Here is a 461,373-nt window from a genome sequence, read left to right as displayed (position 1 = left end):
GCGCATCGTGGATGGCCGCACGACGTATATCCTCAACAGCATCCTCGAAGACGTGATCAAGAAAGGCACCGGACGCCGCGCACTGGCCTTGGGCCGTGCGGACATCGCGGGCAAGACCGGTACCACCAACGAATCCAAGGACGCCTGGTTCTCCGGCTATAACGCCGACTACGTGACTACCGTGTGGACCGGCTATGACCAGCCCGAAAGCCTCGGTCGTCGAGAGTTCGGTGGCACCGTCGCACTGCCGATCTGGATGAGCTACATGGGCGCAGCCTTGAAAGACAAGCCGCTGCATACCCAGCCGGAGCCGGAAGGCATCCTTAGCCTGCGAATCGACCCGGTGAGTGGCCGTGCGGCATCGCCAAGCACGCCGAATGCGTACTTCGAACTGTTCAAGAGCGAAGACACGCCGCCGTCGGTCAATGAACTGGGTAACGGCGTTGCACCGGGCAGCCCGCTGCCGGCAGATGAGGCGGCGCCGATCGACCTGTTCTAACGGAGTCTGTGTTTGAACACAGATTCAATGTGGGAGGGCGCTTGCCCCCGATACCAGTGGAGCAGCCAACTCATCATGTGGCTGACACTCCGCCATCGGGAGCAAGCCCCCTCCCACCTTTGGTTCTGCGCAGGCCGTGGTTTTTATAGCCACACAGCAAAAAGCCCCGACTCGCGAGAGCCGGGGCTTTTTGTTGGTGCGCTACAACGGCTTAGCCGTTGAACACATCATCCACGCTTTGCAGCGGGTAGTTCTTCGGATACGGCAGGGTGGCCACACCGGTCTCGATGGCGGCTTTGGCCACGGCATCGGAGATCAGGGTGATCAGGCGCTTATCCATTGGTTTCGGAATGATGTACTCACGACCGAATTCCAGCTTGGCACCACCGTAGGCATCGCACACGTCCTGAGGCACCGGCAGCTTGGCCAGTTCACGCAGGGCATTGGCGGCAGCTACTTTCATCTCTTCGTTAATGCGCTTGGCGCGAACGTCCAGGGCACCACGGAAGATGAACGGGAAACCCAGAACGTTGTTGACCTGGTTCGGGTAGTCCGAACGACCGGTGGCCATGATCACGTCGTTACGAGTGGCGTGAGCCAGTTCCGGCGAGATCTCTGGGTCCGGGTTGGAGCAGGCGAATACGATCGGGTTGGCCGCCATGGACTTCAGACCTTCGGCGCTCAGCAGGTTCGGGCCGGACAGGCCGACGAACACGTCTGCACCGTCAAGGGCGTCAGCCAGGGTGCGCTTGGAGGACGGGTGGGCAAACATCGCCTTGTACTGGTTCAGATCGGTACGCTCGGACTGGATCACGCCCTTGCTGTCGACCATGTAGATGTTTTCGAGCTTGGCGCCCATGCTCACGATCAGCTTCATGCAGGAGATGGCCGCAGCACCGGCGCCCAGGCAGACGATTTTGGCGTCAGACAGGGTTTTACCAGCGATTTCCAGGGCGTTGATCATGCCGGCCGCGGTAACGATCGCGGTACCGTGCTGGTCATCGTGGAATACCGGAATGTCGCACTGTTCGATCAGGGCCTTTTCGATCTCGAAGCACTCAGGTGCCTTGATGTCTTCCAGGTTGATGCCACCGAAGGTGATGGAGATACGCTTGACGGTGTCGATGAAGGCCTGCGGGCTCTCGGAATCGACTTCGATGTCGAAAACGTCGATGCCGGCGAAACGCTTGAACAGCACGCCTTTACCTTCCATGACTGGCTTGGAAGCCAATGGGCCGAGGTTGCCCAGGCCAAGAATCGCGGTGCCATCGGAAATCACTGCAACCAGGTTGCCCTTGCCTGTGTACTTGTACGCCAGCTCGGGATCACGAGCGATTTCACGTACGGGCTCAGCCACGCCGGGGCTGTAGGCCAACGACAGATCGCGGGCAGTGGCAGTGGCTTTGGTGAGCTCTACACTCAGCTTTCCTGGACGAGGATGGGCATGATATTCGAGAGCGGCAGTTTTCAAATCAGACATATCGGCATTCCGCTTTTACTGTTGGTCGACGGACCGCCGAGGATACTCGTGTCGTAAAGCCCCTACAAGACTGGGCAGTCACAGGTGTCAAGGCCCCGAAACGACGTACTTTAGTCTAAAGCCACGGTATACAAGGGCTAGACTGTTCACAATCGACATAAAAAATGTCTACAATTTTTTATTAAACGTCAATTTGATCATGCTGGAGTCGGTCAGCGGCAACAGCCAACGCGCATGATCGTGTTTCAGGCCGCCGCGCTTGGAGCGATCCTGCACCCAACCCCGAGCCTCGACTACCTTGCCTTGCAGACCATTAAGCAGACCGACATCGAATGTGTGGGCCAGATCGGGTGCAATGCGTAATACCAGTGAACGCTCCAATTCTATCCAGATGCCACCTCGATTGCGTTCGATCTTGCTTACGCGGCCGCTGACCAAGGCAAAGCCGGATTGCTTGAGCTGCGCCACTGGCTGTATTGGCGATTGCCGCCAGAGGCCCAGACTTGCCTGACGGGCGCGGTTTTCAGCAGCTTGCTGGCAGGCGACGAGATCCACATTGGGCGCGACGCCCACCTGGAATCCAAGACCCTCAGCCAGCAATTGCGCCTCCAGGTTCTCGCCATTGCCACCGTAAAGGTGGGCCAGGGTACGACCGTAATGATCTTTAGGCTCGCGCCCCGGCACCAGGCCGACGCGACCGCCGCTGGCCGCCACCAACGCCTGCAAACGCTGGCGAGCAGCGACAGAATAGGGCTCATCGGTTCGGCCCTTTTTGCCGGTCTCCGGCGCATTAAGGCCGATCATCCGCACGCTGCGGCCATCCTTGAGACGTACGGTATCGCCATCAACCACACGCTGCACCTCGACCTGGGACACGGACGTCGGTGCAGGGCAAAACACCTCGGCCTGAACAGCCGACAGCCAAATCCCAGGCACAAAAAAGGCGCCCGCAAGGGACGCCTTTTTCAACAGCTGGCAAAAGCCCATAAGGCCTTTGAGCCTTACTCTGCTGGAGTAGCAGGCTTCTTGCCGAAAGCACCAAAGCGATCTGCGAAGCGCTGTACGCGGCCGCCGGTGTCCAGAGTCTTCTGCTTACCGGTGTAGAACGGGTGGCACTCGTTGCATACGTCAGTACCCAGTGGCTTGCACAGGTTCGAGCGAGTTTCGAACTTGTTGCCGCAGCTGCAGGTTACTTCGATGGTTTCGTACGCTGGATGGATATCGGCTTTCATGGCACTTCCTCGGGCTAGCGTGCCGCCACTCGACACTATTGTCGAATACCGCACGTAATTAGGCCGCGGATTCTACCAGACCTTTTTAAACGCGCAAGCGGCCCTTGCGGCCGATTCCCAACATAAAAGCTCCTTTCATCAGAAAACCATGGCATACCCAAGCCTTGCCCTGTCTGCTAGGCTCCCGCCCTTCATCATCACCCTCCTTATATGGAACCCCGCGTGCCCGACGCCATTTTGCGCCTAGCCCTGCCCTCGCCCCTGCGCCGCCTGTTCGACTACCGGGCCCCGGCCGGCGTGCTGCGAGCGCAATTGCAGCCAGGCATGCGCGTGCGCGTACCTTTTGGCCGACGGGAAATGATCGGCGTTCTGATAGAAGTCGCCGATCACAGCGAAGTCCCGGCCGAAAAGCTCAAACCGGCCCTGGCCATCCTGGACGCCACCGCACCATTGCCGCCCGCGCTATTCAAGCTGTGCCTATGGACCGCCCAGTATTACCAGCACAGCCTGGGCGACACCTTGAGCTGGGCGCTGCCGGTGCTGTTGCGTCAGGGCGAGTTGGCCGAAGCACGCCAGGAGCGTTTCTGGTCGACGGTGCCCGGTGCCCGTCTCGATGACCCGCGCATCGCCCGTGCCCCGCGCCAGCGTGAAGCCCTGGCAACCCTGGCCCAGCATCCACACGGCGTAGCGCATCAGCTATTGAGCAAGCTGATGCTGAGCAAGGACAGCCTCGACCTGCTGCTAGCCAAAGGCCTGGTGCAGGTGGAAATCCGCAAGCACGCCCCCGACCCGCGCCACGAACATTGGCTGGCCCAGCCGGAATTACCGCTGAACCCCGAGCAACGCGCGGCGTATGAAGCGATTCGCGCAGGTTTCGACAGTTTCCATGCGTTCCTGCTGGCCGGCGTCACCGGCAGCGGCAAGACCGAAGTCTATTTGCAGTTGATCCGCGAAACCCTGCAGGCCGGCAAGCAGGCACTGGTGTTGATCCCTGAGATCAACCTCGGCCCGCAAACCCTGGCGCGTTTCGAACAGCGCTTCAACGCTCGCATCGCACTGGTGCACTCGGCGGTCAACGACCGTGAACGTCTCGAGTCGTGGCTGGCCGCGCGAGATGGCGAAGCTGACATTATTATCGGCACCCGTTCGGCGCTGTTTACGCCGATGAAAAACCCCGGCCTGATCATCATCGACGAGGAGCACGACGGCTCCTATAAACAGCAGGAAGGCCTGCGTTACCACGCCCGCGACCTCGCACTGGTGCGCGCGCGCCAGGAAGACATTCCGATTGTGCTCGGTTCGGCTACCCCATCCCTGGAAAGCCTGCACAACGCCTACACCGGCCGTTATGGGCTCCTACGCTTGAATGAGCGCGCTGGCGGCGCCAAGCAGCCTCGCTTCATGCGCCTGGACGTCAAAAGCCGTCCGCTGGACAGCGGCATTTCCGGGCCGATGCAGCAAGCCATCGGCCAGACCCTTGCCGCTGGACAGCAAGTATTGGTCTTTCTCAACCGCCGCGGCTTTGCGCCGACACTGCTGTGCCATGACTGCGGCTGGATGTCTGAGTGCGAGCGCTGCGATGCGCGCATGACCGTGCACCAACGCCACGGCGAGCTGCGCTGCCACCACTGCGGCCATGTGGAACGTGTGCCTCGCCATTGCCCGCAGTGCGGCAAGGTGGACCTGCGTCCGGTGGGCGCGGGCACCGAACGTGCCGAAGAGCGCTTGGGCATTCTGTTTCCGGATTACCCGGTACTGCGAGTCGACCGCGATAGCACGTCGCGCAAAGACGCGATGAATCAGCTGTTCGCCACTATTCAGAAAGGCCAGCCTTGCATCTTGGTGGGCACGCAGATGCTCGCCAAAGGGCACCACTTTCCACGGGTGACACTGGTGTCGATCCTGGATGCCGACGGTGGTTTGTTCTCCGGGGACTTCCGCGCCAGCGAGCGCATGGCGCAGTTGATCGTGCAGGTCGCGGGTCGTGCCGGGCGCGCGGAGGAACCGGGCAAGGTGATTATTCAGACGCACCTCGCTGACCACCCTTTGCTGATCCAACTGACCGAACAAGGCTATTTTGCCTTCGCCGAACAAGCACTGAGCGAGCGCCGTTCCGCCGGCCTGCCGCCGTTTGCGCACCTGGCATTGCTGCGAGCAGAAGCGCACAAGCCCGGCCAGGCCGAAGGTTTTCTTGATGAAGCATGCAGCGTCGCCGAAGGTTTACTGAGCGAACTGAGCCTGACCGGCATCGAACTGCTCGGCCCGGTGCCCGCGCCCATGGAGCGCCGCGCCGGACGCTATCGCGCTCAGCTACTCTTGCAGGCAACCTCACGCGCACCGCTGCATCGACTATTAAGTAGCTGGCTGCTTGCCCTGGAGCAAATGCCCAGCGGCCGACAAGTGCGATGGTCGTTGGATGTAGACCCGGTAGATTTGTATTAACCCAGGCCACAGGTCCCACGAAGGTTGGCAAGCCCGCCCTCGCCACGGATAATGCCCAGTTTTTCCACCTGCGCATCGCGCGCCGCCGCTTGCGGTCGAAAGAGAACACCATGAAAGACACCATTCGCCAGCTGATCCAACAAGCCCTCACCCAACTCGTCAACGAAGGTGTGTTGCCTGAAGGCCTGACGCCGGCGATCCAGGTGGAAAACACCCGAGACAAGACCCACGGCGACTTCGCCAGCAACATCGCGATGATGCTGTCCAAGCCGGCTGGCATGAAGCCGCGCGACCTGGCGGAAAAAATCATCGCCGCGCTGCCGGCTGATGAGAGTGTGACCAAGGCCGAAATCGCCGGCCCTGGCTTTATCAACTTCTTCCAAAACACCCAGGCCCTGGCTTCGCGCCTGGATGCAGCCCTCGCCGATGCCAAGATCGGCGTACGTAAGGCCGGCCCGGCTCAGCGCGTGGCCATTGACCTGTCGGCACCTAACCTCGCCAAAGAGATGCACGTCGGCCACCTGCGCTCGACCATCATTGGCGATGGCGTGGCGCGGGTGCTGGAGTTTCTGGGCGACACCGTGATCCGCCAGAACCACGTGGGCGACTGGGGCACCCAGTTCGGCATGCTGATGGCTTATCTGCAGGAAAACCCGATCACCAGCAACGAGCTGTCGGACCTGGAGAACTTCTACCGCGCCGCCAAAAAGCGTTTCGATGAATCCGAAGAGTTCGCCGACCGGGCCCGTGGCCTGGTGGTGAAACTGCAGGCCGGCGACAAGGAATGCCTGGATCTGTGGGGCCGCTTCCGTGATATCTCGCTGTCCCACTGCCAGGAAATCTACGAGCTGCTCAACGTCAAGTTGACCATGGCCGACGTGATGGGTGAAAGCGCCTACAACGACGACCTGATCAACGTGGTCAACGACCTCAAGGCCAAGGGCCTGCTGGTCGAGAGCAACGGCGCGCAGTGCGTGTTCCTCGAAGAATTCAAGACCGCCGACGGCGAACCGCTGCCGGTGATCATCGTCAAGGCCGATGGTGGCTACCTCTACGCCACCACCGACCTGGCCGCCGTGCGCTACCGTAGTGGCGTGCTCAAGGCGGATCGCGCGCTGTATTTCGTCGACCAGCGCCAAGCCCTGCACTTCCAGCAGGTGTTCGAAGTGGCGCGCCGTGCGGGCTTCATCACCCACCCGATGCACATGGAACACATGGGCTTCGGCACCATGAACGGCGCCGATGGCCGTCCGTTCAAGACCCGCGACGGCGGCACCGTGAAGCTGATCGACCTGCTGAACGAAGCCCAAGAGCGTGCCTACAACCTGGTGAAGGAAAAGAACCCGGAGCTGGCCGAAGCCGACCTGCGCAACATCGCCCGCGTAGTGGGGATTGGCGCGGTGAAATACGCCGACCTGTCCAAGCACCGCACCAGCGACTACAGCTTCAACTTCGAACTGATGCTCAACTTCGAAGGCAACACCGCGCCGTACCTGCTGTACGCCTACACCCGCGTGGCCGGTGTGTTCCGCAAGCTGGGCAAGGACTTCAGCGAAGTCGAAGGCCAGATCGTGCTGGACGCGCCTCATGAACAGGAACTGGCCGCCAAACTGGCGCAATTCGGCGAAGTGCTGAACAGCGTCGGCGAGAAAGGCACGCCGCATATCCTCTGCACCTACCTGTATGAAGTCGCCGGATTGTTCTCCAGCTTCTACGAGAACTGCCCGATCCTCACCGCCGACGACGAAGCCCAGAAGCAAAGCCGCCTGCGCCTCGCCGCACTGGCTGGACGGACCCTCAAGCAAGGCCTGGAACTGTTGGGCCTGGAAACTCTGGAGCGTATGTAAGTTGGCTGCCAAGAAAAAACCTGCACCCAAGCGCGGCGCCAGCCGCTACCAGGCCCCGGCGAAGAAGCCGATTCCGGGCTGGTTGTGGATGGCCATCGGCCTCACGGTTGGCGCGTTTATCGTGTTCCTGATGAAGCTGGACCCAGGCCAGGGCGATGACGTCAAACGGGTCAAACAGGAACAGCAGAAAGCCACGAAAATGGCTGAAGCTAACAAGACTGCACCGAGCCCAACGGCACCGGTAAAGCCGAAGTACGACTTCTATACGCTGCTGCCGGAATCGGAAGTGATCGTGCCGCCTGACGCCGTGCCGGAGAAAACCCTGCCGACGCCGCAAGTGCCGACCACCCCGGTGACCCCAGCGGAAGCCGCGAAAATCGACACTGCGCGGGCCCAGGCAGCACTGGCCGGGATTACTCCGCCGCCCGCACCACCGGTTGCGGAGACCAAAGCCGCACCTGTGACCAAGTTCTTCCTGCAAGCGGGCTCGTTCCCGAAACAGGCGGATGCGGATCGTGTGCGTGCGCAGATTATTCTGCTGGGCCAGACGGTGACGGTGGAGTCGGGCACTGTAAAGGACGCGACCTGGTATCGCGTCCTGGTGGGGCCGTTCAGCAACCGCGAACAGCTGACCGTGGCACAGAAACAATTGGCCGGCGCAGGGTTTAGCAACCTGTTGTTACAACAACGCCAGAGCCGCTGATTTCGAAGACACAACAGCATTAATGTGGGAGGGGGCTTGCCCCCGATGGCGGTGTATCAGTCACCAGATTCATTGACTGACACTCCGCCATCGGGGGCAAGCCCCCTCCCACATTTGGTTTTGCAGCGCTCTGAAATGTGTGTCAGACCGATAAACACCACTCGTCCGCCATAAACCCCTACGGTTGAAATCCCCCCCGCCACCCCCATATGAGTTTCCATCAGGGCATTTTCGCCCCGCTGCGTGGAGACTCTCCCCTTGACCACCATCGTTTCAGTACGTCGCCACGGCAAAGTCGTCATGGGCGGCGACGGACAGGTTTCCCTGGGTAATACCGTGATGAAAGGCAACGCGAAGAAAGTCCGTCGCCTGTACCACGGCCAGGTGCTCGCCGGCTTTGCTGGCGCTACCGCCGACGCTTTTACCCTCTTCGAGCGTTTCGAAGGCCAGCTTGAGAAACATCAGGGCCACCTTGTGCGCGCCGCTGTGGAGCTCGCTAAAGAATGGCGCACCGACCGCTCCCTCAGCCGCCTGGAAGCCATGCTGGCTGTAGCAAACAAAGACGCTTCGCTGATCATCACCGGCAACGGCGATGTGGTTGAACCCGAGCACGGCTTGATCGCCATGGGCTCCGGTGGCGGTTACGCCCAGGCCGCGGCGAGCGCACTGTTGAAGAAAACCGACCTGTCGGCCCGCGAAATCGTCGAAACCGCCCTGGGTATCGCCGGCGACATTTGCGTGTTCACCAACCACAACTTCACCATTGAGGAGCAGGACCTCGCCGAGTAAGCCGTAGGCTTATTCCCGCTTGAGGCCGCCAAAAACTATGTCCATGACTCCCCGCGAAATCGTCCATGAACTCAACCGCCATATCATCGGCCAGGACGATGCCAAGCGCGCCGTTGCCATCGCGCTGCGTAACCGCTGGCGCCGGATGCAACTGCCCGAAGAATTACGCGTTGAAGTAACACCGAAGAACATCCTGATGATCGGCCCGACCGGTGTCGGTAAAACCGAAATCGCCCGGCGCCTGGCCAAGTTGGCCAATGCCCCGTTCATCAAGGTCGAAGCGACCAAGTTCACCGAAGTCGGCTATGTGGGCCGTGACGTCGAGTCGATCATCCGTGATCTGGCCGACGCCGCCCTGAAGATGCTGCGCGAACAGGAAGTGACCAAGGTCAGCCACCGCGCCGAAGACGCCGCCGAAGAACGCATCCTCGATGCCCTGTTGCCACCGGCACGCATGGGTTTCAACGAAGACGCAGCGCCGTCGTCCGATTCCAACACCCGCCAACTGTTCCGCAAACGCCTGCGTGAAGGCCAGTTGGATGACAAGGAAATCGAGATTGAAGTCGCCGAGGTCTCCGGCGTCGATATTTCCGCACCGCCTGGCATGGAAGAAATGACCAGCCAGTTGCAGAACCTGTTCGCCAACATGGGCAAGGGCAAGAAGAAAAGCCGCAAGCTCAAGGTGAAAGAGGCGCTCAAGCTGGTACGCGACGAAGAAGCCGGGCGCCTGGTGAACGAGGAAGAGCTCAAGGCCAAAGCCCTGGAAGCTGTCGAGCAGCATGGCATCGTGTTTATCGACGAGATCGACAAGGTGGCCAAGCGCGGCAATTCCGGCGGCGTCGATGTGTCCCGCGAAGGCGTACAGCGCGACCTGCTGCCGCTGATCGAAGGCTGCACCGTGAACACCAAGCTGGGCATGGTCAAGACCGACCACATCCTGTTTATCGCTTCCGGTGCGTTCCACCTGAGCAAGCCAAGCGACCTGGTGCCGGAGTTGCAAGGTCGTCTGCCGATTCGCGTAGAGCTGAAGGCACTGACCCCTGGCGACTTCGAACGCATCCTCAGCGAACCGCATGCGTCGCTCACTGAGCAGTATCGCGAGCTGTTGAAAACCGAAGGCCTGGGCATTGAGTTCCTGCCGGACGGTATCAAGCGCTTGGCTGAGATCGCGTGGCAGGTCAACGAGAAGACCGAAAACATCGGCGCACGTCGCCTGCACACGTTGCTTGAGCGCTTGCTTGAGGAAGTGTCTTTCAGCGCCGGCGACATGGCCGGTGCGCAGAATGGCGAGGCGATCAAGATCGACGCCGAATACGTCAACAGCCACTTGGGCGAATTGGCACAGAACGAAGACTTGTCGCGGTATATTCTGTAAGCCTCACACAGAACTGCTTTGCTTCAAATGTGGGAGGGGGCTTGCCCCCGATAGCGGTGGATCAGTCAGCTTATCTATAGCTGACCCACTGCAATCGGGGGCAAGCCCCCTCTCACATTTTTAAGCCGGTTTATTCAAGAGCACCTCATATGGCCAAGTTTCCTACCGCTGTAAACCTGCACAAAACCTCAAACACCCTCGGCCTCACCTACGGGCCCGACGAGGTATACCAACTTCCCGCCGAACTGCTGCGCACCCACTCGCCTTCCGCCGAGGTCCAGGGCCACGGCAAACCCATACTGCAATTCGGCAAGCTCAACGTTAAGTTGATCAAAGTAGAACCGGCCGGTCAGTACGCACTGAAATTGACCTTCGACGATGGGCATGACAGCGGACTGTTCACTTGGGACTACCTCTATCAATTGGCCGTGCGTCAGGACGCGTTGTGGACCGATTATCTCGCCGAGCTAAAAGCCGCCGGCAAAACCCGCGACCCGAGTCAGTCGGTCGTGCGGCTGATGCTCTAGTCCAGGCTTCTCGCTCATTAGAGGGCATTTTCTAATTTCATCTGTTTGAATGCCCTGTCGCGTGGTCAACGATTGGCCCGCTTGCGAAAAAAATTAAACTCGGGTAACCAATGGAACTGGCAAGTTCCCTGCATTTGACGATGCGGTATCAACGGTCACCCGAGTCGCAGTACCAGGCTTGTGTTGTGTATCGAAACTTGGTGCACGGCGGTACCCGGTACTCGTCTTTCGGACAATGGAGCGTCGTAGATGAGTAACAAGAACAACGATGACTTGAAACGCCAGGCCTCGGAAAACACCCTGGGGCTCAACCCGATCATCGCGTTACGCAAAAAGGATTTACTGGCCTCGGCCAAGATGGTGCTGACCCAAGCCATCAAGCAACCGTTGCACAGCGTCAAGCACGTCGCCCACTTTGGCGTTGAATTGAAGAATGTGATGTTCGGCAAATCGGAGCTGGTGCCAGAGAGCGACGACCGTCGCTTCCACGACCCGGCCTGGAGCCAGAACCCGCTCTACAAGCGCTACCTGCAAACCTACCTGGCGTGGCGCAAGGAACTGCATGACTGGATTGGCGACAGCAACCTGTCGGACCAGGACATCAGCCGCGGCCACTTCGTAATCAACCTGATGACCGAAGCCATGGCCCCCACCAACAGCGCAGCCAACCCGGCGGCAGTCAAACGCTTCTTTGAAACCGGCGGTAAAAGCCTGCTCGACGGCCTGTCACATTTGGCCAAGGACATGGTGCACAACGGCGGCATGCCGAGCCAGGTCAACATGGGCGCCTTTGAAGTGGGCAAGTCCCTTGGCACCACTGAAGGCGCGGTGGTGTTTCGCAACGACGTGCTGGAGCTGATCCAGTACAAGCCAATCACCGAGCAGGTGCATGAGCGCCCGCTGCTGGTCGTACCGCCGCAGATCAACAAATTCTACGTATTCGACCTGAGCCCGGAAAAGAGCCTGGCGCGCTTCTGCCTGCGCAACGGCCAGCAAACCTTTATCGTCAGTTGGCGAAACCCGACCAAGGCCCAGCGTGAATGGGGCCTGTCGACCTATATCGAGGCGCTCAAGGAAGCGGTCGATGTGGTCACGGCGATCACCGGCAGCAAAGACATCAACATGCTCGGCGCCTGCTCCGGAGGCATTACCTGCACCGCTCTGCTCGGCCACTACGCGGCGCTGGGTGAGAAGAAGGTCAACGCCCTGACCTTGCTGGTGAGTGTGCTGGACACCACCCTGGACACCCAGGTGGCGCTGTTTGTGGATGAGCAGACCCTGGAAGCGGCCAAGCGCCATTCCTACCAGGCCGGCGTGCTGGAAGGCCGCGACATGGCCAAGGTATTCGCCTGGATGCGCCCCAACGACCTGATCTGGAACTACTGGGTCAATAACTACCTGCTGGGCAACGAGCCGCCGGTGTTCGACATCCTGTTCTGGAACAACGACACCACACGTTTGCCGGCCGCCTTCCATGGCGACCTGATCGAACTGTTCAAAAACAACCCGCTGGTACGCGCCAACGCACTGGAAGTGTGCGGCACGCCCATCGACCTCAAGCAGGTCACGGCGGATATTTATTCACTGGCCGGCACCAACGATCACATCACACCCTGGCAGTCTTGCTACAAGTCGGCGCAGTTGTTTGGCGGCAAAGTGGAATTTGTGCTGTCCAGCAGCGGGCATATCCAGAGCATTCTCAACCCACCGGGCAACCCCAAGGCGCGCTACCAGACCAGCGACAGCCTCGCGGGCAAGCCTCTGGAATGGCAGGAGAACGCAACCAAGCACACCGATTCCTGGTGGCTGCACTGGCAGGTATGGCAGGCAGAGCGCGCCGGGAAGCTGAAGAAGGCGCCGACGACATTAGGCAACAAAACCTACGCCGCAGCCGAAGCGGCACCTGGAACCTACGTACACGAGCGTTAGATTGAAATGGGATCAAATGTGGGAGGGGGCTTGCTCCCGATGCAGGCGACACGGAGCGCCTGCTACACCGCGTTGATGCTATCGGGAGCAAGCCCCCTCCCACGTTGACCCAATACCTACCGGACTACCTCACAGGGCTTGAGCATGCCGCAACCGTTCATCTTCCGCACCATCGACCTGGATGGCCAGACCATCCGCACGGCGGTGCGCCCGGGCAAGCCTCACTTGACGCCGCTGCTGATCTTCAACGGCATCGGCGCCAACCTTGAGTTGGTGTTTCCGTTCGTCCAGGCCCTGGACCCGGACCTGGAGGTGATTGCATTCGATGTGCCAGGCGTCGGCGGCTCATCTACCCCCAAGCGACCCTATCGTTTTCCCGGCCTGGCCAAGCTCACCGCGCGCATGCTCGACTATCTCGACTACGGCCAGGTCAACGCCGTAGGCGTGTCCTGGGGTGGTGCGCTGGCGCAACAGTTTGCCTATGACTACCCGGAGCGCTGCAAGAAACTGATCCTGGCAGCCACGGCGGCTGGCGCAGTGATGGTGCCGGGTAAGCCCAAGGTTTTGTGGCTGATGGCAAGCCCACGCCGCTACATCCAACCGTCCCATGTGGTGCGTATCGCGCCGATGATTTACGGCGGTTCTTTCCGCCGCGACTCGAACCTCGCCGCCGAACATGCGAGCAAGGTGCGATCTGCCGGCAAACTCGGTTACTACTGGCAGCTGTTCGCCGGGCTGGGCTGGACCAGCATCCATTGGCTGCACAAGATCCGCCAGCCCACCCTGGTGCTGGCGGGGGACGACGACCCGCTGATCCCCTTGATCAATATGCGCATGCTGGCTTGGCGCATCCCCAATGCGCAATTGCACATCATCGATGACGGCCACCTGTTCTTGATCACCCGGGCCGAAGCCGTGGCGCCGATCATCATGAAGTTCTTGGAAGAGGAGCGAATGCGTGCAGTGATTCATCCACGCCCGGCGGTGTAAGGACGCAACGCCGCGCAACTTGCCAGGAACCGACTATGGTTCTGAATTGGCGTGCCTGTTTGATGGCTAGACGAAGGAGTGTTGGCTCATGCGAGAAAGACCCGTGACGAACCCGGCGCCTACCCCTGCTGCGTTCATCAATGCGCAAAATGCGATCACCGGCCTCAGGGGCAGGGACTTGCTCTCGACCTTGCGCAGCGTCGCCGCCCACAGCTTGCGCAACCCGGTGCACACCGCACGGCATGCCTGGGCCTTGAGCGGCCAGTTGGGTCGGGTGCTGTTGGGCGAGACCGTGCACGAGCCCAACCCCCATGACAGCCGCTTCAGCGATCCCACCTGGAAGCTCAACCCGCTCTACCGCCGAAGTCTGCAAGCCTATTTGAGCTGGCAGAAGCAGACACGTCACTGGATCGACGACAGCGCCCTGAGCGCCGATGACCGGGCCCGCGCACACTTCGCCTTCTCCCTGCTCAACGATGCCGTCTCACCCTCCAACACCCTGCTCAACCCGCTGGCCGTCAAAGAGTTGCTCAACTCCGGCGGCAACAGCGTGGTGCGCGGTGTGGCCAATTTGTTCGAAGACCTGCTGCACAACAACGGCTTGCCACGCCAAGTGAGCAAGCACGCGTTCGAAGTTGGCAAGACGGTTGCCACCACCCCTGGCTCGGTGGTGTTTCGCAATGAGCTGCTGGAGCTGATCCAGTACAAGCCCATGAGCGAAAAACAGTACGCCAAGCCACTGCTGATCGTGCCGCCGCAGATCAACAAGTACTACATTTTCGACTTGAGCCCGGCCAACAGCTTTGTGCAGTACGCGCTCAAAAACGGACTGCAGACCTTTATGGTCAGCTGGCGCAACCCGGATGTGCGCCACCGCGAGTGGGGCCTGTCCACCTACGTTGCGGCGCTGGAGGAAGCGCTTAACGTATGCCGGGCAATCACCGGCGCCCGAGAAGTCAACCTGATGGGTGCCTGCGCCGGCGGCCTGACCATCGCCGCCTTGCAAGGCCACTTGCAGGCCAAGCGTCAGCTACGCCGCATCTCCAGCGCCAGCTACCTGGTGAGCCTGCTGGACAGCCAGATCGACAGCCCCGCCACCCTGTTCGCCGACGAGCAAACCCTGGAAGCCGCCAAACGTCGCTCCTATCAAGAGGGAGTGCTGGATGGGCGCGACATGGCCAAGGTCTTCGCCTGGATGCGCCCCAATGACCTGATCTGGAATTACTGGATCAACAACTACCTGTTGGGCAAGGAACCGCCGGCCTTCGACATCCTGTACTGGAATAACGACAACACGCGCCTGCCCGCTGCGCTGCATGGCGACCTGCTGGACTTCTTCAAGCACAACCCACTGAGCCATCCCGGCGGCCTGGAGGTGTGCGGCACGCCCATTGACTTGCAAAAGGTCACCGTGGACAGCTTCAGCGTGGCCGGCATCAACGACCACATTACGCCGTGGGACGCGGTGTATCGCTCCACACAATTGCTGGGCGGCGAGCGGCGCTTCGTACTGTCCAACAGCGGGCATATCCAGAGCATCCTCAACCCTCCGGGCAACCCCAAGGCCAACTACGTCGAGAACCAGAAACTGAGCAGCGACCCACGCGCCTGGTACTACGACGCCAACCATGTCGAAGGCAGTTGGTGGCCGCAATGGCTGGAGTGGATCCAGCAGCGCTCGGGCGTGCAACGCGAAACCCTCACGGCTCTGGGCAACCAGAATTACCCACCGATGGAAGCGGCGCCGGGCACCTATGTGCGAGTGCGCTGAGCTCAACGATCACATTAAGAAGACTGGATGAAGACCCGCGACCGTATCCTTGAATGCGCCCTGCAGTTGTTCAACCAAAAGGGCGAGCCGAATGTATCAACCATGGAGGTGGCCAATGAAATGGGGATCAGCCCCGGCAACCTCTACTACCACTTCCATGGCAAGGAGCCGCTGATCATTGGGCTTTTTGAGCGTTTTCAAGGTGAGCTGGCGCCGTTGCTTGATCCGCCCGCAGACGCACAATTGAAGGCTGAGGATTACTGGCTGTTCCTGCACCTGATTGTCGAGCGAATGGCCCACTACCGGTTTCTTTTCCAGGACTTGTCCAACTTGGCCGGACGCCTACCGAAGCTTGCCAAAGGCATTCGCAACCTGCTTACAGCGCTCAAACGTACCCTGGCATCATTGCTGGCGCGATTGAAGGCAGCGGGGCAAGTGGTCAGTGACACGCAGGCACTGGGGCAATTGGTGGAACAGATCACCATGACCTTGCTGTTTTCCCTGGATTACCAGCGGATACTTGATCGCGAAGGCGAGATACGGGTCGTGGTGTACCAGATCATGATGCTGGTAGCGCCGCACCTGCTATTGCCGACACGGCTGACGACGGAGCGGTTGGCGCTGCGTTATTTGGATGAGCCCGTTTGACGGGCCGTCATCCCGGCTCGCCGAACTGGTAACTGAACTTGAAGAGTTCGCTGTCACTGCTAATGCCCAACTTGCGATACGCCGATTGCTTTTGCGTGCTGATGGTACTTGCACTACGCGAAAACTTCGCAGCAATTGAATTTACCGTCATACCATCGAGAAAACACCGCAACACTTCCTGCTCTTTAGGTGTTAGGCAAGCGTTCATTTGCAACGAAGTTGAAGGCTCCACTCTCGATTTCATATTTATAACATCAAGTATTGATTGCATACCCTGCAGTGCGGGCACCATACACGGATTCAAGTAAATACGGCCTTGAGCAACCGTTCGAATGGCCGTCACTAGTTCGGTCAAGTTCTGGGTCTTGCCCAGTACCCCCCAACATCCTGCCTTCAAAGACAATGAAACCGTGGCAGGCGTGTAATGCGAACACACGATCAGTGGCCTGCACTGGCTGAAGCGCCTGCTCAGGGCTTGGATCAGGCTGAGGCCGTCGCTGTCCGATGGCGCCAGAACAAAGTCCATGACCACAACGTTCGGAGGTCGCCGAGCAAGCGCTTCCAGCAGTTCCCCAGCCGTGCCGAAAGAGCCGATCACATCAAGGTCAGGCGCAGCGCTCAAGCCCAGCTCAATTCCCTGCCGAACCATCTCATGGTCATCTAAAAGCATGACGGTGTACGTAGTGGGCATAGAAGTAGGCATACAAAAACCCGCATAAGTAAATACAACACCGCACCTTTGAATACGCGTACTGCAATTACGGTATACCCAGTTACAGGCAGGCATCAATACTACGGGGCAATAAGCGCAAGTCCTTCAGCACGCTCCTACAGAAAAACATTAGTCCTACAGAAAAGTCTTAAGCTAAAAAGTTTTCGAATAATTACGAAATAAAACTCAGCACTTTTCTATAGATGAAGTTCGCACTCCCAGACAAATTATGCCTTCCGCCATTCGAGTAGAACTCGAAACACACTTCAGGCGTCACGCCTTAACCTGCGGCGGGCTTCTTTTACAAAATCACGACTGGGATGACCATGAAAATCACCGCTCTTTCCCCTGTTGCGGCAGTATTCGCTCTGACTGCGGCACTGTCACAGCCGGCATTCGCCGCCAACGATGGCGTTATCAATTTCACCGGCCTGGTGACCGATGTGACCTGCACCGTCGAGGGCGCAGCGCCGGGCACAGGCGCCGTCGTCAAAGACGTTAACCTGGGTGGCGTCTCTGCCTCTCGCCTGGCGACGGCGGGTAGTCGCGCCAACCTGACGGGTTTCACCATTCGCATTGGCGGGCCTGGCGAAGGCAGTTGCACCAATGGCCGTACCGCCATGGTGGCTTTCGACCCAACCAGCCCGGCCATTGACGTGGCCACCGGCCGCTTGAACATCGACGGCCACGATGATCCCTCCGACACCACCAATGCCAAGAACGTACAGGTAGAAGTAACCAATCGTGATGGCTCCCCGATCAATGTCTACACCGAGAAATCGGAGGGTGTGGTGATCGTCGACAACCAGGCGATTATTCCACTGGCAGCGCAGCTGTATGCCAGCGGTGCCGCCACCGAAGGCACGGTTAAAACCCGCGTCGGCTTCCTGATCGAATACGCCGAGTAAGAGGTGGACACGTCTGTACCCACAGACCTTGTACGCCCAGGACCTGCCATCGCCGCGCAGGTCCACTTCCAGCCTCGAAGAGACTTCAGATGATTAAACGAATGGCTCGCCGCGCCCTCGCCACCTGCGCTTTTGGGCTGATATCGCTTCACGCGCTCAGCACACAGGCGGGCGTGATTGTCCATGGCACGCGCGTGATCTACCCCGCAGAACAACAGGAAGTCGTTGTGCGGCTGGAAAACAAGGGCAGCCGCCCGGCGCTGGTGCAGGCCTGGCTGGATACCGGTGATCGACATTCGACGCCGGCGACTGCGCAGACCCCGTTCACCCTGACGCCGCCATTGTTTCGTATCGAGCCATATCAACAGCATGCCTTGCGCCTGCGCTATTCCGGTGAGCCGCTACCCGAGGATCGCGAAAGTCTGTTCTGGTTGAACGTACTGGAAGTACCACCGCTTTCCGCCGATGCCGCGCAAAACAACCAGATCGAATTGTCGTTCCGTACTCGCCTGCGGGTGTTCCTGCGCCCACAAGGGCTGGCATATCCCATCGCCAGCGCCGCGTCAAAACTGCAATGGAAACTGGTACCCCATGACCATGGCTTCGCCCTGCAAGCCACCAATCCCACGCCGTACCATATTTCAATCGCCTCGGTTGACTTGCTGAGCGAGGGCAAGCGCTTCAGTAAAGCCGCAAGCAAAGCGGCCAACGACGGACTGTTACTGCCCGCCGGTGACGTAAAACTGTTTGCGCTGCCGCTGCTGCGTAATCGCCCCCACGACAAGCCCGAAGTCGAATTCACCACCGTCAGCGATTTCGGCGCCCGGGTGCGTCACTCCGCTGGCGTCGCACTGTCGTCCGCAGGATAACCCGTCGTATGAAAGCAACTTCGATTTCGCGCTGCTTAACCAGGTTCGCAGCGGCGCTCGCACTGCTCAGTCCGCCCATGGCGCAGGCGAGTGTCGTGATCAATAGCACACGGATTGTTTATCCGCAGCAGGACAAGGAAGTCACGGTAAGGCTCGAGAGCAAGAATCAGGCGCCCGTCCTGATGCAAGTGTGGCTGGACAAAGGCGACGAGTACTCGACGCCGGATGTGGACGACATACCGTTCGTTGTCACACCGCCGATCTTTCGCATTGAGCCGGGCAAGCAACACGTGGTGCGCCTGGCATACACCGGCGAAACGCTGCCATCGGTACAGGAAAGCCTGTACTGGTTCAACGTGCTGGAAGTGCCTTCTCAGGCCCCGAGCGCTGGGCAGAACAACCAGTTGCAACTCGCCTTCCGCACCCGGATCAAGGTTTTTTTCCGGCCACCCGACCTGCCCTCCGCGGTTGAGGCTGCGCCCGCAAAGCTGCAGTGGCGCAGCGTGACAACCGAGCGCGGCGTGATGCTGGAAGTGTATAACCCGACGCCCTATTACGTGAGCTTCGACAAGATCGAGGTCATCGCGAAGGGGCAGCGCCATGCCCGAGAACCCGCGGCATCGAGCGCCGACAACATGGTTTCGCCCCACGGCCGCAACCACTTCCAACTGACAGGATTCAAGGCATTACCCGCGAGCGAGACGACCGTCGAATTCCAGACCCTCGACGACTTCGGTCTCACGATTTCGCACAGCGCCAAGGTGTCGTCATGACCGCCACGCCATAGCGACGCCAGGGCCTGCTCAGCGTCTCTTCAGTCCGCCCCTTCGGCCTTCTTGAGAATCAAACATGTCCGTTCAGTGCCCGTCCGTCGGGGCAGGGACGCGCTTTGCCGCAACTCGGACAACACCTATTCCTGTGGACGGTATCCATGCGTTCGAAAAAACCCGCCAGGACCAAAAACTGGCCCCTGTGTCCTCATCGATTGACGTTGATAACCCGTAGCCTCTTGTTGCTTGGAGGTGCCCACGCCGCAGGTGCACAGGGTGCCGAGCAGGTGATATTCAACCCGGCCTTTTTCCCCGACGGGGCGAACGGCTTGCAGATCGATCTTGCAAAGTTCAGTCAAGGCAACGTCGTCCTGCCCGGCACCTACCGCTCGGACGTTTACCTCAATGGCCAGTGGAGCGGACGCGAGTCCCTGACATTCAGCGCCATGGAAGGGCAAGACACGGCGCAACTGTGCCTGGAGCGGGAGGCGCTCATGAGGGTCGGCGTCGACATGGACGCCATCGAACAGGAAGCCGCCGAGTCGGCATTGTCCAGCTGTGCCGATATCTCCAGCTACCTGCCCGGCGCCAGCAGCCGGTTCGACGCGGGTGAAAACCGCCTGGACCTGCAGATTCCACAGATCTACCTGGCGCGCAAGGCCCGTGGTTATGTCGACCCCAACCATTGGGACGGCGGTATCAACGCCGCCTTCGTGCGCTACAACGCCAACACCTTCCTGACCCAGGCTAACGGCAGGTCGGTCAGCTCCAATTACCTGGGTCTGAACACCGGGCTCAACCTGGGTGCATGGCACTGGCGTCACAACGGCAGTTACAGCCAGTCGACGGTGGGCTCCGGCTACCAGAGCAGCAGCACCTACGTGCAGCGTGAAGTGAGCGCACTGCAGTCTCAATTGATGGTGGGCGAAATCTACACGCCGGGTGAGCTGTTCGACAGCGTACGTCTGCGCGGCGCCAGCCTGTTCAGCGATGATCGGATGCTGCCGGACTCCCAGACCGGTTTTGCACCGGTGGTGCGCGGCGTTGCCGAGACCAATGCACGGGTCACCGTGCGCCAGCGCGGCGTGCTGCTGGACGAGGTGACGGTCGCGCCCGGTCCTTTTGTGCTCAACGATTTATTCCCCACCGGATACGGCGGCGACCTGACCGTTACCATCACCGAGGCGGACGGCCGCAAGCGGGAGTTCATTGTGCCCTTCGCCGCCAACGCCAACCTGTTGCGCCCCGGTTATAGCCGCTACGCGCTGAGCATCGGCCAGCTTGATGAAATCGGCCTTCGGCACCCGCCCAACGTCATGCAAGCGACCTACCAGCACGGTCTCAGCAATGTGCTGACCGGCTACACCGGGACGATAGTGGGCCAGGATTACAACTCCCAGCTACTGGGCGCTGCGTTCAACACCCCAGTGGGCGCGCTGTCCGTTGACGTGACCCACTCGAATGCCGACCTGCCCGGGCATAGCTCGCGGGAAGGGCAAAGCCTGCAGTTGCGCTACAGCAAGAACTTCGCCTCCACCGGCACTCACTTCGCACTCGGTGCCTACCGTTACTCCACCGAAGGCTTTCTCAGCCTGGGCGACGCGGCACGGGTTCGCGACCTTGCCATCGACGGACTCAACCTGGAAAACGTATCGCGCCTACGCGACAGGATGGACATCAGCCTTAACCAGAACCTGGGCAACGGTTCGGTCTACCTCACCGGCTCCTCGCAAAACTATTGGAATCGCACAAGCGGCAACCTGACCTTAACCGCCGGGTACAGCGGGTCCTGGAAGGGCCTTCATTACACAGTCAGCGCACAACGCACCCGGGACTTGCTCAGTGACCGTGTCGACAAGCAAGTGGACCTGACCTTGAGCCTGCCACTGGGCAGCGGCGCAAGGTCCCCGACCCTGACCACCACGGCCTATCGCGGCGACCACAGCAGTGGGGAACGTGTGACCGTCGGCGGCAACCTGGGCGAACGCAACGAACTCAGCTACGGGCTGGCTGCCAGTCGGACTCACGGCAGCGGCAACAGCACGAGCGCCGACGTGAAATACCAGGCCAGTCACGGCGTGCTGTCGGCCGGTTATGGCCAGAGCAGCGACTACCGCGCCACTTCATTCGGCATGACCGGTGGCATCGTCGCCCACGCGGGCGGCGTGACCTTTGCCCCGGAACTGGGCGACACCATTGGCATCGTCCAGGCACCTGACGCACAGGGTGCACGGATCAACGGTAACCACAGCGCGCAGGTCGGCAAGAGCGGTTATGCCGTAGTGCCAAACCTCACCCCTTACCGCCAGAACGTCGTGGAGCTGGACCCCAAAGACCTTTCCGTAGACGTGGAACTCAAGACCGCCGCCCAGAACGTCGCTCCGCGTGCCGGTTCGGTGGTGAAGCTGGAGTTCGAGACGGTCAGCGGCCAGGCCTTGCTGATCACGGCAGTGCGCGAAGATGGCAGCCCATTACCGTTCGGTGCCGATGTCTTCGATGAAGACGGCGCCAGCGTAGGGGTGGTCGGGCAAGGCGGTAAGGCATTTGTTCGCGTGTCTCGTACCCACGGGGAGTTGACGGTCAAGTGGGGAAAAGCAGCATCGGCGGCGTGCCACCTTCGCTACGAACTGCCAGCAGATACGTCCAGCAGGGAGACTTCACGCTTGACGCAATTGGGCGCCGGCACGTGTGAAACGATCGCGGACCTCGTCGTGCAGCCACCCGCCAATGTACTCGCCCACTCCCTCTCATCGCGGAGTTGAAGATGAAGCACTCAGTTAAATTGATGTCCACACTACTGTTGTTCAGCGTGCCAATCGTGGCTCATGCAGCATGTGACCGGTACATGAACAGCACACTCACCCTTAACCTCCCTGCCACTATCACCGTTCCGGACAGCCTCCCTCTGGGCGGGGAAATCATCAGTCGTGCATTCAGTGGCACAGCACCCGCTTTTTTCGCCAACTGCTACTCCCTGTTTACAGCGGTCACGGGACGATACCAGACACTAGATCCGACGTACTCACCCATCTATCGCACCGAAGTAGCGGGGGTAGGGGTGCGCCTGCGCATCACGGATGCCAGGAGAATCACCAATTTCTATGCACTGCATAATCAGCAAGGAACAGCCCACCCATCCATCGTGAGCCCCAGCTTCACAGCTGCAGAGCTGAAGTTCTACAAAATCGGGCCTGTAACAGACGGGCTGGTGCCAGCCGGAAACATTTGGGTAGAAAGAAGAGATAGACGTCCAGAAATGTTTACCCTGCGGCTCGGCAATGCGGTGCGTTTTATAAGACCCGCCGCCACCTGCGACCTCGCGACCGGCGACGTCAACCGCACGATCGCGCTCGACCCTATCAAAGTGAGCACACTTCAAAACGCGACCTACACCGGCGAACGTAATTTCGAGCTCACCGCCACCTGCACCAACGCATCCAATGTGACCTTTCGGTTTTCCGGCACACCCGCGCCCGGCAACGACCGACTGTTCGCCAATACAGGCACTGCGCGTGGCGTGGCGGTGTGGCTGTATTCACGCCTCAACGGAGGTGTCCAGAACATCATCCCCAATGGGGCCGACGGTGCTCGCACAGTGACGGTTTCCGGCAACCGAGCAGTCCTGCCGCTCGGCGCTGCGTACCACAAAAACGGCACGGTCAGCCAAGGCACGCTCGACAGCACGGCCATCGTCAACATCACTTATAACTAAAACCCTGAGGACTATGAAATGAGCATTCGAGCCCTACCCTTGCTGCTGGCGATCTCCGCCAGCCTGGCCGCCAACGCGGTCCAGGCTGCGACCACCGGCACGTTGCGCTTCACCGGCCAGGTCAACGCCGGCACCTGCAACCTGGCCGCTGGCGATGTGACACGCACCATCACCCTGCCAGCCATCAAAGTGTCTGACTTTGATTTATCTGAAGAAACGGGCACAGCGGAGTTCGAGATCACCGCCGAGTGTGAGTCGGACATTAAAAATGTGTTCTTTCTGTTCGCGGGCACTCCGTCCACCGGCAACGGCGTACTTTTCGCCAACACGGGAACCTCAGGCGGAACGGCACTCTCGCTGTCCCACCGAAACGTCGCGTACATCCCCGCCAACGGCACTGTCGCCCAGCGCACGCGACAGATCGCCACAAGTGGCGGAAAAGCGCTGCTACCGATGAATGCGTCGTACCGCAAAACAGGAGCCGCCATTTCAGCAGGCACCCTGGAAAGTGCTGTCACCGTTTCCATCACTTACAACTGATGAAGGCGTAAACACACGCAAAAAAAACCCGACCTTCTCAGGCCGGGCATTTTTATGTGTCCCGGAAAAATCAGGACTGACTGGATGGCGTCGGGGTAACCGGCGTTGCAGTCGGGCTCACGGCAGCGGGCGTCGGTGCAGCAACCGAGTTGGCTGATGAAGCGGTAGGGGTCGTCGCGGTAGCAGGCTTGGCCGCAACGGCTGGCTTGGTCGCTGCTGGTTTTTTGGCAGCGGCGGGCTTCTTCGCCGCAGCAGGTTTGGCCGCTGGTTTTGCCGCAACAGGCTTGGCTGCAGGTTTGGCCGCAGCGGTTTTAGCCGCTGGCTTGGTCGCAGGTTTGGTAGCGGCCTTGGCGGCCGGTTTGGCGGCTGCTTTCGCTGCTGGCTTGGCAGCGGCTTTGGCGGCCACTGGTTTAGCGGCTGGTTTGGCGGCGGCGGTTTTGGCGGCAGGTTTGGCAGCCGTTTTTGCGGCAGCTTTTGCCGGCGCCTTGGCAGCAGGTTTGGCGGCGGCTTTCACCAGCGGCTTGGCAGCGCTTTTTGCGGCCGGTTTGGCAGCAGCGGTTTTAGCCGCAGGCTTGGCAGCCGGTTTCGCGGCTGCGGTTTTCACCGGAGTTACTTTGGCGCCGGTGAGTTTCTCGATCTGCCGGGTCAGGGTATCGACCTTGGTGTGCAGTGCCTTGACTTCAGTACGGCTCGGCACGCCCAGTCGCGAAATCGCCTTGTTAAGACGTGTATCCAGCGCCCCTTCAAGTTCACTCCAGGTGCCCAGCACCTGCTTCTTCGCATCACTGATGCGCGAACCGGCAGTCGCCTTAGCGGCATTAACTTGTTTGCCAACGGTGCTCTTGGTCAACTTCTCGGCCTTCTCGCCGTCTTTAACCAGGGTCTCGAAGAGTTTGCTGCCGTCACTGTCGATCTTCGAGTACACACCTAAACCAGCGAGCCAGATTTTGCGGGAATATTCTTCAACTTTCCCGACCCACGAGCTGCCTTCTTTCTGAGTAGTCTTTTTAACAGCCATCCCGATGTCTCCTTAGTGTTTACGCGCGACACGTTCGAGCAATGCCGTCAGCTCTTCGAGCTTAGCAGAGAGTGTCTCCACGTCATGTTTAGACGCAATGCCGATTCGATTCAAGGCACTTGCAACACGAGTGTCAAAAGCTTTTTCAACTTTATCCAGCTGAACTTCTACCAGACCTTTGACAGCGGAGACATTGCTCTTTACTTGGTCAATCTGACTGTTGGCGGCATCAAGTTGTTCAACTGCAACTTTTTTACCTTTACTTTCAACATGTTGACCGCTCTTTACGAGCTCTTTGAAGTACTCGCTGCCCTCGCTGCCGACCTTGGCATAAGCACCGAGTCCTGCAAGCCAGATCTTGCGGGCGTAGGTTTTAACGTCAGTCAGGGCGCCGGTCTGTACGTCGATTTTTTTCTTCAAGATAACTTTGGCCATGGTGCACCTCACGCAGAATAGGGTGGAGGAACGGCCCGCAGGAGTTGAGGGCTTGGGCACAAAGTAGGAGGAAAAATTAGAATCGGCACCCTAAGAACAATCGATCAGGCCAATGCTTTATCCAAGGCTTTCTCGATTTCAGACTTGATCGTGCCACTCATGGCCGACATCAACAGCCCCAACTCCACATCAATACGCAGCGAATCATCCGCCACTAATACTGTTCCTTTAACCCCGGAGCGCTTGAGGTTCAAGGTATCGCCGGACCACGACGGCTCAAGCCCATATTGCTCCTTGAGTTTGTGCGCCAACTTCTCGGCCTTTGCCCGTGCGCCTTCTTTACCCAGGGAATGTGCACGCTCAACGGTTATACGGGCCATTGCAATGACTCCTCTTTATAGGGATTTGAATACCTTCGCTGCGGCAAAAGGCCTCGGTGACCACCTATCTTACCTGCAGCCTTGCCAAGACAAAGCAAGCCTTGGGGATTATCATGTCCCGCATTCTCTTTTGGTGACAGCGATATGACTGATCAGCGCAAAGGCAGCGATGCCGAACCCACCACTCACTTCGGCTTCAAGAACGTTCCGGAAAGCCAAAAAGCGGAAAAAGTCGCTGAGGTGTTCCACTCCGTCGCCGCCAAGTACGACCTGATGAATGACGTGCTCTCCGGCGGTATGCACCGCCTGTGGAAGCGCTTCACTATCGAGTTGTCGGGTGTGCGCACCGGCAACCGTGTGCTGGACATCGCCGGTGGCACCGGCGACCTGGCCGCCAAGTTCTCCAAGCTCGTCGGGCCGACCGGTCAGGTCGTGCTGGCAGACATCAACGGTTCGATGCTCAAGGTTGGCCGTGACCGCCTGCTCGACAAGGGTGTGGCCGGCAATATCGAATTCGTCCAGGCCGACGCTGAAAAGCTGCCGTTCCCCGACAACCATTTCGACTGCGTGACCATCGCCTTCGGCCTGCGCAACGTGACCCACAAGGAAGACGCGATCCGCTCGATGCTGCGCGTCCTCAAACCGGGCGGCCGCCTGTTGGTGCTGGAGTTCTCCAAGCCGACCAATGCGCTGATGTCCAAGGTCTACGACACCTACTCCTTCGCCTTCATGCCATTGATGGGCAAGCTGATCACCAATGACGCCGAAAGCTACCGCTACCTGGCCGAATCGATCCGCATGCACCCTGACCAGGAAACCCTGAAGTCGATGATGGTAGAAGCCGGTTTCGACCGTGTGACCTACCACAACATGACCTCGGGTATCGTCGCCCTGCACCGCGGCATCAAGCCCTGATGCTGCTCGCAGGCCTGCTCGCCAGCGTCGAACACGGCCTCAACCGTGTGCTGCGCCTGGACAGTACCGCCTTGGCGCGGCTCGCGCATTTAGACGGCAAGGTCATTGCCGTCGACTGCACCAGCCCCGCCTTGCAGCTTTTTATCCTGCCCAGCGACGAAGGCCTGCTGCTGGCCAGCCAATGGGCCGCCGAAGCCGACTGCACTCTGCGCGCGCCGGCGTCGAGCCTGTTGCACCTGGCCCTGAGCCGCAACAAGACCGCCATCCTGCACAGCCCTGAAGTGGCGCTGGAAGGCGACAGCGCGGTGCTGATGGACTTGGCCGCCGTGCTGCAAGACCTGGAGCTGGACTGGGAATACGAGCTGTCCCGCTGGATCGGCCCCGTGGCCACCCAGTTGATAAGCGGGCACCTGCGCAGCCGCACGCGCTGGTACCAGCAAGGGTTTGCCAGCCTCAACCAGAACCTCGCCGAATACCTGAGCGAAGAATCGCGCACCCTGGTCGGGCAGCAGGAAGCGCAAGCGCGCTTTCGCGAACTCGACAAGGCCAAAATCGACCTGGAACGCCTTGAGGCGCGCTTCGAGCGCCTGAGCCGTTCCCTTGATCCAAGCGATAACGCATGAAGCTGCTCGCCGTCCGCCGTTTGTTTCGTATCCAGCGCGTCGTAATCCGCTACCGCCTCGATGACTTGCTGTTCGCGCTACCCTTGCCGTGGTTTCTGCTGGCGGTGCGCTATGTGCTGCCGTGGCGCTGGTTTCCGCGCAAGCAACTGGAGCTGAACCGCGGTGCGCGTCTGCGTCTGGCGCTTCAGGATTTGGGGCCGATCTTCATCAAGTTCGGGCAGATCCTCTCGACGCGCCGCGATCTGCTGCCCGAAGACATCGCCGACGAATTGATGCTGTTGCAGGACCGCGTACCGCCGTTCGATTCACAGCAGTCGATGAAACTGATCGAAGAACAGCTGGGCAAGAAGATCAGCGAAGTCTTCACCCGCTTTGACGTCGAGCCGCTGGCCTCGGCTTCCGTGGCACAAGTCCACGCGGCGCAGCTCAAGACTGGCGAAGAAGTGGTCGTGAAGGTCATTCGTCCAGGCCTGAAGCCGATCATCGGTCAGGACCTCGCGTGGTTGTTCATCCTCGCCCGCGCTGCCGAACGTTTCTCTGCCGATGCGCGCCTGCTGCACCCGGTGGACGTGGTCGCCGACTACGAAAAAACCATCTACGACGAACTCGACCTGCTGCGCGAAGCCGCTAACGCTAGCCAACTCAAGCGCAACTTCGAGGGCTCGCAGCTGCTGTACGTGCCGCAAGTGTATTGGGACTGGTGCCGCCCGAAAGTGCTGGTGATGGAGCGCATCTACGGCGTGCAGGTCACCGACCTCGCCACCCTGGCCGACCAGCGCACCGATATGAAGATGCTCGCCGAACGCGGTGTGGAGATCTTCTTCACCCAAGTGTTCCGCGATAGCTTCTTCCACGCCGACATGCACCCGGGCAACATCTTCGTCAGCACCGTCAACCCGTGGAGCCCGCAGTACATCGCGATCGACTGCGGCATCGTCGGCAGCCTTACCCCGGAAGACCAGGACTACCTGGCGCGCAACCTGTTCGCCTTCTTCAAGCGTGACTACCGCCGCGTGGCGCAGTTGCACATCGACTCAGGCTGGGTGCCGGCGGAAACCAAACTCAACGAATTCGAAGCAGCGATCCGCACCGTGTGCGAACCGATCTTTGAGAAACCGTTAAAAGACATCTCATTTGGTCAGGTGTTGATGCGCCTGTTCCAGACCGCGCGGCGCTTCAATATGGAAGTGCAGCCGCAGTTGGTACTGCTGCAAAAAACCTTGCTCAACATCGAAGGCCTGGGCCGTCAGTTGTACCCGGACCTCGACCTGTGGAACACCGCCCAGCCGTTCCTCGAACGCTGGATGCGCGAGCGCATGAGCCCGAAAACCGTGCTGGGTAACCTGCACAGCCAAATGGAACAACTGCCGCACCTGGCCAACATGACTCGCGACTTGCTTGAGCGCATGTCCCAGCCCCACGCCAAGGACCCGGAACCGCCGTGGCGCAAGCGCAAGGATGACTGGTTCCTGCGCCTGCTCGGCGCCGCGCACCTGGTGGGCGGTGTGATGCTGGCCATTGGTGGGCCGTTGAATCAACTGGGCCACTGGCCTGCGGGGATCATGGTCGCCGTGGGTGTTTATCTGATCGTGCGTCGATAGCCAATCCGGTTATACACTGTCGCAAATTGCCGGAGCCGAACATGAAAGACTGGCTGGACGAGATCAAGTGGGACAGTGACGGCCTGGTGCCGGCCATTGCCCAGGACTACAAGACCGGGCGCGTGCTGATGATGGCCTGGATGAACCGCGAGGCCCTGAGCCTCACCGCCACTGAGCAGCGTGCCATTTACTGGTCACGTTCCCGTGGCAAACTGTGGCGCAAGGGCGAAGAGTCCGGGCACGTGCAGACCCTGCACGAGATGCGCATCGACTGCGACGCCGACGTGGTGATCCTCAAGGTCGAGCAGATCGGCGATATCGCCTGCCACACCGGCCGTCACAGTTGCTTCTATCGCGTGTTCGAGAACGGCGAGTGGAAAACCGTCGAACCGGTGCTCAAAGACCCGCACGCCATTTATTCCGCAGGACACTGACCATGAGCGATACCCTGAACCGCGTGGCCCAGGTGCTGGAAGACCGCAAAGGTGCGGACGCCGACAGCTCCTACGTCGCCAGCCTGTACCACAAGGGGCTGAACAAAATTCTGGAAAAGCTCGGCGAAGAATCCGTCGAGACCATCATCGCCGCCAAGGATGCGCAAATCAGCGGCGACTGCAGCGATGTCATCTATGAGACCGCCGACTTGTGGTTCCATAGCCTGGTCATGCTCGCCCAACTGGGGCAGCATCCACAGGCAGTGCTGGACGAACTGGACCGTCGCTTCGGCTTGTCCGGGCATGCCGAAAAGGCCTCGCGCCCGTCCGCTTGAATAACTAAGACTAGAGGATTTGCAGCATGGGCATTTTTGACTGGAAACACTGGATCGTCATTCTGGTGGTCGTGGTACTGGTGTTCGGCACCAAGAAACTCAAGAACCTGGGCACCGACGTGGGCGAGTCGATCAAGGGCTTTCGTAAAGCCATGAACGACGACGAAAAGCCTGCCGACCCCGCCGCCAATCCCGTACCGCCGGTCCAGCCTGTGCACCCGCAGGCCGCCCAGCCGATCACCGAGCGTCGCACCTTCGACGTGCAGGCTGAGAAAGTCGAAGAGCCGACCCGCAAAGACTCGTGAGCACTGAATAATGTTTGGTATCAGCTTCTCTGAACTGCTGCTCGTCGGCCTCGTGGCCCTGTTGGTACTGGGGCCGGAACGCCTGCCCGGTGCCGCGCGCACGGCCGGCCTGTGGATCGGGCGCCTGAAACGCAGTTTCAACGCGATCAAACAGGAAGTTGAACGGGAAATCGGCGCCGACGAGATCCGCCGCCAACTGCACAACGAGCACATTCTGTCGTTGGAGCAGGAAGCACGGAAGATTTTGTCCCCTGTCCAGGAGCCCGCCAAGCCGGTGGAGCCTGTGGCCGAGCACAGCATTGCGCCAGCGGTTGAGCCTACGCCCGCCGCCCCGACGCCTACTGCGCCAACCGAGCCTGCGCCGACGCCCGTCGCGTCGCCCGCGCCCCATGACCCTACATTGCCGCCGCGAGCCCCATGAGCGCTGATAAACCGGAAAACGACCAGCACATGCCGCTGGTCTCGCACCTCACCGAGCTGCGTACGCGCCTGCTGCGTTGCGTAGCGGCCATCTTCATCATCTTTGCCGGGCTGTTCGCCTTTACCCAGCAGATCTATACCTTCGTTTCCACGCCGCTGCGCCAGTACCTGCCGGCCGGCGCGACGATGATCGCCACTGACGTTTCATCGCCGTTCCTCACGCCGTTGAAACTGACGATGATGGTTTCGCTGTTCCTGGCGATCCCGGTGATCCTGCATCAGATCTGGGGCTTTATCGCGCCGGGCCTGTACAAGCACGAGAAGCGCATCGCGGTGCCGTTACTGGTATCGAGCATCCTGCTGTTCTACACCGGCATGGCGTTCGCGTACTTCCTGGTATTCCCGTTGATCTTCAAGTTCTTCGCCGCTGCCACTCCGGCCGGCGTGGAGATGATGACCGACATCACCAGCTACCTCGACTTCGTGATGACGCTGTTCTTCGCCTTTGGCGTGGCCTTCGAAATCCCAGTGGCCGTGGTGCTGCTGGTGTGGATCGGCGTGGTCAACGTGGCCTACCTGAAGAAGATCCGCCCGTACGTGATCATCGGTTGCTTCGTGGTCGGCATGATCCTGACGCCGCCGGACATCTTCTCCCAGACCCTGCTGGCCGTGCCGATGTGGATGCTGTTCGAGATCGGCATCCTGTTCAGCGGTTTGATCAGCAAGCGTGGCGATCACCCGGATGACCAACCCGTCGACGACGAACAGCCGCCAGCGACCCAGCCGTGAACCTGCTGCTGCTTGAAGAGGCCGACTTTATTGCGGCCGACCGGGTGATCCTGCGCGATCGACGCCTGGTGCATATGCAGGAGGTCCACCGCGCCGCCGTAGGCGACAGCCTGCGCGTGGGGCGCATCGGCGGGTTGATGGGAGCCGCACAATTGTTGCGCCTGGAAGCCTGCGAAGCCGAGCTGCAAGTGAGCTTCGACCAACCGCCTCCAGCCAAGCTGCCCCTGACCCTGATACTGGCCCTTCCCCGCCCGAAAATGCTGCGCCGGGTGCTGCAAACCGTTGCTGCCATGGGCGTGCCGAAGGTGGTGCTGGTCAACAGTTACCGAGTGGAAAAGAGCTTCTGGCAGACCCCGTTCCTGGAGCCCGAGGCGATACGCGAGCAACTGATCCTTGGCCTGGAACAGGCGCGGGACACGGTGCTGCCCGAGATCATCATCGAAAAGCGCTTCAAGCCATTCGTCGAAGACCGCCTGCCGGCCATGACCGAAGGCACCCTTGGCCTGATCGGCCATCCAGGCGATTACCCAGCTTGCCCCCGTGGGCTGGATGAGCCGGTTACCCTGGCCATCGGCCCGGAAGGCGGCTGGATCCCCTACGAAGTGGACCTATTGGCCAAGGCTGGCTTGCAGCCGGTACAACTCGGCGCACGGATCCTACGGGTTGAAACCGCCGTCACCGCCCTGCTCGCCCGCCTCTTCTAACAACGGCGCTGTCCCCTTGTGAGAGGGGCTCGCCCCCGATGACGGTTTGTCAGCTGATAAATATATCGACCGATCCCCCCTATCGGGCGCAAGCCCCCGCCATTAGAGCTGCGTCGCTACAGAATCCCGGGCGCAGGCCGATAACTCCTGAATAAGTCCAAGCCTTGTTCCAGGGGAGTTCGCAGCATGTATCGTTGGTTAGCCGAAAAGCTGGGGAATGTCAGCGTCAAAACCAAGTTGGGCGTAGGTTTCGGCCTGGTGTTACTACTCACACTGATGATCACCTTCACCGGCTGGACCGGCCTGGGCGATGTGATCAGTCGCGGTGACAAGCTGGGCTTTATCTCCAGCCTCAATGGATTGACCAAGGACCTGCGCCTGGCTCGCCGGGACTATGAATTGCGCCATGGCGAACAAGGCCCAGGCGCGGTCAGCGAATTGCTGGACAAGCTCAATAGCGGCCTGAATAAAGCCCGCAACCTAATTGAACAACCCGCCGACGCGGCCCTGGTCGATGAACAGTTGGCCGCCGTGGACCAGTACAAGCGCGCATTCGGCGACATGGTGCAAGCCAGCGCCAACCGTGAAAACGCCCGCAGCAAGCTGGGAGATACCGCTGACAACGCGGTGCTCAAGATCAATGAGATCGAGAAGGCCCTGCTGCAAGGCGACAGCGTCACCCAGTTCAACACTGTGGTGGAAGCGAGCAAACTGATACAGCAGGCGCGCTTCCAAGTGCGCGGCTATACCTACAGCGGCAAGGTCGAAGCCGAGCAACCCGCACTGGATGCCATCGACAATGCCCTGAAGAAAATCACCAGCCTCAACGGCCAACTGCCTGAGCAATATTCGACCAACCTGCAACAGGCCAGCGTCTCGCTGCAAGCCTACCGCGCCGCTGTCAGCCAGTACCGCGACTCGCAGGTGGCCAGCGCTGCTGCCCTTAAAACCATGAGCGATCAAGGCGATCTGTTGCTCGGCCACAGCGACAAACTGACCCTCTCCCAAACCGTGGTGCGCGACACCGATGCCGCGCAAGCCAAGTCCCTGTTGCTGCTGGCAACTGTGCTGGCGTTGATCTTTGGCCTGGTGGCGGCCTGGGCGATCACCCGCCAAATCATTATCCCGCTGGACCAAACACTCAAGGTCGCCGAGCGCGTCGCCTCGGGTGACCTGAGCCACAACCTGACATCTTTGCGCCAGGACGAGCTGGGGCAGTTGCAGAGGGCTATGCAGAGCATGACCGTGGGCTTGCGCGAGTTGATCGGCGGCATCAGCGAGGGCGTGACCCAGATCGCCAGCGCTGCCGAGCAACTGTCGGCTGTCACCGAACAGACCAGCGCCGGGGTCAACAGCCAAAAGGTCGAGACCGACCAAGTAGCCACCGCCATGAACGAGATGGCCGCGACCGTGCAGGAAGTCGCGCGCAACGCCGAAGAAGCCTCTGAGGCCGCCGCAGCGGCTGACCAGCAGGCCCGCGAAGGCGACAAGGTGGTCGGTGAAGCCATCGCCCAGATCGAGCGCCTGGCCACTGAGGTCGGCAATTCCACAGTCGCCATGGGCGACCTTAAACGGGAAAGCGACAAGATCGGCAGCGTGCTCGACGTGATCAAATCCGTGGCCCAGCAAACCAACCTGCTGGCCCTCAACGCCGCAATCGAAGCCGCGCGCGCTGGTGAAGCCGGACGTGGCTTCGCGGTGGTGGCCGATGAAGTGCGTAGCCTGGCCCAGCGCACGCAGAAGTCCACCGAAGAGATCGAAGAGCTGATTGCCGGCCTGCAGAGCGGCACCCAACAGGTGGCGACCATCATGGACAACAGTCGCAGCCTCACCGACAGCAGCGTCGAGCTGACCCGCCGTGCCGGCAGCGCATTGGAGAACATCACCCGCACGGTCTCGACTATCCAGACGATGAACTCCCAGATCGCCACCGCCGCCGAACAGCAAAGCGCTGTGGCGGAAGAGATCAACCGCAGCGTGCTGAACGTGCGCGATGTCTCGGAGCAGACGGCTGCGGCCAGTGAAGAAACCGCCGCGTCGAGCACCGAACTGGCGCGCCTGGGCACGCATCTGCAAGCACTGGTGGGTCGCTTCCGAGTCTGACCTCCCTCCCCGCGCGGCGACCTGTCCTGGGTCGCCGCCTGCAATCTATGAAACTTCCTACACGTTTATCAGCCCCTCCCGATCTTCAAAGACACTAGCGTTCAGGTCAGTTCAGTGTGCTCACGCACTTGTCGGAGGTTAATCATGCTTCGTCGAATGACTCACCTGCTGGGTAACGCCAGTGTCACCCTCAAATTGGCCCTGGGCTTTGCCCTGGTACTGGCCCTGAGCCTTGTCATTGCCGTGACCGGCTGGCAAGCATTAGCGGCGTCCCTTTACCGATCACAAACGCTGAGCGTGCTGGCACAACTGGCGGTGGCTGGCGAAGAACTGCGCACCGACAGAATCCTCTATCGCACCCTGGACGACGCCGAAAGCCTCAGTCGATTGAGCGCGAGCATGGAGAAAGTCGACAAGGCCCTGGCGGAGCTGTCCAACCGACTTAAGGTGCCGAAAGCCATTCAATATCTGCAGGAGATGACGCGGATGTCTGCCACGTTCAAATCCACACTCAAGGGCGTGCCAGCGCTGGTGGAAAAACGCGAAAGTGCCCGGGAACAGCTGACACAGAGCACCACGCGGGCCGGCGATGTTCTGGCACAACTGGCTAGCGACTTGCCTGATCAGGAAGATGAAAAAGCCCTGGATGCCGTCGAAAACCTGCGCCAGGCCATGGAACAGGCCGAGGACCGTGCCAAGAGCCCGGCTTGGGCTTCAAGTTCGCTCGATGCGTATGGACAAGCCGTGGTTGACGCAGAACGCAGCCTCGAACTCGCCCAGGCTGAAGTGGCCAAACTGGCGGTCGACAGTGACGCGATGAAAAACGCCGTGCTCAGTATCCGCACCCAGCTGACCCGCCTTAAAGACACCCAACTCACGACCGAAAGTAGCCATAACCAGTTGGAGCAGCAGTTGGATCAGTTGCTCGCGCAGAGTGACCTCTTGAGCCAGGATCAGACCCAACGACGCGACAGAGAAGCCGACCAAGCCCGCATCCAGACCTTGGGTATTGCGGCTGCCGCGGTGCTCTTCGGCGCCTTGGCCGCCTGGGTGATTGCCGGACAAATCGTGCACCCGCTGCGCAAGGCGCTCATGGTGGCCAACCGCATTGCCGAGGGTGATCTGAGCAACGAAGTGCAGTCACAGCGCCGCGATGAGCTGGGCCAGTTGCAACGCAGCATGAGCCAAATGACGCTGAACCTACGGGGGTTGGTTGGCAACATCAGCGACAACGCACGGCAAATCGCCAGCGCCGCCGAAGAGCTCTCTGCCGTCACTGAGCAAACCCGCGCCGGGGTGAATAATCAGCGCGATGAAACCGAGCAGGTGGCGACGGCCATGAACCAGATGCTGGCCACCGCCCAGGAAGTGGCGCGCCACGCCGAGCAAGCATCGATTGCCGCCGGCCAGGCCAATCAGCAGGCTGAACTGGGCGATCAGGTGGTCACGGATGCCGTGGCACAAATTGAACACCTGGCCCATGAGATGGCTCGCTCAAGCGAAGCCATGTTGGGGCTGCAACGGGAAAGCCAGAAAATCGGCAGCGTGCTGGACGTAATCAAGTCCGTGTCGCAGCAGACCAACCTGCTGGCGCTCAATGCCGCGATTGAAGCCGCACGGGCCGGTGAGGCAGGCCAGGGCTTCGCCGTGGTCGCCGATGAAGTGCGCAGCCTCGCCCGGCGGACCCAGCAGTCCGCCGAAGAAATCGAAGAGTTGATTGGTGGCCTGCACAGGGGCACCCAACAGGCGGCCGACATCATGGACTACAGCCGCACCCTGACCGACAACAGCGTCGGCCTGACTCGCAACGCCGGGGACGCCCTGACGGAGATCGCCCGCACCGTGGCCATCATCCAGGAAATGAACCCGCAGATTGCCGCAGCGGCCGAGGAGCAAAGCGCGGTGGCCGAAGAGATCAATCGCAGCGTCTTGAAGGTCCGCGATGCCTCGGAGCAAACCGCTGCCGCCAGCGAACAGACGGCGGCGGCGAGTATCGAGTTGGCGCGACTGGGAACGGATCTGCAGCAATGCGTAGGGAGGTTCAAGATATGAACCTCCCGGTTTCAATGGCCTTGGGCTTACAGAACCTGACGCAGGAACGCTTGGGCACGCGGGTCTTTTGGCGAATCAAAAAACTCGGCCGGTGCCGCATCTTCCAACAACTTGCCGTGATCGAAGAACAACACACGGTCCGCCACTTCGCGGGCGAAGCCCATTTCGTGGGTAACGCAGACCATCGTCATGCCTTCCAGGGCCAAGGTCTTCATCACGTCCAGCACTTCGCCGACCATTTCCGGGTCGAGGGCCGAGGTGGGCTCGTCGAACAGCATCACCTTGGGCTCCATCGCCAGCGCCCGGGCGATCGCCACCCGTTGTTGCTGGCCGCCGGACAGGCGTGATGGGAACTCGTTGGCCTTCTGTGCAATGCCGACCTTTTCCAGCAGGGCCAAGGCCTTGGCTTCGCGCTCTTGCTTGCCGCGCTTGCGCACGACTTTTTGCGCCAGGCACAGGTTCTCCAACACGGTCATGTGGGGGAACAGGTTGAAGTGCTGGAACACCATGCCGACTTCACGACGATAGGCGTTCACGTCGGTTTTCGGGTCGGCCAGTTGCAGGCCGTCGATGCTCACCGAGCCCGAATCGAACTCTTCCAGGCCATTGAGGCAACGCAGGAAAGTCGACTTGCCGGAGCCGGACGGGCCGATCACCACCAGCACTTCGCCCTTGGCCACCTGGGTGGTCACATGGTCTACCGCACGCACTACATGGCCACGGGTGTCGAAGACTTTTACCAGATCGCGGACTTCAATCACTTTGGGCGAGCCTCCGCTCAAGCCGGCTGGCCATTTTCGACAGCGGCAGGTTGATCAGCAGGTACAGGCCTGCGACGCAGAACAGGATTTCAAACGGCGAGAACGAGGTCGTGATGACTTCGCGACCGCTCTTGAGCAGTTCGGTAATGGCGATCACCGAGACCAGGGACGTGTCTTTCACCAAGCTGATGAATTGCCCTGCCAAGGGCGGCAGTACGCGCTTGAAGGCTTGCGGCAGCACCACATGGCGCATCGACTGGCTGGCACTCAGGCCCAAGGAGCGCGCGGCTTCGTTCTGCCCACGGGTGATGGACTGCACGCCGGCGCGAACGATTTCGGCCACATAAGCGCCGGTGAACAGCGACAGCGCGGCGATCCCGGCAAATTCCCGTGACAGGTTGAGCACCGTGCCAATGAAGAAATAGAAAATGAAGATTTGCACCAGCAGCGGGGTGCCACGTACCAGTTCGACGTAGATCGTCGACAGATCACGCAAGGTCGGGTTATTGGAAAGTCGGCACAAACCGGTGGCAAGGCCAATCGCCAGGCCCAAAATCCCGGAAACCACCGACAGCCACAGCGTGGTCCACAACCCCCACATCAGCGGGCCCAACGCCCAATGACGATTCACACCAATGACATCGCCTTCGGCCACGTCATCACCGCGCGCCACTTGCAGACTGTTGTCGGCAACCGTCACCTTTTGCTCGTTGCCAGCGTCGTTGCGCAGGGTCACTTCGGCGACGTCGCCGTTACGAACCAGCTCAATGACGGTGGAGATGTCCGCTGCACGCTGTGCTTCTTCGGCCTGGTAGGCGAAGTATTGCGGCACGCGGTTCCAGCGCCATTCGTAGGACATCAGCGAGGTAGCGTAGTACAAGGCGCCGGCCAGGCCGACCAGCACGACCACGGTTAGCAGGTGCCAGGGCCATTGGGCTTTTTTCTGTTTCATTACTCGACATCCAAAAAATTCGAAGGCATGCGCCTTTGTGTAGTGAGCGGATTTGACCAGCGCTGGGAGGCAAGCCGCCCCAAAATCATGCGCCTCGGTATTTCTGAAACACCGCTGCGTCTGGATTTAGGGCGGCTTCGCCCCCCAACGCGGGGCAAGCCCGCTCACTACAGGACAGCCTTTATTCCATGTCCTTGAGCCACTCTGAGCTCTTGAACCACTTGTCATGAATGCGATCGTAGGTGCCGTCGTTCTTGATCTGGTGCAAGAAGTTGTTGATGAAGTTGATGCTGTCGTAATCACCTTTCTTCAGGCCAAACGCCAATGGCTCGAAAGTGAAGGGTTCGTCCAGGAACACCAGCTTGCCGTTGCCGACTTTCTTCTCGGCAACCACGTTGTACGGTGCGTCATACACAAAGGCATCGGCCTTGCCGTTAACTACGTCCAGCACGCCTTCCTGCTCGTTGTCATAGCCGTGGTACTTGGCTTTGGAGATCAGCTTCTTGGCGACCATTTCACCGGTGGTGCCAAGCTTGGAGGTCAGGCGGTATTTCTCGTCGTTCAGGTCTTTGTAGGACTTGATGGTGCCTTCCAGGTCCTTGCGAATCAGCAGAGTCTGGCCGACCACGATGAAGGGTTCGCTGAAGTTCAGGCGCAGGTTGCGTTCCTGGGTCAGGGTCATGCCGCTGCCGATCATGTCAAATTTGCCGGTCAGGAACGCTGGGATGATGCCGTCATAACCCGTGGAAACCAGCTCCAGCTTGACGCCCATGGACTTGGCCATGGCCTTGAGGATGTCAACTTCGAAGCCGATGATCTCACCGCGCTTGTCTGTCATCTCGAACGGCATGTAGGTCGGATCCATGCCGACTTTCAGCGTGCCGCGCTTGACCGCATCGTCGATGGCGCCAGCCTGGGCCGCATTGGCCGCGACCAGCGCGGTGACGCCAAGCAGCAGCATCGAAAGATACTTTTTCATCATCAAGTCCCCTGAACGATTCTTATAAGGTCGGCGCGCAAAAAGGGCTGCACCATTTCGGGGTGCGATCCTAACCCACTCGTTGCCCGTCACAAAGGTTTCACGGGCAATTGTTATCAGGGTATGTAGGAAAAGACCCACGACGCTGCGATCAACCGCAGGGGTAGACACTTGCGCAACCTGACACGGCAATGAGTTGATATGTAAGCAGTTATGACTTTCAGTCGAGTTCTGCCAGCCAGGTGGTGTCCTTGAACCACTTGTCATGCAGCCGATCATAGGTCCCATCCTGGGCCACTTGGTTCAAGAAATGGTTGATCCAGTTAATGCTGTCGAAATCGCCCTTTTTTACGCCAAACGCCAAGGGTTCGAATGTAAACGGTTGTTCCAGCGCCAGCAGCGTGCCGTTCTCCGCCCGGTTCACCGCGATCAGGTTGTAGGGTGCGTCATGGATAAAGGCATCGGCCTCCCCCGCTACGACCTGGCGAACCCCTTCCTCCGGCGTGGCAAAACTACTCAGTCGGGCCGCCCCCAAAAACCGTTGAGCCGCTGCTTTGCCGGTGGTGCCCTCAGTGACAGCGATTCTGTAACCGGCATCGTCCAGGTCTTCAATACTGCTGACCTTGCCCGCCAGACGGGGGTGCAGCAGTACACTCTGGCCCACCACGATGAAAGCGTCACTGAAGTTCAGCCTTAAGTTGCGCTCCTGAGTGACAGTCATACCACTGCCGATCAAGTCGAATTTTTTCGCCAGCAAGCCCGGCAACAGTTCGGTGTAGGGCATCACGACCAGTTCAAGTTCCACCCCCAGCGCCTGGCTCATCACGTTGAGCAGGTCAATTTCAAAGCCGACAATGCGCCCCTGTTTATCGGTCATTTCGAAAGGGATATAGGTGGGGGTGGTGCCAACCTTGAGCACACCACGCCGGACGGCGTCGTCAATCGCACCCGCGTGCACCTGGCTGATTTGAATCAATGCAGCAGCGCTGATAAGCAATGCCGAACAATACCTTTTGAGCATGAATCCCTCGCAGCCAAGAAAATTGGGGGGCGATCCTAACCTAGTCGCGGGCACGCAAATACGCCTCGGACGAGGGTCTTTTGTTTCGAAATAACAGGGCGTCAGGAAGACAAAGAAGAGGCGGGAAACGCTGTAGGACCAGCGCTTCGAACACCCCCGAGGTGAGCCCTCGGGGGTGTCTGAATCAGGCCGGTTGGGCCTGGGAGGACAGCGGTTGCAGCGGTAGCAACGGCGCGTGCGGGTCGGCCTTGATCGAATCACGCCAAGCGGCGAGCCACTCGGCATGTCCTTCGCTCCAGACCTGCTCGTGCAGGCGGGCAAGGGCCACCGGATCACTGAGCAACGCCAGACGCTCACCGTTGTTGAGGCCGGCCGGGCCGACTTTCAACGCGTGACGAACACGTTCGATACGCAGGTACTCGATAGGCTCAGCCTCACGGTGACGCGAAGTCGCCAGGGCGCAGGCCAGGGCGTTCTGCTGCGGATCAACCACCGAACGCACGAACCCGTCATTGAGGGCGTGCCAACGGTTTTCATGGGTGTACTTCTCCGTCGACAGCAGCGCTTGCGGCGGGTTGTACTCCTCAGGGATCAGGAACAGGCTCTCGTCACGGGACTTGAGACCCAGCTTGACCCGGCTGGAGATCACCGACACCGGGATCGACAGCATCAGCGAACCCACGATCGGCACCAGCCACCACAGGAAGCTTGGGTTCAGCCACACCACCAGCAGCGCCCACAGGAAGCCCAGCACGGTTTGCGGACCGTGCCGCTTGACCGCTTCACTCCACGGCGTGGAGTCGTCGTCACGCTGTGGCGAGTTCCAAGTCGCGGCCCAGCCGAGGAAAGCGGCAAGGACGAAACGGGTGTGGAAGATCATGCGCACAGGCGCCAGCAGCATGGAAAACAGCATCTCCAGCAGCATCGACAAGGTCACCTTGAACTTGCCACCGAACTCTTTCGCGCCCTTGGCCCAGATCAGGATGATGCTCAGCAACTTAGGCAGGAACAGCAACACGATGGTGGTGGAGAACAGCGCCACCGCCTTGTCCGGATGCCATTGCGGCCACAGTGGGTACAGCTGGCGGGGAGCCATGAAGTACTGCGGCTCCATCAGCGTGTTCACCGCCAGCAAGGCTGTGGACAACACCAGGAACAGAAACCACAACGGTGCCGACAGGTAGGACATCACGCCGGTCAGGAACACCGCGCGGTGCACCGGGTGCATGCCTTTAACCAGGAACAGGCGGAAGTTCATCAGGTTACCGTGGCACCAGCGACGGTCACGCTTGAGTTCGTCCAGCAGGTTCGGCGGCAGTTCTTCGTAGCTGCCAGGCAGGTCGTAGGCAATCCACACGCCCCAGCCGGCACGGCGCATCAGCGCAGCTTCAACGAAGTCGTGGGACAGGATGGAGCCGGCGAACGCGCCTTTACCTGGCAACGGCGCCAGGGCGCAGTGCTCGATGAACGGCTTCATGCGGATGATCGCGTTGTGGCCCCAGTAGTGGGATTCGCCCAACTGCCAGAAGTGCAGGCCGGCGGTAAACAGCGGGCCGTACACACGAGTGGCGAATTGCTGCATGCGCGCATACAGGGTGTCCATGCCCGACGCACGGGGCGCGGTCTGGATAATCCCGGCATCCGGCGTGGCTTCCATCAAGCGCACCAGGCTGGTCAGGCATTCGCCGCTCATCACGGAGTCGGCGTCGAGCACGACCATGTACTTATAGTCACCGCCCCAGCGACGGCAGAAGTCGTCGAGGTTGCCGCTCTTGCGCTTTACGCGACGGCGACGGCGGCGATAGAAGATCTTGCCGAAACCACCGGCCTCGCGGCACACGTCGAGCCAGGCTTGCTGTTCGGCGATGCAGATGTCGGCGTCATTACTGTCGCTGAGCACGAAAAAGTCGAAGCGGTCCAGGTCACCGGTAGCGGCCACAGACTCAAACGTCGCACGCAAACCGGCGAATACACGCGGCACGTCTTCGTTGCAAATCGGCATCACCAGCGCGGTACGGGCGTCTTTCGGAATCGGCTCGTCGCCGGCACTTTTACCGGAGATACGGTATTTATCGTGTCCGGTAAGCAGTTCCAGAAAGCCCATCAAGGCGGTCCAGAAACCGGCCGACACCCAGCAGAACAAGATCCCGAACATGATCAGGATGCTGGTTTGCAGCGCGTAAGGCAGTACCTGAGTAGCGGTTTGCAGCAGGGTCTGGTTGCGGATCTCGTCGAAGTCGACCAGCGACCAGCCTTGGTACGGCATGATGCCTTTCATGTACCAGCCGGCAACGATGGTCTGGCCAAGCATCAGCACCAGCAGGATGTAGCGACGGATCGAACCCACGGTACGCCAGCGCGCGGCCGGCAATACGCGCTCATCTTTCGGCGGTGCCGGCGGATTGCTGCGGCCGGTGAGGCGGCGCCAGCCGCGCACCAGGATATTGGTACGCCAAGGCTCCGGCACCACACGGGTGCGCCGAATCGGTGGCGTGGCCTTGAGGCACACGCGACCGCTGGCGTCGAGCGTCAGCATTTCGGCGTCTTGCAGCTCCTCGGCGGTGCTAAGGGTCAAGCGGCGGCCAACCGACGCCTGGGCGGCGTCGACGGGCGCGTCAAAGGTTGCGGACGACAAACGCTCGTGCAACTCGGTGAAGGATGTGCAGCCCGCCAGTTCGGCGCGCTGCTCAGCGGTCATCGGGAGATGCGCCAGATACTCGGACAGAGTTTCTGGCTGGACTTGAGAATTACTCATCGGCAGGCAACTGATAGCTCCAGGTTTCGGTCAGGACTTGCTCGGTCTTGATCGGCTCCGGTGTGGCTGGGGCAGCTTCTGGCTGCTTGGCTTCCTTGTCTTTCGCGTCTTTCTTGGCCTGTTTCTCGTGTTGCTTGGCCAGGACCTTGTCAGCCTTGAGCACCTGGGTCGAAACCTTCTCCGGCTCTGGCTGCGGGATATCCTGAACCAGGGCAGCACGCATTTCGGTCGGTTTGCCTGCGTCTTTGATCTTCATGCGCAGGGTCAAACGCCAGCCTTTGGTGTGTTCGTTGTAACGCACGCTGTTTTCTACCACTTCAGCGTTGTCACCCACGCTCACCTGGCTGCGCACCGGGGCGTCCGGCAGGAGTTTCTTCAGGGACGGGCCTTCAAAGTCCACCAGGTAGGCGACGCTGCCATCAGGCTGACGGATCAGGTTGGACTGTTTCACGTCACCCGTGGAACGCAGGGTCTGCTTGACCCAAGCGCTGTCCGGCGAGTGGAACGCGGCGTCGTCCAGAGTCCAGTGCAGGCGGTAGGCGACTTCCAGCGGCTCGCCGACTTTCGGCAGTACAGCCGGGCTCCAGAAGGCAACGATGTTGTCGTTGGTTTCGTCGGCGGTCGGGATCTCGACCAGATCGACGGAACCCTTGCCCCAATCACCTTCAGGCTCGATCCAGGCGCTTGGGCGCTTGTCGTAGTTGTCGTCCAGGTCTTCGTAGTGGCTGAAGTTACGGCCGCGTTGCAGCAGGCCGAAACCACGCGGGTTCTCTACGGTGAAGTTGCTGACCGACAGGTGTTTAGGATTGTTCAGTGGGCGCCAGATCCACTCACCGTTACCGGCATGGATCGACAGACCGCTGGAGTCGTGCAGTTCGCGACGGTAGTTGAGCACCTTGGACGGCTGGTTTGCGCCGAACAGGAACATGCTCGTCAGCGGTGCAACGCCCAACTTGCTGACGTTGTCGCGCAGGAACATCTGGGATTTCACATCGACAACGGTGTCGGTGCCCGGACGCAGGATCAGGCGATAGGCGCCGGTCGCACGAGGGGAATCGAGCAGGGCAAAGATCACCAGGTGCTTGTCACCCGGTTTTGGACGTTCGATCCAAAACTCGGTAAAACGCGGGAACTCTTCACCAGACGGCAGCGCAGTATCGATCGCCATGCCACGGGCGGACAGGCCATACACCTGGTCCTTGCCGACGACACGGAAATAGCTCGCGCCGAGCATGGTCATGATTTCGTCTTGCTTGTCGCTCTTGTTGATCGGGAACAAGACACGGAAACCGGCATAACCCAGTTGTTCGGTTGCTTTCGGATCAAACTTCACATCGCCGAAATCGAAACGCGACGGGTCGTATTTGATTTCCTGCACGCTGTCAGCGGTGACTTCGTTGATTTTCACCGGTGTATCGAAATGCATACCCTGGTGATAGAAGGACAGCTTGAACGGGGTGTTCTGATCGGCCCATTCGGCTTTTTCGTTGCGGAAACGAATCTTCTGGTAGTCCGCGAACTTCATTTCGCGAAATTCGTTCGGCAGATTGCTGCGCGGAGCTTCGTATTTCTGCCCAGCCAGCTCTTTTGCCTTGGCCGACACATCATCCAGACTGAATGCCCACAGCTGACCCGCGCCGAACAGGCAAAACAGGGCTGAGCCCGTTACCAGTGCGTTTCGTAACCGTTTGGCAGACAATTTTGGTGCATTACAGGGACTAACAATCACGAGCAACCCTCGCCGAAAACAGATCAAAAAACCAACGGCCAGCTATCTATATGCCAGGTTGGCGAGCATTGTTCCGACTCCCCTGGGTCAAAATGATTCCCCAATGGATGTCGGACAAGTCTCTACCTAAATCAAAAATGGACCAAACAACGCTGATCCCCGTAGCGCGCGATTATCTAGTAGCCCGCGAGACAACGCATCAGGGGCAGCGAAGTATTTGTAGCGAAATCCTGCGTTTTTAGGCATTAAAAGTCGTTTTTAATACATTCAGGTCTGTAACAGAAAGGTCACAGGGCCATCATTGACCAAATGCACCTGCATATCGGCACCAAAACGCCCCGACGCCACCTTGCCATGCAATTGTTGCGCTTGTACCAGCAGGTGATCAAAAAGCGCCGCTCCCAGGGCCGGCGGGGCCGCTGTGGAGAAGCTTGGCCGCAGCCCGCTCTTGGTATCCGCCGCCAACGTAAACTGCGACACCAGCAGCAAACCACCGCCGATGTCCTTGAGCGACAGGTTCATCTTGCCCTCGTCGTCGCTGAACACACGGTAGTTGAGCAATTTGTGCAGCAACTTATCGGCGCGCTCCGGCGTATCTGAAGGCTCAACGGCCACCAGTACCAGCAATCCCTGGTCGATGGCACCGACGACTTCACCCTCGACCTCGACACGGGCGCCACGCACCCGTTGCAACAGGCCCTTCATGCTTCTTCTGGCGGTAGATCAAGCAGGCGCCGTGCCATCTCACCGGTCGCGCGCACCAATGCATCGGTAATGCCGGGCTCGGACGCCGCATGGCCCGCCTCGCGGATCACCTGCAGTTCGCTGTTCGGCCAAGCCTGATGCAGCTCCCACGCGTTATCCAGCGGACAGATCATATCGTAGCGGCCGTGGATGATTACGCCAGGCAGATGGGCGATCTTGTGCATATCGCGAATCAGCTGGTTGGGTTCCAGAAAGGAATTATTGGTGAAGTAGTGGCATTCAATCCGCGCGATGGACAGCGCGCGCTGCGGCTCGGAAAAACGCTCCACATGCTGTGGGCTTGGGCACAGGCCCAGCATGCGACCTTCCCAGCCGGACCAGGCTTTGGCCGCGTGCATCTGGGCGATCTGGTCGTTACCGGTCAGGCGCTTGTGGTAGGCGGCAATCATATCGTGACGCTCGTCCGCAGGAATCGGCGCGAGGTAGTCCTGCCAGTAATCCGGGAACAAGCGGCTGGCGCCGGTTTGGTAGAACCATTCGATGTCCTGCGGTCGGGCCAGGAAAATGCCGCGCACGATCAGGCCATGCACACGCTCAGGGTGGGTTTGCGCGTAGGCCAGAGCCAGGGTCGAGCCCCAAGAGCCGCCGAACAACACCCATTTGTCGATGCCCAGGTGCTCGCGGATACGCTCAAGGTCGGCGACCAAGTCCCAGGTGGTGTTGTTTTCCAGACTGGCGCGGGGCGTGGAGCGCCCGCAACCACGCTGGTCGAAGGTGACAATACGGTACAGATTAGGATCGAAATAGCAGCGACTCTGGGCGTCGCAACCGGAACCAGGGCCCCCGTGGATAAAGACGACAGGCAAGCCTTCGGGGGAGCCACTTTCATCGACATACAGGGTGTGGGTGTCATCGACTGCCAGATCGTGCCGGGCGTAGGGTTTGATCTGCGGGTACCAAGTCTGCATTGCGCGCTCCGTAGGGGGTCGGGTTCATCCCTGAGGGGACGTCTTTTATTTTGCCGTCTGGCACTATAAACCCGAATTGTGCAATGAGCATGTCCTTGAGCGCTTAGACCTGTGTCAGCCCTTCGCCCCGCAGGTAATTCAGCAGATAGTCGAACAATTGGTCCACCTCCGCCACTTGGCCTCGTGCGCGCAAACAGCCATGGACCAGGCCCTTTCCCGGATAAAGCACCGTGGTCACGCCCGCCGCTTGCAGTCGCTCGGCATACAACATGCCGTCGTCGCGCAACGGGTCGAATTGGGCGACGGCGATCAATGCCTTGGGCAATCCACAGTAATCCTGGGCCAGCAGCGGCATGGCATAGGGTGAATCCTTGCCCGATCCGCGCAGGTAAAGCGCCAGGTAGTGCTCCGCATCAGCGGTGCTGAGCAAGGGTGCGGCCATGCAATCTCGGCGCGAGGGTAAGTCAGCCGTGCCACCAAGGCCGGGGTAAATCAACACTTGGGCGCGGGGCAACGGTTCACGGGCGTCGCGCAGCCCCAGGCACAGCGCAGCGGCCAGATTGCCACCGGCACTGTCACCCATCACGACAATACGTTGCAGGTTAATGGCGTGCGGCCCCTCCCCCGACTGGATCGCCCGCCACACGGCGCGGCAATCTTGATAGGCCGCGGGGAACGGGTGTTCCGGGGCAAGGCGGTAGTCGATGGCGATCACCAAAACGTTCAACGCACTGGCCAATTCGAAGCAAATAAAGTCGTGGGAATCCAGGCCGCCGACTACCCATCCGCCGCCGTGCATATAAAGGAGGCAGGGCCAACCATCGGCCGGTGGGGCTGACGGGGGGAGGTAGCTGCGCACGCCAACGCCTGCGAGGGGAAAGTCAGACACCTGCAAGCCGTCCGGCATGGGTGGGGTGAACGCTTGGCACATGCGCTCGTAGCTCTGGCGTATGCCGGCCAGCGATGGATCGTCGCCGGTGAAGGAAGCGGTCTTTTCGACGAAGGCGGCAAGCCGTGGGGAAATTGGGTACATGCACAATGATCTCTAGCACAGCAGGTTCAAGGAGGAAGGCACTGCATTTGGCTTAGGGTTTGAGGCTTGCCAGCACTGCCGCCACGCCATCGCGGCCATCAAACGCTGTAACACCTGCCAGCCAGCGCTGCAAATCCTGCGGATGGTCGCGCAACCACTGTTTAGCCACGTCCTGGGGCGACTGGCGCGCCATGATCGGCACCATCAACTGGCTCTCTTGGGCAGCGGTGAAGGTGAGGTTTTCCAAGAGTCGATGGACATTTGGGCAGCGTTCGGCAAAGTCCGGCGCCGTCACGGTGGAGACGGTAGCGCGGCCTTCGTCGAGACCGAACACGTCTTCGCTGCCGGTGAGGTAGGTCATTTTCATATTGAGGTTCATCGGGTGCGGGGTCCAACCGACAAACACCACGAACTCCTTGCGATTTACAGCGCGCTGCACCGCCGCCAACATCCCCGCCTCACCGGAGGCCACCAGTTTGAAGCCGCCGAGGCCGAAGCGGTTGGTGTCGATCATTTTCTGAATATCAGTATTGGCACCGCTGCCGGGCTCGATACCGTAGAGTTTGCCACCCAGTTGGTTCTTGAATCGGGCAATGTCGGAGAAGGTCCTCAACCCGGCATCGGCCACGTATTGCGGCACGGCCAGGGTAGCTTGGGCGTCGGCGAGGCTCGGCGTGTCGAGCACCTTGACCTGTTTGGCCGCCAGGAAGGGGGCGATGTTGTTGTCCATCGCCGGTTTCCAGTAGCCAAGAAAGATATCCAGGCGCTTATCGCGGATGCCGGCAAAGATAATCTGCTGCACCGCACTGGTCTGTTTGCTGTCGTAGCCCAAACCGTTGAGCAGCACGTCAGCCATGCCGGAGGTGGCGACCACATCGGTCCAACTGACCACGCCCATTCGGATGGACTTGCAGGAGGCCGGCTCGGCCGCCATGGCTTGCGCACTGAGCAGTACGGCGCCGGTGAGGGTCAACAGATAGCGGTTGAATAGTCGTTTCATGAAAGCGGTCTCACTCGGCAGTTTTTATTGTGGGGAGTGGCATCTGATGCGCCGTATCCACAACCTTACCCAGCAAGACCTCGATAAACACGACCGGGTGCGACCGGCAGTTGCACTGTGTCGACTGTCAGCGTCATCGGCTCGGACCGTTGCGTGATAAATGAGCGGTTCGAACACTGCCCTCTACGGTGCTCTGGAACCACGCCAATGAATAGTTAATCGCTCTTAATTCAAAAGCTGATAACCACCCACGCTGAAATGACTACTTCACCTAAAAAACTGTCATATATAACAGTAGAGCAACTCTCAGGGGCGTCTTTACTGTTTACGGAAAGACACTGACTTTCCGGAGAGCAATAATGACCACGCCAACGTACCCGAGCAATAAACCCATAACTGAGATCTTTGAAGCAACAGTGCAATACGCAAACGAGAAAGACATTTTTCTCGCCAATAAAATCAACATCGCGCTGATCAAAGATAATTCAGGTAGCAGCTGCTGGATGATAGCGGCATTTCAGGACATCTCCGAAATAAACAAGAAACCTCATGAAATACGCGCGATACACATTTACCTGCCCAGATATCAGCTACACGGTAGGGTCGAGATGTTCCCAGCTCTTCCCCCTGAGGCGCCGATTATAAACAGTGCAAGCTATTTTAGAATTGTGAACATTGACTATGAGAAGAAAAAGTCAGACGAACTCATCTACCTGGGTAAAACAGGGGTGATCAAATACGAATGGAGTAATGACTTTAAATCCATTGAGGGCAACATTGACCTCAACACACTCGATGAGAACAAAGCCCCCATTAATATCAATGGCCACTTTTACCTTTCAAACAGCGGACAACACTCCATCTGATAGCTGAAAAATACAGGTGCGCGTTCTGAGCAGGAAATCGCATCTGTATTTTTTCATTTAATAGTGCCCACGTCCCCAGACCAAAAAACCTTCCAGCAACTGCTTCAACACCACCCGCGTCGGCTCAGCCAAATCCGCGCGATAACGGAACGGCTCGAACTCCTCCATATAAGTGCTCTGGCACAACTCCAACTGCACCGCATGAATATCCTGCGCCGGGTCGCCGTAATGCCGGGTGATATGGCCGCCCTTGAAGCGCCCGTTCAGCACATGGGTGTACTGCGGATGGGCGGCGCAGATGGCTTCCAGCTGGCTGGCCAGTTCGGGATCGCAGGCGGCCCCGTTAAAGGTGCCGAGATTGAAGTCCGGCAGTTTGCCGTCGAACAGGTGCGGGATCACCGAGCGGATCGAGTGGGCGTCGAACAGCAGCGCGTAGCCGAACTCGGCCTTGAGCCGCGCCAGTTCCTCTTGCAGCGCGCGGTGATACGGGCCCCAGATCTTTTGCAGGTAAGTGGCGCGTTCTGCCTCGCTGGGCTCCAGGCCTTCACGAAACAACGGCACACCCTCAAATAGCGTGGCCGGGTACAAGCCGGTGGTGGCGCCGGCGTACAGCGGCTTGTCGTCGGACGGCCGGTTGAGGTCGATGACAAAGCGCGAGTACTCCGCCGAGAGGGTGCTGGCGCCGAGCTCTTCGCCAAAGTCATACAGCGTGGGGATATGCCAATCGGTGTCCGGCAGGCTTTGCGCCTCGGGGATCAACCCGGCCTCGACCGCAGGTGTCAAACGCACGCCGGCGTGGGGCATGCTGATCAGCAGCGGGGTGCGGCCTTGTTTGAAATTCAGAACCTTATCCACAACAGCACTCCTTAAACAGTGACATCGACGCCATGGCGCACGACGCGTTTATCCAGCTCGCCGCCCAGCCAGTAGGCGAGGTCGGCGGGACGATCAATCTGCCACGCTACAAAATCCGCCACTTTGCCCACTTCCAGTGAGCCATGGGTAGCGCCCATGCCCAATGCGGTGGCCGCATGTTGCGTGACGCCGGCCAGGGCCTCTTCCGGGGTCATGCGGAACAGAGTGCAGGCCATGTTGAGCATCAGGCGCACCGACAGTGCCGGCGAGGTGCCGGGGTTGAGGTCACTGGCGATGGCGATTTTCACGCCGTGTTTGCGCAGGGCCTCCATCGGTGGCAACTGGGTTTCGCGCAGGAAGTAGAACGCCCCTGGCAGCAGTACGGCGACGGTGCCGGATGCAGCCATGGCAATGGCGTCTTCTTCGGTCATGAATTCCAGGTGGTCCGCCGACAACGCGTGATAACGCGCCGCCAGGCTGGAGCCGTGCAACGACGAGAGTTGCTCGGCGTGCAGTTTTACCGGCAGGCCCAACTGCTGGGCGACCTTGAACACGCGCTCCACTTGCTCAGTGGAAAACGCCAGGTATTCGCAGAAGGCATCCACGGCGTCCACCAGCCCTTCCGCCGCCAGGGCCGGTAGCATCTCGCTGCAGATATGCTCGATGTAGTCGTCGGCGCGGTCCTTGTACTCCGGCGGTAACGCATGGGCCGCCAGGCAGGTGGCGCGCACGCTGACCGGCAGCTCATCGCCGAGACGCCGGGCCACGCGCAACATCTTGCGTTCGTTGGCCAGGTCCAGGCCGTAGCCGGATTTGATCTCCACTGTGGTCACGCCGTCGCGCAGCAGACTGCGCAGGCGCTTGCGGGCGCTGTCGAACAGTTCATCCTCGCTGGCGGCGCGGGTGGCGCGCACGGTGCTGGCGATACCGCCGCCCTTGGCCGCGATCTCGGCATAGCTAACGCCCTCAAGGCGCTGCTCGAATTCGCCACTGCGATTGCCACCAAACACCGCGTGGGTGTGGCAGTCGATCAGCCCCGGAGTGACCCACGCGCCTTGCAGGTCATGCACCTGGGCGTAGTCCGCCGTCGGCACTTGGCTGCGCGGGCCGATCCACTCGATGAGTGAGCCGGCAGTGACCATGGCAGCATCCTCGATGATCGAGTAGTTACCTTGAGCCATGGTTGCAACGTGGCAGTGTTGCCAAAGGGTTTTCATCAACGCCTCCCTAAGTTATCGATGAGACACAGCCGGGTCGTATTGGACGTTGGCCGTTTGCCCGGCGGCGGGTTTGACCCACAGCAGGTAGGCAACGACCAACAGCACGATCCACACGGCGCCGACCAGCAAGGCCGCCTGGGTGTCCGGGAAGTAACCCAGCACACCAAACACAAACAGCATGAATACGATGGCCGCCGCCGGCGCATAGGGCCAGAACGGCACCGGGAATTTCAGCTCAGCGACCTGTTCTTTAGTCATCGAGCGACGCATGGCGACCTGGGTGAACAGAATCATCAGCCATACCCACACGGTGGCGAAGGTGGCAATCGAGGCAATCACCAGGAACACGTTCTCCGGGATCAGGTAGTTGAGCAGCACGCCGCCGAGCAGCGCTGCGCCCATCACCACCACGGTCATCCATGGCACGCCCTGTTTGGACAACTGGGCAAAACCCTTGGGCGCCTGCCCTTGTTGAGCGAGGCCGTACATCATGCGCCCCGCACCGAAGATGTCACTGTTGATCGCCGAGACTGCCGCCGAGATCACCACAATATTGAGAATGGTCGCCGCCGAGCCTATGCCGAGGTTACTGAATATCTGCACGAACGGGCTGCCCTGGCTGCCGATCTGGGGCCATGGGTAGATAGCCATCAGCACAAACAGGGTCAGCACGTAGAACAATAGGATGCGCAGCGGTACGGCGTTGATCGCCTTGGGAATTACGCGCTGCGGGTCTTTGGCTTCGCCAGCGGTGATGCCGATGATTTCGATACCGCCGAAGGCGAACATCACCACCGCGAACGAGGCGATCAGGCCGCCAACACCGTTAGGCATAAAGCCGCCGTGGGCCCACAGGTTGCTCAGGCCGCTGGCCTGGGTCTCGCCCGCCGAATGGATACCGAACAGCATGATGCCGAAGCCGCCGAGGATCATCGCGACAATCGCGCCGACCTTGAGCAGCGACAGCCAGAACTCCATCTCGCCAAAGACTTTGACGTTGCACAGGTTCAGGCCGCCGATCAGAAACACAATGCCGAGCACCCAGACCCAGCGCGCGACGTCGGGAAACCAGAAGCCCATATAGATGCCGAACGCGGTGACGTCGGCGAGGCAGACGATGATCATTTCAAACGCGTAGGTCCAGCCGAGAATAAACCCGGCCATGGGGCCCAGATAGGTGCTGGCGTACTGGCCGAAGGAACCGGACACCGGGTTGTGCACGGCCATTTCACCGAGGGCGCGCATCACCATGAAGACAGCGGCGCCGCCGATCAGGTAGGCCAGCAGCACGGCAGGGCCGGCCATCTGGATAGCCGAGGCGGATCCGTAGAACAGCCCGGTGCCGATGGCCGACCCCAGTGCCATGAAGCGAATATGTCGGGCACTGAGGCCACGTTTCAAACCCTTTTCTTGCTGGTGCATTTCTCGTCCTTAATTATTTTTATCCTGAGAAAATTAAAAGCCGCGCTCATGACAACTGCTTTTTTTGTGGTGAGCGGGCTTGCCCCGCGCTGTTGTGCGAAGCAACCCCAAATCCGGCTACCGCATTTCACTTGGAGAAATGCGGTGACTGTAGGAGGGGCTGCTACGCAGCCCAGCGCGGGGCAAGCTCGCTCACTACAGAGAGCGAGTGTCGCTTACAGGCTCGGCAGCAACTTCGCCGGCACCAGGTCATTCAGGCAGCGGCTGGCGAGCAGTTCGCTGGCGGCGATGATGTCCGGGGCGAAGAAGCGATCCTTGTCGTAGAACCCCACTTTGGCGCGCAGGACGCCACGGGCTTTTTCCAGTTTCGGCGAGGTTTTCAGGCCTTCGCGCAAGTCCAGACCCTGGCACGCGGCCAGCCATTCCACGGCGAGGATGCCACGGGTGTTCTCGGCCATTTCCCACAGGCGCTTGCCGGCAGCAGGTGCCATCGACACATGGTCTTCCTGGTTGGCTGAAGTCGGAATGCTGTCGACACTATGGGGATGGGCCAGCGCCTTGTTCTCGCTGGCGAGCGCGGCGGCGGTCACCTGAGCGATCATGAAACCTGAGTTCACCCCGCCATTGCCCACCAGGAACGGCGGCAATTGCGACATGTGTTTGTCCATCATCAACGAGATACGACGCTCACTGAGGGAACCGATTTCGGCGATGGCCAGCGCCATGTTGTCAGCGGCCATGGCCACTGGTTCGGCGTGGAAGTTACCGCCGGAAATCACATCGCCTTCGGCGGCGAACACCAGCGGGTTATCCGATACGGCGTTGGCTTCGACCACCAGCACTTCAGCGGCCTGGCGGAACTGGGTCAGGCACGCGCCCATGACCTGAGGCTGGCAGCGCAGGGAGTACGGGTCTTGCACTTTGTCGCAGTTCTGGTGCGACTGGGAGACCTCACTGCTTTCGCCGAGCAGGTCGCGGTAAGCGGCAGCCGAATCGATTTGCCCACGCTGGCCGCGCGCGGCATGAATACGCGCGTCGAACGGCGAGCGCGAGCCCAGCACTGCTTCAACGGTAAGGCCGCCACAGGCCAGGGCGCCAGCGAACAGGTCTTCGCCTTCGAACAGGCCGCGCAGGGCATAAGCAGTGGACACCTGGGTACCGTTGAGCAACGCCAGGCCTTCTTTAGCCGCGAGGGTCAGCGGCGTGAGGCCGGCGACTTTCAGCGCGTCAGTCGCTTCCAGCCATTCACCTTTGTAGCGCGCCTTGCCTTCGCCCAGCAGCACCAGGGACATATGGGCCAGCGGCGCCAAGTCACCGGACGCACCGACCGAGCCTTTCAACGGAATATGCGGGTAAACCTCGGCGTTGATCAGCGCGATCAGCGCGTCGATCACTTGCCGACGAATCCCGGAGAACCCACGGCTCAGGCTGTTGACCTTGAGCACCATGACCAGCCGCACCAGCGCATCGCTGATCGGCTCACCGACGCCGGCGGCATGGGACAGCACCAGGGAACGCTGGAGGTTTTCCAGGTCTTCGCTGGCGATACGGGTCGAGGCCAGCAGGCCGAAACCGGTGTTGATGCCGTAGGCAGTGCGGTTCTCAGCGAGAATCTGCTCCACGCAGGCAACGCTGGCTTCGATCTGGGCTGAAGCGCTGTCATCCAGACTGAGGGTCACCGGCTGCTGGTAGATGGCCCGCAGTTGGGCAAGGCTCAGTTGGCCTGGAATCAGATTTAACGCAGTCACATTCATACTCCTTGTGAATTGTTCTTTCGAATATTTCTGTTGAATAAGGGTTCAGTGCACATTGGGTAATGCGGTGTCTTTGAGCAGCTTGGCGGCAGCTGCAATGTCCGGCGCCAGCCAGCGGTCCTGCTCGTATGCGGGGACCACTTCACGTAACAATCGCCAAGCGCGGTCGGTACCCGCGCCGAAACGCTGGGCCTTCAAAAACTCAAAGGCCTGGGCCGCCAGCAAGTACTCGATGGCAAGAATCTGGGTGACGTTGGCCAGCAGTTGATGCAGCTTCAGCGCGGCATTGGTGCCCATGCTCAAGTGGTCTTCCTGCAGCCCCGAGGTGACGAAATTATCGAGCACCGCCGGTTGCGCCAGCTGGCGGTTTTGCCCGCACAGTGATGCGGCGACGTATTGCACGATCATCATTCCGGAGTTGACCCCTGGGTTGCTCACCAGGAATGCCGGCAAGCCACTGACGTGCGGGTTGATCAAACGGTCCAGGCGGCGTTCGGCAACTGAGCCGATTTCGGCCATGGCGATGGCGAGCATATCGGCGGCCAGGGCGACGGACTGGCCGTGCGGATTGGCCTGGGACACTACGCGGTACTCGTCCGGCGTGCCAAGCACCAACGGGTTGTCAGTGGCGCTGTTGAGTTCAGTCTCGATCTGGCGGGTGGCGTGCTCCACCTGGTCGCGCGCCGCGCCGTGGATCTGCGGGATCGAGCGGATGCTCAGGGCGTCCTGGGTGCGGAGGCCTTTGCTGCTGGCGATCACTTCACTGCCATCGAGCAAGGCACGCAGGTTGACGCCAACGTGCTGCATGCCGGGGTGCGGCTTGAGGGCGATGATTTCTTCATCAAAGGCGTCGATCTGGCCACGCTGGGCTTCGAAACTCATGGCGCCGATCACGTCGGCCCACTGCAGCAAGTGATGGGCGTCGGCCAAGGCCAGGCAGCTCAAACCGGTCATGCACGGCGTGCCGTTGACCAGGCACAGGCCGTCTTTGGCGCCGAGTACCACGGGCTGCAAACCTTCTGCCTGCAAGGCTTCCTGCGCCGTCACGATCTGGCCGCGATAACTCACCGTACCGACACCCAACAAAGCGACACCGACGTGGGCCATGTGAGTCAGGTAACCCACCGAACCTTGGGACGGCACCTGTGGCGTGATGCCGTGGTTAAGCAGCGACAGCAACGAACGTAAGACCTGCGGATGCAGGCCGGATTTTCCGTGACTGTAATTGATGACCGCGGCGCAGATGATCGCCCGGGTCTGCTCGTCGCTCAGTACCGGGCCGACGCCACAGGCGTGGCTCAGCAGAGTATTGCGCGACAGCTGGCTGAGTTGTTCGCCCGCAAGCGACACGTTGCACAGCGCGCCCAGGCCGGTGTTCACGCCATACGCGCGTTCGCCGCTGGTGACGATGCGCTGCACGATGGCTTGGGCATTGTCGATGCGGGCCCAGGCTTGGCCCGAGAGTGCGAGCACCGCGCCGTGTCGGGCCACGGCGACCACGTCCTGCCAGCGCAGAGGCGTGTCGGCGATGATGATTTTTGCTGCCTGGGACATGGTTGACCTCTTCATATTCTCTACCGCTTTGCCGGCCTCATCGGGGGCAAGCCCCCTCCCACATTTTGAACGTTGAACATCTTCAAAGGTGGGAGGGGGCTTGCTCCCGATAGGGCCAGCAGCCTCACCACAGAATCTGGATCAGACCACCGCCGCCCGCCGCTGAACAAACCGGTCCACGTACTCATCCGCCGGTGAATGGAGGATCTCCCGAGGCGTGCCGACCTGGATCAACTTGCCGTCCTTGAGGATCGCAATGCGGTTACCAATGCGCACGGCCTCGTCGAGGTCGTGGGTGATGAAGACGATGGTCTTGTGCAGGGTCTTTTGCAGCTCCAGCAATTGGTCCTGCATCTCGGCGCGAATCAACGGGTCAAGGGCGCTGAAGGCTTCGTCCATCAGGATGATGTCCGTGTCGGCAGCCAACGCACGGGCCAGGCCGACGCGCTGGCGCATGCCGCCGGAGAGCTGGTGCGGGTATTTGTTTTCGTAGCCTTTGAGGCCCACGGTTTCGATCCAGTGCAGCGCGCGTTCGGCGCACACCTGCTTGGTTTCGCCACGCACCTTGAGGCCGTAAGCGACGTTGTCGAGCACGCTCTTGTGGGGCAACAGGCCGAAGCTCTGGAACACCATGCTGATCTTGTGCCGACGGAATTGGCGCAGGGCGTCCATGTCCAGTTGCAGGATGTCTTCGCCGTCCACGAGGATCGCGCCGCTGGTGGGGTCGATCAGGCGATTGAAGTGACGTACCAGTGTGGATTTACCGGAACCCGACAGGCCCATGATCACGAAGATCTCACCAGTACCGATGCTCAGGGACAGGTCGTTGACGCCGACCACGCAACCGGTCTCGGCCAACACTTGGTCCTTGGTCTTGCCCTGCCCGATCATCGCCAGCGCTTCCTTGGAACGCGCGCCAAAGATCTTGAAGACGTTTCTGACTTCGATTTTGCTCACAGTCGTCATTTGCTCGCCTCATGCCGTGGGCGGCCATAGGCCTGGGTAATGCGGTCGATGACCACTGCAAGAATCACGATCGCCAGCCCGGCTTCAAGGCCACGGCCAACGTTGAGGGTCTGGATGCCGACGAGCACGTCTTCACCCAAGCCACGGGCGCCGATCATCGAGGCGATCACCACCATCGACAACGCCATCATGGTGGTCTGGTTGATGCCGGCCATGATGCTCGGCAGCGCCAACGGCAGTTGCACGCCAAACAGTTGCTGCCAGCGGTTGGCACCGAAGGCGTTGATGGCCTCCATAACTTCGCCATCCACTTGGCGGATGCCCAAATCGGTGAGGCGAATCAACGGCGGCGCGGCGTAGATCACCGTGGCAAAAATCGCCGGCACCTTGCCCAGGCCGAACAGCATCAGCACCGGGATCAGGTACACGAAGCTGGGCATGGTTTGCATGATGTCGAGCAGCGGCATCAACACCGAACGCAGGCGATTACTGCGCGCCGAGAGGATGCCCAACGGAATGCCGATCAACACCGAAATCACCGTGGCAACCATCATCAAGGCCAGGGTCTGCATCAGCTTGTCCCACAGGCCAACCGCGCCTACCAGGAACAGCAAACCGACGATGACCGCCGTAGTGACTACTTTGCGGGTAGCGTGCCAGGCCACGCCGCCGACGATGGCCAGCATCAGCCACCAAGGGGCGGCGCGCAGCAGGCCTTCCAGGTTGACGATGGCCCACAGCAGCGTGTCGGAGATCTGCCGGAACACATCGCCGTAGTTGGTGACCAGTGAATCCACCCAACCGTTAACCCAGTCGGCAATGGAAAACGTAAAACTCTCAGGAAACATAGCGTGCTCTCGATCCAATGGGTTGTGGCCGGGCGCCCGGCCACCCCTCAGGGTAGCCGTGCACACTTGACCTACAAGGCCGCGTCGATTTTCTTGGCTGCGTCTTCGCTCACCCAGGCGTGCCAGACTTCAGGATGTTCCTTGAGGAAGATCTTCGCCAGTTTCGGCGACTCAATGCGCTCCTTGGCCATGCGTCCCAGGTTCTGGTTCAGCAGGTCGATGGGCAGGTTGACCTTTTCCAGCACGGCCACCAATTCAGGGGCTTGTTCGTGGAAGGTCTTGGACAGGCCGACCTTGATGGTCACGGTTTTATCCACACCGGGTTTTTCTTCAAGTTTGACCAGGTCGACCTGACCCATCAGCGGCGTCGGCGACCAGTAGTAGAACAGGATCGGCTCGCCACGCTTGTAGCTCGACAGCACCGCCGCATCCAGCGCCGGGCCGGTGCCTGGGCGGAAGTTGGTGTAGGTGCTTTCCAGGCCGTAGCTTTTCAGCATTTCGCTGTTGTCCAGCTCGCAGGTCCAGCCGGCCGGGCAGTTGTAGAAGCGGCCCTTGGATGGTTCTTCCTGGTCCTTGAACACCGAGGCGTACTTGGCCAGGTCGGCGATGGTTTTCAGGTCCGGCGCCTTGGCTTCCAGCTTGCGCTTGGCGTCGCCTTCGATCACGTAGCGCGGCACGTACCAGCCTTCGATTGCGCCCACCACAGGCGCACCAACGCCGACGACTTTGCCGGCCTTCTCAGCCTTGTTCCAGACTTCGCTGCGGCCGACCCATTCTTCGGCGAACACTTGAATGTCGTTACTGCTCAGGGCGTTTTCCATGGTGATGGAGTTGCCCGGCAGGCTGTCGGTTTTGCAGTCGTAGCCTTTTTCCAGCACGGTTTGCAGGATGTCGGTGAGCAACATGCCGCTTTCCCAGTTCAGCCCGGCGAATTTCACCGGTTTACCGGACTCGCACCAACCGGCCGCCTGGGCGCCAGCGCTGGCCAGCAAGCCTGCAGAGAACAACGTGGTCAGCAGGGTCTTATGCATTTTCATTGTGTGACGCTCCCAATCATGAAATGGATTACGGCAGTCAAAAGGCGTCCTGCCTTGTCCACGTCCTGTCAGGCCCGCGCCGCAGCGCGACTGGCCCCGCTTTTTTTAGTGGGTACAACATTGTCCTGCTCGACCGGCAGAATCAGTTGATCGGGCACGCTGCCGTGCCATTTTTTCGCACACAGGTAATACAGGGCGGCGGGCAGCACCAGGCCGATGATCCAGGAGATATCCACACCCCCAAGCGCGCTCACCAGCGGACCGGTGTAGAACTTGGTAGCGATGAACGGCATCTGCACCAACACCCCGAAGACATAGACGCTGATACCCAGAGGGTTCCAACGACCGTACCGCCCGTTTGGATCGGCCAGCGCCGGCACGTCATAGCGCTCGCGGGTGATGAAGTAGTAGTCAACTAGGTTGATCGCGCTCCAGGGCGTGAAGAACGCCAGCAGGAACAGAATGAAAGACTTGAACGCACCGAGGAACGAATGCTGGCCGAGCAATGCGATCAGGGTCGCCGTACCGACGATAAGCAGCACGAACACCAGACGCTGCAGACGCGTCACCTCCAGGCGACCACGAAAGCCGCTGATGATGGTCGCGATGCACATGAAGCTGCCGTAGGAGTTCAGTGTGGAGATGGTGACCTTGCCGAACGCGATGCTGAAATACAGCAGCGCAGCGGTGGCGCCCGTACCACTCAAACCAACGATGTAGGCCACTTCATGACCGGCGAATTGCCCGTTGGCCATGGCGGCGGCGAACACGCCGAGAATCATCGCCACTTGTGCGCCAATCACTGAACCGGCGCCCGCAGCGAGAAAGGTTTTCACCGACGACGTGCTGCTCGGCAAGTAGCGCGAGTAATCCGCCACATACGGCCCAAACGCGATCTGCCAGGAGGCGGCGAGGGACACCGCGAGCAAGAAACTGCTCCAACTGAAATGGCGGATTTGCAGCAATGCGCCAATGTCAGCCTGGCCCATCAGGCGACTGAACAGGTAAACGAAGGCAATCACACCAATGACGCTGGCAACGCGCCCTATGAAGTGGATCACCCGATAACCAAGCACCGTGACCAGCACGATGACACTGGCGAAGATCAGGATACCGACGCTGCTGCTGACACCAAACAACTGGCCCAGCGCCTGGCCGGAAAGCACCGTACCGGTCGCGGTAAAGCCTAGGTACATCAGGCACACCAAGACGATCGGAATGGCCGCGCCATATACGCCGAACTGCACGCGACTGGAGATCATCTGCGGCAAGCCGAGCTTGGGCCCTTGCGCCGCATGCAACGCCATGACGCCGCCGCCGATCAGTTGACCGATCAACAGACCGATCAACGACCAGAACACATCACCGCCCAGCACCACGGCCAAGGCCCCGGTGACAATGGCTGTAATTTGCAGGTTGGCACCCAGCCACAGGGTGAACTGGCTCAATAGACGACCGTGTCTTTCCGCTTCCGGGATGTAGTCGATCGAACGTTTCTCGATCAACGGGGTGGTGCTTGCACGCGCGTCATTTGCAGCCATGGGTGTTCAACCTCTGATGGATTGTTTTGGGGGTCGCAGCCGCTCAACTGTGGGAGGGGGCTTGCTCCCGATAGCAGTGGGTCAGTCACCAGACCTATTGGCTGATACACCGCCATCGGGAGCAAGCCCCGCCCCACATGGGTTACTTGATCATTGGAAGATTGAGACCCTGCTCTTTGGCGCAATCGATCGCGATCTGGTAACCCGCATCGGCGTGACGCATCACCCCTGTCGCCGGGTCGTTGTGCAGCACACGGGCAATCCGCTCGGCCGCTTCGTCGGTGCCGTCGCAGACGATCACCATGCCGGAGTGCTGGGAGAAGCCCATGCCGACGCCGCCACCGTGGTGCAGCGAGACCCACGTCGCACCGCTGGCGGTATTGAGCAAGGCATTGAGCAGCGGCCAGTCGGATACGGCGTCGGAACCGTCCTGCATGGATTCTGTTTCGCGGTTCGGGCTTGCTACCGAGCCGGAGTCGAGGTGGTCACGACCAATCACCACCGGCGCCGACAGCTCGCCGCTGCGCACCATTTCGTTGAATGCCAGGCCGAGCTTGGCGCGCTGGCCCAGACCGACCCAGCAGATACGCGCTGGCAGGCCCTGGAAGCTGATGCGTTCGCGAGCCATGTCCAACCAGTTGTGCAGGTGAGCGTCGTCGGGGATCAGCTCTTTGACTTTGGCGTCGGTCTTGTAGATATCTTGCGGGTCGCCCGAGAGCGCAGCCCAACGGAACGGGCCGATGCCACGGCAGAACAGTGGACGGATGTACGCCGGAACGAAACCTGGGAAGTCGAAAGCGTTTTCCACGCCTTCTTCCTGTGCCATTTGGCGGATGTTGTTGCCGTAGTCGAAGGTCGGGATGCCTTGCTTCTGGAATTCCAGCATGGCTTTGACGTGGACTGCCATGGACTGCTTGGCGGCCTTGATCACGGCAGCCGGCTCGGTCTTGGCGCGGGTGCGGTATTCGTCCCAGGTCCAGCCGGCGGGCAGGTAGCCATTGAGCGGGTCATGGGCACTGGTCTGGTCGGTGACCATGTCTGGGCGCACACCGCGCTTGACCAGTTCCGGCAGGATCTCGGCCGCATTACCCAGCAGCGCGATGGAAATGGCTTTGCCTTCTTTCGTGTATTTGGCGATACGGGCCAACGCGTCGTCGAGGTCGGTGGCTTGCTCATCGACATAACGGCTGGCCAGGCGGAAATCGATGCTGACCTGCTGGCACTCGATGTTCAGCGAGCACGCGCCGGCCAATGTCGCGGCCAGCGGCTGTGCGCCGCCCATGCCGCCGAGGCCGGCGGTGAGGACCCAACGGCCTTTCAAATTGCTGTCGTAATGCTGGCGACCGGCTTCAACGAAGGTTTCGTAAGTGCCTTGGACGATGCCCTGGCTGCCGATGTAGATCCAGCTGCCGGCAGTCATCTGGCCGTACATAGCCAGGCCCTTGGCATCCAGCTCGTTGAAGTGTTCCCAACTGGCCCAGTGCGGAACCAGGTTGGAGTTGGCGATCAACACGCGCGGGGCGTTGCTATGGGTCTTGAACACGCCGACCGGTTTGCCGGATTGCACCAGCAGGGTTTCGTCGTCGTTCAGATTGGTGAGGCTCTCGACGATCTGGTCGTAGCACTCCCAATTACGTGCGGCGCGGCCAATGCCGCCGTACACCACCAACTCTTTCGGATTCTCCGCCACTTGCGGGTCGAGGTTGTTCATCAGCATGCGCAGCGGTGCTTCAGTCAGCCAGCTTTTGGCGGTGAGCTTGTTACCGCGGGCGGCGCGGATTTCGACGTCACGGTATTTTGTAGGCTTGGTCACTGCTAGGACTCCTCGGCGATCGATGCGCGAACATGGATGGTGCGAAGGAGAGTCTTACGCACACATCTTTACTTGTATGTACAAGCATATGCAATCAAGCGGCCAACTTTTTGAGCGAGGTGTTGAAATTTTTTTGCAAAGCGCGTGGGAGCCTTGGAAATTAAGGCTTCGAGGGACGATGAAATTTCTTACGTGGGAGTTTTACGACCAGAGAGGTTTGTCACGACAGCGCGGCTTTGCGCCACGCTGGGGCATTCGGTAACAAATTGGTGCAGGGGTTGGAAACAGATCGCAACAACAGCGGGAAACAAATGTGGGAGGGGGCTTGCCCCCGATAGCGGTGGATCAGTCAGCCCATCTGGTACTGACACACCGCAATCGGGGGCAAGCCCCCTCCCACATTTTTTAACCGCGCTGAGTCAGTTCGATGATGCAGCTACGGCCAGTGATAGAGATGTCCAGCAAGCCAGCGTTACCGTCCACTTGCAGGCAATCGTGATGGCCCAGTACCTGGTCCAGCACCTTCACTTCATCCGCCACGCTGAACACCAGCACCGTCTGCGCCGTACTGAAAAACCGCTGCACACCATCCATCCACTGCAACCGCGCGTGGTAGCGCTCGGGCGAATAAATCAGGTTGAAATCGCGAATCGGCCCAGTGATCAATCGGCACGACACCTGGCTGTCACCCTTGAAAGCGAACGGTTGCAGCGGTAACAGTCCGCGCTGCTCCTCGCCATCCACGGTCAGCACCATGCCTGCGCCCTTGATTACCGTGATCACACGCTGGTAACCGGCGAAGGTGGAAAAGCCGCCCGACTCGACGATATCGGCAATCGACAAGCGCCAGCCAAAGCCATCCAGGCCATCGCCGGCATCACGGGAAATTTCTTCGGTACTGCCACCGCCGTTTTTCCACGGCATGCGGACGTAATCGGCGGCGCGCCAGACTTTCAAACTCATTTACTGAAGCGTCCTTCGAGGCTGTGACGGGAACCAGGGTGGATCAACCGCGCGGCGGTCACCGGTTGGCGTCCGGACCAGGTGCGTCGGCGAATCAACAGGCACGGTTCGGTGGGCTCGATTTGCAGCAGCTTGCACTCGTCGGCGTCGGCGAGGATCGCTTCCACGACGTGCTCGCCTTCCGTCAGCGGCGCAACCTGGTTGAGATAGGCATAGGGCGTTTGTTGGGTGAAATCCTGCTGCAGGTATTCCGGCGCGACCAGGGCGTTGACGAAACGGTCTTCGATTTGCACGGGAATATCGTTTTCGTAATGCACGATCAGTGAGTGGAACACCCGCCCGCCTTCGCGCATTTCCAGAGCGACGGCACGTTCGGAACCGGCGGCCTCTTCGCCCAGGGTGATGACCTGGCAGGTATGCCGATGACCGCGGGAAGCGATCTCATCAGCAATGTTGTGCACTTCAAACAGCGCCGACTGGCTTTTGGGCTCGGCGACAAAAGTACCGACGCCTTGCATGCGAACCAGCAACCCTTCGGCGGTGAGTTCGCGCAGGGCGCGATTGATGGTCATTCGGCTGAAGCCCAGTTGGCTGACCAGTTCACTCTCCGACGGCACGCGGTAATGGGGTGGCCAGTTGCCGTTGAGGATCTGCTGACTGATCATCTGTTTGACGCGGGCATACAAGGGCGCCGGACTTTCGTCCATGTGGGCAGCCAGTGAAGACTTGGCGGGCGGAGTCGGCACAGGGAATCCTTGCAGGGGGAAAAGATGCATAGATTGCCGGAGTTTACCGAGCAGGCAAACGTCTGTATATGTATATACAAATAAACACACGACCGGAGTGCTCTGAACATGTCCGCTTTTTTTGCCGAACGCGCACTGCTGCCTAATGGATGGGCCAACGATGTACGTCTTGAAGTCAGCGCCGATGGCCTGCTGACACAGATTGCGGCCAATGCCAGTGCAGACGGTGCCGAGCGGCTCAAAGGCCCGGTATTGGCGGGCATGCCCAACCTGCACTCCCACGCATTCCAACGCGCCATGGCGGGTTTGGCCGAAGTCGCCGGCAACCCGAATGACAGCTTCTGGACCTGGCGCGAGCTGATGTACCGCATGGTCGGCAAGATCAGTCCGGAGCAACTGCAGGTGATTGCGCGCCAGCTGTACATCGAGATGCTCAAGGCCGGTTACACCTCGGTGGCCGAATTTCACTACGTGCATCATGATGTCAGCGGCCAGCCGTACGCCGACCGTACGGAACTGTCGCGGCAGATCAGCCACGCGGCCGCCAGCAGCGGTATTGGCCTGACCTTGGTGCCCGTGCTCTACACCCACTCGGGTTTTGGCGGGCAGGCGCCGAACGAAGGCCAGCGACGGTTTATCAACAGCACCGAAAACTACCTGGACCTGCAGGCGCGCCTCAAACCGATCCTCGCGGCGCAACCGGCGCAGCAACTGGGCTTGTGCTTCCACTCCCTGCGCGCTGTTACGCCACAACAAATCAATGAAGTCCTGGCCGCCAGCGACAAGACGTGCCCGGTGCATATCCATATTGCCGAACAACAAAAAGAAGTCGACGACTGCCTGGCCTGGAGCGGCAAGCGTCCGTTGCAATGGCTGTATGACAATGTCGAGGTGGATGAACGCTGGTGCCTGGTGCACGCGACTCACGCCAACCCGGAAGAAGTGACGCGCATGGCAGCGAGCCGTGCGATTGCCGGATTGTGCCTGACCACCGAAGCCAACCTGGGCGACGGGATTTTCCCGGCAGTGGATTTTCTCGCCCAGGGCGGGCGCATGGGCATCGGTTCCGACAGCCATGTGTCATTGAGCGTAGTGGAGGAATTGCGCTGGCTGGAATACGGCCAGCGCCTGCGCGATCAACGGCGCAACCGCTTGTATCGCAGTGACCAACCGATGGTTGGCCGTACGCTGTTCGATGCTGCGCTGGACGGTGGCGCACAGGCACTGGGGCAGCCAATTGGTCGACTGGAAGTGGGCAAGCGTGCGGATTGGATCGTGCTGGACGGTAATGACCCTTACCTGGCGACAGCAACAGAGGATGGCATTCTCAATCGCTGGCTGTTTGCCGGCGGTGATCGCCAGGTGCGTGATGTGCTGGTCAACGGGAAATGGGTGGTGCGCGACGGGCGTCATGCAGGCGAAGAAGAAAGCAGCCGGGCATTTACGCAGGTGCTAAGGGACTTACTCGGTTAAAACATGTGGGAGGGGGCTTGCCCCCGATTGCAGAGTGTCAGCCAGCAAATCAGATACTGACACACCGCTATCGCGGGCAAGCCCCCTCCCACATTGGATTGAGGGGCTCTCAGGTTATTGCGAAGTCTTGGCCATCTGCTTATCCGATGTCCGGAAGATCAACCGCGTGGTGTCATACCCCTGCTGTCGCGCCCTGCTCAGCAGGTCTTCGCGAGTATCGGCACTGACCGTTGGCGTGCGCGACAGGATCCACATATAGCGCCGGCTCGGGCTGCCGACGATGGCGGTCTTGTAGTCATCGCTGACGTACAGCACCCAGTAATCGCCCTTGGCGACGCCCGGCAGCAGTGACGTGAACCAGTTGTTGAATTCCACCCAGAGCTTGTCAGTCTTGCCAGGCACTTGCGGGGTGGCGGTGCCCTTGGCTTCTTCCCACTTCCATTCGGTGGTCAGGCAGCGGTTAAACACCGACATGTCGCCATCGGGCAACAAGGTGTAGCGTGCTTCGGACTGCGCGCAGTTGCGCTGAAAGTACATCGGCAATCGGGCCAACTCATACCAGGTGCCCTGGTAACGCTTGAGGTTGACGCTGCCGGCAGTCTTGGGTTGCAGATCATCGCCAGAATGGCTGGCACAGCCCGCCAAAAACAGGCTGGCACAAAGGAACAAAACAAAACGCATCATTCTTCTTCTCCCGCAGGCTCTCGCCCCGGTTTACTTCAGGCCTTGCCCGGAAAACATGAGAACTTTGTCACCGGCATATTGAACGCTGATAAAGCTGGTTTTATCGCCCCACGTGCAGCTGGACATGCCCAGTGCGCCGGAACAATCGGTCGGCTTACCCAACAACGACTCCACCTCGGCCTTCGGCATGCCGGCCGACAACTTCGCGTAATTTTCCTGGTTGATCTTGCTGCAAGCGGCCAACAGCACGCAAAAAGCCAGCAAAGCGAGACGGCGTAACGACATGGAATAACTCCTGGAGGGACAAGGCAGCGTGGGTATCTGCCAGAAGCTTAGAAGGGAAAACAGGTGTCTGGTTCCCGACGAGTAAAAACAAAAAAGCCCCGAAAACGCTGAAACGTTTCGGGGCTTCTTTAAGGGTGAACCGGCTCACAACAACGCCGATCACTTATCGCCGCAGCTTACTTCTTGTGATAGGCCGTCACGCGCTCAACTTCTTCCTTCGAACCCAGGAACACCGCTACACGCTGGTGCAGGCCTTCCGGCTGGATGTCGAGGATGCGCTGGTGGCCGTCAGTGGACGCGCCGCCCGCTTGTTCAACCAGGAACGACATCGGGTTGGCTTCATACATCAGGCGCAATTTGCCCGGCTTGGATGGCTCGCGGCTGTCACGTGGGTACATGAACAAGCCACCACGGGTCAGGATGCGGTGCACGTCGGCTACCATCGCCGCGACCCAACGCATGTTGAAGTTTTTCTTCAGCGGGCCTTCTTCACCGGCCATCAACTCGCCCACGTAGCGGGTAACCGGTTCTTCCCAGTGACGCTGGTTGGACATATTGATCGCGAATTCCTGGGTGGACGCAGGAATGGTGATGTCTTCGTGGGTCAGTACGAAGCTGCCCATTTCGCGGTCCAGGGTAAAACCTTTAACGCCGTCACCCAGGGTCAGCACCAGCATGGTCTGTGGGCCGTAGATCGCGTAACCGGCAGCGACCTGCTCGGTGCCTGGCTGCAGGAAAGCCTTTTCGTTCAGGGCTTCGTTCTGGCTCAGGTATTCGTTCGGGCAGCGCAGCACGGAGAAGATAGTGCCGACCGGTGCGTTGATGTCGATGTTGGACGAACCGTCCAGTGGGTCGAACACCAGCAGGTAGGCACCTTTCGGGTATTTACCCGGGATCTGGTAGGCATTGTCCATTTCTTCGGACGCCATGCCGGCCAGGTGACCGCCCCATTCGTTGGCTTCAAGCAGGATCTCGTTGGAGATTACGTCGAGCTTCTTCTGTACTTCGCCCTGCACGTTTTCAGTGCCCATGCTGCCCAGGACACCACCCAGTGCGCCTTTGGACACGGCATGGCTGATTTCCTTGCAAGCACGCGCGACCACTTCGATAAGGAAGCGCAGATCGGCAGGCGTGTTGTTGCTGCGGGTCTGCTCAATCAAATAGCGACTCAAGGTAACGCGGGACATGTAAGGCTCCGGAGAATGGGGGGCTTGAAAACCCGCGCAGTTTAACGCGAGTCGGGGCGTATTTCCTCCTATCAGAGGATTTAAACCCAATAGAGTTCATGGACTTTATTTAACGCGCCGCCGGTGGCTTGCGCAGCAAACTGTAGGCCATGGCGCCCAGTGCCGCCACGCCGAGCAGCAAGACGGCCCAGAGCCCGAGTTTTTTCCAGTTCGGCCCGTCCTCCACAGCGGCTACGACCACCGGCGACGCGACCGCAACGTCCCCCACAACCTTGGCCTGTCCCAGCGTATTGAGGCGCTCGGCACTGTAATCGGGGATCAGGGTCGACAGTGGCAGGCTTGCGGCTTTCACCGACGCATTGCCCAACGCCAGGCTGAACGGCGGCTCACCCCGCGCCAGGAACACCAACTGGGTAGCGCGCACCGCAAAGCGCAGCGCCGGCGCATCGGCGCCCAAACCGCCACCGCGCTCGTCCACCTGCAACTTGAGTTCGGTCACGACCTGACCCGGCAACTGCAACTCATCCTGCACCACGTCCTGGCCGTTTTGCGTCAGGCGGTACAGCAAGCCATTGTTCAATGGCTGCCACAGTTGTTTGGCATCGCTGCGTCCCGCCAATGTCACCGGTGCCAGCGTGTTGGGCTGCTTCAACTCAATGCGCAAACGCTCGACACTCAGCCCAGTCGGCAACTGCCAGCTGTACTCCCCAGCCTTGAGTCGCGTTCCCGCCAATGGCTGCGACCACACCAACGGCATTGGCAGACTGCTGCGCGTAGCACTCACCAGCTTGGCCGAGGTCAGCAGCGGCGCCGCCTGCCCCTTCCATACCAGACGCAGGTAGCGCGCTGAGCGTCCTGCCAGGCTGACGTCATGCTGTTCGACCCGTTCGTCGGCGAACGACAAGCGTGCCACCTGCCCCTCGCCCCAAGGCTCCCAGCGCTGCAAGTCATCACTGGCTTCAATGCTGAAACGCTGGAAGCCCTCTTGCTCACGGCTCCAGTCCAGGCTCAGTTGCTGCAACGGTGCCTTGATCGCGCTGGCGTCCAGCACCCAGCCGCGCAATACCTGCTTACCGGGCTTGGCGGCAGAAGACGGTTTGATTTCCACCAGGGTGCCTTCGGTGGTGGTTTTCATCACCACACCGGGCAGGCTTTCCTGAGTGTCGGCGGCGTACAGCGGGAACCACTTCACATCAGCGACGTTGCGACTTTCAGTGCGCTGGGAAGATTGTCGCGACAGCGCATAGGCCTGGGGCTCACCGGCGGCGTTAAACACGCGAACGTCAGCGAGGTCCGCCTGGCGCGCGTTGAGTTGCACAGCCAACGGCAATTCAAGGCGATACCAGGGGCCATTGCCGCTCACACTCAGCGGCACATGGTGGGTGAAATCAGCCGGGGCTTCCTGGGCCGACGCCGCCAGCGCCGCACACATGCCCACCATGGCCACGCTCAACTTACCGATCAAGAGGATGCTCCTTCAGTTTCCATCACAGGTTCGGCCCGCTTAGGTGGCAGCGGTGCGAAATAACCCACCACCAGCAACAGCCCGCCCACGCCGATAAACGACACGATCCGCGCCAGGCCGCCACGGTTACTCAGTTCGACAAAGAACAGTTTGGCCACCACCACCGCAATCAACGCGGCGCCGATCAACCACACTTCGCGACGATGGCGCAGGTGGCCGCCGATCATCAGGCCGAGGGCGATCAGAGTCCACACAATCGACAGGCCGGCTTGCACCAGCATCGACTCCAGCAACGCATCCAGATGGAACGGCACGCCGCCCCAGTGGTGCGCGGTGCGCATGACCAGTGCCGTGAAGAACGCAAACAACGAGAGACCCGCGATCCCTTGTGCGGCCAATTCGGCACGCGGCCCGCGTTGTGGCGCCACGCTTCGGGACCACAGGTAAACACCCAGCAGCGCGAAGAGCAGGCCCAGTTCCAGAGGGTTGAGCAGAGGCACGTAAGGCAACGGATTGGCGGTGCCATCGCTGAAGGTATTCGCCAGCCAGAACCAGCCGAGCATCAGCACAGCCAATGGCAGCGCGGCCAGGACTCGGTACTCCCTTGGGTACGCCGACACTGGCCACGGCCAGGTGCGCGGTGCGGCGGCCAGCACCAGGTACAGGCTTGGCAGGATGGCCCAGCCCAACCAGCGCCAGGCGTTGTATTCAGCCGACAGGCGCAACAGTCCATAGCGCAATTCCAGTGCCAGCACGCCGATCAGCATCCAGCAACCGAGGACATGGGCAATACTCAGCATCCTGGCCGGAACCACCGGCGCCAAGCGGCGCAGCGAGATGAAATGCACCACAAACACCGCCAACCAGGCCAGCCATCCGTACTGCGCCGCCGGGTGATAGTAGCTGTGGGCAGATACCAGCAACGCCACGCCCGCCGCCGGCATCAGCAAGGTGCACAGCACACCCAGGGATGCCCAGCGCAGTCGCGCCGCAAGCAGCGCCCAGATCGCCACGCTCACTGCGGCAAGCCCCAGCAGGAAAGAACCAAGCAACGCTTGCGGAACAAAGCGCAACACTTCGCCACCCAGCGCCAATGTCCACCACGCCGCCCCCCACACCAGCAAAAGGTCAGACAAGCGTTGCAGCTTCAGCACCGCAAACACCGGCGCATGGGGCTCACGTTGCAAGCGCCAGGCGCCGATCAAGGCGGCCAGGCCCAACACCATCGGCGTCCAGAAACCACTGTGCGCCAGCGGACGCAGGCCTTCGCCGGTCAACGGCCCGAGCAATTGCGGCACCGCCAGCAGGAACGAACCACCGCCGACCAGTTGCAGCAGCAACCCAAATACAAAACTGACGCGTTGTTGCAGGTACAAGCTCAGCCAGATGATCAACAACCCACTGGCAGCCCATACGCCGCTGGCGCTTTCCCATGGCAGCACAAACAGCACCGCCAGATTGATCAAAACCAGACCGGCGAGCAGCACCACCGACAACCCACGTAACAGCCGCACATCGCTGCGCACCATGTCGTCGCGTGCCGCCAACAGCATGCCGCCAATCAAGGCCAGGCCGATCAGGGAGGCCGTGAGCAAACCACTCCAGCCCGCATTGAATACCGCCGCGCCCTCCCCGCCCTGCAAGCGCACCAGGAATAACGCGCCACCCAGCAATTGCACCGCGAACGCAGTGAACAGGAAAGTGCGCGAGCCAATGCGCAGGCCGATAAACAGGGTCGCCAGACCGGCGATGGCCCAACTGATGGCGGTGCCTTGGGTCAGCAACAGCAAGGGCGCCAGCAGGTACAAAAAGCTCAAGCCCAGAGACGCCAGGACCGGCAGCCCTTTGCGCTCCCACTCTGCCGCGTGCTGCGCCGATGCCTTGCGCAACTGATCGAAGCTGAACAGCAACGCGGCGCCGAGCAACAACGCACCCAGCGGCGCACCGTCGAGCAGGCTGTGTTCGCCAATGCGCAGTTCGCTGAGGAAGGCCAGCGCTGAGCCCAATTGCAGCAACAAGCCGAACGCACGCGCCAACGGTCGCTGCTGGCGCAAACCGAGCCAGAAGATCCCGGCGCCTTCCACCGCCCACGCCGCAGCCGTCCAACGTGCATCAAGGCCCAGAGGAATCGCCAGGCTGGCAAAGATCACGCCCAGGGCCAGGCACGTTTCCGCCAGCAGCAACGCGCGTCCGCCACTGAGTAACCGCGCCAGGCCCATGTAGATAATGCCCAGGCCCAACGCACTGAACGCCGCGGCGAATTCCAGATGCTGTACCAATGCGAACTGCAAGCCAAAGCCAACCAGCGGCGGGCCGAACAGCATGCCGCCGTCAACGTAATCACCCTTGGCAGCCGACCAGCGCAACAACGCATCACGGCCTTCGGGCGCGTCGCCCAGCTCCAGCAATTTGCGTCGGGCGAACAACAGGCCGATGGCCAGATACATCAGGAAGAACAGGATCAGGAATGGCTCGGTGCTCCACAGCAATTCCGGCGTGTAGGAACGCATTCCCCAGGCGAAGCCGATGCCGAAGGTACCGACGAACCCGATCAGGTTGAGCAAGCGCCAGGCCTTGAACCAGGCAATGGCGAGGATACCGGCGTTGAGCAGGGCAAAATAACTGAACAGCGCAACATGGTTACCGGCGCCGGTGGACGTGAGGATCGGTGCCGCAAAACCGCCGAGTGCTGCCGCGCAGGCCAGGCCCAATGCGTCCTGGGTGACCGCCAGGATCGCCGAGAACACCGTGACCGCAACCAGCAGGCCCAACGCCGCGCTCGGGTCGATCAACGGATGCAGGCGCATCGCGGCAAACACCGTCAAGTACAGCACCGCAATCCCGGTGCCTTGCAGCATCAAGCCGTAGTTGCTGTTGCGCAGTCTCAGCCACCAGCCCAGGCCCAGCAGGCCGACGGCGGCAGCAGCCACACCGGCGTAACGCAACTCGATCGGCACCACCATGCCTTCGGTGGCATAACGCAGCAGGAACGCCAGGCCGAGAAACAACAGCACCACGCCGACGCGCAGGACGGTGTTGCCACCAAACAGCCAATTGCGTGCACCAGCGAGGGCACGTTCGAACAGGTTGGGGCCACGGGGGATAGCAGGTTCTTCAGGAGGGCGCGGAGCCGGAGCAGGCTTCCAGGCGTCTTCAGGCAATGCAGGGCTTGGTTCGGCGATCATGGCGACGGGCGCCAATTCGGCCGGCAGCTCCCAAACCAGTTCGGGGGCCTTGGCGATGGGTGTCGGTTCAGGGATGGAGGGTTCGACCACCGCGGGACTGGCCGGCGCAGGCACTTCCAATTGCCGCAGTCGCTCACCGAGGGCGATCACCGACTTCTGCGAGGTTTCCAACTGACGCGCCTGCTGTCGCACCTGGGCTGCAAGCTTCGACAGGCCAATGGCTTGGCCAATGCCCAACCCCAGCAGTGCGCCGATGCCTGCGTCATAGAACGACTCATCGAGCGTCCAGCCGACAACCAGGCCAATCAGCATGAAAATCCATTGCATGGTCGATATTCCCTAAGCAAACCGGCGCTCAGTATATCGACGCGCAACCAATGTGGGAGGGGGCTTGCCCCCGATAGCGGCGTGTCAGTCGACATATTCGTCAACTGACCATCCACTATCGGGAGCAAGCCCCCTCCCATATTTGGATCCAGGGTGCTTAGTCGAGCGCTTTCCAGATCTCCGTGGCGTACTCGCGGATCGTCCGGTCCGACGAGAACCAACCCATGCGCGCGGTATTGAGCACCGCCGAACGCCACCATGCCTTGGAGTCATGCCAATGCGCTTCGACCCGCGCCTGGGCATCCCAGTAGGAGTCGAAGTCGGCACACACCAGGAAGCGGTCGTAGTCGATCAACCCGTCGATCAAGCCCACATAGCGGCCCGGATCATCCGGCGAGAACACCCCGCCACGGATCGCTTGCAGCACATCGTTGAGGCGATGGGACGCAGCAATATCAGGCCCGGCGTTGAACTCGCCAGCGTGTTTTCGGGCTTCCACCTGCTGTGCACTGAGGCCGAAGATAAACATGTGATCGGCGCCCACACGCTCGTGCATCTCCACGTTGGCGCCGTCCATGGTGCCGATGGTCAGCGCGCCGTTGAGGCCGAACTTCATGTTGCTGGTGCCCGACGCTTCAAAGCCGGCCGTGGATATCTGCTCCGACAAGTCCGCCGCCGGGATGATGCTTTCTGCCAGGCTGACGTTGTAGTTGGGCAGGAAGACCACTTTGAGCAACCCGCGCACAGTCGGATCGTTGTTGACGGTGCGGGCGATATCGTTGGTCAACTTGATGATCAACTTGGCCTGGTGATAACTGGCCGCCGCCTTGCCGGAGAAGATCTTCACCCTCGGCACCCAGTCGGTGCCCGGCTCGGCACGGATCGCCTGGTAAAGCGCCACGGTGTGCAGCAGGTTGAGCAGTTGGCGCTTGTACTCGTGGATACGTTTGACCTGCACGTCGAACATCGCCGCCGGGTTCACCGAAATGCCCAGGCGCTCGTGGATGATCTCGGCCAGTGCACGCTTACTGTGCAGGCGCTGGTCGGCGAAGGCTTTGCGGAAGGTCTGTTTCTCGGCGAAGGTTTCCAATTCGCCCAAGCGGGTTTCCATGGTGTCGAGAATGTCCGGACCCAGGGCTTCCACCAGCATCTCGGTGAGCTTGGGGTTGGCCTGGTACAGCCAGCGGCGGAAGGTAATGCCGTTGGTTTTGTTGTTGATGCGGTCTGGGTAGAGCTTGTGCAGTTCGGAGAACACCGTGCTGCGCATCAGTTGGGTGTGCAAGCCCGACACGCCATTGACGCTGTGGGAGCCGAGGAACGCCAGGTTACCCATGCGCACGCGGCGACCATTGTCTTCTTCGATCAGCGACACAGCGCGCAGCACGTCAAAATCGTGGATACCTTTGGCGCGCAGCGAGTCGATGTGCTGGGCATTGATCAGGTAGATGATCTGCATGTGCCGAGGCAACATGCGTTCCATCAGGCCTACCGGCCAGGTTTCCAACGCCTCGGGCAGCAAGGTGTGGTTGGTGTAGGACAAGGTTTCGACCGTGACCTGCCAAGCGGCGTCCCAAGCGATGTCGTGCAAATCCACCAGTTGGCGCATCAACTCGGCCACGGCGATGGACGGGTGGGTGTCGTTGAGCTGGATCGCCGCGTGTTCGCCCAGGCTCAATACCGAGCCATGCATGTTTTTGTGGCGGCGCAGCAGGTCTTGCAGAGAGGCGGAGACGAAGAAGTATTCCTGACGCAGGCGCAGCTCCTGCCCTGCTTCGGTGCTATCCGCCGGGTAAAGCACCCGGGAGATGCTTTCAGCGCGGGCCACTTCGGCGACGGCGCCCAGGTGGTCACCGGCGTTGAAGCGCTCCAGGTGCAAGTCTTCCACCGCCCGTGCACGCCACAGGCGCAGGGTGTTGACGCTTGCACCGCGCCAACCGACCACCGGCGTGTCATAGGCCACGGCGCGCACGGTCTCGCTGGGCGTCCACACTTGGATCAGCTTGCCGGCGGCGTCCGGCAGGGTTTCCACGCTGCCGCCAAAGCCGATCGGGTAGATCACTTCAGCGCGCTCGAACTCCCACGGGTTGCCGAAATCCAGCCAGCGTTCGGTCTGCTCCTGTTGCCAGCCATCGACAATCGCCTGGCGGAACAGGCCATGTTCATAACGGATGCCATAACCGTGACCGGCAATGCCCAAGGTCGACATGCTTTCCATGAAGCATGCGGCCAGGCGGCCCAGACCACCGTTGCCGAGCGCCGCGTCAGGCTCCAGCAGGCGGATACGCTCAAGGTCGACGCCAAGTTCGCTGAGCGCTTCGCGGGCAATCTCCAACACACCAAGGTTACTCAGACTGTCGTAGAGCAAACGGCCGATGAGGAATTCGAGGGACAGGTAATACACACGTTTCTGGCCCTTGCGGTAAATACGCCGCGTGTGGTCCATCCAGTGATCGACCATCTGGTCGCGTGCGGCCAGGGCAATGGCTTCGAACCAGTCGTGGTCGAAGGCGTGATCCGGGTCCTTGCCCACCGCGTAGGTGAGTTTGGTCAAGACGGCATCGCGAAATGCGGCTACCTCTGCTTCTCGTGCAAGTGGTTCCTGAGACATCAATTGCGACCTCGGGCGAGATAGAAGGAGTTGCTAGAGCCTAGACGGTCTGACAGACGGTAGACGCTCTGGTTCGGCAGTTTTTTAACGCATTTACCTTTAGCGGGTTTTGATGCATTGGCCGTGCCTGCTTTCGCCCATCGCACCGTTCGGGATGAAATACGCAAAATATTGTTCAAAAAACCACCAATCCCGGTATGATCGCGCGCCCGGATACAGCCCCACCTTTTGGAACCTTGATGAAGCCTCAACTGATCGCCGCCGCGGAACTCGACCGTCTTGAGACCTGGCAGAAATATTCCGCCCACATGTGCGGTGGCTGCGTGTCCAGCTGCTGCACGCTGCCGGTCGAAGTGAAGATCAAGGACCTGATCCGCATTGGCATCGTCGATGAGTTCGAACGCGGCGATCCGCCGAAGAACATCGCCAAGCGGTTGCAGAAGGAAGGCATCGTCGAGCGCTACAACAACAAATCCGAGATTTTTACCCTGCAGCGCATGAGCAACAACGATTGCCTGTACCTGGATCGTAAGACGCGCTTCTGCACTATTTATGACAAGCGCCCGGATACCTGCCGCAATCACCCGAAGATCGGACCGCGGCCGGGGTATTGCGCGTACAAGCCGAAGGAAGTGGTGCGCGAGACCAATTTCAAGACCCTCGACAAGTTCTGATCCGGGTTTTGCAGGGGGCTCAAGGGCTCTATCGGGGGCAAGCCCCCTCCCACACTGACCGCATTCCAAATGGCTGTACTCGGTCAAATGTGGGAGAGGGCTTGCCCCCGATGAGGCCGGTACAGCCACCACAAAACCAGCAGGCATAAAAAAACGCCCCCGGCCTTTCGACCGGGGGCGTTTTTCATTCAGCCTGAGTTAACTCAGTTCTTGGCTTTCTTGGCAGCGCGGGTACGCTCGCCTTCGTCCAGGATCTTCTTACGCAGGCGGATCGACTTAGGCGTAACTTCGCACAGCTCGTCGTCCTGGATGAATTCCAGGGCCTGTTCCAGAGTGAAGCGAACAGGTGGGACCAGAGCGATGGTTTCGTCTTTGCCCGAAGCGCGCATGTTGTCGAGCTTCTTGCCTTTGGTTGGGTTGACGCCCATGTCGTTGTCACGGCTGTTCAGACCAACGATCTGACCGTTGTAGATCTCTTGACCGTGTTCAACGAACAGCTTGCCACGCGCCTGGAGGGTTTCCAGGGAGTAGGTCAGTGCCTTGCCAGTCTCAACCGATACCAGAACACCGTTCTGACGGCCGGACATGTCGCCGGACTTCATGGTGTCGTAGCGATCGAAGATCGAGGTCAGGATGCCAGCGCCGTTGGTCAGGGTCAGGAACTGGTTACGGAAACCGATCAGACCACGAGCAGGGATGTTGTATTCCAGACGCACACGGCCTTTGCCATCCGGCACCATGTTGGTCAGGTCGCCTTTACGCAGGCCCATCTCTTCCATGACCTTGCCCTGGGATTCTTCAGGGGTGTCGATGGTTACGTTTTCGAACGGTTCCTGCTTCACGCCGTCAACTTGACGGATGATCACTTCTGGACGACCAACGCCCATTTCGAAGCCTTCGCGACGCATGGTTTCGATCAGTACCGAGAGGTGCAGCTCACCACGGCCGGAAACCTTGAATTTGTCAGCCGAGTCGCCTTCTTCAACGCGCAGTGCAACGTTGTACAGCAGCTCTTTGTCCAGACGTTCCTTGATGTTACGGGAAGTCACGAACTTGCCTTCTTTACCGCAGAAAGGCGAGTCGTTTACCTGGAAGGTCATGGAAACGGTTGGTTCGTCAACGGTCAGAGGCTTCATCGCCTCGACGTTGTCCGGCTGGCACAGGGTGTCGGAGATGAACAGGGAGTCCATACCGCTCACGCATACGATGTCGCCAGCGAAAGCTTCTTCAACGTCGATACGGTGCAGACCGTGGTGACCCATCAGCTTCAGGATACGACCGTTACGCTTCTTGCCGTCGGCGCCGATAGCAACAACCGGGGTGTTCGGCTTGACGCTACCACGAGCGATACGGCCAACGCCGATAACACCCAGGAAGCTGTTGTAGTCCAGTGCCGAGATTTGCATCTGGAACGGGCCGTCACGGTCAACTTTTGGAGCCGGTACGTTGTCGACGATCGACTGGTACAGCGGGGTCATGTCTTCAGCCATGTCGGTGTGTTCCAGACCGGCAATGCCGTTCAGGGCCGAGGCGTACACGACTTTGAAGTCCAGCTGTTCTTCGGTAGCACCCAGGTTGTCGAACAGGTCGAAGATCTGGTCCAGAACCCAGTCCGGACGCGCGCCTGGACGGTCAACCTTGTTGATGCACACGATCGGACGCAGGCCGGCTTCGAAAGCCTTCTTGGTCACGAAACGGGTTTGCGGCATAGGGCCGTCTTGGGCATCAACCAGCAGCAGAACGGAGTCAACCATCGACATTACGCGTTCTACTTCGCCGCCGAAGTCGGCGTGGCCCGGGGTGTCCACGATGTTGATGTGGTAGCCGTTCCAGTTGATAGCGGTGTTTTTTGCCAGGATGGTAATACCGCGCTCTTTTTCCTGGTCGTTGGAGTCCATCACGCGCTCGTCGTTGAGCTCGTTGCGCTCCAGGGTGCCGGATTGACGCAGGAGTTTGTCTACCAGGGTGGTTTTACCATGGTCAACGTGAGCAATGATGGCGATGTTACGTAGATTTTCGATCACTTGTGTATCTCGATCAGAGGATTCGGTGTGCTGACAGGTCGTGGCAGCGATTTACAGTAGAGTCAGGCCTTGCCGTTACAGCTTGACGGCAGAGTCGGGGGGCCGGTGACGCAGGCCACAGGCAAACAGCCCCGGGCTCTTAGCTCGGTCGATAAACGCGCACATTGGCATGCCCCTCACTGAGCAAATGGTGGGCATGCAGGCGACTCATCACGCCTTTGTCGCAATACAGCAGGTACTGACGGCTGTCATCCAGTTCCTTGAAACGCGCGTTCAATGCGTAGAACGGCAGCGTTTGTACGTCGACGCCAGGAATTTCCAGCGGCTCATCTTCAGCGGCATCCGGGTGACGGATGTCGACAACAATCTGGCCGGCCAGGGCTTCACTGACTTCTTCGATCTGCACATCCTGGCCCAGTTCGTCGATAACACGATCGATCGGGACCAGCTTGGCGTTCTGAAGCGCACGCTCCAGAATCGCCATATCAAACTGTTGTTCTTCGTACTCCACGCGGTTGCGCTTGGCGTGGGTCTTGGGATTCACCGAGATGACCCCGCAGTATTCAGGCATATGCTTGGCGAAGTCGGCGGTGCCGATTTCTTCTGCCAAATCGATGATGTCCTGCTTGTGGCTGGCGATCAGTGGGCGCAACACCAGCTTCTCGGTCACGCAGTCGATCAGCGACAGGTTCGGCAACGTCTGGCTGGAAACCTGGGAAATCGCTTCGCCGGTCACCAGGGCGTCGATCTGCAACTGATCGGCAATCCGAGACGCAGCGCGCAACATCATACGCTTCAATACTACGCCCATATGACTGTTATCGACTTTACCGAGAATTTCGCCCAGCACTTCCTCAAACGGTACGCTCACAAATAGCACGCGTTGGGAGCTGCCGTACTTCTTCCAGATAAAGTGCGCGACTTCCATCACGCCCAATTCGTGTGCACGCCCACCCAGATTAAAGAAGCAGAAGTGGCTCATCAGGCCGCGGCGCATGATCTGGTAGGCCGCGACCGTGGAATCGAAACCGCCGGACATCAATACCAGGGTCTGTTCCAGGGCGCCCAACGGGTAGCCGCCGATGCTGTCGTGCTGGCTGTGAATCACAAACAACCGTTGGTCGCGAATTTCCATGCGCACTTCAATTTGTGGCGCTTTTAAGGAAATTCCGGCGGCGCCGCACTCGCGACGCAGCTTGCTGCCGACGTATTTCTCGACGTCCATGGAGCTGAATGGGTGCTTGCCGGCACGCTTGCAGCGTACCGAAAAAATCTTGCCTTCAAGGCTGTCACCGAAGTGCCGTTTGCATTTTTCGGTGATGTCATCGAAGTCGCCCAGCGGGTACTCATCCACCTGGAGGAAATGCGCGATACCCGGCATGCAGCTCAGGCGCTCGGTCATGTCCTTCAAGGCTTTGGCGTCGGTGAGGCGGGTTTCCAGCTCGAGGTTGTCCCACACACCGTTCACCACCACAGCCGGGTCCAGATCGCGGAGCACGGCACGGATGTTCTTGGCCAACTGACGGATGAAACGCATCCGTACCGGTCGGCTCTTGATGGTGATCTCGGGGAAGACTTTAACGATTAATTTCATGGAAACAGCGCGCGCAGGGCCTGCCGAAAAAGGGGGGCGCGGATTATAGCGGAAATCGCTCAAGGTTTAACCAGTTAATATGCACATCACTCGACTCGCACTAAAGCAGTGCATTTGCACGCGTCAGCGCCACATTGCAGTGCGCGAATTTCGCGCTTTTGTCGCAATGCACCTTTATAGGGGCGTTTTTGGAGCAAAAAACCCATGTTGGCGCACTGGCATGCAATTTGCTCTCTTGTGAGGCAGGTTGCCATGGCGGACTATCCGCGCCGGCATCACCCACATTCTAAGGGCTAACTCCACTACCCCAGCCCGAAGCCACCCGGAGGACACTATGTCGAAGTCGGTTCAACTCATCAAAGATCATGACGTTAAATGGATTGATCTGCGCTTCACGGACACCAAAGGCACTCAGCACCACGTGACCATGCCGGCTCGCGATGCGCTGGATGATGCGTTCTTCGAAGAAGGCAAAATGTTCGACGGTTCCTCCATCGCTGGCTGGAAAGGCATCGAAGCCTCCGACATGATCCTGATGCCGGACGACAGCACTGCCGTGCTGGACCCGTTCACCGAAGAAGCCACCCTGATCCTGGTGTGCGACGTGATCGAGCCTTCGACCATGCAAGGCTACGACCGCGACCCACGTGCGATCGCCAAGCGTGCCGAGGAATACCTGAAGTCGACCGGTATCGGTGACACCGTATTCGTAGGCCCAGAGCCAGAATTCTTCATCTTTGACCAAGTGAAGTTCAAGTCCGACATCTCCGGCTCCATGTTCAAGATCTACTCTGAACAAGGTTCGTGGATGTCCGATCAGGACGTGGAAGGCGGCAACCATGGCCACCGTCCAGGCATCAAAGGTGGTTACTTCCCAGTTCCGCCGTTCGACCACGACCACGAAATCCGTACCTCCATGTGCAACGCCATGGAAGACATGGGCCTGGTCATCGAAGTTCACCACCACGAAGTGGCGACTGCCGGCCAGAACGAAATCGGTGTGAAGTTCAACACCCTGGTTGCCAAGGCTGACGAAGTTCAGACCCTGAAGTACTGCGTACACAACACTGCCGTTGCCTACGGCCGTACCGCGACCTTCATGCCTAAGCCTCTGTACGGCGATAACGGTTCGGGTATGCACGTTCACCTGTCCATCGCCAAAGATGGCAAGAACACTTTCGCTGGCGAAGGTTATGCCGGCCTGTCCGACACCGCCCTGTACTTCATCGGCGGCATCATCAAGCACGGTAAGGCCCTGAACGGCTTCACCAACCCTTCGACCAACTCCTACAAGCGTCTGGTCCCAGGTTTCGAAGCTCCGGTAATGCTGGCCTACTCGGCGCGCAACCGTTCCGCTTCGATCCGTATTCCTTACGTCTCCAGCCCACGCGCTCGCCGTATCGAAGCTCGCTTCCCGGATCCAGCAGCCAACCCTTACCTGGCCTTCGCAGCTCTGGTTATGGCCGGCCTGGACGGTATCCAGAACAAGATCCACCCTGGCGACGCTGCCGACAAAAACTTGTACGACCTGCCGCCTGAAGAGGCCAAAGAGATCCCACAAGTGTGCGGCAGCCTGAAAGAAGCCCTGGAAGAGCTGGACAAGGGCCGTGCGTTCCTGACCAAAGGCGGCGTATTCAGCGACGACTTCATCGACGCTTACATCGGCCTGAAAAGCGAAGAAGAAATCAAGGTTCGTACCTTCGTACACCCACTGGAATACGAGCTGTACTACAGCTGCTGATCCGGTAGCGCTGCTTAAAGTAGCGTGACAAAAAAGACCTCCTTCGGGAGGTCTTTTTTTGCCCGTGAATTACACAGTTCCACACCTGCAAACTTAATCAAAAAGGTGGGAGGGAGCTTGCTCCCGATAGCGGTGGGTCAGCTGATACAGGTGCTGACTGACACTCTGCTATCGGGGGGCAAGCCCCCTCCCACAAGGAGATCAGCATTGAAACGTCGACTTGTGTTCGCTCTGTTATTCGTCAGCGCCAGTGCATTCGCTGCACCGCCGACACTGGAGCCATTGCTCAACAGCATCGCCGAACGCCTGACCATTGCCGACCAGGTGGCCCTGAGCAAATGGGACAGCAAAAAACCGGTAGAAGACAAAAAGCGCGAGCAAGATGTGCTCGCCAGCGTCATTGCCCAGGCACCGAGCTACAAACTGGAGCCCGCCGCCGCCGAGCAATTTTTCTCGGCGCAGATCGAGGCAAACAAGCTGGTGCAGTACACCCACCTGTCCGACTGGCAGTTCCAGGGCAAGGCACCCGACGACCCGCGCCCGGACCTGGTAAAGCAGATTCGCCCGCAACTGGATCAATTGCAAAAACGCCTGCTGCAACAACTGGCGGACTTCACTCCACAACGTACCGACCCGCAGTGCCCTCAATGGCTGGCCGAAGCGGTACATGAGCCGCTGAACGACCCACTGCGGCAATTGGCGATGATCCGCGCTACGGCCGAGCTGTGTATCTACAAAGACTAAAACTGTAACCCCGATCCAAAAATGTGGGAGAGGGGCAACCCCTCCCACATTTGATTTATATGATTTCGGCACTTCCTGAACAACCTTCACAAAACCGCACTATATTGGTGCGACATCCTGCACCCGCCCCAACGACTAACACCATTTTGGTTCGAAACTTCCCGTTCAAGCTGGCAGAACGCCACAGTTTCGGGCCCTAACCCCCCATTTCAGGGCTTTCGCGCTTCTTTTCGGAGCCTTGGTTTGGTTTTTGCATTTTCCTTGTATCAGCGTGTGCCTCAAGCCCGCGCCTTGCTCCAAAAGAGGTCCTGATGACCATCAGCGATGCACTGCACCGTTTGCTACTCGACAACCTGACCACCGCGACCATCCTGCTCAATGACGACTTGCGTCTTGAGTACATGAACCCGGCGGCGGAGATGCTTCTGGCCATCAGTGGCCAGCGCAGCCATGGGCAGTTCATCAGCGAGCTGTTCACCGAGTCGGCCGAAGCCTTGAGCTCGTTACGCCAGGCGGTGGAGCAGGCGCATCCATTCACCAAGCGTGAAGCGATGCTCACGGCCCTTACCGGGCAGACATTGACCGTCGACTACGCTGTGACCCCGATCCTGAGCAACGGCGCGACCCTGCTGCTGCTTGAAGTACATCCCCGTGACCGCCTGCTGCGCATCACCAAAGAAGAAGCGCAGTTGTCCAAGCAAGAAACCAGCAAGATGCTGGTACGTGGCCTCGCCCATGAGATCAAGAACCCGTTGGGCGGCATCCGTGGCGCAGCGCAGTTGCTGGCCCGCGAGTTACCGGACGAGAACCTCAAGGACTACACCAACGTCATCATCGAAGAAGCCGACCGCCTGCGTAACTTGGTGGACCGCATGCTCGGCTCCAACAAGCTGCCGTCCCTTGCGATGACCAACGTGCACGAAGTACTTGAGCGCGTCTGTCATCTGGTAGAGGCGGAAAGCCAGGGCTGCATCACCTTGGTGCGCGACTACGACCCGAGCATTCCCGACGTGTTGATCGACCGCGAACAGATGATCCAAGCGGTGCTCAACATCGTGCGCAACGCCATGCAGGCCATCAGCAGCCAGAACGAATTGCGCCTGGGCCGCATCAGCCTGCGCACCCGCGCACTGCGCCAGTTCACCATCGGCCATGTGCGCCATCGCCTGGTGACCAAGGTCGAGATCATCGACAACGGCCCAGGCATTCCTGCGGAACTTCAGGAAACTATCTTCTTTCCCATGGTCAGCGGCCGCCCGGACGGTACCGGGCTGGGCCTGGCCATCACCCAGAACATCATCAGCCAGCACCAGGGTCTGATCGAATGTGAGAGCCATCCCGGCCACACCACGTTCTCGATCTTTCTGCCTCTGGAACAAGGAGCCCCATCGACATGAGCCGTAGTGAAACTGTCTGGATCGTCGATGACGACCGTTCTATCCGCTGGGTCCTTGAGAAAGCCTTGCAACAGGAAGGCATGACCACCCAGAGCTTCGACAGCGCCGACGGGGTGATGAGCCGCCTGGCACGCCAGCAGCCCGACGTGATTATTTCTGACATCCGCATGCCAGGCGCCAGTGGCCTGGACCTGCTGGCACGCATCCGCGAGCAGCACCCGCGCCTGCCGGTGATCATCATGACTGCGCACTCCGACCTGGACAGCGCTGTCGCGTCTTACCAGGGCGGCGCATTCGAATACCTGCCCAAGCCGTTTGACGTGGACGAGGCTGTGGCGCTGGTCAAGCGCGCCAACCAGCACGCCCAGGAACAACAGAATCAGGAAGCCCCGCCGGCCCTGACCCGCACCCCGGAAATCATCGGTGAAGCGCCGGCGATGCAGGAAGTGTTTCGCGCCATCGGGCGCTTGAGCCACTCCAACATCACCGTGCTGATCAACGGCGAGTCGGGTACCGGTAAAGAGCTGGTAGCCCACGCTCTGCACCGTCACAGCCCACGGGCAGCGTCGCCGTTTATTGCACTGAACATGGCAGCGATCCCCAAGGACTTGATGGAGTCCGAGTTGTTCGGCCATGAGAAAGGCGCGTTCACCGGCGCCGCCAACCTGCGTCGCGGACGCTTTGAACAGGCGGATGGTGGCACGCTGTTCCTCGATGAGATCGGCGATATGCCGGCCGACACCCAGACTCGCCTGCTGCGCGTACTGGCGGACGGCGAGTTCTACCGCGTGGGCGGTCACACACCGGTCAAGGTTGATGTGCGCATCATCGCCGCGACTCACCAGAACCTGGAAACCCTGGTGCATGCGGGCAAGTTCCGTGAGGACTTGTTCCATCGCCTCAACGTGATTCGCATCCACATCCCCCGCATGTCGGACCGCCGCGAAGATATCCCCACCCTCGCCCGCCACTTCCTCAGCCGCGCCGCCCTGGAGCTGGCGGTCGAGCCGAAGCTTTTGAAAAGCGAGACCGAGGAATACCTGAAGAACCTGCCATGGCCAGGCAACGTGCGCCAGCTGGAGAACACCTGCCGCTGGATCACGGTGATGGCGTCCGGGCGCGAAGTGCATATCGGCGACCTGCCGCCGGAGCTTTTGAGCCTGCCGCAGGATTCGGCACCAGTGACCAACTGGGAGCAGGCGCTGCGTCAATGGGCCGACCAGGCACTGGCACGGGGCCAGTCGAACCTGCTGGACAGCGCCGTACCAGCGTTCGAGCGGATCATGATCGAGACCGCCCTCAAGCACACCGCCGGCCGCCGGCGCGATGCTGCGGTGTTGCTGGGCTGGGGTCGCAATACCCTGACGCGCAAGATCAAGGAGCTGGGCATGAAAGTGGACGGTGGTGACGACGATGAGGGCGACGACGCCTGAATCTCGAATCCACTGAGGTCTAATGTGGGAGGGGGCTTGCTCCCGATAGCAGTAGGTCAGTCACAACGTCTGTGCCTGATACACCGCCATCGGGAGCAAGCCCCCTCCCACATTTAGACCTCCACACGGACTCAGAACCGTGCACCGCTTCAATGCACCCTGTTCTAGCATCGCGCACACGTTCCACGCCCGAACCAACCGTTTTGTTAAGAGAATGCTGAATTCCGAAAACACCAAAGCCCCGTAATCCGGGGCTTTGCGCTTTTTGAAGAGTTTTTTTGGCACAACTTAGCCACTCTGGCACGCGCCCTGCAATAACCCAAGTACAACCCAGTTTCGGGGACCTTGGTACAGGCAGGCCGAGAATCCCCTCTTTACACCCGGGGTGCTTGATGCGAACCGCGTCGCGCTCCACACCGCTTTGGGGAACCTCGGTACAGGCAGGCCGGGGACTCCCTCTTTAACACCGAAGCCTTGATGGCTTCACCCCGTTTTGGGAGCCCTGGTACAGGCAGGCCGGGAACTCCCTTCTTTACACCGGGGCTTATGTGGCACAGCGCCCATAGCCCCAGCCCGTTTTGGGGACCTTGGTACAGGCAGGCCGGGGATTCCCTCTTTTATTGCTCCTGGAGATGGATCTCCAACCGCCAGCGGTCATCGACCTCTTCTCCCCTCCACTCCCCGCGCAACGGCCGAGCCGCGACCAGGTTCAGCAGCAGGCCGCCATCGGTCTTGCGCACGCGCCAGTTCACGTCCTTGTCGTTGACCTTAAGTTGCCCGGTGCTGGCCTTGCCTTGGGCATCAAACAGCAACGCCACGGTGCCATCGATATGCTCGCCGTGCAGCTTGGGTTCGCTGTTGAACCACACCACTACGCCATCCGTGGTCGTCTCTACCTGTTGCAGTTCGACCGGGTCCGCTGTGGTCAGCCGGCCAATCATCAGGCCCACCATCAAGCCGACAATCGCCAGCGAGCCCATGACCCTTGGCAATAGCTTCGGTCTTGGGTCTTCTTCAGGGGTAGAATGCAGCGCATCTTTGCCTTCGGAGCCGTGCATGTTTCACGTCATCCTTTTTCAACCAGAAATTCCGCCGAATACCGGCAACGTTATCAGGCTGTGCGCCAACAGTGGCTGCCACCTGCATTTGATCGAGCCCCTGGGCTTCGACATGGACGACAAGCGTCTGCGCCGTGCCGGGCTGGACTACCACGAGTACGCCACGCTCCAGCGCCACGCCGACTTGGCCAGCTGCCTGGAAAGCCTGGGGCATCCGCGCTTGTTCGCGTTCACCACCAAGGGTTCGCGACCGTTCCATGATGCCAGTTTTGCTGAGGGCGATGCCTTCCTGTTCGGCCCGGAGAGCCGTGGCCTGCCGGCCGAAGTGCTCGACGCCCTGCCCGATGGGCATCGCCTTCGCCTGCCAATGCGCGAAGGCTGCCGCAGCCTGAACCTGTCCAACACCGTAGCCGTTGCCGTGTACGAAGGTTGGCGCCAACTCGGTTTCAAATAACACACCAAACAAAATGTGGGAGGGGGCTTGCCCCCGATGGCGGAGTGTCAGTCGACATGTATCTGACTGATCCACCGCTATCGGGAGCAAGCCCCCTCCCACATTGGGTTCTGCGTCGGGCTCGAGATTACTGAACCGTCGGTGCGCCTTCCTGTTGCATGCGCTGCAGCTCTTGAGCGTACAGGGCATCGAAGTTCACCGGAGCCAGCATCAGCGCAGGGAACGAACCACGGGTGACCAGGCTGTCCAAGGTCTCACGGGCATACGGGAACAGGATGTTCGGGCAGAACGCGCCCAGGGTGTGGCTCATGGACGCTTCGTCCAGGCCCTGGATCAGGAAGATACCGGCCTGTTGCACTTCAGCAATGAAGGCCACTTCTTCACCGTTCTTGACGGTGACCGACAGGGTCAGCACAACTTCGTGGAAGTCGCCTTCCAGTGCCTTTTGACGGGTGTTCAGGTCCAGCGCAACGCTTGGGGTCCACTCCTGGCGGAAGATGGCCGGGCTTTTCGGCGCTTCGAACGACAGGTCACGCACGTAGATACGCTGCAGCGAGAACTGTGGGCCTTGAGCTTCTGCTGCTTCGGTGTTCTGTTGGTCAGTCATCGCAGATCCTTCTTGATCTTGGGGTCTTTTAGGGTTTAGGAGTCAGACGAGCAGCAGCGCATCGAGTTTACCGGCGCGCTCCAGGGCAAACAGGTCGTCGCAGCCACCGATGTGTTTGGCGCCGATCCAGATCTGCGGCACAGACGTGCGTCCCGCCTTCTGGGCCATTTCGGCGCGCACCTGGGGCTTGCCGTCGACCTTGATCTCTTCGAAGGCAACGCCCTTCTTATCCAGCAGAGCCTTGGCTCGCATGCAATAAGGGCAATAATCGCTGGAGTAGACGACAACCTGGCTCATATCACTTCACCAGCGGCAGGTTATCGGCGCGCCAGCTGCTGATGCCACCGGACAGCTTGGCCGCGGTGAAACCGGTCTTGAGCATTTCGCGGGCGTGAGTGCCGGCGTGCTGGCCTTGGGCGTCGACCAGGATGATGGTCTTGGCCTTGTGTTTTTCCAGCTCGGCCAGGCGCGCGATCAGCTTGTCCTGTGGAATGTTCAGTGCACCGACGATATGGCCGGCAGCGAATTCCTTGGCTGGGCGGATATCCACCACAATGGCCTCATCCTTGTTGACCAGCGCGGTCAGCTCCGACGTGCTCAGGCTGCGACCACCACGGCTCAATTCGTGAGCGATCAGCAGCGCCAGCAGGATGACGAAGGCACCCACGAGCAGATAGTGGGCAGTGGCAAATGCAATCAGGTGATCAACCATCAAGGAGGTTCCAGGGCGTTAAAATGGCGGTAAGTATACACAGCCGTCAGGGGGGGCCAACCCCCGTAAAGCGGTGACGTGGTCGGAACTTCGCTTTAAACTGCCACTCCCTTTTCAATTGCCTTCCTTTATTACCGCCGCGAGAGGATCTATGACTACTACGCCTAAACCTTTGGTCCTGATAATTCTCGATGGCTTCGGACACAGTGAAAGCCACCACGACAACGCGGTATACGCGGCCAAGAAGCCTGTACTGGACCGCTTGACCGCCAGCGTCCCCAACGGCCTGATCTCCGGCTCGGGCATGGACGTGGGCCTGCCCGACGGGCAAATGGGCAACTCGGAAGTCGGCCATATGAACCTCGGCGCCGGACGAGTGGTATATCAAGACTTCACACGAGTGACCAAAGCGATCCGCGACGGCGAGTTCTTCGAGAACCCGACCATCTGCGCAGCGGTAGATAAAGCAGTAGCCGACGGCAAGGCCGTGCACTTCATGGGCCTATTGTCCGACGGCGGTGTACACAGCCACCAAGACCATCTGGTTGCCATGGCCGAACTGGCCTTCAAGCGCGGCGCCGAGAAGATCTACCTGCACGCCTTCCTCGACGGTCGCGACACCCCGCCAAAAAGCGCGCAATCGTCCATCGAGCTGCTGGACGCCACATTCGCCGCCCTGGGCAAGGGCCGCATTGCAAGCATCGTGGGCCGTTACTTCGCCATGGATCGTGACAACCGTTGGGACCGAGTGTCCCAAGCCTACAACCTGATCGTCGACGGTCAGGCCGAATTCAACGCCGCCACTGCCCAAGAAGGCCTGGAAGCCGCCTACGTCCGTGGCGAAAGCGATGAGTTCGTCAAGGCCACTACCATCGGCGAGCCGGTAAAAGTCGAAGACGGCGACGCCGTGGTGTTCATGAACTTCCGCGCCGACCGCGCCCGCGAGTTGAGCCGCGTGTTCGTCGAAGACGGCTTCAGCGAGTTCGAACGCGCCCGCCAGCCAAAAGTGCACTACGTCGGCCTGACCCAATACGCCGCGAGCATCCCGGCCCCCGCCGCCTTTGCTCCGGGCAGCCTTGACAACGTGCTCGGCGATTACCTGGCGAAAAACGGCAAGACCCAACTGCGCATTGCCGAAACTGAAAAATACGCCCACGTGACCTTCTTCTTCTCCGGCGGCCGTGAAGAACCGTTCCCAGGCGAAGAGCGCATCCTGATCCCGTCGCCAAAAGTCGCCACCTACGACCTGCAGCCGGAAATGAGCGCGCCGGAAGTCACCGACAAAATCGTCGACGCCATCGACCACCAGCGTTACGACGTGATCGTGGTCAACTACGCCAACGGCGACATGGTTGGCCACAGCGGCAACCTGGAAGCCGCGACCAAGGCCGTGGAATGCCTGGACTTGTGCGTCGGTCGCATCGTCGACGCCCTGGAAAAAGTCGGCGGCGAAGCGCTGATCACAGCCGACCACGGCAATTGCGAGCAGATGTCCGACGAGTCCACCGGCCAGGCACACACCGCTCACACCACTGAGCCAGTGCCGTTCATCTACGTGGGCAAGCGCGACTTCAAAGTGCGTGACGGCGGGGTATTGGCGGATGTGGCGCCAACCATGCTGATGCTGATGGGGCTGGAGAAGCCAGCGGAGATGACCGGGACCTCGATTCTGGTTTGATTTCAACCACACCACTGAACAGTGTGGGAGGGGGCTTGCCCCCGATAGCAATGGGTCAGCCAACACATATTCAGCTGACACACTGCAATCGGGGGGCAAACCCTTCCCACATTGGATCTCCCGTGTTTGGAAGATGTCTTTTTGCCATACCACCGCCACTCGGCGCCTATCTTGCCCGCCAGCCCCAATTGGGCGTTTTTTTTGCAGCGCTTGGCGGGCATACTAGGCCGTCCCTTTCCCTGGTGTCGCCCGCCTCTATGCTTCGCGCCTTGATTACCCTTGCTTTTGTCTGCCTGCTCCAACCGGCGTTTGCCGATGAGCGCGCACAAACCCAACAACAGTTGGACGCTACGCGTCAGGACATTACCGAGCTGAAAAAACTGCTCGGCAAGCTCCAGGAAGAAAAATCCGGGGTGCAGAAAGACCTGCGCGGCACGGAAACCGAAATGGGCAAGCTAGAGAAGCAAGTCCAGGAGCTGCAAAAAGAATTAAAGAAGAGCGAGTCGGAACTGGAGCGACTCGACGCTGAGAAAAAAAAACTCCAGAGCGCACGCGTTGAACAGCAACGTCTGATCGCGATCCAGGCCCGCGCCGCCTACCAGAGTGGCCGCCAGGAATACCTCAAGCTGCTGCTCAACCAGCAGAACCCTGAGAAATTCGCGCGCACCCTGACCTACTACGACTACCTGAGCAAAGCCCGCCTGGAGCAATTGAAAAGCTTCAACGAGACTCTGCGCCAGTTGGTCAACGTCGAACAGGAAATCGCCAACCAGCAGTCGCAGTTGGAAGACCAGAAAAGCGCCCTCGACACCCAGCGCGATGAGCTGGACAAGGTCCGCAAGGAGCGCCAGCTGGCCCTGGCCAAGCTCAATGACGACGTGAAAGCCCGCGACGCCAAGCTCCAGGCCCGCGAGCAAGACCAAGCCGACCTGGCCAAAGTGCTCAAGACCATCGAAGAAACCCTGGCGCGCCAGGCACGTGAGGCCGAAGAAGCGCGCCAGAAAGCGCTGATCGCCCAGCAGGAAGCCGAAAAAAAGCGTCAGCGTGAGGCCGAACTGGCAGCCACCACTGACGCTCCGGCGCCACGTAAACCGGCACATGCAGCGCCTGGCCCGTTGGTTTCCAGCGCCGGCGAGTCTTTCGGCGGCCCTTTTGCTTCAGCGCGAGGAAAACTTCCATGGCCTGTTGATGGTCGACTACTGGCACGCTTCGGTGAAACCCGTGGCGACGACACCCGCGCCAAGTGGGATGGGGTGATGATCAGCGCCTCCGCCGGCAGCCAGGTCCACGCCGTTCACGGCGGGCGCGTGGTGTTTGCCGATTGGCTGCGGGGCGCCGGTTTGTTGGTGATTCTTGACCACGGTAATGGCTATTTGAGCCTTTACGGCCACAATCAGACGTTACTCAAGTCGGCAGGTGATGTTGTAAAAGCCGGTGAATCCATCTCCACTGTCGGTAACAGTGGTGGCCAGGACACCCCGGCGCTGTACTTCGCTATTCGTCAGCAGGGTCGCCCGAGCGATCCCGCACAATGGTGCCGTTCCCAAGGATAGGGCCGCATCTACATTAGGAGTTCGTTCGACATGCTGCATTTGTCCCGCCTCACTTCGCTGGCCCTGACGATCGCATTGGTGATCGGCGCGCCTCTGGCTTTCGCCGACCAGGCCGCTCCGGCTGCACCTGCTGCCACGGCCGCGACCACCAAGGCCCCGTTGCCGCTGGACGAGTTGCGCACCTTTGCCGAGGTCATGGACCGCATCAAGGCAGCCTATGTCGAACCCGTAGACGACAAGACTCTGCTGGAGAATGCCATCAAGGGCATGCTCAGCAACCTCGACCCGCACTCCGCCTATCTGGGCCCTGAAGATTTCGCTGAACTGCAGGAAAGCACCAGCGGTGAATTCGGTGGCCTGGGCATTGAAGTCGGCGCCGAAGACGGCAACATCAAGGTGGTGTCACCCATCGACGACACCCCGGCGTCCAAGGCCGGCATCCAGGCGGGTGACTTTATCGTCAAGATCAACGGCCAGCCGACCCGTGGCCAGACCATGACCGAAGCCGTGGACAAGATGCGCGGCAAGATCGGCCAGAAAATCACCCTGACCCTGGTACGCGACGGTGGCAACCCGTTCGACGTGACACTCACCCGCGCGACCATCGTGGTCAAGAGCGTGAAGAGTCAGCTGCTGGAGTCGGGCTACGGTTACATCCGCATCACCCAATTCCAGGTCAAGACCGGCGACGAAGTGGCCAAGGCACTGGCCAAGTTGCGCAAGGACAACGGCAAGAAACTCAGCGGCATCGTGCTCGACCTGCGCAACAACCCAGGCGGCGTGCTGCAGTCGGCGGTGGAAGTGGTCGACCACTTCATTACCAAAGGCCTGATCGTCTACACCAAGGGCCGTATCGCCAACTCCGAGCTGCGCTTCTCGGCCACCGGCAACGACCTCAGCGAGAACGTGCCACTGGCCGTGCTGATCAACGGCGGCAGCGCCTCGGCTTCGGAAATCGTCGCTGGCGCCCTGCAGGACCAGAAACGCGGCGTGCTGATGGGCACCACCAGCTTCGGCAAAGGCTCGGTGCAGACCGTGTTACCGCTGAACAACGATCGCGCATTGAAGATCACCACTGCGCTGTACTACACGCCGAACGGCCGCTCCATCCAGGCCCAGGGCATCGTGCCGGACATCGAAGTGCGCAAGGCCAAGATCACTAACGAGATCGACAGCGAGTACTACAAAGAGGCAGACCTGCAAGGTCACCTGGGCAATGGCAACGGCGGTGCCGACCAGCCGACCGGCAGCAGCAAGAAAGCCAAGCCGATGCCACAGGACGACGACTATCAACTGGCTCAGGCGCTGAGCCTGCTCAAGGGGCTGAGCATCACGCGCAGCCGTTGATATGCGATTTGCCCTGATCCTTGCTCTGCTGTGCAGCCTGGTGGGAGTCGCCCAAGCGACTCCCACAGGCGAACCTCACAAAGCCTATCTGACGCTGATCATCGACGACTTGGGGCAAAACCTGCCTCGGGATCGCCGCGTGCTGGCCCTGCCTGGGCCGGTGACCACCGCGATCATGCCCGACACCCCCCACGCTGCAGAATTCGCCCGCGAAGCCCACAAGGCCGGCAAGATCGTGATCCTGCACATGCCCATGGACCCGGCCACCGGCCCGTTCGCCTGGCACCCTGAGCTGCCTATCGAAGAACTCGCCAAACGCCTGGACGCCGCGTTCAACGCCGTGCCCTACACCGCCGGCATCAACAACCATATGGGCAGCCGCATGACGGCTCAACCTGCGGCAATGGCCTGGTTGATGGCCGAGCTGCAGCGGCGCAACAAGTTCTTTGTCGACAGCCGTACCAGCGCGCAGACAGTGGCAGCCGCCGAGGCACAGAAGATCGGTCTGGCGAGTGTTTCGCGGGACGTGTTCCTGGACGACGAACGCACCGAAGCGGCGATCACCACACAGCTGCAAACCGCGATCAAGCTGGCCCACAAACAAGGCTCGGCCGTGATGATCGGCCACCCTTACCCACAAACCCTGGCAGTGCTGGAGCGCGAGCTGCCCAAGCTCAAGGCCCAGGGCATCGAGTGGATTGATATTAAGCTGATGATCAGCGTGCGCAGCAATCAAGCCATGGCTGGGCACGGGAAGGACGGGGTTTACCGCTAGAAACGCCGCAACGATCCCCAGTAAGAGCTGGCAAGCCAGCGCCTACAGAATTTCGGGTCTTTTACAGATACTTCGCCGTGATCTCGTCGACGACGCCGTCTTTACGCAACTGGTCCAGCGCGGCCTGAAGCTTGTCTACCAAGTCGTCCGGCACATCCTTGTTCAACGCGAGGTAGAGCTGGGCGCTGTTGAATCGCAGCACGGTCTTGAGCCCGGTCACCCCAACTTGGCGTGCCAGGTAACGCCCGGCCGGGTCACCGGTAGCCCACAAGTCGATCTGGCCATCCACGAGCTTTTGCGCATTGTCCTGGTCACGCAGCACTACGATCGGGTTGAGGCCCTGTTTCTCCAGGGTCTCGGCGATGGCATCGCCTTTATAGGCGCCGATCTTGTAGCGCCGCGCTTGCTCAAGTTCGGCAAGCTGGATCTTGCTGTCCGACTTGGCCAGCAGCACCCAATCATCCGGGCCAATGGGGCCGACCCACTTGAACAGCGCTTCGCGAGCCGGCAAACGTGCCATTACGAATACGCCATAGCCGGGTTTTTCCAGGGCGAGCTTGTAGATTCGCTCCCAAGGAAAACGCAGGGTGAGGTTGTAGGAAATGCCCGCACGCTTGAAGGTTTCGCGCACGATATCCACGGCGATGCCTTCGATGTTTTCTTCCTTGGCGAAGTTCTTGCCGTTTTTCGCCATGTTGTACGGCGGGAAGTTTTCCGTCAGCAACACCAGGGAGGCGTCGGACGGTTCCTCGGCATGGGCCGAACCGACTAACAACAGGGACGAACTGGCGAGGGCAAGTAAGAGGGTCTTGAACATGAAGGCTACCGGAATCCATGGCAAGCGCAGAGAGTGCCGCGCGCCCGCCATGGTGTCCAGCAACGTTTAACGAACGACGATACCGCGCGCCGCCATATAGGCCTTGGCCTCAGGAACGGTGTATTCGCCAAAGTGGAAAATACTCGCCGCCAGCACTGCGCTGGCGTGGCCTTCGATCACGCCGTCGGCCAGATGCTGCAGGTTGCCGACGCCGCCGGAAGCGATCACCGGAATGCCCAGCGCGTCGCTGATGGCACGGGTCACGCCCAGGTCGAAGCCGTTTTTCATGCCGTCCTGGTCCATGCTGGTCAGCAGGATCTCACCAGCGCCCAGGCCTTCCATCTTCATCGCCCATTCCACCGCGTCCAGGCCAGTCGGCTTGCGACCGCCGTGGGTGAAGATCTCCCAGCGCGGGGTTTCGCCCGGGCCGGAGACTTTCTTGGCGTCGATAGCCACTACGATGCATTGCGAGCCGAAATGTTGCGCGGCTTCGCCGACGAACTCCGGGTTGAACACCGCTGCGGTGTTGATCGAGACCTTGTCCGCGCCAGCATTGAGCAGGTTGCGGATGTCTTGCACGGTGCGCACGCCGCCGCCCACGGTCAGCGGGATAAACACCTGGCTGGCCATGCGCTCGACGGTGTGCAGCGTGGTGTCGCGGCCATCAACGCTGGCGGTGATGTCGAGAAAAGTAATCTCATCGGCACCTTGCTCATCGTAGCGACGGGCAATTTCCACCGGATCGCCGGCATCACGGATGTTCTCGAACTTGACGCCCTTGACCACGCGACCATTGTCGACGTCCAGGCAAGGGATGATGCGTTTGGCCAGCGCCATGGTCAGTCCTCAGCCGTTGTAGGCATCGCAGTAAGCCTGGGCTTCGGCGACGTCCAGAGTACCTTCATAGATCGCGCGGCCGGTGATGGCGCCGATGATCCCTGGCGCCTTGGCGTCCAACAGCGACTTGATATCGCCCAGGTTGTGAATACCGCCGGAAGCAATCACCGGGATCTTCGTCGCCGCAGCCAGCGCGGCCGTGAACGGTACGTTGCAGCCCTGCATCATGCCGTCTTTGGCGATGTCGGTATAAACGATGGCGGACACGCCGTCAGCTTCGAACTGCTTGGCCAGGTCGATGACTTGTACGGTGCTGATTTCAGCCCAGCCGTCGGTGGCGACGAAGCCATCTTTAGCGTCCAGACCCACGATAACTTTGCCTGGGAACGCGCGGCAGGCTTCAGCAACGAAGGCCGGGTCTTTCACAGCCTTGGTGCCGATGATCACGTAGCTCACGCCAGCTTTGACGTAGTGCTCAATGGTTTCCAGGGAGCGGATACCGCCGCCGATCTGGATCGGCAGATTCGGGTAGCGCTTGGCGATGGCGGTAACCACCTCACCGTTGACCGGCTGGCCTTCGAAGGCGCCGTTCAAGTCCACCAGATGCAGACGACGGCAGCCCCCTTCTACCCATTTGGCAGCCATGCTCACCGGGTCATCGGAGAACACGGTGGAGTCTTCCATGCGGCCTTGGCGCAGACGTACGCAGGCGCCGTCCTTGAGATCGATAGCGGGGATAATCAGCATCTGGCAAACCTTATTCGATATTCAGCAATGCTTGGGAAATCAGGGTTTCTCAAGCGACCACAGGTCGCTTTCGATGCTTTCGAACCTTTCTTTAAGGAGCGTCTGCGAATCGAAAATCGCCCTGTTGTAATAGTGCGGAGCCACTTCGGTGGTGAACAGCTCAAGAATCTCGGCGACCTCGAACGAGCCCAGCTTGAGCTCGAAGCGATCTTCCATGAAGCGTTTGATCTTGAGGGTAGCCTCACTTTCCTGCTCAGGCGTGAGGTTCAAGATCGGCAGCTTCGGCTTCCTGGCCATTTACCAGCGCCCGTCCCACGCGGCGAAGTTCTGCAGCAATTGCAGGCCATGGGTATGGCTCTTCTCCGGGTGGAACTGCACGGCAAAACGCGAACCTTCGGCCAACGCTGCGGCGAAGTCGACGCCGTAGTGCCCGCCACCCACCACCTGGCCCGGCTTACCGGCGGCGATGTAGTAGCTGTGCACGAAATAGAAACGCGCCAGGTCCGGGATGTCGTGCCAGAGCGGGTGATCCACCGTCTGACTGACTTCGTTCCAGCCCATATGCGGCACTTTCAGGTGGGCGCCATCTTCGTGCAGGTCCTTGCCGAAGAACTTCACCTGGCCAGGGAACAGGCCGATGCAGTCGACGCCGTCGTTCTCTTCACTGCGGTCGAGCAAGGCTTGCATGCCCACGCAGATGCCGAGGAACGGGCGATCCTGGCTGACTTCGCGCACCAGGCTATCAAAGCCCAGACGGCGGATCTCGGCCATGCAATCGCGAATCGCGCCGACACCGGGGAACACCACGCGGTCAGCTTCGCGAATCACGTTGGCATCGCTGGTGATCAGCACCTTGCCGGCACCTACGTGTTCGAGGGCCTTGGCCACCGAGTGCAGGTTACCCATGCCGTAATCGATAACCGCGACCGTCTGCATTACAGAACGCCCTTGGTCGAGGGCATTTGCCCGGCCATGCGGTCATCCAGCTCTACAGCCATGCGCAGCGCGCGGCCGAAAGCCTTGAACACGGTTTCGATTTGGTGGTGGGTGTTGGTGCCGCGCAAGTTGTCGATATGCAGGCTGACGAGCGCGTGGTTGACGAAACCCTGGAAAAATTCCTGGAACAGGTCGACGTCGAAGCCGCGCCCCACGTTGGCACGGGTGTACGGCACGTGCATCTGCAAGCCTGGGCGGCCGGAGAAGTCGATGACCACTCGCGACAGCGCTTCGTCCAGCGGGACATAGGCGTGACCGTAGCGACGGATGCCTTTTTTGTCGCCGATGGCCTTGGCAAATGCCTGGCCGAGGGTGATGCCTACGTCTTCCACCATGTGGTGGTCGTCGATGTGCAGGTCGCCCTTGCCTTCGATATCCAGGTCGATCAGCCCGTGACGGGCGATCTGGTCCAGCATGTGCTCAAGAAAAGGTACACCGATATCAAATCGGGCCTTTCCGGTGCCATCCAGGTTGATCGAGGCTTTGATCTGGGTTTCCAGAGTGTCGCGCTCGACGGACGCCTTACGTTCGGCCATCACCAGCTCCGCAAAATCATTGGGCGAAAAAGGCAGCCATTATAGGGGCGCGGGCGCTAAACAGAAACATCGAAGGGGATAAGACTGACGAGTTGAAGTGGGGGGTGTCGGGGATAGACATGTGCATACAAGTGCGAATCCACTTATGAAAACTCTGCACAGCCAATGTGGAAGGGGGCTTGCTTCCGATGGCGGCGGCTCAGTCGCCTAGTGGCTGACTGATCTGACGCTATCGGGAGCAAGCCCCCTCCCACATTGGTTTGCGGTGTTAGTGGAACAGTACCGCCGTCTTCTGCAGGGTCACCCACACACCCCACGCCAACGGAATACCCACCACCAGCCAGGCCGCAATGGCCAATGGCACCGTACCGGGGGCTGCTTTCCACTCCAGGGAAGTGGTGGCATCCGCGCCCTTGTCATGGCCCAGCGCCTGTTCGGCAGCCAGTTCGGCGTCGGTCATGAAGTACTTGTCGGCCACCGGACGTACCAGCATGTTGCAGATAAAGCCCAACACCAGCAGGCCGGCGAGGATGTACAAGGTGATGTCATAGGCCGCAGCGCGTTCAACGCCGATGCTCAGTTGATACTCACGCAGGTAGTTCACCAACACCGGGCCCAATACGCCCGCAGCAGCCCAAGCGGTCAGCAGGCGACCGTGGATCGCGCCGACCATCTGGGTGCCGAACAGGTCGGCCAGGTAAGCCGGAACGGTGGCAAAACCACCGCCGTACATCGACAGGATGATGCAGAACGCGGCCACGAACAGCGCCACGTTGCCCAGGTGCCCCAGGTTCGGGATCAGCGCGTAGAGGGCAAAGCCCAGGGCGAAGAACACGAAGTAGGTATTTTTACGGCCCAGGTAGTCGGAGAACGACGCCCAGAAGAACCGGCCGCCGATGTTGAACAAGCTCAACAGACCGGTGAAACCCGCGGCGATCGCGGCGATCGACGCCAGTTGCCCGGCATCCAGTTGACCGAACGGCACATCAACACCCAGTAGCTTGCCACCGAACACTTCCTGCAGCAGCGGCGAAGCCATGCCGAGGATGCCGATACCGGCCGATACGTTCAGGCACAACACCAGCCATACCAGACGGAATTGCGGGGTTTTCCACGCCACGCTCACATGCACGTGACGGTGGGTGATCATCGCATTGCTGGCTTTTTTCGCCGGCGCGGTCCAGCCCTCAGGCTTCCAGCCGGTCGGTGGCACGCGATAAGACAGCGCACCGCCGATCATGAACACGAAGTAGATCGCGGCCATCACCAGGAAGCTCTGCCAGACGCCCACGCTGGTCGGCGAAGCGAAGTGACCCATCAGCGCTGCCGCCAAGGGCGCACCAACCATCGCGCCGCCACCGAAACCCATGATCGCCATACCGGTGGCCATGCCACGCTTGTCCGGGAACCACTTGATCAAGGTCGACACGGGCGAGATATAGCCCAGGCCCAGGCCGATGCCGCCAATGACGCCGGAACCGATCCACATCAGCCAGATCTGGTGGGTGTAAATACCCAATGCCGAGATCAACAGGCCGCCGCACCAGCACAACGCCGATACAACACCCGCCTTACGAGGCCCGGCATGTTCCAGCCAGCCGCCCCAGATCGCTGCCGAGCAGCCCAGGAAAATGAAGAACAGGGTGTAGATCCAGCCCAGCATGGAGATGGGCCAGTCGCATTGGGACGAGAAGACTTGGGCGATAAAGCTCATGTCTGGCGCGCAGGCAACGGGCTTGGTGATACCCAGCGCCTTGGACAGCGGCAGCCAGAACACCGAAAAACCATAGGCCATGCCGATGCAGAGATGGATGGCCAGGGCGGCCGGTGGAACCAGCCAGCGGTTGAACCCGGGCTTGGCGATGATGCGCTCCTTGGACAGGAACGCAGGCTGTGCGGCGGTAGAACCGGCCGCAGTGCTAGTGCTCATTGGTGTTTCCCCCAGTTATTAGTATGCGTCCGTCAGGCGCTCTCTCCCTCGGCCTTGCACGCAGAGCGTGGCCGTTTTTGATGAGTGAAGCTCCATTTTGGCGCGACGATACGTCGCAGAAGGCGGACGAACACGCAGAGATTAGCACCTGCGGATGACGGAAAAACCAAACTGATATCACTTTTTTCAGGAAATTCTCTTTTTTTGACGCCAGAATCCCGCTACCTGGCCCGCGGATACAATGTAACGATCGGTGACCTGACGCCGGTCATCGGGCGTTATACTCTGCGGCTAAATTTTAAAATCGACATACAAGGACTCGCCCATGAAAGCGTTCGGCAAAATCCTGGGTCTGGTACTTCTCGGGCTGTTGCTGATCATTGTGGCTCTGGGCTTCGCCCTGACCCATCTTTTCGATCCCAACGACTACAAAGAAGAGATTCGCCAGATTGCCCGCGACAAGGCCCACATCGAGCTGACGCTCAATGGCGATATCGGTTGGAGCCTGTTCCCCTGGCTCGGCCTTGAACTGCACGAAGCCAGCGTAGCGACCCTGACCACCCCGACCCAGCCCTTCGCCGACCTTCAGATGCTCGGCCTGTCAGTACGCGTATTGCCGCTGCTGCGCCGCGAAGTGCAGATGAGCGACGTGCGTGTCGAAGGCCTCAACCTGCGCCTCAACCGCGACAAGCAGGGTCACGGCAACTGGGAAGACATCGGCAAGACTGCACCGGTAGCCACCACCGATACGCCCACCACGCCGCCCCCGGCGCAACCGTCACCCGAAGCTAAGCCAGAGAAGCCGGCCCAGCCGATCCGCCTGGATATCGACAGCCTGACGGTCAACAACGCCCGCATCGAATACAACGATGAGCAGACCGGCAAGCAGTTCAGCGCCGAGAGCATCCAGTTGAGCGCCGGTGCCGTGCACGAAGGCGCCAGCATTCCGGTGAAGCTCACCGCCTTCTTCGGCAGCAACCAGCCGGTAATGCGCGTCAAGACCGAACTCAACGGCAATCTGCGCATTCAGCGCGCCCTCAAGCGCTACCAGTTCGAAGACATGCGTATCAGCGGCGAAGCCACTGGCGAGCCGCTGCAAGGCAAGACCGTGACCTTCTCCACCCAGGGTCAGTTGCTGGTGGACCAAGCGGCCAACATTGCCGAATGGACCAACCTGAAACTGTCGGCCAACCAACTGCGCGCCTTGGGCGAGCTGAAGGTCAATGACCTGGACAAGACCCCACAGCTCAGCGGCGCCCTGTCCATCGCCCAGTTCGACTTGGCCAAGTTCCTCGACAGCGTCGGCAGCCCACTGCCACCGATGGCCGAGGGCAGCCTGAGCAAAGTCGAACTGGTCAGCCGCCTCAAGGGCACGCCAACCAGCCTGGCCCTGGAAGACCTGAACCTGAAGCTCGACGGCAGCACCTTCACCGGCCGCGTCGCCGTGGACGATTTCGCCAAACAGTCGCTTCGCGTGCAACTCAAGGGCGACAGCTTCAACGCCGATAACTACCTGCCGGCGAAGTCCGAATCTGCCAAGGGCGCAACCGCCGCCCGCCAAGCCGAAGTGCAGAACAGCGAAGCCGGCGCCATGGCTGCCGGCGGCACCACACCGCTACCGGATGCGCCTACCAAAGGCGCCTGGAGCACCGACAAGCTGCTGCCTCTGGCGCACCTGCGCAAACTGGATGTCGATGCTGATCTCGCCTTCGGCCAACTGACCTTGAGCAAATTGCCGATCCAGAATGCCGTGCTCAAAGCGTCCGGCATCGACGGCCAACTCAAGCTCGACACCCTGAGTGGCGGCCTCTACAACGGCAGCTTCCAAGCCAACGGCACACTCGATGTGCGCCAGGATATTCCAGTGCTGGCACTGCAAAGCCGGATCAAGCAAGTGCCGGTCGAACGCATCCTGCAGGCCCAGGGGCAAACCCCACCCGTGAAGGGCCAGGTCACCCTCGACAGCAACCTCAGCGGCCGTGGCAATAGCCAAAAGGCGCTGATCGACAGCCTCAACGGCACCGCCAGCTTTGTGATCAACAACGGTGTGCTGCTCAATGCCAACCTTGAACAGCAGCTGTGTACAGGCATCGCCATGCTCAATCGCAAGACCCTGAGCGGCGAACAGCGGGGCAAAGACACGCCTTTCCAAGAGCTGAAGGGCAACCTGACCTTCCGTAATGGCGTGGCCAATAACCCTGACCTGAAAGTGCGCATTCCGGGCCTGGCCGTCAACGGCAACGGTGACATCGACCTGCGCGTGCTGGGCATGGACTACCGCGTCGGCATCATCGTCGAAGGCGACCAGCGCGAAGTGCCGGATCCGGCCTGCGAAGTGGGCTCCAACTTCCGCAACATCGAAGTACCGCTGCGCTGCCGCGGCCCGCTGGAATTGGGTGCCAAGGCGTGCCGCCTGGATAAAGATGGCTTGAGCCAAGTCGCGATCAAGGCGGCCGGTAACAAGCTCAGCGAGAAGCTGGAAGAGAAGCTCGACAAGGTAAACCCGCAATTGAAAGATGCATTAAAGGGCCTGTTCAAGCGATGAGAAACGAGCAGTTTTCACAGGCGGTGCTGGACTGGTACGACCGCCACGGTCGCCATGACCTGCCCTGGCAACAGGGCATCACGCCTTACCGGGTATGGGTCTCGGAGATCATGCTGCAACAGACTCAGGTGAGCACCGTGCTCAATTACTTCGACCGTTTTATGGCGTCTTTGCCAACGGTCGAAGCTCTGGCCGCCGCACCGGAAGATGAAGTGCTGCACCTGTGGACTGGCCTTGGCTACTACACCCGGGCGCGCAACCTGCAAAAGACTGCGAAGATCATCGTGGCCCAGTACGGCGGCGAATTTCCCAAGGATGTCGAAAAGCTCACTGACCTGCCCGGCATCGGCCTGTCCACCGCCGGCGCAATCGCCAGCCTGAGCATGGGCCTGCGCGCACCTATCCTCGACGGCAACGTCAAGCGCGTGCTGGCGCGCTTTACTGCACAAGAGGGTTACCCAGGCGAGCCGAAGGTGGCCAAGCAGTTGTGGGCCACTGCAGAGCGCTTCACGCCCCATGATCGCGTTAACGCCTACACCCAGGCGATGATGGACATGGGCGCCACCCTGTGCACGCGCAGCAAACCCAGCTGCCTGCTATGTCCGCTGGAAAAGGGCTGCGAAGCCCACATGCTCGGCCTTGAAACACGCTACCCGATTCCCAAGCCGCGCAAGGCCGTCCCGCAAAAGCGCACGCTGATGCCGATGCTGGCCAACGCCGAGGGCGCGATCCTGCTTTACCGCCGCCCTTCCACAGGTTTGTGGGGCGGTTTGTGGAGCCTGCCCGAGTTAGACGACCTGCAAGACCTCGAACACTTGGCCACACAACACGCACTCGAACTGGGCAAGCACCAGGAACTGCCAGGGCTGATCCACACGTTCAGCCACTTTCAACTGGCTATCGAACCCTGGCTGGTCCAGGTCGAGGAATCCGCCCATCACGTGGCCGAGGCCGACTGGCTCTGGTATAACCTCGCCACCCCGCCGCGCCTGGGCCTTGCCGCCCCGGTAAAGAAACTGCTGAAGCGCGCGGCTGAAGTATTGAACGCTGGAGTGTCGTCATGACCCGCACCGTAATGTGCCGCAAGTACAAAGAAGAACTGCCAGCCCTGGAGCGCCCTCCGTACCCAGGTGCCAAGGGCCAGGACATCTACGATCACGTCTCTGCCAAAGCCTGGGGCGACTGGCTTAAACACCAGACCCTGCTGATCAACGAAAAACGCCTGAACATGATGAACGCAGAAGATCGTAAATACCTTGCGGGCGAGATGGACAAGTTCTTTTCCGGCGAGGATTACGCCAAGGCCGACGGGTACGTACCACCTGCTCAATAATTGATCAAAAACCGGGGTCGGCACGTAAGCGACGGTAATAATTAAATATTTTTTGAAAACTTGCTTGACGACCCCCTGAAAAACCAGTTTAATGCGCCCCGTTGCCCAGATAGCTCAGTCGGTAGAGCAGGGGATTGAAAATCCCCGTGTCGGCGGTTCGATTCCGTCTCTGGGCACCACTAATTAGTTTCAGGTGGTGCAAACGTCATCTGAAATACACAAGAAACCCGCCAAGTGCGGGTTTTTTGTTGCCCAGGATTTAACCTCCTAACCCGCCTCTTCGTTACGCCGCGCACTAGTAGCGCTATGATATGATTCAAAATGTGCCAAGGTAGGCGATTAACAGTATGCGGATGCATCCCTCCTGTAACCCGTCAGCCAATGCCACCTAGTATCGGAGTAGGCAACGACGGCGGATCCTGTATCCCCACGAGCCTCCCTCTACACGCTGCAGCCTCTCTCCCCCACCTCAACACAGCCCAGGGTCACGCCCAAGCGGTGAGGGAGCGCACGCAAGCACAGCGGCACAAGGACACATCATCCGGCGATGCGCAGCCCAGCGTATCGCTTACTCATACGGGCACATGGAGAAACAAATGGCATACACATCGATCATTTTCAAAAACCCGAATACGGGCGCGATGAAGGAAGCTCCAGTCGGTTTTTCGTGGACAACCTTCTTTTTCGGTTGCTTCCCGGCACTGTTTCGCGGCGACGTGAAATATGGCGTGATCCAGTTCGTCATTGCGATGGTGACCATGGGCCTTAGCAACATCGTCTTTGCGTTCATCTACAACAAGCTCTACATCAAGGATCTCATCGGCCAAGGCTTCAAGGCTCAATCCATTGCCAGTGGCGATATGAACTTCGCGTCGGCGAAGATCGGCATGCAGATCCCACAGCTGGAAGCCGCGTAATCGAAGGCGGAAACCGTATCCGACAAAAAGCCTGCTGAATGCAGGCTTTTTGCTGACCGGCTGACTCACTGCAACAAGAACACCAGCAACGGATTGTCGTTCAATCGTCCTTCAAAGTCGGGAGGCTGATGCTCCAGCGACGTCCCCGCCAGCAGTGCGACCTCCTTGCGCGCCACGACCACCCAGGCTGGCCGATGCACATGAGCTAATTGTTCAAGCTCATGACCACCAATGAACACCGGTTGCTCGTCGTGATCCAGGTTCATCATGTAACGCACCGCCCAGGTATCCCGACCGAGGTCGATAAACACCAGCGGGCCCGGCCGCGTGGCACGTAGCGCTTCAACCTGGCTGACAAACTGCCGGGTATCGAACTGTAAGTCCTTGGCCGGCTCCACCACGACCACCAGCAGCAACCACTGCGCCACCAACGCAATCAAGCTGAGCGACACCAGCCGCGCGATGCGCCGCCAGGCGATCAACGCAGCGACTTGCAGCACCACCAGCACGCCCACCCACAACGGCAGCGAAACGTCTGGCCAGTAACCGTGCTTTTGCCACCCATGCCGACAGACAAATACTACAACCACACACAACGTCGGTAGCGCCGCGACAAGCCCCTCATAGCATCGACGCACGCCCACAAGCCAGCCTTGCGCCTGGAGGAGCCCATAGGCCGCGACAGCCGCAAACATCGGCACCATGGGCAGGATGTAATAGGCGCGCTTGAAGTGCGGCATCGACAACCCAATCAAAATCATCAGGCCGCAAGCACCTAGCCGCACAACCAATTGCACGGGCTCATCAAACCGTTCACGCCAGCGATAACGCAACGCAACCAGCGTGGCCAGCGCCAACGGCACCACAGGGAAGTAACGGTACAAACTCAGTTGAAGATAGAAATAGAACGGCTCGCCACTTTCATCCAGGCGCCCGCCCACCTGCATCCTGAAAACCTCTTCGGCGAACCCATCACCACCACTGACGCGCGCCAGCTTTATCAGCAGCCACCAACAGACCGCCAACAACGCCAGACCAACCAGGCCGTGAATCAGCACCTGCCTGACCCGTTGCCCCGGATTACCAAGCGCCCAATACACACACACCACGCCGCAGACCTCAATCAACCCCAATGGCCCACGTATGGCGAAGCCGAAGATGAACAGCGGGAACACCGCCAACTGCCTCAATCGCGAGCCCAGGCGCTCGCCACTGTGCAGCAGGTAGAAACTGCCAACGCAGAGCAAAGCCACCATCTGATCCAGGCAAACCGAACGGGACTTTTCCAGCAGTTGAGTGGTGAGCAGTGTCAACAAAACGGAGAGCAGCGCCCACTGCCGACTCGCAGGGACCAGCAGACGATAGAGCAGCGCAATCACCCCAGCAGACGCCAGTGCGGTGGGCAGTACGTTCGCCAGGTGATTGGGCGCACCGAATAACCGGGCAAACACAAAACTGAAGAAGGTAGCGGTGCCAGGGTAGTCCGCGTAGGGCTGACCGTAGGTAGTGGGAAAAAGGCTCGCGCCATGGCGAAACATTTCTTGCAGGAACAGCGCCCAACGTCCGTCAAATCCCTGGGGCTGTTGATCCCAGATCCCCAGGGTAAAGAGCAGCAAGGCAAACAGGAAAATGCCCAGGGATTCCAGGCGAAAAAGGTTGCGTTGATCCATCGGTAGGCCTGTCAGGTGAGGAGCGCTGACTTAATGGTGCCGAGCACGCCCCTGAACATCGCCTGAACAGACCTGAACATTCACCCAGCTACCGACCTGCGGGCCACACCGCCCATGGGATCAGGCGCACGTAGATCAACTCAGCCACCAACTCGACCAAGGTCTGCAGGATCACCGCCGTGGCGGCCAACCCCCGCACGTCTTCAGGCAGGGCCAGCGCCAGGGGCAATACCACCAGCGAATTGCGCGTGGATGCGCTGAACGTCACCGCCCGCGCCGTGACCGCCGGCAGCGCGAACAGCCGCGCCGCCAGCATCCCCATCAGCGGCGCCAGCAGCACAAAGCCCAGATAGACCGGAATCACTGGCACCAACAGGCCGATATCGCGCACCACCGAGGTGACTTGCGAGCCGATCACCACGAACAGCACCAGCGCCATGGCGGGTACCGGCAACCAGGCCCAGGCGTTATTCCACGCATTGATAATTGCGTAGCGCCGCGCCAGGGACGTCGTGAGCACCGCCAGCACCATCGGCACCACGATCAACTCTACAAAGGCTTGAACAAACGGTCCCACCGCAACCACTACTTCGGACTGCGCGCCCAGCATAAACCCCAGGTACACCGGCAACAGCGCCAGCTGCAGTAACAACAGCACCGGCGTCGCCGCCAGCATCAACCGCGAATCGCCTTTGCCGATATGGGTAAACACCACCACATAATCGATGCACGGCGTCAGCAACACCAACAACGCGCCCACCAGCAACGCCGGGCGCTCCACCAGGCCACGGGTCAATGCCCACACCAGCAGCGGCACCAGAATGAAATTGGCCAACAACAACGCCGACAGGAAGCGCTTGTGGCTCAAGCCCTCGCGCAAGTCCAGAAAGGGGATTTGCAGGAACATCGCGTACATAAGCACTGCGATGACGGGGGTGATCAATACGTTGAGGTTGTGGGCTGATTGGGGCGCGAACAGGCCGACGACGGCAGCCAGCAGGATGGCGACAAAGTAGATTGGGATCTGGTTATGTTCGAGGGTGTCGCGGGACATGAAGGCGCTCGAGAAAATTGTGAAGGCACCAGCTTATGCGCCTACTGGCGCAGGGTCGACCCGTACTACCCGTTCACAACAACCGCAGAAGCCATGAACGTGAACGACGCGCCAACGCCGCCAATTCTGAGGATGCCCTTGGGATTTCCTCCAACCTGCGCTTCAATACCCCACCCAGATCCAGAACCTTAGGATGTCGAGCCCATGGCTTCGCCGAACAAGCAGCAAAAACGTGCCCAGCGGGCAAAGACCAAGGCTAAGCAAAACCGCACTCAGCGCGCCGTAGCGACCAAGCCGGATGCGTTTGCAGGCGATGACAGTCGCATTGACCTAGAGTCGGTCGATTTGACTGAGCTGTTTGAGGAGATGCGCGTCGCTGGCGAGACCAGCCAACAGGCGTTGTGCGCGGCATTCCTGGCCCACCCGCTGCTGGCGCTGGTGCTGGAACAGGAAGGTGAAGAAGAAGCCACCGACTTCATCCTGGCAGCGCTGATCGAATATCGGCAGTGGGCCACGGACAGCGACGATGAAGCCGCCGCACTGGCGTGGGTCGAGTCGCCGCAGTTCCAGGCGGATTACGTCGCCGCATCCCAGGCGCTGGTGACTTCCCAGGACTGACGCAAAACAAAATGTAAGAGGGGGCTTGCCCCCGACAGCGTGTTTTCAGTCAATTAGATGTCGACTGACGCACCGCTATCGGGAGCAAGCCCCCTCCCACATTGGGACTGCGGTCAGTTAAGCACCGCAGCGCCTGCTCTCTGCGCCTTGCGACGGCTCGACACAAACAACCCCGCCGCCACTACCAGCAAGCTTAGAACGCCGGTCGCGATAATCTCGACCCGGTGCGCTTCCTGGAACAGCATGATCGTCAGCGTCCCCACGATAAACACCATCACCGCGTAGGTCAGGCCAGGGAACAGCCACATCTTGAAGACGATTTTCTCGCCCGCCGCCGTACGCTTCTGACGCATGCGCAGTTGCGACACAGCGATAACGAGGTACACCAGCAACGCGATAGCGCCGGAGCTGGCCAGCAGGAATTCGAACACCGCAGCAGGTGCCACATAGTTGGCAAAGACCGCCAGGAACGCAGCACCGGTAGACAGCAACACAGCCCAGTAAGGCGTGCCGCTCTTATTAGTGCGCTTGGCCACTGCCGGAGCGTCACCGCGACGGCCCAGGGAGAACAGCATGCGCGACGCGGTGTACAGCGCCGAGTTCAGGCAGCTAGTCACGGCAACCAGCACCACCAGATCGACGATCAGCTTGGCATTCGGGATGCCCATGCGTTCCAGCACGGTCTGGTAGGAACCTACCGCCGCCAGTGTCGGATCGTTCCACGGCACCAGGGACACGACGATGAAAATCGACAACAGGTAGAACAAACCAATCCGCCAGATCACCGAGTTGGTGGCCTTGGTGATTTGCTGGCCTGGGTTCTTCGATTCCGCCGCGGCGATGGTGACGATCTCGGTACCCATGAACGAGAACATGGTGGTCAGGATGGCCGCCAGTACTGCGCCCATGCCGTTGGGCATAAAGCCTTGGGTGTCGAACAGGTGCGAAACGCCGCTGACCTGGCTGGTCGGCAGGAAGCCGAAAATCGCCGCCAAGCCGAGGATCACAAAACCCACGATCGCTACGACTTTGATCAGCGCAAACCAAAACTCGAACTCACCGTAGTTCTTCACGCTGAACAGATTGGTCGCGGTCAGCAGCAACGTGATGATCAGCGTGAAGGCCCAGATGGCCACATCAGGGAACCAAGCGTGGAGGATGGTCGCAGCAGCGTTGGCTTCCAACGGAATCACCAACACCCAGAACCACCAGTACAGCCAGCCAATGGTGAAACCGGCCCAGTGACCAATCGCACGGTCGGCGTAGGTGGAAAACGAACCGGTGTCCGGCGAGGCAACGGCCATTTCGGCCAGCATGCGCATCACCAATACCACCAGCGTACCCGCAGCGGCATACGCCAGCAGTACGGCCGGGCCGGCGGCAGCAATCGCGTGGCCGGAGCCAACAAACAAACCGGCACCAATAACGCCGGCAATCGACAGCATGGTGACGTGACGCGGTTTGAGCCCCTGTTCGAGGTCATTGGAGCTTTGCGTACTACTCATTGACACACCTTTGCGAGGAATTGCGAAAACGGTCCACCCGGCCTGGTGTCTTCTTCGTGAAAAGAAACCAACAGGGCGTTCTTTATTTTTTACGCAAGATTTGCGCCAAAATGTTACGAAGTCGCAATTGACGCGGGCTGTAGGACGATTCGACAGTCGTCGCAAGTCATTGAGAACAATGGCATTCCGCTATAGCGTTACCGTGCGACTCACATTCAAGACGAACAAGCGCACCAAAAACACACACAAAAAGTACGTGACGCGCCATAAAGGGGCCGATGGGTACCGTTTGCCCGTTTAACCCTTCCAACACCCGGCCAAAGCTGGCACCATCGCGCCCTTTTTTACGCAAAGCCTGCGGTTTATCGGGTTCAAACGGTTGTTCGGTTGTTGAGGGCGCGACACGCTGCTGTGCCGATGCGACACCCTGCCGCACACGCCCCATTTACCGCCGGCCACGCTGTTGGCTGCCATCAAGACGCTATGCTAGCTTGGCGCCTCGCCAGGAAGGCGGCCCAACAGCAGGAATGCAATGAACACAATGAGGACCGCACATGGCCGAGGCCACGCCCGCGCTTGAAATCCGCAACTTGCACAAACGCTATGGTGAGCTGGAGGTACTCAAAGGTATCTCGCTGACCGCTCGCGACGGCGATGTGATCTCGATCCTGGGTTCCTCCGGTTCCGGCAAGTCCACGTTCCTGCGCTGCATCAACCTCCTGGAAAACCCACACCAGGGCCAGATCCTGGTGGCCGGCGAAGAACTCAAGCTGAAGGCCGCGAAAAACGGCGAACTGATGGCCGCCGACGGCAAGCAGATCAACCGCTTGCGCAGCGAAATCGGTTTTGTATTTCAAAACTTTAACCTGTGGCCACACATGAGCATCCTCGACAACATCATCGAGGCCCCCCGCCGTGTGCTCGGCCAGAGCAAGGCCGAGGCAATAGAAGTGGCCGAGGCCCTGCTGGACAAGGTCGGCATCGCCGACAAGCGCCACGCCTACCCGGCGCAATTGTCCGGCGGCCAGCAACAACGGGCAGCCATCGCGCGTACCCTGGCGATGCAGCCCAAAGTCATCCTGTTCGACGAACCCACTTCTGCCCTTGACCCGGAAATGGTTCAGGAAGTACTTAATGTGATCCGCGCGCTGGCCGAAGAGGGCCGCACCATGCTGCTGGTCACCCATGAAATGGGCTTCGCCCGCCAAGTGTCCAGTGAAGTGGTGTTCCTCCACCAAGGCCTGATCGAAGAGCAAGGATCGCCACAGCAGGTGTTTGAAAACCCGCTTTCGGCGCGCTGCAAACAATTCATGTCCAGCAACCGCTAACGGAGCAACATGCATGCAGAACTATAAAAAATTCCTTCTGGCCGCGGCCGTCTCGATGGCGTTCAGCGCCACGGCCATGGCAGAAACCTTGAAGATGGGGATCGAAGCGGCTTACCCACCTTTCAACAATAAAGACGCCAGCGGCAACGTCGTCGGCTTCGACAAAGACATCGGCGATGCCCTGTGCGCCAAGATGAAAGTCGAAAAGTGCGAAGTGTATGTGTCCGACTGGGACGGCATTATCCCGGCCCTGAACTCCAAGAAGTTCGACTTCCTGGTGTCCTCACTGTCCATCACCGATGAACGCAAGCAAGCCGTCGACTTCACTGACCCGTACTACTCCAACAAGCTGCAGTTCATCGCACCTAAAGCCACTGCGGACTTCAAAACTGACGCCGAGTACCTGAAGGGCAAAGTCATCGGTGCACAGCGTGCAACCCTGGCCGGTACCTATCTGGAAGACAAGCTGCCGGACACCGAAGCCAAGCTGTACGACACCCAGGAAAACGCCTACCTCGACCTGACGTCCGGCCGCCTCGACGGCATCCTCGCCGACAAGTACGTGCAGTACGAATGGCTCAAGAGCAAAGACGGTTCCGCCTACGAGTTCAAGGGCGACCCGGTTGTAGAAAGCGACAAGATCGGTATCGCCGTGCGCAAGGGCGACCCACTGCGCGAGCGCCTGAACAAAGCCCTGGCAGAGATCAAGGCAGACGGCACCTACAAGAAGATCAACGACAAGTACTTCCCGTTCAGCATCGAATGACCTGAACGGTCTGCCCGACGCGCTCACTTGAGCGCGTCGGCTTCCAGCAATGCCTGCCGCGATATGAAAACACCATGAATTTCGATCTCTACGGATTCGGCCCCGCGCTCGCCGCCGGCGCGCTGATGACCGTCAAACTGGCGCTCACGGCGTTATGCCTGGGGCTGGTACTCGGCCTCGCCGGTGCCTTGGCCAAGACTTCACCGTACAAGCCGCTGCAATGGCTGGGCGGTACCTACTCGACAATCGTTCGCGGCGTGCCGGAACTGCTGTGGGTGTTGCTGATTTACTTCGGCACGATCAACGCCATGCGCTCACTGGGTGAGTTGCTCGACATTCCCGACCTGTCCCTCAGCGCCTTCGCCGCCGGCGTCATTGCGCTGGGGCTGTGTTTCGGTGCCTACGCCACCGAAGTACTGCGCGGCGCAATCATCTCCATCCCCAAGGGCCACCGCGAAGCCGGTGTGGCACTGGGTTTGTCGAAGTTCCGGATCTTTACCCGCTTGATCATGCCGCAGATGTGGCGCATCGCCCTGCCGGGGCTGGGCAATCTGTTCCTGATCCTGATGAAGGACACCGCGCTGGTCACGGTCATCGGTCTCGAAGAAATCATGCGCCACGCGCAGATCGCCGTAACCGTCACCAAACAGCCTTTCACCTTCTACCTGGTCGCCGCGTTCATTTACCTGGGCCTGACCTCACTGTCGATGGTGGCTATGCACTTCCTGGAAAAACGCGCCGCCCGCGGCTTCGTGAGGACGACGTAATGGAATGGGAAGTCATCATCAAGTGGCTGCCGAAGTTTATCCAGGGCGCCATCCTGACCCTGGAGCTGGTGAGCATTGCCGTGATCCTCGGTTTGATCCTGGCCATCCCGCTGGGTATCGCGCGCTCATCCAAGCGCTGGTATGTGCGCTCACTGCCCTACGCCTACATCTTTTTCTTCCGTGGCACGCCGCTGCTGGTGCAGTTGTTTCTGGTCTATTACGGCCTGGCCCAATTCGACAGCATCCGCTCAAGCTTCATGTGGAAGTACCTGCGCGACCCGTTCTGGTGTGCCACCGCCACCATGACACTGCACACCGCAGCGTATATCGCCGAGATCCTGCGCGGCGCCATCCAGGCCATTCCACCTGGGGAAATTGAAGCAGCCCGAGCGCTGGGCATGTCCAAGCCCAAAACGCTGTTCTATATCATCCTGCCCCGCGCGGCGCGCATCGGTTTGCCGGCCTATAGCAACGAAGTGATCCTGATGCTCAAGGCCAGTTCACTGGCGAGCACCGTGACCCTGCTGGAACTGACCGGCATGGCCCGCACGATCATTGCGCGCAACTACCTGACGGTGGAAATGTTCTTCACCGCCGGTGTGTTCTACCTATTGATCTCCTTCCTGCTGGTACGCGGCTTCAAACTGCTGGAACGCTGGCTGCGCGTCGATGCCTGCCAGGGACGTTGAAGCGCGCTTCCGGGCGCTGGATGCGTTTCTGATAGAGCATCAAGGGCTGTGGCGACCACGGCCCTTTACTCAGCGCCAGTTGCCTTGGGAAAACGAATACCCCGAACTGGCCCAGTGGCTGCGCCAACGATCGTTGGCCGATGCCGAAGCCAATCACAACCAGCCCCATGATCTGCTCGCCCCCGCACCTTTTCCACAGTTAGCATCGCAGGCGCTGCAACTCAGCACTGTGGATAAGTTACCCACGCAGCCCTTGCAACCAGCCGCGCACCGCCTGAATGTCGATGTGCCTGGCCGCAAATGGCAACAGATCGAAGCCTTCGGCGCGGCGCTGCAGTTTGCGCAAACACCCCGGCATTGGTTGGACTGGTGCGCCGGCAAAGGCCACCTTGGCCGCCGCCTGCTGCACACAGGCCAGCAGCTGACCTGCCTGGAATACGACCCGGCCTTGATCGCTTCGGGCCAAGCCTTGAGCGAGCACCACGGCCTGCCCGTCACCCATCGTCTGCAAGACGTGATGGCGGATGTAGCCATAAGCGCCGAACACACCCCCGTGGCCCTGCATGCCTGCGGCGACCTGCATGTACGCCTGCTGCAAGTGGCCAGCGCCGCCGGCTGCAAGCAACTGGCACTGGCGCCGTGCTGCTATAACCGCATCCAGGGGTATACCTACCAGCCGCTGTCCGACGCGGGCCGCGCTTCCACCTTGCTGTTGTCGCTCGACGACCTCGGCCTGCCCCTCAGCGAAACCGTCACCGCCGGCAAACGCGTGCGCCTGCAACGGGATACCTCCATGGCCCGGCGCCTCGGCTTCGATCAATTGCAACGCCTGTTACGCGGCTGCGACGAGTACCTGCCTACCCCGTCCCTGCCCACCCACTGGCTGGACAAACCCTTCGCTGACTACTGCCGTGAACTGGCACGCCTCAAAGGGTTATCCACAGGCGAACAAGACTGGGCGGCGTTGGAGGCCCATGGTTGGCAGCGCTTGGCCGAGGTCAGGAACCTGGAGTTGGTGCGTGGTCTGTTTCGGCGCCCGCTGGAGTTATGGCTGGTGCTGGATCGGGCACTGTTTCTCAGCGAACGTGGCTACAGGGTTGAGGTCGGCAGCTTTTGCGACCCGGCATTAACGCCGCGCAACTTGATGGTGCTCGCCGAGCGCGATTAAAGGGCGAAATTGTCGCACCCCAACCTGTGGATAACTCTGTTGATGAATTCGTTACAGACCCTGTAGCGCTCTACGCTGCGGACCAAAAGCCACGCTGTTCATTTTTTGTTCACACAATAAAACGCACGTAAAACAGGCAGTTGCACTGTGTTGAGAACCGCTCCACAAAATGGCTGTTTCATCACAACTGCATCCAACCGATTGTGCATAAGCATCTGGAGGTAAGCGTATAAACCGCGCTTTAAACGCGTTTTCTGCGAGCGATCAATAACCGGCAAAGGTCGGTGATATCGTCACCGGCCAGGCTCGTCGCCGTGTTGTCCAAAGGGTCCGTAGAAAAGGCCAAGCCTTCGCTGATCGCCGGATCACGGTGCACGACTTCCAGCGGGTACTCACCTCGGCGCAACTTGAAGGCGTCGAGCATTTCCAGGTTGAACGTCGAGTTTTCGTCCAGTTGGTTGATCACCAAGTGGCAACGCGGTGGACGCTCACGCTCAAGATGAGGCGCCAGCAACTCATCCAATTGGTCCAGGGTGCCGAGGCAAGCGGCATTCGGTTGGGCGACGACCAGCACGATGTCAGCCACGCTCAGTGCTTGATGGAGATAAACGTTGTCACCTGCGGGGGTATCGACGATGACTGTGTGCCGTTCACTCAGCCCCAATGCCGACAGGCGCTGGGTCAGCCACTTCGGCTCGCGCGTCAACCAGCGTTGCAGGTTTTCCTTTTGCTGGGTGTCAGTGTCGCCAAAGGGAATCACCTGGCAACCGGCAAAACCCGATTGCAGGATGGTCCTCCATGGCGCGTTGAGCAGACTACTGCGACCCACACCGGGTAGCTCATGATCAACACCAAAGTGCTGGCGCAAAGCATTCTGGGGATCCAGGTCCAATGCCACGACCGACTCACCCAGGCGCTGCAAACCGCTGCTCAGTGCCGTGGCCAGCGTACTGCGGCCAACACCACCATTGATGGACACCAGCGCCACTACCGTCGGGCGTAGCGTGGTCAGTGGCTCATTGTGATGATGTTCATTGGCGTGGGACGCATGAGTACTCATGCGCGAGCCATCTTTATGGTTCACCCGAGTGCCATCGTCGAAGGGAACGCTGCCGAAAAAATGCAGGCGAGCGTTTCTTCCCTTGGGATCACGGGAAACGCTCTTGCCGAACAGGGCAAATAGATCATCAGTGCGGCTCATGGCCGGAGCTCCTTCACGGCGCCATATAAAGACGTGAAAAGGTCGGCAAGGTATGGCTTCGCCGCAGGTCTTTTTGTAGGCGTTCTCATGGCTTCATTCTGTGACAGCGTTAAAGAAGTGTCATTATTTTGATGAAATTACCACCGCCCTTTCAGACGAGCGGAAAACAGCCAATTTACTGACGGATTTTTACTGCAATTCACTGGCAGTGATTTCATCGTGCCATTGTTTTTTACCCGCTATCACCGCACCATTGCCGCACCTTCAATGCTGCAAGCTTGGGTAATCGCAGTGGCGATACGCTTTAAATTCCCTCGGATTCTGTACGGCCTCGCCATCACGCTGTTGCTGGGTGGCGGCCTGCTGGGCGATTTGCTCGCCGACTGGGATTTCAGCCAAATCAGCCGCCGTGCCGAGTCGCTTTACGGGCCACTAGGCCCCGGGCGTCAGCGCATTGATGCATGGCAGCAATTGCTGTCAACGCAGAAGCAAGTGGGTGAGGCCGAGCAGCTCAAAGTGGTGAATCTGTTCTTCAACCGCCAGTTGCGCTACGAGGAAGACATCGACCTGTGGCACGAGATTGATTATTGGGCGACCCCTATTCAGTCCCTGTGGAAAGGCGCAGGCGACTGCGAAGACTACGCCATCGCCAAGTACTTCAGCCTGCGTCACTTGGGCGTCCCCGCCGAAAAACTGCGCATTACCTACGTTAAAGCGTTACGCCAGAATCGCGCGCACATGGTGCTGACGTACTATGCCAGCCCCGAAGCCATGCCCTTGGTACTGGACAGCCTGATGGACGCCATTTTGCCCGCCAGCCAGCGCGCGGATTTGCTGCCGGTGTACGCGTTCAACGGTGAAGGGCTGTGGTTGACCGGCGCGGCGGGCAACAAAAAAGTCGGTGACACCAAGCGCCTGTCACGTTGGCAGGATGTCTTGAAAAAAATGACCGCTGAAGGGTTTCCGGCCAGTTCGGATAATTAACAGGAGCTACGATGTCACTGTTCAAACAATTGCTGATCGCTATCTGCGTGTTCCTGGTGGTCGCGTTCAGCGGTAGCTTCTTCGTCAGCCTTGAGAGTTCGCGTACCCAGTACGTCAACCAACTGCGCTCCCACGCGCAGGACGCGGCCACGGCGCTGGCCCTGTCGTTGACGCCGAACATCGATGACCCGGCGATGACCGAACTGATGGTCAGCTCGATCTTTGACAGTGGCTACTACGCAAGCATCCGTGTGGTGGACCTGAGCAACGACCAGGTACTGGTGGAGCGTGCCGCCGAGCCGGATGCCAGCAGCGTTCCGGCTTGGTTCGTGAAGATGATCGGCCTCGCGCCGGCTGGCGGCGATGCCATTGTCAGCCGTGGCTGGCAGCAGGCGGCGCGGGTTGAGGTGGTCAGTCACCCGATGTTTGCCCTGGCCAAACTCTGGCAAAGCGCGCTCGGCAGCCTGGGTTGGCTGTTGATCTGCGGCGCCGCGAGTGCAGTGCTGGGCGCGCTGTTGCTGCGTCGCCAGCTGAAACCGTTGGACTATATGGTCGAGCAGTCCCACGCCATCGCGCGTCGTGAGTTCCTCAGCTTGCCCGACCTGCCCCGCACCCCGGAATTACGCCGCGTGGTGCAGGCCATGAACCAGATGGTGGAGAAACTCAAGGCACTGTTCCACGAGCAGACCGAACGCAGCGAGAAGCTGCGGGTGGAGTCCTACCAGGACAGCCTGACCGGCCTGGCGAACCGTCGTTATTTCGAGATGCAGTTGCAATCGCGGGTCAGCAACATGGAGGAGTCCAGTTCAGGCTACCTGCTGATGTTGCGGGTCAACGACCTGGGCGGCCTCAATCAGCGTCTGGGCGGGCAACGCACCGACCAGTTGCTGCAAGCCGTCAGCCAACAACTGGTGCGTACCTGTGCCAAATACCCGGAAACCAATAACCTGATCACCCGCAGCCGGGGTGGCGAGTTCGCCGTGCTCGCGCCAGGCTTGGTGCGCGACGAAGCAGTGCAGTTGGCCCAGGAACTGGAAACCACCTTGCAAAGCCTGCACGAAACCGGCGCCACCGACATGCCCACCGTGGCCCACATCGGCCTGGCCCCTTACAACCCCGGCGACGCCTCGGCAGACCTGCTGATGCTGGCTGACCAAGCGCTCACCCAGGCCGAAGCCAACAGCCTGCAAAGCTGGGTCTGCCTGTCACATCAAGCCCTCGACACCGTCAGTGACGACCCGCACAGCTGGCACACCTTGCTCGACAATGCGCTGAGCCAGGGTCGCTTCCGCCTGTTCTTCCAGCCGGTGGTGAGCAGCAGCGATACCCGCCAGGTCCTGCATTACAAAGTGCTGTCGCGCTTGCTCGACAATCAGGACCAGACCATCGCCGCCGGGCATTTCCTACCGTGGCTGGAGCGCTTCGGTTGGACCGCGCGGCTCGACCAGGTAATGCTCGATCTGGTGATCAAACACTTGGGCCAGCACAACCAATCGGTCGCGCTGAACCTGTCGGCGGCTACCCTGAACGACCCGCAAGCCCTGGAGCACATGTTCGAGCGCCTGTCACAACACCCGTTGCTGGGCGAGCGCCTGACCCTGGAAATCGGCGAGGAGCAAGTCCCTGAACAGGCACAACTGGAACGCCTGATCCGGCGCATGCGCGGTCTGGGCTACAGCCTTGGCCTGCAACGCTTCGGCGGGCGCTTCAGCATGATCGGTAACCTCGCGCATCTGGGCCTGGCCTACCTCAAGATCGACGGCAGTTACATCCGCGACATTGACCAGGAAAGCCACAAGCGCTTCTTTATCGAGGCCATCCAGCGAGCGGCCCACAGCATTGATCTGCCGCTGATTGCCGAGCGCGTGGAAACCGAGGGTGAGTTGCGGGTGATCCGCGAGATGGGGATTGAAGGGGTGCAAGGCCAACTGGTCGGTGAACCGGCGCCCTGGAAGTGGAGCACAGAATAATCACGCCTCCTTGACGGTTAAGCCGTGAAGGAGGTGCGCGTCAAATCAGGCCAGTTTCATCATCATTGATCAGCTCGCTCAAACCGCCCAGCGCCGCCCGGGCCTGGGTGCGTTCCAGGAACTTGGTCTGCGCCGCCGGCGGCAAGTCGGTGATGCTCATTACGTTCTTGGTGATCAGCACCTGAATCAAGTCGTCCAGTACGCGGATCATCTCAAGGTCACTGCTCTTGAGCTGCTTGAGGCTGGTCTCGATCTCATCGTCGGCAAACCACGCCTGGATCTCGTGATGGTCCGCCGGTAGCGTCTCAGTGGCTTCAGCGAAGGCCTGCGCCTCGACACGCACCAAAGCGTTGTATTGATCGCGTAGCACGTAGAACATCAGCCCTCTCCCAATAAAAAATCCCTGCAGGCGCCGCACACGGCTCCCACAGAGATTACACACATTTCGCCGAAGCGGATGCCATGGGGGCGCCAATCCCTAAAGATTGCCGCCCCCATGGTGATCAGTCGTGGTGCTTGACGGTCAAGTCGCCACCGGCGATCAGGCTATTGATCGCGGCGGAACCCGAGCCCCAACTGGCGCCATCCACTTTGATCGTGACATCAGCCGTGCCGCCACTGGTGCCGGTGAACGACCCGGTGCTGCTCACGCTCAGCGTCGAGTTGCCCGACGCATCCGTGGTCAACCTCAGGTAGCTCGACAAGTTGGTGTCGTTATTGCCTTGCAGCAGGTCGGACAGGTCCAGCTTGTCGCCTTCACCGTGTTTGAAGTCAGTGATGCGATCAAAGCCACCGTTGGTGTTGGTGTCGCCTTTGAGCCACACAAAAGTATCGGCACCCGCGCCACCGGTGAGGATGTCGTTGCCTTTGCCGCCCACCAGGATGTCATTGCCTGCGCCGCCGGAGAGCGTGTCGTTACCGCCCTGGCCGAACAGGATGTCATCGCCGGCGTTGCCGATCAGGGTGTCGCCGCCATCGTTGGTGCCGTAGATGTTCGACGCGTTGGCCAAAGCACCGACGTCCTGCACATGCTCAGTGATGTACTGATGCAAGGTGCGGTCGTCGATCTGATCGACCGTGGTCGCCAGCTTCTCGGCAGCGAATGCCTTGAGTGCCGCGCTGCCTTCCTGGCCTTTGTAGCTGATCAGGTCGCCGAAGATGATGTCGTTGCCCGAACCGCCGGAAACGTTGTCGGCACCGGTATCGGCGGTGTGGCCGGTAATGGTGTCCGCCAGCTTCGCGGTGTCGATCGTGCTGACCGTTTTGTCGGTATCGAAGTACTTCTGCAACATGTCCTTGTCGACGCTGTTGCCCAGGCCGATGGCCTGAACCTCAACCCCGCCCTTGACCGCAGTGATCAACGCCGCGTAAGCGTCTTTGGCCGCTTCCAACGGATAGTCGTAGTAGTAGCTGCTGTTGCCGACAGCCCCCGCCACGTCAAAACCACCGCGGCCGTCGGACACGACATAACCTTCAAAGGTCTTGGTGCCGGACGAGTTGTACGAATAGACCTTGCCTTCGCTGTCAACGATGACCTGGGTCTTGCCGTAGATCGTTGCGGTGACCTCAGTGGACTGGCCCAGGGTGTAGTTTTTGCTATTGACCTTGCTGTCGAAGTAAACCGTATCGCCGTAGCGGCTGGTCGCCCCAAGAGTAGGGTTGTTGTACGTGTAGTTGTAGACGTTCGGCGCACCGTCGGTAATGAAGTACGTCAGGTTCTTCGCACTGGCGTTGCTGGTCGCTTCAGAGCTCTTGAACCAGGCCGTCGCAGTGTTGAAGGCGTCCTGGTAGTTGGTCACGTCAGTCGAGTTGGAGCTCATGTTGTTCAACACAGCCTGCAACGCATCCTTGGCAGCCGCCTGGTCAGCCAGGTTGACCGACACTTGCGATTCGACCTTGGTATCGAAGTCCACCAGCAACACTTTCACCACACCCGAACCGGTCAACTTGGCGTTGGCGATCAGGGTATCGAAGATGGTCGACAACTGGGACTTGATCGAAGTCATCGCGCTCGAGCCGATACTGCCCGAGGTGTCAACGATGAACGCGATGTTGTAGTTGGTGCCCGGGGTGGTGATGCCACCTTTGTCGCCAATCACGATGTTGTGGGTCGAGGTGGAGCCCAGGTCGATGGTATCCACCGCAGCGCCGCCTTCCGTAACAGGGGTGTAGACCTGAGGCTTGACCGTGATGGTGGTCGTTGCCGCCAACGAACTCAGGCTGTTGCCACCCTCATTGTCAGTCACCGCGACATCAATGGTGCGGTCGCCCAGCGTCGGGTACTTGCTGGTGCTGGAGTACTGGAACGACTCAAGCAGCGTCTTGTAGGTCGCCGCATCCGCCACGCCCGACAGGGTCAGCACGATCTTACCGCTGACGTCAGTCCCGACGCTGGTCACGGTGATGCCTTTGTAGGTACCACCCACCGCCACCAGACTGGAGCTCAGCACATCGCCCGAACTGGCGTTTTTCAGGGTGATGGTCGCACTTTGCATCTGCGTGCTGTCGACGTCGCCAATGGCCACGCTGCCGGTAATCGCCACACCCGTGGTGCTGCGTTCGGTGTACGCGGTGTTGTAGCCGGTAGCGACAGCACCGTCAGCCGTGCTCAGGTCCAGGGTTGGGGCGTCGTTGACCGCAGTGATCACGATGCTCACTTTGCCGGTCGTTACCGCCGAAGCGCCAGTGCTCAGCTCCGTGGCCGTGGCTTTCACGGTGAGGTCGAAGCTGGCGGTCGAATCCTTGAGCGGCGTAACGGTCAGGGTTTTCAGGTTCCAGGTGCTGACATCGTAGAGCGTGCCGCTGCCGTTCGACGTGATGCTGTGCCCAGTGGTGCCGTCGGTAATCACGGTGCCGGCTGGCAAGCCGCTGATTTCCACCTTGTGCGACTCCGAGCCGTCGTTGTCGACAAACGTGGTAGTGATCGGGCTGACCTTGATCGCGGTGTCTTCCAGGCCACGGTTGTAGACGTAGCCAGTGTAATAACCTTCGCCGTTGACGATATGGCTATCGCCGAGCACCGCACCGGCGGCTTTCAACGCGTCCACGCTGGTGTAAGTCTGCAGGCCGCTGTTGCCCAGGGACATCGACACGCCGTTGTTGATCGACACATTGACGTCGTAGTTGCCCGCGCCTGCCTGGTTGTAGTGGTAGATATCCAGGGTGTAGTAGCCCGACTCGGTCGGGGTGTAGCTCGACCCGGTAATCGCGCTGCCCTTGCTCCACGTCTCGGTGGCAACCAACTTGCCGCCCACGGTGATTGCCAGGCTGTCGTCGGCCGTACCAGTGAAGGTGTAGCTCTTGCCGGCTTCCAGGTAAATCAAGCCGGAGACTTTGGTCGCGGTACCGTCTGCCACATTGCTGTTGCTGACGCTGCTGGTCACGCCGGTGGTGACGGCGCTGGCAGCGGTCTTGGCGTCGATCACACGGATCAGATCGCTGGAATTGACCACACCGTTACCGTTGGTCCCCAGATCAGTGCGCAGAGTGCCGCCAGTCCAGGTTTGAATGACCAAACCTGTAGGAACAGCGCCGAACGCGCCAACCGTCACAACCGGCACATCCGCCACCGGGTGGATATCCACGGTGATGACCTTGGTGTCGCTGTAGGAATTGCCGTCGGTAGCCTGGAATTTCAGCTGGGTGTAATCGGTCTGCTTGTTGCCCACACCTGTGGCCGCGAAGGTGTTGTCACCCGATTCGTTGGCTGCCGGGGTGTAACGCACGTTGTGGCCGTCGAAGTCCGCCTGGCTGAACGACTTACCGGCAGAGGTATCGGTTTTCAGATCAGTCGCGCTGAGTTTGACCCACGCGCCGTTGGAGTAGTACTCGATGGACCCGGCAGGCAGGCTGGTGAACACCACTTTCGGGTTTGTGGAGTCCTCATCGCTGACGCCGAAGGTCGCCCAGGTCAATTCGATCGGGGTGTCTTCGTCGCCCTGGATGTAGCCGTTGCTGGCGATCGGAGTGTCGTCGACCAACGTCACGGTCGGCTGACCAGTGCTGTGTGAGTTGGCGCCGTCAGCGTCAGTGACGGTCAGGTCAATCTTCGGCAACTGATGACCGGAGTTGACGTAATCCGCGCCCTTCTGCGTCAGCACAACGTTAGTGCCAGACAGGGTGTAGTAACCCTGAGTATTGGTGCCGGTGGTGAAGGTGACTTTCAGGCTGGCAGTAGGCGTTTCTTCGTCGGTAGCAACGAAGCTACCGGCGATGGTGCCGACTTTGGCGCTGTTCTCCACGATGGTGGTAGCAGCCACGGTGATAACCGGGATGTCGTTGACCAAAGTAACGACCGGCTGAGCATCGCTGTGCGAAGTGGCGTTGTCGGCGTCGGTGACGGTCAGGTCAATTTTCGGCAACTGGTTGCCGGCGTTGACGAAGTCCGCGCCCTTCTGCGTCAGCACAACGTTGGTACCAGACAGGGTGTAGTAACCCTGAGTATTGGTGCCGGTGGTGAAATCAACTTTCAGGCTGGCCGTCGGGGTTTCTTCGTCAGTTGCTACGAAGCTACCGGCGATAGTGCCGACTTTGGCGCTGTTCTCAACAATGGTGGTCGCAGCCACGGTGATAACCGGGATGTCGTTGACCAAAGTAACAACCGGCTGAGCATCGCTGTGCGAAGTGGCGTTGTCGGCGTCGGTGACGGTCAGGTCAATTTTCGGCAGTTGATTACCGGCGTTGACGAAGTCCGCGCCCTTCTGCGTCAGCACAACGTTAGTGCCAGACAGGGTGTAGTAACCCTGAGTATTGGTGCCGGTGGTGAAATCAACTTTCAGGCTGGCCGTCGGGGTTTCTTCGTCAGTTGCTACGAAGCTACCGGCGATGGTGCCGACTTTGGCGCTGTTCTCAACAATGGTGGTCGCAGCCACGGTGATAACCGGGATGTCGTTGACCAAAGTAACGACCGGCTGAGCATCGCTGTGCGAAGTGGCGTTGTCAGCATCGGTGACGGTCAGGTCAATTTTCGGCAACTGGTTGCCGGCGTTGACGAAGTCCGCGCCCTTCTGCGTCAGCACAACGTTGGTACCAGACAGGGTGTAGTAACCCTGAGTATTGGTGCCGGTGGTGAAATCAACTTTCAGGCTGGCCGTCGGGGTTTCTTCGTCAGTTGCTACGAAGCTACCGGCGATAGTGCCGACTTTGGCGCTGTTCTCCACGATAGTGGTCGCAGCCACGGTGATAACCGGGATGTCGTTGACCAAAGTAACGACCGGCTGAGCATCGCTGTGCGAAGTGGCGTTGTCAGCATCGGTGACGGTCAGGTCAATTTTCGGCAACTGGTTGCCGGCGTTGACGAAGTCCGCGCCCTTCTGCGTCAGCACAACGTTGGTACCAGACAGGGTGTAGTAACCCTGAGTATTGGTGCCGGTGGTGAAATCAACTTTCAGGCTGGCCGTCGGGGTTTCTTCGTCAGTTGCTACGAAGCTACCGGCGATAGTGCCGACTTTGGCGCTGTTCTCCACGATAGTGGTCGCAGCCACGGTGATAACCGGGATGTCGTTGACCAAAGTAACGACCGGCTGAGCATCGCTGTGCGAAGTGGCGTTGTCGGCGTCGGTGACGGTCAGGTCAATTTTCGGCAACTGGTTGCCGGCGTTGACGAAGTCCGCGCCCTTCTGCGTCAGCACAACATTAGTGCCAGAGAGGGTGTAGTAACCCTGAGTATTGGTGCCGGTGGTGAAATCAACTTTCAGGCTGGCCGTCGGGGTTTCTTCGTCAGTTGCTACGAAGCTACCGGCGATGGTGCCGACTTTGGCGCTGTTCTCAACAATGGTGGTCGCAGCCACGGTGATAACCGGGATGTCGTTGACCAAAGTAACAACCGGCTGAGCATCGCTGTGCGAAGTGGCGTTGTCAGCATCGGTGACGGTCAGGTCAATTTTCGGCAGTTGATTACCGGCGTTGACGAAGTCCGCGCCCTTCTGCGTCAGCACAACGTTAGTGCCAGACAGGGTGTAGTAACCCTGAGTATTGGTGCCGGTGGTGAAATCAACTTTCAGGCTGGCCGTCGGGGTTTCTTCGTCAGTTGCTACGAAGCTACCGGCGATGGTGCCGACTTTGGCGCTGTTCTCAACAATGGTGGTCGCAGCCACGGTGATAACCGGGATGTCGTTGACCAAAGTAACGACCGGCTGAGCATCGCTGTGCGAAGTGGCGTTGTCAGCATCGGTGACGGTCAGGTCAATTTTCGGCAACTGGTTGCCGGCGTTGACGAAGTCCGCGCCCTTCTGCGTCAGCACAACGTTGGTACCAGACAGGGTGTAGTAACCCTGAGTATTGGTGCCGGTGGTGAAATCAACTTTCAGGCTGGCCGTCGGGGTTTCTTCGTCAGTTGCTACGAAGCTACCGGCGATAGTGCCGACTTTGGCGCTGTTCTCAACAATGGTGGTCGCAGCCACGGTGATAACCGGGATGTCGTTGACCAAAGTAACAACCGGCTGAGCATCGCTGTGCGAAGTGGCGTTGTCGGCGTCGGTGACGGTCAGGTCAATTTTCGGCAGTTGATTACCGGCGTTGACGAAGTCCGCGCCCTTCTGCGTCAGCACAACGTTAGTGCCAGACAGGGTGTAGTAACCCTGAGTATTGGTGCCGGTGGTGAAATCAACTTTCAGGCTGGCCGTCGGGGTTTCTTCGTCAGTTGCTACGAAGCTACCGGCGATGGTGCCGACTTTGGCGCTGTTCTCAACAATGGTGGTCGCAGCCACGGTGATAACCGGGATGTCGTTGACCAAAGTAACGACCGGCTGAGCATCGCTGTGCGAAGTGGCGTTGTCAGCATCGGTGACGGTCAGGTCAATTTTCGGCAACTGGTTGCCGGCGTTGACGAAGTCCGCGCCCTTCTGCGTCAGCACAACGTTGGTACCAGACAGGGTGTAGTAACCCTGAGTATTGGTGCCGGTGGTGAAATCAACTTTCAGGCTGGCCGTCGGGGTTTCTTCGTCAGTTGCGACGAAGCTACCGGCGATAGTGCCGACTTTGGCGCTGTTCTCAACAATGGTGGTCGCAGCCACGGTGATAACCGGGATGTCGTTGACCAAAGTAACGACCGGCTGAGCATCGCTGTGCGAAGTGGCGTTGTCGGCGTCGGTGACGGTCAGGTCAATTTTCGGCAACTGGTTGCCGGCGTTGACGAAGTCCGCACCCTTCTGCGTCAGCACCACGTTGGTACCGGACAGGGTGTAGTAACCCTGAGTATTGGTGCCGGTGGTGAAATCAACTTTCAGGCTGGCCGTCGGGGTTTCTTCGTCGGTAGCAACGAAGCTACCGGCGACGGTGCCGACTTTGGCGCTGTTCTCAACAATGGTGGTAGCAGCCACGGTGATAACCGGGATGTCGTTGACCAGGGTGACATCTGGAGTAGCGGCGGCAGTTGCGCTGCCTTTGTCAGCATCAGTCACGGTCAGATCGAACGCTGGGAGTTTGTTCCCAGCATTGACGAAGTCAGCACCGGCCTGAGTCAGGACAACGTTGTTGCCAACGATGGCGTAGTAACCGTCTTTATTGCTGTCACCGGTGAAGGTGACCACCAGGTTTGCAACTGGGGTTTCTTCGTCACCCACGGTGAACGAACCCGCCACGGTGTCTTTGCTGACAGCGTCTTCGACCAACGGATTGGCGGTTACTTCGATGGTCGGCAGGTCGTTGACCAGCGTCACGTCCGGAGTAGCGGCGGCAGTTGCGCTGCCTTTGTCAGCATCAGTCACGGTCAGATCGAACGCAGGCAATTTGTTGCCCGCGTTAACGAAGTCAGCACCGGCCTGAGTCAGGACAACGTTGTTGCCAACGATGGCGTAGTAACCGTCTTTATTGCTGTCGCCGGTGAAGGTGACCACCAGGTTTGCAACCGGGGTTTCTTCGTCACCCACGGTGAACGAGCCCGCAACAGTATCTTTGCTGACAGCGTCTTCAACCAACGGATTGGCGGTTACTTCGATGGTCGGCAGGTCGTTGACCAGCGTCACGTCCGGAGTAGCGGCGGCAGTTGCGCTGCCTTTGTCAGCATCAGTCACGGTCAGATCGAACGCTGGCAATTTGTTGCCCGCGTTAACGAAGTCAGCACCGGCCTGAGTCAGGACAACGTTGTTGCCAACGATGGCGTAGTAACCGTCTTTATTGCTGTCGCCAGTGAAGGTGACTTTCAAATCGGCAACTGGGGTTTCTTCGTCACCCACGGTGAACGAGCCCGCCACAGTGTCTTTGCTGACAGCGTCTTCAACCAACGGATTGGCGGTTACTTCGATGGTCGGCAGGTCGTTGACCAGCGTCACGTCCGGAGTAGCGGCGGCGGTTGCGCTGCCCTTATCGGCATCAGTCACAGTCAGGTCGAACGCTGGCAATTTGTTGCCCGCGTTAACGAAGTCAGCACCGGCCTGAGTCAAGACAACGTTGTTGCCAACGATGGCGTAGTAACCGTCTTTATTGCTGTCGCCGGTGAAGGTGACCACCAGGTTTGCAACTGGGGTCTCCTCGTCACCAACGGTGAACGAGCCCGCCACAGTGTCTTTGCTGACAGCATCTTCAACCAACGGATTGGCGGTTACTTCGATGGTCGGCAGGTCGTTGACCAGCGTCACGTCCGGAGTAGCGGCGGCAGTTGCGCTGCCCTTATCGGCATCAGTCACGGTCAGGTCAAACGCTGGCAATTTGTTGCCCGCGTTAACGAAGTCAGCACCGGCCTGAGTCAAGACAACGTTGTTGCCAACGATGGCGTAGTAACCGTCTTTATTGCTGTCACCGGTGAAGGTGACTTTCAAATCGGCAACTGGGGTTTCTTCGTCACCCACGGTGAACGAGCCCGCCACAGTGTCTTTGCTGACAGCGTCTTCAACCAATGGATTGGCGGTTACTTCGATGGTCGGCAGGTCGTTGACCAGCGTCACGTCCGGAGTAGCGGCGGCGGTTGCGCTGCCCTTGTCGGCATCAGTCACAGTCAGGTCGAACGCTGGCAATTTGTTGCCCGCGTTAACGAAGTCAGCACCGGCCTGAGTCAAGACAACGTTGTTGCCAACGATGGCGTAGTAACCGTCTTTATTGCTGTCGCCGGTGAAGGTGACCACCAGGTTTGCAACTGGGGTCTCCTCGTCACCAACGGTGAACGAGCCCGCCACAGTGTCTTTGCTGACAGCGTCTTCAACCAACGGATTGGCGGTTACTTCGATGGTCGGCAGGTCGTTGACCAACGTCACATCCGGCGTTGCAGCATCGTGCGAGCTGCCCTTATCGGCATCCGTCACGGTCAAGTCAATCGCAGGCAGTTTGTTACCCGCGTTGACGAAGTTCGCGCCCGCCAGGGTCAACACCACGGCGTTGCCAAGGAGGGTGTAGTAGCCATCTTTGTTGCTGTCGCCGGTGAAGGTCACTTTCAGATCGGCAATCGGGGTCTCAACGTCGCTGACGGTAAAGGTACCGGCAACGGTGCCTTCGGCCACGGAGCCTTCCACCAGAGGGTTCGCTACGACATCAATCACCGGCAGGTCGTTGACCGCAATCACGTTGATCGGCAGCGTAATCGACTCGGACTTAGGCGCCGCATCACCATCCTGCGCAGTGGCGGTGACGGTGAGGTTCACCAGGCCATTGGCGTTTGGTACCGGGTTGTAGACCAGCGTGCCCTTGTTCCAGGTGCTGATATCAATGCTTTGCACGTCAGCCGTGGCCGTGAAGCTGTGGCCCGGCGTGCCGTCGGAAATGGTCGCGCCTTCTGGAATACCGCTGATTTCCAGCTTCAGCGTCTCGGAGCCGTCTTTGTCGGTCGCATAAGCGTCAATCGCAGACAACTTGATCGCGTGGTCTTCCAGGCCAGTGTTCAGCACCTGGGTAACGCTGATGTTGTCCAGCACGCCGCCAAGCGAGTTGTTGGTATCGCCGGCCGGGGCCTTGAATTCGAGTTTGGCATCGCCGTCAGCGGTGACCGGCACGGTGAAGGTGTAGGTCTTCATGCCAACGACAGTGGTGTCCAGGGTGCCGACTTTGACGCCGCCCCAGAACACGTCGATCACCGAGCTGTTCTCAGCGCCCGCACGCGGCGAGTAGTCGACCGAGATGGTGTACGCGGTGCCGCCTTCCGCTTTGATGATGGTGTACAGGCTGGCGTCGTCGCCGGCGTTTTTCTCCAGCTCGATGACCTGGCTATTGCCTGGGGTCTCTACGCCGTAAATGCTGCTTTGGCCGATTTCCACCTTGCCGTCGGCGTTGCCGGTCTGCCATTGGGTATTCGGATTGGTGCCGGCTGCGTTATTGGCATCGCCAACCGCGACGACGCTCCAGGAGCCGCCGATGGGGGCGCTGTCGAAGTTGATCGCGCTGACAACGCCGCCACCGAGCAGGCCCAGGTGCGGGGTATCGGTAACCGGGGCGATTGTCACTGGGGCAGTGGTTTCGACGCTGGCTTTACCAGCATTGTCGACCGCGGTGAAGGTGAGCGCGGTATTGCCGCTCCAGTCCGCGGTTGGGGAGAAGTAAACCGACGCCTTGCCGTCAGCGCCCGCTGGCACCGAATCACCGACCTTGAGTTCGGTGGTCAGGCTGGCGTCGCTATACAGCTTGCCGTTTTCCGGCAAGGTGGTGATGACGAACTGGGCAACGGAACCGTCCACATCGGCGCCACTCAGTACGATGGTGGCCGCGTGGTCTTCGTCCGCGCCCGCCGAGGTGGCGGTTGCTGTCGGTGCATCGTTGAATAGCTCGACGGTGACCTTGCCGGTGGCGCTGCTGGTTTCCGGTGGCTCACGATCAAGGTTGCCGCCACCGATATCGGTGACGTCGATGGTTACTGTGCGATCAGTGCCAACCGGATTGTTGCCCGGGGCCTGGAAAGTAATCGCTTCAACCAGCTTAGTGAAGTCGGCCGCGCTGTTGCCGGCTGGCGAGTTGCTGGTCAGGGTGTAGACGATCTTGCCATCGGCGGCGCTGCCGCTTTCGGTGATGGTGATACCCGCAACAGCGAGGGCCTTGAGCACGTCGGCGTTGCTGAGCAGATCGCCGGACACCAGGTGATCAACGGTGACCACTACCTTGCTGAAGGTTTTGTTGTCGACGTCGGTGATGCTCAGGTTTTCGACCAGCGCCACCGCACCTTTCTGCTCGACAAACTTAGTGCTGTCAAAACTGATAACCGGCGCATCGTTAACCGGTACCACGTAGATCACGGAAGTCACAGGCGCGGAGTCCGCCTGGCCGTCGTTCACGGTGATGGTCAGGTTACGGTTGGCCGGGCTTGGGTCTTCGCTTTCGCTGGCGAAGTGCACCGAGCGCAGGACTTCCTGGTACTCAGCCTTGGTCGCTTCACCGGACAGGGTCAGTACGCCGGTGTCCTTGTCATAGCTGACGGTGATTTTGGTGTTGCTGACATCAGCGATCAGCACGTCATCGGCCAAGTGGTTGACCAGCGTGACCTTGGCGCTTTGCAAGGTGCTGTTGTCGACGTCGGTGATGGTCAGGTTCGCCGCGACGTAGCCGCCGGGTTTGCCCTCGATGTAGGTGTCGCCGAACGCGTTGGTCGAACCATTGCCCAGTACAGGCGCGTCGTTGACCGCAGTGACCACGACGCTGATCTTGCCGGTCGAGACTTCTTCAACACCGGTGCTCAACTCTTTGGCGGTGGCCTTCACGGTCAAGTCGAAACTGGCCGTCGAGTCCTTGAACGGCGTAACCGTCAGGGTGCTCAGGTTCCAAGTGCTCACGTCGTACAGCGTGTTTGCGCCGGTTGAGATGATGCTATGGCCGGTAGTGCCGTCGGTGAGCACGGAGCCTTCCGGCAAGCCGCTGATTTCCACCTTGTGGGATTCCGAGCCGTCGGTGTCGACAAAAGTGGCGGTGATCGGCGCGATCTTAATCGCGGTGTCTTCCAGACCGTGGTTGTAGACGTTGCCGGTGTAATAGCCTTCGCCATTCACAACGTGGCTGTCGCCCAGGACCATGCCTGCGGCTTCCAACGCGGCCGCACTGGTGTAGGTCTGCAGGCCACTGTTGCCCAGGGACACCGACGAACCGTTGTTGATCGACACATTGACGTCGTAGTTGCCCGGGCCGTTCTGGTTGTAGTGGTAGATGTCGAGGGTGTAGTAACCCGACTCGGTCGGCGTGTAGGACGACCCGTTGATACCACTGCCCTGGCTCCAGGTTTCGGAAGCGACCAGCTTGCCGCCCACGGTGATAGCCAGACTGTCGTCGGCCGAACCGGTGAAGGTGTAGCTCTTGCCAGCTTCCAGGTAAACCAGACCGGACACTTTGGTCGCGGTGCCTTCGGCCACATTGCCGTTGCTTACATTGCTGGTCACGCCCGTGGAGGCGGCGCTGTCAGCGGTTTGGGCGTTGATCACTTTGATCAGGGTGCTGGACTGGGTGACGCCTTGGCCGTTAGTGCCCAACTCGCCCGGCAGGTTGCTGCCGGTCCAGGTTTGAATGGTCAGACCGGTTGGCACTTGGCCGACGGTCAGCACCGGCACATCCGTCACCGGGTGAATATCCACGGTGATGGTTTTGGTATCGCTGTAGGAGTTGCCGTCGGTGGCCTGGAACTTCAGCTCGGTGTAATCACCTTGCTTGTTGCCCACGCCGGTGTTGCCGAAGCTGTTGTCGCCCGACTCGTTGTCTGCCGGGGTGTAACGCACGTTGTGGGCATCGAAGTCAGCCTGAGTGAAGGCCTTGCCCGCCGAGGTGTCGGTTTTCAGATCGGCCGTGGTGAGCTTGACCCACTCACCGTCGACTTTGTATTCGATGGAGCCGGCCGGCAGGCTGGTGAACACCACTGCCGGGCTCGTGGAATCTTCGTCCTGCACACCGAAAGTCGCCCAAGTGAGCTCGATCGAGGTGTCTTCGTTGCCCTCGATGCGGCCGTCGACGGCGGTTGGGGTGTCATCGACCAGCGTGACAGCCGGCTGGCCAGTGTTGTGGGAATTGAGGCCTTCAGGGTCGGTGACGGTCAGGTCGATTTTTGGCAACTGATTACCGGCATTGACGAAATCGGCGCCTTTTTGGGTCAGCACGACATTGTTGCCGGAGAGGCTGTAGTAGCCGTCAGCGTTGGTGCCGGTGGTGAAGCTGATGGTCAGGCTTTCACGCGGAGATTCTTCGTCACGCGCGTTGAACGTACCGGCGACGGTGCCAACTTCGGCGGTGTTTTCGACGATGGTAGTCGGCGTGATGTCGATCAGCGGTACATCGTTGACCAGAGTCACGGTCGGTTGACCAGTGCCGGTGGAATTCAGGCCTTCAACGTCGGTGACGGTCAGGTCGATCTTCGGCAGCTGGTTGCCGGCGTTAACGAAGTCAGCACCTTTTTCGGTCAGGACCACGTTGTTGCCGGAGATAGCGTAGTAACCGTCAGCGTTGGTGCCAGCGGTGAAGCTGATGTTCAGGTTCTCGCGTGGGGTTTCTTCGTCTTTGGCTACGAAGGTACCGGCGACGGTGCCTGCTTCGGCGGTGTTCTCGACGATGGTAGTCGGCGTGACAGCAATTACCGGAACGTCGTTAACCAGGGTCACGGTCGGTTGACCGGTGCCAGTGGAGTTCAGGCCTTCAACGTCGGTGACGGTGAGGTCGATCTTCGGCAGCTGGTTGCCCGCGTTAACGAAGTCAGCACCTTTTTCAGTCAGCACGACGTTGTTGCCGGAGATGGCGTAGTAGCCGTCAGCGTTGGTGCCTGCGGTGAAGCTGATGTTCAGGTTTTCGCGTGGTGTTTCTTCGTCTTTGGCGACGAAGGTACCAGCAACGGTGCCTGCTTCAGCGGTGTTCTCGATGATGGTGGTCGGCGTGACAGCAATTACTGGGACGTCGTTAACCAGGGTCACGGTCGGTTGACCAGTGCCGGTGGAATTCAGGCCTTCAACGTCAGTAACGGTCAGGTCGATCTTCGGCAGCTGGTTGCCAGCGTTAACGAAATCGGCGCCTTTTTCAGTCAGCACAACGTTGTTGCCGGAGATGGCGTAGTAGCCGTCAGCGTTGGTGCCTGCGGTGAAGCTGATGTTCAGGTTTTCGCGTGGGGTTTCTTCGTCTTTCGCAACGAAGGTACCGGCGACGGTGCCTGCTTCGGCAGTGTTTTCAACGATGGTGGTCGGCGTGACAGCAATTACTGGTACGTCGTTGACCAGGGTCACGGTCGGTTGACCGGTGCCAGTGGAATTCAGGCCTTCAACATCGGTAACAGTCAGGTCGATCTTCGGCAGCTGGTTACCCGCGTTAACGAAATCGGCGCCTTTTTCGGTCAGGACCACGTTGTTGCCGGAGATAGCGTAGTAACCATCTGCGTTGGTGCCAGCAGTGAAGCTGATGGTCAAACCATCGCGTGGTGTTTCTTCGTCTTTCGCGACGAAGGTACCGGCGACGGTGCCTGCTTCGGCGGTGTTCTCGACGATGGTGGTCGGCGTGACAGCAATTACTGGGACGTCGTTAACCAAGGTCACGGTCGGTTGACCGGTGCCAGTGGAATTCAGGCCTTCAACATCGGTAACAGTCAGGTCGATCTTCGGCAGCTGGTTGCCAGCGTTAACGAAGTCAGCGCCTTTTTCGGTCAGCACAACGTTGTTGCCGGAGATGGCGTAGTAGCCGTCTGCGTTGGTGCCTGCGGTGAAGCTGATGTTCAGGTTTTCGCGCGGGGTTTCTTCGTCTTTCGCGACGAAGGTACCGGCGATAGTGCCTGCTTCAGCGGTGTTCTCGACGATGGTAGTCGGCGTGACAGCAATCACCGGAACGTCGTTAACCAGGGTCACGGTCGGTTGACCAGTGCCGGTGGAGTTCAGGCCTTCAACGTCAGTAACGGTCAGGTCGATCTTCGGCAACTGGTTGCCAGCGTTAACGAAGTCAGCGCCTTTTTCGGTCAGCACGACGTTGTTGCCGGAGATGGCGTAGTAACCGTCAGCGTTGGTGCCAGCGGTGAAGCTGATGTTCAGGTTTTCGCGTGGGGTTTCTTCGTCTTTCGCGACGAAGGTACCGGCGACGGTGCCTGCTTCAGCAGTGTTCTCGATGATGGTGGTCGGCGTGACAGCAATCACCGGAACATCGTTAACCAGGGTCACGGTCGGTTGACCGGTACCGGTGGAATTCAGGCCTTCAACATCGGTGACGGTGAGGTCGATCTTCGGCAGCTGGTTACCCGCGTTAACGAAGTCGGCGCCTTTTTCGGTCAGGACCACGTTGTTGCCGGAGATGGCGTAGTAGCCGTCAGCGTTGGTGCCAGCGGTGAAGCTGATGGTCAAACCATCGCGCGGGGTTTCTTCGTCTTTCGCGACGAAAGTACCGGCGACGGTGCCTGCTTCAGCGGTGTTCTCGACGATGGTAGTCGGCGTGACAGCAATTACCGGAACATCGTTAACCAGCGTTACGGTCGGTTGACCGGTACCGGTGGAATTCAGGCCTTCAACGTCAGTAACGGTCAGGTCGATCTTCGGTAACTGGTTGCCAGCGTTAACGAAGTCAGCACCTTTTTCGGTCAGCACGACGTTGTTGCCGGAGATAGCGTAGTAACCATCTGCGTTGGTGCCAGCAGTGAAGCTGATGGTCAAACCATCGCGTGGTGTTTCTTCATCTTTCGCGACGAAAGTACCGGCGACGGTGCCTGCTTCAGCGGTGTTTTCAACGATGGTAGTCGGCGTGACAGCAATCACCGGAACGTCGTTAACCAGGGTCACGGTCGGTTGACCAGTGCCGGTGGAGTTCAGGCCTTCAACGTCAGTAACGGTCAGGTCGATCTTCGGCAACTGGTTGCCAGCGTTAACGAAGTCAGCGCCTTTTTCGGTCAGCACGACGTTGTTGCCGGAGATGGCGTAGTAACCGTCAGCGTTGGTGCCAGCGGTGAAGCTGATGTTCAGGTTTTCGCGTGGGGTTTCTTCGTCTTTGGCGACGAAGGTACCGGCGACGGTGCCTGCTTCAGCAGTGTTCTCGATGATGGTGGTCGGCGTGACAGCAATCACCGGAACATCGTTAACCAGGGTCACGGTCGGTTGACCGGTACCGGTGGAATTCAGGCCTTCAACATCGGTGACGGTGAGGTCGATCTTCGGCAGCTGGTTACCCGCGTTAACGAAGTCGGCGCCTTTTTCGGTCAGGACCACGTTGTTGCCGGAGATGGCGTAGTAGCCGTCAGCGTTGGTGCCAGCGGTGAAGCTGATGGTCAAACCATCGCGCGGGGTTTCTTCGTCTTTCGCGACGAAAGTACCGGCGACGGTGCCTGCTTCAGCGGTGTTCTCGACGATGGTAGTCGGCGTGACAGCAATTACCGGGACGTCGTTGACCAGGGTCACGGTCGGCTGGCCGGTGCCGGTGGAGTTAAGGCCTTCAACGTCAGTAACGGTCAGGTCGATCTTCGGCAGCTGGTTACCAGCGTTAACGAAGTCAGCGCCTTTTTCAGTCAGCACAACGTTGTTGCCGGAGATGGCGTAGTAACCGTCAGCGTTGGTGCCAGCGGTGAAGCTGATGGTCAAACCATCGCGTGGGGTTTCTTCGTCTTTCGCGACGAAGGTACCGGCGACGGTGCCTGCCGCCGCCGTTTCTTCAACAATGGTGTTAGCCGTGATTTCAATCACGGGCACATCGTTGACCAAGGTAACGGTCGGCTGGCCAGCAGCGTTGGAGTTGAGGCCTTCGGGATCGGTAACCGTCAGGTCGATCTTCGGCAGTTGGTTGCCGGCGTTGACGTAGTCCGCGCCCTTCTGCGTCAGCACAACGGTGTTGTCGACGATGGCGTAGTAGCCATCCTTGTTGTTGTCACCCGTAAACGTGACGGTCAGTTGGCCAGCCGGCGTTTCTGCATCGCTGATAACAAACGTACCCGCCACACTGCCCGCGACTGCGGTGTTTTCGACCAAGGTCGTGCCCGTCACGTCGATCAGCGGCGCATCGTTGACTGGTGTGATTGTGATCGTCAGCGTGCTGCTGGAACCGGTGTTGGTGGTGTATTCGATCTGCGGCACTTCGCCGCTGTAATCCTTGACCGGGGTAAACACGTATGCGCCATCAGCACCGATGGTGATGGAACCAATGCCTTGGATGTCAGCAGTCTGGCCAGCGTTGTAGGTCGTGTTGCCCACTTTGAAGGTAGCGACAGCCAACTGGTTATCGATGTCGCTGTCGTTGCTCAGCACATTGCCGGTCGCGACGCTATCTTCGACGATAGTGTTGGTATCGGCGACCAACACGCTTGGATCATCCACAGCGACCACAGTGGACGTGGCCGGCGCAGGATTGATTGCAAGGTTTTCGTAGTTACCGCCAGTCGCTTCGGTGATCGTGACGCTGACGGCCAGGTTCTTGCCATCAGCCAGGTTGGCAGGCGTATCGGCAGTGACCGTGCCGGTGGTTTTACCGGCCTCAATGGTGATGGTCAGGTCGTTGGACAGTTTGATCACAACGTCGGTCTGCGCCGCGTTGGTCACCGTCGCGGTGTAGACAATCTGGCCGCCTTCATTCACCGACGGGGTCGCGGTCAGGGTGACGGTGGTGGTGTCGATGGTGTCAGCGATCTGCGTGACTGCTGGCGCCGGGTCGGTGGTGATGATGAGGTTGCCGCCACCGGAGGTGCCGGCGATGGTGGCGGAGATCGACGAGGCGTCCAGGTAAGGCGTGTCATTACCGGCGAAAGTGACGTTCAACACGCCCGAGGTCTGGCCCGCGGCGATCACAACGGAGAGGCCGTTGGACAAGGTGACGGTCAGGTCGCTGGTCGGTGCCTGGGTGATGAATACGGTGTAAACGACTACGCCACCGGCTTCGGTGATGCTCGGCGTGGCGGTCAGGGTAATGGTTACGTTGCGCGGATCTACGCCGTTGTTGTCGGCACCGGTTTGGGTCGTGCCTACGGCGTCACCGGCATTCAAGCCGGTCGTTGGGTAACCAATGGTGGGGTCAACCACGCCTGCTGTGGCTTCCAGCACAACAAAACTGTGACCGCCACCCGCGGCGCCGTCTGCGCCTGCGGAGGTCGGGCCGGCAGCGGTGGCTTCGAGGTCTTGGGTAGGGTCAGCGCCGGCAGCGATGGCTTGCTGCAGTTCTGCAACGGACGGTGCAGCTTGAGCAGTCGCAGCACTGAGGTCGGTGACCGAGTCAGGAGCGTTCGCGCTCCACTGAGTGTCGCGACCCAGGTCGATGACGCGGCCGTCGGCCAGTTCCAGCGACACGGCACCCGAAGCACCGGTATCGACCTGCTCCCCTGCAAACAGGCGATCCCCTTCTACAAGCAGGCGGCGAATCCCTTCCGGGGAAACTGCGAACACTTGACCGACAATGCTTTTGACGACCGCAACGCTGCTCATAAAAGACTCTCCGTGTATTACCGTCAGGGGGTATCCATCAAGGTGACCGGCCGTCTCATGGGTGCCGATTCAATAGCTGGAGTACGTAGTTTCTAAGTAAGAAATTTGGCGTCAATATTTTGTTGTTCCGTCAGGAGAATTACTTTTCCGTCAAGGTATTGACCTATTGGGCGTCATCCTAAACAATCCGCCCGGTAATGTCACATTGATATTTAAACGGCCTCGCGACTTTCTGTTTGCGCCCTCCGGCGCCCTAGAAAAACGGGCATTTCGAGTTGCCACTCCAATGCAATATTCCAAGTTTGTTGCGGTTTTTCAGGCAACCAATCCCCGGGGAAACATCAGAATGCGTTTGCACCTTCTTAAAGCTGTGCCTTTTGCTCTAGCCGCCAGTTTCGTCCAGGCTCAGACCCTGCCCGAAGCCATGCAAGATGCCGTGAAAAACCACCCGGAGATCCAGGCCGCAATCAATGCGCGCATTGCTGCTGACTATCAGGTCAGAGAGGCCCAGGGCGGTTACCTGCCTAAAGTCGACCTGCTGGGCGGCTATGGCCGTGAAAGCTCAGACAACACCTCGACCCGCGCCGCCAGCAACAGCCACGATTGGAAAACCCTGAACCGCGGCGAATCGACCATCCGCCTGCAACAAAATTTGTTCCAGGGCTTTGGCACCATCAATGAAGTCGGCCGCCAACAAGCCACCGCCAATTCCCGTGGGTATGCGCTGCTCAATACTTCCGAGCGCACTGCACTGACCGTTGCTCAGGTTTATCTGGATGTCTTGACCCGTCGCGAGATGGTGCAGTTGGCAGAAGACAACCTGAAGAGCCACGAACGCATTTTTGACCAGATCAAACTGCGCACCAGCCGTGGCGTCGGAAGAATGGCGGACATGGACCAGGCTGAAGCCCGACTGGCTCAGGCGCAAAACAACCTGATCACCGAGCAGACCAACCTCGCTGACGCCAACACCAACTACCTCAGCGTTGTCGGCAAAGAGCCCGACCAACTGGAACGCCCACTGGGCGTGGTGACCCTGCTGCCAGCCAGCCTGGAAGACGCGCGCCGCCAGATGATTGCTGACAGCCCGGTGCTGCGCTCGGCCGAATCGGACATCGCCGCTGCCGAAAAGCAGTACGAAGCCGCCAAGTCGACCTTCTACCCGCGCTTTGATGCAGTGCTGCAACGCTCGGCCAACAACAACATCGGCGGCGAAGAGGGCCATGACAATGGCTACTCCGCGATGCTGAACATGCAGTTCAACCTGTATAACGGCGGCAGCGACAAGGCCAGCCTGCAGTCCAAGGCTTCCCAGGCCACCCAGGCGCTGGATATCCGCAACAACGCCTTGCGTCAGTTGAACGAAGAGTTGGGCCTGGCGTGGAACGCTTACAACAACGCCAGCCAGCAAGTGCCGATCGCGCAGCAGTACGTCGACCGCAGCACCAAAGTGCGCACCTCGTACCAGCAGCAGTTCAGCCTCGGTGAGCGTACACTGCTCGACTTGCTCGACAGCGAGAACGAACTGTTCACCGCTCAGCAACGTTTGGCGCAGATCAAAAGCCTCTACGTTTACACCCAGTACCGTATCAAGGCCGACATGGGCCAATTGCTGAGAAGTCAGGGCGTAGTCGCTCCGATGGCATCAGTTGTGCAAAACGATATTAAACCGTCGGTAAACCTGCCAGGGATGAACTGATTCTTGACGGCGTTGGACCACACAACCGTTTAAGAGAGAGTCAGCTTGGATTCCGAAATAGGTTTGGCGCCACTTCACCATGACCCGCGCGCTCAGCATGACGACCCATTGCTAGATGGGTTGTTGGCTCTCTGTTCGCTGCATTACAAGCCTGCCAGCCGGGCCATGCTGACCACCGGCCTGCCCTTGGCGGGGCAGCGCCTGAGCCCGGACTTGCTGCCGCGCGCAGCAGCCCGGGCGGGTTTGCAGGGGCGTTTGCTGCAGCGCAAGCTGGAGCAGATCCCTTCCATCGCATTGCCGGCCTTGTTGCTATTAAAGGAAGGACGCAGTGCGGTGCTGTTGGGATGGGAGGGTGATACCGCCCGCCTGCTGCTCAGCGAAAGCGACGGCGGCGAAGTCCAGGTCACCCGTGAGGCGCTGACTCAGGATTACAGCGGTCGGGTTTTCTTCGCCCAACCGCAGCATAAATTTGACGTCACCAGCGGCACGCTGATCCCCCGCGCACGTTCGTGGTTCAAAGACACCCTCAAACGCTCCCGCTGGCTGTACGCCGACGCTATCGCCGCAAGCCTGGTGATCAACCTGATCGCTCTGGCTGCGCCGTTGTTTGTCATGAACGTGTACGACCGCGTGGTGCCGAACCAGGCCACCGCCACCCTGTGGGTGCTGGCCATTGGTATTTGTGGCGCCTACCTGTTCGACCTGCTGCTCAAGAGCATGCGCAGTCTGTGCCTGGACCTGGCGGGCAAGAAAACCGACCTGATCATTTCCGCGACGCTGTTCGAGCGCATCGTGGGTATGTCGATGAAAATGCGCCCGGCGCGCGTCGGCAGCTACGCCTCCAACATCCACGAGTTTCAGGGGATGCGCGACTTCCTCACCTCCCTGACCCTTGCCAGCCTGATCGATTTGCCCTTTACCCTGATCATCCTCGGCGTGATCGCGCTGCTGGGGGGCCACTTGGTGTGGATTCCCATCGTCGCCTTCCCACTCGCCCTGGGCATCGGCCACTTCCTGCAAAAACCGCTCACGGCAACACTTGAGCGCACCATGGCCCTGGGTGCCGAGCGTCAATCGAGCCTGATCGAGACCCTCGCCGGGCTGGACGCGGTAAAGGTCAACAACGCCGAAAGCGAACGTCAGTACCAGTGGGAACAAACCATTGGCACCCTCAGCCGCCTAGAGCTGCGAGTCAAAGTGCTGTCCGGCCTGGCGATGAACATCACTTTGCTGATCCAGCAAGTGGCGGGCGTGGCGATGATTATCTTCGGCGTGTACCAAATCATCGATGGCACCCTCAGCATGGGCGGCCTGGTGGCGTGCTACATGCTCAGCGGCCGTGCGCTTGGCCCCTTGGCCCAGCTGTCGGGCCTGCTGACGCGCTACCAGCAAGCCAAGGTGACGATGGTCTCGGTGGACCAGATGATGGAACTGCCGCAGGAACGCAACTTCGACGAACGCCCGCTTAGCCGCAAAACCCTGCAAGGCGCGATGACGTTCCGCGAGGTCGACTTTACGTACCCGAACCAGCAAACCCTGGCTCTGCGCGGGATCAACCTGAATGTTCGTCCCGGCGAGAAAATCGGCATCATCGGCCGCAGCGGCTCGGGCAAAAGCTCGCTGGCCAAGCTGCTGGTCGGCCTGTATCAGCCGGACTCCGGCTCGTTGCTGGTGGACGGCGTAGACATCCGCCAGATCGACGTCAGCGAATTGCGCCACAACATCGGCTACGTCGCCCAAGACATCCAACTGCTGGCCGGCACCTTGCGTGACAACCTGCTCTCGGGTGCGCGCTACGTGGACGATGAGATGGTGCTGCAAGCCGCAGAACTCGCCGGCGTGCATGAGTTCGCCAGGCTGCACCCACAAGGTTACGAGCTGCAAGTGGGCGAGCGCGGGCAGAACCTCTCCGGCGGTCAACGCCAGAACGTTGCCCTGGCCCGTGCGCTGCTGCTGAACCCGCCGATTCTGCTGCTGGACGAACCCACCAGCGCCATGGACAACACCGGTGAAGAGCGCCTCAAACAGCGCTTGCAGTCGGTGATCGAAAACAAGACGGTGATTCTCGTCACCCACCGTGCTTCGCTGTTGAGCCTGGTAGATCGCCTGCTGGTGATCGACCGTGGCCAGATCCTCGCAGACGGTCCAAAAGCGGCCGTTATGGAAGCGCTGAAAAAGGGGCAGATCAGTGTTGCTTAAGTCCGGCCCAGGCCGTTGGAAAGACGTCATCTTCCGCTACTTCAAGGGCAGCGACTCGCTCGATGATCAGCCACTGCCCGAAGTCGAAAAGGCGCTGATCGACGACGCACCACGCATCGTGCGCCTGACCATCTGGGCCGTGATCGGCTTCTTCGTGTTCCTGCTGCTGTGGGCACACTTCGCGATCATCGACGAAGTGACCAAGGGCGAAGGCAAGGCGATCCCCTCGTCGCGCATTCAGAAGATCCAGAACCTGGAGGGCGGCATCGTTGCCCAGATTTACGTGCACGAAGGCCAGATCGTCGAAGCCGGCGCGCCGCTGATTCGCTTGGATGACACCCGATTTGCCTCCAACGTCGGCGAAACCGAAGCCGACCGCGTGGCCATGGAACTGCGCGTGGAGCGTCTCAGCGCGGAAGTCGACAACCGCCCGCTGAACATCACCGATGCCGCACGCAAAGCCGTGCCTAACCAGGCCTCGAACGAAGAATCCCTGTACCTCAGCCGCCGCCAGCAACTGGCCGATGAGATTGGCGGGCTGCAACAGCAACTGCTGCAACGCCAGCAAGAGCTGCGCGAATTCAGCTCCAAGCAGGAGCAATACCGCAACAGCCTGAACCTGCTGCGCCAGGAGATCGGCATGTCCGAGCCACTGGTACAGCAAGGCGCAATCTCCCCGGTAGAAGTGCTGCGCCTCAAACGCTCGGAAGTTGAAACCCGCGGCATGCTCGACGGCACCACCCTGGCCATCCCACGCGCCCAGGCGGCGATCAACGAAGTGCAGCGCAAGGTCGACGAAACACGCGGCAAATTCCGCAGCGAAGCCCTGGCCCAGCTGAACGAAGCCCGCACCAACCTGAGCAAGGCTCAGGCAACGTCCAAAGGCCTGGAAGACCGCGTCAGCCGCACCATGGTCACCTCGCCCGTGCGCGGTATCGTCAAGCAGATGCTGGTCAACACCGTCGGCGGCGTGATCCAGCCCGGCAGCGACATGGCCGAAGTCGTCCCACTGGACGACACACTCCTGGTCGAAGCGAAAATCCGCCCACAAGACATCGCCTTCCTCCACCCCGGCCAGGAAGCCATGATCAAATTCACCGCCTACGACTACACCATCTACGGCGGCCTCAAAGGCAAACTCGAAACCATCGGTGCCGACACCGTGATGGATGAAGAGAAGAAAAACACCTTCTACATCATCAAACTGCGCACCGACCGCAGCCACCTGGGCACTGATGAGAAGCCCTTGCTGATCATCCCCGGCATGGTGGCGTCGGTGGACATCATCACCGGCAAGAAGAGCATCCTGAGCTACCTGCTCAAACCGATCATCAAATCCCGTGCAGAGGCAATGCACGAGCGTTGATTCTTGGCGGGTGACGCGTAGAAATGTGGGGAGATTTGCGAAAACTTGGGTTTTCGCAAAAATAGTCAGATTTCAGGGGTTTACAGAACCTTTTCAGTCGCTATAATCGTCGCCCTAACACGCCGGTATAGCTCAGTTGGTAGAGCAACTGACTTGTAATCAGTAGGTCCCGGGTTCGACTCCTGGTGCCGGCACCATACAAGGTTCCAGAGAAGGCTTTCAAAATCTCTGGAATCCCCGAAAAACCCGCCTTCTGGCGGGTTTTTTCGTTTTGGCGTTCCGTGAACTCCGCCAAAACCTTATGGATACCATCGATTTTGGGGTTGGGTAGTTAGATAAAGAGGGAGTGTTCTTAAAGCGCACACCACTGCCCCGCTCTCCGATTCGGCTTGCCGTTCAGCCAAGCCCACCGCCGCACCTAGCTTTTAGACGACGACCGCGCCATATAAGACAAAGCCCCTGTAGAAATGCAGGGGCTTTGTTGTTTCTGGAGTTCCACCCTGATCAGCCTGAACCTGCCATCGGCGGGCAATAGATCAAAATGCCCCTATCCCGTCGTTTCCGCTTTTTCGGTATAACCAATTCCCTCGCGTTGTGAACGGACCTCTATGAACGCTTTGAAGTTGATCTTCCTACTGGTGATTTTCCCGTTGCTGCTGACAGCCCTGGGTGGCTGGGAGCGCGAGCGGGCGGAGTCCGCTACTGCGGCGTCGATTGATTACCAGCGCCACCTCGTTACTTATAAACAACAGTTGCAAGAGGTGGCGGCCATGCAACGTGTGCCCACCGCTGATGCGCCAGAGGGGCTGATCAGCGTTCAGGAAGCCATCGCTCGACTGGAAAGAAACGAAGCTGAATTGCCCACTGCGCAACGCGTCAATCATGCACGGCGCGTCATCGCGCTCTGGGTGATAGGCCTGGGACTGGTCGCCGCTTTGATTGGCGTAACCGCATTGCTTGCTACGCACTGGGCGGGACGACGTGCGCAGCAATCGCGCGAAACATTGTTGCAGGTGTTCTCCATCGGCAGCCGATCGTTGCCCTACGTGCTGGTGAGCCATGTGGTGGCAATGGCGGCGACCGTCGCCTTGGCGTTGAGCTACGAAGGCTTGGCGATGTGGCATATCGGCCGGCTGGGTAGTGGCGAGGTCAAGCTGATGGCGGTGCTAGGGGTCATTGCGGCGTTTTGCTTGTACTCGATCTGGCAGTTGCTTAAACAGTTGCGCCACATGCTGGGGATGTTCACGCCTGAACCGCTGGAGATGTTCGGGCAGGTGGTGACGCCCGAGCAGGCGCCGGGGTTGTGGCGCCATGTGAACGAAGTGGCGGGCAAACTCGGCGCGCTGCCACCGGACCATATTGTGGTGAGCCTGGCTCAGGGCTTTTACGTGACGTCCAGCGAGGCCACTGTGCAACCGGCGAACACTTCGCTGCAGGGGCGCACCTTGCATGTGCCGCTGTTGTTCCTGGGCCTGTTGAGTCGCGAGGAAGTCGGCGCGGTGATCGGCCATGAGCTGGCGCACTTTGCTGGGAAAGACACGGAATACAGCCTGCGTTTTTTGCCGATCTACGACGGGGTCAATCGCAGCCTGGAAGCGCTGTTGAACACGATGCTGGCCAGCGATGTTATCCAGGGATGGCTGATGCGGCCGTCGTTCATGTTCGGTGTGTTTTTCATGCAGCGCTTTGATGACGCAGTTAACCACTGGAGCCGTGAGCGCGAATTGCTGGCGGATGCGGCTGGTGCGCGACTGGTAGGCAGTACAGCTGCGGCGTCAGCGCTGTTGCGGGTGTCGGTGTTGCAACCGCACATAGAGGACTCACTGCTGGCATTGTGTGACGCTGCCTCGGCGACAGATCTGCCCGACGCCGTGCTCGCGACCTTGCGTGAGTGCCAATTGCAACTGCCGCCCGAAGCCTTGGCGATTCATCAACCGCACCCAACTGACTCCCATCCCTCCAACGGCGAACGCCTGCAGGCGCTCAACGTTTCGCTGGACGATGCCCTGCGCAGCGCAACCCGCGCGGTGGATAGCGACGCGGCGAATGCTCAGATAGATGCCTGCTTCAGCGCACCACAGGCCCTGCGCGCGCAGCTGTCTGGCGACGTGATGGAAGTGGCCGAGTCAGAGAACACCGCGCATACCCATCTGCTGGAAACCCTGGCCGCTTCGACCGAAGGTGATCGTAGATTGCATGAAGGAGGAAAGTGGCGCGGGGTACTGATGGCGCTGTCGGGCCTGCCCTTTGTGTTGGCTGCACTGTTTATCTTGAGCCGGGTCTGGCTCGCCCCGGAGCGTTTGAAAGGCACGCCGCTGTCGGCAGTCGGCGCGGGCGCTTGCCTGGGTGTTATTGGGCTGGCCCTGCTGTGGCTGGGGATCCGCCGATTCATGCGGGCGCCGCAGACCGCATTGCGCCTGACGCCGGAACATTTTGTGTTCAATAACCTGGCGCAGCCGCTGCCCATCGAACATATCGAAGAGATTTCGCTGCAATTCGTCCAGGGCATTTGGATAACGCTTCAATTGACGCCCGAGGCGCCATTACCTGCAACGCGCAAGACAGCGTTCGGCGTTCCCGGTGTGCGAATTAATAAAAAGAAACGCCAAGTGCTGCTGCTGATGGCACAGCTCTGTATCGACAATAAAAAGATAGAGCCCTATGAAGGGTTGTCCTTGATGCTCGACTACAAGAATGCCGCGTTGGCGCGCACGATTTTGCAGAGCCGCCAGGACTGATACGCGCACATAAAAAAACCCCGAACCAGTCGGGGTTTTTTATCGCCTGGAATCAGGCGTGACGTGCGATCAGTTAGAAAACGTTGATCGGGTAGTCGGCGAACAGACGGATTTCGTTACCGCCTACGTTGTACTTGTCGGCATTGCTGGAAACGCGCAACCACGAGGCACGAGCACGCAGGCTCAAGTCTTTGGCTGGGCCGCTCTGAACGACGTATTTGAACTGGTTGAAGATCTCGCGCTCGGTGCCGTTGCCACGGCCACTGCCGTCGTCAATGTTGGTGCCGCGAACGTAGGCCACGTTGTAGGTCAGGCCAGGCACGCCGAAGGTGCTGAAGTCCAGACCGTAGCCGGCTTGCCAGGAGCGCTCGTCCTTGCCGTTGAAGTCGGACCAGTAGGAGTTGGCCAGCAGGATGGTGTTGCCGCCGTCGCCGATGCCGGTGTCCACGGTATTGTCACGGTAGCCGCCATACAGGTAACCGGTATCGCCGGTACTGCGCTGATGGGCCAAGGTGAAGCTGTGCGCACCAACAGCCCATGTAGCGCCCAGGCTCCAGATTTTGTTGTCGCGCGCGTCGCCATTACCGCGTTGCTCGGCGAAGCTCCTGTCCAGCTTGGTTTTGTAGCCGTTGAAGTCAAAGGTCAGCGACTGTTTCTCTGGCAGGGCCAGCACGTAGTTGACGTTGACGTATTGCTTCTTCAGCACGTCTTGCATGTCGGAAGCGTACAGCGCAGCCGACAGGCTTTCGGTGAATTTGTAGCTGCCGCCCAGGTAGCTGATGTTCTTCAGGTTACCGCTGTCGGTGCCTTCAGCACCTTTTTGGGCTTCCTTGGTGAAGCGACCTGCGTCCAGTTGCAGACCTTCGATCTCTTTGGAAACGATCGAGGTACCGGTGTAGGTTTCCGACAACAGACGAGAGTTGTCGTACTGCAGCACAGGAACGGCCGGCATTTGATCGCCGTACTTGAGCACGGTGTTCGATACGCGGAATTTCACCGCGGCGCCGCCCTTGGCCAGGTCGTCGGCTGCTGCGCCGCTGTCACCTTGCTTGAAGAAGTTAATACCGCCCGCGCCGCTGCGGCCTTTACCACCGTCCAGACGGATAGCGTACTGACCGATCACGTCCACACCCACACCAACGGTGCCTTGGGTGAAGCCGGACTCAAACTTGCCGATGAAGCCCTGGCCCCATTCAGCTTTGTCTTGCTTGCCGTTTTTGTAGTCACGGCTGATGTAAGCGTTACGTGCTGCGATGTTCAGGTGGCTGTCTTCAACGAAACCCTTGGATTGCTCCTGGTCGTTTGCCATTGCTGCCGATGCGCTCAAAATCCCCAGAGCGATCAGACTCATCCGTTGCTTCAACATTTTCTTGTATTCCTTATTTCTGGTTGAGTACGCACTGTGACACCAGGCTCCATGTCGCTTTTCTGGTGTCGACTTTTCCGGAAAAAAGAAGGCCCGCGGACGACTGAACATGCCGCGGGCCTTTTTTTATTAGATGAGTCATGGCGGTTAGCCACAGGCGTTGGGCGCAATCCTAGTCGCGGGTTGAACTATGTGTCAATTTCGCGAATCGTCTGTATTTAGGCGAAATAATTCTAAGCAAAGGCCTATAGCCTGTCTGAAAACGACAAAATTCTCGTCGCATACAAGAAGAAAACACATCCAGTAACACATATCAAAGTGGATACGTTTGGCAATAGATAACGCGCGCAAATGCAAAGCATTACCATTAGCGCGTTTTCTCCTCCCAAACATTTTGGATACTTTTCCCAATGCCTGCCCCTCGCCTGACACCCATGACTCTTGGGCTTTCTTTTCTGCTGTCTGCCGGTTTTGCCTGTGCGGCCACCACCTTGCCCGAGACCTCGATCAGCGCCGAAGTTGACGAAGATGACCCGCGCATCAAGGAAACCAGCACCGCCACACGCACCGCCACTCCCGTGCGTTATGTGCCTCAGGCAATTGATTCGGTGAAGACTGAGAACCTGCGGTCCTACGGCACCAACGACCTGGGCCAGGCGTTGAGCGGCATCCCCAACGTGAGCAGCGGCGCCGATACACGTTTCGACAGTGTGCGCATCCGTGGTTTTGACGCGAGCAATGACTTCTACCTGGACGGCATTCGCGACGACAGCCAGTACGTGCGCGACCTGCATAACATCGAGCGCATCGAAGTGCTCAAAGGCCCGGCAGCAGTCCTTTACGGGCGAGGCGGTCAGGGAGGGATCGTCAACCGCGTGAGCAAGTTGCCAACGGCCGGGCACAAATCGAGCATCGAGGCGCAAGGCGGCAGCAACGATTTGCGCAGCCTGTATGCCGACCTGAGCACGGACCCCACCGATAACATCAGCCTGCGCCTGAACATGGGTAACCAGGACAACAACAGCTTTCGCGACGACGTCAGCGGCAGCCGCCAACTGTTTGCACCGTCCATGAGCTGGCAACTCACGCCTGACCTGAACTGGCTGGTGCAATACGAATACAGCCGCTACAACCGCACGCCTGATCGCGGCGTGCCCGGCGTCAACGGGCGCCCAGCGGATGTGAGCCGCAGCACCACCTACGGCGACAGCCGCGATTACATCGACGACAAAACCCAGTCCCTGCGCTCCAAGCTCACCTACGAGCTCAACGACAACTGGCAACTGCGCCAGACGCTGGGCGTGTTCAAGCTCGACAGCGATTTCGACAATACCTACCAAACCGGCTACAACCCTGCGAACAACCGCGTGACGCGCCAACGCTGGCAACAGGACCTGACCACCCTCAACATTTTCAACAACGTCGAGCTCGAAGGCAGTTTCAGTACCTATGGCCTGGAACACCGCCTGCTCACGGGCCTTGAGCTGGGCAGCCAACGTCGTGATCCAAAGCTATACAGTGGTGGCCTGACCGTGCCGGCCATTGACCTCAACCAGCCGAATCGTCATTTGAGCCATACCGGGCGGATGAGCGTGTCGAGCGACAACCACACCGAAGTCGAAAGCCGCGCCATTTACGTCCAGGACCAACTGCGCCTGAATGATCAATGGCAAGTGCTGGCCGGCGTGCGTTACGACGTGTTTGAAGTGAGCACCAAAAACAAGCTGCTCAATGTTCAGGAGGGGGTCGACAGCCGCAAGGCCAGCCCACGTTTCGGCCTGGTGTGGACGCCTCTGGAAAACCACTCGTTCTATGCCTCGTGGAGCAAGACGTTCTCACCGGCAGGGGGTGGTTTGATCGGCATCACCCCGAACGCCGCCGGCAGCGTCAACGACCTGAGCCCCGAGCTGACCAAGCAGAAAGAAATCGGCGTGAAGAGTGACTGGCTCGACGACCGCCTGAGCACCACTCTGGCGGTGTACGAACTGGAACTCTACAACCGCCGCACCAACGACCCGCTTGACCGCACCATCATTCTGCTCAGCGGCCTTCAGCGTTCGCGTGGCGTGGAGCTGACGGCCACCGGCAAGATCGTCGGCAATTGGTATGTACGCGGCGGTGTTGGCGTGCAGGATGCCAAGGTCGAGAAAGACAACAATGGCTTTGAAGGCAAACGCGTCAGCGACGTCGCCAAGCGCAATGCCAGCCTGTTTATCACCTGGAAACCGGAAATGGGCTGGTACGCAGAAACCGGCCTGACGCTGGTGGGCGACCGTTATGCCGACAGTCTCAACACCGTGGTCCTACCGGGTTATGGCAGTTGGGATGCGCTGGTCGGGTTCCGCCATAAAGAATGGGACGTGCGGGCGGCGCTGAACAACATTACCGACAAGACTTACTACGAATCAGCAACCAGTGTGGCGCAGATTCAGCCGGGGGAGCCGCGTAACCTGGTGGTGACGGGGACTTACAGCTTTTAATTTAAGTGTGGGAGGGGCTGCTTCGCCGCACAACGCAGGCGAGCCCCCTCGCCGCAGCAGGCTCGCTCAAACCTTTGATGGCCGTGCTGTTCAGTTTTTGAGCAGGTCACACAACGCGTGCACTTCATCATCACTGAACAACCCTACCGGGTAGCGTTCACTCATCACGCTGCGCAGATCCGATTGCCGCCGGACCTGCCGCGCGCCGTGTTCCTTCAACCAGTGCCCCAGCGCATGGATCGTATCGTTGTTAACCCGTAAAGGGTGGAAGGTGCGCGTGTAGATCGGGTTGATATCGGCGTTCATTTCAGCGCTCTCTCCTACTGCTTGAGCGGCTAACTTACTCAAGGTTTATGACAGAACTGTGCAGTTCTCACCTTGGGCCACTGAGGCAACACCGATACAAGAGCTATGCCAATGTCGCGTGCTTGCGGGCTTATGGGCACAAAAAAGCCCGCGGCCTTACTGGGCCGCGGGCTTGCTGCAGACGCTGAAACCGAGTAGCACCCGGCCGCCGGAAAGGCGCTGTTACAACTGCACTCAGTTTTTGTGCGGGGCGGGCTGCTGCTGGGTCAGACAGTGGATATTACCGCCACCCAGTAACAGTTCACGGCCCGGCACCATCACCACTTCGTGTTGCGGGAACAGGTTCTGCAGGATGGCCTTGGCTTCGTTGTCCAGCGGGTCGTCGAAGCTTGGCGCGATGATCCCGCCGTTAACGATCAGGAAGTTGACGTAGGAACCGGCTAACCGCACGGTCGGATTACGTTCCTGGGTGCCGTCCACCGGGTCAACACCTGCGCATTCTTCTTCAGTGGCATACAACGGCCCTGGGATCGGCATTTTGTGCACTGTGAATGGGCGTCCCTGAGCGTCGGTGCTGCTTTGCAGCACGTCCATCGCCGCGTGGCAGCGGGCGTAGTTCGGGTCTTGCGCATCGTCGGTCCACGCCAACAACACTTCACCTGGGCGCACGTAGCAGCAGAAGTTATCCACATGGCCGTCGGTTTCGTCGTTGAACAGGCCGTCCGGCAGCCAGATGATCTTATCCACAGCCAAGTTGGCGCTGAGCACCGCTTCGATCTCGGAACGGTCAAGGTGCGGGTTGCGATTGCGGTTGAGCAGGCATTCTTCAGTAGTGATCAGGGTGCCTTCGCCATCGACATGGATCGAACCGCCTTCCAGCACAAAACCTTCGGTGCGATAACGCGGTGCTCGCTCGATTTCGAGGATCTTGCCGCCCACCTGCGAGTCGCGATTCCACGGCGAGTAGAGGCCGCCATCAAAACCACCCCAGGCGTTGAAATCCCAGTTCACGCCGCGCACTTCGCCGCTGTTGTTGATCACGAACGTCGGGCCAGTGTCGCGTACCCAGGCATCATCGCTGGACATTTCCACCACACGAATATTCGGCACGTCCAAACGAGCGCGGGCGTTTTCGTACTGGCCGGCAGAAACCGCCACGGTCACCGGCTCAAAACGCGCGATGGCCTTGGCCACTGCCACATGAGCCGCCTGCGCCGGTTTACCACCCAGACGCCAGTTGTCCGGGCGCTCGGGCCAGACCATCCAGGTTTGCGTCTGTGGTGCCCATTCGGCGGGCATATGGAAGCCATCGGCGCGGGGGGTGCTGTGCAGGGTGGTCATGGCGATCAGGACTCCGAATGGGGGAAAAGGCCGACTTTATAACGGATAAAAATCGGCTTTAAAAGCGATCAAAAAGCATGATCGATAAATATGACAGGTAATAGCCGATAACAATCGATTAATTACAGCTGCTCATTGAGTACCTTCGACAACATGTCGACAAAAAAATCCACGCTGTGTTTAGAGGTAACCATCGGCGGCTTGATCTTGAGGATGTTCAGGTAGTCACCAGTAGGTTGCATGAAAATCCCCAACGCGCGCAGGCGGTCACATAGCAACGTGGTCTCTTCGGTCGACGGTTCCAGGGTTTGTCGATCGCGAACCAACTCCAGGCCAAGATAAAAACCGGAACCGTGAACCGCGCCCACCAAGGGATGGCGATCAATCAGTGCTTCCAACCGCGCCTTGAAATGCCCTCCGACAACTTTGGCGTTTTCCCATAGTTTTTCTTCCTCCATCACGTCCAGCACCGCCATGCCGATGCGGCAACTCACCGGGCTGCCCCCGACGACGAGAAGAAATACCCTCCAGCCTCCAGTGCCTCGGCGATGCAGACGCCGCCCTGAGCGCGAACCAACCCGTACACCGCTCAGCGCCTTGATGACCTTGGGTACGCGCACGCCATGCAGTGTGTTGAGGGCTGCGAGCTGGGCCTGCAACTCCACAGCGGCGTACTCGCCCCGGCAGATTTTCAGAACAAACCGGCCGCGGGAGCTGTCGACTTTGTAATTGAGGTCTTGCTGGCTGCCCAATGACTGCAACGTGCCAGAAAGGCCGTTTTTTAGACGTGTATATCGCCATTGTTCAGGGGGCTTGCGCAACCCCCACATGCACACGGTCCTGACCAGCGCCACAACACAAGCTATGCTCCATTCGCTAAACGTCCGCCTAAGGAAAAGGGCCCCAGTCATGCGCATTCTCATTACCGGTGGCGCCGGTTTTATCGGTTCTGCTTTGATACGTCATCTGATTCAGCACACCGAGCACGAAGTGCTCAACCTGGACAAACTCACCTACGCCGGCAATCTGGAATCGCTGACCAGTATCGCGGCCAATAGCCGCTATGAGTTCGTACAGGCAGATATCATCGACCAAGCCACCGTCAGCGCAGTGCTCGCGCGCTTCGAGCCTCAAGCGATCATGCATCTGGCCGCCGAATCCCACGTCGACCGTTCGATTGACGGCCCGTCGGATTTTATCCAGACCAATATCGTCGGCACCTACAGCCTGCTGGAAGCCGCCCGCGGCTACTGGCAAACCCTTTCCGGGCCAGACAAGAGCGCGTTTCGCTTCCACCATATTTCTACCGACGAGGTCTACGGCGACCTACACGGCGTGGACGATCTGTTCACCGAAACCACGCCCTACGCGCCCAGTTCGCCCTACTCTGCCAGCAAAGCCGCGTCCGACCACTTGGTCCGCGCCTGGCAACGCACCTACGGCCTGCCCGTGTTGCTGACCAATTGCTCCAACAACTACGGCCCCTTCCACTTTCCTGAAAAGTTGATTCCGCTGGTGATCCTCAACGCTCTCGCGGGCAAGCCTTTGCCGGTCTATGGTGATGGCTTGCAAGTGCGCGACTGGCTGTTTGTCGAGGACCACGCCCGAGCGTTGCTCACCGTCGTGACGCACGGCGTAGTCGGCGAGACCTACAACATCGGCGGCCACAACGAGCAGAAGAACATCGATGTTGTGCGCAGCATCTGCAGCCTGCTGGAGGAATTGGCACCCCACCTTCCGCACGGTGTGGAGAAATACGCCGGCCTGATCACGTTCGTGAAAGACCGTCCGGGCCACGACCAACGCTACGCGATCGACGCCAGCAAAATCGAACGCGAACTGGGCTGGGTACCCGAAGAAACCTTTGAAACCGGGCTGCGCAAAACCGTGCAGTGGTACCTCGATAACCTGGAATGGTGCCGCAGGGTTCAGGATGGGAGTTATCAAGGTGAACGATTGGGCAATACCGACACGAGGGATCTGATTGCATGAAAGGAATCGTATTGGCCGGTGGCTCCGGCACACGCTTGCACCCCATCACCCTGGGTGTCTCCAAACAACTGCTGCCGGTCTACGACAAGCCGATGATTTACTACCCGATCTCGGTACTGATGCTGGCAGGCATCAAAGAAATTCTTGTGATTTCCACGCCGGCGGACTTACCGCAATACCGCAACCTGCTGGGTGACGGTAGCCAGTTTGGCGTGACGTTCAGCTACGCCGAACAACCGAAGCCGGACGGGCTGGCGCAAGCCTTCCTGATTGGCGAGCAGTTCATCGGCAACAACCCCGTGTGCCTGATCCTGGGCGACAACATTTTCCACGGCCAGCGTTTCAGCGAGCAGTTGCATGCGGCGGTCAATCGCGGCAAAGGTGCCACGGTGTTCGGCTATTGGGTCAAAGACCCGGAGCGCTTCGGTGTAATCGACTTCGACAGCGAAGGCCGCGCCCTGTCCATCGAAGAAAAACCCGCTGTACCGAAATCCAGCTATGCCGTCACCGGCCTGTATTTTTACGACAACGACGTGGTCAGCATCGCCAAGGCGGTCAAACCCTCCGCCCGTGGCGAACTGGAAATCACCGACGTCAACAACGCTTATCTCAAGCGCGGCGACTTGCAGGTGGAGCGCTTCGGTCGAGGTTTCGCCTGGCTGGATACCGGCACCCACGACAGTTTGCTGGACGCGTCGCAGTACGTGCAGACCATCGAGCGTCGCCAAGGTCTCAAAGTGGCGTGCCTTGAAGAAATCGCCTACGGCAACGGCTGGATCGACCGTGACCATTTGTTGGAGCGCGCCAAATACTTCGGCAAGACCGGTTATGGTCAGTACCTGTATTCGCTGGCGGGAGACAACCAGTGAATATCATCGACACCTCACTTCCCGGTGTATTGATCCTCGAACCAAAAGTATTCGGTGACGAACGCGGCTTTTTCTACGAAAGCTTCAACGCCCGAGCCTTTGCAGAGGCTACCGGGCTCAGGCGCGAGTTCGTCCAGGACAACCACTCGCGCTCGCAAAAAAATGTGCTGCGAGGCCTGCATTACCAACTGGAGCACACCCAAGGCAAACTCGTGCGTGTCACCGCTGGCGAAGTGCTCGATGTCGCCGTGGACATTCGCCGCAGTTCGCCGAACTTCGGCCAATGGGTGGGCGTACGTCTGTCGGCACAGAACCGTCGCCAGTTGTGGGTACCGGAAGGGTTTGCCCATGGGTTTGTGGTGCTGAGCGACTACGCCGAGTTCCTGTACAAGACCACCGACTACTACCAGCCGAGCGCCGAGCGCAGCATCCTGTGGAATGACCCGACGCTGGCTATCGACTGGGAGCTGAACGAGCCGCCGCAACTGTCCGCCAAGGACCAGGCGGGCAAACTGCTGATGGACGCCGATCTGTTCCCATGAAGATCCTGATTACCGGCCAACATGGCCAAGTCTCCCAGGCACTGCAAGCGCACCTTCAGGGGCTGGGCGAATTGATGGTGCTCGGAAGCAACCAGCTCGACCTGGCCAAACCGGACCAGATCCGCGAGCAGATCCGCGCCCATCGCCCCGACCTGATCATCAACGCCGCCGCCCACACCGCAGTCGACCATGCCGAAAGCGAACCAGACGCCGCATTCGCAATCAACGCCATCGCCCCCGGCATCCTTGCGCAGGAAGCCAAGGCCCTGGGGATTCCACTGATTCACTACTCCACCGACTATGTGTTCGACGGCAGCAAGCCTGCGCCCTACACCGAAGCCGACGCGCCGAACCCGTTGAGCGTCTACGGCCAGAGTAAGCTGGCGGGCGAGCAGGCCATTGCGACGGCGGGCGGTCAATACCTGATCCTGCGTACCAGTTGGGTCTACTCCAACCAGGGCAAGAATTTCCTGCTGACCATGCAACGCCTGCTGCAAGAGAAACCGCAGATGCGCATCGTGGCTGACCAGATCGGCGCGCCAACATGGGCCGGGACCATTGCCGGCAGCACCCGCGCACTGATCGAGCGCTGGCTGGCCGGCGAGGCGGGAGAATGGGGTATTTATCACCTCACCGCCCAAGGTGAAACATCGTGGTTCGGCTTCGCTCAGGCGATTGGCGAGCACCTGCACGCCGATGGCAAAGCCTGTGCCGAACTGGAGGCGATCCCATCCAGCGCCTACCCGACGCCCGCCAAGCGCCCCTTGAACTCACGCCTCGATTGCAGCCGCTTGCAGCAACAGTGGCACGTCAGCCAGCCACACTGGCAAGACGCATTGCGCGAGTGTCTTGCACAGCAGCACTAGGCATAATGCGCCTGTCCCCATAGGCGCACGACTCCCATGACTCCATCCCTTCCGCGAAGACCCCGCTGGCGCAGCCTCGCCCTGCTGGCATTGTGCCTGGCACCGCTGCTGTGGCCGCTGGAGCACTTGGCTGAGCGCTATTACCGCAGCGAACTGGCCGGGCAGAATCGCCAGACCCTCGACCTCTACGTCGCCAACCTGTTGGGCACCCTGCACCGCTATGAAGTGCTGCCGCAGATCCTCGGCGACTTGCCCGCGCTGCGCACCGTGCTGGATGCGCCGAATGTAAGCTCCCATCAGATCAACGCCAACCTGCTGCTCAAGGACGTCGCCGCCCAGGCCGGGGTTGAAGTGATGTACCTGATGGACACCACCGGCAAGACCCTCGCCGCCTCGAACTGGGATAAACAGGACAGCTTTGTCGGGCGCAATTTCTCGTTCCGCCCGTACTTCAGCGAAGCCATGGCCGGGCGCCTCGGGCGGTTTTTCGGCCTGGGTACTACGTCGGCCAAACGCGGTTATTTCTTCGCCGCCGCCGTGCGCGAGGGCGACAAGATCATCGGCGTGCTGGTGGTCAAGGTCGACCTGGACCATACCGAAAGCCTGTGGGGCAACACGCCTGAACAACTGCTGGTGACCGACCACAACGGCGTGGTGATCCTCACCTCACGCCCCCAATGGCGTTTCCGCGCCACTCGGCCGCTGACCGCTGAAGAACGACAGGCGATCACTGCAATCCAGCCCTACCCGACCCGTGATCCACAGCCGCTGAGCCTGAGCAACACCGCATGGTTGCGCCAATCCACTGCCATCGCCGAGACCGGCTGGAACGTCGAAATCCTCGCGCCCCAATCATTGATCAGCCGCCCGGTGCGAACGGTGGTCGCCGTGGGTGGGGCCACGCTTCTGGTGCTGATGTTGCTGCTCGGTTTGATGATGCAACGACGCCGCCATTACCTGGAGCGCATCGCTTTTGAAGCCAAGGCGCGTCGCGAACTGGAAGCCCGTGTGATCGAGCGGACCAGCGACCTGGAAGGCTTGAACCGCCGCCTCAAACAAGAAGTACTGGAACGCGAACATGCCCAGCAGGAACTGGTGCGCGCCCAGGATGATTTGGTGCAAGCGGGCAAGCTCTCGGCGCTGGGCACCATGTCGGCGAGTATCAGCCACGAACTCAATCAGCCCCTGGCCGCAATTCGCAGCTATGCGGAAAACGCCGAGATCCTGCTGGACCATGAACGCACCGCCGATGCGCGGGGCAACCTTAAGTTGATCAGCGAACTGACCGGACGCATGGCTTCGATCATCGCCCACCTGCGCGCCTTCGCCCGGCGCGACCGGCATGCGCCGGAGAGCGTGGCCCTGCAACCGGCGCTGGACGACGCGCTGGCGCTGCTGGCCAAACGTCGGCGGTCAATGGAGGTGGAGCTGATCCGCGATTTGCCGGAAGCGACCCTGTGGGTACAGGCCGGCGAAACACGGCTGCGCCAAGTGCTGGGCAACCTGCTGGCCAACGCCCTGGACGCCCTCACCGAAAAAGGCCCGCCGCGTAAACTGTGGCTGAGTGCCGAAACCACCGCCCAAGGCGTCAACCTGTACATTCGTGACAATGGCCCTGGGTTTTGCATGGAAGCGTTGGGCCGCGCCAGCGAACCGTTCTACACCACCAAGACCCGCACCCAAGGCCTGGGATTGGGCCTGGCGATCTGTGACACCTTGATGCGTGCCTTTGGCGGCGAACTGTCGTTCGCTAACCACAAGGAAGGTGGCGCGCTGTTAACCCTGAAATTGCGTGCCGGCTCGCCGGGCGTCAGTCTGCAACCGTCCGAGGACCGCAGTGTATGAGTATCGATAACCAGATTCAGGTGGTGTTGATCGACGATGATCCACACCTGCGTCAGGCCCTGTGCCAGACCCTGGACCTGGCCGGGCTGAAAGTCCTGCCCTTGGGCGAAGCCACCGGCCTCACCGCGCGCCTGTCGCGGGATTGGCCGGGCGTAGTGGTCAGCGACATCCGCATGCCCGGCATGGACGGCCTGGAGCTGCTGGCCGAACTGCACGGCCAGGATCCAGACCTGCCGGTGCTGCTGATCACCGGCCACGGCGACGTGCCGTTGGCGGTGCAGGCGATGCGCGCGGGTGCCTATGACTTCCTCGAAAAACCCTTCGCCAGCGACTCGCTGCTCGACAGCGTGCGCCGCGCCCTGGCCTTGCGCCGGCTGGTGCTGGATAACCGCAGCCTGCGCCTGGCCCTCAGCGACCGCCAGCAACTGAGCACGCGACTCGTTGGGCACTCACCGCAAATGCTGCGCCTGCGCGAGCAGATCGGCGCGTTGGCGGCGACCAAGGCCGACGTGCTGATCCTCGGTGAAACCGGCGCCGGCAAAGAAGTCGTGGCCCGTGCACTGCATGACCTGTCGAACCGACGCAGCGGCCCGTTCGTCGCGATCAACGCAGGTGCCCTCGCCGAGTCGGTGGTCGAAAGCGAGCTGTTCGGTCATGAGCCCGGCGCCTTTACCGGGGCGCAGAAACGCCGCATCGGCAAGTTCGAGTTTGCCAACGGCGGAACCTTGTTCCTCGACGAAATCGAAAGCATGAGCCTGGATGTGCAGGTCAAACTGTTGCGCCTGTTGCAGGAGCGCGTGGTGGAACGCCTGGGCGGCAATCAACTGATCCCGCTGGATATCCGCATTATCGCTGCCACCAAGGAGGACCTGCGCCAGGCCGCCGACCAGGGCCGTTTCCGCGCCGACTTGTATTACCGTCTCAACGTCGCGCCGCTACGCATTCCGCCGCTGCGCGAGCGCGGTGAAGATGCATTGATGCTCTTCCAGCACTTCGCCGACGAAGCCAGCAGCCGCCATGGCCTGACGTTGCATGAGCTGCAGCCGGGCCAGCGGGCTTTGCTGTTGCGTCACAGCTGGCCGGGCAATGTGCGGGAATTGCAGAACGCCGCCGAGCGCTTTGCACTGGGCCTGGAACTGGCACTGGACAGCACGCCGGACAACCCCGCCAGCAGCGTACTGACCTCCACACCGGGTGGGTTGAGCGAGCAAGTCGAGCAGTTCGAGAAAAGCCTGATCGCTGCCGAACTGACCCGTCCCCACAGCTCCATGCGCAGCCTCGCCGAAGCCCTCGGCGTGCCGCGCAAGACCTTGCACGACAAACTGCGCAAGCATGGCCTGAACTTCGCCAACCAAAGCGCCGACGACGAATGACCCTGCCCACCCACCAAGAGGTCCCCATGAGCCGCGACAGCCGTTACCTGGAATCCGTCCTGCACCACGACATCCCCTTGACCCGGGAAATGGGCCTCAAGGTGCTCGACTGGCAAGACAGGCAACTGCGGCTGCACCTGCCCCTGCAGGCCAATATCAACCACAAGAGCACCATGTTCGGCGGCAGCCTCTACTGCGGCGCGGTACTGGCGGGTTGGGGCTGGCTGCACCTGCAGCTGCGTGAGGAAGGGATTGAAGACGGGCATATCGTGATTCAGGAAGGGCAGATCAGTTATCCGCTGCCGGTGACGCATGACGCGACCGCGATATGCGCAGCGCCGGAGGAAAAGGTATGGAAGCGCTTTATCGCGACCCACAAGCGCTATGGCCGGGCGCGGTTGGCGTTGGACACGTGGATCGTGAATGAGGGCAGTGACGAAAGAGCGGTAGCCTTCACTGGCCAATACGTCCTGCACCGCTAGAAGCCAATACACAAAACAAATGTGGGAGGGGGTTTGCTCCCGATGGCGGTAGTTCAGTCACTGCTGTATTGACTGATACACCGCTATCGGGGGCAAGCCCCCTCCCACATTTTGATCTGCGATGGTTTTAAGATCTTGCCAAGGTCAGCAACCGCTCACGCCACGCAGCCTTCGCCGGCAACGCCAGAAAAAACGGGTTCAACAACGATTCCCGCGCCGGGTAGCTGAACGGCTCACCACTCAACTCCAGCACCTCGCCCCCCGCACCTTCGAGCACGCCTTGTGCCGCAGCCGTATCCCATTGCGAAGTCGGCGCCAGGCGTGGATAGCAGTCGGCGCTGCCCTCGGCCAACAGGCAGAACTTCAACGAGCTGCCGATATTCGCCAACTTCAACTCACCCACTCCTGCGCTCAACCCGTCCAGCAAACGCTCCTGCTCGGGGCTGGTATGCCGACGGCTGGCAACCACCGTGAATGCCTCACCCGCCGCCGGTGCCTTGCGCACCTGGATCTGCCTGGGCGCTTCGTTCACATCGGATCGCCACGCGCCTAAACCTGCGCCGCCAAAGTAGCAACGGCCACTGGTGGGCATCGACACTACACCGAACACCACGCGGCCGTGTTCAATCAGGGCGATATTGACGGTGAACTCTTCACTGCCGGCGATGAATTCCTTGGTGCCGTCCAGCGGGTCCACCAACCACCAACGCGTCCAGCCGGCGCGCACGCTCTGGTCGATATCAGCGTCTTCTTCGGACAGCACGGGGATGCTCGGGTCCAGCGCGGTGAGGCCAGCGAGAATCAGGTGGTGGGCGGCCAGATCTGCTGCCGTCACCGGCGAATCGTCGGCCTTTGAAGTCACCGCCACATCGGCGCGCCAGTACGGCAGGATGACTTCACCCGCCTGGCGAGCCAGCTCGATTACAGGGGCGATAAACGGGTGGCCTAAAAACAGTTCGCTCATGCGGTAAACGCTCCACGCTGGATCAACAGATCTCGTACCAGGTACAACGCCGCCAAAGCGCGACCCTCACTGAATTGCTCGTTTTGCGCTAACTGTGACAGCTCGCGCAGATTGACCCGATCCACACGCATCGGCTCGGGCTCATCGCCTTCAAGGCTTTCTTCATACAGGTCAGTGGCCAATACCACTTGGATTTTCTGGCTCATATAACCGGGCGACAGCGACAGCTCGGTAATGTGTTCCAACTGTCGCGCGCCGTAACCGGCTTCCTCCTTGAGCTCACGATCGGCGGCAGCCAGTACGTCTTCACCCGGTTCGATCAGGCCTTTGGGCAAGGACAACTCATATTCGTCGATACCGCCGCAGTACTCTTCGACCAGCAAGGCATGCTCTTCATCGATCATCGCCACGATCATCACCGCGCCATAGCCGGCACCACGCCCCACCAGGCGCTCGTAGGTCCGTTCAACGCCATTGGAAAAGCGCAACTGCACTTCCTCCACGCGGAACAAACGGCTACTGGCGACTATTTCGCGGGCGAGGACGGTGGGTTTCTGGCGCATGAGCGGCTCCTTGGCGTGATCGGGTTACTATACCGTGGCTTTTCCGATTGTCTGTGTCGGATATCTTTACTTACATGAGACCGCACCATGCCCTCTTTGCCCTGGCACGCCATCGACACTGTCCTGCTGGACATGGACGGCACCCTGCTCGACCTGCATTACGACAACCACTTCTGGATGGAGCACCTGCCCCAGCGCTACGCCGAGCTGCACGGGGTGAGCCGGGCCATGGCCGAGATGGAGTTGCAGCCTCTGTTCGAGCGTAACGCCGGACAGTTGCAATGGTATTGCCTGGATTTTTGGAGCACAGAACTGAAGATCCCAGTGCGTGAACTCAAGCTGGAAACCGCTCACCTGATTGCCCTGCGCCCGGATGCGGATACCTTTCTCGCGGCGATCAAACAGGCCGGCAAGCGCGTGATTCTGATCACCAACGCCCATCGTGATTCGCTGTCGTTGAAGTTGGAACGCATTGAACTGGCGCCGTATTTCGAGCGATTGATCAGCTCCCACGACTACGGTTTCGCAAAGGAAGATCCGCAGTTCTGGGATGCCTTGCAGGCCGACATTCAGTTTGATCCCTCGCGCAGCCTGTTTATCGACGACACCTTGCCGATCCTGCGCAGCGCCCAGGCGTTTGGCGTGGGCCATTTGCTGGCGGTAAAAGAGCCGGACAGCAAAAAAGGGCCGAAGGACACGGGCGAGTTTGCAGCAGTCGGTGACTACCGCGATCTCATTGTCGGGCTCTGACCAAATGTGGGAGGGGGCTTGCTCCCGATAGCAGTGTGTCAGTCAAGGAAGCTATGACTGACACTCCTTTATCGGGGGGCAAGCCCCCTCCCATATTTTCGCCCGTGTATTACTCAGGAATACGCAGCGTCTGCCCTGGGTAAATCTTGTCCGGGTTCGACAACTGCGGTTTGTTAGCTTCGAAGATTTTGTTGTACTGATTGGCGTTGCCGTAGACCGCCAAGGATATTGCGCTAAGGGTGTCGCCCTTTTTCACCACCACGAAACGGGCTGCGGCAACTGCCGGGCCGGATACGGTGATCTGGTCATCCACGCTGGCCACACCGGCAATATTGCCCGCCGCCAGAATGATTTTTTCTTTCTCTTCCTGACTGGCAACGGTTCCAGTAAGCGTGACCTTGTCACCCTCCACAGTCGCGTGAACATCGGGATTACCCAGCCCGACTTCTTCAATGTGCTTTTTCAGATCATCGCTTGCGTTGGCGTTGCCCGGGGTCAACAGCTTGGCCAACTTCTCGCCTGCTTCCTTAACAAAGCTAAAAAGACTCATCGTACGCGCTCCTTGGTAGTTGATTTCCAGATGCCAAAGACTAGACCAGTCCTACAGATTTGGGTTCCAGCCCGGCCAAAGACCCAAACGCGCTAGAATCCCCCCGCCATTGGAATAAGCCCTGGAGCGAAGATGGACATCAAACAGCTGAAATTCCTGATCGCCCTCGACGAAACCCGGCACTTCGGCCAGGCAGCGGCACGTTGCCACATTACCCAGCCCACCCTGTCGATGCGCCTGCGCAGCCTCGAAGAAGAGTTGCACTTGCCCCTCGTCAATCGCGGCCAGCGCTTCGAAGGCTTCACCGCACCCGGTGAACGGGTGCTGGCGTGGGCCCGAACAGTGCTGGCGGCGTATGACGGCTTGCAGGCTGAAGCTGCTGCCTGTCGCGGCAACCTGGTGGGTACGTTGCGTTTGGGCGTGGTGCCGCTGTCGAGCTTTGATCCGTTGGCGTTGATGCAACAACTGCATAAAGAACACCCGAGCCTGCGCTTCGAGCTCTCGGCCTTGAGCTCCGAACAGATCCTTGAACAACTTGCGAGTAATCGACTGGACCTGGGCGTCTCCTATCTTGAGCGTTTGGATAATGAACGCTTTGACTCACTGGCCTTGGGCGAAACGCGCATGGGCCTGCTCTACGACCAGCGGTTTTTCAGCTTTGGCGACAAGCCGTTGAGCTGGGAGGCCCTGACCGAACTGCCCCTGGGCATGCTCACCAGTGGCATGCATTTTCGCCAGTCCATCGACCACAACTTCCACAGCCGTGGACTCAATCCCCAACCGCTGCTGCAAACCGATGCCGTCCATCAGTTGCTACAGGCGGTACACGGCGGGCTGTGTTGCGCGGTCATGCCCCTGGACGGTGGCCTGGATGCGCTCACCGAGCACCTGCGCCTGCAACCTATCGAGGATGCCCACACCCTTGCGCGCCTGGGGCTGATCATGCGTCGCAGCGCACCGCGCTCCGCGCTCGCAGAGGCATGTTTCGCGCTGTTTCAGAAATCGCAAAACGCGTCTTGATCGACGTCATCTATCGGTAGATCAGTACTGGCAATTAGACGCGACGCTTTGTCGCGCCTAGTCTAAACACTGACCAATCCGCCGGTGGTACTGCCCCATGAACGCCAAGCGCCCAGTCTGCGCGGCGCCCGCCTCTGAAACGCCCGCGCCCGCCGCCAGCCAGAGCTACCAATACTGCAATCTCGAACACACAGAGGTCGCCAGCACTGCGTTGGCGGAAGAAGTGGCGTTGGCGATCGCCTATAACGACATCAGCCAGGCAGTCATGTTGGTCACGCCGACAGACCTGGAAGACTTTATCGTCGGCTTCAGCATCGGCAGCGGCATTATCGCCGACGTTAGCGACATCTATGATCTCAAACTCAGCGGTTCAGGCTCGACCCAGTACGCTCAGGTGCAGATTTCCAGCCGCGCGTTCTGGAATCTCAAGCAGCAACGTCGCCAGTTGGCGGGCACCAGCGGTTGTGGTTTGTGCGGTGTAGAAGCGGTGGAACAAGCCTTGCCGGACCTTAAGGTACTGCCCGGCGCACCACTGCCACCCGCCGAATGGCTTGATGGTCTGCGCCAGCGCATCAGCGCCTTTCAGCCTCTGGGCCAATACAGCGGCGCGGTGCATGCGGCGGTGTTCATGAACAGCCAAGGCGAACTGTTGATGGGCCGCGAAGACATTGGCCGGCACAACGCGCTCGATAAATTGATCGGTGCGTTGATCCGCCAAAAGATCCCGACCGATGGCGGCCTGGCGATTGTCACTAGTCGTTGCAGCCTCGAATTGATCCAGAAAGTTTTGCGCGCAGGCATCCAGACCCTCGTCAGCCTGTCGTCGCCCACCGGCCTAGCCCTGCAATGGGCCCGCCGGCACAACCTCAATCTCATCCACCTGCCGCAGAAAAGTGCGCCGCGGGTCTACAGCCCTGCGATGGAGAACCAGCCGTGAGCAATCATCATCAAGCCGACCAAACCCCAACCCCGCGCTACAAGCCTTACAAAGGCCCGGCGGGCGGCTGGGGCGCGCTGATCAGCGTGGCACAGGCGTGGTTGACCAGCGACAACGCGCTGAAAAACCTGCGCATGATGCTCAAGACCAACCAGAACGGCGGCTTTGACTGCCCGGGCTGCGCCTGGGGCGACTCGCCGGAAAGCGGCATGGTCAAGTTCTGCGAAAACGGCGCCAAAGCGGTCAACTGGGAAGCCACCAAACGTCGTGTAGACGCTGCATTCTTCGCCAAACACAGCGTCACTGCGCTGCTGGAACAGAGCGATTACTGGCTCGAATACCAGGGCCGCCTGACCGAGCCGATGCGCTACGACGCCGAAACCGACCGCTACACACCCGTCAGCTGGGAAGCAGCCTTCGACCTCATCGGCCAGCACCTCAACGCACTGCCAAGCCCGGATATGGCCGAGTTCTACACCTCGGGCCGGGCCAGCAACGAGGCGGCGTACCTGTATCAGCTGTTCGTGCGCGCCTACGGCACCAACAACTTCCCGGATTGCTCGAACATGTGCCACGAGGCCAGCGGCGTGGCCTTGGCGCAAAGCGTGGGCGTCGGCAAAGGCACCGTGACCTTTGATGACTTCGAACATGCCGATGCGATTTTCGTCTGGGGCCAAAACCCCGGCACCAACCACCCGCGCATGCTCGAACCGCTGCGTGAAGCGGTTAAACGCGGCGCCCAGGTGGTGTGTATCAACCCGCTGAAAGAGCGCGGTCTGGAACGTTTTCAGCACCCGCAACACCCGCTGGAAATGCTCACCAACGGTGACAAGCCGACCAATACCGCCTACTTCCGCCCAGCACTGGGTGGCGACATGGCTATCCTGCGCGGCATGGCCAAGTTCCTGCTGCTGTGGGAACGCCAGGCGCAGGCCGAAGGCAAGGAAGCCGTGTTTGACCACGACTTCCTCAACGAACACACAGCCAACGTGCTCGATTACCTGGGCCAGATCGACGACACCTCGTGGGATGAAATCGTCGCGCAGTCCGGCCTGCCGCTGGTGGAGATCGAGCAAGCGGCACGCATGTACGCCAAAGGCAAAAACGTAATCATGTGCTGGGCGATGGGCATCACCCAGCACCGCCACTCGGTACCGACCATCCAGGAAATCGCCAACCTGATGCTGCTGCGCGGCAACATCGGCCGCCCAGGCGCCGGTTTGTGCCCGGTGCGCGGCCACAGCAACGTGCAGGGCGACCGCACCATGGGCATTAACGAACGTCCACCGGTGGCGTTCCTCGACGCCCTGGAGCGTCGCTTCCAGTTCCAGGTGCCGCGTACCAACGGACACAACGTGGTGGAAGCGATCCACGCGATGCTTGAGGGCCGCTCCAAAGTATTTATCGGCCTGGGCGGCAACTTCGCCCAAGCTACTCCAGACAGCCCGCGTACCTTCGAAGCACTGCGTAATTGCGACCTGACCGTGCAGATCAGCACCAAGCTCAATCGCAGCCACCTGATGCACGGCAAGGACGCGCTGATCCTCCCGTGTTTGGGCCGTACCGACATCGACATCCAGGCCGACGGCCCGCAGGCGGTCACGGTGGAAGACTCGTTCAGCATGGTTCACGGCTCCAATGGCCAACTGCAACCCCTGTCGAAGCTGATGAAGTCCGAGCCAGCAATCCTGGCCGGCATTGCCGCCGCGACGCTGGGCAGCAAGCCGGTCGACTGGAACTGGCTGGTGGCCGACTACAGCCGTATCCGCGACCTGATTGCCGATACCATTCCAGGCTTCAAGGACTTCAACGACAAGATCAAAAACCCAGGTGGCTTCTACTTAGGCAACTCCGCCGGCGCGCGCCGTTGGAACACGCCTTCGGGTCGCGCCAACTTCCGCCCGAACATCCTGCCCAAAGACTTGATCCACGAACGCACCCACGCCACTGGCCGGGTACCGGATCTGATCATGCAGTCGATGCGCTCCCACGATCAGTACAACACCACCATTTATGGCCTGGATGACCGCTATCGCGGCGTGAAAGGCCAGCGTGACGTACTGTTCGTCAACGAAGCCGACATCATCCGCCTGGGCTTCAAGCCGGGGCAGAAGGCTGACATCGTGTCGCTGTGGGAAGATGGCCGTGAGCGTCGCGTGAAGGGCTTCACGTTGCTGGCGTTTGATATCCCGGCGGGGCAGGCAGCCGCTTACTATCCGGAAGTGAACCCGCTGGTGCCGCTGGAAAGCACCGGGGATGGCAGCCATACGCCAACATCGAAGTTCGTGGCGATCCGCTTGGAAGCCGCAAGCGATAATGGCCTGATCATGGCCCGTACAGCCTGACTGATCATTTCGGACACAAAAAAGGCCGCTTTTGCATAAAAGCGGCCGTTCCGAAGTAGTTAAAGACTCTCAAAAACCACTTAAGTTCCCGATTAAAAACAGTAACTTAGAGGATTGTGTACAACTCGTGTTACTGGTCGGAATTCTATTGTCACAATGTCAATACAGCCTCAGGATCGCGCCGTCATCCTCTTGAGGTTTCCCGAATGAAGTTCTCCTCGATTCTCTTGTTGTCCCTTGGCCTGGTCAGTGGCGCAGCCATGGCCGGTGGCACCACCGAAGCCGGTGTAGGCGGCGCATTGGGCGGGGTTCTAGGTTCTGTCGTCGGCCAGCAGTTGGGCGGTAACACCGGTTCGACCATCGGCGCGGCCCTCGGTGGCGCAGGTGGTAGTGCGGTCGGCGCTGACAAGCGCAGCCGTGGCGAAGCCGCTATTGGCGGCGCCCTGGGCGCAGCCGGCGGCAACGTCGTAGGCCGCAGTGTCGGCGGTAGCACAGGTGCACTGATCGGCTCGGCTGCAGGCGGTGGCGCGGGCGGTGCACTGGGCAACTACATGGGCAACAAGAGCGATGACGATGATCGTCGTGATCGTGGGCGCGACAACCGTCGCTATGACCGTGATGACCATCGCGGCCGCGGCCATGCCTATGGGCATCGCAAGAACAAGCATCACTACCGTCACCGGTAATCTCTAAAAAACGCCGCAAAACCAATGTGAGAGCACGCTTGCACCCTCTCACATTGGTTTTTGCCGTCAGACCACCAACCGCTGCAGCGCCTCGCGCAACACTCCCGGAATGGTCACCGGCTGGTTCGACCCCCGATCCACAAACACATGCACAAAGCGCCCCGCCGCGCAGGCTTCCTCTTCGCCTGTCTTGAATACCGCCAACTCATACTGCACTGAGCTATTGCCTAACTTGCCCACTCGCAAGCCAATATCGATACGCTCGGGAAAGGCAATCGACGCGAAGTAATCGCACGCCGAACTCACCACAAACCCCACCACTTCGCCGCCATGAATATCCAGCCCGCCCTGCTCGATCAGGTAGGTATTCACCGCCGTGTCGAAAAAGCTGTAGTAGGTGACGTTATTCACGTGACCGTACACATCATTGTCGTGCCAGCGCGTGATGATCGGCTGGAAGTGAGGGTAATCGGCACGCTGTGGCACTGAATCAGGCATGGGCACCTCTGGTGAAAGTGGGTTTACAGGTCATTCAAATGGACTTCGGCCCAACTGCGTACTTCGGCATAGGGATAGTCTTCCAGCGCAGCAAAACCGGGAATGCCCCGCGCCTTCAGCTTGGTAAACAACGGCACACTGATACCCCCGAGAAAGCGCGTCAGTCGCTCGGCACCCGGCAGTTGGCCCGTGTGCTCATGATGCCTGTGGATAAAATCACCGCACAGCTCCATGAAATTTTTATCCACAAGCGGCGGCAAGCCCGGCGGTGATGGCAGGTGCGCCACATGGCCGTGACAGACCGAGCAATGTCCGCAGCGATGGGGGGCTTTTTCATCACCAAAATAATGGGCCAAGCGCTGGCCCAAGCAGTGATCGGTGGCAAACAGATCGAGCATGGCGTGAATCCGCGCCACTTCTGTCACCTCGTGGTGCTTAAAGCCTGTGTATAACTCGGCGCTTAACACCTGTGGATCAAATTCGGTATTCAGCAGGCTGTAGACCTCAGTCATCTGCTTGCTTTCCAGCTCGATCAGGCCTTGCTCCTGGAAGTAATCCAGCGCCTTCACCACACGATTGCGCTCGGCATTGTGCTGCTGATACAGCGCGTCGAAATCCACCGTCGCCCAGGTCTTCGCACGCTTGCACACTTGAATAATCGCCGCGACAAACTGCTGCCGCTCACCGGAAAACCGCGCCAGTAACGCTTCGGGCTCAATCAGGTATTTGAAGCGGTATTCGGCATAAAACGCGTAGCGCGGCGCGATCACGCCTTTGAGCTCCAACTGCACCAGCAGGGTCTTGAGTGGCAGCTCGCGGATATTGCTGTGGTCCGACAGCGACCTCAGTAGAAACTCCCACTGCCCTTCACCGCGCGCCGCCTGCAAATCCTCCAGCACCCGGCGGATCCCCTCCTGCTCAGGCGTGTCACCGTACACAAAGTTTTCCAGCACATTGAGGCTGTCACGGTTGGCCAACACCAGGCAGTCCGAGGGCTGTCCATCACGCCCGGCGCGGCCTATCTCCTGGCTGTAGTTCTCGATGGATTTGGGCAGGTCAAAATGCACCACATTGCAGATGTCACTCTTGTCGATTCCCATGCCAAACGCGATGGTGGCGACAATGCAATTGGAGCGCCCGCCCATGAAGCGCTGCTGGATACCCTCACGTCTGTCGTGGGGCAAGCCGGCGTGATACGCCTCGGCCTGTATGCCATTGCGGTTCAGATGCTCGGCAATATGCTCGGCGGTTTTTTGCAGGGTGACGTAGACGATGCTCGGCTGGTTGGCCCGTTCACTCATCCACTGCACCAGGCGACGGCGTTTGTCCGCGCCGCTGACCGGTTCGACCAACAGGTTCAGGTTCGGCCTATAGAACCCCGTAGTCACCACATCACCCGGCGCTATGGCGAACTTCGCCTGCATATCGGCAATCACCTTGGGCGTGGCTGTAGCCGTCAGCAGCAGCGCTTGTGGGATCTTGAACTGACGCTGGTAGTCCGGCAGCTTCAGGTAGTCCGGGCGAAAGTTATGGCCCCACTCGGAAATGCAGTGCGCCTCGTCCACCACCAGCAGCGAGATCTGCACACTTTGCAGGAAGTTGCGAAAACGCTCGTTCTTCAAGCGCTCCACGGAAATCATCAGGATTTTCAGCTCACCGGAACGGGCACGGGCCATCACGTCATTGGCGTCGTCACGACTCTGGGCCGAATCGATACTGCCCGCCGAAATGCCATGGCGCTGCAAAAAGCCCAACTGGTCCTGCATCAATGCCAACAGTGGCGAGACCACCAGCGTCAGGTGCGGCAGCAACACTGCTGACAGCTGATAACACAGGGACTTACCCGACCCAGTAGGGAAAATTGCAGCCGCCGAACGACCGGCCAGAACGGCGCTGACCGTTTCTTCCTGACCCAAACGAAACTGTGGATAACCAAAGACCTGCTGGAGGGTGTCGTGCATAGGCTGTCACTCCATTGACCGCTGAAGGTGGCTTAAAAACGTAGCCCAGTAAGCTCAGCGGATCGAGAAAGGTCGCATGGAAAAAGAGACAGGATGATACACAGGCTGGGAGATGGCCCAGGGCCGAAGTGGGAATAACCTGATGATGCAGTAGGAAACACACCGATCCAAATGTGGGAGGAAGCAAGCCCCTCCCACATCTTTAGAACTGCGCTACAGCTGAATCAGCGGTTCTGCACCCGCTCAATCGCCGTGTCATACACCGGGTTGGCTTTCTGTTCCTTGGCCAACTGGTAGTGACGCAGAGCATCCTGGAACTGCCCCGCCGCTTCGTAGATCCGCGCAATGTTGTAGTAGGCACCTGCACGCACGGTCGCAGCATTGGCGCCGGTGGCAAGGGCGATAGCCTTGCGGTTGGCCCAGATCGACTCGGCAGTGTTACCGGCTTTCTGATACGCCAAGCCGAGGTTGCCGTAAGCCTTGCCGAAGCTGTTATCCAGATCGATGGCCTGACGGAAGTAGTCAATCGCCTGATCCAGATTGCCTGCCTGGTAAGCCGCTTCACCTTTCAGGTTCAGCTTCTTCGCATCAGTCTGTACGGAAGAGCTAACGGTGACTGCGGTGACCGCGACGCTGTCATCCAGCAGCGGTTTGACTTCGTTCAGCACATTGGCGGCATTCACTGTCACGCCACTGAAGGTGTTGATGTCCTGGAAGTCGCCGCTGCCGGTCATGCGGAACACCGTCCACAGGTTGCCGCTGCGGTTCTTAGGCACGTAGTAGGTGCGCACCAGCGATTGGCCCATGTACACGAACACCTTGGCTTCGCTGTCGGACAATTGGCGCGAGCCTGGGTTGCCGCCATTACTGTAGTCGTGCACGGCATAGACGTAGCTTTCGCCGTAGTGCTTTTTCTGCAGGGTGATGGTTTCCGGACCGTAGCTGTCGGTGTCATCCACATCCAACTCGGCGTCGGTACCCTTCTGGTTCTCGAAATAGATGTTATTGCCGGGGAAAATCATGTGGGAGTCGAGGTCACTCGGGGTCTTGCCCCAGGTCAGCACCACACGCAGGCCATCGAGGTTTTCCATCACCGGGCTGATGGCGTAGGTCATGCCCGCGCATGGGCACTTCACCACCAGGTTGGAGTAGCCGGGCTTCTTGATGATCAGCAGGTTGCTCGCGTCATCGGCGGCCTCACTCGTCAGCGTCACTTGGCCCTGGGCGTTGGTGCGACCCACCACATTCTGCGCGCCGTTGCGTTGCAGCAGCACTTCGGCGTCGGCGATTTTCTGATCCTTGACCACGGCGCTTAGCACTTCAATCGGCAACTGTTCGGCCTGGACGGAAAAAGCCAACGCACACAATGACATCGCCGAAGCGACACGAAGCAAACCCATGCTTAACTCCCTTTAAGTAGTGGGCGGAAATCGCCCTACAAGATTTTGCGGTGAAACATACGCTTAATTCAGGCCACTGGCGGAGTTTTTGTAGAAAATGTGATGCCAAGCCACAAATGCCTGAAACAGTCGTAGGAAATTTCCACAGGTCACGACATCTCCTTCCCAAACTGCTCCAGATACCCGCTTAACCCTCTACAGAAGTTACACGTCGCTGAATGAAAATAGCGCGGCCTCAACTTTCCCGGCAGAAACCTGTGAACATCGAAAGGACTCAATACATTGGCCACTACGGCATCACCTTCGCGGTGATTCGGTTTAGCGTTCTACCCGCCCATCGACAAGCACTGGCAAACCTCTGCCTTTTGGAAGCCGGCACCCGCGCAACCGAAGTTCGCTATCGGCTGGCGGATCTCTACGGAAAAATGCTACCCGGTGATTTGCCTTGCAAAATGACTGTCGCAATCGCTAAGCCGCTGAACCGGCAGCAGGCAGATTTGCTCAATGAACGCGGGCGCCTTATCGCTCTAGCGTTAGCGGGACTTTTCAGTGCGCCAATTCACCCGTTTTCAAAACCAATAGCGCGCGCCGCTGCCACCACTGTGGGTGCGATCACCAAAAGTATTAGTCGCAGCTATCCCCTCGAAGCCATGGAATGTCAGAAGCCATGACTATCTGCGTTCAAATTGTCGCCTTTGTGGCGCTATACCTTGTTTTGAATCACCAAATCACAACCCCAATACTCAGAAAGCGATTTGCTATCACGTTGCTCGCGACAGGCGTTACGTTGGCATTCCTACTACCCTACGTAGCAGTAATCCTTAAAATGCCCCTCCTGCCTGTATTCCTATTCTTGATAGGCTTGGCACTCTTCATCACCCGAAACAAATTCCGCTTGAAACGCGACCTCCCTCTTCACCCACTCCTGCGTGCCCCCACCATGAACCTCGCCCCCGACTTCCCCGAAGACCCCGTCATGCAGCAACTCCTGCAACTGCTGCACGAAGAAATCGGCCTGCCGAAACACAAGACTATCCGCCTGCAAACCTCACTCAATTTCGACCTGGGCTGTGACGGCAGTGAAGCCAAGCAACTGATGGAAGCGCTGGAGCAGGAATTCGTACTCAACCTGGGCGACTACGACACTTATCGTTACTTCAACCCGCCGGTCTTTGATGTGTTCCTCAAGCGTCGGGCCAAGGGGCGCGGCAACAAGGTTCCACTGACCATCGGCATGCTCTATCTCGCCATCAAGACTCACAGCTGGGACACGCAGACGCTGGAAAACCTGAGCTAACACGCAGCCCCCTGTAGGAGCCCGGCTTACCGGCGATGGCGGTCTTGAGGTCGCCATTGCCGGCAAGCCGGGCTGTTAAAGGAAATTGAGTCTTCAGAAAGGACGATACATGGACGTAACAATGGGCCTGCTGGCCGCCCTGCTCTGGGGTGGCACGGATTTCCTCGTCGGCCTCAATGCCCGGGCTGTCGGCGTTAAACGCGCCGTTTACTTTGGCCAGGCGCTCGGCTTCCTGATCATGACCTTGCTACTGGTCATGTTGCCGACCTTTCTCTTCAAATCCCTCGACGCCCCGCTAAGCGCCTGGCTGCTGGGCATCGCAGCCGCGCTGCTCACCGTGTCCGGCGCTCTCGCGCTGTCCAAAGCCTTCGCCATGGGCAAAGCCGCCATCGTTGCACCACTGGTGACATCGTACGGCGTGGTCACTACCTTATTGTCCTGGGCCAGCGGCGAGCACATCAGCCTTATACAACTCGGTTGCATTGCCCTATGCGTCATCGGCGTGATCCTCTCCAGCATCCACAAGGACAACGGCGTACCCCACAACAACCCCCGCCTATCCATCGCCTACGCCATGCTCGCCGCACTGTTGTACGGCGCCAGTTTCTGGCTGCAAGGCCGCTACACGCTACCCGCGCTGGGACCGATCACCATGCTTTGGTTGGGTTATCTGGTGGGCGTGTGCGTACTGGTAATGATGGTGCTGAAGATCAAAGATGGCCTGAAAATCCCGCCACTGAAAAACTGTGCGACGCTGACCGGCGCGAGCTTGATGAACCTCGGCGGGTTCTCGGCGTTTTCATGGGGTGCGATGGCGGGGTCGGTTTCGGTGGTGACGGTGATCAGTACGTTGTCAGGTGGGATTGCGGCGATTCTGGGGTTTGTGTTTTTCAAGGAGCGGCTCACTGCGGTGCAGGTGCTGGGGGTTACATTGGTATTGATCGGAGCAGTAGCTCTGCACATCGCCGACTAACCTTTCGCGCATAAAAAAGCCGCCCACAAGAGGCGGCTTTTTCACAACACGCGAATCTTACAACTTAGGACCCGCAGCCTTGATCGCATCGCTCACTTCAAACTTCTTGAAGTTCTCGATGAACAGACCCGCCAGCGCCTTCGCTGCTTCATCGTAAGCGGCCTTGTCAGCCCAGGTGTTACGTGGGTTCAACAGGCCGGTTTCAACACCCGGTACGGCCAATGGCACGTCGAGGTTGATGGTGTCGAGGTGTTCGGTTTCAGCACCGATCAACGCGCCGCTCTGGATCGCTGCGATCACACCGCGAGTGGTCGGGATGTTGAAGCGCTTGCCAACGCCGTAGCCGCCGCCGGTCCAGCCGGTGTTGACCAGGTAGACCTTGGAGCCGAAGCCGCGGATGCGCTTGATCAGCAGCTCTGCGTATTCGCCGGCTGGGCGTGGGAAGAATGGCGCGCCGAAGCAGGTGGAGAAAGTCGACTTGATGCCGCTACCCGACCCCATCTCAGTCGAACCCACCAATGCGGTGTAGCCGGACAGGAAGTGGTAGGCCGCTTGTTCTTCGCTGAGGATAGACACTGGTGGCAGTACGCCGGTCAGGTCGCAGGTCAGGAAGATCACTGCGTTTGGCTCGCCGCCCAGGTTCTTCTCGGAACGTTTGGCAACGTGCTCCAGCGGGTAGGCGGCGCGGCTGTTCTGGGTCAGGCTCACGTCGGCGTAGTCGGCGTGCTTGGCGTCGTCGATCACGACGTTTTCCAATACTGCGCCGTGCTTGATGGCTTTCCAGATAACTGGCTCGTTCTTCTCGGACAGGTCGATGCATTTGGCATAGCAACCGCCTTCGATGTTGAACACCACGCCTTCGCCCCAACCGTGTTCATCGTCACCGATCAGGTAACGGCTTTCGTCGGCCGACAGGGTGGTTTTACCGGTGCCGGACAGGCCGAAGAACAGGGTCACGTCGCCCGCTTCGCCGATGTTGGCGGCGCAGTGCATCGGCAGTACGTCGGAAGCCGGCAGCAGGAAGTTCTGCACCGAGAACATGGCTTTCTTCATTTCACCGGCGTAACGCATGCCAGCGATGAGTACTTTTTTCTGTGCGAAGTTGAGAATCACGCAACCGTCGGAGTTGGTGCCATCACGCTCTGGCACGCACTCGAAGTTAGCCACGTTGAGCACTTGCCATTCGTCACGGCCGGCTGGGTTGTACTGGGCCGGGTTGATGAACAGGCAACGACCGAACAGGTTCTGCCAGGCAGTCTGGGTGGTCATTTTCACAGCCAGGTAGTGGTCTTCGGCAGCCCCTACGTGAACGTGGGAAACGAAGTGCTCTTGCGCGTTGTTGAAAGCCTCGACGCGAGCCCACAGGGCATCGAACTTGTCGGCCGGGAACTTGCGGTTGATCGGGCCCCAGGCGATAGCGTCCTGGGTGGAAGGCTCTTCAACGATGAAACGGTCGACCGGCGAACGACCGGTGCGATGACCGGTTTCTACGACCAGTGCGCCAGTATCGGCAAGCACGCCTTCACCGCGCTGCAGGGCTTCTTTGACCAGATCGTCAACACTCAGATCGGTGTATACGGCGTTATTGGCTTGCGTCATGAGGTTCCCCGTCGGCCTATGGCCGAGTGCTCCAAACGTTTTGTAGTAGAAAGTTGCGCACTACTACCGCGAAAAAAGTGGGCCGGATTATGCCAGAAAAGCCCAAAAAGAGTAGGGCCCTCCCGTCAGAACACCTCTAATCCGGCATTTGTCAGGTGATTTACCTGTGCTTAAACGTTTTAGTGGCGGGTGTCGGATGGCGTGTCGATGCCTGCGCCAGCGAACAATTGAGTGACATCGGCAGCATCGAACAGGTAGCGCTGGTTGCAGAACTGGCAGTCGATCTCGATGTTGCCACCGTGTTCCACCACCAGATTTTGCGCATCTTCCAGACCCAGGCTGACCAATGCGCTACCTGAACGCTCGCGGGAGCAACTGCAATGGAAGCGCAAGGTTTGCGCGTCGAACAGGCGCACAGGTTCTTCGTGGTAGAGGCGATGCAGGATGGTTTCGTTGTTCAAGCCCAGCAGCTCTTCGGCTTTCAGGGTGTCGGCCAGAGCGATGGTGTGCCGCCAGCTTTCAGCGCGATCGTCGTCGTCCTTGATGCGGTCGGCCGGCAATTGCTGCAACAGCATGCCACGGGCGCGTTTGCCGTCTGCGTTGAGCCAGAACTTGGTGCCGACTTGTTGGGACATCACGAAATAGTTAGTGAAGCAATCCGATAAGGTTTCGCCGTCGAGGTCGACGATGCCCTGGTAACGCTGGCCTACGGTCGGGTCGACGGTGAGCGCCAGGACGCCGTTGGGCATCAGGTCCGCCAGCATGGCGTCCGGGGCAATCAGGTCGGCGTCATAACGGGCCAGGCCGCGGATTTCACGTTCGCTGGAGCACTCGATCATCAGCAGCGGGATCGGGCCTTCGGAGCGGGCCTGCAGGATTAGCAAACCGTCAAACTTCATGGTGCCGACCAGCAACGCCGCAGCGGCCATCAGCTCTCCAAGCAGTTGCGCGACCGGCTCAGGATAGGGGTGCTTGGCGAGGACTTCGGCGTAGCTGAGTTCCAACGAAACCATTTCGCCGCGGGCGTCGCTCTCGTCGAAGATGAAGCGTTGGGTGAAGTCGGTATCCGGTAGATCAGTCATAGGTCTGGGTATCTGAATTGATGACAAATTGATTACAAGGTTTATAGAATTAAACGCTTTAGCACCGTTTTGGTGCGAATTTCTCCTGGAAACAGAGAGTTTAAATAGAGCGAAGAGGGACAGTTTATGAACAATCCGGGTTTGTTCCAAGCCAAGTGGAACCTCCGGCGATGGGCTCTGTGCAATCTACTCGCTATCGCGCTGCTGTGTTTTTGGCTGTGGCCCACGGGCCAGATGCTCTGTGTGATTTTCGACGAGTGGCTGTTTCATCTGCTCAATGACCCTCTGGCAACCAACGCAACGTGGCTGCACATTTGGGCCGTGGCCAGTTTGCGACCGTTTGATGCGGTGGTCGGGGTGATCCTGCTGTCGCTGCTGGTTCGCGGCGAATGGGTGTTCAAGGCCGTGCAGGTGCGTCAGGCGCTGTTAGGTTTTGTCGGCATTTTGTTGCTGCTGTTGTTTATCCGCATGCTGTTTTCCAAACTTGCGGCACAGATGGGCTGGCAGCACAGCAGCCCGTCGATGGTGATCGGCGGGGCCATTCAGATGAGTGATTACTTTCCTGGCCTGGAGAAGACCTGGGAGCTGAAGGACCGTTCGAGCCAAAGCTTCCCTGGGGATCATGCGTCTGTGCTGTTGATTTGGGGGATGTTCATGACGGTGTTCGCCAAGCGCATCAGCCAAGTGCTGGTGATCTGGGGCCTGGCGCTGTTGTTTATGATGCCGCGGCTGGTGGCAGGTGCGCATTGGGGGCAGGACGATTACATCGGCGGAGTGCTGCTGGCGCTGTTGGCGTTGGGCTGGGGGTATTACACGCCGTTTGCGGCAAAGGTGTCGGTCGCTTTGTTACACGTGACAACACCGATCTTCGGGTTACTTGGCAAGCTGCCGGTGATCGGAGGATTGAGCGTCGTGCGCACATCCCCTTAACGCTGCAGGCCGAATGAGCGAGGGGGCTGGCTCCCTCCCTAATTCGGCTGGGGTTCTGCGCAATCAGTCATCACTGCCACTGCCGCGAAACTTGAAGAGATCGCGGCGTTGCTTCTTGCTCGGCTTACCATCGGTGGTCAGGCCTGAAGCCCCCGCCTTGCGCATCGCCGCAGCATTTTCGCGCTTGGCGATGCTAGCGTCGGTCTCGGTGTAGAGCGCCTGAGCTTCAGGTGCGCCACGACGCACGATGGAAAGTGCTTGGACCACAATGGTCTTTTCATCAAAACCGGTACGAATCTGAAACTCATCGCCGACGCGTGGCTCCTTGCCCGGCTTGCAGCGCTCGCCACGATGGTGCACCTTGCCACTCTCTATCGCCGCCTTGGCCAGGGCACGGGTTTTATAGAAACGCGCGGCCCACAGCCACTTGTCCAGGCGAACCTTTTCTTCCTCTTCCTGCTTTTGAGCCACTTGAATTCCTCGCTCTGAAAAATGTCGCAACTTTACCGTTGAAACCCTTCGACGCATAAACCTCAAGGCTCACCTAAGATACGCCAGGTAGCACCCTGTTTTCGCGAGGATACGCCGTGACCGACTTTCCCACTTCACTCACCTCGCCTGACCAGCGCTGCGTAGGCTGCCAGCAAAGCGAGCCCCTGGGTTTCGATTTTGCGTTTGCCTACCAGCCTATCGTAGACCTTCGGGACCATTCGATTTTTGCCCACGAAGCCTTGGTGCGCGGTACACAAGGCGAAGGCGCGTTGTCGGTGCTTAGCCAGGTTAACGAAAGCAATCGCTACCGCTTCGACCAACGCTGCCGCACCCAGGCAATTGCCGGCGCAGCAGCCATGGGGATGCAAACCCATCTTTCCATCAATTTCATGCCCAACGCCGTGTACCGTCCGGAGTTGTGCATCCGCAGCACCCTGGAGGCGGCTCGCGCGCACAATTTCCCGCTGAACAGACTGATTTTCGAGACACTGGAAAGCGAGCATGTAGATAACTATCGCCATTTGACGAATATTCTGCGTGAATACCGCGAATTCGGCTTCAAGACCGCCATCGACGATTTCGGAGCGGGCTATTCGGGGCTGAATCTGCTGGCCGATTTCCAACCTGACTTGATCAAACTCGACATGGCTCTTATCCGCGATGTGGACCAGGATCGTGTCCGTCAGGTGATCGTCCGGGGGATTGTCACAATCTGTGAGCAGTTGAACGTTACTGTCATCGCCGAAGGCATCGAAAGTGCCGGAGAGCGAGACTTTCTGTCTGACTGTGGAATATTTCTCATGCAAGGCTACTGGTTCGCCAAGCCCGCATTCAAAGCCCTGGCCGAGGTTTCACCGAAAGCTTGGGCTAATTGACCGGTTACCCATATTGAAGACATTTGACCATTTGACCGTTGTGGGTCTGCGTGAGTGGGTGGCACTTCCCGACTTGGGAGTGGCAGGCCTGCGCGCGAAGATCGACACAGGTGCCAGCACCTCAAGCCTGCACGCCACCGATATCGAACCCTTTGAGCGCGACGGTGAGAAGTGGGTGCGCTTCACCGCACATCTGGGCAGTGTTGTGCAACTGCGCCACCGCCGCTGCGAAGCGCCCCTGGTGACGATGAAAACCATCAAGAGCTCCAACGGCCATGCGCAGGTGCGCTATGTGATCAGCACCACCCTGGCGTTGGGTGATCGGGTATGGCGGGTGGAGTTCACCCTGGCCTGCCGCAAGGCTATGCGTTACCGCTTGCTGCTGGGTTCCAAGGCGCTGATTGACGGCCAGTTGGTGGTCAACCCCGGCATCAAGTACGTTCAAGACAAGCCGGTGTTCCCGGTCTCTACTATTTCTGCCCCAGGTGCTGCATGAAGATTGCTGTGCTGTCGCGAAACCCGCGTCTGTATTCCACCCGCCGCCTGGTCGAGGCCGGCACCGAACGTGGCCACGAAATGGTGGTGATCGACACGTTGCGTGCCTATATGAACATTGCCAGCCACAAGCCGCAGATCCATTACCGAGGCAAACCGCTGGAAGGCTTTGATGCCGTAATCCCGCGGATCGGCGCTTCGGTGACGTTTTATGGCTGCGCGGTGCTGCGCCAATTCGAGATGATGGGGGTGTTTCCCTTGAACGAGTCCGTGGCCATTGCGCGCTCGCGGGACAAATTACGTTCGCTGCAACTGCTGTCGCGCCGGGGGATCGGCCTGCCGGTCACCGGGTTTGCCCACTCACCCGATGACATCCCGGACCTGATCGAGATGGTCAACGGCGCGCCACTGGTAATCAAGGTACTGGAAGGCACACAGGGCATTGGCGTAGTGCTGTGTGAAACCGCAACCGCGGCGGAGTCGGTGATCGAGGCATTCATGGGCCTCAAGCAGAACATCATGGTGCAGGAATACATCAAGGAGGCAGGGGGTGCGGATATCCGCTGCTTCGTGGTGGGCGACAAGGTAATTGCGGCGATGAAGCGCCAGGCCAAACCTGGAGAGTTTCGCTCCAACCTGCACCGTGGCGGCAGTGCCAGCCTGATCAAGATCACCCCTGAGGAGCGCATGACCGCGCTGCGGGCGGCCAAGGTGATGGGGTTGGCCGTGGCGGGGGTAGATATCCTGCGTTCGAACCACGGGCCGCTGGTGATGGAAGTCAATTCATCCCCGGGCCTGGAAGGTATCGAAACCACCACTGGCAAAGATGTGGCGGGGATCATCATTCAGCATCTAGAGAAGAATGGTGGGCCGAATATGACCAGGACCAAGGGCAAGGGCTGATAAAACGCAGTCTGTGGCACACGTAAACCAAATGTGGGAGGGGGCTTGCTCCCGATAGCGGTGGATCAGCCAGCTTATTGGTAGCTGACCCACTGCAATCGGGAGCAAGCCCCCTCCCACATTTTGATCTGCGTTGTTTGTTAGACCGCGTCTCGGGGCAACATCAAGCCCAACGGTAAACGCACCCGCGCCTCAAGGCCGCCGCCTTCGCGATTACGCAACTCAACATTGCCACCATGCATCGAGGCAATTCGTCGCACGATTGCCAGCCCAAGCCCCGTGCCTTTGCCACCGCGTGCACGGTCCCCACGAGTAAACGGGTTGAAGATGCCCTCCAGTTCCGCCGGGTCGATCCCCGTGCCACGGTCCATCACACTCAGCACCACATAAGGTGCGGCGCTGTCGCCCGAAACGTACGCCGCCACTTCCACATCAGAACCGGCGTGATGCAAGGCGTTGCCAATCAAATTGTTCAACAGGCGCTTCATCGACACACGTCGCAACGCAAACGGCTGGATCGGCTCAAGGCGCATCCGAACCTGTTCGCCGTTCTGGTTATAGGGCGCAACCACCTCGCGCACCAAATCCGTCAGGTCGACTTCCTCAACCACCTCATCGCGGCCATCGCGGATAAACGCCAGAAACTGATCGAGAATCGCGTCCATATCCTCGATATCGCGGACCATGTCGTCGGTCAGATCGGTATGGTTGTCCATCAACTCCAGGGACAGTCGCAAGCGTGTCAGCGGCGTGCGCAGGTCGTGAGAGACACCGGCCAGCATCAACTCGCGTTCGCGCCCGGCCTGTTCGACATCCTCTGCCATCTGGTTGAACGCGCCGTATACCTCGGTCATTTCACTCGGTGTATCGCTGACCGGCAGGCGCACGCTACGCCCCTGACCCAATTGCCGGGCGGCAAACACCAATCGTTTAAGGGGTTGGTTGAGCTGGCGCACAAAGATCCACGCGGATGCTGTGGAAAGCAGCCCGATCGCCAAGAACCAGCCCAGCACGTTCCAGATCTTCTGCCCCCGCAAAGGATGAGGGTACAGCGGCACTTTCAGCCAGTCCTCACCCAGGCTCGGCGCACGTACCCACAATGCAGGAGACACATGCATACGCAGCCGTACTTCGGTGTCTTCACCCAGTTCGGCCTGCATTTGGCGCTGGTAAATCTCGCTATAAGGCCAATGTTGCTCGCCTTCCGGCACACCTGCACCCGCCACGCGTACCAGAGTGGCGGCCTTGGCAATCTTCTCGCGGTTCTCGGGATCGGCGGCCCAATAGGCGCGCAGCGTCAAAGCCACACCGTGGCTGTACTGTCGATCCACCAGCACATCTTCGTTCATCAGCAGATAAACCAGCGTGAGCGCTTTGGAAAACAGAACGACGATCAGCACCAGCCAAAGGGTGCGGGAGAAGAAACTTTGTGGGAACCACAGCGGGGTTTTCATAGATGAAAGCTGGACACCTTGCAGGAACGAGCGGCGCTCGCAGAATTGCAGACGCCGGGCATCCCGTCGACCCTCATGGAGTCAAACGCCAGGATGCCCGCCCTGCAAATCATCGATCACTTGGTTGCGGTGCCATCCGGCACAAACACATAACCCACGCCCCAGACAGTCTGGATATACCGTGGCTTGGAAGGGTCCGGCTCGATCATCCGGCGCAGACGGGAAATTTGCACGTCGATGGAGCGCTCCAGGGCGTCCCATTCACGACCACGAGCCAGGTTCATCAGTTTGTCGCGTGTCAGCGGCTGGCGAGCGTTCATCACCAGCGCCTTGAGCACGGCGAATTCGCCGGTGGTGAGCATGTGCACTTCATCGCCGCGCTTGAGTTCGCGGGTCGCCAGCGACAGTTCGTAGTCGCCGAAGGTAACGCTTTCGTCTTCGCTGCCTGGCGCGCCCGGTACTGGCGGTGCCTGACGGCGCAATACGGCTTTGACCCGCGCCATCAACTCATCCGGATTGAAGGGTTTGGCCAGGTAGTCATCGGCGCCCAGTTCAAGGCCCTTGATGCGGCTCAGCTCATCGCCCTTGGCGGTGAGCATGATGATTGGAATCTGATTGTTCGCGCCGCGCAGGCGTTTGCATGCGGTCAGGCCATCTTCGCCGGGCAGCATCAGGTCGAGTACGACCAGGTTGAATACTTCGCGCCCCAGGAGGCGATCCATCTGCTCGGTGTTCGGCACCGCGCGGGCACGGTAGCCCTTGGAATTGAAGAAACGCTCCAGCAGGCTGCTCAGCCCTGGATCGTCATCAACGATGAGAATTTTTTCGCCTTCAGCAGTTTGTGCAGTGCTGCTCATTAGATGCTCCTCTTATCTCGGCGCGCATTATGGCGTAGCTGTCGTTATACGCACCGTGTGCATTGTTAGCAGATTTTTCCTCAACTGCCAGCAAACCCGCGCCCTACAACCACCCGCGCAGTAGCCCTCAAGGACAAAACGCTGGTTATAATGCGGCGCCCTCATACAGGGCGACGTCAGATCGTTACCTTTTTACTGCCAAGCTTTTTTACCCGCTTGTCGCGATTTTTCCGATTTCGAGGGTCAATAGGCTGCCTCTTGACCCAGGCAGCGGCGCCAGTCGGGCCGCTCAACCAGCTGCGCAAGGCCTTGTTTTCCGGGCCTGCGAGCTGCTTCTAAGAATTTCAGGTGGTTTTATGGACAGCATCAACAGCCGCATCGCCGAGGAACTCGGTGTACGCCCACAACAGGTCGAAGCGGCCGTCGCTCTACTGGATGAAGGCTCCACGGTGCCCTTCATCGCCCGTTACCGAAAAGAAGTGACAGGCAGCCTCGACGACATCCAACTGCGTCACCTGGAAGAGCGCCTGCGCTACCTGCGAGAACTCGACGAACGGCGTATCAGCATCCTCGCCAGCATCGAGGAACAGGGCAAGCTGACCCCGCAGCTTGAGCGCGACATCAAGCTCGCCGACACCAAAACCCGCCTCGAAGACCTTTACCTGCCCTACAAACAAAAGCGCCGCACCAAGGGCCAGATCGCCCTCGAAGCCGGCCTGGGCGAACTGGCCGACGGCCTGTTCAACGACCCGTCGCTGACCCCGGACACCGAAGCCGCGCGCTTCGTCAACGCTGAAAAAGGCGTTGCCGATGTCAAGGCAGCCCTCGAAGGCGCCAAGTACATCCTCATGGAGCGCTTCGCCGAAAACGCCAGCCTTCTGGAAAAACTGCGTACCTACCTCAAGCAGGAAGCCATCATCAGCGCTCGCGTCATCGCCGGCAAAGAGGAAGAAGGCGCCAAATTCCGCGATTACTTCGAACACGACGAACCGCTCAAGAGCATGCCGTCCCACCGTGCACTGGCGATTTTCCGTGGCCGCAACGAAGGCATTCTCAGCTCCGCACTCAAAGTCGGCGACGAGCTGCCGGGCACCATGCACCCGTGCGAAGGCATGATCGGTCAACAATTCGGCATCCAGAATCAGAATCGTCCTGCTGATAAGTGGCTCGGTGAAGTAGTGCGCTGGACCTGGAAGGTCAAGCTCTACACCCACCTGGAAACCGACCTGCTGGGCGAATTGCGCGACGGCGCCGAAACCGAAGCGATCAACGTCTTCGCCCACAACCTGCACGACCTACTGCTGGCCGCACCAGCCGGCCCGCGCGCCACCCTGGGCCTCGACCCGGGCCTGCGCACCGGCTGCAAGGTCGCCGTGGTCGATGCCACCGGCAAGCTGCTGGACCACGCCACCGTGTACCCGCACGTGCCGCATAACAAGTGGGACCAGACCCTCGCGATTCTGGCCGCCCTGTGCGCCAAGCATTCGGTGGACCTGATCGCCATCGGCAACGGCACCGCCAGCCGTGAAACCGACAAGCTTGCCGCCGAACTGATCAAAAAATACCCAGCCATGAAGATGACCAAGGTCATGGTCTCCGAGGCGGGCGCTTCGGTGTACTCGGCGTCGGAACTGGCTTCCAAGGAATTCCCGGACCTCGATGTGTCGATCCGTGGCGCGGTATCCATCGCCCGTCGCCTGCAGGATCCGCTGGCCGAACTGGTGAAGATTGACCCTAAGTCCATCGGTGTCGGCCAGTACCAGCACGACGTGTCACAGCTGAAGCTGGCGCGTGGCCTGGATGCGGTGGTGGAAGACTGCGTGAACAAGGTTGGCGTGGATGTAAACACTGCCTCGGTCGCGCTGTTGGCCCGTATCTCCGGCCTGAACACCACGCTGGCGCAGAATATCGTCACTCACCGAGACGAAAACGGCGCGTTCAAAACCCGCGCCGCGTTGAAAAAGGTCGCTCGACTGGGCGAGAAAACCTTCGAGCAAGCCGCCGGTTTCCTACGCGTAATGAACGGTGACAACCCGCTGGATTCCTCGGCCGTTCACCCGGAAGCGTATCCGCTGGTGCAACGCATCGCCGCCGAGACCGACCGCGACATCCGTTCGCTGATCGGTGACGCTGCGTTCCTCAAGCGCCTGGACCCGAAGAAGTACACCGACGAAACGTTCGGCGTACCGACCATCACCGACATTCTGCAAGAGCTTGAAAAGCCTGGCCGCGACCCACGTCCTGAGTTCAAGACCGCCGAGTTCCAGGACGGCGTCGAAGACCTCAAGGACCTGGAGCTGGGCATGATCCTGGAGGGTGTGGTGACCAACGTGACCAACTTTGGCGCGTTTGTGGACATCGGCGTGCATCAGGATGGTTTGGTGCATATCTCCGCACTTTCGGAGAAGTTCATTAAAGACCCACGTGAAGCGGTGAAAGCCGGTGATGTGGTCAAGGTCAAGGTCATGGAAGTCGACATCCCGCGCAAACGCGTTGGTCTGTCGATGCGTATGAGCGACACCCCCGGCGAGAAAATCGACGGTGCCCGTGGCGCACGCCCAGGCTCGGCGCCGCGCCAGTCTCAGAACCGCTCCGAAAGCAGTCAACCGCGCAAGGAAACCGCAACCGCGGCGCCAAGCAACAATGCCATGGCCTCGCTGTTCGCCAACGCCAAGCAGTTGAAGAAACGTTGATGGAAATCCCGGCCGGTTTGACTCAGAGCGCCTTCAGCGAACTGATCGGCTGCCGCCTGCAACGCCTGGAAGAAGGCGTTGCCGAGGTGGCCCTGACCCTGGAGCCGCACCTGCGCAACCGCGCGGGCAAGCTCCATGGCGGGGCGATTTTCAGCCTGGTAGACATCACCATGGGTCTGGCCTGTTCCAGTTCCCATGGTTTCGACCAGCAGAGCGCGACCATCGAGTGCAAGATCAACTACATCCGCGCCGTGGAAGACGGGGATGTGCTGTGCACCAGCCGTGTGATTCACGCCGGCCGGCGCACCCTGGTGGTCGAAGCCGATGTGTATCAGGAGGAACGACTTGTCGCAAAAGCACAGGGCACCTTCGCTGTCCTATAGCTCACCACCCACGATTTGAGTTAATTTCGGCGCTGCGATAACGGCGTCGGAATTTTCCTGCTGCGCTATGGCCCAACTCATGGAGTGAAGTAGGCTTTTTTACCGCGGGTCAAATCGACTCACAACCAGGCGATCACGCCAGTTTTAACTTCACCCTTGTAGACCGTCCTGCCCACCCCCATATTGGGGCGACTGACGCGTGAAGGAATCCAACTTGAGCGAACTTCTCAACCGCCGCCTGGCTCTGCTCGGCAAGCGCGAACACCTCTCCCTGCTAGAGCAGTGCCTGCATGGCATCGAGCGTGAGTGCCTACGTGTCACGGGTGAAGGTCGCCTGGCGCAAACGCCGCACCCGGAAGCCCTGGGCGCCGCGTTGACCCACGAACAGATCACCACCGACTACTCAGAATCGCTGCTGGAGTTCATCACCCCAGCCCTGCCCAACCCGGCCGATACCCTGAGCAGCCTGGACAAAATCCACCGCTTTGCCTACACCAAGCTGGGCAGCGAATACCTGTGGAGCCCCTCGATGCCGTGTCCGTTGCCGGCCGAGGAAGATATTCCGATTGCCTACTACGGCACCTCCAATATCGGACAGCTCAAGTACGTGTACCGCAAGGGCCTGGCCCTGCGTTACGGCAAGACCATGCAGTGCATCGCCGGCATCCACTACAACTTTTCCCTGCCGGAACAGTTGTGGCCGTTGCTCAAGGAAACTGAAGGGTTCGTCGGCACCGACCGCGACTATCAGTCCACGGCTTACATCGCGCTGATCCGCAACTTCCGCCGTTACAGCTGGCTGCTGATGTACCTGTTCGGTGCCTCACCGGCCCTGGACGCGGGTTTCCTGCGCGGTCGCTCGCACCAGCTGGAAGTGCTCGACGCCGACACCCTCTACCTGCCCTACGCCACTAGCCTGCGCATGAGTGACCTGGGTTACCAGAGCAACGCCCAGGCCGGCCTGACGCCGTGCTACAACGACTTGGCGAGCTACACCGACAGCCTGCGCGAAGCGGTGGCAACGCCCTACGCGCCTTACGTCGAAATCGGCACGCACAAGGACGGTGAGTGGGTACAGCTCAACACCAACATCCTGCAGATCGAAAACGAGTACTACTCCAACATCCGCCCCAAGCGCGTGACCTACACCGGTGAACGACCAATCCAGGCGCTGGTGGCACGCGGCATTCAGTACATCGAAGTGCGTTGCCTGGACATCAACCCGTTCTTGCCGATGGGCATCGACCTGCCCGAGTCGCGCTTCCTCGACGCGTTCCTGCTGTACTGCGCGCTGAACGACAGCCCGTTGTTCGCCAACAACGCGTGCGGCAATGCCACCGCCAACTTCCTCAGCGTGGTCAAGGAAGGTCGCCGTCCGGGCCTGCAATTGCAGCGCGACGGCGCGCCGGTGGACATGAAGGAATGGGCCACCGAGCTGTTGGAGAAGATTGCACCGTTGGCCGCCCTGCTCGATCAGAGCCATGGCATCAGCGAGCACAGCCAGGCGCTGGACGCCCAGCTTGCTAAGGTCAACGACCCATCGCTGACCCCGTCGGCGCAGGTACTGGCCGCGATGGCCGAGCGCAAAGAGAGTTTCGCGCAGTTCTCCCTGCATCAGAGCGAGGTGCATGCCGAGTATTTCCGCCGAGAGCCGTTGCCCGCAGAAGAGCAGGCGCGCTTTGAGGACCTGGCGCGCAAATCGCTGGCGCAACAGGCGGAGCTGGAGCAGAACGAAGTGGGCGATTTTGATGTGTTTGTGGGGTCGTACCAGGCCAGCATTCTCGCCATCAGTAACTAACTGAAGCCGGACCCGGCTCAAAATGTGGGAGGGGGCTTGCCCCCGATAGCAGAGCGTCAGTCACCCATCAGTGGCTGAGCTACCGCCATCGGGCGCAAGCCCCCTCCCACATTTGCCCTCATCAAGCTCAAGACTTGCTTCAACCTTTCCCCACATAAGCTAATTCGAAAATGTTATTTATTTTCGGATTCTTAGATCATTTAGTCTCCTCTCACGCCGACCCTCGGCCGCCTGATTGAGGAGCTTCCCCTTGAAACTTTTAACCCCCCTGCGCCTCTTGGCGGCGTTGTCCCTGGCCGGTGCCAGCCTGTTTGCCCAGGCGGCTGATGTGACTATCGCTTACCAGACCACCGTGGATCCGGCCAAAGTCGCCCAGGCCGACGGCGCGTATGAAAAAGCCACCAACGCCAAAATTGATTGGCGCAAATTCGACAATGGCGCCGACATCATTGCCGCCATCGCCTCCGGTGACGTGCAGATCGGCTACCTCGGTTCCAGCCCGCTGACCGCGGCGATCACCCGCAAAGTGCCAGTGGAAACCTTCCTCGTCGCCACCCAGATTGGCGGGGCCGAAGCCCTGGTGGCGCGCAACGGTTCGGGGATCAACAGCCCCCAGGACCTGATCGGCAAAAAGATCGCCGTGCCCTTCGTCTCCACTGGCCACTACAGCCTGCTGGCCGCACTCAAGCACTGGAACATCGACCCGTCGAAAGTGACCATCCTCAACCTCGCGCCACCGGCGATCATCGCCGCCTGGAAGCGCGGTGATATCGACGCCACCTACGTGTGGGATCCCGCGCTGGGCGTGGCCAAGGAAAACGGCAAAGTGCTGATCACCTCTGGCGAGCTGGCCAAGTTCGGCGCGCCAACGTTCGATGCGTGGATCGTGCGTAAGGATTTTGCCGAGAAGCACCCGGAAATCGTCACGGCCTTCGCCAAAGTCACTCTGGATGCCTACGCCGCCTACCGCAAAGACCCACAAGCCTGGCTCGCCGACAAAGGCAACGTCGACAAGCTGGTGAAGCTATCCGGCGCTAAGGCCAGCGATATCCCGCTGTTGTTGCAAGGCAACGTCTACCCGCTGGCCGCTGACCAAGTGACCCTGCTGGGCGCCCCGACTACCAAGGCCGTAACCGATACGGCTGCGTTCCTCAAGGAACAAGGCAAGGTCGACGCCGTGCTGCCGGACTACGCGCCTTACGTCAGCGCCAAGTTCATTACTAACTGAGGAGTTCATCGCGATGGCCTTGCTACAACTGGAGCGCATCAGCGCACAGTACCCAGGCGCCCCGGAACCGGTACTGGCGGATATTTCACTCGACCTTGGGCCCCAGCAATTGCTGGTGGCCCTCGGGCCGTCCGGCAGTGGCAAGACCTCGCTGTTGAACCTGATTGCCGGTTTTGTCGAACCTTCTGCCGGGCGCATTACCCTTGATGGCGTGCCGGTCAAAGGCCCCAGCGCCGAGCGTGGCGTGGTGTTCCAGGACGATGCGTTGCTGCCCTGGCAGGATGTGTTGGCCAATGTCGGCTTCGGCCTCGAATTGGCCGGCGTACCCAAGGCCCAACGTGAAGTACGTGCCAGGGAAATGCTCGCGCTGGTGGACCTGGCGGGTTTCGACAGCCGCCGTATCTGGCAGCTCTCCGGCGGCCAGAAGCAACGCGTCGGCCTCGCGCGCGCCTTGGCGGCAGACCCGCGTGTGCTGCTGATGGACGAACCCTTCGGCGCCCTCGATGCCTTCACCCGCGAACAGATGCAGGAGCTGTTGCTGCAAGTCTGGCGACGCACGGCCAAGCCTGTGTTCCTGATTACCCATGACATCGAAGAAGCCGTGTTCCTCGCCACTGATTTGATCCTGCTGGCGCCCAACCCAGGCCAGATCGTGGAACGCCTGCACCTGGACTTCGGCCAACGCTATGCGGCGGGTGAATCGGCGCGGGTGATCAAGTCCGACCCGCGCTTTATCGAGACCCGCGAACACGTGCTGGGCAAAGTGTTCTCCCAACGGCAGGTGTCCGCATGAGCAGCTACGAACTTCCCGCCACCGCCGCCAAGCCGGTGACGCACGCGGTCATTGCGGTGCGCCGCAGCTTAAGCACACGCTGGATCAGCCTGCTGACACTGGCCGCGCTCCTGGCAATTTGGTGGGGGGTGACCGCCACCGGTTTGATCGAACCGCTGTTCCTGCCACCGCCGTCCGCCGTGCTGCAAAAAGGCTGGTTGCTGGCGACCACGGGCTATATGGACTCCACTCTGTGGCAACACCTGGGCGCGAGCCTCAGCCGTATCGGCCTGGGCCTGGGCTTCGCTGTGCTGACCGCCGTGCCGGTGGGCATCGCCATCGGTTCCAATCGCATTGCCCGAGGCATTCTCGACCCGCTGATCGAGTTCTACCGACCGATTCCACCTTTGGCCTACCTGCCGCTGATTGTGATTTGGTGCGGCATCGGTGAGCTGTCTAAAGTGCTACTGATTTACCTCGCGATCTTCGCACCGATTGCCATCGCCACCGCGACCGGCGTACGCACCGTCGACCCGGCCAAATTGCGCGCCGCGCAGTCGTTAGGCGCCACCCGCGCCCAGCTGATTCGCCATGTGATCCTGCCAAGCGCCCTGCCTGACATCCTGACCGGCGTGCGCATCGGACTGGGTGTGGGCTGGTCGACCTTGGTCGCTGCCGAGCTGATCGCCGCCACAAGCGGCCTGGGCTTTATGGTGCAGTCGGCGGCGCAGTTCCTGGTCACCGATGTGGTGGTGCTGGGGATCCTGGTGATCGCTCTGATCGCCTTCGCCATGGAAATGGGCCTGCGTGCCCTGCAGCGTAAGTTAGTGCCTTGGCATGGCCAGGCACATTGAGTGAGAACCGCATGAGCAGCCTGACCGTTACCCCATTGAGCACTGCCTTGGGCGCCCAGATCAGTGGCGTCGATATTACCCAGCCGCTGAGCGCCGAACACCGCGATGCCATCGAGCAGGCGTTACTCAGCCACTCGGTGCTGTTCTTCCGTGGCCAGCCGATCACCCCGCAGCAACAGGCGCGGTTCGCGGCGAACTTCGGCGACCTGCACATCCACCCGATCTACCCCAACGTGCCGGAACAGCCCGAAGTGCTGATCCTCGACACCGCCGTCACCGACGTACGCGACAACGCCGTGTGGCACACCGACGTGACCTTCCTGCCCACCCCGGCGCTCGGCGCGGTGCTTAGCGCCAAGCTGCTGCCGGCGTTTGGTGGCGACACGTTGTGGGCCAGTGGTATTGCGGCGTATGAGGCGTTGTCCGAGCCGTTGAAGGCGTTGCTCAACGGCCTCACCGCCACCCACGATTTCACCAAGTCTTTTCCGCTGGAGCGCTTCGGCAACACCGCCGAAGACCTGTTGCGCTGGGAAGAAACCCGTAGGAAGAACCCGCCGCTGTCGCACCCGGTCGTGCGCACGCATCCGGTGAGCGGGCGTAAGTCGCTGTTTGTCAGTGAGGGGTTTACTACCAGGATCAATGAGCTTGAGCCCGCAGAGAGCGAAGCGATCCTGAAGCTGCTGTTTGCCCATGCGACACGGCCGGAATTCACGATCCGCTGGCGCTGGCAGGAGAACGACGTGGCCTTCTGGGACAACCGCGTGACCCAGCATTACGCGGTGGATGACTACCGGCCGCAGCGGCGGGTGATGCATCGGGCAACGATTCTTGGGGATGTGCCGTTCTAAACCACACAGCACATCAAATGTAGGAGGGGGCTTGCCCCCTCCTACATTGACCGAGTCATACCAAACTATTCAGCGGTCGATGGCTTTTCCCACAGGTTAATCCCGCCTTCCTGCGCAAACCGATCAATCTCCGCCAGTTCTTCCGCAGTGAAGCTCAAGTTCTTCAACGCTCCGACGTTCTCGATAATCTGCTCCGGCCGGCTCGCGCCGATCAGCGCACTGGTGACCCGTGGATCACGCAACGTCCACGCCAGTGCCAGCTGCGCCAGGCTCTGACCACGGCGCTGGGCGATTTCGTTCAGCGCACGCACATGGGCGATGTTGGCGTCGGACAAGTGCTTGGCCTGCAACGAACCACCGCCCGGGCGATTGACCCGTGCATCAGCCGGCACACCGTTGAGGTACTTGTCGGTCAACAAACCCTGAGCCAGTGGCGTAAAAGCGATCACGCCGGCGCCGAGTTCCTCGGTGGTGTCGAGCAGGTCTTTTTCCACCCAGCGGTTGAGCAGGTTGTAGGCCGGCTGGTGGATCAGCAGCGGTACCTTCCACTCCTTGAGCAGCGCAGCGATTTCGCGAGTCTTCACGCCGGAATACGACGAAATGCCTATGTACAACGCCTTGCCTTGTTGCACGGCGGTGGCGAGGGCGCTGGCGGTTTCTTCAAGCGGGGTGTCGGCGTCAAAGCGGTGGGAGTAGAAAATATCCACATAGTCGACGCCCAGGCGCTGCAGGCTTTGGTCCAGGCTGGCCAGCACGTATTTGCGCGAACCGCCGCCCTGGCCGTAAGGGCCGGGCCACATGTCCCAACCGGCCTTGCTGGAGATAATCAATTCGTCGCGGTACTGCTTGAAGTCTTCACGCAGCAAACGACCGAAATTGATCTCGGCACTGCCGTAGGGCGGGCCGTAGTTATTAGCCAGGTCGAAGTGGTTGATACCCAGGTCGAACGCCGTGCGCAACAGGGCGCGCTGGGTGTCGATCGGGGTGCTGTCGCCAAAGTTGTGCCACAGCCCCAGGGACAGTGCAGGCAGCACCAATCCACTGCGGCCTACGCGGCGATACGGAATAGATTCATAGCGGTTTTCGGCAGCAATGTACGTCATCGAATCCTCTCTGGGTCTAGGGCAAATAAGGCCTGGGAATAAGGTTATTCCCAGGCCTTTTAACCAGCTGAATCGCTTAAGTCTGCCCTTTCGTTGTACAGCAAAGTCCTACGCCAGAGGAACGATAAGACTCATAAAAAACTGCAATTTCACGCGAGCCCAACGTCACCGCTGGCCTGCGCAAAACCTAGCGCACCAGGTGCAGGAACTGCAGGTGCCGCTCGTACTGGTCGAGGATGTCATTGATGATCTGCTCCTTGGTGTAGCCCACCAGGTCGTAGTCCTGGCTGCCCTCACTCAAGTGCACTTCCGCCCGGTAATAGCGGCGGTTGTTGATCTCTTTGGAGCCCATGCCGCCACGGGCAAACGACGGCGTGAAGTAGCCGCGCATCTGCACCTGGTAGATGAACGGATGCTCCTCGCCATGGCCGATTTCCAGGCTCACGCTGTCGTTGGATGGATCCGGTTGGGTGACCACCGAAAGTCCCTTCTCGACAAACACCGCCGTCACTTCTTCAATCGCCGGGCGCACCGTCGATTCAAGGAAGCGGTACACCTCATCGCGCGATGGGAAATGCACCGCCTGGCTCAAGCGCTGGCGCCAGCCGCCCTTGCCTTTACGCGAAGCCGAGATCGGCGCCAAGGAATGCAACTGGGCGATCTGCTTTTGCGACTCCAGGTAGAAAGCCTTGTGCAGCCCCCACATCATCAGCAACAGAATCAGTGAGAACGGCAGCGAGGTCAGCACCACCGCCGATTTCAGCGAGTCGATACTGCCAGCAAACAGCAACGCACTGGTGACCAGCGCGGTCATCGCACCCCAGAACACCCGCAGCCATTTCGGCCCGTCTTCATCGGCGTTGCCGCCTTTGGACGACAGCGTCGACAAAACTACCGTGCCCGAATCCGCCGAGGTGACGAAGAACACGAAGCTGATAAACACGGTCACCGCGATAACGGTTTTGCTCCACGGATAGGTTTCCAGCAGCAGGTAGAGGCTCATCGACGGGTCATCGATGGCCGACTGGCCGAGCGCGGTCATGCCGTGGTTGAGCACTTGGTCGATGGCGCTGTTGCCGAAGATCGACATCCACGCCAGGGTAAAGCCCAGCGGGATCAGCAGCACGCCGAACACGAATTCGCGGATGGTGCGACCACGGGAAATCCGCGCGATAAACAGGCCCACGAACGGCGACCATGCGATCCACCAGGCCCAGTAGAACACCGTCCAACCGCCCAGCCAGTCGCTCGGCTTGTCGTAGGCGTAGACGTCGAAACTCTTGGTCGGCAGCGCGCCGAGGTAGTCACCGATGTTCTGGATCAAGGTGTTGAGCAAGTGCTGGGTAGGCCCGGCGAACAACACAAACAGCAGCAGCGCGCAGGCCAGCAGCATGTTGATGTCGGACATCACCCGCACGCCCTTATCGACGCCGGCCACTGCAACAAGGATCGCCGCGCCCATCATCAGGGTGATCAAACCGACCTGAATCCACTGGGTGTGGGCAATGCCAAACAAGTAGTCGAGGCCGGAGTTGAGGTGCAGCACGCCGAAGCCCATGTCGGCGCCAAGACCAAACACCGTGGCAATGATGCCGAAGCCATCCACCGCGTAGCCGATAGGGCCGTTGATGCGCTTACCGATCAGCGGGTACAGCGCCGAACGCAACGCCAGTGGCAGGTTATGCCGGTAGGCGAAATACGCCAGCGCCATGCCGACAAACGCGAACACACCCCAACCGTGCAGGCCCCAGTGCAGAAACAGAATCTGCATGGCTTGGCGCGCGGCATCGGCGTTCATCGGCGCGCCTTGGGGCGGCTGCACCAAGTGCGTCAGCGGCTCGGAGACGCAGAAGAAGAACAGCGTGATGCTGATCCCTGCGGCGAACAGCATGCCGGCCCAGGACAGGTAACTGAATTCGGGCTCGTCGTGGTCGGCACCGAGTTTTATCTTGCCGTAGCCCGATAGCGCGGTGACCACCACGAAGACCAGATACAGGGTCATCGCCAGCATGTAGTACCAGCCGACCGTATTGGCCGCCCAGTTTTGCGCTGCCAGCAACCAGGCACCGGCCTGTTGCGGGATAGCGATGACAGTGATGCCGAACAGCAGGATGAAGGTCGCGGCGAAGTAGAAAACCGGCGCATTCATGCGCACTTGGCCGCTGGCTGGGGTGGACGATGCACTCATGAGCGATGCACCCCGAGGTTGGAGCATGTGGCTGTAAATAACGGACTCAGCAAAGGTAAGCCTCCTGTTGTGAGCGGGCAGCGAACCACCGGGTTTAACTTGAACGAACATTCAAGTTAAACATGGATAGGCGGTTTTGGACTAATCGCAGGGCTGAGTGGTCGGTTATTCCTACACTAGCTCAAGGATTGGTATGACGGGTGCGGGAGGCAAATCGTTCAGCGATTGCGGGGTAAATCTGGAATGAGGCTAACAATGTGGGAGGGGGCTTGCTCCCGATGGCGGCGTGTCAGTCAATGAATGTACCAACTGACACTGCGCTATCGGGAGCAAGCCCCCGCCCACAGGGGATCTGCGTAGGGTTTTACTTCTGCGCCCCGTCATCATGCTGCAGATTCGCCTGAGTAATGTTCGCCTCAGCCGGCACACTGCGCGTCAGCCACACATTACCGCCAATGGTCGAGCCCTTGCCGATGGTGATCCGTCCGAGGATCGTCGCCCCGGCGTAGATCACCACATCATCCTCGACGATCGGGTGACGCGGATGGCCTTTCTGCAACTGCCCGTCTTCATCTGCCGGGAAGCGCTTGGCGCCCAACGTCACGGCCTGGTAGATGCGCACCCGCTCGCCGATGATCGCGGTTTCACCAATGACCACACCGGTCCCATGGTCGATAAAGAAGCTCGGGCCGATCTGCGCGCCGGGGTGGATGTCGATGCCGGTAGCCGAGTGGGCGATTTCCGCAATGATCCGCGCCAGCAGCGGCAAGCCGGCGCGGTACAAGTGGTGGGCCAGACGGTGGTGAATCACCGCCAGGATCCCCGGATAGCACAGCAACACTTCATCCACACTGCGCGCGGCCGGGTCGCCGTGGTAAGCGGCGAGTACGTCGGTGTCCAGCAGGCTGCGCAGAGACGGCAAGGCCAGGGCAAAACCCTGGATCAGGCGGATGGCGTGGGCATCGATCTGGCTGTCATCCTGCCCGCCCTGTCGCGCGGCATAACGCAACTCAAGACGCGCCTGGGCGAGCAAGGCATTGAGCGCGACGTCGAGGGTATGACCGACGTAAAAATCTTCACTTTCTTCACGCAAATCCGCCGGCCCCAAGCGCATCGGGAACAGTGCGCCGCACAGCGCTTCGAGGATTTGTGCAACGGCTTCTCGGGACGGCAATTCGCGTCCGCCATGCTCGCCGCTCAAGCGGCCATTGCGCGTTCGCCACTGGTCCCGGGCGCCGCGCAACTGGCTGACAATGGTCTGCAATTGCCAATGACTGGAACGCTCACTCACAGTATTTACTCCTGACGTAATGGCCATCACTTTACGGTATGCACCCTGGCCGCCATTAAGAACCAATGGTGTGATGCTAAGAACCATCGGGCATAAGCGATTGACGGTTGCCCGATGAAAAGTGCCTGCCTATAGTCGCTTCATCCCTTAGCCACCGTGCGTAGCCATGATCAAGCAACAGCTCGACCGTTTTAACCGCCTGGACCTGCTCGGCGGTGCCACCGCCCTGGAAAAACTCGAACGGTTGTCGACCTGGTTGGGACGGGACATCTACGTCAAGCGCGACGACACCACGCCACTGGCGATGGGCGGCAACAAACTGCGCAAACTCGAATACCTGGCCGCCGACGCCATCGCTCAGGGGGCCGACACCCTGGTGACCGCCGGTGCCATCCAGTCCAACCACGTACGCCAGACTGCCGCCCTTGCCGCCAAGCTCGGCCTAGGCTGCGTGGCCCTGCTGGAAAACCCCACCGGTACCGAAGACCCCAACTACCTGGGCAACGGCAATCGCCTGCTGCTGGAGCTGTTCGACGCCAAGGTGGAATTGGTGGAAAACCTCGATAACGCCGACGACCAACTCAACGCCCTCGCCGACCGCCTGCGCAGCAACGGCAAGAAGCCGTATCTGGTGCCCATCGGCGGCTCCAATGCCCTCGGCGCCTTAGGTTATGTGCGCGCCGGGCTGGAACTGGCCGCGCAGATCGAAGACAGCGGCATCGAATTCGCCGCCGTGGTACTGGCGTCCGGCAGTGCCGGCACCCACAGCGGCCTGGCCTTGGCGTTGAGTGAAGTACTGCCGAACTTACCGGTAGTCGGCGTCACCGTATCGCGCACCGAAGAAGCCCAGCGCCCCAAAGTACAGGGCCTGGCCGAACGCACTGCCGAGTTGCTCGGCGTGGATATCCCCGAAGCCTTCAAGGTGATCCTGTGGGACGAATACTTCGGCCCGCGTTATGGCGAACCGAACGCCGGGACCCTTTCGGCGGTCAAGCTATTGGCGAGCCAGGAAGGCCTGCTGCTGGACCCGGTCTACACTGGCAAGGCCATGGCCGGCTTGCTGGACGGTATCGGGCGCCAGCGCTTTGAAGATGGCCCGATTATTTTCCTGCATACCGGTGGGGCACCGGCGTTGTTTGCCTATGACTCGGTTTTCAACTGAATAAACGCGGGCTAAATGTGGAAAGGGGCCTGTCCCCGATAGCGGAGTGTCAGCCAGCTCATCTGTTACTGATACACCGCTATCGGGGGCAAGCCCCTTACCACATTAGACTCAACGCATATTCATAAAAAGAATATCAATTGAGTTTTATATTATTTTCAAGTCTTAAAACCGGGCTTTATCATCGCGCCGAAGGCGAAGACGCGCTTCGCGCTTTAAGGCAGGATACGACTACCGCGTCACCTGCTTCGCTCAACATAAAAACACAGGGGCTCTTCATGACTATTTCCGCATTCCGTCGCACTTTGCTGGTCGGTACTTTGGGTTTGGCTCTCGGTGCCAGCCTGCTGGGCCAGGCCGTTGCCGGCGAGCAACTGGGCAACATCAAAAAGGCCGGCGAGATCAAAATCGGCCTGGAAGGCACCTATCCGCCGTTCAGCTTCGTCGATGAAAGCGGCAAGCTCAGCGGTTTCGAAGTCGAGCTGTCCGAAGCGCTGGCCAAGGAGCTGGGCGTCAAGGTCAAGCTGCAGGCCACGCCATGGGATGGCATCCTCGCTGCCCTGGAATCCAAGCGCCTGGACGCAGTGGTCAACCAAGTGACCATCTCTGAAGAGCGCAAGAAGAAGTACGATTTCTCCACGCCTTACACCGTTTCCGGTATCCAGGCGCTGGTGCTGAAGAAGAACGTTGACACCATCAAGACCGCCGACGACCTGGCCGGCAAAAAAGTTGGTGTGGGCCTGGGCACCAACTACGAGCAATGGCTCAAGGACAACCAACCCAAAGCCATCATCAAGACCTATAACGATGATCCGACCAAGTTCCAGGACCTGCGCATCGGCCGTATCGACGCGATTCTGATCGACCGCCTGGCCGCCCTGGAATACGCCAAGAAAGCCCCGGACACCGCCGCTGCAGGCGATGCCTTCTCCCGCCAGGAAGCCGGTATCGCGCTGCGCAAAGGCGAGCCTGAACTGCTGGAAGCGGTGAACAAGGCCCTCGACAAGCTGCGCGCCGATGGCACCTTGAAGAAGCTGTCCGAGAAGTACTTCAACGCTGACGTCACTCAATAATGGAAGCAGGTTTCCAACTCGCGCTGGACTCCGCGCCCTTTCTGCTCAAGGGCGCGTATTACACGGTGATTCTCAGCCTTGGCGGCATGTTCTTCGGCTTGCTGCTGGGCTTCGGCCTGGCCTTGATGCGTCTGTCGCGCTTCAAGCTGCTGAGCTGGACTGCCCGTGTCTATGTGTCGTTCTTTCGCGGCACGCCCTTGCTGGTACAGCTGTTTTTGATTTACTACGGCTTGCCGCAAGTGGGCATCGAACTGGATCCGATCCCGGCAGCCATGATCGGCTTTTCGCTGAACATGGCCGCCTACGCGTGTGAAATCCTGCGGGCCGCCATCGCGTCTATCGAGCGTGGCCAGTGGGAGGCCGCTGCCAGTATCGGCATGACCCGCGCGCAGACCCTGCGCCGGGCCATCCTGCCGCAGGCGATGCGCACCGCGCTGCCGCCGCTGGGTAACAGCTTTATTTCGCTGGTCAAGGACACGGCGCTGGCCGCCACCATTCAGGTGCCGGAGCTGTTTCGCCAAGCGCAACTGGTGTCGGCGCGTACCTTCGAAATTTTCACCATGTATCTGTCCGCCGCTCTGATCTACTGGGTACTGGCGAGCATCCTGGCGCATTTTCAAAATCGTCTGGAAGACCGGGTCAACCGGCATGACCTGGAGTCTTGAAGCATGATCGTGGTTGAAAAACTGACCAAACAATTCAACGGTCAGGTGGTGCTCAACGGCATCGACCTTGAGGTCAAGGAAGGCGAAGTTGTCGCCATCATCGGCCCCAGCGGTTCCGGCAAGACCACCTTCCTGCGCTGCCTGAATTTCCTTGAAGAACCCACCAGCGGCCGCATCAAGGTGGGCGACATCCAGATCGACGGCAGCAAACCGCTCAACCAGCAACAGAACCTGGTGCGGCGCCTGCGCCAACACGTGGGTTTTGTGTTCCAGAACTTCAACTTGTTCCCCCATCGCACTGCGCTGGAAAACGTCATCGAAGGCCCCACCGTGGTCAAGAAGATGCCGCGCGAAGACGCTATTGCCCTGGGGCGCAAGCTCCTGGCCAGGGTCGGCCTGGCGGGCAAGGAAGACGCCTACCCACGGCGTCTGTCCGGTGGTCAGCAACAGCGCGTGGCGATTGCCCGTGCATTGGCCATGGAGCCGGAGGTGATTCTGTTCGACGAACCCACCTCGGCACTCGACCCGGAACTGGTGGGTGAAGTGCTGGCGACCATCCGCAGCCTGGCTGAGGAGAATCGCACCATGGTCATCGTCACCCACGAAATGAGCTTTGCCCGAGACGTTGCCAACCGGGTGATCTTTTTCGACAAGGGCGTGATCGTGGAACAGGGCGAAGCCAAGGCGTTGTTTGCCAACCCCAAGGAAGAACGCACGCGGCAGTTTTTGAGCAAATTCCTCGCGCATTAACTGCACCCTACGATTGAGCATTTGTGGTGAGGGAGCTTGTTCCCTCGCCACCATTAGTATTCCTACAAGAAGTCCTCGCCCACAGCTGTAAAACACGCTCGCTATTGCGCCTTAAAATCCCCCGCCCAGTCAGACCCGTCTGAATAACACCGAACCCGCCGTTTAGCCTTTTGCCGCCATTGACGCCCCTTGGCCAACCCTCTTATCTAAGGCCCAGAGGATTGGATCCTATCCCGGCTATTCACTGAATCGTTCCTTTCAGCCCCGCTGCGCACCTGCGCCTAAGGGTCGGAACGATTGCTGCTGGCTGCATCAAGGAGATTACTTATGACGTGCACTGCAACCCCGGCCCTGCTCACCGCCCCGACGTTGCCACAGGCCCTTCGAAACGGCATCAATGCCCTGGCAGCCGCACAGCTGCTGGTCGATATCGCACCCTACCCTGGCATGGATGACGGCGATCTGATCGAGCTGTTCTGGAACAACTGTTTTGCGGCCTCACGGCGGGTGACTGCCTGCGAAGTCGGCATGCCTACCCGACTGCGTGTTCCGGAAAGTTTTGTGCAGGAGGGTGTCGCTCAGGTTCATTACCAAATCATGCAGGTCGGCCGCGCCCCGGCACGTTCGGCCATGACGCACCTGCGTGTGAAAACCAACTCCCCCGGAGGCCTGCCCTGCGCCCTCTACAGCGATGAAAACCAGAACCTTGCCCCGGTGGGTCTGCCGGACACCATTCGCCGCTACGGCGTGAATGCCAGCCAGGTGCGACGGGGGATTCCGCTGACCATCGAGCCCTACCTGAACATGACCACCGGCGATGCCATCACCCTGCGTTGGGGCGACGCACGCATGGACCTGCCGAAGATACAGGCCAAGGCCGTCGGCCAGGCGGTGCAGGTTTGGGTGCCGCCGACGTTGATAGTCGAGGCCGGCGACGACAGCCGGTTGGAGGTGACTTACTGCATTCTGGACCGGGTCGGCAACAATTCGCGCTGGGCGCCAGCCCGGACGCTACGTATTGCCGCCAGCGCGATCACCCGTCCGACCGGCACCGCGCCGGTCTATCAGGGCTCACCCTGTGAACCCGGTTGATCGCCCTTCTATGCATATTCCCAAAAGTTAGTTTATTTAAATATTTAACAAGCTTAGGGTATATGCACCGGACCACCGGACATCTTTGATTTTTCTGTTTTCATTTCATTGAATGCGAGGTCGGTATGGTCAGAATTACCCCGGTGCACAACGCCAGGGCATTACGTGCAGCCAAGGAGCGGCGCTGATGTCTAACTTGGCTCTAACACCCCCCCAACGTGATCTGGACGTAGCACCGCTGCTGTTGCCGGCCGCCGTGCTGCGCAACGACGCCGAGGCGCTGAACGCCGCCCATGAGCTGGCCGAGGCCGCGCGCCTGCAAGCCGCCACGCGCGATCAGCAACGCAAGCTGCCATGGGCACAGATCGAACAGTTCACCCGCAGCGGGCTGGGCAGTATTTCCATTCCCCGCGAATACGGCGGCCCGCAGGTGTCATTCGTGACGCTGGCCGACGTGTTCGCAATCATCAGCGCGGCAGACCCGGCCCTCGGGCAGATCCCGCAGAACCATTTCGGCATCCTGCACCTGTTGCAGGGCGCTGCCACCGAACGCCAGAAAAAACAGTTGTTCCAGAGCGTGCTCGACGGCTGGCGCATCGGCAATGGCGGCCCGGAACGCGGCACCAAAAACACCCTGGAGCTCAAGGCGCGCATCACTGCCCAAGGCGACGGTTACGTGATCAGCGGCCAGAAGTTCTACTCCACCGGTGCGCTGTTTGCCCACTGGGTGGCGATCAAGGCGCTGAACGATGACGGCAAGCAGGTCATGGCGTTCGTGCGCCGTGGCACCGAAGGGCTGCGCATCGTCGATGACTGGTCAGGCTTCGGCCAACGCACCACCGCCAGCGGTACGGTGCTGCTCGACCAGGTGCAGGTCGACGCCGACCTGGTGGTCGACAACTGGCGCATCGGCGACAGCCCTAACATCCAGGGGGCCGTCTCGCAATTGATCCAGGCCGCGATCGACGCCGGCATCGCCCGCGGCGCTCTGGATGACACCATCAGCTTTATTCGCGAGCGCTCACGGCCCTGGATCGACGCCAAGGTCGAACGCGCCAGCGATGACCTGTATGTGATCGCCGATATCGGCAAGCTGAAAATCGAGCTGCACGCCGCCGAAGCGCTCTTGCGCAAGGCCGGCCAAGTGCTGGATCAGGTCAGTGCCGCGCCGATTACCGCGCAGTCCGCTGCACGCGCTTCAATCGCCGTGGCCGAGGCCAAAGTGTTGACCACTGAAGTGTCGTTGCTGGTCAGCGAGAAACTCTTTGAACTGGCCGGCAGTCGCGCCACCCTCGCTGAGTTCAACCTCGACCGGCATTGGCGCAACGCGCGCGTACACACGCTGCACGACCCCGTGCGCTGGAAGTACCACGCGGTGGGCACCTATCGCTTGAACGGCACCCTGCCTGCTCGCCACTCCTGGATTTAACCGACCAGACCTCTGGAGAAATACGCATGACCCTTTCTCATCACGTCGCGGTTATCACCAGCGATGAACAAGCCCTTGTTGTCGCCAGCGACCTGGCCGAAGACTTCCGCCGCGACAGCGCCCAGCGCGACCGCGAACGCCGCCTGCCGCTGCCCGAGTTGGACGTGTTTTCCCGCTCCGGCCTGTGGGGCATCAGCGTGCCGAAGGCATACGGCGGTGCAGGCGTGTCCAACGTCACCCTGGCGAAGGTCATCGCCTTGATCGCCCAGGCCGACGCCTCCCTGGGCCAGATTCCGCAAAACCATTTCTATGCCCTGGAAGTGCTGCGCGTTAACGGCAGCCCGGCGCAGCAACAACGCCTGTACGCCGAAGTACTCGCCGGCCAGCGCTTCGGCAATGCCCTTGCAGAACTGGGCACCAAGACCGCTCACGATCGCGTCACGAGCATCACCCGCGACGGCGACGGCTTTCGCATCACGGGCCGCAAGTTCTACTCAACCGGTGCGATCTACGCGCAACGCATCCCGACCTCCGTGGTGGATGAGCACGGCGTGCAGCAGTTGGCGTTTGTACCGCGCGACAGCGAAGGCCTGAGCGTGATTGACGACTGGAGCGGCTTTGGCCAGCGCACCACCGGCAGCGGCTCGGTGGTGTTCGATAACGTCTGGGTCGCTGCCCACGACGTGGTCCCTTTCCAAAGCGCCTTTGAACGCCCGACTACCGTCGGCCCGCTCGCGCAGATTCTTCATGCTGCCATCGACACCGGCATCGCCCGCGCCGCCTTTGAGGATGCGCTGCACTTTGTGCGCACCAAGACTCGCCCATGGATCGACTCCGGCAACGACAAGGCCACTGAAGACCCGTTGACCCTGAAGAGCTTCGGCCACTTGAGCATCCGTCTGCACGCCGCAGAGGCATTGCTGGAACGCTCAGGTGAATTCCTCGACCGCGCCCAGGCCGACAGCAATGCCGAGACCGTTGCGGCTGCCTCGATTGCCGTGGCCGAAGTACGCGCCTTGAGCACCGAAATCTCCCTGGCCGCCGGCAGCACCTTATTCGAACTCGCCGGCAGCCAGGCGACCCTGGCCGAGCACGGCCTCGACCGCCACTGGCGCAACGCACGGGTGCACACCCTGCACGACCCGGTGCGCTGGAAGTACCACGCGGTAGGCAATTACTACCTCAATGCTGAAAACCCGCCACTGCGGGGGACCATTTGATGGCGAAGAAAAAGATCCTGCTCAATGCCTTCAACATGAACTGCATCGGGCACATCAACCACGGCCTGTGGACCCACCCACGAGATACGTCCACCCAGTACAAGACCATCGAGTACTGGACTGAGTTGGCGCAAACCCTGGAGCGTGGGCTGTTCGATGGCTTGTTTATCGCCGATATCGTCGGCGTGTACGACGTCTATCAAAACTCCATCGACGTGCCGCTCAAGGAGTCGATCCAACTACCGGTCAACGACCCGTTGCTGCTGGTCTCGGCCATGGCTGCGGTCACCAGGAATCTAGGCTTCGGCCTGACCGCCAATCTCACGTATGAGCCGCCGTATCTGTTCGCCCGACGCATGTCCACGCTTGACCACCTGAGCCGTGGCCGGGTGGGCTGGAACATCGTCACCGGCTACCTCGACAGCGCCGCCAAAGCCATGGGCCTTAGCGAGCAGGTCGAGCATGACCGGCGCTACGACCAGGCCGATGAGTACCTGGAAGTGCTCTACAAACTCTGGGAAGGCAGTTGGGAAGACGACGCGGTGCTCAACGATCCGCAAGCGCGGGTCTACGCGCAGCCGGGCAAGGTGCACAAGGTCGAGCACCATGGCGAGTTTTATCAGGTGGAGGGTTATCACCTGTGTGAACCGTCGCCGCAACGTACGCCGGTGCTGTTCCAGGCCGGCAGCTCGGACCGTGGCTTGCTGTTCGCCGGGCGCCATGCCGAGTGCGTGTTTATCAGCGGGCAGAACAAAGCGTCGACCAAGGTCCAGGTGGACAAGGTGCGCGCCAGTGCAGTCGAGGCCGGGCGGAATCCGGATGACATCAAGGTGTTCATGGGCCTCAACGTAATCGTCGGCGCCACCGAAGAACAGGCCTGGGCCAAGCATGCCGAGTACCTGAGCTATGCCAGCGCGGAGGCCGGCGTGGCGCACTTCTCGGCGTCCACCGCGATTGATTTTTCCCAGTACGAAATCGACGAACCGATCCAGTACGTGAAGAGCAACGCAATCCAGTCGGCCACCAAGAACCTGCAAAACAACGACTGGACCCGGCGCAAATTGCTGGAGCAGCACGCCCTCGGCGGACGCTATATCACCTTGGTCGGCTCGCCCGAACAAGTCGCTGACGAGCTGGAATCGTGGATCAGCGAAACCGGGTTGGATGGCTTCAACCTGACGCGGATTGTGACGCCGGAAAGCTATGTGGACTTTATCGACCTGGTGGTGCCGGTGCTGCAGAAGCGGGGGTCGTACAAGACCGAATATGAGAACGGCACGCTGCGTGAAAAAGTCTTCCAAGGCACAGCCCGTTTACCCGAACAACACCACGGATCTACCTACCGCCACTGATCAAAAATGTGGGAGGGAGCTTGCCCCCGATAGCGGTGGTTCAGTTGGCAAGTGCGGTGACTGATACACCGCTATCGGGAGCAAGCCCCCTCCCACATTGGATCTGCATTGTTTGTCCTAATACCTTATGACTGGAAATCCACTATGAAAAAGACATTCCTCAATAACCCAGTCAAAGCACTGGCCCTGGCCTTCGGGTTGTTCAGCTCGGCGGTGTTCGCCGCCGATGCACCGTTGAAAATCGGCACCACCGCGGCCTTCGCGATTCCCCTGGAAGCCGCAGTCGCCGAAGCCGGCAAGCAAGGCTTGAAAGTCGAGCTGGTGGAGTTCACCGACTGGATCGCGCCCAACGTCAGCCTGGCCGCCGGCGATATTGACGTGAACTACTTCCAGCACATCCCCTTCCTGGAAAACGCCAAGGCCGCCGCCGGTTTTGACCTGGTGCCTTACGCGCCGGGCATCATCAACAACGTCGGGCTGTATTCGAAAAAGTACAAAAGCTTCAACGAGCTGCCCGAAGGCGCCAGCGTGGCCATCGCCAACGACCCGATCAACAGCGGTCGCGGCCTGCAACTGCTGGCCAAGGCCGGGCTGATCACCCTCAAGCCGGGCGTGGGCTACAAGGCCACCGAAGAAGACATCGTCGCAAACCCAAAGAAAATCAAAATCCTGCAAGTCGAGGCCGTGCAGCTGGTACGTGCCTATGACGATGCAGACCTGGTGCAGGGCTACCCGGCGTATATCCGCCTGTCCAAGACTTTCGACGCGGAATCGGCACTGCTGTTCGACGGCCTCGACCACCCGGAATACGTGATCCAGTTCGTGATCCAACCGAAGAGCAAAACCGACCCGCGTGTAATCAAGTTCGTCGACATTTACCAGCACTCGCCGGTGGTGCGCGCTGCGTTGGATAAATCCCTTGGCAAGCTCTACCAAGTGGGTTGGGAAGATAAAAAATGACCGCCGCCCACTCTCAACTGCGCGACCTGAGCACACCGCCCAGGGACGCCGAGCAGACTGAACTGCATCCAGACCTGAACCGCGCGCACGTGCGCTTTATCAACCTGGGCAAGACCTACGACGGCACGGTGCATGCCCTGCAAGGCATCGACCTGGCGATCCAGCGCGGTGAGGTGTTTGGCATCATTGGCCGCAGCGGTGCCGGTAAATCCTCGCTGATCCGCACCATCAACCGGCTGGAGCAACCGAGCAGCGGGCGCGTGCTGATCGATCAGGTGGACATCGGCGACTTCGACGAAGACCGCCTGGTGGCGCTGCGTCGGCGCATCGGCATGATCTTCCAGCACTTCAACCTGATGTCGGCCAAGACCGTGTGGCAGAACGTCGAATTGCCGCTGAAAGTCGCCGGCGTGCCCAAGCTCCAGCGTGAGCAAAAGGTGCGTGAGCTGCTGGAATTAGTGGGTTTGCAGGACAAGCACAAGGCCTACCCGGCGCAGCTTTCCGGTGGGCAGAAACAGCGCGTGGGCATCGCCCGTTCGCTGGTGCACGACCCGCAGATCCTGCTGTGCGACGAAGCCACCTCGGCGCTGGACCCGGAGACCACCCAATCGATCCTCGGCCTGTTGCGCGAGATCAACCGGCGCCTGGGCCTGACCATCGTCTTGATCACCCATGAGATGGCGGTGATCCGCGACATCTGCGACCGCGTGGTGGTGCTGGAACACGGGCGCATCGTCGAGCAAGGCCCGGTGTGGCAAGTGTTTGGCAATCCGCAGCACGAGGTCAGCAAGACCCTGCTGGCGCCGCTGCAACATGGGCTGCCGGAAGAACTGCAAAGCCGGTTGCAGCACTCGCCGTCATCAGCGGACGCTGCAGTGGTGTTGCGCTTGCAGCTCACCGGCAGTGCCAGCGATGAACCGGACCTGGCCGCGCTGTTCAGCGCTCTCGGCGGGCGCGTGCGCTTGCTGCAAGGCGGTGTGGAACGCATCCAGGGCCATGCCTTGGGGCAATTGCTGCTGGCGGTGAATGGCTCACCCCACAGCGCCGAAGAACTGCGCAACCGCGCCGCGAATTGGGCACAACAGGCGGAGGTGCTGGGCTATGTGGTTTGATCGTTTAGTACAGGGCGCCATCGACACCTTGTTGATGGTCGGCGTGTCGTCGCTGATTGCGTTGCTGGTGGGGATTCCACTGGCGGTGTTTCTGGTGACCAGCGACAAGGGCGGCATCTACCAGGCGCCGGCGCTGAACCGGGTTCTGGGGGCCTTCGTCAATCTGTTCCGCTCGATTCCTTTTTTGATTTTGATGGTGGCCTTGATCCCGTTCACCCGGCTGATCGTTGGCACCACCTACGGTGTGTGGGCGGCGGTTGTACCGCTGACCATCGCCGCGACACCGTTCTTCGCGCGGATCGCCGAAGTGAGTTTGCGCGAGGTCGACCACGGGCTGATCGAAGCCGCACAAGCCATGGGCTGCCGTCGTTGGCACATCATCTGGCATGTGCTGTTGCCCGAAGCGCTGCCGGGAATTGTCGGCGGATTTACGATTACGCTGGTGACCATGATCAACTCGTCAGCCATGGCCGGCGCGATTGGTGCCGGCGGCTTGGGCGACATTGCGTACCGCTACGGCTATCAGCGTTTTGACACGCAGATCATGCTGACCGTGATTGTGCTGCTGGTGGTGCTGGTGGCGGTGATTCAACTGAGCGGCGATCGCCTGGCGCGGGTGCTGAACAAGAGGTGAGGTATAGTCGGGCCCTCTCAGCGCCCGGTATTCACCGTCATGACCCTCAAGCCCGACGATCTCAACCAGATCACGTCCACCACCCTCGGCCACTACAACACAGTGGCCGAGGACTTCCGTGAAGGCACTCGCGATCACGATGTAAGCCAGAATATCGACGCACTGCTGCGGCATCTCCAAGGTGCTGCGCCGTTCACCGTGCTGGATTTCGGTTGCGGGCCGGGACGGGATTTGCAGACGTTTACGCGAATGGGCCATATCGCCGTCGGCCTGGACGGCTCGGAGCGCTTTGCGCAGATGGCGCGCGAAGACAGCGGCTGCGAGGTGTTGCAGCAGGATTTCCTCAAGCTGGACTTACCCGCTGAACGCTTCGATGGGATCTTTGCCAATGCGGTGCTGTTTCATATACCCAAGCAGGAACTTCCACGTGTGCTCAAGCAACTGCATGGGGCGCTGAAGCCTGGGGGTGTGCTGTTCAGCTCCAACCCGCGGGGTGAGAACCAGGAAGGCTGGAATGGGCCGCGTTATGGGGCTTATCACGACCTGGAGGCGTGGCAAACACTGCTCACCACCGCCGGGTTTGTGGAGCTGGAGCATTACTACCGGCCGGCGGGGTTGCCTCGAGAGCAGCAGCCCTGGTTGGCCAGTGTCTGGCGCAAACCTTAGAGGCAACGCACTTCAAATGTGGGATGGGGCTTGCCCCCGATAGCAGTGGATCAGTTGGAGCATCTTTGACTGACCCACCGCCATCGGGGGCAAGCCCCCCTCCCACATTTTTAACCGTGTTCTTCCTGTTGGGGTTCGCGGATCTTGTACCAGGCCACATACAGCGCCGGCAGGAACAACAGCGTCAGCAAGGTGGCGATGATGATGCCGCCAATCATCGCGTAAGCCATCGGCCCCCAGAACACTTCCCGGGCAATCGGGATCATGCCCAGACTCGCCGCTGCCGCCGTGAGCAGGATCGGACGACGCCGATGCTCGGTGGCTTCCACCACCGCGTCCCACGGCGTGTAGCCGGCCACTTCATATTCGTGGATCTGCGTCACCAGGATCACCGAGTTGCGGATGATGATACCGATCAGCGCCAGGATACCGAGGATCGCCACAAAGCCCATGGGCGTGCCCGTGGGGATCAACGCCAGCACCACGCCGATCAGCCCCAACGGCGCGACACTGGCCACCAGGAACATCTTCTGCACGCTGTGCAGTTGGATCATCAGGAACGTCGCCATCAGGAACAGCATCAACGGCACCACGCTGGCAATCGGGCCTTGGGCCTTGCCGCTTTCTTCCACGGTACCGCCCGTGGCGACCTTATAGCCCACCGGCAGGCCGTCGCTGAATTTGTCGATCTCCGGCTTGAGCTGCTTGACCAAGTCGGTCGGCTGCATCTCGTCACGCACCGAGGCCTTGATGGTGATGGTCGGCTTGCGGTCGCGACGCCACACCAGCGGCTGCTCCAGTTCATAGCGCACAGTGGCGAACGCCAGCAGCGGGATCGAGGTGCCGTTGGGCGTGACAATCTGCAGGTTCTGCAAGGTTTCCGGGGTACCGCGCTCGGCGTCCTCGGCGCGGCCGACCACGTTGATCAGGTAGATATCGTCGTGCACCTGAGTCACCGAGGCGCCGCTGACCACGCTGTTCATCAACTGCGCCACGTCTTCGGATGACAGCCCGAGCTGGCGCGCCTTGTCCTGGGCAATGTCGATGCGCAGCACTTTCCCCGGCTCGTTCCAGTCGTAGATGATCTCGCCCAGGTGGGTGTTTTTATCCAGCAGGGTCGCCAGTTCGATGGCGTGCTTGCGCACTTGGTCGGTGTCTTTGCCGGACACGCGATACTGGATCGGGCGGCCCACCGGCGGGCCCATTTCCAATGGCTGCACAAAGCTGCCGATACCGACGAAGTCATCACGCAGGCGTTTTTGCAGGCGCGCGATCAGCTCACCACGTTCTTCCAGGCCTTTGCTGACGATCACCAACTGCGCGTAATACGGGTTTTCCAATTGCTGATCGAGGGGCAGGTAGAAACGGATCGCGCCCTGGCCGATATAGGTGCTCCAGCGCGTAATGTCCGGGTCGTCCTTGATGATCGCTTCGAGGCGATCAACAGCCTTGCGCGTCTCGTTGATCGAGGCGTTTTGCGGCAGGTTGAGGTCAACGAGGATTTCCGGTCGGTCCGACGACGGGAAGAACTGGTTCTGCACGAACTGCATGGAGAACACCGACGCCACGAACAGGCCCACGGTGATGCCGATGGCCCACCAACGGTTGCGCATGGCCCACAGCATGCCGCCATTGAACGCACGGCCGATGCGCCCCGGCTCAGCGCTGTGGGGTTTCACCTTGGCACTGAGGATGTGCACGCCAATCACCGGCGCAAACAGCACCGCTACCACCCACGACACCAGCATCGCCAGGGCAATCACCGCGAACAGGGTAAAGGTGTACTCCCCCGCCGAACTGGCGTTGAGGCCAATCGGCACGAAACCGGCGACGGTCACCAAGGTACCGGTAAGCATCGGGAATGCCGTGGAGGTGTAGGCGTAGGTGGCGGCCTGCTCCTTGGTTTCGCCTTTTTCCAGGCGCGTGATCATCATCTCCACGGTGATCATCGCGTCGTCCACCAACAGGCCGAGGGCGATGATCAACGCACCGAGCGACACGCGCTGCATGGTGATGCCGCTGTATTCCATGAACACGAACACCAGCGCCAGCACCAACGGAATCGAGCACGCCACCACCAGCCCGGCGCGCATGCCGAGGCTGATAAAGCTCACCACCAACACGATGATCACCGCTTCGAACAGCGCGCTGGTAAAGCCGCCGACGGCCTCTTCCACCACCTCGGCCTGGTCGGAGACCTTATGCACACCGACGCCCACCGGCAGGTCGGCGGTCAGTTCGTCCATGCGCGTGTGCAGCGCCTTGCCGAACGACTGGATGTTGCCGCCCTTCTGCATGGCGATGGCCAAACCAATCGCCGGCTTGCCGTTGAAGCGGAACATCGGCCGCGCCGGGTCGACGTAGCCACGGGTAATCTCGGCGATGTCCGCCAGGCGATAGAAGCGGTCATTGAGGCGCAAATTGACATCGGCCAGGTCTTTCTCCGAAGCAAACTGCCCGGATGTGCGCACTGAAATCCGCTCAGGGCCGGCCTCGATCACCCCGGCCGGGGTCACCGCGTTCTGCGATTGCAGGCTCTGCACCACCTGGCGCTGGTCAACGCCCAACGCAGCCAGTTTGCGCGTGGAGAAATTCAGGTAAATCACTTCGTCCTGCTGGCCGATCATCTCGACCTTGCCCAACCCCGGCACCGAACGAATCTCGGCGCGCACCTGCTCCACGTAGTCGCGCAACTGGCGCATCGACAGGCCGTCGCCGGTAAAGGCGTAGACCGAGCCGAACACATCACCGAATTCGTCGTTGAATGACGGCCCCTGCAAGCCCTGGGGGAAGCTACCGCGAATGTCGTCGATCTTCTTGCGGACCTGGTACCAGATCTCCGGGATGGCCTTGGCGCTGGTGGTGTCCTTGAGGAACACGAACACCGTGGATTCACCCGGTCGCGTGTAGCTTTTCACGTAGTCGAGGGAGTCGAGCTCTTCGAGTTTTTTCTCGATGCGGTCGGTGACCTGCTTGAGGGTTTCTTCCTGGGTCGCGCCCGGCCAGCGGGTCTGGATCACCATGGTCTTGATGGTGAACGAGGGGTCTTCCTCGCGGCCCAGGTTCATGTACGAGAACACGCCCATCAGCAGCGCGACGAACATCAGGTACCAGACGAAGGACTGATGCTTGAGGGCCCAGTCGGATAAGTTGAAGCTCCCTTTCATCGCGGGCTGTCCTCGTCGATTTTGACTTTTTGCCCAGGCTTCAGGCTGTTTACGCCGGCGGTGACGATACGTTCGCCGGGTTTGACCCCACCGTTGAGCAAGGCGCTATCAGCATCACGGCTAAGCACTGTGATGTCGCGCGGTTGCACGGTCTGGCTTTGGGTGTCGAGGATCCAGATGCGGGTCTTGCCGTCGACATCCTGCAAGGCGCTCAGGGGCAACTCGATGCGTGGAGCGATGGCCGAACTCAAGGTCACGCTGATCGCCGTGCCAAGGCGGAACGCGGGCGGTGTTTCGGCCAGGGTCAGGCGCGCGCGACGGGTGCGCGTGGCGCTTTGGGCCTGGGGTTCGATCTCGCGCACAGTGGCAGTGGTGTTGACGCTGGGGTCGAGTTGCCCGGCGACGAGGAACACCACGTCCGGGGGCAGCCGCTCGGCGAGACCGGCGGGCAGGTCGATCACCGCCTCCTTGATGTCCGGGCGCGCCAGGGTCACCACTTGCTGACCGGCGCTGACCACTTGGCCAGCCTCAGCGTTCCAGGCGGTGATAATACCGGCGTGGTCGGTGCGCAGCTCGGCGTAGTTGAGCTGGTCCTTGGCTTGGTTGACTGACGCTTGGGCCTGGTGGAGAGAGGCCTGAGTGGTTTTCAGATCGGTCTGGGCGATATCCAACTGCGCCTGGGCGCCGACGCCACGGTTGAACAATTCCTGCTGGCGGCGAGCGTTGGCCTGGGCGTTGATGAATTGCGCCTGGACGCGAGCGAGGTCGCCTTGGGCGGCGCGCAACTGGTTCTGCTGGTCGGTGGGGTCAAGGACAGCGAGCAAGGCCCCCTTCTGCACTTCAGCCCCCACATCCACGGCGCGGCGGGCGATACGCCCCGACACGCGAAACCCCAGGTTGCTTTCGTAGCGCGCCTGGATGGTGCCGGCGAAGCGGCCGAGGGTTTCCTGGTCTTCGGCCTTCACTTCCATGGACAGAACTGGGCGCACCGGCTCGGGCGCGGGTTCTTCCTTGGAGCAGGCCATCAGCAACAGGCTGGCGGCGAGTATGAGCGTCAGGCGCTTCATGGCTTGGCTCCCTGCTGGGCAATCTCGACCAACATGCCGGGATGCAGCAATTGCCCACCGGCCACGACGACTTTTTCGCCGCCTTTAAGGCCGTCACTGATGATGACCTTACCGGTGAGGTACCGCGCCACCGTGACTTTATGCAACTGCGCCTTGCCGTCGCCGTCGACCAGCCACACGGCGGGTTCGCTCAAGTCTTTGGTCAATGCCGACCACGGCAGCTCGACGCTGGGCTTGGCCGGGCCATTGGCGGTGGCGCTGACCACCGAACCGAGCTGCATGCCTTTAGGCAGAGATTGCAGCGCAATCTTCACCTGCACCGTGCCGGTGTTGGCCGCCACGGCGGGCGTGACTTCACGGACTTTGCCCTGGGCCTTGATGCTGGGGTTATCCAACAGGCTGACGGTGATCGGCGCGTCAGGTGGCGGCTCCACCAACAGGGATTCATAGACGTTGAACACCGCGTCGCGCTCGCCATCGGTGGCCAGGCTGAAAATCGGCACGGTGGCTTGCACCACCTGGCCGACTTCAGCTTGGCGTGCGGTGATCACTCCCGGCGCATCCGCAATCAGCGCGGTATAGCCGAGTTGTTCACGGGCGTTGGCCAACTGGGCCTGCGCGGCGGCCAGGGCACTTTGGCTGCTGCGCAGCGCGGCCTGGGCAGAATCGTATTCGCTGCGGCTGGTGTAGCCCTTGGGCAGGAGTTTTTCCTGGCGCACAAAGGCAGCGGCAGTCTGTTTGACCCGCGCCTGTTCCGCCACGACCTGGGCCTGAGCGGAATCGACGTTGGTTTGCAAATCCTTGGGATCGAGCTTGGCCAGCACTTGTCGGGCGGTCACGCGGTCGCCCACATCCACCATGCGCTGGATGATTTTTCCGCCGACGCGGAAGGACAAGTCGGTTTGCACGCGCGCCTGGATATCCCCGGTCAGCGTGACTGCCGCGGCGAAATCCGCGGGCTGCACGGTTTGCACAAATACTCGGGAATGCTGCTTGGGTTCAGCCTTTTCCTGGCCGCAAGCGCTCAGCAACACCACTAAACCCAAACCGACGATACAGATGGAAATACGACCGCCCATGCAGACTCCTTGTGCGCGATGCGATGTGCCAGTGTGTATGCGACTGTGAGCTTAGATCAGGGTTCCTTATCTGCATGGGGAAGGCGTATTGAGGGGGGTTCACCGGCCTCATCGGGGCATAGGTATCTACACAACGTTTGCTCAACGCTGAACGTCCGGCAGATAGGGCTGTTGTGGCGAGCGGGCTTGTCCCGTTCGCCACAGGGAGATTTGTCAGGGTTTGAAAGTTGTGTAGATACCCATGCTCCCAATAGCGGCATAACAGTCAGCGCAGAACTAGCCCTGCCACTTCCCGCCTTCAACAATCACACTCTCAGGCTTGGTGTCATCGCTCAGTTCTTTGCGCACATATTGGTCATACAGCTTGAGCAGGAATTTCTCCTCACCCAACTTCGCCAACTCGGCATTCACCCAGTCACGCAGTTCGACGTTGCCCTTTTTCACAGCAGGCGCGATGGGCGCTTCGTCGCCGAGTTTCTCTTCCAGCACGCGGTAGCCTGGGTTCTGCTTGGCCCAGCTGAACAGCACCAGGTTGTCCTGGGCATAGGCATCGCCACGGCCAGCCGACAACGCTTGCAGCGACTCGGAGTTTTTCTCGAACTTGAGCAGTTTCCAGTCCGGGTGGTTCTTGGTCAGCCAGATGTCAGCAGTGGTACCGGTAGTGACGATAGTGGTGCGGGTGGCCAGATCGTCCAAGCTTTTGACCGAGCTGTTGTTCGGCACCAGGGCCTGTACCGCGACTTTCAGGTTGGGGTTGGTGAAATCCACGGCGTCCTTGCGTTCCGGGGTCACGGTCATGTTGGCGAGGATCAGGTCGACCTTATCGCTTTGCAGGAACGGAATGCGGCTCGCCGGCTCGACGGCGACGAATTCGACTTTGTTTTCATCGCCTAACAGGTCTTTGGCGAATCGACGGCCAATGTCGGTATCGAAGCCGACGTAGCGACCAGCTTCATCCACGAAACCAAACGGTGGCTTGTCAGTGAAGACACCAACGATCAGCTTGTCGCGCGCCTTGATCTTGTCGAGGTAGCTCACGGCAGCAGCAGGTTTGGCGGGCTCTTCGGCCTTCTTATCGCAGCCGGCCAGTAAGGCGACGGCCAACAGTGGCAGCAGTAACTTTTTCATAGCAACTCCAGTTCCTTGGTTTTCTTGGGCAGTGTTGACACAAAGGAGAACTTCTCCAGGAACTGCTGCGCGCGTGCGGTTTGCGGGTTCGTAAAGAATTCTTCGGGGGTGTTGTGTTCGAGGATGCGACCGGCCTCCATAAACACGACGCGGTCGGCGACGGCGCGGGCGAAGGCCATTTCATGGGTGACGATGAGCAGGGTCATGCCATCGCGGGCCAGGCCTTGGATCACTTCCAGCACTTCCTTGACCATCTCCGGGTCGAGGGCGGCGGTGACTTCGTCGAACAGCATGACTTGAGGGTTCATGCACAGCGAACGGACGATAGCGATGCGTTGCTGCTGGCCGCCGGAAAGCTGGCGCGGGAAGGCATCGCGCTTGTCAGCCAGGCCCACGCGTTCCAGCAGTTTCTCGGCCTGCTCGCAGGCCTCGCGGGGGTCGCGTTTTTGCACTTTGAGCGGGCCGAGCAGGATGTTGTCGAGCACACTCATGTGCGGGAACAGGTGGTAGCTCTGGAACACCATGCCGATGTCCTGGCGTACCTGGCGCCAGTCGGCATTTTTTTCCAGCAACTCCTTGCCGGCAAACCGCAGGCTGCCGCTGTGGGCCACTTCCAACCCGTTAAGGCAACGCAACAAGGTGCTTTTGCCGCAGCCGCTGGGGCCGAGGATCACCACCACTTCACCGCTTTGCACACTCAGGTCGATGCCCTTGAGCACCTGCTGGTCGCCGAAGAATTTGTTGAAACCCTGGAACTCGATCAATGCGCTCATGCTTGGGCCCAGCGCCGTTCCAGCACCTTGGAGGCGGCCGACAACGGGTAGCAGATAAAGAAGAAAAACAGGAACAGCACGCCGTAGATCAGAACCGACTCATAGGTGCGCTCGATGATTTGCTGGCCCACCTTGATCACATCCACCACGCCGATCAGCACCGCCAGGGAGCTGGTCTTGATGATGCGCGTGTAGACGTTGATGGTCGGTGGCGTCATGCGTTTGAGGGCCTGGGGCAGCAACACGTAGCCGTATAACTGCGGGTCGGACAAGCCAATCGACAGGCCGGCTTCGCGCTGGCCACGGGGCAGCGAGTGCAACGCGCCGCGTACCACCTCGCCCACTTCGCTGGCGCCCCACAACGACAGCACCAGCACCGCGCACCAGAAGCTCGGGATGCTCAGGCCAAAGAAGATCGGCAGGCCAAAGAACAGCAGGTACAACCACACCAGCACTGGAATCGCCCGGAACAGCTCCAGGTATACCCGCAGCACCGCGTTGATCAGCGTGTTGTTCAAGGTGCGCAGCACGCCATACAACACGCCGCCGACCGTACTGAAGGCGATGCTCAAAAACGAAATCGACAGGGTTTGCGCAGCGCCCTTACCCAATTGCGGCAACGACACCCACAACAACTCAAGACCCGAACTGGCCATGCTGGAGCCTCCTTTCCAGGCGGCTGAGCAGCAGCGATAGCGGCAAGAACAACAGCACGCAAATCAGCGTCAGCACGGCGAGCATTTCGTAGGTCTTGTAGTAGAGGGCGATGTAGCTCTTGGTGGTGTAGAGAATCTCCGGCACCGCCACGGCAGAGACCACGGTGGTCTCCTTGAGCAAGAAGATGAAGTTGGCGAACAACGCCGGCAGGCTGAGGATGCCCGCTTGAGGCAGGATCACGTGCCGTAGCAGTTGCCAGTCCGACAGGCCAATGGACTTGCCCGACTCGATCTGCGCCAGCGGCACCGCTTCCACACCGGCGCGCAGCACTTCGGTGAGGTAGGCGCCGCCCAGGAAAGTCATGGTGATGATGGCCGCCCAGAACCCGGAGATATTGAACCCCAGGGCCGGCAAGGCGAAGTACACGAAGAACAGCTGGATCAGCAGCGGCGTGTTACGCGCCAGCTCCACGTACAGCGCTACCAGGCGCGACAGGTAGGGCGTGCGAAACACCAGCAGCGCGGCGTTGATCAGCGCCACCAACAGCGAGGTGGCAATGGCGATCAAGCCTACTTGCAGTGTCACCCCAACGGCTTTTAGAAACGCCGGCAGGGTGCTGAGGATAAATGCGAAATCGAAGGTCATCTTGAGTCCATATCGCCGCATGGGTAATGCCGCGAGCGCAGTCCGTTCCGGCGTGGGTAACGCCGGGTAGCGCGAACTCTAAAGGTATAAAAAGCAAAATTTAAATACCTAAATAGCATATTGATATCACCCAAAAAGATAACCCCCGGATTCGCGGGTTGGACAGGTGGCAGCTATGGTTGGGGGGTCTGTTTTTCGAGGGAATGAACCATGAACAAAGCGAAACCGATTGATCCGCAGGAGCTGGTGAAGTGGTTGGTGGCGTTGCGCAGGGCGATTAACAGCCGAGCTCTCTAAAACCACGAAAAATCCAAAGTGAGATGAAGATCAAATGTGGGAGGGGGCTTGCTCCCGATAGGGGTGTGTCAGTCAGTACATCTTTGACTGACACACCCCTATCGGGAGCAAGCCCCCTCCCACATGTCGATTGCATTCCAAATTCCAGGCATAAAAAAACGCCGACGCTCTACAAGCCGTCGGCGTTGAAACCTTGAAGGGGGTTTTGAGTTACATCAGAACGCCGGCACGACCGCGCCGTTGTACTTCTTCTCGATGAATGCTTTCACTTCCGGGCTGGTCAGGGCCTTGGACAGTTTCTGAATAGCGTCGCTGTCCTTGTTGTCCGGGCGAGCCACCAGGAAGTTCACGTAAGGCGAGTCGGCACTTTCGATGATCAGCGCGTCCTTGGCTGGGTTGAGGCCAGCTTCCAGGGCGTAGTTGGTGTTGATCAAATCCAGGTCAACCTGGTCCAGCACGCGTGGCAGCAGGGCCGATTCCAGCTCTTTGAACTTCAGGTTCTTCGGGTTGCTGGCGATGTCTTTCGGCGTGGCCAGGGCGTTGGTCGGGTCTTTCAGGGTGATCAGACCGTTCTTTTGCAGCAGCAACAGGGCACGGCCGCTGTTGGAACCTTCGTTCGGGATGGCAACGGTAGCACCATCTTTGAGCTCAGAAATATTCTTGATCTTTTTCGAGTAACCGCCGAAGGGTTCAACGTGCACGCCAACCACGGTAACCAGGTTGGTGCCCTTGCCCTTGTTGAAGTTTTCCAGGTACGGCAGGGTCTGGAAGTAGTTGGCGTCCAGGCGCTTCTCGGCAACCTGCACGTTTGGCTGTACGTAGTCGGTGAAGACTTTGATTTCCAGGTCCACGCCTTGCTTTTTGAGGGCTGGCTTGACCAGTTCGAGGATCTCGGCGTGCGGCACCGGGGTCGCGGCTACGACCAGTTTCTCGTTGGCCTGGGCGAAGCCGGCAGTCAGGGCAGCCGCCAGAGCGGTAAACAACAGAACCTTTTTCATGCAGTGTCCTTATCGGAATTCCGGGGGCGTCGGTGACGACCGTTTTTATGTGGTGTGCCAGCGAAGTGCTATCGCGGCGTGAAACGGACAATACCTATATTTTTTATTCCCGAACAATATCTTTTATTCACGTTGATATTCCATTTTGCTCATACAGGAATTTTCGCAATGATTCCTGCCCGGCAGGACTGGCAGCGTTGAAAATCCGCTGCAGCTGCTCCACCGGTGAACCCGCCACCGGCAGGTTCAAATGTTCGGGCAAAATCTCGTCGCCACTGCTGACCAGCAAGGCAAAGTGAATAACGTTTTCCAGCTCGCGCGTATTGCCCGGCCAGCTGTGGTGCTCCAGGACTCGCTGGGCAGCGTCGCTGATCAACGGCACCGGCAGGTCCAGGCGCTGGCTGTAGATGCCCAGGAAATATTCGGCCAACGAAAGGATATCGCCGACCCGCTCGCGCAGCGCTGGCAAGTCCAGTCGGCCTTCGCTCAAGTAATGGAACAGTCGCTCATGAAACTTGCCCGCCGCCACGGCCTGGGCCAGATCAATACTGGTGGCAGCTACCAAGCGCACATCCACCGGGCTGGGCTGATGGGCGCCGACGCGGGTAACTTCATGGTTTTCCAGGGCTGCGAGCAATTTCACCTGGATCGGCAACGGCAAGTCGCCGATCTCATCCAGGTATAAGGTGCCGCCATTGGCCGAACCAAACCACCCGGCCCGGCTGCTGGCCGCGCCGCTGTGGGCACCCGCCGCGTAGCCGAACAACTCGGCGTCGGCGTACGTCGGGCTGATGGCGCCGCAATTGACGGAGACAAACAGCCCGGTGCGATCACTGCCCCGGTGAATATGCCGCGCCAGCAGTTCTTTACCGCTGCCGGTCTCGCCGCGAATCAACACGGGCAAAGCACGCGGTGCGAGGCTTTCCAGCTCTTCGCGCAGTTGACGCGAACGCGGGTCGACGAACACCAGTGCCTTGGCACGAATGCTCAGTGGGCTTTTTTCGGCGTCGGGGAAGGTCAGCAACGGCTGGCCGAAGGTTTCATGCAGACTCATGGCAGGCTCCCGCCCCAAATCCACTCAGGGACGGGGCGTTGAAAAAATTTATGCGCTACGCCGGGCGTGGTGCTCAAGGCGGCTTTGCAGGCGATAGAGGTAGGCGAAACCCTGCTCCCAACGCTGGTGGCCGGACTTCACATTGATATGGCCGGCGCCGGACAGGATGCCGGCTTCGGCGCCCCAATTGCGCGCCAGTTCCAGCGCACGCGGGGCGCTGACGGCACTGTCGTTGTCGGAGCTGACCACCTGACTGGGAAAAGGCAGCAAGTCGGTCGGGATCGGCGCGAAGTTGCGCAGGGCTGGAGAGCAAGCCGGACGTTCGACATCAGCCGGCGCCACCAGCAAGGCACCGCGCACCTGCCGCAAGTACTGCAACGGCGCAGCGGCGGCCCAATGGGCCACAGTGATGCAGCCAAGGCTATGGGCGATCAGGATTACCGGCGTGCTGTCGGCAGCGATGGCTTCAGCCAACGCGGCCACCCAGTCTTCGCGACGCGGGGTGAGCCAATCGGCCTGCTCAACGCGCGCGCTGTTGGGCAAGCTATTTTGCCAATGGGTTTGCCAATGATCTTCTGGCGATCCTTGCCAGCCCGGCACGATCAGATAACGAATCGACTCGCTGTGCATGGGTGTGCCCTCCTGCAGCGTTTAACGTTGTAGGACAGTATAGGGACGAGGGTTATATTCGTTAAGGAATAAGAAGCTATTTATTAATAACCAAAAAACCAAATGTATCTAGGCTCAAAATGTGGGAGGGGGCTTGCCCCCGATGGCGGTCCGTCAGCAACAAATAGGAGGCTGATCCACCGCTATCGGGGGCAAGCCCCCTCCCACATTGACTCGATTTCACATTCAATTTGCAGTGGTTTTTAGATGACGTGATGGGTACGAGGCATGCAGTCGATGGTGCGATTTACCACGGTCTTGGCCATTTCCAGCAAATGCCACACCGCATGGACTTTCGAGCGGTCGTGCGGCTGCAGGTGCTCACAACAGTCCCATACGGTGGCCTAGACGCTGTGAATCAGATGGGCGATATAGAGTTGGGCGTCCTCGAAACCGAGGTTGTCGTTGGCGACGAGACAGTCAACGGGTGGATCGGGAAGTCCTTTGGTCATGGTGCAACTCCTAGTGAACACCGGAGCTACCACTAGCGCTGCTAAACGATAGGTGGCAGCTGTACGCGGGTTAGCAGACTGGCCAATAGGAACACCAGCGCACCCGAGGGTGCCCCACGCACAGCCACCATAAATGGAGATGTGAACCGTGTGCCTATTGAAATCAGGCTGCTAAACCCGATCACTGGAAACCAGCGACGGGCCGAAGACTAGCCATCCATTCCAACAGCCGCAAGGCGGCGGGGATTGTCTCGGAAACGTCCTGCAATTTAAAAGGACATGACTTGCTGGCCCTTTAAAAACCATGACGGTTCTTAATGGCAGCACTGACGAGCTTTCGCTTCTGACCATGGCACATGACTGCGTTAAATAGCCGCCTTCATTTCCTCCCCCGCCCGAGCCCCATGGACAACTCCAACATCGCGATCACCCTAGTTTTGATATCTGCCCTCATGCACGCCACTTGGAACGCAGTCGTCCGGGCCGGGAGCAGTCGCTTGATGACCTTGGCCATGGTCGACGGTACGGCGTTGCTGATCTGCCTGGCGGCGCTGCCGCTGGTGAATGCGCCAAGCCTGCAGGTGTGGGGCTACGTGCTGGTTTCCGTAGTGCTCAACACCGCCTATCGATTGTTCCTGATCAAAGCGTATGAAACCGGTGATTTCGGCCAGGTCTACCCGGTGATGCGTGGAGTGCCACCGGTTCTGGTCGCACTGTTTTCTTACGTCCTGCTGAATGAGCATCTGTCGTTCCACGCATTGGGCGGGGTGTTGCTGATTTGTGTAGGCATCATCAGCCTGACATTCGTGCGAAGGATGACCGCGCGCATGTTCAAACCAATCTTGATGGCCGTATGTGCTGGTGCGTTTATCGCGTCATACACGGTGGTGGATGCCAAAGGGGTAAGAGCCAGTGAGACGGTGCTGCAATACATCCTCTATCTGACGGTATTCCAGAGCATTCCGATTCCGGCGCTGGCGTTTTTCAAGAAGCGTTTGGCATTCGCCGAGGCCATTCGCAACCATTGGAAAGTCGGCGTTATGGGCGGCGTTCTTTACCTCACTTCCTACGGATTGGTGCTGTTTGCGCTGTCCCTGGACGCGGTGGCCAAGGTCTCAGCGTTGCGGGAAACCAGTGTTATTATCGGCGCCATTATTGCCGCGCTGTTTTTTCACGAGCGGTTCGGCTGGCGGCGGATGCTTTCGGCGTTCGTCATTGTTTGCGGGATCATCCTGATCAAAGTGAGCACCTGATGGGCCAACGTCCGCCACCTACTCCCATGCTGCAGGCCTTCGTCAGCGCTGCGCAAACGGGGAGTTTTGCGCGCGCCGCCTCCCAGTTGAACCTGACCGCCAGTGCGATAAGCCATCAGATTGCAGGGCTGGAGGAGTGGTGGGGCGTGCAGTTGTTCGAGCGCCACTCTCGGGGCGTCAATCTCACCGCTGCGGGACAGGCTTTGTTGCCGGTGGCTGACGGTTTTTTCAACGCGCTTGAGGCGGTGTTGCACACACTTAACCCGAGCAAGTCCCAGCCGCTTTACCTCTCGTGCACGTCTTCTCTGTGTTCCAGCTGGCTGATTCCCAGGATGCGTGGTTTTCACTCCGACGCTTCATTGAATCTCGACCTGGTATTGACCAGTGCGGATATGAACAGCACCCATCTCGGCGCCCATCAATTCGATGTTGCGATTGTGATGGGATACGGCAACTACCCGGATCATCATGCCGAGCTACTTATGCGCGATGCCGTGTTCCCGGTTTGCTCACCGGCATTTCAACAAGCGAACGGCGATATTCCGCTGACAGATATTGCGCGATACCCGCTCATTCACCGCGTGGACGATCAAGTGTGCCCGGGGTGGGAAAGCTGGTTTGCATTTCAGGGCTTGGCGGCTGCGCCTTATCACCATGGGCCGCGCTTTCCGGACTCAAGCCTGGCAATCAGCCTGGCGGTGAAGGGGGGCGGGATTGCGCTGGCCAGAACAGCGTTGGTGTATGACCAGTTGGAAGAAGGTGCATTAGTCACGCTAGGCGGCCCGGTGATGATGTCGCCGGCCGCGTACTACGTTATTTGTCGGAATGGGCGGCAGTCGGAACCTGATATCGCCAGGTTGATTAACTGGCTAAAAGAGAGCGTTAGAACGTTTCAGCGAGAAGTTGAACTCCGGTATCCACAAATCGCTGGGGTTGGCGCACTTTGAACGTGTGGTATTGCTGAAACCCAGGCAAAAAAAAGGCCGCACCCTGCCAAGGAGACGGCCAAAAAATTGTCGAGGCTTTTGAAGCTAACGTGCAGTAATCACCGACAGTTTGGTAATCCCCGCGCGCTCGATAGACGCCATGGCTCGCGCCACTTCGCCGTAGTTCACTCCGTCATCCGCCTGCAGTTGCACCCGCACATCGGGGTCCTTGGCCTTGGCCGCCTGCAGGTTGAATTCCAGCAGGTCCGGCTGGATTTCGTCCTTGTTGATAAACAGTTTGCCGGCGCCGTCGATGCTCACCACCAGCGGATCTTTTTGCTCGACCGGGGCCACGGCCTCGGTCTTGGGCAGGTTGATCGGGATCGCGTTGGTCAACAGCGGCGCGGTGACGATAAACACCACCAGCAGCACCAGCATCACGTCCACCAGGGGCGTGACATTGATCTCGCTCAGTACCTCATCACTGTCTTGTGTAGAGAAGGCCATTTCAGGACGCCTCCTTCACTTTTTGCGGGTTGCCGGCAGCGCTTTTGTTGAGCGCCGGGTGCAGCAGCACACGGAAGGAATTTTTCTGCGCCAGGCTATAGAAGTCGTGGGCGAAGTCATCCAGGTCGGCGGCAGTCAGCTTGAGGCGCCGCAGGAAGTAGTTGTAAACCAGCACCGCAGGTACGGCGACGGCGATCCCCACGCCTGTTGCAACCAGTGCGGCGCCGATGGGGCCGGCCACGGTTTCCAGGCTGGCGGAACCGGCGGCGCTGATGCCCTTGAGCGCTTCCATAATCCCCCACACGGTGCCGAACAGGCCGATAAACGGCGAGGTGCTGCCGATACTGGCGACCACGGCCAAACCGGTCTCCAGAGAGCGGCGCTCACGTACGATCTGCTGGCGCAGGGCGCGTTCGAGGCGGTCCTGATGGTTGATTGCCTGGCTCAAGTCGGCAGCGTGAGGCGCATCGCCAACCTGGATCGCGGCATAACCGGCCTGGGCCACGCGGGCAGCGGCACCCGGCTGGGTCTCTGCCAATTCAGCGGCCGAATCAAGACTCGACGCCGCCCAGAACTGTTTGTGGAACTTGCGATCCTGGGCCTTGAGGCGACCGAACTGCACGCCCTTGAGCAAGGCCAAGCCCCAGGTGGCGACCGAAAAGACCACCAGCAGCCAGATCACCGCGCTTTCGATGGATTCAAGTGGAGATGCTAATGCCATGATGTTTTCCCTCTGTACAAGTCGCGGCGTGTGCAACACACCGAAGCGCAATAGTTAGTGAATCTTGAAGTCGATCGGAACGCTGACCCAGCCGTCCTGGGCCACATCGCCCTGCTTGGCCGGCACGAAGCTCCAACGCTTTACGGCGGTCAGTGCGGCGTCGTCGAGTTGCTGGCGACCGCTGCTTTTCTGGATCTGGATCTCACCCGGCTTGCCGCTGGCCAACACATGAACCCGCAACAACACCGTGCCTTCCCAGCCCCGGCGCTGGGCCAGTGACGGGTATTCAGGTGCCGGGTTCTTCAGGTACGCGGCGTTGGCAGAAGCCGGAGTAACCGGGGCGGGCGCAGGCGCGGCGACCGGCGCTGGCGCAGGTGGCGCAGGGACCGGTGGCGCCGGCGGTTGCTCTACCGGTTTGGCGACGGGTTTGGGCACGGGTTTTGGCACCGGCTTGGGTTTCGGAATCTTTTTCGGCGCCGGCTTGGCAGCCAACTCATCCACCACAGGGGGTGGTGGCTCGACCACAGGCGGCGGCGGCGGTGGTGGTGGCGCAGGCGGTGGAGGTTCAACCACTGGCGGCGCTGGCTGGGAAAACTCGATGGTCATCGGTGGGATTTCCGGCGGCACAATCGGCAGCACTGGCGTCGCCTTCTGGCTCACCCAATAGATCACCGCACCGTGCAGGGCCAGCACCAGCAGCCCCAGCAGAATCCCTTCGCGGCGGCTAGAAAAACGCTTTGGAGTCCTCTGCGTTCGCAGTTGCCCCAACGGCGCGCGGTGCGGCCGGCCAAGGTCGACCAACTCACCACCAGGTGCCTGACGCCATAGCGCCTCGTGTGCACTGGCGGCGGTCTGGACATTGCCCATTGATTCACTCCCTACGGTCTTAAAACAAAAACCGACAGGCCTGCGTGGAAGGCCGTCGAGGGCTGAATCATCGGGGCCAGACGCTTATCTCTTAAAGTAATCTTTGAAGTTATACATAGATCTAAATTGAATAAACAAAGCCGGCACGAACGCCCAAGCCAGAGCCTGCAAGGCCTGGCGCCGAGGTGTGTTTTTTCAATGCTTTTCAGGCATAAAAAATATTCAGTAAAGGCATGGTTCGACGGGGCTGTTTGCGCACAAATCCAACAGTTCAGCCTGCAAGCATTGCCCCGCCGCGCTCAGGCCAGGATGCGCATATAACGCCAGGCGCACGCCTTGCACCGCCGGTAAACCGCTGTCCGGCCCCAACTCCACATGCCCAGGCTGCACCACCCGGCGCGGTAACAGACTCACGCCCAACCCCGCCGCCACAGCCGAACACACACTGGCCAGGCTGGCGCTGGAATAGCCGATGCGCCAGCGCCAGTCGCTGACTTCCAGGTGGTGCAGCATTTCGTTGCGGTACAACCCGCCCACCGGAAAGGCCACCAACGGCAAGGGGTCGCGGCCCAACGACGGCATGCTGCGGCTATCGACCCAACACAGCGGCTCGGGCCACGAGGCCAGACAGTCATCGCTGTCGCCCATCTGCTTGACCAACAACACATCGAACTCGCCGCTGCGGAATTGGCGCTGCAACTCGGGACCGAGACCGCTGGTGACCTCCAGGCGCACCCGTGGATACGCCAACACAAACGCCGAGAGCAGCGGCATCAGGCGCTCTGCGGCAAAGTCTTCCGGTACCCCCAGGCGCAGCACGCCGTCACTCTGCTGGTTGATCAGCACATCGGCGGCTTCTTCATGCAGCGCAAGGATGCGCCGCGCATAGGCCAGCAAGCGCTCACCTTCAGCCGTGGCGACCACGCGGCGTTGGTCGCGGTCCAGCAACTGGCACGCCACCGCGTCTTCGAGGCGCCGAATCTGCTGGCTGACGGTGGATTGGGTCAAATGCAGGCGCTCGGCGGCGCGGGTGAAGTTGCTGCAGTCCACCACGGCGACAAAGCTTCTGAGCAACACGGGATCGAACATCATCATTCCCTTTGCCACTGGTTGGCATCGTTATATTTAATTTCAGAATACCTGTGGCGATGGCCATACTCACGCCTCATTTACCCACTGCATGGACGCTGCATGACCCTCAACAAATCCCTCGCCGGCTGGGGCCTGCTCGTAGTGCTGGGCCTCAACCTTCGGCCGATCCTCAGTTCTATCAGTCCGCTGCTAGGTGAAATCCGCTTGGCCACCGGCCTCAGCTTCCAGAGCAGTGCCCTGCTTACCAGCTTGCCGGTGGTGTGCATGGGGCTGGTGGCGTTGGTGGGCGTGCGCGTGGAAGCGCAACTGGGCGAACGGCGCGGTATCGCCCTGGGTTTAATGATGATTCTGCTGGCGTGCCTGGCGCGCTGGGTGATGGGCCAAGCGTCGGCGCTGCTGGTCACGGCGTTGCTCGGCGGTGCCGGTGTGGCGCTGATCCAGGCGTTGGTGCCCGCGATGATCAAGCGTGAGTTCCATCATCGCGTGCCGGTGGCGATGGGCGTCTATTCGGCCTCGCTGATGGCCGGTGGTGGCTTGGCGGCGCTGCTCAGTCCGCTGGTGGCCACGCATTTCGAGGAGTGGCAGGCAGGATTGGGCGTGTGGCTGTTGCCAGCGCTGGGCGCCTTGTTGCTGTGGGCCTGGCTGCCGCTGGGCGCAGCAAAAAATCCCCAGGTGGTGCCCGCATTCAAGGGCCTGCGCAATCGTCGCGCCTGGCTGCTGGCGGTGTATTTCGGGCTGGTGAACTGTGGCTACATGAGCCTGGTGGCGTGGCTGCCGGCCTACTATCAGCAATTGGGCTGGGGCGTGCTGCCCAGCGGTTCGCTGCTGGCGTTCATGACCATCTTCCAAGTGATTGCCGCGCTGCTGATGCCAGTGCTCGCGCAACGCGGTATCGACCGTCGCCCCCTGCTCGGGATAAGCCTGCTGGCACAAACGGTGGGCTACCTCGGTCTGCTGCTGGCGCCGCTGCAATTTCCTCATCTGTGGGTGGCGTTGTGCGGCTTCGGTCTGGGCGCGTGTTTCGCCTTGAGCCTGCTGTTGACCCTCGACCACCATCGCGACCCTCGGCAAGCCGGGCAACTGGCGGCCTTCGTACAAGGCGTAGGCTTCCTGATCAACGCGATCTCGCCGTGGATGACCGGCTGGCTGCGCGAGATCACCGGCAACTTCACCAGCGCCTGGATGGTATTGACGGTGACTGCAGTGGCGATGCTGATGGTGACGCGGGTGTTCAGCCCGACGAGTTACCGCACGGCACCCGCTCTATAGATATGCTTTTAAGATCTAGTTAAACCAATAAAGCTTCGTTGACGACATAAGCAATCCCCTTAAAATCCCGGTTCTCTTAAAGGATGCCGGGCACACCATGGACCTTCGCCAACTGCGCTATTTCATCGCGCTGAATGAGTACCGCAGTTTTGTGCGCGGCGCCGAAGCCATGGGCATCACCCAGCCGGCTTTCAGCCGCAGCATCCAGGGCCTGGAGCAAGAGTTCGGCTGCGTCCTGGTGGATCGCGCCCATAAAGACCTGCGCCCGACCCCCGAAGGCCAAGTGGTGTTGCAGCATGCCTTGAGCCTGGTTCAAGGCGCCGCATTGCTCAGCCATGAAGTCACACGCATGACCAAGCTCGACGCCGGTGAAGTACGCTTTGGCAGCGATGCGGTGGCGGCGGTCAACTTGGTGCCCCAAGCGATGGCAAGGTTCATCACCGCCTACCCCAAAGTACGCAGCGCGTTGCAAGTGGATAACTGGGAAAGACTCGGGCGCAGCCTGAGCCGTGAAGAGATCGAATTTTTTATCGCCGATGTGCGCCACTTCGAAGCCGACCCAAACTTCCAGACTCAGGCCCTCACGCCGCGGCGCAGTGTGTTTTTCTGCCGTGCCGGGCACCCGTTGCTGGCCAAGGACAGCCTGTCGACCAATGACCTGTTCGACTATCCCCTCGCCACGCCACTGATCGCACCGGGCATTCGAAAACTGTTGGCGAACCTGAGTGGGCGCATCGACTTTGCCCCCGCTATCGAGCTGGAGCAGTTTGCCGCGCTGGCCCTCATCGTGCGCGAGTCAGACACCATCGGCCTGGGCGCAGAAGAAGCCTTCGCCGCCCCCTTGGCCAGCGGCGAATTGAACGTGCTGCACTGGCGCAATGTGCCTCATGCCTTGGAAAGCCTGAACAACCGTTGCGCAGTGATCAGCCGCGCTGGGGTTCGCTTGTCGCCTGCGGCGAAGGCACTGATCGAAACGCTGCTGGCGGTGGAAAACCAAGCCGATTGGCCCGCGCAAACGTCCCAAAATCATTGAACCGCACGCCCATCTCGGCCATGACCTTGTGCGCCACCTTGGCGGTCATCTGGCGGATGTAAAACGGCTCTTTCACCACAAAATGGTGAATCCCGTGAGTGCTGCCGAAGTTGAAGCAAAACGCCTGCAACGGCCACATCCACCAGGGGTTCAGTACTTGGGTTTGCTGGATCACGTTGCCCAGTTCCACATCGCCGTAGTAGTGCATGTTGGAGCTGACAAAGTGCAAGCAAAAGGTGCGCAACACGTTGGGCCCGATGATCACCACGGCGGCAATATCGATCACCTGCATCATCTGCAGGGTGCCGGCGGACCATTCGATAGGCGCGCCCAGCAGACTGGCGACGCCGTTGGCTGCATGGAAGCCGAGGAAGATGTACCACGCCCCCCAATGCAGCAGTGCCAGCGGTGCGTAGACCAGCAGCGAGCGTTTCAGGATCTTGAGTTTGTGGCCCCAGGTTTTGGCGCGCAGCATGCGGATAAACGCCGACATCACGTTATCGCCCACCATCAGCAACCGCGCAAAGCCCCAAGGCTCGCCATTGGTGATGGCGCGCTCTTCCATATCGGTCTCGGTGCCGGAGACTTTGTGATGGTTGAGGTGCAGGTGCCGGCGAATCCACGGATTGATGGTGCTTGGCCGCGCAAGCCACACCAGGCCCATCATCAAATTGTGGGGCAGGCGCTGCTTGCGAAAGTACATGCTGTGGATCAGGTCGTGTTCCAGCTCGTGGGTCAGCGAGGCCAGGAAGGCGTTCAATAACAGGCACGCCCACCAGGCCATGTGACCGGTGATGTAGAGCGCCGCCGAGCCAATCATGCCCAGCAGCGCGAAGGCCAGGATGCCCGCGCCCAAGGCGTCTTGATGCAGCAACCACGGGTGCTGCTGGCGCAGGCGCACGCCTTCGGCGAGTACGACTTCACGGATATGTGCTGAACGCTGTTGTGCGTTCATCTGCTGGGGACTTGCAGAAGTACCGTCCATGCTCCCATCCTCTTGTTCATAGATGGTTACATCCTGCACCAGGCCTTCATGCAGGACGCTAGCCCCACACGCCAACCTGTTGACCGCAAGCGCCAATCGCCATGACAGAACCCACGTCCCTCGCCAGCTGGACCCGCGCCCTGCGCAAGCAGCTCGACGCCCTCGGCCTCGACAGCGCCGCGCTGTGCATCGAGGCTGGGCTCGACCCGCAGCAGATGGAAGATCCCAATGCGCGCTATCCGCTGTCGGCGACCACGCGCCTGTGGGAGCTGGCAGTGCAGGCCAGCGGCGATCCGGCAATTGGGTTGCGCGTGTCGCGGTTTGTCAGCCCTACCACTTTTCACGCGTTGGGATACGCGCTGGTGGCCAGCGGCAGTCTGCGGGAAGTGTTCGAACGCATCGTGCGTTATCACCAAGTGGTCAGCGATGCGCTGAAGCTGGAGCTGAGTCGGGACGGCGAACGCTACCGTTTCCGCCTGCTGCAACCCCAAGGCAGCCCCGCACCGGCACTGGAAGCCATCGATGCGTTCGCGGCGATCTATGTGCGCACCTGCCGCAATCGCCTGGGCCGTGACTACGCGCCCTTGGCCGTGCATTTGCGGCGCCCGGAACCGGCCGATCCCAAGCCTTGGCACACGGTGTTCCGCGCGCCGGTATTTTTTGGCGCCGATGAGGACTGCCTGGAATTTGCAGCCCAGGACTTCGACAGCCATCTGGATGACGCCAACCCCGAGTTGGCCGAACACAACGAAACTGTGCTCAAACGCACCCTCGCCCAGCTGCAACCGCTGACCTGGGAGCGCAAGGTGCGCGCCACGATCGAGGCACAATTACCCGACGGCGAGCCGAGTGCCGAGCGGATTGCCCAAGCGCTGCACTTGAGTTTGCGCAGCTTGCAGCGGCACCTGGCGGATGAAGGGTGTCGGTTTGATGCGTTGCTCAACGAGTGCCGGCAGAACCTGGCGTTGCAGCATCTGCGGGACCCGCAGTGCTCATTGGCAGAGATCAGCCATTTGTTGGGGTTTGCCGATACCAGCAGTTTTAACCGGGCGTTCAAGCGTTGGACGGGGGTGACGCCAGGGCAGTTTCGCGATGGGTTGCGGTAGGTGGATTCGCGCAGAGGCTGAAGGCCTCATCGGGGCAAGCCCCCTCCCACAGGGGAACGCATTTCAAATGTGGGAGGGGACTTGCCCGCGATAGCAATGGTTCAGGCAATCAACATGCCGGGGCAATCAGAGCCCGCGATCGCGCCGCAATAACTTCCTCACCCGCGCCACCAACGCCTTGGCCTCAAACGGCTTGAGCAGGTAATCATCCTCATGTAATTCCAACCCACGCAGGCGATCTTCGATGCCGCCCGGCGTGGTCAGGAACAACACCGGCGTCTTGCCCTTGTGCCGAATCGCCTGCTGCAATTTCCAGGCATTCAAGCCCGGCAGCATCACGTCGAGAATGACCAAGTCGTATTCGGTGCTTTCCACAAAGCGCTGCGCCGCCATGCCATTGGCCGCGACTTCCACCGCGAAACCGGCCTCGCTTAAGCCTTGAGCCATGAGCTGCGCCAGTTGCGGCTGGTCTTCCACTAACAACACCTGCATGCCTTACCTCTGGGTTTGATTACAAACCTGTCATCAAATTGTGCGGTTTCTGACCCTGTTGACTGGCTACGGTAGCGGCCTGTTTTCCGGAGTCGTCTTTATGTCCCGCCATGCCTTGTTCTTGAGCCTCGCCGTCTGCACCGGTGCGTTCGCTGCACCGCAGCTGCCACGCCATGCCGACCTCGATTTGCACACCGCACGCCAACTGGCCGATGCCAGCCTTGCCCACTGCAGCGCCGCGCTGACGGTACTGGACCGGGGCGGCAACCTGCTGCTGAGCCTGCGTGCCGACGGCGTCGGCCCGCATAACAGCCTCGCCAGCCAGCGCAAAGCGTACACCGCGCTGTCGACCAAAACCCCGACGCGGCTGTTTGCCGAGCGCGCGCGTAACAACCCCGAGGCCGCCAACCTTAACAGCTTGCCCGAGTTGCTGTTACTCGGCGGCGGCGTGCCGCTGTTTGCCGAGGCCGAACTGGTCGGCGCGCTGGGCATCGCCGGTGCCGGCGGCGCAGCACAGGACGAGTCCTGCGCAATAAAAGCCGCCGAGCAACTGGGCCTGAAAACTTCCCTCTGATTCCCCTCCAAAGGATCTCTCGATGAAAACCCTCAGCATGACCCTCGCCGCCCTCAGCCTCAGCGGCCTGTGCAACCTGGCCCTGGCCGACGGCAACCCTCTGAGCGTGCATGTGCTCAACCTGGAAAACGGCCTGCCGAGCGCCGGTGTCAGCGTCACCCTGGAACAGCAGGTAGGCGACAAATGGCAGTCGCTGTCCGAAGGCATCACCAACCAGCAGGGGCGCATCGCCGAACTGTTCCCCGCCAACCGCAGCATGACGCCGGGTGAGTACCGCGTGGTGTTCAAGACCGGCGACTACTACAAAAAGGCCAACCGCGAGACGTTCTTCCCTGAAGTGCCGGTGATCTTCCAGGTGAAACAGGCGGACCAGCATTACCACATCCCGTTGTTGCTCAGCCCTTACGGTTTCTCCACCTATCGCGGGTCGTAGTTCATAGGCCAGCGGCCTGCTGCAAACCGCGCAGGTCCAGCACTTCAATCGCGCCGTAACTCAGGCCGATAAGGCCTTGTTGCTCCAGCGCCTTGAGCAGACTGTTGGTGGTCTGGCGCGACAGGCCCAGCATCGCGGCCAAGTCCTCCTGGGGCAGTTGCAAGGTGCGGCGCGCCTGGTCTATTTCGCCGTAGCCCTGCGCGATCATCAGCAGCCGATGGGCCAGACGCGCCGACGCGGGCATCAGGCTCATCTGTTCGATATTGATCAACGACAAGCGCAGTTTGTGGCTCATCAACAGGGCCACATCGCGCCAATACGCCGGATGGTCTTCGAGGATGGTCAGCATCGCCGCCTGTGGCACCTGCAACAACGTGCATGGCCCCATGGCCAGGGCATCGTGGGTGCGCGGCAGGTTATCGAACAGGCAGATTTCGCCGAACCAGTAAGGCGTTTCCACCAGGCTCAACACCGCCTCCTTGCCTTGGGCATTCACCGCGCTGATGCGCACCGCGCCTTCCAGCACCGCATACAGGCCGCAAGGCGGGTCGCCGCGCTTGAACAGGCACTGCCCCGCCGCGAGCGTGCGCAGCCGCGCCGCCGCCAGCAGACTACGCTGTAGATCTACAGGCAGATGGCTGAACCAATGGCCGCTGGCCAAGCGGGCGTGCCATTTTTCTGCGTCCATGAGAACTCCGAAGATTGTCGCCCAGCTGACAGTCAGGCGCAGGCTGACAGGGCATGATCAAACATCCTACAGGAGGAACAACAATGAAAAGCCTCGTCGACCACCTCAGTCAATACGCCGCCTACCACCGCGACCCGCGCAATATCGCCAGCCACTTTATTGGTATCCCGCTGATTGTGGTGGCAGTAGCCGTGCTGCTGTCGCGTCCCGAATGGACCGTGGGAGGCCTATGGATTTCACCGGCGGTAATCGTGTCGTTGTTTTCGGCGTGGTTTTACCTGCGCCTGGAACTGGCCCTGGGCGTGCTGATGACGGTGCTGATGGGCTTGTCGGTATGGGCCGGGCATGAGTTGGCGGCGCAGAGCACGATGGTGTGGCTCAGCAGCGGCGTCGGCATGTTCGTGGTGGGCTGGGTGATTCAGTTTGTCGGGCACTACTACGAAGGCAAGAAGCCGGCGTTTGTGGACGATGTGTCGGGATTGATCGTAGGGCCGCTGTTTGTGGTGGCGGAGGTGGCGTTTTTGCTGGGGTTGCGGCAGGGCTTGAAGCAACAGATTGAAGAGCGCTCGGGGCCGGTGATTCGACGCGATCTAAAGCCGAGAGAGGTCTAAATGTGGGAGGGGGCTTGCTCCCGATGGCGGTGGGTCAGTGACATATTTATCAGCTGACCCACTGCTATCGGGAGCAAGCCCCCTCCCACATTGGCCCCATTTTCACATTAGGTAATGCGGGTTATCAGGCTTTTTGCCAGACCTTGGGCTTGAAGAACAAGGTTTCGCCCCGCGCCAAACCGGTCAGGCTGTCGTGGTCTTTCACCACTTCGGCTTCGATCAGGTCTGTCTGGCCTTCGACCTTCAAGGTCACCCGCGTGGTCGCGCCCAATGGACGAATATCACGCACTTCGGCCGCGTGGTGATCTTCCAGTTCATGGCGCGACAGCGACACTTCGTGGGGACGGAACAGCACGTGCTTGTCTTCACCCAGATGCAGGCGGTTGGAGTCACCAAGGAAGTGATAAACAAAGTCGCTGGCCGGGTTTTCGTAGACGTCGCCCGGTGAGCCGATCTGCTCGATCACGCCCTTGTTCATCACGACGATACGGTCGGCAACTTCCATGGCCTCTTCCTGGTCGTGGGTCACGAACACCGAGGTCAAGTTGATGTCTTCGTGCAGGCGTGCCAGCCAGCGGCGCAGTTCTTTACGCACCTTGGCGTCGAGGGCGCCGAACGGTTCGTCCAGCAGCAGCACTTTCGGCTCGACCGCCAGGGCGCGGGCCAGGGCGATACGCTGGCGCTGACCACCGGAGAGTTGTTCCGGATAACGATCAGACAGCCAATCGAGTTGCACCATGTTCAGCAGCTCGTGAACCTTGGCCGCGATCTGGCTTTCGTTCGGGCGCTGGTTCTTGGGCTTCATGCGCAGGCCGAACGCAACGTTGTCGAACACGGTCATGTGGCGGAACAGCGCGTAGTGCTGGAACACAAACCCGACGTTGCGATCGCGCACGTCGTGGCCGGAGACGTCTTCACCGTGGAACACGATGCTGCCGTCATCCGGAGTCTCCAGGCCTGCGATGATGCGCAGCAGGGTGGTCTTGCCGCACCCGGATGGGCCAAGCAACGCCACCAGCTCGCCACTCTGGATATCCAGATTGATGCTGTTCAGGGCCTTGAAGGCGTTGAAGTTCTTGCTGACATTACGGACTTCGATCGACATGACTTATTCCTCACCGGCACTTTTGCGCAGGCGGTTGATACGGTTCTCGCTCCACTGCTTGAGCAGCAGGATGAAGAGCGCCAGGATCAGCAGCAGGCTGGCCACCGCAAACGCGGCAACGTGGTTGTATTCGTTGTAGAGAATCTCGACGTGCAGCGGCAAGGTGTTGGTCACGCCGCGAATGTGGCCGGACACCACCGACACCGCGCCGAACTCACCCATGGCCCGCGCGGTACACAGCACGACGCCGTAGATCAGGCCCCATTTGATGTTCGGCACAGTCACATGCCAGAACATCTGCCAGCCATTGGCGCCGAGCAGGCGTGCAGCCTCTTCTTCCTGGGTGCCCTGCTCCTGCATCAGCGGGATCAGTTCACGGGCCACGAACGGCACGGTGACGAAGATGGTCGCCAGCACAATGCCGGGCAAGGCGAACACGATCTGGATGTCATGCTCCTGCAACCACGGGCCAAACAGGCCCTGGGCGCCGAACATCAGCACGTAGACCAGGCCTGCGATCACCGGGGAGACCGAGAACGGCAGGTCGATCAGCGTCACCAGGATGCTCTTGCCACGGAACGAGTACTTGCTCACGCACCAGGCGGCGCTGACGCCGAATACCAGGTTGAGCGGCACCGAAATCAGCACGGCGATCACCGTGAGTTTCAGCGCGGACAACGCGTCCGGTTCAAGAATCGCGGTGAAAAACGCACCGAGGCCGTTCTTCAAGCCCTGGGACACCACGATAAACAGCGGTAGCAGCAAAAACAGGAAGAACACCAGCCAGCCAAGGCCGATCAGGATACGTCGCGACACCGCACTGCCACGCCGGGCAGCGTTGGCCGAGGACGCGGCGGAAATAGACGATTGGGACATGTTCCGCGCCTCCTTATGGACGTTCGATGCGCCGCTGCAACAAGTTGATCAGCAGCAGCAGGACAAAGGAAACCACCAGCATCAGCACGCCAATGGAGGTGGCGCCGCGGTAGTCGTACTGGTCAAGCTTGACCATGATCAGCAGCGGCAGGATCTCGGTTTTCATCGGCATGTTGCCGGCGATGAAGATCACCGAGCCGTACTCACCGACGCCACGGGCAAACGCCAGGGCGAAGCCGGTGAGCCAGGCGGGCAGCAGCGCGGGGACGAGGATGTAGCGGAACACCTGCAACGGCTTGGCGCCCAGGCAGGCAGCGGCTTCTTCGATTTCCCGGGGGATATCGGCAAGTACCGGCTGCACCGTGCGCACCACGAACGGCAGGGTCACGAAGGTCAGCGCCAGGGTGATGCCCAACGGGCTGTAGGCGATCTTGAAGCCCAGGTCAGCGGCGAACTGGCCCACCAGCCCGGTCGGCGTGTACAGCGCCGTCAGGGCGATACCGGCCACAGCGGTGGGCAGCGCGAACGGCAGGTCGATCATCGCATCGATAATCTTGCGGCCGGGGAAGGTGTAGCGCACCAGCACCCAGGCCAGCAGCGTGCCGATCACGCCATTGATCAGGGCGGCGTACAGCGCGGTGCTGAAGCTCAGTTTCAACGCCGCCAGCACACGGGGTGCGGAGATGATGTTCCAGAACTGATCCCAGGTGAGTTGAGCGGCGTGTACAAACATCGCCGCGAGGGGGATGAGTACGATCAGGCTGAGGTACACCACGGTGTAGCCCAGCGTCAGCCCGAAGCCGGGTATGACGGGGGAAATACGACGCGACATAAGAGTCCTTGGTTAGCGGAACTGACACACAAAACCCGCAGGTGAATGCGGGCTCCGTGGGTGTGTATTTCTCGGCTTACTGCGCCGTGTAGATCTGGTCGAACACGCCACCGTCGTTAAAGAATTTCGGTTGGGCAGTTTTCCAGCCGCCGAAGTCTTTGTCGATAGTCACCAGGTCCAGTTTCGGGAACTGCTGGGCGTATTTGGCGGCTACTTTTGCATCGCGTGGGCGGTAGAAGTTTTTCGCCGCAATCTCCTGGCCAGCCGGGCTGTACAGGTGCTTGAGGTATTCAGTGGCGATCTCGGTATTGCCCTTTTTCTCGGCGTTCTTGTCGACCACGGCCACTGGCGGCTCTGCGAGGATCGACAGGGAAGGTACAACGATGTCGAACTTGTCGGCGCCGCCGTCTTCTTTCAGGGCCAGGAAGGCTTCGTTTTCCCAGGCGAGCAACACGTCGCCCTGACCGTTGTTGACGAACGTGATGGTCGAACCGCGCGCGCCGGTGTCGAGGATCGGCACGTGCTTGAACAGTTCTTTCACGTATTCCTGGGCCTTGGCTTCGCTGCCACCGGATTTCAGGCCGTAGGCCCACGCGGCAAGGAAGTTCCAGCGCGCACCGCCGGAGGTTTTCGGGTTCGGCGTGATCACGGAAACGTCTTTCTTGATCAGGTCGCCCCAGTCTTTGATGCCTTTAGGGTTGCCCTTACGCACCAGGAACACGATGGTCGAGGTGTACGGGGTGCTCGCATCCGGCAGGCGGGTCTGCCAGTTTTCCGGCAGGGTTTTCCCCAATTTGGCGATTTCGTCGATGTCGCCAGCCAAGGCCAGGGTCACTACGTCGGCGCGCAGGCCGTCGATCACCGCCCGGCCTTGCTTGCCCGAACCACCGTGGGACTGCTGGATCTTAACGGTGTCACCAGGGTGGGACTGCTTCCAAAAGTTGGTGAACTCAGCGTTGTAATCCTGGTACAGCTCGCGAGTCGGGTCGTACGAGACGTTGAGCAACTCGTAGTCCTTGGCAACAGCGGAACCGGCAAACACGGCGCTGGCCAGTGCGGCCAGGGCATAACGGCGAATCGACGACATAGAAGCTCCTGAAATTCTGGGGTGTTGGCTTTTTCTTATAGTGACGGGTCTATCGCCGCGGTTGCTTAGCTCGGTTTGTTACCCGGGTTCTGCAGACGGAATTTTTCTTTGCGTTCGATCTGGACCACTTGGGCGTTATGCACAGTGATTTCCACCGCGCCAAACCGCAGATCGCGCAGGGCGCTCTGGATCTCACGCAAAATGGCTGCTTCGTCCTGGCCGTCGACGCTACGTAGAGATGCGCTCATGGTCTCGCTCCTTAAATGAATAGTGCCTGGCAGTGGCGGCACTGCTTGCGGCGTAGGGCGATAGTAGATAAGCGCAGATATTCTTAAAAATACTATTTAAGAATGTTTATATAACCAGAAAGAATTTTCTGATGGGACGTGGGGTTGCGAGAGGGTTTTGCGCCCGAGCGCCGAAATAACGCCTTGTGAAGTTCCAAAATGCGGGTGGGGGCTTGCCACCGGTGGTGGTGGATCAGGTACCAATGTTCGGCCTGACACACCGAAATCGCGGGCAAGCCCCCTCTCACATTGGAATGCGTTTCAAGTCTGGATGGTGGGCGCGCGGTCCCAGTCAACGTCCTGCGCCGGCATCGGCTTTCCAAACCAATACCCCTGCCCCAAATCGCAGCCCTGCTCCAACAAGAACCTCGCCTGTTCCATCTGCTCAATTCCCTCAGCGTGTACCTGCATGCCCATGCTTTTCGCTAATGCGATCACCACGCGCACAATCGCCGCGTCGTCGTCATCCCATGGCACCCCGGCAACAAAGCCCTGGTCGATCTTCAGCTTCTGCACCGGCAGGCGCTTGAGGCGCAGCAGGGACGAATAGCCGGTGCCAAAGTCATCAATGGCCAGGCGCAAGCCCAACTCACGCAGGCGGTGCAGTTGCTCCAGGGCTTCCTCGGGGTCGTCCATGACGGCACTCTCGGTGACTTCCAGCTCCAGGAAAGCCGGATCCAGGCCGGTGGCGTGCAGCACCTGGGCGACTTGCTCGTACAGTTCGCGACGGGCAAACAGACGGCTGGACACGTTGATCGCAATAAAGCTCAGCAGCACGCCATCGGCCAGCCATTGGCACATCTGGCGGCAGGCCTGCTCCAAGACCCACGCGTCGATATCGGCGATCAAACCGGTACGTTCGGCGATGGGGATGAACTCGCCCGGAGGCACCAGGCCACGTTCCGGATGTTGCCAGCGCACCAAGGCTTCGACGCCGACCAGACGGCTGCCTTGCAGGTCGTGTACAGGCTGGTAGTAGACGCGCAACTCCTGCTGGTCGAGGGCGCGGCGCAGTTCGCTGGCAATTTCCACACGGTTCTGCGCGTGGGCGGTGAGTTCTTCGGTGTACAGGGCATAGCCCTCGCGGCCCACACTTTTGGCCTTGAACAGCGCAGAGTCGGCGTTGCGCAGCAGTTGTTCCGCGCTCAATGCATCGTTGGGAAACAGGCTGATGCCGATGCTGGCGCTGATAAACAGTTGATGACCGTCGAAGATGAACGGTTGCTTCATCACGTCCAGCATGCGCTGCGCCAATGCCGCCGCCTGCATCACCTGTGAACAACTTTCCGCCAGCACCGCGAACTCATCGCCGCCCAGTCGCGCCAGGGTCACTCCGGGGCCGAACAGCGTATTGAGCCGCTCGCCCACCAGCTTGAGCAACTGGTCGCCGACGTTATGGCCAAGGCTGTCATTGATAATCTTGAAGTGGTCCAGGTCCAGCAACAGCAGCGCGCAGCCGCGTTTGTGCAGTTGCGCCGAGGCCAGCGCCTGCTCGGCGCGGTCGGTGAACAGTAGGCGGTTGGGCAGGTCGGTCAGTGGATCGTGATGCGCCAGGTGCGCCAACTCGTGCTCGGAATCCTTGATGGCGCTGATGTCGGAAAACACCGCGACGTAATGGCTGATGTGGCCTTGGTCATCGTGAATCACACGGATGGTTTGCCACTGTGGATAAATCTCGCCGCTTTTGCGCCGGTTCCAGATTTCTCCGCTCCATTCACCGGTGCGCTCCAGGGTCTGGAACATCTGCTGGTAAAAATTCGACGAATGGCGCCCGGACTTGAACAGGCTGGGCTGCTGACCCATGACGTCTGCGCGCTGGTAGCCGGTGATCTCCATGAATGCCCGGTTTACGTGCACGATCAGGCCCCTGGTGTCAGTGACCAACACGCCTTCACGGGTGCAGTCGAAGACCGCAGCCGCCTGGCGCAACCGATCGAGGTTTTCCTTCAGGGGTTGCTGCAACTGTTGGGCCCGAGCAAAGCGCGCGCATAAGAAGTAAATGACCAAGGCACTCAGGGCCACCCACACGTAGCCGCGCATCTGCAGCCAATACCCCAACTCCCCCCGTTCATCGAGAAAGTTGATCAATATCTGATTGCTGAGCTGGAGCCACACAATCGAAACCAGCAGGTATACCAGCCCCACACGCAGGGCACCTCGGTATGAAAACAGCATATGGCCAGTAGTCCTTACTAAAAAAACAGAATCGTCCTACAACGCGCCGAGATTATAGATTAGGAAACACCTTGTAAGTCTTATCTGAAACGGTGACTGGTTTTATCCTTAAAGCCAGTGATAATGCGGGTGCTATTTTTTTCTTTATCAGAGGGCCAAACAGCCTATGTGGTACAACGGTTTTCTTGACCTGTCAGCCTGGCAACTGGTTGCAGTCACTCTGTTGATGACCCACGTGACCATTGTTGGGGTCACGGTTTATCTGCACCGCTATTCAGCCCATCGCTCCCTGGAGCTCAATGCCGGCCTGAAACACTTCTTCCGCTTCTGGCTGTGGCTGACCACGGCGCAGAACACCCGCGAGTGGACCGCTATCCACCGCAAACACCACGCCAAGTGCGAAACCGTCGACGACCCGCACAGCCCTGTGATCAAGGGCCTGTCCACGGTGCTGCGCAAAGGCGCCGAGCTCTACCGCGCCGAGGCCGAAAACCCCGAAACCCTGCGCATCTACGGCAAGAACTGCCCGGATGACTGGATCGAACGCAAGATTTACACCCCCTACCCGCTGCTGGGCGTGGCGATCATGGGCGTAATCGACCTCCTGCTGTTCGGCACCATCGGCATCACCATCTGGGCGATCCAGATGATGTGGATCCCGTTCTGGGCCGCCGGCGTAATCAACGGCCTGGGCCATGCCGTGGGCTATCGCAACTTCGAATGCCGTGACGCGGCGACCAACCTGGTGCCGTGGGGCATCATCGTCGGCGGCGAAGAGCTGCATAACAATCACCACACCTACCCCAACTCGGCCAAGCTGTCGGTTAAGAAATGGGAGTTCGACCTGGGCTGGGCGTGGATCAAGCTGTTCAGTTTCCTGCGCTTGGCCAAGGTCCAGCGTGTGGCGCCGATTGCTCATCGCGTCGAGGGCAAAGGCCATCTGGACATGGACACTGCCATGGCGATCCTCAACAACCGCTTCCAGATCATGGCCCAGTACCGCAAGTTGGTGATCGGCCCGCTGGTCAAGCAGGAGCTGGAAAAAGTCGATCACTCGGTGCGCCACCAGTTCCACCGTGCCAAACGCCTGCTGTCGCGGGAAACCAGCCTGCTGGATGACCGCCACCACCTACGCATCCAGAGCATGTTGGAACATAGCCAGGCCTTGAAAGTGATCTACGAAAAGCGCCTGGCATTGCAGCAGATCTGGCTCAAGACCAGCACCAACGGCCACGATATGCTCGCCGCTATCAAGGAATGGGTGCACGAGGCCGAGGCCAGCGGCATCCAGTCCCTGCGGGATTTCGCCCACCAATTGAAGACCTATTCGCTGCGTCCTGCGGCAGTCTGACAAAGCCGTGGGAGGGCTTGCCCTCCCACGCATCCTCTTTTTGGCGTCATTTTCCGGGCACCGCCAATCGGCACCGTTCACGGAACTTCATCGCATTTACCCTCTCTCAATGAACACTTCGCCATCATGGTGGCCCCTTGTTGTGACCGCTGCTAAATCCTGCGGCGCGCCCAGAGAGAGTTGTGCCGATGGTTCACGAAATGCCCTTTCCTACCGACATCGCTACCGCTGACCCCCCGCGTCCGGCTGCGGCAGCGACCCTGCTGGCACTGGTGCATGCCCAGGGCGAAGTCGAGCGGTTGAGCGAGCGCGAGCAATTGCTGAGCTCACTGCTGGTCAGTGTGAATGCCGTGCTCTGGGCCATCGATTGGGAGACCCGCCGCGTGCTCTACGTGAGCCCGGCCTACGAGCGGATATTCGGCCGTTCGACCGGCCTGTTACTGGCCGATCATCGGGAATGGCGCAACAGCATTCACCCCGAAGACCTCGACTACGCCGAACACAGCCTGGCCCGCGTGCTGGAACAGGGCGCCGTGGAAGATCGCGAATACCGCATTATCACCGCCGACGGTCAGATCCGCTGGCTGAGCGACAAGTGCTACATCAACCAGCAGGCTGAGCCCGGCGAGCCGCTGATCGTCGTGGGCATGGCCGAAGACATCACTGACAAGAAGCAGCTGGAACTGGAGCTGCACCGTCTCGCCACCACCGACGTTCTGACTCAGAGCAGCAACCGCCGGCACTTCTTCGAATGCGCCAACCAGGCCTTCGACACCGCCTGTGCCCAAGGCGCGCAACTGGCCTTCCTGTTGCTGGACATTGATGATTTCAAGGACGTCAACGACACCTATGGCCACCTGGAAGGCGACCAGGTGCTGCGGCGTATCGCCGAGAGTGGTCGTGGCGTATTACGCCGTGGTGATCTGTTCGGGCGCATTGGCGGCGAAGAATTTGCGGCCGTACTGCCGGGTTGCGCGCCGGAGATGGCCTTGCAAGTGGCTGAGCGCCTGGGCAAGGAAATCCAAGAGCTGAGTTTCAGCTACGAAGGCCAAGCGTTCGGCGTGACCATCAGCCAGGGCCTGGCCAGCCTCACTGAAGAAGACTCGACCCTGGACAGCCTGTTCGCCCGGGCCGATGCCGCCATGTATGAGGCGAAGCGCCAGGGCAAGAACCGCGTGATTGCGGGTTAGGCTCATCCCCCACTCTATGCAACAGCAGAGATGACCTGTGGGAAGGGCTTGAATGTCATCACCCTCTAGGCCTTGCGCACCCGCGTCAGCTCAGACAAACCGATCTTGAGCAAGCGCGCGGTCTTGCTCACGGCCAGCTCTTCCAGACCTTCATGTTCGGTCAGTCGTGCCATCTGCGCCGCCAGGTTCACCACCAGCGCATCCCGGGCATACACCCCGCCCTCCAGTGAATAAATCGCGGCGATCAGCTGGCGCAACTCCAGCGGCAAGCGCCAGCGCGCCCGCAACGCCGAACCAAAGGCGGCGCCGAAGGTGTAAAGGGACTCACCAATTGCTTCGTCATCCAACGCCCCGCCGCCCTGGCGCCAGTCTTCCAGGCAGCGCAGCAATGCCAAATCACCCAGCCGATGCAGAATGCCGGCGGCGTAACAGCGCTCGTGATCCAGCTCCAACATGCGCGCCAGGCGACCGGCAAAGTCGGCGGTGTCCTGGGACACCTGCCAATGACGCTCGGCGTAAGCCTCCAAGCCCGGGTCGCCCAGCACCACATTGTGCTTGAGAGCCAGGCCGAGGATCAGGTTCATGCTTTGCCCAGCGCCGAGCTTGTGCAAGGCCGACGGTAGCGTCTGCACCGGCTTGCCGTGATGGCCGGCGCTGTTGGCGGCAGCGACCAGCACGGCGGTGATCTGCGGGTCCATGCGCACGAGGTGTTCCAGGCGTTTGAGGTCCAGGCCATCAGGCCCGAGGCTGGCTTGTACGGCAGCTTTCACATCGACCCGCAACGGCGCGCCATCAGACGCTTCGCGACGACGCTCCAGAAACACGGGCAACGTCATGCCGGGCGCCAGCGGCGGAATTTCGCAGTACACGTTTTCGCCTTCATTAAGCAGCAGATCCTGCAGGCGCTGGGTCAGGCTTTCCATGTTCAGGGGTTTGGTGAGGTACGCCGTGGGCGCCAGGGGCAAGGCTTCACGCACGCTGGCGCTGTCATTGCGACTGCTCAGCAAAATAAACGGTAACGCGGGCGAGCGGCGTTGCTGGCGGACATTGCGCAGCAGGCTCAGGCCGTCGATGCCCGGTAGCTCCCAATCCGCCAGGATCAGGTCGTAGCCCTTTTCGCGCAGCAACGTAGCCGCGTGCTGCCCATCGGCACACACATCCAGCCGCGCGTCGCAACGCACATTCAACAGCACTTGCTTGAGCAGATCCCGCGACCAGGGATCCGCCTCGGCAATCAACACACGGGGTACAGCCGGTAAATCAACAGCAGTCATCCAGCACGCTCCATCGGCAATGCTGCAACCTTAGACAACGCAAGCCCATACGTACAATGAACAAGGCCTGAATACGCGGCAACGGGCACAAAAAAACCCGCCGAAGCGGGTTTTTTCTGTCGCAGAGGTCAGCTTGCGCTTACAGCTCCGAGAAGCACTCTTCGATGATCGCCAAGCCTTTGTCCAACTGCTCGTCCGGCGAGGTCAGCGGGACCAGGACGCGCAACACGTTGCCGTAAGTGCCGCAGGACAGCAGGATCAGACCCTTGTCGCGCGCCTTGGCTACTACAGAGGCAACGGCCGCTGCGTTTGGCTTGTGGCTGTCGCCGTCTTCGAACAACTCGACCGCGATCATTGCGCCCAGGGCACGCACTTCACCGATCACCGGGTACTTGGCCTGGATAGCTTTCAGACCGGTCACCAGACGCTCGCCAACTGCTTTGCAGCGGTCCAGCAGGTGCTCTTCTTCGAACACTTCCATCACCGCCAGCGCAGCGGCGCACGCGATCGGGCTACCGGCGTAGGTGCCGCCCAGGCCGCCTGGAGCGATGGCGTCCATGTATTCAGCCTTGCCGCACACACCGGCCAGCGGGAAGCCGCCAGCGATGGATTTGGCGAAGGTGGTCAGGTCGGCGGCAACGCCCATCTGTTCCATGGCAAAGAAGGTACCGGTACGGCCGGCACCGGTTTGCACTTCGTCAGCGATCAGCAGGATGCCGTGCTTGTCGCACAGCTCGCGCAGACGCTTCATGAACGATTTAGGCGCGACGTAGAAACCGCCTTCGCCCTGCACCGGCTCAATGATGATGGCTGCAATGTCACGCGGCTCGGCATCGTTCTTGAAGATGCGTTCGATGCTGGCGATGGAATCGTCGTCGCTCACACCGTGCAGCTCGTTCGGGTACAGCGCGCGGAACACGCCGCCTGGCATCAGGCCCATGCCGGCCGAGTAAGGCACGACTTTGCCGGTGAGGCCCAGGGTCATCATGGTGCGGCCGTGGTAGGCGCCGGTGAAAGCGATCACGCCAGCACGGCCCGTGGCGGCACGGGCGATTTTCACGGCGTTTTCAACGGCTTCGGAACCGGTGGTGACCAGTAGGGTTTTCTTGACGAAATCACCTGGCACCTTGGCGTTGATCTTTTCGCACACTTCTACGTACGGCTCGTAAGCCAGTACCTGGAAGCAGGTGTGGGTCAACTTGTTCAGTTGCTCGGTCACGGCGGCGATGATTTTCGGGTGCACGTGGCCGGTGTTCAGCACGGCGATACCGCCGGCGAAGTCGATGAACTCGCGACCTTCAACGTCGGTCACGGTGGCGTTCTTCGCCGATTCAGCGAAGATCGGGTGAATCTGGCCAACACCGCGTGGTACAGCGGCTTCGCGGCGTTTCATCAGGGATGCGTTGGTCTTGCTCATAAAGTCCTCATTCGCCACTCATCGGGTGGCGTGGTCCAAGGAATACGTGGCGGGAGGCAACTACGGCAGCATGCGATGATCGACTGCCACAGCTTTCCCGGCCACTACGAATAACGGTGTGAAACACGCAAAGGGTCAGCGCTCTCGTGCCCTTTGCGTTTACTGCAATGCCAAACCGGGGCTTAGATGCCCAGGCAGAGGTATTTGATTTCCAGGTAATCCTCGATCCCGTACTTGGAGCCTTCACGGCCCAGGCCCGAGGCCTTGATGCCGCCGAACGGCGCCACTTCGTTGGAGATCAACCCGGTGTTGACGCCGACCATGCCGTATTCCAGGGCTTCAGCCACGCGGAACACACGGCCCAGGTCGCGGGCGTAGAAGTAGGAAGCCAGGCCGAACTCGGTGTCGTTGGACATCGCGATCACTTCGGCTTCGTCCTTGAAACGGAACAGCGGCGCCAGCGGGCCGAAGGTTTCTTCCTTGGCGACAGCGGCGTTTTTCGGCACGTCGACCAGGATGGTCGGCTCGAAGAAGTTGCCTTCCATCACCTTGCCACCGGCCAACAACTTGGCGCCTTTGCTCAGGGCATCCGCGATGTGCTCCTGAACCTTGGCCACGGCTTTTTCGTCGATCAGCGGGCCGGTGGTGGTGCCGTCTTCCAGACCGTTGCCGATCTTCAATTTGGCCACCGCCACTTTCAGTTTTTCGGCGAACGCGTCGTAGACCGAGTCCTGGATGTACAAGCGGTTGGCGCAGACGCAGGTCTGACCGTTGTTGCGGTACTTGGAGATGATCGCGCCTTCGACGGCCTTATCCAGGTCCGCGTCGTCGAACACGATAAACGGCGCGTTGCCGCCCAGTTCCAGGGAGACTTTCTTGATGTCCTTGGCGCATTCAGCCATCAGTTGACGACCGATTTCGGTCGAGCCGGTGAAGGACAATTTACGCACGATCGGGTTGCTGGTCAGCTCGCCGCCGATGTCACCAGCGCTGCCGGTGACCACGCTCAACACACCTTTCGGGATACCGGCACGGTGGGCCAGCTCAACCAGCGCCAGGGCCGAGAACGGGGTTTGCGACGCAGGCTTGATCACCATGGTGCAACCGGCGGCCAGGGCCGGGCCGGCTTTACGGGTGATCATCGCGGCAGGGAAGTTCCAAGGAGTGATAGCTGCGGTCACGCCGATTGGCTGCTTGATCACGATCAGGCGCTTGTCGGGCTGGTGGCCGGGGATCACGTCGCCATAGATGCGCTTGGCTTCTTCGGCGAACCACTCAATAAAGGACGCGGCGTAGACGATTTCGCCCTTGGCTTCGGCCAGCGGCTTACCTTGTTCGAGAGTCATCAGGCGACCGAGGTCGTCCTGGTTTTCAATCAGCAGTTCGAACCAACGGCGCAGCTTGTTGGCGCGCTCCTTGGCGGTCAGCGCACGCCAGGCCGGCAGGGCCTTGTCGGCGGCTTCGATGGCACGGCGGGTTTCCGCGGCGCCCATCTTTGGCACGGTACCGAGAATCTCGCCCGTGGCAGGGTTGTTGACCTTGATGGTTTGACCATTGTCCGCATCGACCCAAGCGCCATCGATAAAGGCTTGCTGGCGGAACAACTGGGTATCTTTAAGCTGCATGTCGGCTTTCCTTAACAGCACCGCGCGCACGCGGAGCGAATTAGAGTTGTTGAAAGGCGCCTTGTGGGCTGCCGTCAGGGAAATCAGCCCCAGCACGCGAGAAAGATGAATGCGCACGGGAGACAGAGCGTTTGAAATCTCAAACGAATCCTAGGATCAATGGGGGTACAGGGCAATAGTCTGTTCGAAAAAAAGAACGAAAATGGCGCATTAGCCAGAACTTTCAGATCAGCGCGCTCCCGCCACGTTCCCACACCTTGACCACCGGCCCCCGACTTAGGGCCTTTTCCTACCGGTCTAGCGCCAAACACCAGCATGGACGCCCAAGGACGACATGGGTATGATGTCGCCCGCACAAGCATCCGTAGCTCAGCTGGATAGAGTACTGCCCTCCGAAGGCAGGGGTCGTGGGTTCGAATCCCGCCGGGTGCACCAGATACAGATGAAAAAGCCCCAGGTCGAAAGGCCTGGGGCTTTTTTGTGGGTCAACGCTTGTGCAACGCCTCCAGCCGCGCTGGCAGGTCTTCCTCGGGGAAGCGCGCGTGCAGCGCCAGCAGTTTTTCATCCGCGGCTTTGCTTTCACCCGCTTCACGCAAGCGCACAATCGCCTGCAACTCCTCCTCCAATGACGGCAGCGCGAGCGGCGCGCGCTTGCTCAGCTTTGCCGCGGACTGATCTGCCAGCGCTCCGGCGATCTCAGCCTGAACCGGTGCACTTTCAACCTTGGGCGCGGCGGCGATGCGAGCCATCGGTGCAGGGGCGGACAACGCTTGCGGCGCAGGGCGAGCGGCTTCTTCGTGCAAGGCGGAGAAGGTCGCTGTGGATATCTCGGCTTGCGGCACCGGTGAGCGCATGACCACGCCGATCATCAGCGCCAAGCCGGCCACGGTGGCGAATGCCATTTGCCAGCGCGGGCGTTGGCAGGCGTGCAGCCAGCGTTGCCACAAGCTCGGTGGCGGCGCCGGGGCTTCGCGGCGGGCGGTGTTGAGGATAAAGGCGTCGAGGGACGCGGGCGGTTCGCCGGGGCTGTGTTGACGAAAGTGCTGGAGCAGCTCGTCGTCAGGGGTATGTCGGGAGTCAGTCATACAGGTACCTCCTCGGCCAGCAGACGACGCAATTTCTGCTGGGCGTAGCGCAAGCGGCTTTTTACGGTTTCCAGCGGCGCGTGGGTGAGCGCGGCGATTTGCGGCACGTCCAAATCGCCGTGCAGGCGTAGCAGGAAGACTTCGCGCTGGTCTTCGGGCAAGGCTTGCAGGGCGGCGTCGAGGCGCGCTTGGTCGCGGCTCAGGCTTAGCTGTTGCTCAGGACCGGCGCTATCGTCGGGCTGGGCGTGCAGTTGCTCGTCGTAGCTGTCGTGCAACGGGTTATGGATGCCGTGCTTGCGCCAGTAATCGATCAGGCGGTTGCGGGCGATCTGGAACAGCCATGTACGAAAGCTCGCCCGACCTTGTGGCTGGGTGCTGCTGCGGATCAGGCTGAGCCAGGTCTCCTGGTAGATTTCCTCGGCCAGTTCGGCCTTGTTGCTCAGGGACACGAGGAAGCGGTAGAGGCCCTGGCGGTGGCGCGCGTACAAGACTTCGAACGCGGCGGCCTCGCCGGTGCGGTAGCGGGCCAGCAGGGATTCGTCGCTGGGTGGATCATCGGGAACAGCCATGTAGGGGGCAAACTCCTTTTGTAAAGTTAACGCTGTTCAAGTGTGGGAGGGGGCTTGCCCCCGATAGCAGTGGGTCAGTCAAAAATGTACTGATTGATCTACCGCCATCGGAGGCAAGCCCCCTCCCACATTTGATCCGTGTCGTGGTTAAGATCAGGGTTTTAGGCTTTGGGCCAATTCCACCAGTTGCACGAATTCATTTCTCAGGCCGAACGGGTCATCGCCTCGCGCCGAGCGGGCGAGTGCGGCAGTGTCCTTCAAGCTCATGTTGCCAGTGTAGCGGCCATCGCCCTTGAGCTGTTGGGCGAAGGCGGCCACCGCCGCCGCGAAACGCAGGTCGTCGCTGGCCTTAGTGGTTTCGTTGCTGATGGGCCGTTCGATCAAGCGGCTATCACCGCCCGCCGCAGGCTTGTAGCGCACGCGCACCATCGCCAGTTCATTGGACTTACCTTCCGCCGCAGGCGCGCTGGCATAACGCAAAGGCTCCAACCAGCCCTTCTCGCCCTTCGGCACAATTTCGTACAGCGCTGTCACGGTATGCCCTGCGCCGATCTCGCCGGCGTCTACCTTATCGTTGTTGAAATCCTCACGCTTCAAGGCGCGGTTTTCATAACCCAGCAGGCGATATTCGCTGACTTGGGCCGGGTTGAATTCCACCTGCAATTTCACATCCCGCGCAACCACTGCCAGGGTTGAACTGAGTTGGTCCACCAGCACCTTACGGGCTTCGCGCAGGGTGTCGATGTAGGCGTAGTTGCCGTCGCCCGCATCGGCCAGTTGCTCCATCAGGTGTTCGTTGTAGTTATCCACTCCGAAGCCGAGGGTGGTCAGTGAGACACCGCTTTTTCGCTGCTCGGCGGCCATCTGCTTGAGGCTGTCGAAGTCGCTGATGCCCACGTTGAAGTCACCGTCAGTGGCCAGCAGGATGCGGTTGATGCCCTTGTCGATAAAGCCTTCGCGGGCCATCTGGTAGGCCAGTTCGATGCCGGATGCGCCTGCCGTGGAACCGCCGGCGGTGAGTTGATCAATAGCATTGCGGATCTTGGCCTTGTCGCGCCCCGATGTTGGCTTGAGCACCACGCGGGATTCACCGGCATACACCACCAATGAAACTCGGTCCTGATCACGCAACTGGTCCACCAGCAATTTCAGTGTGCTTTGCACCAGCGGCAACCCTTCGCGGCGATCCATGGAGCCGGACACGTCCACCAGAAACACCAGGTTGGCCGGTGCGAGCTCCGCCACTGCACGGTCGGACGCCTTGATGCCGATGCGCAGCAGTTGGGTGCGCGGGTTCCATGGGGTAGCGGCAACTTCGGTGGTCACGCCAAACGGTGAGCCGTCGGTGGGGAGTGCGTAGCTGTAGGGGAAGTAGTTGACCATTTCCTCCAATCGCACAGCGCCTTCGGGCGGCAGGCTGCCTTGGTTGAGGAAGCGTCGTACGTTGGCGTAGCTGCCCGTATCGACATCGACGCTGAAGGTGGACACCGGCGTTTCGGACGCACGGTGCACCGGGTTGTCCGGCAGGTTGGCGTATTGCTCGCGGGGTTCGCTGCGATAGTCCATCGCTGCTGATTCCTGCATGCGCATTGGGGCGGGCATTGCCATGCGTTTGACCAACGCGCCTTGGACCGGCGCGCTTTGCAGCTCGGCGACGGGGGCCGCCGGTTTGGCCAGCTCAGGCGAAGACGACAGCCCACACCCGGCCAGCGCTACCAGCACGGTAACCGCAAAGCCTTGGGCAGCAGGACGCAGGAAGAGCAGAGGGTAGGACATGGGCTGAGCCTCGTGAGTGAATAATCCGTTCACAAGGTCAGACGCAAGGTGCGGGTGGTTCGGGTTAAACCTGATTCAGAAAACACTGCAGTTCAAGTGTGGGAGGGGGCTTGCCCCCGATGGGGATGGGTCAGTCACCCGATGCAGTGATTGACACTAAGCCATCGGGGGCAAGCCCCCTCCCACATTGATCTGAGGCGCGTTCAGAATCGAGGTCAGTCCGTGCCGTACTTCGGGTTACGCGGGCCGTACAGGATCCCGGCGCGTTGACCCGGCGACAGCAATCGCGCACTGGTGATGCCGGCAATCGGGTGCGCCGCATCGGTGGAGCTGTTGATCACCTGCTTGACCGCTGCCGTAATCAACATGCCCACCAGGCCGCCACCGTTGTTGTTGCCTTCCTCGCTGGACGCACGTGCGGTGCCGGTCCACAGGGTGGTGCCGGTGCGCAGGTCCACCAGTTTGGCCGAGGCGGTCACGGCAGTGTCGCTGGTGATCAGCATGTACTTGGTGCCGTACTCGCTGACGGTGATGTACAGCGCCGCGTCCGCGCCGAAGATGTCATGCAGCTTGGTCGGCGCCAGGCCTTGGATATCGTTGGCGGTGGTCAGGCCGTTCTGGCGGAAGGTTTCGTCCACCAAAGCGATCGGCAACACGTAGTAACCAGCTTCGGCCAGCGGGTAGGTCACTTGCGAGACCAAGCTGTACGAGGCCTGCACTTCCGGCGATTCGTTGATCGGTGGCAGCACCAGGATCGATTTCGGCCGAGCCTGTTTATACGCCGTGTAATCCACGGTCTTTGGCGTCGCGCAACCGCCGAGCAAAGCCAAGGCCAGCAGGGCGCCAGTGAGTTTCAACAGGCTCATTTGGTGGCCACTCCGGTCTTGGCGTTTTTCAGCAGAAAGTCCATGTAAGCAGCGGACTCGGGGAACAGTGCCTTCTCGGTGCGGAACTCCTGCACCATCTGGTCATCCTTGCCCATGCTCAGGTACAGCATGCCCAGGTGCGCGTGGTAACCCGGCGGTGCCTTGCGACCACTGGCGTTGATCTTTTGCAGATCGCGCTCCAGTGCCTCGACCTGCGCTTCCTTGGGCTCGCCCTTGAAGTACTCGTAAACCTGCGGCTGGTAGCTTTCCCATTGATACAGGGGTTGGGGCGCCGTGTGGCACCCGGCGACCGCCGCGATTGCTGTCAGCATCAGCGCCAACTTCACTGCCTTGCTCATCCGTGTACTGCTCCTTGAGGTGTTGCTGATCAGTTGCGCGGGTTCCAGGCGCCGGCGTTGATGCCGTCGACAAGGCGGTTGATCGCTTCGCGCATGGCCAGGTCCAGAACCTTGCCATTGAGGGTGGAGTCGTAGCTGGCGGTGCCGCCGAAGCCGACCACTTCACGGTTGGACAGCGCGTATTCACCGGCGCCCTGGGTGGAATACACCACTTCGGACGTGTTGATGTTGACGATATTCAACGCGACTTTGGCGTAAGCCACTTGGGTCTTGCCACGGCCGAGGATGCCGAACAACTGGCGGTCGCCGGTTTCTTTACGACCGAACTCGGTCACGTCGCCCGTTACAACATAGTCAGCACCCTTGAGCTTCTGCGCGGTGCCTTTGATCGCAGCTTCCTGGGAGATTTCGCCCATGTTGTCGCGGTCCAGCACGCTGAAGCGATTGGTTTGCTGCAGGTGAGTGATAAGGATGGTCTTGGCCTGACCGCCGAGGCGGTCGACGCCATCGGAGAAGATGCCGCGCATGTAGCTGGAGCGGTTGTCGAACTTACCTACAGCAATCGGCACGCGCACGCCGGAATAGGCGACGTTTGCACTGGCGACTTGCTCCACCGGCAGGGCTCGGTTGCTTTCGGTGGCGCAACCGGCCACGGTCAGCAGCGCTGCGACGGTGAGGCCTGACAGCAGGATTTTGGAGAGTGCTTTCACGTAGTGCTCCTGGGGTGATAAATCGGGGGGTAGACAGCGTTAGCGAGAAGGAATGGCGCGCAGGTCATCGACGATGTCGCGACTCAAAACGCCGGTATAAAAACGCTCGACGCTGGAGTTACCGGAGTTGGTGATAATGCCGCCCATGGTTCTCCATTTTTGCGCCTCGCCCATTACGCCAGCAGGCACAAGGTTGTTACGCGTCTTGGCAAAATGCAGCACCTCGCCAGCGCCCTTCTTGACCTTGACCTGATAGCTGAAATCGACAGCGGCCAGAATGGTGTTGTCATCAACGATCAACGTCGAGAGGCCGCCTTTTGAGTCCGGGATATGGCGCGTATAGACAATGCTGACATCCAGCAGGTAATCGGCCTTTTCTTTGCTCGGCGCATAACGCTTGGCGCTGAGCAGACGGTCGACCAGATCGACGCCGAGTTGTTGGCGAACCTTGTCATCCGGCAAAAAACGCTCGTTCTTGCCCACGACCTCAACATCAAACGTGTCGAGCCAGTAAGTGGCGTTCTTGGGAATGGTGACCGGCGCCGGGGAGATGTAGTACTCCGGCTTGGAGGCGCAGCCCGCCATCAGGCAGGCAGCAATGAAAATGGCGAACACGCGCATGTATGACTTCTTCCCTGAAAAGTATCGTGCTTTAAACAATCGCGGCATTTTACGGGGTTGAGAGGGCTTCTCAAGTGCTTTTGGTCGCCTGCGTGCGCCGCCGCACATTCCTCAAGTTGTGTAACATCCTGTCGAGACACTGTTTTGTGTTTGTTTATTAATAGGGATATTGCGTGTTTAAAGTTTTCCTTCGGGCTACGGCCCTGATCGCGACGCTGTCGATGACCGGCTGCGTTTCCTACACCGTCACCGGCCCTATCGCCGCCCCGCTCCACCCGGTAGCTGTCAGCAGTCCACGCAGCGCGCAAATCGCTGATGTGGCGGTGAGTGCTGCCGACGTTAACGAGGCCAACAAGGCTGCCATCAGCAGCTCCCTGACGGCCCAGATCAGTCAGTACGTGCGCACTGCGGGTTACTTCAAGCAGGTCACCGAGTATCCGGTACGCCTGGGAGAGCAAGACGTAACGCTCAAATTCAACATGACTTCTCTCAAAGGCCATCGCAGCCCGCACCCGGCGTACGTACCCGGCGCGCTGCTGACGCTGACCATCTGGATCTGGGTCAACGGCCCGATCTACGTCGACAGCTTCGAGGTGGCCGGCGACCTGGTGATCGTCGACCGCAACGGTAAAGAGCTGGCCAAGGCCAAGGATTCGATCAAATTCGAACATAACGTCGGGCTTTACAGCGGCCAATATTGGGCACCTTCGATGGGCGGCCAACAGCTGACCAAACTGGTCGGGCAACTGCTCGATACCGCCACTGCCAACTTGGCCAAGCCATAATTTCAAGGAGCGAAGCATGAAAGGATTGATGAAACACAGCCTGGTACTGGCCGCCGTGTTGTTGACCGGTTGCGTGTCGTATTCACAGCACGAACTGCCAGCCGTGCAACCCTGGCCGCCAACCGCTAACACCCCGGCGCAAAAACCCACGGCGTACGTGCACACCACAGCGCAAAACCACGTCAACGGCGGCCCGGGCAACGCTGCGGTCGGCGCCCCGGTGGTGCTGTGGGAAAAGGCCGTGGCCGATTCCTTTCGCGAGTCCAACCGTTTTACGCGGGTGAGCACCGACAAGGTCGACTCGGATATCTACGTGGATGCCACGCTGCATAACAACGAAGAGTACAGCCCGGTGTCGGCGTTCATCACCGGCTTCACGTTCTTCATCATTCCGTCCACGGCGAAGAATATTTTCACCTTGGAGACGGTGTTCAAGGACAAGGATGGCAAGGAACTGGGTCGGGTCAAAAAGAGCGAATCGGTGCGCACCTGGATGCATCTGGTGCTGATCGTAGGCATCCCATTCCAGGCCGATACACGCGAAGTCGTGGAAGCGCTGACGCGCAGTACGCTGGATGAAGCGGTACAGCGCAAGTTGCTATGACCTCACACCACTGAAGCAGGCCCAGTGGGGCTTGTTATGTGATGAACAGAAGCTTTTTTGTGGTGAACAGGGGCTTTTTTGTAGTGAGCAGGGGCATTTTTGTGGTGAGCGGGCTTGCCCCGCGTTGGGCTGCTAAGCAGCCCCTGGTACAAACACTGCACCTTTTCAGACAGAACGCATTGCCTGGCCTTGGGGCCGCTGCGCAGCCCAGCGCGGGGCAAGCCCGCTCACCACAGATCGGTGTTGCAGGCTGCTAACCGGTGCAGCGCAAGTTGCTCTGACCTCACCCCACTGAAGCAGGCCCAGTGGGACTTGTTATGTGATGAACAGAAGCTTTTTTCTGGTGAGCAGGGGCATTTTTGTGGTGAGCGGGCTTGCCCCGCGCTGGGCTGCGAAGCAGCCCCTGGTACAAACACTGCACCTTTTCAGACAGAACGCATTGTCTGGCCTTGGGGCCGCTGCGCAGCCCAGCGCGGGGCAAGCCCGCTCACCACAGATCGGTGTTGCAACCTGCTAACCCGTGCAGCGCAAGTTGCTCTGACCTCACACCACTGAAGCAGGCCCAGTGGGATTTGTTATGTGATGAACAGAAGCTTTTTTGTGGTGAACAGGGGCTTTTTTGTAGTGAGCTGGGGCATTTTTGTGGTGAGCGGGCTTGTCCCGCGCTGGGCTGCGAAGCAGCCCCTGGTAAAAACACCGCATCCTTTCAGACAGAACGCATTGTCTGGCATTGGGGCCGCTGCGCAGCCCAGCGCGGGGCAAGCCCGCTCACCACAGATCGGTGTTGCAGCCTGCTAACCGGTGCAGCGCAAGTTGCTCTGACCTCACACCACTGAAGCAGGCCCAGTGGGACTTGTTATGTGATGAACAGGAGCTTTTTTGTGGTGAACAGGGGCTTTTTTGTAGTGAGCAGGCTTGCCCCGCGCTGGGCTGCGAAGCAGCCCCTGGTACAAACACCGCGTCCTTTCAGACAGAACGCATTGTCTGGCCTTGGGGCCGCTTCGCAGCCCAGCGCGGGGCAAGCCCGCTCACCACAGATCGGTGTTGCAGCCTGCTAAGCGGTACAGCGCAAGTTGCCCTGATCACAACCCAAGCAGGGCTGATCTGTGGTGAACAGCCTCACCACAAATCAGTATTACGGCCCTACGGTTGCTTAGAACGCGTAGCGTGCTTTGAGCATTACGCCGTCAGCATCAAAACCACTGCGCGCCTGGCGCGTATAGCTGGCGCCCACGCTGAAGTCCGACACCTGATAGTTAACGCCAACACTGGCCTCATAGCTGTCACGCGCCACCGACGCACCGGTCACGGTAAACGCTGAACCACCGGCCACGAAGCTGGAGGTTTGCGCCACGCGATCACCCATCAGGTCGTGATAAGCCATCAAGGTCGCTTCCGGTTGCAGGCTGCCAGCGCCCATCGGCAGGTTGCCCGCCAGACGCACACCGGCGCCCAACTCACCCACTTCATAACGCTGCGAACGCGTGCTCAGTGCGGCCGAGGAGCCTTTCTCGTCGTAGCCATCCATGCGCACGTTGGAATAACGCGCAGCCACCCGTGGCTCGACCACCACCGCTTGCGACGGCTTGAAGCTGTAGCCACCGATCACACTGGCCGACAACACATTGCTGTCGTAGCTGCCCTTGGCCGTGGTACCGGCGATGTGGCGCTTGCTGTCGTTTTCGTTGTGGCCGTAGCTGAGGCTGCCATCGACAAACCAGTCTTGCAGCGACCAGTTGCCATACAGCGACAGTGCGTGCCCCTCGACGTCGGTCTTGTTGCCCAGGTCCGAATGGATATTCGAATTGAGGTAGCTGTAAGCCACGCCCAGGGTCGTGGTGTCGCTCAAACGACTGTCCACACCCACCGCCATGCCGCTGCTGTTGGCCGAGTAGCCGTTGTTGCCGCCGCGACCGTCCTGATCCATGTTGCTGCTTAGGCCCTGCACCCACACACCTCCGGCTTTTTTGGCTTCACGCTGCTCGGTGAGGCGGTTGAAGATCGCGCCGTTGACCACGGTCTGCCCGGACAAGGCGATGTCCAACGCGCCACGGTTGACGTCCGGCGCGAGCTGGTCACCAACCCGTGCCAGTTGGTCGGCGGTGCCGGCGTTGGCCAGCGCCTGGAAGACTGCATCGTCTGCGCTGAGACGGCTCAGGACACCGTTCTTGAAGGTATTGACCGCCGTTGCCGACGCACGGCTCGCGCCCACGCCGGAGAGGTCTGTCTCAACTTGCTGGTCAGCCTTGACCGCCACCACGGCCTTGACCGTCTGCGCATCGGACGAGTAGCTGAGCACATTCAGCAACGCAGAAGAGCTGCCCACGGACAGGCCGTTGTCTTGCACGCTGGTGGCTTGCAACAGGGTGTATTGCGTGCCGTCGTTGGTGCTGGCGAAGTCGCCGGGGTTAGCGCTCACAGTCAGCTTCGACGCCTGGGCGAAATTGGCGGCACCGTTGACGGTCAGGTACGGCGTGGTCGGCACGACGCTGTCGGACAGGTGCATATCGATGCCCGCGCCGCTGGCGACGTTGAGGTTGCCGGTGATGGCGGTGCCGGGCGCCGACAGGTTCAGCGACCCTGAGTTGACCGACACCGGTGCGATGATGCGGTTGCCGGTGAACCCCGCCTGGCCGTCGATATTCACCGCGCTCAGGTTGAGTACATCGCCAATGATGTCGCCACCGGTCCAGTTCAGGGTTGCCAGGTTGCGCGCATCGATGGCCGTGCCGGCGTTGCTGCGGATTTCGCCGGCTTGCTGGTTGATCTCGAACGATGACGTTTGATCGGGGCCGACCAGAATCGCCGTGCCATCGGCGATGACCGTGCCGCGGTTGACGATGCCGCGCGAACCACTCGCGCTGTTCTGGGCGAAGGTGGCCTCCAGGAACTCAAAGGCATTGGCATTGGTGCCCTTGGCCTCAAGCGTGCCGGTGTTGAGGATGTAATCGATGGTGCCGTTATAAAAAAATATGCCTTTGGCGTCATTGCCGTTGGCAGAAATCAAACCGCTGTTTTCGATACGCAGCGGGCTGGTATCCGTTTCCACTTCGATGCCCCAAGCGCCTTCACCCGTGGCCTTGATAGTGCCGGAGTTGAGGATCTTGCCGCCGATGGTGGTGGGGGTAAAGTTGTCGCGATCCAGCACGATGCCGATCGCGCCTTCGCCGGCCATGTCGATCAGACCAGTGTTGGACACATCGCCGCCGATGGTGGTGCCGTGCAGGTAAATGCCCTCGCCCCCACCGATATAGAACGGCGGCGGTGCAGGCGCCGACGGTGCCGTCGAAATGATCGTGCCGGAGTTGATCACGCTGCCGCCAATGTTGGTCTTGCCGATTTCCAGGCCTTCGTCGCCACCGTTGTTCATCAGGATGTTGCCGGCCTGCACCACGTCACCGGTGACAGAGCCCGGGTTGAGGTTGGGCGGGCCAGTCCAGTACATCGGGTCCAGGGCAAAGCCTCGCACGGTGTAGCCGTCGGCATTCAGCGTGATGTCAGCGCGGTTGATCAACGAACCCTGGATATGGGTATCGGCGACACCCAGCCCGGCTGGGGGCGCACTGGTCGGTGTGGTCACCTGGGTGGTTTGCCCGGTGAGGATCAGCGACTCGTTGTAGGTCTCGCTGACAAACTGGGTCTTGCCCGCGCCAAGGTCCACTTCCACCGCGAGCACCTCCGTGCTGATGGCGCCGACCATGATTGCCAACAGGCTTTTCTGGAACTGCTTACGCTTCATTTCAAACTCCATGAACTACAGGTCAAAGCCGCCAACAGGCCCGGCGGCAGTAGGTGTATCGAGTGAGGGATCAACGGATCCAGAGGCATGCCCTCGGCGCGTTTGCGTAATACGCGCGCGCAGCCATTCGCACCGCACAAGGCAGTGGCGAAGAAGGGAATAGGGGGAAAAAGGCTCACATCAATCCTTAATGTTTTTGAAAACGCTGCAGTCCATGCAGCCCGACCGCGTGCGGGTGGGCGCGGTAAAGACCTTCAAATGTACGAAAAGGTTCAGGATTGTGTCGGAAAGTTGTGTAGTCGATCACAATGCGGCGGTGTTTGCGGGGAGCGGGATTCCGCTGGGCGGGGGCTTATCGTCCGGCCGTCGTCCAAATGGCCACCGGGTTTGGCGACGATTGAGTGAACCGCCCATCTGCTGGCGATTCTGCTGCGCAACGGCTTTGATCGGCTGGATGCGATCAGTCCAGGCTCAATGCCAACCCGGCCTGAGTTAAATCAGGCGGCCGTGGTGCCGCCCATCCCATCATTGCCCACGGCACACGTTGTAGGCCCGGTTCTCGGCGACCTCTTCCATATGCTTGCCGACGATTGAGTTCAGCACCAACAGGCGTTCCGACTTCCCCGTCGGTCGGTAGGCAGGTCCCTGAGCATCACTGTGCAGACTGAAACCGCTGGCGGCCAGCGCCTTGACCAGTTGTGTGCGCTTGAGCACATCGCCGTTGCCACGAAAGTCGCTGACGGTAAGAAACACGATGCGGTCTTTCTGCAACAGCCAGATCGGCCGATCACTGGTCTGGCTTTCGAAGATGTAGGCACAGTCCACAACGGCAGCGGGAAAACTGGCCTGGCGAACATAACGCCCACTCTCATACCCCACCAGCGTCACCAGCCCAGGTTGCACCACGGCGATTGCATCCTTTGTCTGGCCGCCCTCCTGAACGCCGTAGTTCGTATAAGCCCAGCGCAACCTTGTGAACTCAGCGGGCGTCGCCTCCAGCGCCAGGTCGGCCCGGATCCGCGCCTGATCTTCCGCACCCCGGTAGGGCAGGCCCTGGCAGCCCGCGAGCGCCGTCAGGCAAAGGAGGATAAAAGCTCTGTACAGCATCTGAAATGTCCTTGTTTGTTGATTGTCAGCCACAGGATTTACCGCCATCAAAACGGTCCGCGAGGCTGCGCACCTGGGCCAGATTGCCGGGTTGGATCATGATGGTATTAGCGTCCAGCAATGCACGCTCAGGCTCAATCCAAAGCGTGCCGACCAAATAGGCGGCCGCTGCTGCGAGCACCACCACCCCAGCAATCCGACTGACCATAAATCGCAGCGTTGCCCGCGGCGTGCGAGGCTGCTCAAACACAAACGCGAACAACAGCCCGATGGCGCACCACAAAACACCGGCCGCCGCCGAGCCCAACATTGACGCACGCCTATCGAAGTAGACCCAGACCAGCATGAACGCAGTGGCACTGACGGCCATTACCAGCAGGCACAACCCCTGCGCGACTCGACAGCCGATACTCAACGTGCGCGCCAGTGGTGTCGGAATACGGGGATTCATTGATCATCCTTGAAGAGAGAAAATAACTCAGCGCGCCGATTATCCGGGTTGTCGAGGCCAGTCGTCCTGCACGTTATAGCGACACACTAGTTTAAATTAAAAAAGCAGTTTCACTTAATAGCTCACCGATCAGAGTTACACCCTAACCAAGAGGTCTCTTCTATTACAGGAACACTAACGGACATTAAAAAACCAAAGCACGAAACCTAAAGCAAATCCAGCCACGGCCATTTGCAGATAGAAAAATACATGCGCCTCCAAGAGGCTAATAATATCCTCACCACCACTCAGCCAATAACCCGCCACCTGAAAAAACACACACATAAACACTAGCGCTAACGCCGAGGCACAAGGCAGATAAACAGCTACCCACCAAGGTTCATTTTTTCTCATGGCCACTCCTTGCTATGTAAATACGCTGTCTCCTTTCAACTTTATGCAGAGACGCTAAGTACGACGACACTTCCATACAATTGCATAAGGTAACTCATCATCCAGCGAGTCTAGCGACCGAAAATGATACACCACTGAGGCGCTCTCCAAGCTTTTATGAATAAAGGCGCCATCAGACATTATTCGATAAGAAGCATGCTCCATGACGTCACCCATCGCCGTCAATGCTTGTTTTATTTGACTATAGGTCGCCCCTGCCCGCTCAGGTATTAGCACTTCTGGTGGATAACCGAGAGCCATATCATCACTTTCAACTTCTCTGAAACAGGCTCGCCGAAACGCACCCTGACTGGCAGCCCAGTAAAACGAGAGCACCCTCAGCGTGTCCTGTCCGTTCTCATTAATCACATCGGCCAGACAGTATTGAGTGTCTGAAATGCTGTAGACACCCTCATCAATGAGTGAACGGGAGCCCTCGGGTATATCAAGGACATCATCCTGTTTGAATCTAAGCAAGCGAGGCCATTGGATCATCACCGTGACTTCCTGATTTATTTGATAAATTCGTGGTTCCCTGTCAACTAGCAGGGCAATGGGAAAACCACAGGGATCAGACCACTATTAATGTAACCGTGGTCTGCCCCCTATTTCAAGGGCAGGGAAACTAACATCAAACTTTGACCAACCAAAGAATCCGAGCTAGTTGGACATTCGCGCTACTTGAAGCCCCAACACATTGTTTGATAACAATAAATAATTATCAAAAAGTTTAGCGACCTGAGACCGAATCTATTAATCCGACAGGCGGCAGCTGTTTTGATATCGATTCGTCGGAGAACTTAGAAGCTGCCACTAGTTGGCCGCCAAGTTATTGCGCAGTAAATTAGTAATGGGAAATGCAGAAAAGTTCGCGGGGTGGGCCTGGGAACTGGATCGCAATAATCACTATTGGCAGGATGAAACAGCCGCCGATGAGGGAGCGTCAGCTAATAAATCTGTAACTGACCCACCGCTACCGGGGCATGGATATAGACGCAAATATTAAAGGCTGCCACACGACTCTGTGGTGAGCGGGCTTGCCCCGCGCCGGGCTGCGAAGCAGCCCCATTAAGACCGGCGCGTTTACTCAGTAAAAAGGCGGTGGCAGGTTTTGGTGCGGCTTCGCAGCCCAGCGCGGGGCAAGTCCGCTCACTTCAGAGTTATGGGTCGGCCTTTAGGCGTTGTTTAGCGCACTAGCTGGCGTCTTTGTTCTGGACAGCGCCAGGTACCAAGGTCAACCCCGGTTTCTCCACGTCACGAGAGACATGGGATTTCACTTCCGACACGCCGCCCTCTTCGTCGTTATGAATCACCAGCACGCCTGGCCGGCGCAGTTGCTCCAAGTCGCCTTCTGCCAGGCTGAAGCTTTCGCTCAGGCTCTTGTCGCTGAGGGCCTTGGCCTGGGCGCGACGCTGGGCGAACTTGCGCCCCTTGCGCTGCTGGTAGCGTGCCCAACTGACTAGGATCACGGCGTTGAACAACGCGATCCAGAGGTAGATCTGCAAGGTGTTGAGCGCCGCAAAAATCGGCGCGTCGATGCGCGGGCCGCCGTGGGTATCCAGCATCGAGGTAATCCCTCGCGCCAGCAGCCAAACCAATCCGGCCCAGGCCATCAGGGTCAACACCACGTCGATGATCCACATGACGGTACTTTGGCGAGTTCTGACCAGTTTCATGATCACGCCTCCTCTTCAACAGGTTTGATGCCACGATCCGGGCTGACCCAGCGCGCGCGCTTCTGGTGCTGGTTGAACAGCACCTTGGGGAAACTGACCAGGGTGGTGAACAGACTGACCAGCCAGAACACCATCGGGTACCACACGGTCCAGAACAACGTTTTCCACAGGTCTTTCTCGTAGCGGCGGTCGATCAGGATGCTCACGGCAAATTGCAGCAGGCATACCATCGCCAACACCAGGCCGGTAAACGCGGGCGGCATCAGTGAGTCCACCGCGATCGCCTGGGGCAGCGGCGTGAATTTGCCCACACCCCAAAAGATGACCGACAGCATGAAGGTGAACGCCCAACCGGTGGACAGGCAGTATTCGAACAACAGCGGCCACAGGTAGCGGTGACGCCATTGCCAGATGCCACGGATGTTTTTGAACAGTACTTCGGCGCCACCCTGGGCCCAGCGCAGCCGTTGTTTCCACAGGCCGCCGACGGTTTCGGGCATCAGAATCCAGCACAGCGCGCGGGGCTCGTAGAAGATGCTCCAGTGGTCGAGTTGCAGCTTCCAACTGACGTCGATGTCCTCGGTGATCATGTCGGTGGACCAGTAGTCGATGCGGTCCAGCGCTTTTTTACGAAACGCCACCACCACACCCGACACGGTGAAGATCCGACCAAACACTCGTTGCGTGCGCTTGATCAAGCCAATGATCGACGAGAACTCACCCACCTGCACGCGGCCGATCAAGGTCGAGCGTGTGCGGATACGAGGGTTGCCGGTCACGGCACCCAAGCGCGGGTTGTCGAGCATCGGCGCGACCATATAAGCCGCCGCGTTTTTATCGAGCAATGCATCACCGTCGATGCACACCAGGTATTCACTGCGCGCCGCCACGGCGCCCATGCGCAAGGCCACGGCCTTGCCCTGGTTCTGCGCCAGGTGCAGCACCCGCAGGCGTGGATGCTCCAGCGCCAGGGCGTCGAGCACTGCGGCGGTGTTGTCTTTGGAACCGTCGTTGACCGCGATCACTTCGATGTTCGGGTACATCTGACCGAGGGCCGCATGAATGGTGTCGGCGGCGTTATCACCCTCGTTGTAGCAAGGGATGATGATCGAGATCAGCGGGTTGCCGGCCAGGGTCGGCGCCGGGGTGTCTTCTTCCCAGGGCCAGTGGCGCTCCCAGTGCAGCCAGAAGTACAAGCCGCCGGAGATCCACAGCGCCGACATGAACAGCGGGTAGAAAAACACGAAGTCCATCAGGAACTGCCCGGTGACCAGGAAGATCAGTCCCAGGGGCACGCCTAATACCAGTGCCAGCACGAATAAAGCCAGGATTCTGTCGAACATGGTCAAGGGTTCCATTGGTTGGAAAGGGCCGGACGCACAGTCTTCAGGTCCGGGGAGTTTTCCAGGAAATTGTCCGGGTAGTAGCCAAAACTCGTGACACCCTGGCGCTTGAGTACACCCATCCATTCAGCCATTTGCTCGGCGGACAGGTCGGGGGCTGCCGGGGTGCGCCAGTCTTTGGCTTGCAGTTCGAATACCGTTCGCTGCATCGCACCGGGGCGGGCTTTGACCGTCGCCACCAGTTTCTCCAGCCAGGCGTTGGAGTTCTTCAGCGTCTCCCCTTCCATCAGCGGCATGGCCATGGGCGCGGTCCAGTCGTAGGTCTGGAGGAAATCGTCGAGGTTCTGCGCGAACCAGGCTTCGCTTTCTGGGTTGAGCATCGGCTGCGCGAAGATGTTGCGCGCGGTCAGCACCTGCGGCCCAGAGATAGCGCGGACCTTGGCGGTCAGCTCCTTGGTGAAGTCGATCAGGTAGCGGCTCTTGAAGCGCGTCCAGCGCTGCATCACCGCAGGGTCGGCGCGCAGGGCCTCGATGCTGCCCGGCAGGCCGTTGGCAGCATAGGCCTTGAGCGCGGCGGGGCTGGCGTCTTCGAAGTCCGAGAACACCGCATCGTCGTGGTACAGCACACCGTCGATGGCACTGTTGCGCGCCAGGTCTTCATAGATCTCGCCAATGATTTTGCGCACTTGCGGGTCGAACGGCGACAGGCGTTTGTATTGATCCGGGTCGATGCCCACTTTGCCGGTTTCCGGGTCCCAGCGCGTCACACGCGGCAGCTTGGGATCAAGGGCGAAACTCAGCACTGGCATCCAGGCATACACGCTGGCATGGGCACGGGTGTGCAGTTGCCAGGCGACGCGGTTGAACAGGTCGGCGCGCACTGGCAGGTGGCGGTTGGGGAAGTACAGCGAGCGGACCAGGCCGTCACCCTTGGGATCGGCGAAGGCTTGCAGGAACACCGTGCCAGCGCCCATGTCCACCACGCGCTGCACCAATTGGTCGAGGTTGCGCGCCTGTTGGGCCGGGTCCGGGTCGTAGACGTTATCCAGGTCCACATGCAACACCCGCAGCGGTGCCGGGGTTTGCACGGCGACGATGCTGTTGGCGAAATGCTCGCCGTCCGGGTCGGAGGCCACCAGAAAGCGGGGGCTGTTCATCAGGTCATCGGAGCTGTCGAGGCCATCTTCCAAGGTCAGGGCCATTTGGTAGCCCTGCTCACCAACGATGGCCAGCGAGGTGCCTTTGGCGGCGCCATACGGCCATACCCAGACCCGTGGTTTCTTGCCGGTCACGGTTTGGATCTTGTTGGAGATCGCGACCACATCCGCACGCAACCGCGCATCGAACTGGGCCTGGCTTTCATAACGACCGGTGGCCGGGTCATAACGCAGGGAAGTCGCAGCTGGCTCCAGGTTGCCCTGGGGGTTGGCCAGGATGCCTTTGTGATTGGCATCGGTGTGCGCGGCGATTTCCACCAGGCCGGACTGGGACACTTCGCGAATCTGCTGCCAGGTCAGGAACTCACCACGCGGCCGGGGTGAACCGGCAAAATCCACCGGCTGGTTGAGCGGTGTGTCGATCCAGCTGCCCACCGGCGCCAGCAACGCCGGCCAGTGGTAGGCGCGCAGAATAGGCAGCACGCGGGTGTAGAAGCTCGAATAGCCGTCGTCGAAGCTGAGCATGATTGCTTTGGGCGGCAATGCCGGGCCGCCATGGGGGGCGGCCAGGATCTGGTCAACGCTGACCGCCTGGTAGCCGTTCTCGCGCAACCAAGCCAACTGCTCGATCAAACGCTCGGTACGCACCGCCACCACGGCCTGGTCAGGATCACGATCCGACACATCGTGGTAGGCAATGCCCAGGAAGTGGTTTTTCGGCCACGCCTGTTCGTTGAGCGGTGTCGGCCGCTCGGCGGGTGGAGTGAAAGGTGCGGGTTGCTGGGCGCAGGCACTGGCCAGCAATACGCCCAGAACCAACAAGCAACGGCTGAGGAAGGTCATGGTCAGGCTCTTTTAGAAACGGTAAGTGAGGTCGACGAGCAGGCGCAGATCGCGTTCGCGATCACCGTCGTAAGGTCGGCTGATCAGGCTCAGGTTGGCGCCAGCGTCGAGTACGTCGTTCCAGCGATAGCGTTGGCCGTAGCCGATCAACGCCATGCCGCCGGTGGAGTAATCGCGCTGGCTATAGGTACCCGCACCGACCTGGAACTGCTGACTCCACTGGGTCTCGTAGCGGTGATAGAGCACATGGTTGATGTTGATGACGGGCAGCACGGTCAAATCCGACTTCGGATTGAAGTACACCGTGTCTTCCTTGCTGTTGCGGCTGGCGCCGACTTCCAGGCCCAGGTCCACTTGCACTCGCGGCGAGCTGTAGAGGCCTTCGCGGCCGCTGAGCAAGGCTTCGAAGCGGTCGTTGCCGTCGCTGAAGTGGGACGGGCTGAGGGTCAGTTTCCACTCGCGGCTTTCGTTGGCGCGCCAGCGAATAAAACCGCTGCCGCCGTTGGCGGTGATGCCATCATTCAGCGCGCGCAACGGCGTGGTGCTCAGCAGGTAGCCGAGGCTGCCGCCGTATTGCCAGTTGTCGTTGATGTCGCGGGCAATCGAGATCGCGGCGCCTTGTTTGGAGCCATCGCCGTAGGAATGGTTGGAGACCTCGGCTTCGATGGTCATGTCACGGGTGCGCCGCTCCACGCCGACAACCTGCCAACGATGCTGGCCGGTACCCTCTTCGAAATCTGCGCGGGCATAGCCGGCACCGGCAAACAGGCGCCAGTCTTCGTCGATAGGCGGCGTGTAGAGACGGCTTTCGATGCCCCAGTCACGGCTCCCCGACACCGCACCCGCTTCGCTGTCATTACCGCCGCCGAAGCTTTTACCCGTGTAAGCCTCGACGCGCAGCTCGGCCATGTCATGCACATCGCGCAGGCGGCTAAGGCGCTGCACCTGACGGTTATCCGGGTTGCGCGCAACCACATCGTCGGTGAGCACGTCGAGCTGGCGCCACTCCTGCAGGTCCATGGCGGTGTAGGCCTGGCTCACTTCCAGGCCGATGTCGCGCGGGGCCTGGGCTTCGGTTTCCTTGAGAATGCCTTCGGCGCGCCGGGGCAGATCGCGGGCGCGGTACATGTCAGCCTGGGCCAGACGCAGGCCGACGTTGCCCGGTGCTTTTGCTACCAGCGCTTCCAAACCGGCTTCGCTGCCCGGCAGGTCGCCACCGTAGACGCCGGCCTGGGCCGACAGTTGCTGGGCGTCCATCCACGCGTCGTTGGGGTTGCCGATGGGCAAGCCCTTGAGTTCGACCCGAGGGTTCTGGCTGTTGGCGAGTCCTTTGGCGACCTCGTTGGCATCCTCGCCTTTGTCGCTTTCCTGCAACGCGTAGAACAGCGCGGTGGTGTCTTCGACCCGATCTTCGGGCTCCGCGTCGGTGGCGCTCAGCGCCTGGCGATACAGCGGCTCGGCTTTTTCCGGCTGGCGCTGGTCGAGGTAGGACGCGGCCACCCAACGCACGGCGTAGGTAGGCAGTTGCACACCTTCGGCCTTAAGCGTTTCGTACTCGCGAATCACCTCGGCGGTACGTGCACGCGCCTTGAGTGCACCCAGGCGGTCGATGCGCCAGCGCACCACATCGTCATGGGCGGTGGCGTCCGGGGTCCAGCGAGCGAGCAGTTTGTCGTAGTCCGCCAGGGCGCGGTCGGCAATCACATAGCGTTCTTTTTCGCTGCGCGTGGCGAACTCGGCCATGCGCACCCGTTCGGCGGCGAGGTCACCTTCGAGGCGGCGCTGGGTCACCGGGTCCAGCAGGCCCGGACGCTGGGCCGACAGGCGCAAAGCGGCTTCCGGCAAGCGAGCCTTTTGCAGGGCGACGATGTATTCGCGGGCGACTTCAGGCTTGTCGCCAGCACGGATAAACGCCTGATCAAATTCAAACAGCGCGTCGTAGTTCAAGCCGGCGCGGGTCAGCGCATACCCCAGAGCCATGCGCCGGTTGGGGTCGTCTGGCTTGGCGGCCACCAGCGCGCGGGTGCGTTGCACGGCTTCATTGGCTTTGCCGCCGTCAGCCTGGGTCAGGGCCAGGCCCAGTTGCAGGTCGACGTTATTCGGTTCACGCAGCAGCGCCTGGCGATAGGTCGCCTCAGCCTGGGGCCACTGCTTTTGATTGCGATAGGTGCGCGCCACGGTGGCGAGCGCTTGGGTACTGAGGTTGCGATGTTTACCCTCAGCTTCGTACACCTTCAGCACTTCGGCGTCCTGCCCGGCCCAACCGGCGATCACCACATGATCGCTGACCTGGCCTGGCGTCTGGCGCTCGGCAGACAGCTGACGCAATTGCGTAAGGGCGGGTGTGAAGTTGCCGTTGCGCGCCTGGATAATCAGCGCGTCATAGGCCGGATCGGCCATGGCGATAGTGGGCATCAACAGCTGGCTGCATAAAGCTGCCCCGATGAGCAGTCGCAACCGGCCTGATGCACTGAGTGGTAGGTTTCGCAACATATCGTGAGCTTCCTTACACACGGAAAGCTGTAACGATAGGTGATCCTGAGCGACATGCTACAGGGTGCCGGCGTCTAATGACCCGGCCTAGCTTTCCTGTGTGAACTATCTCTTAGGAAAGTAGGGAGAAGACCAATTCAGAACAATTGTTCAGAATTGATGGGTAGCCGCTGAGTCGGGCCTGCACAAAACAAATGTGGGAGCGGGCTTGCTCGCGAATACGCAGTGGTGACTGATCCACTGCATTCGCGGGCAAGCCCGCTCCCACATTTTGACTGCATTTCAAGCAGCCTCACGAAGAGGCCGGGTGTTGAGGCGTTACTGTGCGCCGCTGACCGCACCGACTTTGGCCATTACAAAACCAATGAATTGCTCGACGGTCATCTTCTGGCCGTTGAACGTCACTTCATTGTTGGCGTAGTGCAGCTTGGAGACCACGTCGCTACCGACCAAAGTTGCCAACTGCGTGCCAACCGCCATGCCGCTGACCATCTCGGCGGCCATCTGGGATTGCTGCTCGATGGCTTTAGGGTCGGTCACGCCACCGAGTTGGGCTTGCAGTGCGGAAACGTCAGCGATCATCGGCTTGGAAAGGGTCAGATTGGCATCCAGCAGCGCAATCATCTGCTTGCCCAGCTCAACTGGCGGCAGTTCCATGGACACCGGTTTAGCCAGGTCTACCAGCAGGCTGAACTTGCTTTCACCGTGGGTGGTTTTCAGCGACAGGTTTTCCACAGCCACTTGCGGCTTGGCAGCCAGGACCTGATTGACGTTGGCTTCAGCCAGGGCTTGCTCGGCTTCAGTCAGTTGCAGCTCGGGGGCAGGCTGGTTGGCGGCGGCGGCGGCTTGCACGGGTTGCATCTTGTCCTGGTACAGCTTGGTCAGCACCAGCATGGCCGGGATGTCGACATTCTTCATGCTCACGGCCAAGGCCGCCGAACCTACAGGTTTACCCTGGTAGCCGATCTCGTCGATCTTGTAGTCGACACGGCCGGCCAGGTTGTTGTCCTTGGTTTCGCTGGAGTCTTTCTGCTCGAAGCCTTTGACGGTCAGCACGGCTTTCTGCGGGCCGAAGGTGAACTTGCTGTCGGTCAGCTCAACGGTGTTTTGCCCGGTGTAGAAGCCGAAGGTGGATTTTTCCAGGTTGCTGGCGATGGTCAACCCAGACAGCTCAGCTTCGAAGTGTTCGCCCTTGGCGTCTACCGCGGCGACCTTGACGCTGTTCATGAAGCCGTCGGCCTTGACCTTCTGGCCTTCGGCAGTGCTGTCGAAATTCATGTTTGCGCCGGAGAAGCTCACCGAAGACGTATCGTCCTTGAACTCCAGGGGCAGCAATTCGATATTGCCGTTGACCGAACGGGTGTAACCAATGTTGGCCACGCCTTTGAGTGGAGATACGTCTTTGGCGGCGGCGAACCACTTCTCGGTGGTGGCGTTCTTTTCCAGCTCGTAGTGACTGGTGGCCATGACCGGCAGCCACTTGAGTGTCACCAGGCGCGAGAACGGCAGCGGGCCGTGTTCGATATGGTCGACGAACAGCAGTTCCGGATTAGGGTTTTCTTCGCCGAAGACCGAACCCTGGCCTTTCAAGCGGTAATGGGCGGTGCTGCTGAACACGCCACGGTCCAGGGAGACCAGCTCCAGGGCCACAGTGCCATCGACGCCGGCCATGGAGGTCTGCAGTTCCTTGTTGGCGTTCTGGATCGCGGTTTGCAGCACTGGCTCCAGTTGTTTACCGGTGTACCAGGCGCCGCCTGCACTGACGACGCCTACGGCGACAACAAAACCCAAAAGAACGACTGCTGGCTTATTCATGAAGTGACCTGATCAAATCCTGTGAGAAGTGGGCTGTCTTCCTTGAACCCCGATGGGGTTGGCTCAAGCCCGCCGAAAACGGGGGAAGATTAGCACTGGCGGCCGCGAAGGGCCCAGATTTCTCAGAGGTTCAGGCGAGCAGTTGGTTCACGAGTATTCCAGTTCGATCTCGTCGAGTTGGTGATCGAAACTCTTCAGCCGCGCCGTCCAGGTGTACACCAACACCTCAAATTCGCGGTGTATCACCGCGTTGCCGGGGGTATCGGCCTTGGGGTCGCAGAAGTCCAGTTGGTAGCGTTCGCGGGCCATCTGCGTCGCGACGTCAGACAATTCACGCGCATTGTTAAGCCAATGCCTACCATCGGCGACCTGCTGATCGAGGGCCACGCACTGTTTTTTCAGGACTTCGAGGCTTTTTTCCAGGGGGGTGCCGGTGAGGTCGCCCATGACTTCCTGGAAGGTGCGACCCGGCTGCCAGTAGCTGCCCCAGAAATAACGATCGAACACGGTTTCCACACGCCGCAGCGCGACCTTGGTGTCCCAGATCGCCACGCGGGTCTTGCCTTGTTCGAGAAGTTTTTTCTTGATCCGTTGATTTTGGTAGGAGGCCCAGGCCACCACGCCGATGGACAAGGTGCCGATCACCAGGCAGGCGCTGTCGAGAAAGACCATGGCCTTGTCGAGCTGGTGGGCGAGCATGACGCCGTAGAAATACGCGGCCGATAACAGCACCAGTGCGAGGAGCACGCACCAGAAAGCGGGAGCATAAGGGTTTTTCATTATTGGAATCCCCATGAGCAAACGCGAGCAGTGTCAGGTAGGCCATCACGGCGGCCCACCTGACAAAGCATAGCTACCCGCTCAGGGTTTGCCGGGCTGTGACGCTTGCGTTCGTCCGCTTTCCCAACCGCCGCCCAGGGCCAGGAACAGATCGATCTGGCTCATGGCGACCTGGGTATTTGCCGCCGCCAATTGCGCACGCACATCGGTGTAAGTGCGGGTGGCTTGCAGGTCGGCCAGGAACGACGCGCGGCCGGCCTGGAAGAAGCGATGGGTCTGCCCCGCCGCTTCCTTGGCCGACTCGCCGGCTTCGGCCAACGCATCACGGCGTTGCAGTTGCGCGGTGTATTGCGCCAGACCGGTCTGGGTTTCGCGAATGGCGTTGAGCACCACCCCATCGAAATGCGCCAGGGCGCCCTGGGTGGCAGCTTCGGCTTCGTGGACGCGGGCCCGGGCGCCGTTGGTCGGCACGGTCCAGCTGATCATCGGGCCAAAACCCCAGCGGTTGGTCGCAGGCGTGCCGAGGTTGTCGAGCAAACCGACGGTGCCCACGGTGGCGCCGATGGCGATGTCTGGGTACAGGGCGCCGGTGGCCACGCCGATACGTGCGGTAGCAGCGGCCAATTGGCGTTCGGCCTGGCGCACATCGGGACGCCGCTTGAGCAGCGCCGCGCCGTCACCCACAGGCAACAACTGGGCAATGTGCGGCAGCTCGGCGCAGTTGCCGGTGCCCGCCGGCAGTTGGTCCAACGGCTTGGCCAGCAGCATCGACAGGCGGAACAGCCCGGCCTGGCGCGCAGCTTCGTAGCGCGGCATGTCGGCGCGAAGGGATTTGTACTGGGTTTGCGAGCGGGTGACCTGGGTTTCATCGCCACGGCCGGCGTCACGCAGGCGTTGGGTCAGCTTGGTGCTCTGGGCTTGCAAGTCCAGGGACTCGTTGGCAATCGCCAGCTCTTCGTTGGCCGCACACACCTGGGTGTAGGAACGCACCACATCGGCCACTAGGGTGATGCGCGCGATATCGGCAGCGGCCTGAGCGGCATCGGCGCTGGCCTGGGCGCTTTCGATGCCCCGTTGCAAGGTGCCGAACAGATCGAATTGATACGAGGTGGTAATGCCGACGCTGCCGATGTTACCCACCGGCACTTTGTCGGCCAGCAAAAATGCTTCGCCGGACTCCTGCAGGCGCTGCGCCTCTGCCTTGGCGCCGAGGCTCCAGCCGCCGGCGGATTCAGCCTGCTGGGTCTGGAACCGCGCGCGCTGCAAATTGGCAGCGGCCACGCGCAAGTCGGTGTTGGACGCCATGGCCTGGCGCACCAGCTCATCCAGGCGCGGGTCTTTGTACAGTTTCCACCAGTCGGTCGGCACCGGTGCTGACACCACGTTAGTGCCCTCGCCCGCGAGTTGCCCTTGCAGGTCGCCACGGTTGACCGCGGCCTTGTCCGGCAACTGGTAGTCCGGGCCTACCACTTGGCAGGCCGACAGCAGCAAACCCAACGCGGCGGTTGCCAACAGTTGCTTCATGGCGTGGCTCCGTCATCGGGCTTGTCGCCAATGATCGACACCGTGGCCGTACGCCCGGCGATCATGCGGAAGTCCGCCGGCACGTCGTCAAAGGCGATGCGTACCGGAATGCGCTGGGCCAGGCGCACCCAGCTAAACGCCGGGTTGACGTTGGGCAACAGGTTGGAGCCGCTGCTGCGGTCGCGATCTTCGATACCGGCGACGATGCTCTGCACGTGGCCGCGCAAGCGAGCGTTATCGCCGATCACGCGGATATCCACCGCCATGCCGACGTGGATGCCGTCGAGTTTGGTCTCTTCGAAATAGCCGTCGATATGGAAGGAATTGCTGTCCACCACTGACAGGACCGGCCGGCCGGCGGTGACGAATTCCTGGTTACGCGGCGCCCGGTCGTTGACGTAGCCGTCCACCGGGCTGCGGATTACTGAGCGATCCAGGTTCAGTTGGGCCGAATCCACCGTCACTTGCGCTTCAGCCAGGGCCGACTGGGAACGGGCCACGCGGGACTGGCTTTCTTCCAGTTGCTCGCTGGGCACCAGGTTGCCGAGGCCACGGTTACGCTTGTACTCGCGCTGGGCCTGGGCCAGGGTTTCCTGGCGGTCGGCCACGGCGGCCTGGGCTTGGCGCAGGGCCAGCTTGAAGCGGTCCTGGTCGACGGCAAACAGCACCTGGCCCTTGGTCACCAACTGGTTGTCACGCACGTCCACGCGCTGAATCAGCCCGGACACGTCCGGGGCGATCTGCACGATGTCGGCACGGATGTGCCCGTCGCGGGTCCAGGGCGCAAACATGTAGTACATGACCATGCGCCACACAACGACGACCGCGAAGCTCACGATCAGCAGCGTCAGGACTACACGGCCGATGGTCAAAAAAGGTTTTTTCATGTCATCAGGTATCGACTGAGTGAGTCCACCGCGCCCAGCAACAGCGCGTAGAGCCCCACATTGAACAATGCCCGGTGCCAGACCAGGCGATAGAAGTGCATGCGCGTCAACAGCCCGTGCACCACCAGAAACAACACGTACGTAATGCCCATCAGCACCAGCAGCGTGGGCAGGAACACCCCGCTGATATCCAGATCACCGATCATAAAGGCGCTCCATCAGGCAACGGCGCCTCCATCTCGGTGCCGCCAATAAATTCGACGCCAGGCAACAACGCCAGGCGCAGGCCGGCCAGGGCGTGCAACAGGTGCAGGCGAGTATCGTCCTCGTCTTGCAGACCCTGGCCGTTGAGGGCCCGGCGTGTGCGGTCGAGGGTCATCAGCAGACCGCTGGGCGCGGGCAAGCGTTCACCCGCCTTGAGGCAGGCCTTGAAGTAAGCGCCCACCCCTTCGACGACCTGGTTGAGCAACACCCGTGGCACTCCAAGGATGCGCGGCGAGTACGCCAGCAGGTCGAGCAGGTTCAGCGCCACGCGCAAATCGCGCAGGGCGATGCCGGTGTCCTGGCCGGTGAGTGCCAGGCGCGGCAGGTGCTGCATGAGGCGATCGAGCATCTGCACGGCGAGGTGTCGGTGTTCGGCCAGGGTTGCGGGCTCGGTGAGGCCGACGATGTCACGCCAGCTGAAACGGGTCAGGCGCTTGGCGGCGAATTCGGCGCCGAAAGGCCGCGCGACCAATGTCCACACAAACGCAAACAGCAGGCCCACGGGCCCGGCGAGGTTGACGTTGGCGAAGTTGAGAAAGTCCGCGTCGTAGGCACCCTGGATGCTGATGAACGACGAGGTGTTCACCAACGTCAGCAACATGCCCAGGTAGAAGCGCGGCTGCACAGTAAGGGTACCGATGCAGATGAACGGCACCGCAAACGCCAGCACCAGCATCGGGAAATCGTGCAGGTTGGGCAGCACCAGAAACAGGTACAGGCTGGCGAACAGCACCGACATGGCGGTCCAGAAAAAGAACCGATAGATCTGTGGCGCCGGATCGTCCATCGAGGCGAAGAAGCTGCACGCCACGGCGGCCAGAATCACCGCGCTGCCGCCGTCGGTCCAGCCCAGCAGAATCCACAGCACCGAGGCGACGATGATCGCGGTGACGGTAGAAAACGCCGAATAGAACATCAGACCACGGTCAAGGAATGGCGTGAGCCGACCCAGCCGCCAGTGACGATACACGGCGCGCCAGCTGTCCTGGCTTTCGCACTGGATGGCCGCTTGCAGGCTGCGGCAGTCTTGCCACAGGTCGATCCATTCGCCCAGGCGATACAGCGCGTTGGAAAACAGCAGGGTGTGGCGGTCGTCCAGCGCCTCGCCTTGGGGTTGCAGGGCGTCGACCTGGTCACGCAGGGCGCGCCAGCTTTCCAACGGTGCACTTTGTTGAGTGTTTTCCAGCCACTGGCTTGTGGCTTCCAGAATCGGCTGGATGCGGTCGAGAAATTCCGGCGCCCGATGTTCGATGGCGTAGAGCGCATCGTCGAGGGCATCCACCACCGGCAGCAGGTGGATCATGCGCCCGCGCAGTTCCTTGGTGTTACGCACCGTTTGCGGCCGCGCGCCTTCGTGAGGCAATTGGCCGATCATCAATTCGAGGGTGTTGAAGGTGGCGACCATGCCGCTGCGCAAAGTGCTGACTTCTTCACGCTGCACATTGCGCGTCAGAAAGCGTTGGCTGTAGACCTGAGCATCGGCAAACCACTTGGCCACCGAGCCATCGAACACGGGCATCAGGCGGCGCGGCCAGAACATCGCCCCCACTACGGCGGCGACCGCAATACCGAGGAAGATTTCTTCGGTTCGCGCCTCGGCCACATCCCATACCGCCAACGGGTTATCCACCACCGGCAGGGCGATCAGCGGCAAGGTGTAGCCAGCGAGCATCAAGGCATAGTTGTTGGCGGTGCGCAGGTGCATCGAGAGGAACAGCAAAGTGCCCGTCCACAGTGCGATCACCACCACCAAAATGTACGGCGACTGCACGAACATCGGCACAAAAAACACCGCCGCCGCCGCGCCCATCAAGGTGCCGATGGCGCGGTACAGGGCCTTGGAACTGGTGGGGCCGACAAACGGGCTGGAGACGATGTACACCGTGGCCATCGCCCAGTACGGACGCGGCATTTGCATCAGCATGGCGATATAGAGCGCGATCATCGACGCGGCGAAAGTACGCACGCCGTAGAACCAGTCGCGGGCCGGCGGAAAACCGGTAAAGAATCCGTTCAAAGCGTCGCTGCCTCAAAGGCCCGCAGCACACGCAGCGCGGCTTCCATATCGGTGGAGTCGATGTCCGCCAGCACTTCACGGCGCAGGCGCACCAATTGGACTTCCACCGCTTGCACCAGCTCACGGCCACGCTCGGTGAGGCTCAAGGCCTTGGCGCGACGGTCGTGGACATCTTCGGTGCGGCATACGTAGCCGTCACTGCACAGGCGATCGAGCAGGCGCACCAGGGATGGGCTCTCCATACCGGACGCCTGGGCAACTTTGACCTGGTGCACACCGTCGCCCAAGCGGCCGATCATCAACAGCGGCACGGCGCAGGCTTCGGAGATGCCATAGCTCACCAGCGTGGTCTGGCAGATTTTGCGCCAATTACGGGCGCCCACCACCATGCTGCTGCTGAGGTTCATCTGGAGTTGTTCGAGGGATTGAGGCACTGGATAGTTCGCATACAGTTAGTTTGCTAACTATCAATATGGTGGAAGGAGGAGGATGCGTCAAGTTTTGAAACAATTTTGCGGATGGGTGGAAGGGTATGGGATGAGTAAAGCGAATTTTTCGCTGGCCATCCGCACGAACGTGATATCTGCCACACCGCGCTTCAAGATTTTTTGCCCCATCGCCAGACACTCCAGACCTTCACTCCTTCGGAAACGACCACTAACACGGCCATCAACACCAGGTTGTAATCGCGAAAAAGTTGAGCGCCTACAAGCAACAGCGAAACGGAAGGCACAATGAAAGCCAATCGGAAGGGAGTTTGGACGTAGACAACCCACTTAACACTCTCACGGCCAAGAAAAAACAGTACGCAGGAGATGACAATGGAAACTTGCAACAGCATGGCAAAAACGAACATGTAGAACTGCACCACACTGTGCTCACGCAGCAGCCATGACGCATTCTCAATATCGCTTAAATAAGGAATCCTTCCTCCCATTACACTGGTGACTGCATATCGAATCAAAAGAAAAGCATCCATGGCTCCCCAAAACCAAAAAACATGCTTGCGCATCATGTTTCTTCTTCCTTGTATTCATAGGCCACATCTGGCGTGACAGGCTGCCAATACCACGACTTACCACCGACCTGCCAGTTGTCGCCTCCCTCCAAATAACGTTGTTTTATATGCCGTAGTTCTCCATATCTACGTTCAACTGATTGGTGGCCAAGCTGATCATCCCCACTGTCCAGCCTTACCCATCGCTGGGTCATAACTCGTGTGGTGTTTGCGAGATCTTTCCCATCCGATAAAAATACCCGCCCTTCATCACCTGCGGAAATTAAGCGATTGGCGGTGAGGATAGCGGTATTTTTGATGCCGTCGTAATCGACGCTTACCTTCTCCCACTTGCCGGGCCCGACATACAGTCGACGCCCCATTAAGTGTCCGTACTTGACGCGACACTCCCTGCTTAAAGGGAGAAAAGGACGGTCCATCGCAAATAACCAATCACCGGCGGCCAGCTTCTCCAAAACGCGCCGTTGGTCTTTTTCTGCGGAGCAGCAGGCAGAAGAGATATTGCACTGCCTAAGCAATTCGCTCAGTCCAGGCAACGTATAAGGAACGCGAAAAAATTCCCTGATACTTATTCGCGCAAAATAGGGACTTTCGATTTTTCCGAGATCATATTTCTCAATTTCGTCGTGAGGGATCAGACGTTTCATATAGCGTCCAGAGGAGAGAGTCAGCGCCTATTAATAACGGGGCGCTCCCTCTGGCCACTATCGTCCACTTCCGCTTAGTCGATAGGATTCTTCCTAGCCTCGCCTACCCCTCAACATCAAGTTCAACTCATCCACCACTTCAGCCCAATCCGCATCCTCCAGAATCTCCTCACGCAAAAACGCCCGTTGACTGCCCGTCCAGAAAAACGCGTCCGCCAGATGCAGCTCAGACTTGAGTGGCGAGTGAACGGACACAAACTTTTCGATGCTCACCGGGTCATCCGGCAGGCCCAGCTGTTTGAACAATGACGACAAGCTATGCACAGGCGATTCCATGATGAGCTCCTGATAAAGGCGGTTGAAACGAGTCTAGCGGCAGCCCTGGGGTTGCGCCGATGGCGCGTTGCACAGCACGAACAACCGCGCCCTGGCGCCACCACCGTCCTGGCGGCTGAGTTCGCGCCAGCCCGCAGGCAGTGGGGCGAAATCGTCCGGGGCTTCGTTGCTGCTGATCAGCCAAACGCGGCGGGTGCCTTCGGGCAATGCCGACAAGTGGTCGAGGTATATACGACCACCGTCCTGGTCCACCAGGGTGCCGAAGCCGTAGGCGTTGGGGCGGGTCGGCGTGCCATCGGGTTTTGGCGGGGTGTAGAGCTGCAACTGGGCATCGGTCTGGTCGTAATACACGTAGCTGAGGTACCACATCATGTCGCTGAGCACGATGCGGTCGTCTTCCTGGTAGTTACGGTTGACGAATTCCACGGGCACGTTGAACTGGTCGTGTTCATCCACAGCAAAGTTGTTCTTCAGCCCCACCAACTCAACGCCGACAAACAGCACAAACACCGCCGCACCCAGCCACGATAAACGGTCGATGGCCATCGCCAACAGGATCGGCAAAGCCAGGGCGTACACCGTGAGATACCGCTCGATAAACACCGGTGAAATAAACGACACGGCGTAGACCAGCAGCAGCGGCAGCAGAAAGAACAACGCCAGCAGGCTCGCCGGTCGATAGCGCTCGCGGTCGCGCCAGGCGGTCACCACGACGACCGCGACCAGCAGCAACGGAAACAGCCAGAACAGCGGCGGCCAGAAACCAACACCTTCATCCTGCAGCACGAACTGCCAGATCATCGACGGCAGGGACAGCAGGTTGACCGGTTCTTCCCAGCCAATGTCACCGCCCACTTTGAGCTGGTCGACGTGTTGCACCAGGTCCAGCAAGTTCGGCAACCAGGGCAGGTACAGCAACACAATCACGACATTGGCGCCCCACCACGCCGGGCGCTTGATCAAACGCTGACCGGGGGCGGCACTCAACAGCCCCAGGTACGCCCAATGCACCAGCACGCATAGCGCCGTGAAGTAGTGGGTATAAAACCCGGCACTCATCAGCAGTACATACACCGCCATGTATCGCGTGCGCTCAGGTTGGCGCACCCAGTACACCAACGCCAGCGTGGCACCCAGCAGCCACACACCGAGCAGTGAATACATGCGCACTTCCTGGCTGTAGCGCACGGCGGTCGGCAGTAGCGCCAGCAGCACGCCCGCCAGCACTGCAGCGCGACGGGTGGACAGTTGCCGCGTCAGCCAGATGCCCAGCCCCACCGCAATGACACCGGGAATGGCGCTCATGCCGCGAATTGACCAGATGCTGTCGCCAAACAGCTCGATCCAGCCGCGCAGCAGGAAGAAATACAGCGGCGGGTGGACATCATGGGCGGCGTGAAACCACAAGTCGGCAAGGGCGTACTCGCTGAGCAGCAGGCTGGAACCTTCATCTCCCCAGATCGCCGCCGACGTGAGGTGATAAAACCGCAGGGCCATGGCCAACGCCAGGATCGGCACCCACCAAAGACGGCTCAGCCAAGCAGCCCCCTCCCACGTGAGACGGTTGATTGCGGGCAACGCCCCGACCTTTTCATTTTGCTCTACCACAGACCGACGCACCCCGATTCCCCTGCCACTGCCTTGATTGCTCATGTGCAAACTCCCGCCACTCTAGGACAAAAGCCCCTGAGTCGCTGCTGGAATCGGACAAATCGGCAATTTGTGTAGGGCTTCAACGAAGCATGCGTCGGATCAGGCTATGATTGCCTCCCTCCAAGGACTCAGGATCAAGGACACGTCATGCGCATCGGTTTTCTGTCACCCCTGGCACTGGCCCTGCTGGCCGGTATTTCCCTGCCGGCCCAGGCTAGTTCCGACGATTCGTGCTACCCGGACTGGCGGGTGTCGCGTGACAGCCTCGATCCCTGCAACAACCTACCGTTTCTGAGCCCTGGCAATGACAGCCGGGCCAACCTGCGCCTATTGCTGGCCGACAAAAAGAACGCGGCGCTGACGCCCAACGCGCTGAGTGAAGATGATCTGTCCCAGGGCTTTGGCCCGGTGCCGTTTCCGGTGTATCGCCTGATACCCGCCTCAAGCGCAGAGACGCAGCCCGACTCCGACCAATCGCCCACCGCCGAGCTGGACACCTTGTTGACCGGTCTGGGGATCAAGCGCGAAGAGTACAAGACCGCTGGCGAAGCCTTCGTCGACGGCGAAGGCAGCCGCTGCCGCAGCAATGACGATGACAGCGCCACCGCGTTTATCAGCCAGGTCATCAACGCCGACATGCCGAGTACCGAGCGCACGACGCTGGTGAAGGCCCGCCTGCAATTGCTCACCACCTGCGATTGGGATGGCCAGGTGGTGACCGATCCCATCGAGTCAGCCCACGGCCTGCTCTTTCGCACCTACCTGCAAGCCGCCGCTGACTTCTACAGCGGCCGCTTCAGTGACGCCGAACGCGGATTCGCCGCCGCCAACCTGTCGACGATCCCTTGGCTAAAGGAAACCGCGCTGTACATGACCGCGCGCAACTCACTCAACCAGGCCCAAGCTGAGGCCTTCGATGAGTACGGCATGCCGCAGCTTGAGCATGTGGATAAGTCTGCACTGGGCCAGGCGGAAGCTGGGTTTCTGGGCTACCTGAACACTTATCCACAAGGTGTCTACGCGACGTCCGCCCACGGCCTGCTGCGCCGCGTGCACTGGCTGGCGGACGACAACGACAAACTGGCCGAAGACTTCGCCTGGCAGTTGACCCAAGCCACCGACGCCCAGCGCAATGTGTCGGTGGACGAACTGGTGGAAGAAGCCGACCTCAAGCTGCTGATGGTCAACAGCGCCAACCTCAAAGAGCCGCTGCTGCAAACCGTCACCGATCTGATGCTGATGCGCGCCAACACTCCGCCACGCCTGACCCGCGAAGCCCTCGCCCAGCAGAAAGCCACGTTTGCCAACACGCCAGCACTGTACGACTACCTGCAGGCGGCCTTTGCGCTGTACGTCGAGCATCAGCCCGACACCGCCTTGAAGCACCTACCCCAGGACATGCCGTCGAACCTGGATTATTTCGCCTTCAGCCAACAAACGCTGCGTGCATTGGCGCTTGAAGATAAAAAGGACTGGAAAAGCGCCGAAGCACTGTGGCTGAAACTGCTCGCCCAGGCCAAGTTGCCATTGCAACGTGACCAACTGGAACTGGCCCTGGCCATGAACTACGAACGCAGCGGCCAATTAGCCAAGGTGTTTGCCAGCGACTCGCCCATCAGTGCCAAGCAGGTGCGCTACATTCTGCTGCGCAACGTCGCCGGGCCTGAGTTACTGCGCCAGCAGATCGCCCAGGCCAGCGATCCGCTGGAGCGCCAGACCGCGCAATTCGTCCTGCTTTATAAAGACCTGCTGCGCGGCCAGTACGCCACCTTCGCCGAAGATCTCAAGCAACTGCCCGCCTCGCCCACTGAGGACAAATTGGGCACCAGCCTGGGTTACGTCTACAGCGGCAACCAGACCCTGAAGTTGTTCCAGTGGAGCGGTGACAAAGCCGAATCCGGCTACGCCTGCCCGAGCATCGCGCAAACCGCAGCGGCGTTGCAGGCTGACGCGAAAAACCCGCAAGCCCTGAACTGCTTCGGCGAGTTCATCCTGCGCAACAACTTGGACGGCATGCCCCTGGAACAGGCCCGCGCCGCCGGTAGCCTGGGCAGCACCGCGTCGGACTTCAAAGGAGAAACCTTCTCGCGCCTCGACGGTTACAAGCAGGTCATCGCCAATGCCAAGGCGCCGAAGAACGACAAGGCTTACGCGCTGTTCCGCGCCATCAACTGCTACGCGCCGGCCGGCTATAACAGCTGCGGCGGCCAGGACGTGGAACCGGCTGTGCGCAAAGCCTGGTTCCGCCAACTCAAGACCGGGTTTGGCGACACGCAGTGGGGCAAATCCCTGCAGTACTACTGGTGAAAAAGCTGTGGCTGGGCTTGCTGTTGCTGGCAAGCCCGGCCTTCGCCGCCGTCGACGCTCGCGACTATGACGCCTTCTGGCTGTGGAGCGGCGTCACGCCCCAGCCGGTACTCAAACAGGCGAAAACCCTGTACATCCTCCAGGGCCAGATCAACTCAACGCGCCGCGCGCCCCAACGCGGCGTGCAATTTATCGCCCAGGGCATCAGCGTGCCGCGCATCACTCAAGGTGAAGTCTGGGTGGTCTACCGCGCTCACACGCTGCATTGGCCGGAACGGGTCTACACCCAACTGCTCGGCCAGGTGCAACGCTGGCGCGACGCGGGCAACCCGGTGGTCGGCATCCAGATCGACTTTGACGCCCGCACCCAATACCTGCACGAATACGCCGACTTCCTGCGCGACCTGCGCCACCGCCTGCCCGCCGACCTGCGCCTGAGCATCACCGGCCTGATGGACTGGAGCAGCAACGCCGACCCGGCCGCCATCGCCCAACTCAAGGGCGTGGTGGATGAGGTGGTGGTGCAAACGTATCAAGGCCGCCACAGCATCCCGGATTACGCGGCGTATTTACCGCGTATGAATCGGTTGGGGCTGGCGTTCAAGATTGGTTTGATCCAGGGCGGGGCGTGGGAGGAGCCGGAGTATTTGAAGGGGAGTGAGTGGTTTCGGGGGTATGTGGTGTTTTTGCAGAACCTCTGATGAACGCTAGAAAAACATCAACAAATACGCGTGCATTTTGCATGCACGCGGCGACTGCTGGCCCTTCGCGAGCAAGCTCACGTCTACTAAGCGGTAAGGAACGCAGACGCTATTCCCAGCGCCCACAAACTCACGCCTATGACGATCCAAATTCCGTTGGCCCATGTAAAACGGCTGTTGGCTGTGCCTTTTGGATCATCCTCGAGGTGGTTCACCGCAAGCTGAATCTGCACCATCAGGGCAACCTGAACAATGGTGAAACAGACACCCACTTTTACTACCGTCAAAGGCGATACAAACCAGATGTAGGTATAGGGTAAAAAGGCGCAGCCTATCCAGCCCAGGGCGAAGCAACGAGGCCACCATCGATAGGACGCATCTTTCAAATCGAGCGCCTGCTTGATTTTCAGGACGAGCGAATAAGCAAAAAAAATTGAAAAAAATGCCCGAACCACAGGCAGCACTCTGGCACCGGTAGCGCTGCGATAGGCATCCCAGTGCTTATACAACCAGTAAAAGCCATAAAGGCCGTAGGACAACAGCATCATCACCAGCAGCTTGCGGTGGGCCACCACAAAAAAGGCAGCGGGCCGGGCCGCTGCGAGGGTGAGATCGGCTTGCGGCGGTGCGTAAGGGTTTTCAGCAATGGACATAGCGAGGGCTCTTTAAGGAATAGCCCGCCACAGTACTGCTCGCGTTCCCGATTTTTTGGCCCGCGCCAAAATAGAGAGCCTTCCTACTCTCGACTTCGTGAGTTCATCGGTTAACAGCTTGCAGCGGATACACCGACTCCCATCCTCCCCCCAACGCCTTGTACAACCCCACCATCGCCAACGACACGCCGGTCGAGCTTTCCACCCACTGCTCTTGCGTCGCCAGCAACGCGCTTTGCACGGTGAGGACATTGAGGAAATCTGCCACACCTTCCACGTACTGATGTTGCGCGGTGGTCAGGGCGATCTGGTTCTGACGCACGGCTTCGGCCAGGCTGTCGCGGCGCAGTTGGCTGGCGTTGTAGCGGGTCAGTTGGTCGTCGATTTCATGCCAGGCGCGCAGCACGGTTTGCTGATAGGCCAGCGCCGCTTCCTGTTGCTGGGCTTCGCGCAGATTCACCATGCCTTGCAGGCGCCCGCCGTTGAACAGCGGCAGGCTGAACTGTGGACCGAAGGCAAAGGCGCGTGAGCCCCAGGAGCCGAAATCCGACAGTTGCATGGCCTGTGAACCGAGGCTGCCGGACAGGGTGATACGCGGATAGAAATCGCCCTTGGCCACGCCGATGTTGGCGGTGGCGGCATGCAAGCGAGCTTCAGCCTGGCGGATATCCGGACGGCGTTCGGCAAGCTCCGACGGTAGGCCGATAGCAACTTGGCGCTGGGTCTGCGGTACCGCGGCGTCCTTGGACAACTGCGCGTGCAGGGCTTGGGGTGGCTCGCCCATCAGCAGGCTCAGGGCGTTGATCAACTGGTCCTGGCGTTGCTGCAAATCCGGCAGGCGCGCTTCGATGGCGGCGACTTGGGCGGCGGCTTCGGCCACGTCCAGGTCGGTGGCGACGCCATCAGCCAGGCGCAGTTGCGAGAGCTTGAGGCTATGGCGTGCGACGTCGAGGTTTTGCTCGGTCACCGCGCGGGTATTTTGCACGCCGCGCAGTTGGATGTAGTCCTGGGCGGTCTCGGCCAGCACCGAGAGCAGCACAGCACGACGGTCGTTTTCGGCGACTTGCAAGGTGGCATCGGCGGCTTCAGTTTCGCGTTTGACCCGGCCCCAGAAATCCAGCTCCCAGGAGGCGGAGAAACCCGAATCCCATTGGCTGAACGCCGCGCGGCCATTCTCGCCGGACGGGTCGTTCAAGCCTTTGCCACTGTTGCGTTTGCGCTGGTAAGCCCCCGTGGCATCAACCTTGGGGTAACGCTCGGCAGTGGTCACCTGGCGCACAGCGCGGCTTTGTTCCAGACGGCTGCTGGCCAGTTTCAAGTCGAGGTTATCGGTGAGGGCGCGGCGCGTCAGGGCCGAGAGTTGTGCATCGTGGAACACGTCCCACCAACGCTCCTGGAGCGGGTCGCTGACGGCGCGGCTGTCGGCTTGGCGGCCTTGGGGTGCGCTCCATTGCGTCACTTGAGCGTTCTGCGGGCGCTGAAAATCCGGGCCGACGGTGCATGCACTCAGGCTGATCAAACTGAGGGTGAGCCAGGCAACTCGTTTCATTGCTGGGCCACCTCAGACTGACGTGCGACCGGCTGAGTGTCGACGCTGGCCTCCACCGACATACCGACGCGCAGGCGCTCGGTCAGCGGCTGGTTGGGCTCCAGCACAATTTTGACCGGAATGCGCTGCACCACCTTGGTGAAGTTACCCGTGGCGTTGTCCGGTTTGACCGCGGCGAAGGTCACCCCAGTCGCGGGTGCGAGGCTCTCCAGATGGCCGTTGAGCAACTCGCCGTCGAGGCTGTCGACACGCACCTGAACGGCTTGGCCGGCTCGCATGTGAGAGAGTTGGGTCTCTTGAAAGTTAGCCACCACGTACGCCTGCGCCAACGGCACCACGGCGAGGATCTTGCTGCCCGGCGTCACATAGGCGCCGACCCGCACGGCGCGCTCGCCGACCATGCCATCCACCGGCGCAACGATGCGCGTGTAGGACAGCTGATAGCTGGCCATCTCCAACGCGGCCTGGGCACGCTTGAGCCCGCCTTCAGCCGCATCGCGCTGGGCGGTGAGAATCTCCACCTGCTTACGTTCGGCCGCCAGCACCGCCGTAGCATTGGCCAGGCGTGCGGTGGCCTGGTCGATGCGAGTCTTGGCTTGCTGGGCGTTTTGCACAGTACCGGCGCCCACACCAGCGAGGTGGTTGTAGCGGTTCAGTTCGTGCTCGGCGAACGCCATTTCGGCGCGATCCGCCGCGACGGTGGCTTGGGCTTGGGCGATCACCGAGCTTTGGCGTTCCAGGGTCGCGGTGGCGTTTTTCAGCTGGGCCTGGGCAACCAATGTGTCCGCATCAGCGGCCTGGGCGGCGGCGCGAAAATCACGGTCGTCGATCAGCGCCAGTAACTGTCCGGCCTTAACTCGCTGGTTGTCCTCCACCAGCACTTCCTTGATAAAACCTGCCACGCGCGGGGCGACCAGGGTGAAGTCTGCCGCAACAAACGCGTCGTTAGTGCTCTGATGCTTGCTGCCCAGCAAGCCTGGCGCGACCAGATAGAACAGCACACCGACGGCAAATACGGTGATGACGGAGACGGCAATTTTGTCTTTGCGTTTCATGGAAAGTCCTTGTGGCTAGGTCGGTGCGCGAGGCGGGAAGATCCGCGTGGGCATCCAGAAAATCAGCAGGATCAACGCCACGGCGACACCGCCCATGACGTAATAAAGATCCGAAGAAGTGAGCACCACCGCCTGCTCGTGCAGCCGATGGGCGAGGCCCGGCGCGTCTCCGTCGGCCAGGGGCGAATTGCCCAGGCGATCCACCAACATGGTCGAGTGAAAGTGCAGGCGCTGGGTGGTCAGCGCGTCCAGCACGCCGGTGGCGACCACGGCGGCCAGGCCTTTGACGGTGTTGAACCAGGCCGAAGCGAACGGGCCGTCCTGTGGCTGAATGCTGCCGGTGGACAGCATCAACAGCGGTAACACAGCCATGGGCTGCCCAAAGATTTGCAGCAAGTACAGGCCGTAAAAATCGTCGCGGATCCACGCCGAAGTGAGGTGCGCGCTGCCGATGCAGCACAGCACCAACATGCTCAAGCCGATCCCCAGCACCCAGCGGCAATCGACCCAGCGCAGGTTACACAGCGCGGCCACCAGCGGCAGCGCGATCAACTGCGGCAACGCCATCAGCAGCATCACTGGCGCGGTTTGCAGCGGTCGATAGCCTTGGACTTGGGCGAGGAAACTCGACGGGATGATGATCACTGAGGTCAGCACCATCAGCACGCCCGCCAGCACGATCAAAGCAAACGAGAGGTTACGCAGGCCGAGCATCTGCAACTTGAAAAACGGCATCGGGTGCGACCATTCATTGAGCATAAACAGCACCAGCAGCAGCGTGCCGCCACTCAGCAAAAAGGTGATCAGGCCCGACTCGAACCAGTCCAGCCGATTGCCTTGCAGGATGCCGATCACCAGCATGCAGATCGCCGGGAAGCCCAGCAGCAGACCGCGCCAATTGAACTGCTTGAAGCGCTCCAAGCGCAGCGGGTCTTGGGGCAAGCCATAGGCCACGGCCGCCATCGCCAGCAGGCATGGCGCGACGATCTGCCAGAACGCCCACTGCCAGCCGACGTATTCGGTCCACAGCGCCGCCAGTGGTGTGCCAAGGCTCGGGCCGAAGGTAGCGGTGAGCGCGTAGCCGGCCAGGCCATACAGTTTGACGTTGGCCGGCAGGAAGCGCAGCGCCACGGTCATTAGCATTGGCGGCAACGCGCCACCGGCCAGGCCTTGCACGGTGCGTAGCAGCAATAGGCTTTCGTAGTTCGGCGCGAAGGGGCACAGGATCCCGAGTACGGTGAACAGGGCTATGGCGCACAGGGTGAAGCGGCGCAGGGAGAACGTCACCGAGCACCAGGGGGCAAAGGCCATGGCCGCGACCGAGGTGGCGGTGTAGGCCGCGACGAGCCAGGTGCCTTCGTCAAAACCGATGTAAAGCGCACCACGGATATCGGCGAGGGCCACCTTAGTGACCATCTCGTTGAGACCGGACACCAGCACCGCCAACAACACGCCGACCAGGCCGATGATGATTCGCGGGCCGAATACGGGCGGGGTGATGGCGGTGGATTTGGCTGCGGCCGCGAGGGTGGGGGCAGCGAGGGAAGTCATGAACGGGTAACTCAGGATTAGAAATACCCGAGCAGTTTAATCAGGCACACACATGACAAAAAGTTACATGTTGGCAGGGTATAAGTGCGTCAGACGCAATCCTGAATCCACCACAGATCTCTCGTGGGAGGGGGCTTGCCCCGATTGCCGTGTGGCAGGCTCAGATTCTCTGTCTGATCCACCGCGATCGGGGGCAAGCGCCCTCTCACATTTGCCCTGTGTACGCTTGATGTTCAGGTCGGCTGGGCTTCCAGCCACGTGGCGTGGCAGCTCTCGCGCATGGTTTCGCGCAGCCATTTGTGAGCGGGGTCTTTATCGAAGCGAGGGTGCCAGGATTGGGCCAGGACCAGGGTCGGCAAAGAGATCGGCAGCGGGAAGGCGCGCAGGGGCAGCTTCAGGCGATTAGCGCTGTAGAGCGCCTCCTTGGGCACCGGCAGGATCAAGTCGGAGTCAGGCAGCATGAACATCGCACCGTGAAACCCTGGGGCGATCATCGCCACACGGCGCTCCAAACCCTGGGCATTCAGCGCGGTATCGATCGGCCCCCGGGCGATGCCGCGTCGCGAGATGCTGATGTGGGAATAACTGGCGAAACGTGCGGCGGTGATCTCCTCGTCGAATAACGGGTGATCCTGCCGCGCCAGGCCGACGAAGGTGGTGGAGAACAGGTTCTGCACCTTGACCTCGGGGCTTGCCGGCTGGGTGTTGCTCACGCGCAAATCCAAGCGTCCTTCGCGCAACGCTTCGTCGTCGGTGTCGCCTTCTGGCACGAAACACAGCTCACACAGCGGTGCCATACGCTCCATGGTGTCGAAGAGACGACCGCCATACACGCCAATAAAAAAGTCATTAGCGCGCACGCTGAAGCGGCGGCGCAGGGTGGTCAGGTCCACTTGATCCGCCGACCGAAACAGCAGCGCCGCCTGTTCCACCACGGTGCGCACCTGACCTTGCAGTTGCAGGGCCTTGGGCGTTGGCACCAGGCCCCGACCGGCCCGCACCAGAATCGGGTCGCCCACCGCTTCGCGGATACGCGTGAGGGTACGGCTCATGGCTGCTGGACTGAGGTTCATCCGCCGGGCGGCGCCGACCACACTGCCCTCGTCGAGCAAGGCGTCGAGGGCGACCAGCAGGTTCATGTCCGGTAGTTGCATGCCAAGCACTCGTGATCAGAAGGGAGTGAACTGGGCGCAATCGTAGCAGGCTTTACAGGTATCGCTTGAGGTTGCGTGGCAGATAGTCGGCGTAGGTTCGTTTGGGATTGGCCTGGCATTTGCGCACGATGTCCGGCAGAGCGCTTTCAAGCTCGTCGGCCTTGGACAGGCCTTCGTTGTAGTCGCTTTTACCGCTTAACGCCGGGAACATCACTGCCACACGGGTAATGGCAAAGCTCTTCATGGCGATCAGTGGCCGGGAGGGATGATCGCGCCGGAACTGGCTGACTTCCTCGTTCAACGCGCTGCAGGATTGATAGGTGGTTTGCGTAAAGGTCAGTCGCGTACTTTCTTCACTCGTCGGTACGGGCGAGAAAATCATGTCGTTCTGAGCATCGATTACCTCTGGCCGATCGGCATTCACCGTCCAGGGTTTGAAGCGCCATTTTGAGGCTGCAGCCACGGCCGCCTCACCGAACTCCGGCTTGGTGGCGCTGAGTGCTTTGACGTCACTGACGGTGCCGTCGCTGTGAATGTTCAGGCTGATGCGCGCATGCCCTTGGGTGTTAGTCAGGTTGCCAGGGTAGACCGGCTTGGGCATCGATACCGTTTCGGGTATGAACTCGGCCAACGCAGAGGTCGACAGCAACAAGGCCGCAGCCAAGACAAAAAAACGCATCGTCGTAAATCCTTTTACCAAGCCTATCCGACGCCGGAGCAGCGTCGAATTCGGCCGGCATTATCAGGTTCACGTCGGACAAAGAGCAATCATTCCTGTTTAGCGCTGCATGCCCCAACGCTTCACGGTGAGCCGCTCGAAGGTGTCAAACACGAGGTTTTCCACCAGTAGGCCGATCAGGATCACCACCGCTAACCCGGCAAACACCTTGTCGGTATACAGCTCATTGCGGTTCTGGAAGATGTACCAACCCAGCCCGCCCTTGCCGCTGGTGGCGCCGAACACCAACTCGGCGGCGATCAGCGTGCGCCAGGCAAACGCCCAGCCGATTTTCAGGCCGGCGAGGATCGACGGCAGTGCAGCCGGGATCAGGATAAACAGCACAAAGCGCATGCCCTTCAGACCATAGTTGCGACCCGCCATGCGCAGCGTCTCGGACACACCGAGGAACCCCGAATAGGTGTTGAGCGCCAGCGCCCACAACACCGAATGCACCAGCACGAAAATCAGGCTGTTCTGGCCCAGGCCGAACCACAGCAGCGCCAGCGGCAGCAACGCAATGGCCGGCAGTGGATTGAACATCGAGGTCAGGGTGCTCAGCAGGTCGCGGCCCAATTGGGTCGACACGGCCAAGGTGGTCAGCGCAAAGGCCAGTACTATGCCGATCAGGTAACCCTTGATCAGCACCACCAGCGAGATACTCACCTTGCTCAGCAGTTCACCGCTGAGCAGGCCGTCGGACAGCGCATTAAAAGTCTGCAGAAAGCTCGGCAGCAGCAGGTCGTTGTTCTGATAGCGCGCCACGACTTCCCAGAGGATCGCAAGCACGATCAGGATCAGGCCCTTGCGCAGCCAGCCTTGTTGCCAAAGGCGTTGGCGCAGGGGCAACTCGCGCTCCACGGGGACACTGAGCAGCGGTTCGAGGGTGACTTCATATTCCTGGCGCATGGGTTGCCCCCTTAGTAAGCGATGCGGATGTCGGCAAAACCCAACTCGGGTTCCGCTGCGCTGGTTTCATCGAACAACAAGCGATGAATACGCCGCGCCGACGCCTGGAAGTCCACACCGCCCAAGCTGTGCAGGTCGTATTGATGGCTGTGGATTTCTGCACGTACGCGCCCCGGATGGGGGGACAGCAACAGAATGCGATTGCCCACCACGAGTGCTTCTTCGATGGAGTGGGTGACGAACAACAAGGTGAAGCGCACCTCCTCCCAGAGCAGCAGCAATTCTTCCTGCATCTTGCGCCGGGTCAGGGCATCGAGGGCGGCGAAGGGTTCGTCCATCAGCAGGATTTTCGGCTGCATGGCCAGCGCGCGCGCGATGGCCACACGGGCTTTCATGCCGCCGGAAAGCGTGTGGGGGTAAGCGTCGGCGAAGGCACTCAGGCCCACCTTGTCCAGGTAGTGCAGCGCGCGTTCTTCGGCCTCACGGCGCTTGAGGGTCTTGGACGCCAACAGTGGGAACATCACGTTCTGTTTGACGGTTTTCCACGGTGGCAGTTGGTCGAATTCCTGGAACACCACAATGCGGTCCGGGCCGGGTTGTTCGACCTTTTGCCCCAGCAAACGAATCTCGCCTTCGCACGGTTTGATAAACCCGGCGATGGACTTGAGCAACGTGGATTTGCCGCAGCCCGAAGGGCCCAGCAGCACGTAACGGTCAGCCGGATCGATCTCGAAACTGACTTGGTGCGTGGCCCGTACCACGCGCTCGGGAGTACGGTATTCGAGGCTGACGCTATCCACCGCCAGCAGCGGCTCGGCGGTGTGCAGGTTGCTGGCCGTGTGGCCTTGCAAGGGCGCGTTCATCTCAGCTTCCTTGCAGGGGCTTGGCGTCCTGGAAGAAGTAGTCCTTCCACGATTCAGGCTTGTTTTTGATGGCGCCGACGCGGTAGAGGAATTCCGCCAGCGGGTAGGTGTTTTTCGGCGTGACGCTGAACTCGAACTGCGGGTTGTCGATGATCTTGAGCAGCTCGGCGCGGTCGATCTTGGCCTTGGTCACGCGGATGTAAGTGTCGGCTGCGGCGCCCTTATCGTTCTGGGCGAATTGTGCGGCTTCGGTCAACGCGTCCACAAAGGCCTTGTAGGTTTTCGGGTTGTCGTTGCGAAATTTTTCGGTGGCGAACAACACCGTCGGTGAGTTCGGCCCCAGCAGCTCATAGGTGTTCAGCACCACATGCACATTGGGGTTGGCCAGGGCCTGGTCCTGGAATGGCGGGTTGGAAAAGTGCCCGGTCAGTTCAGTACCGCCTGCGATCAATGCGGCGGTGGCGTCAGGGTGCGGGACGGCGACGGTGTACTTGTCGAGGCGATTGAATTCCTTATCACCCCACTGCTTGGCAGCGGCGTATTGCAGGAAGCGCGACTGTACCGAAACGCCCACCGCAGGCACGGCGATACGGTCCTGGTCGGTGAAGTCGGCAATGGTCTTGACCTTGGGATTGTTGCTGACCAGGTAGTACGGGAAGTTACCCAGGGACGCTACGGCCTTGACGTTCTGCTTACCGTGGGTGCGATCCCAGATGGTCAGCAGTGGACCGACACCGGCACCGGCGATATCGATGGAGCCGGACAGCAGCGCATCGTTGACTGCCGCGCCACCGGAAAGTTGGGTCCAGTCGACCTTGATGTCGATGCCTTCCTGCTTGCCGTATTTCTCGATGAGGTTCTGGTCGCGCACCACGTTGAGCAGCAGGTAGACGATGCCGAATTGTTCGGCGATGCGGATCTCGCCTTCGGCCTGGGCCGCTGCTGGAGCGACGAGGCTGCCCGCCAACAGACTGATACCCAATCCAACTGTGGCGGCCAATCGTGCAAATGGAATATTCCTGGACATGGTCATGCTCCGAATCAGAAAGGCGCGTCGCCCTGGATGGTGGTGCGAAACAGCTTGCGGCGCAGATGGCTCGGGCAACCGGCGGCCAAGTGGATCAGCGAACGGTTGTCCCAGAACACCAGGTCGTGGGGCTGCCATTGGTGGCGATAGATGTTGTGCGGCAGCACGCTGTGGGCGTACAGCTGAGCCAGCAGATCGCGGCTTTCGTCTTCCGGCAGGCCGACGATGCGGGTGGTGAACCCTTCACTGACGAACAACGCTTTGCGGCCGTTTTCCGGGTGGGTGCGCACAATCGGGTGTACCACTTCTGCGACTTGCGCCAACTGCTCGGGAGTAAGCGTGGGGCGCCAATTGCCTTCGAACTTGGTCTCGCTGTAGCGCGCGGTGTAGGAATGGGCGGCGCTGCGGCCTTCGACAGCTTTGCGCAGGTGCTCGGGCAGTTGGTCCCAGGCTTTGTGCATGTCGGCGAACAAAGTGTCGCCCCCTTCAGAGGGCAACTCCTGCGCATGGAGCATCGAGCCAAGGCTCGGCAGTTCTTTATAGGACAGGTCCGAATGCCAGAATTTACCCGCGTCGCCCAGGCCGATGGATTGGCCGTTTTCGATAATGTTGGAAACGATCAGGATTTCCGGGTGGTTGGCCAGCAGAAACTGTTTGAGTACGTGGATCTGCAGCACGCCAAAACGGCGACTGAAGGCAATCTGTTGTTCGGGGGTGATGCGCTGGTCGCGAAAGACCACCACATGGTGATCCAGGTGCGCGCGATGAATACGCGCGAAATCCTGGTCATTGACTGGCCGGGACAGGTCCAGACCGATAATCTCCGCACCGACGCTGCCGGGCAGCGGGCGAACCTCGAAATCCTGGGCGGAAAAGATCGCTGTTGGAACAGTAGAGGTGGCAGACATGAGTTCACTCCCGGTCAGACAGGAGAGTGACTTTATAGGTATAAGAACGGCATTTTAAATACCGTTAATGAATATCGATATGCGGGAATGTCGCAACATGGCAGCAGCGTGTAAGACCCCGGAAAGCTCGGATGTGGGCCGCCGGAGCCCCGCGTTGAAACGCTTACAAGCCGAAACCGTGGCCGTTTGACAAGCTTATTGGCAGCCACTAGTGTGCATTGGATCCAATTAGCCACCACTCTTTGAATAAGGAGGATAGCGTAGCCGTGACGCAGAAGCCGAACCCTTTGAACAGCATCAAGATCAGCGGTCCTATTCCCGCCCATCTCGCTCGCTCCGTGATTGAAGAAACATTGCGCAATGCCATCCTCGATGGCCGGTTGCCCTGCGGTACCGCCATGCGCCAGCAGGAGCTCGCCAGCCTGTTCGGGGTCAGCCGCATGCCGGTGCGTGAAGCCTTGCGCCAGTTAGAGGCGCAGTCACTGCTGCATGTGGTCACCCACAAGGGCGCCGTCGTGGCACCGTTGATCGAAGACAACTCAGCTGAGACCTATGAGCTGCGACTGTTGCTGGAGTCTGAAGCGCTACGCTTGTCGATTCCCTTGCTGACCGAAGCAGATCTGGCCGATGCAGAGAATTTCATTTGTGCCCTCGAACAGGAAAAGGACTACACCGAGATCGGTCGTCTCAACCGCCTGTTTCACATGACCCTTTACAGCAAGGCGCCTAACCAACGGCTACTCAAATTGGTAGAGCACGGGTTAAATGAGGAAGAGCGCTTCCTGCGTTTCAACCTAGAAGCGATGGGGCTGGGTGAGACATCCCAGGAAGATCACCGTGAACTGCTAAACCTTGTGGCGCAGAGGAAAACCGACGAAAGCATCCTGACACTGCGTAATCACTTGATGCGCGGAATGGAAGTGATCACAGCCTATCTCAACAGCCCGAATACCACTGTAAAAAACACCCCATAACAAAGCGCCAGGTCTCTCGTCTTGACGCTCAAGAGCTGCGGGGCTTCCTACCTGATCAGGTAGCACACCCCGCGCCGAAGAAACTTCTCACTCTTATAATGCAAGTTGCCGACAGCTAATATTATTTAGCAAAACATCTAATGCATTCATATGCTTACCAACTTGTTTAACCCGCTTATTATCCACCGCCACTAAACCAGACACTTAACTCGACGGCGCAGCCCCAATCGCGCGAGCGTTTGTGCGCGCCAAGTCTGGCTTATATCTCTTTATCTCCTTGCCACTCACAACAACCCAATACTGCTTAAACAGCAGACGCAACAACTCATAGGCATCAACCATGTACCCACCATTACTTGAAAAAAGAAAACTGAAGTTGTGCAACCATCCGTTATTTCTGGAAATAACCTCACTGCAAAAATTACAACTATTCATGGAGCACCATGTGTTTGCAGTTTGGGACTTCATGACACTCACCAAACGCCTGCAACAGGACCTGACATGCACTCGCCTGCCTTGGCTGCCACCGGCCGACCCGAACGCTGCACGCCTGATCAATGAGATAGTGCTGGGCGAAGAGTCAGACTCACACCCCAGGCAAGGCTATTGCAGCCACTTCGAGTTGTACTTGGAAGCCATGGTCGAAGTCGGCGCCAGCACCTCGTCGATAAACCGTTTCATTGCACTGCAACACCAAGGCGTTGATGCAAATACTGCCCTGAGCATGTCGAACGCTCCTGCTGGTGCTGCACGCTTCGTCAGCGACACATTGCACATGGCACTGAACGCACCCACCCATTGTGTAGCCGCCGTATTCCTTCATGGCCGTGAGTGTGTCGTCCCACGCATGTTCGAACGCATCCTTCAGACTGATACGTTTATCCATCGCCAAGCACCCACCTTGCGCGGCTACTTCGAGCGCCACATTGAGTTAGACGCTGAGCATCATGGGCCGGCAGCTGAGCAGTTGCTCGAACGCTTGCTGGCAGTGGCTCCGAGTTACCCGCAACAAGCCGACGAAGCAGCCCTCGCCGCCGTAGAAAGCCGTATCACGTTCTGGGACGAGGTGCGGGCCGCGCTGCAAGAGGTGCGCCCATGAATACCGCGGGCTACACCCCCATCGCCGACGACTGGGAACGCCGCGCGACCATCCGTACACGCCCTCGCCGCTTGCTGGAAAACGATGACAATCTGATCTATCCGATGTGCCGCCAACCCTTGGTACTCAGCAAGACCTTTGTTGAACACTGCGCACAATGGCGCGACTTCGTGCTGGTGCAAAGCTTCTACAAATTCATCAACGACGTGGTCATTTTTGAAACCGAAATCGTCGAAAAAACTGCGCGCAATATTGCCAAGAATCGCTTCTCGCTACCCTTCCCCCTAGCCTGTCGCGTTGATGCGATGACGGTGGTGGTGGATGAGGACTACCACGCCCTGGTAGCGCTGGATTTCCTGCAACAGACAGTGGAAATGACCGGCATACAACCGCTCGACCTGCCGGAGCATATCGAACTGAGCCGTGCGCTGCCGGCGGCACAGGCGCAGGCCCCCGCTCATTTGAGCGATGCTGTGGAACTGATTGGCGTGGCTATCGCCGAAAACACCGTAACCCACGATGTCGCAGCGTTCTCTAAGGACAGCAGTGTCAAAGCTTCCGTTCGTGGCTTGATGGCCGACCACCTGTTTGACGAAGGCCGCCACGCGCAGTTCTGGACCCGGCTGGTGCGTATTTACTGGCAAACCGCGAGCCCGGACGACCGTGACAGCATCGCTCAGGTACTGCCCACATTCCTGGCGCATTACCTGACCAACGACCTGCAGAAAAACTTCGACCTGCAACTGATCGAGCACCTCGACATCAGCGACCGCGTACGCGGGAAGCTGCGCGATGAAGTCGCAGCGCTGGCGTTTCCCATCACCCGCCAGCACCCATTGATGGGCAATATCATGGGTTTCCTGCAACACAGCGGCTTGCTGCAAACGCCAAGTGTGGCGCAGGCGCTGAACGACTACCTGCCGGTGTCGCCATGAGGTGCCTGACAATCGGCTGGCTCGGAACAAGCAAGGCACTTGGCGCCATCAGGCCCGTATTGGAGCAATACGGGCATGTGTCGGGCGATAAGAACATCGACTTGTGGATTGAAGACGGTAGCCTGCCGTTGCCGGATGACGTGGGCAAAGCCTCCTGTATAAGTCTGCGCCTTGGGGTCGGTCCGGTAACCGATTGCGGGTTGCCCCTGTTGCAATTGCGCGCCTATGACCGTGAGCGACGTTTGTCTGCCGTGCTGGACATCGCCGAAGAACCCAGTGGTAACGGCCAGCGACTGCGTCGGCAGGTCACAGACACAGTGGTGGACTGGGTCGCGCTGCTCGTCAGTGGTTTTTCACGTGATCCCGGGGCTCTCTCTACGAGCGCGATTGCCACTGACTGGCCCGAGCAGAGCTTGCGGGGGCTGGAGACGCTGGCCTTTATGCACCGATTCAATCGTACGGCAGACCCCAACCTGATCCAGAAAGCCCAGGTGCCTGTGATCGAACAGCTCCAGTCCAGCCTTTATGCCTTCGCTGACCGGACGGCTCTGAATATCGCCGGGCACACGGTGACCTACCGCGAGTTGCACCTTCAAGCCATAGCAATCCAGCAACGATTACAGCCCTTGCTGGACGCTGTTGAAACACCGTGGATAGTTGGCGTGTGCATGGAAAAGTCCATCGAACTGTACGCCAGCATTCTTGCGCTGCTCGGCTGTGGCGCGGTGTACCTGCCACTGGAATCTGAGCAGCCTCTTAAACGGCATCAGACCATGCTCGAAAGCGCCGGGGCTCAAGTGTTGCTGGATACCGGCCAGCACCCGTTACGGGCGCATTTCACTTCACTCGATGTCAGCACCGTTGAGCCACACACCCTCAAATTTGCTCATCCGTTGATGCACAATCGGCCCTGCTCGGATATGCCGTGCATGGTGCTCTATACCTCTGGCAGCACGGGCCAGCCCAAGGGGGTGCTCCTCAGTCAAGGTAACCTGGCGCACTTCACTGCTTGGCTTGGGTCCTGCATGAAGCCAGATGAATGGAGCCGCGTTCTACAGTTTTCGCCCCTGGGTTTCGACTCGTCATTGATCGACATTTTCCCTGCGCTGATTGCAGGTGCGCAGTTGATCGTGCCCAGTGAAGAGCAACGACGCGACCCTGAGCAACTGGTGGAACTGCTCCGTCGACAGTGCGTTACCCATGCCTTCCTACCGCCCGCGCTGCTCAATATCCTGCCGCTGGATCAACCCTTGGGTGTGACGCACCTGCTCACCGGTGGCGATGCCTGCGAACCCCATGTCGTCGAGCGACTGGCAGCGCAGTGTCAGCTTCACAACCTCTATGGCCCCACCGAAACCACAGTGCTGATTACGCACCGGACGCTCGCACCCGATGACAACAATCGCAACGTTGGCCACCCCATCGCCAATAGCCAGGTGCTGATACTCGATGACGATCTGCAACCTGTGGATGAACAGGTGATGGGCGAGTTGTACATCGTCGGCCCCGGATTAAGTCTGGGCTATGTGAATGCGCCGCATCAGGCTGACAGCCCATTCGTCGAACTGCTGATGCCGAGCGGCCAACCGCTGCGGGCCTACCGCAGCGGCGACTTGGCACAGTGGACGGCCCAAGGGATTGTGCTGGGTGGGCGTCGCGACGATCAGGTGAAGATCCGCGGCTTCCGGGTCGAGCCCCGAGAGATTGAACAATGCCTGCGCAAGAGCCGGCTGTATCGCGAACTGGCGGTAGTGATCGACCATGAAAGCAGGATCTGCGTCTTTGTCGCCCAGCCCGCACCCGGCGCCACGCTGGTGGCCCTACAGCAGCATGCGCGCCAACGGTTACCGGGCTATATGCAACCCGGTTTCTGGGTGGAGCTGCCAGGCATGCCGTACACCAACAACGGCAAGGTCGACCGGAAGACGCTGCTGACGCTCCCCTTCCAACCGATTTTCAGCGCTGCGCACCGGGCTCCACACACACCGCTTCAAGCACGATTGAGCGAGGTGTGGAGCGAGCTGCTGGGTGTGCCCAGCCATCAGTTGTCCATCGACGAAAGCTTCTTCGCGTTGGGCGGCCATTCAATTTTGCTGTCGACTCTCTTGCTGCGTGTTCGCGAGCAATTTGGGCGTAGTTTCGCGTTGAGCCACTTCATTGAAGTTCCGACGATTCGTACGCTCGCAACGCTGATGGAGGACGGAGAACCACCCGACGCATCCTCTGGCCAGGCAGTCTTGGATGCCCAACGGGATTGGGTGATCACTCCCTTGCATAGGAATTGCGCTGGTGATCCGCACAAGGTGATTGTGACGGGGGCCAACAGTTTCGTCGGCGTCCATATTGTCGAAGCATTGCTGGCCTCTGGTGTAACCGAGGTGGCATGCCTGGTACGTGAGATGCCGGGGAAGCCTGCAATGGCACGCTTTACCCAGTCGCTGCGCGAATACCACCTGGAACACCTGGACTTGAGCCGGGTACGGGTACTCGCCGCCGACATCAGCCTGCCGCGATTGGGTTTGACCTGCGAGGTGTATGACACGCTCGCCGCAGACTTTGGCGTGCTGGTGCATAACGCGGCGCAGGTCAACCACGTGATGGACTACGCGTCACTGGCCAGAGACAACGTTGAACCCATATTCGAATGCCTGCGCCTGTGCGAGACCCGCTGCAAGAAGGTCTTCAACTTTGTCTCAACGTTGTCGGCGTCCAGCAGCATCGACCCGCAAGGGTATGTGCTAGAAGCACCGGCTGCGACCACCCTGCCGCTGTATATCCGCAATGGCTACAACCTATCCAAGTGGGCAGCCGAGCGAGTGTTGGGGCGTGCGGTCGCGCAAGGTGCCTGGGTAAATATCCATCGCCCTGGAAATATCAGCTTCAACAGTCGCAACGGTGTCTGCCAGCCGCAGAAGAATCGCCTGATGCTGATGCTTAAGGGGTCTCTGCAGTTGGGAATGTTGCCTCGGCTAGATCTGAATTTCGACCTAATGCCCGTGGACTTCCTGGCTCGATTCATTGCTTACCACTGCACGCGCTTTGAAGCGGACAGAAGCGTATTCAACCTGCACAACCCACAGCCATTGAGCTGGGATCACTACCTGGATGCGTTCAGCCGGGCGGGCCATCGGTTCGAACGGGTGAGTACTGCGCGTTGGCAGCAGGCGCTGCGAACAGCGGGCCAGGACAATGCGTTGTTTGGCGTAATCGGGTTTTACCTGGATCGACTGGATGAAGACATTGGCGACACGTTGATGATCCGTCATGACAACGCACAACACGGCGTCCAGCAGATGGGCGAGCAGTACCCCGAAAAGAACGCGGTGCTGCTGAGTAGAGGCTGCAATTACCTTAAGACCATCGGCTTTCTCTGAACCGCTTCAGGACAACTTCATGAAACCGCTGCAACCCGATACGTTAATTCATAACCCAAACGGCCGGCCGATCGTGGCCTCTGTGGTGATCGACTGCCATGCCACCCGCCTATGGAACACGGTGGGACGGTTTGCAGGCTTCGATACCTTCATACCGGCCCTGACGCATATCGAAATGACCGGCACCGGTGTGGGCGCCTTACGCACGAAATTTTTCCGCGATGGCAACCGAGTTGTGGAACAGCTAAATAGCTGGGATGAGCACGCGATGCACATGACCTGGACCACGATCTACAACACCCTGGGCGTGGCCAGGCTGTGGGCGGCAATCAAAGTAGACGCTCTTGGAGAGCACTGCTCCAGGGTAACCTGGACCATCATTGCCGAGCCCTTAGACGCAGCACAGGTGGGATTTGAGCAGTTTGTGCAGGGGTTCGCCGATGGCGCCCTGGAGAATGTTCGCCGCTTGCTGGGTAAGCGATAGGAGCGAGATCGCTCGCTCCTACACACTCAGCAGATCAAATTTTGAAGCTATCGACCAACTGCTTCAACCGATTGGCCTGTTGAGACAGCGCATCGCAGTCTTTCAGGGTTTCGTTGAGGTTGGTCACACCTTGCTGGTTCAGCAGGTTGATCTGGTTGATGTCGACGTTGAGGGTTTCCACCACGGCAGTCTGTTCCTCAGTAGCGGCGGCCACGGACTGGTTCATGCCGTCGATCTCGACGATTCGCTGCGTTACGCTGACCAGGCGCTCACCGGCCTGGTTGGCCACCTGAACGCTTTCTTCGCTGGAGGTCTGGCTGGCATTCATGGTGGTCACCGCCTCACGCGAGCCCACTTGCAGCGAAGTGATCATCTTATGAATCTCTTCAGCCGACTCCTGGGTACGGTGAGCCAGGTTACGCACCTCATCGGCGACCACGGCGAACCCGCGTCCGGCTTCACCAGCACGTGCTGCTTCGATTGCCGCGTTCAATGCCAGCAAGTTGGTTTGCTGGGAGATGCCTTTGATCACATCAAGGATGTGGCCGATGTTGTCGGTGCTGGCGTTCAGCGTTTCGATCTGGGTGCAGGACAGGCTGATCTTTTGCGACAGTTCCGACATTGCCAGGATGGTTTGCTCAACCACTTTGCGCCCATCGTCGGCCTGCTCGCTGGCACCACTGGCGTGCTGTGAGGCGTCAGCGGCGTTACGGGCGATTTCCTGAGTAGCGGCGCCCAGCTCGTTGATTGCTGCGGCGACGCTGTTGGTACGTGCGCTCTGCTCGTCAGAGCCTATGATCGAAGCGTTGGATGACGCCATCACACGCTGGGACAGGTCATGCACCTGGCGCGTTGCTGAAGACACTTCGGAGATCGAGGCGTGGATACGTTCTACGAACCGGTTGAACGCACTGCCCACTTCACCGAACTCGTCTTTGCTAGTAACCGTCAAACGGCGGGTCAGGTCACCCTCACCCTGGGCGATGTCCTGCATAGCAATGCCCATGGTGGTCAGAGGGCGCAGCAATACTTGAATAAGCAGGCTCAAGAGCACGGCAATCGCGACGACAGCGATCAGCATGGCGATCAACGCGGACGTGCGGAATTTGCCCAGCGGTGCATAGGCTTTGTCTTTATCGATCGACAGACCGATATACCAATCAGCACCGGGCAAACCGCTGATAGGCGTGAACGACAGGATGCGGTCCTGACCTTTGAGGACGACCTCCTGGTTAACTTTCTCAATCCGGACGCTGGTACCTGGATAGATGTCCTTGAGGTTTTTCATCACTTGGTCTTCGTCAGGGCTGACGATGACTTGGCCGTCGCCGCTGACCAGGAACGCATGGCCGATACCGCCGAAGTCCACCGAGTTGATGATCTTCACCAGGGTTTGCAGGCTCAGGTCACCGCCGACCACACCGAGCAACTCGCCGTTCTTTTTCACCGGCATGGCGATCGTTACGATCTGCCCACCCACTGCGGCCATATAGGGCGGCGTCAGCATGGGCTTATCGGCAGCCACCGCTTGCTTGTACCAGGGACGCTGGCGAGGGTCGTAGCCGTCAGGCATCTTTGCGTCGGGACGCTGGGTGAACACGCCGTTGGTTTGACCAACGTAGGTGAACTGGAAGTTCGAGGTGAACGCCGGTTGATCGACCAACCCCGGGAGGTCAGCCGCACTGCCTTGGTGGGCAACGTTTTGCGTCAGACTTTCGAGCACCAATATCCGACCGCTGAGCCAGTTCTGCACACTGCTGGCGGTGAGCTCACCCGACTGCTGGATAGACGACTCCAGGTTCTGCTTGATGGTGCTGCGCTGCAGGTAGTCGTTGTAAAGAGTAAATAACGCGAAGGCTAGAACCACGACGCCTGACGCGGCCAACAAAATTTTATGACTGAACTTGAGATTCATTTCATCGACTTCTTTTTGCCAAAGGGGGGGTGAGCGGGCCGAATGGAGCATTCAATGTACGGTCTAGGCAGCGTCTCGGGCCGCTCTATTTCGGTGCACACATGGCTTATCAGGCTTTCGGCCACACCGAAGTAAAACTTAGTGATTTGTGGGAAAGATCTTCTTTTTAGGTAGGAAACCGACAAAAGGTTGTCGTACAAGGAGCGAAGTAAAAAATTTTTCCGCCTGCCAAGCACTGAGACACATTGACATCTGTGACGTCTGGACGAGCTCGTCTACAGGCCTCTTTCTGAATACACCTCGCGTGAAGATAGCGTTGTGCAGACGCTTTACTGCACCCACCACAACTGGCTTAACACGTGGCTGCGCGGCCGTATGGCCAATGTCGCAGATGCAGCAGAACTGCCTCAAAACGCCTTCATGCGACTGCTGTTGGGAATCGAACGTTTTGAACTCAAGGCGCTACGGGCATTGTTGCGCACAAGTGCACGAGGGGTGGTCGTTGATCACTGGCGCCGCGAGGAGCTCGAACGAGCCTATATCGAGTCAATCGCCCATCTGTCCGAAGCGCTGAGGCGCGGGCGTTGGTATTGGAGTTACTGGAGGACATCGCCCGGCTTTTGGAAGGGTTAAAACCCGAGGTGCGTAAGGTATTTCTGATGGTTCAGTGTGATTGGCTAACGTACAAGCTGATCACAAAACAGATGGGTATATCACTGAGGTCAGTTGAGCGTTATGTCGCCGAGGCGCTTTACTACTGCTCCGTCCTGCGTTACGGCGCCAATGAATAACACCACACGCTCCGGGCCAGACTCGAGGGTGGTCAAGCAGGCCATCAGTTGGATGCTGCGCTTACGTCACAACCCCGCCAATACACGGCTGCGCCTGCAATGTGAGCAATGGCGCGAAGATCATCATGATCACGAACTGGCCTGGCAACGGGTACTGGCGCTACAACAGGAGCTCAATAGCCATCTGACCGTGATCCCCGGGGTACATAAAACACTGGAAAACAGTACACAAGGTCTGGGACGGCGGCAGGCACTGAAGTTATTGGCCGGCGCACTGCTGGTGGGCTCAACAGTATGGCTAAGCCGGGACCTGACCGGTTTGCAGCGCTGGACTTCTGACCTAGCAACAGCCCCCGGCGAGCGCCGCAGCATGCAATTGCCCGATGGCACTCGCCTGCAACTCAACACAGACAGCGCGGTAGACCTGGACTTCAATGCGCAGCAGCGTCTGATCACATTGGTGCGTGGGGAAATACTGGTGACCTGCAGTGCTGCTTCCTCTGTCCCATTGTTGGTTCAAGCTCAACACGGCTTGCTGGAAGGCATCGAAGGGCGTTTTACAGTTCGTCAGTACAGTGACTGCACGCGCTTGAATGTGGTCAGCGGTACTGTAGCGATTCACTCACCGCACAGGCCGGATGGACTTTCGACGCGCGTTCACGCAGGTGAGAGTTACATCGTGCGTCAGACCGAAGCCATGCTTGCTCCGCCGCCAGATATGGACGTTGCTGCTTGGTCAGATGGGCTGCTCCTGACCCGAAATATGCGGTTGATCGACTTCCTTGCAGAAGTTGGGCGTTATCGCCCTGGTTATCTGGGCTGCTCAATGGATATTGCAGATCTACGGCTGTCGGGTGCATTCCGACTGGAGGACACCGATAAGTTGCTAGCGATACTGCCACGCATACTGCCGGTACACGTGCGCTATCGCACGCGTTGGTGGGTGAGCCTGGAGCGAAGGGTGTAATTTTTCACTTTTTTTGGCGGCTTTTTTCCGTGAGTCCAGCTTAGACAGTGAGCCAGTCAATCTGCCCTCACCAGGCATCTACGGATGCTGAACATGCCAGCGTGTTTTCCCCGCAACACGTTCGACTCTTCCTACACGCTATTGGGTCAAGCCATACGCGCAGCATTGCTGTTGACGGCGCTGGGTAGCGGTACGGTACTCATCAGTGTCTCAGCGGCAGAAGCCCGCGCCGAGCAGGTCAATCAACCCTACAAGATAGCCGCAGGCCCACTGAGCCAGGTACTCAATCAGTTCTCACGACCGATAGGCGTCACTATGTCCAGCATGCCAGCGCAAACTTAGGACCGGCACTCGGTGGGGTTACAGTGCGATGCGCTGCTTAAATGATCGCTCGGTGGATAACATTTACCTTGATGGCTTGAAGTCCATGAGGGACAGAGGCACCTATAGCACGATGCAAGTTGCATCCGTACTTCCTGGAGCGCGTGGACATTCTCAAGGGTCCTTCCTCACTACTCTATGGGCGCAGATGTCCCGTCTGAGCATCGACTTTACCGATGACACTTCACTGACGTTACAGGCCTATCTCCACTAGGGCGACCAAGCAAACCATGCTGATAGGTGCGGGCTATCAAGGGCGTAAACAGTGGTGGATTGGACAAGTGGGTCGCTTGAGCCAATCAATGCGTTTAACCCAGCCTATGGTAACTCTGCTATCCGCTATTACAGCCCTACCAGCTACTTGCGCCGGGTGGAGCAGACCGGGTTTTATCTGCAAGACCTGATCGAATTGATCAGGAAAATCTGGCAACCAAGCTAACGCAGGAAAGCTTTTATCGTGCTGTCGGCGCTGTACGTTCGCTGGGGCTGGAATTGGAAGCACATATGGAGCTAAGTTCCTGAGCAGCTATACCTTTAAGGTAACGTCGACTTGAAGGGCGTGGATGTGAGGCTGAATGCTAAGAATCTGACCAATGAAACTTATGTAGCGTCCTATGCCAGTCTGAACTTCTGCTATCTGGGTGAAGAGCGCAGCGTAAGCGCGGCGGTAAGTTACCAGTTCTGAGCCACTAGTGCGGCCCCCACCCACCAGCGCCTCTAAACGACAAAACCCCTGTCTGTATAACAGACAGGGGTTTTGGAATTTAATCTTGACGATGACCTACTCTCACATGGGGAAACCCCACACTACCATCGGCGATGCATCGTTTCACTACTGAGTTCGGGATGGGATCAGGTGGTTCCAATGCTCTATGGTCGTCAAGAAATTCTGTGTATCGGATCGTTGCATTCGCATCGCGCCGATGAGATTCATGAGTTTCTACATAAAACAAAACCCCATCTGCTTTCGCAAATGGGGTTTCGGAATTTAATCTTGACGATGACCTACTCTCACATGGGGAAACCCCACACTACCATCGGCGATGCATCGTTTCACTACTGAGTTCGGGATGGGATCAGGTGGTTCCAATGCTCTATGGTCGTCAAGAAATTCGGGTACTGAGTCGCGACCAGTTGGCCTCGCTTCAGCAAATTGGGTATGTGATAGCTTTCGGTGTTTGCAAGAGTCGAACTTTCGGTTCATTTCGTCTTCACACACCGCAATCTGGTGCTCTTTCGCTTTTCAGCTCGAAGCAAGCAAATTGCTTGGGTGTTATATGGTCAAGCCTCACGGGCAATTAGTATTGGTTAGCTCAACGCCTCACAGCGCTTACACACCCAACCTATCAACGTCGTAGTCTTCGACGGCCCTTCAGGGAACTCAAGGTTCCAGTGAGATCTCATCTTGAGGCTAGTTTCCCGCTTAGATGCTTTCAGCGGTTATCTATTCCGAACATAGCTACCCGGCAATGCCACTGGCGTGACAACCGGAACACCAGAGGTTCGTCCACTCCGGTCCTCTCGTACTAGGAGCAGCCCCTCTCAAATCTCAAACGTCCACGGCAGATAGGGACCGAACTGTCTCACGACGTTCTAAACCCAGCTCGCGTACCACTTTAAATGGCGAACAGCCATACCCTTGGGACCGGCTTCAGCCCCAGGATGTGATGAGCCGACATCGAGGTGCCAAACACCGCCGTCGATATGAACTCTTGGGCGGTATCAGCCTGTTATCCCCGGAGTACCTTTTATCCGTTGAGCGATGGCCCTTCCATACAGAACCACCGGATCACTAAGACCTACTTTCGTACCTGCTCGACGTGTCTGTCTCGCAGTCAAGCGCGCTTTTGCCTTTATACTCTACGACCGATTTCCGACCGGTCTGAGCGCACCTTCGTACTCCTCCGTTACTCTTTAGGAGGAGACCGCCCCAGTCAAACTACCCACCATACACTGTCCTCGATCCGGATAACGGACCTGAGTTAGAACCTCAAAGTTGCCAGGGTGGTATTTCAAGGTTGGCTCCACGCAGACTGGCGTCCACGCTTCAAAGCCTCCCACCTATCCTACACAAGCAAATTCAAAGTCCAGTGCAAAGCTATAGTAAAGGTTCACGGGGTCTTTCCGTCTAGCCGCGGATACACTGCATCTTCACAGCGATTTCAATTTCACTGAGTCTCGGGTGGAGACAGCGCCGCCATCGTTACGCCATTCGTGCAGGTCGGAACTTACCCGACAAGGAATTTCGCTACCTTAGGACCGTTATAGTTACGGCCGCCGTTTACCGGGGCTTCGATCAAGAGCTTCGCGTTAGCTAACCCCATCAATTAACCTTCCGGCACCGGGCAGGCGTCACACCCTATACGTCCACTTTCGTGTTTGCAGAGTGCTGTGTTTTTAATAAACAGTCGCAGCGGCCTGGTATCTTCGACCGGCATGAGCTTACGGAGCAAGTCCTTCACCCTCACCGGCGCACCTTCTCCCGAAGTTACGGTGCCATTTTGCCTAGTTCCTTCACCCGAGTTCTCTCAAGCGCCTTGGTATTCTCTACCCAACCACCTGTGTCGGTTTGGGGTACGGTTCCTGGTTACCTGAAGCTTAGAAGCTTTTCTTGGAAGCATGGCATCAACCACTTCGTTAACTAAAAGTTAACTCGTCATCAGCTCTCGGCCTTAAGATCCCGGATTTACCTAAGATCTCAGCCTACCACCTTAAACTTGGACAACCAACGCCAAGCTGGCCTAGCCTTCTCCGTCCCTCCATCGCAATAACCAGAAGTACAGGAATATTAACCTGTTTTCCATCGACTACGCTTTTCAGCCTCGCCTTAGGGACCGACTAACCCTGCGTCGATTAACGTTGCGCAGGAAACCTTGGTCTTTCGGCGTGGGTGTTTTTCACACCCATTGTCGTTACTCATGTCAGCATTCGCACTTCTGATACCTCCAGCAAGCTTCTCAACTCACCTTCACAGGCTTACAGAACGCTCCTCTACCGCATCACTTACGTGATACCCGTAGCTTCGGTGTATGGTTTGAGCCCCGTTACATCTTCCGCGCAGGCCGACTCGACTAGTGAGCTATTACGCTTTCTTTAAAGGGTGGCTGCTTCTAAGCCAACCTCCTAGCTGTCTAAGCCTTCCCACATCGTTTCCCACTTAACCATAACTTTGGGACCTTAGCTGACGGTCTGGGTTGTTTCCCTTTTCACGACGGACGTTAGCACCCGCCGTGTGTCTCCCATGCTCGGCACTTGTAGGTATTCGGAGTTTGCATCGGTTTGGTAAGTCGGGATGACCCCCTAGCCGAAACAGTGCTCTACCCCCTACAGTGATACATGAGGCGCTACCTAAATAGCTTTCGAGGAGAACCAGCTATCTCCGAGCTTGATTAGCCTTTCACTCCGATCCACAGGTCATCCGCTAACTTTTCAACGGTAGTCGGTTCGGTCCTCCAGTTAGTGTTACCCAACCTTCAACCTGCCCATGGATAGATCGCCCGGTTTCGGGTCTATTCCCAGCGACTAGACGCCCTATTAAGACTCGCTTTCGCTACGCCTCCCCTATTCGGTTAAGCTCGCCACTGAAAATAAGTCGCTGACCCATTATACAAAAGGTACGCAGTCACCCAACAAAGTGGGCTCCCACTGCTTGTACGCATACGGTTTCAGGATCTATTTCACTCCCCTCTCCGGGGTTCTTTTCGCCTTTCCCTCACGGTACTAGTTCACTATCGGTCAGTCAGTAGTATTTAGCCTTGGAGGATGGTCCCCCCATATTCAGACAAAGTTTCTCGTGCTCCGTCCTACTCGATTTCATGACTAAGAGATTTTCGCGTACAGGGCTATCACCCACTATGGCCGCACTTTCCAGAGCGTTCCGCTAATCTCAAAGCCACTTAAGGGCTAGTCCCCGTTCGCTCGCCACTACTAAGGGAATCTCGGTTGATTTCTTTTCCTCAGGGTACTTAGATGTTTCAGTTCCCCTGGTTCGCCTCTTACGCCTATGTATTCAGCGTAAGATAACCATCTTATGATGGCTGGGTTCCCCCATTCAGACATCTCCGGATCAAAGTCTGTTTGCCGACTCCCCGAAGCTTTTCGCAGGCTACCACGTCTTTCATCGCCTCTGACTGCCAAGGCATCCACCGTATGCGCTTCTTCACTTGACCATATAACCCCAAGCAATCTGGTTATACTGTGAAGACAACATTCGCCGAAAATTCGATTTGGCTCTTTCGAGCCACTCACAAATTTTACCTTAGCCTGATCCGTTACCAGTGAAAGTAACGTTCAGTCTATCTTTCTATCACATACCCAAATTTTTAAAGAACGATCTAATCAAAGACTAGAAATCAACATTCACCATCATCACAATGGAATGCTCATTTCTAAGCTTTCAACAAACAGAAGCAGTAGTGGTGGAGCCAAACGGGATCGAACCGTTGACCTCCTGCGTGCAAGGCAGGCGCTCTCCCAGCTGAGCTATGGCCCCGTATTTCTACAGGCGTTTCCCACACAAAATTGGTGGGTCTGGGCAGATTCGAACTGCCGACCTCACCCTTATCAGGGGTGCGCTCTAACCAACTGAGCTACAGACCCAATTTCGGGCTGCTTCTTTATCGTCTTCTTCAATGAATCAAGCAATTCGTGTGGGAACTTATGGAGCAGCTGATGTCGTCGATTAAGGAGGTGATCCAGCCGCAGGTTCCCCTACGGCTACCTTGTTACGACTTCACCCCAGTCATGAATCACACCGTGGTAACCGTCCTCCCGAAGGTTAGACTAGCTACTTCTGGTGCAACCCACTCCCATGGTGTGACGGGCGGTGTGTACAAGGCCCGGGAACGTATTCACCGCGACATTCTGATTCGCGATTACTAGCGATTCCGACTTCACGCAGTCGAGTTGCAGACTGCGATCCGGACTACGATCGGTTTTATGGGATTAGCTCCACCTCGCGGCTTGGCAACCCTCTGTACCGACCATTGTAGCACGTGTGTAGCCCAGGCCGTAAGGGCCATGATGACTTGACGTCATCCCCACCTTCCTCCGGTTTGTCACCGGCAGTCTCCTTAGAGTGCCCACCATTACGTGCTGGTAACTAAGGACAAGGGTTGCGCTCGTTACGGGACTTAACCCAACATCTCACGACACGAGCTGACGACAGCCATGCAGCACCTGTCTCAATGTTCCCGAAGGCACCAATCTATCTCTAGAAAGTTCATTGGATGTCAAGGCCTGGTAAGGTTCTTCGCGTTGCTTCGAATTAAACCACATGCTCCACCGCTTGTGCGGGCCCCCGTCAATTCATTTGAGTTTTAACCTTGCGGCCGTACTCCCCAGGCGGTCAACTTAATGCGTTAGCTGCGCCACTAAGAGCTCAAGGCTCCCAACGGCTAGTTGACATCGTTTACGGCGTGGACTACCAGGGTATCTAATCCTGTTTGCTCCCCACGCTTTCGCACCTCAGTGTCAGTATCAGTCCAGGTGGTCGCCTTCGCCACTGGTGTTCCTTCCTATATCTACGCATTTCACCGCTACACAGGAAATTCCACCACCCTCTACCATACTCTAGTCAGTCAGTTTTGAATGCAGTTCCCAGGTTGAGCCCGGGGATTTCACATCCAACTTAACAAACCACCTACGCGCGCTTTACGCCCAGTAATTCCGATTAACGCTTGCACCCTCTGTATTACCGCGGCTGCTGGCACAGAGTTAGCCGGTGCTTATTCTGTCGGTAACGTCAAAACAATCACGTATTAGGTAACTGCCCTTCCTCCCAACTTAAAGTGCTTTACAATCCGAAGACCTTCTTCACACACGCGGCATGGCTGGATCAGGCTTTCGCCCATTGTCCAATATTCCCCACTGCTGCCTCCCGTAGGAGTCTGGACCGTGTCTCAGTTCCAGTGTGACTGATCATCCTCTCAGACCAGTTACGGATCGTCGCCTTGGTGAGCCATTACCTCACCAACTAGCTAATCCGACCTAGGCTCATCTGATAGCGCAAGGCCCGAAGGTCCCCTGCTTTCTCCCGTAGGACGTATGCGGTATTAGCGTCCGTTTCCGAACGTTATCCCCCACTACCAGGCAGATTCCTAGGCATTACTCACCCGTCCGCCGCTCTCAAGAGAAGCAAGCTTCTCTCTACCGCTCGACTTGCATGTGTTAGGCCTGCCGCCAGCGTTCAATCTGAGCCATGATCAAACTCTTCAGTTCAAACATCTTTGGGTTTTTAAGAAACCCTAAACTTGGCTCAGCAATCGTTGGTTACATCTTTGATTTCTCGCGGAGTAACTTGTGATGCTGATAATCTTGTTGACTATCAGTCTGACTCCACAAGCACCCACACGAATTGCTTGATTCAGTTGTTAAAGAGCGGTTGGTTAAGATCTTTCGTCTCAACCGAGGCGCGCATTCTACAGCAGCCTCATTTGCTGTCAAGTGATTATTTTCAGAAGCTTTCGAAGATTTCTTCAACAACTTCAACCACTTGCGCTTCTGATCTCTCATCAGCGGGAGGCGAATTCTACAGCGTTACACGCTGCTGTCAACACCTCTTTTTCAACTTCCTTTTGGCTTCGATGAACTGAAGCAACCTACTGCCGAAAACTGCGTAACTCATTGTTTACCAAGGAGTTTTCCGTTTCGACTGCACCGGAAGTGGGGCGAATTATAGGCTCCCAGAATCTCACGTCAACCTTTTAATTTGCGATATCTATCAATTGGCTAGAATTGATTAAAAAATGGTCAACCGAGCGCTATATATATAGAACAGAACATCTAGATAACACCTGCCCCCCTTAAAGCAGCCACATTCGCAGCCCCCAACCCGAGCACACGCTGTAGTACCTGAGCTGTATGCTCACCCAACAGCGGAGGCGCACTGCGGTACTCCACAGGCGTCTTGGACAACCGAATGGGGCTGGCAACCTGAGGCACCATCCCCGCCAGCGCATGTGGTAGCTGCATAGCCAACCCACGCGCCTTGACCTGCGGATCAGCAAACACCTGCGCCAAATCATTGATCGGCCCACAAGGCACACCCACCCGCTCCAGCCGCGACACCCACTCAGCCGTCGTTTTGAAGACAGTAGCCTGGCGAATCAACGGAATCAGCTCTGCACGGTTAGCCACTCGTACCTTATTAGTAGAGAAGCGCGGATCATCCGCCCACTGCGGCTGACCAGCCACTTCGGCGAACTTGCGAAATTGGCTGTCATTTCCCACCGTCAGAATGAAATCACCATCGGCTGTAGGGAAGTCCTGATAAGGCACGATATTCGGATGAGCGTTACCCAGACGCTTTGGGGACACCCCTGTCGTTAGGTAATTCATCGCCTGATTAGCCAGACACGCCACCTGCACATCAAGCAATGCCATATCGATATGCTGACCGCCACCGTCGTGATCGCGATGCGCCAGCGCAGCAAGAATCGCCACCGTCGAGTAGAGCCCAGTAAGGATGTCAGTTAACGCCACCCCAACCTTCACCGGCCCCGCACCCTCATCACCCTCCGGTCGACCGGTCAGACTCATCAGCCCGCCCAGCCCCTGGATCATGAAGTCGTAGCCCGCACGGCCGGCATACGGTCCGGTCTGACCAAACCCAGTGATGGAGCAATAGATCAACTCCGGATTAACGGCCTTGAGTGACTCATAGTCCAGCCCATATGCCGCCAGGCCACCGACCTTGAAGTTCTCGATCAGGATGTCGGACTTGGCCGCCAGGTCCCGCACCAATTGCTGACCCTCCGGTTGCGTAAAATCGATAGTCACCGACTCTTTATTACGATTAGCGGATAGGTAGTACGCCGCCTCACTGGTGTTCTCGCCATAAGCATCCTTAAGGAAGGGCGGGCCCCAAGCACGCGTATCGTCACCGTTGCCGGGACGCTCGACCTTGATCACCTCAGCCCCAAGATCCGCAAGGATCTGTCCGGACCAAGGGCCCGCCAACACTCGCGACAAATCCAGTACCCGCAGATGCGAAAGCGCGCCCATACCGTTCTCCTATTAATAGAACGCCTGAAGACCGGTTTGCGCGCGCCCCAGAATCAAGGCGTGAACGTCATGCGTGCCCTCATAGGTGTTAACCACTTCAAGATTCACCAAATGACGCGCCACCCCGAACTCGTCAGAAATCCCATTGCCACCCAACATGTCCCGCGCCATACGAGCGATATCCAAAGACTTGCCGCACGAGTTGCGCTTCATGATCGACGTAATCTCAACCGCAGCCGTTCCCTCATCCTTCATACGCCCCAGCCGCAAGCAACCTTGCAGCGCCAGAGTGATCTCGGTCTGCATATCCGCCAGTTTCTTCTGGATCAGTTGGGTAGCCGCCAATGGACGACCGAACTGCTGACGATCAAGCGTGTACTGGCGAGCGGTGTGCCAGCAGAACTCGGCAGCGCCCAACGCCCCCCAGGAGATGCCATAGCGCGCCGAGTTAAGGCAGGTGAAAGGACCTTTCAAGCCACGCACATCCGGGAAAATGTTCTCTTCCGGCACAAACACGTTGTCCATCACGATCTCACCAGTAATAGAGGCGCGAAGGCCGACCTTGCCGTGAATCGCTGGCGCACTCAGGCCCTTCCAGCCTTTCTCCAAGACAAAACCACGGATATCACCGGCGTCATCCTTACCCCACACCACAAACACGTCTGCAATCGGGCTATTGGTGATCCACATCTTGGCGCCCGTAAGGCTGTAGCCGCCGTCCACTTTGCGCGCACGCGTAATCATCGCGCCTGGATCAGAGCCGTGGTTAGGCTCGGTCAAACCAAAACAGCCAATCCATTCGCCGGAGGCCAGCTTGGGCAAGTACTTCTGCTTTTGCGCTTCGGTGCCGAACTCATTGATAGGGACCATTACCAATGACGACTGCACACTCATCATGGAACGGTAACCGGAGTCGACGCGCTCAACTTCACGCGCAATCAACCCGTAACTGACATAGTTCAAGCCACTGCCACCGTACTGCTCAGGAATCATCGCCCCCAGCAAGCCGGTTTCACCCATTTCACGGAAAATCGCCGGATCTGTTTTTTCATGGCGGAAGGCTTCGAGAACACGGGGCGCCAGCTTGTCCTGGGCAAATTGCTCAGCACTGTCACGCACCATGCGCTCTTCTTCGGTGAGCTGTTGATCCAGCAGTAGCGGATCGATCCAGTTAAAGCTTGCCTTGCCAGCCATGAATAAGTCCTCGCAAAGAAATCAGATGTCGTGGGGGGAGCCTAGGCCGAGCGAGCGAGGAGAGCAAACGAGGTTTCCGCATAGCCTTGTGCTAATTTCTCACTCCGTAACACTCAGAAACTGCGCAAGCGCGCTTTATATGTGAGTACAAGGTACATGCGCAGAAAAATACCCAGCACAACCGCCCTCGTCAGTTTTGAAGCGGCCGCACGCCACGAGAGCTTTACCAAGGCTGCGCACGAGCTCTCCATTACCCAGGGTGCCATTTGTCGGCAGATAGCCAGCCTTGAGGAGTTTTTGAGTGTCGAGCTATTTCGGCGATCACGGCGTGGGGTAAAGCTGACGGAAGCAGGTCTGTCCTACAGCCGCAGAGTGGCAACTCAGCTGGATGCCGTGGAACGCGACACCCTATCAGTCATGGGCCAGCAGGGCGCCAACACTATCGAGTTGGCCGTAGTACCCACCTTTGGTACCCAATGGTTGATCCCTCGCCTCAAGGACTTTCAACGGCAGCACCCAGAGGTGACTGTAAATCTGACCAACCGCACACGCCCCTTTCTGTTCGCCGATACCGACTTCGACGCGGCGATCTACTTCGGCGACGCTGATTGGTCCGGCACCGAGTCCCACCGGCTGCTGGGAGAAAATCCCGTCCCCGTGTGCAGCCCGCGCCTTTTGGGTGACCGCAAGCGTTTCACGCCACAGGAGATCGGGGAACTGCCACTGCTTCAGCAGACCACCCGTCCGTATGCCTGGCGCCAATGGTTCAACGCTCAGCAGTTGAACGTCCCGCGCGACATGACAGGCCCGCGTTACGAGCTATTCTCGATGCTGTCCCAAGCAGCCATGCACGACATGGGCATTGCGCTGATCCCACCGTTCCTGATCCAGCGAGAACTGGACGAGCATCAACTGGTGATCGCCAACCCTGACGCGCTAACAAGCACCAAGGCTTATTACCTGATGATTCCTGACAGGAAAGTCGAATCAGCCTCATTGCAGGCGTTTCGGGACTGGCTCATTGACCAATCCCAGCGCTATAGCCCCAGCAATTAAAGGCCAAAGCCCTCATGCTGACTTTGTAGTCAGTTAATTTTTGATCCTACAGATATACGTATATGTCGCATTTTCACAGACTGTATCTATCCATCAAAAATAGGGCTTAACACCATGATTTTAGTGGCTTGCAGCGACTCCAACAGGCCAATGCCCGACTATTCACATCAATCATGGGCAAACACCAAAAAATCACCTAGGGCCCTTTAATTACCTGTATTTAAAGAGGTTATTTCAGCATGTTGCGACAATCAGTCACAGGGTGACTTGTAGTTAATTTTTCGTCACCCGTCATAATCCCTTGAAGGCCGTAAAGTTCGCCTGCAAAATGCCGCGCCCCGCTGTCATTTCAGCGGGATCGTGCTGATCGGCCGCCCCAGTTGCGCCACTCGCGGTGCACTGGCCTTTTTACAAAAAGATCAAAAGCAAAAAGATCATGCAGGAGATTTGACGTGCACATTGGTGTTCCTCTCGAAACCCAGACCGGTGAAACGCGGGTGGCTGCCACCCCGGAAACCATCAAGAAGCTGATCGGCCAGGGCCATAAGGTCACTGTACAAAGCGGGGCTGGCCTGAAAGCCAGTGTCGTCGACAGTGCCTATGAAACGGCAGGCGCAACCATTGGCAGTGCCAACGATGCGTTCGGCGCCGAGCTGATCCTCAAGGTGGTAGCGCCCAGCGACAGCGAACTTACGCTGATCAAAAGCGGCACCGTGTTGGTGGGCATGCTCAATCCGTTCAGCAACGAAACCATTGCCAAGCTGGCGGAGAAGGGCATCACCGCTTTCGCTCTTGAAGCCGCGCCACGCACTTCACGGGCACAGAGCCTCGACGTGTTGTCGTCTCAGGCCAACATCGCGGGCTATAAAGCCGTACTGCTGGCTGCTCATCACTATCCGCGCTTCATGCCGATGCTGATGACCGCCGCCGGCACCGTCAAAGCCGCGCGCGTGCTGATCCTCGGCGCCGGTGTTGCTGGTCTGCAGGCGATTGCCACGGCGAAACGCCTGGGCGCAGTGATCGAAGCGTCTGACGTGCGCCCGGCCGTCAAAGAGCAAATTGAATCCCTCGGCGCCAAGTTCGTCGACGTGCCCTACGAGACTGACGAAGAACGCGAATGCGCCGTCGGCGTCGGTGGTTACGCACGCCCGATGCCAACCAGTTGGATGCAGCGCCAGGCCCTGGCCGTGCACGAGCGCGCCAAGCAAGCCGATATCGTCATCACCACCGCACTGATTCCCGGGCGTAAAGCACCCACACTGCTCAGCGCCGAGACCGTCGCGCAGATGAAGCCTGGCTCGGTGGTCATCGACCTCGCCGCCGCCCAAGGTGGCAACTGCCCGCTCACCGTGGCTGACGAAACCGTCGTGGAAAACGGCGTGATCATCTGTGGCCCGACCAATCTCGCCGGTGCTGTCGCCGCCGACGCGTCAGCCTTGTACGCGCGCAACCTGCTGGACTTCCTGAAGCTGGTCTTCAACAAGGAAGGGCAGTTTGAACTCAACCTCGAAGACGACATCGTCGCCGCGTGCCTGATGTGCCGCGACGGCCAAGTCATCCGCAAAAACGCCTAAGCAGGGATTCAGACGATGGAAGAGCTTATCTCCCCCGGTATCTACAACCTGATCATCTTTGTGCTGGCGATTTATGTCGGTTACCACGTGGTCTGGAACGTTACCCCCGCGCTGCACACGCCATTGATGGCGGTGACCAACGCCATTTCCGCGATTGTGATCGTCGGCGCCATGCTGGCCGCCGCCCTCACAGTGACACCATTGGGCAAGACCATGGGCACGCTGGCGGTCGCTTTGGCGGCAGTCAATGTGTTCGGCGGCTTCCTGGTGACTCGTAGGATGCTTGAGATGTTCAAGAAGAAAGCGCCCAAAGCTGTGAAAGAAGAGGTGCAGAAGTAATGAGCATGAATCTGGTAACGACGCTCTACCTGATCGCGTCGATCTGCTTTATCCAGGCCCTTAAGGGCCTTTCGCACCCGACCACATCGCGACGCGGCAACCTGTTCGGCATGCTTGGCATGGCGCTGGCGGTGCTCACCACTGTGGGCCTCATCTATAAGCTGGGCGCTGAGCTCGCCACCGCCGGTATCGGCTACGTAATCGTCGGCCTGTTGGTCGGTGGTACCGCAGGCTCGATCATGGCCAAGCGCGTAGAGATGACCAAGATGCCGGAGCTGGTTGCCTTCATGCACAGCATGATCGGCCTGGCTGCGGTGTTTATCGCTGTCGCAGCAGTGGTTGAGCCGCAATCGTTGGGCATCGTTAAGCACCTGGGCGATTCAATCCCTGCCGGTAACCGCCTGGAACTGTTCCTCGGCGCTGCTATCGGTGCAATCACCTTCTCGGGTTCGGTGATCGCCTTCGGCAAACTGTCGGGCAAGTACAAGTTCCGCCTGTTTCAGGGCGCACCGGTACAGTTCGGCGGTCAGCACAAACTGAACCTGGTACTGGGCCTGCTGACCCTTGGCCTGGGCCTGGCCTTTATGTTCACCGGCAACCTCACCGCCTTCGCGCTGATGCTGGCCCTGGCCTTCGTGCTGGGCGTGCTGATCATCATCCCAATCGGCGGCGCCGACATGCCGGTCGTCGTGTCGATGCTCAACAGCTACTCCGGCTGGGCAGCGGCGGGTATCGGTTTCTCGCTGAACAACTCGATGCTGATCATCGCCGGCTCCCTGGTGGGCTCCAGCGGCGCGATCCTGTCGTACATCATGTGCAAGGCGATGAACCGTTCCTTCTTTAATGTACTGCTCGGCGGTTTCGGCAATGCGCCGGATGCCGGTGCTGCGGCAGGCTCGAAAGAAGCGCGCCCGGTGAAGTCCGGCTCGGCCGACGACGCAACCTTCCTGCTGACCAACGCCGACACCGTGATCATCGTTCCAGGCTACGGCTTAGCGGTGGCACGTGCGCAACACGCGCTGAAGGAACTGACCGAGAAGCTGACTCACCGCGGCGTGACCGTGAAGTACGCGATCCACCCGGTGGCAGGCCGCATGCCTGGGCATATGAACGTCCTGCTGGCCGAGGCGGAAGTGCCTTACGACCAAGTGTTCGAAATGGAAGACATCAACTCGGAATTCGGCCAGGCCGACGTAGTCCTGGTGCTGGGCGCAAACGACGTGGTCAACCCGGCCGCGAAGAACGATCCGAACTCGCCAATTGCAGGGATGCCGATTCTGGAAGCCTTCAAGGCCAAAACCATCATCGTCAACAAGCGATCGATGGCCAGCGGGTATGCCGGTTTGGATAACGAGTTGTTCTACTTGGACAAGACCATGATGGTCTTCGGTGACGCGAAGAAGGTCATCGAAGACATGGTCAAAGCCGTCGAGTAACACTGCTTCAGCGCAATACTCAAAACCCCGGCCTGCGATAGGCTGGGGTTTTTTATTACCGCATGAAACCCGACCAAAGGCTCTAAAACACTACTCGGCATTCGACCATGGTAGCGGGCCGAAACTTTTTGAAATCACTACACTGCCCACCTTGCTTCCGTAGCCTGAGATAACAATTCATGTACCGTGATCGTATCCGCTTGCCTTCGTTGTTGAACAAGGTCATGAGCGCGGCAGACGCCGCCGCACTGATCGAGGACGGCATGACCGTCGGCATGAGTGGCTTCACCCGAGCCGGTGAAGCCAAGGCCGTCCCCCACGCCCTGGCCGAACGCGCCAAGACGTCCCCGCTGAAAATCACCCTAATGACCGGTGCCAGCCTGGGTAATGACCTGGACAAGCAACTGACCGAAGCTGGCGTGCTGTCACGACGCATGCCGTTTCAAGTCGATAGCACGCTGCGCAAGGCAATCAATGCCGGCGAAGTCATGTTTATCGACCAGCATCTGTCGGAAACCGTCGAGCAACTGCGCAACAACCAGCTCAAGCTGCCAGACATTGCTGTGATCGAAGCCGTGGCGATCACCGAACAAGGGCATATCGTGCCCACCACCTCCGTGGGTAACTCGGCCAGCTTCGCGATTTTCGCCAAGCAGGTGATCATCGAGATCAACCTGGCACACAACCCGAATCTTGAAGGGTTGCACGACATCTATATCCCAACCTACCGCCCGACTCGCACGCCGATCCCGCTGGTAAAGGTCGACGACCGCATCGGCAGCACCGCGATTCCCATCCCGCCGGAAAAGATTGTCGCCATTGTCATCACCAACCAGGCGGACTCAGCTTCTACTGTTACACCTCCTGACAGTGACACCCAAGGGATCGCCAATCACTTGATTCACTTCCTTAAACAGGAAGTGGATGCCGGTCGCATGACCAACAAGCTCGGCCCGCTGCAGGCGGGTATCGGAAACATCGCCAACGCGGTGATGTGCGGATTGATCGATTCGCCGTTCGAAGACCTGACGATGTATTCCGAAGTGCTGCAGGACTCGACTTTCGACCTGATCGACGCCGGCAAGCTGAGCTTTGCGTCGGGCAGCTCGATCACGCTGTCGGAACGGCGCAACGCCGATGTGTTCGGCAATCTGGAGCACTACAAGGACAAGCTGGTGCTGCGCCCGCAGGAAATCTCCAACCACCCCGAAGTGGTCCGTCGCCTGGGCATTATCGGCATCAACACGGCGCTGGAGTTCGACATCTACGGCAACGTCAACTCCACCCACGTCTGCGGCACGCGGATGATGAACGGCATTGGCGGCTCAGGCGATTTCGCGCGTAACGCGCACTTGGCGATCTTCGTAACCAAGTCAATTGCCAAGGGTGGCGCGATTTCCAGCGTGGTGCCGATGGTCAGTCATGTGGACCATACCGAGCATGATGTCGACATCCTTGTCACCGAAGTCGGCCTCGCTGACCTGCGCGGCCTGGCGCCACGGGAGCGCGCACGGGTGATCATCGACAACTGTGTACACCCGGCGTACCGCGATGCGCTGAACAGTTACTTCAATGCGGCCTGCGCCATCGGCGGACACACCCCACACATCCTGCGCGAAGCACTGAGTTGGCACATTAACCTGGAAGAAACCGGGCATATGCTCAAGGCTTGATTGATACAGATCCGGGCTGATGCAAACACACCTTCATCAGCTCGGCTTCCTGATCGTCACTTCTTAATAAAACTGTACTGCTGTACTGGTCTTTTCCGACAGAAAAATCTTACGCATATCCCCATAACCACCAATTTCGCACCATTAAAGTGCAGACAAGTACAGTTGCCCCATTTTCGTACCGTACAGCACCTATAAACAGTTAACTGGCCCCTCACAATACAGGTGAACTGTATCTAGAGAGTCTTGCGCCGGAGGAGGATCATTGGCATCAGTTAAACCACTACCTAATGCCGCCATAAGCGGAAGGATGTCATCATGGAACGTACACTCAGTTCCGAACTGTTCTTCGAAGAAAAAGCTGTAAACACCCAGGCTTCCATGCCTTTGCGCGTTCTGGCCAACCTGATGTTGTGGCAGCGCCGCATCTCCAGCCGCCACCAACTGGCTCGTCTGGATTCGCGTCTGCTGGCTGACGCCGGTATCAGCGAAGCTCAACGCTACGAAGAGCTGAGCAAGCCGTTCTGGCGCTAATTAGCGCTCGCTGGCCCTGACCCACCGGGTCCACTGCCAGCACTGATTTGTCAAAACAGAGCCCGCCCCGGGAGACCGGAGGCGGGCTTTGTTGTTTTAGGCGTGTGCGTTTCCAGCAATGCTTTTAGAGGAACAGGTACAGTTTAATAAACCAATAATACAATAGGTACAGTTTTCAGAACTGCACAAAACCTATCAGAACTGATAAGCCTCGGCCTAATATCCAATCAACATTCGGCGAGTCTCTGCGCCACCTTTATTGCTCATCTATAGGAGTCACCCCATGTCCCGTCTTCGCCTGCTCAGCGCCGCCGCCCTGTTGGTCCTGGCTGCAAACGCCAATGCCTCCAGCTTTATAGTGACCACCGACTCCATCGTCGGCGCCTTGAAGGCCACTTCAGACGCCACCTCCGATGCAACTTCGTCCCTTCGCGATAACAAAGTCGTGCGTGCCGCCCGAGACGACGCTGCCAGCTTTGTCGCCAGCGAAGGAGCCATTCGTGGTGTGAAGCTGGAAAGCGCCTTGGCCCAGATCCGCCAACAAGCACCACAACTGAATACCGCGACTGACGCACAGCTGGCTCAAGCCATCCTGGCTATCTGATCGCACCTGATATGAGCGAGCGCCAGTTGCTCTTGAATGCCTCGGCGCTGGCTCTCGCCGGGGCATTGCGCTAGCCTTGGCGCTCGTTTTCAGTTGTCGAGTCCCATGGCTTTTTCATACCGCCTGTTAATTGTCCCTGTCGTGTTTTTCGCTGGCTGGTCGCCACTGGCTTCGGCCTTTGACCTGACCATCCAGAGCACTGTTGCGAGCGCGTATGCCACCAGCAAGGTGACCTCCGCACCGTTCGACCGCAAAGTAGTAGTGGCAGCTCAGGATGACGCCGCCGCGTTCATCGCCACTGACGGCCAATGGCGTGGAGCGCGGCTGGAATCGGCACTGGATTACCTGCGCCGGAACCAACCAAAACTTCATGCAAGCGACCTTGAACTGGCGCAGGCAATTCTCGTCCAATAATCATCTTTGTGTTTCCATCTTTGTATTCGGAGTTCTTCCATGCGTAGCCCGTTGATCGCCGCCACCCTTGGCCTGCTGTTGTTGGCCGACGTTGCCCAGGCGCATACCCTGGTGGCCACCAGTAACATCATTGTCCGCGCCTCCGGCCGCACCATTGATTTCACCTCGGACACCACCACCTCCATCCGCGACTCCAAAGTCGTGCGCGAAGCTCACGATGATGCCGCCAGTTTCGTCGCCACCAATGGCGAAATCCGAGGCGCACAGTTAGAAGCCGCCTTCGATACCCTGCGCACCCGCCTGCCGGAAGCCCGCGACGCCAGCGACCAGACCCTCGCCGAAGCCATCCTCGCTCTGTGAGGCGCCTCGCTGCCTGGCTCCTGGCCGGGACTGTGCTGCTGTGTGCCAGCGCAGCCCAGGCCAGCCTGCAACTGCGGCTCAAGACAGAAGGCTTGAGCCCGGCCGAACAGCAGGCCAGCCAGGCATTGCTCGATGAAGCGATGCGCTCACTGCCGCCGCGCTTTATCGAGCAGTTGGACCGACGCATCGATGTCGGCTGGACCGACAAGATGCCCGAAAATGCCTATGGTCAGGCCTCGTTGGTGTCCGAACTGGACCTCAACCGCAATCTGCTCGCTTCCCTGACCGATGGCAGCGCCGCCACCCAGAAAACCAATCGCCCCCACGGCACCGTGCGCCGGGAAATGCTCGCCACCGTGCTGCATGAATTGACCCATATCTATGACCGTGCGCGCCTGTGGTCCAAGGACGAGCGCGCGCTGATCCAGCGCTGCAGCCGCCAGAACAGCATCACCGGCCTGATCGGCCTGCCCGATCAATGCCGTGGCCAGAATGAACGCCGTTTCACCCTCAGCGATGACCCGCGGCTGCTGGACCTCGCCGGCTGGCCGCAGTATGTCGGCCGGCGCGGTGAGCGCGAGCAGCACAACCGCCAAATCGTGCGCAGCCCAGACATCTACGAAATCAGCAGCCCGCTGGAGTTCGTCGCGGTCAACATGGAGTACTTCCTCCTCGATCCAAGCTACGCCTGCCGACGCCCCGCACTGTTCCGCTATTACCAGCAACACTTCGGCTGGGCACCGCCTGAACAGGATGCCTGCGCCAAGGCCTACCCGTTCCTCAATGCGGGCAACGACTTTGCAAAGACGCCGTTGGGCCACGTGGACCCGGAGCGGGTCTATGAAATCGACTATCTGCTGGCCGAAGCCAACCAGAACCTGGTCAGCCGCTGGGGCCACAGCATGTTGCGCCTGGTGATCTGCGCACCGGGCCGTCCCCGCGGACCAGATTGCCGGTTGGACCTGGACCAGCATCTGGTCTTGTCCTACCGCGCGTTCGTCGGTGACGTACAACTGTCGAGTTGGGATGGCCTGGTGGGCAAGTACCCGTCACGCCTGTTTGTACTTCCGCTGGCCCAGGTGATCGACGAATACACCAAGACCGAGCTGCGCGGCCTGGCTTCCGTGCCGTTGAGACTGTCACGACAAGAGATCAACGACACCGTCGAACACGCTGCAGAGATGCACTGGAGCTACGACGGCAACTACTTCTTCCTGTCCAATAACTGCGCGGTCGAAAGCCTGAAGCTGTTACGCAGCGGCAGCGCGAACCCGCAACTCACCGGCCTGGACAACATCACCCCCAACGGCCTGCTTGAAGTGCTACAAGCCCGCGGCCTGGCCGATACCAGCGTGCTGAATGACAAACGTGAAGCCCTGCGCCTGGGCTATCACTTTGACTCGTTCCGCGAGCGTTATCAGGCGATGTTCGATGTGCTGCGCAAACACCTGCCGATCAAACAGACCCAGGTTGAAGATTGGCTATCGCTCAGCGCAGCGCAACGGCGCCCATGGTTCGACCAGGCCGATCTGCGCACCAGCGCCGCGTTGTTGCTGCTGGAACAGGCAAGCTTTCGCAAGCAGCTGATGCTGGCTCAGGATGAGGTCAAACAGCGCTATCTCGGTGCCCGCGAGCTGAAAAACGGCGGCATGGAAAAAGCCAACGCCACGCTGCAACAGATCCTCGCCAACAGTGGGTTCCTCAGCAGGCCAGCAGAATTGCTCGGCAGCGGCGGCTACGGCCTGCCACAACCGTCGGAAGCCAAACGCCTGGAATCGGAAAGCGCCGAACGCCAGAAACAGCTGCAATCGCTGACCGGCGAGCTGGATAAAGAGGTGAGGGCGCTGCTGGACCCTGCTCGCGCCGCAGAAATCGCCGCATGTGAAGCCAACCTCAAGCAGGTGGGCGAACACCTGCGCAAACTGCACAAAGCAGCGGGCGGCCTTGAGCTGCCCTGAAGCAGCCGAAATAAACACATATCAAATGTGGGAGGGGGCTTGCTCCCGATGGCGGTGGGTCAGCTTGCACATGCAGTGACTGACACTCTGCTATCGGGAGCAAGCCCCCTCCCACATTTTCACCTGTGCACCCTTGAAGACCGTGCGTCTTTTCCACATCACCTGTTTAGCCAGCGAAAGCTGGCTGAAAGCTTTCACGTCTAGGATCGCCCCCACTGCCGGCAAAAGACCGGCTGTTTACAACAACAATGGTGATTCCCGATGTCCGTCCGTACCCGCCTGTTCGCCCCAACTCCCCCCGTACGCCTCGTGCCTTTCGTTCTGCGCTGACCCATCCCGGTTCGCCATTCCCTAGCCGCGCTACGCCTGGAGTATTCCTATGCTGACTTTCCTTGGCTTTGCCATGGTCATCACGTTCATGTTCCTGATCATGACCAAGCGCCTGTCTGCGCTGATCGCCCTGATCATCGTGCCAATCCTGTTCGCGCTGTTCGGCGGTTTCGCACCGAAGATCGGCCCGATGATGCTCGAAGGCATCACCAAGCTCGCGCCAACCGGCGTGATGCTGATGTTCGCCATCCTCTACTTCGCCTTGATGATCGACTCCGGCCTGTTCGACCCGGCCGTGCGCAAGATCCTCAAGATGGTCAAAGGCGACCCGCTGAAGGTTTCAGTCGGCACCGCCGTACTGGCCCTGGTGGTGTCCCTGGACGGTGACGGCGCCACCACCTACATGATCTGCGTGGCCGCCATGCTGCCGCTGTACAAGCGCATCGGCATGAGCCCGCGGATCATGGCCGGCTTGATCATTCTCGCCGGTGGCGTGATGAACATGACCCCTTGGGGTGGCCCGACCGCCCGCGCCGCCAGTGCGCTGCATGTGGACCCTTCGGATATTTTCGTACCGATGATTCCGGCCATGGCCGCCGGCGTCGTCGCTATCCTCGCGATCGCCTATATGTACGGTAAGCGCGAACGTGCTCGCCTGGGCGAACTGCACCTGCAGGGCGACGAGATCGACCATAGCGAAATCAGCGTGTCGCAATTTCCAGACGCCCGCCGTCCGAAGCTGATCTGGTTCAACGGCGCACTGACCCTGGCCCTGATGTGCACACTGATCGCCGGCCTGTTGCCGCTGCCGGTGCTGTTCATGGTGGCGTTCAGTATCGCGATGATCGTGAACTACCCGTGCCTGCAACAGCAGAAAGACCGCGTCGCCGCCCATGCTGGCAGCGTACTGGCGGTGGTAGGGCTGATCTTCGCCGCGGGTATTTTTACCGGCATCCTGTCGGGCACCGGCATGGTCGATGCGATGTCCAAGAGCCTGCTGGCGGTCATCCCTGACGCCTTGGGCCCGTACCTGGCCGTTATCACCGCACTGGTGAGCATGCCGTTCACCTTCTTCATGTCCAACGATGCGTTCTACTACGGCGTACTGCCAGTACTGGCCGAAGCCGCCAGCCACTACGGCATCACCGCAGTGGAAATGGCCCGCGCCTCCATCGTTGGCCAACCGGTGCACTTGCTCAGCCCGCTGGTACCGTCGACCTACTTGCTGGTCGCCCTGGCCGGTATCGAATTTGGCGATCATCAGCGCTTCACCCTGAAGTGGGCAGTGCTGGTGTGCCTGTGCATAATGTTCGCCGCATTGCTGATGGGGATTTTTCCGCTGTTCAGCACTCTATAATCGTACAACCCAGCTGCGCCGGCCCTACGCCGGTGCGGCCTAACACACGCTCAAAGGAATACACATGGAATGGCTGACCAATCCGGAAATCTGGATTGCCTTCTTCACCCTGACGGCCCTAGAGATCGTCCTGGGCATCGATAACATCATCATGATTTCGATCCTGGTCAGCCGCATGCCTAAGCATATGCAGGCTCGCACCCGGATATTCGGCCTGGCGCTGGCCATGGTCACGCGCATCCTGTTGCTGCTGTCGATCACGTGGGTCATGCAACTGACTGCCGACCTTTTTGTGGTGTTTGGCCAAGGCATTTCCGGTCGCGATCTGATTCTGTTCTTCGGTGGCCTGTTCCTGCTGTGGAAAAGCTCCCAAGAGATGTACCACGCACTGGAAGGTGAAGACGAAACCCAGGACGAGCCGAAAGGCGCCGGTGGCAAGTTCATCTACACCATCATCCAGATCGCGATCATCGACATCGTGTTCTCCCTGGACTCGGTGATCACCGCCGTCGGCATGGTCTCCCACGTACCGGTCATGGTTGCCGCGATTGTGGTTGCCGTATTGGTGATGATGCTGGCTGCCGGCACCATCAGCGATTTCATCGACAAGCACCCGTCGCTGAAAATGCTGGCGCTGTCGTTCCTGCTGGTGGTGGGTACAGTGCTGATCGCCGAATCCTTCGACGTGCATGTGCCTAAAGGCTATGTCTACTTCGCCATGGCATTCTCGCTGGCGGTAGAAGCGGTGAACATCAAGATGCGCACCGCCATCGCGAAAAAGAAGAAACAGCAGGATCCTGTGAAACTGCGTAAGGACATCCCGGGTCAATAACCCGAGCCAGTCGTAAAAAACGGGGCGCTTGCGTCCCGTTTTTTTTCATCCGCAAAAAGCTGATTTCATGACAGTTTTGTTTCAATCCCCACTTTAGCTATGCGATGCTGGCGCCGAGCCCATTCGCCAACTACAGCTTAAGTACAAGACGTAGAGCGGCACGCGGCAACTTTCCTTCGCTCCTGTTGGAGCACACCTACACGGGGGGCCGAGCATGCTGACCTTGCTCAATCTGCTTTCCGCCGTGACCCTACTTATCTGGGGCACGCACATCGTCCGTACCGGGATCCTGCGGGTCTACGGTTCTAACTTGCGTCAAGTCATCGGGCATAACATGTCCAAGCGCTGGCTTGCGTTTGTCGCCGGCATCCTGGTGACAGCCATGGTGCAGAGCAGCAACGCCACGGCCATGCTGGTGACCTCATTTGTGGGCCAGGGCCTGATGGGCCTGATGCCCGCACTGGCGACTATGCTCGGCGCCGACGTCGGTACCGCGCTGATGGCGCGGGTGCTGACCTTTGACTTGTCCTGGCTGTCGCCGCTGTTGATCTTTCTCGGCGTTATTTTCTTTCTGTCGCGCAAACAGACGCGGGCAGGGCAGTTGGGGCGAGTAGGAATAGGCCTCGGTCTGATCATCCTCGCGCTGCAATTGATCGTCGAAGCCGCCGGCCCGATTACCCACGCCCAGGGCGTGAAAGTGCTGTTCGCCTCGCTGACCGGCGACATTTTGCTCGACGCACTGGTCGGCGCCTTGTTTGCGATGATTTCCTACTCCAGCCTGGCCGCCGTATTGCTGACCGCCACCCTCGCCGGCGCCGGCGTGATCGGCTTGCACGTGGCCATCGGCCTGGTGATCGGCGCCAACATCGGCAGCGGCGTGCTGGCCTTCCTCAGCACCAGCATGCAGAACGCCGCCGGGCGCCAAGTGGCCCTGGGCAGTCTGTTGTACAAACTGATTGGCCTGCTGCTGATCATCCCGGTGCTCGACCCGCTGGTACTGTGGATGGACGGCCTGGACTACAACACCCAAGGCATGGTCATCACCTTCCACCTGCTCTACAACGTCAGTCGCTGCCTGATCCTGCTGCCGACCATCGGCCCAATGGCGCGCCTCTGCGCGTGGTTGCTGCCCGAGCGAGAAGAGGCCAACGGCAAGGCCAAACCCCGTCATCTTGACCCCACGGCCCTCACCACGCCCAGCCTGGCCTTGGCGAATGCAGCCCGCGAAACCCTGCGCCTGGGCGACCTGATCGACAACATGCTCACCGCCATGCAAGAAGTACTGCGCGGCAAGCAAACTGCGATCACCCAGGAGATGCGCAGCCTCAGTGATGACGTCGAAGCGCTCTACAGCGCAATCAAGCTCTACCTGGCGCAAATGCCCCGCGAAGACCTGAGCGAACAGGACAGTCGCCGCTGGGCCGAGATCATCGAACTGTCGATCAACCTGAAGCTCGCCGGCGACCTGATCGAACGCATGCTGCGTAAAGTCCAGCAGCAGAAAACCTCTCAGCGCCGCCAGTTTTCCGAAGTAGGCCTGGAAGAACTCACTGGCCTGCACAGCCAGTTGATAGCCAATCTGCGACTCGGCCTTTCGGTATTCCTCAGCGCCGACCCGGAAAGCGCACGCCAATTGCTACGCGAAAAGCGCCGCTTTCGCGCCCAGGAGCGCCGCTTGGCCCACGCCCATGTGAGCCGTCTGCAACGCAAAATCGTACAGAGCCTGGAGACCAGTTCCCTGCACCTGGAGCTGATTGCCGACATAAAACGCCTCAATTCGTTGTTTTGTAGCAGTGCGTATGTAGTGTTGGAAACGTCCGACACAGGCGCGCTCTCGGCCGAAGATATTGCCGACATCACGCATTCGCCCTGAACGTACGATGGCCCGTGAAGTCAGTTAGAGCTGACCTCACTCGCCAGGAAGCCAGTTATGCGTCGCCTGTTATTCGCCTGCCTGCTTATGGGTTCTGCCCACGCTTTTGCCTTTGACCGCCTGCAAGTCGAGGGCTACACCTTGCCCAACGGCCTGCAATTGCTACTCAAGCCGGGCACCGAACGTGGGCACGTGGCGATCCGTTTGGTGGTCGGTGTGGGCCTGGATGACTTCGGCTGTGAGGAAAAGGAGTTGCCGCACTTGCTCGAACACTTGCTGTTCAGTGGCATCGACGGCGGCGGCGAAGGCGACCTCGAAGAGCGCATGCAGGCCCTGGGCGGCGAGTGGAACGCCTACACCAGCAATGCCGACACCACCTTCGTAATTGAGGCTCCCGCGAAAAACCAGCGCAAGGTGCTAGACCTGTTACTGGCAATCATCACCCGCACTGAGTTGACCGACGCCAATATCAATGCGGCCAAACAAGTAGTAGAGCGCGAAGACGGCGGCCATTACTCGCACCTGCAACGCCTGCTGGACCGTCAGGACCTGGGCCACACCGCCAGCAATCAACTGGCCGTCGAGTTGGGCCTCAAATGCGCCGAACGCGCCGAGGTCGAGCAACTGACCCGCGACCAGTTGCAGACACTGCGCAAGAATTGGTACGCCCCCAACAACATGACCCTGATCGTCGTCGGCGAACTCGACAAACTGCTGCCGGCCTACCTGGAACGCACCTACGGCGAACTCGACCCGGTAGACCCCACCGAGCACAGGCCCCTGCCGGAAATCCAGCACACCGCCAACAGCCACCGCGAACTGATCCACGGCTGGGTAGGCAACAGCGCCAAACTGCACTGGCTGTTCCCAGAACCGGTATTGGACGACCAGCACGACGAAACCTACGACCTGCTTAAGGACTACCTCGACTGGGCGCTGTACCGTCAACTGCGCCTCAAGCACGGTTTGTCCTACGGCCCCTGGAGCGAACGCGAAGTGCTCGGCGGCGTAGGTTTCCTCAGCCTGAATGCCGACCTTGAGCGAGAAAACCTCCCTGAGGCCGAACAGGTATTGCACGACCTCACCGCGCAGTTGCTCAAAGACGGCCTCGACCCGGCCACCTTCGCCCGCCTGCAACAGGCCGCCATCGCTCGGCAAGCCTGGGCCGTGCAGGGCAATAGCGCGTTGGCCGACTACTATTGGGCGGCGTTGGCCGACTACGACAAAGGCCGCTTCAGCGATCCGGTCAAACGCATCAAGGCCGTCAACCTGGATCAGGCTAACCAGGCTATGCGCCAGGTACTCAAGCAGCCTGGGTACTGGCGCATCGAAAAACCGTTGTTAAGTTACGACATGCTCAATTGGATCGGCGCCGGCGTGCTCGGCCTGATCGCCATTGTGTTGATCGGCGTGCGGCTTTATCGCAAACGGATCACGTAATCGGGCACCGAACACCGGGCTAAGACGTTATTCTGTCTGGGATTTTTTCCTACAAAGACTGCGAACCGCCGAATGCAAAACGTAACCCGTTTAATCACCCGCATCCTCGAACTGATGAAGCGCTACCCAGGGGTGATTGCACTCGGCGGCTTCATCTCGGGTGTGTGCAGTTTCATTCTGGTGGACCGTCAGCAGGGCATGGCCAGTTGGATCGCGGTCATCATGCTGGTGAGCTGGTTGTGGCTGATGCTGGAGAACAGCTTTACCCAGCTGTTCACCAAGGTGTTCAAGCGGGAAATTCCCGAACCCCTGCTGCGCTACGCCACCCAGATGATCCACCAGGAAAGTCTGTTCTTCGTGCTGCCGTTCTTTTTCATCACCACGGCGTGGAACAGTGGCCAATCGATATTCACCGGCCTGCTCGGCGCAGCGGCACTGGTGTCGATCATCGACCCGCTGTACTACAAATGGCTGGCGCCCAAGCGCTCGCTGTTCCTGGCGCTGCACACACTGACGCTGTTCGCCGCGTTGCTCACCGCGCTGCCGATCATCCTGCACCTGACCACCGCCGAGAGTTACAAGCTCGCCCTCGGCGTAGCCATGGCGTTGTCGATCCCGAGCCTGGCAGTGAGCATGCCGCTGCGCAGCCTCAAGGGCTGGGCGATGCTGCTGGGGGTGACCGCCGCGATTGGTTGCGCAGGCTGGTTCCTACGCAGCTGGGTACCGCCGGCCACGCTGTGGATGACCGAAGTGGCCATCAGCACCCAGCTGCAAGACCGCACGCCAGGCGATGACCTCAAGGAAGTGACCGTCGCTCAACTGCGCAGCAGCGGGCTGTATGCCTATACCGCAATCAACGCGCCACGCGGGCTGAATGAGCGGATCTACCACGTGTGGAAATTCAACGGCAAAGAGGTCGACCGCATTGCCCTGGACATCCACGGCGGGCGCAAGGAAGGCTATCGCGCCTGGACCCACAAACAGAACTTCCCGCCCGATTCGGCGGGCCGCTGGCAAGTTCAAGTGCTGACCGAAGACGGGCAGGTGATCGGCGTGCTGCGCTTCAAAGTGACTGACGCAGCACAAACGGACAACCCGAAGTAGGCTGTATCGTGCTATTACGTAGGAATTGTGGATAGCCAATACAAGCTCGGAGCTTATGACCAGTAGTCCCACGGCCGGCGCAGCCCACCTCGATACCTCCACCGCCCCTCCGTTACTGCGGATTACGGGGGACTGGACGCTGGCCCACTACGCAAACCTAAAGAAGCTGTCGGACAAACTCGACGGCCAATACGACGCCGGCGCACGCATAGACCTCAATGGTCTCGGCGCCCTGGATACCGCCGGCGCCTCGCTGCTGGTGGAACTGCTTGGGCCAACCCGTATCGAGCAATCCGCCGAGCAGACCGATTGCAGCCTGTCCGCTGCCGACCGCGCGTTACTAAAGACCGTCTACCGCTCACTCAACGATTTTTGCGTACCGGAAAAAGCACCGGAAGAGGCTGCCGGCATCCAGGTGTTGGCACGCATCGGGCGGGCGGTGGATACCGTCTGGCAGGACAGCAAGCAATTATTGGGTTTTGTCGGCCTGATCCTCGAAACCTTTGCCCGTGGCATTTTCCGCCCCAAGCGCTGGCGCCTGACGCCGATGGTTGCCCATCTCGAACAGGTCGGCCTCGATGCTGCGCCTATCGTGGCGTTGCTGACCTTTCTAGTCGGTGCCGTGGTGGCGTTTCTTGGCGCCACGGTACTCAAAAGCTTCGGCGCGACCATTTTTACGGTGGACCTGGTGGCGTTCTCCTTCCTGCGGGAATTCGGCGTGTTGCTCACTGCGATCCTGATCGCCGGCCGCACCGCTAGTGCGTTTACCGCGCAGATCGGTTCGATGAAGGCCAACGAAGAAATCGACGCCATCCGCACACTGGGCCTGGATCCGATGGAGTTGCTGGTACTGCCCCGCGTACTCGCGCTGCTGATCGCGCTGCCGATGCTGACCTTTCTGGCGATGCTCTCGGGAATCGTCGGCGGCGGCGTGGTGTGTGCCGTAGCGCTGGATATTTCCCCGGCGATGTTCCTCTCGCTACTGCAATCGGACATTGGCGTGCAGCACTTTTTGGTGGGCATGGTGAAAGCACCGATCTTCGCCTTTTTGATCGCGGCCATTGGCTGCCTGGAAGGCTTCAAGGTCAGCGGCAGTGCCGAATCGGTCGGCGCCCACACCACCTCCAGCGTGGTGCAATCGATCTTTGTGGTGATCGTGCTGGATGCGGTTGCCGCGCTGTTCTTCATGGAGATGGGCTGGTGAGTCGTCTACACCGTTCGCCCACCGAGGCGGTGATTGAAGTGCGTGGCCTGTGCAATCGCTTTGGCAGCCAGAGCGTGCACGAGAATCTCGACCTGGATTTGTACAAGGGCGAAATCCTTGCGGTGGTCGGCGGCTCCGGCAGTGGCAAGTCGGTACTGTTGCGCAGCATCGTCGGCCTGCGCCGCCCCAGCGAGGGCGAAGTGCGGGTGTTCGGCAAGAATCTGCCGAACCTGCCGGAGCATGAGCGTTCGCTGGTAGAGCGGCGCTTCGGCGTGCTGTTCCAGAAGGGCGCGCTGTTTTCCTCGCTGACCGTGACCGAGAACGTCGCGCTGCCACTGATCGAGCACGCAGGCCTCAGCCGCCGAGACGCCGAGCACTTGGCGGCCGTCAAACTCGCCCTCGCTGGGCTGCCGCTGTCGGCCGCCGACAAATACCCCGCGTCGCTCTCCGGTGGCATGATCAAGCGCGCCGCACTGGCCCGGGCCCTGGCGCTGGACCCGGACATCCTGTTCCTCGACGAGCCCACCGCCGGCCTCGACCCGATTGGCGCGGCGCAATTCGACCAACTGATCCTGACCCTGCGCGACGCGCTGGGCCTGAGCGTGTTCCTGGTCACCCATGACTTGGACACGCTGTACACCATCACCGACCGCGTGGCGGTGCTGGCGCAGAAGAAAGTGCTGGTGGCGGACGCCATCGATATCGTCTCGGAAACGGACGACGCCTGGATTCACGAATACTTCCACGGCCCCCGGGGCCGCGCGGCATTGGATGCCGCTCAACCGCTCAACGAGGTATGACATGGAAACCCGAGCCCATCATGTGATGATCGGTCTGTTCAGCGTGATCGTGGTGGTCGGCGCGATGCTGTTTGGCCTGTGGCTGGCCAAATCCAGCGTCGACAGCGCCTTCCAGGATTACGAAGTGATCTTCAACGAGGCGGTCAGCGGCTTGTCTCAAGGCAGCTCGGTGCAATACAGCGGGATCAAGGTGGGCGACGTGATCAGCCTGAGCCTGGACCCCAACGACCCGCGCCGCGTACTCGCGCGTATCCGCCTGGCCGGGCAGACGCCGATCAAGGAAGACACCCAAGCCAAACTCGCGCTGACCGGCATCACGGGCACGTCGATCATCCAGCTCAGCGGCGGGACACCTCAAAGTGCGGTGCTCAAGGGCAAGGATGGCAACCTGCCGCAGATCATCGCCTCGCCATCACCCATCGCGCGGCTGCTGAACAACAGCAATGACCTGATGACCGGCATCAACCTGCTGCTGCACAACGCCAACGAGATGTTCTCCTCGGATAACGTCGAGCGACTGAGCAAGACCCTGGATAACCTGCAACAAACCACCGGCGCCATTGCCGACCAACGCGGCGATATCAAGGTGGTGATGCAACAACTGATGCAAGTCAGCAAACAAGCCACCGCTGCTCTGGAGCAGACCACGGTGCTGATGCGTAACGCTAACGGGTTGCTCAACGATCAAGGCAAACAGGCGTTCGGCAGCGCCGAACAGGCGATGAAATCCCTGGAGCAAAGCACCGCCACCATCAATACCTTGCTGACCAATAACAAAGACTCGGTGAACAGTGGCATGCAGGGCCTCAACGAACTGGCGCCGGCGGTGCGCGAACTGCGCGAAACACTCGGTTCGCTGCGCGCCATCTCCCGCCGCCTGGAAGCCAACCCCAGCGGTTACCTGCTGGGCAGTGATAAGAACAAGGAGTTCACGCCATGAAGCGTGCTTATCAAATGATCGCTCCTGTGGCGCTGGCACTGGTGAGCGCATGCTCGATCCTGCCTAAAGCCGACCCGTCGGACGTCTACCGCCTGGCCTCCGCCCAAACGACGACTCAAGGCACCCCGGTAGGTTGGTCGCTACGCCTGACCAAGCCACAAACCAGCGAGTTCCTCGACAGCCCACGCATCGCCGTGGTGCCCAATGGCGACCTGATCAGCAGCTACGCCAACTCGCGCTGGAGCGATCCCGCGCCGGTGCTGTTGCGTAATCGCCTGCTGGACGGCTTCCAGCGTGACGGTCGGGTGACACTGCTGAGCACCGACGACACCAATCTGCAGGCCGACTATGAGCTAGGCGGGCAGTTGCAGGCGTTTCAGAGTGAGTACCGGGGCAGTGCGGTGGAGGTGGTGATCCGCCTCGACGCACGCCTGGTGCGTGGCAGTGACCAGCGGATTATTGCCAGCCGGCGGTTTGAAGTTCACCAAGCGGTGAGCGATACCAAGGTGCCGGCGGTGGTGGCCGGGTTTGGAGTGGCCGGGGATCAGTTGAGCAGGCAGGTGGTGGAGTGGGTTGTTCAGCAGGGCAACGGTGTTGCGAAACGCTGAGGGCCTCATCGGGGGCAAGCCCCCTCCTACATTTTGAATGTGTTCACAGATCAACATGTAGGAGGGGGCTTGCTCCCGATAGCGATCCGAGCCTCAGCCAAAGAACCAGTAGCACACCGCAATCGCCGCCACGACACCCGCAAACTCAGCCAGCAACGCACAGCCCACGGCATGCCGCGCCCGCTGAATGCCCACCGAGCCGAAGTACACCGCTAACACATAAAAGGTGGTTTCCGTACTGCCCTGGATCGTCGCCGCCACCAGGGCCGGGAAGCTGTCCACACCTTGAGTCTGCATGGTCTCGATCAACATCGCCCGCGCAGCGCTGCCGGAGAATGGCTTGACCATCGCCGTGGGCAATGCATCGACAAAGCGCGTGTCCATGCCGGTCCAAGCGACCAGATGGCGAATCCCCTCAAGGCCAAAGTCCAAGGCCCCGGAGGCGCGCAAAACACCTACGGCACAGAGCATCGCAACCAAGTAAGGCAACAGGTTCTTGGCAACGTCGAAGCCTTCTTTGGCCCCTTCGACAAACGCCTCGTACACCTTCACCTTGCGCAACGCGCCGATCACCAGAAATAGCATGATCAATCCAAACAACGTGAGGTTGCCGAGGATCGACGACAAACCGGCCAGCGCCGTGGCAGATAGCGTGGCCAATAACGCCATAAATCCGCCCAGCACCAACGCACCCGGAATCAGGTAAGCCAGCACCACCGGATCCCACAGTCGCAGACGCTGCATCACCGCCACCGACAGCAGGCCCACCAGAGTAGAAGCGCTGGTGGCCAACAGGATCGGCAGGAACACCAACGTCGGGTCGGCGGCGCCTTGCTGGGCGCGGTACATGAAGATGGTCACTGGCAGCAGTGTCAGAGACGAGGCGTTGAGCACCAGGAACAGAATCTGCGCGTTACTCGCCGTGTTGGGGATGGGGTTAAGTTCCTGCAACGCCTTCATGGCCTTTAGGCCGATTGGAGTGGCCGCGTTATCCAGGCCCAGGCCGTTAGCGGCGAAGTTGAGGGTGATCAGACCGATGGCAGGGTGGCCGGCCGGCACTTCCGGCATCAGGCGGCGAAACAGCGGGCCAAGGGCCTTGGCCAGCCAATCGACGATCCCGGCTTTCTCGGCGATACGCAGAAAGCCCAGCCACAGGGTCAGGGTGCCGAACAGCAGCACCATCACTTCCACCGACAATTTGGCCATGGCGAAAATGCTTTCCACCATCGCCGCAAAAATCCCGGCGTTACCCCCCACCAGCCATTGCGCCAGTGCTGACACCATCGCCACGACAAAGAAGCCAAGCCACAGGCCATTGAGCATCAGTTAAATCCCCCGAAAGATGGGGCGAATGATAGCGGGGCTGGCAGAAACGACAAACCCCGGATTTACCGGGGTTTGTCTTAGAGCCGTCGGACTATCAGCCGCGAGTGGCTTGGGCAGTCGGCAGGGCTTGCTTGGTGCGCCAGTGCGGCAGCGAATTCCAGTAGCGCTCGCCTTTGGCGTCGTCGTACATGCCTTCCCAACGGGAGATGACCAATACCGCCAGGGCATTACCGATCACGTTGAGGGCGGTACGCGCCATGTCCATGATGCGGTCCACACCGGCGATGAACGCCAGGCCTTCCAGCGGGATCCCGACGCTACCCAAGGTGGCCAGCAGCACCACGAAGGACACGCCCGGCACGCCGGCGATGCCTTTGGAGGTGACCATCAGAGTCAGCACCAGCATCAGTTGCTGACCGATCGACAGGTCAATGCCATACAGCTGGGCGATAAAGATTGCCGCGATGCTCTGGTACAAGGTCGAACCGTCGAGGTTGAACGAGTAACCGGTCGGCACCACGAAGCTGCAGATAGCCTTTGGCGCGCCATAAGCTTCCATCTTCTCGATCACGCGCGGCAGCACGGTTTCGGAACTGGCGGTGGAGTAAGCCAGTACCAGCTCATCTTTGAAGATGCGGATCAGCTTGAGAATCGAGAAGCCGAACAGGCGGGCGATCAGGCCCAATACTGCAAAAGCGAAGAACAGGATGGCGACGTAAACCAGGATCACCAGCTTGGCCAGCGGCAGCAAGGAGGCAAAGCCAAAGTTAGCGACAGTCACTGCGATCAGTGCGAATACGCCGATCGGGGCGTACTTCATGATCATGTGGGTGACTTTGAACATGCTCTCGGACACGCCTTGGAACATCGTCACAAGCGGCTCACGCAGCTCAGGCTTGAGGCTCGACAGACCCAGGCCGAATAGCACTGAGAAGAAAATGATCGGCAGCATCTCGCCACGGGCAACAGCGGCGAAGATGTTCGACGGGATCAGGTTGAGGATGGTCTCGATAAACGCATGCTCATGCTGCACCTCGGCGGCGGTCGCCTGGTACTTGGAGATATCCACCGTACCGAGGGTACTCATGTCGATGCCCGCGCCCGGATGGAACAGGTTGGCCAGCAACAGGCCGACCACAATGGCGATGGTGGTGACGACTTCGAAGTAAAGGATGGTTTTGACGCCGATACGACCGAGCTTTTTCGCGTCACCGACACCGGCAATGCCGACGATCAACGAGGAAATCACAATCGGGATCACGATCATCTTGATCAGGCGGATAAAGATATCGCCCGCTGGCTGCAGCACGTTGCTGATCCACCAGGCCTTTTCAGCACTGAAATGGTTGAGCACTGCGCCGATTGCGATCCCCAGCACCAAACCGATGAGGATCTGCCAGGCGAGGCTTAGCTTTGCCTTCTTCATGTCATTACCCTTACTTCAAGTGAACTTAAGGCAAATGCGCCAGCTGGACCGCTCGAAAGCGAAAAAGTGTGTGCATCTGCCTCCATGAAAGGTCACCGCAGCGTGGCCGAAATGGCTTACTGGCAGGCGAAAAAAGGCGCAACTATTCCGATGCAAGGGAGCGACGTCTAATGCCGTAAACGCCTACCCTATGCCGAATCGGCATGACTTTTTTTCATAATAACTGTCCGAACGGTCAGTTCATATGCGACATATTGTCAGGTGAATATGCCGTGAACCGGCCAATTCAGGCTCGCGCAGAGATTCTGCACGTGTTTGGTGCGTTGGCAGAAATGCCTGGGAATCACGCGGCATTGCGTCAGAAATGTCCTATAGCGTCGACAAAACTTTCTCGATAGATGGTCGTCCCGACACACCAAGTAATGGTTGGGAACAAGCAAAAAGAAAATTCGCAGCTATGGGCGGCATAAAAGGCAGGGATGAAAGTCATAAGCCCGCCGCAAGTTCAGCAAGCAGGGGGCTTGTGAACTTGCGTCGCAGCTTTTCGCCTGACCCGGCCCTTGCGCAGGCACTCCCTGTACCCGTAGGTCACGCCGATCCCATTTGATCAGAGCAACCCAGCCCCTTGGTCATGCACCGCTCTTGGCGAGCGGTGCAAACAGAAAGAAGCAAGGGTGCTTCTTTCTATGGACGCTGGCCCCGTAGCCGGGACCTAGTACCAATTCGGATCTTTCTTCAGCTGCTCCATCAGCAGCTTCTGCATGCCTTCATCCGGCTTACCGATAAAACGGTAATCGGCATGGCGTGTTGGGGATTTATCTGCCGGCAAACCGGCGGGCACTTCCACCAACATGGCGTAGGCATCTTCCTTGTCGAAGCTGAAGGCGACGATCAGGCGCTTGTTCTTGCACGTTTCTGCAGTTTCGCAAAGCGGCCCGACCAAGTACTTGTCACCATCTTCTTCCACGGCGTTCATCTGCTCGGCTGTGCCTGACAGGTTCATCACCCATTCCGGCAAGCGCTCTTCTTTTTTCACCACGTCTTGCCAAGTCTCGCGGTACTGCGGGTCCGCGGTCAGCAATTGGTTGGCCCGGGATTGGCCGTCATTGGCGGCCATCGCCAGGCCGCTGCCGCCCAAGAGCAGGGCGACAGCCATGGTTTTAAAGCACAGAGTGGTCATATTCAGCCTCGGCCGCGACGACCAAAGAAGAACGAAGCAATGAACATCACCAGGAAGACTACGAACAGGATCTTAGCGATCCCAGTGGCGGTGCCCGCGATACCACCAAAGCCCAGAACTGCAGCCACAATGGCGATGATCAGAAATGTGATTGCCCAACTCAACATGGTGATTCTCCTTACGCTTCGATAGAGGTAACAGCGGTAGTGCCGTGCCGTACGGCCGCCCTACACAAGCGGCCGCTTTTATTGCCTAAAACACCCAACGTTCTTGGGTTGGCAGCTCGCCCAGGGTGGAATCCTGCTCGGCCACTCTCAATTGCGGTGCAGTTACATCAGCAGAAGCAGCACCGACGGTACGGCTGCCAATGGAACTGAAATGTGTCTGCGTCATCGCCGGACGTTCGAAATGCGGGGTTTGCTGCTGACTCTGCTGCCAATGTTGCATCTGCTGGCCTGCTATCAGCGTGACCATTACGGCCAAGCTGGCAAACATGCCTTGCTGTAAGCGCAGTGGCGATACACACAATTGGCTGAGGATTTGGCGAGTCATGCTGATGTTCTCCCGCATTTTGATTATTCGTTGAGAGAGGTATTGCAGCGTGCATGCCAGCTTTTTTACAAAATAAAACCCAATAAAATCAGTAGCTTATGCATTAAAGACACAATGGCAGTGCAGCATCCTGCACGATCGCCCTTTATAGGCCGTGCGAAATGCACGACGGTCAGTGGTCGGATCAAAGGATCGAAAGCGAAGGAGTAGTTGCCGAAGTGGCAAGAAGGCATGAAAACGCCATCAGGCGGGGCTCTGTAGGAAAAGATGCAGATACCTGCACGGCAATGCCTTTTATCAATCAGAATAAACCATGCAACTTGCCCGATTATTCCGGGACTAAACACCATCATTTATAGTTAAGGAGCGCGGGACAGATGGAATCAGCCAAGGAACTTCAAGGCCGCATTCTTTTAGTGGATGACGAGTCCGCGATCCTCCGCACCTTCCGTTATTGCCTGGAAGATGAAGGCTACACCGTCGCCACCGCCAACAGCGCCGCCCAGGCCGATGCCCTGATGCAACGCCAGGTGTTCGACCTGTGCTTCCTGGACCTGCGCCTGGGCGAAGACAACGGTCTGGATGTGCTGGCACACATGCGTATCCAGGCACCATGGATGCGCGTGGTGATTGTCACCGCTCACTCCGCCGTCGATACCGCCGTGGACGCGATCCAGGCCGGTGCCGCCGATTACTTGGTCAAGCCTTGCAGCCCCGATCAACTGCGCCTCGCTACGGCCAAGCAATTGGAGGTGCGCCAACTGTCCGCGCGCTTGGAGGCTTTAGAAGGTGCAGTGCGCCAGCCCAAAGACGGCCTCGACTCTCATAGCCCGTCAATGATGGTGGTGCTGGAAACCGCGCGCCAGGTGGCGGGGACCGACGCCAACATCTTGATCCTTGGCGAATCAGGCACCGGTAAAGGCGAACTGGCCCGCGCTATTCACGGCTGGAGCAAACGCGCCAAGAAATCCTGCGTGACCATCAATTGCCCGTCGCTGACCGCTGAGCTGATGGAAAGCGAGCTATTCGGTCATAGCCGTGGCGCCTTCACCGGCGCCAGTGAGAGCACGCTGGGCCGCGTCAATCAGGCAGACGGTGGCACGCTGTTTCTTGACGAGATCGGCGATTTTCCCCTCACGTTGCAGCCCAAGTTACTGCGCTTTATCCAGGACAAGGAATACGAGCGCGTGGGCGACCCGGTCACCCGCCGGGCCGACGTGCGTATCCTCGCCGCCACCAACTTGAACCTGGAAGACATGGTGCGCGACGGACGTTTCCGTGAAGACTTGCTGTACCGCCTCAACGTCATCACCCTGCACTTGCCGCCGCTGCGCGAGCGCAGTGAAGACATCCTGACGCTGGCAGACCGTTTCCTGGCGCGCTTCGTCAAGGAATACGCCCGGCCGGCGCGGGGTTTCAGTGATCAAGCACGTGAAGCGCTGCTCAACTATCGCTGGCCCGGCAACATCCGTGAGCTGCGTAACGTCGTGGAGCGGGCGAGCATCATCTGCCCGCAGGAAAAGGTAGAAATCGTCCACCTAGGCATGGCCGAACAACCGACCAACAATGCACCGCGTATCGGGGCGGCGTTGAGTCTGGACGAGCTGGAGAAAGCCCATATCGGTGCGGTTCTGGCCACCAGCGACACCTTGGACCAGGCGGCACGCACCCTCGGCATCGACGCGTCGACCCTGTATCGCAAACGCAAACAGTACAACCTGTGAGCTGCACCCTATGAAGTTAGCGATGAAACTGCGCACTCGTTTATTCCTGAGCATTTCAGCGCTGATAACCGTCGCTCTGCTGGGGTTGATCCTGGGCTTAGTCAGCGTGATGCAGATGGCTAAGACCCAGGAATCGCTGATCCGCAGCAACTTTGTCACCCTGGATTTGGGCCTCAAACTGCGCCAGATCCTTGGCGACCAGTTGATCATGATGCTGGAGCAGCGCCCTGACCCCGAGGCGCTGCAAGCCTCCAAAAAACGTTACTTCGACTTGCTGGAACAGGGTATCGCCCACGAACAGCGCGATGGCCATGGCAACGGTTTCAGCCAGGCACGCCTCCAATACCAAGACTTGCTTGAGGCCTTCGACCAATCCCAGCAAGCGTCGCCGCCGCCGGGCAGCAAGGAAAAACTCACCGAAACCTTCAATGTGCTGCGCAACGGGCTGATTACCGAACATAAGCAGGCCCTGGATAACATCAGCGCCAGCGAGCATAAATCCCGTGAGCGGGCGTTGCTGATCGCTGGTTTGCTGGGGTTGGTGGGGCTCGCGGTGCTGATCATCGGATTTGTCACCGCCCATGGCATCGCCCGGCGATTCGGCGGGCCAATTGAGGCGCTGGCCAAAGCGGCGGACAAGATCGGCCAAGGTGATTTCGAGGTGACGCTGCCGATTTCTTCAGCAGCGGAAATGAACCTGTTAACCCGCCGTTTTGGCCTGATGGCCGAGGCGGTTCGCCAGCATCAAGCGACCAACGTTGACGAACTGCTGGCCGGCCAGCAGCGCCTGCAAGCTGTGTTAGACAGCATCGACGATGGCCTGCTGATGATTGACCGCCAAGGCCGCCTGGAACATCTCAACCCCGTCGCGCAGCGCCAGTTGGGCTGGGACGAGGAACGCCTCGGCCAAGGCCTGGGCGAAGCCCTGATGCGTCCCGAACTGGATGAACAGCTGCAAATGGTGCTGCGCGGCGGCAACCTGGAACGGGCGCCGGATGATCTGGAAGTGGAAGTCGAGGGCGAACTGCGCCTGCTGACCTACAGCCTCACACCTGTCAGCCATACCGAGGGGCATATTCTCGGGGCGGTCATGGTGCTGCACGACGTGACCGAACAGCGCGCCTTTGAACGGGTACGCAGCGAGTTCGTCCTGCGGGCATCCCACGAATTGCGCACGCCGGTGACTGGCATGCACATGGCGTTCGGCCTGTTCCGCGAACGTGCGAAATTCCCGGCGGACTCCCGCGAAGCGGACCTGCTGGATACGGTCAATGAAGAGATGCAGCGCCTGATGCAGTTGATCAACGACTTGCTCAATTTTTCGCGCTACCAGAACGGCCTGCAGAAACTCACCCTGGGCCCGTGCGACGTGACTGACCTGCTTGAAAACGCTCGTGCGCGCTTTGTGGAGCCCGCCAATGCGCAGAACATAGAGTTGCTGGTAGAGGTTCAGTCCGACCTGCCACGCCTGTATGCCGACCAGGCGCAATTGGAGCGTGTGCTCGACAACCTTTTGGGCAACGCCCTGCGTCACACCGCCGACGGCGGGCAGATTCACCTGCAGGCTCGACGCCATGGCGAGCGGGTAATCATCAGTGTCGAGGACAATGGCGAAGGTATCGCCTATGGCCAACAAGGGCGCATCTTCGAACCCTTCGTCCAGGTGGGCCGCAAGAAAGGCGGCGCCGGCCTTGGGCTGGCGCTGTGCAAAGAGATTGTGCAACTGCACGGCGGTCGCATGGGGGTGTATTCGCGGCCGGGGCAGGGCACTCAGTTCTACATGGCGTTACCGCTTTAACCTTTAGCGCCGGTTGAGGACACGCAAAATAGCGGCACTTTCGGCGTCCGGCTCCCCAGCAAACAGGGAAGGCCGGAAACGCATCTGGAACGCCGCGATCACATGACGCGTTGCGACATCCAACACACCGGTCTGGGGTGTCGGGTAACCAAGAAGCGCCAACTCCTCCTGGAACCAGGTGATGCTCGGCAGTTCAGCAGCATATTGCACCTGAAAGCGCGCGACCGCCTGAGCATCCGGCCATACACCCAGACCTTCATCGGCCAGGCGCTTCCAAGGGAACAACGGTCCCGGGTCCAGCTTGCGCAGCGGCGCTATATCGCTGTGACCAATGATGTTCTTGGGGTCGATGCCATTGCGCTTGCTGATGTCCTTGAGCAGCACTACCAGCGATTTTACCTGGGCCTCGGAATACGGGTACCACAGGCGACCTGTGGGCGTGTCCTTATAGCCGGGGTTCACAATTTCGATCCCGATGGAGCTGGAGTTGAGCCAGGTACGCCCCATCCACTCGCTTTCGCCCGCGTGCCAGGCGCGTTGACTTTCATCCACCAGCTTGTAGATGGTGGCAGAGGCGTCGTCGCCGATCAGGTAATGCGCACTGACCTCGCCGTGGGTCAGCAGGGCCAGTGATTGTTCAAGATTGGTGGAGGTGTAGTGGACAACCACGAACTGCACGCGATTGTCGTGGTTCGCCGAGGGGTGGCTGGTGTTCAGGCGGGGACCGCTGGCGCAACCGGCGAGCAGAAGAAGCACAAAGGTGAAGTACAAGAATTTCATGGCGGAAGACAGCACGCTGAAGACGATAATGCAACAGTGTAACGTACGGTCCGTGGCCAAGCGGTCAAGTTACAAAATAGAACAACTTTTATGCCGCTTGCACTTGGTTACGACCTGCCGCTTTAGCCCGGTACAGCGCCTCATCCGCTCGTTTGAGCGCCAGGTCACTGCGTTCTCCCGGTTGGAATTGCGCCACCCCCATGGATACCGTAATCGTCACCGGCTCGCCCTTGAAGTGGAACGGGCAGGCCTCGATCGCCGCACGCAGCACTTCACCCACGCCCAAGGCATCCGACAGGGATGAATCAGGCATCAGCAACACAAACTCTTCACCGCCAAACCGCGCGATGAAATCGTTGGAGCGCAGGCGCTTGCGCAGCACGTTGGCGATAATCTTCAGCACCTTGTCACCGGCCAGGTGGCCGTAGCCATCGTTGATGCGCTTGAAGTGGTCCAGGTCCAGCATCGCCAGCGACAAATTATTGCCGTGCTGGTGCCAAGCATTGACCTCATGGTCGAGGCGCTCGCTCCAGGCGGCGCGGTTGGGCAAGTCGGTGAGCGGATCGATCAGCGCCTTCTGGCGCTGCACCTCGAGGTGCTCGCGATAGCCCTGGGCCTCCTGCTCCATATTGGCAACCCGCTCGGCCAGCCCTTTCAAGCGCGCCGCCACTTCCTGCTCGCGTTGGTCACGCTGCTGCTGGTGCTCGTCCATGGTGCCGAGCAAACCCTCAAGATGGCTTTCCAGCACCTGCTTGAGGCTGTCCAAGTCCGCGGCTTCCTGCACACTGCTTTGCAGGCCGTCGACCTGCTCGCGAATCTGCGTGTCCAGCTCCCGGGCTGCGGAGCGGCTGTCGGCATGGCCGTCGCTGGCCACTTGCAGGTGGCCCTGGAAGGCCTCAAGACGCTCGTTAAGCTGTTTCAGGTAGGCCTCGAACTCATGCTGGCCGCTGTCGGTGATCGCCAGCATCAGCACCGCCAAGTCATCAAGGATCGGCAGCAGTTCGTACCAGTTCAGACCGTGGGCCAGGCGCTCGCGCATGGCTTCGGCCTGTGGCCGATGGCGCTCGGGCAGTGACAGCTCTTCCAGCAGGCCGAGCAGGGTGTCTTCAATATGCTTGGCCACGGAGCTGTAGGACGGCTCGGGTGAGTCAGGCAGGGAATAGGGGCCGTCCGATTGCAGCTCGTTGGGGTCAGGCTCATCGACCTCCAATACAGGCGGGAGCGAGAGACTACCGATCACCGTCTCATCCGGCGTCTCGACCGCTACCGGCGGGGTCTCGATTAAGGCCGCGAGGGCGCTTTCGGCCGCTGGCTCTTCCTCCTGAGGCTGTGGCGCCTTAGGCGCTGGAGCTTCGGCGACAGGCGCAACCTCTGCCACCCTCTGCGCAGGCGCCTCGTACACAAACGCTTCGCTGACGGCCTTGGCGGGTTCAGGTTGTGCAGCAACCGGCTCCTGAGTCTGCGGCGCAAAGGCCCGCAGGGCTTGCGTCAGCTCATCGTTTTGCTCAGGTTCCTGAGGCTCGGCGGCGGCGTGGGTCACAACGGGGGACGGCGCTGGGCTGGCAACGGGCTCAGTGGCTACCGTTTCGCTCGCGGCGTCCTTGGCACCAAACAGACGCTGCAACAAACCTGGCCCAGGACGCGGAGTTTCACCCTCCGGCTCCAGGTTATTCAGCGCCTGCCCTTGCAGGCTGCTCAGCTCGCTGAGCAACAAAGGAATCTCTCGAGCCTGGCTGACGCGGCCATCCAACTGCTTGGCAAAGGTTTTCAGCGGACGGGCTACCTCACGGGGCAGCGGCAACTTTTGCAACTGCGTAACCAGAGACGTCAATGCGGTGCTCATCTGGTCAATGCGGGTTTCGCGGCGCTGCTCAGAATCGAGCACGGCTTTTTCCAGGCGCGGCAGCAAGGCCGCGAGGGCGGCGTCCATGTCGTCGGTGCGCACAACGTCGCGCATTTCCTTCATGCATTGATCAACGGCACGGTCGGTACCTTCCGCCGCCAGCGTGCTACGCACCAGCCCGCGGCGCAGCAGATCAAGGCGTGCAGCCCAACGGCGTTCGAGCTTTTCTTGTTGCTCGATACTTAGCAGGTATTTTTCTTTCCAGCGCTGGGCGTCGTCGCTCATGCAAGGGGTCCGCGAGGGCCAGGGCTCAACGCGGGTAATGCATCTGCCGTGAGCGAGCCCGGCAGACGAATCTCTACCGCGACCGGCAGGTGATCGGAAATGGGCTGCGCCAGCACCTGCACACTTTCCAGTGTGAGGCTCGGGCTGAGCAGGATATGGTCAAGACAGCGTTGCGGTCGCCAGCTCGGAAACGTGGCTTCGACTTGCGGCGCCAATAGCCCTAGGTCGCGCAACGGGGAATTCTGCAGCAGGTCGTTGGCATGGGTGTTCATATCCCCCATCAGCACCTGATGCTTGTATTTGCCAATCAAATCGCGCACGTAAGCCAACTGAAGGTTGCGCGTACGCCCCCCGAGCGCCAAGTGCATCATTACCACCACCAAGGCTTCAGGCCCTTCGCCAAAACGCACGAGGATCGCCCCACGCCCCTTTGGACCCGGCAATGGATGGTCTTCGATGGCGGTCGGCTTCAAGCGGCTGAGCACACCATTGCTGTGCTGCGCCAGGCGCCCGAGGTTGCGATTGAGTTGCTGATACCAGTAGGGGAAAGCCCCAAGATGGGCTAGATGCTCGACCTGATTGATGTAGCCCGAGCGAATGCTGCCACCATCGGCTTCCTGCAAGGCGACCAGGTCGAAGTCACTCAACAGGTCGCCGATCTTCTGCAGGTTACCGGCCCGCCCGTTGTGGGGCAGCAAATGCTGCCAACCACGGGTGATGTAGTGACGGTACTTCTCGGTGCTGTTACCCACCTGGATATTGAAACTGAGCAGACGCAGACGATTGTCCGCCGGCAAGCCTGTCGATTCCAGGTGATGCTCATTGACCTGCGGGTCATGCAGGCCAACGACACGTTCGGTGGTGCCCCAGCGGCGCATGGGAAGCCCCTTACTTGGCTGCGCGCTCTTTGGCGATCAGCTGGTCTGCAACGTTGAGGGTATTTTCAGGACCACCAGTAGTGCCCAGGTCGAAACGGTATTTGCCGTTGACGATCATGGTCGGTACGCCTTGTACGCCGTACTTCTGCGCCAGTTCCTTGGCCTGCTTGATCTGGCCTTGGATGGCGAACGAGTTGAAGGTGGCCAGGAACTTGTCTTTGTCGACGCCTTGGGTCGCGACGAAGTCAGCCATTTCTTCTGGCTTGGTCAGGCGCTTGCCTTCTTTCTGGATCGCGTTGAATACCGCGTTGTGGACCTTGTGCTCCACGCCCATGGCTTCCAGGGTCAGGAACAGCTGGCCGTGGGCATCCCATGGACCGCCGAACATGGCCGGGATGCGCTTGAAGTTCACGTCTTTAGGCAGCTTCTCGACCCAAGGGTTGATGACTGGCTCAAACGCGTAGCAATGCGGGCAGCCGTACCAGAACAGCTCCACCACTTCGACCTTGCCCGGCACAGAAACAGGCACTGGATTGGCCAATTCCACGTAGGTTTTACCGGCTTCAAGCGGCACGTCGGCAGCCTGTGCGGTCATGCCGAAAAGGCTGACAGTGACGAGAGCGGCGCTGAGGATCAGATTACGCATGCTTTACTCCTGGACAAATAAAGTCGCCTTACGCGACCTTTAGGTGTGACAGGTCTACGCGGGCATGAGTTCGTTAGTGTAACGGCACCGGCCACAAAAAAGGGCGGCCTGGGCCACCCTTTTTATGCTTGCATCGCGGGATTAATCGAGCGTTAACGTTACAGGCGCTTAGTGCAGGCCCTGGATGTAACTGGAGAGGGCTGCGATGTCTTCATCGCTCAGCTTGCGGGCGATGGTACGCATGATCGCCGCGTCGCCATCGTTAGCTCGACCACCTTCTTCCTTGCGGAAATCCGTCAGCTGCTTGGCGATGTATTGAGCGTGCTGACCACTCAAGTGAGGAAAGGCCGCTGCCGCAATACCTGCGCCGTTCGGTGAATGGCAGCCGGTGCAGGCCGGCAGGCCTTTATCCAGATTGCCACCGCGAAATAGCTTCTTGCCGCGTGCCACCAATTTAGGATCAGCAGCTCCCACGCTGCCCTTCTGGCTGGCAAAATACGCCGCGATGTCTGCCAGGTCCTGATCGCTGGAGTTAGCCAGTAGGCCGGTCATTTCCAGCACAGTGCGCTTGCCGCTCTTGATATCCTGCATCTGCTTGGTCAGGTAACGCTCACCCTGGCCAGCGAGTTTGGGGAAGTTCGGCGCCGGGCTGTTGCCATCGGGGCCGTGGCAAGCACCACATACGGCGGCTTTCGCTTGACCGGCAGTGGCATCACCTTTAAGGGGGCCCTCTGCAGCGACGGCAGCGCCAGTGATGCCCAAGGTCAACAGCAGACTCACGATCAATTTGTTCATCAGCTAATCCAACTACGGCTAAGGGTTTAAGAGTTATCTACCGGGTTTACTCACCATCAACTCAATGACGGCATGGTAATCCTCAGTACTGCAGTCCATGCACAAACCACGCGGCGGCATTGCCTTGAAACCCTCGGTCACGTGTCGCACTGTCGTGGCCACGCAAACTCGGTTGTACAGCGCTTCCGGTTCCTGTGTAGCCTGAGCGCCGTAAAGCGGGATCAGGGCACCAAAAGCGAGCAACCATCAGGTCATACATCGACCTTTTCAGGGTTTGAGAGCGTTTTGCGTTCTAATGCGCAATAAAGGTCTTTCGCTCCCGTGGACCTCATCCTTCGCTGGGACAAAGCACACACAAAATCTGCGGCATTATATACTGGCGCTACTGAAACGGAAACGACACCGCTTGCCGCACCCTTTCTCGGCACCGCCCACATCGGAAATCTCATGCAACTCAAGAATCCCATCCTAGGCCTGTGCCAACAGTCCACCTTTATGCTCAGCGCCGCCAAAGTAGACCAATGCCCTGATGACGAGGGCTTTGAAGTCGCCTTTGCCGGTCGTTCCAACGCCGGTAAGTCCAGCGCGCTGAACACCCTGACCCACGCCAGCCTCGCGCGCACCTCGAAAACACCGGGCCGCACGCAACTGCTCAATTTCTTCAAGCTAGACGATGATCGGCGTCTGGTCGACCTTCCGGGCTATGGTTATGCAAAAGTACCTATCCCGCTGAAGCTGCACTGGCAGCGTCACCTGGAGGCTTACCTGGGTGGCCGGGAGAGTTTGAAGGGTTTGATTCTGATGATGGACATCCGTCATCCAATGACTGACTTCGACCTGCTGATGCTCGACTGGGCCGTCGCCAGCGGCATGCCCATGCATATCCTGCTGACCAAAGCCGACAAGCTGACCTACGGCGCCGCCAAGAACACTCTGCTCAAAGTGCAGGCCGAAATCCGTAAAGGTTGGGGTGACACAATCACCATCCAGCTGTTCTCGGCGCCTAAGCGCATGGGTCTGGAAGAGGCCTACACCGTACTGGCAGGCTGGATGGAATTAGCAGACAAAGGCGCGGAAATCGCCGAGTAACTTTTCTGCGGGCAAAAAAAACCCCGGACTTCGTATGGGGAGGGGAAGTTCGGGGTTCAAGTTCTGGACCGCTAGGGCGGGGCCCAGATATCTGCCAACACTTAACACAACATAGGAGCATTGAAGGGCTTCACCACCCATTCAGTAACTCTGAGTAGCAGTTCACGGGTTAAGTTCCGGCGGTATCAGAAAACTATTGGAAATAACCAACGTCGACTTTTGAACTAAAGCACTCTGCCACCACGCCTGGTGGTGGCAAACCCCCGATATCAGTGTGCTTCGTCCCAGTTATCGCCAACGCCCACGTCGACCACCAACGGCACATCCAACTGTGCCGCCGCGCTCATGTGTTCGCGAATCTTCTCGCTGACCTGCTCGACCAAGTCCTCACGCACCTCAAGCACCAATTCGTCGTGTACCTGCAAGATCACCTTGGCATCGAGGCCCGAGTCGGTCAGCCAGTTGTCCACCAGCACCATGGCTTTCTTGATGATGTCCGCCGCCGTGCCCTGCATCGGCGCGTTGATCGCAGTGCGTTCTGCAGCCGCGCGCTCCTGAGGCTTATTGGAATTGATATCCGGCAAATACAGCCGGCGACCGAAGAAGGTTTCCACGTACCCCTGATCGGCAGCCTGGGCGCGGGTGCGCTCCATGTAGTCGCGAACCCCTGGGTAGCGAGCGAAGTACACGTCGATGTAAGCCTTTGCAGTCTTGGTATCGACGCCGATGTCCTTGCCGAGCTTCTGTGCCCCCATGCCGTAGATCAGACCAAAGTTGATTGCCTTGGCACTGCGACGCTGATTAGACGTGACCTCAGCCAATTCGACCTTGAATACCTCAGCCGCCGTCGCGGTATGCACGTCCAGGTCGTTGCGGAACGCGTTCATAAGCCCCTCATCCTTGGACAAGTGCGCCATGATCCGCAGTTCGATCTGCGAATAGTCCGCCGCCAGCAGCTTGTAGCCCTTGGGCGCCACAAATGCCTGACGAATCCGCCGCCCTTCGGCGGTACGCACGGGGATGTTCTGCAGGTTCGGGTCACTGGAAGACAAGCGCCCGGTTGCCGCCACAGCCTGATGATATGACGTGTGAACACGCCCGGTGCGCGGGTTAATCTGCTCCGGCAGGCGATCGGTGTAAGTGCTTTTGAGCTTGCTCATGCTGCGGTACTGCATGAGTACCTTAGGCAGCGGGTAGTCATCTTCGGCCAGCTTGGCGAGCACTTCTTCGGCGGTAGACGCCTGTCCTTTGCCAGTCTTCTTCAGCACCGGCAGACCCAGCTTTTCGTAGAGAATCGCCCCGAGTTGCTTAGGTGAACCCAGGTTGAATTCCTCACCAGCGATCTCGAAGGCCTGGCGTTCCAGCTCAACCATCTTGTTGCCCAACTCAATACTCTGAACGCCGAGCAACTTCGCATCGACCAAAGCGCCCTGACGTTCGATGCGGGCCAGCACGGGTACCAAAGGTATTTCGATGTCCGTCAGCACACTGGCCAGGCTCGGGATAGCAGCGAGTTGCGCATGCAGTTCCTGATGCAACCGCAAGGTTACATCTGCGTCTTCGGCCGCATAGGGACCCGCTTGTTCAAGCGCGATCTGGTCAAACGTCAACTGCTTGGCGCCTTTGCCAGCGATGTCCTGGAAGCTGACAGTGTCGTAGTCCAGGTACTTCTTGGCCAGGCTGTCCATATCATGGCGCGTCGCGGTGGAGTTCAGCACGTAGGACTCAAGCATTGTGTCGAACGCGATGCCACGCACGGTGATGCCGTTTGCCGGGTCGCCGCCAATGGCGCAGTTGGCCAAGATATTCATGTCGAATTTGGCGTGCTGGCCTACCTTGAGCGTGGACGGATCTTCCAGCAACGGCTTCAAGGCCAGCAGTACGGTGTCACGATCCAGCTGTTCCGGCGCACCAATGTAGGAGTGGGTCAGCGGGATGTACGCTGCTTCATGGGGCTGCACAGCGAAGGAAACCCCGACCAGTTGCGCCTGTTGGGCGTCGATCCCGGTAGTTTCAGTGTCGAAAGCGAACAACTTCGCGTCGTTTAGCTTCTTCAGCCAAAGATCGAACGTGGCCTGGTCGAGGATTGTGGTGTACGAGACTTCTACGGGCGCTTGGGGTTCAACAGCTTTCTCAGCCACCGGTACCGCCTTCAGTTCAACACGCTTGGCATCGCGCTGAATCTCATCAATCCAGCTCTTGAACTCCAACAGCGTGTAAAGCTCCAGCAGCTTCTCGCAATCTGGTTCAATCAGGTGCAGATCGTCCAATCCCACGTCCAGCGGCACATCAATCTTGATCGTCGCCAGTTGGTAGGAAAGAAACGCCATCTCCCGGTGCTCTTCAAGCTTGGCCGGCAGCGTCTTGGCACCACGGATCGGCAGAGTCGGCACAATATCCAACTGTTCATAAAGCTCTTTGAGGCCGCCATTCACACCCACCAGCAAGCCGGAAGCGGTCTTAGGACCAATCCCCGGAACGCCCGGGATGTTGTCGGACGAATCACCCATCAACGCCAGATAGTCGATGATCTGCTCCGGAGCGACGCCAAATTTCTCCTTTACGCCGTCCACGTCCATGGCGCTACCGGTCATGGTATTGACCAAGGTAATGTGCCCGTCGACCAACTGCGCCATGTCCTTGTCGCCGGTGGAGATCACTACCGGACGGTCAGCCGCCGCGCTGCTGCGGGCCAGGGTGCCGATCACATCATCGGCCTCAACGCCTTCAACGCACAGCAGCGGGAAGCCCAAGGCGATCACACTCTGATGCAGCGGCTCAATCTGCACGCGCATGTCATCGGGCATGCTCGGACGGTTAGCCTTGTATTCGGCGTACATGTCATCACGAAAAGTCCCACCCTTGGCGTCGAACACCACCGCAAAGGGGCTGTCCGGGTACTGCTTGCGCAGGCTTTTGAGCATGTTCAACACGCCCTTGACCGCACCGGTCGGCAGGCCTTTGGAAGTGGTCAGCGGTGGCAGCGCGTGGAAGGCGCGGTACAGGTAAGAAGAACCGTCCACCAGGACGAGGGGCGCTTGGCTCATGAGCAGGATCAACCTTTTCGGCGGGTCTGGCGCTAGAATAGCCGGACCAATGAAAACAAAGGGACAAGGTTATCATGCGTACATTCAATCGCCTGCTGTTGACTGGCTTGATTGCACTCGCTCCGATGGCTGCCATGGCGGCAGACGATGCGCCTTCGGGCGACCCGGAAGTGACCATTCGCACGGAAGGCAACAGGACTATTCAGGAGTACCGTCAAAACGGATTCCTGTATGCAATCAAGGTGACCGTTAAAGGTGCTCCTCCCTATTTCCTGGTGCGCGCGGACGGAACCGACGCAAACTTCATCCGCTCTGACCAGCCGGATATGCTGATCCCGTCATGGAAGATCTTCGAATGGAAATGATTTCTTAACTTCAATTGGCGCCGCCCACAGCGGCGCCCGTAATGGCAGTTTTAACCATGTCTGTGTTCACCCCCCTGGCTCGGCCCGAGCTGGAAACCTTTCTCGCCCCTTACGGGCTCGGCCGCCTGCTTGATTTCCAGGGGATTGCTGCCGGCAGCGAAAACACCAATTTCTTTATCAGCCTGGAGCAGGGCGAATTCGTCCTGACCCTCGTTGAGCGCGGCCCTGTCGCGGAGATGCCGTTCTTCATCGAACTGCTCGACGTGCTCCACGACGCCGATCTGCCTGTGCCATACGCCCTGCGGACCACCGATGGCATGGCTTTGCGCGAATTGAAGGGTAAACCGGCACTGCTGCAACCACGCCTGGCCGGCAAGCACATCAAAGACGCCAACGCACAGCATTGCGCCCAAGTAGGTGAGTTGCTTGGTCACCTGCACTTGGCGACGCAAGGCGAGAAGGTGCTGGAACGCAAAACTGATCGCGGCCTGGACTGGATGCTCAGCGAAGGTGCGCAGCTAATTTCGCATTTGAACGATGCACAGCAAAGCCTGCTGAACGCTGCATTGACTGAAATCGAAGCCCATAAGGCCGAGATTCTCGCCCTGCCGCGCGCCAACGTGCACGCTGACCTGTTCCGCGACAATGCAATGTTCGAAGGTACACACCTGACGGGCTTGATCGACTTCTACAATGCCTGCTCGGGCCCGATGCTCTACGACGTGGCAATCGCGCTGAATGACTGGTGTTCGGATGACGATGGTGTGATCGACGGACAACGCGCTCGTGCGTTGTTGGGCGCTTATGCTGGACTGCGACCGTTTACAGCGAAGGAAGCGGAGCTCTGGCCGACCATGTTGCGAGTGGCATGCGTGCGGTTCTGGCTGTCACGGCTGATTGCCGCTGAGTCATTTGCCGGCCAGGACGTGTTGATTCACGATCCCGCCGAGTTCGAACATCGATTGGCGCAGCGCCAGCAGGTCACCGTCCACCTGCCATTCGCGCTCTAAGGACCAACCCGGTCAAAAATGTGGGAGGGGGCTTGCCCCCGATGGCGATGCATCAGTCAAATTATCATCGACTGAAGCGCCTTCATCGGGGGCAAGCCCCCTCCCACATTTGATCTTCGTTGTGAGGCTTACAACGACTCCAGGCAACCGGCCAAGTCATTCCCCAGCTTCTCCAGCACCTGCTCATAACCCTGAGCCGTCGCCGGTGTATACCCGCCCAACGCATCCAATTCAGCCAGTTTCACCGGCAGCCCGGCCACCAGGGTCTCTGCCAAGCGCGGGCGCAACGGCGGTTCACTGAACACGCAGGTCTTGCCCACTTCCTGCAAGCGAGTACGCATTGCCGCTACATGCTGGGCGCCTGGCTGTACTTCGGAGGCGACGCTGAACACGCCGGTGTGCTTAAGCCCGTAAGCATCTTCGAAGTAATCAAAGGCTTCGTGGAACACGAAGTAAGGCTTGTCGCCGATGCTCGCCATACGTTTTTTCAGGCGTGCATCCAGGGCGTCCAGACGGCCGGCAAACGCCTTTGCGTTGCTCTGGTAACGCTCGGCATTCACTGGGTCAGCGGCGCTCAGGTCGGCTGCCATACGTGCAGCAATCACCCGGGCGTTTACCGTGGACAACCACAAATGCGCATCCAGGCTGCCCGGGCGGTGATCGTGGTCATGTTCGTCGGCATCGTCAGCGTGAGAATGGCTATCTTCACCGAAACGACGCAGTTTCATTCCCGGCAAGTCTTGCACCGCTACCGTCGTCGCTGTACGACCTTTCAACACGCGAGGCAGGAAACTCTCCATATCCGGCCCAATCCAATACAGCAGATCCACCGACTGCACACGCCGTACGTCGGATGGGCGCAACGCGAAGTTATGCGGCGATGCGCCGGGGGGCAACAACACCTCCGGCACGGCCACGCCGTCCTGCACAGCCGCGGCTATCAACTGCAGAGGCTTGATGCTGGTGAGTACCCGCACCTCGGCCTGAACTGTGCCTGCGATGAACAAACTGGTGATGAAAACGACAAAAACGGGAAAAAGTCGGGACACGATGACCACTCAATGACGTAGGAACGGGTAACATAATAACGTCTCTATCAAATATCTGTCGCCGCTCATGCCTAAAACACCGCTTGCCAGCCGTCCCCACGACCACTCTCACTGCGTGCACACCGCGCTGTCGGAAGCCGACACCCTGTGTGCGCAGAAAGGCCTGCGCCTGACCGCCTTGCGTCGCCGGGTGCTGGAGCTCGTGTGGCAGAGCCACAAGCCGCTGGGCGCCTATGACATTCTGGGCGTGCTCAGCGAGCAGGACGGCCGCCGCGCCGCGCCTCCAACCGTGTACCGCGCGCTGGACTTCCTGTTGGAAAACGGCCTGGTACACCGCATCGCATCGCTCAACGCCTTTGTCGGCTGCAACCACCCAGAGCACGCGCACCAGGGCCAGTTCCTCATCTGTCGCGAGTGCCACGCCGCCATCGAACTTGAACAAAAAAGCATCAGTGACGCCATTATCACAAGCTCCGCCGACGTTGGCTTCAGGGTCGAAGGGCAAACGGTCGAAGTGGTCGGCCTGTGCGCGGGCTGCCAGGGGGCTTGATGAGCAACGCGTTAATCCGACTGGAGCAGGTTGGGGTCACGTTCGCCGGGCAAAGCGTGCTGGATAACATCGCACTGAGCGTAGAGCCGGGGCAGATCGTTACCCTGATCGGCCCAAATGGCGCCGGCAAGACCACCCTGGTGCGTGCCGTGCTTGGCCTGCTCAAGCCCGACAGCGGCAGCGTATGGCGCAAGCCCAAGCTGCGCGTGGGCTACATGCCGCAGAAGCTGCACGTCGACCCAACCTTGCCTCTATCTGTACTTCGCTTCCTGCGCCTGGTGCCTGGCGTAGACCGTGTCCGCGCACAGGCTGCACTTAAGGAAGTCGGCGCCGAACAAGTGATCGACAGCCCGGTGCAGAGCATCTCCGGCGGCGAAATGCAGCGCGTACTGCTGGCCCGCGCCCTGCTGCGCGAGCCCGAGTTGCTGGTGCTAGATGAGCCCGTGCAGGGCGTCGATGTCGCCGGCCAGGCCGAGTTGTACAGCCTGATCACACGCCTGCGCGACCGCCACGGCTGCGGCGTGCTGATGGTCTCTCACGACCTGCACCTGGTCATGAGCACCACTGACCAAGTGGTGTGCCTCAACCGCCACGTGTGCTGCTCCGGCCACCCGGAACAGGTCAGCGGCGACCCGGCGTTTGTCGAGTTGTTCGGCAAAAATGCCCAGAGCCTGGCGATCTACCACCACCATCACGACCACGCCCATGACCTGCATGGCGCTGTGGTTGACGATCCGGCCACACCTCATACCCACGTTCATGGAGATAGCTGCAAGCATGGCTGATTTTCTGCTTTACGCCCTGCTGGCAGGCTTGGCTTTGGCGCTAGTGGCTGGCCCGCTGGGCTCATTCGTGGTCTGGCGTCGCATGGCGTACTTTGGCGACACCTTGTCCCACGCCGCGCTGCTGGGCGTGGCGATGGGTTTCCTGCTGGATGTAAGCCCGACCATCGCCGTGACCGTGGGCTGCCTGCTGCTGGCGGTGCTGCTGGTAACCCTGCAACAGCGCCAGCCGCTGGCCTCGGATACCCTGCTGGGCATTCTGGCGCCGAGCACGTTGTCACTAGGCCTGGTCGTACTGAGCTTTATGCATGAAGTCCGCATCGACCTGATGGCCTATCTGTTCGGCGATCTGTTGGCGATCAGCCCAACGGACCTGGCCTGGATCCTCGGCGGCAGTGCTGCTGTTCTGGTTCTTCTGGTAGTCCTGTGGCGCCCACTGCTGGCAATCACGGTGCATGAAGAACTGGCCAGGGTCGAAGGCTTGCCCGTATCGGCTTTGCGCATGGCCCTAATGTTGTTGATCGCCGTGGTGATCGCTGTCGCGATGAAGATTGTCGGCGTATTGTTGATCACGTCGCTGCTGATCATCCCCGCCGCCGCCGCCCAACGCCACGCCCGCTCACCCGAGCAGATGGCCATCGGTGCAAGCCTTCTGGGGATGCTAGCAGTGTGCGGAGGCCTGGCGCTGTCCTGGTTCAAGGACACGCCAGCCGGACCATCGATTGTGGTCGCGGCCGCCGCCCTGTTTCTGCTGAGTTTTGTCCTGCCCCGTCGAGGGGTGTAGACTTGCTCGCTTTTTGCGCAAATAGAGAGTCGCAGGAATGAAGCCGTTCACCTCCCGTTATCTGCTCCTTGCCGCATTTTCCCTGCTGCTGGGCGCCTGCCAAAGCACACCGCCCGCCGCCCCCGAGGCTCCGGACCCACGTGCTGCGGCCATCGCGCAGCTGGAGCAAAACCTCGCCAGCAGCGAGCTCGCCACTGCCGAAGACCAGTTGGCAGCGTTGCAGGCCCAGTCGCCTAACGACCCGACACTAGAGCCTTATCAGCGCCAATTGGCCGAAGCCTACCTGCAGCGCAGCCAGATCGTGCTGCAAAAAGGTGACGTCAACGCCGCCGCCACCGCCCTGAGCCGCGCCCGCGCGCTGATGCCCAAGGCGCCAGCCCTGACCGGCGGCGTCAACAGCGCTATTACCCACGCCCGCAAGGTGGAACTGGATAAAGCCGAAGAGGCGCTCAAGGCCGCCGAGGCCAAGCCCGCCGCCAAGGTCATCGACCCGGCGGCGCCCAGCACCACGGTGGCCTTGAACCTCACCAATATCGAAGAATTGCGCCATCAACTGGATGCGATTGCCACCGACGTGGTGAATTACCAGTGCGACGTGAGCATTCAGGCGCCACGCACCGAGGATTACCCGTGGTTGGCTACGCTGCTGACCAAACGGGTGAAACGCATTGATTCGGCGTATGAGCTGAAGATTCACAGGCAGATTCTGAAACACATCCCGGCGCAGGTTGTGTTGATTCCGCGCAAGGCGCAATAAACGCATCGGGAGCATGCCCCCTCCCACATTTTGAGTGTATTCACAGTTCAAAATGTGGGAGGGGCATGCTCCCGATAGCGGTCTAACAGACACCCAATTAGTTAAGCCGGAATCGCTTTGGCCTTAGGCTCACGATCCCATACCCGATGCTGCCCAATCGCGGCAAAGAACGCTTTGAACGCCTTCGCATCCGACCCCACGATCAGCCCCGCATCCACCTCAAGCTTCAACAGATCCAACAGCGACTTGGCATCAGTGGCGACGGTAATAGCCTTCAAGTGCTTGTAAGCCTCCAGCACGTAGTGCAACGCCACACCATCCGCGCTCAACGCCTTCACTGACTCTTTACCGCCAGGCACAAAGACCGCATCAAACGCAATGGACGGCAACCCTTCCATCGTCGCGTCCACCGGCAGGCTCTTGCCATCCGCCGTGGTGAGCGGTGCCGAGGTTGGACCCAGCAATTTGGCGTGCGCACCCTCGGCTTCCAAGGCCTTCTTCAATGCCGCAATCGCCACGCCGTCCACGCCATTCGCCGCCAAGATCGCCACCTTGCGCGTCTTGATATCCGCAGGCAGCAAGTTCGCCTGGCTCAAAGCAGGCGAGCGTGCCAACGCGGTCTCGCGTTCTTCCACTGTGCCTTTCTTCGGTACCGGCAGGCCGAGGTTCTGCGCCACGCGCTTGGCCAGCTCCAGGTCAATATTGGCCAGGATCTCGTTGACCTGCCGCGCACGAATAAACTCACGTTCGACCTTGCCCAGCTCAAAGCTGTACGCCGCAATGATGTGCTCTTGCTCATGCTTGCTCATGCTGCGGAAAAACAGGCGCGCCTGAGAGAAGTGGTCGCCGAACGATTCACTGCGCTCACGCACTTTATTGGCATCAACACGCTCGTAGTACGACTCGAAACCACCGTCCTGCGCCGCAGGTGGCGTTTCTTTCGGCCAACCGCCATCGATCGAATTGGGCTCGTAAGCAGCACGCCCCTTGTCAATCACCGTGCGGTGCATAGCATCGCGCTGGCCGTTATGAAATGGCGCTACCGGCCGATTGATCGGCAACTCATGAAAGTTCGGGCCGCCCAGGCGACTGATCTGCGTGTCGGTGTAGGAAAACAGGCGCCCCTGCAGCAGTGGGTCATTGGAGAAGTCGATGCCCGGAACGATATGCCCAGGGCAGAACGCCACCTGCTCAACTTCAGCAAAGAAGTTATCCGGATTGCGGTTCAGCACCATTTTGCCCAGCGGCGTAATCGGCACCAATTCCTCCGGAATCAGCTTCGTCGGGTCGAGAATATCGAAGTCGAAGGCGTGTTCCTTGTCTTCAGGGATTACCTGTACGCCCAGTTCCCACTCAGGGTAATCACCGGTTTCAATGGACTCCCACAGGTCGCGACGGTGGTAGTCGGTGTCTTTACCTGCGAGCTTTTGTGCTTCGTCCCACACCAACGAACACGTACCGGCGGTAGGGCGCCAGTGAAACTTAACGAAATTGGAGACGCCTTCGGCATTGATGAAGCGGAACGTATGTACGCCAAAACCCTGCATGCTCCGTAGGCTTTTAGGAATAGCCCGGTCGGACATGGCCCAGATCACCATGTGTGCCGACTCCGGTTGCAGAGAGACGAAATCCCAGAAGGTGTCGTGCGCCGAGCCGCCGGTAGGAATCTCGTTGTGCGGCTCAGGTTTTACCGCGTGCACAAAGTCCGGAAATTTGATCGCGTCCTGAATGAAGAACACTGGCATGTTGTTGCCCACCAGGTCGAAGTTGCCTTCATCAGTGAAGAACTTCACGGCAAAGCCACGCACGTCACGCACCGTATCGCCGGAACCACGCGGGCCTTGCACGGTGGAAAAACGCACGAACACCGGGGTTTTGTGCCCAGGGTCGCGTAGGAAGCCGGCCTTGGTCAGCGCCGAATGGTTCTCATAGGATTGGAAATAACCATGGGCGCCCGTACCTCGGGCATGCACGATGCGCTCGGGGATGCGTTCATGGTCAAAATGCGTGATCTTTTCACGCATGATGAAATCTTCCAGCAGCGAAGGCCCTCGCGCGCCGACCTTCAAGCTGTTCTGGTTGTCGGAAATCTTCACACCTTGGTTGGTGCGCAAGGCTTGGCCAGTAGCGTCTGAGCGAAACTGTTCCAGGCTGTGTAATTTGGCGTTGGTGTTACCACGATCCAGGGTATCGGTGCCCGCAAGGTCACTCTTCGGCGGTGTGGCTGGCTTCTTGGTACTCATCAGTCAAAACTCCTTATTCAAAGTGGCCAGAGCGGTGCCCGGCTCGTTTGAGCAAAACCCCAGGCACGGCACCTGGGAAATCGAGTTGCTTAAGTAGTGACTGATGGGGTTTTGGGCCGTTCCTTTTTTATGACCTTTGATCGCGTTATTGCCAAATCGCAGGTTGAATGCGAAATAAATGCTAAGAAACACTAGATGGACAGGCTAAAATGCGCGCCCGGCTAACCGCTGATCCCTTTTCAATGCGCCCCACAAGGTTCGCTACGTGATCGAGTTTCAAAACGTCCATAAAACCTACCGCGTCGCCGGTAAGGATATCCCAGCACTGCACCCCACCAGTCTGCGCGTCGAAAACGGCCAGGTGTTTGGCCTGATTGGCCACTCGGGTGCGGGTAAAAGCACCTTGCTGCGCCTGATCAACCGCCTGGAAGAGCCCAGTGGCGGCCAGATCACGGTCGACGGCGAAGAAGTCACCGCCCTGGACGCCAACGGCCTGCGCCGCTTCCGTCAGCAGGTCGGGATGATCTTCCAGCACTTCAACCTGCTGGCGTCCAAGACCGTCGCCGATAACGTGGCATTGCCACTGACCCTGGCCGGCGAACTGTCGCGTAAAGACATCGACCTGCGCGTGGCTGAACTGCTCGCCCGCGTCGGCTTGTCGGACCACGCCAAAAAGTACCCCGCGCAATTGTCCGGCGGCCAGAAGCAGCGCGTCGGCATCGCCCGCGCCCTGGCGACCAAGCCAAAGATCTTGCTGTGCGACGAAGCCACCAGCGCCCTCGACCCACAGACCACCGCGTCGGTCCTGCAACTGTTGGCTGAGATCAACCGCGAGCTGAAGCTGACCATCGTGCTGATCACCCATGAAATGGACGTGATCCGCCGCGTATGCGACCAGGTGGCCGTGATGGACGCCGGCGTGATCGTCGAGCAAGGTTCGGTAGCCGACGTTTTCCTGCATCCCAAGCACCCGACCACCAAACGTTTTGTACAAGAAGCCGAACAGGTCGACGAAGGCGAGCAGCGCGATGACTTCGCCCACGTACCGGGCCGCATCGTACGTCTGACGTTCCAGGGCGACGCAACCTACGCGCCGCTGCTGGGCACCGTCGCCCGCGAAACGGGTGTGGACTACAGCATCCTCGCCGGCCGTATCGACCGCATCAAAGACATCCCTTATGGGCAACTGACCCTCGCGGTCACCGGCGGTGACATGGAAGCGGCCTTTGCCCGCTTCACCGCCGCAGACGTCCACATGGAGGTGCTGCGCTAATGGAAATCTTCCTGAGTTTCTTCGCCAATATTGACTGGTCCGAAATCTGGCTCGCCACCGGCGACACCATGATCATGCTGTTCGGTTCGCTGTTTTTTACCGTGCTACTGGGCCTGCCGTTGGGCGTGCTGCTGTTCCTGACCAGCCCGCGCCAGCTGTTCGAGCAAAAAGGCCTGTACGCGCTGCTGTCGCTGATCGTGAATATCCTGCGCTCGCTGCCGTTCATAATCCTGCTGATTGTGATGATCCCGTTCACCGTACTGATCACCGGCACCTCGCTGGGCGTGGCCGGTGCGATTCCGCCGCTGGTGGTGGGCGCCACGCCATTCTTCGCGCGTCTGGTGGAAACCGCCTTGCGTGAAGTGGACCGCGGCATTATCGAAGCCACCCAGTCCATGGGCGCAACCACTCGCCAGATCATCACCAATGCACTGTTGCCCGAAGCACGCCCCGGCATCTTCGCGGCGATTACGGTGACGGCGATTACGCTGGTGTCCTACACGGCCATGGCCGGTGTGGTCGGCGCTGGCGGCCTGGGCGACCTGGCGATCCGTTTCGGTTACCAGCGTTTCCAGACCGATGTGATGGTGGTCACCGTGGTGATGCTGTTGATCCTGGTGCAAATTCTGCAAACCGTCGGCGACAGGCTGGTGGTGCACTTTTCTCGAAAATAACGGCCATTGCCGGCCAAAAGCCGGCACATGCCCGAACAAGGAGCTTGTTGGATGAAAAAACTACTGGTTGCTTTCGCCGCCGTTGCCGCGTTTTCCGCCCATGCCGAGACCCTGACGGTCGCTGCTTCGCCGGTACCCCACGCGGAAATCCTGGAATTCGTGAAACCTGCCCTCGCCAAAGAAGGCGTGGACCTGCAGGTCAAAGTCTTCACCGACTACGTACAGCCCAACGTACAGGTAGCGGAAAAACGCCTGGACGCTAATTTCTTCCAGCACCAGCCGTACCTGGATGAATTCAACAAAGCCAAGGGCACTCACCTGGTGAGCGTCGGCGCGGTGCATTTGGAGCCTCTGGGCGCCTACTCCAGCAAGTACAAAAAGCTGGACGAGCTGCCAAGCGGTGCCAACGTCGTGATCCCTAACGACGCCACCAACGGCGGCCGCGCGCTGTTGCTGCTGGATAAAGCCGGCGTGATCAAATTGAAGGACTCGACCAACATCCTGTCGACCATCAAAGACATCACCGAAAACCCGAAAAACCTGAAGTTCCGCGAACTGGAAGCCGCCACCCTGCCGCGCGTGCTGACCCAGGTCGACCTGGCGTTGATCAACACCAACTACGCCTTGGAAGCCAAGCTGGACCCGTCCAAGGATGCATTGGTGATCGAAGGCAGCGACTCGCCTTACGTGAACATCCTGGTCACCCGCGAAGACAACAAGGATTCGGACGCAGTGAAGAAGCTGGTAGCTGCCCTGCACACGCCTGAAGTGAAGCAATTCATCGAAGAGAAGTACAAAGGCGCGATCAAGCCGGCGTTCTGATCTACCCGATCTCCAATACACCAGAGATCAAACAATGTGGGAGGGGGCTTGCCCCCGATAGCAGTGGGTCAGTCACCAGATGCAGTGACAGGCACTCAGCAATCGGGAGCAAGCCACCTCCCACATTTGTTTTGGGGTGCATCTAATTGCGCTGCAACAACCCCGGCAACTGCGCCACCAATTTCTGGTTGTTCAACGGCGAACGAATAAACCCACGCTGCGTGCCATCCGGGCCGATGAGCGCCAGGTTACCGCTGTGATCGACGGTGTAGTTCGGCTTGCTGGTATCTGCCGGAATAAACGGGATGCTCACCGCATTCGACACCTTCTGCACATCCTCCACATTCGCGCCGGTCAGGCCCACAAATTGCGGATCGAAGTAGCCCAAGTACTGCTTGAGCTGAGTCGGGGTATCGCGATGCGGGTCGACGCTGACCAGGATCACTTGCAACTTATCCACAGCCTCTTTCGGCAGTTCGCTTTTGATCTGGCGCAATTGGGCGAGGGTGGTCGGGCAGATATCCGGGCAGAACGTGTAGCCGAAGAACAACAGGCTCCACTTCCCCTTCAACTCGTTGAACGCCACCGGCTGGCCGTCCTGATTTGTCATGGTCACAGGCGGTAGCTGACGGCTTTGCGGCAGCAGGATGATGCCGGCGTCGATCAGCGCGGTGGGGTCGCCCTGGCCTTTTCCGCTAAGCACTTTGTTGACGGTCAGGCCCATGATCAACGCGACGATGGCCACCAGGATGAAGACGGTTTTTTGAGTTCGAGTCATAGGTTCAACAGTAGGTAGTGGTCTACGAGCAGGGCGATAAACAGCAGGAACAAGTACCAGATAGAGTACTTGAAGGTGTTGATCGCCGCGTGCGGCCGACCGCCACGGTACAACACCCAGGCCCATTGCAGAAAGCGTGCGCCCAATACCAGCGCGCACGCCAGGTACAGTGGGCCGCTCATATGGATCACGTAGGGCATCAAGCTCACCGCCAGTAGGGCAAAGGTGTAGAGCAGGATATGCACCTTGGTGTAGTGCTCGCCGTGGGTCACTGGCAGCATGGGGATGTCGGCCTTGGCGTATTCCTCTTTGCGGTGGATGGCCAGGGCCCAAAAGTGCGGCGGGGTCCAAGCGAAGATGATCAGCACCAGCAGCAGCGGTTCAGCGCTGATGTGACCGGTGACGGCGACCCAACCCAACAGCGGCGGTGCAGCGCCAGCCAACCCGCCGATGACAATATTCTGCGGCGTCGCGCGCTTGAGGAATCCGGTGTAGATCACGGCGTAGCCGAGCAACGAGGCCAAGGTCAGCCACGCCGCCAGGGCATTGGTGAACGCCAGCAACAGGCCCAGCCCTGCAACAGCCAAAAACAATGCAAAGGCCAGCGCCGCAACCGGCGACACGCGACCCTCCGCCAGGGGCCGCTTGTGAGTGCGTGCCATCACCGCATCGATCCGCCGATCCACGACATGGTTGACGGCCGCCGCGCCGCCCGCGCACAGGGCAATGCCCAAGTTGCCAAAAATCAGCACCGTCCACGGCACGCCCGCGCGGGTGGCGAGGAACATTCCCACCAGGGACGTGATGAGCATCAGCACCACTACTTTCGGCTTGGTCAGCTCTAGATAGTCACGCCAGATCGCCTGATCGTGACGCGCGCCGATCAAGGTCGCCATGGCATCTCTCCTTTAAGGGTGATGAGGCCTGATACGTGTTTGCGCGGGATGAAGCGCCAGCCGAACGGCAACTGATTGCGCACCCGAACCAGGCTGGTGCGGGCGTGGTAATTGACCAGCACCAGGGTCAGCAGCAACCCGGCACCGCCCGCGTTATGCCCGACCGCTACCGCCAGCGGCAGGCCGAACATCACATTGCTCAACCCCAGGCAGATTTGCACGCCGAGGGCGATCAGCAACAAGCCCGACAGACGCGTCATGCCCACCGCGCGCAGTTGCCAGGCCAGGCCGAGCAGGACCAGGGTCACGAGTACTGCGCCGATACGATGGGTCAGGTGAATGGCCGTGCGCGCCTCGCTGTCGAGCTGGCCGCCCAAATAATTTGGGCCGATGTGTTGGGTCAGGTGAAAGCCATTGGCAAAGTCTGCCGCCGGCCACCATTGTCCATGGCAGGTGGGCAAGTCGACACAGGCTACGGCCGCGTAATTGGAGCTGACCCAACCACCGAGCGCAATCTGTCCGATCACCAGCACCAAACCAGCCGTCGCCCAATATTGCAGGCGCTTGGGCACGATTAGCGCGGGCAGTACACCGGACAGGCGCAAGGTCAGCAAAAACAGCAAACTCAAGGTGGCAAAGCCGCCAAGCAGATGCCCTGTCACCACCTGCGGCCACAGCTTCAAGGTCACCGTCCACATCCCAAACGCCGCCTGGGCAAACACCACCGCCAGCAGAAACAACGGCAACTTGACCGGCTGGCCTGGGTCACGCCGATGACTCCAAGAGCGCGCCGCCAACAACACAATCAAAAGACCCAGAGTGCCAGCGAAGTAGCGATGGGTCATTTCGGCCCAGCCTTTGTCGGCCTCCACCGGCGTGTCAGGAAAATGCAATTCGGCATGGGCCAACTGGGCTTCACTTTGCGGCACGCTGATAAAACCATAACAACCCGGCCAGTCCGGGCAACCGAGGCCGGCATGAGTCAGGCGGGTATAGGCGCCGAGCAGCACGACGATCAGCGCCAGCAAGGTGGCAAACAACGCGAGGCGAAATCCAGGTTTGGCCATGACGATGCCCTTATCCGATGTTCGACAATTTCAGCAGGTGGCGCAGGTCGTTGAGCAGGTCCTTGCCCTTGACCTTGGCGTCGTAGCGCAGCACCAGGTTGCCGTGGGGATCGACGATCCACAGCTGCGCATCGCCCGGCGCGGCAGCGTTTTTGTTAAACGTCGAAAGGTCCAGTTGATAGCGCTGCAATTGCGGGTATTCGGCTTTCAGCTTGGCTTCGTAATCGGCACCGACCGGTTGCGCACCGGCCAACGCGTGACTGGCGCGCGAGGCATCGCGCCCCAGGCCGATCTGCAATTGCCGCGCGAGGTACACCAACTGCTGGCAATCGGCGGCGCAGGCGGCGGGCGCAGTCACCAGCAGTTGCCAGCGCAGTTCATCCGCCTGCACGCCGATATCGGCGCGGGTCTGGCCGTTGCCGATCATCTCGCCGTGATAACTGCGGCTGTCCGGCACCCAGAACTGCAGCTTGTACATAAACGTGGCCAGCACCATCGGGCCGATCACCATCAGCAGGATCAGCAGCAGTTGCCAGCGGCCTTTGCGCCGATCGGGCAGGTCAGACATGTTGAGTGGATTCGTGGCCGCTCCCATGGGGCTTCTCCTTCTTGTTATGCGATCCGAGATAGAGGTAAAGAACCAGCAGCGCCAGCGCCATGGCGAACCACTGCACGGCATAGGCCAGGTGTTTCTCCGGGCCCATGGCGACCACCGGCCAAGTCGTTTCGTAGGTACCGGGGCCGGCTTCAGCGCGCAGTTCGTAGGCAAAGCCACTGCGGCCCAACTCTGTCCAAAGCGCTGCGGGATGCAGCGCCGTGAGTAATCGCGGCCATTGCGTGGCTGCGGGGTCGGCATGCAGTTGGAAGGTTTCGCCAGGAGCGACGTACACCCACGCATCAATCTTCAACGGCTGCTCTGGCGTGGTGAAGGCGGGCGGTGTGCGGCGGTCCGGCCAGGGCAGCCAGCCGCGATTGAGCAGTAGCCACAGGCCGCTGGCCTGATCGTGGAAGGGTTGCAGCAACTCGACACCGGCCTTGCCATTGCGCATGCGATTGTCGAGCAAGACGCTATGGTCGGCGTCGAATTGACCGCGCAGATGCACACGGCGAAACGCCGGATCTGCCGTGTCATTGAGTTGTTCACTGCTCATCGGCTCAGCCGCGCGGCGCTCGGCATAGCTGTCGAGCAACAGCTGCTTTTCATGCCCGCGCGACAGCTGCCAGCACCCCAAACCCAACATCAAGGGCAGCAGCACCAACACCACCAATGTCGGCGCAATACCGGGGCGAAACTGTTTTATGGCGCTGGCTATACTTGTTTTCATTGCCCGCCGCTCTTCATCAATGCCCATCAAAATCCAGGAGCCAGACCATGCTCAAAGCAGCCATTGCCCTGATGCTGATCGCGACTGTTGTGAGCCTGTTCAGTGGCCTGTTCTTTCTGGTCAAGGACGAAGGCAACTCCAACCGCCTCGTCACTGCCTTGACCGTGCGTGTCGTACTGGCCGTGATCACTCTCATGCTGATCACCTGGGGATTTTTCAGCGGCCAGCTGGTTTCTCACGCGCCGTGGTAAGACGCCTCACAGTACGTAGACGAAGAAAAAAAGCCCGATCCACACCACATCCACAAAGTGCCAATACCAACTGGCTGCCTCGAAACCAAACTGGTGCTCGGCGTTGAAGTGGCCACGCAGGATGCGCATCAGCATCACAAACAAAATGATCGTGCCGATGGTCACGTGGGCACCGTGAAATCCGGTGAGCATAAAGAACGTCGCGCCATACACACCGGAGCCCAGCGTCAGGCCCAGCTCTTTATAGGCGTGGATGTATTCCTCGGCCTGGAACCCGAGAAACGCCAGGCCCAGCAGCACGGTAAGCGCCAACCAGATTTTCAGCGCGCCGCGATGGCCTTTGCGCAAGGCATGGTGGGCGATGGTGATGGTCACGCTGGAGCTCACCAGCAGGATGGTGTTGACCAGCGGCAAGCCCCACGGGCTGATGGTGCCCTCGGGGGCGGGATAGAGTTTCGGGTCAGGGTTGTTGAGCAATGGCCAGGCAAATTCGAAATTCGGCCACAGCATGTGCGCGACGCCCTTTGAGCCTTCACCGGCCAGCCAGGGCGCGGACATGTGCCGCACATAAAACAGCGCACCGAAGAAGGCGATGAAGAACATCACTTCGGAAAAGATGAACCAGCTCATCCCCCAGCGAAACGAGCGGTCCATCTGCGGACTGTACAAACCCGCGCGGCTTTCTTTGATCACCGCACCGAACCAGCCGAACAACATATAGGCCAGCAGTAGCCCACCAACGAAAAAGATCCACGGGCCGTGGGATTCCGGGCGAGCAGCCTTGAGATCGTTGAACCACACGCCCAGGCCATACACGGTGATCAGCAGGCCAAACGTGGCAATTATCGGCCACTTGCTTTGTGCCGGTACGTAGTACGTATCATGATTCGACATGTATTCACTCTCCCGATTGAGGGGGCAAACAGTAGCTAGCCGCCGGTATGCAAAGCCACGGGCGGTTTGCGCGCAGTGATATCAAATAGCGTGTACGCCAGGGTCAAATGCTTCACATCCTTGGGCATGTCTCGATCTACGATGAAACGCACGGGCATCTCGATACGCTGGCCTGGCTGCAGCACTTGCTGGGTGAAGCAAAAACACTCGGTCTTGTGGAAGTACATCGCCGCTTCGGCCGGGGAAATACTTGGCACGGCCTGGGCGGTCATCGGCTTGTCAGTGGGGTTGTGGGCCACGAACAGCATCTCGGTCACAGCGCCTGGGTTGACCACCACCTCGTCCGCCTTGGCGTAGAAGTCCCAGACCATGTCGATGGCGTTTGTAGACAGGAACTGCACCCGCACCTGGCGCGTCGGGTCGACGATCTGCTCGCCTTCATACTGCCCGGCAGTCTTGCCGTTGATGCCAAACGCCTTGCACATCACGTCGTAGATCGGCACCAGGGCGAAACCAAAGGCGAACATCGCCACGACCATGACCAGCAGGCGAGTGACCAACCGTTTGAGGGGCAGGGATTCAGCCATGACACACCCCTGAAGCGAATGCGATCAATGCGTGAGGGTGCTTGCCGCCCTCACAGTTGCTGTGTGGCAACCGGTTCATTTGACCTCCGGCGGCGTGGTGAACGTGTGGTACGGCGCAGGCGAAGGAATGCTCCACTCCAGGCCTTCAGCGCCATCCCACGGCTTGGCCGGCGCCGGCGGGCCACCTCGAATGCACTTGATCACGATGAACAAAAAGAAGATCTGCGTGGCGCCAAACATAAACGCGCCAATCGACGAGACCATGTTGAAGTCGGCGAACTGCAGGTTGTAGTCCGGCACCCGACGCGGCATACCGGCCAGCCCCACAAAGTGCATCGGGAAGAACGCCATGTTCATGCCCACGAAAGACAGCCAGAAGTGCAGCTTGCCCAGGGTTTCGTCGTACATGTGGCCGGTCCATTTCGGCAACCAGTAGTAGGCCGACGCGAAGATCCCGAAGATCGCGCCGGGCACCAGTACGTAATGGAAGTGCGCCACCACAAAGTAGGTGTCGTGGTACTGGAAATCAGCCGGGGCAATCGCCAGCATCAACCCGGAGAAGCCGCCGATGGTGAACAGGATCACGAAGGCCACCGCAAACAACATCGGCGTCTCGAACGTGAGCGAGCCTTGCCACATGGTGCTGACCCAGTTGAACACCTTTACCCCGGTCGGCACGGCGATCAGCAACGTGGCGTACATGAAGAACAATTCGCCCACCAGCGGGATACCGACCACGAACATATGGTGCGCCCACACGATAAACGACAGGAACGCGATGCTTGCCGTGGCGTAGACCATCGAGGTGTAGCCGAACAGCGGCTTGCGCGAGAAGGTCGGAATGATCGAACTGACGGCGCCGAAGGCCGGCAGGATCATGATGTACACCTCCGGATGACCAAAGAACCAGAACACGTGCTGGAACAGCACCGGATCACCACCGCCAGCCGCACTAAAGAAGCTTGTGCCGAAGTGAATGTCCATCAGCATCATGGTCACGCAACCAGCCAGCACCGGCATCACCGCAATCAGCAGGAAAGCGGTAATCAGCCAGGTCCACACGAACAGCGGCATCTTCATCAACGTCATGCCCGGCGCGCGCAGGTTGAGGATGGTAGCGACCACGTTGATCGCACCCATGATCGAACTGATGCCCATCAGGTGGATGGCGAAAATGAAGAACGTCACGCTCTCCGGCGCGTAGGTGGTGGAGAGCGGGGCGTAGAAGGTCCAGCCGAAGTTCGGTCCGCCGCCGGGGGTGAACAGCGTCGAGACCAGCAACAGGAAAGCCGCTGGCAACAGCCAGAAGCTGAAGTTGTTCATGCGCGGCAAGGCCATGTCGGGCGCGCCGATCATCAGCGGGATCATCCAGTTGGCCAGGCCGACAAATGCCGGCATCACCGCGCCGAACACCATGATCAGGCCGTGCATGGTGGTCATCTGGTTGAAAAATGCCGGTTCGACGATCTGCAACCCGGGCTGGAACAGTTCGGCACGGATCACCATGGCGAACGAACCGCCCAGCAGGAACATCGTGAAGGCGAACCACAGGTACATCGTGCCGATGTCTTTGTGGTTGGTGGTCAGCACCCAACGCATCAACCCCTTGGCGGGGCCGTGGGCATGGTCACTGGTGTGTCCATGGTCATCGATCACAGCGCTCATGGCCGTTCTCCTGCAAACGAATGGGCGGGGCGGGGCGGCGCAAATGTAATGAGGGCTGTCATTTGCTTTCCGCCTGTTTGATGGCCAGCACGTCTTTTGGCGTGACCATGTCGCCTTTGTTGTTGCCCCAGGCGTTGCGCTCGTAGGTCACCACGGCGGCGATATCCACTTCCGAGAGCTGCTTGCCGAACGCGGCCATCGCAGTGCCCGGCTTGCCGTGATAGACGATGCTCAGGTGGTCCGCGGCCGGTCCGGTAGCGATTTTCGAGCCCTTGAGCGCCGGGAACATCGGCGGCAGGCCCTGGCCCTCGGCCTGGTGACAGGCCACGCAGGTGGTGTGATAAACCTTGTCACCACGGGCCACCAACTCTTCAAGGGTCCACTCTTTGGAGGTCAGTTCCTTGAGCTTGGCGGCCTCGGCCTTGCGTTCACCCAGCCAGGTTTCGTAGTCAGCCTTGGATTTGACCTCGACGACGATAGGCATGAAACCGTGGTCTTTACCGCACAATTCGGCGCACTGCCCACGGTAGATGCCGGGCTTCTCGACCCGAGTCCAGGCCTCGTTGACGAAGCCGGGAATAGCGTCGCGCTTGACCGCAAAAGCCGGCACCCACCAAGAGTGGATCACGTCAGCGGCGGTAACCAGAAAGCGCACTTTGGCGCCCACCGGCAGCACCAACGGCTGGTCGACTTCCAGCAGATAGTGCTCGCCCTTTGTGGCCTGGTTATGGATCTGCTCGGCGGGTGTGGCCAGGTTGCTGAAGAACTCCACATCCTGGCCCAGGTATTTGTAATGCCACTTCCACTGGTAGCCAGTGACCTGGATATCGATATCCGACTCACTGCTGTCGTAGATGTTGATCAAGGTCTTGGTTGCGGGAATAGCCATCGCGATCAGGATCAGCAAGGGCACGACGGTCCAGAGGATTTCCACGGTGGTGCTCTCGTGGAACTTGGCTGCGACCTGGCCGGTGGAGCGCCGGTGGACCATCATCGACCAAAACATGGCGCCAAACACGATGATGCCGATCACCACACAGATCCAGAAAATGGTCATGTGTAGATCGAACACAGCGTGACTGACTTCTGTTGCACCTGGCGCCATATTCGTTGTCCAGGCGGCGTGCGCCTGGCCGAATACTGACCACAACAGGAGGCCCATCCAAACGTGTGGATGTCGCATCATTGCGGGTTCCCCTTATCGTTCTTGTTATCCCGCCGGTTTGCACCTGCGTCGAAGGGAGCGGCTTCCATACTGCTTACAACCGCTTAGCCTTGCCTGCTTATGCAGTCTGGCGTCATCAGCTAATCGCGTACAAATCCGAGTATAGACAGGGTATGCAACCCCGCAATGTGTAGGGACAAATGAGGCAAAATGGCACGGCCGAAGCCAATGAAACCGGGAGCGGAATCGATTTTCCGACGAACGATGGCAATTCAATATAACGCCTGCGCATAACCATGAAATAATTATGACAAATGCGTCTTAGGCGCTCGTATAAACGAGCTAACTTAACCTCTCCCTTTTCCTACGCCTGCATCACTGGAGCCTTCATGAACACCGCCGCATTGCGCGAGCAGATTTCCCGTGCCCATCAACACGAAGCCACTACGGGCCAGCTTGCCCAGCAACTGGAAAAACAATTGCCGCACCTGCATTCGGCCATTGCTCTGGCTGAAGGTGATCGCAACGTTGTCATGGCGCGTTTTGTCACCGCCTACATCGACTTGGTCCCGGATTTGCTCGACGCGGCCAATGAAGTTGCCCGCGAGGCCGGTATCGAAAGCCAGATCAAGCCGGTGCTGAAGATTGCCGAGCATTTCTTCCTGCAACCGCCAGCTATTCTGGCAGGCCACGAAGGCCTGGACGGGCTGCTGGACGAGGCCTACCTGGCTCATCGTCTGGTGGAGGAAGTAAACGATCTGTATATCAAGCACTTCGGTCGGCCGTTGATTCCGGCGGATACCACCGTGGCTAACTTGATTGCCCATCAGTTGATCGGCGAAGCGTTTGCCAACCAACTGGATGAAGCCGTCCACCTGGCGGTGGATGAGATGCTCAACGAAGACAGCTTTGCGCTGGAGTCCGTCGAGGCGTACCGCGAGCAGTTGAAAAGCCCTGACACAGACGCCGCGTGGAAGCGCTGGCCGTGCCTGTCTCGGCAACTGGGCGTTGAATTGGCGCTGGATCAACCCGCCTGAATCCTGAGGTAGACGCAGAAAAAATGTGGGAGGGGGCTTGCTCCCGATAGCGGTGGCTCAGTCACATATGCTTAGACTGACACTCTGCTATCGGGAACAAGCCCCCTCCCACATTTTGATCCGGCTTCATCAGCCGATTGATGGCGCCGAGCCGATTCCCGTCGTCGTCCTAACCCGGCCTTCGAGCCGGCGCTTCAACCCGCGCGCCTCAATCACCAACTTCGAGCCCTTCGCCGCATTCGCCCGACCCCATTCTTCCAGTAACTCCAGGCAGGAATGGTCGATATAGCTGAGGTTGTTGAGCGGCACATGCACCGTGGTCCCCGCAGGTACCGTCGACAGCACTTGGGTCAGCGCAGGCACTTTGAGAAAGGTCGCCGCACCGGTCAGCCGTAGCTCCATCTCACCGTCCTGAGGCAGGTCAATCAGGCTGACTTTCAGCCGGGACGCCTTGAGCGCCAGTTTGACCAACGTGAGGCCAAAGCCCACCAGCACACCCGTCAGCAGGTCAGTAAAGATGATCGCCAAGGCCGTGGCCGCATAGGTAAACATCGGCATCCGCCCGTAGCGCCCCAAGGCCTTGAACGCCTTGACGTCTACCAGCTTGATCCCGGTGTACACCAACACACCGGCCAGGCTCGCCACCGGAATGCTTTGCAGCACGCTCGACAACAGCAACACGAAACCCAGCAACCACACGCCATGGAACATGGCAGACAGACGAGTGGTTGCACCCGCCTGGACGTTGGCTGAGCTGCGTACGATCACGCCGGTCATCGGCAAAGCACCGACCAGGCCGCAGAGCATGTTGCCGACACCTTGGGCGGACAGCTCTTTGTCGAAATCGGAACGCTGGCCATTATGCATGCGGTCGACAGCCGCGGCGGAAAGCAGGGTTTCGGCGCTGGCGATAAATGCCACTGCGAAGGCAGCGATCAGCAGTTGAGGATCGGCCAGGTTCAGCAGGTCGCTGGGGCGCAGCCAGTCGATGGCGTCAGCCAGGTTTTCCGGGACTTCCACGCGTTTGACCTGCAACGCCAGCACCAGGCTGGTGACCGTAGCCAAGCCGACGCCAAGCAAAGCGCCCGGCACAAACCGCAGCGGTTGCGGACGGAGTTTATCCCACAGGTACATCACCAGCATCGTCGACAGCCCAAGCAAACCCGCTTGCCAGCCAAGCCCGCCGCCAAGGGTCGGTATGGCTTCAGCCAGTGCAGCCGGGAAACCCGCCAGGTTGTCCAGCCCCGAAGGCTTGGGCGCTCCGTCGAGCATCACATGAATCTGCGACAGCACAATCAACACGCCAATGCCCGCCAGCATGCCGTACACCACTGCGGGCGCTGTCACGCGGAACCAGCAGCCCAGGCGCAAACGTCCGGCCACCAGTTGCAGAAAGCCCGCCAGCAGCAGGATCGGGCCCAGCATCAACATGCCGTGCTGGCGCACCAATTCAAACACCAGCACAGCCAGACCCGCCGCCGGACCGCTGACCTGCAGCGGCGACCCCGCCAGCCACCCCACCACCAGGCCACCGATAATCCCGGTGATCAGGCCCTTGGCCGGCGGCATGCCGGACGCAATCGCGATCCCCATGCACAGCGGCAGGGCGACCAGAAACACAACCACCGAGGCGAGCAGCTCCCGTGGCAATACAGCTTTCAATTGAGCAGCACGCATGATGACTCTCCCGAGGCATTCGCCGGGCGCGGTAAAGCCTGGCTGCATCCATGGCAGCCACCGCATTACCCGGCAGGGAAGTGTTTTAGAAGCGCGCTTTAGGCGTCGCTGAAGGGATCGGCCCGTCACCGCCCAACGGTCGGAACGCCGACTGGTCGGCATCGTAGGCGCGGATTTCGCTGGTCTCGATGTTGTAGATCCAACCGTGGATGAACAGCTGACCATTAGCCATGCGCGAAGCCACGGAAGGGTGGGTGCGCAAATGTTGCAACTGGGCGATGACGTTTTCTTCGGTGAGCACCTTCATGCTCTCGCCTTCGCTGGCGCAATCGCAGTTGTCATGGACCATGGTCTTGGCGACCTCGGCATGCCGCAACCAGGCTTTTACCGTCGGCATTTTTTCCAGACTGTCGGGGTTGAGTACCGCCCGCATGGCGCCGCAATCGGAGTGTCCGCACACGATGATGTGCTGCACACCGAGGGCAAGTACCGCGTACTCGATGGCCGTGGAGACACCACCGTTCATTTGGCCGTAGGGCGGCACTACGTTGCCTACGTTACGGGTCACGAACAGGTCGCCAGGCGAGCTTTGGGTGATCAGCTCGGGCACGATGCGCGAGTCGGCGCAGGTGATGAACATCGCTCGCGGGCTCTGGGCCGTGGCGAGTTTCTTGAAGAGTTCTTCCTGCTGGGGGAAGACGTCGTGATGGAAATGCAAAAAACCGTCAACGATATGCTTTAGCGCTGCATCGGCGGACTCCGCCATTTGAGAGGCTGAAGCCGACGCAGCCAACGGCTGTTTATCCTTATCACTCATGATTCATCCTCTTGATTAGTGCAGGGGGCGTGTTCAGGACAGTTCGACGCCCGGCCAGTGGAATAGTTGTAAAACTCCAATAACCCGGGTGTCGACTCATCAGTCACTCGCTGAGCAAGGTAACCGCCGAAACTTAACTCAAACTGAATGAACCGCTCTAGATCGCGGGTTTCAGTGATGTCAAAACGCGACTATTCCTACAAGAAAGGTGCGTTCTTCCTGATAAGTCTACAACAATGCCATCTGTCTGCCCGGCGGACAGAACGCTGTGCAATCCAGATTGAATCCTTCACGGCGATTGAGCCCCAGGCGTTTGATTGCCTTGCTGAAACGCTGGGCCAACAAATCAGCAAAAGGTCCTTCGCCCCGCATGCGCACACCGAAGCGGCTGTCATACACCTCGCCACCTCGCACCTGCCGCACCAGACTCATTACGTGGGCCGCACGCTGCGGGTAATGCGCCGTCAGCCACTCTTCGAACAACGGCGCCACTTCCAGGGGCAGGCGCAGCATCATGTACGCTGCGCTCTGCGCACCGGCGGCGTGCGCCTCGGTCAGCAGGCTCTCCAACTCACTGTCGTTGATCATCGGAATCATCGGCGAGCACAACACACCCACGGGAATCCCCGCCTCTCGCATCACACGGATCGCTCGCAACCGCGCCTTAGGCGCTGCCGTGCGCGGCTCCAGGATGCGCTTGAGCTCGTCGTCCAGACTGGTGAGGCTGATCATCACCGCCACCAGACGCTGGCTGGCCAACTCGGTGAGCAGGTCGAGGTCACGCAGGATCAGCGAACCTTTGGTAATGATGGTCACCGGATGTCGGTAGCGCAGCAGCACTTCGAGGGTCTGACGCGTGATCTTGTATTCACGCTCGATGGGCTGGTACGGATCGGTGTTGGAACCCAGGTTAATCGGCGCACACACATAGCCCGGCTTGGACAGCTGCTGCTCCAGCACGTCGGCCGCATTGCTCTTGGCGATCAGCTTGGTCTCGAAATCCAGCCCCGGTGACATGTCCCAATAGGCGTGGCTGGGCCGCGCATAGCAGTAGATGCAGCCATGCTCGCAACCGCGATACGGGTTGATCGAGCGATCAAACGGCAGGTCCGGTGAGTTGTTGCGGGTGATGATGGTTTTAGCCGTCTCAATACGCACCTCGGTGCCTTGGGTCGGCGGTACTTCCTGATACCAGCCATCGTCCTCGGCCACGCTGACCGAGGGCGCAAAGCGGTTGTGCAGGTTAGTGGCCGTGCCCCGGCCACGGGGCGGCAACGGAGTAGACATGAATACGCCTCGATACTGTTTTTATATACAGTATCGAGGCGCGACGTTTCTGACCAGTGCCGTTTGGCGGTCAGTGTTTTTGTGTGACCTGCCCCAGGTCATCGCCCGAGGTGGTGCGCATATCGTTTTTACGCATATCAGCCACGTCGCTGGCTTTCACCGGCGTACCTTTATTGCCCCAACTGCCACGGATGAAACTGACTACGTCCGCCACTTCCTGGTCCGACAGGCGCCAGGCAAATGCCGGCATGGTAAAGGTCGATGGCGCCGCGTGAGTGGCCGGCAAGGTGCCGCCGTTCAACACGATGTTGATCAGCGAGGTGGCATCCGCCGTCTGCAATACCGGGTTGCCCGCCAGCGCCGGGAACACGCGTGTATAGCCATGGCCGTCGGTGCGGTGGCAGGCCGCACAGTTGTCGATGTACACCGACGCACCCGGCTGGCTGTCATCGCCTTTCCACAGCGCCTGCGCTACCTGCTTGTCGTACACATGCGGCTGGTCCTTGGGATCGACTGCAGGCAGGCTCTTGAGGTAACGGGCGATAGCGGTCAAATCGTCTTCCGACATGTACTGCATGCTGTGGACTACAACGTCGCTCATACCACCAAACACCGCGCTGCGATCACTGCGACCCGTCTTGAGGAATTGCACCAGTTGCTCCTCGCTCCAACTGCCAAGGCCGTCCTTGTGGTCGCCGCGCAGGCTCTTGGCGATCCAACCTTCCAACGGCGCGCTGCCGGACAGGAAGGCATCGCCATCTGTGGCACTCAGGGCTTTTTCCTGCATGGTCAACGCACGGGGGGTGTGGCACGCGCCGCAGTGACCGAGGCCTTCCACTAGGTAAGCGCCACGACTTGTCACCGGGTCGGCACCTGCTACCGCTGGTGTGTCAGCCACTTCAGGGGCAAACATCCAACGCCACGCCGCCAACGGCCAACGCATGCTCAAGGGCCAGGGAATGTCGCTGTCCTTATTTTCTTGGGCGACGGGCTCCACGCCCTTCATGAAGTACGCGTACAACGCCTGCATATCGCTGTCGCTGACACGCGCGTAAGACGGGTACGGCATCGCTGGGTAAAGCGTACTACCGCTCTTGGCGACGCCATGGCGCACGGCCTTGTCGAAGTCTTCGAAGCTATAGTCGCCAAGGCCGGTCTTGTCCGGGGTGATGTTGGTGGAATAGATCACGCCAATCGGGGTTTCCATCGGCAGCCCGCCTGCGAAGGGTTTGCCGCCCTTGGCGGTGTGGCAAGCCACGCAGTCACCGGCGCGGGCCAGGTATTCGCCCTGTCTGATCAGGTCGGTTTCGGCGGCGCTTATCGAGCAACTGCTGAGCAGCGCAAACGTGGCGATAACAAGTGCTTTCATGGTCATCGCTCCTTATGCCTGAACCAGTGGGCCGGGGTTTTTCAGGTACTGCTCACGGATCGCCCGGGCCGACCAGTAGGTCAGCGCCGCCACCAGGCCGGTAGGGTTGTAGCCCAGGCCCTGTGGGAAAGCGGACGCGCCAGGGACAAACACGTTGTGTACGTCCCAGCTCTGCAGGTAACGGTTCAACGCACTGGTTTTCGGGTCGGTGCCCATGATCGCGCCACCATTGAGGTGGGTGGTCTGGTAAGACGCAGTGTTGAAATGCTCACCGACTTTTTTACCAAGTACAGCGATGGCCTTGGGGTTCATCGCTTCGGCAACCTTGCCCATTTTCTCGACCATGAAACGGTTCATCTTGATGTCGTTCTCCTGCCAATCGAACGTCATACGCAGCAACGGCAGGCCGTAGGCATCGCGGTACACCGGGTCCAGATCCAGGTAGTTGCCTCGATAGGATTGATGGGCACCGTGGGCGTCCATCGACACCTGATGGGTGTAGTAATCGGCAGTGGCGCGCTTCCACGCACTGCCCCAGGCCGGGGTGCCGGGCGGGTTGGACGTACCCGCAATTGGCCGACTGCCGGCCTGGTTGACCCACATCGGCGAGCCGCCCACAAAGCCGTGTGGGCCGTGGTCGAAGTTGTCCGCATTGAAGTCGTCCATCGCCACGCCATTACCGCCCGCGCCGATGAAGTTGTTGGTGTGGGTGTCCTTATCGAAGAAGGCCTTGATGGTTGCCATGTTCTGGTAAGCGAAGTTCCGGCCCACCACGCCTTCATTGGTAATCGGGTCGTACGGCTTGCCGATGCCCGACAGCAGCATCAGGCGCACGTTGTGAAACTGGAACGCGCCGAGGATTACCAAGTCCGCCGGCTGCTCGATTTCACGGCCCTGGGCGTCGATATAGGTCACGCCCGTGGCTTTCTTCTTGGTGCTGTCTAGGTTGACCTTGAGCACGTGGGAATTGGGGCGCAGCTCGAAATTCGGCACCTGACGCAGCGCCGGCAGGATGTTCACATTCGGCGAGGCCTTGGAGTACATGTAGCACACGTAGCCACTGCAAAAACCGCAGAAGTTGCACGGGCCCATCTGCGCGCCATAGGGGTTGGTGTAAGGCCCCGAGGTGTTGGCGGATGGCAAGTTGTAGGGTTTGTAACCCACATCGGCAGCCGCTTTCTGAAACAGCTGTGCGGAGACCGTATTTTTCTGCGCTTCCAACGGAAACGGGTTGGAACGATCCGGCGCGTAAGGGTTGCCGCCTCGGCCTTCACCCACCAGCTGACCTTTAACGGTCCAAGCTTGGCCGGAGGTGCCGAAGACTTTTTCCGCATAGTCGAAGAACGGCTCCAGTTCTTCATAGCTGACGCCGAAGTCCTGGATAGTCATGTCCTTCGGAATGAAGTTTTTCCCGTAGCGTTCTTCGTAGTGGCTGCGCATGCGCAACTCGATCGGGTCGACACGAAAGTGCACACCGGACCAGTGCAGGCCCGCGCCACCCACGCCATTGCCCGGCAAAAAAGCGCCGAGCTGACGGTTAGGTAGGGCGACATCATTCACGCTATGGCGAATGGTCACCGTCTCTTTGGAAATGTCCTGGAAGAGTTTCTTACGCACGCTGTAGGTCAATTCGTCGATGACCTGGGGATAGTTGCCGTCCGGGTACGTGTCCTGCATCGGGCCGCGCTCCAGCGCCAGCACGTTGAGGCCCGCTTCTGTCAGCTCCTTTGCCATGATCGCGCCGGTCCAGCCGAAGCCGACGATCACTGCATCCACTTTCTTCATGATGGTCGCCACGTTTATGCCCTCTCGCCACGGATGGAAACAGCCGGGAAGGGGTATTGCTCGTTGCGTTCCACCCAATCCATAAAGTCGGCGCGCGCGCCGGGGAAGCCGATCATGGTCCAGCCGACCATGCCCTTATTGCCACCGTGAATCGGGTCGCAGAAGAAGCCTTCCTTGGTGTTTTGCAGTAACAGGTTGAAGAAGATTTTCGGCGGTACGGCGTCGAAATGCGCCGCCACTTCGCCGCCACCAGCCTCCAGACGGCGCAGCATATCGTCTCGGGTAGCGCTGTCTTGCGCAGCAAAAGCTTTACCGTTGAAAGCTTTCGACCACGCATCCGTCGCGGCAATGCCCAGGCGATAAATTTCTTTGGGCACCAACTTGCTCTGCCAGCCCATCTCCGGAGGGGCGTCGGCGTTGAACGGACCTTGCATGTACCACAGCGCGCCGCTGGCGTACGGCGTGTTCATCTGACGGTCGATGTATTCCGGCACGCCTGCTTCCAGGGCACCTGGGCCTTGGGCATCTGCGGGGATCAAACGCTCGACGGCGGCGTTGATGAACGCCCATTCCTCAGCGGTGAAATAGCTCGGCTCGTAGGCCTTGTCGTTCTTCGCAGGTTTGGCCGGCGCGGCGTGGGCAGGCTCAGGCGTGGCCATCAGTATCGAGCCACCAAGGCCGGTACTCGCAACCGTGACCACCGGGATCAAGGTCAAAGATTTGCGCAAAAAATCACGCCGGGGGTTGTCTTGATCTTGATCAGACATGGGTGCACCTCATCATGTGGTCACGGGTTTATTCGGCCACTTCTGGGGAGCGGCTCGTCGGTATTTGGGCAATCAATAGTTACAAATGATAGCAGGCTAAGGATGTAGATTATGGATTCAGCGACCTAAGTCGAATAATTGCAGGCAAAAAAATGTGGGAGGGGACTTGCTCCCGATAGCGGCGGGTCAGCCAATCCAGAGGCTGGCTGACCTTGCGCTATCGGGGGCAAACCCCCTCCCACATTGGCCCGCGTAGGGCCGTTAGTCTTTTTTCAATTTCGGATTCGGGAAGAATTGCACTGCCTGAACCTTGGGATCGGCTGGCGCTTTAAGCGCAGACGTATTCACCCGCGTACCCAACTCCTTGGGCACCGACAGCCCTTGGTCATTGAGCGTATCGGTATACCCGCAGGCCACGCACTCGCGGTGCGGTACGTTGTCCTCGGTCCACATTTTCAGCTTGTCCGGCTCGCTGCACGCCGGGCAGACAGCCCCGGCGATGAATTGTTTTTTGGTGATCACAGGCCCGTCATTCATGCTGCCGCGTCCTCACTCAGGCCGCTGTGGCGCAAGAGCGCGTCAATGGACGGTTCGCGTCCGCGGAAGTCGACGAACAGCACCATCGGCGCCTGGGAACCACCACGCGCCAGGATCGCCTCGCGGAACGCGCGACCGGTCTCAGCGTTAAGTACGCCGTCCTCTTCGAACTTGGAGAAGGCATCCGCCGACAGCACTTCAGCCCACTTATAGCTGTAATAACCCGCCGCATAACCGCCCGCGAAAATGTGCGCAAAACTGTTAGGGAAGCGGTTGTAGGCTGGCGGACGCATGACCGACACCTCGTCGCGTACGCCTTCCAACACCTGCGCCACGCTGCGGCCATCACCGTGGGTGGCGTGCATCTCAAAGTCAAACAGCGAGAATTCCAACTGGCGGACCATCATCAAGCCGGATTGGAAATTCTTCGCCGCGAGCATTTTTTGCAGCAAATCCTGAGGCAGCGGCTCACCGCTTTCATAGTGGCCGGAGATCAGCGCCAGGCCTTCGGGCTCCCAGCACCAGTTCTCCATAAACTGGCTCGGTAACTCCACCGCATCCCAGGCGACACCGTTGATGCCGGACACGCCAGCGTGCTCGACGCGGGTCAACAGGTGATGCAGGCCGTGGCCGAATTCGTGGAACAACGTGGTGACTTCATCGTGGGTCAGCAGGGCAGGCTTGCCACTGTCAGCCGGCGTGAAGTTGCACACCAGGTTGGCCACCGGGCTTTGCAGCACGCCGTCAACGGTGCGGCGACGGTCACGGGCGCCGTCCATCCAGGCACCGCCACGCTTGTTGGCGCGGGCGTAGAGGTCGAAAAAGAAGCGGCCGACGTGCTGGCCGTTTTCCTTGATCTCAAACAGGCGAACATCCGGGTGCCAGGTGTCGAAGCCTTTCTGCTCGGCGATCTCGATGCCATACAGGCGCTGCACAATGGCAAACAGGCCGCCCAACACTTTATCGATGGGGAAGTAAGCGCGCAGGGCTTCCTGGGACACGCTGTAGCGCTGCTCGCGCAGCTTTTCGCCGTAGAAACCGCTGTCCCAGCTTTGCAGGTCGGCGCAGCCTTGTTCGGCGGCATAGGCCTTGAGTTGCTGCAGATCCTGGGCGGCAAACGGCTTGCTGCGTTTGGCCAGGTCGCGCAGGAAACTCAGGACCTGATCGCTGGATTCAGCCATTTTGGTGGCCAGGCTCAGTTCGGAGAACGACGCGAAACCGAGCAGGTGCGCCAATTCCTGACGCAGGTCGAGGATCTGTTCCATCACCGGGCCGTTATCGTTCTGACCGGCATTCGGGCCTTGGTCCGACGCGCGGGTGCAGTAGGCCGCGTAAATTTCCTCACGCAGGGCGCGGTCGTGGGCGTAGGTCATCACCGCGTAGTAGCTGGGGAATTCCAGGGTGATCAGCCAGCCGTCGAGGCCTTTGGCTTGGGCAGCCGCTGCCATTTGCGCCTTGGCCGAGTCGGTCAGGCCAGCGAGGGTTGCCTCGTCGGTGACGTGTTTGGTCCAGGCCTGGGTCGCGTCCAACAGTTGGTTGGAGAACTTGCTGCCCAGCTCGGAGAGTTTGCTCTGCACTTCGGCATAACGCTTCTGCTGCTCGGGCGGCAGGTCGATACCCGACAGACGGAAGTCACGCAGAGAGTGCTCAAGGATGGTTTTTTGCGCCACGTCGAAGCCGGCGGCTTCAGGGCTGTTGGCCAGGGCTTCGAAGGCCTGGAACAGTTCGCGGTTCTGGCCCATCTCCGTGGAGTAGGCACTCAATGCCGGCAGGCAGCTTTCATAGGCCTCACGCAATTCGGCGCTGTTGCACACGGCGTTGAGGTGGCTAACGGGGCTCCAGGCGGCGCCCAGTCGGTCATTCAGTTCGTCCATGGCCAGCACCAGCCCGGCCCATGTCGGATTTTTACCCTGGCTTTGCAGGATGCCTTCGATGGCAACGCGGTTATCGGCGAGGATCTGTTCGATGGCCGGCTGCACGTGTTCGGCACGGATCGCCGAGAACGGCGGCAGGTCGTAGGACTGCAGAAGAGGGTTGTTCGCGCTCACGGTTGGCACCTTGGCTGAAGAAACATGTAAGAACAAAGATGGGGCCATCTTAATTACAATCAACGCCCACCGCAGCTATCAGCAGAAGAGAGAGAGGCTATCGTGACCCTTCGCACCTATCAGAACCACACGCCAACCCTGGGCGCCGGGGCTTTTGTCGATATTTCGGCGGTGGTGATCGGCGATGTCGAAATCGGCACCGACAGCTCGGTTTGGCCGCTGACCGTGATTCGCGGCGACATGCACCGCATCCGCATCGGTGCGCGCACCAGCGTGCAGGATGGCTGCGTGCTGCACATCACCCACGCAGGCCCCTTCAACCCGGACGGTTTCCCACTGCTGATCGGCGACGACGTGACCATCGCTCACAAAGTCATGCTGCACGGCTGCACCGTGGGCAACCGCATCCTGATCGGCATGGGCAGCATCGTGATGGACGGCGCCGTGGTGGAAGACGACGTGATTATCGGCGCCGGCAGCCTGGTGCCACCGGGCAAGAAACTCGACAGCGGCTTCTTGTATGTCGGCAGTCCGGTTAAACAAATCCGCGCGCTGACTGACAAGGAGCGCGCATTTTTCACCTACAGCGCCGCGAACTACGTGAAGCTCAAAGACCTGCACTTGGCTGAAGGATTTGACCAATGAGCCTGCATTACCAAACCGTTTTGTTCGACCTGGACGGCACCCTCACCGATCCACGCGAGGGCATTACCCGCTCGATCCAATACGCCCTCGGCAAACTGGGCATTGATGAACCGGACCTGACCAAACTCGAACACTTCATCGGCCCGCCGTTGCTGCAAGCATTCATGCAGTTCTACGACTTCGATGAAGCCAAGGCGTGGGAGGCGGTGAATTTCTATCGCGAGCGCTTCAAAGTCACGGGACTGTATGAAAACCGCGTGTTCGACGGCGTGTTGCCGCTGCTGGAAGACTTGAACAGCCAAGGTCGCCAGCTGTATGTAGCCACCTCAAAGCCGTGGGAATTCGCCCGTGAAATCGCCAGGCATTTCGACTTTGCCAAGCACTTCAAGGTGATCTACGGCAGCGAACTTGATGGGACGCGGACCAACAAGGTCGAGCTGATCGCCCATCTGATGCGCGAGGAAGGCCTAGAACCGGCGAACACCTTGATGATTGGTGATCGCAAGCACGACCTGATCGGCGCGCGTAGCAATGGGCTGGATTCGGCAGCCGTCGGTTATGGGTTTGGTAGTTTCGAAGAGTTGAACGCCGAGGCGCCGACCTGGCACTTCGAGACGTTGGCGCAGATGCATCAGGCGTTTTTGCAGCGCCCTTGAAGCCGCCATTGGGGGCAAGCGTCTTCCCGCATGTTGAAAAACTGTGGGGGACTTGCCCCCGATGAGTCCCTAGAGCTCAACCTCCCTCCAACTGCCTCAACGCAGCCTTGCGCTGCACTACAGGCAACCCACCCAACTTCTCCACCGCAGCATAGAACTTCAGCCAATCCCCACCTTCCTGCCGGAACAACGCCGCAAATGCCGGCACCCACTGGTCATACAGCCCGAACGGTAGCAACCGCGCGTTGTTCATCGGCTGGTTCATCCAAGCGTCATAGCGCTTGTCCCCACCCCATTGGTTGTCGCGCATCTTCCCGTACTCACGGCGCAAGTACTCGAATTCGGCCGCCTTGGCCTGGCGCATCTGCGCGGCGGCCAAAGGCTGGGCGTAGAGCTTTTCCAGGCGCTTTCGAGTATCGAGGATCAGTTGGATAAATTGGTCACGCTGCTTTAACGTCGCATCGCTCAGCGGCGCCAGGCCACGGGCGGCGCGCCATTGGCGAGTGCCTTCCTGCTCGACAAAGTTGGCAAATGACTCGTTGAACTCGGTGTCGTCCTTCACATAAAAACGCTGATGCGCCAACTCATGGAAGATCAGCGTGGCCAGACGTTCATCGCCCCAGTTCATCATTGAACTGATGATCGGGTCATTAAACCAACCCAGCGTGGAATAGGCCTCAACACCGCCAATCGATACATCCATGCCTCGCTGGCGCAACAACGCAGCCTCACCCCGCGCGGCACCTTGGCTGTAATAGCCGCGATAAGCCACGCAACCAGCGATGGGGAAGCAGTGGTTTTCAGGAGACAGGGAAAATTCCTGCGTGGCGAACACATTCCAGACTACATAAGGCCGATCAATATCGGCGTACAGCCGGTAACTCTGATTGTCAGGCAGGTGCAGGTGTTCACTGGCGAAGGTTCGCGCTTTCTGGGACTGCGCCAAATGGTCACGTAGCTGCTGCGGGCGGGACGAGTCAGCGACGACCGCTGAAACCGGCTGCCGAGCCTGCAAAAGCTGCCATTGGCCACCCGCCAGTTGGCCGTAATAGCTAATGCTAGAACAACCGCTGAGCAGCACAACCATCAACCCCGGAAGAAAACGCCTGACCATGCCCTCACTGCTCCTGGGTGATAGGTTCGTGTTTATACTGACCGCGATACCCGTCCTATCACCGAGTGCCTGTCATGCGTCAGCTCTTGCTTTGTGTCGCCGCCGTGTTCATCAGCGCCTGTACGTCGACCCCGATGCCTGCCGCCGATCCGCAACAAGCCTGGATTGATTTTGCCACGCCGACGCCGGGTGCCAAGCTGGTGATGGCGCAGCGCCTGGACGGCAAGAACCTTAACGATGGACGTTACTTCCAATTCCCGGCTGGCAGCCACGAGCTGATGGTTCGTTTCGATTTTGAAGTGCCTACGGGCGGAAATTTCAGCAGCTTTGGCCAAACGACCGAGCGAACCTGCTTCATAACCCTGCAGTACGACCATTTCGAAGCTGGCCAACGCTATCGCCTGGAAGGGCGCTCACTGGGCTACACGCCGAATATCCGCCTGTATAACGCTGCCCGCCAATTACTGGCTGAAGAACGCAGCGTGAACTGCCTCTGATCAGTCGTTGTTTTTTTGGTAAACGATTGCTTTGGTGCCGTTCTCACAACTGCCGACGACCATGGCCACGTCGTGCTTTTCAGCTTCTTCCTTGCTAACGATCTCAAGCGTGTAGGACGGCACAGCGTTAGCCTGGATCTTGACCTCGATCTCTTTCCTAAGCTCTTCACAATCTTTCGGCGCGGCCACGGCCGAAGTGGCCAACACACCGCAGATGATCGCCAAGGCAAAACGTTTCATGTGTGAAGCTCCCTGAATACAGTGCGCACGGGTATGCGCCTAGGCTGCATATGGCTATTCGACCACAGTTTGGAAACACGAGTTCTGATTTAACTCAGAATTGAACGTGAAAGGGGGCTTGCTCCCGATAGCGGCGCATCAGTCAACATTTCTGTAATTGACCGACCGCTATCGGGAGCAAACCCCCTCCCACAGTGGACCTGCTGTGTTAGTTAACCAGCGTGGCATCCAGGCTGATTTTCGCATTCAGCACTTTGGACACCGGGCAGCCTTCTTTCGCCTTCTTGCTCAGCTCATCAAACTGCGCCTGGCTCGCGCCGGGAATTTTGGCCTTGAGGATCAGATGCACCGCAGTGATCGCGAAGCCGCCATCCACTTGGTCCAACGTCACTTCGGCCTGGGTGTCGATGCTGTCAGCCTTAAGCCCCGCATCGCCCAGAATCATGGAAAACGCCATGGAGAAGCAGCCGGCATGGGCCGCGCCGATCAGTTCTTCTGGGTTGGTACCCTTGCCACCCTCGAAACGGGCCTTGAAGCCGTAAGGCGCTTCGCGCAGCACGCCGGTTTCCGTGGAGATGGAACCCAGGCCAGTCTTAAGGTCGCCTTCCCAATGCGCGGATGCTTTTTTAACGATACTCATAGCTTTCTCCTCGAACGGTGGTTTTGCGTCAGTAAGGGTTCTGAGGATAGTCAGCATGGCAAAGTTCATCTTGTCGGAGAAACCTAGCAATTCAGTAGGAAATTTCCACCCTCGCTATTGAATCTCGGGTATATGCCCTCATTGCATAGAACATGCACATGAAGCGGCAGGTTTTGGATCGTCTAAAAAGCCTGCGCCCCAATTGGAGAAGCAGGCTTATGAAATCGCTGTCAGACGTGAAGTTCTCGACCCTCGACCTGGTGCCCGTACGGGCCAACGGCAGTGTGGCGCAGTCGTTGCGCAATTCCCTGGATTTGGCCCAGCACGTGGAAAAGTTTGGCTACAACCGTTTTTGGGTGGCTGAACACCACAACATGGACGGCATCGCCAGCTCGGCCACCTCGGTATTGCTGGGTTACCTGGCCGGCGGCACGTCGACTATCCGCGTCGGCTCCGGCGGCGTGATGCTGCCCAACCACGCGCCGCTGGTGATCGCCGAACAGTTCGGCACCCTGGAAAGCCTCTACCCCGGACGTATCGACCTGGGCCTTGGCCGTGCGCCAGGTTCCGACCAGATGACCGCCCGTGCCCTGCGCCGTGAGCGCTCCGGCAGCGCGGATGACTTCCCGCAAGACGTGGCCGAACTGATGGCCTACTTGGGCCCACGCACGCCGGACCAACGGGTGATCGCCGTACCCGGCACCGGCACCAACGTGCCGGTCTGGTTGCTCGGTTCCAGCCTGTTCAGCGCACAACTGGCAGGCGAACGCGGTTTGCCCTACGCCTTCGCCTCGCATTTCGCACCGCGTCTGATGCACGAGGCGATTCGCGTCTACCGCAATCACTTCAAGCCGTCGGCTGTGCTGGACAAGCCCTACGTGATGCTCGGCATTCCGCTGGTGGCGGCCGACACCGACGAACAGGCCGACTACCTGGCCACCTCGGTTTACCAACGCATCCTTGCGCTAATGCGCGGGCAAAGCCTGGTGCAGCGACCGCCGGTCGATACCATGGATGGCCTGTGGCTGCCCCATGAAAAAGACGCTGTGGGCAGCTTCCTCGGCCTGGCGATGGTGGGTAGCCCGGCGAAGATCCGCGCCAAGCTGGAGGTGTTGGTCGAGCAGACCGGCGCCGATGAGTTGATCTTCACCAGCGACCTGTACGAACACGCCGACCGGATTCATTCCTACGAGCTGCTGGCGCAAGTGATGAAGGGCTAACACCCAGGCGAAAAAAAACCGACGCACCTGCGTCGGTTTTTTATGTCTGCAACACAGGATTAACCGCGCTTGTAGACAATTTCCTTGGTGCCACCTTCACAGCTACCGACCACTTTAGCGTCGGTTGAGGCGCCTTTATCCACCACTTCCAGCGAATAACCCGAAGCGCCCTTGGCGTCGATTTTCGCTGCAATTTCGCTTTTCAGTTCGTCACAAGGCTTGCCCGCCGCCAGGGCTGTGCCCGCAATGCTCAACAAACCTACCGCTAACAGGAACTTCTTCATCCGTTACTTTCCTTGCGCTGATCGAAAAGAGTGTGCCGACGCTCATCACGTCGGCACCCATTGTTTGTAGCGCAGGTTATGGCAATCGGCCAGCCAGCAAAGTTCAACTCGCCCTATCAACTACTGGCAATTCGGAACCCCACCTTGAGGGTGACCTGGTAGTGGGCGACCTTGCCATTTTCGATATGCCCACGAGTTTCAGTCACCTCAAACCACTCCAGGTGCTTGATGCTTTTGTTGGCTTCAGCAATGGCGTTGTTGATGGCGTCTTCGATGCTCGTGGTCGACGAGCCAACCAATTCGACTTTCTTGTAGGTGTGATGATCACTCATGGCGTTTCTCCTAGGGGTCGTCAATCAAGACTAGCAGTGAATATTCGTACTGCTTCTGGCGGTCATTCCCACTCGAAAGTTCAGATTTACTGCACTTTCTGAAACCGCTGGAGTCGGTATCTACACACGCCACTCAATCACTTCAGGAGAGTCCAAATGGCCAACACTTCTTTACGTAAAGCGTCGCTGGAAAGCATGGAAGCCGAGATTTCGAGCCTGCTCAAGTCCCTTGAAAGCCTCAAGGACGATGCGTCCGATGAGTCGCGCAAAACGTTGAAGGCCCTGAAAAGTAACGCCGAGAATGCTCTCAAGCACTCCCGCCACCTGATCAGCGACGCCTATGAAGAAAGCAAAGTCAAAATCCGCGAAACCAGCGTTGCTACCCGCGACTACGCCCAAGAGCACCCATGGACTACAGCCGGTGTGGCGGTAGGCGCATTGGGCCTGCTGGCGGCGTACCTGCTCTGCAAACGCGGTGACTGATTGACCGGCTAAACAGGCTGGCGCATCAGCTCAGCTTTGAGCCACTGCGCCAGTTGCCCGGCGCGCCCGTCTGCGGCGCGCTTGGGTAGCCACAATGCCAGGTGCGCCGGGGTTTCACTGAAACCCCACGGCGCCACCAGGCGACCTGCACGCAAGTCCTCCGCCACCAACGGCTCCGGAGCGATCGCTACACCCAGCCCGGCCACCGCCGCTTCCAGCAAATAATACAAATGCTCAAAACCCTGGCCGTGTTTCAACGCGCCGGACGCGATGCCGTATTGCTGCGCCCAACTGGGCCAGGCTTGCGGACGCGATGTGGTGTGCAGCAGCGCTTCGCCACATAAAGCCGAGGCGGGCGCGAGCCGCAGACGCTCGTAACCGATAAAGCGCGGGCTCATCACCGGGCCGATGCGTTCGCTGGCCAGCTCATACACCTGCATGTCCGCCGGCCAAGGTGGCTCGGCGAATAGCAGCAGGGCATCGAGACCGGGACGCCGAGGATCAAGATCGCCGTCACCCGCCGACAAGTGGAGGCGCAAGTCCGGCAAGTCTGAGTTCAGACGCCCCAAGCGCGGGATCAACCAACGCGCCAGCAAACTCCCCGAGCAGCCGAGCACGAAGGGCGCATCGGCGCTGGCCTGAGTCAGTTCGGCGCAGACATCCCTTAAACGTTCGAACGCCTCGAAACTGGCATCCCGAAGTCGAACGCCGGAATCTGTGAGTTTAAGGCCGCGCCCATCTTTGGCGAAAAGGCTCACCCCCAGGTGCTCCTCCAGCACCTTCAACTGCCGGCTGACTGCACCGTGGGTCACGTGTAATTGCTCAGCAGCTTGGCTGACGCTATTAAGCCGAGCGGTGGCTTCAAAGGCGCGCAGGGCATTGAGGGGCGGAAGGTCTCGACTCATCTGTGAGTTTTCCTGACAGGTTGCGGCAATCTTATCGGTTTTCAGCCTGGGGCGTGAGGGGTAGAGTGGCCCTCATTGTTTCTTACACATCTTCTTTCCTGGAGCGTCCCATGACTCAGTCCCAGACCGATCTGCGCAACGGCCCTGACGCCAGCGGCTTGTTTGGCGCGTTCGGCGGCCGCTACGTCGCCGAAACCCTGATGCCGTTGATCCTCGACTTGGCCCGCGAATACGAAGCGGCCAAGATTGATCCGGCGTTCAATGAAGAATTGGCCTACTTCCAGCGCGACTACGTCGGCCGCCCAAGCCCACTCTATTTCGCCGAACGCCTGACCGAGTTCTGCGGTGGCGCCAAGATCTACCTCAAGCGTGAAGAGCTGAACCACACCGGCGCGCACAAGATCAACAACTGCATCGGCCAGATCCTGCTGGCACGGCGCATGGGCAAAAAACGCATCATCGCCGAGACCGGCGCCGGCATGCACGGTGTGGCCACTGCCACCGTCGCAGCGCGTTTCGGCCTGCAGTGCGTGATCTACATGGGCACTACCGACATCGAGCGCCAGCAGGCCAACGTATTCCGCATGAAACTGTTGGGCGCTGAAGTAATCCCCGTGGTCGCCGGCACCGGCACCCTGAAAGACGCCATGAACGAAGCCCTGCGTGACTGGGTAACCAACGTCGACGACACCTTCTACCTGATCGGCACCGTGGCCGGCCCACACCCGTATCCGGCGATGGTGCGCGACTTCCAGGCCGTAATCGGCAAGGAAACCCGCACTCAGCTGCAAGCCCAGGAAGGCCGCCTGCCGGACAGCCTGGTGGCGTGCATCGGCGGCGGGTCTAACGCCATGGGCCTGTTCCACCCCTTCCTGGATGACACCAGCGTCGAGATCATCGGCGTTGAAGCCGCCGGCCATGGCATCGAAACCGGCAAGCACGCCGCCAGCCTCAACGGCGGCGTACCGGGCGTGCTGCACGGCAACCGTACCTTCCTGCTGCAGGACGACGATGGCCAGATCATCGATGCCCACTCGATTTCCGCCGGTCTCGACTACCCCGGCATCGGCCCGGAACACGCCTGGTTGCACGATATCGGCCGCGTCCAGTACACCTCGGTGACTGACCACGAAGCCCTTGAGGCCTTCCACAAATGCTGCCGCCTGGAAGGGATCATTCCTGCCTTGGAAAGCGCCCACGCGCTGGCCGAAGTGTTCAAGCGCGCACCGTCCTTGCCGAAGGATCACCTGATGGTGGTCAACTTGTCCGGCCGTGGCGACAAAGACATGCAGACCGTCATGCATCACATGGAAACCGCCCAGCAGGAGAAACACTGATGAGCCGCCTGCAAACCCGCTTTGCGCAACTGAAAGAACAAAACCGCGCCGCCTTGGTGACCTTCGTCACTGCCGGTGACCCCGGTTATGACACCTCGCTGGCGATCCTCAAAGGCTTGCCTGCTGCTGGCGCCGATGTGATCGAACTGGGCATGCCCTTCACCGATCCGATGGCCGACGGTCCAGCCATCCAACTGGCAAACATCCGCGCCCTGGAAGCCAAGCAGAACCTGCTGAAAACCCTGCAGATGGTTCGCGAGTTCCGTAAAGACAACAACGACACTCCGCTGGTGTTGATGGGTTACTTCAACCCGATCCACAAATACGGCGTGCCTAAGTTCATCGCCCACGCCAAAGAGGCCGGTGTAGATGGCCTGATCGTGGTCGACATGCCACCTGAGCATAACGGCGAGCTGTGCGACCCGGCGCAAGCGGCGGGTATCGACTTTATCCGCCTGACCACGCCGACCACCGACGACGTGCGTCTGCCAACCGTCCTCAACGGCAGCTCCGGCTTTGTGTACTACGTTTCGGTAGCCGGCGTGACCGGTGCCGGTGCCGCCACCCTGGAGCACGTCGAAGAGGCCGTGACCCGCCTGCGTCGCCATACCGACCTGCCGATCAGCATCGGTTTTGGTATCCGCACGCCGGAACAAGCCGCCGCTATCGCGCGCTTGGCGGACGGTGTGGTGGTGGGGTCGGCGTTGATCGATCACATCGCCAATGCCAGCAACGACCAACAAGCCATCGACGGGGTGTTAAGCCATTGCGCGGCGCTGTCGGAAGGTGTGCGTAACGCCCGTAAGTAAGCGCCATGTAGCGAGAGGTAAAGTTCCTGATACAGAGGAATCAACTCGCAGCTTCACGGCCTAAACAGCAAGACCAAGGGATTTCGAACCTCGTTCGAAATCCCTTTTTTGTTTGTGTGCCCTGAGGAATACCCGATGAAAATGCCCAAATCCGTGATTGCAGGTCTAGGCGTACTGGTGCTTGGCGCCAGCGCCCTGGTGCAAGCCGCACCGCCTGACCAGCGAGGTGATGACCGTGGCGGCCCGCAGGGTCAGCACGAGCAACGTGGCGACGACCATCGCGGTCCGCAGGCCAACCGTCGCGGCGGCCCACCTCAGGACTTCGGCCCGGTGCGCCAGATCATCCACGATAACCACGGCCAGTTCTCCCGTGGCGCGCCGCCGCCGCCGAATGTGCGCCTGGTACGCGGCCAGCCGCTACCGCGCGGTTACTACGGCGAACGCCTGGACAACCGCGCCCTCGCACGCTTGCCGGTGTACCCAGGTTATGAATGGCGCCGGTCGGGCCCGGATGTAGTGTTGATCGCGGTGGGCACCGGTATCGTCTACGAGATTCTGGACGGCGTGCTGAACTGACCGTCTCACCCTGACGCCTTCTTTTTTACGCTAGGCTTGAGGGGGTGGGCACACCGCCCCTCCCTCAACGCACTTCGTGCCTATTGCCGTCTAACCACCTACGCAAGCCACATAGTGCTTGCCCACCCGGTCGTTAAGTTAGCCGCATCAGAAGTCATCCTTGGCTCTTAGGAGTACATCATGGCATTTGATCTCATCACCGCTTCAGACCACCGTCACTCAACCTTGCAAAAGGGTTTCAACCTGCGCTGGCCATTGGGTAACGTCCAGGGACAGTCCTCGCCCAATGGCGCCAACCTGATTTACCTCTGCCGCAGCCCGCAAGACATTATCGACGCCGCCGCCGAGGCCCTGGCTGTGCCCAATGGCCGTATCACGGTACGCAGTGGCGGGCATTGTTACGAAGGGTTTGTCTCCAACAAAATGCCGAATGCCCCAGGCGAGGTCTTGTCGATTCTGGATATCGGGCAAATGAACCAACTGGCCTACGACCCCAACGGGCAGATCGGCTCAGTGCTGGTACCGGGTGCACCCCATCAATACACCTTCCGCCTGGAACCTGGCTGCCAGAACTGGGACACCAGCGTCGCGTTGTACAAACTGGCGGGCAAAACCCTGCCGAGCGGCTCTTGCTATTCAGTAGGACTGGGCGGGCATATCTGCGGTGGCGGCTATGGGCTGCTGTCGCGTAAATACGGGCTGGTCTGCGATTGGCTGGACGGCGTCGACTTGCTGGTCGCCAATGCCTCCGGCTCGGGTCTTGAACCGATTCACGTGTCCCGCAACAGCATCGATGCCGACGAACTGGATCTGTTCGCCGCCTGTTGCGGTGCCGGTGGCGGGCAGTTCGGCATCATCACCGGTTACTACTTCAAGACGCTGCCGCAAGCCCCGAAAGAAGTGCTCTGGCTGTCCTTGGAGTGGGATTGGTCAGATCTCACACGCGCCGCCCTCGAACGCTTGCTGCACGCCTATCAAAAATGGTTCGTGGACCATCAGGCCGACTCGGCAACCTGGGGCCTGGCAACCAAACTGGAAATGCGTCATCTGAACACCGGCAATGTGACACTTGGCATTCACTACGTTGACAAGGATGGGCAGCTCGACGACCTGGCGCCGTTCAATGACTTTGTCTGCAGCATGCAGGAGGCCGTGGGCGTCAGTGCGACGGAGTCACTCCTACCGTTCTACGTCGTGCATCAGCCACGCAGCCGGCAAAAGGGCCGCCGCATCGACTCTCTGCAAGCCGCCCATGAGGCCGCCAGGCGTTTGGACTGGTTGTACGCGACCCAATCGCTCAACGGTTCCGGCGACAATCAGCGCGGGCGTTATAAATCGGCGTATCAAAAAGGCGGGTTTACGCAGCGCGTGCTGGACGCGATCTGGACGACGCTGACCTTGCCGGACGATCAGCAACACCTGACCCAGAGCCTGATTCAGATCCAGTCGTTCGGCGGGCGCATCAACCAGATGGACGGCCCGATCCTGGCGCAGACGTCAGCCGCGCAACGCTCCTCGTACCTCAAATGGCAACCGCAGTGTTACTGGCACGCAGACGATGACGCCATCGACCGCGCCCATGCCGACTGGATCCGCGGACTCTATTACGCTGCATTCACCAACGGCGTTCCCAATGACCCGGAGTTCGAGGGCTGCTACATCAACTACCCCGACCTGGACATGACCCACCTCGGTGGCAATCCCGCGAACCCCAGGAACCCCCTGTGGTATGGAGTTTTCTTCCCCAACACAATCATCGAAAACCGTCTGCGCCGAACCAAGCAACGTTGGGATCCGCTGAACGTGTTCCGCAACGAAATGTCGGTGCCCTAAGCCCAGCAAACGGGCGGCCCGCAGGCCGCCCACTGCTTACAACTCGATCCGCTCGACCTTGCCCACCAACAGCACGTAGGACAGTGCGCCCAACAGCGCCAGCACGGCGATGTAAGTGATCGCCGGCGCAAACGAATCGCCGCTGGCCAGGAAACCGATGACGATTGGCGTGGTAATCGCCGCCAGGTTGCCGATGAAGTTGAACACACCGCCGGTCAGTCCCAGCAGACGTGCAGGGGCAAGGGTCGAAACCAGCGACCACGTGATTGAGGCCAGACCGTTGCCGAAGAACGCCAAAGCCAGGAAGGCGATGACCAACGGTGTCGATTCGACAAAGTTGGCGCCAATGATCGCCGTAGATATCAGCAGGCCGCTGATGATCGGCAGCTTGCGGGCGAACCCCACCGAGGCACCGCGACGGATCAGCCAGTCGGAAAACAACCCCGAGCACAACACGCCGACGAAGGCCGCGAGGAAGGGCAATGATGCGAGCATGCCGGACTTGATGAAGTCCATGCCGCGGTATTTCACCAAGTAGGTCGGGAACCACGTCAGGAAGAACCACAACGTGGAGTTCAGGCAGAACTGCCCCAGGTAGATGCCCCACAACTTGCGCTTGCTGAGGACAATGCCCAGGTCGACCCAGCTGAATGGCGCCTTGGTCTTGCCCGCTTGTGCGCTGAGGTCCACCAACCCGCCACCTTCGCGGATCAACTCGATTTCGGCTGCGTTGACGCCTTTGAAGTCCCGGGGCTCGCGATACACGGCATACCAGATCGCCGCCCACAGAATGCCCACTCCGCCAGTGACAATAAACACCATGTGCCAGCCGTAGTGATGCTGCAACCAGGCCAGGACCGGCGTCAGGAACGCCAGCCCGACAAACTGCCCGGAGGTGTAAAAGCCAATGGCAGTGGCGCGCTCACGCTCGGGAAACCAGCTGGTGACAACGCGGCTGTTGATGGGGTAGGCCGGTGCTTCCAAGGCACCTACCGCCATGCGCAGCACGAACAGCGCAATAAAGCTGGCGGCGAAACCGAGCATCACGGTGGCGATGGACCAAAGCAGCAGGGCGACGGTGTAGAGGATACGCGGCGGCACTCGATCCACCAGCCAACCGCCGGGGATCTGCATGGCGGCATAGGTCCAGCCGAACGCCGAGAAAATCAGCCCGACATGTACCGGGTCGATGCCCAGCTCGCTGGTCAACGCCGGGGCGGCAATCGACAGGTTGCTGCGGTCGAGGTAGTTGATCACCACGGTGATAAACAACAGCACCATGATGAAGTAGCGCTTTCTGGTAGGCGTGACTAAAGAAGCCTGCCCGGTGAAGGATTCAGGGTGCATGGGGGTTGCCTCTTCTTATGTTTGTTGAGGACTGAAACTGAGCTGACTGAAGAAATCGGATCAACCTGTGGGAGGGGGCTTGCCCCCGATTGCAGTCTGCCTGCTATGGATGTGCTAGCTGACACACCACTATCGGGGGCAAGCCCCCTCCCACATTTTTTGACCGCATTGATTCAGTCAGAGGCTATTACCACTCGGCAAAGCTGCCATCAGCATGGCGCCAGATCGGGTTGCGCCAGCGATGACCGATGGCCGCGCGTTCGATCACGTATTCCTCGTTGATCTCAATGCCCAGGCCCGGCCCGTTAGGGATCTTCACGAAACCCTGGTCATAGTCGAACACGCCCGGATCACGCACATAGTCGAGCAGGTCGTTGCTCTCGTTGTAGTGAATGCCCAGGCTTTGCTCCTGGATAAACGCGTTGTAGCAAACCGCGTCCAGCTGAAGGCAAGCCGCCAGGGCGATCGGGCCCAGCGGGCAGTGCAGGGCCAGGGCCACGTCGTAGGCTTCGGCCATGTTGGCGATCTTGCGGGTTTCGGTGATGCCGCCGGCGTGGGAGGCATCCGGCTGGATGATGTCGACGTAGCCTTCACTGAGCACGCGCTTGAAGTCCCAACGCGAGAACAGCCGCTCGCCCAGGGCAATCGGCGTGCTGGTCAGCGGTGCCAGTTCCTTGAGCGCTTCGTAGTTTTCGCTGAGCACCGGCTCTTCGATAAACATCAGCTTGTACGGGTCCAGCTCTTTCATTAGCACCTTGGCCATGGGCTTGTGCACCCGGCCATGGAAGTCGACGCCGATGCCCACGTTAGGGCCGACCGCATCACGCACGGCAGCCACGTTGGCCAGGGCCAGGTCGACTTTTTCGAAGCTGTCGACGAACTGCAATTCTTCGGTGCCGTTCATTTTCACGGCGGTAAAACCGCGAGCCACGGCCTCTTTGGCAGCGCGGGCGGTGTCGGCCGGGCGGTCGCCGCCGATCCACGAGTACACGCGAATCTTGTCGCGCACCTGGCCACCCAACAGGTCGCTGACGGACACACCGAGGGCCTTGCCCTTGATGTCCCACAACGCCTGATCGATACCCGCGAGGGCGCTCATGTGAACAGCGCCGCCACGGTAGAAGCCGCCGCGATAGAGCACCGTCCAGATGTCTTCGATATTGCGTGGGTCTTTGCCGATCAGGTAGTCGGACAGTTCCTCGACGGCAGCGGCCACAGTGTGAGCGCGGCCTTCGACTACGGGCTCACCCCAACCGGTCACGCCCTGGTCGGTTTCAACCTTGAGGAAGCACCAGCGCGGCGGGACGATAAAGGTCGTCAGTTTGGTGATTTTCATCTGTTATCTCTCTTATAGATGCAGCGCCAGGGGCGCGGAACTTGATATCAGCTCAGGGCTTTCCATGCGGCGACATACGCTTGGGCGCGGCTCGCTACCTGATCCACTGTCATACCCGGTTTGAACAACCCGGAACCCAGCCCGAACCCTTTGGCGCCGGCATCGGTAAACACCTGCATGTTGTCCGGGGTGATGCCGCCCACCGGCAGCAACAGCGTGCCGGCTGGCAATACTGCAAGCCACGCCTTGATCACCGCCGGGCCCATTTGCTCGGCCGGGAACAGCTTCAACACATCGGCGCCTTCGTCCAGCGCGGCGAACGCTTCGGTGGGCGTGGCCACCCCCGGCGACAGGTACAGGCCTGCGGCTTTCGCGGCGCGCAAGACCTTGGCATCGCTGTGGGGCATAACGATCACCTGGCCGCCAGCGGCTTTGACCTGCTCGACCTGCTCCGGCGTCAACACCGTCCCGGCACCGATCAGGCAATCGGCGGGCAGGCTGTCGCGCAGGGTGCGGATGCTGGTGTAAGGGTCCGGCGAATTCAGCGGGACTTCGATCACACGAAAACCGGCGTCGTACAGCACCTGGCCGACCGCCTGGGCCTCGTCAGGGCGCAGGCCGCGCAGGATCGCGATCAAACCGTTTTGTGCGAGTGCTTGCTTGAGCATGTCAGGCCTCCGTTGCAGGTTGAGTGAGCCCGGCGGCCACTGCCAGTTGCCACAGGCCGCGCTCGGTCGCTTCCTGCGCCAGGCTGACGTGGGCGAAACCGCAGAGGGCGAGGGCGCGTTGGTAGCGCACGCACAGCGGGCCGGCGCCTACCAGGATGATGGGGATGTGCCGTGCACTGGCTGGCAAGCCGGCCAGTTCATGACCGATCAGCAGGCCGGATAAGTAATCGGGCTGCTGCTCAGGGGTGAGTTCGGCGGTCAGGCCCAGGGTGCGCGCACTGAACAAGGTCGACAGCACGCCGCGCTGGCCATCTTTTGACAGCGCCACTTGAACGCCGCGGTCGAAAGCCTCGGCCTGGAACTGCTCGGATACCTTTTGCGTACGCCCCAAGAGGCTGTGCTTGCTCAGCACCGCGAACAGTTCACCGGTCATGAAGGTATCGAAGTGGGTGATGCAACCTTCCACCACCTCGACCCATTTGGAATGACTGCCGGGCAGGCCGATCAGCAATTCACCAGCGACCGACAGGCTTTGCAGCACACCCAGCACCTGGGTTTCTTCGCCGCGCATCACGTTGGGCAAGCCGACCTGCTCGATCACGCCGGGCACGATATGCACATCGACACCGCGCAGGCTGCGTACCGTGTGCAACGTCTTGCCCAGGCTGGCGACGTCGACCGGCGTACTGCGATACGCCGCTTCGCTCCAGCCTTGGGCGCTGCCGACCATGCCGCAGGCAATCACCGCAAGATTGGGTTGGGCGTCGAGCCAATCGCCGCACGCCGTATCGAACGCCAACTCGAAGCCATCGCTGCAGCGCACACCGGCGATGTCCCGGGGCTCGCTGGGCAAATGCATGATGCCCGACGCCAGCGAGCGCTGTTCCAGCACTACGCCCGCGGGGCCGAGTTTATAAGCACGAAGGGAGCTGGTCCCCCAATCGAGCGCGATCAATTGCGCCTGCATCGCTTCACCTGAAATGAGTGGGTGCTGAAAAAAGCAGATGGGCGAATATAAACCTATGGCCGGATATATCTCAATATATAAATAACAGTCCCATATAGTGAGACGAAACAAGATAAATCCTACAACTTCCTCGCCTTTTACTGCGGGAAGGAACGGGTTTCATCTGATAAAGAGAGGTTAAAAAACCGACAGGTCCAGCTCGCGCATCGCACCCATCCAGATCGCGTAGTCGGTGTGATCCTTCAAGTCATCACCGGTATCAGGGTGCAGGAACACCACCAAACCGTTGCGATGGATCACCAGCCACGGCAGCACCACGCCGATGTATTCGGGGTCGAACGCCAACTGGCAGCTCCAGTCCGGGTGTGGGCCTACGGGTTTTTCGTGCACACGTCCCATACGCAGTGGGAAGAGTTTGGCGGCGTCTTCGCACAGGGTGCGCGCCTGCTCAATGGTGCTTGCGTCAAAGTAGATATGGGCGTGGTAACCCTTGATACGTTGCATGACGGACTCCGGATCCAATGTGCGGCAAATCCTAGACCGCAATCGACGGCAGGGCCAGTCCGGTCAGGGACTGCGCGCTGCTGGCCTGTTCTGCCTGCAACCAGTCGACGAAACGTTCGACCAACTGTCCACGCCGCTTGCGCTGGGGCTGCACCACGTAATAGCCAAAGCGCGAAATCACCGTGTTGCCGATCGGTCGGCACAACCAGTTCTGTTCCAGCAGGTTATCCACCAAATGGCGCCAGCCGATCGCCACCCCTTGGCCGGCAATCGCTGCCTGGATCAGCAAGGTGTAGTTGTCGAAGCGAAGCTGGCCGGGAGTGGGCGCAGCGCTGATGCCCAGCTCGCGGAATACGCCACTCCAGTCGAACCACTGGCTGTTGTTTTCCTGGCGCAAGTGCAGCAAAGGCACATCGTGCAGATTCTGTAACGTCAGCGGCGCGGATTGGTCCTTGAGCCATTGCGGGCTGCACACCGGGAATACCTCCTCGTTGAACAACCACAGGCTGTCGCCCTGCTTGAAGCGGCCGTCGCCAAACAGCACGGCCACGTCAATGTCGCTGCGCAGGGTCGCGTGATTACGCTCGCTGGTCACCAAGCTCACATCGACCTGAGGGTTGGCCTGATGGAAACGGTGCAGGCGCGGCATCAGCCAGTAGGCCGCGAAGGCGAAGTCGGTGGCCACTTGCAGGACTTCGTGCTGATCCTGCTGGGTGATGGCGCTGAGGCCCTGATTAATGGTTTGCAGGCCACCTTGCACATGCTCGAACAGCAAGGCGCCGGCGTCCGTCAGTTCGATGCCGCGGTAGATGCGATCAAACAGGCGGACCGCCAACTGTTCTTCCAGGCGCTTGATCTGCTGGCTGATCGCTGGTTGAGTGGTGCCCAGCTCCATCGCGGCGGCGGTAAAGCTGCGATGACGTGCCGCCGCTTCAAACGCGCGCAGCAGGTCGAGGGACAGGTCACCAAGGGATTCATACATAAGCTGTGCTTATCCTAGACATTGCTTTTCATGGGCTTTACCCCATTTTCCATGGGCCGCATGCTCAATCGCATAAACACCGCCTATGGAATGCCGAGAACCCATGAAGCGCAAGAACATTCTTTTCATCATGGCCGATCAAATGGCCGCGCCGATGCTGCCGTTCTACGGTTCCTCCCCGATCAAGCTGCCCAATCTGAGCCGCCTCGCCGAGCAAGGCGTGGTGTTCGACGCCGCCTATTGCAACAGCCCGCTGTGCGCACCCTCGCGCTTTACCTTGGTCAGCGGCCAATTGCCGAGCAAGATTGGCGCCTACGACAACGCGGCTGATTTCCCCGCCGATGTACCGACCTACGCTCACTACCTGCGTCGTCTCGGTTACCGCACTGCGCTGTCGGGCAAGATGCATTTCTGCGGCCCCGACCAACTGCACGGCTATGAGGAGCGCCTGACCAGCGACATCTACCCCGCCGACTACGGCTGGGCAGTGAACTGGGACGAGCCGGACGTGCGCCCCAGCTGGTACCACAACATGTCCTCGGTGCTGCAAGCCGGTCCTTGCGTGCGCACCAATCAGCTGGATTTTGACGAAGAGGTGGTGTTCAAGGCCCAGCAGTACCTGTTCGACCATATTCGTGAGGACGGCGACCAGCCGTTCTGCCTGACCGTATCCATGACCCATCCCCACGACCCGTACACCATTCCCAAGCCGTTCTGGGATCTGTACGACGACAACGACATTCCCTTGCCTGCAACGCCCGCGCAAAGTGATCTCGACCCGCATTCCCAGCGCCTGCTCAAGGTCTATGACCTGTGGGACAAGCCGCTGCCTGTGGATAAGATCCGCGATGCGCGCCGGGCTTACTTTGGCGCCTGCAGTTACATCGACAGCAATGTCGGCAAGCTGCTGCAAACCCTGGAAGACACCGGCCTGGCCAACGACACGGTTATCGTGTTCTCCGGCGACCACGGCGACATGCTCGGCGAGCGCGGCCTCTGGTACAAAATGCACTGGTTTGAAATGGCAGCCCGCGTGCCGCTGCTGATCTGCGCTCCGGGGCAGTTTGCGGCGGGCCGCGTGCCCAACGCAGTGTCCACCGCCGACCTGCTGCCGACCCTGGTGGAACTGGCCGGCGGCCAACTCGACCCACAACTGCCACTCGATGGCCGCTCGCTGATCCCGCACTTGCAAGGGCAGGGCGGGCACGACGAAGTGTTCGGCGAATACATGGCCGAAGGCACCATCAGCCCGCTGATGATGATTCGCCGTGGCGCCTACAAATTCATCTACAGCGAAGACGACCCTTGTCTATTGTTCGATGTTCACAACGACCCACGGGAGCAGGAAGAACTCAGCCAGTCGCCGCAGCACCGGGCACTGTTCGACGCCTTCCTGGCTGAGGCGCGGGCCAAATGGGACATCCCGGCGATCCACCAGCAGGTGCTCGCCAGCCAACGCCGTCGACGCCTGGTGTTTGAGGCGCTGACCCAAGGCAAGCTGAAGAGCTGGGATCACCAGCCACTGGTCGACGCCAGTCAGCAATACATGCGCAACCATATCGACCTCGATGACCTGGAGCGCAAGGCACGTTATCCACAACCCTGCCAAAACCAATAAATACAGAGGGAAGGCCATGCAAAAGTTATCTGTGATAGTGGGCATGCTGGTGCTGGGCAGCGCCAATGTGTATGCAGACACCAGCTGTGAAACCGTAAAAATGGCCGATCCGGGCTGGAGCGATATCGCGGCCACCAATGCCATCACCGGTTTTCTGCTGACGGGCATGGGCTACAAACCCAAGGTCGACACCCTGGCGGTGCCGATTACCTTTGGCGGGCTCAAAGACGGCCAGGTGGATGTGTTCCTCGGCAACTGGATGCCCGCGCAGCAGGGTTTTTACGACAAGTTCGTGGCCAATGGCGATGTGGTGCAACTGGCGAAAAACCTCGACGGCACCGAGTTCACCCTCGCCGTGCCGGACTACGTGTGGGACGCGGGTGTGCATGACTTCGCCGACCTGAACAAATTTGCCGACACGTTCGACAAGAAGATCTACGGCATCGGCTCCGGCGCGCCGGCGAATATCTCGTTGCAGGAGATCATTAAGAAGAATGACTTTGATCTGGGCCAATGGAAACTGGTCGAGTCCAGCGAACAAGCGATGCTCGCGGAAGTGTCGCGGGCGGTGAAGAAACAGCGCTTCGTCACCTTCCTCGGTTGGACCCCGCACCCGATGAACGTGCAGTTGAAAATGCACTACCTCAAAGGTGGCGAAAAGTATTTTGGTGACACTGGCAGCGTTTATACCTTGACCCGCAAAGGTTATGCACAAGCCTGCCCGAACGTAGGAAAACTGCTGACCAACCTGAGTTTCACCCAGGAGATGGAGAACAGCATCATGGCCGAAGTGGCCAACAACAAGGTCAGCAACGCCGATGCGGCGAAGGCATGGATCAAGGCGAACCCGGCGGTGCTGGATAAATGGTTGGACGGCGTGAAAACCGTGGATGGCAAGGACGCGTTGCCGGCAGTAAAGGCCAAACTCTAGGGCCTTGCGCTATTCCAATGTGGGAGGGGGCTTGCTCCCGATAGCGGAGTGCCAGTCAGAGAGATTTAGACGGGTCCACCTATATCGGGAGCAAGCCCCCTCCCACAAGGACCAGTGTGTACTGATACCCTGAGTCAAACCTTTTCAGCCGAGTTATAAATGCCCCGGCCCAACCGCCATACACTCTTCCCCTTCCTCAGCTGGCTCCCGCGTCAAACCCGAGCCACTGTGGGCCGGGACGCGCTGGTCGGCCTCAGCGGCGCCGTGCTCGCACTGCCCCAATCGATTGCCTACGCGCTGATCGCCGGTCTTCCACCGGAGTACGGTCTGTACGCCGCCATCATCCCGGTGCTGATCGCGTGCCTGTGGGGTTCATCCTGGCACCTGATCTGTGGCCCCACGGCGGCGATTTCCATCGTGCTCTATGCCAGCGTGAGCCCATTGGCCGTGCCGGGGTCGCAGGACTACATCACCTTGATCCTGTTGCTCACCTTTCTCGCCGGCGTATTCCAGTGGCTGCTGGGCATGCTGCGCTTTGGCGCACTGGTGAACTTTGTCTCCCATTCGGTGGTGTTGGGTTTCACCTTGGGCGCCGCCGTGGTGATTGCCCTGGGGCAGTTGCCGAACCTGTTGGGGCTGGATTTGCCGAGCCAGGCCACCGCAATCAATAGCCTGCTGGCGCTGATCCACCATGCTGGCGAGTGGGACCACGCGTCCCTTGTCCTGGGGATCGGGACGTTGCTGGTGGGTGCTTTGCTCAAATACCTCGTGCCTCGCTGGCCAACGCTACTGATCGCACTGACCCTGGGTAGCCTGGCAACGTGGCTATGGCCGTCGATGTTCGGGCATGTGGCGTTGGTCAGTTCGTTTATCGGCAAACTGCCGCCGTTCAGCCCGTTACCGTTGGACCTGGACATGATCCTGCGCCTGCTGCCCAGTGCCGTGGCGGTGGGCATGCTGGGACTGGTGACCAGCCTGTCGATTGCCCGCTCGCTGTCGGCTCGTTCGCAACAGTTGCTCGACGCGAATCAGGAAGTTCGCGCTCAGGGTTTATCCAATATCGTCGGCGGATTTTTCTCCGGCTATCTGTCGGCCGGTTCCTTTACCCGCTCAGGCCTCAGCTACGAGGCAGGTGCCTGCTCGCCGTTGGCCGGGGTGTTTTCCGCGTTATGGGTGGCGCTGTTTGCGTTATTTGGTGCGGCATTGATCGCGCATATTCCAATTCCGAGCATGGCGGCGAGCATCCTGCTGATTTGCTGGGGCTTGGTGGATCATCGTGCTATTCGCGCGCTGTTTCGCGTCAGCCGTGCAGAGTTTGTGGTGATGAACCTGACCTGTGTCGCCACGTTATTACTGGAGCTGCAAACGGCGATCTATGCGGGAGTGCTGGCGTCGCTGTTTTTCTATCTCAAACGCACGTCGCAGCCACGGGTTCAACAATGGCGAGACGGTGACGAAGATATATTGCGAGTCGGCGGCTCGATCTTTTTTGGCGCCAGCCATTACCTGCAAGTGCGCCTGCAAAGTTTGCAGGGCAAGCGGGTGGTGATCGAGGCGCAGCAGATCAACTTTATCGACTATTCCGGGGTAGAGATGCTGCACCAGGAGGCGCGGAGATTGAAGGGGTTGGGGCGTAGCCTGACATTGCGCGGGGCACGGCCGCAGGTGGTTGAAGAGCTGAAGAAACTGGAAGGGGCCGATAACTGCCCCATCCAGTTTGAAGATTGATTACTGCGCCAACTGACGGCGCAGTTCAGCCAACACCGGCGCCGAATCCGGGCGCACACCGCGCCATAGAAAGAACGCTTCAGCGGCCTGTTCAACCAGCATGCCCAGGCCATCCATTGCCACAGCTGCACCTTGCTCAGCCGCCCAACGGCAAAACGCGGTCGGCTCCTTGGCATACATCATGTCGTAGCAAAAGGTCTTGCCCGGTTCTATCAAGCTGCCGGCAATCGGCGGTAAATCGCCTGACAGGCTGGCAGACGTGGCATTGATGATTACGTCAACCGGCTCACGCAGCCAGTCGAAACCACTGGCCGACACCGGGCCCAAGTCGTCGAACAACTCGGCGAGCAATTCAGCCTTTTCCACAGTGCGATTGGCGATGATCAATGAAGCAGGACGCTCAGCCAGCAACGGTTCCAACGCCCCGCGTACCGCGCCACCGGCACCCAGCAACAGGATGCGTTTGCCTTGCAGGCTTAACCCGGCGTTTACCGTCAGGTCGCGCACCAGGCCCGCGCCGTCGGTGTTATCACCCAGCAGCGTGCCATCGGCCAACTTGCTCAGGGTGTTCACCGCACCGGCGCGTTGGGCGCGCTCGGTGAGGCTATTGGCCAGACGGTAAGCGTCTTCCTTGAACGGTACGGTGACGTTAGCGCCACGGCCTTGCTGGAAAAACTCACGGGCACAACCGGTGAAATCCTCCAAGGGCGCAAGCAAAGTGCTGTAGTCCAATTGTTCGCCGGTCTGCTCGGCGAACATGCGGTGAATCAGCGGCGACTTGCTGTGACCGATGGGGTTGCCGAAGACAACATAACGATCCATCAGACCGCCGCCTTAGGCGCGACAACGCCAAGCCAGTCGCGGTCTTGCAGGAAGTAATCAGTGAGCCGCGCCTCTTCGCTGCCGGCCTCGGCCTTCCAGTCATAGCTCCAGCGCACTTGCGGCGGCAGCGACATCAGGATCGATTCGGTACGCCCGCCCGATTGCAGACCAAACAGGGTGCCACGGTCGTAGACCAGGTTGAATTCAACATAGCGGCCGCGACGGAATTCCTGAAACTGGCGCTGCTGCTCGGTATAGGCCATGGCTTTGCGACGCTGCACGATCGGCAGATAAGCATCGATATAGGCATCGCCGATGGCGCGGATGAAGGCGAAGCAGGTGTCGAAGTCCCACTCGTTCAAGTCATCGAAAAACAGGCCGCCGATACCACGGGGTTCGTTGCGATGCTTGATATGGAAGTAGGTGTCACACCAGGCCTTGTAGCGCGAGTACACGTCCGGGCCAAAAGGTGCGCAGGCCTGCTCGGCCACACGGTGCCAGTGGATGCAGTCTTCTTCGTTGCCGTAATACGGGGTGAGGTCAAAGCCGCCACCGAACCACCACACCGGCTCTTCGCCTTCTTTTTCAGCGATGAAAAAACGCACGTTGGCGTGGGACGTCGGCACATGAGGGTTGTGCGGGTGGATCACCAGCGACACGCCGAGGGCTTCAAAGCCACGACCGGCCAGCTCTGGGCGGTGTGCGCTGGCGGATGGTGGCAGGCCGCTGCCGAATACGTGAGAAAAGTTAACGCCGCCTTTTTCGATCACCGAACCGTTTTCGATCACACGGGTGCGACCGCCACCGCCGGCAGGCCGGGTCCAGGCGTCTTCGATAAAGCGAGTGTCCGTCTCAAAGGTTTCCAGGGCGCTGCAAATGCGGTCTTGCAGGTCAAGCAGGTAGGCCTTTACAGCCTCGGTGCGGGTAGTCATGGCATCACCTTGAATCGGGCAAAGCTACGCGAGGCCATTGGGCGTCGGCGGCAAATGGGCGCACAGGATACCACTGCACCCTATGCCGTCGCAGTTGACGAAGATCAAGCTTAGGAGTCCGATAGGGGGCTACGCGAATTCGACCCAAGGAGAAGTGCAGATGGCCAAACGTATCCAGTTCAGCGCCCATGGCGGCCCCGATGTACTTGAATATGTGGACTACACGCCGGCGGAGCCGGGCCCGCAGCAGGTTCGTGTGCGTAACGAGGCCATTGGCCTGAACTTCATCGACACCTATTTCCGCAGCGGCCTATACGCACCACCGGCCTTGCCTTCCGGTCTGGGCGCAGAAGGTGCCGGCGTGGTTGACGCGGTTGGCAGCGAAGTCACCCAATTCAAGGTCGGCGACCGCGTGGCCTACGGCAGCGGCCCGCTCGGCGCGTACAGCGAACTGCACGTACTGCCCGCCGCTAACCTGGTGCACCTGCCGGACGACATCAGCTTCGAACAAGCCGCCGGTGCCATGCTCAAGGGCCTGACCGTGCAGTACCTGTTGCGCCAGACCTATGAACTGAAGGGCGGCGAGACCATCCTGTTCCACGCTGCGGCCGGTGGCGTGGGCTCCCTGGCCTGCCAATGGGCCAAGGCGCTCGGCGTGAAGTTGATCGGTACCGTGAGTTCGCCAGAGAAAGCCGCTTTGGCCAAATCCCTCGGTGCCTGGGAAACCATCGACTACAGCAAGGAAAACGTCGCACAGCGCGTGCTGGAATTGACCGACGGCAAAAAGGTCCCGGTGGTGTACGACGGTGTCGGCAAGGACACGTGGCTGACTTCCCTGGACAGCGCGGCGCCCCGTGGGTTGGTGGTGAGCTTTGGCAATGCCTCGGGCGCGGTGGATGGGGTGAACTTGGGGATACTCTCGGCCAAGGGCTCGCTGTACGTGACCCGACCGACCCTGGCGACCTACGCCAACAACGCGGCGAACTTGCAGGCGATGGCAGATGATCTGTTTTCGATGATCCAGAGCGGCAAGGTGCGCATTGATATCAACCAGCGGTATTCGCTGGCGGAAGCGGCGAAGGCACAGGCGGAGTTGTCGGGGCGGCGCACCACCGGGTCGACCATCCTGTTGCCGTAAGGCTTAAGAACGCTATCGCCGGCAATAGCACGCAATCCTCTGTAGAAGGTGCCTTGCCGGCGATCAGCCACACCTCAGTATTACGACGGTCGCACCACCTCACCGGTTGCCAGATTACGAATCAGGCTTGGATTCTTGCGACCGCCGAGGGCACCGCCCAGTACCAAGTCGACCTGACCACGGAAATACTGCTCCACGCGAATCCGCGAGCGCGCAGCCGGGCGGCCTTGAGGGTTGGCCGACGTGGAAATCAACGGCCCGACCAGCGAACACAAATCCCGCACCAGAGGATGGTCAGTGACCCGAAGCGCGACCGTGTCGTGCACACCGGTCACCCATTCCGGCAGCAAGTCCTGATGGGGCACCAGCCAAGTGTTCGGCCCTGGCCAGGTGCTGGCCATACGGTCGATCCAGTCTTGGGGGAAATCTTCGAAGAGAAAATCAAACTGACGAATGTTGTCGGCCACCAGGATCAGGCCCTTGTCCACCGAGCGATTCTTGATGGCGAGCAAACGGTCGACTGCTTCTTCATTCCACGGGTCGCAGCCCAAGCCCCATACCGCCTCGGTTGGATAGGCAATCACCGCGCCTGCGCGAATTTCTCGTGCGGTTTCCAACACACGCCACCTGTTGACCATTGCTCATTCTCCGGACTAAAGCTCTGGGCAGTTTACCGATCTTCTTTACAAAACCTAGTTCCAAAAAACCGGCAGCTATAAAAGCTGACCACGCGCCAGCCAGCGACCGCTTTCGCAAATCACCTGGCCTTCAAGCTCCAGCTCCGTGAGGGTCGCCAACACTTGGGACAAAGGCCGACCGCTGGCAATCGCCAGGGCTTCGCTGGTGTGGGGCGCCGCGTGCAGCAACGCCACCAGCGGATGGATCACCGGCATCGGCGCCGGGCGCGACAAGGCCTGCCAGCCCCGCAAGCCTTCGAGGATGTGCTCAATGGTTTCCACCAGCATTGCACCATCGCGGATCAACTGATGACAGCCTTTGGCTCCAGGGTGATGGATGGAGCCCGGGATGGCATACACCTCCCGGCCTTGCTCGGCCGCCAGCTTGGCGGTGATCAGTGAGCCACTGGCCACACTGGCTTCCACCACCAACACGCCCAGCGACAGGCCACTGATGATTCGATTGCGCCGCGGAAAGTTGCTCGCCTGAGGCCCAGCGTCCAGTGGGAACTCGGAAATCACTGCGCTGCCCTGGGCAATCATCGCCTCTGCGAGCCGTCGATGGCGCTGTGGATAAACATTTTCCAGGCCGGTGCCAAGCACGCCGATGGTGTGTCCACCCACATCCAATGCCGCCTGATGCGCCGCGCCATCGATACCCAGTGCGAGGCCACTGGTGATGACAAAACCGGCGCTGGCCAAACTACGGGAAAACGCGGCAGCGGTGTCCATGCCAGGGCGCGACGCGCGCCGGCTGCCGACCATCGCCAGTTGCGGTTTTTCGAGAATTGAAGGGTCGCCAGCGACGAATAACAGCGGTGGCGCATCGTCGATCTGGGCTAGTAATGCCGGATACTCAGGCTGGTCCCACATCAGCAAATGCTGGGCCGGACGACTCAACCACGCCAATGCCTCACTGGCGCCATCTCGGATTTCGGGACTGCGACGAGCGTCTGCGCTGATGAGTGGCAAGCCCAGTGCACGCCAGGCACTCGCAGGCGCGCTGATGGCCTTTGAAGCGCTGCCGAACGCTTCGATCAACAACCTAAAACGCTTCGGGCCTACTTCTGGCAGCCTGTGCAAGCGTAGTCGGGCCTCCAGTTCTGAAGGGGAAATTTCACTGCTGTTTATCGGAAACATCTGATCATCCTTGACCGGAACAAGCTGTGGATAACTCTGTTGGTAACTTATTTAGCAGGCTATTTATTGCGTTTGCGCAGCAGTCTCGAAACGGTCCATGACTGCCAACGGGCGTGAGGCGCTGAGAACCAGGCCATAACTGAGTTTTTCGTAGGTGCGGAACACCAGCAGAGTGCCGGCTCGCTCATCGGGTAGCTTCGTGGGAACACCGGTGAGCGGGTCGCGGACGGTGGCGCCGGTTTTAATGACGGTCAGCAGTTGACCCTCCACCAGACCGTCGCGCCGGCCTTTGCTCAGGGTGACAGCGTCCAGCACGCCAATCTGGGTGACGCCCCTGGGGATATCGATGATTTTTCCTTCGATGAAAGGCGCTGACTTCACGGGCTCAAGCGCCGTAGGCAATTGCGCGCGGAGCAGGCGGTCGCCGGGGCGTACCTCCTGAGTTACCCGTTGCACAGCGAGGGTGGTGAGGTCGCCCGCCATCACAAAGCGCGCGGTACCGATGTCATCGGCGTTGATACCCAGCAATTCCTGCGTTTGAGGGTCGGCGTAAACCTTGCCTCGGCGAAAGATCCCATAGCTTGGCTGGGCCGGATCCAGGTCGCCTCTGGCGTGCACACGTTCGCCATTGGCCCCCAGCACGCGCCCGCCGTCGGTCGCGACAATGTAAGGCGCATTGTCCAGATCCTGAGGCGTATCAAGAATACGGTTATGCAATAAAAACCGCTGAATGGCCTGTTGCGTCGGTTGATCCAGACGCGAGCCAGGTTGGGGAAGCAGGGCTGCGGCGAACGGGGCCCATAGCAGCAAGACGAGTAGCGATTTCCTCATGGGGTGAATCTCCTTTATTATGTGCGTTCGCGTGAAATGCCAGAGCCTTCGCGGCTTTCGAACCTTTCACACCGGCCGTATGGGTCCATCCCACCGCCGATTTGCCTTTACCTCACATGTGCAGCAATTACGCTTATGGCTATTTTGAACATCCTCGAATTCCCCGACTCGCGCCTGCGCACGATCGCCAAACCGGTGGCCGTAGTGGACGACAAGGTTCGTCAGTTGGTCGATGACATGTTTGAAACAATGTATGAAGCCCCGGGCATTGGCCTCGCCGCCACCCAGGTCAACGTGCATCAGCGCGTCGTGGTCATGGACCTGTCGGAAGACCGTAGCGAGCCGATGGTGTACATCAACCCTGAGTTCGAACCACTGACCGAAGAGATGGGCGAATATCAGGAAGGCTGCCTGTCGGTGCCGGAGTTCTACGAGAACGTCGAGCGCCCGCTGCGCGTGAAGATCAAAGCCTTGGACCGTGACGGTAAGCCGTTCGAGCTGATTGCCGAAGGACTGCTGGCAGTGTGCATCCAGCACGAATGCGACCACCTCAACGGCAAACTATTTGTCGATTACCTGTCCACGCTCAAGCGCGACAGGATCAAGAAGAAGCTGGAAAAAAAGCATCGCCAGCAAGCTTGATGCCCTCCTTCCAAAGGCTTGCTGCGGCAAGCCTTTTTCTTTTGTGACTGTTTTTAACCGAGACTTCCCATGACCGAGCCATTGCGCATTGTTTTTGCCGGCACCCCTGAATTCGCCGCCGAACACCTCAAGGCGCTGCTTGCCAGCCCTCACGATGTCATTGCGGTGTATACCCAGCCGGATCGCCCGGCCGGTCGCGGGCAAAAACTGATGCCGAGCCCGGTCAAGCAGTTGGCGCTTGAGCACAACATTCCTGTACTGCAGCCGCCTACCCTGCGCAACGCCGAGGCCCAGGCCGAGCTGGCTGCGCTCAATCCTGACCTACTGGTGGTGGTGGCTTACGGCTTGATCCTGCCGCAAGTGGTGCTGGATATCCCGCGCCTGGGTTGCATCAACAGCCATGCGTCGCTGCTGCCACGCTGGCGCGGTGCGGCGCCGATCCAGCGCGCGGTGGAAGCCGGTGATGCGCAAAGCGGTGTGACCGTGATGCGCATGGAGGCAGGTTTGGACACCGGCCCGATGCTGCTCAAAGTGGTTACGCCGATCACCGCCGAAGACACTGGCGGCAGCCTGCACGACCGCCTGGCCGAAATGGGCCCAACTGCCGTCATCCAAGCCATCGCCGGCCTCGCCGAAGGCACCCTGGAAGGCGAAGTGCAGGACGATAGCCTGGCCACCTACGCCCACAAATTGAACAAAGACGAAGCACGCATCGACTGGAGCCGCCCGGCGGTGGAGCTGGAACGGCTGGTGCGTGCCTTCAACCCGTGGCCGGTCTGCCACAGCACCCTCAACGGCGAAGCCTTGAAAGTGTTGGCTGCCTATTTGGCGGACGGCAAAGGCGCCCCCGGCGAGATCATCGGCGCCAGCAAGGAAGGCCTGTTGGTCGCCTGCGGTGAACAGGCGCTGTGCCTGACGCGTCTGCAATTACCCGGCGGCAAGGCGCTGAATTTCAGCGACTTGTTCAACAGCCGTCGTGAGAAATTTTCCCTGGGCACTGTACTTGGGGTGGCCGCGCAATGAACCCACGTCTGGCCGCCGCCAAGGCTCTCGCCGCCGTACTCAACGGCAAGGCTTCGCTGAACAGTTCACTGCCCACGCAGTTGGATAAAGTCGAAGACCGTGACCGCGGCTTCACCCAGGACCTGGCCTTTGGCACCGCCCGTTGGCAACCTCGTTTGTCGGCGCTGGCGGCCAAGCTGCTGCAAAAGCCATTCAAGGCGGCCGATGCTGACGTCGAGGCGCTGCTGCTGGTAGGGCTTTATCAGTTGCTCTACACCCGCGTGCCGGCCCACGCCGCCATCGGTGAAACCGTCGGATGCGCCGACAAGCTGAAAAAACCTTGGGCCAAGGCCCTGCTCAACGCTGTGCTGCGCCGTGCCCAACGCGAAAGCGAGGCGCTGCTGGCGGAGCTGGAACATGACCCGGTAGTGCGCACCGCCCACCCGCGCTGGCTGCAAAAATCCCTCAAGGCGTTCTGGCCCGAGCAGTGGGAAGCCATTTGCGCGGCGAACAATGCGCACCCGCCGATGATCCTGCGGGTCAACCGTCGCCATCACAGCCGTGACGCGTACCTGCAATTGCTGACGGCCGCAGGCATCAACGCGACGCCGTGCGTGTACAGCACCGACGGCATCGTGCTGGAGGCCGCCGCCGATGTACGCAGCCTGCCGGGCTTTGCCGAGGGTTGGATCAGTGTGCAGGACGAAGCCGCGCAACTGGCCGCCGACCTGCTCGATCTGGCACCGGGCCAGCGCGTGCTGGACGCTTGTTGTGCGCCAGGCGGTAAGACATGTCACATCCTGGAAGTCGAAAAAGGCTTGGCCGGTGTCGTCGCTGTTGACCTGGAAGCCAAGCGCCTCGTGCGTGTAAGGGAAAACCTCGCACGCCTGGGCCTGAGCGCCGAACTGATCGCCGCCGACGGCCGTGACACCGCCGCATGGTGGGACGGCAAACCGTTCCAGCGCATTCTGCTGGACGCGCCTTGCTCCGCGACCGGTGTGATCCGCCGCCACCCGGACATCAAGCTCACACGCCAACCCGACGACATCGCCGCCCTGGCCGCGCTGCAAGGTGAACTGTTGGACGCGATGTGGCCGACCCTCGAAGTCGGCGGCATCCTGCTCTACGCCACCTGCTCGACATTGCCCACCGAAAACACTGAGGTGATCGAAGCCTTCCTCGCTCGCACCAGCGGCGCCCGTGAGCTGGATCTCGCCACGACGGCCGGTATCAAGCAGCCTCACGGTCGCCAACTGCTCGCGCAAGAAGGCGGACACGATGGCTTCTACTACGCCAAACTGATCAAGATCGCCGCCGCGCGTGGCTGAATGGTTATTGAGGGAGTGACCGGATGAAAATCATCATCCTTGGGGCAGGGCAGGTCGGCGGCACACTGGCCGAACATTTGGCCAGTGAAGCCAACGACATTACCGTGGTCGACACCGATAGCGAACGCCTGCGCGACTTGGGCGACCGCCTGGATATCCGCACCGTACAAGGTCGTGCATCGTTTCCTACGGTGCTGCGTCAGGCCGGGGCCGACGATGCCGACATGCTCGTGGCCGTGACCAACAGCGACGAGACCAATATGGTCGCCTGCCAAGTCGCCCATACCCTGTTCCACACCCCGACCAAGATCGCCCGGGTCCGCGAAGCCGCCTACCTGACCCGCGCCGGCCTGTTCGATAACGACGCCATTCCTGTAGATGTGCTCATCAGTCCTGAGCAAGTGGTGACCCACTACATCAAGCGCCTGATCGAAATCCCGGGCGCCTTGCAGGTGATCGACTTCGCCGGTGGCAAAGCCCAATTGGTCGCAGTGAAGGCCTATTACGGCGGTCCACTGGTCGGCCAACAACTGCGCCAACTGCGTGAACACATGCCCAATGTGGAAACCCGCGTAGCGGCGATTTTTCGGCGTGACCGGCCGATCCTGCCGCAGGGCGATACAGTGATCGAAGCCGACGACGAGGTGTTTTTCATCGCGGCCAAAGCGAATATTCGCGCCGTCATGAGCGAAATGCGCCGGCTCGACGAGAACTACAAGCGCATCGTTATCGCCGGCGGCGGCCAGATCGGCGAGCGGCTGGCCGAGGCCATCGAGAGTCGTTACCAAGTGAAGATCATCGAGATGAATCCGGCGCGCTGCCGGCATTTGTCCGACACCCTCGACAGCACCGTCGTCCTGCAAGGCAGCGCCTCGGACCGCGACCTGTTGATGGAAGAGAACATCGCCGACGCCGACATCTTCCTGGCCCTGACCAACGATGACGAAGCCAACATCATGTCGTCGCTGCTGGCCAAGCGGCTGGGGGCGAAGAAGGTGATGACGATCATCAACAACCCGGCCTATGTCGACCTGATCCAGGGCGGCGATATCGACATCGCCATCAGCCCGCAACTGGCGACCATCGGCACCTTGCTGGCCCACGTACGCCGTGGCGATATCGTCAGCGTGCACTCCCTGCGGCGCGGCGCGGCGGAAGCCATTGAGGCGATCGCCCATGGGGATTCGAAGTCGAGCAAAGTGATCGGCAAAGCCATCCGCGATATCGGCCTGCCGCCGGGCACAACCATTGGCGCGATCATTCGTGACGAAGAGGTGATCATTGCCCACGACGATACGATGATCGCCACGGGTGACCACGTGATCCTGTTCCTGGTGGATAAAAAACATATCCGCGATGTGGAGAAGTTGTTCCACGTGGGATTGAGCTTTTTCTGATCAACCGGAGTGACCGACATGCTCGAATCCCTGGAAAAAATGCTCGCCAAGGGTGTGGATAACTCGCTGCTGCGCTTTGGACTGGGCAAGGGTTATTTGGATCTGAAGGACAACGCCAAGGCGGCGGAGCATTTGCAGAAATGCGTCGAGTTCGATCCGAAGTATTCGGCGGCGTGGAAGTTGTTGGGCAAGGCACAGTTAGGCCAGGGTGATAACTCCGCAGCGCGACAGGCGTGGGAGAAGGGCGTTGAAGCGGCCCAGGCCCATGGCGACAAGCAGGCCGAGAAAGAGATGACGGTGTTCCTGAAGAAACTCGACCGCCAAAGCTAAGCAGATCGAAAATGTGGGAGGGGCAAGTCGAATCGTCGCACCGCCCCTCCCACATTTGGTTTTGTATTGTCTTTGGGTCAATACCACCGCTCTTCACCCGGCGGGCGTTTCTTGAAGCGCTTCATGCTCCACATGTACTGGCTCGGGTAGGCGCCGACATAACGCTCAACGACCTTGCTCATCGCGGCGCAAGACGTGGCTGTGTCTGTGCTGTACATGTCTTCCGGCGCAGCTTCCAGGATCACTTTGTAGCCCGAACCATCCGGCAGTCGCAGGGCATGCAGGAATACACCGACCGCCTTATGGCCCGCGAGCATATTCGGCACGAACTTGCTGGTGAGCGCCTGGGTTGCAAAGAATGGCACGAAGATCCCCGCCGATTCCGCCGGCTCCGGGTCAGCGGGAATACCCACTTGGCCACCTTTACGCACTTCCTTGATCACACTGAGGATGCCTTCCTTGGTGGAAGCCGCCACACGGTTGCCCAACTGCACGCGCTGCTTGCGCAGCAACTCATCCACTGCCTTGAGCTTGGGCGGGCGGTAAAAAATGATCGGTTTGCACTGGTTGCAGTAAAAGTGGTTCAACACTTCCCAGTTGCCCAGGTGGCTGGTGATGCCGACTACGCCTTTGCCCGAGGCCAGAGCTTCGTGCAGCACCTCCAGGCCTTCGACTTCACGCACTAGGTCGATGGAACGCTGGGCCGGCCAGATCCAGGCGCAGGCGCTTTCAGTCAGGGACTTGCCGATGTCCATCAGGCTTTGGCCGACCAGGCGCTCCCGGGCGGCGGGGTCCATGTCCGGAAAGCATTTTGAGAGGTTGATCCGCACCGTTTCGCGGGATCGATTGGGGGTTTTCCACATGATCCAGCCGATGGCCGAACCCACGGCTTGCACTGCGCGCCATGGCAGCAGGGCAAACAACCGAAGAGCGCCTACCAGCAAGGCGCCTTTAAACTTTTCCACAGGTCACTCCTGATCGTGTGTGGTGCGCAAAGCGCGCATTCTAACCGGCGTTGACCAAGTCCGCGTAACGGTCGCAGTCCTGAGTGTGGTCCATGACCATGCCAGAGGCCTGCATGAACGCGTAACAGATGGTCGGGCCAACAAAGGTGAAACCGGCTTTCTTGAGTGCTTTGCTCATGGCTTCAGCCTCCGGCGTAATCGCGGGCACTTCGCTGCGGTCCTTGAAATGGTTGACCTTGGGCACCCCGCCGACAAACGACCAGAGCAACCCCACCGGGTCCTCCAGCGCCAGCCAAGCCGCAGCGTTGCGCCGGGTGGCGTTGAGCTTGAGGCGGTTGCGCACGATACCTGGGTCGAGCATCAGCGCTTCGATCTCGTCATCGCCCAATTGCGCCAACCGCTGCGGATCAAAACCGAACAAGACCTTTCGATAATGCTCGCGTTTGCGTAAAACGGTGATCCAGGAAAGGCCCGCCTGGAACCCTTCGAGTAAAAGCAACTCGAACAAACCCTGCGCATCGCGTAGCGGCGTTCCCCACTCCTGATCGTGATATGCCATGTACAGCGGATCTTCAGAACACCAAAAGCAGCGTGGCATAAGGCTCCAGGGGATGGTGGCGCGGCCGAATCGGGTATACTCCCGCTCTTTAAATCGCAGCCCAAGTAACAGGTGAATTTCGTGAGCCAGCCTACGCCAGCCGTGCGTACCTTCCAAGACTTGATCCTCGCCCTCCAGCAATACTGGGCCGAGCAAGGTTGTGTGGTACTTCAGCCCTACGATATGGAAGTAGGCGCCGGCACTTTCCACACCGCTACCTTCCTGCGGGCCATTGGCCCGGAAACCTGGAACGCCGCTTATGTGCAGCCCAGTCGTCGCCCGACTGACGGCCGCTACGGCGAAAACCCGAACCGTCTGCAGCACTACTACCAGTTCCAGGTGGTATTGAAGCCGAACCCGGACAATTTCCAGGAACTGTACCTGGGCTCGCTCAAGCATGTTGGCCTGGATCCGCTGGTCCACGATATCCGCTTCGTCGAAGACAACTGGGAGTCGCCGACCCTGGGCGCCTGGGGCTTGGGCTGGGAAGTCTGGCTCAACGGCATGGAAGTAACGCAGTTCACTTACTTCCAGCAAGCCGGTGGCATCGAGTGCTACCCGGTGACCGGCGAAATCACCTACGGCCTTGAGCGCTTGGCCATGTACCTGCAAGGCGTGGACTCGGTCTACGACTTGGTGTGGGCTGACGGCCCGTTCGGCAAAGTGACCTACGGCGATGTGTTCCACCAGAACGAAGTGGAGCAATCCACCTACAACTTCGAACACGCCAACGTCGAAAAGCTGTTCGAACTGTTCGACTTCTACGAAAGCGAAGCCAAGCGTCTGATCGAACTCGATCAGCCGCTGCCGCTGCCAAGCTATGAAATGGTGTTGAAGGCGTCCCATACCTTCAACCTGCTGGACGCCCGCCGTGCCATCTCGGTAACCGCGCGCCAGCAATACATCCTGCGAGTACGCACCCTGGCGCGTTCCGTCGCCCAAGCCTACCTGCTGGCTCGCGCCAAGCTGGGCTTCCCGATGGCAACCCCGGACCTGCGTGATGAAGTGTTGGCTAAGCTGGAGGCTGCACAATGAGTGCTCAAGATTTCCTGGTTGAACTGGGCACCGAAGAGCTGCCACCGAAGGCACTCAACACCCTGGCCGATGCGTTCCTGGCCGGGATCGAAAAAGGCCTGCAAAGCGCTGGCCTGAAGTTTGAAGCCAAGAAAGTCTACGCCGCGCCACGTCGCCTGGCCGTGTTGCTGACCGCGCTGGAAACCCAGCAACCGGACCGCAGCATTAACCTCGACGGCCCGCCGCGCCAGGCGGCTTTCGACGCTGAAGGCAATCCGACCCAGGCTGCCCTTGGTTTTGCCAAGAAGTGTGGCGTGGAACTGAGTGAGATCGACCAGAGCGGTCCGAAACTGCGTTTCAGCCAAGTCATCACCGGTAAGCCGACTGCCAGCCTGCTGCCGACCATCGTTGAAGACTCCCTGAACGACCTGCCGATCCCCAAGCGCATGCGCTGGGGTGCACGCAAAGAAGAATTCGTCCGCCCAACCCAATGGCTGGTGATGCTGCTCGGTGACCAGGTCATTGACTGCACCATCCTCGCCCAGAAGGCCGGCCGAGATTCCCGCGGTCACCGCTTCCACCATCCAGAAGCCGTACGCATCACCTCGCCGGCGAACTATGCCGCCGATCTGCGTGCAGCCTATGTGCTGGCCGACGCCAACGAGCGTCGCGAGCTGATCAGCAAGCGCACCGAAGAACTGGCCCGCCTGCAGGAAGGCACCGCCATCGTGCCGCCAAGCCTGCTCGACGAAGTGACCGCGCTGGTTGAATGGCCTGTGCCGCTGGTGTGCTCGTTCGAAGAGCGCTTCCTCGATGTGCCGCAAGAAGCACTGATCACCACCATGCAGGACAACCAGAAGTACTTCTGCCTGCTGGACGTGGACGGTAAGTTGCTGCCGCGCTTTATCACCGTAGCCAACATTGAAAGCAAAGACCCGCAGCAGATCATTGCCGGTAACGAGAAAGTCGTTCGCCCGCGACTGACTGACGCTGAGTTCTTCTTCAAGCAAGACAAGAAGCAGAAGCTCGAAGACTTCAACCTGCGCCTGCAAAACGTGGTGTTCCAGGAAAAACTCGGTAGCGTCTACGACAAGGCTGTGCGTGTTTCCAAACTCGCTGCCTACATCGCACCACGCATCGGCGGCGATGCGGCCTCGGCCGCCCGCGCTGGTTTGCTGTCCAAGTGCGACCTGGCGACCGAGATGGTCGGCGAATTCCCAGAGATGCAAGGTGTTGCCGGCTACTACTACGCCCTCAACGATGGCGAGGCCGAAGACGTCGCCCTGGCGCTGAACGAGCAGTACATGCCACGCGGTGCTGGTGCAGAACTGCCAACTACCTTGACCGGTGCGGCCGTGGCCATCGCCGACAAGTTGGATACCCTGGTGGGCATCTTCGGTATCGGCATGCTGCCTACCGGTAGCAAAGACCCGTACGCCCTGCGCCGTGCGGCATTGGGCGTGCTGCGTATCCTGATCGACAAGAAGCTCGACCTGGACCTGACACAGGCCATCGTGTTCGCGGTGGGTCAGTTCGGTACCAAGGTCAAGCAAGCGGGTCTGGCCGAGCAAGTGCTGGAGTTCGTGTTCGACCGCCTGCGTGCGCGTTACGAAGACGAAGGCGTGGACGTTTCCGTCTACCTGTCGGTTCGCGCCCTGCAGCCGGGTTCGGCGCTGGACTTCGATCAGCGCGTACAAGCCGTACAGGCCTTCCGTAAGTTGCCGGAAGCCGATGCCCTGGCCGCTGTGAACAAGCGTGTGTCGAACCTGCTGAGCAAGGCCGAAGGCCTGGGCAATGGCGACGTCGACCCTGGCCTGTTTGCCGATGCCAAAGAGTTCTCGCTGAATTCGGCCATCGCCAAGGCAGAAAACGCCGTCAAGCCGCTGATCGCCGAGCGTAACTACGCCGAAGCGCTGGCGCGCCTGGCCACCCTGCGTGAGCCGGTGGATGCGTTCTTCGAAGCCGTGATGATCAATGCCGAAGATGCCGGCGTGCGGAAAAACCGTTACGCCATGCTGGCGCGTCTGCGCGGCTTGTTCGTCAACATCGCTGACATTTCGACATTGAGCTGACCATGTTGAAACTGCTGATTCTCGATCGGGACGGGGTGATCAACTACGACTCCGACGCTTACATCAAGTCGGTGGCGGAATGGATTCCACTGCCCGGTTCGATCGAGGCCATCGCGCAGTTGAGCAAAGCCGGCTGGACGGTGGCCATCGCCACCAACCAGTCCGGCATTGCCCGTGGCTATTACGACATCGCTACCCTGGACGCCATGCACGCGCGCTTGCGCATGCTGGTGGCGGAGCAGGGCGGTGAGGTGGGGCTGGTGGTGTACTGCCCTCACGGGCCGGATGAGGGCTGCGATTGCCGCAAACCCAAACCTGGCATGTTGAAAACCATTGCAGAACATTACAAGGTGCCCTTGGCTGGGATATGGTTCGTCGGGGACAGCCTCGGTGACCTGGAGGCGGCCAAAGCCGTCGACTCTCAGCCAGTTTTGGTAAAGACCGGGAAAGGCGAAAAGACCCAGGCGAAAAACCTGCCGGTAGGCACCTTGATTTTTGACGATCTGGCGGCGGTTGCCGCAGAACTTATCAACAACTAGCCGCCCTCGACTTCCTGACCAAGGACTGTTCGGGAGTGCGCTTTTAACAGGCGGGCCCTGTCCCGCAACGGTAAATGCCGCCATGTCGATTTTGCAGGCCATCAGAACCTTTTTCTTTTACCTGCTGCTGGGCACCAGTTCGTTTCTCTGGTGCACCCTGAGCTTTTTTATTGCGCCGTTCCTGCCGTTCAAGGCGCGCTATCGCTTTATCAACGTCTATTGGTGCCGCTGCGCGTTGTGGCTGACCAAGGTGTTCCTGAACATTCGTTTCGAGGTCAAGGGCGCGGAAAACGTACCGGACCAGCCGTGCGTGATTTTGTCGAATCACCAGAGCACCTGGGAGACCTTCTTTCTCTCGGCTTACTTCTCGCCATTGAGCCAAGTGCTCAAGCGTGAGCTGCTGTACGTGCCGTTCTTCGGCTGGGCCATGGCCATGTTGCGCCCGATTGCTATCGACCGTGACAACCCCAAGGCAGCGCTCAAGCATGTCGCCAAGAAGGGCGATGAGCTGCTCAAAGACGGCGTGTGGGTGCTGATCTTTCCGGAAGGAACACGAGTCCCCTTTGGGACCGTAGGCAAGTTCTCCCGTGGCGGTACAGCATTGGCGGTCAACGCCAACCTGCCAGTGTTGCCGATTGCACATAACGCCGGCAGGTTCTGGCCGAAGACCGGTTGGGCAAAACGCGAGGGCACCATCACGGTGGTGATTGGCGAGCCAATGTACGCAGAAGGCGAAGGCCCACGCGCTATTGCAGCGCTGAATGAGCGCGCCCAGGCGTGGAATGAGGCACAGCAGCGGGCCATGGGTTCTCTACCGCCGGAGCCAGTTGTTGTGGATACGCCGATGATATGAGGATCTGTGGATAACCTGTGTACGGTTTGTTGGCGAATCAGCTTTTTTGAGTCATAAGAAGCTGATTTACTTACATATTTCCAGAGCCGATAAAATCTCGAAAAACGTGCATAAGTTTTTTCCGCATAAAAAACCGGTCCTTGTGACCGGTTTTTTATGCACAGCAGAAAAGGACGTTTTAACAGTCTTCCAGCAAGGGCAATTGCAGTCTGAATGTGGTGCCTTTGCCTAGGGTGCTTTCACATTCGATACGTCCTCCATGGCGCTCCACGACTGCCTTGACCATGGTGAGCCCTAGCCCCAACCCTTCGCTGCCTTGGGCTGAATCAAAGCGTTTGTACTGACTGAACAGCTCCGGTAAATCCTTGGAGGCTATCCCGGGGCCCTGGTCGCTGATAAGGCATTCCAACCAACCTTGTTCGCTGCTGTGTCTCAACCGGACGGTGGTGCCGGATGGCGAGTACTTGATCGCGTTCTCCAGCACATTGAATAACGCGCGAGTGAGTAGGGACTGATCGGCTGACACCATCCCTTCATCCGCCTCTTCAAGATCGTGGACCAGGTGAATACCTTTGAGCTGGGCGATCAGTGCTACCTGGTCAAAAGCATCCATTACCAGCATGGCAAACAGCGTCGGTTGGAAGTGGTAACCATCGGCCTCCGCTTTCGCCAACTGGACGAAGGATTCAGTCAGGCTCAAGGCTCGGCGTACTTGCTGCTCAATCTGAGAAAATACTGGCGACTCGGCGTTGTGCACGTCGAGCAGCGCGAGGATCGCCGAGTGCGGTGCACGCAGGTCATGGGAAAGGAAACGCAGCATGGTTTCCCGGTGCTGCTGGGCCTCGCGCTCTTTGCTCAGGTCTGTGAGGCTTAGCAACCAACCCAGCGCCACATCCCCTTCGGCAGGTAGTAAAGGAGCAAGCTCCATGCGCAGGCTGCGTTGGTGAATATCACGGAACTCAACAAGCTCCAACGCCGAAAGGGCAGGGCGCACGCCGTTGTGCAGGGGTGGATAACCCAGATCAACCAATTGGTCCAATAGGTTTTGGTTGACCAGATCGCTGCCGAACACGTCGCGGGCAATGCGATTGGCCAGCAGGATATTGCCTTGTGTGTCTGTGATCAGCGTCGCCACCGGCAGGCACTCCAGACCATCGGCCATAAAGCGTCGTGTGTCCCTTGTACGGCTTACCGCTTGCTCTAGGGCAAAGATGCGCCCCTGCAACACATCACCTTTGCTGGCAGGCGCACGTCGGCGCTCAGGCAGAACTTTGGGTTCGTCATCCAATCGGGCCAACTCCCAGCCAAAGTACGCCAGGATTACGCTGAGACGTCGCCAGTTCCAGATCAGGTAGCTGAGCAGCAATCCGATCAGGCAGGCCGCAGGCGACCACCAGTAGCCGATACGCAATAGGGCAAATGAGCCGAGCAAAGCCGTGAACATACAACCAAGGGTCATCCACAGTGCAAAGCGTGGGCGGTAGAGCAGCAGCCCCAGTAGTGCCGCCACCAGGGATGTTGCCATCAGGGCTGCCACCCAGTCGGGCAAGTCCACAATGCTGCGACCTTGCAGCAATCCATTGAGAACGTTGGCCTGAATCTCCACGCCCGCCGTGGTTCCCACCATGGGTGAGAGCGGCGTGACATAGCGATCACCCATTCCCGATGCTGGCGCTCCTACCAGAATCAGACGATTGCGCAGCCGCTCGGGGGAGACTTCGCCACGTAATACGCTGACATAAGACACGCTTGGAAAATGGCTGTCGGGGGCGATATACGGGATGCGAACTGCATACTCTCGATGCCAATCCTGGGAATTCGAATCCACAGGCTCACCTGGCATCTCTGAAGGCTGGCCGCTCATCGTGAACGCCAACCACGCCAACTGAGGTGCCGTCGCATTGGGTGGGCCCTCACGTAAATAAAGGCTGCGCACCACGCCATCGCTGTCAGCCTCCACGTTGATATGCCCAACCCCCTTGGCACATTTGAGCAGCGGCCGCATTTGTACTCTGGGTGGGCTATAACTGGCAGAGTCGTCACGCCCCAAGGGCAACAGTACGTTGCCGGCGTTGCACACCGCATCTGCCAAACGTTTTTCTTGGAGGGGATCGGCGGGATCGCTGAAGATTACATCCAACAGAATGCTGGCGGGTTGTGCAGCGCTCAGACGATCGACCAGGTCGGCGTGCAAACTAGGGGGCCAAGGCCACTGGCCGAGCTTCTTCAGGCTGGCGTCATCGATAGTAACCAGCAGGATACGAGGATCCACCGGCAGCGGTGTTAGACGGCGAAGGCTGTCATACAGCGGGTTGTTCAAAGCCAGGCCAGTACTCATTGAGAGGTAGGCTGTGATCGGCAACAACAGCAAACCGATCCACAACCACTCACGAACCAGACCGTGGAACAGCCGTTGGGCATGGGTGGGTTGACGTTTTTCGGCCTTGCCCCAGAGCATCATTGATCAGCGTGTCCCTGTTGTTGGCATGCGGTAGAAGGTGGCATAGCGCCCAGTGAAGCTCATTTTCGACGCGGTGGAAAAGTTTTACTGCTTGCGACTCGTAAAGGTGGGAATTCCAAAGGGCATCCACTATCAGGGCACAGGAGTTTACGACAGCGCACGCGTCGGCTGATCCTTTTCCTTAAGGCTTGGAGCCGGTATCTTTCCCACGTAGGTACCGAGGACTTTAACTGGGTTAATCACTTATTGATCCCAGCGTACCGAGAGATCCAAGGGGCCGACGAATCTGCGCACAATTCTTCAGATTCGACGGCCGGCATCTGTGCAGTACGTGCCTTCACTACGGCTGCAGTACTCTTCGAGAAGAAAGGACCCACCCATGCGTGTCGCAATACTGGATGACGAACCCGCTGAATTGAGACGGGTGGAACAGACACTGCGACAAATCCCCAGCACCGCCGAACAGCCCTGGACCCTTCATTGCTTCGAGCGTGGCGAAGACCTGCTGCGCCAATTGCGTCGCGAAACCTTTGACCTGCTGATACTCGACTGGCAACTGCCCGATATCACTGGCATCGCATTGCTGCGCTGGACCCGTGAACACATGGAGTCCCCACCCGCCGTGATCATGCTCACTAGCCGCGATGCTGAAAGCGATATCGTCACCGCGTTGAACAGTGGCGCCGATGATTACGTCAGCAAACCCTTTCGCCCCAATGAACTGAAGGCTCGGGTGACCGCCGTTCTACGTCGCCATGGCCTGCAGAAGCCGGCGACCCAGGAAGTACAGAGCTTCAATGATCTGACCTTTGACGACGCCGAATTGACCGTCACTCGTGCGGGAAAACCGATCAACCTCACCGAGCGGGAATACCGCTTGGCGAGCTGCTTGTTCGCCAACCTGGCCCGGCCACTGTCCCGCGAGTACCTCTATGAGCGGTTCTGGACCCATGAAGAAATGGTGTCATCGAGACCCTTGGATACGCATATCTATCGGTTGCGTAACAAGCTGGGGCTTACTGCTGACAGGGGTTGGCAGCTGTTGACGATCTATGGGTATGGGTACCGTTTGGAGAGTGTGGCGACAGCTTCCCATGGGTGAAAACGGTGATGTTCCACGTGGAGCATTTTAGAAAAACTGATTTTCACGTAATAAAAAAGGCCAACGCATAGCGTTGGCCTTTTTTCTGCGGGTCTCGCCTGGATCAGAAATCCAGGTTAGACACTGCCAGAGCATTACTCTCGATGAAGTCACGGCGAGGCTCGACCGCATCACCCATCAGGGTGTTGAAGATCTGGTCTGCCCCAATGGCGTCTTCGATGGTCACGCGCAGCATGCGACGCTGAGCAGGGTCCATGGTGGTTTCCCACAATTGATCAGGGTTCATCTCACCCAGACCTTTGTATCGCTGGATGGTGTGGCGCTTGGTGCTTTCTGCCATCAGCCAGTCCAGGGCCTCTTTGAACTCCTTGACTGCTTTCTTACGCTCGCCACGCTGAATGTAGGCGCCGTCGTCCAGCAGGGTGCTTAGTTGCGCGCCCAAGGTGACCACAGTTTTGTAGTCATTGCTGCCGAAGAAGTCGCGGTTGAAGGTGACGTAGTTCGACAGACCATGGGAGATCAGTTCGACCTCTGGCAGCCATACATTACGTTCACGGTCTTCACGCAGACTGGCTTTGTACACCAGGCCAGATTTCTCCACAGTGCGCAGACGTACTTCGTACTGGGCCAGCCACTCCTGCATCGCTGCATGATCGCCCAACTGCTCCAGGCTCACGGCCGGCAGATAGATGAAGTGTTCGGTCAGTTCCTGTGGGTATAGGCGCGACAGCCGCTTGAGGGTCTTCATCACCATGCGGAAATCGTTAACCAGACGCTCCAACGCCTCACCGGAAATACCCGGTGCTTCGTCGTTCAAGTGCAGGCTCGCATCTTCCAGGGCCGACTGCGTCATGTACTCTTCCATGGCGTCGTCGTCTTTGATGTATTGCTCTTGCTTACCCTTTTTCACTTTGTACAAAGGTGGCTGGGCGATGTAGATGTAGCCACGCTCGATCAGCTCCGGCAACTGACGGAAGAAGAAAGTCAGCAGCAGAGTACGGATGTGAGAGCCGTCGACGTCAGCATCGGTCATGATGATGATGTTGTGATAGCGCAGCTTATCGATGTTGTACTCGTCGCGACCGATACCGCAGCCCAACGCCGTGATCAAGGTGCCAACTTCCTGGGAAGAAATCATCTTGTCGAAGCGAGCTTTCTCTACGTTAAGGATCTTACCCTTCAACGGCAGGATGGCCTGGGTGCGACGGTTACGACCCTGCTTGGCGGAACCGCCAGCAGAGTCACCTTCCACCAGGTACAGTTCGGAGAGGGCAGGGTCTTTTTCCTGGCAGTCAGCCAGTTTGCCCGGCAAGCCGGCGATATCCAACGCGCCTTTACGACGGGTCATCTCGCGAGCCTTACGCGCGGCTTCCCGGGCACGCGCAGCATCGATCATCTTACCGACGACCAGCTTGGCTTCGTTCGGATTCTCCAGCAGGAAGTCCGAGAAGTATTTACCCATTTCCTGTTCAACGGCTGTCTTCACTTCGGAAGACACCAGCTTGTCTTTAGTCTGGGAACTAAACTTAGGATCCGGCACTTTCACCGAGATAATCGCGGTCAAACCTTCACGCGCATCGTCACCGGTGGTGGCAACTTTATGCTTCTTCGCCAGGCCTTCGGCTTCGATGTAGGTGTTCAGGTTACGCGTCAGCGCGGAACGGAAACCCACCAAGTGAGTGCCGCCATCGCGCTGGGGAATGTTGTTGGTGAAGCACAACAGGTTCTCGTTGAAGCTGTCGTTCCACTGCAGGGCGATTTCCACGCCGATGCCGTCATCGCGCTGAATGTTGAAGTGAAACACCTGGTTGACCGCAGTCTTGTTGGTGTTCAGGTATTCAACGAATGCACGCAGACCACCTTCGTACTTGAACAGCTCTTCCTTGCCGCTGCGCTCGTCCTTAAGGACGATACCCACACCGGAGTTGAGGAAGGAGAGTTCGCGAATACGCTTGGCCAGAATGTCCCAGCTGAAGTGGATATTCTTGAATGTTTCATCGGACGGCTTGAAATGAATCTGAGTACCGGTGGTTTCACTGTCGCCAACGATTTTCATCGGCTCCTGTGGAACACCGTGGACGTAGGTCTGTTCCCAGATCTTTCCGCTACGGCGAACGGTCAGGATCAGCTCTTCGGACAGAGCATTCACTACCGACACACCCACACCGTGCAAACCGCCGGATACTTTATAGGAGTTATCGTCGAACTTACCGCCGGCGTGGAGCACGGTCATGATGACCTCTGCTGCCGAAACACCTTCTTCTTTGTGCACATCTACCGGAATGCCACGACCGTTGTCACGCACGGTGATGGATTCGTCCGGGTGGATGATGATGCTGATGTCGTCGCAGTGACCGGCCAAAGCTTCGTCGATGGAGTTGTCGACCACCTCGAACACCATGTGGTGCAGACCGCTACCGTCATCAGTGTCGCCAATGTACATACCGGGACGTTTGCGTACGGCATCCAAACCTTTCAGCACTTTAATGCTGGTCGAGTCGTACGTGTTTTCTTCGCTCATGCCTTCACTCCCGATGGTCGTGGGTCTGGGTGATACGGCCTTGTTCCACGTGGAACAAAGCGACTGGCGTTTCCGTCTGCCAGCCTTCCCTCAATAATTCGTGGTCTACACAGGTGATAAAAACCTGGCAGCGTAATTCTTCCAACAAGCGGCATAACGCACGGCGATGTTGCTCGTCGAGTTCAGACGGCAAGTCATCCACCAGATAAATACACTGACCACGTCGGGCTTGGCTAACCAGATGACCCTGGGCGATACGCAGTGCACACACCACCAACTTCTGCTGGCCACGGGACAAGATGTCCGCAGCATTGTGTGCGCCTAATCTAAGACGCAAATCAGCCCGTTGGGGTCCGGCCTGGGTATGGCCAATTTGCTGATCCCGTTGCAGGGAAGTCGCGAGCACTGCACTCAGCTCACGCTCTTTATCCCAACCACGGTAGTAACTCAGCGTCAGCCCCTCGAGATCCAACAACTCACTCAAGGTCTGCTCAAAGACTGGTTTCAAGGCTTTGATATAGGCGCGGCGGTATTCATCTATTTCATCGCTGGCCAGGCACAATTCCCGGTCCCAGGCCGCTTGCGAAGCGGCGTCAAGTGTACCATGCCGCAGCCATGAGTTCCGCTGCCGCAGGGCCTTCTGCAGGCGCTGCCATGTGGCCATGAATCGTGGTTCCACGTGGAACACTCCCCAATCGAGGAACTGCCTGCGGATTTTCGGCGCACCTTCCAGTAATCGGAAGCTGTCAGGGTTGATCAGTTGCAACGGCAGGATCTCTGCCAGTTGCGCAGCACTGCGAGCGTTTTGCCCGTCGATGCGAATCTGGAACTCACCGCCGCGATCACGCGAAATCCCCAGGCTGCTGTGGCCCCCTTCTGCCAGTTCGACTTGGCCGAAGACCGTGCAGGCCAGTTGTTCGTACTGAATCACCGGCAACAAGCGGGCACTGCGAAAGGAACGGGCAAGCCCTAGTAGGTGGATGGCTTCCAGCACGCTGGTTTTGCCACTACCGTTGGCGCCGTGGAGGATGTTGATGCGGGGGGAGGGGGAGAAGGTCACCGGATGCAAATTGCGCACCGCGGTGACCGAGACGCGACTAAGGGACATCTAGCTTCTGCTGAGCATGATTACAGGCGCATCGGCATAACAACATAAGCCGAGTCGTCGTTGTCGGATTCCTGCACCAGAGCGCTGCTGTTGGAGTCAGACAGGATCAGGCGAACCTGTTCAGTGGTCATCACACCCAACACGTCCAACAAGTAGCTCACGTTGAAGCCGATTTCCAGGGAACCACCGTTGTAGTCAACGCCGACTTCTTCTTCCGCTTCTTCCTGCTCCGGGTTATTGGCCTGAATTTTTAACTGACCGTTGGCCAATTGCAGACGAATACCACGGTACTTTTCGTTGGACAGAATCGCGGTACGGCTGAACGCTTCACGCAGGGCCTGACGGTCACCGATTACCAACTTGTCCCCACCTTTAGGCAGCACACGCTCGTAATCCGGGAATTTGCCGTCGACCAGCTTGGACGTGAACGTGAATTCGCCGGTGGTCGCGCGGATATGGTGCTGACCCAGTACGATGCTGACATTGCCATCCGGCTCGGTGAGCAGGCGTGCCAGTTCGAGAATACCCTTACGCGGAACAATCACCTGGTGACGATCAGGTTGACCGATATCGGCCCGCATTGAGCACATTGCCAGACGGTGACCGTCGGTGGCCACGGCGCGGATGATGCCTTCCGACACTTCCAGCAGCATTCCGTTGAGGTAGTAACGCACGTCCTGCTGGGCCATGGCGAAGCTGGTGCGTTCGATAAGACGGCGCAGTTTACTTTGCTCAAGGCTGCAGGTCAGTGAGCCTGGGCCTTCTTCCACAGTCGGGAAATCATTGGCCGGCAAAGTGGACAGCGTGAAACGACTGCGACCCGCCTTGACCACCAACTTCTGCTCATCAACCTTAATGTCGATCAGCGCGTCGTTCGGCAGGCTCTTGCAGATGTCCATCAGCTTACGCGCTGGCACAGTAATCTCGCCAGGCTCTGCAGGCTCTTCCAGCTGCACGCGGCCAACCAATTCGACTTCCAGGTCGGTACCAGTCAGGGACAACTGCTGGCCCTCGACAACCAGCAATACGTTGGAGAGCACCGGCAAGGTCTGTCGGCGCTCGACGACGCCTGCGACCAGTTGCAGGGGTTTCAACAGGGCTTCGCGTTGAATGGTGAAATGCATGGTCTAGTCCCTTGCCTTAATAAGCTGCGCTGGTGTCATCAAGTGGTCAGTGTACGCAGCAGGTTCTTGTAGTCCTCGCGAATATCCGCGTCGGATTCCTTAAGTTCGTTGATCTTGCGGCATGCGTGCAAGACTGTGGTGTGGTCGCGACCACCAAACACATCGCCGATTTCCGGCAGGCTATGGTTGGTCAACTCCTTGGAGAGGGCCATGGCCACTTGTCGCGGACGAGCCACCGAGCGAGAACGGCGCTTGGACAGCAGGTCGGAAATCTTGATCTTGTAGTACTCGGCCACGGTGCGCTGGATGTTATCCACACTCACCAGTTTGTCCTGCAGTGCCAGCAAGTCTTTCAAGGATTCGCGAATCAGCTCGATGGTGATGTCGCGCCCCATGAAATGCGAGTGTGCGATGACTCGCTTGAGCGCGCCTTCGAGTTCACGCACGTTGGAACGAATGCGCTGTGCGATAAAGAAAGCAGCGTCGTGTGGCAGATCGACTTTTGCCTGATCGGCTTTTTTCATCAGGATCGCAACGCGGGTTTCCAGCTCCGGCGGCTCTACCGCAACGGTGAGGCCCCAGCCAAAGCGCGACTTCAAGCGTTCTTCCAGGCCTTCGATTTCCTTCGGATAACGGTCACTGGTCAAGATGACCTGTTGGCCGCCTTCGAGCAGGGCGTTGAAGGTATGGAAAAACTCTTCCTGTGAACGTTCCTTACGAGCAAAGAACTGAATGTCATCGATCAGCAAGGCGTCAACGGAACGGTAGAACCGCTTGAACTCGTTGATGGCATTGAGCTGCAAGGCCTTAACCATGTCCGCTACGAAGCGCTCCGAGTGCAGGTAAACGACCTTGGCATTCGGGTTCTTCTTTAATAGGTGGTTACCCACAGCGTGCATCAAGTGAGTTTTACCCAAGCCCACGCCACCATAAAGGAAGAGCGGGTTGTAACCATGCTTGGGGTTATCCGCCACTTGCCAGGCCGCGGCGCGAGCCAGCTGGTTAGATTTACCTTCGACGAAATTCTCGAAGGTAAAGGTGCGGTTCAAGTAGCTGGTGTGCTTGAGCGCGCCTTCGACCTGTACGGTGCGCTGTTCGGCGCGAATCGGTGCCTGCTGCGAGCTGGCACCAGCCATGGGGTCAAAGCTGTCGCGAGACGGCTCTTCATTAATAGGTGCGTTTTTCTGTGACGCCGATTTGGAAGGCGTCTGGGCAACGGGAGCAGGCGAGTTATTAACAGGTGCCGCTGCGGCCTGAGCTTGAGAAGCGCTCGCCGCCAATGGCGCATTCGGCGCAGCGCGAGGCGCCGAGCTGCGTTTGCTGCCTATTAATAAGGAGAGCACAGGCGCAAGGCCATTGCCGTGTTCGTCGAGCAATTCGAGAACGCGGCTCAGGTACTTCTCGTTGACCCAGTCGAGAACAAAACGATTAGGTGCGTAGACACGCAACTCGTCGCCTTCGGCTTCGACCTGTAGCGGACGGATCCAGGTGTTGAATTGCTGGGCAGGCAGCTCATCGCGCAAAAGCTCCACGCACTGCTGCCAAAGTTCCACTGACACGGATATCCCCTAAGTTGAAAGCCGGTGAGGCAAAAACAGCCGCCATTGTAGCGGCGAGCCGCCCACTTATCCACATGTAGGTTGCCCACAGGGCACCCAAAATCAATGTCTTATCCCGGAAAAAGCCGACCAGTGGTCTGTGCATAAGGTCTGTGGATAAGCGGCCCTGAGCTCGTTGTACAAGTGGGGGTGAAAGTCTGTGGGTAACTGGGCTGTGGATAACATGCCATTCCACACACAGCTTATCCGACAGCGCAGCACAGGCAGAGCACCGCTTCTCCCCCATGTTGTCATCCTCTGTACATCAAGTGGAATATGGCCTCAAGGCAGTTATCCACAGAGGATGGCCTGCCTAGCTTTTATAAGCTTTATAGAAAAGCTTTAAATAACTTCCTTCTTTATTTTTATATCTATGACATTGCTCATGGAAGCCAGGCGGATAGAAAAGGGGGTTTTACCCGATAGAGATCTAATTGAAGGAAAAGCTGGTTGGAAATTGACCTAGAGGCTTGCTTTCTCTAGAATCGCCGGTCTCTTAAAACGGGGGCCATTCCGGCCCGTTGTGGACGAACCAGGTAACAACGCCATGAAACGTACTTTCCAACCAAGCACCATCAAACGCGCCCGTACTCACGGCTTCCGTGCTCGCATGGCTACCAAGAACGGCCGTGCTGTCCTGTCGCGTCGCCGCGCCAAAGGTCGTGCGCGTCTGGCAGTTTGATAATCCGGTACTGGTGGTGAGTCAGGACTTCAGTCGGGAAAAGCGTCTGCTAACACCCCGGCACTTCAAGGCAGTCTTTGACTCCCCCACCGGCAAGGTTCCGGGGAAAAATCTCCTGCTCCTTGCGCGTAACAACGATCTTGATCACCCCCGTCTCGGGTTGGTGATTGGCAAGAAGAGCGTAAAGCTCTCCGTTGAGCGCAATCGCCTCAAGCGTCTGATGCGCGAATCGTTTCGCCTCCACCAGGACACTCTGGTTGGTTGGGATATTGTTATCGTCGCGCGCAAAGGCTTGGGGGATGTAGAAAACCCCGAATTGATTCAGCATTTCGGCAAGCTCTGGAAACGTCTGGCGCGTACCAACAAACCAGCACCAGCAGTCAGCACCGAAACTGTAGGGGTAGACAGTACCAATGCGTAAACTGGCACTCGTTCCGATCCAGTTTTATCGCTATGCCATTAGTCCTCTGATGGCCAGTCACTGTCGTTTCTACCCCAGTTGTTCCTGCTACGCGTTAGAAGCCATAGAAAATCATGGTCTTCTGCGCGGTGGCTGGCTGACCTTTCGTCGTTTAGGTCGCTGTCATCCGTGGAATCCCGGTGGTTATGACCCGGTTCCACCTATCCCTACCTCCCGTTCTTCTTCGATGGCCGAGTAATCATGGATATTAAACGCACGATCCTGATCGTCGCCCTGGCAATCGTGTCCTACGTCATGGTTCTTAAGTGGAACCAGGATTATGGCCAAGCTGCCCTGCCGACTCAGAATGTTGCTACCAATCAGGCTGCGCCGGCTATTCCGGACACCCCGCTGGGTACCAATGCGTCCGCGAGTGCAGATGTTCCCAGCGCGAATGGCGAGACAAGCGCCCCTTTAGAAACGCCAGTGGTCACCAATAAAGACCTCATCCTCGTGAAAACGGATGTGCTCGACTTGGCTATCGACCCACAAGGTGGTGATATCGCGCAGTTGAAACTGCCGCTGTATCCACGTCGCCAAGACCATCCGGATGTACCGTTCCAACTGTTCGATAACGGTGGTGAACGTACTTATCTGGCGCAAAGCGGTCTGACCGGCACTAATGGTCCGGATGCCCGCGCTACCGGTCGTCCGGTTTATTCGACCGAAAAGAAGGTTTATCAACTGGCGGATGGCCAAAACCAGTTGAACGTCGACCTGAAATTCAGCCTCGACGGCGTCAACTACATCAAGCGTTTCAGCTTCACTCGCGGTTTGTACGACCTGAAGGTCACTTACCTGATCGACAACACCAGCGAAAAACCTTGGAGCGGCAATTTGTTTGCCCAACTCAAGCGTGATGGCAGCTCCGATCCTTCTTCCAGCACCGCTACTGGTACCGCTACCTACTTGGGCGCAGCCCTGTGGACAAGTAACGAGCCGTACAAAAAAGTGTCGATGAAAGATATCGACAAAGGCGCGCTGAAAGAAACCGTCCAAGGCGGCTGGGTTGCCTGGTTGCAACACTATTTCGTGACCGCCTGGATCCCGAACAAGGGTGAAGCCAACCTGGTTCAAACCCGTAAAGACAGCCAAGGTAACTACATCATTGGCTTTACTGGCCCGGCGTTGACCGTCGCTCCAGGTGCCAAGGCTGAAACCAGCGCTACCCTGTACGCCGGCCCGAAAAGCCAGGCCGTGCTGAAAGAGTTGTCCCCAGGTCTGGAACTGACTGTGGATTACGGCATTCTGTGGTTCATTGCCCAGCCTATCTTCTGGCTGCTGCAACATATCCACAGCATTGTGGGTAACTGGGGCTTCTCGATCATATTCCTGACCATGCTGATCAAGGGGATCTTCTTCCCACTGTCGGCTGCCAGCTACAAGTCGATGGCTCGCATGCGTGCCGTAGCTCCGAAACTGGCCGCGTTGAAAGAGCAGCATGGTGATGATCGGCAGAAAATGTCGCAGGCCATGATGGAGCTGTACAAGAAAGAGAAGATCAACCCGTTGGGTGGATGCTTGCCTATTCTGGTGCAGATGCCGGTGTTCCTATCGCTGTACTGGGTACTCCTGGAAAGCGTGGAAATGCGCCAGGCACCGTTCATGCTGTGGATAACTGATCTGTCGATCAAGGACCCATTCTTTATCCTGCCGATCATCATGGGCGCGACCATGTTCATCCAGCAGCGTCTGAACCCAACACCGCCGGATCCGATGCAGGCTAAAGTGATGAAAATGATGCCAATCATCTTCACCTTCTTCTTCCTGTGGTTCCCAGCTGGTCTGGTTCTGTACTGGGTGGTCAACAACGTGTTGTCGATCTCTCAACAGTGGTACATCACACGTAAAATCGAAGCGGCTACCAAAAAAGCCGAGGCGTAATTTACTCTGTGGATAACCACTCAAGACGCCCCCTAGTGGGGCGTTTTGCTTTCCGTCACTTTTGTTCTGGAACCTGCTGATGAGCGCTCCTCGTGAAACCATCGCTGCTGTCGCAACCGCTCAAGGTCGCGGCGGTGTGGGTATCGTTCGAATTTCCGGGCCCCTCGCCGGCATGGCAGCCAAGGCCATCAGCGGCCGGGAATTGAAACCGCGGTATGCCCATTACGGCCCGTTTCTGGATGCAGACCACAGCGTATTGGATGAGGGTCTGGCCCTCTATTTCCCTGGACCTAACTCTTTCACCGGTGAGGATGTCCTGGAACTGCAAGGCCACGGTGGTCCTGTAGTCCTGGATATGCTGCTGCAGCGTTGCCTGCAATTAGGCTGCCGTCTCGCCCGGCCGGGTGAGTTCAGTGAACGCGCGTTTTTGAATGACAAGCTCGATCTGGCCCAGGCCGAAGCTATCGCGGACCTGATCGAAGCGAGTTCCGCACAGGCCGCACGCAATGCGTTGCGTTCGCTGCAGGGGGCATTTTCCCTGCGTGTGCATAACTTGACCGAGCAATTGATCAGCCTGCGCATCTACGTAGAGGCGGCGATTGATTTTCCTGAGGAAGAGATCGACTTCCTCGCCGATGGCCACGTATTGGCAATGTTGGATAAAGTCCGCGAGGAGTTATCCACAGTGCTGCGTGAAGCGGGGCAAGGCGCCTTGCTGCGCGATGGCATGACGGTGGTCATTGCCGGTCGCCCCAACGCGGGTAAGTCCAGCCTTCTAAATGCCTTGGCCGGACGTGAGGCTGCCATCGTCACCGAGATTGCCGGCACCACCCGGGACATCCTGCGCGAACATATCCACATCGACGGCATGCCGCTGCACGTGGTTGACACCGCAGGCTTGCGCGATACCGATGACCAGGTGGAAAAGATCGGCGTAGAGCGCGCCCTCAAAGCCATCAGTGAAGCAGACCGCGTATTACTGGTGGTTGATGCCACTGCGCCTGAGGCTGCGGATCCTTTTGCCCTTTGGCCGGAGTTTCTTGAACAACGACCTGACCCGGCTAACGTCACCTTGATCCGCAACAAGGCTGACCTGACAGGCGAAGCCATCGCGCTTGAAATGGGTGAGGATGGCCACGTCACGATCAGCCTGAGCGCCAAGTCGGCGGGTAATGGCCTGGAATTGCTGCGCGACCATCTCAAGGCCTGCATGGGTTACGAGCAGACCTCGGAAAGCAGCTTCAGTGCGCGTCGCAGGCACCTGGAGGCACTGCGTCATGCCAGTGCGGCCCTTGAGCACGGACGCGCGCAGCTGACCTTGGCGGGGGCAGGGGAGCTGCTGGCCGAGGATCTACGTCAGGCACAGCAGCTGCTGGGGGAAATCACCGGCGCTTTCAGCTCCGATGATTTGTTGGGACGGATCTTTTCCAGCTTCTGCATCGGTAAATAGCAACGTTATCCACAATGGTTTACCAGTTGTAGGACACCGTACCGAGCAAGGTACGGCTGTCACCCCAGTAACAACGCCCTGCATCGTTGCAACCGGATACATATTCCTTGTCGAACAGGTTCTTGGCATTCACATCAACCGACCAGTTTTTGTCGAACTGATAGCCAACGGATGCATCCACCAAGGTGACGCTTCCCGCGTCCAATTTTCCGTACAGCGTGGGCGCGGTGTAGGAAAAGGTACTGTCGAAATAACGCACGCCCGCCCCCAGGGACAACCCCTTGAGCTGACTGTCGAGGAATCGGTATTTGCCCCATACGGACGCCTGATTCCGCGGCACCCCGGTCAGCTGGTGCCCTTCGACCAGAGAAGTAGCGGAGTCCTTAGTGATTCGAGCATCAGTGTAGGTGTAGGCCGCCGTTAAATTCAGGTTAGGCGTGACGTTGCTGTTGACCTCGACTTCAACGCCCTTGGACCGACTTTCGCCTACTTGGCGGTAGCTGTTAGTGGTGGCGTCGAGGTAGGTGTCATCTTCCTTGCGCAAGTCATACACCGACACAGTCATTGCCGTATCCCAGCCGATCGGTTCGTACTTCACGCCAACTTCATATTGGCTGCTGGTAATCGGTTTCAAGGGTGAACCGGCGTTGGAAATCTGCTGTACCGGCACGAATGCAGTGGAATAGCTCACATACGGCGTCAGGCCATTGTCGAACTGGTACATCACCCCGCCTTGATAGGTGAACTTGCGATCTTCAGAGCCGGTATCGCTGGCCTTGTTGACCTTGTCGCGGAAATCACTCTCGACCCAGTCCTGACGGCCACCCAACAGGAATAACCAGCGGTCATACTTGCTCTGCAGCTGTGCATAAACCCCTTTCATCTGCTGTTCGAGCAACGTGTTCTGTACTGCCAGAGGTGTGGTCGGGTCGCGCAAGTAAACAGGGTTATACACATCGATGGTGCCGGCGAACCCGGCATTCCAATCCTGATTGAAAGAAGTGCGGTCGTAGCTGGTGCCGAACAGCAGGGTATTTTCCAGCCCGCCGACCTGAAATTTTCCTTCCAGCTGGTTATCCAGGGAATAAACCATCGACTTGTTGTAGCGATCGTAGGCGTTCATGTTCAGCCGGGTCCCGAAACCGCCGTTGTTCAATTGGCCCGGCCAGGTTTCGTGACGGTTGATACGCGACTGCATGTAGCGCGAGTTCTGGCGGAACTGCCAGTCGTCATTGAAGCTATGAGCGAGCTCATACCCCGTGCTCCAGGCTTCACGTTCGAAGGTGTTCCAGTCTGGATTCCCGAGCATGGTGTGCTTGGACAACTTACCGTTGGGATTCGTCAGTAACGTGCCTGCAGCTGGTAGGCCGAGTTCCAGGTTGGTGTGATCCTTCTGGTAGCTGGCGAGCAGGGTGAGGGTGTTGTAGTCGTCGAAATTCAGGGTCAGGGAGGGAGCAACGTAGAGGCGATCATCCGGCACATGATCAGTCTGGGTATCAGACTTGCGCCCCAGCATCACCACGCGTCCAAGGATGTCGCCGCTGTCATTGAGCGGACCGGAGATATCTACACCCACCTGACGGCGGTTATTCGAACCATAGCCCAGTTGTACCTCGCCTTGCGGCGTGGCGGTTGGATGTTTACTGACCAGGTTCACCAGGCCACCGGGGGCATTTTCACCGTAGAGCAGCGACGAAGGCCCACGGAATATTTCGACCCGCTCCAGGCCATAAGGCTCACTGGTGGTGTCGTACCGATTGCCCTGAACACGTAGTCCATCACGCAGCAGGCCGTAGCCATAGTCTGTGGCGTTGAAACCGCGAATGAAGAACAGGTCACCGGCCAGACTATCGCCGGCAGCGAAGGGCGGGGCGAAAATACCCGGCACGTAGCCCAGTACTTCGGTAAGGGACTGGGACTTCTGGTCCTTGATGCGCTGACCGGTGACGACCGATACCGACCGCGGTGTTTCCGACAGTGGCGTGCTGGTTTTGGTCCCAATCCGGCTGTTTTGAGCTTTGTAGCCCACATCCCCGGCGATCTCCTGATTGAAACCGTCCAGTTGAACCGTGCTCACAGTCGTGGGCGCAAGGGTCAGTTCGCCTGTGGGCGTCGCTTGCAAAATGTAGCTACCAGGCGCCTGGGCCACAGCCTCTAACGCCGAGTTTTGCAACAGCAGCGCAAAGCCCTGCTCCACCGAATAGTCCCCCTCAAGCCCAGGGGTGTTCAAATGAGCGGTCTGCTGGGGCGAAAAGGACAGGATCACATTGGCCCTGGCCGCAAATTGGCTCAAGGCGCTGTCGAGCGGACCTGCGCCAATAGCGAAGTGCTGCACCACGCTGGCTGCAAGGGCGCCTGTTGATAACAACCCGCAGGCAGCGGCGGTAGAGGTAAGCAGCAAACCGTAGGTCATGCCGTGGCAGGAGAGTCGCTGGCGAAGCTTAGGAGGAAGGCGCATAGGTGGATAAACCCTGAAGGTAGCGTCGTGATTACCTGTAGGGCCGCGTCAGGTAAAAAAAAGATAACCCTGTGGATTATTTTTTTGCTCAGCCGATTCGCTTCACCGAAACCCAGTAACGGGTGAAGTAATTGACCTGGATCGGCAGCGTCGCTTGCAGGTTGGCCAGCACCGCATCGGTGGAATCCAATCGGAATGTGCCGGAAACCCGCAGGCGCGCCGAAGCTGGATCGCATTGCAGGACCCCAGGTCGATAACGACCGAGCTCGTCGATCACATCGCCGAGCCGGGCATCGAGCACGATCAATTGTCCGTCGACCCAGGCAGCTTCAGCCCCGCTGTAAGGTTGGCTTACCCCTACGCTTTGCCGATTGAATTGCGCACTCTCGCCTGCAACGAGCAGCCGGCTGAGGTCTGGTCGATCAGTGGGTGAAATGCTGACGCTGTCTTCCAGCACTCCGACCCGTGTGAAATCCGCCAGTTGGCGCACAGTAAAGTGTGTCCCCAAAGCCTGGATGCGACCCTGCTGAGTCTCAACATAGAAGGGCATCTGCGCGCCCGACTTGCCAGTGTGGATAAGAACTTCGCCTTCGCGCAGGCGTATCAAGCTCTGGCGTCCGTCGAACAGCACATCAATGGCGGTTTGGGTATTCAGGTCAATCCGGGTGCCGTCGGCCAGTTCGATGCGCCGGCGCTTGCCCAAAGGTGTACGGAAATCGGCCCAAACATTGCCCAGGGACGTATGTTGCTGAACATTCCACCCCAAGTAACCGGTGCTGCCGAGTACCAGCATCCACTTGAGCACCTGGCGACGTTGCTGTGTGGCCGACAAAGCGCGGCGAGTGAAATCCTGGGGCAAGGCACCCAGGCTGCGTTGCAATTGCTCCATCTGATTCCACGCCGCCTGATGGGACGGATCGATGTTGAGCCATTGCTGCCAGGCATGGCGCTCGGCCGCTGTGGGTGTCTGGGATTGAAACTGCACGTACCAGCCGGCGGCCGCCTCGAAGGTCTTGCGATCAGGCGCTGCCATTACAAGGTGGCCATGATCATTGAACATTCGGTCAACGCGCGAACCATGTGCTTCTTCACGGTCGTCAGTGACACCTGCAGTTGATCGGCGATCTGTTGATAAGTCAGGCCGTCAATCTGCGACAGCATGAAGATCCGCCGCGAGCGTTCGCCCAAGCTGGCGAGAGCTTTATCCACAGCCACCAGGGTTTCGATGATGATCGCCTTATCTTCTTCACTGATGGCAGTGGCATCAGGACGCTCGGCCAGGCTTTGCTTATAAGCCTGTTCAATGGCGTGACGCCTGTAGCGGTCAATTACCAGACCCCTGGCGATGGTCGCCAGATAATCACGTGGCTCAAGGATCTGCGCCGCATGGCGCCCACCAAGAATGCGCACGAACGTATCGTGTGCGACATCGGCCGCATCGCAGGCGTTATGCAACTTACCTCTGAGCCACCCGTGCAACCAAGAATGGTGCTGTTCGTAAATATGCTGGACGGCAACCGTGTGTGAAGGAGTAGGCATAGGGTGCGAGAGGGCAGGTTAATGATAATCGCTATTATTAACTGCACTGCAGATTTCTCACAATAGATCTCTTTTTACGCTGTTCACTTCCGAGTCGAAGGATTTCGGTGGCTTCACCGTGACCTCGGTATAGCGTGTTTGCTCGATTTCTGTGGATTAAGCCCTGTGAATAACCGCCCCTGTGCCCAGTTGATAACAGGGCTTGAAACCTGAGTAAAAACCCATCTGTGGATAAGTGACTGTTTAATCCACAGGCTTAGCGTACTTATCCAAGGGCCTCATTGGCACATGACCACAGACTTTTGAATCTCTGTACATACCGTAAATAAAGGCCTGTAGAGATCTATCCACAGAAATGATGCTCAGTAGAAATAAACATAAAAACAAAGATTTAATAAATTTCTCTCTTTTAATTTCTATTGTCTGTGATTCATCCACAGCTGGTTAAATTTTGTGCAAAGGGTTCTTTAGGAAGGGCTAAGTCCCTATACTTGCCGCCAAAGCTCTAAAACCAGTTCAATCAATCAATTCCTAATTACCTACTTAAGCAGGCACGAGGTGCGTGGTGGATTTCCCTTCCCGTTTTGAAGTGATCGTCATCGGCGGCGGTCATGCCGGTACCGAGGCAGCACTGGCGTCAGCACGCATGGGCGTAAAAACCCTGTTGCTCACGCACAACGTGGAAACCCTCGGTGCAATGAGTTGCAACCCCGCCATTGGTGGTATCGGCAAAAGCCATCTGGTCAAGGAAATCGACGCCCTTGGCGGCGTAATGGCCATGGCAACCGATAAGGGTGGTATTCAATTTCGCGTTCTCAACAGCCGCAAAGGCCCGGCAGTGCGCGCCACTCGGGCACAAGCTGACCGCATTCTGTACAAGGCTGCTGTACGTGAAACCCTGGAAAACCAGCCGAACCTGTGGATATTTCAACAAGCAGCGGATGACCTGATCGTCGAACAAGACGCGGTGAAGGGCGTTGTCACCCAAATGGGTCTGCGCTTCTTCGCAGAATCCGTGGTGTTGACCACCGGAACCTTCCTTGGCGGACTTATCCACATCGGAATGCAGAATTATTCCGGTGGCCGTGCCGGTGATCCTCCGTCGATTGCCTTGGCAAAACGCCTGCGTGAATTGCCGCTGCGTGTCGGTCGCCTGAAAACCGGAACCCCGCCGCGTATCGACGGGCGTTCTGTGGATTTCTCGTTGATGACTGAGCAAGCGGGCGATACGCCGATCCCGGTGATGTCGTTCATGGGTTCCAAGGAGCAACACCCCAAGCAGGTGAGTTGCTGGATTACCCACACCAATGCCCGAACTCACGAGATCATTGCCGCGAACCTCGACCGTTCGCCGATGTATTCCGGTGTGATCGAGGGGATTGGCCCGCGCTATTGCCCATCCATCGAAGACAAGATCCACCGCTTTGCCGACAAAGAGAGCCATCAGGTCTTCATCGAACCCGAAGGCCTGACTACTCACGAGCTGTACCCGAACGGGATATCTACTTCCCTGCCGTTCGACGTGCAAATCCAGATCGTGCAATCGATTCGCGGCATGGAAAACGCACATATCGTGCGACCTGGCTATGCCATCGAGTATGACTACTTCGATCCTCGTGATCTGAAGTACAGCCTGGAGACCAAAGTGATCGGCGGGCTGTTCTTCGCCGGCCAAATCAATGGCACAACCGGTTACGAAGAAGCCGGCGCCCAAGGTTTGCTGGCCGGGACCAACGCCGCATTGCGTGCACAAGGCAAAGACAGTTGGTGCCCGCGTCGCGATGAAGCGTACATCGGTGTGTTGGTGGACGACCTGATTACCCTGGGTACCCAGGAACCGTACCGGATGTTCACTTCTCGGGCGGAATACCGTCTGATCCTGCGCGAAGACAACGCCGACCTGCGGCTGACCGAAAAAGGCCGCGAACTGGGGCTGGTCGATGACGTGCGCTGGGAAGCCTTCTGCAAAAAACGTGAAAGCATTGCGTTGGAAGAGCAGCGCCTGAAAGGCACTTGGGTTCGCCCCGGTACCGAACAAGGTGATGCAATTGCCGAGAAATTCGGCACGCCGCTGACTCACGAGTACAACTTGCTGAACCTGCTGTCACGTCCGGAAATCGACTACGCTGGCTTGGTCGAAGTGACGGGCGGCGGCGCAGAAGATCCACAGGTTGCCGAGCAGGTCGAAATCAAGACGAAGTACGCCGGTTACATTGACCGCCAGCAGGACGAGATTGCTCGTCTGCGCGCCAGTGAAGACACCAAGCTGCCTGTGGATATCGACTACACCGGGATTTCCGGGCTTTCGAAAGAAATTCAGAGCAAGCTGGGGATAACTCGACCAGAAACCCTGGGTCAGGCTTCACGTATTCCCGGCGTCACCCCGGCAGCCATTTCGCTGTTGATGATTCATTTGAAAAAACGCGGCGCGGGCCGTCAGTTGGAGCAAAGCGCTTGAGTTCGTTGGTCACCCTGCAACACGCCGAAGAGTTATCCACAGGTGCACGCCAATTGGGCGTCGATCTGACGTCCGCCCAGCATGAGTTGCTGTTGGGCTACCTAGCCCTGTTGATCAAATGGAACAAGGCTTACAACCTCACGGCAGTGCGCAATCCCGATGAGATGGTGTCCCGGCATTTGCTCGACAGCTTGAGCGTGATGCCATTTATTCAAAACGGTCGCTGGTTGGATGTGGGCAGTGGCGGCGGCATGCCAGGTATCCCCTTGGCCATCCTGTTTCCCGAGTCCCAAGTGACCTGCCTGGACAGCAATGGCAAGAAAACCCGCTTCCTGACTCAGGTCAAACTCGAACTCAAGCTGGATAACCTTCACGTTATCCACAGCCGTGTCGAAGAATTCACGCCTGAACTGCCTTTCAACGGAATTGTTTCCCGGGCGTTCAGCAGCATGGAGAACTTCAGCAACTGGACACGCCACCTGGGTGACCGCGATACCCGCTGGCTGGCAATGAAGGGCGTCCATCCGAGTGATGAGCTGTTAGCATTGCCGGCAGACTTCCACCTCGATAGCGAACACGCCTTGGCCGTACCCGGTTGCCAAGGCCAACGCCATCTGCTGATACTGCGCCGCACGGCATGATTGGGAACACAAGCAAGAATGGCTAAGGTATTCGCGATAGCGAACCAGAAAGGTGGCGTGGGCAAAACCACCACCTGCATCAACCTCGCAGCATCCTTGGTCGCTACCAAGCGACGGGTGCTGTTGATCGATCTCGATCCACAGGGCAACGCCACCATGGGTAGCGGTGTGGATAAACATGGCCTGGAAAACTCGGTCTACGACTTGCTGATCGGCGAGTGTGACCTGGCCCAGGCCATGCACTATTCCGAGCATGGCGGTTATCAATTGCTGCCGGCCAACCGCGATCTGACTGCGGCGGAAGTGGTGTTGCTGGAAATGCAGATGAAAGAAAGCCGTCTGCGCAGCGCCTTGGCGCCGATCCGCGAGAACTATGATTACATTTTGATCGATTGCCCACCGTCGCTGTCGATGCTGACGCTCAATGCGTTGGTGGCTGCCGATGGGGTGATTATCCCCATGCAGTGTGAGTACTACGCACTGGAAGGTTTGAGCGACCTTGTGGATAACATCAAGCGTATCGCCGAATTGCTCAACCCAAACCTGCAGATCGAAGGCCTGCTGCGGACCATGTTCGATCCGCGCCTGAGCCTGATGAACGATGTGTCGGCACAGCTCAAGGAACACTTCGGCGAGCAGCTTTACGACACCGTGATTCCGCGCAATATCCGTTTGGCCGAAGCGCCAAGCTATGGCATGCCTGCGTTGGCGTATGACAAATCGTCCCGTGGCGCCATCGCCTACCTGGCTCTGGCTGGCGAGATGGTTCGCCGCCAACGCCGCAACTCCCGCACCGCTGCAGCCCAGCCAACTTAAGGAATCCCCATGGCCGTCAAGAAACGAGGTCTCGGACGTGGACTGGATGCACTGTTGAGTGGTCCGACCGTCACATCGCTTGAAGAACAAGCGGTGCAGGCCGACGAGCGCGAGCTGCAGCACTTACCTCTGGACTTGATCCAGCGCGGCAAATACCAGCCACGCCGTGACATGGATCCCCAGGCGTTGGAGGAACTGGCCAATTCGATCAAAGCTCAAGGCGTGATGCAGCCGATCGTGGTGCGCCCGATTGGTGGCGGTCGTTTTGAAATCATCGCCGGTGAACGCCGCTGGCGCGCCAGTCAGCAGGCCGGCAAAGAGACCATTCCCGCGATGGTGCGTGATGTGCCTGATGAAACGGCGATCGCCATGGCGTTGATCGAGAATATTCAGCGCGAAGACCTCAATCCGATCGAAGAAGCGATCGCCTTGCAGCGCCTGCAGCAGGAATTCCAGCTGACGCAGCAGCAAGTGGCCGAAGCGGTGGGTAAGTCCCGCGTCACCGTGTCCAACTTGCTGCGCCTGATCGCTTTGCCGGAAGTCATCAAGACCATGTTGTCCCATGGCGATCTGGAAATGGGCCACGCCCGTGCTTTGCTCGGTTTGCCGGAAAATCAACAGGTTGAAGGGGCGCGACACGTTGTCGCACGAGGGCTTACCGTTCGTCAGACTGAGGCCCTGGTTCGCCAGTGGCTGAGCGGCAAACCTGCACCGGTCGAAACGGCCAAACCTGATCCGGATATCGCGCGTCTCGAGCAGCGCCTGGCCGAGCGCCTGGGCTCTGCGGTACAAATTCGCCACGGCAAGAAAGGCAAAGGGCAATTGGTCATCGGATATAACTCCCTTGATGAGCTTCAGGGTGTCCTTGCCCACATCCGCTGAAACATTTGCTTATGTAGCGTGTGATCGGAAATCACTACCCGGCAGTTGAATAGGGGCAGAACCGCCCCTATACTCTGCGCGCATTTTGTCGGCACAAATTATGCCAAGTTATTGATTTCCGGCAGCCGACTATTGAGGAGCAAGAGTGATGGAAACCCGCACGCCAAACACGTTGCCCTTCCATCGCTTGGCTGTTTTTCCGGTTTTATTGGCTCAATTTGTCATTTTGCTAATCGCTGCATTGGCGCTTTGGTACTGGCATGGAGTCGTAGCCGGATATTCGGGACTTTGCGGAGGCCTGATAGCCTTGCTGCCCAATATGTATTTTGCTCACAGGGCCTTTCGGTTTTCCGGCGCCCGAGCAGCCCAGGCTATCGTCCGGTCTTTTTATGCCGGCGAGGCGGGGAAACTGATTTTGACGGCAGTGCTGTTTGCACTGACCTTTGCAGGTGTGAAGCCATTGGCGCCGCTGGCTGTATTCGGCGTCTTCGTGTTGACCCAACTGGTCAGCTGGTTCGCTCCCCTGCTAATGAAAACAAGACTTTCGAAACCTTAGGGCGTTTGAGGCAACCATGGCAGAAACAACCGCTTCGGGCTATATCCAGCACCACTTGCAGAACTTGACCTTCGGTCAGCTTCCCAACGGCGGCTGGGGCTTTGCCCACTCCGCAGCAGAAGCCAAAGAAATGGGCTTCTGGGCTTTCCACCTGGATACTCTGGGCTGGTCGGTCGCTTTGGGTCTGATCTTCGTCCTAATTTTCCGCATGGCGGCGAAGAAGGCGACTTCCGGTCATCCAGGTGCTTTGCAGAACTTCGTTGAAGTATTGGTCGAATTCGTCGATGGCAGCGTGAAAGACAGCTTCCATGGCCGTAGCCCGGTGATTGCACCGTTGGCACTGACCATCTTCGTCTGGGTGTTCCTGATGAACGCCGTCGACTTGATCCCGGTTGACTGGATTCCTCAGTTGGCCATGGCGATTTCCGGCGACCCGCATATTCCATTCCGTGCCGTATCGACCACTGACCCGAACGCTACCCTGGGCATGGCCCTGTCGGTATTCGCGCTGATCATTTTCTACAGCATCAAGATCAAGGGCATCGGCGGCTTCATCGGCGAATTGACCCTGCACCCGTTCGGCAGCAAGAACATCTTTGTTCAAGCCCTGCTGATCCCGGTGAACTTCCTGCTGGAATTCGTGACCCTGATCGCCAAGCCGATCTCCCTGGCCCTGCGACTGTTCGGCAACATGTATGCCGGCGAGCTGGTGTTCATTCTGATCGCTGTGATGTTCGGCAGCGGCCTGCTCTGGCTTAGCGGCCTGGGCATTGTTCTGCAGTGGGCGTGGGCTGTGTTCCACATCCTGATCATCACCCTGCAGGCCTTCATCTTCATGATGCTGACCATCGTCTACCTGTCGATGGCGCACGAAGAGAACCATTAAGACCAGTCTCGACTAGTCTGATGTCCTTCCCGGTGAAACGGGAAGGTGGCCCACCAGGGCTATGAAACGATTTGTTTTACCGCTTTAAAATCTAAAAAACCTAAACCATACGACGTAAAAGTCGGGAGGAAAGATGGAAACTGTAGTTGGTCTAACCGCTATCGCTGTTGCACTGTTGATCGGCCTGGGCGCCCTGGGTACTGCCATTGGTTTCGGCCTGCTGGGCGGCAAATTCCTGGAAGGCGCAGCGCGTCAGCCAGAAATGGTTCCAATGCTGCAAGTTAAAATGTTCATCGTCGCCGGCCTGCTCGACGCCGTGACCATGATCGGTGTTGGTATCGCTCTGTTCTTCACCTTCGCGAACCCTTTCGTTGGTCAACTCGCCGGTTAATCACTCGTCTTTTCGAGTGATTGGTGTGTTGTGCAACGAATGAGCGAGGTATTGGCGTGAACATTAATGCAACCATTATTGGTCAGTCCTTAGCGTTCTTGATTTTTGTCGTTTTCTGCATGAAGTTCGTATGGCCTCCGGTCATCGCAGCTCTGCACGAACGTCAGAAGAAGATCGCGGATGGACTGGACGCTGCAGCACGAGCAGCTCGCGACCTGGAGTTGGCCCAAGATAAAGCGGGTCAACAACTGCGCGAAGCGAAAGCTCAAGCAGCCGAAATCATTGAGCAAGCCAAGAAACGCGGTAACCAGATCGTTGAAGAGGCTGTTGAAAAAGCCCGTATCGACGCTGACCGTGTGAAGGTTCAGGCTCAGGCCGAGATCGAGCAGGAACTGAACGGTGTCAAAGACGCGTTGCGTGCCCAACTGGGTGCTCTGGCCGTCGGCGGTGCTGAGAAGATCCTGGGTGCCACAATCGATCAAAACGCGCACGCGGAGCTGGTTAACAAACTGGCTGCTGAAATTTAAGCGAGGGCGATCATGGCAGAATTGACCACGTTGGCCCGACCTTACGCTAAGGCAGCCTTCGAGCACGCCCAGGCCCACCAGCAGCTGGCCTCTTGGTCAGCCATGCTCGGCCTGGCTGCAGCAGTGTCGCAAGACGACACCATGCAGCGCGTGCTCAAGGCCCCGCGACTGACGAGCGCAGACAAGGCCGCCACTTTTATTGAAGTGTGCGGCGACAAGTTTGATGTGAAAGTGCAGAACTTCTTGCACGTCGTTGCCGAAAACGACCGTCTCCTGCTTCTGCCGGAGATTGCCGCTCTGTTCGACCTGTACAAGGCCGAGCAAGAGAAATCGGTAGACGTTGAAGTCACCAGTGCTTTTGCATTGAACCAAGAACAGCAAGACAAACTCGCCAAGGTTCTCAGTGCACGACTCGACCGGGAAGTGCGCCTGCAAGTTGCGGAGGATGCCACCCTTATTGGTGGTGTCATCATTCGCGCCGGCGACCTGGTTATCGATGGCTCGATTCGCGGCAAACTCGCGAATCTTGCCGAAGCATTGAAATCTTGAGTTTGAAGGGGCAGCAGAGCAATGCAGCAACTCAATCCTTCCGAAATAAGTGAAATTATCAAGGGCCGCATCGACAAGCTCGATGTGACCTCCCAAGCCCGTAACGAAGGCACTGTCGTCAGCGTATCTGACGGCATCGTGCGGATTCACGGTCTGGCCGACGTTATGTACGGCGAGATGATCGAGTTTCCGGGCGGCGTCTACGGTATGGCCCTCAACCTGGAGCAAGACTCCGTAGGTGCCGTTGTATTGGGCGCATACACCAGTCTTGCTGAAGGCATGAGCGCCAAGTGCACAGGCCGCATCCTGGAAGTTCCGGTTGGTAAGGAACTGCTGGGTCGCGTAGTCGACGCACTGGGTAACCCTGTTGACGGTAAAGGTCCACTGGGCAACACCGAGACCGACGCGGTCGAGAAAGTTGCTCCAGGCGTGATCTGGCGTAAGTCGGTAGACCAGCCTGTACAGACTGGCTACAAGGCTGTCGATGCCATGATCCCTGTCGGCCGTGGCCAGCGTGAGCTGATCATCGGTGACCGTCAGATCGGTAAAACCGCTCTGGCAATCGACGCGATCATCAACCAGAAGAACAGCGGCATTTTCTGCGTCTACGTAGCTATTGGTCAGAAGCAATCGACCATCGCCAACGTGGTTCGCAAGCTGGAAGAAAACGGCGCCCTGGCCAACACGATCATCGTGGCTGCCAGTGCTTCGGAATCTCCTGCGCTGCAATTCCTGGCACCGTACTCCGGTTGCACCATGGGTGAATTCTTCCGCGACCGCGGTGAAGACGCGCTGATCGTTTATGACGATCTGTCCAAGCAAGCAGTGGCTTACCGCCAGATTTCCCTGCTGCTGCGCCGTCCACCAGGCCGTGAAGCTTACCCAGGCGACGTGTTCTATCTCCACTCCCGTCTGCTGGAGCGTGCATCCCGCGTTTCCGAAGAGTACGTAGAGAAGTTCACCAACGGCGCAGTGACCGGCAAAACCGGCTCCCTGACCGCTCTGCCGATCATCGAAACCCAGGCTGGCGACGTTTCCGCGTTCGTTCCGACCAACGTGATTTCCATCACCGACGGTCAGATCTTCCTGGAATCGGCCATGTTCAACTCGGGCATCCGCCCTGCAGTGAACGCCGGTGTTTCGGTATCCCGTGTGGGTGGTGCCGCTCAGACCAAGATCATCAAGAAGCTCTCCGGTGGTATCCGTACCGCTCTGGCTCAGTACCGTGAATTGGCGGCATTCGCCCAGTTCGCTTCTGACCTGGACGAAGCGACCCGTAAGCAACTTGAGCATGGTCAGCGCGTTACCGAGCTGATGAAGCAGAAGCAATACGCCCCAATGTCGATCGCTGACATGGCGTTGTCGCTGTATGCCGCTGAGCGTGGGTTCCTGACCGACGTTGAAATCGCCAAGGTCGGCAGCTTTGAACAAGCGCTGATTGCTTACTTCAACCGCGATCACGCCGAATTGATGGCGAAGATCAACGTGAAGGGTGACTTCAATGACGATATCGACGCTGGCATGAAAGCCGGTATCGAGAAGTTCAAGGCCACCCAAACCTGGTAAGCCGCAGCGGGAGCCGCAAGGCTCCCGCTTGCTAACCTGATAGGTGTTACATGGCAGGCGCAAAAGAGATTCGCAGTAAGATTGCGAGCATCAAAAGCACGCAAAAAATTACCAGCGCCATGGAAAAAGTGGCGGTAAGCAAAATGCGCAAGGCACAAATGCGCATGGCTGCTAGCCGTCCTTATGCGGAGCGTATCCGCCAGGTAATTGGGCATCTGGCCAACGCCAACCCGGAATACCGCCACCCGTTCATGATCGACCGCGAAGTTAAGCGTGTGGGTTATGTGGTAGTGAGCAGTGACCGTGGTTTGTGCGGTGGTTTGAATACCAACCTGTTCAAGGCCCTGGTCAAGGACATGGCGGTAAACCGCGAAAACGGCGTCGAGATCGATCTGTGTGTTGTTGGTAGCAAGGGTGCGGCCTTTTTCCGTAACTTCGGCGGTAACGTCGTTGCAGCTATCAGCCACCTGGGTGAAGAGCCGTCGATCAATGATTTGATCGGCAGTGTGAAGGTGATGCTGGATGCGTACCTGGAAGGCCGGATTGACCGCCTCTCCGTGGTATCCAACAAGTTCATCAACACCATGACCCAGCAGCCAACCGTGGAGCAATTGATTCCACTGGTGGCGACTCCGGATCAGGAACTCAAGCACCACTGGGACTACCTCTACGAACCAGACGCCAAAGAGCTGCTTGACGGCTTGATGGTGCGCTACGTGGAGTCGCAGGTGTACCAGGCGGTGGTCGAGAACAACGCAGCTGAACAAGCGGCGCGGATGATCGCGATGAAAAACGCTACCGATAACGCCGGTGATCTGATCAGCGATTTGCAGCTGATCTACAACAAGGCGCGTCAGGCTGCGATCACCCAAGAGATCTCGGAAATCGTCGGCGGCGCTGCCGCGGTTTAACGGTTCAAATATTCAGAGGATCCAGCTATGAGTAGCGGACGTATCGTTCAAATCATCGGCGCCGTTATCGACGTGGAATTTCCACGCGACAGCGTACCGAGCATCTACAACGCGCTGAAAGTACAAGGCGCGGAAACTACTCTGGAAGTTCAGCAGCAGCTGGGCGACGGCGTAGTTCGTACCATTGCGATGGGTTCCACCGAAGGCTTGAAGCGCGGTCTGGACGTAATCGACTCTGGCGCAGCCATCTCCGTACCGGTCGGTAAAGCGACCCTGGGCCGGATCATGGACGTACTGGGCAACCCGATTGACGAAGCTGGTCCGATCGACACCGAAGAGCGCTGGGGCATTCACCGTCCAGCACCTTCGTTCGCGGAACAAGCTGGCGGCAACGACCTGCTGGAAACCGGCATCAAGGTTATCGACCTGGTTTGCCCGTTCGCCAAGGGCGGTAAAGTCGGTCTGTTCGGTGGTGCCGGTGTAGGCAAGACCGTAAACATGATGGAACTGATCCGTAACATCGCCATCGAGCACAGCGGTTATTCCGTGTTCGCTGGTGTGGGTGAGCGTACTCGTGAGGGTAACGACTTCTACCACGAGATGAAGGACTCCAACGTTCTGGACAAAGTGGCACTGGTTTACGGTCAGATGAACGAGCCGCCGGGAAACCGTCTGCGCGTAGCACTGACTGGCCTGACCATGGCCGAGAAGTTCCGTGACGAAGGTAACGACGTTCTGCTGTTCGTCGACAACATCTACCGTTACACCCTGGCCGGTACTGAAGTATCCGCACTGCTGGGCCGTATGCCTTCCGCAGTAGGTTACCAGCCGACCCTGGCTGAAGAGATGGGCGTTCTGCAAGAACGTATCACTTCGACCAAGGAAGGTTCGATCACTTCGATCCAAGCGGTATACGTACCTGCGGATGACTTGACCGACCCATCGCCAGCGACCACCTTCGCCCACTTGGACGCCACCGTCGTTCTGTCCCGTGACATCGCTTCCCTGGGTATCTACCCAGCGGTCGATCCACTCGACTCGACTTCGCGCCAGCTGGACCCGAACGTGATCGGCCAGGAGCACTACGACACCGCTCGCGGCGTTCAGTACGTGCTGCAGCGTTACAAAGAACTGAAGGACATCATTGCGATCCTGGGTATGGACGAGCTGTCGGAAGCCGACAAGCAGTTGGTAAACCGTGCTCGTAAGATCCAGCGCTTCTTGTCGCAGCCGTTCTTCGTGGCTGAAGTCTTCACCGGTGCTTCGGGTAAATACGTTTCCCTGAAAGACACCATTGCTGGCTTCAAAGGCATCCTCAACGGTGACTACGACCACCTGCCAGAACAAGCGTTCTACATGGTCGGCGGCATCGAAGAAGCGATCGAGAAAGCCAAGAAACTGTAATCCAGGCGCCCGGAAACGGGCGCTCATCAGGTTGAGGCAATCAGATGGCTATGACAGTCCATTGCGATATCGTCAGCGCGGAAGGGGAAATCTTCTCCGGTCTGGTAGAAATGGTGATTGCACACGGCGAACTCGGTGACCTGGGTATTGCCATGGGCCACGCGCCGTTGATCACCAGCTTGAAGCCAGGTCCGATCACTCTGACCAAGCAAGGCGGGGAACGTGAGGTGTTTTACATCTCCGGTGGTTTCCTTGAGGTTCAGCCGAACATGGTCAAGGTACTTGCCGACACCGTGCAACGTGCTGGCGATCTGGATGAAGCCTCCGCTCAGGAAGCCGTCAAGGCTGCTGAGAAGGCCCTGAACGAAAAGGGTGCGGACTTCGACTACAGCGCTGCTGCTGTACGTCTGGCCGAGGCTGCAGCTCAGCTGCGCACGCTCCAGCAGATCCGCAAGAAGTAAGCGGCTACGCCGTGATGCTTATGCGCGATTGATTAAAAAGGGTAGCCTCGGCTACCCTTTTTCTTTTTTAGCAAAACACATCTTTGGTCTGAAGCCGGACCGTCCAGGATTGGTAGCCATTAATGTCTCTTGAAATCGTCATTCTCGCCGCAGGCCAGGGCACCCGCATGCGCTCTGCCCTGCCCAAGGTGCTGCACCCGGTGGCCGGCAACTCCATGCTTGGCCATGTTATCCACAGCGCCCGGCAGTTGGACCCGCAACGCATCCACGTAGTGATCGGCCACGGTGCCGATGCAGTGCGTGAGCGCTTGGCTGCGGATGACCTGAATTTCGTATTGCAGGACAAACAACTGGGGACCGGCCACGCCACCGCGCAAGCTGTGCCGTTCATTACCGCTGACACCGTGCTGATCCTCTACGGCGACGTGCCGCTGATCGAAGTGGAAACCCTGCAACGCCTGCTTAAGCACGTAGTGCCTGGTCAGATGGGCCTGCTCACCGTGGAACTGGAAGACCCCACCGGCTACGGACGCATCGTGCGCAATGCCGATGGCAAGGTCGCGGCCATCGTTGAGCACAAGGACGCCAGCGAGGCCCAACGTGCCATCACTGAAGGCAATACCGGTATTCTCGCCGTGCCTGGCAACAAGCTCGCCGACTGGATGAGCCGTCTGTCCAACAACAACGCTCAGGGTGAGTACTACCTCACCGACGTGATTGAGATGGCCGTGAGCGATGGCCTGCTGGTAGCTACCGAGCAGCCCCACGACCCTATGGAAGTGCAGGGCGCCAACGACCGCAAGCAGTTGGCCGAACTGGAGCGTCACTACCAACTGCGAGAAGGTCGCCGCCTGATGGCTGAGGGAGTGACCCTGCGCGACCCTGCGCGTTTTGACGTACGCGGTGAGGTCACCGTGGGGCGCGACGTGCTGATCGACATCAACGTGATCCTCGAAGGTCGCGTAATCATCGAAGACGACGTAGTCATCGGCCCGAACTGCGTGATCAAGGACAGCACCCTGCGCAAGGGCGTGGTGATCAAGGCCAACAGCCATATCGACGGCGCGGTGATGGGCGAGGGCAGCGATGCTGGCCCGTTTGCTCGGTTGCGTCCGGGCACTGTGATGGGGGCCAGGGCGCATGTCGGCAACTTCGTCGAACTGAAAAATGCACGAATGGGCGACGACGCAAAGGCCGGCCACCTGGCCTACCTTGGTGATGCGGTTATCGGTGCTCGCAGCAACATCGGCGCTGGCGCAATCACCTGCAACTACGACGGCGCCAACAAGTACCAGACCACTATTGGCGAGGACGTATTCATTGGCTCGAATAACTCGCTGATTGCGCCAGTGACGATCGGTGATGGTTCGAACACTGCCGCAGGCTCAACCATCAACCAGGATGTGGATAAATCCCAACTGGCCGTAGCTCGGGCCCGCCAACGCAACATCGACGGCTGGAAACGCCCGGTCAAAATCAAAAAGACCTGAGTTATCCACAGCGTCATCAGCAGTGCTATCCAAATGTGGGAGGGGGCTTGTCCCCGATGGCGGATTTTCAGTCAATGTTCTAGTCGACTGATCTACTGCAATCGGGGGCAAGCCCCCTCCCACATTTGGCCTGCGTTGTTTGAAGAATCTGTTCCAGACTCTTGACGATATAGTCCTAATAGGTTTTGATTGCCTTCGTTATCTTTCGAAACGAAACTTATCAATACCATGTCGAAACGAAATACACCCCAACGACGCCACAACATCCTGACCTTGCTCAACGAACAGGGCGAAGTCAGCGTGGACGAATTGGCCAAGCGTTTCGAAACCTCCGAAGTCACTATCCGCAAGGACTTGGCCGCCCTAGAAAGTAACGGCCTGTTGCTGCGCCGCTACGGTGGTGCGATCACCATGCCTCAGGAACTGGTAGGCGATCCTGCCCAACCGATCTCGGCCTACAAGCGTGCGATCGCCCGTGCTGCCGTGATGCGTTTGCGGGAACACGCCCGCATCATCATCGACAGCGGCAGCACCACCGCCGCCATGATCCCGGAACTGGGCCACCAGCCCGGACTCGTGGTCATGACCAACTCCCTGCACGTAGCCAGCGCCTTGAGCGAATTGGAACACGAGCCGGTGCTGTTGATGACCGGCGGCACCTGGGACCCGCATTCGGACTCGTTTCAGGGCCAGGTCGCCGAGCAGGTGTTGCGTTCCTACGACTTTGATCAACTGTTCATCGGCGCCGACGGCATCGATCTGCAGCGTGGCACCACCACCTTCAACGAATTACTGGGTCTGAGCCGTGTGATGGCCGAGGTCGCCCGTGAAGTGGTGGTGATGGTCGAATCCGACAAGATCGGCCGCAAAATTCCCAACCTGGAACTGCCCTGGAGCAGCGTCCATACCCTTATCACCGATGATCGCCTGCCGCTTGAGGCCCGCGACCAGATCCAAGCCCGCGGCATTACGCTGATATGCGCGGCAATCATCTAGGAGAAGCACCATGTGTGGAATTGTTGGCGCAGTCGCCGAACGTAACGTTACCGCCATTCTGATCGAAGGCCTCAAGCGCCTTGAATACCGTGGCTACGACAGCGCCGGCGTGGCCGTCTTCACCAACGCCGGCAAGCTTGAGCGCATGCGTCGCCCGGGCAAGGTCAGTGAGTTGGAGCAGGCCCTGGCCGGCGAACCGCTGGTAGGTCGCCTGGGGATTGCCCACACCCGCTGGGCCACTCACGGCGCACCGTGCGAACGCAACGCCCACCCGCACTTCTCCGGTGACCTGGCCGTGGTGCACAACGGCATCATCGAAAACCACGAAGTGCTGCGCGAACAGCTCAAGAGCCTGGGGTACGTGTTCACCTCAGACACCGACACTGAAGTCATCGCCCACCTGCTCAATCACAAGCTCAAGGACCACAGCGACCTGACCACCGCCCTCAAGGCCACGGTCAAGGAACTGCACGGCGCCTATGGCCTGGCCGTCGTCAGTGCCAGCCAACCGGACCGTGTGGTAGCCGCCCGCAGTGGCAGCCCGCTGGTGATCGGCCTGGGCCTGGGCGAGAACTTTCTCGCTTCCGACCAACTGGCCCTGCGTCAGGTCACCGACCGATTCATGTACTTGGAAGAAGGCGATATCGCCGACATACGCCGTGAAAGCGTGGCGATCTGGGACGTTAACGGTAATTCCGTCGAACGCGAAGCTGTGCAATACCGCGACGGCGCCGAAGCGGCCGATAAAGGTGAGTACCGCCATTTCATGCTCAAAGAGATCCACGAGCAACCTGCCGTGGTCCAGCGCACGTTGGAAGGTCGACTGAGTCAGAGCCAAGTGCTGGTCAACGCGTTCGGCCCCCAGGCCGCCGAGCTGTTCGCCAAAGTGCGCAATGTGCAGATCGTCGCTTGTGGCACCAGCTACCACGCCGGCATGGTTGCCCGTTATTGGCTGGAAGACCTGGCTGGCATCCCGTGCCAGGTCGAAGTCGCCAGTGAGTTCCGCTACCGCAAGGTGGTGGTACAGCCCGATACCTTGTTCGTGACTATCTCCCAGTCCGGCGAAACCGCCGACACCCTGGCCGCGCTGCGCAACGCCAAAGAGTTGGGCTTCCTCGCCAGCCTGGCGATCTGCAACGTCAGTATCAGCTCTTTGGTACGTGAGTCCGACCTGACCCTGCTGACCCAGGCGGGTCGCGAAATCGGCGTAGCTTCCACCAAAGCCTTCACCACCCAACTGGTTGGTTTGTTGCTACTGACCCTGTCCCTGGGCCAAGTGCGAGGCACCCTGGCCGAAGGTGTTGAAGCTACCTTGGTGGAAGAATTGCGCCGCCTGCCGACTCGCCTGGGCGAAGCACTGGCCATGGACAGCGTCGTGGAAAAAGTCGCCGAGCTGTTCGCCGACAAGAACCACACCCTGTTCCTTGGCCGTGGCGCGCAGTACCCGGTGGCGATGGAAGGTGCCCTCAAGCTCAAGGAAATCTCGTACATCCACGCCGAAGCCTACCCGGCCGGCGAGCTGAAACACGGCCCGTTGGCCCTGGTGGATGACGACATGCCGGTGGTCACTGTGGCGCCGAACAACGAACTGCTGGAAAAGCTCAAATCCAACCTGCAGGAAGTACGCGCCCGTGGCGGCCAACTGGTGGTATTCGCCGACGAGAAGGCGAGCATGATCAATGGCGAAGGCACCCACGTCATCAACATGCCGCACATCAACGACACCTTGTCGCCGATCCTCTACACCATCCCGCTGCAGCTGCTGTCGTACTACGTGGCCGTGCTCAAGGGCACTGACGTAGACCAGCCACGTAATTTGGCCAAGTCGGTGACAGTCGAGTAATACCTCGCTCACCTGGAGGCCCATCGGGTCTCCAGGTTTCAACGCAAGGACGCCACGTTGATGCCATCTTCCTTTCCCCACCTCGGCGAGCGTTTGCACAATCGCCGATTTGTGGTCGCGAATAACACCCATGGGCTTTCCGGTACCGGCACGGTGTTTCATTACCGTGTCGACGGTGATGCCCTATCCAGCACCTACCAAGGCGGCCGAATCCGTACGGGGACGCAAGTCGGTCGCGTGACCGGCGCCGATACCATTGAGCTGCTTTTTCAGTGCCTGACGCTGGACGGTGAGCTGCTGTCCGGTTGGTCGCGAGGTACAGTGAGTGTGGATACGTCTGGGCGTACCAGCCTGAGCTTTGTATGGGGTTGGTTATCGGGTGCGACCGGAGGCGGGGAATCGAATTATGTTGAGCTTGCTGAGGGTGATAACTGCCCCTAAGGCACAAACTCCACCCGCAACCCCCGACTCGTGCTGCGTCCTTGATCATCACTGACCCGCAACCGATATTCCCCTGACTTGCCCGGCCTCCAGTTCAGCGTGGCTTGCGGCGGGCCTTGGCCGATCAAGGTTTGATCAGCGAACCAGTACAGCGTCGCCGCATCGCTGGCCGCATTCGCGTTCAGCGGGATGCTTTCCTGGGGTTGAGACAAGCGCAGTTGGTAGCTCACCTGAGTCAGTGGCGAGCGAATCTGCGGCGCTTCGCTCTGGTCGGTGATGCGGTTGGGTTGGCAGTTTTTCATCACGTTGGGCGGGGTTCGGCGGGGCAGGCCGGCTGCTCGGTACAGGCGTTGAACGTCGCTGGGCCAGAACTCGAAGATGTCCTCTCGTGTGTATTGCGGATCGAACGGCGGGCACGCGGCTTTGCCGGTGCGGGTGTCGATCAGCACCGGGCGGTGCAGGTTGGAAACGCGGATCGGCGAGACGCCGGGGATGTACCAGGTCTTGCGGGTTTGCGGGCACCAGCGGTTGGGCAGCTCACCGGAGGCAGCGCAGACATCAATGCGCACCAGCCCCGCGGGCGGTTTGTCGGCTTTGATCGCGACGTTGGGTAATGCCAGGGGCAAAGCGTCAGCAATGCGGAAGAATAGCGGCGCGGCGGTCTTGGCACCAATAAACGCTGGATTTGGCCGACCATCGAAGTTACCCACCCACACCACCAACACATACGGGCCGACCAGTCCGGCGCTCCACGCATCGTGAAAACCCCATGACGTACCGGTTTTCCAGGCGGTTCGCCAATGGCGGCCGGGCAGGCCATCTGGGCGTGGGTTGCGGCGCAGCATGTCGCGCACCATAAACGCGGCCTGCGGGCTGAGCAGTTGTGCGCCGGTGGTTTGCGGCTGTTGCTGCAAGTAGCGCAACGGCCGTAAATGCCCGTCTCCCGCCAACATCACATACAGTCGCGCCAGCTCCTCCGGGGTCATCTCGCCGCCACCCAGTGCCAGGGCCAGGCCGTAATGGCTTTCGTCGCGTAGGCCTTTGATGCCGGCGCGTTGCAGCAAGCCGTATAGAGAAGGCGACTTGACCTGGCTGGCCAGCCACACGGCGGGGATATTGCGACTGCGGATCAACGCATCCCGGGCCGTCAGTGGGCCGACAAAACTGCCGTCGAAGTTTTCCGGTTGGAAGTAGCCGAAGTTACTCGGTAAGTCCTTGAGGATGCTCATGGGGTGGATCACCCCTTGGTCCAGCGCCAGCCCATAGAGAAACGGTTTGAGCGTAGACCCCGGCGAGCGCCGTGATAGCACACCATTGACCTGTCCATGGATGTCTGTGGATAAGTAGTCCGCTGAGCCCACCAGCGCCTTGACGCTCTGATCGCGGCTGTCGATCAGGATCGCGGTGGCGTTCTCCACCCCGGTGCTGCGCCGTTCGGCGATAAACCCGGTGATCAGACGTTCCAGCAATTGTTGCAAAGGCAGATTGAGCGTGCTGTTCAACTCGTTACCGGCTTGAGATGCCAGCAATTGCTCGCTCAAGTGTGGCGCCAAAAAAGGAATTTGCTGGCGGTTGCGCGCTTCCAAGGGCAAGTCCAGCAAACTGTCATTACGCGGGTCTTGTGGATAAGTCTCGCGCCAGTCAGCCATCAAGCGCAGCCGGGCGTTTTGCAGCGAAGGCCCGAAGCGTGCTCGACGGCCGGGCTGTTGGGGGATTACCGCCAATGCCAACGCTTCGGACAGCGACAAGTGCGCCGCCGCCTTGCCAAAGTAGATGCGACTGGCCGCTTCGGCGCCTTCGATATTGCCGCCCATGGGCGCCAAGTTCAGGTACGCCTCAAGGATGTCGTGCTTGCTGTAGCGCGCTTCCAGCCACAGCGCCAACGCCATCTGCTGCAATTTGCCGGGCACTTGGCGGGTGTTGAGATCCCACAGGCGCCGCGCCAGTTGCATGCTCAACGTCGAGCCGCCTTGGCGCTGGCCTCCGCTGTAGGTGGCCATGGCCGCCCGCAGCAACGCCGGGGGATTGATCCCCGGGTGCCAGTAGAAATTGCGGTCTTCCTTGAGCAGCAGCGCCTCAATCAATGAAGGTGAAATGCGCTCCAGTGGTAGCCATAGGCGATATTGACCGTCCTGGGCCAGCGTCATACGCAACAGCGAGCCGTCATCGGCCAATACGACCCTGGAGGAGGTAATGGCCTGTTCCAGCGGCGCATGGGGCCAAAGTCGCACGCCGGCCAGTAACGCCGCAGCTGCCAGCAGCGGCGTCAGACGTTTAAGGCTTGGTAATTTCAAGCTGGCCTACTTTGCCGCGTCCCTGCAGGGTGGTTTCGTACATGCCTTCGGCGTAAGCCGGTGGCGTATTGAACGTCCCTGCGTTGGTGGCGCGTACGCGGTAAACGAAAGTGCCTACATCACGTAGCGCAGTGCCGTACAACACCACCCGATCATCCCGCACATCCACGTAGTCTGGCTGCCAGTTGCTCAGCTCGGTTTCGCCGATGGGGGCCTGCCAGGTGTCAGCTTCTTCTTCGCTGGCTTCAACGTACTCGGATTCTTCGCCTTCGCTTTCCTCGCTGCTCGCGGCTTCCGGCTCTGGAGGCAAGTTATACACAGGCTCGACACCGCCGGGCAGCAAGTCGACCACGGCCACTTGCTGCACTTGGTCACGGTCGGTAGCCCGTAGGCGCAAGCGCACCAGGAACTCATCACCCACCGCTACCTTACTCACTGGCTCGCCTTTGAGGTCGAGGTATTCGTGGATGATTTCCAGGCCGTTGTTGATGGCTTTGAGCTTGGCGCCTTTATCAAAACCGGCTTCGCTGAGCATGTAGAACGCTGCTGGGCCATCGGATTTTTCCATGACCAGCTTCTGCGTGGCGCGCGGTACGGCGGCGCGCGGTGGCTGGCCGGCCATTTCCAGCAATTGTTGCTGTTTATCGCCCAGCCAGGCGGTGGCCTTGAGGGTCATGTCGCTTTGCGCGCGCTGGCCATAGTTGTCCAGGGCGCGCAGCAACAATGCCGCCGACAGCGAGTTGTAGCGCTGCTCGTTGAGGCGTTTGCCGAGCTTATCCAGTAGCGCGGTGGGCACGTCATCCATCAGTTCAGGGAAATGGCGCGCCAGCAGGTGCAAGTGTTCGGCGTCGTGCACCAGCGGGTCGTAGTACAGGCCGTCGCTGTCCCACTTATCCACAAGCGAACGCCACGGGATTTTGCGGAACAGCGTATCGGCCTGCCGATCCTGCTTGAGCAGTTTGTAGCTGGCAGCCAGGTAGGCGGCGCCCAGGTCGTTCTGCCAGCTGTCCTTGAAGTAACTCTCGTAGCGCTCGCGGATGTCGCTCAGCGCGCCGCTCACCAGAATCCCCTGACGGCTCAGCAGGTAACTGGCGTAGGCACGGTTACGCAATTCCGACAGGCCTTCGCTCGGGCCGTTGGCCAGGTCTGTCAGATACGCGTTGGAACGCACCAGCAGGTCCTCCGGCACCGGCAGCCCGCGCTCCTTGGCTTCGATCAGGAAATCAGTGGCGTACAGGCTGGCGTACGGCGCCACGTCAGGGTTGGCAGCCCACAATCCAAAGCCACCGGCCTGGTTTTGACGCTGGCGCAACATGCGGACCGCGCTGCTGAAGGCTTGTTCAGCCTCGGGTGCGGTGCCGCCCCAGATCAATGCCGGCATGGCCTTGGACACCAATTGCTCGGTGCATGCATAGCCGTAGTCATCCAGGTAGTGCTTGAGGCCATTGGCCCATACCAGCGGCGAGGCGGCCACGCCCAACTGCACATCACGCAGCTGGCTGAACAGTTCACGTGTGGGCTTGAGTTCTTTGCTGGCGCTGTCGAAACGGCCCAGGCTCAGAGCGACGCGGTGTTCGCTCAAGGGGCGGATTGACGTGGTTTCCGCCACCTGGATCCGCTTGCCATCCGGCAGCACCGCGACAAAGCGCAGGTCTGCCGAACCGAGGGTGTCGCCGACTTTGATCTTGAATTCGGCAGTGCCTTCTTTGCGCGGTTGCAGTGACAAGGTGCTGCCCTTGTCGCCCTGAACCACGAGGCCGGCGCTGGTCTGCACTTCAAATTTCACATCCGCTGCCGCGTCGAGGTTGCTGAACACCCCGGCGCTGACGTTGAACACATCCCCCGGCGCCACGAAGGCCGGCACGTTGGGCGTGATCACGATCGGCCCGCGCACGTCGGTAGTGGTCTCGCTGACGCCCACGCTGTCGGTATCCACCGCGACGGCAAACAGGTGCAACTTGCCGTTGAAGCTGTCGGGTACCTGGTAATGCAGCACGGTTTCACCGACCGGCAAATCCACAAGCCCGGACCACCACGCCACTGGCGGCTGATGTTTGCGTTTGAACGGGTTGAGGTGATTAGCCAGGGCGCCTTCCGTATCGCCTCCAGGCGCCGCCCCACTGAGCAGGCGGCTGAACTCCGGCAGGATCAGGTCAAGAATCTGACTGGTGCCGACTTCCAGCGCACGCTTCTGGAAGAAGAAACCCAGCGGATCAGGCGTTTGATAGCGCGCTACTTGCAGGATGCCTTCGTCCACCGCGTAGATCACGGCGCGACCCGGGCGGTCGGTGTTGACCTTAATGTCGAGGGTCTGCCCCGGCTCGATCTTCGCCGGGCCGTCGACCTTCAGTGCCATGCGCCGCGCGTCCAGGTTGATGCTGAAGGGCACCACACCGTAGGAAAGCGGGCTCATATAAACCTCGGACGAACCGATGTCTCGCACGAACTGCACGTTGACGTAGGCATTGCCCTCAAGGCCCGCAGGCACGCGGATATGTTGCACGCTGTTGGTGCTGTCGGCCTTGAACCACTGCTGGGTGTAGACCTTGTCGCGCTCGATGGTGATCAAGCCCGCGCCGGTGTACGGCGCGCGAATGCTGATGGCGATCTCATCACCGGTGGCGTAGCTGCGTTTATCCAGGCGCAGTTGCAGCTCGGCGTTACGCTCCAGGGAGCGCGAGGTGTTGCCGCGCCCGGCCACGCTGTAGTCGATCTGGTTGAGCAGGTTGCCGTTGGCGTCCTTGAGTTGCAGGGTGAAATCCCCTGGCGTACCGGTATTCAGGGTCTGCTTGGCGCCGTCTTTGGTCATCACCAGCGGTGAGGCCGGTTGGCTGATGTTCTTGATACGTGACTCGTACTTGTAGGTGCCGTTGGATTGCTTCACCAGCACCGACACATAACGGTGCTCGACCACTTCGCTGGTCAAGCCATCCACCGCAAGCGGTGTGAGGTCTGGCGCGACGGCCAGCCATTGCACCTGGCGCGGGGCGTCCTTAGCGACGTATGACAGCGAATCCTGACTTTTCACACCCACCAGGTACGGTGCGGACGACACCAGCAGTGCACTTTGCGCCGCCACGTTGCGGCCACCTTCAGCCTCGAACACCTGGGTCATCACTTGCAAACGATAGGTGCTGTTGGCGAAACGTTGCAGGTTGAGGTCGAGCACGGCCTGGCCGTTATCGTCGACGGTGGTTTCGGCCAGGTCTTCGGTGCTGGCGTCTTCCAGGGAATCATTGAGGCGGAAGCGGTAGTCGGGGTAACGGTCGAATGCCGCGAGCGTCGGGCTCAGTGACATTTTTGCAGTAACGCGACGGCCCGAGGCCGGGGCGCCGAACAGGTGCATGGCGGTGACTTTAGCCACCACTTGGTCCGGGGGAATCCAGCCCTGCACCGGCGTGTCGTGCAGGCTCAAACTGACCTTCATGCGGTCCGGCTCGAAATCGCGGACTTTGAAGCTGACACTGCCCAGGTCTGTGCGCGTTTGCTTCTGGCCAATCAACTGCAAGGTCGCGGTGTATTCCCCGGCTGGGGCCACTTCGCTGCTGGGGAAATCAAAGGTTTCAAACCCGCTGGCGGAGAGCTTCAGTGGCTGGCGAATCACTTCCAGACCGCGCGGGTCGGTGATTTGCAGCTCCACCGGCAGACCTTGCAAGGCGCCTTTCCAGTTGCCGCTGCGCACGATCATGCCCAGGTGGGCGGTTTCGCCGGGTCGGTACAGGCCGCGGTCGGTAAACAGGTAGGCGCTGAGGCGATCAATCGCACCGTCTTCTTCCAAACCGCCTACATCAAAGCGCGACAAATCCAGCTGCTGGGACTGACGGGCGATTGGCAGGAACGATTGGTCATTGCCGCGACTGACCACATACATAAGCGGCGTTTTCTCACGGCGCAGTTCATCCAGCTTGGCGAAATGCACATGGCCTTCGCCGTCCGTGTGACCGCTGCTCACCGGCAAGCCATTGCGACCGATGATGTCGACTTGCGCGTCGGCCACCGGCGAACCATTACCGATGGACTGCACATACACGTCGTGACTGCCGTCGCTGGAGCGTTTGGCGATGATGCCGAGGTCGGTCACTACGATAAACCGCAGGTCGCTGGTACTGCTGCGTTCATATTCGAACGTACGCTCGGCCGGTTCATCCTGTGGGCTCAGCTTGAGCACGAAAATGCCGCGACGGCCGCCGTTGGCGGTGAGGTAGTGGCTCAAATCTACGTTGTCGTAGACGGTTTTGGCCGGGTCATTGGATGACATAGGAATGTCCAGAGACTGACGCTCGACCATACGATCGAAGTACTCATTGCCAAAGTTCGGCCGCGCAAAACTGCCGCTGCTCTGGTCCACCAAGTGTTGCAACTGGTTGGGCAACAGGCGGGCGATTTCCACGTGGGCGCCGGGCACTCCCCTGGCCATGAAGCCCAGGCGTTTCTCGCCAGTGAGGCTGAGCAGGGCGCCGTCAGACAGGAACTGCAAGGTGCGCGGATACGCCGGCATGCTGACCAGCGACGCCGTAGGATCCTTCGCCAGATAGCCGCCGATGGCCTCCAGGTTAGCGGGCACGCGTACATACAGCGCACGTCCGGCAGGGGCCTTGAACTTGAAGGCGTGCAGGGTGTTCAGCGGTTCGACGCTGGGCACGTGGGTCAGGTTGACCTTGGTGCTGCGGGCGAGCAGGGCGTCGTCGATTTCATTGGTGTTATAGGGGCGGGTGTCGTCCTGGGCTTTTTCCGGCAACAGCCAGGCTTGGACCTTACCGGCGATGGTGTCATCGGCTACAGCGCTGGAACTGCTGAACATCAGCACTGGCTCTGGCTCTGCGCGTTCGTTATCCACAAAGCTGATTTCGGCGCCCGTAAATGTCAGGCGATAGCGACCGGGTACGGTGACTTTGGCCACCAACGATGCGGCGCTGGCGTTGCCGCCATCGCGAGCCTTGATGCCTTCGTCGAGTTTGGCGCTGACCGGGGTGCTTTCCAGCGGGGTGGCCAAGGCTGCGGAGCGTACGTAGGCGTTGAGTTTTTTCTCGTCGAAGGTGATTTCCGGGCGATTTGGCAATTGGGCGTCGCGGTAGGTCAGGCCTTTGTCGAGGTTCACCGTTACGTGCTTGCGCAGGCTGTCTTCATCCACAGGGTGGGAAAAATGGAAGGTCGCCACCAGCTGCTTCAGCGTCGGGTTGGATGGATCCTGGTACAACTCGTTGGCGGCCAGGGTGGCGCGGAACGGTTGGGTGGAGAACTGAGTGCTGTACTGATCCAGCAATACGCCATCTGCCAACAGGTTTCTCTTGGCCAGATCAAGGGTGTAATGGGCGTCGATAGGCCAGTCTTTCTCCGGCACGAACAACAGGCTACGGTCATCCGCCCAGCGCCAGGTGCCTGCGACCTCGGGCTTTAGGGTAATGCCCTCGGTGACGGGTTTGCCGATGGCCGCAAGGGGCGCCACGGACTCGGCGAAGCGCACCTGTAAGTTATCCACAACTGGCGTTGGCTGGGTGTAGTCAGTCAGGTTGGGCTTGTGCAGCGAGTAGCTCGCGGTATGCGGCTGCGGCAGATTGGAATACCAGTGCCAGCCGTAGAAGCCAGCGGCCACGAGCAGTGCTAGCCCGAGCACTCCGGCACCCGTCTGACGCGGGTAAGCACGGGCTTTACTCCCAAGTTTTTCCACGCCACGGCCGATAGCACGCAGCCATAGCGGAGGATGCCATTGGCCGAAAACGGCCCCCACCACGGTCAGAAACACGCCGACAACACGACGGCTGATGGCTTTGAGCGAATCGAACATGGTGAGCATCCCTGGCTAAGTGCGGCGTATCTTACAGCGTCTTTGATACAAAAGATGACGCCGATACGCCGTATGGCGGGATGTTTATAGGGTTAGTGAGCGCCCATGCATGCCAGCGAGCGGGCGACCATGAGGTTGGCCATGTCCTTCAGGTGTCCGGCGGCTTTTGTGGGAGTGGGCGAGCTCCCGATGACGGTGGATCAGTCAACATCTTCAGCGAGTGACACACCGCCATCGGGAGCAAGCCCCTCCCACATTTAGCGCTCCATTGAGCTGAGAATGCTGGTGGTCAGGTCCACCAGTAGCGTACGAGGTGGAAGAAAATCGGCGCGGCGAAGCACACCGAATCCAGCCTATCCAGCATGCCGCCGTGGCCTTCGATCATATGCCCCCAATCCTTAACGCCCCGATCCCGCTTGATGGCTGACATGACGATCCCACCGGCAAAACCGAGCAGGTTGATCAGCAAGGCGATCAGGAACGACTGCCATGGGTTGAACGGCGTGGTCCACCACAGCGCGGCGCCGATCAGGGAGGACAGCAGAATCCCGCCGACAAAACCTTCCACGGTTTTGGACGGTGACAGGTTGGGCGCGATCTTGTGTTTGCCGAACAGCTTGCCGCACACGTACTGCAACACGTCCGAGAGTTGCACGACGATCACTAGATAGGCGATCAGCAGCAGGTTGCGGCCTTCGTAGCCGGGGATGTCCAACGTCAGCAGGGCCGGGACGAAAGACACGCAGAACACCGCGATCATCAAGCCCCATTGCACTTTCGAGGCACGTTCGAGGAAGTGTGTGGTGTCGCCGCCCAATGAGGCGAGGATCGGCAGCAGCAAAAACACGTACACAGGGATGAAGATCGAGAACAGCCCGTACCAGTCCGAATAAATCAGCAGGTATTGCAGCGGCAGGGCGAGGTAGAACGCGGCCACCAGCGCCGGGTAGTCGCTGCGTCGGGTCGGGGTGAGGGTGAGGAACTCGCGCAGGGCGTAGAAGGACACCGCGTAGAACAACAGGATCACCGCACCGGTGCCGAGCCAGAAGGCGATACCGATCACCACCACCATCACCCACCAGGCATTGATGCGGGCGTTGAGGTTGTCGATCACCGCGTTCGGCGTGCCACGGGTACGCAGTTTGAGGATCAGGCCGATCAGCGAGGCGAGTACCAGGATCGCGCCGATTCCGCCGAACAGCATCAGGGTTTGGCTATCCATGTCAGACATGCTCCGGGGCGAGGGCGAGCAGGGCGTCGCGTGTGCGGGCTAGAAATAGCGCCTTGTCTTCACCGTCTTCCAGTTGCAGCGGTGCACCGAAGCTGGTTGTGCATAACAACGGCAGCGGCAAAACGCGCCCCTTGGGCATGACCCGGTTGAGGTTGGCGATCCACACGGGGATCAATTCGGCCTGTGGGTAACTTTTTGCCAGGTGGTACAGGCCGCTTTTGAACGGCAGTAAGCCGTCCTCCGGATTGCGCGTGCCTTCAGGGAAGATGATCAGCGAATCGCCACCCTCCAACGCAGCGAGCATAGGCTGTAGAGGGTTATCCACAGGGTCCTTGCGTTCGCGGTCGATCAGCACACCATTAAACACGCGGTTGATGATGTAACGACGCAGCGCGCTTTTATTCCAGTAATCACTGCCGGCCACCGGGCGCGTGAATTTGCGCAGGTTTTGCGGTAACGAGGCCCACAGCAGCACAAAGTCGCCGTGGCTGCTGTGGTTGGCGAAGTAGATGCGTTGCACCGGCACGGGCGCGCAACCCAGCCACAGGCTGCGGGCGCCGGTGACGGTGCGGGCCATGGAGGTAATCAGCGTGGCGACCACAGGTTCGAACATGGGGATTCCTTATCCGGCGAAAGGCAGCCAAGGGCTGGCGAGGATCACGCCCAGGGTCAGCAGCGCTTGCGCGCCCAGCAGCCAGGCTTGTTTGCGCAACAATTTGAGGGCGCCGCGACGGCGCTCGGCCCAAGGTCGGCCGGCCCGATTGGGCGATTGCAGGCCGAGGGTCTGCAGGGCTTGGTCGAGGTCGGCGGTGCGCTCAGTATCGCGGGCCAGCAGGGCGAACAGGTCGGCGTCGAAGGCCACGCGCAGCGCCCAGTACTTTTGCAGCAGGCCGAGGATAATCATCCACAGGCTGAGCAGCAGGCAGATGATCGAAATACTCGCCATCAGCAATTGGGCCAGGCCGAATAGCACACCGGCCACGGTCAGTCCTGTGGATAACTGATCCAGCGAACGGCCACGGCGCAGCAGGCTGGCCACCACATGGAGTTCCATATCAGCGGGCATGGGGCAAACCCTCCAATGCTTCACGGTGAGCGGGGTGCAGGACCACATCGGTCCGTGCTGCACGAATAATAGTCAGCGCTTCGTCCACCGTCGTGGCGCGCCCGCTGTGCAACAGCCAGGCGGCGACGGCGGTCGCGCTGCGTGAGTAGCCGAGGGCGCAGCACACCAACAGCGGGCCGCGTGCGCGGAGGCGTTCGATGGCTTCAGCAGCTTGCCGGCATTCGGTGGGTGTCGGCGCTATCAGATCGAGCACCGGGATGCATTGATACGCGCGGCCCTGTGGATTAATCGGCAGTTCGGCGCATAGATCCACAATGGCGCTGAATGAACTCTGCTCCTTTGAGGTAGGAATCCGCCCCAGCCAAACGTTATCCACAATCACGTTGGGCTGTGGATGGTTGCGTGTCCACAGCCGGGAATTGATCCAGGCAGCCACTAGATAGGGCGCATATAACCAGCGCGCGGCGGGTGTGAGCTGACCATCAGCGCGCTTCTGGAAACCCGCCGCGCCCAGCACGAAGTAATTCGCCTTGATCAGCCCAAGGGAAACCGCTGGCCACAGCAGCCACAGCCACCAACCGCCCAGGCTTAACGCCACGATGATCAGCGCCAGGGCGCCCAGGCCGTAGCGCACGCCCAGCTGCCAGCGCTTGCGGTCTTGGGTAAGCCGCGTATTCAGCAGCGGGCTCGGATGTTCGAGCGGCCACAACCACACGCAAATCCAACCCGCGAGGGCGCCTGTGGGTAAGTCGATAAAGTGATGTTGATAAGTGGTCAGCACCGAAATTCCGATCAACGCGAACCAGCCATGCACCAGCCAGCGCCAGAAACCTTGGGTATGACGTTGGAACATGACCCACAGGATCACCAGCAGCGCGATGTGCAGCGACGGTGCCTGGTTGAATGGCTTGTCGAAGCCCGCCAACACCGCAAACAACCAGCCAAACACGCCATCCAGCTCGGGCCGCTCGAAGGTGAAACGCAGTGGCCAGATCAGGAAGCAGCTCACCGCGATCACCTGGGCACTCAGCAGGCGCAGTGCGTGTTGCTTGAGTTCATGACGGGTGCTGGGCAGCAGCAGGGAGAAACCGTAGAGCAGGTCGATGGACCAGTAAGGCACGATGGTCCAGGCCCAGAACGGCATATGGGTTTCCCAGCCGAACACCAGCGTGCCCACGTCGCTGCGCTGGCTGGTGACCCAGGTGGCAAAGCCGTAGGTGCTGAAGAACAACGGCGCTAATAGCAGCAGCCACAGGACGGCTGGTTTCAACAAACCGGGTTCGCGCATGCTCAGATCTTCTGTGCCAGTGACACGGTAAAGATGCCCCACTCATCCACACGCTGGGTGATTTTGCGGAAACCGGCGGCTTCCACCAGTTGGTCCATTTCCGCCTGGCTGCGACGGCGCATCACCCAGGCCTGGCCTTGGCGATGGCTGGTCAATGCGCGGGCAATCAGCTCCAGTTGCGGGTGCCATGGCTGGCCGGTGTACACCAAGTAGCCACCGGGTTCGACCGCTTCGGCGAGGCCGGCCAGCGAACCGCCGACCATGCTGTTATCGGCAAACAATTCATACAGCCCAGACACCACCGCCAACGTCGGCTTGGGTTCCAGCGCCGCCAGGTCCGCGCGATCAAACGCATCGCCTTTGACGAACTGCGCGATATCCCCCAGGCCTTTCTCGCGGATCAGCGCGCCACCGTCGCGCACGTTGATATCGCTGTAGTCGCGCAACAGGATCGATTCCGGCAGCGGCGACACGCCCTGCAAGGCCTCCAGAATGTAACGCCCGTGGCCGGCGGCGATGTCGACGATACGTACTTCACGCTGTTCATCCCGCAACTTGGCCATGGCCAGGCGCAGCAGTTCTTCGACGTTCAGCTTGCGCTGACGGATGCCGCGCCAGCCGATGGAGTTGAGGTAGTTGGTGTCGATCATCCGCCCCAGCCCGCCCTTGCCGGTGGGTTTGTTGCGGTAGACGTAGTCCAGGGTACTGCCGGAGTCGAAACCGGTGTCGAAGCCCAGTTTCACCCCATCTGACAGGTTCTTGCCCAAGCCCATGCTGGCGCGGGTCATGCGCCAGTACAGGTCACGCAGGGAGTTGCGCGGCAGCGGCGCGGCGAGGGATTCGGACTCGGCGCAGGTGGCGCCCAGTTTGTCGGCGTCGAGCAGGGAGGCGCGGTCCAGCGGGTGAGCAAAGTTTTGCAGGATAAAGCGCCTGGCACTGCTCACCGCCACGGCGCGGTCACGTTCGCCGAGGGTGTCGTGGAAAAAACCGGGCAGGATATGCAGCTCTTTTTTCAGGCTGCCTAGGCGGTCGAAAAATTGCTGCTGGGGTTTGCGATGCACCACGAAGTCGGAGCCGGAGATGAGCAACTGAGTCGGCACTTGGATGGCCTGGGCATCCGCTACAACCCGGTCGGCTGCTTCGTACAGACCCAGCAGCACATTCACTGAAATCGCCTTGGTGATCAGCGGATCGCTGTCGTAGGACGCCACTCGCTCCGGGTCATGGCTGAGGAACTTGGCCTTGACGTAGCTGTTGACGAAAAAGTTGCCGCGAAACTTGCGCATCAGCGCCAGGCCTGGACGAGCGAACGGCACGTACAGCTTGACCT

The 461,373-nt window shown here is 59.5% G+C and carries 396 protein-coding genes, 5 tRNA genes, 4 rRNA genes and 6 pseudogenes (2 of these 411 running past the window's edge); 201 read left to right on the top strand and 210 right to left on the bottom strand.

Features of this window, described 5'->3' with window-relative positions:
* Positions 1–499, top strand: partial view of a penicillin-binding protein 1A gene (locus LRO94_RS02790; RefSeq protein WP_371854028.1) — the 3' portion only. It extends 1,961 nt beyond the left edge of the window; the window shows 499 of its 2,460 coding nt (coding positions 1,962–2,460); its start codon lies beyond the left edge, outside the window; the stop codon is at positions 497–499.
* Positions 500–710: 211 nt separating this feature from the next.
* Here the strand turns inward: LRO94_RS02790 and LRO94_RS02785 are convergent, their stop codons facing one another.
* The 3 genes from LRO94_RS02785 to rpmE all read right to left on the bottom strand — a co-directional run bounded on the left by LRO94_RS02785 (position 711) and on the right by rpmE (position 3,211).
* Positions 711–1,979: a malic enzyme-like NAD(P)-binding protein gene (locus LRO94_RS02785; protein WP_032890259.1), complete on the bottom strand. Its 1,269-nt coding sequence runs from the start codon at positions 1,977–1,979 to the stop codon at positions 711–713.
* A 168-nt stretch (positions 1,980–2,147) separates the two neighbouring features.
* Positions 2,148–2,966: a thermonuclease family protein gene (locus LRO94_RS02780; protein ID WP_179179630.1), complete on the bottom strand. Its 819-nt coding sequence runs from the start codon at positions 2,964–2,966 to the stop codon at positions 2,148–2,150.
* 14 nt (positions 2,967–2,980) lie between these two features.
* Positions 2,981–3,211: a 50S ribosomal protein L31 gene (gene rpmE, locus LRO94_RS02775; RefSeq protein ID WP_049710411.1), complete on the bottom strand. Its 231-nt coding sequence runs from the start codon at positions 3,209–3,211 to the stop codon at positions 2,981–2,983.
* Between the two features lie 222 nt (positions 3,212–3,433).
* Between rpmE and LRO94_RS02770 the strand changes: the two genes are divergently transcribed.
* From LRO94_RS02770 to LRO94_RS02725, 10 genes are all read left to right on the top strand, one after another.
* Positions 3,434–5,653, top strand: coding sequence for a primosomal protein N' (locus tag LRO94_RS02770; RefSeq protein WP_032890254.1), 2,220 nt, complete (start codon positions 3,434–3,436; stop codon positions 5,651–5,653).
* A gap of 110 nt (positions 5,654–5,763) precedes the next feature.
* On the top strand, positions 5,764–7,500 hold the full coding sequence (argS, locus tag LRO94_RS02765) for an arginine--tRNA ligase (RefSeq protein ID WP_032890252.1): 1,737 nt from the start codon (positions 5,764–5,766) through the stop codon (positions 7,498–7,500).
* A 1-nt stretch (position 7,501) separates the two neighbouring features.
* Complete coding sequence (locus tag LRO94_RS02760; protein WP_027605014.1) at positions 7,502–8,203, top strand: SPOR domain-containing protein; 702 nt, start codon at positions 7,502–7,504, stop codon at positions 8,201–8,203.
* Between the two features lie 258 nt (positions 8,204–8,461).
* Positions 8,462–8,992 (top strand): ATP-dependent protease subunit HslV, encoded by a 531-nt coding sequence (gene hslV, locus LRO94_RS02755; RefSeq protein ID WP_010563201.1) that lies wholly within the window; start codon positions 8,462–8,464, stop codon positions 8,990–8,992.
* A 37-nt stretch (positions 8,993–9,029) separates the two neighbouring features.
* Positions 9,030–10,367: an ATP-dependent protease ATPase subunit HslU gene (gene hslU / locus LRO94_RS02750; protein ID WP_032890250.1), complete on the top strand. Its 1,338-nt coding sequence runs from the start codon at positions 9,030–9,032 to the stop codon at positions 10,365–10,367.
* 149 nt (positions 10,368–10,516) lie between these two features.
* Complete coding sequence (locus LRO94_RS02745; RefSeq protein ID WP_032890248.1) at positions 10,517–10,894, top strand: gamma-butyrobetaine hydroxylase-like domain-containing protein; 378 nt, start codon at positions 10,517–10,519, stop codon at positions 10,892–10,894.
* A gap of 249 nt (positions 10,895–11,143) precedes the next feature.
* Entirely contained in the window at positions 11,144–12,823 is a 1,680-nt protein-coding gene (phaC, locus tag LRO94_RS02740; RefSeq protein WP_095186132.1) for a class II poly(R)-hydroxyalkanoic acid synthase, read from the top strand.
* Positions 12,824–12,967: 144 nt separating this feature from the next.
* Positions 12,968–13,813, top strand: coding sequence for a poly(3-hydroxyalkanoate) depolymerase (gene phaZ / locus LRO94_RS02735; RefSeq protein WP_032890243.1), 846 nt, complete (start codon positions 12,968–12,970; stop codon positions 13,811–13,813).
* Between the two features lie 88 nt (positions 13,814–13,901).
* Positions 13,902–15,584 carry a class II poly(R)-hydroxyalkanoic acid synthase gene (gene phaC, locus LRO94_RS02730; RefSeq protein WP_032890241.1) on the top strand — a complete coding sequence of 561 codons (1,683 nt, stop codon included), beginning with the start codon at positions 13,902–13,904 and terminating at the stop codon, positions 15,582–15,584.
* 27 nt (positions 15,585–15,611) lie between these two features.
* On the top strand, positions 15,612–16,232 hold the full coding sequence (locus LRO94_RS02725; protein WP_032890239.1) for a TetR/AcrR family transcriptional regulator: 621 nt from the start codon (positions 15,612–15,614) through the stop codon (positions 16,230–16,232).
* 7 nt (positions 16,233–16,239) lie between these two features.
* Here the strand turns inward: LRO94_RS02725 and LRO94_RS02720 are convergent, their stop codons facing one another.
* Complete coding sequence (locus LRO94_RS02720; RefSeq protein WP_179179631.1) at positions 16,240–16,902, bottom strand: response regulator transcription factor; 663 nt, start codon at positions 16,900–16,902, stop codon at positions 16,240–16,242.
* A 368-nt stretch (positions 16,903–17,270) separates the two neighbouring features.
* Here LRO94_RS02720 and LRO94_RS02715 point away from each other — a divergent pair, with 368 nt between their 5' ends.
* From LRO94_RS02715 to LRO94_RS02690, 6 genes are all read left to right on the top strand, one after another.
* Complete coding sequence (locus LRO94_RS02715; RefSeq protein WP_179179632.1) at positions 17,271–17,852, top strand: fimbrial protein; 582 nt, start codon at positions 17,271–17,273, stop codon at positions 17,850–17,852.
* Positions 17,853–17,953: 101 nt separating this feature from the next.
* Complete coding sequence (locus LRO94_RS02710; RefSeq protein ID WP_407692693.1) at positions 17,954–18,721, top strand: fimbrial biogenesis chaperone; 768 nt, start codon at positions 17,954–17,956, stop codon at positions 18,719–18,721.
* 8 nt (positions 18,722–18,729) lie between these two features.
* Complete coding sequence (locus LRO94_RS02705) at positions 18,730–19,494, top strand: fimbrial biogenesis chaperone (RefSeq protein ID WP_179179634.1); 765 nt, start codon at positions 18,730–18,732, stop codon at positions 19,492–19,494.
* A gap of 158 nt (positions 19,495–19,652) precedes the next feature.
* A complete protein-coding gene (locus tag LRO94_RS02700) occupies positions 19,653–22,253 on the top strand; it encodes a fimbria/pilus outer membrane usher protein (RefSeq protein ID WP_233896926.1) in 2,601 nt (866 codons plus the stop codon).
* Between the two features lie 2 nt (positions 22,254–22,255).
* Positions 22,256–23,203, top strand: coding sequence for a fimbrial protein (locus tag LRO94_RS02695; RefSeq protein ID WP_179179635.1), 948 nt, complete (start codon positions 22,256–22,258; stop codon positions 23,201–23,203).
* An 18-nt stretch (positions 23,204–23,221) separates the two neighbouring features.
* Entirely contained in the window at positions 23,222–23,743 is a 522-nt protein-coding gene (locus tag LRO94_RS02690; RefSeq protein ID WP_032890229.1) for a fimbrial protein, read from the top strand.
* A gap of 70 nt (positions 23,744–23,813) precedes the next feature.
* Here LRO94_RS02690 and LRO94_RS02685 read toward each other — a convergent pair whose 3' ends face one another.
* From LRO94_RS02685 to LRO94_RS02675, 3 genes are all read right to left on the bottom strand, one after another.
* Complete coding sequence (locus tag LRO94_RS02685) at positions 23,814–24,761, bottom strand: phasin family protein (protein ID WP_179179636.1); 948 nt, start codon at positions 24,759–24,761, stop codon at positions 23,814–23,816.
* 12 nt (positions 24,762–24,773) lie between these two features.
* On the bottom strand, positions 24,774–25,196 hold the full coding sequence (locus tag LRO94_RS02680) for a phasin family protein (protein WP_032890224.1): 423 nt from the start codon (positions 25,194–25,196) through the stop codon (positions 24,774–24,776).
* A gap of 104 nt (positions 25,197–25,300) precedes the next feature.
* Positions 25,301–25,576 (bottom strand): polyhydroxyalkanoic acid system family protein, encoded by a 276-nt coding sequence (locus tag LRO94_RS02675; protein WP_053140503.1) that lies wholly within the window; start codon positions 25,574–25,576, stop codon positions 25,301–25,303.
* A 144-nt stretch (positions 25,577–25,720) separates the two neighbouring features.
* On the opposite strand from LRO94_RS02675, the gene ubiE reads away from it, so the two are divergent.
* The 12 genes and pseudogenes from ubiE (at position 25,721) to LRO94_RS02620 (ending at position 35,857) form a co-directional block, all read left to right on the top strand.
* Positions 25,721–26,491 carry a bifunctional demethylmenaquinone methyltransferase/2-methoxy-6-polyprenyl-1,4-benzoquinol methylase UbiE gene (gene ubiE, locus LRO94_RS02670; RefSeq protein ID WP_003171186.1) on the top strand — a complete coding sequence of 257 codons (771 nt, stop codon included), beginning with the start codon at positions 25,721–25,723 and terminating at the stop codon, positions 26,489–26,491.
* The gene (locus tag LRO94_RS02665; RefSeq protein ID WP_122753824.1) at positions 26,491–27,114 is read left to right on the top strand and encodes a ubiquinone biosynthesis accessory factor UbiJ; all 624 of its coding nucleotides are present in this window, start codon (positions 26,491–26,493) and stop codon (positions 27,112–27,114) included. Before ubiE ends, LRO94_RS02665 begins: the two co-directional genes overlap by 1 nt.
* Entirely contained in the window at positions 27,111–28,715 is a 1,605-nt protein-coding gene (ubiB, locus tag LRO94_RS02660) for a ubiquinone biosynthesis regulatory protein kinase UbiB (RefSeq protein WP_032890218.1), read from the top strand. The genes LRO94_RS02665 and ubiB overlap by 4 nt, the downstream gene beginning before the upstream one ends.
* Before the next feature lie 41 nt (positions 28,716–28,756).
* Entirely contained in the window at positions 28,757–29,149 is a 393-nt protein-coding gene (gene hisI / locus LRO94_RS02655; protein ID WP_032890216.1) for a phosphoribosyl-AMP cyclohydrolase, read from the top strand.
* A 2-nt stretch (positions 29,150–29,151) separates the two neighbouring features.
* Positions 29,152–29,484 (top strand): phosphoribosyl-ATP diphosphatase, encoded by a 333-nt coding sequence (locus tag LRO94_RS02650; RefSeq protein WP_003209299.1) that lies wholly within the window; start codon positions 29,152–29,154, stop codon positions 29,482–29,484.
* 26 nt (positions 29,485–29,510) lie between these two features.
* The gene (locus LRO94_RS02645; RefSeq protein WP_032890214.1) at positions 29,511–29,789 is read left to right on the top strand and encodes a twin-arginine translocase TatA/TatE family subunit; all 279 of its coding nucleotides are present in this window, start codon (positions 29,511–29,513) and stop codon (positions 29,787–29,789) included.
* Positions 29,790–29,799: 10 nt separating this feature from the next.
* On the top strand, positions 29,800–30,210 hold the full coding sequence (gene tatB, locus LRO94_RS02640) for a Sec-independent protein translocase protein TatB (protein ID WP_095186135.1): 411 nt from the start codon (positions 29,800–29,802) through the stop codon (positions 30,208–30,210).
* Entirely contained in the window at positions 30,207–30,998 is a 792-nt protein-coding gene (gene tatC / locus LRO94_RS02635; RefSeq protein WP_032890209.1) for a twin-arginine translocase subunit TatC, read from the top strand. Before tatB ends, tatC begins: the two co-directional genes overlap by 4 nt.
* Positions 30,995–31,702: a 16S rRNA (uracil(1498)-N(3))-methyltransferase gene (locus LRO94_RS02630; protein WP_179179637.1), complete on the top strand. Its 708-nt coding sequence runs from the start codon at positions 30,995–30,997 to the stop codon at positions 31,700–31,702. Before tatC ends, LRO94_RS02630 begins: the two co-directional genes overlap by 4 nt.
* 186 nt (positions 31,703–31,888) lie before the next feature.
* Positions 31,889–32,947 (top strand): annotated as a pseudogene (locus tag LRO94_RS27975) (methyl-accepting chemotaxis protein); the annotation flags it as partial.
* Positions 32,933–33,805, top strand: a complete 873-nt coding sequence (locus LRO94_RS27970) for a methyl-accepting chemotaxis protein (RefSeq protein ID WP_371260751.1) — start codon at positions 32,933–32,935, stop codon at positions 33,803–33,805. The pseudogene LRO94_RS27975 and the gene LRO94_RS27970, both read left to right, overlap by 15 nt.
* 144 nt (positions 33,806–33,949) lie before the next feature.
* On the top strand, positions 33,950–35,857 hold the full coding sequence (locus LRO94_RS02620) for a methyl-accepting chemotaxis protein (protein WP_163033285.1): 1,908 nt from the start codon (positions 33,950–33,952) through the stop codon (positions 35,855–35,857).
* Positions 35,858–35,883: 26 nt separating this feature from the next.
* Here the strand turns inward: LRO94_RS02620 and LRO94_RS02615 are convergent, their stop codons facing one another.
* From LRO94_RS02615 to choX (LRO94_RS02570), 10 genes are all read right to left on the bottom strand, one after another.
* Positions 35,884–36,618 (bottom strand): amino acid ABC transporter ATP-binding protein, encoded by a 735-nt coding sequence (locus LRO94_RS02615; protein ID WP_032890203.1) that lies wholly within the window; start codon positions 36,616–36,618, stop codon positions 35,884–35,886.
* Positions 36,611–37,570, bottom strand: a complete 960-nt coding sequence (locus LRO94_RS02610; protein ID WP_032890201.1) for an amino acid ABC transporter permease — start codon at positions 37,568–37,570, stop codon at positions 36,611–36,613. The genes LRO94_RS02615 and LRO94_RS02610 overlap by 8 nt, the downstream gene beginning before the upstream one ends.
* 181 nt (positions 37,571–37,751) lie before the next feature.
* Complete coding sequence (locus LRO94_RS02605; protein ID WP_032890199.1) at positions 37,752–38,549, bottom strand: transporter substrate-binding domain-containing protein; 798 nt, start codon at positions 38,547–38,549, stop codon at positions 37,752–37,754.
* 220 nt (positions 38,550–38,769) lie between these two features.
* Positions 38,770–39,570, bottom strand: a complete 801-nt coding sequence (locus tag LRO94_RS02600) for a transporter substrate-binding domain-containing protein (protein WP_032890197.1) — start codon at positions 39,568–39,570, stop codon at positions 38,770–38,772.
* A gap of 184 nt (positions 39,571–39,754) precedes the next feature.
* Complete coding sequence (mdoH, locus tag LRO94_RS02595) at positions 39,755–42,325, bottom strand: glucans biosynthesis glucosyltransferase MdoH (protein ID WP_179179638.1); 2,571 nt, start codon at positions 42,323–42,325, stop codon at positions 39,755–39,757.
* Positions 42,318–44,054 carry a glucan biosynthesis protein G gene (locus tag LRO94_RS02590; protein WP_032890634.1) on the bottom strand — a complete coding sequence of 579 codons (1,737 nt, stop codon included), beginning with the start codon at positions 44,052–44,054 and terminating at the stop codon, positions 42,318–42,320. Before LRO94_RS02590 ends, mdoH begins: the two co-directional genes overlap by 8 nt.
* A 267-nt stretch (positions 44,055–44,321) precedes the next feature.
* Positions 44,322–44,759 (bottom strand): D-aminoacyl-tRNA deacylase, encoded by a 438-nt coding sequence (gene dtd, locus LRO94_RS02585; protein ID WP_179179639.1) that lies wholly within the window; start codon positions 44,757–44,759, stop codon positions 44,322–44,324.
* Positions 44,756–45,727: a prolyl aminopeptidase gene (pip, locus tag LRO94_RS02580; protein WP_032890191.1), complete on the bottom strand. Its 972-nt coding sequence runs from the start codon at positions 45,725–45,727 to the stop codon at positions 44,756–44,758. Before pip ends, dtd begins: the two co-directional genes overlap by 4 nt.
* Before the next feature lie 103 nt (positions 45,728–45,830).
* Positions 45,831–46,760, bottom strand: a complete 930-nt coding sequence (locus tag LRO94_RS02575) for an alpha/beta hydrolase (protein WP_179179640.1) — start codon at positions 46,758–46,760, stop codon at positions 45,831–45,833.
* Between the two features lie 52 nt (positions 46,761–46,812).
* On the bottom strand, positions 46,813–47,760 hold the full coding sequence (gene choX / locus LRO94_RS02570) for a choline ABC transporter substrate-binding protein (RefSeq protein ID WP_179179641.1): 948 nt from the start codon (positions 47,758–47,760) through the stop codon (positions 46,813–46,815).
* 359 nt (positions 47,761–48,119) lie between these two features.
* On the opposite strand from choX (LRO94_RS02570), the gene LRO94_RS02565 reads away from it, so the two are divergent.
* On the top strand, positions 48,120–48,626 hold the full coding sequence (locus LRO94_RS02565; protein WP_032890185.1) for a hypothetical protein: 507 nt from the start codon (positions 48,120–48,122) through the stop codon (positions 48,624–48,626).
* Positions 48,627–48,683: 57 nt separating this feature from the next.
* Here the strand turns inward: LRO94_RS02565 and hutG are convergent, their stop codons facing one another.
* From hutG to hutC, 12 genes are all read right to left on the bottom strand, one after another.
* On the bottom strand, positions 48,684–49,481 hold the full coding sequence (gene hutG, locus LRO94_RS02560; RefSeq protein WP_032890182.1) for an N-formylglutamate deformylase: 798 nt from the start codon (positions 49,479–49,481) through the stop codon (positions 48,684–48,686).
* An 11-nt stretch (positions 49,482–49,492) separates the two neighbouring features.
* A complete protein-coding gene (gene hutI / locus LRO94_RS02555; RefSeq protein ID WP_179179642.1) occupies positions 49,493–50,698 on the bottom strand; it encodes an imidazolonepropionase in 1,206 nt (401 codons plus the stop codon).
* A gap of 15 nt (positions 50,699–50,713) precedes the next feature.
* Positions 50,714–52,123 (bottom strand): amino acid permease, encoded by a 1,410-nt coding sequence (locus LRO94_RS02550; protein ID WP_032890178.1) that lies wholly within the window; start codon positions 52,121–52,123, stop codon positions 50,714–50,716.
* Between the two features lie 215 nt (positions 52,124–52,338).
* Entirely contained in the window at positions 52,339–53,877 is a 1,539-nt protein-coding gene (gene hutH, locus LRO94_RS02545; RefSeq protein WP_095186143.1) for a histidine ammonia-lyase, read from the bottom strand.
* A 45-nt stretch (positions 53,878–53,922) separates the two neighbouring features.
* Positions 53,923–55,431 (bottom strand): HAL/PAL/TAL family ammonia-lyase, encoded by a 1,509-nt coding sequence (locus LRO94_RS02540; RefSeq protein WP_179179643.1) that lies wholly within the window; start codon positions 55,429–55,431, stop codon positions 53,923–53,925.
* Between the two features lie 141 nt (positions 55,432–55,572).
* Entirely contained in the window at positions 55,573–56,397 is an 825-nt protein-coding gene (locus tag LRO94_RS02535; protein WP_050442867.1) for a quaternary amine ABC transporter ATP-binding protein, read from the bottom strand.
* Positions 56,394–57,245 carry an ABC transporter permease gene (locus LRO94_RS02530; RefSeq protein ID WP_032890174.1) on the bottom strand — a complete coding sequence of 284 codons (852 nt, stop codon included), beginning with the start codon at positions 57,243–57,245 and terminating at the stop codon, positions 56,394–56,396. The genes LRO94_RS02535 and LRO94_RS02530 overlap by 4 nt, the downstream gene beginning before the upstream one ends.
* Before the next feature lie 71 nt (positions 57,246–57,316).
* The gene (locus LRO94_RS02525) at positions 57,317–58,282 is read right to left on the bottom strand and encodes an ABC transporter substrate-binding protein (RefSeq protein WP_032890172.1); all 966 of its coding nucleotides are present in this window, start codon (positions 58,280–58,282) and stop codon (positions 57,317–57,319) included.
* Between the two features lie 68 nt (positions 58,283–58,350).
* Positions 58,351–59,823 (bottom strand): purine-cytosine permease family protein, encoded by a 1,473-nt coding sequence (locus LRO94_RS02520; RefSeq protein WP_179179644.1) that lies wholly within the window; start codon positions 59,821–59,823, stop codon positions 58,351–58,353.
* Positions 59,824–59,965: 142 nt separating this feature from the next.
* Entirely contained in the window at positions 59,966–61,636 is a 1,671-nt protein-coding gene (gene hutU, locus LRO94_RS02515) for a urocanate hydratase (RefSeq protein ID WP_179179645.1), read from the bottom strand.
* A gap of 405 nt (positions 61,637–62,041) precedes the next feature.
* Complete coding sequence (locus LRO94_RS02510; RefSeq protein ID WP_179179646.1) at positions 62,042–62,599, bottom strand: HutD/Ves family protein; 558 nt, start codon at positions 62,597–62,599, stop codon at positions 62,042–62,044.
* Positions 62,596–63,306, bottom strand: a complete 711-nt coding sequence (gene hutC, locus LRO94_RS02505; protein ID WP_241089512.1) for a histidine utilization repressor — start codon at positions 63,304–63,306, stop codon at positions 62,596–62,598. Before hutC ends, LRO94_RS02510 begins: the two co-directional genes overlap by 4 nt.
* 147 nt (positions 63,307–63,453) lie before the next feature.
* On the opposite strand from hutC, the gene LRO94_RS02500 reads away from it, so the two are divergent.
* Positions 63,454–64,818 carry a formimidoylglutamate deiminase gene (locus LRO94_RS02500; protein ID WP_099601997.1) on the top strand — a complete coding sequence of 455 codons (1,365 nt, stop codon included), beginning with the start codon at positions 63,454–63,456 and terminating at the stop codon, positions 64,816–64,818.
* Positions 64,819–64,932: 114 nt separating this feature from the next.
* Here LRO94_RS02500 and LRO94_RS02495 read toward each other — a convergent pair whose 3' ends face one another.
* From LRO94_RS02495 to LRO94_RS02470, 6 genes are all read right to left on the bottom strand, one after another.
* The gene (locus LRO94_RS02495) at positions 64,933–65,502 is read right to left on the bottom strand and encodes a lipocalin family protein (protein WP_032890161.1); all 570 of its coding nucleotides are present in this window, start codon (positions 65,500–65,502) and stop codon (positions 64,933–64,935) included.
* A gap of 30 nt (positions 65,503–65,532) precedes the next feature.
* The gene (locus LRO94_RS02490; protein ID WP_032890159.1) at positions 65,533–65,787 is read right to left on the bottom strand and encodes a lipoprotein; all 255 of its coding nucleotides are present in this window, start codon (positions 65,785–65,787) and stop codon (positions 65,533–65,535) included.
* A gap of 176 nt (positions 65,788–65,963) precedes the next feature.
* Positions 65,964–66,974 (bottom strand): class 1 fructose-bisphosphatase, encoded by a 1,011-nt coding sequence (locus LRO94_RS02485; RefSeq protein WP_003237460.1) that lies wholly within the window; start codon positions 66,972–66,974, stop codon positions 65,964–65,966.
* A gap of 109 nt (positions 66,975–67,083) precedes the next feature.
* A complete protein-coding gene (locus tag LRO94_RS02480; RefSeq protein WP_179180105.1) occupies positions 67,084–68,436 on the bottom strand; it encodes a DUF3999 domain-containing protein in 1,353 nt (450 codons plus the stop codon).
* The gene (locus tag LRO94_RS02475; protein ID WP_179179647.1) at positions 68,436–71,951 is read right to left on the bottom strand and encodes a DUF2339 domain-containing protein; all 3,516 of its coding nucleotides are present in this window, start codon (positions 71,949–71,951) and stop codon (positions 68,436–68,438) included. The genes LRO94_RS02480 and LRO94_RS02475 overlap by 1 nt, the downstream gene beginning before the upstream one ends.
* Positions 71,952–72,108: 157 nt before the next feature.
* Positions 72,109–74,559, bottom strand: a complete 2,451-nt coding sequence (locus LRO94_RS02470) for a glycogen/starch/alpha-glucan phosphorylase (RefSeq protein ID WP_032890155.1) — start codon at positions 74,557–74,559, stop codon at positions 72,109–72,111.
* 239 nt (positions 74,560–74,798) lie between these two features.
* Between LRO94_RS02470 and LRO94_RS02465 the strand changes: the two genes are divergently transcribed.
* A complete protein-coding gene (locus tag LRO94_RS02465; RefSeq protein WP_003187815.1) occupies positions 74,799–75,233 on the top strand; it encodes a YkgJ family cysteine cluster protein in 435 nt (144 codons plus the stop codon).
* Between the two features lie 203 nt (positions 75,234–75,436).
* On the opposite strand, the gene typA is transcribed toward LRO94_RS02465, so the two are convergent.
* Together typA and thiI are read right to left on the bottom strand one after the other, a co-directional pair.
* Entirely contained in the window at positions 75,437–77,257 is a 1,821-nt protein-coding gene (gene typA / locus LRO94_RS02460; protein ID WP_032890153.1) for a translational GTPase TypA, read from the bottom strand.
* A 139-nt stretch (positions 77,258–77,396) separates the two neighbouring features.
* On the bottom strand, positions 77,397–78,851 hold the full coding sequence (gene thiI, locus LRO94_RS02455; RefSeq protein WP_032890151.1) for a tRNA uracil 4-sulfurtransferase ThiI: 1,455 nt from the start codon (positions 78,849–78,851) through the stop codon (positions 77,397–77,399).
* Positions 78,852–79,185: 334 nt separating this feature from the next.
* Between thiI and glnA the strand changes: the two genes are divergently transcribed.
* From glnA to ntrC, 4 genes are all read left to right on the top strand, one after another.
* Complete coding sequence (gene glnA, locus LRO94_RS02450; protein WP_032890148.1) at positions 79,186–80,592, top strand: type I glutamate--ammonia ligase; 1,407 nt, start codon at positions 79,186–79,188, stop codon at positions 80,590–80,592.
* Positions 80,593–80,799: 207 nt separating this feature from the next.
* Entirely contained in the window at positions 80,800–81,336 is a 537-nt protein-coding gene (locus tag LRO94_RS02445) for a chorismate mutase (RefSeq protein WP_099601994.1), read from the top strand.
* Between the two features lie 311 nt (positions 81,337–81,647).
* Positions 81,648–82,733, top strand: a complete 1,086-nt coding sequence (gene glnL / locus LRO94_RS02440; RefSeq protein ID WP_032890142.1) for a nitrogen regulation protein NR(II) — start codon at positions 81,648–81,650, stop codon at positions 82,731–82,733.
* On the top strand, positions 82,730–84,166 hold the full coding sequence (gene ntrC, locus LRO94_RS02435) for a nitrogen regulation protein NR(I) (protein WP_032890139.1): 1,437 nt from the start codon (positions 82,730–82,732) through the stop codon (positions 84,164–84,166). The genes glnL and ntrC overlap by 4 nt, the downstream gene beginning before the upstream one ends.
* Before the next feature lie 617 nt (positions 84,167–84,783).
* Here the strand turns inward: ntrC and LRO94_RS02430 are convergent.
* The gene (locus LRO94_RS02430) at positions 84,784–85,224 is read right to left on the bottom strand and encodes a hypothetical protein (RefSeq protein WP_179179648.1); all 441 of its coding nucleotides are present in this window, start codon (positions 85,222–85,224) and stop codon (positions 84,784–84,786) included.
* Between LRO94_RS02430 and LRO94_RS02425 the strand changes: the two genes are divergently transcribed.
* A complete protein-coding gene (locus LRO94_RS02425) occupies positions 85,223–85,678 on the top strand; it encodes a tRNA (cytidine(34)-2'-O)-methyltransferase (protein ID WP_010563141.1) in 456 nt (151 codons plus the stop codon). The two genes, LRO94_RS02430 and LRO94_RS02425, sit on opposite strands and share 2 nt — an antisense overlap.
* Positions 85,679–85,805: 127 nt before the next feature.
* On the opposite strand, the gene secB is transcribed toward LRO94_RS02425, so the two are convergent.
* From secB to LRO94_RS02410, 3 genes are read right to left on the bottom strand one after another with little or no spacing between them, the layout of a single operon-like run.
* Positions 85,806–86,285 (bottom strand): protein-export chaperone SecB, encoded by a 480-nt coding sequence (gene secB / locus LRO94_RS02420; protein WP_014716520.1) that lies wholly within the window; start codon positions 86,283–86,285, stop codon positions 85,806–85,808.
* A gap of 42 nt (positions 86,286–86,327) precedes the next feature.
* On the bottom strand, positions 86,328–86,582 hold the full coding sequence (grxC, locus tag LRO94_RS02415; RefSeq protein ID WP_032890136.1) for a glutaredoxin 3: 255 nt from the start codon (positions 86,580–86,582) through the stop codon (positions 86,328–86,330).
* Between the two features lies 1 nt (position 86,583).
* Positions 86,584–86,997 (bottom strand): rhodanese-like domain-containing protein, encoded by a 414-nt coding sequence (locus tag LRO94_RS02410; RefSeq protein WP_032890134.1) that lies wholly within the window; start codon positions 86,995–86,997, stop codon positions 86,584–86,586.
* 151 nt (positions 86,998–87,148) lie between these two features.
* On the opposite strand from LRO94_RS02410, the gene gpmI reads away from it, so the two are divergent.
* The 4 genes from gpmI to LRO94_RS02390 all read left to right on the top strand — a co-directional run bounded on the left by gpmI (position 87,149) and on the right by LRO94_RS02390 (position 92,350).
* The gene (gene gpmI, locus LRO94_RS02405) at positions 87,149–88,675 is read left to right on the top strand and encodes a 2,3-bisphosphoglycerate-independent phosphoglycerate mutase (protein ID WP_179179649.1); all 1,527 of its coding nucleotides are present in this window, start codon (positions 87,149–87,151) and stop codon (positions 88,673–88,675) included.
* A gap of 257 nt (positions 88,676–88,932) precedes the next feature.
* Positions 88,933–90,228, top strand: a complete 1,296-nt coding sequence (locus tag LRO94_RS02400) for a murein hydrolase activator EnvC family protein (RefSeq protein ID WP_095186153.1) — start codon at positions 88,933–88,935, stop codon at positions 90,226–90,228.
* A 30-nt stretch (positions 90,229–90,258) separates the two neighbouring features.
* Entirely contained in the window at positions 90,259–91,575 is a 1,317-nt protein-coding gene (locus tag LRO94_RS02395; protein ID WP_027605074.1) for a S41 family peptidase, read from the top strand.
* A 1-nt stretch (position 91,576) separates the two neighbouring features.
* Complete coding sequence (locus LRO94_RS02390) at positions 91,577–92,350, top strand: divergent polysaccharide deacetylase family protein (protein ID WP_099601993.1); 774 nt, start codon at positions 91,577–91,579, stop codon at positions 92,348–92,350.
* Positions 92,351–92,411: 61 nt separating this feature from the next.
* Here the strand turns inward: LRO94_RS02390 and LRO94_RS02385 are convergent, their stop codons facing one another.
* The 7 genes from LRO94_RS02385 to LRO94_RS02355 form a co-directional block, all read right to left on the bottom strand.
* A complete protein-coding gene (locus tag LRO94_RS02385; protein WP_179179650.1) occupies positions 92,412–93,167 on the bottom strand; it encodes a substrate-binding periplasmic protein in 756 nt (251 codons plus the stop codon).
* Positions 93,168–93,233: 66 nt separating this feature from the next.
* Positions 93,234–94,004: an imidazole glycerol phosphate synthase subunit HisF gene (gene hisF, locus LRO94_RS02380; protein WP_003171107.1), complete on the bottom strand. Its 771-nt coding sequence runs from the start codon at positions 94,002–94,004 to the stop codon at positions 93,234–93,236.
* 9 nt (positions 94,005–94,013) lie between these two features.
* Positions 94,014–94,751, bottom strand: coding sequence for a 1-(5-phosphoribosyl)-5-[(5-phosphoribosylamino)methylideneamino]imidazole-4-carboxamide isomerase (gene hisA / locus LRO94_RS02375; RefSeq protein ID WP_003187784.1), 738 nt, complete (start codon positions 94,749–94,751; stop codon positions 94,014–94,016).
* A gap of 39 nt (positions 94,752–94,790) precedes the next feature.
* Positions 94,791–95,048, bottom strand: a complete 258-nt coding sequence (locus LRO94_RS02370; RefSeq protein ID WP_032890124.1) for a DUF2164 domain-containing protein — start codon at positions 95,046–95,048, stop codon at positions 94,791–94,793.
* Positions 95,049–95,687, bottom strand: coding sequence for an imidazole glycerol phosphate synthase subunit HisH (hisH, locus tag LRO94_RS02365; RefSeq protein WP_032890121.1), 639 nt, complete (start codon positions 95,685–95,687; stop codon positions 95,049–95,051).
* Entirely contained in the window at positions 95,687–96,283 is a 597-nt protein-coding gene (gene hisB / locus LRO94_RS02360; protein WP_028615365.1) for an imidazoleglycerol-phosphate dehydratase HisB, read from the bottom strand. Before hisB ends, hisH begins: the two co-directional genes overlap by 1 nt.
* 268 nt (positions 96,284–96,551) lie before the next feature.
* On the bottom strand, positions 96,552–98,213 hold the full coding sequence (locus LRO94_RS02355; RefSeq protein ID WP_032890119.1) for an OFA family MFS transporter: 1,662 nt from the start codon (positions 98,211–98,213) through the stop codon (positions 96,552–96,554).
* Between the two features lie 325 nt (positions 98,214–98,538).
* Between LRO94_RS02355 and LRO94_RS02350 the strand changes: the two genes are divergently transcribed.
* The 5 genes from LRO94_RS02350 (at position 98,539) to LRO94_RS02330 (ending at position 103,008) form a co-directional block, all read left to right on the top strand.
* Positions 98,539–100,758 carry an AsmA family protein gene (locus tag LRO94_RS02350; protein WP_099601992.1) on the top strand — a complete coding sequence of 740 codons (2,220 nt, stop codon included), beginning with the start codon at positions 98,539–98,541 and terminating at the stop codon, positions 100,756–100,758.
* Entirely contained in the window at positions 100,755–101,822 is a 1,068-nt protein-coding gene (gene mutY, locus LRO94_RS02345) for an A/G-specific adenine glycosylase (RefSeq protein WP_032890116.1), read from the top strand. The genes LRO94_RS02350 and mutY overlap by 4 nt, the downstream gene beginning before the upstream one ends.
* Positions 101,819–102,091 carry an oxidative damage protection protein gene (locus tag LRO94_RS02340; RefSeq protein ID WP_095186157.1) on the top strand — a complete coding sequence of 91 codons (273 nt, stop codon included), beginning with the start codon at positions 101,819–101,821 and terminating at the stop codon, positions 102,089–102,091. Before mutY ends, LRO94_RS02340 begins: the two co-directional genes overlap by 4 nt.
* A gap of 103 nt (positions 102,092–102,194) precedes the next feature.
* Positions 102,195–102,270: transfer RNA gene (locus LRO94_RS02335), tRNA-Phe, on the top strand.
* 417 nt (positions 102,271–102,687) lie between these two features.
* Positions 102,688–103,008, top strand: coding sequence for a hypothetical protein (locus tag LRO94_RS02330; protein WP_095186158.1), 321 nt, complete (start codon positions 102,688–102,690; stop codon positions 103,006–103,008).
* A 65-nt stretch (positions 103,009–103,073) separates the two neighbouring features.
* Here the strand turns inward: LRO94_RS02330 and LRO94_RS02325 are convergent, their stop codons facing one another.
* On the bottom strand, positions 103,074–104,678 hold the full coding sequence (locus tag LRO94_RS02325) for a glycosyltransferase family 39 protein (RefSeq protein WP_179179651.1): 1,605 nt from the start codon (positions 104,676–104,678) through the stop codon (positions 103,074–103,076).
* A gap of 88 nt (positions 104,679–104,766) precedes the next feature.
* The gene (locus LRO94_RS02320) at positions 104,767–105,732 is read right to left on the bottom strand and encodes an arsenic resistance protein (protein WP_095186160.1); all 966 of its coding nucleotides are present in this window, start codon (positions 105,730–105,732) and stop codon (positions 104,767–104,769) included.
* A 204-nt stretch (positions 105,733–105,936) separates the two neighbouring features.
* Between LRO94_RS02320 and LRO94_RS02315 the strand changes: the two genes are divergently transcribed.
* A complete protein-coding gene (locus LRO94_RS02315; RefSeq protein ID WP_032890101.1) occupies positions 105,937–106,350 on the top strand; it encodes a hypothetical protein in 414 nt (137 codons plus the stop codon).
* 113 nt (positions 106,351–106,463) lie between these two features.
* On the opposite strand, the gene gabP is transcribed toward LRO94_RS02315, so the two are convergent.
* Positions 106,464–107,855: a GABA permease gene (gene gabP, locus LRO94_RS02310; protein ID WP_095186161.1), complete on the bottom strand. Its 1,392-nt coding sequence runs from the start codon at positions 107,853–107,855 to the stop codon at positions 106,464–106,466.
* Between the two features lie 554 nt (positions 107,856–108,409).
* Between gabP and LRO94_RS02305 the strand changes: the two genes are divergently transcribed.
* From LRO94_RS02305 to LRO94_RS02285, 5 genes are all read left to right on the top strand, one after another.
* The gene (locus LRO94_RS02305) at positions 108,410–109,183 is read left to right on the top strand and encodes an ABC transporter ATP-binding protein (RefSeq protein WP_065925764.1); all 774 of its coding nucleotides are present in this window, start codon (positions 108,410–108,412) and stop codon (positions 109,181–109,183) included.
* Positions 109,184–109,196: 13 nt separating this feature from the next.
* Positions 109,197–109,949, top strand: coding sequence for an ABC transporter substrate-binding protein (locus tag LRO94_RS02300; protein WP_032890096.1), 753 nt, complete (start codon positions 109,197–109,199; stop codon positions 109,947–109,949).
* Between the two features lie 74 nt (positions 109,950–110,023).
* A complete protein-coding gene (locus tag LRO94_RS02295) occupies positions 110,024–110,716 on the top strand; it encodes an ABC transporter permease (protein ID WP_032890094.1) in 693 nt (230 codons plus the stop codon).
* Complete coding sequence (locus LRO94_RS02290) at positions 110,716–111,405, top strand: ABC transporter permease (protein ID WP_032890091.1); 690 nt, start codon at positions 110,716–110,718, stop codon at positions 111,403–111,405. The genes LRO94_RS02295 and LRO94_RS02290 overlap by 1 nt, the downstream gene beginning before the upstream one ends.
* Entirely contained in the window at positions 111,386–112,573 is a 1,188-nt protein-coding gene (locus LRO94_RS02285; protein WP_179179652.1) for a methyltransferase, read from the top strand. The genes LRO94_RS02290 and LRO94_RS02285 overlap by 20 nt, the downstream gene beginning before the upstream one ends.
* A 241-nt stretch (positions 112,574–112,814) precedes the next feature.
* On the opposite strand, the gene bcsQ is transcribed toward LRO94_RS02285, so the two are convergent.
* On the bottom strand, positions 112,815–113,774 hold the full coding sequence (gene bcsQ / locus LRO94_RS02280) for a cellulose biosynthesis protein BcsQ (protein WP_122753808.1): 960 nt from the start codon (positions 113,772–113,774) through the stop codon (positions 112,815–112,817).
* 267 nt (positions 113,775–114,041) lie between these two features.
* On the opposite strand from bcsQ, the gene lapG reads away from it, so the two are divergent.
* Entirely contained in the window at positions 114,042–114,758 is a 717-nt protein-coding gene (gene lapG, locus LRO94_RS02275) for a cysteine protease LapG (protein ID WP_032890085.1), read from the top strand.
* An 11-nt stretch (positions 114,759–114,769) separates the two neighbouring features.
* A complete protein-coding gene (lapD, locus tag LRO94_RS02270) occupies positions 114,770–116,728 on the top strand; it encodes a cyclic di-GMP receptor LapD (protein WP_179179653.1) in 1,959 nt (652 codons plus the stop codon).
* 40 nt (positions 116,729–116,768) lie between these two features.
* Here lapD and LRO94_RS02265 read toward each other — a convergent pair whose 3' ends face one another.
* Together LRO94_RS02265 and LRO94_RS02260 are read right to left on the bottom strand one after the other, a co-directional pair.
* Positions 116,769–117,107, bottom strand: a complete 339-nt coding sequence (locus tag LRO94_RS02265; RefSeq protein WP_032890080.1) for a hypothetical protein — start codon at positions 117,105–117,107, stop codon at positions 116,769–116,771.
* 124 nt (positions 117,108–117,231) lie between these two features.
* On the bottom strand, positions 117,232–134,976 hold the full coding sequence (locus LRO94_RS02260; RefSeq protein WP_179179654.1) for a retention module-containing protein: 17,745 nt from the start codon (positions 134,974–134,976) through the stop codon (positions 117,232–117,234).
* Between the two features lie 346 nt (positions 134,977–135,322).
* Between LRO94_RS02260 and LRO94_RS02255 the strand changes: the two genes are divergently transcribed.
* The 5 genes from LRO94_RS02255 (at position 135,323) to LRO94_RS02235 (ending at position 142,978) form a co-directional block, all read left to right on the top strand.
* Positions 135,323–136,675, top strand: coding sequence for a TolC family outer membrane protein (locus LRO94_RS02255; protein WP_032884990.1), 1,353 nt, complete (start codon positions 135,323–135,325; stop codon positions 136,673–136,675).
* A gap of 45 nt (positions 136,676–136,720) precedes the next feature.
* The gene (locus tag LRO94_RS02250; protein WP_179179655.1) at positions 136,721–138,874 is read left to right on the top strand and encodes a type I secretion system permease/ATPase; all 2,154 of its coding nucleotides are present in this window, start codon (positions 136,721–136,723) and stop codon (positions 138,872–138,874) included.
* Entirely contained in the window at positions 138,864–140,240 is a 1,377-nt protein-coding gene (locus LRO94_RS02245; RefSeq protein ID WP_032884988.1) for an HlyD family type I secretion periplasmic adaptor subunit, read from the top strand. Before LRO94_RS02250 ends, LRO94_RS02245 begins: the two co-directional genes overlap by 11 nt.
* A gap of 121 nt (positions 140,241–140,361) precedes the next feature.
* A tRNA-Thr gene (locus tag LRO94_RS02240) sits at positions 140,362–140,437 on the top strand.
* A 411-nt stretch (positions 140,438–140,848) separates the two neighbouring features.
* Entirely contained in the window at positions 140,849–142,978 is a 2,130-nt protein-coding gene (locus LRO94_RS02235) for a M48 family metallopeptidase (RefSeq protein ID WP_179179656.1), read from the top strand.
* A gap of 73 nt (positions 142,979–143,051) precedes the next feature.
* Here the strand turns inward: LRO94_RS02235 and LRO94_RS02230 are convergent, their stop codons facing one another.
* The gene (locus LRO94_RS02230; protein WP_032884986.1) at positions 143,052–144,344 is read right to left on the bottom strand and encodes an OprD family porin; all 1,293 of its coding nucleotides are present in this window, start codon (positions 144,342–144,344) and stop codon (positions 143,052–143,054) included.
* Between the two features lie 410 nt (positions 144,345–144,754).
* Between LRO94_RS02230 and LRO94_RS02225 the strand changes: the two genes are divergently transcribed.
* Positions 144,755–146,824 carry a TonB-dependent receptor gene (locus tag LRO94_RS02225; RefSeq protein ID WP_179179657.1) on the top strand — a complete coding sequence of 690 codons (2,070 nt, stop codon included), beginning with the start codon at positions 144,755–144,757 and terminating at the stop codon, positions 146,822–146,824.
* A 90-nt stretch (positions 146,825–146,914) separates the two neighbouring features.
* Here LRO94_RS02225 and LRO94_RS02220 read toward each other — a convergent pair whose 3' ends face one another.
* The 4 genes and pseudogenes from LRO94_RS02220 to LRO94_RS27920 all read right to left on the bottom strand — a co-directional run.
* On the bottom strand, positions 146,915–147,130 hold the full coding sequence (locus LRO94_RS02220; RefSeq protein WP_032884982.1) for a hypothetical protein: 216 nt from the start codon (positions 147,128–147,130) through the stop codon (positions 146,915–146,917).
* Between the two features lie 234 nt (positions 147,131–147,364).
* Positions 147,365–148,471 (bottom strand): agmatine deiminase, encoded by a 1,107-nt coding sequence (gene aguA / locus LRO94_RS02215; RefSeq protein ID WP_179179658.1) that lies wholly within the window; start codon positions 148,469–148,471, stop codon positions 147,365–147,367.
* A gap of 122 nt (positions 148,472–148,593) precedes the next feature.
* Positions 148,594–149,021 (bottom strand): annotated as a pseudogene (locus tag LRO94_RS02210) (aminotransferase class III-fold pyridoxal phosphate-dependent enzyme); the annotation flags it as partial.
* A 40-nt stretch (positions 149,022–149,061) separates the two neighbouring features.
* Positions 149,062–149,301: pseudogene (locus LRO94_RS27920) on the bottom strand (hypothetical protein); the annotation flags it as partial.
* Positions 149,302–149,380: 79 nt separating this feature from the next.
* Here LRO94_RS27920 and rfbB point away from each other — a divergent pair.
* The 7 genes from rfbB to LRO94_RS02175 are packed head-to-tail and all read left to right on the top strand — an operon-like array spanning position 149,381 to position 156,440.
* Entirely contained in the window at positions 149,381–150,463 is a 1,083-nt protein-coding gene (gene rfbB, locus LRO94_RS02205; RefSeq protein WP_179179659.1) for a dTDP-glucose 4,6-dehydratase, read from the top strand.
* Positions 150,460–151,332, top strand: a complete 873-nt coding sequence (rfbA, locus tag LRO94_RS02200) for a glucose-1-phosphate thymidylyltransferase RfbA (protein WP_032884973.1) — start codon at positions 150,460–150,462, stop codon at positions 151,330–151,332. The genes rfbB and rfbA overlap by 4 nt, the downstream gene beginning before the upstream one ends.
* Positions 151,329–151,874, top strand: coding sequence for a dTDP-4-dehydrorhamnose 3,5-epimerase (gene rfbC, locus LRO94_RS02195; protein WP_032884972.1), 546 nt, complete (start codon positions 151,329–151,331; stop codon positions 151,872–151,874). The genes rfbA and rfbC overlap by 4 nt, the downstream gene beginning before the upstream one ends.
* Positions 151,871–152,740 carry a dTDP-4-dehydrorhamnose reductase gene (gene rfbD / locus LRO94_RS02190; protein ID WP_179179660.1) on the top strand — a complete coding sequence of 290 codons (870 nt, stop codon included), beginning with the start codon at positions 151,871–151,873 and terminating at the stop codon, positions 152,738–152,740. Before rfbC ends, rfbD begins: the two co-directional genes overlap by 4 nt.
* Before the next feature lie 36 nt (positions 152,741–152,776).
* The gene (locus LRO94_RS02185) at positions 152,777–154,585 is read left to right on the top strand and encodes a sensor histidine kinase (protein WP_032884970.1); all 1,809 of its coding nucleotides are present in this window, start codon (positions 152,777–152,779) and stop codon (positions 154,583–154,585) included.
* Complete coding sequence (locus LRO94_RS02180) at positions 154,582–155,958, top strand: sigma-54-dependent transcriptional regulator (protein ID WP_122764504.1); 1,377 nt, start codon at positions 154,582–154,584, stop codon at positions 155,956–155,958. Before LRO94_RS02185 ends, LRO94_RS02180 begins: the two co-directional genes overlap by 4 nt.
* A 26-nt stretch (positions 155,959–155,984) precedes the next feature.
* On the top strand, positions 155,985–156,440 hold the full coding sequence (locus LRO94_RS02175) for a YiiD C-terminal domain-containing protein (protein ID WP_179179661.1): 456 nt from the start codon (positions 155,985–155,987) through the stop codon (positions 156,438–156,440).
* Between the two features lie 127 nt (positions 156,441–156,567).
* Here the strand turns inward: LRO94_RS02175 and cysQ are convergent, their stop codons facing one another.
* Together cysQ and nudE are read right to left on the bottom strand one after the other, a co-directional pair.
* A complete protein-coding gene (gene cysQ, locus LRO94_RS02170) occupies positions 156,568–157,404 on the bottom strand; it encodes a 3'(2'),5'-bisphosphate nucleotidase CysQ (protein WP_032884967.1) in 837 nt (278 codons plus the stop codon).
* Positions 157,401–157,967 (bottom strand): ADP compounds hydrolase NudE, encoded by a 567-nt coding sequence (nudE, locus tag LRO94_RS02165; protein ID WP_032884966.1) that lies wholly within the window; start codon positions 157,965–157,967, stop codon positions 157,401–157,403. Before nudE ends, cysQ begins: the two co-directional genes overlap by 4 nt.
* An 87-nt stretch (positions 157,968–158,054) precedes the next feature.
* Here nudE and yrfG point away from each other — a divergent pair, with 87 nt between their 5' ends.
* The gene (yrfG, locus tag LRO94_RS02160) at positions 158,055–158,717 is read left to right on the top strand and encodes a GMP/IMP nucleotidase (RefSeq protein WP_032884964.1); all 663 of its coding nucleotides are present in this window, start codon (positions 158,055–158,057) and stop codon (positions 158,715–158,717) included.
* Between the two features lie 109 nt (positions 158,718–158,826).
* Here yrfG and lysM read toward each other — a convergent pair whose 3' ends face one another.
* Positions 158,827–159,267 (bottom strand): peptidoglycan-binding protein LysM, encoded by a 441-nt coding sequence (gene lysM, locus LRO94_RS02155; RefSeq protein WP_095186282.1) that lies wholly within the window; start codon positions 159,265–159,267, stop codon positions 158,827–158,829.
* Positions 159,268–159,399: 132 nt separating this feature from the next.
* Here lysM and LRO94_RS02150 point away from each other — a divergent pair, with 132 nt between their 5' ends.
* The 4 genes from LRO94_RS02150 (at position 159,400) to LRO94_RS02135 (ending at position 164,255) form a co-directional block, all read left to right on the top strand.
* Complete coding sequence (locus tag LRO94_RS02150) at positions 159,400–160,287, top strand: LysR family transcriptional regulator (RefSeq protein ID WP_179179662.1); 888 nt, start codon at positions 159,400–159,402, stop codon at positions 160,285–160,287.
* Between the two features lie 97 nt (positions 160,288–160,384).
* Positions 160,385–161,224, top strand: coding sequence for a formate dehydrogenase accessory sulfurtransferase FdhD (fdhD, locus tag LRO94_RS02145; RefSeq protein ID WP_032884958.1), 840 nt, complete (start codon positions 160,385–160,387; stop codon positions 161,222–161,224).
* Positions 161,221–163,569 (top strand): FdhF/YdeP family oxidoreductase, encoded by a 2,349-nt coding sequence (locus tag LRO94_RS02140; RefSeq protein ID WP_032884956.1) that lies wholly within the window; start codon positions 161,221–161,223, stop codon positions 163,567–163,569. Before fdhD ends, LRO94_RS02140 begins: the two co-directional genes overlap by 4 nt.
* 206 nt (positions 163,570–163,775) lie before the next feature.
* Positions 163,776–164,255 (top strand): glycine zipper domain-containing protein, encoded by a 480-nt coding sequence (locus LRO94_RS02135; RefSeq protein ID WP_032884954.1) that lies wholly within the window; start codon positions 163,776–163,778, stop codon positions 164,253–164,255.
* Between the two features lie 66 nt (positions 164,256–164,321).
* Here the strand turns inward: LRO94_RS02135 and LRO94_RS02130 are convergent, their stop codons facing one another.
* The 3 genes from LRO94_RS02130 to LRO94_RS02120 all read right to left on the bottom strand — a co-directional run bounded on the left by LRO94_RS02130 (position 164,322) and on the right by LRO94_RS02120 (position 168,114).
* Positions 164,322–164,753 carry an acyl-CoA thioesterase gene (locus tag LRO94_RS02130; RefSeq protein ID WP_032884953.1) on the bottom strand — a complete coding sequence of 144 codons (432 nt, stop codon included), beginning with the start codon at positions 164,751–164,753 and terminating at the stop codon, positions 164,322–164,324.
* 23 nt (positions 164,754–164,776) lie between these two features.
* On the bottom strand, positions 164,777–166,714 hold the full coding sequence (locus LRO94_RS02125) for a RecQ family ATP-dependent DNA helicase (protein ID WP_179179663.1): 1,938 nt from the start codon (positions 166,712–166,714) through the stop codon (positions 164,777–164,779).
* Between the two features lie 224 nt (positions 166,715–166,938).
* A complete protein-coding gene (locus LRO94_RS02120) occupies positions 166,939–168,114 on the bottom strand; it encodes a tetratricopeptide repeat protein (RefSeq protein WP_122682156.1) in 1,176 nt (391 codons plus the stop codon).
* Positions 168,115–168,371: 257 nt separating this feature from the next.
* Here LRO94_RS02120 and LRO94_RS02115 point away from each other — a divergent pair, with 257 nt between their 5' ends.
* The 3 genes from LRO94_RS02115 to LRO94_RS02105 all read left to right on the top strand — a co-directional run bounded on the left by LRO94_RS02115 (position 168,372) and on the right by LRO94_RS02105 (position 170,384).
* Complete coding sequence (locus tag LRO94_RS02115) at positions 168,372–168,785, top strand: hypothetical protein (protein WP_179179664.1); 414 nt, start codon at positions 168,372–168,374, stop codon at positions 168,783–168,785.
* 269 nt (positions 168,786–169,054) lie between these two features.
* The gene (locus tag LRO94_RS02110) at positions 169,055–169,411 is read left to right on the top strand and encodes a DUF1493 family protein (RefSeq protein ID WP_179179665.1); all 357 of its coding nucleotides are present in this window, start codon (positions 169,055–169,057) and stop codon (positions 169,409–169,411) included.
* Positions 169,412–169,520: 109 nt separating this feature from the next.
* A complete protein-coding gene (locus tag LRO94_RS02105; protein WP_233896925.1) occupies positions 169,521–170,384 on the top strand; it encodes a DMT family transporter in 864 nt (287 codons plus the stop codon).
* Positions 170,385–170,441: 57 nt separating this feature from the next.
* On the opposite strand, the gene LRO94_RS02100 is transcribed toward LRO94_RS02105, so the two are convergent.
* Positions 170,442–171,983, bottom strand: a complete 1,542-nt coding sequence (locus LRO94_RS02100) for a phosphoenolpyruvate carboxykinase (RefSeq protein WP_032884949.1) — start codon at positions 171,981–171,983, stop codon at positions 170,442–170,444.
* 179 nt (positions 171,984–172,162) lie between these two features.
* Positions 172,163–173,065 (bottom strand): Hsp33 family molecular chaperone HslO, encoded by a 903-nt coding sequence (gene hslO, locus LRO94_RS02095; protein WP_032884948.1) that lies wholly within the window; start codon positions 173,063–173,065, stop codon positions 172,163–172,165.
* Between the two features lie 126 nt (positions 173,066–173,191).
* Here hslO and LRO94_RS02090 point away from each other — a divergent pair, with 126 nt between their 5' ends.
* A complete protein-coding gene (locus LRO94_RS02090; RefSeq protein WP_032884946.1) occupies positions 173,192–173,995 on the top strand; it encodes a phosphatase PAP2 family protein in 804 nt (267 codons plus the stop codon).
* Positions 173,996–174,058: 63 nt separating this feature from the next.
* On the opposite strand, the gene LRO94_RS02085 is transcribed toward LRO94_RS02090, so the two are convergent.
* On the bottom strand, positions 174,059–174,466 hold the full coding sequence (locus LRO94_RS02085; RefSeq protein WP_032884944.1) for an RNA-binding S4 domain-containing protein: 408 nt from the start codon (positions 174,464–174,466) through the stop codon (positions 174,059–174,061).
* 116 nt (positions 174,467–174,582) lie between these two features.
* Here LRO94_RS02085 and rimA point away from each other — a divergent pair, with 116 nt between their 5' ends.
* Genes rimA through rimK form a run of 3 tightly spaced genes read left to right on the top strand, consistent with a single transcriptional unit; the run spans position 174,583 to position 176,760 of the window.
* Positions 174,583–175,362, top strand: a complete 780-nt coding sequence (gene rimA / locus LRO94_RS02080; RefSeq protein WP_032884942.1) for a S6 modification regulatory phosphodiesterase RimA — start codon at positions 174,583–174,585, stop codon at positions 175,360–175,362.
* A 13-nt stretch (positions 175,363–175,375) separates the two neighbouring features.
* A complete protein-coding gene (gene rimB / locus LRO94_RS02075) occupies positions 175,376–175,858 on the top strand; it encodes a retropepsin-like aspartic endopeptidase RimB (protein ID WP_032884940.1) in 483 nt (160 codons plus the stop codon).
* Entirely contained in the window at positions 175,855–176,760 is a 906-nt protein-coding gene (rimK, locus tag LRO94_RS02070; RefSeq protein ID WP_003171022.1) for a 30S ribosomal protein S6--L-glutamate ligase, read from the top strand. The genes rimB and rimK overlap by 4 nt, the downstream gene beginning before the upstream one ends.
* Positions 176,761–176,900: 140 nt before the next feature.
* On the opposite strand, the gene LRO94_RS02065 is transcribed toward rimK, so the two are convergent.
* Complete coding sequence (locus tag LRO94_RS02065; RefSeq protein WP_032884939.1) at positions 176,901–178,214, bottom strand: ATP-binding protein; 1,314 nt, start codon at positions 178,212–178,214, stop codon at positions 176,901–176,903.
* A gap of 116 nt (positions 178,215–178,330) precedes the next feature.
* Positions 178,331–179,071, bottom strand: a complete 741-nt coding sequence (ompR, locus tag LRO94_RS02060; protein ID WP_015373500.1) for an osmolarity response regulator transcription factor OmpR — start codon at positions 179,069–179,071, stop codon at positions 178,331–178,333.
* Positions 179,072–179,427: 356 nt separating this feature from the next.
* Here ompR and LRO94_RS02055 point away from each other — a divergent pair, with 356 nt between their 5' ends.
* The 7 genes from LRO94_RS02055 (at position 179,428) to tauD (ending at position 187,647) form a co-directional block, all read left to right on the top strand.
* Positions 179,428–181,764 carry a Tex family protein gene (locus LRO94_RS02055; RefSeq protein ID WP_095186289.1) on the top strand — a complete coding sequence of 779 codons (2,337 nt, stop codon included), beginning with the start codon at positions 179,428–179,430 and terminating at the stop codon, positions 181,762–181,764.
* Positions 181,764–182,147, top strand: a complete 384-nt coding sequence (locus LRO94_RS02050; protein WP_050442803.1) for a PaaI family thioesterase — start codon at positions 181,764–181,766, stop codon at positions 182,145–182,147. The genes LRO94_RS02055 and LRO94_RS02050 overlap by 1 nt, the downstream gene beginning before the upstream one ends.
* A 214-nt stretch (positions 182,148–182,361) precedes the next feature.
* The gene (gshA, locus tag LRO94_RS02045; RefSeq protein ID WP_032884935.1) at positions 182,362–183,945 is read left to right on the top strand and encodes a glutamate--cysteine ligase; all 1,584 of its coding nucleotides are present in this window, start codon (positions 182,362–182,364) and stop codon (positions 183,943–183,945) included.
* A gap of 250 nt (positions 183,946–184,195) precedes the next feature.
* Positions 184,196–185,173, top strand: a complete 978-nt coding sequence (tauA, locus tag LRO94_RS02040) for a taurine ABC transporter substrate-binding protein (protein ID WP_095186291.1) — start codon at positions 184,196–184,198, stop codon at positions 185,171–185,173.
* A 13-nt stretch (positions 185,174–185,186) separates the two neighbouring features.
* Positions 185,187–185,966, top strand: coding sequence for a taurine ABC transporter ATP-binding subunit (gene tauB, locus LRO94_RS02035; RefSeq protein ID WP_095186292.1), 780 nt, complete (start codon positions 185,187–185,189; stop codon positions 185,964–185,966).
* Positions 185,963–186,799 (top strand): taurine ABC transporter permease TauC, encoded by an 837-nt coding sequence (gene tauC, locus LRO94_RS02030; RefSeq protein ID WP_032884931.1) that lies wholly within the window; start codon positions 185,963–185,965, stop codon positions 186,797–186,799. The genes tauB and tauC overlap by 4 nt, the downstream gene beginning before the upstream one ends.
* A gap of 11 nt (positions 186,800–186,810) precedes the next feature.
* Positions 186,811–187,647: a taurine dioxygenase gene (gene tauD / locus LRO94_RS02025; protein WP_179179666.1), complete on the top strand. Its 837-nt coding sequence runs from the start codon at positions 186,811–186,813 to the stop codon at positions 187,645–187,647.
* Between the two features lie 65 nt (positions 187,648–187,712).
* On the opposite strand, the gene mgrA is transcribed toward tauD, so the two are convergent.
* From mgrA to epsC, 3 genes are all read right to left on the bottom strand, one after another.
* Positions 187,713–188,750 carry an L-glyceraldehyde 3-phosphate reductase gene (gene mgrA / locus LRO94_RS02020; RefSeq protein ID WP_032884927.1) on the bottom strand — a complete coding sequence of 346 codons (1,038 nt, stop codon included), beginning with the start codon at positions 188,748–188,750 and terminating at the stop codon, positions 187,713–187,715.
* Between the two features lie 187 nt (positions 188,751–188,937).
* Entirely contained in the window at positions 188,938–190,899 is a 1,962-nt protein-coding gene (gene betT / locus LRO94_RS02015; RefSeq protein WP_163033287.1) for a choline transporter BetT, read from the bottom strand.
* 403 nt (positions 190,900–191,302) lie between these two features.
* Entirely contained in the window at positions 191,303–192,229 is a 927-nt protein-coding gene (epsC, locus tag LRO94_RS02010; RefSeq protein ID WP_095186296.1) for a serine O-acetyltransferase EpsC, read from the bottom strand.
* Between the two features lie 166 nt (positions 192,230–192,395).
* On the opposite strand from epsC, the gene LRO94_RS02005 reads away from it, so the two are divergent.
* The 12 genes from LRO94_RS02005 (at position 192,396) to LRO94_RS01950 (ending at position 204,344) form a co-directional block, all read left to right on the top strand.
* Positions 192,396–193,391 carry a D-cysteine desulfhydrase gene (locus tag LRO94_RS02005; protein ID WP_179179667.1) on the top strand — a complete coding sequence of 332 codons (996 nt, stop codon included), beginning with the start codon at positions 192,396–192,398 and terminating at the stop codon, positions 193,389–193,391.
* Positions 193,392–193,669: 278 nt separating this feature from the next.
* Positions 193,670–194,464, top strand: coding sequence for a cystine ABC transporter substrate-binding protein (tcyJ, locus tag LRO94_RS02000; RefSeq protein WP_122682165.1), 795 nt, complete (start codon positions 193,670–193,672; stop codon positions 194,462–194,464).
* A complete protein-coding gene (gene tcyL, locus LRO94_RS01995) occupies positions 194,464–195,129 on the top strand; it encodes a cystine ABC transporter permease (protein WP_032884921.1) in 666 nt (221 codons plus the stop codon). Before tcyJ ends, tcyL begins: the two co-directional genes overlap by 1 nt.
* Before the next feature lie 3 nt (positions 195,130–195,132).
* Positions 195,133–195,879, top strand: a complete 747-nt coding sequence (gene tcyN, locus LRO94_RS01990) for an L-cystine ABC transporter ATP-binding protein TcyN (protein ID WP_032884920.1) — start codon at positions 195,133–195,135, stop codon at positions 195,877–195,879.
* Between the two features lie 327 nt (positions 195,880–196,206).
* Positions 196,207–196,971 (top strand): hypothetical protein, encoded by a 765-nt coding sequence (locus tag LRO94_RS01985; RefSeq protein ID WP_179179668.1) that lies wholly within the window; start codon positions 196,207–196,209, stop codon positions 196,969–196,971.
* Positions 196,972–197,158: 187 nt separating this feature from the next.
* On the top strand, positions 197,159–198,400 hold the full coding sequence (locus tag LRO94_RS01980; RefSeq protein WP_179179669.1) for an SfnB family sulfur acquisition oxidoreductase: 1,242 nt from the start codon (positions 197,159–197,161) through the stop codon (positions 198,398–198,400).
* A gap of 26 nt (positions 198,401–198,426) precedes the next feature.
* Positions 198,427–199,620: an SfnB family sulfur acquisition oxidoreductase gene (locus LRO94_RS01975; RefSeq protein ID WP_032884916.1), complete on the top strand. Its 1,194-nt coding sequence runs from the start codon at positions 198,427–198,429 to the stop codon at positions 199,618–199,620.
* Complete coding sequence (locus LRO94_RS01970) at positions 199,620–200,972, top strand: LLM class flavin-dependent oxidoreductase (protein ID WP_179179670.1); 1,353 nt, start codon at positions 199,620–199,622, stop codon at positions 200,970–200,972. The genes LRO94_RS01975 and LRO94_RS01970 overlap by 1 nt, the downstream gene beginning before the upstream one ends.
* Before the next feature lie 144 nt (positions 200,973–201,116).
* Entirely contained in the window at positions 201,117–201,932 is an 816-nt protein-coding gene (locus tag LRO94_RS01965) for a MetQ/NlpA family ABC transporter substrate-binding protein (protein ID WP_032884914.1), read from the top strand.
* Complete coding sequence (locus LRO94_RS01960; RefSeq protein WP_095186301.1) at positions 201,929–203,044, top strand: methionine ABC transporter ATP-binding protein; 1,116 nt, start codon at positions 201,929–201,931, stop codon at positions 203,042–203,044. The genes LRO94_RS01965 and LRO94_RS01960 overlap by 4 nt, the downstream gene beginning before the upstream one ends.
* Positions 203,034–203,678: a methionine ABC transporter permease gene (locus LRO94_RS01955; RefSeq protein WP_003187635.1), complete on the top strand. Its 645-nt coding sequence runs from the start codon at positions 203,034–203,036 to the stop codon at positions 203,676–203,678. Before LRO94_RS01960 ends, LRO94_RS01955 begins: the two co-directional genes overlap by 11 nt.
* A gap of 39 nt (positions 203,679–203,717) precedes the next feature.
* Positions 203,718–204,344 carry a class I SAM-dependent methyltransferase gene (locus LRO94_RS01950; RefSeq protein ID WP_179179671.1) on the top strand — a complete coding sequence of 209 codons (627 nt, stop codon included), beginning with the start codon at positions 203,718–203,720 and terminating at the stop codon, positions 204,342–204,344.
* 110 nt (positions 204,345–204,454) lie between these two features.
* Here LRO94_RS01950 and LRO94_RS01945 read toward each other — a convergent pair whose 3' ends face one another.
* The 10 genes from LRO94_RS01945 to LRO94_RS01900 form a co-directional block, all read right to left on the bottom strand.
* Positions 204,455–207,511 carry an efflux RND transporter permease subunit gene (locus LRO94_RS01945; protein WP_179179672.1) on the bottom strand — a complete coding sequence of 1,019 codons (3,057 nt, stop codon included), beginning with the start codon at positions 207,509–207,511 and terminating at the stop codon, positions 204,455–204,457.
* Positions 207,508–208,578, bottom strand: a complete 1,071-nt coding sequence (locus LRO94_RS01940) for an efflux RND transporter periplasmic adaptor subunit (RefSeq protein WP_095186304.1) — start codon at positions 208,576–208,578, stop codon at positions 207,508–207,510. The genes LRO94_RS01945 and LRO94_RS01940 overlap by 4 nt, the downstream gene beginning before the upstream one ends.
* Positions 208,575–209,657 carry an efflux RND transporter periplasmic adaptor subunit gene (locus LRO94_RS01935; RefSeq protein ID WP_032884908.1) on the bottom strand — a complete coding sequence of 361 codons (1,083 nt, stop codon included), beginning with the start codon at positions 209,655–209,657 and terminating at the stop codon, positions 208,575–208,577. The genes LRO94_RS01940 and LRO94_RS01935 overlap by 4 nt, the downstream gene beginning before the upstream one ends.
* A gap of 276 nt (positions 209,658–209,933) precedes the next feature.
* Entirely contained in the window at positions 209,934–210,785 is an 852-nt protein-coding gene (locus LRO94_RS01930; RefSeq protein ID WP_179179673.1) for a transporter substrate-binding domain-containing protein, read from the bottom strand.
* Complete coding sequence (locus LRO94_RS01925) at positions 210,782–211,558, bottom strand: amino acid ABC transporter ATP-binding protein (protein WP_179179674.1); 777 nt, start codon at positions 211,556–211,558, stop codon at positions 210,782–210,784. Before LRO94_RS01925 ends, LRO94_RS01930 begins: the two co-directional genes overlap by 4 nt.
* The gene (locus LRO94_RS01920; protein ID WP_032884905.1) at positions 211,555–212,214 is read right to left on the bottom strand and encodes an amino acid ABC transporter permease; all 660 of its coding nucleotides are present in this window, start codon (positions 212,212–212,214) and stop codon (positions 211,555–211,557) included. The genes LRO94_RS01925 and LRO94_RS01920 overlap by 4 nt, the downstream gene beginning before the upstream one ends.
* The gene (locus tag LRO94_RS01915; protein WP_003187615.1) at positions 212,195–212,860 is read right to left on the bottom strand and encodes an amino acid ABC transporter permease; all 666 of its coding nucleotides are present in this window, start codon (positions 212,858–212,860) and stop codon (positions 212,195–212,197) included. Before LRO94_RS01915 ends, LRO94_RS01920 begins: the two co-directional genes overlap by 20 nt.
* A 512-nt stretch (positions 212,861–213,372) precedes the next feature.
* Positions 213,373–214,155 (bottom strand): MetQ/NlpA family ABC transporter substrate-binding protein, encoded by a 783-nt coding sequence (locus LRO94_RS01910; protein WP_095186308.1) that lies wholly within the window; start codon positions 214,153–214,155, stop codon positions 213,373–213,375.
* A 127-nt stretch (positions 214,156–214,282) separates the two neighbouring features.
* The gene (locus LRO94_RS01905) at positions 214,283–215,209 is read right to left on the bottom strand and encodes a sigma 54-interacting transcriptional regulator (protein WP_179179675.1); all 927 of its coding nucleotides are present in this window, start codon (positions 215,207–215,209) and stop codon (positions 214,283–214,285) included.
* Between the two features lie 48 nt (positions 215,210–215,257).
* Complete coding sequence (locus LRO94_RS01900; protein ID WP_032884898.1) at positions 215,258–215,839, bottom strand: alpha/beta hydrolase; 582 nt, start codon at positions 215,837–215,839, stop codon at positions 215,258–215,260.
* Between the two features lie 895 nt (positions 215,840–216,734).
* Between LRO94_RS01900 and LRO94_RS01890 the strand changes: the two genes are divergently transcribed.
* Positions 216,735–217,583 (top strand): EamA family transporter, encoded by an 849-nt coding sequence (locus LRO94_RS01890; protein WP_032884895.1) that lies wholly within the window; start codon positions 216,735–216,737, stop codon positions 217,581–217,583.
* The gene (locus tag LRO94_RS01885; RefSeq protein ID WP_179179676.1) at positions 217,583–218,530 is read left to right on the top strand and encodes a LysR substrate-binding domain-containing protein; all 948 of its coding nucleotides are present in this window, start codon (positions 217,583–217,585) and stop codon (positions 218,528–218,530) included. The genes LRO94_RS01890 and LRO94_RS01885 overlap by 1 nt, the downstream gene beginning before the upstream one ends.
* A gap of 84 nt (positions 218,531–218,614) precedes the next feature.
* Here the strand turns inward: LRO94_RS01885 and LRO94_RS01880 are convergent, their stop codons facing one another.
* The 4 genes from LRO94_RS01880 to LRO94_RS01865 all read right to left on the bottom strand — a co-directional run bounded on the left by LRO94_RS01880 (position 218,615) and on the right by LRO94_RS01865 (position 221,693).
* Entirely contained in the window at positions 218,615–219,016 is a 402-nt protein-coding gene (locus LRO94_RS01880; protein WP_010565408.1) for an ExbD/TolR family protein, read from the bottom strand.
* A gap of 1 nt (position 219,017) precedes the next feature.
* Positions 219,018–219,740 carry a MotA/TolQ/ExbB proton channel family protein gene (locus LRO94_RS01875; protein ID WP_099602154.1) on the bottom strand — a complete coding sequence of 241 codons (723 nt, stop codon included), beginning with the start codon at positions 219,738–219,740 and terminating at the stop codon, positions 219,018–219,020.
* Between the two features lie 51 nt (positions 219,741–219,791).
* On the bottom strand, positions 219,792–220,604 hold the full coding sequence (locus LRO94_RS01870; RefSeq protein ID WP_122753730.1) for an energy transducer TonB: 813 nt from the start codon (positions 220,602–220,604) through the stop codon (positions 219,792–219,794).
* A 222-nt stretch (positions 220,605–220,826) separates the two neighbouring features.
* The gene (locus tag LRO94_RS01865; RefSeq protein WP_179180106.1) at positions 220,827–221,693 is read right to left on the bottom strand and encodes a LysR family transcriptional regulator; all 867 of its coding nucleotides are present in this window, start codon (positions 221,691–221,693) and stop codon (positions 220,827–220,829) included.
* Between the two features lie 102 nt (positions 221,694–221,795).
* Between LRO94_RS01865 and LRO94_RS01860 the strand changes: the two genes are divergently transcribed.
* Together LRO94_RS01860 and LRO94_RS01855 are read left to right on the top strand one after the other, a co-directional pair.
* On the top strand, positions 221,796–222,965 hold the full coding sequence (locus tag LRO94_RS01860; protein ID WP_179179677.1) for a CynX/NimT family MFS transporter: 1,170 nt from the start codon (positions 221,796–221,798) through the stop codon (positions 222,963–222,965).
* A gap of 97 nt (positions 222,966–223,062) precedes the next feature.
* Complete coding sequence (locus LRO94_RS01855; protein WP_081797602.1) at positions 223,063–223,998, top strand: LysR family transcriptional regulator; 936 nt, start codon at positions 223,063–223,065, stop codon at positions 223,996–223,998.
* Here LRO94_RS01855 and LRO94_RS01850 read toward each other — a convergent pair.
* Entirely contained in the window at positions 223,889–224,983 is a 1,095-nt protein-coding gene (locus LRO94_RS01850) for a fatty acid desaturase (protein ID WP_099602153.1), read from the bottom strand. The two genes, LRO94_RS01855 and LRO94_RS01850, sit on opposite strands and share 110 nt — an antisense overlap.
* Positions 224,984–225,084: 101 nt before the next feature.
* On the opposite strand from LRO94_RS01850, the gene LRO94_RS01845 reads away from it, so the two are divergent.
* The gene (locus LRO94_RS01845) at positions 225,085–226,089 is read left to right on the top strand and encodes an AraC family transcriptional regulator (protein ID WP_032884887.1); all 1,005 of its coding nucleotides are present in this window, start codon (positions 225,085–225,087) and stop codon (positions 226,087–226,089) included.
* A 126-nt stretch (positions 226,090–226,215) separates the two neighbouring features.
* On the opposite strand, the gene LRO94_RS01840 is transcribed toward LRO94_RS01845, so the two are convergent.
* On the bottom strand, positions 226,216–226,581 hold the full coding sequence (locus tag LRO94_RS01840; protein WP_032884886.1) for a response regulator: 366 nt from the start codon (positions 226,579–226,581) through the stop codon (positions 226,216–226,218).
* Between the two features lie 100 nt (positions 226,582–226,681).
* Between LRO94_RS01840 and LRO94_RS01835 the strand changes: the two genes are divergently transcribed.
* Together LRO94_RS01835 and uraH are read left to right on the top strand one after the other, a co-directional pair.
* The gene (locus LRO94_RS01835) at positions 226,682–227,155 is read left to right on the top strand and encodes a GlcG/HbpS family heme-binding protein (RefSeq protein ID WP_032884884.1); all 474 of its coding nucleotides are present in this window, start codon (positions 226,682–226,684) and stop codon (positions 227,153–227,155) included.
* A gap of 22 nt (positions 227,156–227,177) precedes the next feature.
* Positions 227,178–227,588, top strand: coding sequence for a hydroxyisourate hydrolase (gene uraH / locus LRO94_RS01830; protein WP_179179678.1), 411 nt, complete (start codon positions 227,178–227,180; stop codon positions 227,586–227,588).
* Between the two features lies 1 nt (position 227,589).
* On the opposite strand, the gene LRO94_RS01825 is transcribed toward uraH, so the two are convergent.
* Entirely contained in the window at positions 227,590–228,276 is a 687-nt protein-coding gene (locus tag LRO94_RS01825; RefSeq protein ID WP_032884881.1) for a Crp/Fnr family transcriptional regulator, read from the bottom strand.
* 83 nt (positions 228,277–228,359) lie between these two features.
* Here LRO94_RS01825 and LRO94_RS01820 point away from each other — a divergent pair, with 83 nt between their 5' ends.
* Positions 228,360–228,887, top strand: coding sequence for an Mpo1 family 2-hydroxy fatty acid dioxygenase (locus tag LRO94_RS01820; RefSeq protein ID WP_179179679.1), 528 nt, complete (start codon positions 228,360–228,362; stop codon positions 228,885–228,887).
* A gap of 124 nt (positions 228,888–229,011) precedes the next feature.
* Here the strand turns inward: LRO94_RS01820 and LRO94_RS01815 are convergent, their stop codons facing one another.
* From LRO94_RS01815 to dibA, 6 genes are all read right to left on the bottom strand, one after another.
* Positions 229,012–229,992 (bottom strand): sulfate/molybdate ABC transporter ATP-binding protein, encoded by a 981-nt coding sequence (locus tag LRO94_RS01815; protein ID WP_032884878.1) that lies wholly within the window; start codon positions 229,990–229,992, stop codon positions 229,012–229,014.
* 3 nt (positions 229,993–229,995) lie between these two features.
* Positions 229,996–230,868, bottom strand: coding sequence for a sulfate ABC transporter permease subunit CysW (gene cysW / locus LRO94_RS01810; RefSeq protein ID WP_032884876.1), 873 nt, complete (start codon positions 230,866–230,868; stop codon positions 229,996–229,998).
* A gap of 13 nt (positions 230,869–230,881) precedes the next feature.
* Positions 230,882–231,700, bottom strand: a complete 819-nt coding sequence (cysT, locus tag LRO94_RS01805; protein WP_027607868.1) for a sulfate ABC transporter permease subunit CysT — start codon at positions 231,698–231,700, stop codon at positions 230,882–230,884.
* Positions 231,701–231,776: 76 nt separating this feature from the next.
* Positions 231,777–232,787: a sulfate ABC transporter substrate-binding protein gene (locus LRO94_RS01800; RefSeq protein ID WP_027607869.1), complete on the bottom strand. Its 1,011-nt coding sequence runs from the start codon at positions 232,785–232,787 to the stop codon at positions 231,777–231,779.
* A gap of 65 nt (positions 232,788–232,852) precedes the next feature.
* Positions 232,853–233,035 carry a sulfur starvation response protein OscA gene (oscA, locus tag LRO94_RS01795; protein WP_003170956.1) on the bottom strand — a complete coding sequence of 61 codons (183 nt, stop codon included), beginning with the start codon at positions 233,033–233,035 and terminating at the stop codon, positions 232,853–232,855.
* A 300-nt stretch (positions 233,036–233,335) separates the two neighbouring features.
* Entirely contained in the window at positions 233,336–235,249 is a 1,914-nt protein-coding gene (dibA, locus tag LRO94_RS01790; protein ID WP_179179680.1) for a phosphodiesterase DibA, read from the bottom strand.
* 166 nt (positions 235,250–235,415) lie between these two features.
* Between dibA and desA the strand changes: the two genes are divergently transcribed.
* Entirely contained in the window at positions 235,416–236,600 is a 1,185-nt protein-coding gene (gene desA, locus LRO94_RS01785; protein WP_032884873.1) for a delta-9 fatty acid desaturase DesA, read from the top strand.
* Between the two features lie 188 nt (positions 236,601–236,788).
* Complete coding sequence (locus tag LRO94_RS01780) at positions 236,789–237,790, top strand: sensor domain-containing diguanylate cyclase (RefSeq protein ID WP_032884871.1); 1,002 nt, start codon at positions 236,789–236,791, stop codon at positions 237,788–237,790.
* Between the two features lie 65 nt (positions 237,791–237,855).
* Here the strand turns inward: LRO94_RS01780 and LRO94_RS01775 are convergent, their stop codons facing one another.
* The 3 genes from LRO94_RS01775 to gabD form a co-directional block, all read right to left on the bottom strand.
* Positions 237,856–239,064 (bottom strand): HDOD domain-containing protein, encoded by a 1,209-nt coding sequence (locus LRO94_RS01775; RefSeq protein ID WP_179179681.1) that lies wholly within the window; start codon positions 239,062–239,064, stop codon positions 237,856–237,858.
* Positions 239,065–239,203: 139 nt separating this feature from the next.
* A complete protein-coding gene (gabT, locus tag LRO94_RS01770; RefSeq protein ID WP_032884867.1) occupies positions 239,204–240,481 on the bottom strand; it encodes a 4-aminobutyrate--2-oxoglutarate transaminase in 1,278 nt (425 codons plus the stop codon).
* 182 nt (positions 240,482–240,663) lie between these two features.
* Positions 240,664–242,106 (bottom strand): NADP-dependent succinate-semialdehyde dehydrogenase, encoded by a 1,443-nt coding sequence (gene gabD / locus LRO94_RS01765; protein WP_095186318.1) that lies wholly within the window; start codon positions 242,104–242,106, stop codon positions 240,664–240,666.
* A gap of 358 nt (positions 242,107–242,464) precedes the next feature.
* Between gabD and LRO94_RS01760 the strand changes: the two genes are divergently transcribed.
* Positions 242,465–242,541 (top strand) — tRNA-Arg (locus tag LRO94_RS01760).
* Positions 242,542–242,591: 50 nt separating this feature from the next.
* On the opposite strand, the gene LRO94_RS01755 is transcribed toward LRO94_RS01760, so the two are convergent.
* From LRO94_RS01755 to LRO94_RS01725, 7 genes are all read right to left on the bottom strand, one after another.
* On the bottom strand, positions 242,592–243,191 hold the full coding sequence (locus LRO94_RS01755; protein WP_179179682.1) for a hypothetical protein: 600 nt from the start codon (positions 243,189–243,191) through the stop codon (positions 242,592–242,594).
* Positions 243,188–243,760, bottom strand: coding sequence for an RNA polymerase sigma factor (locus LRO94_RS01750; RefSeq protein WP_032884859.1), 573 nt, complete (start codon positions 243,758–243,760; stop codon positions 243,188–243,190). The genes LRO94_RS01755 and LRO94_RS01750 overlap by 4 nt, the downstream gene beginning before the upstream one ends.
* Positions 243,761–243,913: 153 nt before the next feature.
* Positions 243,914–245,536 (bottom strand): vWA domain-containing protein, encoded by a 1,623-nt coding sequence (locus LRO94_RS01745; protein WP_179179683.1) that lies wholly within the window; start codon positions 245,534–245,536, stop codon positions 243,914–243,916.
* Between the two features lie 215 nt (positions 245,537–245,751).
* Positions 245,752–246,402: a DUF799 domain-containing protein gene (locus LRO94_RS01740; protein WP_032884857.1), complete on the bottom strand. Its 651-nt coding sequence runs from the start codon at positions 246,400–246,402 to the stop codon at positions 245,752–245,754.
* The gene (locus LRO94_RS01735) at positions 246,399–246,761 is read right to left on the bottom strand and encodes a DUF4810 domain-containing protein (RefSeq protein ID WP_032884856.1); all 363 of its coding nucleotides are present in this window, start codon (positions 246,759–246,761) and stop codon (positions 246,399–246,401) included. Before LRO94_RS01735 ends, LRO94_RS01740 begins: the two co-directional genes overlap by 4 nt.
* Positions 246,762–246,790: 29 nt before the next feature.
* Positions 246,791–247,471: a CsgG/HfaB family protein gene (locus LRO94_RS01730; RefSeq protein ID WP_179179684.1), complete on the bottom strand. Its 681-nt coding sequence runs from the start codon at positions 247,469–247,471 to the stop codon at positions 246,791–246,793.
* A 39-nt stretch (positions 247,472–247,510) separates the two neighbouring features.
* The gene (locus LRO94_RS01725) at positions 247,511–248,092 is read right to left on the bottom strand and encodes a hypothetical protein (protein WP_032884853.1); all 582 of its coding nucleotides are present in this window, start codon (positions 248,090–248,092) and stop codon (positions 247,511–247,513) included.
* Between the two features lie 173 nt (positions 248,093–248,265).
* On the opposite strand from LRO94_RS01725, the gene LRO94_RS01720 reads away from it, so the two are divergent.
* Entirely contained in the window at positions 248,266–248,877 is a 612-nt protein-coding gene (locus tag LRO94_RS01720) for a hypothetical protein (RefSeq protein WP_095186321.1), read from the top strand.
* A gap of 16 nt (positions 248,878–248,893) precedes the next feature.
* Entirely contained in the window at positions 248,894–249,481 is a 588-nt protein-coding gene (locus LRO94_RS01715) for a lipoprotein (protein ID WP_032884850.1), read from the top strand.
* A gap of 1,153 nt (positions 249,482–250,634) precedes the next feature.
* On the opposite strand, the gene LRO94_RS01710 is transcribed toward LRO94_RS01715, so the two are convergent.
* The 20 genes from LRO94_RS01710 to LRO94_RS01615 all read right to left on the bottom strand — a co-directional run bounded on the left by LRO94_RS01710 (position 250,635) and on the right by LRO94_RS01615 (position 273,630).
* A complete protein-coding gene (locus LRO94_RS01710) occupies positions 250,635–253,220 on the bottom strand; it encodes an autotransporter family protein (RefSeq protein ID WP_179179685.1) in 2,586 nt (861 codons plus the stop codon).
* 525 nt (positions 253,221–253,745) lie between these two features.
* Positions 253,746–254,327, bottom strand: coding sequence for a hypothetical protein (locus tag LRO94_RS01705; RefSeq protein WP_095186323.1), 582 nt, complete (start codon positions 254,325–254,327; stop codon positions 253,746–253,748).
* Positions 254,328–254,352: 25 nt separating this feature from the next.
* Positions 254,353–254,778: a hypothetical protein gene (locus LRO94_RS01700; protein ID WP_050442799.1), complete on the bottom strand. Its 426-nt coding sequence runs from the start codon at positions 254,776–254,778 to the stop codon at positions 254,353–254,355.
* A gap of 174 nt (positions 254,779–254,952) precedes the next feature.
* Positions 254,953–255,171: a hypothetical protein gene (locus tag LRO94_RS01695; RefSeq protein ID WP_179179686.1), complete on the bottom strand. Its 219-nt coding sequence runs from the start codon at positions 255,169–255,171 to the stop codon at positions 254,953–254,955.
* A gap of 54 nt (positions 255,172–255,225) precedes the next feature.
* Entirely contained in the window at positions 255,226–255,705 is a 480-nt protein-coding gene (locus LRO94_RS01690; protein WP_032884845.1) for a hypothetical protein, read from the bottom strand.
* Positions 255,706–256,403: 698 nt separating this feature from the next.
* Positions 256,404–256,886 (bottom strand): poly-beta-1,6-N-acetyl-D-glucosamine biosynthesis protein PgaD, encoded by a 483-nt coding sequence (pgaD, locus tag LRO94_RS01685; RefSeq protein ID WP_032884843.1) that lies wholly within the window; start codon positions 256,884–256,886, stop codon positions 256,404–256,406.
* Positions 256,887–256,888: 2 nt separating this feature from the next.
* Positions 256,889–258,229, bottom strand: a complete 1,341-nt coding sequence (gene pgaC, locus LRO94_RS01680; protein ID WP_032884842.1) for a poly-beta-1,6-N-acetyl-D-glucosamine synthase — start codon at positions 258,227–258,229, stop codon at positions 256,889–256,891.
* 2 nt (positions 258,230–258,231) lie between these two features.
* Complete coding sequence (pgaB, locus tag LRO94_RS01675) at positions 258,232–260,229, bottom strand: poly-beta-1,6-N-acetyl-D-glucosamine N-deacetylase PgaB (RefSeq protein ID WP_179179687.1); 1,998 nt, start codon at positions 260,227–260,229, stop codon at positions 258,232–258,234.
* Positions 260,230–260,241: 12 nt separating this feature from the next.
* Entirely contained in the window at positions 260,242–262,722 is a 2,481-nt protein-coding gene (gene pgaA / locus LRO94_RS01670) for a poly-beta-1,6 N-acetyl-D-glucosamine export porin PgaA (RefSeq protein ID WP_179179688.1), read from the bottom strand.
* A 318-nt stretch (positions 262,723–263,040) separates the two neighbouring features.
* On the bottom strand, positions 263,041–264,537 hold the full coding sequence (locus LRO94_RS01665) for a YdgA family protein (protein ID WP_032884838.1): 1,497 nt from the start codon (positions 264,535–264,537) through the stop codon (positions 263,041–263,043).
* 147 nt (positions 264,538–264,684) lie between these two features.
* Positions 264,685–265,317, bottom strand: coding sequence for a hypothetical protein (locus LRO94_RS01660; protein WP_032884836.1), 633 nt, complete (start codon positions 265,315–265,317; stop codon positions 264,685–264,687).
* 81 nt (positions 265,318–265,398) lie between these two features.
* Positions 265,399–266,841 carry an efflux transporter outer membrane subunit gene (locus LRO94_RS01655; RefSeq protein ID WP_122682197.1) on the bottom strand — a complete coding sequence of 481 codons (1,443 nt, stop codon included), beginning with the start codon at positions 266,839–266,841 and terminating at the stop codon, positions 265,399–265,401.
* The gene (locus tag LRO94_RS01650; protein WP_179179689.1) at positions 266,838–267,728 is read right to left on the bottom strand and encodes an efflux RND transporter periplasmic adaptor subunit; all 891 of its coding nucleotides are present in this window, start codon (positions 267,726–267,728) and stop codon (positions 266,838–266,840) included. Before LRO94_RS01650 ends, LRO94_RS01655 begins: the two co-directional genes overlap by 4 nt.
* Entirely contained in the window at positions 267,725–267,934 is a 210-nt protein-coding gene (locus tag LRO94_RS01645; RefSeq protein WP_003187469.1) for a DUF1656 domain-containing protein, read from the bottom strand. The genes LRO94_RS01650 and LRO94_RS01645 overlap by 4 nt, the downstream gene beginning before the upstream one ends.
* Positions 267,931–270,009, bottom strand: a complete 2,079-nt coding sequence (locus tag LRO94_RS01640; RefSeq protein ID WP_032884832.1) for an FUSC family protein — start codon at positions 270,007–270,009, stop codon at positions 267,931–267,933. Before LRO94_RS01640 ends, LRO94_RS01645 begins: the two co-directional genes overlap by 4 nt.
* Positions 270,006–270,416 carry a MarR family winged helix-turn-helix transcriptional regulator gene (locus LRO94_RS01635; protein ID WP_032884831.1) on the bottom strand — a complete coding sequence of 137 codons (411 nt, stop codon included), beginning with the start codon at positions 270,414–270,416 and terminating at the stop codon, positions 270,006–270,008. The genes LRO94_RS01640 and LRO94_RS01635 overlap by 4 nt, the downstream gene beginning before the upstream one ends.
* A 191-nt stretch (positions 270,417–270,607) precedes the next feature.
* Positions 270,608–271,024 (bottom strand): hypothetical protein, encoded by a 417-nt coding sequence (locus tag LRO94_RS01630; RefSeq protein WP_179179690.1) that lies wholly within the window; start codon positions 271,022–271,024, stop codon positions 270,608–270,610.
* Positions 271,021–271,674 carry a hypothetical protein gene (locus LRO94_RS01625; RefSeq protein WP_179179691.1) on the bottom strand — a complete coding sequence of 218 codons (654 nt, stop codon included), beginning with the start codon at positions 271,672–271,674 and terminating at the stop codon, positions 271,021–271,023. Before LRO94_RS01625 ends, LRO94_RS01630 begins: the two co-directional genes overlap by 4 nt.
* A 93-nt stretch (positions 271,675–271,767) precedes the next feature.
* The gene (locus LRO94_RS01620) at positions 271,768–272,010 is read right to left on the bottom strand and encodes a DUF2789 domain-containing protein (RefSeq protein ID WP_179179692.1); all 243 of its coding nucleotides are present in this window, start codon (positions 272,008–272,010) and stop codon (positions 271,768–271,770) included.
* 33 nt (positions 272,011–272,043) lie between these two features.
* Positions 272,044–273,630: a glycosyltransferase family 39 protein gene (locus LRO94_RS01615; protein ID WP_179180107.1), complete on the bottom strand. Its 1,587-nt coding sequence runs from the start codon at positions 273,628–273,630 to the stop codon at positions 272,044–272,046.
* 180 nt (positions 273,631–273,810) lie between these two features.
* On the opposite strand from LRO94_RS01615, the gene LRO94_RS01610 reads away from it, so the two are divergent.
* Together LRO94_RS01610 and LRO94_RS01605 are read left to right on the top strand one after the other, a co-directional pair.
* Positions 273,811–275,970, top strand: coding sequence for an outer membrane assembly lipoprotein YfiO (locus LRO94_RS01610; RefSeq protein WP_179179693.1), 2,160 nt, complete (start codon positions 273,811–273,813; stop codon positions 275,968–275,970).
* Positions 275,967–276,671: a DUF3142 domain-containing protein gene (locus tag LRO94_RS01605; protein ID WP_095186335.1), complete on the top strand. Its 705-nt coding sequence runs from the start codon at positions 275,967–275,969 to the stop codon at positions 276,669–276,671. Before LRO94_RS01610 ends, LRO94_RS01605 begins: the two co-directional genes overlap by 4 nt.
* 86 nt (positions 276,672–276,757) lie before the next feature.
* Here the strand turns inward: LRO94_RS01605 and LRO94_RS01600 are convergent, their stop codons facing one another.
* The 10 genes from LRO94_RS01600 to LRO94_RS01555 form a co-directional block, all read right to left on the bottom strand.
* Entirely contained in the window at positions 276,758–277,324 is a 567-nt protein-coding gene (locus tag LRO94_RS01600; protein ID WP_179179694.1) for a hypothetical protein, read from the bottom strand.
* Between the two features lie 103 nt (positions 277,325–277,427).
* Positions 277,428–278,873, bottom strand: coding sequence for an efflux transporter outer membrane subunit (locus LRO94_RS01595; protein WP_179179695.1), 1,446 nt, complete (start codon positions 278,871–278,873; stop codon positions 277,428–277,430).
* Entirely contained in the window at positions 278,870–279,928 is a 1,059-nt protein-coding gene (locus LRO94_RS01590) for an HlyD family secretion protein (RefSeq protein WP_032884821.1), read from the bottom strand. Before LRO94_RS01590 ends, LRO94_RS01595 begins: the two co-directional genes overlap by 4 nt.
* Positions 279,929–279,943: 15 nt before the next feature.
* Positions 279,944–281,479, bottom strand: a complete 1,536-nt coding sequence (locus LRO94_RS01585) for an MFS transporter (protein WP_179179696.1) — start codon at positions 281,477–281,479, stop codon at positions 279,944–279,946.
* Positions 281,480–281,712: 233 nt separating this feature from the next.
* Positions 281,713–282,633, bottom strand: coding sequence for a LysR family transcriptional regulator (locus LRO94_RS01580; RefSeq protein ID WP_095186340.1), 921 nt, complete (start codon positions 282,631–282,633; stop codon positions 281,713–281,715).
* Positions 282,634–282,685: 52 nt separating this feature from the next.
* Positions 282,686–283,312 carry an energy transducer TonB gene (locus LRO94_RS01575; protein ID WP_099602097.1) on the bottom strand — a complete coding sequence of 209 codons (627 nt, stop codon included), beginning with the start codon at positions 283,310–283,312 and terminating at the stop codon, positions 282,686–282,688.
* Between the two features lie 99 nt (positions 283,313–283,411).
* Positions 283,412–284,260, bottom strand: coding sequence for an ABC transporter permease (locus LRO94_RS01570; protein ID WP_032884815.1), 849 nt, complete (start codon positions 284,258–284,260; stop codon positions 283,412–283,414).
* 11 nt (positions 284,261–284,271) lie between these two features.
* A complete protein-coding gene (locus LRO94_RS01565; RefSeq protein ID WP_032884813.1) occupies positions 284,272–285,123 on the bottom strand; it encodes an ABC transporter ATP-binding protein in 852 nt (283 codons plus the stop codon).
* 1 nt (position 285,124) lies between these two features.
* Positions 285,125–286,150: an ABC transporter substrate-binding protein gene (locus LRO94_RS01560; protein ID WP_032884811.1), complete on the bottom strand. Its 1,026-nt coding sequence runs from the start codon at positions 286,148–286,150 to the stop codon at positions 285,125–285,127.
* A 14-nt stretch (positions 286,151–286,164) separates the two neighbouring features.
* Entirely contained in the window at positions 286,165–287,058 is an 894-nt protein-coding gene (locus tag LRO94_RS01555; RefSeq protein ID WP_032884809.1) for a TauD/TfdA dioxygenase family protein, read from the bottom strand.
* Positions 287,059–287,324: 266 nt separating this feature from the next.
* Here LRO94_RS01555 and LRO94_RS01550 point away from each other — a divergent pair, with 266 nt between their 5' ends.
* The 5 genes from LRO94_RS01550 (at position 287,325) to LRO94_RS01530 (ending at position 293,924) form a co-directional block, all read left to right on the top strand.
* The gene (locus LRO94_RS01550; protein WP_032884807.1) at positions 287,325–288,032 is read left to right on the top strand and encodes a GntR family transcriptional regulator; all 708 of its coding nucleotides are present in this window, start codon (positions 287,325–287,327) and stop codon (positions 288,030–288,032) included.
* A gap of 340 nt (positions 288,033–288,372) precedes the next feature.
* Positions 288,373–289,131 (top strand): DUF3050 domain-containing protein, encoded by a 759-nt coding sequence (locus LRO94_RS01545; protein ID WP_032884805.1) that lies wholly within the window; start codon positions 288,373–288,375, stop codon positions 289,129–289,131.
* Positions 289,128–290,066, top strand: coding sequence for a diiron oxygenase (locus tag LRO94_RS01540; protein ID WP_032884804.1), 939 nt, complete (start codon positions 289,128–289,130; stop codon positions 290,064–290,066). Before LRO94_RS01545 ends, LRO94_RS01540 begins: the two co-directional genes overlap by 4 nt.
* Complete coding sequence (locus LRO94_RS01535; RefSeq protein WP_179179697.1) at positions 290,063–293,440, top strand: amino acid adenylation domain-containing protein; 3,378 nt, start codon at positions 290,063–290,065, stop codon at positions 293,438–293,440. Before LRO94_RS01540 ends, LRO94_RS01535 begins: the two co-directional genes overlap by 4 nt.
* Before the next feature lie 19 nt (positions 293,441–293,459).
* Positions 293,460–293,924: an SRPBCC family protein gene (locus LRO94_RS01530; protein WP_032884798.1), complete on the top strand. Its 465-nt coding sequence runs from the start codon at positions 293,460–293,462 to the stop codon at positions 293,922–293,924.
* A gap of 34 nt (positions 293,925–293,958) precedes the next feature.
* Here the strand turns inward: LRO94_RS01530 and LRO94_RS01525 are convergent, their stop codons facing one another.
* Positions 293,959–295,839, bottom strand: a complete 1,881-nt coding sequence (locus LRO94_RS01525) for a methyl-accepting chemotaxis protein (protein ID WP_032884796.1) — start codon at positions 295,837–295,839, stop codon at positions 293,959–293,961.
* 375 nt (positions 295,840–296,214) lie between these two features.
* Between LRO94_RS01525 and LRO94_RS01520 the strand changes: the two are divergent.
* The 5 genes and pseudogenes from LRO94_RS01520 to LRO94_RS27910 form a co-directional block, all read left to right on the top strand.
* Positions 296,215–296,630 (top strand): annotated as a pseudogene (locus LRO94_RS01520) (sigma-70 family RNA polymerase sigma factor).
* Positions 296,623–297,597, top strand: coding sequence for a FecR domain-containing protein (locus LRO94_RS01515; protein ID WP_179179698.1), 975 nt, complete (start codon positions 296,623–296,625; stop codon positions 297,595–297,597). The pseudogene LRO94_RS01520 and the gene LRO94_RS01515 overlap by 8 nt, the downstream one beginning before the upstream one ends.
* Before the next feature lie 93 nt (positions 297,598–297,690).
* Positions 297,691–297,939: a hypothetical protein gene (locus tag LRO94_RS27915; protein ID WP_155989938.1), complete on the top strand. Its 249-nt coding sequence runs from the start codon at positions 297,691–297,693 to the stop codon at positions 297,937–297,939.
* A 10-nt stretch (positions 297,940–297,949) separates the two neighbouring features.
* Positions 297,950–298,133: pseudogene (locus tag LRO94_RS27965) on the top strand (TonB-dependent receptor plug domain-containing protein); the annotation flags it as partial.
* Positions 298,134–298,187: 54 nt separating this feature from the next.
* Positions 298,188–298,663: pseudogene (locus LRO94_RS27910) on the top strand (hypothetical protein); the annotation flags it as partial.
* Positions 298,664–298,746: 83 nt separating this feature from the next.
* On the opposite strand, the gene rrf (LRO94_RS01505) reads toward LRO94_RS27910, so the two are convergent.
* From rrf (LRO94_RS01505) to LRO94_RS01470, 8 genes are all read right to left on the bottom strand, one after another.
* Positions 298,747–298,862 (bottom strand): 5S ribosomal RNA (gene rrf, locus LRO94_RS01505).
* Between the two features lie 108 nt (positions 298,863–298,970).
* A 5S ribosomal RNA gene (gene rrf, locus LRO94_RS01500) occupies positions 298,971–299,086 on the bottom strand.
* Positions 299,087–299,255: 169 nt separating this feature from the next.
* Positions 299,256–302,147, bottom strand: a 23S ribosomal RNA gene (locus LRO94_RS01495).
* Between the two features lie 247 nt (positions 302,148–302,394).
* Positions 302,395–302,470 (bottom strand) — tRNA-Ala (locus LRO94_RS01490).
* Between the two features lie 30 nt (positions 302,471–302,500).
* Positions 302,501–302,577 (bottom strand) — tRNA-Ile (locus LRO94_RS01485).
* Positions 302,578–302,660: 83 nt separating this feature from the next.
* Positions 302,661–304,197: ribosomal RNA gene (locus tag LRO94_RS01480) — 16S ribosomal RNA — on the bottom strand.
* Together the 16S, 23S and 5S rRNA genes with 2 tRNA genes alongside form the textbook arrangement of a ribosomal RNA operon.
* Before the next feature lie 564 nt (positions 304,198–304,761).
* On the bottom strand, positions 304,762–305,982 hold the full coding sequence (locus LRO94_RS01475) for a CaiB/BaiF CoA transferase family protein (protein ID WP_032885010.1): 1,221 nt from the start codon (positions 305,980–305,982) through the stop codon (positions 304,762–304,764).
* Positions 305,983–305,994: 12 nt separating this feature from the next.
* Positions 305,995–307,176 carry an acyl-CoA dehydrogenase gene (locus LRO94_RS01470; RefSeq protein WP_003187423.1) on the bottom strand — a complete coding sequence of 394 codons (1,182 nt, stop codon included), beginning with the start codon at positions 307,174–307,176 and terminating at the stop codon, positions 305,995–305,997.
* 156 nt (positions 307,177–307,332) lie between these two features.
* Here LRO94_RS01470 and LRO94_RS01465 point away from each other — a divergent pair, with 156 nt between their 5' ends.
* The 19 genes from LRO94_RS01465 to LRO94_RS01375 all read left to right on the top strand — a co-directional run bounded on the left by LRO94_RS01465 (position 307,333) and on the right by LRO94_RS01375 (position 327,612).
* Positions 307,333–308,232, top strand: coding sequence for a LysR family transcriptional regulator (locus LRO94_RS01465; RefSeq protein ID WP_032885011.1), 900 nt, complete (start codon positions 307,333–307,335; stop codon positions 308,230–308,232).
* A gap of 452 nt (positions 308,233–308,684) precedes the next feature.
* Positions 308,685–309,806, top strand: a complete 1,122-nt coding sequence (locus tag LRO94_RS01460) for a Re/Si-specific NAD(P)(+) transhydrogenase subunit alpha (RefSeq protein WP_032885012.1) — start codon at positions 308,685–308,687, stop codon at positions 309,804–309,806.
* A gap of 15 nt (positions 309,807–309,821) precedes the next feature.
* On the top strand, positions 309,822–310,145 hold the full coding sequence (locus tag LRO94_RS01455) for an NAD(P) transhydrogenase subunit alpha (protein WP_005783507.1): 324 nt from the start codon (positions 309,822–309,824) through the stop codon (positions 310,143–310,145).
* On the top strand, positions 310,145–311,581 hold the full coding sequence (locus LRO94_RS01450; protein WP_032885013.1) for an NAD(P)(+) transhydrogenase (Re/Si-specific) subunit beta: 1,437 nt from the start codon (positions 310,145–310,147) through the stop codon (positions 311,579–311,581). The genes LRO94_RS01455 and LRO94_RS01450 overlap by 1 nt, the downstream gene beginning before the upstream one ends.
* Positions 311,582–311,760: 179 nt before the next feature.
* On the top strand, positions 311,761–313,254 hold the full coding sequence (locus tag LRO94_RS01445) for an acetyl-CoA hydrolase/transferase family protein (RefSeq protein ID WP_179179699.1): 1,494 nt from the start codon (positions 311,761–311,763) through the stop codon (positions 313,252–313,254).
* A gap of 318 nt (positions 313,255–313,572) precedes the next feature.
* Entirely contained in the window at positions 313,573–313,788 is a 216-nt protein-coding gene (locus LRO94_RS01440; RefSeq protein WP_032885015.1) for a DUF1127 domain-containing protein, read from the top strand.
* Between the two features lie 283 nt (positions 313,789–314,071).
* Positions 314,072–314,392: a DUF2388 domain-containing protein gene (locus LRO94_RS01435; protein ID WP_032885017.1), complete on the top strand. Its 321-nt coding sequence runs from the start codon at positions 314,072–314,074 to the stop codon at positions 314,390–314,392.
* A gap of 105 nt (positions 314,393–314,497) precedes the next feature.
* On the top strand, positions 314,498–314,806 hold the full coding sequence (locus tag LRO94_RS01430) for a DUF2388 domain-containing protein (protein WP_032885019.1): 309 nt from the start codon (positions 314,498–314,500) through the stop codon (positions 314,804–314,806).
* 39 nt (positions 314,807–314,845) lie between these two features.
* Positions 314,846–315,166 carry a DUF2388 domain-containing protein gene (locus LRO94_RS01425; RefSeq protein WP_027608008.1) on the top strand — a complete coding sequence of 107 codons (321 nt, stop codon included), beginning with the start codon at positions 314,846–314,848 and terminating at the stop codon, positions 315,164–315,166.
* On the top strand, positions 315,163–317,124 hold the full coding sequence (locus LRO94_RS01420; protein WP_179179700.1) for a DUF7844 domain-containing protein: 1,962 nt from the start codon (positions 315,163–315,165) through the stop codon (positions 317,122–317,124). Before LRO94_RS01425 ends, LRO94_RS01420 begins: the two co-directional genes overlap by 4 nt.
* Positions 317,125–317,503: 379 nt before the next feature.
* Positions 317,504–318,811 carry a CitMHS family transporter gene (locus LRO94_RS01415; protein ID WP_032885023.1) on the top strand — a complete coding sequence of 436 codons (1,308 nt, stop codon included), beginning with the start codon at positions 317,504–317,506 and terminating at the stop codon, positions 318,809–318,811.
* Between the two features lie 64 nt (positions 318,812–318,875).
* The gene (locus tag LRO94_RS01410; RefSeq protein WP_032885024.1) at positions 318,876–319,643 is read left to right on the top strand and encodes a TerC family protein; all 768 of its coding nucleotides are present in this window, start codon (positions 318,876–318,878) and stop codon (positions 319,641–319,643) included.
* Between the two features lie 214 nt (positions 319,644–319,857).
* Complete coding sequence (locus LRO94_RS01405; protein ID WP_032885025.1) at positions 319,858–321,516, top strand: Na/Pi cotransporter family protein; 1,659 nt, start codon at positions 319,858–319,860, stop codon at positions 321,514–321,516.
* 57 nt (positions 321,517–321,573) lie between these two features.
* Positions 321,574–322,956 (top strand): M16 family metallopeptidase, encoded by a 1,383-nt coding sequence (locus LRO94_RS01400; protein ID WP_095185308.1) that lies wholly within the window; start codon positions 321,574–321,576, stop codon positions 322,954–322,956.
* Between the two features lie 72 nt (positions 322,957–323,028).
* Positions 323,029–324,060, top strand: a complete 1,032-nt coding sequence (locus tag LRO94_RS01395; protein ID WP_032885028.1) for a DUF5924 family protein — start codon at positions 323,029–323,031, stop codon at positions 324,058–324,060.
* Between the two features lie 55 nt (positions 324,061–324,115).
* Positions 324,116–325,264, top strand: a complete 1,149-nt coding sequence (locus tag LRO94_RS01390; RefSeq protein WP_122754118.1) for an ABC transporter permease — start codon at positions 324,116–324,118, stop codon at positions 325,262–325,264.
* Entirely contained in the window at positions 325,261–326,064 is an 804-nt protein-coding gene (locus LRO94_RS01385) for an ABC transporter ATP-binding protein (RefSeq protein WP_032885031.1), read from the top strand. The genes LRO94_RS01390 and LRO94_RS01385 overlap by 4 nt, the downstream gene beginning before the upstream one ends.
* A gap of 1 nt (position 326,065) precedes the next feature.
* Entirely contained in the window at positions 326,066–327,004 is a 939-nt protein-coding gene (locus tag LRO94_RS01380) for an MlaD family protein (RefSeq protein ID WP_032885033.1), read from the top strand.
* A complete protein-coding gene (locus tag LRO94_RS01375; RefSeq protein ID WP_095185305.1) occupies positions 327,001–327,612 on the top strand; it encodes an ABC-type transport auxiliary lipoprotein family protein in 612 nt (203 codons plus the stop codon). The genes LRO94_RS01380 and LRO94_RS01375 overlap by 4 nt, the downstream gene beginning before the upstream one ends.
* Before the next feature lie 93 nt (positions 327,613–327,705).
* Here LRO94_RS01375 and LRO94_RS01370 read toward each other — a convergent pair whose 3' ends face one another.
* From LRO94_RS01370 to LRO94_RS01350, 5 genes are all read right to left on the bottom strand, one after another.
* A complete protein-coding gene (locus LRO94_RS01370; RefSeq protein WP_048721443.1) occupies positions 327,706–328,935 on the bottom strand; it encodes a nucleoside recognition domain-containing protein in 1,230 nt (409 codons plus the stop codon).
* 97 nt (positions 328,936–329,032) lie between these two features.
* Positions 329,033–330,364 (bottom strand): glutamate/aspartate:proton symporter GltP, encoded by a 1,332-nt coding sequence (gltP, locus tag LRO94_RS01365; RefSeq protein ID WP_032885038.1) that lies wholly within the window; start codon positions 330,362–330,364, stop codon positions 329,033–329,035.
* Between the two features lie 712 nt (positions 330,365–331,076).
* Positions 331,077–331,544, bottom strand: a complete 468-nt coding sequence (locus LRO94_RS01360; protein WP_179179701.1) for an inhibitor of vertebrate lysozyme family protein — start codon at positions 331,542–331,544, stop codon at positions 331,077–331,079.
* A 2-nt stretch (positions 331,545–331,546) separates the two neighbouring features.
* Positions 331,547–331,711 (bottom strand): DUF1328 domain-containing protein, encoded by a 165-nt coding sequence (locus LRO94_RS01355; protein WP_003170804.1) that lies wholly within the window; start codon positions 331,709–331,711, stop codon positions 331,547–331,549.
* A gap of 85 nt (positions 331,712–331,796) precedes the next feature.
* Complete coding sequence (locus tag LRO94_RS01350; protein WP_032885189.1) at positions 331,797–332,096, bottom strand: hypothetical protein; 300 nt, start codon at positions 332,094–332,096, stop codon at positions 331,797–331,799.
* Between the two features lie 377 nt (positions 332,097–332,473).
* Here LRO94_RS01350 and algB point away from each other — a divergent pair, with 377 nt between their 5' ends.
* Positions 332,474–333,820, top strand: a complete 1,347-nt coding sequence (gene algB / locus LRO94_RS01345; RefSeq protein WP_032885041.1) for a sigma-54-dependent response regulator transcription factor AlgB — start codon at positions 332,474–332,476, stop codon at positions 333,818–333,820.
* 10 nt (positions 333,821–333,830) lie between these two features.
* The gene (locus LRO94_RS01340) at positions 333,831–335,618 is read left to right on the top strand and encodes an ATP-binding protein (protein ID WP_032885043.1); all 1,788 of its coding nucleotides are present in this window, start codon (positions 333,831–333,833) and stop codon (positions 335,616–335,618) included.
* Positions 335,619–335,621: 3 nt separating this feature from the next.
* Here LRO94_RS01340 and LRO94_RS01335 read toward each other — a convergent pair whose 3' ends face one another.
* The 6 genes from LRO94_RS01335 to LRO94_RS01310 form a co-directional block, all read right to left on the bottom strand.
* Complete coding sequence (locus tag LRO94_RS01335; RefSeq protein WP_032885191.1) at positions 335,622–336,398, bottom strand: N-acetylmuramoyl-L-alanine amidase; 777 nt, start codon at positions 336,396–336,398, stop codon at positions 335,622–335,624.
* 88 nt (positions 336,399–336,486) lie between these two features.
* Positions 336,487–338,526, bottom strand: coding sequence for a diguanylate cyclase (locus LRO94_RS01330; RefSeq protein ID WP_179179702.1), 2,040 nt, complete (start codon positions 338,524–338,526; stop codon positions 336,487–336,489).
* Complete coding sequence (locus LRO94_RS01325; protein ID WP_032885046.1) at positions 338,523–339,404, bottom strand: endonuclease/exonuclease/phosphatase family protein; 882 nt, start codon at positions 339,402–339,404, stop codon at positions 338,523–338,525. Before LRO94_RS01325 ends, LRO94_RS01330 begins: the two co-directional genes overlap by 4 nt.
* 10 nt (positions 339,405–339,414) lie before the next feature.
* Positions 339,415–340,050 carry a thiol:disulfide interchange protein DsbA gene (dsbA, locus tag LRO94_RS01320; RefSeq protein ID WP_032885047.1) on the bottom strand — a complete coding sequence of 212 codons (636 nt, stop codon included), beginning with the start codon at positions 340,048–340,050 and terminating at the stop codon, positions 339,415–339,417.
* Positions 340,051–340,218: 168 nt separating this feature from the next.
* The gene (locus LRO94_RS01315) at positions 340,219–340,845 is read right to left on the bottom strand and encodes a c-type cytochrome (RefSeq protein ID WP_032885048.1); all 627 of its coding nucleotides are present in this window, start codon (positions 340,843–340,845) and stop codon (positions 340,219–340,221) included.
* Between the two features lie 33 nt (positions 340,846–340,878).
* The gene (locus tag LRO94_RS01310; protein WP_233896924.1) at positions 340,879–341,088 is read right to left on the bottom strand and encodes a cytochrome; all 210 of its coding nucleotides are present in this window, start codon (positions 341,086–341,088) and stop codon (positions 340,879–340,881) included.
* A 204-nt stretch (positions 341,089–341,292) separates the two neighbouring features.
* Here LRO94_RS01310 and yihA point away from each other — a divergent pair, with 204 nt between their 5' ends.
* Positions 341,293–341,934: a ribosome biogenesis GTP-binding protein YihA/YsxC gene (gene yihA / locus LRO94_RS01305; protein WP_032885049.1), complete on the top strand. Its 642-nt coding sequence runs from the start codon at positions 341,293–341,295 to the stop codon at positions 341,932–341,934.
* 269 nt (positions 341,935–342,203) lie between these two features.
* Here yihA and polA read toward each other — a convergent pair whose 3' ends face one another.
* Positions 342,204–344,981, bottom strand: coding sequence for a DNA polymerase I (gene polA / locus LRO94_RS01300; RefSeq protein ID WP_179179703.1), 2,778 nt, complete (start codon positions 344,979–344,981; stop codon positions 342,204–342,206).
* Between the two features lie 74 nt (positions 344,982–345,055).
* Here polA and LRO94_RS01295 point away from each other — a divergent pair, with 74 nt between their 5' ends.
* Both LRO94_RS01295 and LRO94_RS01290 read left to right on the top strand, forming a co-directional pair.
* Complete coding sequence (locus LRO94_RS01295) at positions 345,056–345,346, top strand: DUF2782 domain-containing protein (protein WP_032885051.1); 291 nt, start codon at positions 345,056–345,058, stop codon at positions 345,344–345,346.
* A 56-nt stretch (positions 345,347–345,402) separates the two neighbouring features.
* Positions 345,403–346,356 carry a homoserine kinase gene (locus LRO94_RS01290; RefSeq protein ID WP_095185300.1) on the top strand — a complete coding sequence of 318 codons (954 nt, stop codon included), beginning with the start codon at positions 345,403–345,405 and terminating at the stop codon, positions 346,354–346,356.
* Between the two features lie 128 nt (positions 346,357–346,484).
* Here LRO94_RS01290 and LRO94_RS01285 read toward each other — a convergent pair whose 3' ends face one another.
* On the bottom strand, positions 346,485–347,414 hold the full coding sequence (locus LRO94_RS01285; protein WP_032885054.1) for a zinc ABC transporter substrate-binding protein: 930 nt from the start codon (positions 347,412–347,414) through the stop codon (positions 346,485–346,487).
* A 58-nt stretch (positions 347,415–347,472) separates the two neighbouring features.
* Here LRO94_RS01285 and zur point away from each other — a divergent pair, with 58 nt between their 5' ends.
* Genes zur through LRO94_RS01265 form a run of 4 tightly spaced genes read left to right on the top strand, consistent with a single transcriptional unit; the run spans position 347,473 to position 350,278 of the window.
* Positions 347,473–347,955, top strand: coding sequence for a zinc uptake transcriptional repressor Zur (gene zur, locus LRO94_RS01280; protein WP_032885055.1), 483 nt, complete (start codon positions 347,473–347,475; stop codon positions 347,953–347,955).
* Positions 347,955–348,740 carry a zinc ABC transporter ATP-binding protein ZnuC gene (gene znuC, locus LRO94_RS01275; RefSeq protein WP_032885056.1) on the top strand — a complete coding sequence of 262 codons (786 nt, stop codon included), beginning with the start codon at positions 347,955–347,957 and terminating at the stop codon, positions 348,738–348,740. Before zur ends, znuC begins: the two co-directional genes overlap by 1 nt.
* Positions 348,733–349,521 (top strand): zinc ABC transporter permease subunit ZnuB, encoded by a 789-nt coding sequence (gene znuB / locus LRO94_RS01270; protein ID WP_032885058.1) that lies wholly within the window; start codon positions 348,733–348,735, stop codon positions 349,519–349,521. The genes znuC and znuB overlap by 8 nt, the downstream gene beginning before the upstream one ends.
* A 37-nt stretch (positions 349,522–349,558) precedes the next feature.
* Positions 349,559–350,278 (top strand): PA5502 family lipoprotein, encoded by a 720-nt coding sequence (locus LRO94_RS01265; protein ID WP_032885060.1) that lies wholly within the window; start codon positions 349,559–349,561, stop codon positions 350,276–350,278.
* A 101-nt stretch (positions 350,279–350,379) separates the two neighbouring features.
* On the opposite strand, the gene katE is transcribed toward LRO94_RS01265, so the two are convergent.
* The gene (gene katE / locus LRO94_RS01260) at positions 350,380–352,521 is read right to left on the bottom strand and encodes a catalase HPII (RefSeq protein WP_179179704.1); all 2,142 of its coding nucleotides are present in this window, start codon (positions 352,519–352,521) and stop codon (positions 350,380–350,382) included.
* Positions 352,522–352,786: 265 nt separating this feature from the next.
* On the opposite strand from katE, the gene LRO94_RS01255 reads away from it, so the two are divergent.
* From LRO94_RS01255 to LRO94_RS01245, 3 genes are read left to right on the top strand one after another with little or no spacing between them, the layout of a single operon-like run.
* Positions 352,787–353,794 carry a methionine ABC transporter ATP-binding protein gene (locus tag LRO94_RS01255; protein ID WP_032885062.1) on the top strand — a complete coding sequence of 336 codons (1,008 nt, stop codon included), beginning with the start codon at positions 352,787–352,789 and terminating at the stop codon, positions 353,792–353,794.
* On the top strand, positions 353,794–354,468 hold the full coding sequence (locus tag LRO94_RS01250; protein WP_032885064.1) for a methionine ABC transporter permease: 675 nt from the start codon (positions 353,794–353,796) through the stop codon (positions 354,466–354,468). Before LRO94_RS01255 ends, LRO94_RS01250 begins: the two co-directional genes overlap by 1 nt.
* Positions 354,469–354,519: 51 nt before the next feature.
* The gene (locus LRO94_RS01245) at positions 354,520–355,290 is read left to right on the top strand and encodes a MetQ/NlpA family ABC transporter substrate-binding protein (protein WP_032885066.1); all 771 of its coding nucleotides are present in this window, start codon (positions 354,520–354,522) and stop codon (positions 355,288–355,290) included.
* Between the two features lie 142 nt (positions 355,291–355,432).
* Here the strand turns inward: LRO94_RS01245 and LRO94_RS01240 are convergent, their stop codons facing one another.
* Genes LRO94_RS01240 through LRO94_RS01220 form a run of 5 tightly spaced genes read right to left on the bottom strand, consistent with a single transcriptional unit; the run spans position 355,433 to position 359,356 of the window.
* Positions 355,433–356,068: an SCO family protein gene (locus tag LRO94_RS01240; RefSeq protein WP_032885068.1), complete on the bottom strand. Its 636-nt coding sequence runs from the start codon at positions 356,066–356,068 to the stop codon at positions 355,433–355,435.
* Complete coding sequence (gene cyoE / locus LRO94_RS01235; RefSeq protein ID WP_032885070.1) at positions 356,065–356,964, bottom strand: heme o synthase; 900 nt, start codon at positions 356,962–356,964, stop codon at positions 356,065–356,067. Before cyoE ends, LRO94_RS01240 begins: the two co-directional genes overlap by 4 nt.
* Complete coding sequence (locus LRO94_RS01230) at positions 356,952–358,031, bottom strand: COX15/CtaA family protein (protein WP_095185295.1); 1,080 nt, start codon at positions 358,029–358,031, stop codon at positions 356,952–356,954. The genes cyoE and LRO94_RS01230 overlap by 13 nt, the downstream gene beginning before the upstream one ends.
* Positions 358,032–358,041: 10 nt before the next feature.
* Positions 358,042–358,626: a hypothetical protein gene (locus LRO94_RS01225; protein WP_099601830.1), complete on the bottom strand. Its 585-nt coding sequence runs from the start codon at positions 358,624–358,626 to the stop codon at positions 358,042–358,044.
* Positions 358,592–359,356, bottom strand: a complete 765-nt coding sequence (locus LRO94_RS01220) for an SURF1 family protein (RefSeq protein ID WP_179179705.1) — start codon at positions 359,354–359,356, stop codon at positions 358,592–358,594. The genes LRO94_RS01225 and LRO94_RS01220 overlap by 35 nt, the downstream gene beginning before the upstream one ends.
* 47 nt (positions 359,357–359,403) lie before the next feature.
* Here LRO94_RS01220 and LRO94_RS01215 point away from each other — a divergent pair, with 47 nt between their 5' ends.
* Entirely contained in the window at positions 359,404–359,607 is a 204-nt protein-coding gene (locus LRO94_RS01215; RefSeq protein ID WP_032885073.1) for a twin transmembrane helix small protein, read from the top strand.
* A gap of 6 nt (positions 359,608–359,613) precedes the next feature.
* Here LRO94_RS01215 and LRO94_RS01210 read toward each other — a convergent pair whose 3' ends face one another.
* From LRO94_RS01210 to coxB, 4 genes are all read right to left on the bottom strand, one after another.
* Positions 359,614–360,501 (bottom strand): cytochrome c oxidase subunit 3, encoded by an 888-nt coding sequence (locus tag LRO94_RS01210; protein WP_095185294.1) that lies wholly within the window; start codon positions 360,499–360,501, stop codon positions 359,614–359,616.
* A gap of 35 nt (positions 360,502–360,536) precedes the next feature.
* Positions 360,537–361,088 carry a cytochrome c oxidase assembly protein gene (locus tag LRO94_RS01205; protein WP_122681850.1) on the bottom strand — a complete coding sequence of 184 codons (552 nt, stop codon included), beginning with the start codon at positions 361,086–361,088 and terminating at the stop codon, positions 360,537–360,539.
* Between the two features lie 75 nt (positions 361,089–361,163).
* Complete coding sequence (ctaD, locus tag LRO94_RS01200; RefSeq protein ID WP_032885076.1) at positions 361,164–362,753, bottom strand: cytochrome c oxidase subunit I; 1,590 nt, start codon at positions 362,751–362,753, stop codon at positions 361,164–361,166.
* A 58-nt stretch (positions 362,754–362,811) separates the two neighbouring features.
* Complete coding sequence (gene coxB, locus LRO94_RS01195; RefSeq protein ID WP_032885077.1) at positions 362,812–363,939, bottom strand: cytochrome c oxidase subunit II; 1,128 nt, start codon at positions 363,937–363,939, stop codon at positions 362,812–362,814.
* A 368-nt stretch (positions 363,940–364,307) separates the two neighbouring features.
* Between coxB and LRO94_RS01190 the strand changes: the two genes are divergently transcribed.
* Positions 364,308–364,955 carry a hypothetical protein gene (locus tag LRO94_RS01190; protein ID WP_095185293.1) on the top strand — a complete coding sequence of 216 codons (648 nt, stop codon included), beginning with the start codon at positions 364,308–364,310 and terminating at the stop codon, positions 364,953–364,955.
* A gap of 129 nt (positions 364,956–365,084) precedes the next feature.
* Here LRO94_RS01190 and LRO94_RS01185 read toward each other — a convergent pair whose 3' ends face one another.
* From LRO94_RS01185 to prlC, 8 genes are all read right to left on the bottom strand, one after another.
* Positions 365,085–366,632, bottom strand: a complete 1,548-nt coding sequence (locus tag LRO94_RS01185; protein WP_179179706.1) for a SulP family inorganic anion transporter — start codon at positions 366,630–366,632, stop codon at positions 365,085–365,087.
* A gap of 85 nt (positions 366,633–366,717) precedes the next feature.
* The gene (locus tag LRO94_RS01180) at positions 366,718–367,449 is read right to left on the bottom strand and encodes a carbonic anhydrase (RefSeq protein ID WP_095185291.1); all 732 of its coding nucleotides are present in this window, start codon (positions 367,447–367,449) and stop codon (positions 366,718–366,720) included.
* 228 nt (positions 367,450–367,677) lie between these two features.
* Complete coding sequence (locus tag LRO94_RS01175) at positions 367,678–368,736, bottom strand: PA0069 family radical SAM protein (RefSeq protein WP_032885085.1); 1,059 nt, start codon at positions 368,734–368,736, stop codon at positions 367,678–367,680.
* A gap of 70 nt (positions 368,737–368,806) precedes the next feature.
* Entirely contained in the window at positions 368,807–370,105 is a 1,299-nt protein-coding gene (locus LRO94_RS01170; protein WP_179179707.1) for a cytochrome c, read from the bottom strand.
* Between the two features lie 12 nt (positions 370,106–370,117).
* Entirely contained in the window at positions 370,118–371,902 is a 1,785-nt protein-coding gene (locus tag LRO94_RS01165; RefSeq protein ID WP_032885087.1) for a GMC family oxidoreductase, read from the bottom strand.
* Positions 371,903–371,904: 2 nt separating this feature from the next.
* The gene (locus LRO94_RS01160; RefSeq protein WP_032885088.1) at positions 371,905–372,657 is read right to left on the bottom strand and encodes a gluconate 2-dehydrogenase subunit 3 family protein; all 753 of its coding nucleotides are present in this window, start codon (positions 372,655–372,657) and stop codon (positions 371,905–371,907) included.
* 261 nt (positions 372,658–372,918) lie between these two features.
* Entirely contained in the window at positions 372,919–373,194 is a 276-nt protein-coding gene (locus LRO94_RS01155; protein WP_032885090.1) for a YheV family putative zinc ribbon protein, read from the bottom strand.
* Positions 373,191–375,290, bottom strand: a complete 2,100-nt coding sequence (gene prlC, locus LRO94_RS01150; RefSeq protein ID WP_178075194.1) for an oligopeptidase A — start codon at positions 375,288–375,290, stop codon at positions 373,191–373,193. Before prlC ends, LRO94_RS01155 begins: the two co-directional genes overlap by 4 nt.
* 54 nt (positions 375,291–375,344) lie before the next feature.
* Here prlC and LRO94_RS01145 point away from each other — a divergent pair, with 54 nt between their 5' ends.
* A complete protein-coding gene (locus tag LRO94_RS01145; protein WP_099601826.1) occupies positions 375,345–375,887 on the top strand; it encodes a gamma carbonic anhydrase family protein in 543 nt (180 codons plus the stop codon).
* Positions 375,884–376,543 carry an HAD family hydrolase gene (locus LRO94_RS01140; protein ID WP_122754135.1) on the top strand — a complete coding sequence of 220 codons (660 nt, stop codon included), beginning with the start codon at positions 375,884–375,886 and terminating at the stop codon, positions 376,541–376,543. The genes LRO94_RS01145 and LRO94_RS01140 overlap by 4 nt, the downstream gene beginning before the upstream one ends.
* Positions 376,544–376,619: 76 nt before the next feature.
* On the opposite strand, the gene LRO94_RS01135 is transcribed toward LRO94_RS01140, so the two are convergent.
* Positions 376,620–377,657: an aminopeptidase gene (locus tag LRO94_RS01135; RefSeq protein WP_179179708.1), complete on the bottom strand. Its 1,038-nt coding sequence runs from the start codon at positions 377,655–377,657 to the stop codon at positions 376,620–376,622.
* Positions 377,658–377,731: 74 nt separating this feature from the next.
* Here LRO94_RS01135 and LRO94_RS01130 point away from each other — a divergent pair, with 74 nt between their 5' ends.
* Positions 377,732–378,154 (top strand): PA0061/PA0062 family lipoprotein, encoded by a 423-nt coding sequence (locus LRO94_RS01130; RefSeq protein ID WP_122756180.1) that lies wholly within the window; start codon positions 377,732–377,734, stop codon positions 378,152–378,154.
* Here the strand turns inward: LRO94_RS01130 and LRO94_RS01125 are convergent, their stop codons facing one another.
* Together LRO94_RS01125 and LRO94_RS01120 are read right to left on the bottom strand one after the other, a co-directional pair.
* Complete coding sequence (locus LRO94_RS01125; protein ID WP_032885100.1) at positions 378,155–378,394, bottom strand: DUF1161 domain-containing protein; 240 nt, start codon at positions 378,392–378,394, stop codon at positions 378,155–378,157. It lies immediately after the preceding gene.
* 208 nt (positions 378,395–378,602) lie between these two features.
* Complete coding sequence (locus tag LRO94_RS01120) at positions 378,603–379,034, bottom strand: OsmC family protein (RefSeq protein ID WP_010207768.1); 432 nt, start codon at positions 379,032–379,034, stop codon at positions 378,603–378,605.
* A 218-nt stretch (positions 379,035–379,252) separates the two neighbouring features.
* Between LRO94_RS01120 and LRO94_RS01115 the strand changes: the two genes are divergently transcribed.
* On the top strand, positions 379,253–380,254 hold the full coding sequence (locus tag LRO94_RS01115; RefSeq protein WP_032885102.1) for an LLM class flavin-dependent oxidoreductase: 1,002 nt from the start codon (positions 379,253–379,255) through the stop codon (positions 380,252–380,254).
* Between the two features lie 59 nt (positions 380,255–380,313).
* Here the strand turns inward: LRO94_RS01115 and LRO94_RS01110 are convergent, their stop codons facing one another.
* Both LRO94_RS01110 and LRO94_RS01105 read right to left on the bottom strand, forming a co-directional pair.
* The gene (locus tag LRO94_RS01110) at positions 380,314–380,538 is read right to left on the bottom strand and encodes a DUF1161 domain-containing protein (protein ID WP_032885104.1); all 225 of its coding nucleotides are present in this window, start codon (positions 380,536–380,538) and stop codon (positions 380,314–380,316) included.
* Positions 380,539–380,654: 116 nt separating this feature from the next.
* The gene (locus tag LRO94_RS01105) at positions 380,655–380,870 is read right to left on the bottom strand and encodes a dodecin (protein ID WP_032885105.1); all 216 of its coding nucleotides are present in this window, start codon (positions 380,868–380,870) and stop codon (positions 380,655–380,657) included.
* 156 nt (positions 380,871–381,026) lie between these two features.
* On the opposite strand from LRO94_RS01105, the gene LRO94_RS01100 reads away from it, so the two are divergent.
* Complete coding sequence (locus tag LRO94_RS01100; protein ID WP_032885107.1) at positions 381,027–381,353, top strand: DUF883 family protein; 327 nt, start codon at positions 381,027–381,029, stop codon at positions 381,351–381,353.
* An 8-nt stretch (positions 381,354–381,361) separates the two neighbouring features.
* Here LRO94_RS01100 and LRO94_RS01095 read toward each other — a convergent pair whose 3' ends face one another.
* Positions 381,362–382,258 (bottom strand): LysR family transcriptional regulator, encoded by an 897-nt coding sequence (locus LRO94_RS01095; RefSeq protein ID WP_032885109.1) that lies wholly within the window; start codon positions 382,256–382,258, stop codon positions 381,362–381,364.
* Positions 382,259–382,368: 110 nt separating this feature from the next.
* Here LRO94_RS01095 and trpB point away from each other — a divergent pair, with 110 nt between their 5' ends.
* The 4 genes from trpB (at position 382,369) to LRO94_RS01075 (ending at position 386,813) form a co-directional block, all read left to right on the top strand.
* On the top strand, positions 382,369–383,595 hold the full coding sequence (gene trpB, locus LRO94_RS01090; RefSeq protein ID WP_032885111.1) for a tryptophan synthase subunit beta: 1,227 nt from the start codon (positions 382,369–382,371) through the stop codon (positions 383,593–383,595).
* Positions 383,595–384,404, top strand: a complete 810-nt coding sequence (gene trpA / locus LRO94_RS01085; RefSeq protein ID WP_179179709.1) for a tryptophan synthase subunit alpha — start codon at positions 383,595–383,597, stop codon at positions 384,402–384,404. Before trpB ends, trpA begins: the two co-directional genes overlap by 1 nt.
* Positions 384,405–384,539: 135 nt before the next feature.
* The gene (locus LRO94_RS01080; protein ID WP_032885113.1) at positions 384,540–384,980 is read left to right on the top strand and encodes an anti-virulence regulator CigR family protein; all 441 of its coding nucleotides are present in this window, start codon (positions 384,540–384,542) and stop codon (positions 384,978–384,980) included.
* Between the two features lie 180 nt (positions 384,981–385,160).
* Positions 385,161–386,813, top strand: a complete 1,653-nt coding sequence (locus LRO94_RS01075; RefSeq protein WP_179179710.1) for an FAD-dependent oxidoreductase — start codon at positions 385,161–385,163, stop codon at positions 386,811–386,813.
* 36 nt (positions 386,814–386,849) lie between these two features.
* On the opposite strand, the gene LRO94_RS01070 is transcribed toward LRO94_RS01075, so the two are convergent.
* From LRO94_RS01070 to LRO94_RS01045, 6 genes are all read right to left on the bottom strand, one after another.
* Positions 386,850–388,160, bottom strand: coding sequence for an MFS transporter (locus tag LRO94_RS01070; RefSeq protein WP_179179711.1), 1,311 nt, complete (start codon positions 388,158–388,160; stop codon positions 386,850–386,852).
* Positions 388,161–388,347: 187 nt separating this feature from the next.
* Complete coding sequence (gene dgoD / locus LRO94_RS01065) at positions 388,348–389,496, bottom strand: galactonate dehydratase (RefSeq protein WP_003170741.1); 1,149 nt, start codon at positions 389,494–389,496, stop codon at positions 388,348–388,350.
* Between the two features lie 47 nt (positions 389,497–389,543).
* A complete protein-coding gene (locus LRO94_RS01060) occupies positions 389,544–390,164 on the bottom strand; it encodes a 2-dehydro-3-deoxy-6-phosphogalactonate aldolase (RefSeq protein ID WP_099601821.1) in 621 nt (206 codons plus the stop codon).
* Between the two features lies 1 nt (position 390,165).
* Positions 390,166–391,131: a 2-dehydro-3-deoxygalactonokinase gene (locus LRO94_RS01055; RefSeq protein ID WP_179179712.1), complete on the bottom strand. Its 966-nt coding sequence runs from the start codon at positions 391,129–391,131 to the stop codon at positions 390,166–390,168.
* A 177-nt stretch (positions 391,132–391,308) separates the two neighbouring features.
* A complete protein-coding gene (locus tag LRO94_RS01050; protein ID WP_032885120.1) occupies positions 391,309–391,635 on the bottom strand; it encodes a DOPA 4,5-dioxygenase family protein in 327 nt (108 codons plus the stop codon).
* Positions 391,636–391,666: 31 nt separating this feature from the next.
* Entirely contained in the window at positions 391,667–392,617 is a 951-nt protein-coding gene (locus tag LRO94_RS01045) for a choline sulfate utilization transcriptional regulator (RefSeq protein ID WP_032885121.1), read from the bottom strand.
* A gap of 103 nt (positions 392,618–392,720) precedes the next feature.
* Between LRO94_RS01045 and betC the strand changes: the two genes are divergently transcribed.
* From betC to LRO94_RS01030, 3 genes are all read left to right on the top strand, one after another.
* Positions 392,721–394,235, top strand: a complete 1,515-nt coding sequence (betC, locus tag LRO94_RS01040) for a choline-sulfatase (protein WP_179179713.1) — start codon at positions 392,721–392,723, stop codon at positions 394,233–394,235.
* A 16-nt stretch (positions 394,236–394,251) separates the two neighbouring features.
* A complete protein-coding gene (gene choX, locus LRO94_RS01035) occupies positions 394,252–395,166 on the top strand; it encodes a choline ABC transporter substrate-binding protein (RefSeq protein ID WP_179179714.1) in 915 nt (304 codons plus the stop codon).
* Positions 395,167–395,325: 159 nt separating this feature from the next.
* A complete protein-coding gene (locus LRO94_RS01030; RefSeq protein ID WP_179179715.1) occupies positions 395,326–396,894 on the top strand; it encodes a SulP family inorganic anion transporter in 1,569 nt (522 codons plus the stop codon).
* On the opposite strand, the gene aroE is transcribed toward LRO94_RS01030, so the two are convergent.
* A complete protein-coding gene (gene aroE, locus LRO94_RS01025; RefSeq protein WP_032885125.1) occupies positions 396,895–397,716 on the bottom strand; it encodes a shikimate dehydrogenase in 822 nt (273 codons plus the stop codon).
* Positions 397,716–398,648 (bottom strand): oxygen-dependent coproporphyrinogen oxidase, encoded by a 933-nt coding sequence (gene hemF / locus LRO94_RS01020; protein WP_032885127.1) that lies wholly within the window; start codon positions 398,646–398,648, stop codon positions 397,716–397,718. The genes aroE and hemF overlap by 1 nt, the downstream gene beginning before the upstream one ends.
* 160 nt (positions 398,649–398,808) lie before the next feature.
* Here hemF and LRO94_RS01015 point away from each other — a divergent pair, with 160 nt between their 5' ends.
* A complete protein-coding gene (locus tag LRO94_RS01015) occupies positions 398,809–399,786 on the top strand; it encodes a quinone oxidoreductase family protein (RefSeq protein ID WP_179179716.1) in 978 nt (325 codons plus the stop codon).
* An 80-nt stretch (positions 399,787–399,866) separates the two neighbouring features.
* Here the strand turns inward: LRO94_RS01015 and LRO94_RS01010 are convergent, their stop codons facing one another.
* The 3 genes from LRO94_RS01010 to LRO94_RS01000 all read right to left on the bottom strand — a co-directional run bounded on the left by LRO94_RS01010 (position 399,867) and on the right by LRO94_RS01000 (position 402,434).
* Positions 399,867–400,424 (bottom strand): L-threonylcarbamoyladenylate synthase, encoded by a 558-nt coding sequence (locus LRO94_RS01010; RefSeq protein ID WP_122754142.1) that lies wholly within the window; start codon positions 400,422–400,424, stop codon positions 399,867–399,869.
* A 75-nt stretch (positions 400,425–400,499) separates the two neighbouring features.
* On the bottom strand, positions 400,500–401,603 hold the full coding sequence (gene dprA, locus LRO94_RS01005; RefSeq protein WP_179179717.1) for a DNA-processing protein DprA: 1,104 nt from the start codon (positions 401,601–401,603) through the stop codon (positions 400,500–400,502).
* Between the two features lie 63 nt (positions 401,604–401,666).
* Positions 401,667–402,434 (bottom strand): peptidoglycan-binding protein, encoded by a 768-nt coding sequence (locus tag LRO94_RS01000; protein WP_179179718.1) that lies wholly within the window; start codon positions 402,432–402,434, stop codon positions 401,667–401,669.
* A 135-nt stretch (positions 402,435–402,569) separates the two neighbouring features.
* Between LRO94_RS01000 and def the strand changes: the two genes are divergently transcribed.
* From def to LRO94_RS00975, 5 genes are all read left to right on the top strand, one after another.
* Positions 402,570–403,076 carry a peptide deformylase gene (gene def, locus LRO94_RS00995; RefSeq protein ID WP_032885135.1) on the top strand — a complete coding sequence of 169 codons (507 nt, stop codon included), beginning with the start codon at positions 402,570–402,572 and terminating at the stop codon, positions 403,074–403,076.
* A gap of 69 nt (positions 403,077–403,145) precedes the next feature.
* A complete protein-coding gene (gene fmt / locus LRO94_RS00990; RefSeq protein WP_179179719.1) occupies positions 403,146–404,099 on the top strand; it encodes a methionyl-tRNA formyltransferase in 954 nt (317 codons plus the stop codon).
* Positions 404,096–405,406, top strand: coding sequence for a 16S rRNA (cytosine(967)-C(5))-methyltransferase RsmB (gene rsmB, locus LRO94_RS00985; RefSeq protein WP_032885139.1), 1,311 nt, complete (start codon positions 404,096–404,098; stop codon positions 405,404–405,406). The genes fmt and rsmB overlap by 4 nt, the downstream gene beginning before the upstream one ends.
* A 23-nt stretch (positions 405,407–405,429) precedes the next feature.
* Positions 405,430–406,803 carry a Trk system potassium transporter TrkA gene (trkA, locus tag LRO94_RS00980; protein WP_032885140.1) on the top strand — a complete coding sequence of 458 codons (1,374 nt, stop codon included), beginning with the start codon at positions 405,430–405,432 and terminating at the stop codon, positions 406,801–406,803.
* An 18-nt stretch (positions 406,804–406,821) separates the two neighbouring features.
* Positions 406,822–407,133 (top strand): tetratricopeptide repeat protein, encoded by a 312-nt coding sequence (locus LRO94_RS00975; protein WP_032885141.1) that lies wholly within the window; start codon positions 406,822–406,824, stop codon positions 407,131–407,133.
* A 77-nt stretch (positions 407,134–407,210) separates the two neighbouring features.
* Here the strand turns inward: LRO94_RS00975 and LRO94_RS00970 are convergent, their stop codons facing one another.
* Positions 407,211–408,098, bottom strand: coding sequence for a lysophospholipid acyltransferase (locus LRO94_RS00970; protein WP_032885142.1), 888 nt, complete (start codon positions 408,096–408,098; stop codon positions 407,211–407,213).
* A gap of 40 nt (positions 408,099–408,138) precedes the next feature.
* Positions 408,139–408,696 carry a DNA-3-methyladenine glycosylase I gene (locus LRO94_RS00965; RefSeq protein WP_032885143.1) on the bottom strand — a complete coding sequence of 186 codons (558 nt, stop codon included), beginning with the start codon at positions 408,694–408,696 and terminating at the stop codon, positions 408,139–408,141.
* A gap of 81 nt (positions 408,697–408,777) precedes the next feature.
* On the opposite strand from LRO94_RS00965, the gene glyQ reads away from it, so the two are divergent.
* The 4 genes from glyQ to LRO94_RS00945 all read left to right on the top strand — a co-directional run bounded on the left by glyQ (position 408,778) and on the right by LRO94_RS00945 (position 413,174).
* A complete protein-coding gene (glyQ, locus tag LRO94_RS00960) occupies positions 408,778–409,731 on the top strand; it encodes a glycine--tRNA ligase subunit alpha (protein WP_003213601.1) in 954 nt (317 codons plus the stop codon).
* Complete coding sequence (glyS, locus tag LRO94_RS00955) at positions 409,728–411,782, top strand: glycine--tRNA ligase subunit beta (RefSeq protein WP_095185271.1); 2,055 nt, start codon at positions 409,728–409,730, stop codon at positions 411,780–411,782. The genes glyQ and glyS overlap by 4 nt, the downstream gene beginning before the upstream one ends.
* A 2-nt stretch (positions 411,783–411,784) precedes the next feature.
* Entirely contained in the window at positions 411,785–412,321 is a 537-nt protein-coding gene (gene gmhB, locus LRO94_RS00950) for a D-glycero-beta-D-manno-heptose 1,7-bisphosphate 7-phosphatase (RefSeq protein WP_179179720.1), read from the top strand.
* An 82-nt stretch (positions 412,322–412,403) separates the two neighbouring features.
* A complete protein-coding gene (locus LRO94_RS00945) occupies positions 412,404–413,174 on the top strand; it encodes a lysophospholipid acyltransferase family protein (RefSeq protein WP_032885145.1) in 771 nt (256 codons plus the stop codon).
* 178 nt (positions 413,175–413,352) lie between these two features.
* Here LRO94_RS00945 and LRO94_RS00940 read toward each other — a convergent pair whose 3' ends face one another.
* The gene (locus tag LRO94_RS00940; RefSeq protein ID WP_032885146.1) at positions 413,353–415,635 is read right to left on the bottom strand and encodes a CHASE2 domain-containing protein; all 2,283 of its coding nucleotides are present in this window, start codon (positions 415,633–415,635) and stop codon (positions 413,353–413,355) included.
* A gap of 379 nt (positions 415,636–416,014) precedes the next feature.
* Between LRO94_RS00940 and LRO94_RS00935 the strand changes: the two genes are divergently transcribed.
* Positions 416,015–416,737, top strand: coding sequence for a response regulator transcription factor (locus LRO94_RS00935; protein ID WP_032885147.1), 723 nt, complete (start codon positions 416,015–416,017; stop codon positions 416,735–416,737).
* Positions 416,738–416,840: 103 nt separating this feature from the next.
* Here LRO94_RS00935 and gyrB read toward each other — a convergent pair whose 3' ends face one another.
* The 4 genes from gyrB to dnaA are packed head-to-tail and all read right to left on the bottom strand — an operon-like array spanning position 416,841 to position 423,049.
* The gene (gene gyrB / locus LRO94_RS00930) at positions 416,841–419,258 is read right to left on the bottom strand and encodes a DNA topoisomerase (ATP-hydrolyzing) subunit B (protein WP_032885149.1); all 2,418 of its coding nucleotides are present in this window, start codon (positions 419,256–419,258) and stop codon (positions 416,841–416,843) included.
* Between the two features lie 4 nt (positions 419,259–419,262).
* Positions 419,263–420,366 (bottom strand): DNA replication/repair protein RecF, encoded by a 1,104-nt coding sequence (gene recF / locus LRO94_RS00925; RefSeq protein ID WP_012721452.1) that lies wholly within the window; start codon positions 420,364–420,366, stop codon positions 419,263–419,265.
* Positions 420,367–420,386: 20 nt separating this feature from the next.
* Complete coding sequence (dnaN, locus tag LRO94_RS00920) at positions 420,387–421,490, bottom strand: DNA polymerase III subunit beta (protein ID WP_005783345.1); 1,104 nt, start codon at positions 421,488–421,490, stop codon at positions 420,387–420,389.
* A 38-nt stretch (positions 421,491–421,528) separates the two neighbouring features.
* Positions 421,529–423,049: a chromosomal replication initiator protein DnaA gene (gene dnaA / locus LRO94_RS00915; RefSeq protein WP_032885151.1), complete on the bottom strand. Its 1,521-nt coding sequence runs from the start codon at positions 423,047–423,049 to the stop codon at positions 421,529–421,531.
* A 586-nt stretch (positions 423,050–423,635) separates the two neighbouring features.
* Between dnaA and rpmH the strand changes: the two genes are divergently transcribed.
* The 5 genes from rpmH (at position 423,636) to mnmE (ending at position 427,564) form a co-directional block, all read left to right on the top strand.
* Complete coding sequence (gene rpmH, locus LRO94_RS00910) at positions 423,636–423,770, top strand: 50S ribosomal protein L34 (protein WP_003213577.1); 135 nt, start codon at positions 423,636–423,638, stop codon at positions 423,768–423,770.
* A gap of 16 nt (positions 423,771–423,786) precedes the next feature.
* Positions 423,787–424,191 carry a ribonuclease P protein component gene (rnpA, locus tag LRO94_RS00905; protein WP_026013533.1) on the top strand — a complete coding sequence of 135 codons (405 nt, stop codon included), beginning with the start codon at positions 423,787–423,789 and terminating at the stop codon, positions 424,189–424,191.
* Positions 424,184–424,429 carry a membrane protein insertion efficiency factor YidD gene (gene yidD, locus LRO94_RS00900; protein ID WP_010207715.1) on the top strand — a complete coding sequence of 82 codons (246 nt, stop codon included), beginning with the start codon at positions 424,184–424,186 and terminating at the stop codon, positions 424,427–424,429. The genes rnpA and yidD overlap by 8 nt, the downstream gene beginning before the upstream one ends.
* 2 nt (positions 424,430–424,431) lie before the next feature.
* Entirely contained in the window at positions 424,432–426,114 is a 1,683-nt protein-coding gene (gene yidC, locus LRO94_RS00895; protein ID WP_032885153.1) for a membrane protein insertase YidC, read from the top strand.
* 79 nt (positions 426,115–426,193) lie between these two features.
* Positions 426,194–427,564 (top strand): tRNA uridine-5-carboxymethylaminomethyl(34) synthesis GTPase MnmE, encoded by a 1,371-nt coding sequence (mnmE, locus tag LRO94_RS00890; RefSeq protein ID WP_032885154.1) that lies wholly within the window; start codon positions 426,194–426,196, stop codon positions 427,562–427,564.
* A gap of 19 nt (positions 427,565–427,583) precedes the next feature.
* Here the strand turns inward: mnmE and LRO94_RS00885 are convergent, their stop codons facing one another.
* The 3 genes from LRO94_RS00885 to LRO94_RS00875 all read right to left on the bottom strand — a co-directional run bounded on the left by LRO94_RS00885 (position 427,584) and on the right by LRO94_RS00875 (position 431,561).
* Positions 427,584–430,022 carry a TonB-dependent siderophore receptor gene (locus LRO94_RS00885; RefSeq protein ID WP_179179721.1) on the bottom strand — a complete coding sequence of 813 codons (2,439 nt, stop codon included), beginning with the start codon at positions 430,020–430,022 and terminating at the stop codon, positions 427,584–427,586.
* 88 nt (positions 430,023–430,110) lie between these two features.
* Entirely contained in the window at positions 430,111–431,055 is a 945-nt protein-coding gene (locus tag LRO94_RS00880; protein ID WP_179179722.1) for a FecR domain-containing protein, read from the bottom strand.
* Complete coding sequence (locus tag LRO94_RS00875; RefSeq protein ID WP_095185266.1) at positions 431,055–431,561, bottom strand: sigma-70 family RNA polymerase sigma factor; 507 nt, start codon at positions 431,559–431,561, stop codon at positions 431,055–431,057. The genes LRO94_RS00880 and LRO94_RS00875 overlap by 1 nt, the downstream gene beginning before the upstream one ends.
* A 565-nt stretch (positions 431,562–432,126) precedes the next feature.
* Between LRO94_RS00875 and mnmG the strand changes: the two genes are divergently transcribed.
* The 17 genes from mnmG to LRO94_RS00790 all read left to right on the top strand — a co-directional run bounded on the left by mnmG (position 432,127) and on the right by LRO94_RS00790 (position 448,379).
* Positions 432,127–434,019, top strand: coding sequence for a tRNA uridine-5-carboxymethylaminomethyl(34) synthesis enzyme MnmG (gene mnmG / locus LRO94_RS00870; protein ID WP_179179723.1), 1,893 nt, complete (start codon positions 432,127–432,129; stop codon positions 434,017–434,019).
* The gene (rsmG, locus tag LRO94_RS00865; protein ID WP_032885159.1) at positions 434,016–434,660 is read left to right on the top strand and encodes a 16S rRNA (guanine(527)-N(7))-methyltransferase RsmG; all 645 of its coding nucleotides are present in this window, start codon (positions 434,016–434,018) and stop codon (positions 434,658–434,660) included. Before mnmG ends, rsmG begins: the two co-directional genes overlap by 4 nt.
* A gap of 18 nt (positions 434,661–434,678) precedes the next feature.
* A complete protein-coding gene (locus LRO94_RS00860; protein WP_032885161.1) occupies positions 434,679–435,476 on the top strand; it encodes a ParA family protein in 798 nt (265 codons plus the stop codon).
* Positions 435,477–435,485: 9 nt separating this feature from the next.
* On the top strand, positions 435,486–436,358 hold the full coding sequence (locus LRO94_RS00855; RefSeq protein ID WP_016970690.1) for a ParB/RepB/Spo0J family partition protein: 873 nt from the start codon (positions 435,486–435,488) through the stop codon (positions 436,356–436,358).
* 148 nt (positions 436,359–436,506) lie between these two features.
* The gene (locus LRO94_RS00850) at positions 436,507–436,914 is read left to right on the top strand and encodes a F0F1 ATP synthase subunit I (RefSeq protein WP_010565865.1); all 408 of its coding nucleotides are present in this window, start codon (positions 436,507–436,509) and stop codon (positions 436,912–436,914) included.
* A gap of 16 nt (positions 436,915–436,930) precedes the next feature.
* Entirely contained in the window at positions 436,931–437,800 is an 870-nt protein-coding gene (gene atpB, locus LRO94_RS00845) for a F0F1 ATP synthase subunit A (RefSeq protein ID WP_032885163.1), read from the top strand.
* A gap of 133 nt (positions 437,801–437,933) precedes the next feature.
* The gene (gene atpE / locus LRO94_RS00840; protein ID WP_002555987.1) at positions 437,934–438,191 is read left to right on the top strand and encodes a F0F1 ATP synthase subunit C; all 258 of its coding nucleotides are present in this window, start codon (positions 437,934–437,936) and stop codon (positions 438,189–438,191) included.
* Between the two features lie 56 nt (positions 438,192–438,247).
* A complete protein-coding gene (locus LRO94_RS00835; RefSeq protein WP_008439543.1) occupies positions 438,248–438,718 on the top strand; it encodes a F0F1 ATP synthase subunit B in 471 nt (156 codons plus the stop codon).
* 12 nt (positions 438,719–438,730) lie between these two features.
* Positions 438,731–439,267 (top strand): F0F1 ATP synthase subunit delta, encoded by a 537-nt coding sequence (locus tag LRO94_RS00830; RefSeq protein WP_032885165.1) that lies wholly within the window; start codon positions 438,731–438,733, stop codon positions 439,265–439,267.
* A 21-nt stretch (positions 439,268–439,288) separates the two neighbouring features.
* Entirely contained in the window at positions 439,289–440,833 is a 1,545-nt protein-coding gene (atpA, locus tag LRO94_RS00825) for a F0F1 ATP synthase subunit alpha (RefSeq protein ID WP_003177064.1), read from the top strand.
* A 50-nt stretch (positions 440,834–440,883) separates the two neighbouring features.
* A complete protein-coding gene (gene atpG, locus LRO94_RS00820; protein WP_010565870.1) occupies positions 440,884–441,744 on the top strand; it encodes a F0F1 ATP synthase subunit gamma in 861 nt (286 codons plus the stop codon).
* Positions 441,745–441,771: 27 nt separating this feature from the next.
* Positions 441,772–443,148: a F0F1 ATP synthase subunit beta gene (atpD, locus tag LRO94_RS00815; protein WP_003177062.1), complete on the top strand. Its 1,377-nt coding sequence runs from the start codon at positions 441,772–441,774 to the stop codon at positions 443,146–443,148.
* Between the two features lie 44 nt (positions 443,149–443,192).
* Positions 443,193–443,609 (top strand): F0F1 ATP synthase subunit epsilon, encoded by a 417-nt coding sequence (locus LRO94_RS00810; RefSeq protein ID WP_032885166.1) that lies wholly within the window; start codon positions 443,193–443,195, stop codon positions 443,607–443,609.
* 122 nt (positions 443,610–443,731) lie between these two features.
* Positions 443,732–445,099 carry a bifunctional UDP-N-acetylglucosamine diphosphorylase/glucosamine-1-phosphate N-acetyltransferase GlmU gene (gene glmU / locus LRO94_RS00805; RefSeq protein WP_032885167.1) on the top strand — a complete coding sequence of 456 codons (1,368 nt, stop codon included), beginning with the start codon at positions 443,732–443,734 and terminating at the stop codon, positions 445,097–445,099.
* Positions 445,100–445,327: 228 nt separating this feature from the next.
* A complete protein-coding gene (locus LRO94_RS00800) occupies positions 445,328–446,095 on the top strand; it encodes a DeoR/GlpR family DNA-binding transcription regulator (RefSeq protein WP_024078249.1) in 768 nt (255 codons plus the stop codon).
* A gap of 10 nt (positions 446,096–446,105) precedes the next feature.
* Positions 446,106–447,938, top strand: coding sequence for a glutamine--fructose-6-phosphate transaminase (isomerizing) (gene glmS / locus LRO94_RS00795; protein WP_032885169.1), 1,833 nt, complete (start codon positions 446,106–446,108; stop codon positions 447,936–447,938).
* Between the two features lie 60 nt (positions 447,939–447,998).
* Positions 447,999–448,379 carry a hypothetical protein gene (locus LRO94_RS00790; protein WP_179179724.1) on the top strand — a complete coding sequence of 127 codons (381 nt, stop codon included), beginning with the start codon at positions 447,999–448,001 and terminating at the stop codon, positions 448,377–448,379.
* Here the strand turns inward: LRO94_RS00790 and pbpC are convergent.
* The 7 genes from pbpC to LRO94_RS00755 all read right to left on the bottom strand — a co-directional run.
* A complete protein-coding gene (gene pbpC / locus LRO94_RS00785; RefSeq protein ID WP_122756196.1) occupies positions 448,376–450,673 on the bottom strand; it encodes a penicillin-binding protein 1C in 2,298 nt (765 codons plus the stop codon). The two genes, LRO94_RS00790 and pbpC, sit on opposite strands and share 4 nt — an antisense overlap.
* On the bottom strand, positions 450,654–456,458 hold the full coding sequence (locus tag LRO94_RS00780) for an alpha-2-macroglobulin (RefSeq protein WP_179179725.1): 5,805 nt from the start codon (positions 456,456–456,458) through the stop codon (positions 450,654–450,656). Before LRO94_RS00780 ends, pbpC begins: the two co-directional genes overlap by 20 nt.
* Before the next feature lie 289 nt (positions 456,459–456,747).
* Positions 456,748–457,680 carry a phosphatidate cytidylyltransferase gene (locus tag LRO94_RS00775; protein WP_032885177.1) on the bottom strand — a complete coding sequence of 311 codons (933 nt, stop codon included), beginning with the start codon at positions 457,678–457,680 and terminating at the stop codon, positions 456,748–456,750.
* Position 457,681: 1 nt separating this feature from the next.
* Positions 457,682–458,302, bottom strand: coding sequence for a lysophospholipid acyltransferase family protein (locus LRO94_RS00770; RefSeq protein ID WP_032885179.1), 621 nt, complete (start codon positions 458,300–458,302; stop codon positions 457,682–457,684).
* A 9-nt stretch (positions 458,303–458,311) separates the two neighbouring features.
* Complete coding sequence (locus LRO94_RS00765) at positions 458,312–458,755, bottom strand: hypothetical protein (protein WP_179179726.1); 444 nt, start codon at positions 458,753–458,755, stop codon at positions 458,312–458,314.
* Positions 458,745–460,043, bottom strand: a complete 1,299-nt coding sequence (locus LRO94_RS00760) for a phosphatase PAP2/dual specificity phosphatase family protein (protein ID WP_032885181.1) — start codon at positions 460,041–460,043, stop codon at positions 458,745–458,747. Before LRO94_RS00760 ends, LRO94_RS00765 begins: the two co-directional genes overlap by 11 nt.
* A 2-nt stretch (positions 460,044–460,045) precedes the next feature.
* Positions 460,046–461,373: the 3' portion of a bifunctional alpha/beta hydrolase/class I SAM-dependent methyltransferase gene (locus tag LRO94_RS00755; RefSeq protein ID WP_032885182.1), read on the bottom strand. The gene runs 427 nt beyond the window's last position; only the last 1,328 of its 1,755 coding nucleotides appear in the window; its start codon lies beyond the right edge, outside the window — the gene reads right to left on this strand; its stop codon occupies positions 460,046–460,048.

This window comes from Pseudomonas sivasensis (assembly GCF_021391435.1).
In the GTDB taxonomy this organism is placed as follows: Bacteria; Pseudomonadota; Gammaproteobacteria; order Pseudomonadales; family Pseudomonadaceae; genus Aquipseudomonas; species Aquipseudomonas sivasensis.
This window is presented reverse-complemented; position numbering and strand designations above follow the sequence as displayed.

Bases quoted from the DNA above. Each gene is read 5' to 3' on its own strand.
- LRO94_RS01185 (WP_179179706.1), bottom strand. From the start codon at position 366,632: ATGCGTGCTGCTCAATTGAAAGCTGTATTGCCACGGGAGCTGCTCGCC.
- LRO94_RS00940 (WP_032885146.1), bottom strand. From the start codon at position 415,635: ATGATGCTCTGGGGCAAGGCCGAAAAACGTCAACCCACCCATGCCCAA.
- glnA (WP_032890148.1), top strand. From the start codon at position 79,186: ATGTCGAAGTCGGTTCAACTCATCAAAGATCATGACGTTAAATGGATT.
- LRO94_RS00945 (WP_032885145.1), top strand. From the start codon at position 412,404: ATGTCGATTTTGCAGGCCATCAGAACCTTTTTCTTTTACCTGCTGCTG.
- LRO94_RS01870 (WP_122753730.1), bottom strand. From the start codon at position 220,604: ATGGGCAATGTCCAGACCGCCGCCAGTGCACACGAGGCGCTATGGCGT.
- LRO94_RS01665 (WP_032884838.1), bottom strand. From the start codon at position 264,537: ATGAATAAGCCAGCAGTCGTTCTTTTGGGTTTTGTTGTCGCCGTAGGC.
- LRO94_RS02530 (WP_032890174.1), bottom strand. From the start codon at position 57,245: ATGTTTCCTGAGAGTTTTACGTTTTCCATTGCCGACTGGGTTAACGGT.
- LRO94_RS02785 (WP_032890259.1), bottom strand. From the start codon at position 1,979: ATGTCTGATTTGAAAACTGCCGCTCTCGAATATCATGCCCATCCTCGT.
- LRO94_RS01170 (WP_179179707.1), bottom strand. From the start codon at position 370,105: ATGAAAGCACTTGTTATCGCCACGTTTGCGCTGCTCAGCAGTTGCTCG.
- trpB (WP_032885111.1), top strand. From the start codon at position 382,369: ATGACTCAGTCCCAGACCGATCTGCGCAACGGCCCTGACGCCAGCGGC.
- LRO94_RS02065 (WP_032884939.1), bottom strand. From the start codon at position 178,214: ATGAAAACCCCGCTGTGGTTCCCACAAAGTTTCTTCTCCCGCACCCTT.
- LRO94_RS01465 (WP_032885011.1), top strand. From the start codon at position 307,333: ATGCGCAGAAAAATACCCAGCACAACCGCCCTCGTCAGTTTTGAAGCG.
- LRO94_RS02385 (WP_179179650.1), bottom strand. From the start codon at position 93,167: ATGTTCAAGACCCTCTTACTTGCCCTCGCCAGTTCGTCCCTGTTGTTA.
- LRO94_RS01835 (WP_032884884.1), top strand. From the start codon at position 226,682: ATGTCCCGCCATGCCTTGTTCTTGAGCCTCGCCGTCTGCACCGGTGCG.
- LRO94_RS02230 (WP_032884986.1), bottom strand. From the start codon at position 144,344: ATGTTGAAGCAACGGATGAGTCTGATCGCTCTGGGGATTTTGAGCGCA.
- LRO94_RS01900 (WP_032884898.1), bottom strand. From the start codon at position 215,839: ATGCACAGCGAGTCGATTCGTTATCTGATCGTGCCGGGCTGGCAAGGA.
- LRO94_RS01825 (WP_032884881.1), bottom strand. From the start codon at position 228,276: ATGGACGCAGAAAAATGGCACGCCCGCTTGGCCAGCGGCCATTGGTTC.
- atpD (WP_003177062.1), top strand. From the start codon at position 441,772: ATGAGTAGCGGACGTATCGTTCAAATCATCGGCGCCGTTATCGACGTG.
- LRO94_RS02675 (WP_053140503.1), bottom strand. From the start codon at position 25,576: ATGGCCCGTATAACCGTTGAGCGTGCACATTCCCTGGGTAAAGAAGGC.
- LRO94_RS02100 (WP_032884949.1), bottom strand. From the start codon at position 171,983: ATGACGCAAGCCAATAACGCCGTATACACCGATCTGAGTGTTGACGAT.
- prlC (WP_178075194.1), bottom strand. From the start codon at position 375,290: ATGGCCCCATCTTTGTTCTTACATGTTTCTTCAGCCAAGGTGCCAACC.
- LRO94_RS02645 (WP_032890214.1), top strand. From the start codon at position 29,511: ATGGGCATTTTTGACTGGAAACACTGGATCGTCATTCTGGTGGTCGTG.
- LRO94_RS01600 (WP_179179694.1), bottom strand. From the start codon at position 277,324: ATGTCCATTGCTGAAAACCCTTACGCACCGCCGCAAGCCGATCTCACC.
- LRO94_RS02485 (WP_003237460.1), bottom strand. From the start codon at position 66,974: ATGTCCCGCGTTACCTTGAGTCGCTATTTGATTGAGCAGACCCGCAGC.
- LRO94_RS00885 (WP_179179721.1), bottom strand. From the start codon at position 430,022: ATGCGCCTTCCTCCTAAGCTTCGCCAGCGACTCTCCTGCCACGGCATG.
- LRO94_RS00790 (WP_179179724.1), top strand. From the start codon at position 447,999: ATGCCATCTTCCTTTCCCCACCTCGGCGAGCGTTTGCACAATCGCCGA.
- ntrC (WP_032890139.1), top strand. From the start codon at position 82,730: ATGAGCCGTAGTGAAACTGTCTGGATCGTCGATGACGACCGTTCTATC.
- LRO94_RS01865 (WP_179180106.1), bottom strand. From the start codon at position 221,693: ATGTTCGATCCCGTGTTGCTCAGAAGCTTTGTCGCCGTGGTGGACTGC.
- mgrA (WP_032884927.1), bottom strand. From the start codon at position 188,750: ATGACGTACATTGCTGCCGAAAACCGCTATGAATCTATTCCGTATCGC.
- LRO94_RS01130 (WP_122756180.1), top strand. From the start codon at position 377,732: ATGCGTCAGCTCTTGCTTTGTGTCGCCGCCGTGTTCATCAGCGCCTGT.
- lapG (WP_032890085.1), top strand. From the start codon at position 114,042: ATGCTGCAAGCTTGGGTAATCGCAGTGGCGATACGCTTTAAATTCCCT.
- recF (WP_012721452.1), bottom strand. From the start codon at position 420,366: ATGTCCCTTAGTCGCGTCTCGGTCACCGCGGTGCGCAATTTGCATCCG.
- LRO94_RS02550 (WP_032890178.1), bottom strand. From the start codon at position 52,123: ATGCACCAGCAAGAAAAGGGTTTGAAACGTGGCCTCAGTGCCCGACAT.
- LRO94_RS02390 (WP_099601993.1), top strand. From the start codon at position 91,577: ATGCGATTTGCCCTGATCCTTGCTCTGCTGTGCAGCCTGGTGGGAGTC.
- LRO94_RS01205 (WP_122681850.1), bottom strand. From the start codon at position 361,088: ATGGCTGAATCCCTGCCCCTCAAACGGTTGGTCACTCGCCTGCTGGTC.
- tcyN (WP_032884920.1), top strand. From the start codon at position 195,133: ATGATCGTGGTTGAAAAACTGACCAAACAATTCAACGGTCAGGTGGTG.
- LRO94_RS01890 (WP_032884895.1), top strand. From the start codon at position 216,735: ATGGACAACTCCAACATCGCGATCACCCTAGTTTTGATATCTGCCCTC.
- LRO94_RS02490 (WP_032890159.1), bottom strand. From the start codon at position 65,787: ATGTCGTTACGCCGTCTCGCTTTGCTGGCTTTTTGCGTGCTGTTGGCC.
- LRO94_RS01840 (WP_032884886.1), bottom strand. From the start codon at position 226,581: ATGCAGGTGTTGTTAGTGGAAGACCAGCCGCAACTGGCGCAGCTCATG.
- LRO94_RS01190 (WP_095185293.1), top strand. From the start codon at position 364,308: ATGAACACCGCCGCATTGCGCGAGCAGATTTCCCGTGCCCATCAACAC.
- hutH (WP_095186143.1), bottom strand. From the start codon at position 53,877: ATGAATGTGACTGCGTTAAATCTGATTCCAGGCCAACTGAGCCTTGCC.
- LRO94_RS01380 (WP_032885033.1), top strand. From the start codon at position 326,066: ATGGAAACCCGAGCCCATCATGTGATGATCGGTCTGTTCAGCGTGATC.
- LRO94_RS02005 (WP_179179667.1), top strand. From the start codon at position 192,396: ATGATCAAGCAACAGCTCGACCGTTTTAACCGCCTGGACCTGCTCGGC.
- LRO94_RS02350 (WP_099601992.1), top strand. From the start codon at position 98,539: ATGAAAGCGTTCGGCAAAATCCTGGGTCTGGTACTTCTCGGGCTGTTG.
- coxB (WP_032885077.1), bottom strand. From the start codon at position 363,939: ATGATGCGACATCCACACGTTTGGATGGGCCTCCTGTTGTGGTCAGTA.
- LRO94_RS02475 (WP_179179647.1), bottom strand. From the start codon at position 71,951: ATGCAATGGATTTTCATGCTGATTGGCCTGGTTGTCGGCTGGACGCTC.
- LRO94_RS01430 (WP_032885019.1), top strand. From the start codon at position 314,498: ATGGCTTTTTCATACCGCCTGTTAATTGTCCCTGTCGTGTTTTTCGCT.
- LRO94_RS01885 (WP_179179676.1), top strand. From the start codon at position 217,583: ATGGGCCAACGTCCGCCACCTACTCCCATGCTGCAGGCCTTCGTCAGC.
- LRO94_RS01410 (WP_032885024.1), top strand. From the start codon at position 318,876: ATGGAATGGCTGACCAATCCGGAAATCTGGATTGCCTTCTTCACCCTG.
- ompR (WP_015373500.1), bottom strand. From the start codon at position 179,071: ATGAGCAGCACTGCACAAACTGCTGAAGGCGAAAAAATTCTCATCGTT.
- LRO94_RS01735 (WP_032884856.1), bottom strand. From the start codon at position 246,761: ATGAGCAAGGCAGTGAAGTTGGCGCTGATGCTGACAGCAATCGCGGCG.
- LRO94_RS02525 (WP_032890172.1), bottom strand. From the start codon at position 58,282: ATGAAAATGCATAAGACCCTGCTGACCACGTTGTTCTCTGCAGGCTTG.
- LRO94_RS01935 (WP_032884908.1), bottom strand. From the start codon at position 209,657: ATGGGCGGTCGTATTTCCATCTGTATCGTCGGTTTGGGTTTAGTGGTG.
- LRO94_RS01415 (WP_032885023.1), top strand. From the start codon at position 317,504: ATGCTGACTTTCCTTGGCTTTGCCATGGTCATCACGTTCATGTTCCTG.
- LRO94_RS01000 (WP_179179718.1), bottom strand. From the start codon at position 402,434: ATGAGGAAATCGCTACTCGTCTTGCTGCTATGGGCCCCGTTCGCCGCA.
- LRO94_RS00935 (WP_032885147.1), top strand. From the start codon at position 416,015: ATGCGTGTCGCAATACTGGATGACGAACCCGCTGAATTGAGACGGGTG.
- LRO94_RS01630 (WP_179179690.1), bottom strand. From the start codon at position 271,024: ATGATGCGCAAGCATGTTTTTTGGTTTTGGGGAGCCATGGATGCTTTT.
- yihA (WP_032885049.1), top strand. From the start codon at position 341,293: ATGCAACTCAAGAATCCCATCCTAGGCCTGTGCCAACAGTCCACCTTT.
- LRO94_RS00770 (WP_032885179.1), bottom strand. From the start codon at position 458,302: ATGTTCGAACCTGTGGTCGCCACGCTGATTACCTCCATGGCCCGCACC.
- gabT (WP_032884867.1), bottom strand. From the start codon at position 240,481: ATGAGCAAGACCAACGCATCCCTGATGAAACGCCGCGAAGCCGCTGTA.
- glnL (WP_032890142.1), top strand. From the start codon at position 81,648: ATGACCATCAGCGATGCACTGCACCGTTTGCTACTCGACAACCTGACC.
- LRO94_RS01455 (WP_005783507.1), top strand. From the start codon at position 309,822: ATGGAAGAGCTTATCTCCCCCGGTATCTACAACCTGATCATCTTTGTG.
- LRO94_RS02720 (WP_179179631.1), bottom strand. From the start codon at position 16,902: ATGCTTTTAGATGACCATGAGATGGTTCGGCAGGGAATTGAGCTGGGC.
- LRO94_RS01820 (WP_179179679.1), top strand. From the start codon at position 228,360: ATGAAAAGCCTCGTCGACCACCTCAGTCAATACGCCGCCTACCACCGC.
- LRO94_RS00775 (WP_032885177.1), bottom strand. From the start codon at position 457,680: ATGGATAGCCAAACCCTGATGCTGTTCGGCGGAATCGGCGCGATCCTG.
- hisH (WP_032890121.1), bottom strand. From the start codon at position 95,687: ATGCAGACGGTCGCGGTTATCGATTACGGCATGGGTAACCTGCACTCG.
- glyS (WP_095185271.1), top strand. From the start codon at position 409,728: ATGAGTGCTCAAGATTTCCTGGTTGAACTGGGCACCGAAGAGCTGCCA.
- bcsQ (WP_122753808.1), bottom strand. From the start codon at position 113,774: ATGAGCCGCACTGATGATCTATTTGCCCTGTTCGGCAAGAGCGTTTCC.
- LRO94_RS00800 (WP_024078249.1), top strand. From the start codon at position 445,328: ATGTCGAAACGAAATACACCCCAACGACGCCACAACATCCTGACCTTG.
- LRO94_RS02710 (WP_407692693.1), top strand. From the start codon at position 17,954: ATGGCTCGCCGCGCCCTCGCCACCTGCGCTTTTGGGCTGATATCGCTT.
- LRO94_RS02650 (WP_003209299.1), top strand. From the start codon at position 29,152: ATGAGCGATACCCTGAACCGCGTGGCCCAGGTGCTGGAAGACCGCAAA.
- LRO94_RS02300 (WP_032890096.1), top strand. From the start codon at position 109,197: ATGCAGAACTATAAAAAATTCCTTCTGGCCGCGGCCGTCTCGATGGCG.
- LRO94_RS02745 (WP_032890248.1), top strand. From the start codon at position 10,517: ATGGCCAAGTTTCCTACCGCTGTAAACCTGCACAAAACCTCAAACACC.
- LRO94_RS01695 (WP_179179686.1), bottom strand. From the start codon at position 255,171: ATGAGAAAAAATGAACCTTGGTGGGTAGCTGTTTATCTGCCTTGTGCC.
- LRO94_RS01095 (WP_032885109.1), bottom strand. From the start codon at position 382,258: ATGAGTCGAGACCTTCCGCCCCTCAATGCCCTGCGCGCCTTTGAAGCC.
- dibA (WP_179179680.1), bottom strand. From the start codon at position 235,249: ATGCTGTTTTCATACCGAGGTGCCCTGCGTGTGGGGCTGGTATACCTG.
- thiI (WP_032890151.1), bottom strand. From the start codon at position 78,851: ATGAAATTAATCGTTAAAGTCTTCCCCGAGATCACCATCAAGAGCCGA.
- LRO94_RS02225 (WP_179179657.1), top strand. From the start codon at position 144,755: ATGCCTGCCCCTCGCCTGACACCCATGACTCTTGGGCTTTCTTTTCTG.
- phaZ (WP_032890243.1), top strand. From the start codon at position 12,968: ATGCCGCAACCGTTCATCTTCCGCACCATCGACCTGGATGGCCAGACC.
- LRO94_RS02700 (WP_233896926.1), top strand. From the start codon at position 19,653: ATGCGTTCGAAAAAACCCGCCAGGACCAAAAACTGGCCCCTGTGTCCT.
- hutI (WP_179179642.1), bottom strand. From the start codon at position 50,698: ATGAAAACCCTTTGGCAACACTGCCACGTTGCAACCATGGCTCAAGGT.
- LRO94_RS01710 (WP_179179685.1), bottom strand. From the start codon at position 253,220: ATGAAGCGTAAGCAGTTCCAGAAAAGCCTGTTGGCAATCATGGTCGGC.
- grxC (WP_032890136.1), bottom strand. From the start codon at position 86,582: ATGAGCCAGGTTGTCGTCTACTCCAGCGATTATTGCCCTTATTGCATG.
- LRO94_RS00860 (WP_032885161.1), top strand. From the start codon at position 434,679: ATGGCTAAGGTATTCGCGATAGCGAACCAGAAAGGTGGCGTGGGCAAA.
- LRO94_RS02510 (WP_179179646.1), bottom strand. From the start codon at position 62,599: ATGAGTTTGAAAGTCTGGCGCGCCGCCGATTACGTCCGCATGCCGTGG.
- LRO94_RS02575 (WP_179179640.1), bottom strand. From the start codon at position 46,760: ATGTACCCAATTTCCCCACGGCTTGCCGCCTTCGTCGAAAAGACCGCT.
- def (WP_032885135.1), top strand. From the start codon at position 402,570: ATGGCTATTTTGAACATCCTCGAATTCCCCGACTCGCGCCTGCGCACG.
- LRO94_RS02135 (WP_032884954.1), top strand. From the start codon at position 163,776: ATGAAGTTCTCCTCGATTCTCTTGTTGTCCCTTGGCCTGGTCAGTGGC.
- LRO94_RS02715 (WP_179179632.1), top strand. From the start codon at position 17,271: ATGAAAATCACCGCTCTTTCCCCTGTTGCGGCAGTATTCGCTCTGACT.
- LRO94_RS01535 (WP_179179697.1), top strand. From the start codon at position 290,063: ATGAGGTGCCTGACAATCGGCTGGCTCGGAACAAGCAAGGCACTTGGC.
- fdhD (WP_032884958.1), top strand. From the start codon at position 160,385: ATGAACGCCAAGCGCCCAGTCTGCGCGGCGCCCGCCTCTGAAACGCCC.
- dgoD (WP_003170741.1), bottom strand. From the start codon at position 389,496: ATGAAAATCACCAAACTGACGACCTTTATCGTCCCGCCGCGCTGGTGC.
- LRO94_RS01245 (WP_032885066.1), top strand. From the start codon at position 354,520: ATGAAAAAACTACTGGTTGCTTTCGCCGCCGTTGCCGCGTTTTCCGCC.
- LRO94_RS00880 (WP_179179722.1), bottom strand. From the start codon at position 431,055: ATGGCAGCGCCTGATCGCAAGACCTTCGAGGCGGCCGCCGGCTGGTAC.
- LRO94_RS01390 (WP_122754118.1), top strand. From the start codon at position 324,116: ATGACCAGTAGTCCCACGGCCGGCGCAGCCCACCTCGATACCTCCACC.
- hisI (WP_032890216.1), top strand. From the start codon at position 28,757: ATGAAAGACTGGCTGGACGAGATCAAGTGGGACAGTGACGGCCTGGTG.
- LRO94_RS01045 (WP_032885121.1), bottom strand. From the start codon at position 392,617: ATGTATGAATCCCTTGGTGACCTGTCCCTCGACCTGCTGCGCGCGTTT.
- LRO94_RS02125 (WP_179179663.1), bottom strand. From the start codon at position 166,714: ATGCACGACACCCTCCAGCAGGTCTTTGGTTATCCACAGTTTCGTTTG.
- LRO94_RS01940 (WP_095186304.1), bottom strand. From the start codon at position 208,578: ATGAAGCGCCTGACGCTCATACTCGCCGCCAGCCTGTTGCTGATGGCC.
- LRO94_RS01955 (WP_003187635.1), top strand. From the start codon at position 203,034: ATGTGGTTTGATCGTTTAGTACAGGGCGCCATCGACACCTTGTTGATG.
- mutY (WP_032890116.1), top strand. From the start codon at position 100,755: ATGAGAAACGAGCAGTTTTCACAGGCGGTGCTGGACTGGTACGACCGC.
- LRO94_RS01750 (WP_032884859.1), bottom strand. From the start codon at position 243,760: ATGGCTGTTCCCGATGATCCACCCAGCGACGAATCCCTGCTGGCCCGC.
- LRO94_RS01175 (WP_032885085.1), bottom strand. From the start codon at position 368,736: ATGTCTACTCCGTTGCCGCCCCGTGGCCGGGGCACGGCCACTAACCTG.
- yidC (WP_032885153.1), top strand. From the start codon at position 424,432: ATGGATATTAAACGCACGATCCTGATCGTCGCCCTGGCAATCGTGTCC.
- LRO94_RS01585 (WP_179179696.1), bottom strand. From the start codon at position 281,479: ATGACTTCCCTCGCTGCCCCCACCCTCGCGGCCGCAGCCAAATCCACC.
- phaC (WP_095186132.1), top strand. From the start codon at position 11,144: ATGAGTAACAAGAACAACGATGACTTGAAACGCCAGGCCTCGGAAAAC.
- LRO94_RS02685 (WP_179179636.1), bottom strand. From the start codon at position 24,761: ATGGCTGTTAAAAAGACTACTCAGAAAGAAGGCAGCTCGTGGGTCGGG.
- LRO94_RS01470 (WP_003187423.1), bottom strand. From the start codon at position 307,176: ATGGCTGGCAAGGCAAGCTTTAACTGGATCGATCCGCTACTGCTGGAT.
- ubiB (WP_032890218.1), top strand. From the start codon at position 27,111: ATGAAGCTGCTCGCCGTCCGCCGTTTGTTTCGTATCCAGCGCGTCGTA.
- gltP (WP_032885038.1), bottom strand. From the start codon at position 330,364: ATGAAGAAGGCAAAGCTAAGCCTCGCCTGGCAGATCCTCATCGGTTTG.
- LRO94_RS02325 (WP_179179651.1), bottom strand. From the start codon at position 104,678: ATGGATCAACGCAACCTTTTTCGCCTGGAATCCCTGGGCATTTTCCTG.
- LRO94_RS01290 (WP_095185300.1), top strand. From the start codon at position 345,403: ATGTCTGTGTTCACCCCCCTGGCTCGGCCCGAGCTGGAAACCTTTCTC.
- LRO94_RS02130 (WP_032884953.1), bottom strand. From the start codon at position 164,753: ATGCCTGATTCAGTGCCACAGCGTGCCGATTACCCTCACTTCCAGCCG.
- LRO94_RS01180 (WP_095185291.1), bottom strand. From the start codon at position 367,449: ATGAGTGATAAGGATAAACAGCCGTTGGCTGCGTCGGCTTCAGCCTCT.
- aguA (WP_179179658.1), bottom strand. From the start codon at position 148,471: ATGACCACCCTGCACAGCACCCCCCGCGCCGATGGCTTCCATATGCCC.
- hslU (WP_032890250.1), top strand. From the start codon at position 9,030: ATGTCCATGACTCCCCGCGAAATCGTCCATGAACTCAACCGCCATATC.
- LRO94_RS02235 (WP_179179656.1), top strand. From the start codon at position 140,849: ATGAACGCTTTGAAGTTGATCTTCCTACTGGTGATTTTCCCGTTGCTG.
- LRO94_RS01425 (WP_027608008.1), top strand. From the start codon at position 314,846: ATGCGTAGCCCGTTGATCGCCGCCACCCTTGGCCTGCTGTTGTTGGCC.
- LRO94_RS01445 (WP_179179699.1), top strand. From the start codon at position 311,761: ATGTACCGTGATCGTATCCGCTTGCCTTCGTTGTTGAACAAGGTCATG.
- LRO94_RS02430 (WP_179179648.1), bottom strand. From the start codon at position 85,224: ATGCACGGCTCCGAAGGCAAAGATGCGCTGCATTCTACCCCTGAAGAA.
- LRO94_RS02540 (WP_179179643.1), bottom strand. From the start codon at position 55,431: ATGTCCCAGGCAGCAAAAATCATCATCGCCGACACGCCTCTGCGCTGG.
- nudE (WP_032884966.1), bottom strand. From the start codon at position 157,967: ATGCGCCAGAAACCCACCGTCCTCGCCCGCGAAATAGTCGCCAGTAGC.
- LRO94_RS01950 (WP_179179671.1), top strand. From the start codon at position 203,718: ATGACCCTCAAGCCCGACGATCTCAACCAGATCACGTCCACCACCCTC.
- rfbA (WP_032884973.1), top strand. From the start codon at position 150,460: ATGAAAGGAATCGTATTGGCCGGTGGCTCCGGCACACGCTTGCACCCC.
- gyrB (WP_032885149.1), bottom strand. From the start codon at position 419,258: ATGAGCGAAGAAAACACGTACGACTCGACCAGCATTAAAGTGCTGAAA.
- LRO94_RS01620 (WP_179179692.1), bottom strand. From the start codon at position 272,010: ATGGAATCGCCTGTGCATAGCTTGTCGTCATTGTTCAAACAGCTGGGC.
- LRO94_RS01530 (WP_032884798.1), top strand. From the start codon at position 293,460: ATGAAACCGCTGCAACCCGATACGTTAATTCATAACCCAAACGGCCGG.
- LRO94_RS02605 (WP_032890199.1), bottom strand. From the start codon at position 38,549: ATGAAAAAGTATCTTTCGATGCTGCTGCTTGGCGTCACCGCGCTGGTC.
- LRO94_RS02120 (WP_122682156.1), bottom strand. From the start codon at position 168,114: ATGGGTTTGCTTCGTGTCGCTTCGGCGATGTCATTGTGTGCGTTGGCT.
- LRO94_RS01715 (WP_032884850.1), top strand. From the start codon at position 248,894: ATGAAAGGATTGATGAAACACAGCCTGGTACTGGCCGCCGTGTTGTTG.
- LRO94_RS01110 (WP_032885104.1), bottom strand. From the start codon at position 380,538: ATGAAGAAGTTCCTGTTAGCGGTAGGTTTGTTGAGCATTGCGGGCACA.
- LRO94_RS01815 (WP_032884878.1), bottom strand. From the start codon at position 229,992: ATGTCGATCGAAGTCCGTAATGTCAGCAAGAACTTCAACGCCTTCAAG.
- LRO94_RS01375 (WP_095185305.1), top strand. From the start codon at position 327,001: ATGAAGCGTGCTTATCAAATGATCGCTCCTGTGGCGCTGGCACTGGTG.
- pgaD (WP_032884843.1), bottom strand. From the start codon at position 256,886: ATGAAACTGGTCAGAACTCGCCAAAGTACCGTCATGTGGATCATCGAC.
- atpB (WP_032885163.1), top strand. From the start codon at position 436,931: ATGGCAGAAACAACCGCTTCGGGCTATATCCAGCACCACTTGCAGAAC.
- dprA (WP_179179717.1), bottom strand. From the start codon at position 401,603: ATGTTTCCGATAAACAGCAGTGAAATTTCCCCTTCAGAACTGGAGGCC.
- LRO94_RS02395 (WP_027605074.1), top strand. From the start codon at position 90,259: ATGCTGCATTTGTCCCGCCTCACTTCGCTGGCCCTGACGATCGCATTG.
- LRO94_RS02175 (WP_179179661.1), top strand. From the start codon at position 155,985: ATGAGCCGCGACAGCCGTTACCTGGAATCCGTCCTGCACCACGACATC.
- LRO94_RS01625 (WP_179179691.1), bottom strand. From the start codon at position 271,674: ATGAAACGTCTGATCCCTCACGACGAAATTGAGAAATATGATCTCGGA.
- LRO94_RS02705 (WP_179179634.1), top strand. From the start codon at position 18,730: ATGAAAGCAACTTCGATTTCGCGCTGCTTAACCAGGTTCGCAGCGGCG.
- LRO94_RS01155 (WP_032885090.1), bottom strand. From the start codon at position 373,194: ATGAATGACGGGCCTGTGATCACCAAAAAACAATTCATCGCCGGGGCT.
- dsbA (WP_032885047.1), bottom strand. From the start codon at position 340,050: ATGCGTAATCTGATCCTCAGCGCCGCTCTCGTCACTGTCAGCCTTTTC.
- LRO94_RS01355 (WP_003170804.1), bottom strand. From the start codon at position 331,711: ATGTTGAGTTGGGCAATCACATTTCTGATCATCGCCATTGTGGCTGCA.
- LRO94_RS01335 (WP_032885191.1), bottom strand. From the start codon at position 336,398: ATGAAATTCTTGTACTTCACCTTTGTGCTTCTTCTGCTCGCCGGTTGC.
- LRO94_RS01560 (WP_032884811.1), bottom strand. From the start codon at position 286,150: ATGTCCAGGAATATTCCATTTGCACGATTGGCCGCCACAGTTGGATTG.
- LRO94_RS01965 (WP_032884914.1), top strand. From the start codon at position 201,117: ATGAAAAAGACATTCCTCAATAACCCAGTCAAAGCACTGGCCCTGGCC.
- trpA (WP_179179709.1), top strand. From the start codon at position 383,595: ATGAGCCGCCTGCAAACCCGCTTTGCGCAACTGAAAGAACAAAACCGC.
- LRO94_RS00875 (WP_095185266.1), bottom strand. From the start codon at position 431,561: ATGCCTACTCCTTCACACACGGTTGCCGTCCAGCATATTTACGAACAG.
- LRO94_RS01215 (WP_032885073.1), top strand. From the start codon at position 359,404: ATGCTCAAAGCAGCCATTGCCCTGATGCTGATCGCGACTGTTGTGAGC.
- tauB (WP_095186292.1), top strand. From the start codon at position 185,187: ATGGCCTTGCTACAACTGGAGCGCATCAGCGCACAGTACCCAGGCGCC.
- LRO94_RS01655 (WP_122682197.1), bottom strand. From the start codon at position 266,841: ATGAAGCAACTGTTGGCAACCGCCGCGTTGGGTTTGCTGCTGTCGGCC.
- LRO94_RS02725 (WP_032890239.1), top strand. From the start codon at position 15,612: ATGAAGACCCGCGACCGTATCCTTGAATGCGCCCTGCAGTTGTTCAAC.
- LRO94_RS01985 (WP_179179668.1), top strand. From the start codon at position 196,207: ATGACGTGCACTGCAACCCCGGCCCTGCTCACCGCCCCGACGTTGCCA.
- betC (WP_179179713.1), top strand. From the start codon at position 392,721: ATGAAGCGCAAGAACATTCTTTTCATCATGGCCGATCAAATGGCCGCG.
- oscA (WP_003170956.1), bottom strand. From the start codon at position 233,035: ATGAGCGCATCTCTACGTAGCGTCGACGGCCAGGACGAAGCAGCCATT.
- aroE (WP_032885125.1), bottom strand. From the start codon at position 397,716: ATGGATCGTTATGTTGTCTTCGGCAACCCCATCGGTCACAGCAAGTCG.
- rsmB (WP_032885139.1), top strand. From the start codon at position 404,096: ATGAACCCACGTCTGGCCGCCGCCAAGGCTCTCGCCGCCGTACTCAAC.
- LRO94_RS01580 (WP_095186340.1), bottom strand. From the start codon at position 282,633: ATGCAACTACCGGACATGAACCTGCTGGTCGCCCTCGACGCCTTGCTC.
- pgaA (WP_179179688.1), bottom strand. From the start codon at position 262,722: ATGTTGCGAAACCTACCACTCAGTGCATCAGGCCGGTTGCGACTGCTC.
- ctaD (WP_032885076.1), bottom strand. From the start codon at position 362,753: ATGAGCGCTGTGATCGATGACCATGGACACACCAGTGACCATGCCCAC.
- LRO94_RS01250 (WP_032885064.1), top strand. From the start codon at position 353,794: ATGGAAATCTTCCTGAGTTTCTTCGCCAATATTGACTGGTCCGAAATC.
- LRO94_RS01725 (WP_032884853.1), bottom strand. From the start codon at position 248,092: ATGCGCGTGTTCGCCATTTTCATTGCTGCCTGCCTGATGGCGGGCTGC.
- LRO94_RS01645 (WP_003187469.1), bottom strand. From the start codon at position 267,934: ATGATCGGTGATCTGGATATCAGCGGGGTGTTCCTGCCCACGCTGCTG.
- LRO94_RS01610 (WP_179179693.1), top strand. From the start codon at position 273,811: ATGCGCATCGGTTTTCTGTCACCCCTGGCACTGGCCCTGCTGGCCGGT.
- LRO94_RS01925 (WP_179179674.1), bottom strand. From the start codon at position 211,558: ATGAGCGCATTGATCGAGTTCCAGGGTTTCAACAAATTCTTCGGCGAC.
- LRO94_RS01135 (WP_179179708.1), bottom strand. From the start codon at position 377,657: ATGGTCAGGCGTTTTCTTCCGGGGTTGATGGTTGTGCTGCTCAGCGGT.
- LRO94_RS01845 (WP_032884887.1), top strand. From the start codon at position 225,085: ATGACAGAACCCACGTCCCTCGCCAGCTGGACCCGCGCCCTGCGCAAG.
- LRO94_RS01140 (WP_122754135.1), top strand. From the start codon at position 375,884: ATGAGCCTGCATTACCAAACCGTTTTGTTCGACCTGGACGGCACCCTC.
- tatB (WP_095186135.1), top strand. From the start codon at position 29,800: ATGTTTGGTATCAGCTTCTCTGAACTGCTGCTCGTCGGCCTCGTGGCC.
- LRO94_RS01100 (WP_032885107.1), top strand. From the start codon at position 381,027: ATGGCCAACACTTCTTTACGTAAAGCGTCGCTGGAAAGCATGGAAGCC.
- gabP (WP_095186161.1), bottom strand. From the start codon at position 107,855: ATGAGTAGTACGCAAAGCTCCAATGACCTCGAACAGGGGCTCAAACCG.
- LRO94_RS01775 (WP_179179681.1), bottom strand. From the start codon at position 239,064: ATGACTGCTGTTGATTTACCGGCTGTACCCCGTGTGTTGATTGCCGAG.
- LRO94_RS02495 (WP_032890161.1), bottom strand. From the start codon at position 65,502: ATGATGCGTTTTGTTTTGTTCCTTTGTGCCAGCCTGTTTTTGGCGGGC.
- LRO94_RS01400 (WP_095185308.1), top strand. From the start codon at position 321,574: ATGCGTCGCCTGTTATTCGCCTGCCTGCTTATGGGTTCTGCCCACGCT.
- yrfG (WP_032884964.1), top strand. From the start codon at position 158,055: ATGCCCTCTTTGCCCTGGCACGCCATCGACACTGTCCTGCTGGACATG.
- cysW (WP_032884876.1), bottom strand. From the start codon at position 230,868: ATGTCCCAATCGTCTATTTCCGCCGCGTCCTCGGCCAACGCTGCCCGG.
- LRO94_RS02305 (WP_065925764.1), top strand. From the start codon at position 108,410: ATGGCCGAGGCCACGCCCGCGCTTGAAATCCGCAACTTGCACAAACGC.
- LRO94_RS02290 (WP_032890091.1), top strand. From the start codon at position 110,716: ATGGAATGGGAAGTCATCATCAAGTGGCTGCCGAAGTTTATCCAGGGC.
- hisB (WP_028615365.1), bottom strand. From the start codon at position 96,283: ATGGCCGAACGTAAGGCGTCCGTCGAGCGCGACACTCTGGAAACCCAG.
- rpmE (WP_049710411.1), bottom strand. From the start codon at position 3,211: ATGAAAGCCGATATCCATCCAGCGTACGAAACCATCGAAGTAACCTGC.
- LRO94_RS01755 (WP_179179682.1), bottom strand. From the start codon at position 243,191: ATGACTGACTCCCGACATACCCCTGACGACGAGCTGCTCCAGCACTTT.
- LRO94_RS00850 (WP_010565865.1), top strand. From the start codon at position 436,507: ATGGAAACCCGCACGCCAAACACGTTGCCCTTCCATCGCTTGGCTGTT.
- desA (WP_032884873.1), top strand. From the start codon at position 235,416: ATGTGGTACAACGGTTTTCTTGACCTGTCAGCCTGGCAACTGGTTGCA.
- LRO94_RS01975 (WP_032884916.1), top strand. From the start codon at position 198,427: ATGACCCTTTCTCATCACGTCGCGGTTATCACCAGCGATGAACAAGCC.
- LRO94_RS01060 (WP_099601821.1), bottom strand. From the start codon at position 390,164: ATGCTCAAGCAAGCACTCGCACAAAACGGTTTGATCGCGATCCTGCGC.
- LRO94_RS01545 (WP_032884805.1), top strand. From the start codon at position 288,373: ATGTACCCACCATTACTTGAAAAAAGAAAACTGAAGTTGTGCAACCAT.
- LRO94_RS01370 (WP_048721443.1), bottom strand. From the start codon at position 328,935: ATGCTCAATGGCCTGTGGCTTGGCTTCTTTGTCGTGGCGATGGTGTCA.
- LRO94_RS01210 (WP_095185294.1), bottom strand. From the start codon at position 360,501: ATGTCGAATCATGATACGTACTACGTACCGGCACAAAGCAAGTGGCCG.
- LRO94_RS01125 (WP_032885100.1), bottom strand. From the start codon at position 378,394: ATGAAACGTTTTGCCTTGGCGATCATCTGCGGTGTGTTGGCCACTTCG.
- LRO94_RS01070 (WP_179179711.1), bottom strand. From the start codon at position 388,160: ATGCACCCTGAATCCTTCACCGGGCAGGCTTCTTTAGTCACGCCTACC.
- LRO94_RS00975 (WP_032885141.1), top strand. From the start codon at position 406,822: ATGCTCGAATCCCTGGAAAAAATGCTCGCCAAGGGTGTGGATAACTCG.
- polA (WP_179179703.1), bottom strand. From the start codon at position 344,981: ATGAGCCAAGCGCCCCTCGTCCTGGTGGACGGTTCTTCTTACCTGTAC.
- LRO94_RS02340 (WP_095186157.1), top strand. From the start codon at position 101,819: ATGACCCGCACCGTAATGTGCCGCAAGTACAAAGAAGAACTGCCAGCC.
- tauD (WP_179179666.1), top strand. From the start codon at position 186,811: ATGAGCAGCCTGACCGTTACCCCATTGAGCACTGCCTTGGGCGCCCAG.
- LRO94_RS02520 (WP_179179644.1), bottom strand. From the start codon at position 59,823: ATGGCTGCAAATGACGCGCGTGCAAGCACCACCCCGTTGATCGAGAAA.
- LRO94_RS01050 (WP_032885120.1), bottom strand. From the start codon at position 391,635: ATGCAACGTATCAAGGGTTACCACGCCCATATCTACTTTGACGCAAGC.
- LRO94_RS02535 (WP_050442867.1), bottom strand. From the start codon at position 56,397: ATGACGACTGTGAGCAAAATCGAAGTCAGAAACGTCTTCAAGATCTTT.
- LRO94_RS01740 (WP_032884857.1), bottom strand. From the start codon at position 246,402: ATGAGCCTGTTGAAACTCACTGGCGCCCTGCTGGCCTTGGCTTTGCTC.
- LRO94_RS01905 (WP_179179675.1), bottom strand. From the start codon at position 215,209: ATGAGTCTGCATGAAACCTTCGGCCAGCCGTTGCTGACCTTCCCCGAC.
- tauC (WP_032884931.1), top strand. From the start codon at position 185,963: ATGAGCAGCTACGAACTTCCCGCCACCGCCGCCAAGCCGGTGACGCAC.
- LRO94_RS01295 (WP_032885051.1), top strand. From the start codon at position 345,056: ATGCGTACATTCAATCGCCTGCTGTTGACTGGCTTGATTGCACTCGCT.
- glmS (WP_032885169.1), top strand. From the start codon at position 446,106: ATGTGTGGAATTGTTGGCGCAGTCGCCGAACGTAACGTTACCGCCATT.
- LRO94_RS01120 (WP_010207768.1), bottom strand. From the start codon at position 379,034: ATGAGTATCGTTAAAAAAGCATCCGCGCATTGGGAAGGCGACCTTAAG.
- LRO94_RS02055 (WP_095186289.1), top strand. From the start codon at position 179,428: ATGGACAGCATCAACAGCCGCATCGCCGAGGAACTCGGTGTACGCCCA.
- LRO94_RS01850 (WP_099602153.1), bottom strand. From the start codon at position 224,983: ATGGACGGTACTTCTGCAAGTCCCCAGCAGATGAACGCACAACAGCGT.
- algB (WP_032885041.1), top strand. From the start codon at position 332,474: ATGGAATCAGCCAAGGAACTTCAAGGCCGCATTCTTTTAGTGGATGAC.
- dnaN (WP_005783345.1), bottom strand. From the start codon at position 421,490: ATGCATTTCACCATTCAACGCGAAGCCCTGTTGAAACCCCTGCAACTG.
- katE (WP_179179704.1), bottom strand. From the start codon at position 352,521: ATGAGTACCAAGAAGCCAGCCACACCGCCGAAGAGTGACCTTGCGGGC.
- LRO94_RS01575 (WP_099602097.1), bottom strand. From the start codon at position 283,312: ATGCGTTTTTTTGTCTTGGCTGCGGCCTTGTTGCTGTCGACCTCTGCG.
- ubiE (WP_003171186.1), top strand. From the start codon at position 25,721: ATGACTGATCAGCGCAAAGGCAGCGATGCCGAACCCACCACTCACTTC.
- choX (WP_179179714.1), top strand. From the start codon at position 394,252: ATGCAAAAGTTATCTGTGATAGTGGGCATGCTGGTGCTGGGCAGCGCC.
- tcyJ (WP_122682165.1), top strand. From the start codon at position 193,670: ATGACTATTTCCGCATTCCGTCGCACTTTGCTGGTCGGTACTTTGGGT.
- LRO94_RS01910 (WP_095186308.1), bottom strand. From the start codon at position 214,155: ATGAAAAAGGTTCTGTTGTTTACCGCTCTGGCGGCTGCCCTGACTGCC.
- LRO94_RS02680 (WP_032890224.1), bottom strand. From the start codon at position 25,196: ATGGCCAAAGTTATCTTGAAGAAAAAAATCGACGTACAGACCGGCGCC.
- LRO94_RS02295 (WP_032890094.1), top strand. From the start codon at position 110,024: ATGAATTTCGATCTCTACGGATTCGGCCCCGCGCTCGCCGCCGGCGCG.
- LRO94_RS01405 (WP_032885025.1), top strand. From the start codon at position 319,858: ATGCTGACCTTGCTCAATCTGCTTTCCGCCGTGACCCTACTTATCTGG.
- LRO94_RS01970 (WP_179179670.1), top strand. From the start codon at position 199,620: ATGGCGAAGAAAAAGATCCTGCTCAATGCCTTCAACATGAACTGCATC.
- LRO94_RS27970 (WP_371260751.1), top strand. From the start codon at position 32,933: ATGCAGAGCATGACCGTGGGCTTGCGCGAGTTGATCGGCGGCATCAGC.
- zur (WP_032885055.1), top strand. From the start codon at position 347,473: ATGCCTAAAACACCGCTTGCCAGCCGTCCCCACGACCACTCTCACTGC.
- LRO94_RS01080 (WP_032885113.1), top strand. From the start codon at position 384,540: ATGAAAATGCCCAAATCCGTGATTGCAGGTCTAGGCGTACTGGTGCTT.
- gmhB (WP_179179720.1), top strand. From the start codon at position 411,785: ATGTTGAAACTGCTGATTCTCGATCGGGACGGGGTGATCAACTACGAC.
- LRO94_RS01330 (WP_179179702.1), bottom strand. From the start codon at position 338,526: ATGAGCGACGACGCCCAGCGCTGGAAAGAAAAATACCTGCTAAGTATC.
- LRO94_RS01240 (WP_032885068.1), bottom strand. From the start codon at position 356,068: ATGACTCGAACTCAAAAAACCGTCTTCATCCTGGTGGCCATCGTCGCG.
- rimK (WP_003171022.1), top strand. From the start codon at position 175,855: ATGAAGATTGCTGTGCTGTCGCGAAACCCGCGTCTGTATTCCACCCGC.
- LRO94_RS02355 (WP_032890119.1), bottom strand. From the start codon at position 98,213: ATGAGCACTAGCACTGCGGCCGGTTCTACCGCCGCACAGCCTGCGTTC.
- LRO94_RS00765 (WP_179179726.1), bottom strand. From the start codon at position 458,755: ATGCCCGCTGATATGGAACTCCATGTGGTGGCCAGCCTGCTGCGCCGT.
- LRO94_RS02665 (WP_122753824.1), top strand. From the start codon at position 26,491: ATGCTGCTCGCAGGCCTGCTCGCCAGCGTCGAACACGGCCTCAACCGT.
- LRO94_RS02470 (WP_032890155.1), bottom strand. From the start codon at position 74,559: ATGTCTCAGGAACCACTTGCACGAGAAGCAGAGGTAGCCGCATTTCGC.
- LRO94_RS01325 (WP_032885046.1), bottom strand. From the start codon at position 339,404: ATGCGCCGCTGGGGCACCACCGAACGTGTCGTTGGCCTGCATGACCCG.
- LRO94_RS01350 (WP_032885189.1), bottom strand. From the start codon at position 332,096: ATGACTCGCCAAATCCTCAGCCAATTGTGTGTATCGCCACTGCGCTTA.
- LRO94_RS00855 (WP_016970690.1), top strand. From the start codon at position 435,486: ATGGCCGTCAAGAAACGAGGTCTCGGACGTGGACTGGATGCACTGTTG.
- hemF (WP_032885127.1), bottom strand. From the start codon at position 398,648: ATGACTACCCGCACCGAGGCTGTAAAGGCCTACCTGCTTGACCTGCAA.
- tatC (WP_032890209.1), top strand. From the start codon at position 30,207: ATGAGCGCTGATAAACCGGAAAACGACCAGCACATGCCGCTGGTCTCG.
- dtd (WP_179179639.1), bottom strand. From the start codon at position 44,759: ATGAAGGGCCTGTTGCAACGGGTGCGTGGCGCCCGTGTCGAGGTCGAG.
- uraH (WP_179179678.1), top strand. From the start codon at position 227,178: ATGAAAACCCTCAGCATGACCCTCGCCGCCCTCAGCCTCAGCGGCCTG.
- mdoH (WP_179179638.1), bottom strand. From the start codon at position 42,325: ATGAGTAATTCTCAAGTCCAGCCAGAAACTCTGTCCGAGTATCTGGCG.
- LRO94_RS01525 (WP_032884796.1), bottom strand. From the start codon at position 295,839: ATGAATCTCAAGTTCAGTCATAAAATTTTGTTGGCCGCGTCAGGCGTC.
- yidD (WP_010207715.1), top strand. From the start codon at position 424,184: ATGCGTAAACTGGCACTCGTTCCGATCCAGTTTTATCGCTATGCCATT.
- hutC (WP_241089512.1), bottom strand. From the start codon at position 63,306: ATGGACGAAAGTCCGGCGCCCTTGTATGCCCGCGTCAAACAGATGATC.
- gabD (WP_095186318.1), bottom strand. From the start codon at position 242,106: ATGCAGCTTAAAGATACCCAGTTGTTCCGCCAGCAAGCCTTTATCGAT.
- gpmI (WP_179179649.1), top strand. From the start codon at position 87,149: ATGACTACTACGCCTAAACCTTTGGTCCTGATAATTCTCGATGGCTTC.
- hslO (WP_032884948.1), bottom strand. From the start codon at position 173,065: ATGACTGATCTACCGGATACCGACTTCACCCAACGCTTCATCTTCGAC.
- LRO94_RS02425 (WP_010563141.1), top strand. From the start codon at position 85,223: ATGTTTCACGTCATCCTTTTTCAACCAGAAATTCCGCCGAATACCGGC.
- LRO94_RS02265 (WP_032890080.1), bottom strand. From the start codon at position 117,107: ATGTTCTACGTGCTACGCGATCAATACAACGCTTTGGTGCGTGTCGAG.
- lapD (WP_179179653.1), top strand. From the start codon at position 114,770: ATGTCACTGTTCAAACAATTGCTGATCGCTATCTGCGTGTTCCTGGTG.
- fmt (WP_179179719.1), top strand. From the start codon at position 403,146: ATGACCGAGCCATTGCGCATTGTTTTTGCCGGCACCCCTGAATTCGCC.
- LRO94_RS01075 (WP_179179710.1), top strand. From the start codon at position 385,161: ATGGCATTTGATCTCATCACCGCTTCAGACCACCGTCACTCAACCTTG.
- LRO94_RS02050 (WP_050442803.1), top strand. From the start codon at position 181,764: ATGGAAATCCCGGCCGGTTTGACTCAGAGCGCCTTCAGCGAACTGATC.
- LRO94_RS01570 (WP_032884815.1), bottom strand. From the start codon at position 284,260: ATGCGCCAGGAATATGAAGTCACCCTCGAACCGCTGCTCAGTGTCCCC.
- LRO94_RS01945 (WP_179179672.1), bottom strand. From the start codon at position 207,511: ATGAAAGGGAGCTTCAACTTATCCGACTGGGCCCTCAAGCATCAGTCC.
- LRO94_RS01395 (WP_032885028.1), top strand. From the start codon at position 323,029: ATGCAAAACGTAACCCGTTTAATCACCCGCATCCTCGAACTGATGAAG.
- LRO94_RS02410 (WP_032890134.1), bottom strand. From the start codon at position 86,997: ATGGTTGATCACCTGATTGCATTTGCCACTGCCCACTATCTGCTCGTG.
- trkA (WP_032885140.1), top strand. From the start codon at position 405,430: ATGAAAATCATCATCCTTGGGGCAGGGCAGGTCGGCGGCACACTGGCC.
- LRO94_RS01220 (WP_179179705.1), bottom strand. From the start codon at position 359,356: ATGAAAACAAGTATAGCCAGCGCCATAAAACAGTTTCGCCCCGGTATT.
- LRO94_RS02465 (WP_003187815.1), top strand. From the start codon at position 74,799: ATGAAGCCTCAACTGATCGCCGCCGCGGAACTCGACCGTCTTGAGACC.
- LRO94_RS01315 (WP_032885048.1), bottom strand. From the start codon at position 340,845: ATGAACAAATTGATCGTGAGTCTGCTGTTGACCTTGGGCATCACTGGC.
- pgaB (WP_179179687.1), bottom strand. From the start codon at position 260,229: ATGACCTTCCTCAGCCGTTGCTTGTTGGTTCTGGGCGTATTGCTGGCC.
- phaC (WP_032890241.1), top strand. From the start codon at position 13,902: ATGCGAGAAAGACCCGTGACGAACCCGGCGCCTACCCCTGCTGCGTTC.
- LRO94_RS01700 (WP_050442799.1), bottom strand. From the start codon at position 254,778: ATGAATCCCCGTATTCCGACACCACTGGCGCGCACGTTGAGTATCGGC.
- LRO94_RS01015 (WP_179179716.1), top strand. From the start codon at position 398,809: ATGGCCAAACGTATCCAGTTCAGCGCCCATGGCGGCCCCGATGTACTT.
- tcyL (WP_032884921.1), top strand. From the start codon at position 194,464: ATGGAAGCAGGTTTCCAACTCGCGCTGGACTCCGCGCCCTTTCTGCTC.
- glmU (WP_032885167.1), top strand. From the start codon at position 443,732: ATGTCTCTTGAAATCGTCATTCTCGCCGCAGGCCAGGGCACCCGCATG.
- LRO94_RS02260 (WP_179179654.1), bottom strand. From the start codon at position 134,976: ATGAGCAGCGTTGCGGTCGTCAAAAGCATTGTCGGTCAAGTGTTCGCA.
- LRO94_RS02180 (WP_122764504.1), top strand. From the start codon at position 154,582: ATGAGTATCGATAACCAGATTCAGGTGGTGTTGATCGACGATGATCCA.
- LRO94_RS01475 (WP_032885010.1), bottom strand. From the start codon at position 305,982: ATGGGCGCGCTTTCGCATCTGCGGGTACTGGATTTGTCGCGAGTGTTG.
- LRO94_RS01960 (WP_095186301.1), top strand. From the start codon at position 201,929: ATGACCGCCGCCCACTCTCAACTGCGCGACCTGAGCACACCGCCCAGG.
- LRO94_RS02610 (WP_032890201.1), bottom strand. From the start codon at position 37,570: ATGAAACAGAAAAAAGCCCAATGGCCCTGGCACCTGCTAACCGTGGTC.
- LRO94_RS01705 (WP_095186323.1), bottom strand. From the start codon at position 254,327: ATGCTGTACAGAGCTTTTATCCTCCTTTGCCTGACGGCGCTCGCGGGC.
- choX (WP_179179641.1), bottom strand. From the start codon at position 47,760: ATGAAACGACTATTCAACCGCTATCTGTTGACCCTCACCGGCGCCGTA.
- argS (WP_032890252.1), top strand. From the start codon at position 5,764: ATGAAAGACACCATTCGCCAGCTGATCCAACAAGCCCTCACCCAACTC.
- LRO94_RS01690 (WP_032884845.1), bottom strand. From the start codon at position 255,705: ATGATCCAATGGCCTCGCTTGCTTAGATTCAAACAGGATGATGTCCTT.
- LRO94_RS02090 (WP_032884946.1), top strand. From the start codon at position 173,192: ATGAACAATCCGGGTTTGTTCCAAGCCAAGTGGAACCTCCGGCGATGG.
- cysT (WP_027607868.1), bottom strand. From the start codon at position 231,700: ATGTCGCGTCGTATTTCCCCCGTCATACCCGGCTTCGGGCTGACGCTG.
- LRO94_RS01660 (WP_032884836.1), bottom strand. From the start codon at position 265,317: ATGAAAAACCCTTATGCTCCCGCTTTCTGGTGCGTGCTCCTCGCACTG.
- LRO94_RS01265 (WP_032885060.1), top strand. From the start codon at position 349,559: ATGAAGCCGTTCACCTCCCGTTATCTGCTCCTTGCCGCATTTTCCCTG.
- atpA (WP_003177064.1), top strand. From the start codon at position 439,289: ATGCAGCAACTCAATCCTTCCGAAATAAGTGAAATTATCAAGGGCCGC.
- cysQ (WP_032884967.1), bottom strand. From the start codon at position 157,404: ATGAGCGAACTGTTTTTAGGCCACCCGTTTATCGCCCCTGTAATCGAG.
- LRO94_RS01855 (WP_081797602.1), top strand. From the start codon at position 223,063: ATGGACCTTCGCCAACTGCGCTATTTCATCGCGCTGAATGAGTACCGC.
- LRO94_RS27915 (WP_155989938.1), top strand. From the start codon at position 297,691: ATGCCAGCGTGTTTTCCCCGCAACACGTTCGACTCTTCCTACACGCTA.
- LRO94_RS01780 (WP_032884871.1), top strand. From the start codon at position 236,789: ATGGTTCACGAAATGCCCTTTCCTACCGACATCGCTACCGCTGACCCC.
- znuC (WP_032885056.1), top strand. From the start codon at position 347,955: ATGAGCAACGCGTTAATCCGACTGGAGCAGGTTGGGGTCACGTTCGCC.
- LRO94_RS01595 (WP_179179695.1), bottom strand. From the start codon at position 278,873: ATGAAACGAGTTGCCTGGCTCACCCTCAGTTTGATCAGCCTGAGTGCA.
- atpG (WP_010565870.1), top strand. From the start codon at position 440,884: ATGGCAGGCGCAAAAGAGATTCGCAGTAAGATTGCGAGCATCAAAAGC.
- LRO94_RS02565 (WP_032890185.1), top strand. From the start codon at position 48,120: ATGACCACGCCAACGTACCCGAGCAATAAACCCATAACTGAGATCTTT.
- LRO94_RS02185 (WP_032884970.1), top strand. From the start codon at position 152,777: ATGACTCCATCCCTTCCGCGAAGACCCCGCTGGCGCAGCCTCGCCCTG.
- LRO94_RS01010 (WP_122754142.1), bottom strand. From the start codon at position 400,424: ATGGTCAACAGGTGGCGTGTGTTGGAAACCGCACGAGAAATTCGCGCA.
- LRO94_RS01360 (WP_179179701.1), bottom strand. From the start codon at position 331,544: ATGACCACTCTGTGCTTTAAAACCATGGCTGTCGCCCTGCTCTTGGGC.
- rfbD (WP_179179660.1), top strand. From the start codon at position 151,871: ATGAAGATCCTGATTACCGGCCAACATGGCCAAGTCTCCCAGGCACTG.
- LRO94_RS01635 (WP_032884831.1), bottom strand. From the start codon at position 270,416: ATGAACCTCAGCAGCAGCATGGTGGTGGGCGCCCGTAATTGGCGCAAA.
- LRO94_RS01920 (WP_032884905.1), bottom strand. From the start codon at position 212,214: ATGGCCAGTTCGGGTCTTGAGTTGTTGTGGGTGTCGTTGCCGCAATTG.
- LRO94_RS01115 (WP_032885102.1), top strand. From the start codon at position 379,253: ATGAAATCGCTGTCAGACGTGAAGTTCTCGACCCTCGACCTGGTGCCC.
- LRO94_RS02620 (WP_163033285.1), top strand. From the start codon at position 33,950: ATGCTTCGTCGAATGACTCACCTGCTGGGTAACGCCAGTGTCACCCTC.
- LRO94_RS01160 (WP_032885088.1), bottom strand. From the start codon at position 372,657: ATGTCTGATCAAGATCAAGACAACCCCCGGCGTGATTTTTTGCGCAAA.
- LRO94_RS01880 (WP_010565408.1), bottom strand. From the start codon at position 219,016: ATGGCCTTCTCTACACAAGACAGTGATGAGGTACTGAGCGAGATCAAT.
- LRO94_RS02220 (WP_032884982.1), bottom strand. From the start codon at position 147,130: ATGAACGCCGATATCAACCCGATCTACACGCGCACCTTCCACCCTTTA.
- LRO94_RS00760 (WP_032885181.1), bottom strand. From the start codon at position 460,043: ATGCGCGAACCCGGTTTGTTGAAACCAGCCGTCCTGTGGCTGCTGCTA.
- LRO94_RS01450 (WP_032885013.1), top strand. From the start codon at position 310,145: ATGAGCATGAATCTGGTAACGACGCTCTACCTGATCGCGTCGATCTGC.
- cyoE (WP_032885070.1), bottom strand. From the start codon at position 356,964: ATGGCGACCTTGATCGGCGCGCGTCACGATCAGGCGATCTGGCGTGAC.
- LRO94_RS01590 (WP_032884821.1), bottom strand. From the start codon at position 279,928: ATGAAACGCAAAGACAAAATTGCCGTCTCCGTCATCACCGTATTTGCC.
- LRO94_RS01440 (WP_032885015.1), top strand. From the start codon at position 313,573: ATGGAACGTACACTCAGTTCCGAACTGTTCTTCGAAGAAAAAGCTGTA.
- LRO94_RS02400 (WP_095186153.1), top strand. From the start codon at position 88,933: ATGCTTCGCGCCTTGATTACCCTTGCTTTTGTCTGCCTGCTCCAACCG.
- hisF (WP_003171107.1), bottom strand. From the start codon at position 94,004: ATGGCGCTGGCCAAACGCATCATCCCTTGCCTGGACGTCGACAATGGT.
- znuB (WP_032885058.1), top strand. From the start codon at position 348,733: ATGGCTGATTTTCTGCTTTACGCCCTGCTGGCAGGCTTGGCTTTGGCG.
- LRO94_RS02320 (WP_095186160.1), bottom strand. From the start codon at position 105,732: ATGTCCCGCGACACCCTCGAACATAACCAGATCCCAATCTACTTTGTC.
- LRO94_RS02600 (WP_032890197.1), bottom strand. From the start codon at position 39,570: ATGCTCAAAAGGTATTGTTCGGCATTGCTTATCAGCGCTGCTGCATTG.
- LRO94_RS01105 (WP_032885105.1), bottom strand. From the start codon at position 380,870: ATGAGTGATCATCACACCTACAAGAAAGTCGAATTGGTTGGCTCGTCG.
- LRO94_RS02330 (WP_095186158.1), top strand. From the start codon at position 102,688: ATGGCATACACATCGATCATTTTCAAAAACCCGAATACGGGCGCGATG.
- LRO94_RS02255 (WP_032884990.1), top strand. From the start codon at position 135,323: ATGCGTTTGCACCTTCTTAAAGCTGTGCCTTTTGCTCTAGCCGCCAGT.
- LRO94_RS02105 (WP_233896925.1), top strand. From the start codon at position 169,521: ATGGACGTAACAATGGGCCTGCTGGCCGCCCTGCTCTGGGGTGGCACG.
- LRO94_RS02315 (WP_032890101.1), top strand. From the start codon at position 105,937: ATGGCTTCGCCGAACAAGCAGCAAAAACGTGCCCAGCGGGCAAAGACC.
- LRO94_RS01055 (WP_179179712.1), bottom strand. From the start codon at position 391,131: ATGCAGGCGCAATTGATCGCGCTCGATTGGGGGACCAGCTCCCTTCGT.
- LRO94_RS00830 (WP_032885165.1), top strand. From the start codon at position 438,731: ATGGCAGAATTGACCACGTTGGCCCGACCTTACGCTAAGGCAGCCTTC.
- LRO94_RS00810 (WP_032885166.1), top strand. From the start codon at position 443,193: ATGGCTATGACAGTCCATTGCGATATCGTCAGCGCGGAAGGGGAAATC.
- LRO94_RS01225 (WP_099601830.1), bottom strand. From the start codon at position 358,626: ATGGGAGCGGCCACGAATCCACTCAACATGTCTGACCTGCCCGATCGG.
- LRO94_RS01930 (WP_179179673.1), bottom strand. From the start codon at position 210,785: ATGAAAAAGTTACTGCTGCCACTGTTGGCCGTCGCCTTACTGGCCGGC.
- LRO94_RS02500 (WP_099601997.1), top strand. From the start codon at position 63,454: ATGTCCGCTTTTTTTGCCGAACGCGCACTGCTGCCTAATGGATGGGCC.
- LRO94_RS01435 (WP_032885017.1), top strand. From the start codon at position 314,072: ATGTCCCGTCTTCGCCTGCTCAGCGCCGCCGCCCTGTTGGTCCTGGCT.
- LRO94_RS02370 (WP_032890124.1), bottom strand. From the start codon at position 95,048: ATGGCCAGGAAGCCGAAGCTGCCGATCTTGAACCTCACGCCTGAGCAG.
- LRO94_RS01555 (WP_032884809.1), bottom strand. From the start codon at position 287,058: ATGTCTGCCACCTCTACTGTTCCAACAGCGATCTTTTCCGCCCAGGAT.
- LRO94_RS02285 (WP_179179652.1), top strand. From the start codon at position 111,386: ATGCCTGCCAGGGACGTTGAAGCGCGCTTCCGGGCGCTGGATGCGTTT.
- LRO94_RS01030 (WP_179179715.1), top strand. From the start codon at position 395,326: ATGCCCCGGCCCAACCGCCATACACTCTTCCCCTTCCTCAGCTGGCTC.
- rpmH (WP_003213577.1), top strand. From the start codon at position 423,636: ATGAAACGTACTTTCCAACCAAGCACCATCAAACGCGCCCGTACTCAC.
- LRO94_RS01980 (WP_179179669.1), top strand. From the start codon at position 197,159: ATGTCTAACTTGGCTCTAACACCCCCCCAACGTGATCTGGACGTAGCA.
- LRO94_RS02150 (WP_179179662.1), top strand. From the start codon at position 159,400: ATGGACATCAAACAGCTGAAATTCCTGATCGCCCTCGACGAAACCCGG.
- mnmE (WP_032885154.1), top strand. From the start codon at position 426,194: ATGAGCGCTCCTCGTGAAACCATCGCTGCTGTCGCAACCGCTCAAGGT.
- LRO94_RS01540 (WP_032884804.1), top strand. From the start codon at position 289,128: ATGAATACCGCGGGCTACACCCCCATCGCCGACGACTGGGAACGCCGC.
- betT (WP_163033287.1), bottom strand. From the start codon at position 190,899: ATGAATGCGCCGGTTTTCTACTTCGCCGCGACCTTCATCCTGCTGTTC.
- LRO94_RS01340 (WP_032885043.1), top strand. From the start codon at position 333,831: ATGAAGTTAGCGATGAAACTGCGCACTCGTTTATTCCTGAGCATTTCA.
- LRO94_RS00780 (WP_179179725.1), bottom strand. From the start codon at position 456,458: ATGTTCGATTCGCTCAAAGCCATCAGCCGTCGTGTTGTCGGCGTGTTT.
- LRO94_RS02780 (WP_179179630.1), bottom strand. From the start codon at position 2,966: ATGGGCTTTTGCCAGCTGTTGAAAAAGGCGTCCCTTGCGGGCGCCTTT.
- LRO94_RS01650 (WP_179179689.1), bottom strand. From the start codon at position 267,728: ATGAAAAAACCTTTTTTGACCATCGGCCGTGTAGTCCTGACGCTGCTG.
- lysM (WP_095186282.1), bottom strand. From the start codon at position 159,267: ATGAGTCTTTTTAGCTTTGTTAAGGAAGCAGGCGAGAAGTTGGCCAAG.
- LRO94_RS01915 (WP_003187615.1), bottom strand. From the start codon at position 212,860: ATGACCTTCGATTTCGCATTTATCCTCAGCACCCTGCCGGCGTTTCTA.
- secB (WP_014716520.1), bottom strand. From the start codon at position 86,285: ATGACTGACCAACAGAACACCGAAGCAGCAGAAGCTCAAGGCCCACAG.
- LRO94_RS02110 (WP_179179665.1), top strand. From the start codon at position 169,055: ATGAACCTCGCCCCCGACTTCCCCGAAGACCCCGTCATGCAGCAACTC.
- LRO94_RS02695 (WP_179179635.1), top strand. From the start codon at position 22,256: ATGAAGCACTCAGTTAAATTGATGTCCACACTACTGTTGTTCAGCGTG.
- pip (WP_032890191.1), bottom strand. From the start codon at position 45,727: ATGCAGACTTGGTACCCGCAGATCAAACCCTACGCCCGGCACGATCTG.
- atpE (WP_002555987.1), top strand. From the start codon at position 437,934: ATGGAAACTGTAGTTGGTCTAACCGCTATCGCTGTTGCACTGTTGATC.
- LRO94_RS01860 (WP_179179677.1), top strand. From the start codon at position 221,796: ATGACCCTCAACAAATCCCTCGCCGGCTGGGGCCTGCTCGTAGTGCTG.
- LRO94_RS01745 (WP_179179683.1), bottom strand. From the start codon at position 245,536: ATGTCCTACCCTCTGCTCTTCCTGCGTCCTGCTGCCCAAGGCTTTGCG.
- LRO94_RS01515 (WP_179179698.1), top strand. From the start codon at position 296,623: ATGAATAACACCACACGCTCCGGGCCAGACTCGAGGGTGGTCAAGCAG.
- LRO94_RS01800 (WP_027607869.1), bottom strand. From the start codon at position 232,787: ATGTCGTCGATTCGCCGTTATGCCCTGGCCGCACTGGCCAGCGCCGTG.
- LRO94_RS01565 (WP_032884813.1), bottom strand. From the start codon at position 285,123: ATGAACGCGCCCTTGCAAGGCCACACGGCCAGCAACCTGCACACCGCC.
- rfbB (WP_179179659.1), top strand. From the start codon at position 149,381: ATGCGCATTCTCATTACCGGTGGCGCCGGTTTTATCGGTTCTGCTTTG.
- hisA (WP_003187784.1), bottom strand. From the start codon at position 94,751: ATGCTGATTATCCCCGCTATCGATCTCAAGGACGGCGCCTGCGTACGT.
- LRO94_RS00965 (WP_032885143.1), bottom strand. From the start codon at position 408,696: ATGCCACGCTGCTTTTGGTGTTCTGAAGATCCGCTGTACATGGCATAT.
- LRO94_RS02690 (WP_032890229.1), top strand. From the start codon at position 23,222: ATGAGCATTCGAGCCCTACCCTTGCTGCTGGCGATCTCCGCCAGCCTG.
- pgaC (WP_032884842.1), bottom strand. From the start codon at position 258,229: ATGTTCGACAGAATCCTGGCTTTATTCGTGCTGGCACTGGTATTAGGC.
- LRO94_RS01230 (WP_095185295.1), bottom strand. From the start codon at position 358,031: ATGGCCAAACCTGGATTTCGCCTCGCGTTGTTTGCCACCTTGCTGGCG.